Annotated in this window: 449 protein-coding genes, 3 tRNA genes and 1 riboswitch (2 of these 453 cut by a window edge); of the genes, 163 read left to right on the top strand and 289 right to left on the bottom strand. The window is 70.6% G+C overall.

Translation table 11 applies throughout. From position 1 onward, the window contains the following. The 6 genes from EDF27_RS06060 to EDF27_RS06035 form a co-directional block, all read right to left on the bottom strand. Positions 1-711, bottom strand: partial view of a carbohydrate ABC transporter permease gene (locus tag EDF27_RS06060; RefSeq protein WP_123656264.1) — the 5' portion only. The gene continues 198 nt to the left of window position 1, outside the view; the window shows 711 of its 909 coding nt (coding positions 1-711); its start codon is at positions 709-711; its stop codon lies off the left edge, out of view. Next, positions 704-1,678 carry a sugar ABC transporter permease gene (locus EDF27_RS06055; protein WP_207909563.1) on the bottom strand — a complete coding sequence of 325 codons (975 nt, stop codon included), beginning with the start codon at positions 1,676-1,678 and terminating at the stop codon, positions 704-706. The genes EDF27_RS06060 and EDF27_RS06055 overlap by 8 nt, the downstream gene beginning before the upstream one ends. 107 nt (positions 1,679-1,785) lie before the next feature. After that, positions 1,786-3,021, bottom strand: coding sequence for a sugar ABC transporter substrate-binding protein (locus EDF27_RS06050; RefSeq protein ID WP_243698213.1), 1,236 nt, complete (start codon positions 3,019-3,021; stop codon positions 1,786-1,788). 48 nt (positions 3,022-3,069) lie between these two features. Continuing rightward, complete coding sequence (locus tag EDF27_RS06045; protein WP_123700775.1) at positions 3,070-4,410, bottom strand: enolase C-terminal domain-like protein; 1,341 nt, start codon at positions 4,408-4,410, stop codon at positions 3,070-3,072. A 332-nt stretch (positions 4,411-4,742) separates the two neighbouring features. Further along, positions 4,743-5,339 carry a TetR/AcrR family transcriptional regulator gene (locus tag EDF27_RS06040; RefSeq protein WP_243698212.1) on the bottom strand — a complete coding sequence of 199 codons (597 nt, stop codon included), beginning with the start codon at positions 5,337-5,339 and terminating at the stop codon, positions 4,743-4,745. A 58-nt stretch (positions 5,340-5,397) separates the two neighbouring features. Further along, entirely contained in the window at positions 5,398-7,482 is a 2,085-nt protein-coding gene (locus EDF27_RS06035; protein ID WP_123701405.1) for an MDR family MFS transporter, read from the bottom strand. Between the two features lie 237 nt (positions 7,483-7,719). On the opposite strand from EDF27_RS06035, the gene EDF27_RS06030 reads away from it, so the two are divergent. Both EDF27_RS06030 and EDF27_RS06025 read left to right on the top strand, forming a co-directional pair. Continuing rightward, the gene (locus tag EDF27_RS06030) at positions 7,720-8,655 is read left to right on the top strand and encodes a phosphotransferase (protein ID WP_165931371.1); all 936 of its coding nucleotides are present in this window, start codon (positions 7,720-7,722) and stop codon (positions 8,653-8,655) included. Between the two features lie 73 nt (positions 8,656-8,728). Beyond that, the gene (locus tag EDF27_RS06025; protein ID WP_123656268.1) at positions 8,729-9,160 is read left to right on the top strand and encodes a hypothetical protein; all 432 of its coding nucleotides are present in this window, start codon (positions 8,729-8,731) and stop codon (positions 9,158-9,160) included. Between the two features lie 13 nt (positions 9,161-9,173). Here EDF27_RS06025 and EDF27_RS06020 read toward each other — a convergent pair whose 3' ends face one another. Then, a complete protein-coding gene (locus tag EDF27_RS06020; protein WP_123656269.1) occupies positions 9,174-10,583 on the bottom strand; it encodes a flotillin family protein in 1,410 nt (469 codons plus the stop codon). Between the two features lie 143 nt (positions 10,584-10,726). On the opposite strand from EDF27_RS06020, the gene EDF27_RS06015 reads away from it, so the two are divergent. Continuing rightward, positions 10,727-12,091, top strand: coding sequence for an NtaA/DmoA family FMN-dependent monooxygenase (locus tag EDF27_RS06015; RefSeq protein WP_123700777.1), 1,365 nt, complete (start codon positions 10,727-10,729; stop codon positions 12,089-12,091). A gap of 13 nt (positions 12,092-12,104) precedes the next feature. On the opposite strand, the gene EDF27_RS06010 is transcribed toward EDF27_RS06015, so the two are convergent. Then, positions 12,105-12,683 carry a TetR/AcrR family transcriptional regulator gene (locus EDF27_RS06010; protein ID WP_123700778.1) on the bottom strand — a complete coding sequence of 193 codons (579 nt, stop codon included), beginning with the start codon at positions 12,681-12,683 and terminating at the stop codon, positions 12,105-12,107. Between the two features lie 105 nt (positions 12,684-12,788). On the opposite strand from EDF27_RS06010, the gene EDF27_RS06005 reads away from it, so the two are divergent. After that, positions 12,789-13,487, top strand: a complete 699-nt coding sequence (locus EDF27_RS06005; protein WP_123656272.1) for an SDR family oxidoreductase — start codon at positions 12,789-12,791, stop codon at positions 13,485-13,487. Between the two features lie 88 nt (positions 13,488-13,575). Here EDF27_RS06005 and nadE read toward each other — a convergent pair whose 3' ends face one another. Next, positions 13,576-14,397 carry an ammonia-dependent NAD(+) synthetase gene (nadE, locus tag EDF27_RS06000; protein ID WP_123700779.1) on the bottom strand — a complete coding sequence of 274 codons (822 nt, stop codon included), beginning with the start codon at positions 14,395-14,397 and terminating at the stop codon, positions 13,576-13,578. 25 nt (positions 14,398-14,422) lie between these two features. Next, complete coding sequence (locus EDF27_RS05995) at positions 14,423-15,562, bottom strand: AI-2E family transporter (protein ID WP_123656274.1); 1,140 nt, start codon at positions 15,560-15,562, stop codon at positions 14,423-14,425. Positions 15,563-15,646: 84 nt separating this feature from the next. On the opposite strand from EDF27_RS05995, the gene EDF27_RS05990 reads away from it, so the two are divergent. Then, a complete protein-coding gene (locus EDF27_RS05990; RefSeq protein WP_243698211.1) occupies positions 15,647-17,071 on the top strand; it encodes a serine hydrolase in 1,425 nt (474 codons plus the stop codon). Positions 17,072-17,095: 24 nt separating this feature from the next. Here the strand turns inward: EDF27_RS05990 and EDF27_RS05985 are convergent, their stop codons facing one another. Then, positions 17,096-17,818 (bottom strand): SDR family oxidoreductase, encoded by a 723-nt coding sequence (locus tag EDF27_RS05985; protein WP_123700781.1) that lies wholly within the window; start codon positions 17,816-17,818, stop codon positions 17,096-17,098. A gap of 92 nt (positions 17,819-17,910) precedes the next feature. Between EDF27_RS05985 and EDF27_RS05980 the strand changes: the two genes are divergently transcribed. After that, a complete protein-coding gene (locus EDF27_RS05980) occupies positions 17,911-18,789 on the top strand; it encodes a LysR family transcriptional regulator (RefSeq protein ID WP_123700782.1) in 879 nt (292 codons plus the stop codon). A gap of 108 nt (positions 18,790-18,897) precedes the next feature. On the opposite strand, the gene EDF27_RS05975 is transcribed toward EDF27_RS05980, so the two are convergent. The 4 genes from EDF27_RS05975 to EDF27_RS05960 all read right to left on the bottom strand — a co-directional run bounded on the left by EDF27_RS05975 (position 18,898) and on the right by EDF27_RS05960 (position 23,186). Further along, positions 18,898-20,847, bottom strand: coding sequence for a potassium transporter Kup (locus tag EDF27_RS05975; RefSeq protein WP_123700783.1), 1,950 nt, complete (start codon positions 20,845-20,847; stop codon positions 18,898-18,900). A gap of 106 nt (positions 20,848-20,953) precedes the next feature. Beyond that, complete coding sequence (gene ppk2, locus EDF27_RS05970) at positions 20,954-21,862, bottom strand: polyphosphate kinase 2 (RefSeq protein ID WP_123656279.1); 909 nt, start codon at positions 21,860-21,862, stop codon at positions 20,954-20,956. Positions 21,863-21,951: 89 nt separating this feature from the next. Further along, positions 21,952-22,026 (bottom strand) — tRNA-Arg (locus EDF27_RS05965). Positions 22,027-22,085: 59 nt separating this feature from the next. Then, complete coding sequence (locus tag EDF27_RS05960) at positions 22,086-23,186, bottom strand: epoxide hydrolase family protein (RefSeq protein WP_132047717.1); 1,101 nt, start codon at positions 23,184-23,186, stop codon at positions 22,086-22,088. A 32-nt stretch (positions 23,187-23,218) separates the two neighbouring features. On the opposite strand from EDF27_RS05960, the gene EDF27_RS05955 reads away from it, so the two are divergent. Continuing rightward, positions 23,219-23,635, top strand: a complete 417-nt coding sequence (locus EDF27_RS05955) for a heat-shock protein HtpX (RefSeq protein ID WP_243698210.1) — start codon at positions 23,219-23,221, stop codon at positions 23,633-23,635. Here the strand turns inward: EDF27_RS05955 and EDF27_RS05950 are convergent. The 4 genes from EDF27_RS05950 to EDF27_RS05935 all read right to left on the bottom strand — a co-directional run bounded on the left by EDF27_RS05950 (position 23,625) and on the right by EDF27_RS05935 (position 27,180). Continuing rightward, positions 23,625-24,098: a DUF1648 domain-containing protein gene (locus EDF27_RS05950; protein WP_123700784.1), complete on the bottom strand. Its 474-nt coding sequence runs from the start codon at positions 24,096-24,098 to the stop codon at positions 23,625-23,627. The two genes, EDF27_RS05955 and EDF27_RS05950, sit on opposite strands and share 11 nt — an antisense overlap. A 195-nt stretch (positions 24,099-24,293) precedes the next feature. Beyond that, positions 24,294-24,788 carry an HNH endonuclease gene (locus tag EDF27_RS05945; protein WP_123656283.1) on the bottom strand — a complete coding sequence of 165 codons (495 nt, stop codon included), beginning with the start codon at positions 24,786-24,788 and terminating at the stop codon, positions 24,294-24,296. A 338-nt stretch (positions 24,789-25,126) separates the two neighbouring features. Further along, on the bottom strand, positions 25,127-26,230 hold the full coding sequence (locus EDF27_RS20225) for a C40 family peptidase (RefSeq protein WP_123700785.1): 1,104 nt from the start codon (positions 26,228-26,230) through the stop codon (positions 25,127-25,129). A gap of 254 nt (positions 26,231-26,484) precedes the next feature. Further along, positions 26,485-27,180, bottom strand: a complete 696-nt coding sequence (locus EDF27_RS05935; RefSeq protein WP_123656285.1) for a metal-dependent transcriptional regulator — start codon at positions 27,178-27,180, stop codon at positions 26,485-26,487. A 123-nt stretch (positions 27,181-27,303) separates the two neighbouring features. Between EDF27_RS05935 and serC the strand changes: the two genes are divergently transcribed. Then, entirely contained in the window at positions 27,304-28,422 is a 1,119-nt protein-coding gene (gene serC / locus EDF27_RS05930; RefSeq protein WP_123656286.1) for a phosphoserine transaminase, read from the top strand. 81 nt (positions 28,423-28,503) lie between these two features. Here serC and EDF27_RS05925 read toward each other — a convergent pair whose 3' ends face one another. Both EDF27_RS05925 and EDF27_RS05920 read right to left on the bottom strand, forming a co-directional pair. Next, a complete protein-coding gene (locus tag EDF27_RS05925) occupies positions 28,504-29,118 on the bottom strand; it encodes a DUF3027 domain-containing protein (protein WP_123700787.1) in 615 nt (204 codons plus the stop codon). Then, a complete protein-coding gene (locus EDF27_RS05920; protein WP_123656288.1) occupies positions 29,115-29,492 on the bottom strand; it encodes a cold shock domain-containing protein in 378 nt (125 codons plus the stop codon). Before EDF27_RS05920 ends, EDF27_RS05925 begins: the two co-directional genes overlap by 4 nt. A gap of 50 nt (positions 29,493-29,542) precedes the next feature. On the opposite strand from EDF27_RS05920, the gene EDF27_RS05915 reads away from it, so the two are divergent. From EDF27_RS05915 to EDF27_RS05890, 6 genes are all read left to right on the top strand, one after another. Beyond that, a complete protein-coding gene (locus EDF27_RS05915) occupies positions 29,543-29,845 on the top strand; it encodes a multidrug ABC transporter ATPase (RefSeq protein ID WP_123656289.1) in 303 nt (100 codons plus the stop codon). Between the two features lie 28 nt (positions 29,846-29,873). Then, positions 29,874-31,643, top strand: a complete 1,770-nt coding sequence (locus EDF27_RS05910; RefSeq protein ID WP_132047715.1) for a helicase-associated domain-containing protein — start codon at positions 29,874-29,876, stop codon at positions 31,641-31,643. A 30-nt stretch (positions 31,644-31,673) separates the two neighbouring features. Further along, positions 31,674-33,371: a DNA repair helicase XPB gene (locus EDF27_RS05905; protein ID WP_123700789.1), complete on the top strand. Its 1,698-nt coding sequence runs from the start codon at positions 31,674-31,676 to the stop codon at positions 33,369-33,371. Between the two features lie 62 nt (positions 33,372-33,433). Continuing rightward, entirely contained in the window at positions 33,434-34,129 is a 696-nt protein-coding gene (locus EDF27_RS05900) for a response regulator transcription factor (protein ID WP_123656292.1), read from the top strand. Positions 34,130-34,226: 97 nt separating this feature from the next. Further along, complete coding sequence (locus EDF27_RS05895) at positions 34,227-35,924, top strand: HAMP domain-containing sensor histidine kinase (RefSeq protein ID WP_123656293.1); 1,698 nt, start codon at positions 34,227-34,229, stop codon at positions 35,922-35,924. A gap of 237 nt (positions 35,925-36,161) precedes the next feature. Next, the gene (locus tag EDF27_RS05890) at positions 36,162-37,076 is read left to right on the top strand and encodes a hypothetical protein (protein WP_132047713.1); all 915 of its coding nucleotides are present in this window, start codon (positions 36,162-36,164) and stop codon (positions 37,074-37,076) included. 132 nt (positions 37,077-37,208) lie between these two features. Here EDF27_RS05890 and groL read toward each other — a convergent pair whose 3' ends face one another. The 6 genes from groL to EDF27_RS05860 form a co-directional block, all read right to left on the bottom strand. After that, a complete protein-coding gene (groL, locus tag EDF27_RS05885; protein ID WP_123656295.1) occupies positions 37,209-38,831 on the bottom strand; it encodes a chaperonin GroEL in 1,623 nt (540 codons plus the stop codon). 211 nt (positions 38,832-39,042) lie between these two features. Further along, positions 39,043-39,246, bottom strand: a complete 204-nt coding sequence (locus tag EDF27_RS05880; protein WP_056120541.1) for a cold-shock protein — start codon at positions 39,244-39,246, stop codon at positions 39,043-39,045. A gap of 285 nt (positions 39,247-39,531) precedes the next feature. Continuing rightward, complete coding sequence (locus EDF27_RS05875; protein WP_165931370.1) at positions 39,532-40,083, bottom strand: LytR C-terminal domain-containing protein; 552 nt, start codon at positions 40,081-40,083, stop codon at positions 39,532-39,534. Between the two features lie 29 nt (positions 40,084-40,112). Beyond that, positions 40,113-40,415, bottom strand: a complete 303-nt coding sequence (locus EDF27_RS05870) for a DUF3263 domain-containing protein (RefSeq protein WP_243698209.1) — start codon at positions 40,413-40,415, stop codon at positions 40,113-40,115. Positions 40,416-40,521: 106 nt separating this feature from the next. After that, complete coding sequence (locus EDF27_RS05865; RefSeq protein ID WP_132047711.1) at positions 40,522-41,511, bottom strand: DUF2332 family protein; 990 nt, start codon at positions 41,509-41,511, stop codon at positions 40,522-40,524. Next, complete coding sequence (locus EDF27_RS05860; RefSeq protein ID WP_132047709.1) at positions 41,508-41,978, bottom strand: GNAT family N-acetyltransferase; 471 nt, start codon at positions 41,976-41,978, stop codon at positions 41,508-41,510. The genes EDF27_RS05865 and EDF27_RS05860 overlap by 4 nt, the downstream gene beginning before the upstream one ends. Positions 41,979-42,033: 55 nt before the next feature. On the opposite strand from EDF27_RS05860, the gene msrB reads away from it, so the two are divergent. The 3 genes from msrB to EDF27_RS05845 all read left to right on the top strand — a co-directional run bounded on the left by msrB (position 42,034) and on the right by EDF27_RS05845 (position 44,119). Then, complete coding sequence (gene msrB, locus EDF27_RS05855; RefSeq protein ID WP_123656299.1) at positions 42,034-42,444, top strand: peptide-methionine (R)-S-oxide reductase MsrB; 411 nt, start codon at positions 42,034-42,036, stop codon at positions 42,442-42,444. 42 nt (positions 42,445-42,486) lie between these two features. Then, positions 42,487-42,562 (top strand) — tRNA-Thr (locus tag EDF27_RS05850). Between the two features lie 33 nt (positions 42,563-42,595). After that, positions 42,596-44,119, top strand: a complete 1,524-nt coding sequence (locus EDF27_RS05845; RefSeq protein WP_132047707.1) for a glycosyltransferase family 39 protein — start codon at positions 42,596-42,598, stop codon at positions 44,117-44,119. 237 nt (positions 44,120-44,356) lie between these two features. Here the strand turns inward: EDF27_RS05845 and EDF27_RS05840 are convergent, their stop codons facing one another. Beyond that, on the bottom strand, positions 44,357-45,388 hold the full coding sequence (locus EDF27_RS05840; protein WP_123656301.1) for an aldo/keto reductase: 1,032 nt from the start codon (positions 45,386-45,388) through the stop codon (positions 44,357-44,359). Between the two features lie 198 nt (positions 45,389-45,586). Then, positions 45,587-46,375 carry an alpha/beta hydrolase gene (locus EDF27_RS05835; protein ID WP_132047705.1) on the bottom strand — a complete coding sequence of 263 codons (789 nt, stop codon included), beginning with the start codon at positions 46,373-46,375 and terminating at the stop codon, positions 45,587-45,589. 34 nt (positions 46,376-46,409) lie between these two features. Between EDF27_RS05835 and EDF27_RS05830 the strand changes: the two genes are divergently transcribed. Continuing rightward, entirely contained in the window at positions 46,410-47,108 is a 699-nt protein-coding gene (locus EDF27_RS05830; RefSeq protein ID WP_243698208.1) for an NAD(P)H-hydrate epimerase, read from the top strand. Between the two features lie 31 nt (positions 47,109-47,139). On the opposite strand, the gene EDF27_RS05825 is transcribed toward EDF27_RS05830, so the two are convergent. After that, positions 47,140-48,081: a DUF2090 domain-containing protein gene (locus EDF27_RS05825; protein ID WP_132047703.1), complete on the bottom strand. Its 942-nt coding sequence runs from the start codon at positions 48,079-48,081 to the stop codon at positions 47,140-47,142. 24 nt (positions 48,082-48,105) lie between these two features. Then, positions 48,106-49,251, bottom strand: a complete 1,146-nt coding sequence (locus EDF27_RS05820) for a glycerol dehydrogenase (RefSeq protein ID WP_123656305.1) — start codon at positions 49,249-49,251, stop codon at positions 48,106-48,108. Between the two features lie 132 nt (positions 49,252-49,383). Here EDF27_RS05820 and EDF27_RS05815 point away from each other — a divergent pair, with 132 nt between their 5' ends. After that, positions 49,384-50,277, top strand: a complete 894-nt coding sequence (locus EDF27_RS05815) for a neutral zinc metallopeptidase (RefSeq protein ID WP_132047701.1) — start codon at positions 49,384-49,386, stop codon at positions 50,275-50,277. Positions 50,278-50,348: 71 nt separating this feature from the next. Here EDF27_RS05815 and EDF27_RS05810 read toward each other — a convergent pair whose 3' ends face one another. Further along, positions 50,349-51,317 (bottom strand): thioredoxin domain-containing protein, encoded by a 969-nt coding sequence (locus EDF27_RS05810; RefSeq protein ID WP_132047699.1) that lies wholly within the window; start codon positions 51,315-51,317, stop codon positions 50,349-50,351. 279 nt (positions 51,318-51,596) lie between these two features. Between EDF27_RS05810 and ugpC the strand changes: the two genes are divergently transcribed. Together ugpC and EDF27_RS05800 are read left to right on the top strand one after the other, a co-directional pair. Further along, a complete protein-coding gene (ugpC, locus tag EDF27_RS05805) occupies positions 51,597-52,697 on the top strand; it encodes a sn-glycerol-3-phosphate ABC transporter ATP-binding protein UgpC (protein ID WP_123656308.1) in 1,101 nt (366 codons plus the stop codon). A gap of 119 nt (positions 52,698-52,816) precedes the next feature. Further along, positions 52,817-54,127 (top strand): DUF4032 domain-containing protein, encoded by a 1,311-nt coding sequence (locus EDF27_RS05800; protein WP_123700799.1) that lies wholly within the window; start codon positions 52,817-52,819, stop codon positions 54,125-54,127. A gap of 98 nt (positions 54,128-54,225) precedes the next feature. On the opposite strand, the gene rlmB is transcribed toward EDF27_RS05800, so the two are convergent. The 4 genes from rlmB to EDF27_RS05780 are packed head-to-tail and all read right to left on the bottom strand — an operon-like array spanning position 54,226 to position 58,427. Continuing rightward, a complete protein-coding gene (gene rlmB, locus EDF27_RS05795) occupies positions 54,226-55,236 on the bottom strand; it encodes a 23S rRNA (guanosine(2251)-2'-O)-methyltransferase RlmB (protein WP_123656310.1) in 1,011 nt (336 codons plus the stop codon). A 22-nt stretch (positions 55,237-55,258) separates the two neighbouring features. Then, positions 55,259-56,668, bottom strand: coding sequence for a cysteine--tRNA ligase (gene cysS, locus EDF27_RS05790; protein WP_132047697.1), 1,410 nt, complete (start codon positions 56,666-56,668; stop codon positions 55,259-55,261). Between the two features lie 33 nt (positions 56,669-56,701). Continuing rightward, positions 56,702-57,922: a 2-C-methyl-D-erythritol 4-phosphate cytidylyltransferase gene (gene ispD / locus EDF27_RS05785; protein WP_132047695.1), complete on the bottom strand. Its 1,221-nt coding sequence runs from the start codon at positions 57,920-57,922 to the stop codon at positions 56,702-56,704. Positions 57,923-57,944: 22 nt separating this feature from the next. Further along, positions 57,945-58,427: a CarD family transcriptional regulator gene (locus EDF27_RS05780; RefSeq protein ID WP_017888066.1), complete on the bottom strand. Its 483-nt coding sequence runs from the start codon at positions 58,425-58,427 to the stop codon at positions 57,945-57,947. Between the two features lie 146 nt (positions 58,428-58,573). Between EDF27_RS05780 and EDF27_RS19605 the strand changes: the two genes are divergently transcribed. Beyond that, entirely contained in the window at positions 58,574-59,185 is a 612-nt protein-coding gene (locus EDF27_RS19605) for a hypothetical protein (RefSeq protein WP_165931369.1), read from the top strand. Between the two features lie 95 nt (positions 59,186-59,280). On the opposite strand, the gene EDF27_RS05775 is transcribed toward EDF27_RS19605, so the two are convergent. Together EDF27_RS05775 and EDF27_RS05770 are read right to left on the bottom strand one after the other, a co-directional pair. Continuing rightward, positions 59,281-59,961 (bottom strand): response regulator transcription factor, encoded by a 681-nt coding sequence (locus EDF27_RS05775; protein ID WP_123656313.1) that lies wholly within the window; start codon positions 59,959-59,961, stop codon positions 59,281-59,283. Then, positions 59,958-61,124: an ATP-binding protein gene (locus EDF27_RS05770; RefSeq protein WP_123656314.1), complete on the bottom strand. Its 1,167-nt coding sequence runs from the start codon at positions 61,122-61,124 to the stop codon at positions 59,958-59,960. Before EDF27_RS05770 ends, EDF27_RS05775 begins: the two co-directional genes overlap by 4 nt. Before the next feature lie 156 nt (positions 61,125-61,280). Between EDF27_RS05770 and phoU the strand changes: the two genes are divergently transcribed. Continuing rightward, positions 61,281-61,940 (top strand): phosphate signaling complex protein PhoU, encoded by a 660-nt coding sequence (gene phoU / locus EDF27_RS05765; RefSeq protein WP_123656315.1) that lies wholly within the window; start codon positions 61,281-61,283, stop codon positions 61,938-61,940. Positions 61,941-62,006: 66 nt separating this feature from the next. Then, complete coding sequence (locus EDF27_RS05760; protein ID WP_132047693.1) at positions 62,007-62,546, top strand: AAA family ATPase; 540 nt, start codon at positions 62,007-62,009, stop codon at positions 62,544-62,546. A gap of 64 nt (positions 62,547-62,610) precedes the next feature. Here the strand turns inward: EDF27_RS05760 and EDF27_RS05755 are convergent, their stop codons facing one another. Further along, positions 62,611-63,357, bottom strand: a complete 747-nt coding sequence (locus tag EDF27_RS05755; protein ID WP_123700804.1) for a phosphoglyceromutase — start codon at positions 63,355-63,357, stop codon at positions 62,611-62,613. A gap of 43 nt (positions 63,358-63,400) precedes the next feature. Between EDF27_RS05755 and EDF27_RS05750 the strand changes: the two genes are divergently transcribed. Then, on the top strand, positions 63,401-64,174 hold the full coding sequence (locus EDF27_RS05750) for a class I SAM-dependent methyltransferase (protein ID WP_132047691.1): 774 nt from the start codon (positions 63,401-63,403) through the stop codon (positions 64,172-64,174). A 17-nt stretch (positions 64,175-64,191) separates the two neighbouring features. Here EDF27_RS05750 and EDF27_RS05745 read toward each other — a convergent pair whose 3' ends face one another. The 3 genes from EDF27_RS05745 to EDF27_RS05735 all read right to left on the bottom strand — a co-directional run bounded on the left by EDF27_RS05745 (position 64,192) and on the right by EDF27_RS05735 (position 66,283). Beyond that, complete coding sequence (locus tag EDF27_RS05745) at positions 64,192-65,256, bottom strand: folate-binding protein YgfZ (RefSeq protein WP_132047689.1); 1,065 nt, start codon at positions 65,254-65,256, stop codon at positions 64,192-64,194. Continuing rightward, positions 65,256-65,864 (bottom strand): FABP family protein, encoded by a 609-nt coding sequence (locus EDF27_RS05740; protein WP_123656320.1) that lies wholly within the window; start codon positions 65,862-65,864, stop codon positions 65,256-65,258. The genes EDF27_RS05745 and EDF27_RS05740 overlap by 1 nt, the downstream gene beginning before the upstream one ends. Before the next feature lie 137 nt (positions 65,865-66,001). After that, on the bottom strand, positions 66,002-66,283 hold the full coding sequence (locus EDF27_RS05735; protein ID WP_123656321.1) for a hypothetical protein: 282 nt from the start codon (positions 66,281-66,283) through the stop codon (positions 66,002-66,004). An 82-nt stretch (positions 66,284-66,365) separates the two neighbouring features. Here EDF27_RS05735 and EDF27_RS05730 point away from each other — a divergent pair, with 82 nt between their 5' ends. The 8 genes from EDF27_RS05730 (at position 66,366) to pstB (ending at position 75,408) form a co-directional block, all read left to right on the top strand. Next, on the top strand, positions 66,366-67,049 hold the full coding sequence (locus tag EDF27_RS05730) for a response regulator transcription factor (protein WP_123656322.1): 684 nt from the start codon (positions 66,366-66,368) through the stop codon (positions 67,047-67,049). Further along, a complete protein-coding gene (gene mshD, locus EDF27_RS05725; protein ID WP_132047687.1) occupies positions 67,050-67,859 on the top strand; it encodes a mycothiol synthase in 810 nt (269 codons plus the stop codon). 68 nt (positions 67,860-67,927) lie between these two features. After that, the gene (locus tag EDF27_RS05720; protein ID WP_132047685.1) at positions 67,928-70,093 is read left to right on the top strand and encodes an RNA degradosome polyphosphate kinase; all 2,166 of its coding nucleotides are present in this window, start codon (positions 67,928-67,930) and stop codon (positions 70,091-70,093) included. Next, complete coding sequence (locus tag EDF27_RS05715; RefSeq protein WP_207909562.1) at positions 70,090-71,073, top strand: NUDIX domain-containing protein; 984 nt, start codon at positions 70,090-70,092, stop codon at positions 71,071-71,073. Before EDF27_RS05720 ends, EDF27_RS05715 begins: the two co-directional genes overlap by 4 nt. Positions 71,074-71,356: 283 nt before the next feature. After that, positions 71,357-72,466 carry a phosphate ABC transporter substrate-binding protein PstS gene (locus tag EDF27_RS05710; protein WP_132047681.1) on the top strand — a complete coding sequence of 370 codons (1,110 nt, stop codon included), beginning with the start codon at positions 71,357-71,359 and terminating at the stop codon, positions 72,464-72,466. Between the two features lie 86 nt (positions 72,467-72,552). Further along, positions 72,553-73,503 (top strand): phosphate ABC transporter permease subunit PstC, encoded by a 951-nt coding sequence (pstC, locus tag EDF27_RS05705; protein ID WP_123656327.1) that lies wholly within the window; start codon positions 72,553-72,555, stop codon positions 73,501-73,503. Between the two features lie 14 nt (positions 73,504-73,517). Further along, positions 73,518-74,597: a phosphate ABC transporter permease PstA gene (gene pstA, locus EDF27_RS05700; RefSeq protein WP_123656328.1), complete on the top strand. Its 1,080-nt coding sequence runs from the start codon at positions 73,518-73,520 to the stop codon at positions 74,595-74,597. 31 nt (positions 74,598-74,628) lie between these two features. Continuing rightward, on the top strand, positions 74,629-75,408 hold the full coding sequence (pstB, locus tag EDF27_RS05695; RefSeq protein ID WP_123700813.1) for a phosphate ABC transporter ATP-binding protein PstB: 780 nt from the start codon (positions 74,629-74,631) through the stop codon (positions 75,406-75,408). Between the two features lie 214 nt (positions 75,409-75,622). Here the strand turns inward: pstB and EDF27_RS05690 are convergent, their stop codons facing one another. The 3 genes from EDF27_RS05690 to EDF27_RS05675 all read right to left on the bottom strand — a co-directional run bounded on the left by EDF27_RS05690 (position 75,623) and on the right by EDF27_RS05675 (position 78,280). Then, positions 75,623-76,516 (bottom strand): anti-sigma factor, encoded by an 894-nt coding sequence (locus EDF27_RS05690; protein ID WP_132047679.1) that lies wholly within the window; start codon positions 76,514-76,516, stop codon positions 75,623-75,625. After that, complete coding sequence (locus tag EDF27_RS05685) at positions 76,513-77,112, bottom strand: sigma-70 family RNA polymerase sigma factor (RefSeq protein ID WP_123656331.1); 600 nt, start codon at positions 77,110-77,112, stop codon at positions 76,513-76,515. Before EDF27_RS05685 ends, EDF27_RS05690 begins: the two co-directional genes overlap by 4 nt. A 538-nt stretch (positions 77,113-77,650) precedes the next feature. Then, positions 77,651-78,280 carry a DNA-directed RNA polymerase subunit beta gene (locus EDF27_RS05675; protein ID WP_123656332.1) on the bottom strand — a complete coding sequence of 210 codons (630 nt, stop codon included), beginning with the start codon at positions 78,278-78,280 and terminating at the stop codon, positions 77,651-77,653. Positions 78,281-78,406: 126 nt separating this feature from the next. On the opposite strand from EDF27_RS05675, the gene EDF27_RS19600 reads away from it, so the two are divergent. The 3 genes from EDF27_RS19600 to EDF27_RS05665 all read left to right on the top strand — a co-directional run bounded on the left by EDF27_RS19600 (position 78,407) and on the right by EDF27_RS05665 (position 79,197). Then, positions 78,407-78,568, top strand: coding sequence for a hypothetical protein (locus EDF27_RS19600; RefSeq protein WP_165931368.1), 162 nt, complete (start codon positions 78,407-78,409; stop codon positions 78,566-78,568). Between the two features lie 54 nt (positions 78,569-78,622). Beyond that, positions 78,623-78,695: transfer RNA gene (locus EDF27_RS05670), tRNA-Lys, on the top strand. A gap of 181 nt (positions 78,696-78,876) precedes the next feature. Further along, complete coding sequence (locus EDF27_RS05665) at positions 78,877-79,197, top strand: hypothetical protein (protein WP_123656333.1); 321 nt, start codon at positions 78,877-78,879, stop codon at positions 79,195-79,197. A gap of 12 nt (positions 79,198-79,209) precedes the next feature. Here the strand turns inward: EDF27_RS05665 and EDF27_RS05660 are convergent, their stop codons facing one another. Together EDF27_RS05660 and EDF27_RS05655 are read right to left on the bottom strand one after the other, a co-directional pair. Next, positions 79,210-80,142: an aldose 1-epimerase family protein gene (locus EDF27_RS05660; protein ID WP_132047677.1), complete on the bottom strand. Its 933-nt coding sequence runs from the start codon at positions 80,140-80,142 to the stop codon at positions 79,210-79,212. After that, positions 80,139-80,978, bottom strand: a complete 840-nt coding sequence (locus EDF27_RS05655) for a DeoR/GlpR family DNA-binding transcription regulator (RefSeq protein ID WP_207909561.1) — start codon at positions 80,976-80,978, stop codon at positions 80,139-80,141. The genes EDF27_RS05660 and EDF27_RS05655 overlap by 4 nt, the downstream gene beginning before the upstream one ends. A gap of 64 nt (positions 80,979-81,042) precedes the next feature. Between EDF27_RS05655 and galT the strand changes: the two genes are divergently transcribed. Both galT and galK read left to right on the top strand, forming a co-directional pair. Beyond that, a complete protein-coding gene (galT, locus tag EDF27_RS05650) occupies positions 81,043-82,140 on the top strand; it encodes a galactose-1-phosphate uridylyltransferase (RefSeq protein WP_123656335.1) in 1,098 nt (365 codons plus the stop codon). Further along, the gene (galK, locus tag EDF27_RS05645) at positions 82,137-83,273 is read left to right on the top strand and encodes a galactokinase (RefSeq protein ID WP_132047675.1); all 1,137 of its coding nucleotides are present in this window, start codon (positions 82,137-82,139) and stop codon (positions 83,271-83,273) included. Before galT ends, galK begins: the two co-directional genes overlap by 4 nt. A gap of 602 nt (positions 83,274-83,875) precedes the next feature. On the opposite strand, the gene EDF27_RS05640 is transcribed toward galK, so the two are convergent. Together EDF27_RS05640 and glyA are read right to left on the bottom strand one after the other, a co-directional pair. Continuing rightward, positions 83,876-84,799 (bottom strand): tetrahydrofolate dehydrogenase/cyclohydrolase catalytic domain-containing protein, encoded by a 924-nt coding sequence (locus EDF27_RS05640; protein ID WP_123700818.1) that lies wholly within the window; start codon positions 84,797-84,799, stop codon positions 83,876-83,878. Next, positions 84,796-86,157 (bottom strand): serine hydroxymethyltransferase, encoded by a 1,362-nt coding sequence (glyA, locus tag EDF27_RS05635; RefSeq protein ID WP_260233321.1) that lies wholly within the window; start codon positions 86,155-86,157, stop codon positions 84,796-84,798. The genes EDF27_RS05640 and glyA overlap by 4 nt, the downstream gene beginning before the upstream one ends. A gap of 29 nt (positions 86,158-86,186) precedes the next feature. Further along, positions 86,187-86,270: riboswitch (ZMP/ZTP riboswitch) on the bottom strand. A gap of 39 nt (positions 86,271-86,309) precedes the next feature. On the opposite strand from glyA, the gene clpS reads away from it, so the two are divergent. The 10 genes from clpS (at position 86,310) to EDF27_RS05585 (ending at position 94,125) form a co-directional block, all read left to right on the top strand. Further along, positions 86,310-86,597 carry an ATP-dependent Clp protease adapter ClpS gene (gene clpS, locus EDF27_RS05630; RefSeq protein WP_123656338.1) on the top strand — a complete coding sequence of 96 codons (288 nt, stop codon included), beginning with the start codon at positions 86,310-86,312 and terminating at the stop codon, positions 86,595-86,597. After that, positions 86,594-87,070, top strand: a complete 477-nt coding sequence (locus tag EDF27_RS05625; RefSeq protein ID WP_123656339.1) for a DUF2017 family protein — start codon at positions 86,594-86,596, stop codon at positions 87,068-87,070. Before clpS ends, EDF27_RS05625 begins: the two co-directional genes overlap by 4 nt. Beyond that, a complete protein-coding gene (locus tag EDF27_RS05620; protein ID WP_132047673.1) occupies positions 87,067-88,005 on the top strand; it encodes a GNAT family N-acetyltransferase in 939 nt (312 codons plus the stop codon). Before EDF27_RS05625 ends, EDF27_RS05620 begins: the two co-directional genes overlap by 4 nt. A gap of 52 nt (positions 88,006-88,057) precedes the next feature. Then, positions 88,058-88,501: a MarR family transcriptional regulator gene (locus EDF27_RS05615; RefSeq protein WP_123656341.1), complete on the top strand. Its 444-nt coding sequence runs from the start codon at positions 88,058-88,060 to the stop codon at positions 88,499-88,501. Positions 88,502-88,615: 114 nt separating this feature from the next. Next, positions 88,616-89,950, top strand: coding sequence for an MFS transporter (locus EDF27_RS05610; RefSeq protein WP_347812796.1), 1,335 nt, complete (start codon positions 88,616-88,618; stop codon positions 89,948-89,950). Positions 89,951-90,233: 283 nt separating this feature from the next. Beyond that, positions 90,234-91,112 (top strand): formyltetrahydrofolate deformylase, encoded by an 879-nt coding sequence (gene purU / locus EDF27_RS05605; RefSeq protein ID WP_132047671.1) that lies wholly within the window; start codon positions 90,234-90,236, stop codon positions 91,110-91,112. Positions 91,113-91,120: 8 nt separating this feature from the next. Further along, the gene (locus EDF27_RS05600) at positions 91,121-91,528 is read left to right on the top strand and encodes a YrdB family protein (protein ID WP_123656344.1); all 408 of its coding nucleotides are present in this window, start codon (positions 91,121-91,123) and stop codon (positions 91,526-91,528) included. After that, complete coding sequence (gene nagA / locus EDF27_RS05595; RefSeq protein WP_132047669.1) at positions 91,525-92,691, top strand: N-acetylglucosamine-6-phosphate deacetylase; 1,167 nt, start codon at positions 91,525-91,527, stop codon at positions 92,689-92,691. Before EDF27_RS05600 ends, nagA begins: the two co-directional genes overlap by 4 nt. Positions 92,692-92,758: 67 nt before the next feature. Next, a complete protein-coding gene (locus EDF27_RS05590; protein ID WP_123700823.1) occupies positions 92,759-93,589 on the top strand; it encodes a class II glutamine amidotransferase in 831 nt (276 codons plus the stop codon). 26 nt (positions 93,590-93,615) lie between these two features. Then, a complete protein-coding gene (locus EDF27_RS05585) occupies positions 93,616-94,125 on the top strand; it encodes a GyrI-like domain-containing protein (protein WP_132047667.1) in 510 nt (169 codons plus the stop codon). A 69-nt stretch (positions 94,126-94,194) separates the two neighbouring features. On the opposite strand, the gene EDF27_RS05580 is transcribed toward EDF27_RS05585, so the two are convergent. Beyond that, entirely contained in the window at positions 94,195-95,214 is a 1,020-nt protein-coding gene (locus EDF27_RS05580) for a TerC family protein (RefSeq protein WP_132047665.1), read from the bottom strand. Positions 95,215-95,268: 54 nt separating this feature from the next. Then, positions 95,269-96,165: an SDR family NAD(P)-dependent oxidoreductase gene (locus EDF27_RS05575; RefSeq protein WP_165931367.1), complete on the bottom strand. Its 897-nt coding sequence runs from the start codon at positions 96,163-96,165 to the stop codon at positions 95,269-95,271. A gap of 64 nt (positions 96,166-96,229) precedes the next feature. Between EDF27_RS05575 and EDF27_RS05570 the strand changes: the two genes are divergently transcribed. Together EDF27_RS05570 and EDF27_RS05565 are read left to right on the top strand one after the other, a co-directional pair. Further along, positions 96,230-96,805, top strand: coding sequence for a TetR/AcrR family transcriptional regulator (locus EDF27_RS05570; protein WP_132047661.1), 576 nt, complete (start codon positions 96,230-96,232; stop codon positions 96,803-96,805). Positions 96,806-96,809: 4 nt separating this feature from the next. Continuing rightward, on the top strand, positions 96,810-97,991 hold the full coding sequence (locus tag EDF27_RS05565; RefSeq protein WP_123700827.1) for an aminotransferase class I/II-fold pyridoxal phosphate-dependent enzyme: 1,182 nt from the start codon (positions 96,810-96,812) through the stop codon (positions 97,989-97,991). Positions 97,992-98,000: 9 nt separating this feature from the next. Here EDF27_RS05565 and nagB read toward each other — a convergent pair whose 3' ends face one another. Beyond that, positions 98,001-98,786 carry a glucosamine-6-phosphate deaminase gene (gene nagB / locus EDF27_RS05560; RefSeq protein ID WP_123656352.1) on the bottom strand — a complete coding sequence of 262 codons (786 nt, stop codon included), beginning with the start codon at positions 98,784-98,786 and terminating at the stop codon, positions 98,001-98,003. Positions 98,787-98,796: 10 nt separating this feature from the next. Beyond that, a complete protein-coding gene (locus EDF27_RS05555) occupies positions 98,797-99,438 on the bottom strand; it encodes a hypothetical protein (RefSeq protein ID WP_123700828.1) in 642 nt (213 codons plus the stop codon). A gap of 36 nt (positions 99,439-99,474) precedes the next feature. Here EDF27_RS05555 and EDF27_RS05550 point away from each other — a divergent pair, with 36 nt between their 5' ends. Next, the gene (locus tag EDF27_RS05550) at positions 99,475-99,954 is read left to right on the top strand and encodes an NUDIX domain-containing protein (RefSeq protein WP_132047659.1); all 480 of its coding nucleotides are present in this window, start codon (positions 99,475-99,477) and stop codon (positions 99,952-99,954) included. 94 nt (positions 99,955-100,048) lie between these two features. Here the strand turns inward: EDF27_RS05550 and EDF27_RS05545 are convergent, their stop codons facing one another. From EDF27_RS05545 to EDF27_RS05530, 4 genes are read right to left on the bottom strand one after another with little or no spacing between them, the layout of a single operon-like run. Beyond that, complete coding sequence (locus tag EDF27_RS05545; RefSeq protein ID WP_123700829.1) at positions 100,049-101,074, bottom strand: ABC transporter ATP-binding protein; 1,026 nt, start codon at positions 101,072-101,074, stop codon at positions 100,049-100,051. Next, positions 101,071-101,940 (bottom strand): ABC transporter permease subunit, encoded by an 870-nt coding sequence (locus EDF27_RS05540; protein WP_132047657.1) that lies wholly within the window; start codon positions 101,938-101,940, stop codon positions 101,071-101,073. Before EDF27_RS05540 ends, EDF27_RS05545 begins: the two co-directional genes overlap by 4 nt. After that, positions 101,937-102,926: an ABC transporter permease subunit gene (locus EDF27_RS05535; protein ID WP_132047655.1), complete on the bottom strand. Its 990-nt coding sequence runs from the start codon at positions 102,924-102,926 to the stop codon at positions 101,937-101,939. The genes EDF27_RS05540 and EDF27_RS05535 overlap by 4 nt, the downstream gene beginning before the upstream one ends. A 5-nt stretch (positions 102,927-102,931) precedes the next feature. Beyond that, entirely contained in the window at positions 102,932-104,077 is a 1,146-nt protein-coding gene (locus EDF27_RS05530; protein ID WP_132047653.1) for an ABC transporter substrate-binding protein, read from the bottom strand. A 228-nt stretch (positions 104,078-104,305) separates the two neighbouring features. On the opposite strand from EDF27_RS05530, the gene EDF27_RS05525 reads away from it, so the two are divergent. Further along, on the top strand, positions 104,306-104,740 hold the full coding sequence (locus tag EDF27_RS05525) for a YdeI/OmpD-associated family protein (RefSeq protein ID WP_123656358.1): 435 nt from the start codon (positions 104,306-104,308) through the stop codon (positions 104,738-104,740). A 192-nt stretch (positions 104,741-104,932) separates the two neighbouring features. On the opposite strand, the gene EDF27_RS05520 is transcribed toward EDF27_RS05525, so the two are convergent. The 11 genes from EDF27_RS05520 to EDF27_RS05470 all read right to left on the bottom strand — a co-directional run bounded on the left by EDF27_RS05520 (position 104,933) and on the right by EDF27_RS05470 (position 120,096). Next, positions 104,933-105,799 (bottom strand): NAD(P)H-hydrate dehydratase, encoded by an 867-nt coding sequence (locus EDF27_RS05520; protein ID WP_243698207.1) that lies wholly within the window; start codon positions 105,797-105,799, stop codon positions 104,933-104,935. Beyond that, entirely contained in the window at positions 105,789-106,538 is a 750-nt protein-coding gene (locus EDF27_RS05515; protein ID WP_132047651.1) for a histidine phosphatase family protein, read from the bottom strand. The genes EDF27_RS05520 and EDF27_RS05515 overlap by 11 nt, the downstream gene beginning before the upstream one ends. A 45-nt stretch (positions 106,539-106,583) precedes the next feature. Beyond that, entirely contained in the window at positions 106,584-107,549 is a 966-nt protein-coding gene (locus tag EDF27_RS05510; protein ID WP_165931366.1) for a hypothetical protein, read from the bottom strand. A gap of 370 nt (positions 107,550-107,919) precedes the next feature. Then, entirely contained in the window at positions 107,920-111,057 is a 3,138-nt protein-coding gene (locus EDF27_RS05505) for a glycoside hydrolase family 38 C-terminal domain-containing protein (RefSeq protein WP_132047647.1), read from the bottom strand. A 30-nt stretch (positions 111,058-111,087) separates the two neighbouring features. After that, positions 111,088-111,918, bottom strand: a complete 831-nt coding sequence (locus tag EDF27_RS05500; RefSeq protein ID WP_243698230.1) for a carbohydrate ABC transporter permease — start codon at positions 111,916-111,918, stop codon at positions 111,088-111,090. A 68-nt stretch (positions 111,919-111,986) separates the two neighbouring features. After that, positions 111,987-112,937: a sugar ABC transporter permease gene (locus tag EDF27_RS05495; RefSeq protein ID WP_123656364.1), complete on the bottom strand. Its 951-nt coding sequence runs from the start codon at positions 112,935-112,937 to the stop codon at positions 111,987-111,989. A 106-nt stretch (positions 112,938-113,043) separates the two neighbouring features. Next, a complete protein-coding gene (locus EDF27_RS05490; RefSeq protein ID WP_132047645.1) occupies positions 113,044-114,402 on the bottom strand; it encodes an extracellular solute-binding protein in 1,359 nt (452 codons plus the stop codon). 135 nt (positions 114,403-114,537) lie between these two features. Next, positions 114,538-115,365 carry a PhzF family phenazine biosynthesis protein gene (locus EDF27_RS05485; RefSeq protein ID WP_123700836.1) on the bottom strand — a complete coding sequence of 276 codons (828 nt, stop codon included), beginning with the start codon at positions 115,363-115,365 and terminating at the stop codon, positions 114,538-114,540. 63 nt (positions 115,366-115,428) lie between these two features. Next, entirely contained in the window at positions 115,429-115,929 is a 501-nt protein-coding gene (locus tag EDF27_RS05480) for a DUF805 domain-containing protein (RefSeq protein ID WP_123700837.1), read from the bottom strand. A gap of 261 nt (positions 115,930-116,190) precedes the next feature. Then, positions 116,191-118,731 carry a lamin tail domain-containing protein gene (locus EDF27_RS05475; RefSeq protein WP_132047643.1) on the bottom strand — a complete coding sequence of 847 codons (2,541 nt, stop codon included), beginning with the start codon at positions 118,729-118,731 and terminating at the stop codon, positions 116,191-116,193. Positions 118,732-118,842: 111 nt separating this feature from the next. After that, on the bottom strand, positions 118,843-120,096 hold the full coding sequence (locus EDF27_RS05470) for an ROK family transcriptional regulator (RefSeq protein WP_123656368.1): 1,254 nt from the start codon (positions 120,094-120,096) through the stop codon (positions 118,843-118,845). A gap of 105 nt (positions 120,097-120,201) precedes the next feature. On the opposite strand from EDF27_RS05470, the gene EDF27_RS05465 reads away from it, so the two are divergent. The 3 genes from EDF27_RS05465 to EDF27_RS05455 all read left to right on the top strand — a co-directional run bounded on the left by EDF27_RS05465 (position 120,202) and on the right by EDF27_RS05455 (position 121,864). Beyond that, positions 120,202-120,654, top strand: coding sequence for a GNAT family N-acetyltransferase (locus tag EDF27_RS05465; protein WP_123656369.1), 453 nt, complete (start codon positions 120,202-120,204; stop codon positions 120,652-120,654). Beyond that, positions 120,654-121,019 carry an MGMT family protein gene (locus tag EDF27_RS05460; RefSeq protein WP_123700839.1) on the top strand — a complete coding sequence of 122 codons (366 nt, stop codon included), beginning with the start codon at positions 120,654-120,656 and terminating at the stop codon, positions 121,017-121,019. The genes EDF27_RS05465 and EDF27_RS05460 overlap by 1 nt, the downstream gene beginning before the upstream one ends. A 164-nt stretch (positions 121,020-121,183) precedes the next feature. Continuing rightward, the gene (locus tag EDF27_RS05455) at positions 121,184-121,864 is read left to right on the top strand and encodes a hypothetical protein (protein WP_132046855.1); all 681 of its coding nucleotides are present in this window, start codon (positions 121,184-121,186) and stop codon (positions 121,862-121,864) included. A 105-nt stretch (positions 121,865-121,969) separates the two neighbouring features. Here EDF27_RS05455 and EDF27_RS05450 read toward each other — a convergent pair whose 3' ends face one another. The 3 genes from EDF27_RS05450 to lanKC all read right to left on the bottom strand — a co-directional run bounded on the left by EDF27_RS05450 (position 121,970) and on the right by lanKC (position 125,144). Beyond that, complete coding sequence (locus tag EDF27_RS05450; RefSeq protein WP_123654752.1) at positions 121,970-122,395, bottom strand: DUF805 domain-containing protein; 426 nt, start codon at positions 122,393-122,395, stop codon at positions 121,970-121,972. Between the two features lie 90 nt (positions 122,396-122,485). Next, the gene (locus EDF27_RS20220; RefSeq protein ID WP_260233322.1) at positions 122,486-122,617 is read right to left on the bottom strand and encodes a hypothetical protein; all 132 of its coding nucleotides are present in this window, start codon (positions 122,615-122,617) and stop codon (positions 122,486-122,488) included. Between the two features lie 4 nt (positions 122,618-122,621). Further along, positions 122,622-125,144, bottom strand: coding sequence for a class III lanthionine synthetase LanKC (lanKC, locus tag EDF27_RS05445; RefSeq protein ID WP_123700842.1), 2,523 nt, complete (start codon positions 125,142-125,144; stop codon positions 122,622-122,624). 49 nt (positions 125,145-125,193) lie between these two features. Here lanKC and EDF27_RS05440 point away from each other — a divergent pair, with 49 nt between their 5' ends. Together EDF27_RS05440 and EDF27_RS05435 are read left to right on the top strand one after the other, a co-directional pair. Continuing rightward, positions 125,194-125,943 (top strand): ATP-binding cassette domain-containing protein, encoded by a 750-nt coding sequence (locus EDF27_RS05440; RefSeq protein WP_132047641.1) that lies wholly within the window; start codon positions 125,194-125,196, stop codon positions 125,941-125,943. After that, the gene (locus EDF27_RS05435; RefSeq protein WP_123700844.1) at positions 125,937-127,301 is read left to right on the top strand and encodes a hypothetical protein; all 1,365 of its coding nucleotides are present in this window, start codon (positions 125,937-125,939) and stop codon (positions 127,299-127,301) included. Before EDF27_RS05440 ends, EDF27_RS05435 begins: the two co-directional genes overlap by 7 nt. A gap of 90 nt (positions 127,302-127,391) precedes the next feature. On the opposite strand, the gene EDF27_RS05430 is transcribed toward EDF27_RS05435, so the two are convergent. The 7 genes from EDF27_RS05430 to sucC all read right to left on the bottom strand — a co-directional run bounded on the left by EDF27_RS05430 (position 127,392) and on the right by sucC (position 137,995). Continuing rightward, on the bottom strand, positions 127,392-129,296 hold the full coding sequence (locus tag EDF27_RS05430; RefSeq protein WP_243698205.1) for an ABC transporter ATP-binding protein: 1,905 nt from the start codon (positions 129,294-129,296) through the stop codon (positions 127,392-127,394). Further along, positions 129,293-131,101: an ABC transporter ATP-binding protein gene (locus EDF27_RS05425; RefSeq protein ID WP_123654753.1), complete on the bottom strand. Its 1,809-nt coding sequence runs from the start codon at positions 131,099-131,101 to the stop codon at positions 129,293-129,295. The genes EDF27_RS05430 and EDF27_RS05425 overlap by 4 nt, the downstream gene beginning before the upstream one ends. Positions 131,102-131,605: 504 nt before the next feature. Further along, positions 131,606-133,240: a bifunctional phosphoribosylaminoimidazolecarboxamide formyltransferase/IMP cyclohydrolase gene (purH, locus tag EDF27_RS05420; RefSeq protein ID WP_123700845.1), complete on the bottom strand. Its 1,635-nt coding sequence runs from the start codon at positions 133,238-133,240 to the stop codon at positions 131,606-131,608. Then, a complete protein-coding gene (gene purN, locus EDF27_RS05415) occupies positions 133,237-133,830 on the bottom strand; it encodes a phosphoribosylglycinamide formyltransferase (protein ID WP_123654755.1) in 594 nt (197 codons plus the stop codon). Before purN ends, purH begins: the two co-directional genes overlap by 4 nt. A 38-nt stretch (positions 133,831-133,868) precedes the next feature. Continuing rightward, a complete protein-coding gene (locus EDF27_RS05410) occupies positions 133,869-135,824 on the bottom strand; it encodes a DUF6350 family protein (RefSeq protein WP_132047639.1) in 1,956 nt (651 codons plus the stop codon). A gap of 98 nt (positions 135,825-135,922) precedes the next feature. Beyond that, positions 135,923-136,810, bottom strand: a complete 888-nt coding sequence (gene sucD, locus EDF27_RS05405) for a succinate--CoA ligase subunit alpha (RefSeq protein ID WP_123654757.1) — start codon at positions 136,808-136,810, stop codon at positions 135,923-135,925. Between the two features lie 15 nt (positions 136,811-136,825). Then, positions 136,826-137,995 carry an ADP-forming succinate--CoA ligase subunit beta gene (gene sucC / locus EDF27_RS05400; RefSeq protein ID WP_132047637.1) on the bottom strand — a complete coding sequence of 390 codons (1,170 nt, stop codon included), beginning with the start codon at positions 137,993-137,995 and terminating at the stop codon, positions 136,826-136,828. A 201-nt stretch (positions 137,996-138,196) separates the two neighbouring features. Here sucC and EDF27_RS05395 point away from each other — a divergent pair, with 201 nt between their 5' ends. From EDF27_RS05395 to EDF27_RS05375, 5 genes are all read left to right on the top strand, one after another. Then, positions 138,197-138,631: an ester cyclase gene (locus EDF27_RS05395; protein ID WP_123654759.1), complete on the top strand. Its 435-nt coding sequence runs from the start codon at positions 138,197-138,199 to the stop codon at positions 138,629-138,631. Between the two features lie 41 nt (positions 138,632-138,672). After that, entirely contained in the window at positions 138,673-138,966 is a 294-nt protein-coding gene (locus EDF27_RS19595; protein WP_165931364.1) for a hypothetical protein, read from the top strand. A 29-nt stretch (positions 138,967-138,995) separates the two neighbouring features. Beyond that, a complete protein-coding gene (locus EDF27_RS05385; protein WP_165931363.1) occupies positions 138,996-139,817 on the top strand; it encodes an oxygenase MpaB family protein in 822 nt (273 codons plus the stop codon). Between the two features lie 15 nt (positions 139,818-139,832). Further along, a complete protein-coding gene (locus EDF27_RS05380) occupies positions 139,833-140,456 on the top strand; it encodes a pyridoxal 5'-phosphate synthase (protein ID WP_132047631.1) in 624 nt (207 codons plus the stop codon). Positions 140,457-140,720: 264 nt separating this feature from the next. Further along, positions 140,721-141,215, top strand: coding sequence for a GNAT family N-acetyltransferase (locus EDF27_RS05375; protein WP_243698204.1), 495 nt, complete (start codon positions 140,721-140,723; stop codon positions 141,213-141,215). A gap of 6 nt (positions 141,216-141,221) precedes the next feature. Here EDF27_RS05375 and EDF27_RS05370 read toward each other — a convergent pair whose 3' ends face one another. The 4 genes from EDF27_RS05370 to EDF27_RS05355 all read right to left on the bottom strand — a co-directional run bounded on the left by EDF27_RS05370 (position 141,222) and on the right by EDF27_RS05355 (position 147,139). Next, positions 141,222-143,675 (bottom strand): UvrD-helicase domain-containing protein, encoded by a 2,454-nt coding sequence (locus EDF27_RS05370; protein ID WP_132047629.1) that lies wholly within the window; start codon positions 143,673-143,675, stop codon positions 141,222-141,224. A 12-nt stretch (positions 143,676-143,687) separates the two neighbouring features. Then, complete coding sequence (locus EDF27_RS05365; RefSeq protein WP_132047627.1) at positions 143,688-144,719, bottom strand: glycerophosphodiester phosphodiesterase family protein; 1,032 nt, start codon at positions 144,717-144,719, stop codon at positions 143,688-143,690. Positions 144,720-144,729: 10 nt separating this feature from the next. After that, complete coding sequence (locus EDF27_RS05360) at positions 144,730-145,791, bottom strand: LacI family DNA-binding transcriptional regulator (RefSeq protein ID WP_132047820.1); 1,062 nt, start codon at positions 145,789-145,791, stop codon at positions 144,730-144,732. Between the two features lie 103 nt (positions 145,792-145,894). Beyond that, entirely contained in the window at positions 145,895-147,139 is a 1,245-nt protein-coding gene (locus EDF27_RS05355; protein WP_123654764.1) for a Gfo/Idh/MocA family oxidoreductase, read from the bottom strand. Positions 147,140-147,299: 160 nt separating this feature from the next. Here EDF27_RS05355 and EDF27_RS05350 point away from each other — a divergent pair, with 160 nt between their 5' ends. Together EDF27_RS05350 and EDF27_RS05345 are read left to right on the top strand one after the other, a co-directional pair. Continuing rightward, the gene (locus tag EDF27_RS05350; RefSeq protein ID WP_132047625.1) at positions 147,300-148,295 is read left to right on the top strand and encodes a DUF817 domain-containing protein; all 996 of its coding nucleotides are present in this window, start codon (positions 147,300-147,302) and stop codon (positions 148,293-148,295) included. A 67-nt stretch (positions 148,296-148,362) separates the two neighbouring features. Then, entirely contained in the window at positions 148,363-149,223 is an 861-nt protein-coding gene (locus EDF27_RS05345; protein ID WP_123654766.1) for a Bax inhibitor-1/YccA family protein, read from the top strand. 149 nt (positions 149,224-149,372) lie between these two features. On the opposite strand, the gene guaA is transcribed toward EDF27_RS05345, so the two are convergent. The 7 genes from guaA to EDF27_RS05310 are packed head-to-tail and all read right to left on the bottom strand — an operon-like array spanning position 149,373 to position 155,984. Beyond that, complete coding sequence (gene guaA / locus EDF27_RS05340; protein ID WP_123654767.1) at positions 149,373-150,953, bottom strand: glutamine-hydrolyzing GMP synthase; 1,581 nt, start codon at positions 150,951-150,953, stop codon at positions 149,373-149,375. Further along, the gene (locus EDF27_RS05335) at positions 150,950-151,396 is read right to left on the bottom strand and encodes a DUF3817 domain-containing protein (protein ID WP_132047623.1); all 447 of its coding nucleotides are present in this window, start codon (positions 151,394-151,396) and stop codon (positions 150,950-150,952) included. The genes guaA and EDF27_RS05335 overlap by 4 nt, the downstream gene beginning before the upstream one ends. A 10-nt stretch (positions 151,397-151,406) precedes the next feature. Next, positions 151,407-152,162, bottom strand: coding sequence for an SURF1 family cytochrome oxidase biogenesis protein (locus tag EDF27_RS05330; RefSeq protein WP_132047621.1), 756 nt, complete (start codon positions 152,160-152,162; stop codon positions 151,407-151,409). Positions 152,163-152,167: 5 nt separating this feature from the next. Further along, on the bottom strand, positions 152,168-153,583 hold the full coding sequence (locus tag EDF27_RS05325; protein ID WP_123654770.1) for a cation:proton antiporter: 1,416 nt from the start codon (positions 153,581-153,583) through the stop codon (positions 152,168-152,170). 5 nt (positions 153,584-153,588) lie between these two features. Next, positions 153,589-154,149, bottom strand: a complete 561-nt coding sequence (locus EDF27_RS05320; protein ID WP_243698202.1) for a TrkA C-terminal domain-containing protein — start codon at positions 154,147-154,149, stop codon at positions 153,589-153,591. Between the two features lie 45 nt (positions 154,150-154,194). Next, positions 154,195-154,815 (bottom strand): response regulator transcription factor, encoded by a 621-nt coding sequence (locus tag EDF27_RS05315; protein ID WP_132047619.1) that lies wholly within the window; start codon positions 154,813-154,815, stop codon positions 154,195-154,197. After that, positions 154,812-155,984, bottom strand: a complete 1,173-nt coding sequence (locus EDF27_RS05310) for a sensor histidine kinase (protein ID WP_132047617.1) — start codon at positions 155,982-155,984, stop codon at positions 154,812-154,814. Before EDF27_RS05310 ends, EDF27_RS05315 begins: the two co-directional genes overlap by 4 nt. A gap of 149 nt (positions 155,985-156,133) precedes the next feature. Here EDF27_RS05310 and EDF27_RS05305 point away from each other — a divergent pair, with 149 nt between their 5' ends. Together EDF27_RS05305 and EDF27_RS05300 are read left to right on the top strand one after the other, a co-directional pair. Further along, a complete protein-coding gene (locus tag EDF27_RS05305; protein ID WP_123654773.1) occupies positions 156,134-157,231 on the top strand; it encodes an ABC transporter permease in 1,098 nt (365 codons plus the stop codon). Then, positions 157,228-157,929, top strand: a complete 702-nt coding sequence (locus EDF27_RS05300) for an ABC transporter ATP-binding protein (RefSeq protein ID WP_123654774.1) — start codon at positions 157,228-157,230, stop codon at positions 157,927-157,929. The genes EDF27_RS05305 and EDF27_RS05300 overlap by 4 nt, the downstream gene beginning before the upstream one ends. Before the next feature lie 39 nt (positions 157,930-157,968). On the opposite strand, the gene EDF27_RS05295 is transcribed toward EDF27_RS05300, so the two are convergent. The 7 genes from EDF27_RS05295 to EDF27_RS05270 form a co-directional block, all read right to left on the bottom strand. Continuing rightward, on the bottom strand, positions 157,969-159,843 hold the full coding sequence (locus EDF27_RS05295) for a glycerol-3-phosphate dehydrogenase/oxidase (protein ID WP_132047615.1): 1,875 nt from the start codon (positions 159,841-159,843) through the stop codon (positions 157,969-157,971). A gap of 82 nt (positions 159,844-159,925) precedes the next feature. Next, positions 159,926-161,047 (bottom strand): GuaB3 family IMP dehydrogenase-related protein, encoded by a 1,122-nt coding sequence (locus EDF27_RS05290; RefSeq protein WP_132047613.1) that lies wholly within the window; start codon positions 161,045-161,047, stop codon positions 159,926-159,928. Positions 161,048-161,222: 175 nt separating this feature from the next. Further along, complete coding sequence (locus EDF27_RS19590; protein WP_165931362.1) at positions 161,223-161,399, bottom strand: hypothetical protein; 177 nt, start codon at positions 161,397-161,399, stop codon at positions 161,223-161,225. Between the two features lie 261 nt (positions 161,400-161,660). Continuing rightward, a complete protein-coding gene (locus EDF27_RS05285; protein WP_243698229.1) occupies positions 161,661-162,386 on the bottom strand; it encodes an ABC transporter ATP-binding protein in 726 nt (241 codons plus the stop codon). Positions 162,387-162,496: 110 nt separating this feature from the next. After that, positions 162,497-163,450: an ABC transporter ATP-binding protein gene (locus EDF27_RS05280; protein ID WP_123654778.1), complete on the bottom strand. Its 954-nt coding sequence runs from the start codon at positions 163,448-163,450 to the stop codon at positions 162,497-162,499. Continuing rightward, positions 163,443-164,429: a branched-chain amino acid ABC transporter permease gene (locus EDF27_RS05275; protein ID WP_123654779.1), complete on the bottom strand. Its 987-nt coding sequence runs from the start codon at positions 164,427-164,429 to the stop codon at positions 163,443-163,445. Before EDF27_RS05275 ends, EDF27_RS05280 begins: the two co-directional genes overlap by 8 nt. A 9-nt stretch (positions 164,430-164,438) precedes the next feature. After that, on the bottom strand, positions 164,439-165,872 hold the full coding sequence (locus EDF27_RS05270; RefSeq protein ID WP_243698201.1) for a branched-chain amino acid ABC transporter permease: 1,434 nt from the start codon (positions 165,870-165,872) through the stop codon (positions 164,439-164,441). A gap of 275 nt (positions 165,873-166,147) precedes the next feature. On the opposite strand from EDF27_RS05270, the gene guaB reads away from it, so the two are divergent. Both guaB and EDF27_RS05260 read left to right on the top strand, forming a co-directional pair. Then, complete coding sequence (gene guaB, locus EDF27_RS05265; protein WP_132047611.1) at positions 166,148-167,650, top strand: IMP dehydrogenase; 1,503 nt, start codon at positions 166,148-166,150, stop codon at positions 167,648-167,650. Between the two features lie 309 nt (positions 167,651-167,959). Continuing rightward, the gene (locus EDF27_RS05260; protein WP_123654781.1) at positions 167,960-169,288 is read left to right on the top strand and encodes an ABC transporter substrate-binding protein; all 1,329 of its coding nucleotides are present in this window, start codon (positions 167,960-167,962) and stop codon (positions 169,286-169,288) included. Between the two features lie 125 nt (positions 169,289-169,413). On the opposite strand, the gene rarD is transcribed toward EDF27_RS05260, so the two are convergent. Then, positions 169,414-170,355, bottom strand: a complete 942-nt coding sequence (rarD, locus tag EDF27_RS05255; RefSeq protein ID WP_123654782.1) for an EamA family transporter RarD — start codon at positions 170,353-170,355, stop codon at positions 169,414-169,416. Positions 170,356-170,429: 74 nt separating this feature from the next. Continuing rightward, positions 170,430-170,726, bottom strand: a complete 297-nt coding sequence (groES, locus tag EDF27_RS05250; RefSeq protein WP_056121496.1) for a co-chaperone GroES — start codon at positions 170,724-170,726, stop codon at positions 170,430-170,432. A 147-nt stretch (positions 170,727-170,873) separates the two neighbouring features. On the opposite strand from groES, the gene EDF27_RS05245 reads away from it, so the two are divergent. Next, positions 170,874-172,067 carry a class I SAM-dependent methyltransferase gene (locus tag EDF27_RS05245; RefSeq protein WP_132047609.1) on the top strand — a complete coding sequence of 398 codons (1,194 nt, stop codon included), beginning with the start codon at positions 170,874-170,876 and terminating at the stop codon, positions 172,065-172,067. Here the strand turns inward: EDF27_RS05245 and EDF27_RS05240 are convergent. The 4 genes from EDF27_RS05240 to tsaB all read right to left on the bottom strand — a co-directional run bounded on the left by EDF27_RS05240 (position 172,060) and on the right by tsaB (position 174,949). Then, on the bottom strand, positions 172,060-172,695 hold the full coding sequence (locus EDF27_RS05240) for a DUF4190 domain-containing protein (protein WP_132047607.1): 636 nt from the start codon (positions 172,693-172,695) through the stop codon (positions 172,060-172,062). The genes EDF27_RS05245 and EDF27_RS05240 overlap by 8 nt on opposite strands. 67 nt (positions 172,696-172,762) lie before the next feature. Continuing rightward, positions 172,763-173,812 (bottom strand): tRNA (adenosine(37)-N6)-threonylcarbamoyltransferase complex transferase subunit TsaD, encoded by a 1,050-nt coding sequence (gene tsaD, locus EDF27_RS05235; RefSeq protein ID WP_132047605.1) that lies wholly within the window; start codon positions 173,810-173,812, stop codon positions 172,763-172,765. Further along, positions 173,805-174,332 (bottom strand): ribosomal protein S18-alanine N-acetyltransferase, encoded by a 528-nt coding sequence (gene rimI, locus EDF27_RS05230; protein WP_132047603.1) that lies wholly within the window; start codon positions 174,330-174,332, stop codon positions 173,805-173,807. Before rimI ends, tsaD begins: the two co-directional genes overlap by 8 nt. Beyond that, complete coding sequence (gene tsaB, locus EDF27_RS05225) at positions 174,329-174,949, bottom strand: tRNA (adenosine(37)-N6)-threonylcarbamoyltransferase complex dimerization subunit type 1 TsaB (protein ID WP_132047601.1); 621 nt, start codon at positions 174,947-174,949, stop codon at positions 174,329-174,331. Before tsaB ends, rimI begins: the two co-directional genes overlap by 4 nt. 133 nt (positions 174,950-175,082) lie before the next feature. Here tsaB and EDF27_RS05220 point away from each other — a divergent pair, with 133 nt between their 5' ends. The 3 genes from EDF27_RS05220 to arr all read left to right on the top strand — a co-directional run bounded on the left by EDF27_RS05220 (position 175,083) and on the right by arr (position 177,150). Then, on the top strand, positions 175,083-175,832 hold the full coding sequence (locus EDF27_RS05220; protein WP_132047599.1) for a glycoside hydrolase family 16 protein: 750 nt from the start codon (positions 175,083-175,085) through the stop codon (positions 175,830-175,832). Positions 175,833-175,979: 147 nt separating this feature from the next. Beyond that, complete coding sequence (locus tag EDF27_RS05215) at positions 175,980-176,729, top strand: glycoside hydrolase family 16 protein (RefSeq protein ID WP_243698200.1); 750 nt, start codon at positions 175,980-175,982, stop codon at positions 176,727-176,729. A 4-nt stretch (positions 176,730-176,733) separates the two neighbouring features. Then, entirely contained in the window at positions 176,734-177,150 is a 417-nt protein-coding gene (gene arr / locus EDF27_RS05210; protein WP_132047597.1) for an NAD(+)--rifampin ADP-ribosyltransferase, read from the top strand. 24 nt (positions 177,151-177,174) lie between these two features. Here arr and tsaE read toward each other — a convergent pair whose 3' ends face one another. From tsaE to glmS, 5 genes are read right to left on the bottom strand one after another with little or no spacing between them, the layout of a single operon-like run. Then, positions 177,175-177,636, bottom strand: coding sequence for a tRNA (adenosine(37)-N6)-threonylcarbamoyltransferase complex ATPase subunit type 1 TsaE (gene tsaE / locus EDF27_RS05205; RefSeq protein ID WP_132047816.1), 462 nt, complete (start codon positions 177,634-177,636; stop codon positions 177,175-177,177). A gap of 38 nt (positions 177,637-177,674) precedes the next feature. Further along, positions 177,675-178,838, bottom strand: a complete 1,164-nt coding sequence (alr, locus tag EDF27_RS05200; protein ID WP_207909559.1) for an alanine racemase — start codon at positions 178,836-178,838, stop codon at positions 177,675-177,677. Further along, a complete protein-coding gene (gene alr / locus EDF27_RS05195; RefSeq protein ID WP_123654791.1) occupies positions 178,835-179,938 on the bottom strand; it encodes an alanine racemase in 1,104 nt (367 codons plus the stop codon). The genes alr (EDF27_RS05200) and alr (EDF27_RS05195) overlap by 4 nt, the downstream gene beginning before the upstream one ends. After that, positions 179,935-180,315: a holo-ACP synthase gene (locus EDF27_RS05190; RefSeq protein WP_123700867.1), complete on the bottom strand. Its 381-nt coding sequence runs from the start codon at positions 180,313-180,315 to the stop codon at positions 179,935-179,937. Before EDF27_RS05190 ends, alr (EDF27_RS05195) begins: the two co-directional genes overlap by 4 nt. A 6-nt stretch (positions 180,316-180,321) precedes the next feature. Continuing rightward, entirely contained in the window at positions 180,322-182,169 is a 1,848-nt protein-coding gene (gene glmS, locus EDF27_RS05185; RefSeq protein ID WP_132047595.1) for a glutamine--fructose-6-phosphate transaminase (isomerizing), read from the bottom strand. 125 nt (positions 182,170-182,294) lie between these two features. On the opposite strand from glmS, the gene EDF27_RS05180 reads away from it, so the two are divergent. Genes EDF27_RS05180 through coaA form a run of 3 tightly spaced genes read left to right on the top strand, consistent with a single transcriptional unit; the run spans position 182,295 to position 184,976 of the window. Further along, positions 182,295-183,482, top strand: coding sequence for an ATP-binding protein (locus EDF27_RS05180; RefSeq protein ID WP_132047593.1), 1,188 nt, complete (start codon positions 182,295-182,297; stop codon positions 183,480-183,482). A 10-nt stretch (positions 183,483-183,492) separates the two neighbouring features. Beyond that, positions 183,493-183,981: a glutathione peroxidase gene (locus EDF27_RS05175; protein ID WP_123654795.1), complete on the top strand. Its 489-nt coding sequence runs from the start codon at positions 183,493-183,495 to the stop codon at positions 183,979-183,981. 50 nt (positions 183,982-184,031) lie between these two features. Beyond that, positions 184,032-184,976 carry a type I pantothenate kinase gene (coaA, locus tag EDF27_RS05170; RefSeq protein ID WP_123654796.1) on the top strand — a complete coding sequence of 315 codons (945 nt, stop codon included), beginning with the start codon at positions 184,032-184,034 and terminating at the stop codon, positions 184,974-184,976. A 241-nt stretch (positions 184,977-185,217) separates the two neighbouring features. Here coaA and glmM read toward each other — a convergent pair whose 3' ends face one another. The 10 genes from glmM to EDF27_RS05120 all read right to left on the bottom strand — a co-directional run bounded on the left by glmM (position 185,218) and on the right by EDF27_RS05120 (position 195,125). Next, on the bottom strand, positions 185,218-186,591 hold the full coding sequence (glmM, locus tag EDF27_RS05165) for a phosphoglucosamine mutase (RefSeq protein WP_123654797.1): 1,374 nt from the start codon (positions 186,589-186,591) through the stop codon (positions 185,218-185,220). 22 nt (positions 186,592-186,613) lie between these two features. Continuing rightward, complete coding sequence (gene rpsI / locus EDF27_RS05160; protein ID WP_123654798.1) at positions 186,614-187,099, bottom strand: 30S ribosomal protein S9; 486 nt, start codon at positions 187,097-187,099, stop codon at positions 186,614-186,616. A gap of 38 nt (positions 187,100-187,137) precedes the next feature. Beyond that, a complete protein-coding gene (gene rplM, locus EDF27_RS05155; protein ID WP_071292521.1) occupies positions 187,138-187,584 on the bottom strand; it encodes a 50S ribosomal protein L13 in 447 nt (148 codons plus the stop codon). A gap of 332 nt (positions 187,585-187,916) precedes the next feature. Further along, positions 187,917-190,934, bottom strand: a complete 3,018-nt coding sequence (locus tag EDF27_RS05150; RefSeq protein WP_132047591.1) for an ExeM/NucH family extracellular endonuclease — start codon at positions 190,932-190,934, stop codon at positions 187,917-187,919. Positions 190,935-191,029: 95 nt separating this feature from the next. After that, a complete protein-coding gene (locus EDF27_RS05145; RefSeq protein WP_123654800.1) occupies positions 191,030-191,224 on the bottom strand; it encodes a hypothetical protein in 195 nt (64 codons plus the stop codon). A 56-nt stretch (positions 191,225-191,280) separates the two neighbouring features. Then, on the bottom strand, positions 191,281-191,991 hold the full coding sequence (locus EDF27_RS05140; RefSeq protein WP_123700872.1) for a hypothetical protein: 711 nt from the start codon (positions 191,989-191,991) through the stop codon (positions 191,281-191,283). Beyond that, complete coding sequence (locus tag EDF27_RS05135; RefSeq protein WP_123654802.1) at positions 191,988-192,863, bottom strand: ABC transporter ATP-binding protein; 876 nt, start codon at positions 192,861-192,863, stop codon at positions 191,988-191,990. The genes EDF27_RS05140 and EDF27_RS05135 overlap by 4 nt, the downstream gene beginning before the upstream one ends. Positions 192,864-192,924: 61 nt before the next feature. Next, positions 192,925-193,353, bottom strand: coding sequence for a hypothetical protein (locus EDF27_RS05130; protein ID WP_132047589.1), 429 nt, complete (start codon positions 193,351-193,353; stop codon positions 192,925-192,927). Between the two features lie 126 nt (positions 193,354-193,479). Then, a complete protein-coding gene (locus tag EDF27_RS05125; protein WP_123700874.1) occupies positions 193,480-194,226 on the bottom strand; it encodes an MBL fold metallo-hydrolase in 747 nt (248 codons plus the stop codon). Next, positions 194,223-195,125 (bottom strand): tRNA pseudouridine synthase A, encoded by a 903-nt coding sequence (locus tag EDF27_RS05120; protein WP_123654805.1) that lies wholly within the window; start codon positions 195,123-195,125, stop codon positions 194,223-194,225. Before EDF27_RS05120 ends, EDF27_RS05125 begins: the two co-directional genes overlap by 4 nt. A gap of 90 nt (positions 195,126-195,215) precedes the next feature. Here EDF27_RS05120 and EDF27_RS05115 point away from each other — a divergent pair, with 90 nt between their 5' ends. Further along, a complete protein-coding gene (locus EDF27_RS05115) occupies positions 195,216-196,208 on the top strand; it encodes an ATP-binding cassette domain-containing protein (RefSeq protein WP_132047587.1) in 993 nt (330 codons plus the stop codon). Beyond that, positions 196,205-197,035 carry an ABC transporter permease gene (locus EDF27_RS05110; protein WP_123654807.1) on the top strand — a complete coding sequence of 277 codons (831 nt, stop codon included), beginning with the start codon at positions 196,205-196,207 and terminating at the stop codon, positions 197,033-197,035. Before EDF27_RS05115 ends, EDF27_RS05110 begins: the two co-directional genes overlap by 4 nt. A 6-nt stretch (positions 197,036-197,041) precedes the next feature. Here the strand turns inward: EDF27_RS05110 and EDF27_RS05105 are convergent, their stop codons facing one another. The 8 genes from EDF27_RS05105 to infA all read right to left on the bottom strand — a co-directional run bounded on the left by EDF27_RS05105 (position 197,042) and on the right by infA (position 204,742). Further along, on the bottom strand, positions 197,042-200,254 hold the full coding sequence (locus EDF27_RS05105) for a BTAD domain-containing putative transcriptional regulator (protein ID WP_132047585.1): 3,213 nt from the start codon (positions 200,252-200,254) through the stop codon (positions 197,042-197,044). A gap of 28 nt (positions 200,255-200,282) precedes the next feature. After that, positions 200,283-201,401 (bottom strand): hypothetical protein, encoded by a 1,119-nt coding sequence (locus EDF27_RS05100; RefSeq protein ID WP_123654809.1) that lies wholly within the window; start codon positions 201,399-201,401, stop codon positions 200,283-200,285. A 124-nt stretch (positions 201,402-201,525) separates the two neighbouring features. Continuing rightward, positions 201,526-202,092 (bottom strand): 50S ribosomal protein L17, encoded by a 567-nt coding sequence (gene rplQ / locus EDF27_RS05095; RefSeq protein WP_123654810.1) that lies wholly within the window; start codon positions 202,090-202,092, stop codon positions 201,526-201,528. A gap of 65 nt (positions 202,093-202,157) precedes the next feature. Further along, the gene (locus tag EDF27_RS05090; protein WP_056121453.1) at positions 202,158-203,153 is read right to left on the bottom strand and encodes a DNA-directed RNA polymerase subunit alpha; all 996 of its coding nucleotides are present in this window, start codon (positions 203,151-203,153) and stop codon (positions 202,158-202,160) included. Between the two features lie 228 nt (positions 203,154-203,381). Next, positions 203,382-203,780, bottom strand: coding sequence for a 30S ribosomal protein S11 (rpsK, locus tag EDF27_RS05085; protein ID WP_017885507.1), 399 nt, complete (start codon positions 203,778-203,780; stop codon positions 203,382-203,384). 9 nt (positions 203,781-203,789) lie between these two features. Next, on the bottom strand, positions 203,790-204,164 hold the full coding sequence (gene rpsM, locus EDF27_RS05080; RefSeq protein WP_071299484.1) for a 30S ribosomal protein S13: 375 nt from the start codon (positions 204,162-204,164) through the stop codon (positions 203,790-203,792). A gap of 169 nt (positions 204,165-204,333) precedes the next feature. After that, positions 204,334-204,450, bottom strand: a complete 117-nt coding sequence (rpmJ, locus tag EDF27_RS05075; RefSeq protein WP_071276701.1) for a 50S ribosomal protein L36 — start codon at positions 204,448-204,450, stop codon at positions 204,334-204,336. A 70-nt stretch (positions 204,451-204,520) separates the two neighbouring features. Continuing rightward, positions 204,521-204,742: a translation initiation factor IF-1 gene (gene infA, locus EDF27_RS05070; protein ID WP_017885509.1), complete on the bottom strand. Its 222-nt coding sequence runs from the start codon at positions 204,740-204,742 to the stop codon at positions 204,521-204,523. 263 nt (positions 204,743-205,005) lie between these two features. On the opposite strand from infA, the gene EDF27_RS05065 reads away from it, so the two are divergent. Beyond that, the gene (locus EDF27_RS05065) at positions 205,006-206,277 is read left to right on the top strand and encodes an LCP family protein (RefSeq protein ID WP_243698199.1); all 1,272 of its coding nucleotides are present in this window, start codon (positions 205,006-205,008) and stop codon (positions 206,275-206,277) included. Between the two features lie 117 nt (positions 206,278-206,394). Here the strand turns inward: EDF27_RS05065 and map are convergent, their stop codons facing one another. The 44 genes from map to EDF27_RS04845 form a co-directional block, all read right to left on the bottom strand. Continuing rightward, complete coding sequence (gene map, locus EDF27_RS05060; protein ID WP_123654812.1) at positions 206,395-207,228, bottom strand: type I methionyl aminopeptidase; 834 nt, start codon at positions 207,226-207,228, stop codon at positions 206,395-206,397. 5 nt (positions 207,229-207,233) lie between these two features. Continuing rightward, on the bottom strand, positions 207,234-207,824 hold the full coding sequence (locus tag EDF27_RS05055; RefSeq protein WP_132047581.1) for an adenylate kinase: 591 nt from the start codon (positions 207,822-207,824) through the stop codon (positions 207,234-207,236). Next, entirely contained in the window at positions 207,821-209,143 is a 1,323-nt protein-coding gene (secY, locus tag EDF27_RS05050; RefSeq protein ID WP_123654814.1) for a preprotein translocase subunit SecY, read from the bottom strand. The genes EDF27_RS05055 and secY overlap by 4 nt, the downstream gene beginning before the upstream one ends. 176 nt (positions 209,144-209,319) lie before the next feature. Beyond that, positions 209,320-209,784, bottom strand: a complete 465-nt coding sequence (gene rplO, locus EDF27_RS05045; RefSeq protein WP_071299488.1) for a 50S ribosomal protein L15 — start codon at positions 209,782-209,784, stop codon at positions 209,320-209,322. Then, positions 209,781-209,966, bottom strand: coding sequence for a 50S ribosomal protein L30 (gene rpmD, locus EDF27_RS05040; protein WP_082517835.1), 186 nt, complete (start codon positions 209,964-209,966; stop codon positions 209,781-209,783). Before rpmD ends, rplO begins: the two co-directional genes overlap by 4 nt. After that, complete coding sequence (gene rpsE, locus EDF27_RS05035; RefSeq protein WP_123654815.1) at positions 209,966-210,778, bottom strand: 30S ribosomal protein S5; 813 nt, start codon at positions 210,776-210,778, stop codon at positions 209,966-209,968. Before rpsE ends, rpmD begins: the two co-directional genes overlap by 1 nt. Continuing rightward, on the bottom strand, positions 210,775-211,146 hold the full coding sequence (gene rplR / locus EDF27_RS05030; RefSeq protein WP_123654816.1) for a 50S ribosomal protein L18: 372 nt from the start codon (positions 211,144-211,146) through the stop codon (positions 210,775-210,777). Before rplR ends, rpsE begins: the two co-directional genes overlap by 4 nt. Positions 211,147-211,148: 2 nt before the next feature. After that, positions 211,149-211,685 carry a 50S ribosomal protein L6 gene (gene rplF / locus EDF27_RS05025; protein WP_123654817.1) on the bottom strand — a complete coding sequence of 179 codons (537 nt, stop codon included), beginning with the start codon at positions 211,683-211,685 and terminating at the stop codon, positions 211,149-211,151. 6 nt (positions 211,686-211,691) lie between these two features. Further along, positions 211,692-212,090 carry a 30S ribosomal protein S8 gene (gene rpsH, locus EDF27_RS05020; protein WP_071276748.1) on the bottom strand — a complete coding sequence of 133 codons (399 nt, stop codon included), beginning with the start codon at positions 212,088-212,090 and terminating at the stop codon, positions 211,692-211,694. A gap of 153 nt (positions 212,091-212,243) precedes the next feature. Beyond that, the gene (gene rplE, locus EDF27_RS05015) at positions 212,244-212,834 is read right to left on the bottom strand and encodes a 50S ribosomal protein L5 (RefSeq protein ID WP_123654818.1); all 591 of its coding nucleotides are present in this window, start codon (positions 212,832-212,834) and stop codon (positions 212,244-212,246) included. After that, positions 212,834-213,193 carry a 50S ribosomal protein L24 gene (gene rplX, locus EDF27_RS05010; protein ID WP_123654819.1) on the bottom strand — a complete coding sequence of 120 codons (360 nt, stop codon included), beginning with the start codon at positions 213,191-213,193 and terminating at the stop codon, positions 212,834-212,836. Before rplX ends, rplE begins: the two co-directional genes overlap by 1 nt. Positions 213,194-213,196: 3 nt before the next feature. Beyond that, entirely contained in the window at positions 213,197-213,565 is a 369-nt protein-coding gene (gene rplN, locus EDF27_RS05005) for a 50S ribosomal protein L14 (RefSeq protein WP_017885523.1), read from the bottom strand. Positions 213,566-213,600: 35 nt separating this feature from the next. Next, positions 213,601-213,885 (bottom strand): 30S ribosomal protein S17, encoded by a 285-nt coding sequence (gene rpsQ, locus EDF27_RS05000; RefSeq protein ID WP_071276754.1) that lies wholly within the window; start codon positions 213,883-213,885, stop codon positions 213,601-213,603. Next, positions 213,885-214,205: a 50S ribosomal protein L29 gene (rpmC, locus tag EDF27_RS20215; protein WP_123654820.1), complete on the bottom strand. Its 321-nt coding sequence runs from the start codon at positions 214,203-214,205 to the stop codon at positions 213,885-213,887. The genes rpsQ and rpmC overlap by 1 nt, the downstream gene beginning before the upstream one ends. Then, positions 214,205-214,624 carry a 50S ribosomal protein L16 gene (gene rplP, locus EDF27_RS04990; RefSeq protein WP_123654821.1) on the bottom strand — a complete coding sequence of 140 codons (420 nt, stop codon included), beginning with the start codon at positions 214,622-214,624 and terminating at the stop codon, positions 214,205-214,207. The genes rpmC and rplP overlap by 1 nt, the downstream gene beginning before the upstream one ends. A gap of 2 nt (positions 214,625-214,626) precedes the next feature. After that, a complete protein-coding gene (rpsC, locus tag EDF27_RS04985) occupies positions 214,627-215,433 on the bottom strand; it encodes a 30S ribosomal protein S3 (protein ID WP_132047579.1) in 807 nt (268 codons plus the stop codon). Continuing rightward, positions 215,433-215,828, bottom strand: coding sequence for a 50S ribosomal protein L22 (rplV, locus tag EDF27_RS04980; protein WP_123654823.1), 396 nt, complete (start codon positions 215,826-215,828; stop codon positions 215,433-215,435). Before rplV ends, rpsC begins: the two co-directional genes overlap by 1 nt. 25 nt (positions 215,829-215,853) lie before the next feature. After that, complete coding sequence (rpsS, locus tag EDF27_RS04975) at positions 215,854-216,135, bottom strand: 30S ribosomal protein S19 (RefSeq protein ID WP_071276761.1); 282 nt, start codon at positions 216,133-216,135, stop codon at positions 215,854-215,856. A gap of 11 nt (positions 216,136-216,146) precedes the next feature. Next, positions 216,147-216,986: a 50S ribosomal protein L2 gene (gene rplB / locus EDF27_RS04970; RefSeq protein WP_123654824.1), complete on the bottom strand. Its 840-nt coding sequence runs from the start codon at positions 216,984-216,986 to the stop codon at positions 216,147-216,149. An 18-nt stretch (positions 216,987-217,004) separates the two neighbouring features. Continuing rightward, positions 217,005-217,304, bottom strand: a complete 300-nt coding sequence (gene rplW, locus EDF27_RS04965) for a 50S ribosomal protein L23 (protein ID WP_056121415.1) — start codon at positions 217,302-217,304, stop codon at positions 217,005-217,007. Next, positions 217,301-217,960 carry a 50S ribosomal protein L4 gene (gene rplD, locus EDF27_RS04960; RefSeq protein ID WP_123654825.1) on the bottom strand — a complete coding sequence of 220 codons (660 nt, stop codon included), beginning with the start codon at positions 217,958-217,960 and terminating at the stop codon, positions 217,301-217,303. The genes rplW and rplD overlap by 4 nt, the downstream gene beginning before the upstream one ends. Positions 217,961-217,962: 2 nt before the next feature. Continuing rightward, positions 217,963-218,619 (bottom strand): 50S ribosomal protein L3, encoded by a 657-nt coding sequence (gene rplC / locus EDF27_RS04955; RefSeq protein WP_123654826.1) that lies wholly within the window; start codon positions 218,617-218,619, stop codon positions 217,963-217,965. A gap of 12 nt (positions 218,620-218,631) precedes the next feature. Continuing rightward, positions 218,632-218,940 carry a 30S ribosomal protein S10 gene (gene rpsJ / locus EDF27_RS04950; protein ID WP_017885534.1) on the bottom strand — a complete coding sequence of 103 codons (309 nt, stop codon included), beginning with the start codon at positions 218,938-218,940 and terminating at the stop codon, positions 218,632-218,634. A 611-nt stretch (positions 218,941-219,551) separates the two neighbouring features. Next, positions 219,552-220,379, bottom strand: coding sequence for a DarT ssDNA thymidine ADP-ribosyltransferase family protein (locus tag EDF27_RS04945; protein WP_123654827.1), 828 nt, complete (start codon positions 220,377-220,379; stop codon positions 219,552-219,554). A 91-nt stretch (positions 220,380-220,470) separates the two neighbouring features. Beyond that, positions 220,471-221,448, bottom strand: coding sequence for a DNA topoisomerase IB (locus EDF27_RS04940; RefSeq protein ID WP_123654828.1), 978 nt, complete (start codon positions 221,446-221,448; stop codon positions 220,471-220,473). Between the two features lie 100 nt (positions 221,449-221,548). Further along, positions 221,549-230,137, bottom strand: a complete 8,589-nt coding sequence (locus EDF27_RS04935; RefSeq protein ID WP_132047577.1) for an isopeptide-forming domain-containing fimbrial protein — start codon at positions 230,135-230,137, stop codon at positions 221,549-221,551. Between the two features lie 285 nt (positions 230,138-230,422). After that, positions 230,423-231,610 carry an elongation factor Tu gene (tuf, locus tag EDF27_RS04930; protein ID WP_123700880.1) on the bottom strand — a complete coding sequence of 396 codons (1,188 nt, stop codon included), beginning with the start codon at positions 231,608-231,610 and terminating at the stop codon, positions 230,423-230,425. 156 nt (positions 231,611-231,766) lie between these two features. Next, positions 231,767-233,884 carry an elongation factor G gene (fusA, locus tag EDF27_RS04925; RefSeq protein WP_123654832.1) on the bottom strand — a complete coding sequence of 706 codons (2,118 nt, stop codon included), beginning with the start codon at positions 233,882-233,884 and terminating at the stop codon, positions 231,767-231,769. Positions 233,885-233,971: 87 nt separating this feature from the next. Beyond that, a complete protein-coding gene (gene rpsG, locus EDF27_RS04920; RefSeq protein ID WP_056121395.1) occupies positions 233,972-234,442 on the bottom strand; it encodes a 30S ribosomal protein S7 in 471 nt (156 codons plus the stop codon). 5 nt (positions 234,443-234,447) lie between these two features. Next, on the bottom strand, positions 234,448-234,816 hold the full coding sequence (rpsL, locus tag EDF27_RS04915) for a 30S ribosomal protein S12 (protein ID WP_058728453.1): 369 nt from the start codon (positions 234,814-234,816) through the stop codon (positions 234,448-234,450). Positions 234,817-235,109: 293 nt separating this feature from the next. Further along, entirely contained in the window at positions 235,110-236,291 is a 1,182-nt protein-coding gene (locus EDF27_RS04910; RefSeq protein WP_123700881.1) for a hypothetical protein, read from the bottom strand. 123 nt (positions 236,292-236,414) lie between these two features. Beyond that, positions 236,415-236,837: a DUF6121 family protein gene (locus tag EDF27_RS04905; RefSeq protein WP_123700883.1), complete on the bottom strand. Its 423-nt coding sequence runs from the start codon at positions 236,835-236,837 to the stop codon at positions 236,415-236,417. A gap of 71 nt (positions 236,838-236,908) precedes the next feature. Next, the gene (locus EDF27_RS04900) at positions 236,909-237,439 is read right to left on the bottom strand and encodes a hypothetical protein (protein WP_132047575.1); all 531 of its coding nucleotides are present in this window, start codon (positions 237,437-237,439) and stop codon (positions 236,909-236,911) included. 225 nt (positions 237,440-237,664) lie between these two features. After that, positions 237,665-238,399 carry a type 4a pilus biogenesis protein PilO gene (gene pilO, locus EDF27_RS04895; RefSeq protein ID WP_123700885.1) on the bottom strand — a complete coding sequence of 245 codons (735 nt, stop codon included), beginning with the start codon at positions 238,397-238,399 and terminating at the stop codon, positions 237,665-237,667. Between the two features lie 5 nt (positions 238,400-238,404). Then, positions 238,405-239,175, bottom strand: a complete 771-nt coding sequence (locus EDF27_RS04890; RefSeq protein ID WP_123700886.1) for a hypothetical protein — start codon at positions 239,173-239,175, stop codon at positions 238,405-238,407. Beyond that, complete coding sequence (pilM, locus tag EDF27_RS04885; RefSeq protein WP_123700887.1) at positions 239,172-240,224, bottom strand: type IV pilus assembly protein PilM; 1,053 nt, start codon at positions 240,222-240,224, stop codon at positions 239,172-239,174. The genes EDF27_RS04890 and pilM overlap by 4 nt, the downstream gene beginning before the upstream one ends. A gap of 22 nt (positions 240,225-240,246) precedes the next feature. Further along, the gene (locus EDF27_RS04880; protein WP_123700888.1) at positions 240,247-241,098 is read right to left on the bottom strand and encodes an A24 family peptidase; all 852 of its coding nucleotides are present in this window, start codon (positions 241,096-241,098) and stop codon (positions 240,247-240,249) included. After that, positions 241,095-242,933 (bottom strand): hypothetical protein, encoded by a 1,839-nt coding sequence (locus tag EDF27_RS04875; RefSeq protein ID WP_123700889.1) that lies wholly within the window; start codon positions 242,931-242,933, stop codon positions 241,095-241,097. The genes EDF27_RS04880 and EDF27_RS04875 overlap by 4 nt, the downstream gene beginning before the upstream one ends. Next, complete coding sequence (locus EDF27_RS04870; RefSeq protein ID WP_132047573.1) at positions 242,933-243,637, bottom strand: prepilin-type N-terminal cleavage/methylation domain-containing protein; 705 nt, start codon at positions 243,635-243,637, stop codon at positions 242,933-242,935. Before EDF27_RS04870 ends, EDF27_RS04875 begins: the two co-directional genes overlap by 1 nt. Further along, positions 243,637-245,016, bottom strand: coding sequence for a prepilin-type N-terminal cleavage/methylation domain-containing protein (locus tag EDF27_RS04865; protein ID WP_123700891.1), 1,380 nt, complete (start codon positions 245,014-245,016; stop codon positions 243,637-243,639). The genes EDF27_RS04870 and EDF27_RS04865 overlap by 1 nt, the downstream gene beginning before the upstream one ends. A gap of 98 nt (positions 245,017-245,114) precedes the next feature. Next, the gene (locus EDF27_RS20290) at positions 245,115-245,576 is read right to left on the bottom strand and encodes a prepilin-type N-terminal cleavage/methylation domain-containing protein (RefSeq protein ID WP_123700892.1); all 462 of its coding nucleotides are present in this window, start codon (positions 245,574-245,576) and stop codon (positions 245,115-245,117) included. Positions 245,577-245,767: 191 nt separating this feature from the next. Continuing rightward, positions 245,768-246,991, bottom strand: coding sequence for a type II secretion system F family protein (locus tag EDF27_RS04855; RefSeq protein WP_123700893.1), 1,224 nt, complete (start codon positions 246,989-246,991; stop codon positions 245,768-245,770). After that, the gene (locus EDF27_RS04850) at positions 246,991-248,613 is read right to left on the bottom strand and encodes a type IV pilus twitching motility protein PilT (protein WP_123700894.1); all 1,623 of its coding nucleotides are present in this window, start codon (positions 248,611-248,613) and stop codon (positions 246,991-246,993) included. The genes EDF27_RS04855 and EDF27_RS04850 overlap by 1 nt, the downstream gene beginning before the upstream one ends. A 17-nt stretch (positions 248,614-248,630) precedes the next feature. After that, positions 248,631-250,301: an ATPase, T2SS/T4P/T4SS family gene (locus EDF27_RS04845; protein WP_123700895.1), complete on the bottom strand. Its 1,671-nt coding sequence runs from the start codon at positions 250,299-250,301 to the stop codon at positions 248,631-248,633. A gap of 233 nt (positions 250,302-250,534) precedes the next feature. On the opposite strand from EDF27_RS04845, the gene EDF27_RS04840 reads away from it, so the two are divergent. Then, a complete protein-coding gene (locus tag EDF27_RS04840) occupies positions 250,535-250,933 on the top strand; it encodes a VOC family protein (protein WP_123654847.1) in 399 nt (132 codons plus the stop codon). Between the two features lie 134 nt (positions 250,934-251,067). Then, complete coding sequence (locus EDF27_RS04835; protein ID WP_132047571.1) at positions 251,068-252,219, top strand: hypothetical protein; 1,152 nt, start codon at positions 251,068-251,070, stop codon at positions 252,217-252,219. 72 nt (positions 252,220-252,291) lie between these two features. On the opposite strand, the gene EDF27_RS04830 is transcribed toward EDF27_RS04835, so the two are convergent. The 6 genes from EDF27_RS04830 to EDF27_RS04805 form a co-directional block, all read right to left on the bottom strand. Then, positions 252,292-256,173 (bottom strand): DNA-directed RNA polymerase subunit beta', encoded by a 3,882-nt coding sequence (locus EDF27_RS04830; RefSeq protein WP_123654849.1) that lies wholly within the window; start codon positions 256,171-256,173, stop codon positions 252,292-252,294. A 47-nt stretch (positions 256,174-256,220) separates the two neighbouring features. Then, the gene (gene rpoB, locus EDF27_RS04825) at positions 256,221-259,709 is read right to left on the bottom strand and encodes a DNA-directed RNA polymerase subunit beta (RefSeq protein WP_123700897.1); all 3,489 of its coding nucleotides are present in this window, start codon (positions 259,707-259,709) and stop codon (positions 256,221-256,223) included. 347 nt (positions 259,710-260,056) lie between these two features. Further along, positions 260,057-260,668, bottom strand: coding sequence for a hypothetical protein (locus tag EDF27_RS04820; RefSeq protein WP_123700898.1), 612 nt, complete (start codon positions 260,666-260,668; stop codon positions 260,057-260,059). Between the two features lie 346 nt (positions 260,669-261,014). Then, on the bottom strand, positions 261,015-261,650 hold the full coding sequence (locus EDF27_RS04815) for a response regulator transcription factor (protein ID WP_123700899.1): 636 nt from the start codon (positions 261,648-261,650) through the stop codon (positions 261,015-261,017). After that, the gene (locus EDF27_RS04810) at positions 261,647-262,918 is read right to left on the bottom strand and encodes a histidine kinase (RefSeq protein WP_123700900.1); all 1,272 of its coding nucleotides are present in this window, start codon (positions 262,916-262,918) and stop codon (positions 261,647-261,649) included. Before EDF27_RS04810 ends, EDF27_RS04815 begins: the two co-directional genes overlap by 4 nt. Further along, positions 262,915-263,415 carry a hypothetical protein gene (locus EDF27_RS04805; protein WP_123654854.1) on the bottom strand — a complete coding sequence of 167 codons (501 nt, stop codon included), beginning with the start codon at positions 263,413-263,415 and terminating at the stop codon, positions 262,915-262,917. Before EDF27_RS04805 ends, EDF27_RS04810 begins: the two co-directional genes overlap by 4 nt. Before the next feature lie 132 nt (positions 263,416-263,547). Between EDF27_RS04805 and EDF27_RS04800 the strand changes: the two genes are divergently transcribed. The 5 genes from EDF27_RS04800 to EDF27_RS04780 all read left to right on the top strand — a co-directional run bounded on the left by EDF27_RS04800 (position 263,548) and on the right by EDF27_RS04780 (position 267,591). Continuing rightward, positions 263,548-264,390 carry a fused MFS/spermidine synthase gene (locus EDF27_RS04800; RefSeq protein ID WP_123654855.1) on the top strand — a complete coding sequence of 281 codons (843 nt, stop codon included), beginning with the start codon at positions 263,548-263,550 and terminating at the stop codon, positions 264,388-264,390. 83 nt (positions 264,391-264,473) lie between these two features. Next, positions 264,474-265,196 (top strand): DUF4064 domain-containing protein, encoded by a 723-nt coding sequence (locus EDF27_RS04795; RefSeq protein WP_132047569.1) that lies wholly within the window; start codon positions 264,474-264,476, stop codon positions 265,194-265,196. Positions 265,197-265,292: 96 nt separating this feature from the next. Continuing rightward, entirely contained in the window at positions 265,293-266,162 is an 870-nt protein-coding gene (locus tag EDF27_RS04790) for a hypothetical protein (RefSeq protein ID WP_123654857.1), read from the top strand. Next, positions 266,159-266,650 carry a SprT-like domain-containing protein gene (locus EDF27_RS04785; RefSeq protein WP_132047567.1) on the top strand — a complete coding sequence of 164 codons (492 nt, stop codon included), beginning with the start codon at positions 266,159-266,161 and terminating at the stop codon, positions 266,648-266,650. The genes EDF27_RS04790 and EDF27_RS04785 overlap by 4 nt, the downstream gene beginning before the upstream one ends. 245 nt (positions 266,651-266,895) lie before the next feature. Next, a complete protein-coding gene (locus tag EDF27_RS04780) occupies positions 266,896-267,591 on the top strand; it encodes a CGNR zinc finger domain-containing protein (protein WP_123654859.1) in 696 nt (231 codons plus the stop codon). 87 nt (positions 267,592-267,678) lie between these two features. Here EDF27_RS04780 and EDF27_RS04775 read toward each other — a convergent pair whose 3' ends face one another. Then, positions 267,679-268,242 carry a hypothetical protein gene (locus tag EDF27_RS04775; RefSeq protein ID WP_123654860.1) on the bottom strand — a complete coding sequence of 188 codons (564 nt, stop codon included), beginning with the start codon at positions 268,240-268,242 and terminating at the stop codon, positions 267,679-267,681. A gap of 123 nt (positions 268,243-268,365) precedes the next feature. Between EDF27_RS04775 and EDF27_RS04770 the strand changes: the two genes are divergently transcribed. Beyond that, positions 268,366-269,622, top strand: coding sequence for an Nramp family divalent metal transporter (locus tag EDF27_RS04770; protein WP_123654861.1), 1,257 nt, complete (start codon positions 268,366-268,368; stop codon positions 269,620-269,622). 229 nt (positions 269,623-269,851) lie between these two features. Here the strand turns inward: EDF27_RS04770 and EDF27_RS04765 are convergent, their stop codons facing one another. After that, positions 269,852-270,154, bottom strand: coding sequence for a DUF427 domain-containing protein (locus EDF27_RS04765; protein ID WP_123654862.1), 303 nt, complete (start codon positions 270,152-270,154; stop codon positions 269,852-269,854). 46 nt (positions 270,155-270,200) lie between these two features. Further along, a complete protein-coding gene (locus EDF27_RS04760; RefSeq protein ID WP_165931361.1) occupies positions 270,201-270,809 on the bottom strand; it encodes a 2-phosphosulfolactate phosphatase in 609 nt (202 codons plus the stop codon). A gap of 95 nt (positions 270,810-270,904) precedes the next feature. Between EDF27_RS04760 and EDF27_RS04755 the strand changes: the two genes are divergently transcribed. After that, entirely contained in the window at positions 270,905-271,537 is a 633-nt protein-coding gene (locus tag EDF27_RS04755; protein ID WP_123654864.1) for a GNAT family protein, read from the top strand. 37 nt (positions 271,538-271,574) lie between these two features. Here EDF27_RS04755 and EDF27_RS04750 read toward each other — a convergent pair whose 3' ends face one another. Continuing rightward, entirely contained in the window at positions 271,575-272,354 is a 780-nt protein-coding gene (locus EDF27_RS04750) for a carbonic anhydrase family protein (RefSeq protein ID WP_165931360.1), read from the bottom strand. A 73-nt stretch (positions 272,355-272,427) separates the two neighbouring features. On the opposite strand from EDF27_RS04750, the gene EDF27_RS19585 reads away from it, so the two are divergent. From EDF27_RS19585 to EDF27_RS04735, 3 genes are all read left to right on the top strand, one after another. Next, the gene (locus tag EDF27_RS19585) at positions 272,428-272,904 is read left to right on the top strand and encodes a hypothetical protein (protein ID WP_165931359.1); all 477 of its coding nucleotides are present in this window, start codon (positions 272,428-272,430) and stop codon (positions 272,902-272,904) included. Between the two features lie 159 nt (positions 272,905-273,063). Next, positions 273,064-273,633, top strand: a complete 570-nt coding sequence (locus EDF27_RS04740; RefSeq protein ID WP_123655419.1) for a DUF1684 domain-containing protein — start codon at positions 273,064-273,066, stop codon at positions 273,631-273,633. A 10-nt stretch (positions 273,634-273,643) separates the two neighbouring features. Next, positions 273,644-274,030, top strand: a complete 387-nt coding sequence (locus tag EDF27_RS04735; protein WP_123654867.1) for a GntR family transcriptional regulator — start codon at positions 273,644-273,646, stop codon at positions 274,028-274,030. A gap of 43 nt (positions 274,031-274,073) precedes the next feature. On the opposite strand, the gene EDF27_RS04730 is transcribed toward EDF27_RS04735, so the two are convergent. Then, on the bottom strand, positions 274,074-274,940 hold the full coding sequence (locus EDF27_RS04730; protein WP_132047559.1) for an endo alpha-1,4 polygalactosaminidase: 867 nt from the start codon (positions 274,938-274,940) through the stop codon (positions 274,074-274,076). A 343-nt stretch (positions 274,941-275,283) separates the two neighbouring features. On the opposite strand from EDF27_RS04730, the gene EDF27_RS04725 reads away from it, so the two are divergent. Continuing rightward, positions 275,284-276,876: a DEAD/DEAH box helicase gene (locus EDF27_RS04725; RefSeq protein WP_132047557.1), complete on the top strand. Its 1,593-nt coding sequence runs from the start codon at positions 275,284-275,286 to the stop codon at positions 276,874-276,876. 124 nt (positions 276,877-277,000) lie between these two features. Further along, positions 277,001-277,201 carry a CsbD family protein gene (locus EDF27_RS04720; RefSeq protein WP_123654870.1) on the top strand — a complete coding sequence of 67 codons (201 nt, stop codon included), beginning with the start codon at positions 277,001-277,003 and terminating at the stop codon, positions 277,199-277,201. 243 nt (positions 277,202-277,444) lie between these two features. On the opposite strand, the gene EDF27_RS04715 is transcribed toward EDF27_RS04720, so the two are convergent. Then, positions 277,445-277,987, bottom strand: a complete 543-nt coding sequence (locus tag EDF27_RS04715; RefSeq protein ID WP_123700908.1) for an NUDIX hydrolase family protein — start codon at positions 277,985-277,987, stop codon at positions 277,445-277,447. A gap of 85 nt (positions 277,988-278,072) precedes the next feature. On the opposite strand from EDF27_RS04715, the gene EDF27_RS04710 reads away from it, so the two are divergent. Then, positions 278,073-278,690 (top strand): alpha/beta hydrolase-fold protein, encoded by a 618-nt coding sequence (locus EDF27_RS04710; RefSeq protein ID WP_132047555.1) that lies wholly within the window; start codon positions 278,073-278,075, stop codon positions 278,688-278,690. 80 nt (positions 278,691-278,770) lie between these two features. On the opposite strand, the gene EDF27_RS04705 is transcribed toward EDF27_RS04710, so the two are convergent. Further along, positions 278,771-279,454: a PadR family transcriptional regulator gene (locus EDF27_RS04705; RefSeq protein ID WP_123654873.1), complete on the bottom strand. Its 684-nt coding sequence runs from the start codon at positions 279,452-279,454 to the stop codon at positions 278,771-278,773. Between the two features lie 174 nt (positions 279,455-279,628). Between EDF27_RS04705 and EDF27_RS04700 the strand changes: the two genes are divergently transcribed. Both EDF27_RS04700 and EDF27_RS04695 read left to right on the top strand, forming a co-directional pair. Continuing rightward, a complete protein-coding gene (locus tag EDF27_RS04700; RefSeq protein ID WP_132047553.1) occupies positions 279,629-284,311 on the top strand; it encodes an ATP-dependent helicase in 4,683 nt (1,560 codons plus the stop codon). Further along, entirely contained in the window at positions 284,304-285,083 is a 780-nt protein-coding gene (locus EDF27_RS04695; protein WP_132047551.1) for a DNA-formamidopyrimidine glycosylase family protein, read from the top strand. Before EDF27_RS04700 ends, EDF27_RS04695 begins: the two co-directional genes overlap by 8 nt. Positions 285,084-285,140: 57 nt before the next feature. On the opposite strand, the gene EDF27_RS04690 is transcribed toward EDF27_RS04695, so the two are convergent. Then, positions 285,141-286,178, bottom strand: a complete 1,038-nt coding sequence (locus EDF27_RS04690) for an aldo/keto reductase (protein WP_132047549.1) — start codon at positions 286,176-286,178, stop codon at positions 285,141-285,143. Positions 286,179-286,298: 120 nt separating this feature from the next. Here EDF27_RS04690 and EDF27_RS04685 point away from each other — a divergent pair, with 120 nt between their 5' ends. Beyond that, the gene (locus EDF27_RS04685; RefSeq protein WP_123654877.1) at positions 286,299-286,844 is read left to right on the top strand and encodes a TetR/AcrR family transcriptional regulator; all 546 of its coding nucleotides are present in this window, start codon (positions 286,299-286,301) and stop codon (positions 286,842-286,844) included. Here the strand turns inward: EDF27_RS04685 and EDF27_RS04680 are convergent. Continuing rightward, a complete protein-coding gene (locus EDF27_RS04680; protein WP_132047547.1) occupies positions 286,826-287,770 on the bottom strand; it encodes a LysR family transcriptional regulator ArgP in 945 nt (314 codons plus the stop codon). The two genes, EDF27_RS04685 and EDF27_RS04680, sit on opposite strands and share 19 nt — an antisense overlap. Before the next feature lie 68 nt (positions 287,771-287,838). Here EDF27_RS04680 and EDF27_RS04675 point away from each other — a divergent pair, with 68 nt between their 5' ends. Continuing rightward, entirely contained in the window at positions 287,839-288,711 is an 873-nt protein-coding gene (locus EDF27_RS04675; protein WP_132047545.1) for a LysE family transporter, read from the top strand. 109 nt (positions 288,712-288,820) lie between these two features. On the opposite strand, the gene EDF27_RS04670 is transcribed toward EDF27_RS04675, so the two are convergent. From EDF27_RS04670 to EDF27_RS04650, 5 genes are all read right to left on the bottom strand, one after another. Further along, on the bottom strand, positions 288,821-290,296 hold the full coding sequence (locus EDF27_RS04670; protein WP_132047543.1) for an amino acid permease: 1,476 nt from the start codon (positions 290,294-290,296) through the stop codon (positions 288,821-288,823). Positions 290,297-290,426: 130 nt separating this feature from the next. Beyond that, positions 290,427-291,302: a hypothetical protein gene (locus tag EDF27_RS04665; protein ID WP_132047541.1), complete on the bottom strand. Its 876-nt coding sequence runs from the start codon at positions 291,300-291,302 to the stop codon at positions 290,427-290,429. Positions 291,303-291,314: 12 nt separating this feature from the next. Further along, complete coding sequence (locus tag EDF27_RS04660; RefSeq protein ID WP_165931358.1) at positions 291,315-292,124, bottom strand: alpha/beta hydrolase; 810 nt, start codon at positions 292,122-292,124, stop codon at positions 291,315-291,317. A 151-nt stretch (positions 292,125-292,275) separates the two neighbouring features. Continuing rightward, a complete protein-coding gene (locus EDF27_RS04655) occupies positions 292,276-292,788 on the bottom strand; it encodes a methylated-DNA--[protein]-cysteine S-methyltransferase (RefSeq protein WP_123654883.1) in 513 nt (170 codons plus the stop codon). After that, complete coding sequence (locus EDF27_RS04650) at positions 292,785-294,332, bottom strand: Ada metal-binding domain-containing protein (protein ID WP_132047539.1); 1,548 nt, start codon at positions 294,330-294,332, stop codon at positions 292,785-292,787. The genes EDF27_RS04655 and EDF27_RS04650 overlap by 4 nt, the downstream gene beginning before the upstream one ends. Positions 294,333-294,414: 82 nt before the next feature. On the opposite strand from EDF27_RS04650, the gene EDF27_RS04645 reads away from it, so the two are divergent. Beyond that, positions 294,415-294,978, top strand: a complete 564-nt coding sequence (locus EDF27_RS04645) for a molybdenum cofactor biosysynthesis protein (protein WP_123700918.1) — start codon at positions 294,415-294,417, stop codon at positions 294,976-294,978. A gap of 3 nt (positions 294,979-294,981) precedes the next feature. On the opposite strand, the gene EDF27_RS04640 is transcribed toward EDF27_RS04645, so the two are convergent. From EDF27_RS04640 to folE, 5 genes are all read right to left on the bottom strand, one after another. Beyond that, positions 294,982-295,524 carry a type 1 glutamine amidotransferase domain-containing protein gene (locus tag EDF27_RS04640; RefSeq protein WP_132047537.1) on the bottom strand — a complete coding sequence of 181 codons (543 nt, stop codon included), beginning with the start codon at positions 295,522-295,524 and terminating at the stop codon, positions 294,982-294,984. Between the two features lie 122 nt (positions 295,525-295,646). Beyond that, positions 295,647-296,300 (bottom strand): HAD-IA family hydrolase, encoded by a 654-nt coding sequence (locus EDF27_RS04635; protein WP_132047535.1) that lies wholly within the window; start codon positions 296,298-296,300, stop codon positions 295,647-295,649. A 143-nt stretch (positions 296,301-296,443) separates the two neighbouring features. Continuing rightward, the gene (locus EDF27_RS04630; protein ID WP_132047533.1) at positions 296,444-297,235 is read right to left on the bottom strand and encodes a pyrimidine reductase family protein; all 792 of its coding nucleotides are present in this window, start codon (positions 297,233-297,235) and stop codon (positions 296,444-296,446) included. Beyond that, a complete protein-coding gene (folP, locus tag EDF27_RS04625; RefSeq protein WP_132047531.1) occupies positions 297,232-298,143 on the bottom strand; it encodes a dihydropteroate synthase in 912 nt (303 codons plus the stop codon). The genes EDF27_RS04630 and folP overlap by 4 nt, the downstream gene beginning before the upstream one ends. After that, positions 298,140-298,721 carry a GTP cyclohydrolase I gene (gene folE, locus EDF27_RS04620; RefSeq protein WP_243698198.1) on the bottom strand — a complete coding sequence of 194 codons (582 nt, stop codon included), beginning with the start codon at positions 298,719-298,721 and terminating at the stop codon, positions 298,140-298,142. Before folE ends, folP begins: the two co-directional genes overlap by 4 nt. Before the next feature lie 55 nt (positions 298,722-298,776). Between folE and EDF27_RS04615 the strand changes: the two genes are divergently transcribed. Next, positions 298,777-300,249, top strand: coding sequence for an NCS2 family permease (locus EDF27_RS04615; RefSeq protein WP_123654891.1), 1,473 nt, complete (start codon positions 298,777-298,779; stop codon positions 300,247-300,249). A gap of 209 nt (positions 300,250-300,458) precedes the next feature. Here the strand turns inward: EDF27_RS04615 and EDF27_RS04610 are convergent, their stop codons facing one another. Next, complete coding sequence (locus EDF27_RS04610) at positions 300,459-300,911, bottom strand: hypothetical protein (RefSeq protein WP_132047527.1); 453 nt, start codon at positions 300,909-300,911, stop codon at positions 300,459-300,461. Positions 300,912-301,010: 99 nt separating this feature from the next. On the opposite strand from EDF27_RS04610, the gene EDF27_RS04605 reads away from it, so the two are divergent. After that, a complete protein-coding gene (locus tag EDF27_RS04605; protein WP_123654893.1) occupies positions 301,011-301,274 on the top strand; it encodes a hypothetical protein in 264 nt (87 codons plus the stop codon). 24 nt (positions 301,275-301,298) lie between these two features. Here the strand turns inward: EDF27_RS04605 and EDF27_RS04600 are convergent, their stop codons facing one another. Both EDF27_RS04600 and EDF27_RS04595 read right to left on the bottom strand, forming a co-directional pair. Further along, the gene (locus EDF27_RS04600) at positions 301,299-302,594 is read right to left on the bottom strand and encodes an MFS transporter (RefSeq protein ID WP_132047525.1); all 1,296 of its coding nucleotides are present in this window, start codon (positions 302,592-302,594) and stop codon (positions 301,299-301,301) included. After that, positions 302,579-303,154: a helix-turn-helix domain-containing protein gene (locus tag EDF27_RS04595; RefSeq protein WP_132047523.1), complete on the bottom strand. Its 576-nt coding sequence runs from the start codon at positions 303,152-303,154 to the stop codon at positions 302,579-302,581. The genes EDF27_RS04600 and EDF27_RS04595 overlap by 16 nt, the downstream gene beginning before the upstream one ends. Before the next feature lie 112 nt (positions 303,155-303,266). Here EDF27_RS04595 and EDF27_RS04590 point away from each other — a divergent pair, with 112 nt between their 5' ends. Then, entirely contained in the window at positions 303,267-303,782 is a 516-nt protein-coding gene (locus EDF27_RS04590) for a DUF1697 domain-containing protein (RefSeq protein WP_207909558.1), read from the top strand. A 210-nt stretch (positions 303,783-303,992) separates the two neighbouring features. Here the strand turns inward: EDF27_RS04590 and EDF27_RS04585 are convergent, their stop codons facing one another. Continuing rightward, positions 303,993-306,503 (bottom strand): glycosyl hydrolase family 65 protein, encoded by a 2,511-nt coding sequence (locus EDF27_RS04585; RefSeq protein ID WP_123700924.1) that lies wholly within the window; start codon positions 306,501-306,503, stop codon positions 303,993-303,995. Positions 306,504-306,579: 76 nt separating this feature from the next. After that, entirely contained in the window at positions 306,580-307,347 is a 768-nt protein-coding gene (locus tag EDF27_RS04580; RefSeq protein ID WP_132047521.1) for a beta-phosphoglucomutase family hydrolase, read from the bottom strand. A 173-nt stretch (positions 307,348-307,520) separates the two neighbouring features. Here EDF27_RS04580 and EDF27_RS04575 point away from each other — a divergent pair, with 173 nt between their 5' ends. Together EDF27_RS04575 and EDF27_RS04570 are read left to right on the top strand one after the other, a co-directional pair. Next, positions 307,521-308,891: an APC family permease gene (locus EDF27_RS04575; RefSeq protein ID WP_132047519.1), complete on the top strand. Its 1,371-nt coding sequence runs from the start codon at positions 307,521-307,523 to the stop codon at positions 308,889-308,891. 10 nt (positions 308,892-308,901) lie between these two features. Continuing rightward, positions 308,902-309,369: an NUDIX domain-containing protein gene (locus tag EDF27_RS04570; RefSeq protein WP_132047517.1), complete on the top strand. Its 468-nt coding sequence runs from the start codon at positions 308,902-308,904 to the stop codon at positions 309,367-309,369. Here EDF27_RS04570 and EDF27_RS04565 read toward each other — a convergent pair. The 4 genes from EDF27_RS04565 to hxlB form a co-directional block, all read right to left on the bottom strand. Further along, a complete protein-coding gene (locus EDF27_RS04565; protein ID WP_132047515.1) occupies positions 309,314-310,057 on the bottom strand; it encodes an alpha/beta hydrolase in 744 nt (247 codons plus the stop codon). The two genes, EDF27_RS04570 and EDF27_RS04565, sit on opposite strands and share 56 nt — an antisense overlap. Then, positions 310,054-311,130: a bifunctional GNAT family N-acetyltransferase/class I SAM-dependent methyltransferase gene (locus EDF27_RS19580; RefSeq protein WP_165931357.1), complete on the bottom strand. Its 1,077-nt coding sequence runs from the start codon at positions 311,128-311,130 to the stop codon at positions 310,054-310,056. The genes EDF27_RS04565 and EDF27_RS19580 overlap by 4 nt, the downstream gene beginning before the upstream one ends. 124 nt (positions 311,131-311,254) lie before the next feature. Beyond that, positions 311,255-311,893: a 3-hexulose-6-phosphate synthase gene (gene hxlA / locus EDF27_RS04555; protein ID WP_123700928.1), complete on the bottom strand. Its 639-nt coding sequence runs from the start codon at positions 311,891-311,893 to the stop codon at positions 311,255-311,257. 13 nt (positions 311,894-311,906) lie between these two features. Next, complete coding sequence (gene hxlB / locus EDF27_RS04550; protein ID WP_132047513.1) at positions 311,907-312,470, bottom strand: 6-phospho-3-hexuloisomerase; 564 nt, start codon at positions 312,468-312,470, stop codon at positions 311,907-311,909. Between the two features lie 111 nt (positions 312,471-312,581). On the opposite strand from hxlB, the gene EDF27_RS04545 reads away from it, so the two are divergent. Further along, positions 312,582-313,439 (top strand): LuxR C-terminal-related transcriptional regulator, encoded by an 858-nt coding sequence (locus EDF27_RS04545; RefSeq protein WP_132047511.1) that lies wholly within the window; start codon positions 312,582-312,584, stop codon positions 313,437-313,439. On the opposite strand, the gene EDF27_RS04540 is transcribed toward EDF27_RS04545, so the two are convergent. From EDF27_RS04540 to kdpF, 6 genes are all read right to left on the bottom strand, one after another. After that, entirely contained in the window at positions 313,429-314,115 is a 687-nt protein-coding gene (locus tag EDF27_RS04540) for a response regulator transcription factor (protein WP_123654905.1), read from the bottom strand. The genes EDF27_RS04545 and EDF27_RS04540 overlap by 11 nt on opposite strands. Before the next feature lie 13 nt (positions 314,116-314,128). Then, positions 314,129-316,621: an ATP-binding protein gene (locus EDF27_RS04535; protein WP_132047509.1), complete on the bottom strand. Its 2,493-nt coding sequence runs from the start codon at positions 316,619-316,621 to the stop codon at positions 314,129-314,131. 267 nt (positions 316,622-316,888) lie between these two features. Continuing rightward, positions 316,889-317,494 carry a potassium-transporting ATPase subunit KdpC gene (gene kdpC, locus EDF27_RS04530; protein WP_132047507.1) on the bottom strand — a complete coding sequence of 202 codons (606 nt, stop codon included), beginning with the start codon at positions 317,492-317,494 and terminating at the stop codon, positions 316,889-316,891. A 3-nt stretch (positions 317,495-317,497) separates the two neighbouring features. Further along, a complete protein-coding gene (gene kdpB / locus EDF27_RS04525; RefSeq protein ID WP_132047505.1) occupies positions 317,498-319,594 on the bottom strand; it encodes a potassium-transporting ATPase subunit KdpB in 2,097 nt (698 codons plus the stop codon). Continuing rightward, the gene (gene kdpA / locus EDF27_RS04520) at positions 319,591-321,273 is read right to left on the bottom strand and encodes a potassium-transporting ATPase subunit KdpA (RefSeq protein WP_132047503.1); all 1,683 of its coding nucleotides are present in this window, start codon (positions 321,271-321,273) and stop codon (positions 319,591-319,593) included. Before kdpA ends, kdpB begins: the two co-directional genes overlap by 4 nt. Next, positions 321,273-321,362, bottom strand: coding sequence for a K(+)-transporting ATPase subunit F (gene kdpF, locus EDF27_RS04515; protein WP_123654910.1), 90 nt, complete (start codon positions 321,360-321,362; stop codon positions 321,273-321,275). The genes kdpA and kdpF overlap by 1 nt, the downstream gene beginning before the upstream one ends. A gap of 322 nt (positions 321,363-321,684) precedes the next feature. Here kdpF and EDF27_RS04510 point away from each other — a divergent pair, with 322 nt between their 5' ends. Next, entirely contained in the window at positions 321,685-322,476 is a 792-nt protein-coding gene (locus tag EDF27_RS04510) for an Abi family protein (RefSeq protein WP_165931356.1), read from the top strand. A gap of 5 nt (positions 322,477-322,481) precedes the next feature. Here EDF27_RS04510 and EDF27_RS04505 read toward each other — a convergent pair whose 3' ends face one another. Further along, positions 322,482-323,447, bottom strand: coding sequence for a WYL domain-containing protein (locus EDF27_RS04505; protein ID WP_123700935.1), 966 nt, complete (start codon positions 323,445-323,447; stop codon positions 322,482-322,484). A gap of 62 nt (positions 323,448-323,509) precedes the next feature. Between EDF27_RS04505 and EDF27_RS04500 the strand changes: the two genes are divergently transcribed. After that, a complete protein-coding gene (locus EDF27_RS04500) occupies positions 323,510-323,935 on the top strand; it encodes a VOC family protein (protein ID WP_123654913.1) in 426 nt (141 codons plus the stop codon). 7 nt (positions 323,936-323,942) lie between these two features. Here EDF27_RS04500 and EDF27_RS04495 read toward each other — a convergent pair whose 3' ends face one another. After that, positions 323,943-324,779 carry a putative RNA methyltransferase gene (locus tag EDF27_RS04495; RefSeq protein WP_132047501.1) on the bottom strand — a complete coding sequence of 279 codons (837 nt, stop codon included), beginning with the start codon at positions 324,777-324,779 and terminating at the stop codon, positions 323,943-323,945. Positions 324,780-324,814: 35 nt separating this feature from the next. Here EDF27_RS04495 and EDF27_RS04490 point away from each other — a divergent pair, with 35 nt between their 5' ends. From EDF27_RS04490 to EDF27_RS04480, 3 genes are all read left to right on the top strand, one after another. Then, positions 324,815-325,570: an SDR family oxidoreductase gene (locus EDF27_RS04490; protein WP_132047499.1), complete on the top strand. Its 756-nt coding sequence runs from the start codon at positions 324,815-324,817 to the stop codon at positions 325,568-325,570. A 50-nt stretch (positions 325,571-325,620) separates the two neighbouring features. Continuing rightward, entirely contained in the window at positions 325,621-326,223 is a 603-nt protein-coding gene (locus tag EDF27_RS04485; RefSeq protein WP_132047497.1) for a hypothetical protein, read from the top strand. Positions 326,224-326,300: 77 nt separating this feature from the next. Further along, the gene (locus EDF27_RS04480; protein WP_123654917.1) at positions 326,301-327,227 is read left to right on the top strand and encodes an aldo/keto reductase; all 927 of its coding nucleotides are present in this window, start codon (positions 326,301-326,303) and stop codon (positions 327,225-327,227) included. Positions 327,228-327,270: 43 nt separating this feature from the next. Here EDF27_RS04480 and EDF27_RS19575 read toward each other — a convergent pair whose 3' ends face one another. The 5 genes from EDF27_RS19575 to EDF27_RS04460 form a co-directional block, all read right to left on the bottom strand. Then, positions 327,271-327,423, bottom strand: a complete 153-nt coding sequence (locus EDF27_RS19575) for a hypothetical protein (protein WP_165931281.1) — start codon at positions 327,421-327,423, stop codon at positions 327,271-327,273. Positions 327,424-327,545: 122 nt separating this feature from the next. After that, the gene (locus EDF27_RS04475) at positions 327,546-327,845 is read right to left on the bottom strand and encodes a hypothetical protein (RefSeq protein WP_132047495.1); all 300 of its coding nucleotides are present in this window, start codon (positions 327,843-327,845) and stop codon (positions 327,546-327,548) included. Positions 327,846-327,896: 51 nt separating this feature from the next. Next, entirely contained in the window at positions 327,897-328,751 is an 855-nt protein-coding gene (locus tag EDF27_RS04470; RefSeq protein WP_243698197.1) for a LamG domain-containing protein, read from the bottom strand. Then, positions 328,748-329,632, bottom strand: a complete 885-nt coding sequence (locus tag EDF27_RS04465) for a S26 family signal peptidase (protein ID WP_123654920.1) — start codon at positions 329,630-329,632, stop codon at positions 328,748-328,750. The genes EDF27_RS04470 and EDF27_RS04465 overlap by 4 nt, the downstream gene beginning before the upstream one ends. A 149-nt stretch (positions 329,633-329,781) precedes the next feature. Beyond that, positions 329,782-330,435 carry a hypothetical protein gene (locus EDF27_RS04460; RefSeq protein ID WP_123654921.1) on the bottom strand — a complete coding sequence of 218 codons (654 nt, stop codon included), beginning with the start codon at positions 330,433-330,435 and terminating at the stop codon, positions 329,782-329,784. 185 nt (positions 330,436-330,620) lie between these two features. Between EDF27_RS04460 and EDF27_RS20210 the strand changes: the two genes are divergently transcribed. Next, entirely contained in the window at positions 330,621-331,091 is a 471-nt protein-coding gene (locus EDF27_RS20210) for a MarR family transcriptional regulator (RefSeq protein WP_165931355.1), read from the top strand. Between the two features lie 3 nt (positions 331,092-331,094). Here EDF27_RS20210 and EDF27_RS04450 read toward each other — a convergent pair whose 3' ends face one another. The 12 genes from EDF27_RS04450 to EDF27_RS04395 form a co-directional block, all read right to left on the bottom strand. After that, positions 331,095-331,301, bottom strand: a complete 207-nt coding sequence (locus EDF27_RS04450) for a hypothetical protein (protein WP_123700940.1) — start codon at positions 331,299-331,301, stop codon at positions 331,095-331,097. A 33-nt stretch (positions 331,302-331,334) separates the two neighbouring features. After that, positions 331,335-334,457: a GH92 family glycosyl hydrolase gene (locus EDF27_RS04445; RefSeq protein WP_243698196.1), complete on the bottom strand. Its 3,123-nt coding sequence runs from the start codon at positions 334,455-334,457 to the stop codon at positions 331,335-331,337. Positions 334,458-334,634: 177 nt separating this feature from the next. Next, positions 334,635-336,206 carry a serine/threonine-protein kinase gene (locus tag EDF27_RS04440; RefSeq protein ID WP_132047491.1) on the bottom strand — a complete coding sequence of 524 codons (1,572 nt, stop codon included), beginning with the start codon at positions 336,204-336,206 and terminating at the stop codon, positions 334,635-334,637. A 443-nt stretch (positions 336,207-336,649) separates the two neighbouring features. Then, on the bottom strand, positions 336,650-337,456 hold the full coding sequence (locus tag EDF27_RS04435) for a phosphatase PAP2 family protein (RefSeq protein WP_132047489.1): 807 nt from the start codon (positions 337,454-337,456) through the stop codon (positions 336,650-336,652). A gap of 47 nt (positions 337,457-337,503) precedes the next feature. Then, positions 337,504-339,189, bottom strand: a complete 1,686-nt coding sequence (locus EDF27_RS04430; RefSeq protein ID WP_132047487.1) for a bifunctional 3'-5' exonuclease/DNA polymerase — start codon at positions 339,187-339,189, stop codon at positions 337,504-337,506. A 39-nt stretch (positions 339,190-339,228) separates the two neighbouring features. Beyond that, a complete protein-coding gene (locus EDF27_RS04425) occupies positions 339,229-339,471 on the bottom strand; it encodes a hypothetical protein (protein WP_123654927.1) in 243 nt (80 codons plus the stop codon). Positions 339,472-339,505: 34 nt separating this feature from the next. Further along, complete coding sequence (locus tag EDF27_RS04420; RefSeq protein ID WP_132047485.1) at positions 339,506-340,300, bottom strand: hypothetical protein; 795 nt, start codon at positions 340,298-340,300, stop codon at positions 339,506-339,508. Positions 340,301-340,310: 10 nt separating this feature from the next. Further along, positions 340,311-341,165 (bottom strand): carbohydrate ABC transporter permease, encoded by an 855-nt coding sequence (locus tag EDF27_RS04415; RefSeq protein WP_243698195.1) that lies wholly within the window; start codon positions 341,163-341,165, stop codon positions 340,311-340,313. After that, positions 341,162-342,148 (bottom strand): sugar ABC transporter permease, encoded by a 987-nt coding sequence (locus EDF27_RS04410; RefSeq protein ID WP_132047483.1) that lies wholly within the window; start codon positions 342,146-342,148, stop codon positions 341,162-341,164. Before EDF27_RS04410 ends, EDF27_RS04415 begins: the two co-directional genes overlap by 4 nt. A gap of 25 nt (positions 342,149-342,173) precedes the next feature. After that, positions 342,174-343,493 carry a sugar ABC transporter substrate-binding protein gene (locus tag EDF27_RS04405; RefSeq protein WP_132047481.1) on the bottom strand — a complete coding sequence of 440 codons (1,320 nt, stop codon included), beginning with the start codon at positions 343,491-343,493 and terminating at the stop codon, positions 342,174-342,176. 23 nt (positions 343,494-343,516) lie between these two features. After that, positions 343,517-344,722 (bottom strand): Gfo/Idh/MocA family oxidoreductase, encoded by a 1,206-nt coding sequence (locus tag EDF27_RS04400; protein WP_132047478.1) that lies wholly within the window; start codon positions 344,720-344,722, stop codon positions 343,517-343,519. A gap of 166 nt (positions 344,723-344,888) precedes the next feature. Next, positions 344,889-345,677 carry a DeoR/GlpR family DNA-binding transcription regulator gene (locus tag EDF27_RS04395; RefSeq protein WP_165931354.1) on the bottom strand — a complete coding sequence of 263 codons (789 nt, stop codon included), beginning with the start codon at positions 345,675-345,677 and terminating at the stop codon, positions 344,889-344,891. A 133-nt stretch (positions 345,678-345,810) separates the two neighbouring features. On the opposite strand from EDF27_RS04395, the gene EDF27_RS04390 reads away from it, so the two are divergent. The 5 genes from EDF27_RS04390 to EDF27_RS04370 are packed head-to-tail and all read left to right on the top strand — an operon-like array spanning position 345,811 to position 350,489. Next, the gene (locus EDF27_RS04390) at positions 345,811-346,689 is read left to right on the top strand and encodes an SIS domain-containing protein (RefSeq protein WP_132047476.1); all 879 of its coding nucleotides are present in this window, start codon (positions 345,811-345,813) and stop codon (positions 346,687-346,689) included. Next, entirely contained in the window at positions 346,689-347,624 is a 936-nt protein-coding gene (locus EDF27_RS04385; protein WP_132047474.1) for an ROK family protein, read from the top strand. The genes EDF27_RS04390 and EDF27_RS04385 overlap by 1 nt, the downstream gene beginning before the upstream one ends. After that, positions 347,621-348,733, top strand: coding sequence for an amidohydrolase family protein (locus EDF27_RS04380; protein WP_132047472.1), 1,113 nt, complete (start codon positions 347,621-347,623; stop codon positions 348,731-348,733). Before EDF27_RS04385 ends, EDF27_RS04380 begins: the two co-directional genes overlap by 4 nt. Next, entirely contained in the window at positions 348,730-349,656 is a 927-nt protein-coding gene (locus EDF27_RS04375; protein ID WP_132047470.1) for a hexose kinase, read from the top strand. Before EDF27_RS04380 ends, EDF27_RS04375 begins: the two co-directional genes overlap by 4 nt. Then, positions 349,653-350,489 (top strand): class II fructose-bisphosphate aldolase, encoded by an 837-nt coding sequence (locus tag EDF27_RS04370; RefSeq protein WP_207909557.1) that lies wholly within the window; start codon positions 349,653-349,655, stop codon positions 350,487-350,489. Before EDF27_RS04375 ends, EDF27_RS04370 begins: the two co-directional genes overlap by 4 nt. Positions 350,490-350,583: 94 nt before the next feature. On the opposite strand, the gene EDF27_RS04365 is transcribed toward EDF27_RS04370, so the two are convergent. From EDF27_RS04365 to EDF27_RS04350, 4 genes are all read right to left on the bottom strand, one after another. Further along, a complete protein-coding gene (locus tag EDF27_RS04365) occupies positions 350,584-352,881 on the bottom strand; it encodes a S8 family serine peptidase (protein ID WP_132047468.1) in 2,298 nt (765 codons plus the stop codon). A gap of 179 nt (positions 352,882-353,060) precedes the next feature. After that, positions 353,061-354,440 (bottom strand): L-serine ammonia-lyase, encoded by a 1,380-nt coding sequence (locus EDF27_RS04360; protein ID WP_132047466.1) that lies wholly within the window; start codon positions 354,438-354,440, stop codon positions 353,061-353,063. Positions 354,441-354,515: 75 nt separating this feature from the next. Continuing rightward, a complete protein-coding gene (locus tag EDF27_RS04355; protein WP_123701415.1) occupies positions 354,516-354,707 on the bottom strand; it encodes a PspC domain-containing protein in 192 nt (63 codons plus the stop codon). An 82-nt stretch (positions 354,708-354,789) separates the two neighbouring features. Further along, the gene (locus EDF27_RS04350) at positions 354,790-355,716 is read right to left on the bottom strand and encodes an NADP-dependent oxidoreductase (protein WP_243698194.1); all 927 of its coding nucleotides are present in this window, start codon (positions 355,714-355,716) and stop codon (positions 354,790-354,792) included. An 82-nt stretch (positions 355,717-355,798) separates the two neighbouring features. Here EDF27_RS04350 and EDF27_RS04345 point away from each other — a divergent pair, with 82 nt between their 5' ends. Further along, positions 355,799-356,617, top strand: coding sequence for a shikimate 5-dehydrogenase (locus EDF27_RS04345; RefSeq protein ID WP_132047464.1), 819 nt, complete (start codon positions 355,799-355,801; stop codon positions 356,615-356,617). 61 nt (positions 356,618-356,678) lie between these two features. Here the strand turns inward: EDF27_RS04345 and EDF27_RS04340 are convergent, their stop codons facing one another. Genes EDF27_RS04340 through EDF27_RS04330 form a run of 3 tightly spaced genes read right to left on the bottom strand, consistent with a single transcriptional unit; the run spans position 356,679 to position 359,303 of the window. Further along, positions 356,679-357,122, bottom strand: coding sequence for an SRPBCC family protein (locus EDF27_RS04340; RefSeq protein WP_123654940.1), 444 nt, complete (start codon positions 357,120-357,122; stop codon positions 356,679-356,681). Positions 357,123-357,127: 5 nt separating this feature from the next. Beyond that, the gene (locus tag EDF27_RS04335) at positions 357,128-358,573 is read right to left on the bottom strand and encodes an NAD(P)/FAD-dependent oxidoreductase (RefSeq protein WP_132047462.1); all 1,446 of its coding nucleotides are present in this window, start codon (positions 358,571-358,573) and stop codon (positions 357,128-357,130) included. A 52-nt stretch (positions 358,574-358,625) separates the two neighbouring features. Next, positions 358,626-359,303: a hypothetical protein gene (locus EDF27_RS04330; protein WP_123700954.1), complete on the bottom strand. Its 678-nt coding sequence runs from the start codon at positions 359,301-359,303 to the stop codon at positions 358,626-358,628. 103 nt (positions 359,304-359,406) lie between these two features. Here EDF27_RS04330 and EDF27_RS04325 point away from each other — a divergent pair, with 103 nt between their 5' ends. Then, positions 359,407-359,682: a hypothetical protein gene (locus EDF27_RS04325; protein ID WP_123654943.1), complete on the top strand. Its 276-nt coding sequence runs from the start codon at positions 359,407-359,409 to the stop codon at positions 359,680-359,682. Positions 359,683-359,703: 21 nt separating this feature from the next. Here the strand turns inward: EDF27_RS04325 and EDF27_RS19570 are convergent, their stop codons facing one another. From EDF27_RS19570 to EDF27_RS04310, 3 genes are read right to left on the bottom strand one after another with little or no spacing between them, the layout of a single operon-like run. Next, positions 359,704-360,231 (bottom strand): GNAT family N-acetyltransferase, encoded by a 528-nt coding sequence (locus tag EDF27_RS19570; protein WP_165931353.1) that lies wholly within the window; start codon positions 360,229-360,231, stop codon positions 359,704-359,706. Positions 360,232-360,257: 26 nt separating this feature from the next. Beyond that, positions 360,258-361,535, bottom strand: a complete 1,278-nt coding sequence (locus EDF27_RS04315; RefSeq protein ID WP_123654945.1) for an ABC transporter permease — start codon at positions 361,533-361,535, stop codon at positions 360,258-360,260. Beyond that, entirely contained in the window at positions 361,532-362,296 is a 765-nt protein-coding gene (locus EDF27_RS04310; protein WP_123654946.1) for an ABC transporter ATP-binding protein, read from the bottom strand. Before EDF27_RS04310 ends, EDF27_RS04315 begins: the two co-directional genes overlap by 4 nt. Before the next feature lie 80 nt (positions 362,297-362,376). On the opposite strand from EDF27_RS04310, the gene EDF27_RS04305 reads away from it, so the two are divergent. After that, on the top strand, positions 362,377-363,021 hold the full coding sequence (locus tag EDF27_RS04305) for a TetR/AcrR family transcriptional regulator (protein ID WP_123700958.1): 645 nt from the start codon (positions 362,377-362,379) through the stop codon (positions 363,019-363,021). Here EDF27_RS04305 and EDF27_RS04300 read toward each other — a convergent pair. From EDF27_RS04300 to EDF27_RS04265, 8 genes are all read right to left on the bottom strand, one after another. Continuing rightward, entirely contained in the window at positions 363,008-364,018 is a 1,011-nt protein-coding gene (locus EDF27_RS04300) for a glycine betaine ABC transporter substrate-binding protein (RefSeq protein WP_123700959.1), read from the bottom strand. The two genes, EDF27_RS04305 and EDF27_RS04300, sit on opposite strands and share 14 nt — an antisense overlap. After that, positions 364,015-364,782: an ABC transporter permease gene (locus EDF27_RS04295; protein ID WP_185017323.1), complete on the bottom strand. Its 768-nt coding sequence runs from the start codon at positions 364,780-364,782 to the stop codon at positions 364,015-364,017. The genes EDF27_RS04300 and EDF27_RS04295 overlap by 4 nt, the downstream gene beginning before the upstream one ends. Then, a complete protein-coding gene (locus EDF27_RS04290) occupies positions 364,775-366,091 on the bottom strand; it encodes an ABC transporter ATP-binding protein (protein WP_123700960.1) in 1,317 nt (438 codons plus the stop codon). The genes EDF27_RS04295 and EDF27_RS04290 overlap by 8 nt, the downstream gene beginning before the upstream one ends. Positions 366,092-366,098: 7 nt before the next feature. Next, positions 366,099-366,749: an ABC transporter permease gene (locus tag EDF27_RS04285; protein WP_123654950.1), complete on the bottom strand. Its 651-nt coding sequence runs from the start codon at positions 366,747-366,749 to the stop codon at positions 366,099-366,101. 208 nt (positions 366,750-366,957) lie between these two features. Beyond that, positions 366,958-367,668 carry a DinB family protein gene (locus EDF27_RS04280; protein ID WP_123700961.1) on the bottom strand — a complete coding sequence of 237 codons (711 nt, stop codon included), beginning with the start codon at positions 367,666-367,668 and terminating at the stop codon, positions 366,958-366,960. Then, on the bottom strand, positions 367,665-368,276 hold the full coding sequence (locus EDF27_RS04275; protein ID WP_123654952.1) for a hypothetical protein: 612 nt from the start codon (positions 368,274-368,276) through the stop codon (positions 367,665-367,667). Before EDF27_RS04275 ends, EDF27_RS04280 begins: the two co-directional genes overlap by 4 nt. Positions 368,277-368,335: 59 nt before the next feature. Then, positions 368,336-369,211, bottom strand: coding sequence for an aminoglycoside phosphotransferase family protein (locus EDF27_RS04270; protein ID WP_123700962.1), 876 nt, complete (start codon positions 369,209-369,211; stop codon positions 368,336-368,338). A gap of 136 nt (positions 369,212-369,347) precedes the next feature. Continuing rightward, positions 369,348-370,007, bottom strand: a complete 660-nt coding sequence (locus EDF27_RS04265) for a ScbR family autoregulator-binding transcription factor (protein ID WP_123654954.1) — start codon at positions 370,005-370,007, stop codon at positions 369,348-369,350. A 94-nt stretch (positions 370,008-370,101) separates the two neighbouring features. Here EDF27_RS04265 and EDF27_RS04260 point away from each other — a divergent pair, with 94 nt between their 5' ends. After that, the gene (locus EDF27_RS04260; RefSeq protein ID WP_123654955.1) at positions 370,102-370,563 is read left to right on the top strand and encodes a hypothetical protein; all 462 of its coding nucleotides are present in this window, start codon (positions 370,102-370,104) and stop codon (positions 370,561-370,563) included. Here EDF27_RS04260 and EDF27_RS04255 read toward each other — a convergent pair. Genes EDF27_RS04255 through EDF27_RS04245 form a run of 3 tightly spaced genes read right to left on the bottom strand, consistent with a single transcriptional unit; the run spans position 370,517 to position 373,568 of the window. Next, the gene (locus EDF27_RS04255) at positions 370,517-371,698 is read right to left on the bottom strand and encodes a GAF domain-containing protein (protein ID WP_123700964.1); all 1,182 of its coding nucleotides are present in this window, start codon (positions 371,696-371,698) and stop codon (positions 370,517-370,519) included. The genes EDF27_RS04260 and EDF27_RS04255 overlap by 47 nt on opposite strands. Then, a complete protein-coding gene (locus EDF27_RS04250; RefSeq protein WP_132047458.1) occupies positions 371,695-372,447 on the bottom strand; it encodes a ThuA domain-containing protein in 753 nt (250 codons plus the stop codon). Before EDF27_RS04250 ends, EDF27_RS04255 begins: the two co-directional genes overlap by 4 nt. Then, a complete protein-coding gene (locus tag EDF27_RS04245; RefSeq protein WP_123700965.1) occupies positions 372,444-373,568 on the bottom strand; it encodes a Gfo/Idh/MocA family oxidoreductase in 1,125 nt (374 codons plus the stop codon). The genes EDF27_RS04250 and EDF27_RS04245 overlap by 4 nt, the downstream gene beginning before the upstream one ends. Positions 373,569-373,832: 264 nt before the next feature. Here EDF27_RS04245 and EDF27_RS04240 point away from each other — a divergent pair, with 264 nt between their 5' ends. After that, positions 373,833-374,288 carry a DUF3817 domain-containing protein gene (locus tag EDF27_RS04240; protein ID WP_132047456.1) on the top strand — a complete coding sequence of 152 codons (456 nt, stop codon included), beginning with the start codon at positions 373,833-373,835 and terminating at the stop codon, positions 374,286-374,288. A gap of 208 nt (positions 374,289-374,496) precedes the next feature. Here the strand turns inward: EDF27_RS04240 and EDF27_RS04235 are convergent, their stop codons facing one another. Continuing rightward, positions 374,497-376,707 carry an NADP-dependent isocitrate dehydrogenase gene (locus EDF27_RS04235; RefSeq protein ID WP_132047454.1) on the bottom strand — a complete coding sequence of 737 codons (2,211 nt, stop codon included), beginning with the start codon at positions 376,705-376,707 and terminating at the stop codon, positions 374,497-374,499. A gap of 170 nt (positions 376,708-376,877) precedes the next feature. On the opposite strand from EDF27_RS04235, the gene EDF27_RS04230 reads away from it, so the two are divergent. Further along, complete coding sequence (locus EDF27_RS04230) at positions 376,878-377,243, top strand: hypothetical protein (protein WP_123654961.1); 366 nt, start codon at positions 376,878-376,880, stop codon at positions 377,241-377,243. Between the two features lie 28 nt (positions 377,244-377,271). Beyond that, positions 377,272-378,969 carry a cation:proton antiporter gene (locus tag EDF27_RS04225; RefSeq protein WP_132047452.1) on the top strand — a complete coding sequence of 566 codons (1,698 nt, stop codon included), beginning with the start codon at positions 377,272-377,274 and terminating at the stop codon, positions 378,967-378,969. 18 nt (positions 378,970-378,987) lie between these two features. Here the strand turns inward: EDF27_RS04225 and EDF27_RS04220 are convergent, their stop codons facing one another. After that, the gene (locus tag EDF27_RS04220) at positions 378,988-379,482 is read right to left on the bottom strand and encodes a hypothetical protein (protein WP_123700970.1); all 495 of its coding nucleotides are present in this window, start codon (positions 379,480-379,482) and stop codon (positions 378,988-378,990) included. Positions 379,483-379,562: 80 nt separating this feature from the next. On the opposite strand from EDF27_RS04220, the gene EDF27_RS04215 reads away from it, so the two are divergent. The 6 genes from EDF27_RS04215 (at position 379,563) to EDF27_RS04190 (ending at position 384,892) form a co-directional block, all read left to right on the top strand. Then, positions 379,563-380,177, top strand: coding sequence for a TMEM175 family protein (locus tag EDF27_RS04215; protein ID WP_123654964.1), 615 nt, complete (start codon positions 379,563-379,565; stop codon positions 380,175-380,177). 103 nt (positions 380,178-380,280) lie between these two features. Then, a complete protein-coding gene (locus tag EDF27_RS04210; protein ID WP_132047450.1) occupies positions 380,281-381,108 on the top strand; it encodes a M23 family metallopeptidase in 828 nt (275 codons plus the stop codon). Positions 381,109-381,165: 57 nt separating this feature from the next. Next, complete coding sequence (locus tag EDF27_RS04205) at positions 381,166-382,419, top strand: hemolysin family protein (protein WP_123700973.1); 1,254 nt, start codon at positions 381,166-381,168, stop codon at positions 382,417-382,419. A gap of 102 nt (positions 382,420-382,521) precedes the next feature. After that, positions 382,522-383,427, top strand: a complete 906-nt coding sequence (locus tag EDF27_RS04200; protein WP_185017325.1) for a helix-turn-helix transcriptional regulator — start codon at positions 382,522-382,524, stop codon at positions 383,425-383,427. Positions 383,428-383,447: 20 nt separating this feature from the next. Beyond that, positions 383,448-384,221 carry a class I SAM-dependent methyltransferase gene (locus EDF27_RS04195; protein WP_123700974.1) on the top strand — a complete coding sequence of 258 codons (774 nt, stop codon included), beginning with the start codon at positions 383,448-383,450 and terminating at the stop codon, positions 384,219-384,221. A gap of 188 nt (positions 384,222-384,409) precedes the next feature. Then, complete coding sequence (locus tag EDF27_RS04190) at positions 384,410-384,892, top strand: FBP domain-containing protein (protein WP_123700975.1); 483 nt, start codon at positions 384,410-384,412, stop codon at positions 384,890-384,892. A 4-nt stretch (positions 384,893-384,896) separates the two neighbouring features. Here the strand turns inward: EDF27_RS04190 and EDF27_RS04185 are convergent, their stop codons facing one another. Continuing rightward, positions 384,897-385,883 (bottom strand): aldo/keto reductase, encoded by a 987-nt coding sequence (locus EDF27_RS04185; protein ID WP_123700976.1) that lies wholly within the window; start codon positions 385,881-385,883, stop codon positions 384,897-384,899. A gap of 32 nt (positions 385,884-385,915) precedes the next feature. Here EDF27_RS04185 and EDF27_RS04180 point away from each other — a divergent pair, with 32 nt between their 5' ends. Both EDF27_RS04180 and EDF27_RS04175 read left to right on the top strand, forming a co-directional pair. Continuing rightward, positions 385,916-386,443, top strand: coding sequence for an acyl-CoA thioesterase (locus EDF27_RS04180; protein WP_123700977.1), 528 nt, complete (start codon positions 385,916-385,918; stop codon positions 386,441-386,443). A 9-nt stretch (positions 386,444-386,452) separates the two neighbouring features. Beyond that, positions 386,453-388,027, top strand: coding sequence for an FAD-binding protein (locus EDF27_RS04175; protein WP_132047448.1), 1,575 nt, complete (start codon positions 386,453-386,455; stop codon positions 388,025-388,027). A 146-nt stretch (positions 388,028-388,173) separates the two neighbouring features. Here the strand turns inward: EDF27_RS04175 and EDF27_RS04170 are convergent, their stop codons facing one another. Then, a complete protein-coding gene (locus EDF27_RS04170) occupies positions 388,174-388,557 on the bottom strand; it encodes a hypothetical protein (RefSeq protein ID WP_123654972.1) in 384 nt (127 codons plus the stop codon). Positions 388,558-388,632: 75 nt separating this feature from the next. Here EDF27_RS04170 and EDF27_RS04165 point away from each other — a divergent pair, with 75 nt between their 5' ends. Both EDF27_RS04165 and EDF27_RS04160 read left to right on the top strand, forming a co-directional pair. Beyond that, positions 388,633-389,217: a YdeI/OmpD-associated family protein gene (locus tag EDF27_RS04165; protein ID WP_132047446.1), complete on the top strand. Its 585-nt coding sequence runs from the start codon at positions 388,633-388,635 to the stop codon at positions 389,215-389,217. A gap of 34 nt (positions 389,218-389,251) precedes the next feature. Beyond that, on the top strand, positions 389,252-390,133 hold the full coding sequence (locus tag EDF27_RS04160; protein WP_123654974.1) for an aldo/keto reductase: 882 nt from the start codon (positions 389,252-389,254) through the stop codon (positions 390,131-390,133). Positions 390,134-390,168: 35 nt separating this feature from the next. Here the strand turns inward: EDF27_RS04160 and EDF27_RS04155 are convergent, their stop codons facing one another. Next, complete coding sequence (locus tag EDF27_RS04155) at positions 390,169-390,369, bottom strand: hypothetical protein (protein ID WP_132047445.1); 201 nt, start codon at positions 390,367-390,369, stop codon at positions 390,169-390,171. An 83-nt stretch (positions 390,370-390,452) separates the two neighbouring features. Between EDF27_RS04155 and EDF27_RS04150 the strand changes: the two genes are divergently transcribed. Beyond that, on the top strand, positions 390,453-390,998 hold the full coding sequence (locus tag EDF27_RS04150) for a TetR family transcriptional regulator (protein ID WP_132047443.1): 546 nt from the start codon (positions 390,453-390,455) through the stop codon (positions 390,996-390,998). Positions 390,999-391,014: 16 nt separating this feature from the next. On the opposite strand, the gene EDF27_RS04145 is transcribed toward EDF27_RS04150, so the two are convergent. Further along, positions 391,015-392,037, bottom strand: coding sequence for an SDR family NAD(P)-dependent oxidoreductase (locus tag EDF27_RS04145; protein WP_132047441.1), 1,023 nt, complete (start codon positions 392,035-392,037; stop codon positions 391,015-391,017). An 86-nt stretch (positions 392,038-392,123) separates the two neighbouring features. On the opposite strand from EDF27_RS04145, the gene EDF27_RS04140 reads away from it, so the two are divergent. Continuing rightward, entirely contained in the window at positions 392,124-393,110 is a 987-nt protein-coding gene (locus tag EDF27_RS04140) for an aldo/keto reductase (protein WP_132047439.1), read from the top strand. A 4-nt stretch (positions 393,111-393,114) separates the two neighbouring features. Here the strand turns inward: EDF27_RS04140 and EDF27_RS04135 are convergent, their stop codons facing one another. Then, positions 393,115-393,420 (bottom strand): EthD family reductase, encoded by a 306-nt coding sequence (locus tag EDF27_RS04135; RefSeq protein ID WP_132047437.1) that lies wholly within the window; start codon positions 393,418-393,420, stop codon positions 393,115-393,117. A 38-nt stretch (positions 393,421-393,458) separates the two neighbouring features. Further along, a complete protein-coding gene (locus EDF27_RS04130) occupies positions 393,459-393,944 on the bottom strand; it encodes a DUF4126 family protein (protein ID WP_123654980.1) in 486 nt (161 codons plus the stop codon). Positions 393,945-394,014: 70 nt separating this feature from the next. Here EDF27_RS04130 and EDF27_RS04125 point away from each other — a divergent pair, with 70 nt between their 5' ends. Continuing rightward, on the top strand, positions 394,015-394,545 hold the full coding sequence (locus EDF27_RS04125; RefSeq protein ID WP_132047435.1) for a hypothetical protein: 531 nt from the start codon (positions 394,015-394,017) through the stop codon (positions 394,543-394,545). A 174-nt stretch (positions 394,546-394,719) separates the two neighbouring features. After that, positions 394,720-395,460: an alpha/beta hydrolase gene (locus EDF27_RS04120; RefSeq protein ID WP_123654982.1), complete on the top strand. Its 741-nt coding sequence runs from the start codon at positions 394,720-394,722 to the stop codon at positions 395,458-395,460. A 79-nt stretch (positions 395,461-395,539) separates the two neighbouring features. Here EDF27_RS04120 and EDF27_RS04115 read toward each other — a convergent pair whose 3' ends face one another. After that, entirely contained in the window at positions 395,540-396,244 is a 705-nt protein-coding gene (locus EDF27_RS04115; protein ID WP_123700984.1) for an SDR family oxidoreductase, read from the bottom strand. A gap of 77 nt (positions 396,245-396,321) precedes the next feature. On the opposite strand from EDF27_RS04115, the gene EDF27_RS04110 reads away from it, so the two are divergent. Further along, positions 396,322-396,705: a MerR family transcriptional regulator gene (locus tag EDF27_RS04110; RefSeq protein WP_243698193.1), complete on the top strand. Its 384-nt coding sequence runs from the start codon at positions 396,322-396,324 to the stop codon at positions 396,703-396,705. Here the strand turns inward: EDF27_RS04110 and EDF27_RS04105 are convergent. The 5 genes from EDF27_RS04105 to EDF27_RS04085 form a co-directional block, all read right to left on the bottom strand. Then, positions 396,662-397,288 (bottom strand): hypothetical protein, encoded by a 627-nt coding sequence (locus EDF27_RS04105; RefSeq protein ID WP_132047432.1) that lies wholly within the window; start codon positions 397,286-397,288, stop codon positions 396,662-396,664. The two genes, EDF27_RS04110 and EDF27_RS04105, sit on opposite strands and share 44 nt — an antisense overlap. Beyond that, positions 397,285-398,073, bottom strand: coding sequence for an endonuclease/exonuclease/phosphatase family protein (locus EDF27_RS04100; protein WP_132047430.1), 789 nt, complete (start codon positions 398,071-398,073; stop codon positions 397,285-397,287). The genes EDF27_RS04105 and EDF27_RS04100 overlap by 4 nt, the downstream gene beginning before the upstream one ends. 50 nt (positions 398,074-398,123) lie before the next feature. Further along, positions 398,124-398,990 (bottom strand): glycosyltransferase, encoded by an 867-nt coding sequence (locus EDF27_RS04095; protein WP_132047428.1) that lies wholly within the window; start codon positions 398,988-398,990, stop codon positions 398,124-398,126. Positions 398,991-399,029: 39 nt separating this feature from the next. Continuing rightward, positions 399,030-399,350 (bottom strand): hypothetical protein, encoded by a 321-nt coding sequence (locus EDF27_RS04090; protein ID WP_132047426.1) that lies wholly within the window; start codon positions 399,348-399,350, stop codon positions 399,030-399,032. Positions 399,351-399,417: 67 nt separating this feature from the next. Further along, entirely contained in the window at positions 399,418-400,668 is a 1,251-nt protein-coding gene (locus EDF27_RS04085) for an FAD-dependent monooxygenase (protein ID WP_132047424.1), read from the bottom strand. A gap of 58 nt (positions 400,669-400,726) precedes the next feature. Here EDF27_RS04085 and EDF27_RS04080 point away from each other — a divergent pair, with 58 nt between their 5' ends. Together EDF27_RS04080 and EDF27_RS04075 are read left to right on the top strand one after the other, a co-directional pair. Further along, on the top strand, positions 400,727-401,227 hold the full coding sequence (locus tag EDF27_RS04080) for a MarR family transcriptional regulator (protein ID WP_243698192.1): 501 nt from the start codon (positions 400,727-400,729) through the stop codon (positions 401,225-401,227). Between the two features lie 52 nt (positions 401,228-401,279). Further along, positions 401,280-401,828 carry a hypothetical protein gene (locus EDF27_RS04075; protein WP_132047422.1) on the top strand — a complete coding sequence of 183 codons (549 nt, stop codon included), beginning with the start codon at positions 401,280-401,282 and terminating at the stop codon, positions 401,826-401,828. Positions 401,829-401,921: 93 nt separating this feature from the next. Here EDF27_RS04075 and EDF27_RS04070 read toward each other — a convergent pair whose 3' ends face one another. The 4 genes from EDF27_RS04070 to EDF27_RS04055 are packed head-to-tail and all read right to left on the bottom strand — an operon-like array spanning position 401,922 to position 405,990. Then, on the bottom strand, positions 401,922-402,692 hold the full coding sequence (locus tag EDF27_RS04070) for a GntR family transcriptional regulator (RefSeq protein ID WP_123654990.1): 771 nt from the start codon (positions 402,690-402,692) through the stop codon (positions 401,922-401,924). A 12-nt stretch (positions 402,693-402,704) separates the two neighbouring features. Further along, positions 402,705-403,601, bottom strand: a complete 897-nt coding sequence (locus EDF27_RS04065; RefSeq protein WP_243698191.1) for a PfkB family carbohydrate kinase — start codon at positions 403,599-403,601, stop codon at positions 402,705-402,707. Continuing rightward, entirely contained in the window at positions 403,598-404,560 is a 963-nt protein-coding gene (locus tag EDF27_RS04060) for a nucleoside hydrolase (protein ID WP_132047420.1), read from the bottom strand. Before EDF27_RS04060 ends, EDF27_RS04065 begins: the two co-directional genes overlap by 4 nt. Beyond that, positions 404,557-405,990, bottom strand: a complete 1,434-nt coding sequence (locus EDF27_RS04055) for an MFS transporter (RefSeq protein WP_123654992.1) — start codon at positions 405,988-405,990, stop codon at positions 404,557-404,559. The genes EDF27_RS04060 and EDF27_RS04055 overlap by 4 nt, the downstream gene beginning before the upstream one ends. A 215-nt stretch (positions 405,991-406,205) precedes the next feature. On the opposite strand from EDF27_RS04055, the gene EDF27_RS04050 reads away from it, so the two are divergent. Further along, positions 406,206-406,739: a putative immunity protein gene (locus tag EDF27_RS04050; RefSeq protein WP_132047418.1), complete on the top strand. Its 534-nt coding sequence runs from the start codon at positions 406,206-406,208 to the stop codon at positions 406,737-406,739. A 72-nt stretch (positions 406,740-406,811) separates the two neighbouring features. Here EDF27_RS04050 and EDF27_RS04045 read toward each other — a convergent pair whose 3' ends face one another. After that, positions 406,812-407,378, bottom strand: coding sequence for an isochorismatase family protein (locus EDF27_RS04045; protein WP_123700991.1), 567 nt, complete (start codon positions 407,376-407,378; stop codon positions 406,812-406,814). 75 nt (positions 407,379-407,453) lie between these two features. Here EDF27_RS04045 and EDF27_RS04040 point away from each other — a divergent pair, with 75 nt between their 5' ends. After that, a complete protein-coding gene (locus tag EDF27_RS04040) occupies positions 407,454-407,915 on the top strand; it encodes a MarR family transcriptional regulator (RefSeq protein ID WP_132047416.1) in 462 nt (153 codons plus the stop codon). A 458-nt stretch (positions 407,916-408,373) separates the two neighbouring features. Further along, the gene (locus EDF27_RS04035) at positions 408,374-409,090 is read left to right on the top strand and encodes an alpha/beta fold hydrolase (protein ID WP_165931352.1); all 717 of its coding nucleotides are present in this window, start codon (positions 408,374-408,376) and stop codon (positions 409,088-409,090) included. 67 nt (positions 409,091-409,157) lie between these two features. Here EDF27_RS04035 and EDF27_RS04030 read toward each other — a convergent pair whose 3' ends face one another. Beyond that, positions 409,158-409,391, bottom strand: a complete 234-nt coding sequence (locus EDF27_RS04030; protein ID WP_071303669.1) for a hypothetical protein — start codon at positions 409,389-409,391, stop codon at positions 409,158-409,160. A 97-nt stretch (positions 409,392-409,488) separates the two neighbouring features. On the opposite strand from EDF27_RS04030, the gene EDF27_RS20205 reads away from it, so the two are divergent. From EDF27_RS20205 to EDF27_RS04015, 4 genes are all read left to right on the top strand, one after another. After that, the gene (locus EDF27_RS20205) at positions 409,489-409,623 is read left to right on the top strand and encodes a hypothetical protein (protein WP_279433178.1); all 135 of its coding nucleotides are present in this window, start codon (positions 409,489-409,491) and stop codon (positions 409,621-409,623) included. 65 nt (positions 409,624-409,688) lie between these two features. Continuing rightward, positions 409,689-410,249: a DUF402 domain-containing protein gene (locus tag EDF27_RS04025; protein ID WP_165931351.1), complete on the top strand. Its 561-nt coding sequence runs from the start codon at positions 409,689-409,691 to the stop codon at positions 410,247-410,249. A gap of 268 nt (positions 410,250-410,517) precedes the next feature. Beyond that, positions 410,518-410,934: a DUF2087 domain-containing protein gene (locus tag EDF27_RS04020; RefSeq protein WP_132047410.1), complete on the top strand. Its 417-nt coding sequence runs from the start codon at positions 410,518-410,520 to the stop codon at positions 410,932-410,934. Positions 410,935-411,099: 165 nt separating this feature from the next. Then, positions 411,100-411,324 (top strand): hypothetical protein, encoded by a 225-nt coding sequence (locus tag EDF27_RS04015; protein WP_132047408.1) that lies wholly within the window; start codon positions 411,100-411,102, stop codon positions 411,322-411,324. A gap of 19 nt (positions 411,325-411,343) precedes the next feature. Here EDF27_RS04015 and EDF27_RS04010 read toward each other — a convergent pair whose 3' ends face one another. Beyond that, entirely contained in the window at positions 411,344-411,859 is a 516-nt protein-coding gene (locus EDF27_RS04010) for an RDD family protein (RefSeq protein ID WP_132047406.1), read from the bottom strand. Positions 411,860-411,930: 71 nt separating this feature from the next. Here EDF27_RS04010 and EDF27_RS04005 point away from each other — a divergent pair, with 71 nt between their 5' ends. Both EDF27_RS04005 and EDF27_RS04000 read left to right on the top strand, forming a co-directional pair. Next, positions 411,931-412,473 (top strand): histidine phosphatase family protein, encoded by a 543-nt coding sequence (locus tag EDF27_RS04005; protein ID WP_132047404.1) that lies wholly within the window; start codon positions 411,931-411,933, stop codon positions 412,471-412,473. 443 nt (positions 412,474-412,916) lie between these two features. Beyond that, complete coding sequence (locus EDF27_RS04000; RefSeq protein ID WP_132047402.1) at positions 412,917-413,156, top strand: hypothetical protein; 240 nt, start codon at positions 412,917-412,919, stop codon at positions 413,154-413,156. 506 nt (positions 413,157-413,662) lie between these two features. Here EDF27_RS04000 and EDF27_RS03995 read toward each other — a convergent pair. The 3 genes from EDF27_RS03995 to EDF27_RS03990 form a co-directional block, all read right to left on the bottom strand. Continuing rightward, the gene (locus tag EDF27_RS03995) at positions 413,663-414,472 is read right to left on the bottom strand and encodes a hypothetical protein (RefSeq protein ID WP_132047400.1); all 810 of its coding nucleotides are present in this window, start codon (positions 414,470-414,472) and stop codon (positions 413,663-413,665) included. A gap of 120 nt (positions 414,473-414,592) precedes the next feature. After that, positions 414,593-414,727, bottom strand: coding sequence for a hypothetical protein (locus EDF27_RS20200; protein ID WP_279433177.1), 135 nt, complete (start codon positions 414,725-414,727; stop codon positions 414,593-414,595). A 221-nt stretch (positions 414,728-414,948) separates the two neighbouring features. Next, the gene (locus EDF27_RS03990) at positions 414,949-415,608 is read right to left on the bottom strand and encodes an HAD-IA family hydrolase (RefSeq protein ID WP_132047399.1); all 660 of its coding nucleotides are present in this window, start codon (positions 415,606-415,608) and stop codon (positions 414,949-414,951) included. Positions 415,609-415,687: 79 nt separating this feature from the next. Between EDF27_RS03990 and EDF27_RS03985 the strand changes: the two genes are divergently transcribed. Together EDF27_RS03985 and EDF27_RS03980 are read left to right on the top strand one after the other, a co-directional pair. Then, positions 415,688-416,065, top strand: coding sequence for a hypothetical protein (locus tag EDF27_RS03985; protein WP_132047397.1), 378 nt, complete (start codon positions 415,688-415,690; stop codon positions 416,063-416,065). 58 nt (positions 416,066-416,123) lie between these two features. Then, positions 416,124-416,513, top strand: a complete 390-nt coding sequence (locus EDF27_RS03980) for a VOC family protein (RefSeq protein WP_132047395.1) — start codon at positions 416,124-416,126, stop codon at positions 416,511-416,513. 253 nt (positions 416,514-416,766) lie between these two features. On the opposite strand, the gene EDF27_RS03975 is transcribed toward EDF27_RS03980, so the two are convergent. From EDF27_RS03975 to EDF27_RS03945, 7 genes are all read right to left on the bottom strand, one after another. Further along, complete coding sequence (locus EDF27_RS03975) at positions 416,767-418,401, bottom strand: DUF1254 domain-containing protein (RefSeq protein ID WP_243698190.1); 1,635 nt, start codon at positions 418,399-418,401, stop codon at positions 416,767-416,769. A gap of 276 nt (positions 418,402-418,677) precedes the next feature. After that, entirely contained in the window at positions 418,678-420,045 is a 1,368-nt protein-coding gene (gene dnaB / locus EDF27_RS03970; RefSeq protein WP_123655006.1) for a replicative DNA helicase, read from the bottom strand. A 661-nt stretch (positions 420,046-420,706) separates the two neighbouring features. Next, a complete protein-coding gene (rplI, locus tag EDF27_RS03965; protein WP_123655007.1) occupies positions 420,707-421,159 on the bottom strand; it encodes a 50S ribosomal protein L9 in 453 nt (150 codons plus the stop codon). Between the two features lie 14 nt (positions 421,160-421,173). Next, entirely contained in the window at positions 421,174-421,431 is a 258-nt protein-coding gene (rpsR, locus tag EDF27_RS03960) for a 30S ribosomal protein S18 (RefSeq protein ID WP_071278496.1), read from the bottom strand. A 48-nt stretch (positions 421,432-421,479) separates the two neighbouring features. Beyond that, positions 421,480-422,049 (bottom strand): single-stranded DNA-binding protein, encoded by a 570-nt coding sequence (locus tag EDF27_RS03955; protein WP_123655008.1) that lies wholly within the window; start codon positions 422,047-422,049, stop codon positions 421,480-421,482. A gap of 3 nt (positions 422,050-422,052) precedes the next feature. Beyond that, positions 422,053-422,445, bottom strand: a complete 393-nt coding sequence (gene rpsF / locus EDF27_RS03950; RefSeq protein WP_123655009.1) for a 30S ribosomal protein S6 — start codon at positions 422,443-422,445, stop codon at positions 422,053-422,055. A 191-nt stretch (positions 422,446-422,636) separates the two neighbouring features. Next, on the bottom strand, positions 422,637-424,067 hold the full coding sequence (locus EDF27_RS03945) for a CCA tRNA nucleotidyltransferase (RefSeq protein ID WP_123701423.1): 1,431 nt from the start codon (positions 424,065-424,067) through the stop codon (positions 422,637-422,639). Positions 424,068-424,189: 122 nt separating this feature from the next. Between EDF27_RS03945 and EDF27_RS20010 the strand changes: the two genes are divergently transcribed. The 6 genes from EDF27_RS20010 to EDF27_RS03915 all read left to right on the top strand — a co-directional run bounded on the left by EDF27_RS20010 (position 424,190) and on the right by EDF27_RS03915 (position 432,755). Beyond that, entirely contained in the window at positions 424,190-428,188 is a 3,999-nt protein-coding gene (locus EDF27_RS20010) for a DUF6049 family protein (RefSeq protein ID WP_221181334.1), read from the top strand. Between the two features lie 93 nt (positions 428,189-428,281). Beyond that, positions 428,282-429,268 (top strand): thioredoxin-disulfide reductase, encoded by a 987-nt coding sequence (trxB, locus tag EDF27_RS03935; RefSeq protein WP_123700999.1) that lies wholly within the window; start codon positions 428,282-428,284, stop codon positions 429,266-429,268. Between the two features lie 59 nt (positions 429,269-429,327). Then, positions 429,328-429,654 carry a thioredoxin gene (gene trxA / locus EDF27_RS03930; RefSeq protein WP_017887828.1) on the top strand — a complete coding sequence of 109 codons (327 nt, stop codon included), beginning with the start codon at positions 429,328-429,330 and terminating at the stop codon, positions 429,652-429,654. A gap of 169 nt (positions 429,655-429,823) precedes the next feature. Continuing rightward, positions 429,824-431,128 carry a PLP-dependent aminotransferase family protein gene (locus EDF27_RS03925; protein WP_123655011.1) on the top strand — a complete coding sequence of 435 codons (1,305 nt, stop codon included), beginning with the start codon at positions 429,824-429,826 and terminating at the stop codon, positions 431,126-431,128. A 45-nt stretch (positions 431,129-431,173) separates the two neighbouring features. Beyond that, on the top strand, positions 431,174-432,136 hold the full coding sequence (locus EDF27_RS03920) for a D-alanine--D-alanine ligase (RefSeq protein ID WP_123701000.1): 963 nt from the start codon (positions 431,174-431,176) through the stop codon (positions 432,134-432,136). A gap of 64 nt (positions 432,137-432,200) precedes the next feature. Beyond that, entirely contained in the window at positions 432,201-432,755 is a 555-nt protein-coding gene (locus tag EDF27_RS03915) for a YdcF family protein (RefSeq protein WP_243698189.1), read from the top strand. 198 nt (positions 432,756-432,953) lie between these two features. Here EDF27_RS03915 and EDF27_RS03910 read toward each other — a convergent pair whose 3' ends face one another. From EDF27_RS03910 to rpmH, 9 genes are all read right to left on the bottom strand, one after another. After that, on the bottom strand, positions 432,954-433,535 hold the full coding sequence (locus tag EDF27_RS03910) for a dihydrofolate reductase family protein (RefSeq protein WP_132047391.1): 582 nt from the start codon (positions 433,533-433,535) through the stop codon (positions 432,954-432,956). Positions 433,536-433,577: 42 nt separating this feature from the next. After that, positions 433,578-434,558: a ParB/RepB/Spo0J family partition protein gene (locus EDF27_RS03905; protein WP_132047389.1), complete on the bottom strand. Its 981-nt coding sequence runs from the start codon at positions 434,556-434,558 to the stop codon at positions 433,578-433,580. After that, positions 434,558-435,451 carry a ParA family protein gene (locus tag EDF27_RS03900; RefSeq protein WP_279433176.1) on the bottom strand — a complete coding sequence of 298 codons (894 nt, stop codon included), beginning with the start codon at positions 435,449-435,451 and terminating at the stop codon, positions 434,558-434,560. Before EDF27_RS03900 ends, EDF27_RS03905 begins: the two co-directional genes overlap by 1 nt. Positions 435,452-435,536: 85 nt before the next feature. Next, the gene (gene rsmG, locus EDF27_RS03895; protein WP_132047387.1) at positions 435,537-436,214 is read right to left on the bottom strand and encodes a 16S rRNA (guanine(527)-N(7))-methyltransferase RsmG; all 678 of its coding nucleotides are present in this window, start codon (positions 436,212-436,214) and stop codon (positions 435,537-435,539) included. Continuing rightward, positions 436,211-436,711: a R3H domain-containing nucleic acid-binding protein gene (locus tag EDF27_RS03890; RefSeq protein ID WP_123655018.1), complete on the bottom strand. Its 501-nt coding sequence runs from the start codon at positions 436,709-436,711 to the stop codon at positions 436,211-436,213. Before EDF27_RS03890 ends, rsmG begins: the two co-directional genes overlap by 4 nt. Further along, positions 436,712-437,680 carry a membrane protein insertase YidC gene (yidC, locus tag EDF27_RS03885; RefSeq protein WP_123655019.1) on the bottom strand — a complete coding sequence of 323 codons (969 nt, stop codon included), beginning with the start codon at positions 437,678-437,680 and terminating at the stop codon, positions 436,712-436,714. Between the two features lie 8 nt (positions 437,681-437,688). Then, the gene (gene yidD / locus EDF27_RS03880) at positions 437,689-438,069 is read right to left on the bottom strand and encodes a membrane protein insertion efficiency factor YidD (protein ID WP_123655020.1); all 381 of its coding nucleotides are present in this window, start codon (positions 438,067-438,069) and stop codon (positions 437,689-437,691) included. Then, positions 438,066-438,407, bottom strand: coding sequence for a ribonuclease P protein component (gene rnpA, locus EDF27_RS03875; protein WP_123701006.1), 342 nt, complete (start codon positions 438,405-438,407; stop codon positions 438,066-438,068). The genes yidD and rnpA overlap by 4 nt, the downstream gene beginning before the upstream one ends. A gap of 145 nt (positions 438,408-438,552) precedes the next feature. After that, complete coding sequence (gene rpmH, locus EDF27_RS03870) at positions 438,553-438,690, bottom strand: 50S ribosomal protein L34 (protein WP_071299798.1); 138 nt, start codon at positions 438,688-438,690, stop codon at positions 438,553-438,555. Positions 438,691-439,132: 442 nt separating this feature from the next. Between rpmH and dnaA the strand changes: the two genes are divergently transcribed. The 7 genes from dnaA to gyrA all read left to right on the top strand — a co-directional run. Then, positions 439,133-440,581, top strand: a complete 1,449-nt coding sequence (dnaA, locus tag EDF27_RS03865) for a chromosomal replication initiator protein DnaA (RefSeq protein ID WP_243698224.1) — start codon at positions 439,133-439,135, stop codon at positions 440,579-440,581. A gap of 472 nt (positions 440,582-441,053) precedes the next feature. Next, positions 441,054-442,199, top strand: a complete 1,146-nt coding sequence (gene dnaN, locus EDF27_RS03860) for a DNA polymerase III subunit beta (protein WP_123655023.1) — start codon at positions 441,054-441,056, stop codon at positions 442,197-442,199. A 69-nt stretch (positions 442,200-442,268) separates the two neighbouring features. Then, a complete protein-coding gene (gene gnd / locus EDF27_RS03855; RefSeq protein ID WP_132047385.1) occupies positions 442,269-443,156 on the top strand; it encodes a phosphogluconate dehydrogenase (NAD(+)-dependent, decarboxylating) in 888 nt (295 codons plus the stop codon). A gap of 31 nt (positions 443,157-443,187) precedes the next feature. Further along, a complete protein-coding gene (gene recF / locus EDF27_RS03850) occupies positions 443,188-444,423 on the top strand; it encodes a DNA replication/repair protein RecF (protein ID WP_132047383.1) in 1,236 nt (411 codons plus the stop codon). After that, positions 444,423-444,923: a DciA family protein gene (locus EDF27_RS03845; RefSeq protein ID WP_123655026.1), complete on the top strand. Its 501-nt coding sequence runs from the start codon at positions 444,423-444,425 to the stop codon at positions 444,921-444,923. Before recF ends, EDF27_RS03845 begins: the two co-directional genes overlap by 1 nt. Before the next feature lie 133 nt (positions 444,924-445,056). Beyond that, entirely contained in the window at positions 445,057-447,057 is a 2,001-nt protein-coding gene (gyrB, locus tag EDF27_RS03840; protein ID WP_132047381.1) for a DNA topoisomerase (ATP-hydrolyzing) subunit B, read from the top strand. A gap of 131 nt (positions 447,058-447,188) precedes the next feature. After that, positions 447,189-448,696 carry the 5' portion of a DNA gyrase subunit A gene (gene gyrA / locus EDF27_RS03835; protein WP_243698188.1) on the top strand. It continues 1,147 nt past the right edge of the window, so the window shows 1,508 of its 2,655 coding nt (coding positions 1-1,508); it begins with the start codon at positions 447,189-447,191; its stop codon lies off the right edge, out of view.

Here is a 448,696-nt window from a genome sequence, read left to right as displayed (position 1 = left end):
CGGCCAGAGGAACGAGTTCCAGTAGGAGATGAACGAGAACACCGCGAGGACGGCCAGGGTCGGCCGGGCGAGCGGGAGCATCACCGAGAAGAAGGTCCGGACGGCGCCGGCCCCGTCGACCCGGGCGGCGTCGTCGAGTTCCTGCGGGACGGTGAGGAAGAACTGCCGGACCAGGAACGCGCCGAGTGCCGTGAACGCCCACGGGATGATGAGCGCCTGGAACGTGTCCACCCATCCGAAGCCCTGCATCATCACGTACATCGGGATGACGAGGACGTCCTGCGGGATCATCAGCGTCGCGAGGAACAGCACGAACACCGCGTTCCGGCCGCGCCACCGGAGCCGTGAGAACGCGTACCCGGAGAGCGCTGCGACGGCGACGTTGATGATCGTGCCGGCCGCGGCGACGAACACCCCGTTCAGGATGAACCGCGCGAACGGCAGGTACGTGAACGCCTGCACGTAGTTCGACCACTCGAAGGACGACCCCCAGAGCGTCGGCGGGGTCGTGAAGGTCTCCGACGCAGGCTTGAGGCTCGTCGCCACCATGTAGACCAGCGGCGCGATGAACAGCAACGCGACGAGGCAGAGCAGCACGTAACCGATGGCGTGCCGCACGCGGCCGACCTGCCGGGTCCGGCGGGGCAGTGACCGCGGGTTGACGGTCCGGTTCGCCGAGGTGGCGGGGCGGACCCTGGTCAGCTCACTCATAGTGCACCCACCGCTTCTGCCCGAGGAACTGGACGGCCGTGATCCCGAGGATGATGACGAAGAGCACCCAGGCGCCCGCCGAGGCCAGTCCGAGCTGCTGCGTCTGGAAGCCCGTGTTGTAGATGTGCTGCACGAGGGTCTCCGTCGCGGTGCCCGGTCCGCCCTTCGTCAACACGAACGGCTGCACGAACACCTGGAACGACGTGATCAGGGTCATCATCGTGGCGAAGAAGATCGACGGCGAGATGAGCGGGAACTTGATCCGCCAGAACATCTGCCACGCGTTCGCCCCGTCGAGTTCCGCCGCTTCGAGCTGGTTCTCCGGCACCGAGTCGAGGGCCGCCGAGAAGATCAGCATGTTGTAGCCGAAACCCTGCCAGACGCTCATCGCGACGACCGCGAGCATCGCCCACTTGTCGTCGGCGAGGAAGTTCGGGGCGTGGACGCCGATGGTCGACTGCAGCGTCGCGTCGATGGCGCCGCCGGGCTGGTAGAGCATCCGCCAGACGACGACGTTCGCGACGATCGGGGTCACGGTCGGGATGAAGAAGAGCACCCGGAAGACGTGCCGGTGCTTGATCTTCGGCGTCAGCCAGGCGGCGAGCCCGAGCGACACGACGAGGTTGAGGGGCACGTAGAGCACCACGAACACGACCGTGTTGAGCGTCACCGTGCGGAAGATCGGGTCGGTGAAGAGCTTCTCGTAGTTCGAGAAGCCGGCGAACGTGCGCTCGCCGAGCATCGGCCAGTTCATGAAGCTGACGACGAGCGACGCCAGGATCGGGAACGCCGTGAACACGACGAGTCCGATCGAGTGCGGTCCGGCGAAGGCCGCGCCCCACCACGATCGGCGTCCGACCTCGCTCGCCTGGTCACCACCGCCTCGACGGCGGGGTGCGCCGGCGGCGACCGCGGTCGCGACGGCGGGCACCGCCGTCTCGGTCGCGGGGTCCTGGATGGTGGTCATGCGACGACCTCCTCGTCGTTCGCGCGGTCCTGGGCTGGGGGAGAACCGGACGGGAGGCTCGGGGCGGGGTCGACCCGAGCCTCCAGTCCGTCAGGTGGTGACGCCGGTCACTGCGAGCCGAGCTGACTCGAGATCGAGGACATCGTGTCCTTGCCGCTCGTCTGCCCGTTGACCGCCTGCAGGGCGTACTGCGTGAAGAGCTGGTTCAGCTGGTCGCTCTGCTTGTTGCCCGGCAGCGGGGTGGCCTTGTCGAGCGCTGCCTTCAGCGTGTCCTCGGCACCGTCGATGCCGGCGTTGTCGTACCAGGCCTGCTGCGCTGCGGTGCGTGCCGGGAAGGCGCGACCCTGCTTCGCGAGCGAGGTGAGCACGGGTTCGCTCGTCATCGTCTCGATGGCCTTGAACGCCTGGTCCGGGTACTTGCACTGCTTCGAGACGCCGAAGCCCGACCCGGCCGCGTACGACGACGCTCCGGAGGTCCCGGACGGCACCGTGGTGACGCCGAGGTCGAACTTCACCTTGGCCTTCTGGCTGATCAGCGACCACGGGCCGTCGCTGTACATCGCGACGTCACCGCTGACGAAGGCGTTGCCGTCGGCCGACGAGTCGGACGAGGCCTGCGTGGCGTAGCCCTTCTTCACCAGGCCGGCGAGCCAGTCGAGGCCGTCCGCGAACTTCGGGTCGGTGGCGTCGAGCTTGCCGCTCTCGGTGATCACCCGGCCGCCGTTGTAGCCGAGGATCTGCGACTCGAGCGGGATGTCCGCGATGCTCGTGCCGTACGCGGTCGTGCCGGCGGCCTTGAGCTTGGCCGCTGCGGCCTCGAACTCGTCCGTCGTCCAGCCCGGCTTCGGGTCGTCCACGCCCGCCTTCTTCAGCAGGTCCTTGTTGTAGAAGACGAGCATGGGGCCGGTGTCGTAGGGCAGGCCGTAGAGCTTCCCGTCCACCTTCATGCCGGTCAGCGCCGTCTGGTCGTACTCGCTGAGGTCGAGGTCGGCCTTCTTCGCGAGGTCGTCGAGCGGGACGAGGACGTCCGTGTAGTTCGCGGCCCGGAGCGACTGGATGCTCACGATGCAGGGCGCGGTGCCGGTCGAGAGCTGCGTGCGGAGCTTCGTCCAGTAGTCGTTGAACGGTGAGCCCTGGATGGTGACCTTGACGCTGTCCTTCGTGTCGACGGTGTCGGCGACCTTCTGCCACGCGGCCTTGTCCTCCTTCCCGCCGATCCACATCGCCCAGGTGAGGGCGTCCTTGGACTGGCCGTCACTGGCGCTGCTCCCTGCGGAACAGCCCGTGAGCACGAGGGCCGCGGCAGCTGCTGCCGCGATCCCCGCGATGAAACGTCGTTGCATGGGTGTCTCCACTTCGTCGTGGGTGTGTCTGTTCGGGTGTGGTTCGCGTCAGGCGACGCGGACGGCGTCGCGCATCGGGTCGACGGCGGTGTCGGTCGCCCAGACCGGGCCGTCGGGGTAGGAGAACGTGTCGAGGGAACCGGCGAGCATCTCGGTGCCGGCTCCCGGCGCGGTCGGCGGCCAGTAGCGGCCGTCGTGGACGTCGACCGGGGTCACGAAGTGCTCGTGCAGGTGGTCGACGTACTCGATGCACCGGTCGTCGAGCGCCCCGGAGAGCGCGACGGCGTCGAACATCGAGAGGTGCTGGACCGCCTCGCAGAGGCCGACACCGCCGGCGTGCGGGCAGACCCGGACGCCGTGCTTGGCGGCGAGCAGCAGGATCGCGAGGTTCTCGTTGACCCCGGCGACGCGGGTCGCGTCGATCTGCAGCACCGACATCGCCTCGGCCTGGATGAGCTGCTTCGCGATGACGCGGTTCGCCATGTGCTCCCCCGTCGCCACCGGGATCGGCGCGATCCGACGGGCGATCTCGGCGTGGGCGAGGACGTCGTCCGGGCTCGTCGGCTCCTCGACCCAGGCGACGTCGAACGGGCGCAGTCGGTCGATCCAGGCCACCGCCTCGTCGACGTCCCAGCGCTGGTTCGCGTCGATGGCGATCCGGATGTCAGGGCCGACGACGTCGCGGGCGATGCCCATCCGGCGGATGTCCTCGTCGACGTCGCCGCCGACCTTGAGCTTGATCTGGGTGAAGCCCTCGTCGACGGCCTCACGGCAGAGGCGCGCGAGCTTCTCGTCGTCGTACCCGAGCCAGCCCGGCGTGGTCGTGTAGGCCGGGTAGCCGATCTGCTCCAGCGTGCGGCGTCGCTCGGCCCGGAGTGGGACCGCCTGCTCCAGGAGCGCGAGCGCATCGGCCGGGGTGATCGCGTCGGTGAGGTACCGGAAGTCCACCAGGTCGACGAGTTCCCGCGGGCTCATGTCCGCCAGCAGTGCCCACAGCGGCTGCCCGGCGCGCTTCGCCCGGAGGTCCCAGAGGGCGTTCACCACGGCGCCGATCGCCATGTGCATGACGCCCTTCTCCGGGCCGAGCCACCGCAGCTGCGAGTCGTGCACCAGGGCCCGCCACATGCCGCCCATGTCCGCGAGGACCGCTTCCGCGTCCCGCCCGACGACGTGCCCGTGGAGTGCGGCGATCGCTGCCTCCTGCACCTCGTTGCCGCGGCCGATCGTGAAGACGAACGCGGAGCCGGTGAGGCCGTCGGCGGCGTCCGTCGTGATCTCGACGTAGGCGGCGGAGTAGTCGGGAGCCGGGTTCATCGCGTCGGACCCGTCGTGTTCCCGCGAGGTGGGGAACCGGATGTCGCGCACGCGCAGACCGGTGATGCGACTCATCGTTGCTCCTGCCCGTCCGGTCGCCGTCGACCGAACGGACTCATCAAAACATCCGATGTCTGCCGCGTCAAGCACTTCTTTGGTCGCGTTTCGGCGCCCCGCGGGCGGCAGCCGTCCGATGACTGGGCCCGAATGCGGACGGGAGGCTCGTGGCGGGCCCGTGCCCAGCCTCCCGTCCGGCCCGTGGCGCGTCCGTGGCCGCGCACGCCTCCGTGTGCCCGGCCGCGTCGACAGGTGCGCGAAAGCGACAGTGGTCGCGCGGAACCCGCGCGACCACTGTCGCTTTCGCCGACCACTCCGCGGCGGCCGCCGCGGCTGCGCGCCGCCGCCGCTCAGGACGCGGCCAGACGTCCCATCTCTGCGACGACGCCGCGAACGCGCTCGGCGAGCTCGTCGTGCGAGCCGACAGTGACCCGGTGCGCGGTCTCGATCACGGCCGCCATCACGAGCGTCACCGCGGTCCGTGCGGTGTCGGCGTCGGTGCGCTCGCACGCGACCTCGTACACCGCGAGCCGCGCCTCGGCCATCCACTGCAGCATCGTCGGGACCATCTCGGGCCGCGCCTGCACGAGCGCCTTCATCCGGGACCGGTCCGCCGGCAGGTCGACGGTGTGCGCGACGAGCCGGCAGAGGTCAGCGACGAGGGGGCCGTCGGACGCGAGGAAGACCGCGGCGGCCTCGGCCGGGATCGCCGTCGCGGGCAGCCCGAGCGCGGCGTGGCCCTTCGACGGGAAGTAGTTGAAGAACGTCCGCGGGGAGACGCCGGCGTCGGCGCAGATCTCCTCGACGGTGACGCCGGCGAGCCCGCGCTCCGTGACGAGTGCGAGTGCCGACTCGTGGAGGGACTGCCGGGTGCGCTGCTTCTTGCGCTCCCGCAGGCCGCACGACTCCGGGTCGACGGCCGTGTCCAGCGCTTCGGTGGTGCTCACGTGGTGCTCCTGATGCGGGTCGGGGCCTCCCGCAGTGGTGCGGGAGGCCCCGAGTGGGCTACGCGTCCGACCGGGGACGCTGGACGGGGATCGAACCGGTGGACGGCGCCGTCGGCGAGCCCATCGTGTTCGCGGCGGCGACTGCCTGGACCTCGAGGTCGTCAGCGGTCCCGTCGGCGTCGGCCTGCTCCTGCAGGGCCGAGCTCTTGCGGAGCGGCGGCGCCTTGAAGAAGAAGCTGAGCACGAACGCGAGGAGGATCACCGCGAAGCCGACCCAGTACACGGTCACGGCCGAGGCGTTGAACCCGGTCATGAACGGCCGCGTCAGCGCCGGGTTCGCACCGTTGAGGTACGACGTGTCGCTGGTCTCGGCGCTGGAGCTGCTCGAGGAGCCGGTGCCCTTGTCGATCTGCTTGACGAGCGTCGGGACGACCTGGTCGACGTAGTACGTCCGGTCGGCCTTGTTCGACCAGTCGACCACGAGGGCCCCGTCGGACACCGTGGCGTGCGCCTTGTCGGCGGCCTGCTCGAGTGCGCTGGCCTCGGCGGCAGGGGTGGCCGCTGCGACCTGCTGGTCGATGACGGTCTGCGCTGCCGCAGCCGGGACGGTGCCCGCCGCGACCTGCGCCTGCACCGCTGCGGTGACCTGCTGCGTGACGGCCTGGTCGGCCGCCTGCTTCGCAGCCGTCGTGCCCTCGGCCAGGCCGGACGCGACCTGCTGCTTGATCGGGGAGACGATCGGGTTCCAGATCTGGTCCATCACGCCCTGGTTCGCCTTCGCCGTGGCGACGGTCGGGTTGAGCGCCGCGTCGAGCGCGGTGGTCAGGTTCCCCTTGTCCGCCGTGGCGTGCACGATGTTCGCGGGCATGATCGAGAACAGCACGGAGAGCAGCACCGCGGTGCCGAGCGTTCCACCGATCTGACGGAAGAACGTCGCCGACGACGTGGCCACGCCCATGTCGCGCGGCTGGACCGAGTTCTGCGACGCGAGCGTGATGCTCTGCATGAGCTGCCCGAGGCCGAGGCCGATCAGGAACATGCCGATCATCAGGAACCAGAGCGGCTTGTCGATCGTCATGAACGTCAGGACGACGTACCCGAGCGACACGAGCGCCGTGCCGATGATCGGGAACTGGCGGTACTTGCCGGTGCGGGCGACGATCTGACCCGAGGCGATCGACGCGATCATCAGGCCACCGATCATCGGCAGCGTGGCGAAGCCCGACTCGGTCGGGGTCAGCCCGGTGACGATCTGCAGGTACAGCGGGATGGTCAGCATGGCGCCGAACATCGCGAAGCCGACGAGGAAGCCGAGGATCGTCGCCATCGAGAACACGCTGGAGCGGAAGAGCTTCAGCGGGATGATCGCGTCGTCCTTCATGAGCGTCTCGATGACCAGGAAGGCGACGAGGCCGACGGCACCGATGACGTAGCAGGCGATCGCGCCGGCCGAGCCCCAGCCCCAGGTGCGGCCCTGTTCGGCCACGAGGAGCAGCGGGACGAGGGTCGCGATGACCGAGGTGGCACCCCACCAGTCGATGCGCGGCTTCGCCTTGGCGTCGCCGAACTTCGGCAGGTGCAGGAACGCGATGACCATGAGGAGCGCGCCGACACCGATCGGGACGTTGATCAGGAAGACCCAGCGCCATCCGGTGACGCCCAGGATGGTCGACGCACCGGCGAAGAGACCACCGATGAGCGGGCCGATGACGGAGGAGATGCCGAAGACCGCGAGGAAGTAGCCCTGGTACTTGGCACGCTCACGCGGGGCGAGGATGTCACCCATGATCGCGAGCGGCAGCGACATCAGCGCACCGGCACCGATGCCCTGGAAGGCGCGGAACGCGGCGAGCATGATCATCGACGTCGACATGGTCGAGAGCAGCGAGCCGAGGATGAAGACCGCGATGCCGAAGATGTAGAGCGGGCGACGGCCGAAGACGTCGGAGAGCTTGCCGTAGATCGGCGTGGTGATCGTCGACGCGATGAGGTACGCGGTCGTGACCCAGGCCTGCTGGTCGAGGCCGTGGAGGTCGTCACCGATGGTGCGGATCGCCGTGCCGACGATCGTCTGGTCGAGGGACGACAGGAACATGCCGGCCATCAGGCCGTAGATGACGAGGAGGATCTGGCGGTGCGACATGATCGGCTTGCCGGGCGTGCCGGCCGGTGCTGATGATCGTCCGCCCGACACCGTGACGGGTGCTGTGGCAGTTGACATGGGGAGTCCTTCAGGGCGGTTCGTGGTTCGTGATCGGTCCGCTTCCTTGCAGACCGTGCAAGTTTACATCGCAGGAAGACTTGCCGCCACCGCAAAGTTGCCGATTGTGCACGTTGTTGAATGCACCTTCAGGAACCGGGCCCGCTACTGTCGAGCCGCATGGGGAGAACCACCTGGACCGACGTCCCGCTCGTCCTGCGCACACGCGTGGAAGGGGTGCTCGGCGGTCCGGTGGTCGACGCCGCCTCACAGGCGGGCGGGTACTCCCCCGGCGGTGCCGACCGCGTCACGACGGCGGACGGCACCCGCGCGTTCGTCAAGACGCTCTCCCGGTCACGGAACGCAGACGGGTACGGCTTCCACGAACGGGAGGCCCGGGTCGTCGCCGCGCTGCCGTCCGGGGTGCAGGCACCCCGGCTCAGGGCTTCGCTCACCACCGTCGTCGACGGTGACGAGTGGATCGCGCTGGTCCTCGACGACGTCGACGGACACCACCCCGGCGCCGCACTCGACGGCTCCGACGTCACAGCCGTGCTCGACGCGCTCGACACGCTGCCGGTGGCCACCGGCACGCTCGCCGACCTGCCCCGGGCGGCGCCCGACCTGGCGACCGAGTTCGCGGCATGGGACCGGATGCTCGCGACCGGGCTGCCGGACGTGGTCCCGGCCGACGTCGCCGCCGTCGCCCCGCGCTTCGCGGCAGCGGCGCAGACGGGCGCCGCCGCGGTCGACGGCGAGCACCTCGTGCACCTCGACTGCCGCGCGGACAACCTGCTCGTCGACGCCGACGGGCTCGTCTGGGTCGTCGACTGGCCCTGGGCGGGCATCGGCGCACACTGGCTCGACCCGCTGACGTACCTGCTCGACGCACTCGTCCGCGGCGAGCACGTCGACGTGGAGCAGCACCTCGCGACGCACCCGGTGTTCGCCGGGGTCCCGCCGGAGTTCGTCGACGCGGTGCTCGCCGGACTCGCCGGCATGTTCCTCGAGAAGGCCGCACAGCCCGCGCCGCCGAACATGCCGACGCTGCGCGCCTTCCAGCGCACCGAGGGCATGACCGCGGCGCGGTGGCTCCTCCGCCGTTGGGGCGTGTGACACCGACCCGTTCGAGGCCGTGGTCCCCCGATTGTCCAGGAACCGCGGTGGGGCCGCGCGTACGGTCCATCGCATGAACGACGAGCGAGAAGGCCACCGTCCGGAAGCGGACGCTGCGCGGCTCGGACTCGTCGTCGTCGGAGAGGCGGCTGCGCTGCACTCCGGCGACGAGGCGGCTCTGAACGCGAGCGAAGAGAACATCCGCGAGACCATCGACGAACTGATCGACGAACCCCTGACGCCTCGGCAGGAAGAGGTCGTGCAACGCCTGGCCTCAGCGGGCGGCACCATCACCGCGGGACTGAGCGGCGCACTCGCCGCCCAGACCGGACGAACCGTGGAGGACGTCCTCGGCGGTGCCGCGTCCGCGATCGTCTGGCAGGAGCGCCTGGCGTCCGGCAACGAGAGCGCTGCCGGCGACAACAGTGGGAACGGTCGGGTCGACGCCGACGGAGGCGACTCCGACGACGGCGGCCCCGACCACTCGGGCGCCGACGAGCGCTGACGAGCGCTGACCGCTACTCGGCGGCCGAGACCTCCGGCGACTCCGGCACGGTCTCGCGCGAGATCGCTCGTGCGGCAGCGTGCCCGGTCGTCGTGCTCCGGACGATGTCGCTCAGCGTGAAGCCGGCGGTCGCCCCGAGCAACGCATCGACCTCGCTGAACTGACTGACGACGCTCTTCGAGAGCGACCCGGCGCCGTCCGAGGACACCACCGTCAGCGAGTCGATGTTCCCCATCGGCGCCGCGAGTTCCCGCGCGATGCTCGGCAGGGTCTCGAGGGCCTTGACGCGGAGGACCGCCTCGGAGTGCTGCGCGAGGGCGTCTGCCTGCGCCTTGGTGGCTTCCGCTTCGGCGGCGCCCTTCGCGCGGATGGCGTCGGCAGTGGCTTCACCCTCGGCGCGGGACGCCTCGGCCGCGAGCTTGCGCGCCTCGGTCTGGGCGCGGGCGGTCTCGACCTGTGCGGCCGCAGCGGCCTCTGCCTCCACCCGGGTCTTGCGCGCGTTCGCCTCGGCGACGGCACTGACCTCGGATTCGAGCTCGGCGCGACGGAGTTCGGCACGCTTCTGCGCGGTGATCTGCTCCTGCTCGACGACGCCCTGCGATGCGCGGGCCTGGGCGAGGGGGCCCGCGGCGGCGGCTTCGGCGGCAGCGCGGTCGGCGTCGAGCTGGAGTGCGGCGCGGCGGATCGCCAGGGTGTTCTCCGCTTCCGCGATCGCCTGGTCGGCGCGGGCCCGGGCTTCACGGGCTTCGCGGTCGGCCTGCGCCTCGGCGTTCTCGGCTTCGAGCCGGACCCGGGCACGCTCGGCACGACCGAGGTCGCTGATGTACTCGTTGCGGTCCGAGATGCCCTTGATCTCGAAGGAGTCGACGTCGAGGCCCTGGCTGTGCAGGGCGTCCTTCGCGACGTCGAGCACGGCGACGGTGAGCTGGTCGCGGTTGCGGATGATGGTGGAGACGTCCGTCGCACCGATCGAGGCGCGGAGGGACCCGGAGAGGACTTCACGTGCGAAGTCGTCGATCTTCTTCTCCTGCCCGAGGAACCGCTGCGCAGCGGCCCGGATGGAGGCGTCGGTCTCCCCGACCTTGACGAGCGCCACCGCTTCGACGTCGATCGTGACCCCGCGGGAGTCCTGCGCGTTCACGTTGATGTCGATCGCCCGGGAGCTCAGCGAGAGCTTCGCGACCTTCTCGAAGAACGGGCGCACGAGCACGCCGGCGCCGAGCACGACCTTGATGCCGGACTCCACCGTCTCGGTGCCGTCGTCGTTCTTGACCTTGCGCGAGCGCTTGCCCGTGATGATCAGCGCTTCGTCGGCACCGGCGTTCCGGTACACGACCTTGGCGTAGACGAGCGCGATGACCGCGACCACGATCACCGCGCCGACGACCAGCGGGATCGCCCCGAGTGCGAGCAGTGCCGACATTGTTCCCCCTTTGCCCAGGCATGCGACCTGGATGCTGTATCTGACGTTCTGGTTCTGATCCTAGGGGAACCGACCGACTCCCGGGGTGAAACACGAGGTCACGAACCGGCATCGGGACCCGCGGGTTCCGTAGCCTCTCGACCATGCCGAAGCGCCTCCTCCTCAACGTCTTCGAGATGAACTGTGTCGGGCACATCACGCACGGTCTCTGGCGGATCCCGGGCAACAACCGGCACCGCTACACCGACATCCGGTACTGGACCGAGCTCGCCCGCACGGCCGAGGCCGGCCAGTTCGACGCGGTGTTCATCGCCGACGTCCTCGGCGCGTACGACGTGTACGGCGGCTCGGCGGCGCCCGCCCTCCGCGAGGGACTCCAGATCCCGAACAACGACCCGATGCTCGTCGTCCCGGCGATGGCCGCGGTCACGGACCACATCGGCTTCGGCATCACGTTCTCCACGAGCTACGAGCCGCCCTTCGCCTTCGCCCGCCGGATGTCGACGCTCGACCACCTGACGAACGGCCGCGTCGGCTGGAACGTCGTCACGAGCTACCTGCCGAACGCCGCGCGGAACTTCGGGCTCGCGACGGAGATCCCGCACGACACCCGGTACGAGATCGCGGACGAGTACCTCGACGTCCTCTACCAGCTGTGGGAGGGCTCGTGGGAGGACGACGCCGTGCTCCGGGACGCCGAGCGCGGGGTCTACACCGACCCGGACAAGGTGCACCCGATCGACCACGTCGGCGAGCACTTCAGCGTCGCCGGCCCACACCTGTCCGAACCGTCGCTGCAGCGCACACCGACGCTGTTCCTGGCGACCGGCTCCCCCGCCGGCATCGCCCGCGCCGGGCAGCACGCCGAGGTGGTCTTCACCGGCGGCCACGGTGTCGAGCGCACCGCGAACGCCGTCCGCGACGCCGCCCAGGCCGCCGGGCGTGACCGCGGCGACGTCAGGTTCGTCACGCAGGCCGCGGTGATCACGGCCCCGACGCAGCGCGAGGTCGAGGACAAGGTCGCGCAGTACAAGGCCTTCGCGAGCGAGGAGGGTCCGCTCGTGCACGGCAGCGTCCCCTTCGACGCACTGTCGCACCCGCGGAGCCGCACTGTGCGGGACGCGCTCGAGGCCGAGGGTGTCGAGGGCGGCGAACGCCTGGTCGGCCGCGTCGCACTCGACGCCACCGTCGGCGAGCTGCTCGACCGCGTGAACGAGGCGTGGCACGGCGCGTTCTGGGCGGCTGGCGTCCCCGAGGCCGTGACGGAGCAGATCGAGGGCTGGCTCGACGACGACGGCATCGACGGGATCAACCTGCGGCAGTACCACTCGTTCGACACCGTTCGGGACTTCGGCACGTACGTCACCCCGCTCCTCCGGGAGCGCGGCCGCCTGCCCGAGCGCTACACCGACGGCGAGACCCTGCGCGAGCGCGTGACGGGAGGCCCGGCTCGGCTCCCCGCATCGCACCCGGCCGCGTCGCACCGCCACACGAGCGTCCCCGCCTGACGCGCGGCGCCGGTCAGAGCCCGAGCAGCCGCCGGACCCCGTCCGTCACGACCCGCCGCGTGAGTTCGCCGTCCCGTCGCGCCTTCGCCCGCAGCGCCGCCCCTTCCCAGAGGTCCACGAGCTGCGCCCCGACGAGCGACGCATCGAGCGCGTCCGACACGTCCCCCTGCTCCTGCGCGGCCCGCACCGCCGCTGCCAACCGCGCGACCCACTCGTCGAAGACGCCGTCGACGTGGCTGGCGACGGCGGGCTCGTCGGTCGCGGTGTCGATCGCCAGGTTCCCGAGCAGGCACCCGTACCGGAACTCGATCCCCGCCAGCTGGTCGAGCATCGCGTCGAAGTACCCGGTGATGCGGTCGACGGCCCGCGGCACGGACTCGTCGTCGAGCAGCGCGGTCGGCGAAGCGGCGGCGAAGCGGTCGGCGACCTCGATCGCCAGGTCGGCCTTGGACCGGAAGTGGTTGTAGAACGAGCCCTTCGGCGCCCCGGCTGCCCCGGTGATGGCGGCGACGCCGGTGCCGGCGTACCCGTGCTGGTGGAACTCGACGAGGGCGGCGTCGACGATCGCGTCGCGGAGACTGGCTCGGGGCATGGAACGATCTTCGCACCCGGAGTTCGGAACAGCGGAATAAGACGACCGGTCATATTGCTGCCTCCTCCAGCGGCACCGATCGGCGCCCCGACGGAAGGAACCCCCATGACGGAACTCAGCGGACAGATCGTCCTCGTCACCGGCGCAAACGGCGGACTCGGCACCGAGTTCGTCCGCCAGGCCATCGAGCGCGGCGCGACGAAGGTGTACGCCGCCGCACGACGCCCCCGTGACTGGGACGACGCACGCATCGTCCCCCTCGTGCTCGACGTCAGCGACGAGGCCTCGGTGTCCGCTGCGGCAGCCACCGCGTCCGACGTCACCGTGGTCGTCAACAACGCCGGTCTGCTCCGCCCGGGCGGCCTGGTCGACGGCCCCCTGGCGGACATCCGCACCCAGATCGAGACGAACCTCATCGGCCCGCTCCTGGTCACCCGCGCCTTCGCCCCGGCACTCCGCGCGACACGCGGAACCGTCGTGAACGTCGCGTCGGTCCTCAGCTGGCTCGGCGGCAGCGGCGCGTACGGCGTCTCGAAGGCCGGACTCTGGTCGGCGACCGACTCGACCCGCCTGGAGCTCGCCGGCGACGGCGTCCAGGTGGTCGGCGCCTACCTCGGCTACACGGACACCCCGATGACCGACGGCGTCGACGCCCCGAAGAACACCACAGAAGAGGTCGTCACGGCCGTCTTCGACGGTGTCGAGCAGGGCGAGCACGAGGTGCTCGCGGACGAGCTGACGCGCAGCGTCCGCGCGTCCCTCGGCGCCCCGATCAGCGAGCGCTACGCCGCGCTGGCCGGCTGACGCACGGAACGGACCCCGAGACGGACGGGAGGCCCGGTGCGTTTCCGGCACCGGGCCTCCCGTCCGTCACATCGGGACGATCATGGCCTCAGGAACGCCACCAGGCGTCGAACGGCGTCGCCGGCACCTGCCGCTTGTGCTCCGTCGCGCGGTACCGGGTCTCGATCGCCTCGGCGACCTCGATCGGGACGTCGTGGCCCTGCAGGTACGCGTCGATCTCCGCGTAGCTGAGCCCGAGGTTCGCCTCGTCCGTCTGACCGGGGGTCTCGTCGAGGAGGTCGGCGGTCGGCGCCTTCTCGTACAGGCGGGCCGGTGCGCCGAGGTGCTCGAGCAGCTGGCGACCCTGGCTCTTGGTGAGCCCCGTCAGCGGCGTGATGTCCACGCCGCCGTCGCCGTACTTCGTGAAGAAGCCGGTCACCGCCTCTGCCGCATGGTCCGTGCCGACGACCAGGAGCCCCTGCTGCCCGGCGACCGCGTACTGGGCGACCATGCGCATCCGCGCCTTGACGTTGCCCTTCACGAAGTCGCTCAGCGGCACCCCCGCACTCGTGGTGTCCTGCACCACGCCGTCCACCCCGTGCTCGATGTTGACGGTCAGCCCGGGCTCCGCGGCGATGAACTGCAGCGCGAGCTGGGCGTCGTCCTCGTCGGCCTGGACCCGGTACGGCATCCGGACGGTCGTGAACGTGACGTCGTGCCCCTCCGCGCGGAGCGACTCGACCGCCAGCTGCGACAGGCGCCCGGCGAGCGTCGAGTCCTGGCCGCCGCTGATCGCGAGGAGCAGGCCCTTCGCGCCGGTGGTCAGCAGGTAGTCCCGGAGGAACCCCACGCGACGGTCCACCTCGGTGGCCGGGTCGATGACGGGCTGGACGTTGAGGTCCGCGGCGATGGCGGCTTGGAGTTCACGCACCGGTCCAGTATTCACCGTGGACCCGTCAGCGTGCCTCGACCGATTCGGAGCGCTTCTGCCGCCACATCTTCGCGGGCTGGTCCGGGCCGTCCCAGACCTGCACGGCACCCCACGCGGCGGCGAGGAGCGGCACCGAGATGACGGCGCCGAAGATCCCGGCGAGGACGGTGCCGGCGGTCAGGCCGATCAGGATGACCAGGCCGTGCAGGCGCAGCGTCCGGCCCATCAGCACCGGCTGGAGGAAGTTGCCCTCGAGCTGGTTCACCAGGACCACGATGCCGATCACGACGAGCGCCTGCACCGGGCCGAGCGCGACCAGTGCGACGAGCGCGGCGAGGATGCCGGCGGCGGTCGCACCGACGATCGGGATGAACGCGGTGATGAACACGACGACCGCCAGGGGCAGCGCGAGCGGCACCCCGACGATCGCGATGCCGACGCCGATGCCGATCGCGTCGACCGCCGCCACCGTCGCCGTGCCACGGACGTAGCCGCCGAGGGTGGACACGATGCGGTCGCCGACGCGGCGGGCGCGGGCGTAGCGCTGGCCGGTGAACGGGCGGAGCAGGAACTCCCAGATCTTCGGGCCGTCCTTGAGGAAGAAGAACAGCACGACGACCATCAGCACGAGCCCGGTGAGGAAGTTCGCCGTCGCGGACGCCCCGGCGAGCGCGCCGGAACCGAACTGGGCGCTCGTGATGAAGTCCGTGACGGTCTTCGTCGCGTCGTCGATCTGCGACTCCGAGATCGAGAACGGCAGCGAGGTCGCCCACTGCTGCAGCTGCTGGAACCCGTCGACGGCGGAGTCCTGCAGGTCGGACCACTGGCTCTCCACGGCGACGACGATCAGCCACGCGACGAGTCCGAGCACCACGAGCACGCCGAGGAGCACCGCGAGCGTCGCCAGGACCGAGGGGACGTGGTGCCGTCGGAGCCAGGACACGACCGGGTGCATCGCGGAGGCGATGATGAGCGCGAGGAGCACCGGGATCGTGACGACGCTCAGCGTGGACGCGGCGTAGACGATGCCGATCACGATGACCAGCACGATGATGACCTGCAGGCACCGGGTGGCCAGGCCGCCGAACGAGTCGGACCAGGCCCGCCGTGCGCCGGTCGGCGGGAGGTCCTTCGGCGCGGACGTGGACGGGGAGAAGAACGGCATGCGGATCCTGTCGTGACGGTGGTGCGATCTGCTGTCGAGCGCTCCCCCGATGATGTCAGGCCGCCCGTGACTACGCTCAGGCTCGTGACGACGACGTTCCCGCGCAGTACCCCGTCCGCTCTCGACATCGACGCATCGGGGGTCGAAGCGCTCGTCCGGGCCCTCGGGTCCACGCCCGACGTGGAACCGCACAGCCTGCTGCTCCTCCGGCACGGTCAGGTCGCCGCCGAGGGCTGGTGGGCGCCGTACTCCGCGGACCGACCGCACCTGCTCTACTCGCTGAGCAAGAGCTTCACCGCCGCGGCCGTCGGCATCGCCGCGCGCGAGGGACTGATCGACCTGGACGGCACCGTCCTCAGCCACTTCCCCGAACTCGACGCCGAGGTCACCGACGCACGGAGCCGCCGGATGACCCTGCGGAACGTCCTGGCGATGGCGAGCGGCCACCGGGAGGAGACCCTCGATCGGGCGCGGGAGACCGACCCGACGAACATCGTGCGCGGCTTCCTGCTGCTCCCGCCGGACGAGGACCCGGGCACCGTCTTCGCCTACAACCAGCCGTGCACGTACACGCTCGCCGAGATCGTGCGCCGGGCGAGCGGCACGACGCTGCTCGAGTACCTGCGCCCGCGCCTCTTCGACCCGCTCGGCATCGGCCAGGTCGCCTGGAAGCGGGACGCCACCGGTGAGCTCGGCTTCAGCGGGTTCTACGCCACCACCGAGGCGATCGCGAAGCTCGGGCAGCTGTACCTGCAGCGCGGGGTGTGGGAGGGCGCACGGATCCTCGACGAGGACTGGGTCCACGAGGCGACCCGGCTCCAGGTCCCGAACGAGGACCCGGAGCACCCGGACTGGGCAGCCGGCTACGGCTACCAGTTCTGGATGGCACGGCACGGGTTCCGCGGCGACGGCGCCTACGGGCAGTTCTGCATCGTGCTGCCGGAGCACGACGTCGTGCTCGCGATGACCGGCCAGAGCATCGAGATGCAGGCGGTCCTCGACGCGGTGTGGGAGCACCTGCTGCCGGCGATCGACCGGCCGGGTCCGGCGGGTCCGGTGGACCTGTCCGGGCTGGCCTTGCCGCCGGTCTCCGGCTCGCAACTCGGTTCCGTCGGATCTGTCGGATCTGTCGGATCCGTCGGATCTGTCGGATCCGTCGGCCTGGAGGCCAGGGTCGCCTTCACCCGTGGCTCCGGCCCCGGGGTACTCCTGCTCACCGCGGTGGAGCTCGAGCACGCCGGCGACGACGGCTGGGTGGTCACCGTGGCCCAGGACGGCTCCGCCGTGCGCGCACCGCTCGGCGAGGGCGCCTGGGCGGTGTCCGGCTCCACCGCGGCGAGCGCAGCCGTGGACGGGGACGGCCAGGTCGTCGTGGCGCTCCGCTTCGTCGACACGCCGCACCTGCTCCGGCTGCGGCTCGACCCGGTCACCCGGACCTTCGCGGCGTCCTGGATGACCGAGCCGCTGCACGACCGGATCGGCACGTTGCACCGCCCGGCCTCCGGCTGAGCGCGCGGCGCGGCCGCGCCCGGTTCACCAGGGGACGACACCCGCATCGTCGAAGAACCCGCCGCGCGGACCGTCGTCCGGCAGCGTCGCCAGGCGCACCGCCGTGGCCGCACCCTGCTCGGGAGTCCGATCCCCGGCGAACCCGTTGAAGTCCGTCGCGACGAGCCCTGGGCAGGCCGCGTTCACGATCACCGGGGTGTCCGCGAACGCGCGGGCGTACTGCACGGTGAGACCGTTGAGGAAGGTCTTCGACGACGAGTAGTCGGCCATGACCGGGCCCGGCTGCCGTGCGAGCGACCCCATGCTGCTCGACGCGTTCACGATCCGCGGGTGCTCCGACCGCCGGAGCAACGGCAGCATCGCGTTCGTCACCCGGACCACGCCGTACACGTTCGTGTCCACGACACTGCGCAGCACGTCGAGGTCGATGGCGGTGGGGTCCTGCTCCCAGGTCTCCGGGTCGAAGGGTCCGGAGATGCCCGCGTTGTTCACGAGGACGTCGAGCGTGCCGAACCGCTCGTCGAGTTCGCGTGCCGCTGCCGCGACGCCCTCGTCGCTCGTCACATCGATCCGGACACTCGTCGCGTCGATGCCCTCGGCGACCAACCGGGCCGCGGCGTCCGAGCCGGCCGTCTCGTCACGCGCGCCGACGACGACACGCATGCCGAGCCTCCCGAGCGATGCTGCGATCGCGAAACCGATGCCCTTGTTCGCCCCGGTGACCAGGGCGGTCGTTGCTGTTGTCATGTCCCGATCCTCGGTCCGGGCCGACACCCGTGTCCAAGACCCGTTCGGTGTCCGTCGATACCCGGTGGGTATCGACGACGTAGGCTCCGCGTGTGGACGATCTCGAGACGCGCGAACTCCGGTACTTCGTGACCGTGGCCGAGGAGTTGCACTTCGGCCGTGCGGCCGTGCGCCTCGGCATGTCGCAGCCGCCGCTGTCCCGCGCGATCCGACAGCTCGAGCAGCGCATCGGCACGGCACTGTTCGTGCGGGAGCCGCGCGGGGTCACCCTGACCGCGGCCGGGACGGTCTTGCTCGGCGATGCCCGCCCGGCGCTCGCTGCCGTGGCCGCGGCCGGCCGACGAGCGCAGCGCGCCGGACGGCCGACGCGTCAGCTCGTCCTCGCCGTGAAAGCCGGTGCCGAACACGAGATCCTGCAGGCGTTCCTCGACGTGCAGGACGCGGACCCGGACGCGCTGCCGGTCGAGGTGGTGTTCGGCGAGGTCCACGAGCAGGCGGCGTTCCTGCGCGACGGGACCGCGGACGTCGCGCTCATGCACCGGACGTACGACGACCTCACCGGCTTCGACGCCGAGGACCTGCGCACCGAGCAGCAGGTCGCGATCCTTCCGCGGTCGCACCCGCTGGCGTCCCGGCCGGCGCTCGCCGCCGCCGACCTGCGCGACCTGCCCGACCTGCCGGCGGCCCGGTGGCCGCGGGCCGACGGCACCTACCCCGACGGACCAGGGCCCGAGGTCCGTTCCCAGTCGCAGCTCGCGCAGCTGGTCGCGCTCGGGCGCACCGTCATCGTCATCCCGCGGTCGAGCCGCACCCTGCAGTGGCCGGAGCACGTCGCCGTCCCCGTGCTCGACGCCCCGCTCGCCACGACGGTGATCGCGTGGCCGGCCGCGTCGACCTCGCCGGACGTCGCACGCGCGGTGCGGAACGCGATCAGGGCGGCGGACGCGTTCGCGGCGTCCCGCTCGGCCTGAGCGGACTCTCCGGGGGCGGCGCCGTGGGCGGCGCCGTGCTTCCGGGGTCGAGTGCGCAACAGTGGGGCTCTGCGCTCGGCAGGAGCGCATCGTCCGCGCACTCGATCCTCAGATCTCGACGTCGCTGCCCATCGTGACCGTGCGCTGCGGCGGCAGGCCGAAGCGTGCTGCCGGGTCGGCGGCGTTGTGGGCCAGCGCCACGAACAGCTTCTTCCGCCACGCCACCATGCCGTGGCTCCCCCGCATCGGCCGGAGTGCGCCACGGGAGATGAAGTACGACGCGTTCGCCATCTCCTCCGGGTCGAGGTCCAGCACCTCCGACAGGCATGCCGCGTGCAGCGCGTGCGGCAGGTCCTGGTCGTCGGAGAACCCGAACTTCACCGTGACGTGGTCGATGCCGTCGTCCGCGTAGCCGAGGTCGTCGCGCATGAACGCCTTCGCATGTGGCACGTGCGGGACGTTCGCCGTGATGACCGACACGATGATCACCCGGCGGTGCACCACGTGGTTGTGTTCGGTGTTCGCCCGGAGCGCCAGCGGCGTCGTCTCCTTGTTCGGGTGCGGGAACACCGCGACGCCCTCGACCCGGGGGATGTGCGCCGTGTTGACCCGCTCGATGAAGTCGTCGAGGGAACCCTCGCGCTCCTTCCGTTCCTCCTGCACGAGCTGGCGACCGCGGCGCCACGTCGTCATGACCGTGATCACCGCGAGCGCGATGAGGAGCGGCACCCACCCGCCGTGGAGCACCTTCGACAGGTTGCCGGCGAGGAACGTCAGCTCGAGGCCGCCGAACACGACCGCCGCGACGACGAGCTTCCACGTCGCCCAGTGCCAGAGCGGCTTCACGACGAGGAGCAGCAGGATCGTGTCCGTCACGAGCGCGCCCGTGACCGACACCCCGTACGCGGTCGCCAGGCTCGCCGACGACCGGAACGCCAGCATGATCGCCATCACGCCGATGAACAGCAGCAGGTTCACGGCCGGCAGGTAGATCTGGCCGCCCTCCTCCTTCGAGGTCTGGCGGATCGTCAGCGGCGGCAGGAGCCCGAGCTGCACGGCCTGCCGGGTCAGCGAGAAGGCGCCGGAGATCACGGCCTGGCTCGCGATCACCGTCGCGGCCGTCGCGAGCACCACGACGGGCAACTGCGCCCAGTTCGGGAACAGCAGGAAGAACGGGTCCTTCGTCGCCTCGGGGTGCTCGAGGACGAGCGCCGCCTGACCGAGGTAGTTGAGGACGAGCGCCGGGAACACCACGAAGAACCACGCACGGCGGATCGGCACGCGGCCGAAGTGCCCCATGTCGGCGTAGAGCGCCTCGGCACCGGTGATGACGAGCACCACGGCACCCATCGCCACGAAGGAGATGTACGGGTGGGCGAAGACGAACACGATCGCCCACGTCGGGGAGAGGCCCTGCAGGACGTCGGGGTGCGTGACGATGAACGGGACGCCGGCCACCGCGATCACCACGAACCAGAGCAGCATCACGGGGCCGAAGAGCGTGCCGACCTTGCCGGTGCCGAACCGCTGCACGAAGAACAGGATCACCAGGATCACGGCGGCGATCGGGACGATCAGGTGCCCCACCGCCGGAGCCGCGGTGCCGAGGCCCTCCACCGCGGAGAGCACGGACACCGCCGGTGTGATCACCGAGTCGCCGTAGAACAGGGAGACGCCGACGATCCCGACGATGAGGAAGATCGTCGCGCCCCCGCGGCGCTTCGCGTACAGCCGACGGGCCAGCGCGGCGAGCGCCATCACGCCGCCCTCGCCGTTGTTGTCGGCGCGCATCAGCACGAGCACGTACTTGATCGAGACGATGACCGTGATGCTCCAGAACATCAGCGAGATGACGCCGTAGACGTCCTCCGGGATCGGCTTCACGATGCCGTTGTCGATCGTGAACACGGTCCGCAGGGAGTACAGCGGGCTCGTGCCGATGTCGCCGAAGACGACGCCGAGTGCAGCGAGTGCGAGCGCGGTGGTGCCCTTCGGCCCGTCGTGCTCGGGGGTCGCGGTGTCCTCGCTGACGGGTGCCGCGGCGGAGGTTTCGGTCACGCTCGATCACTCCAGATCTGACCGCCAGGGAAGCGGCCCGCGCTCATCCTGCCACCGTCTGCCCGTGCGCCTCGCAGCACGCGGTCACTCTCGGAGCCCGGCCCGGTCACTCTTCGAGCTGGAGCGACTTCCCGCGCATCACGAGGAGCGGGTCCGGCGGCAGCGCGACCTCCGGGTCCTTGCCCTCGTAGTCGAACTGCGCGAGGAAGTAGCGCATCGCGTTGACGCGCGCACGCTTCTTGTCGTTCGACCGGACGATGGTCCACGGCGCGTACCGCTTGTCGGTCCGGCGGAACATCTCCTCCTTCGCCGCGGTGTAGTCGTCCCACACCCGCAGGGACGCCACGTCCATCGGCGAGAGCTTCCACCGGCGGACCGGGTCGAGCTGCCGGATCGCGAACCGGGTCCGCTGTTCCTTCCGGGTCACCGAGAACCAGAACTTCGTCACGTGGATGCCGGCGTCTACGAGCATCCGCTCGAACGACGGCGCCTGGGTCATGAACGTCTCGTACTGCTCGTCCGAGCAGAAGCCCATCACCCGCTCGACGCCGGCCCGGTTGTACCAGGAGCGGTCGAACATCACGATCTCACCGGCACTCGGCAGGTGCTCGACGTAGCGCTGGAAGTACCACTGCCCCTGCTCGCGCTCGCTCGGCTTCGACAGGGCGACCACCCGGGACGTCCGCGGGTTGAGGTGCTCGGTGAACCGCTTGATCGTGCCGCCCTTGCCCGCGGCGTCGCGGCCCTCGAACAGGATGATCGCCTTGCGGCCCTCGTCCTCGAGCCAGTACTGGAACTTCAACAGCTCGACCTGCAGGCGGTACTTCTCGAACTCGTACTCGTCGCGGTCCATCCGCTCGTCGTACGGGTAGTCCTCGCGCCACGTGTGGATCGGGTTGCCCTGGGGGTCGATCAGCTCCGGGTCGGGCGTGTGCGCGTCGCTGACCGTGAACCCGCGCTGGCGGAGGTCCTCGATGTACTCGCGGAGGTCCGCGGTCGGGGTGGCGTCCAGCATCGTCGTGCTCCCTGTCCGGCCGCTGTCGTCCGTGCGGCGCTGCCCCGTGTCTACCGGGTCGTGGTGAACGGGAGCGGAACGCGACCGGCTGGTGCCCCTGGAGGGACTCGAACCCCCAACCCTTTCCTTAGGACGGAACTGCTCTTCCATTGAGCTACAGAGGCCGGCCCGACCACTCTAGCGGGAGCCGGCCGAGGGCCCGCCCGCCGCCGGCTCCGGCCCGTCAGGCCCGGTACGGCTCGAGGAACCGGACGAGCTCCGCCGCGTACGACCCCGGCTGCTCGAACGGCGCGAAGTGCCCGCCCCGCGGCAGTTCCGCGACGTACACCAGGTTGGTCGTCCGCTCCAGCCACTCCCGCGGCGCCGTGACGAGGTCCCCCGGGTAGAGCGAGAACCCCGACGGTGTCTCCACCCGTCGTGCGGACTGCTCCGGCGAGATCGCCGCGTTCGCGTGGTACATCCGCATCGCGGAGCCGATCGTGCCCGTGGCCCAGTACTCGGTGACGAGCGCCAGGACCTCGTCCCGCGTGTACACGGACCAGAGGTCCCCGTCGCAGTCGCTCCACGAGCGGAGCTTCTCGACGATCCACGCTGCGAGTCCCGAGGGCGAGTCGTTCAGCCCGACCGCGGCGGTCTGCGGCTTCGTCCGGTGCATCATCGCGTAGGCACCCTCTGCGTTCCGCCACGCGGTCGTCGCGGCCACGAACGCCTGCTCCGGGGCCGAGAGCGTGTCCACGTCGATCCCCGGCCACGGCAGTCCGCCGTCGATCCGGTGCACGGCGACGACCCGGTCGGGGTGGTCGAGCGCGAGGAACCGGGCGACGTGCGTGCCGATGTCACCGCCGGCGACGGCGAACCGCTCGTACCCGAGCTCGGTCATGAGCGGCGCCCAGAGCCCGGCGACCTGACGGGCGTCCAGGGGCGAGGGCGGGGCTTCGGAGAAGCCGTACCCGGGCATGTCCGGCACGACGACGTCGAACCCGGCGGCGGTCAGGAGCGGCAGCACCTTCCGGTAGCGCCAGTTGGAGTCCGGCCAGCCGTGCGCGAGCAGCAACGGGGATCCGTGTCCGCCGTCAGCCGGCGCGACGAGGACGTTGATCCCGAGACCGTCGACCTGGACGGTGCGGCTCGGCAGCGCGGCCAACGCGTTCCGGTGGGCGTCGAAGTCGAACCCGTCCGCCCAGTACGCGACGAGGTCGCGGAGCTCGTCCACGTCGACGCCGAGCGACCACCCGGTGCCGGCGGGCGCGTCCGGCCAGCGGGTGGCGCGGAGCCGCGCACGGAGGTCTTCGATGGTGTCGTCGTCGATCCACATCCCGGTCATGCCCCGACGCTACGCACCGCCACCGACACGCGATGATGGACACCGTGACCTCCTCGAAGCCCGCCGTCCTGTTCGTCTGCGTCCACAACGCCGGCCGCTCGCAGATGGCCGCAGGCTACCTACGGCACCTCGCGGGTGACCGCATCGACGTGTTCTCCGCCGGCTCCGAGCCCGCGGACCGGGTCAACGCCGTCGCGGTCGCAGCGATGGCCGAGGAGGGCATCGACCTCCTCGGTGCGCAGCCGGCGATCCTCACCACCGACGCCGTCCGGCGGGCCGACGTGGTGGTCACGATGGGGTGCGGCGACGCGTGCCCGGTCTTCCCGGGCAAGCGCTACGAGGACTGGGAGCTCACCGACCCCGCGGGACTGCCCCTGGAGGCGGTGCGCCCGATCCGCGACGACATCCGCCGCCGCGTCGAGGACCTCGTCGCCGAGCTCACGGCGTAGCGGACTGCGGGGCGAGCGACGCTGGTTCGCGGCGGAGCAGGCACACCGCCGCCACGAGCCCGCCCCACACGAGGGCACCGAACACCGGCAGCAGGGCTCCGGCGACCCCCTCCGCGCTCAGGACCATCGTGAACCACACCGTGGCGATCGCACCGGTCACCGCGGAGACGACGCCGATCGCGAGCGCTGCCCTGCCCCGTGTGGTGTCGGTCGCGAGCGTCACCGCCAGCACCGCACAGATCAGCGCCCCCACGACACCGGGCACGAGCAACGCCCAGAACACGGCGCCCGACGAGCCCCAGCCGTCCGCGACGCCGGCGCCACCCCAGTGCGTCGGCACCCGCGCCGGCACGTCGGTCCACCGGAGCCGGGCCACCACGAGGACGACGGGCGGCACCCACGACATCACCGCTCCGGCGACGAGCGCCGGGCTCAGGGCCCGCCGACCGACGATCACGTCCATGCTCGGACCCTACCCCCGACCGACACGCGTACTGGTCGCTACGAGACGCGCGTGTGCGCAGCGCCCTGGTCGCTACCGGACGCGGACGGGAGGCACGGATCGGCCCGGCACCGCGCCTCCCGTCCGGAACGGCGAACGGACACCGCACCACGCGACTCCGCGGTGCCGTGTCCGTTCCCCGGTGTGGTGACGCCGCTACGCGGCGACCAGGAACTCGTCCCAGTCCGGCTCCGTCCGCTCCATCCCGCGCACCACCCAGCTCGAGCCGTGCGGGGCCTTCGGACGGAACCGCAGGTTCCAGCCCATCTCCCGCGGGGTGCGGTCCCCCTTGGTGTTGTTGCAGGCGAGGCAGCACGCGACGAGGTTCTCCCACGAGTCCTCACCCCCGCGCGACTTCGGCTGGACGTGGTCGATCGTGGTCGCATGCCGATCGCAGTACGCGCACCGGTTGGCGTCCCGGCGGAGGACCCCGCGTCGGGACACCGGCACGAGCCTGGAGTGCGGGATGCGCACGTACCTGGTGAGGATGATGACGGACGGACGGTCGAAGCTCGACGTCGACCCGGTGACCGGGTGTTCGATGTCGGCGGCGACGATGGCGGCCTTCTGGTTCATGACCAGCACGAGGGCCCGACGGAACGAGATGACCGCGAGGGGCTCGTAACCGGCGTTGAGGACGAGAGTGCGCATGGGTTCCCTTCCGACGAGCCTGGACGGCTTCCAGGCGGTGCGGGGCACCGGACCGGACGACGACGAACGAGTGACCGCGAACCGGTCCCGGAACGAAGAAGAGCACCACCCCTGGGGGCAGTGCTCTCCGTCACGCTGGGGCGTGCAGGTGCACGCAGGTCGTGGTCGACCATATGTCGAAGTGCGCGCGCCGACCCATGGTGCGGGTCGTGCGTGACGATGACATGGGGTCTCCTGTTCGGGCCGTGTCGGGCCGATGCGCTCAGGCTAAACCAGAAACCGGCCCAGCACGAGGTGTGCTGGGCCGGTTCTCGGACTGTTCAGATGCCGGTCGGGCGTCAGCCCATCCGGACGATGTGGTAGTCGCTCGTCCAGATCGGGCGGATCGACACGGAGCCGCCGGGCTTCGGCGCGTCCATGATCATGCCGTTGCCCATGTAGAAGCCGTCGTGCGCTTCGTTGTTGAAGATGACGACGTCGCCGGGCTGGGCCTGGGACTCCGGGATCGTGGTGCCGGCCTGGTCCTGCAGCGGCACCGAGTGCGCGAGGTTGATGCCGTACTGCGCGTAGACGAACATCACGTAGCCCGAGCAGTCGAAGCCCGCGGGGGTGGCGCCGCCGAAGACGTACGGGGTGCCGATGTACTGCTTCGCGGTGGCGACCACGGCGGGCAGCGAGAACGGCGTCCCGGGGGCGACGGTGGTGGCCGTGCTGGCGGCGGTCGACGTCGTCGAGGAGGACGCGAGGTAGTCGGTGGCCGTCGGGCCGGAGTACGACGCGTACTGCTTGGCGGTCGCGGCGCGGGCCGCCTGGACCTCGGCGGCGTGCTTCTCGGACGCGAGCGTCGCGGTCGACGTCGCGGAGTAGCCGTCGCGGCTGGTGTCGGCGAGGGCGGCCGCGTCGGAGACGGACAGCTGCTGGCTCTGGGTGGTGCGGATCGCCTGCTGGGCGGTCGCGGTGTCGGAGGCACCGGTCGCCTGCGTGCTGGCGAAGGCTGCGGGGACGGCCATCGTGCCGAACATGCCGGCGGCGACCGTCAGGACGATCGGGGCCATGAACTTGCGCTTGCGCGAGCTCGACGTGGGCTTGTCCGACGCGGTGCGGGCGGTGGCGGCAGCGGGGCGCGCGGCGTGGGTGCCGGTGGCACGCATCGCACCGGCGACGTTCGCACCGCGGGGCGACTCCGCGCGGGCAGCGGTCGTGCTGCGGCGGGCCGGCGTCGTCGCGCTGCGGCGGCTCGACTTGGCTTCAGCGTCGCGGGCAGCCCGCCGGGTGAGCGGGGCGTCGGTGTGGCCGGTGTTCGGAAGGCCTGAGTTCGTCGGGTTCGCGGGCGTCGTGTCCGCGGCGGAACCGGTCTGCGTCAAGGGTGGGGTCTCCGGCGTCTCGTCATCACCCGCCCGGCAGATCGTCATGTGCTGATCGCCGTGCGTGCGCAACCCCATCCGTTCGTCATCGTTTCCGATCGAGGCAGGAGACGGGTTCGAGACGTCCTGCCACGGGTTCCCGGGTCGTTGTCAGCCCAGGGACTCGTCGAGTGTACGGGCGCGTCGTTACCTTGTCGAGACGAAAACGCCGCTTTGTAACAGAACGGTAAAGAAGCCCTGGTCAGAGCCGGAGTTTGATTTTGCGACAGGCGCCACGTCAAGCGGTCGACATCGTCCCCCGGAGCTGTACCCCGACGGGGTCGGTGACGCTGTTACGCGGCGTCGATGTAGACGTGCTGGGCGACCTCGGTCGGGAGCTCGATGCCGGCGTCTTCGCCGTCGACACGCACCGCCACGTAGGCACCGGCGCGCTGGACGCTCGCGAGCCGGCCGGGCATCACGCCCGCCGATCGCAGCTGGTGCAGGAGCTCCGGCTCGAACTGGACGGGCTCACCCAGGCGGCGGATGACACCGGTCGCGACGGCGTCGGTTCCCTCGGTCGCGGACACGATGTTGCGGACGCCGTCGAGGAAGCCGCCGGCGTCGGGCCCACCGATCTCGGCGAGGCCGGGGATCGGGTTGCCGTACGGGGACTCCGTCGGGTTGCCGAGCATCTCGAGCAGGCGCACTTCCACCTGCTCGCTCATCACGTGCTCCCAGCGGCACGCTTCGTCGTGGACGAACGCCCAGTCGAGGCCGATGACGTCGGAGAGCAGTCGTTCGGCGAGGCGGTGCTTGCGCATCACGTGGGTCGCGCGGGAGCGGCCTTCGCCGGTGAGTTCGAGGTGGCGGTCCCCGGAGACGACGACGAGTCCGTCGCGTTCCATCCGGGCGATCGTCTGCGAGACGGTCGGACCCGAGTGCCCGAGGCGCTCGGAGATGCGCGCGCGCAGCGGGACGATCCCCTCTTCCTCGAGGTCGAGGATCGTCCGCAGGTACATCTCCGTGGTGTCGACGAGATCGGTCACGGTCCGCCTCTCCTGTCTGGGCCCAGCGCGACCCACCCTACTTGTTCGGGCCGACACGGAACGACCAACTCTTGCACGGCGCAAGGAATCGAGTGGGATACCAGCGATCGGTAGGATCGATCCATGGCAGACATCGTCATCCCGGCCGAATTCCTCCCCACCGACGGACGCTTCGGCTGCGGTCCGTCCAAGATCCGTGGCGCCCAGCTCGAGTCCCTGGTCACCCGCGGGGCGACGATCCTCGGGACCTCCCACCGGCAGAAGCCCGTGAAGGACCTCGTCGGCTCCGTGCGCTCCGGCCTCGCCGACCTCTTCCAGGTGCCGGACGGCTACGAGGTCGTCCTCGGCAACGGCGGCTCGACCGCGTTCTGGGACGCCGCAGCGTTCGGGCTCATCGAGCAGCGCGCCGAGAACCTCTCCTTCGGTGAGTTCGGGTCGAAGTTCGCGAAGGCCGCCGCCGCGCCGTGGCTCCAGGCCCCGCACGTGGTCGAGGCACCGGGCGGCTCGCGCTCCGAGCTCGAGATCGTCGACGGTGTCGACGTCTACGCCTACCCGCACAACGAGACCTCGACCGGCGTCATGGCGCCGGTCGTCCGCGCCGAGGGCGACCCCGGTGCGCTGACCGTCGTCGACGCCACGAGCGCTGCCGGCGGCGCCCTGTTCGACGTCAGCGCGACGGACGTCTACTACTTCGCACCGCAGAAGAACTTCGCCTCGGACGGCGGGCTGTGGCTCGCGCTGTTCTCCCCCGCCGCGATCGAGCGCGTGGAGCGCATCGCCGCGTCCGGCCGGTACATCCCGGAGTTCCTGTCGCTGAAGAACGCGGTGGACAACTCGCGCCTGAACCAGACGCTGAACACCCCGGCGATCTCGACGCTGCTGCTCCTCGACGACCAGATCTCGTGGATCAACAACTCGGGCGGCCTGGCGTGGGCGGACACCCGCACGAAGACCTCGTCCTCGACGCTGTACGACTGGGCGGAGTCGGTCGACTGGGCCACGCCGTTCGTCACGGACCCGGAGCACCGCTCGCAGGTCGTCGCGACGATCGACCTCGACGACTCCATCGACGCGAAGGCGGTCGCCGCGACCCTCCGCGAGAACGGCATCGTCGACACCGAGCCGTACCGGAAGCTCGGCCGCAACCAGCTGCGCGTCGCGACGTTCACCGCGATCGACCCCGACGACGTGCAGAAGCTCGTCGGCGCGATCACCTACGTCGTGGGCGCGCTCAAGGGCTGAGACGCCGCACACAACGCGAAACGCCGCCGGATCCGGCGGCGTTTCGTCGTTCGTGCGGCGTCTCGGCAGGACGGCGGTGTGTCAGCGCTGGTCGTCGAGCTCGTCGACGTCGACGCCGTCGATCTCGTCGTCGTCCGACTCGGGGAGGTCGTCCTCGTCGTCGTCGAAGTCGTCGTCGTCCGACTCGTCGTCGTCGTCGTCCTCGTCGTCGTCCGCGTCGTCGTCGTCATCCGCGTCGTCGTCGTCATCCGACTCGTCGTCGTCATCCGACTCGTCGTCGTCGTCCTCGTCGTCGGACTCGTAGTCCTCGTCGTCCTCATCGGACTCGTCAGCGTCGTCGTCCGCGTCAGCGTCGTCGTCGGAGTCGCCGTCGCCGTGTTCCTCGCCCTCCTGCGCGGCGCGGTAGTCGGCCAGCCGCTCCGACCACGGCACCCAGTCCGGCGCGAGCAGCGACCCGTCACCGGGCATCAGCTCGACCTCGAGCACGGTCGGCTCCTCGCCCTCGACCTGGGCGATGCTGACGGTCCAGCGCCACCCCGGGTACCCGGGCATCCGGTTCGCGAACAGGACCGAGACGACCCCGTCGCCCTCGTCCGTGGTGCCGACGGAGGACCCGACGGTCGACTCCTCGGTGACCTCGAGCAGCGCCCTGCGGGCGAGTGCGGTCAGGTCGGTGTTGTCGGTCGTCATGGTCATGCGTCCAATTGGTCTGCGACGTGCCGCAGGATCGCGGCGATGCGTGTGCCGTTCTTCGGGTAGCGACCGTGGCGGAGGTCTCCGCTGATCCGGTCCAGTTCCTTCACGAGGTCCTCGACGATGACGGCCATGTCGTCCGCCGAGCGGCGGGACATCTTCGACAGCGACGGCTTCGGGTCGAGCAGGCGGACGGACAGCGCCTGCGATCCCTTGTTGCCCTGGACCACGCCGTACTCCAGGCGCGCACCGGCCTTCACGGTGGTCACGCCGTCGGGCAGCGAGGAGGCGTGCAGGAAGACCTGGTCGCCGTCGTCTCCGGTGATGAACCCGAAACCCTTCTGGTCGTCGTAGAACTTGACCTTGCCGGTGGGCATGCGTGGACTCCTCGATAGGTGTGCGGCCGTGGTGCGGATATCCTGGGGCGATGGCCAAGCCGACCCGATCCACCGAGGACACGCGGAACTCCGCGGAATCCCCGGCGACGTTCAATCGTACCGAACGCACCCTCGCGTTCATGATCGGCGGCATCGTGTTCTTCACGGTCCTCTGCTTCGCGGCGATGATCATCGGCTGGCTGACCCTCGGGACGATCCCGGGCACCGGCATCTGGCCCGTGGTCCTCGGCATCCTGTACTTCGGACCGCCCATCGCGCTGGTCCTGATCTTCGTGCTGCTGGCCGTCACCTGGACCCGCAAGGCACGCGCACACCGGAACGAGGCCCGCTGACGTCCGCTCCGGACGCATGCGGAGGACGATGACGACCACCGCCGACCTCGCCGCCCGACTGCGGGCGATGCCGGACGACGACCTCGAACGGCTCATCATCGCGCGCGGGCTCCCCGCGGCGGTGCTCGGTGAGACGGGCCCCCAGAGCATCACCGACTTCTTCGACCTGGCCGAGGCGTTCCGCGCCGACGCCGCGGTCGACGCCGCCGTCGAACGGCTCCCGCGCCGGGCGCTGGTCGCGCTCCGCGACGGCGAAGCCGGTGACGCACTCGCCCCGGCGGTCGCGCTCGGCCTGGCCGAAGCGGACGGCCGGGTCGACGACGCGGTCGCGCTGCGTGTGGCGGCGCACCCGGACCTCACTGCGCTGACGGGAGGCCCGGCACCGGTCCGCCAGGCCGCCCCCGACGCGGGGACGGGGACGTCCGGTGCCGCACGTGCGACGGGCGCGGAACACGCGTTCGCGACGATGACGGTGCTGGCCGAGCTCCTCCGTTCCGTGGACGACGGCGGCGTGCGCGAACTCGTCAAGGGCGGCATCGGCTCACCGCTCGCCCGTGCCCTCGCGGAACGCTCCGGCGCCGACCCCGAGGTGGTGCCCGGCCGCCTGGAGCTGCTCGAGCGGATCCGCTTCACCGGCACGGACGACGGCACGTGGTCCCTGACCGACGCCGGGCGCGCCTGGCTGACGACCGCGTGGCCGGACCGGTGGGCGGACCTCGTCGAGCGCTGGCACGACGAACTCGACGACGCCGTCCGTGAAGTCCTCGACGTGGCCGGCGACGACTGGCGCGACCTGCCGAGCCTCGGCCGTTGGGCGTACCCCGCCGGCGCGCGATGGCTCGACGCGACCCTGCTCGACGTCGCCGGCACGGCGAACGCGCTCGGCCTCACCGTCGACGGCATCGTCACCGAGACCGGTCGCACGCTCCTCGGCGCGGACCGCGACGCTGCGGAGCGCGCGGCGACCGCCGACCTCCCGCACACGGTCGAGGGCGTCTACCTCCAGCACGACCTCACCGTCATCGCACCGGGGCCCCTCGCGCCGGACGCCGACGCCGAACTCCGGAGCGTCGCCGACCTCGAGTCGCCGGGGCTCGCCGCCCGGTACCGCGTGTCCGAGGACTCGCTCCGCCGTGCCCTCCGCGCCGGGAGCACCCGCGACCAGGTCGTCGCACTGTTCGAGCGGATCGGGCTCGCCGGCGTCCCGCAGCCCCTCGCCTACCTGGTCGACCAGGTCGCCGCGCGGGACGGCAGCATCGTGGTCGACCGCGCCGAGGACGGCCTCGGATCGGTCGTGCGGGGCACCGCCGACCAGCTCGATCTCATCGGGGTCGACGCCGAACTCCGCCAGCTGGCGTGGGAGCGCCCCGACCTGACGACCCTGGTGACCCGCTACCCACCGCACGTGGTCCACGCGGCGCTGGAGGACCAGCGCTACCCGGCCGTCCTGCAACCCGGCGCCCGCCCCGAGACGCACCACGGGCCTCCAGGCCGTCGCCGTCTGCCGCAGCGCACCCCGGAAGCCGCAGCGCGCGCCGTCGTGGGTCGGCTCCGACTGACGACGGAACGCGGTGCTGCCGAACCGGAACAGGAGTGGCTCGGTCGACAGATCGACCTCGCCGTGCGCGGTCGCACGCCGATCCGGGTGACGGTCCGGATGCCGGACGGCTCGGAGCGGCCGTTCTCGATCGTGCCGACCTCGGTCGCCGCCGGACGCATCCGGGGGAAGGACACCGCCGCCGACGTGGAGCGCACACTGCCCCTGTCGTTGGTCGTGTCCGTCGACAGCGAAGCCTGACCCAGGCGGCGACGGCTAGGCTGGAAGGCCATGAACGGACCGCTGATCGTCCAGAGCGACCGCACCGTGCTGCTCGAGGTGGCGCATCCCGACGCCGAGGACGCACGCCACGAGCTCGCCGTGTTCGCCGAACTCGAACGCGCCCCGGAACACGTGCACACCTACCGGGTGACCCGCCTCGGCCTGTGGAACGCGCGCGCCGCGGGCCACGACGCCGAGAGCATGATCGACACCCTCGAGCGCTTCGCGAAGTTCCCGGTCCCGCAGAGCGTCACCGTCGACATCCGCGACACCGTCGCCCGGTACGGCCGGCTCGTGATCCGTCGTGAGGACCCGGCCGACGCGCCGGTCATCGCGAACTCCCCCACCGAGGAACTCGAGCGCCAGCCGACGCTGCTGCTCACCGCGACGGACCCGACGGTCCTCGCCGAGGTCGTCCGCTCCAAGCGCATCAAGCCGCTCCTCGGGAACAAGCGCTCCGACACCGCGATCGAGCTGCAGCAGTGGGCGCGCGGACAGATCAAGCAGGAGCTCGTGAAGATCGGCTGGCCGGCCGAGGACCTCGCCGGGTACACGCCGGGGCAGCCGCACGCGATCGACCTCGACAACAGCGAGTGGGACCTGCGGCCGTACCAGCAGGACGCCGTGCAGAGCTTCTTCGCACAGGGATCCGGCGTCGTCGTGCTGCCCTGTGGCGCCGGCAAGACGCTCGTCGGCGCCGGGGCGATGGCCACCGTGAAGGCGACCACGCTCATCCTCGTGACGAACACCGTGTCCGCGCGGCAGTGGCGGTCCGAGCTGCTCCGCCGGACCTCCCTGACCGAGGACGAGATCGGCGAGTACTCCGGCAGCGTCAAGGAGATCCGGCCGGTCACGATCGCCACCTACCAGATCCTCACCGCACGACGGAAGGGCGAGTACACGCACCTGTCGCTCCTCGATGCACTCGACTGGGGACTCGTGGTCTACGACGAGGTGCACCTGCTCCCCGCCCCGGTCTTCAAGCTGACCGCCGACCTGCAGGCCCGTCGACGCCTCGGCCTGACCGCGACCCTCGTGCGCGAGGACGGGCGCGAAGGCGACGTGTTCTCCCTCATCGGGCCGAAGCGGTACGACGCCCCGTGGAAGGAGATCGAGGCGCAGGGGTACATCTCCCCCGCGTCCTGCTTCGAGGTCCGCATCGACCTGCCCCACGAGGACCGTCTGGAGTACGCGGCGTCGAGCGACGACGAGCGCTACCGGCTCGCGGCGACGACCCCGGCCAAGACCCCGGTCGTCCGGGAACTCATCGAGAAGCACCGGGGCGAGCAGATCCTCGTGATCGGGCAGTACATCGACCAGCTCGACGACCTGGCCGACTCCCTGGGCGCGTCGAAGATCACCGGAGCGACGCCGATCGACGAACGGGAACGGCTGTACCAGGCGTTCCGCGACGGCGCGATCGACGTGCTCGTCGTGTCCAAGGTCGCGAACTTCTCGGTGGACCTGCCCGACGCCACCGTGGCGATCCAGGTCTCCGGGTCCTTCGGCTCCCGGCAGGAAGAGGCGCAGCGCCTCGGCCGGCTGCTCCGCCCGAACAAGGACGGCCTGCCCGCGTCGTTCTACACGCTCGTCACGCGGGACACCGTCGACCAGGACTTCGCACAGAACCGGCAGCGGTTCCTCGCCGAGCAGGGGTACTCGTACACGATCCTCGACGCCGATCAGGTCCAGGCCGCGGTGGGCTGACGCCCGTCCTGCTCTCGCGTCGCTCCCAGGTAACACTTAGGGAACGGCCAGAAGATAGGACCATGACCGATGGCCCCAAGATCCTGATCGTCGACGACGAGCCGAACATCCGCGATCTCCTCACGACCTCGCTCCGCTTCGCCGGGTTCGCCGTGCGCGCGGTCGGCAACGGGGCGCAGGCGATCTCGGCCGTGCTCGAGGAAGAGCCGGACCTCATCATCCTCGACGTGATGCTGCCCGACATGAACGGCTTCGGCGTGACCAAGCGCCTCCGATCCTCCGGCTACACCTCCCCGATCCTGTTCCTCACCGCGAAGGACGACACCGAGGACAAGATCACCGGCCTCACGGTCGGCGGCGACGACTACGTCACGAAGCCGTTCTCGCTCGACGAGATCGTCGCGCGCATCAAGGCGATCCTCCGCCGCACGATGAACGACGAAGAAGACGCGATCATCCGCGCCGGCGAGCTGACGATGGACCAGGACACGCACGAGGTCACCATCGGCGACGCGCAGATCGAGCTCTCCCCGACCGAGTTCAAGCTGCTCCGCTACCTCATGCTCAACCCGAACCGTGTGCTGTCGAAGGCGCAGATCCTCGACCACGTGTGGGAGTACGACTTCAACGGCGACGCCGGCATCGTGGAGTCCTACATCTCGTACCTGCGTCGGAAGCTCGACCAGTACTCGGCCGAGCCGATCATCCAGACCAAGCGCGGGTTCGGCTACATGCTGAAGGCGTCGAAGGCCTCCTAGGCTCCGTCGGGCCGGCCCTCGTGGTCGTTCGTCTGGCCCGTCTTTCTCGGCGGTCGTCCGGTTTCACCGGGCGGCCGCCGTCTACCGTTGAGGCAGCATGCACTCCAGAATGAACCGCTGGTGGGACGGCATCTCCCTGCGCACCAAGATCACCGGCATCACGGTGCTCCTGGTGGCGCTCGGCCTGCTCGTCGCGGGGCTCGGCACCATGACGGTGCTCTCCACCTACCTGGTGTCCCGCCTGGACAACCAGGTCACCACGACGACGTCGCAGCTCGAGGGGCAGAACGTCTCCGACGGTGAGCAGTACTGCAAGCTCTCCGTGGTGCTCGAGAAGAGTTCCTACGTCGCGGCGTACGACAGCGACGGCAAGCAGATCTGCGACACCCAGTCCACATCGCAGCCTGACATCTCGTCGGTCGACTTCGCCGCGGCCACGAAGACCAGCAACCCGTTCAGCCTCTACGACAAGCAGCACAACCACGAGTGGCGTGCCCAGGTCATCCCGGCGAACCTCCAGAACATCTCCACCGGCGCCACCGAGACCGGTTACGTGCTCGTCGCGGTGTCGAGTGCGGACACCGACCAGACCATCGCCCGGTTCACGGTGATCTTCCTCGGGTTCGGCATCTCCGTCATCCTGCTCGGCGCGATGCTCACCCGGTTGCTCGTCACCGCGACCTTCGACCCGCTCCGCGACGTCGAGGACACCGCCGCCCGGTTCGCCGCGGGTGACTTCAACCAGCGACTCGAGGACGACACCCCGAACACCGAGGTCGGGCGCCTGAACCGCTCCCTCAACGCCATGCTCGAGCGGATCGACAGCGCGTTCGAGGACCGGCAGCGCACCATCGACCAGATGCGCCGGTTCGTCGGCGACGCCTCACACGAACTCCGCACCCCGCTGGTCTCGCTCCGCGGGTACGCCGAGCTGTACCGGATGGGTGCTCTCCGCAAGGAAGAGGACGTCGCGCAGGCGATGGAGCGCATCGAGAAGGAAGCGCAGCGGATGGGGCTCCTCGTGCAGGACCTCCTCCAGCTCGCCCGCATCGACGAGTCGAAGCCGCTCGAGCTCGGCCCGGTCGACCTCGTCGCGATCGCCCGCGACTCCGCGCTCGACACGATGGCGTCGAACCCCGACCGCGAGATCCAGGTCCTCGTCGAGGACGTGCCGCAGGCCGTGCGTGCACCGTCGTCGTTCGGCCCCGCGGTCACCCCGTCGTCGTCGGAGAACCCGCCCGTGTCCCCGTCGGCGAACACCACCGGGCCGATCGCGTTCTCCCGGCAGACCCTGGCGCGGCTGCGCGCCCGGCGGAGCCGCGCCATGAACGTCGACGCGCCGGTCTCCGACGAGACGACGCCGCTGCCCACCGTCGTGATGCCGAAGCGTCCCCCGATCGTCCTCGCCGAGGAGAACAAGATCCGGCAGGTCGTGACGAACCTGATGGGCAACGCGATGCGGTTCACGCCGCACGACGACCCCATCGAGATCGGCATCGGCGTGGACGACGACCGAGGTATGGCGCACATCGACGTCATCGACCACGGCGAGGGCATCCCGCCGCAGCTCCGCGAGAAGATCTTCCAGCGCTTCTGGCGTGCCGACACCTCGCGCGCACGGGACACCGGCGGCTCGGGCCTCGGGCTCGCGATCGTGTCGGGCATCGTCGCGGCGCACCAGGGCTCCGTCGAGGTCATCGACACCGAGGGCGGCGGTGCCACCTTCCGCATCTGGCTCCCGCTCCTCCCCCGCGACTACACCCCGCAGCCCCCCGCGGGCTCCGCCGCCGCCTGACGCGGGCGCGCGCCCCCGGCCGCGCGCCCGCGCGCCCGCGCACCCGCGCACCCGCGCGCCCGCGCGGCACCCCCGCCCCCACCCCCGGTGAGATCGCACTACGTGTCGCCTCCCCTCTGAGCCTTCCGACACGAAGCGCGATCTCGCGGCTCCTGCACAGCCGGTTCCGGGAGGGTCCTCCTCCACAGGAACGCGGGCGCGGCCCCCTGGCTGTCAGTGGCTCGGCACGCTGGCGTCATGCCAACGGACCCTCAGCCACTCCCGTCCAGGTTCCTGCGGACGCCGTTCCTCGTCGCCGACGCACTCGAACAGGGCGTCGGACGGGAACGCCTTCGGAGGAAGGACCTGGCCGCTCCGGCCCGCGGAGTTCGAGTCCCTGCCGACCGGCTCGCCTTCATCGACACGGCACTCGCCCACGGCCTCTTGCTCCGCCCCGATCAGCACTTCAGCCACACGACGGCCGCCAGGCTCTGGAGTGCCCCGCTCCCCCGTTTGTTCGCTGCTCCGAACAGCGAGCTCCACGTGTCGACCACCGGGTCGGGACCCGTGGAACGCCGGCAGGGCGTGATCGGGCATCGCGTCCGGCCCTCACGCGCCGATGTCACCACGGTGTTCGGCGTGCGGGTCAGCACACCGGCCGCGTTCTGGTACGAATGTCGGATCCTGCTCAGTCTCCGCGCACTGGTGATCCTCGGCGATCACCTCGTCGGCGTCGGGCGGCTGGCATCTCCAGCGCAGCTCGCCGCGACCATCCACCCTGGGGATCGCGCTGTCGTGCTCGTCCGCGCCGCTCTCGATCTCGTCCGAGTCGGAGCTGAATCGCCGATGGAGACGATCGTGCGACTGATCGTCGTGGAGGCCGGATTCCCGGAGCCCGACCTGAACGCGGACGTCTTCGACGCATCGGGGCGCTTCATCGGGCGCGTCGACATGGCCTGGGTCGAACTCCGCATCGCCCTCGAGTACGACGGCGACCACCACCGGACGGACCGCGACACCTTCAGCCACGACCGCACGCGTGGCAACGCCTTCACTGTCGCGAGCTGGCTGACCATCCACGTCACCGCGAAGGATGCGCACCACCCATCCGACTTCCTGGAGCGTCTCCGCGAGGCGTTCGCATTGCGTCAGCGCAGCGGGGTACCGCGGTGAGATCGCGCTTCGTGTCGGTTGAGCGAAGATCAGCCGACACGAAGTGCGATCTCACCGGCGGAGGCACGCGCGCGGCGCACGCGGAAGGGCCCCCGCACGCGCAGCGTGCGAGGGCCCTTCCGGAACGACGGACTAGAAGTCCATGCCACCCGTCGGGTCGCCGGCCGGAGCGGCCGCGGCGCGCTCGGGCTTGTCGGCGACGACGACCTCGGTCGTGAGGAACAGACCGGCGATCGACGCAGCGTTCTGCAGCGCCGAGCGCGTGACCTTGGCGGGGTCGATGATGCCGGCAGCGATCAGGTCGACGTACTCACCGGTCGCGGCGTTGAGGCCCCAGCCCGCTTCGAGCTCGCGGACCTTGGCGGCCACGACACCCGGCTCGAGACCGGCGTTGAGCGCGATCTGCTTGAGCGGTGCGTCGATGGCGACGCGGACGATGTTCGCGCCGGTCGCCTCATCGCCCTCGAGCGTGAGGGAGTCGAGCGCGACCTTGCCGGCCTGGATCAGGGCGACGCCACCGCCGGCGACGATGCCCTCTTCCACAGCGGCCTTGGCGTTGCGGACGGCGTCCTCGATGCGGTGCTTGCGCTCCTTGAGCTCGACCTCAGTTGCAGCGCCCGCCTTGATGACGGCGACGCCACCGGCGAGCTTCGCGAGGCGCTCCTGGAGCTTCTCGCGGTCGTAGTCGGAGTCGGTCGCTTCGATCTCGGAGCGGATCTGACGGACGCGGCCCGCGATCTGCTCGGTGTCGCCGGCACCTTCGACGATGGTGGTCTCGTCCTTGGTGATGACGACCTTGCGTGCCTTGCCGAGCAGGTCGAGCGTGGCGTTCTCGAGCTTGAGGCCGACCTCTTCCGAGATGACCTGGCCGCCGGTGAGGATCGCGATGTCCTGCAGCATGGCCTTGCGACGGTCGCCGAAGCCCGGGGCCTTGACGGCGACGGACTTGAAGATGCCGCGGATCTTGTTCACGACGAGCGTGGCCAGGGCCTCACCGTCGACGTCCTCGGCGATGATCAGGAGCTGCTTGCCAGCCTGGATCACCTTGTCGACCACCGGCAGGAGGTCCTTGATGTTCGAGATCTTCGAGTTGACGATCAGGATGTAGGCGTCTTCGAAGACGGCTTCCTGGCGCTCGGGGTCGGTCACGAAGTACTGCGACAGGTAGCCCTTGTCGAAGCGCATGCCCTCGGTGAGCTCGAGCTCGGTGCCGAAGGTGTTCGACTCCTCGACGGTGACGACGCCTTCCTTGCCGACCTTGTCGATGGCCTCGGCGATGAGCGCGCCGATGGTCGGGTCCGCGGCCGAGATCGACGCGGTGGCGGCGATCTGGTCCTTGGTCTCGATCTCCTTGGCGTTCGCGAGCAGCTGGTCGGAGACGGCCGCGACGGCCTTCTCGATGCCGCGCTTCAGCGAGACGGGGTCGGCGCCGGCGGCCACGTTGCGGAGGCCTTCGCGGACGAGGGCCTGGGCGAGCACGGTCGCGGTGGTCGTACCGTCACCGGCGACGTCGTCGGTCTTCTTGGCGACCTCCTTGACGAGCTCGGCACCGATCTTCTCGTACGGGTCGTCGAGCTCGATCTCCTTGGCGATGGAGACACCGTCGTTCGTGATCGTGGGGGCGCCCCACTTCTTCTCGAGGACGACGTTGCGGCCGCGCGGGCCGAGCGTCACCTTCACGGCGTCGGCCAGCTGGTTCAGGCCGCGCTCGAGGCCACGGCGGGCCTCCTCGTCGAAAGCAATGATCTTAGCCATGTGAGTTTCTCGTCCCTCCCGGACGTCGTGGGGGTCTTCTGGCACTCAGCGTCAGCGAGTGCCAAGCCCGATTCTGGCACTCGACCCCTGAGAGTGCAACACACACCGGCACACCCACCAGCACACCCGCCAGCACACCCACCAGCACACCGCCCGGACACGACGAACGCGCCGCCCCCGAGGGGACGGCGCGTCCGGAGTGGTTCGGCGACTAGGCCGGACGCACCGACTCGGCCTGCGGGCCCTTGGACCCCGTGCCGACGTCGAACGTCACTGCTTGGCCCTCTTCGAGGACCTTGTAGCCGTTCATGTCGATGGCCGAGTAGTGGACGAACACGTCCTGGCCCCCTCCATCGACGGTGATGAAGCCGAAGCCCTTTTCAGCGTTGAACCACTTGACGGTTCCGTTGGCCATGATCTGTTGCTCCCTGCGGTACTGCTGTTGCGAACGACGGGGCCGTCGGGTGACGCCGTCGGGTCCGAGCCCGGGTGTTCCGCATCGTGCGTACCGAGGTCCGACGACATTCCGATCACTCCGGTGACCACTTGTGACTCTAATCAGGAAGTGCGTTTCGGCAAGGGGTGTGACGGACATTTCACGCTGATTCCGCCGGAACTCAACGTGCCGGAAACACAGCCGTTACAAAGCGCTGCGCAGAACGACCCGGAAACGCACCCGGACGAGTCCGGGAAGCGTCGATCAGCCCGTGTAGTCGGACCCGAGCACGACGCTCACGTCGGCGTTCGGGAACGCTGCCGACTGCTGCACGGCGGTCACACCGAGGGCAGCGGCGACACCGCGTGCGATGGCCGCCTGGGAGTCCTGCTGGTAGTACACGATCGTCGACGTGGTCCCGGTGGTGCCCGCGTTGCCGCTCGACGTCACCGTCCACCCGGCGGTGGTCAGTGCCGAGGTGCCCTTCGCCGCGAGTCCGGCCGTGGTGGTCCCGTTGAGCACGACGACCGTGGTGTCGCCCTGCTCGGAGGGCTTCGCCGCGGTGGGCGCGGACGACGACGACGCCGACGGTGAGGACGACGACGAGGAGGACGCGGACGACGACGCGGACGCCGACGGCGACGACGTGGCGTCGTCGTCCCCGGAGAACGAGTAGCTGCCGTTGAGGAGCGCCAGGACGAGCACCCCGATCCCGACGAGCACGCCGGTGGCGAGCGCGGCCCACGCGAACGCGATCCAGCCGCGGCCACGACGGTGCATGCCGCGGTGCGCTCCGACGCGCGGACCGTCGGTCACGTCGTCGAAACGGTCATGGGGGAATCTCGTCATCGTTCCTCTTCGGTTCCGGTGGCGGAGGCGGCGGCGGGAGCGACGAAGCTCCGCGCCGCTCGTGCGCTCGTGCGCGCGTGCCGCAGGCGCTGCAGGCGACCGACCAGCTGCGGGTCGTACGCGAGTGCCGCGGGTGAGTCGATGACCCGGTTCAGCACCTGGTAGTACCGCGCCGGCGACATGTCGAACTCGACCCGGATCTCCGCCTCTTTCGTGCGGTCGTGCCGTGCCCGCTCGTGCTCGAAGGCGAGCACGTGCTTGGCGAGCTCGCTGAGCTCGTCCGCGGGGATGGTGGTCACGACGGTTCCGATCACATTCGGGTAACGGGTCTCGCACATCGTAGGGGTGCGGTCGATGTCGACCCTGGCATGGCGCTGGACTGTCGCGGATTCCACCCGGGAAGCGTCACAGCTCGCGGAACCACCGGATCGCGGTCCCGAAGGCGTCGCACACGGCCACGGCGACCCCGTCGACGGAGACGGTCGCGAAGGACGCCGGGTCGGCTGCGTCGACGTCCGCCGGCAGCGTCGCGGCCACCCCGGTCAGGATCCCGGTGCGCTCGAGGGCGATCCAGTGCAGCCCGCGTTCGGCGATCCGGTCGACGAACCGCTGCCGCTCGGCCCCCGGCACGTAGATCAGGGTGCCGGCGGTCAGCACGACGGGTTCGAGACGGTCCGGCAGGGTGTCGACCGCGCGGTCCAGGTCGTCCGGCACACGGCCGGCGATCCGGACGGGAGGCACGGTGAGCGTCGCGCGCGCGGCCGCCCGCATCAGAGCGGTCCGCTCCAGGGCCTCCGGCGGGACCGCCTCGACCAACCGGTCGAACGCACGGGGCGCTGCGAGGTCGATGGGGTTCGGGTCGAGGGCGACGCGCGCCCCGATCCGGATCGGCGCCGTGGCCGGCGCCGGCACCGTACCCGAGGCGTCGGCGACCAACCGGATCGAGGGGTCTTCCTGCGCGGTGTGCATCCGCACGGTGCCGTCCGACGTGCGGTAGTCGAGCGTGACGCGGTCCGGGATCGAGCACAGCCCCGCGGCGGCACCCACGTCGACGAGCCCGAGCGGCCGCGACGCCGACGCGGCGAGCGCCGCGAACAGGGGGACGAGCGGACCGAGCCGCCGCGGGTCGTTGGCCTGCACCGTGGCGGTGGCGAGGGCCGTGACCAGGGTGGGCCCGGCCTCCCGTCCGAGTGCGCGGAGCGCGGCTGGGTCCGACGGGTCCGCACCCAACCGGCGCGCGACCGCGAAGAGCAGCTCCGGCTGCCGCTTCGACTCCGGGACCTCGTCGAGCAGGGCGACCAGGTCGTCGTCGAGCGACCGGGCCCATGCGGCGTACGACGGCGAGACCGGAGCGATCCGGTCCGCGTAGGCGCGGTAGCGGGCCCGGGTGTTCACGCCCGGTGCATCCCGACGTGGGTGATGCCGGCCTCCACGTAGGGGGCTCCGAACCGCACGAAGCCGTGGCGTTCGTAGAGTGCTGCGACGTACTCCTGTGCGTGCAGGACGATCGGTTCGTGCCCGTGGGCCGCGAGGACCGCGGCGACGAGACGGCTCGCGATCCCCTGCCCGCGGTGGTCCGGGTGGGTGGCGACCCGGCCGATCACCCAGGCCGGCGGGGCGGAGCCGTCCGGGTGCACCTCCGCGGCCGCCGGGCGGATCAGGCGGAGGTACCCGAGCGCTGCCGACCCGTCCGTTCCGAACCACCAGTGCTCGGTGTCGGGCTCACGGTCGCGGCCGTCGAAGTCCTCGTCCGAGACGTGTTGTTCGAGGGCGAAGACCCGGTTCCGCAGACGGACGATGCCGTACAGTTCGTCCGTCGTCAGGCGGGCCCATCGAGTGCGGTGCACGGAATGCTCGGACATCCCGACGAGTTTACTGAAGTGGTCGACGAACCCCGACCGGAAGCAGGAGGAACCCATGGCATACAACGTCGAGAAGAGCGACGCCGAGTGGCGCGAGGAACTCTCCCCGGAGCAGTACGCCGTCCTCCGGCAGGCGGGGACGGAGCGCCCGTGGACCGGTGAGCTCCTGGACGAGGAGCGCGCCGGCATCTACACGTGTGCGGCGTGCGGCGCTGAGCTGTTCAAGAGCGGCACGAAGTTCGACTCCGGCTGCGGCTGGCCGTCGTTCTACGAGTCGGTGAACCCGGACGCGGTGAAGCTGATCGAGGACAACTCGCTCGGCATGGCCCGCACCGAGGTCCGCTGCGCGAACTGCGGCTCGCACCTCGGGCACGTGTTCCCGGACGGCTTCGGCACCCCCACCGGAGACCGCTACTGCATGAACTCGCTGTCGCTGAACTTCGCCGAGAAGACCACGGCCGAGTAGCATGCGAGTCCCGGCCCGCTCGTCGGTAAGATGGGCGGGTCAGCCAGCATGGCGCAATTGGTAGCGCACCGTACTTGTAATACGGGGGTTGCGGGTTCAAGTCCCGCTGCTGGCCCCAGATCTTCCCCGGACCCGCAATAAACTGGCCCGGATGTCCACGCAGACCGCACCGGCGGCGCCAGCACACGCTCGTGCGCGTGGCCGCCGCCGCGAACCGTCCACCGGACGCTGGCTCCCGCTCGCGACCGCACCGTGGACGCGCTGGACGGCGTTCACCGTCGTCGCGCTGTGGGCCGTCTACCAGCAGTTCTGGCGGCTGGGCTCGGGCAACGTCGTCACCGACGAACCCGCGTACCAGCAGCCCGGCTACGACTACCTGCATGGTGACTTCAGCGACAACCGGCAGCACCCGCCGACCGCGAAGTACCTGATGGGCCTCGCCCAGCTGGTGTTCGGCGAGGGCGTCCCCTCCGCACGGATCGCCGTCGCGGTGCTCGGGCTGGTCACCGGCCTCGTGCTGTTCGTCTGGCTGCGCCGCGACGTCGGGTGGTGGACCGGGCTCCTGGCCGCCGGGCTGTGGTGGCTCCCACCGCACGGGATCCTCGACGACCCGAGCCGGATCGACCGCCTGGCGCTGCTCGACGGCCCGATGGTGGCGTTCGGCGTCATCGCGATGTGGTGCGGCTGGCGGTGGGTCCGCGGCGGGGCGTGGCCGTGGATCCTGGCGGCCGGGCTCGCCGCGGGGCTGTCGGTGACCTCGAAGGAGATCGGTGTCCTGCTGATCCCGGTGTTCCTCGTCCTCCCACTGCTGTACCGACGCTGGTGGGGGCTACTCTGGGGCGGGCTCGTGTTCGCGGCCGGGTTCGCGGTCACCGTCGTCGTGCCGTACCTGCCGTTCGGCGTCGTGTCGACGATCAGCGAGATGATCGCGTTCCAGCGGCAGCACGCCGCAGACGGCCACCTGGTCGAGGTCGCCGGAATCATCACGCGGCACTCCCCCTGGTGGGCGAACCTCTGGTACCAGTGGCAGGGCACCGGCACGCTCGAGTGCGCGGTGCTGGCCGTCGGGGTGCTCGCGGCGTTCCTCATCCGACCGTCCCGCCTGGTGCTCTGGCTCGCCCTCGCCGCGGTGCCGTACTTCGTCTTCTTCCTCGGGGTCAGCGACGTCGCGCTCGGCGAGTACTACCTCGCCTGGATGCCGATGCTCGTCGCCCTGGCCGCGATCGGCATCGGCCGGATCGCGACCCTGCGTGGCCCGGGCTGGTTCCGCGCCGCGGCCTTCGCGGCGGCGCTCGCGATCGTCGCCGTCGCCGCGACCACCAGCGTGCGGCTGTCCGTCGCGACCGCCACGATGCACCCGACGGGGATCGGCCGGCTGCCGGAGGTGCTGGCCGAGACCCACCGCGAGGACGGCTTCGTCCTGGCGCAGCGGCAGTCCCCGTCCTCGGTCGCCGCGTTCGTCTTCAAGCGGCAGACGCGGGACCCGAACGCGGGGCCGTTCGACCTCGTCGTGATCGGGCAGGACGCCCGGTACACGCTGGACCCGTCGATCCCGGCGTACGTCGCGGCGCACCCGGACGAGTTCCGGGTGTTCCACCTCGACGACGTCGAGGTCCTGGTGCCGGACGGCCGGCTCGTGAAGACCGCGGCCGGCTGGGACGTCGTCCCGCGCTGAACCACACCGCGCGACGCGCGCCGCGCCCGCGCGCCCGCACGCGCTGCGACGCCCTCCGGACGAGCGAGAGCCCCGGGCGACGTGGTCGCTCGGGGCTCTCGGCGCAGGTGGAACACGGATCAGGGGGCGTTCCTGGCGCTCGGCGCGGTAACCAGCCGGCCGTACCGGGATGATGACACCTCATCGACCCGGTCGTCCAGGGGGCTGCGCCGACATCGCGGTATCCCGCAAGGAACCTCAGCGACCGCCGCGGATCTTGCGTTCCCGCTGTGCGACACCGGCGGTGCCGTACGGGTAGTCGTCGATGCGCGGTGCGCTGGCGTCCGTCAGCGCCTGCAGTTCGGCGTCGTCGAGCACGAGGTCGGCCGCGCCGAGGTTGTCCGACAGCTGTTCGACGGTGCGTGCGCCGAGGATGACGCTGGTCACGGCGGGCCGGGCGAGCAGCCACGCCAGGGCGACCTGGGACCGCGACGCGTCGTGCGCCTCGGCGACCCCGGACAGCACGTCGAGCACCTCCCACGTGCGCTCGTCGCCGTTCCGGGCCTCCCACGCCTCCATGCCGCGTTGCGGGTTCTCGCCGAGCCGCGTCGAGCCGGTCGGGGCCTCGTCGCGCTGGTACTTGCCGGACAGCCAGCCACCGGCGAGCGGCGACCACGGCAGCAGTCCGATGCCGGCGTCGAGGCAGGCGGGGACGATCTCGTGCTCGATGTCACGGACGAGCAGGTTGTACTGCGGCTGCAGGGTCACGGGCGGCGCGAAGTGGTGCGCCTTCGCTTCGTACACGGCCTTGGTGATCTGGTGGCCGAGGTAGTTCGAGAACCCGTAGGAGCCGATCTTCCCGGCGGAGACGGCGTCGTCGAGGAAGCGCAGGGTCTCCTCGATCGGGGTCAGGGCGTCCCACGCGTGCATCTGGTAGAGGTCGATGTGGTCGACGCCGAGCCGGTCGAGCGACGCGTCGAGCGCCACACGAAGGTGCCGGCGGGAGAGCCCGAGGTCGTTCGGGCCGTCGCCCTGCGGGAAGCGGCCCTTCGTCGCGAGGACGACCTGCTGGGCCTCGGTCGGGTGCGCTGCGAGCCACCGCCCGATGATGCGCTCGGACTCGTTGCCGGAGTACACGTCGGCCGTGTCGATGAGGGTGCCGCCGGCCTCGACGAACGTGTCGATGATGGTGTGCGAGGTGGGTTCGTCGGCTTCGCTGCCGAACGTCATGGTGCCGAGGGTGAGGGAGGACACCGCTGTCCCGCTGTTCCCGAGGAGTCTGTATTCCATGCCGCGGACGCTACGCCGGAGGCCCGGGGACCGAGAGGCCCCCGCAGTACCCGTCAGCGCGTCTCGGACAGGAACGCGATCGCCGCTTCCCGGAACGCCCGGCCCGTCGGTGCGCCGAACGGTGTCACTGCGTGGTTCCGCCCAGGAACGCGATCGCCGCTTCCCGGAACGCCCGGCTCGTCGGTGCGCCGAACGGTGTCACCGCGTCATTCCGCCCAGGAACGCGATCGCCGCTTCCCGGAACGCCCGGCTCGTCGGTGCGTTGAAGTGGTTCCGGCCGGGGATCTCGAAGAACGAGGCATCGGGCGCCGCAGCGGCCAACCGCACCGCGCTGTCCCGGATGCCGTCCTCACTGCCCGCAGCCATCAGGATCGGCTGCGACGGCGCGTTCTCGGGCGTCGGCTCGATGCTGTTCCGCATGCCCTCGACCATCGCCACGAGCGCCGCCAGGTCGTTCCCCTCGACGTTCCCCGCCATCGTCAGGTAGCCGTTCGTCACGCGGTCCTCGATCGGCGTGCCGTCCGCGATGTACGCACGCGCCTGGTCGACGCGCACCCGGCGCATCGGGTCGGCGTCCGGGATCCCGCCGAAGACCGCGCGGGTGATCCGGTCCGGGATCCGCTCCGCCGTGTGCCACCCGACGCGGGCGCCGAGCGAGTACCCGAGGAACGCGACGTCGTCCAGCAGGTACGTGTCGATGACGGCGGTGACGTCGGCCACGAGCAGGTCCATCGAGTAGGCGCCCGGCTCGTGCGGCTTCGACGACGCCCCGTGCCCGCGCTGGTCGAGCGCGACGACACGGTACCCGGCACGGACGAGGTCGCGGGTCCAGCCCGACGCGTGCCAGTTCAGCACCGCTGCGGAGGCGAAACCGTGCACGGCCACCACCACGGGGGCGTCCGGGTCGCCGAAGTCGTACGTGGCGATGCGCTGCCCGTCGGGCGACATCACGGCGCGGGGCTGGGGTGCTGCGGGGACGAGTGACATGGCGTCCCCAGGGTATCGGGGCACTGTGGCCCGCATGGACGGCTACGGCGGCGATCAGATCCGGGCGGCGGAACGGCCGCACCTCGACGCGGGCGAGCCGCTGATGCAGCGTGCCGCTGCGGGGCTGGCGGAGATCGTCGGGCGACTGCTCGACGACCCGGCGGAGCGACCGGGTGACGGCCCGGGATCGGTCCTGCTGCTGGTCGGCAGCGGCGACAACGGCGGTGACGCCCTGTTCGCCGGTGCGCACCTCGCCTCGGCCGGGAGGCACGTGGAGATCCTCCGTGTCGGCTCACGTGTCCACGAGGCGGGCCTCAGGGCCGCCCTGGATGCCGGCGCGAGCCTCCTGTCCGACCCGGCTGAACCGGCGGTGATCGCGACCGCTGCCGCGCTCCGCGCGGACCTGGTGCTCGACGCGATCCTCGGCATCGGGGTCTCCGGAGCATCAGCGCTCCGTTCCCCGGCGCGCGAGGTCGTGGGTGCGATCCGCGAGCTCGCCCGCGATCAGCGTGCGCCGTACGTCGTCGCGGTGGACGTGCCGAGCGGGATCGACGTGGACACCGGGGCCGTCGCGGACGACCACGTGCTGCAGGCCGACGTCACCGTCACCTTCGGCGGGGTGAAGGCGGGACTCCTGCGGGGCCCGGCCGCCACGCTCGCCGGACGGATCGAGCTCGTCGACGTCGGGATCGCCGGCGACCTCGCCGCGGTGGAGCCGCTGTTCCGGACCTGACCGCCACGGTTCGGCCCGACCGCCGCCGAGGTCAGATCGCGCCGGCGTCCACGCCGTGCTCGACGTCGCCCCTGGCCTCCAGCCACGTGTCGACGAAGTGCCGGTAGTTCGCGGCGATGAGCCCCTCGGCTGCCTCGGTGTCGAGGTGCTCACGGACGACGTCCTCGAGCGGTTCCTCCCAGTTGCTCCGGCCGATCGCGAACCCGACGAACCCGTCCACCGGTGCCGCCGTGCGGAGCCAGTGGTCGAGCTGCTCCTCGGGGGCGTCCCGACCGAGGACGATGCACTGCACCGCGTCCCGGCCGTCCCGCCGAGCCGTGGCGACGACCCGTTCGGCGTCGCTCCGGGCGTCGAGCCCCTCGAGCTTCCACACGTCCGCCTCGACCCCGTGGTCCTGCAGGTACTCGAGCACCTGCACGACGAGGTCGGGGCGGAGGTCACGGTCGTAGTCCTCGACGGACGCCTGCTGCTCGTCGGTCCCCGGCACCAGCAGCTCCACCAGGAACGGCCGTCCCGCGTCGTGCAGTGCCGACGCGACGGCGGCCAGATCGGACGCCTGCTGCGCGCGCCGATCGGCGTCGAACGACGGGTTGTCGCGGACGAGCACCTTCACCCAGTCCGGGTCGAACGCGTCGACGTGGGCCATCCAGTCGTCGCCGTACTCGAGCTCGAACCACTCGCGGCCGGACCGCTCGATCGGCATCGCGAGCTGCAGGCCGGCGTCCTTGGCGAGTCGTGCGACGTCCGCGCCGTACCGCTCGTCGACCAGGACGCCGGTGTGCTCCCGCGCGGCACCGGCGGCGAGCGCGGTCAGGACGCCGCGGTAGACGAGCTGCTTGCCGGCGCGGACGCGTTCGGCCTCGGCTTCGTCGATCGGTTCGCCGCCGGACTCGTCGTACGTGTGCTCGAGGAGCGACGAACGCTGGTCCATCGCGAACAGGAACAGGGGGTGGGCTGCATCGAGTACGGGCATGCTCCGTTGCTACTCCCTCAGTCCTCAGTGCTTCGCAACGTACCGGACGGGCTCCGGCAGGCCGTGCGCGGCGCGGATCGACCGGGACAGCCCCTCGATCGCGACGAGTGCGTCGACGACGAGCTCGGGCGTGACCGGGAACGGCATGTTGTGGATGGTCTCGGTCTCGACCGTGGCGGCTTCGGCGACCGCGCGGAGTTCCGTCGTGTCGTCGACGGAGAGCCCGATCTCGGTGAGGGTGTTCGGCAACCCGACCTTCGTGGTGAAGACGACGAAGTCCTCGATCTCCTCGGCCGGGGCACCCTCCATCACGAGCTGCGCGATGGTGCCGACGTTGACCTTCTGCCCGTGGGCCAGGCCGTGTGCCTGCGGGGCGGCGGTCAGCCCGTTGTGGATCGCGTGCGCGGCGGCGAGGCCGCCGGACTCGAAGCCGAGGCCGGAGAGCAGCGTGTTCGCCTCGACGACCTTCTCGAGCGCGGGGGTGACGACCTTCGCCTTGACCGCCTCGATTGCCTGCAGGGCGTTCTCGTGCAGCAGCGTCCACGACAGCTCGGCGAGTGCGACGCCGGTCTCGGTCTGCAGCCCACCGGCCATGGTGTCCGCGTGCGCGCGCTTGGCGGCTCGGGCCTCGACCCAGGTGGCCAGGGCATCGCCGATGCCCGCGATCAGGAACTGGACGGGCGCGTTCGCGACGAGCTGGGTGTCGATGAGCACCAGGTCGGGGTTGTGCGGGAAGAGGCGGTACTCGATGAACTCGCCCTCCTCGGAGTAGATCACCGCGAGCGCCGAGGTCGGGGCGTCCGTCGAGGCCGCCGTCGGGACGCTGACCCAGCGGATGCCGGCGAGGTGGCCCGATGCCTTCGCCGCGTCGATGGCCGAACCGCCGCCGAGCCCGACGACGACGTCGGAGCCGGTCTCCTGGATCTTCGCGACGAGCTCGTCCACCGCCGCCGGGGTGGCGAACCGGCCGAACCCGACACGCTCGACGGGCAGATCGGCCGCCGTGAAGCTCTCGGTGAGCTTCGCCTCGACGATCCCCCACACGACGTCGTCGGCGACGATGAGCGGCTTGGTGCCGATCGGGGCGATGAACTCGCCGACCCGGGTGATCGCATCACGACCCTGCACGTAGCGGGCGGGGCTCATCACGGTGTTGATGGGGGTGGGCATGGCTGCTTCCTTCCGTGTTGCGCGACAGGTGTCGGTTCGTGCCGTCCTCCGCGACGCTACGCGCCGCACCACAACGCGCCATCCGTCCGAGGCGCCGCACCGCGACGTGCCATCCGTCCGTAGGTTCGGTGCATGACGTTCAACGACGACTCCCAGCTGCGGGGCGGCAAGGTCAAGCGGCGCGGGCGCACCACGGCGATCGCCGGCGGTGGTGTCGGCGTCGCGGCCGTCGTCGTGTTCCTGATCGCCCAGTTCACCGGCGTCGACCTCAGCGGACTCGTCGGTGACGGTGGCGGCGTGACCCAGATCCAGGACGCCGGCTCCGAGGCGTCACCGGTCGCCGAGTGCCGCACCGGGCGGGACGCGAACGCCAGCATCGACTGCCGGATGGAGGGCGCGGCGGAGTCGCTGGACACGTACTGGACGGCCGAGAGCCGCCAGCTCGGGATCGGGTACACCTCCCCGGACTTCTTCCTGTTCGACGGGTCCACGGACACCGCATGCGGGACGGCATCCGCCGCGACCGGCCCGTTCTACTGCCCGCCCGACAAGGCGATCTACCTCGACACCGCGTTCTACGACGACCTGCAGTCGCAGTACGGGTCCTCCGGCGGTCCCCTCGCGCAGATGTACGTCGTCGCGCACGAGTGGGGGCACCACGTGCAGCAGCTCCAGGGCACGTTCGCCGACACCGACCGGAGCGGGACCGGGGCGTCCTCCGGCAGCGTCCGCGTCGAGCTGCAGGCGGACTGCTACGCCGGCGCCTGGGTCGGTGACGCGGCCACGACGAAGTCCGCGAACGGCACGACCTTCTTCGAGCCGATCACCCGCGCGCAGATCGCCGATGCACTGTCCGCCGCGAGCGCGGTCGGCGACGACAGCATCCAGCAGCGCTCGAGCGGGCGCGTCGACCCGGACTCGTTCACGCACGGGTCGAGCGCGCAGCGGCAGCGGTGGTTCGAACGCGGGTACGAGCAGGGCGCGACGTCCTGCGACACGCTCAGCGTCCCCGGCTCGTCCCTCTAGCCGCGCCGACGCCGGGCCGGGCCGGGCCTGGCCGGGCCGGGCCTGGCCGGGCCGGGCCGGGCCGGGCCGGATCAGCTGGCAGAAGCGGAAGCGGACGGTGTCGGCGTCGGCGTCGACGTCGGCGTCGGCGTCGGCGTCGCCGAGCCCGACGGGGTCGGCGTCGGCGTCGGGGTCTCCTCACCGGAGCCGGCGGCCGTGATCACGAAGGTGCGGAACTCGTCGTTGGTGAACGGCTGCGAGTACTCGTACCGCTGCCCGTTCACGAGCACGAGCGGCGTGCCCGGGAACTCCGTCAGCGTCGAGCCGGGGATGTCGCCCCCGGTCACCGCACTGGTGCGTTCGTCGACCCACTTGCCGTAGTGCTGCTCGTCGATGCACTTCGCGATGGTCGACTTCGACCGGATGCCCGACACCCCGGTGACGAGCTTCGTCAGCTGCGCGTCGGTGAGCCCGGCCGTGCCCTCCTCCGGCTGCTTCGCGAAGAGCGCCTGGTTCACGGCCCAGAACTGGTCCGGCGACGACTCGGCCACGCACGCCGCGGCGTTGGCGGCACGCAGGGAGTACTTCGTGCCCTGCGAGCGGTTCGACAGGATCGCGATCGGGTGGATGTCCACCGTCGCGGCGCCCGAGTCGAGGAGCCCCTCGATGTAGTCGCTGTTCGTGTGCTCGAAGTCGCCGCAGATCGGGCAGAGGTAGTCGATGTACATCGTGATGCGCACCGGGTCGGCGCCGGCGGTGGCCGACGGCGTCGGCGTCGAGGACGAGGCCCCGGACACGGCCTTGAGGTCCTGGCCGATGGTGATGCCGCCCTGCGACATCGACGACGGGCCCGGACCGGCGGGCTTCGTCGAGTCGACGAGCACGAGCGTCACGACGGTCGCGGCGGCGAGGAGCACGACGCCGAGTCCGATCTGCAGTCCGAGGCGGAGACCACGCTGCCGGCGCTTGTGCTGGAGTCGGGCGCGCTGGGCGCGCTCGCGTGCTGCTGCTCGGCGCTGGTTCCGCTCGGCGCGGGCTTCACCCTCGGGGCGGTTCGTCATGGGATTCCGGGTCCTCCTGATCGGGGTCCGCACGCGCTCACCCCCGCACGGCGGACGGACCCGAATGATCGTAGTGGGGGGCTCTGGGAACCACCCAATCAGCGCTGGGAGTCCGCCGACCGCTTCCGTCCGTGGGGAAAGTGGCACTGGCGCACCCAGGAGAACTCGTGTTGTATGAACCTCGATGGTCGACGGCGACCATCCGGGGCCCCAACGGGCACACCGCTTCACTCGGATCGTCCGGCACGTACCTGCCGGTGGAGAAAGGACCGAACGCTCATGGCGTCCGTCACCTATGACAAGGCAACCCGTCTCTACCCCGGAGGCAACCGCCCCGCGGTGGACTCCCTCGACCTGGACGTCGCCGACGGCGAGTTCCTCGTCCTCGTCGGCCCGTCGGGCTGTGGCAAGTCGACCTCGCTGCGCATGCTCGCGGGTCTGGAAGAGGTCAACTCCGGCGCGATCCGCATCGGTGACCGCGACGTCACCGACGTCCCGCCGAAGGACCGCGACATCGCGATGGTCTTCCAGAACTACGCGCTGTACCCGCACATGACCGTCGCCGAGAACATGGGCTTCGCGCTCAAGATCGCCGGCATCGGCAAGGAAGAGCGCGCCACCCGCGTGCAGGAAGCCGCCAAGCTCCTCGACCTCGAGCAGTACCTCGGCCGCAAGCCGAAGGCGCTCTCCGGTGGTCAGCGTCAGCGCGTCGCGATGGGCCGCGCGATCGTCCGTCAGCCGCAGGTGTTCCTCATGGACGAGCCGCTGTCGAACCTCGACGCCAAGCTCCGCGTGCAGACCCGTACGCAGATCGCCTCGCTGCAGCGTCGTCTCGGCGTCACCACGGTCTACGTCACGCACGACCAGACCGAGGCGCTGACCATGGGTGACCGCATCGCGGTCCTCAAGGACGGCATCCTCCAGCAGGTCGGCACCCCGCGCGACCTCTACGAGAAGCCGAACAACGTGTTCGTCGCCGGCTTCATCGGTTCGCCGGCGATGAACCTGCTCCCGGCCTCCGTGGTCGAGGGCGGCATCACCTTCGGCTCGCTCAACCACCCGGTCGACCGCGACACGCTCGGCAACGCGCGTTCCGGTTCGGTCACGGTCGGCGTCCGCCCCGAGGACATCATCGTCTCGAACTCGGGCGAAGGCCTCCCCGTCACCGTCGACGTCGTCGAAGAGCTCGGCGCCGACGGCTACCTGTACGGCCACGCCGATGTGAACGGTACGCGTACCGACATCGTCACCCGCGTCGACGGCCGCAACCACCCCTCGATCGGCGACACCATCGTCGTGAGCCCGAAGCAGGGCCACGTCCACGTGTTCGACTCCGAGTCCGGTGAGCGTCTCGACGACAAGGCCGTCGTCAGCGCCTAGGAAGCGCACCACCCGGGAGCCCGCGCCCGCCTCACAAGGGCGGGTGGCGGGCTCTCGTCGTTCCGCACCGGCGGCCTGGGCCCACGCCGCCGGTACCCGCACCGCCAGAAGGACCCACCGTGCCCGAATCGCTCTCCATCACCGCAGCCACCGTGGATCCCGGTCTGCTCGACCTGCCGTGGGACCTGCCCCTCGACGCGTGGCCCGAGGAGACGATCGTCGCGCTGCCGAAGGGCATCTCCCGGCACCTGGTCCGGTTCGTGCACCTCGGCGGGTACGTCGTCGCCGTGAAGGAGACCGGCGAGGAGATCGCCCGTTCCGAGTACGAGATGCTCCGCACCCTGCAGCGGATGGACGTGCCGTGCGTGGACCCGGTCGCCGTCATCACGAACCGGTTCAGCGCGGACGGTGAACCGCTGCACCCCGTGCTCGTCACCCGGCACCTGCGCTTCTCGCTCCCCTACCGCGCGCTGTACTCGCAGACGCTGCGCCCGGACACCGCCACCCGGCTCGTCGACGCGCTCGCCCTGCTCCTCGTGCGCCTGCACATCCTCGGCTTCTACTGGGGCGACGTCTCGCTGTCGAACACGCTGTTCCGCCGCGACGCCGGGTCCTTCGCCGCGTACCTGGTGGACGCCGAGACCGGCAAGCTCTACCCGGGCGGGCTGTCGAACGGGCAGCGCGAGAACGACCTCGAGGTGGCGCGGGTCAACATCGCGGGTGAGCTCCTCGACCTCGAAGCCGGTGGGCGCCTCGACGAGAACGCCGACGCGGTGGACGTCTCGAACCGCATCGTCGCGCAGTACCGCACGCTGTGGAAGGAACTGACCGGCACCGAGCAGTTCGACGCCAAGGAGCGCTGGCGCATCAACGACCGCGTGGAGCGTCTCAACGCCCTCGGGTTCGACATCGAGGAGCTGTCGATCAACGCGGCCCCCGGTGGTGGCGAGGTCCGGATCCAGCCGAAGGTCGTCGACGCCGGACACCACCAGCGTCGGCTGCTCCGGCTCACCGGACTCGACGCGGGTGAGAACCAGGCACGTCGCCTGCTCAACGACCTCGATGCCTACCGCGCCCGGAACGGCCGCGACGAGCTCGACGAGGAGATGGTCGCGCACGAGTGGGTCTCGAAGGTCTTCGAGCCCGTCGTCCGGGCGATCCCGCGGGATCTGCGCGGGCGGCTCGAGCCCGCCGAGGTCTTCCACGAGCTCCTCGAGCACCGCTGGTTCATGTCCCAGCAGGAGGAACGTGCGGTCTCACTCCCCGAGGCGACCACGGCCTACATCAACGACGTGCTCCGGCACCGTCGGGACGAGCGCCTGCTCATCAACCCGCCGACCTCGTCGATCACGATGCCGATCCCGATCGTGGACGCCGACGGGGACGTCGACGAGTCCGACGAGGCCGAGGACTGGCGCGCGAACGTCTGACCGCTCGTCGCCCCACGCCCGACCCCCCAACGTGAGATCGCACTCCGTGTCGCCTTCCCGAACGGGCTGACGACACGAAGTGCGATCTCGGCGGAGGGCTACTCGGCGCGACGGCGCCGAGCGACCTCCCACAGGGTGACGCTCGCGGCGATGCCCGCGTTCAGTGACTCCGTCGCCGAGGAGATCGGGATCGACACGATCGCGTCGCAGGTCTCGGTGACCAGGCGGGACAGGCCCTTGCCCTCCGAGCCGACGACGATCACGATCGGACGGTCGGCGAGCTCGAGCGCGTCGAGCTGCACGTCCCCGTCGCCGTCGAGGCCGAGCACGAAGAGGCCCATCGACTTCAGCGACTTCAGGGTCTGCGTCAGGTTCGGCGCCATCGCGACCGGGGTTCGGGCGGCCGCACCGGCGGAGGTCTTCCACGCCGACGCGGTCACACCGACCGAACGACGCTGCGGCACGATGACGCCGTGGCCGCCGAACGCCGCCGTGGACCGGATGATCGCACCGAGGTTGCGCGGGTCGGTGATGCCGTCGAGGGCGACGATGAGCGGCACCTGGTCGCGGGAGAACGCGCGCTCGACGAGGTCTTCGGCGACGGCGTACTCGTACGCGGGGACCTTGAGCGCGACGCCCTGGTGCACGCTGTCGTGCCCGGTGATGCGGTCGAGCTCCGGGCGCATGATCTCCATGATCGGCACGCCGCGGTGGTTGGCGAGCGTCAGGATCTCCTTGACGCGGTCGTCGACCTCGATCCGGGCGGCGACGTAGAGCGTCGTCGACGGGGTCTTCGTGCGCAGCGCTTCGAGCACCGAGTTGCGACCGGTGACCAGCTCGGAGTCGTCGGTCTTGCGCTGCGGCGGGCGGCCCGTGCGGTTCTGCGGGCTGCTCGACGCGCCGTGGCGGCTGCGGGCGGCGTCGAAGCGCTCCTTCGCGGCCTTGCGCTTGCCGGCGGGGTGGTACGGGCGGTCCTCGGCCTTCGGCGTGGGCTTGCGCCCCTCGAGTGCCTGCGCACCCTGCCCGCCGGAGCCGACCTGCTTGTTGCCCTTGCGTCCGGAACGGACAGCGCCGGGACGGCCCTTCCGGTTCCCCGAGACGTTCTTCATGATGTACTCCTTCAGCGCCGCGCTACGCGATGCTCCAACGTGTTCCGGACGAGGTGTCCTCGATCGTGATGCCCGCTGCGGCGAGGTCGTCGCGCACGCGGTCGGCCGTGGTGAAGTCGCGCGAAGCCCTGGCGTCCGAACGCTCCTGCACGAGGCGTTCGACGAGGGCGGCGAGCGGTGCGGCAGAGGCGTCCTGACCGGCACCTGACCAGTGAGACGCTCGCGGGTCGATGCCGAGCACCTCCACCATCGCGGCCACCTGATGGTACGCGGTCCCGAGCGCTTCCGCATCGTCCGCGTCCAGGGCGGCGTTCCCGGCGCGCACGGTCTCGTGCAGCACCGCGAGCGCCTGGGGCACCGAGAGGTCGTCGTCCATCGCCGCGGCGAACGCGTCGGGGACGCCGGGAGCGTCCGCGAGGGACACCCCTTCGAGCCGCGAGACCGCCCGCCCCAGGAAGCCGGCGATCCGGTCGAGCGCCGCCTCGGCCTCGCCGAGCGAGCCCTCGTGGTGGTCGATCGTCGAGCGGTAGTGCGCGGCGCCGAGGAAGTAGCGGACGACGACCGGGGACGCCGATCCGAGGAAGTCCGCCGCGAAGATCGAGTTGCCGAGCGACTTCGACATCTTCTGCCCGCCGACGGTCACGAGTCCGTTGTGCAGCCAGTACGTCGCGAAGGGGTCGCCGGCGGCGGTGGACTGGGCGAGCTCGTTCTCGTGGTGCGGGAACCGGAGGTCGAGGCCGCCGCCGTGGATGTCGAACGCCGGCCCGAGGTACCGCCGGGACATCGCGGAGCACTCGATGTGCCACCCCGGACGCCCGGCTCCCCAGGGGGAGTCCCACGACGCGGTCGACGGTTCGCCGGCCTTGGCGCCCTTCCACAGCGCGAAGTCGCGGGCGTCGCGCTTGCCGCGGGGGTCGGCGTCGGCGGCCTCGACCATGTCCTCACGACGCTGCCGGGTCAGGTCGCCGTAGGACGCCCAGCTGCCGGTGTCGAAGTAGACGTCCCCGGAGTCGTCGGCGGCCGGGTAGGCGTGGCCGCGCTCGATGAGCCGGGCGATGATGTCCTGCATCTGCGGGATGCTCGCGGTGGCGCGGGGTTCGTACGTCGGCGGCAGGATGCCGAGCGCGGCGTACCCGGCACTGAACTCCAGCTCGACGCGGTACGCCCGGGCCCACCAGGGTTCGTCGGTGCCCGCGGCGAGGTCGAGCACCTTGTCATCGATGTCCGTCACGTTCCGGACGAGCGTGACGTGGTACCCACGGTAGGTCAGCCAGCGGCGCCAGATGTCGTACACCAGGGCGGAACGGAGGTGCCCGATGTGCGGCGAGGACTGCACCGTGGGACCGCACACGTACATGCTCACGTGTCGGTCGACCAGGGGGACGAGGTCGACGACGTCTGCGGCACGGGAGTCGTAGAGGCGAACGGTCACGCGCCCAAGCCTAGACGGGGACGTGCACGCGTTTCAGGAGGTGTGGACGAGTGCCGTCGCGATCGCCGCGAGCCCCTCGCCACGGCCGGTGAAGCCGAGCCCGTCGGTCGTCGTGCCGGACACCGCGACCGGGGCCCCGACGACGGCGGACAGCGCGTCCTGCATCTCGAGGCGACGGGCACCGATGCGCGGACGGTTCCCGATCACCTGGACGGTGACGGACGACGGTGTCAGTCCCGCGTCGGCGAGGGCTCGGACGGCGCCGCGGATGAAGACGTCCCCGGTCGCCCCGGCGTACGTCGGGTCGGCGGTGCCGAAGCGCCCGCCGATGTCGCCGAGCCCGCCGGCGGAGAGCAGGGCGTCGCAGACCGCGTGCGCGACCGCGTCACCGTCGCTGTGTCCGGCGAGACCGGGTTCCCCCGGGAAGTCGAGCAGCCCGACGCGGCACGGCGATGCGGCATCGAACGCGTGGACGTCGAGGCCCAGCCCGACCCGCACCGCGGCACCAGCACCGGCACCGGCACCGGCACCGGCACCGGTCCGTGACGCGACGATGGACGACGCCCGCTGCAGGTCCCACGCCGTCGTGATCTTGAAGGCGTCGGCGTCCCCCGGGACGACCTGGACGGAGCCACCGGCCGCCTGGAACACCCCGGCGTCGTCGGTCTCGGACTGCGTCGACACCGCGTACGCGTCCCGGAGCGCGGCGAGCGGGAAGCCCTGCGGCGTCTGCACCCCGACGAGCGCAGTCCGGTCGACGGTGCCGACGACCGCGTCGCCGGACACCTGCTTCACCGTGTCGGTGACCGGGAGCGCCGGGACGACACCGACGCCTGCGGACTCCACGGCGTCGAACACCGCGGCGAACTGCGACGCGGGCGTCAGGCACCGGGCGGCATCGTGGACGAGCACCGTCTCGACGGAGTCGGGCAGCGCCGCGAGACCGGCCTGCACCGAGGCGTGACGGTCGTCCCCGCCGGCGACGACCGCCGTGTACCCGACCGCGACCCCGGCGACGGCGCCGACGAGTTCTCGGCACGACGCGAGCAGCGCAGCCGGCGCCACCACGACGACGTACGTCGGCGACGCGAGCGTGAACAGCGGCGCCAGCGCGCGCGCGAGCATCACCTGCCCGGCGACGGGGACGAACGCCTTCGCCGTGCCCATCCCGAGCCGGGTGCCCGACCCCGCTGCAACGACGACGACCCCACGGACCGCTGGGGTCTGTGGGGTCGTCGTGTGGCTGGTGCTCACGCCCGGATCTGGCTGGGCACGATCAGGATGCGAGGACTTCGTCGAGGACGGTGGATGCCTTGTCCTCGTCGGTCTTCTCCGCGAGCGCCAGCTCGGAGATCAGGATCTGGCGGGCCTTCGCGAGCATCCGCTTCTCACCCGCCGAGAGACCGCGGTCCTGGTCGCGGCGCCACAGGTCGCGAACGACCTCCGACACCTTGATGACGTCTCCCGAAGCGAGCTTCTCGAGGTTCGCCTTGTAACGGCGAGACCAGTTCGTGGGCTCTTCGGTGAACGGTGCACGCAGCACTTCGAAGACCTTGTCGAGGCCTTCCTTGCCGATCACATCGCGGACGCCGACCAGGTCGACGTTGTCCGCCGGTACCTCGATCGTCAGGTCACCCTGCGTGACACGCAGCTTCAGGTAGACCTTTTCCTCGCCCTTGATGACTCGCGTCTTGACTTCAGAGATGGTTGCCGCCCCGTGATGGGGGTAGACGACGGTCTCGCCGACCTCGAATTGCATGTATCAAGCTCCGTTCCGCAACACTCAGTTTACCACAAGCGGAATTCGGGTAAGGGGACCCTGACCACGAGCCCTCCCAGGTGATCGCTAAGATGGGGGCGTGCTGGACCAGACGGCCGGCGCATCGTGATCTTCGGAGGATTCTCTTGCGAGCTCGGGTACTCGTGTCCGTCGCCGTTGCGGCAACCATCGCGCTCGGTGCAACCGGCTGCGAGTTCATCTCGCCGGCGCAGACCAAGGAGATCAAGCAGATCACCGACGGTGTGAACGTCACGACGGGCAAGATCGACGTCCGCAACGCGCTGATCATCTCGGACGGCAAGGACGACGACGCACGCTTCGTCGGCACGCTGATCAACAACAGCGGCACCGGCCGGACCGTCACGATCGAGGTCGGCGACGCCTCCGACACCGTGCGCGTCCCCGCGAACACCCACGTGGACCTCGGTGCGAACTCGCCGAGCGACTCGAGCAGCGCGGAGTCGAGCGTCCAGAGCGGCGCCGAGACCCAGGGCACCAGCGCCGGCACCTCCGACGAGGTCGTGTTCGCCGGGGCGGACATCGCGCCGGGCTCGCTCGTCAAGGTCTACTTCTCCTACCCGGGCGCCGAGGGCGTCTCCGCGAGCGTGCCGGTCCTCACCAGCGCGCAGGAGGAGTACCAGACCCTCGCGCCGACCCCCACCCCGACGGTGACGCTCCCCGTCGAGACCCCGTCGGCCACGCCGACGGACAGCGCGACCGCCACCCCCGCCGGCTAGGCACGGCAGGCGCACCAGACGCAACCGACCGGAGGCCCGGTGCGAGTCCCAGGGACTCGCACCGGGCCTCCGGTCGGTTCAGCCGTGGACGCGGCTCATGCCTCGATCCGGTACCCGAGACCGCGCACCGTGACCAGGACCTCCGGTGCCGACGGCACCCGCTCGATCTTCGAACGGATCCGCTTGATGTGCACGTCGAGCGTCTTGGTGTCGCCGAAGTAGTCCGACCCCCACACCCGGTCGATGAGCTGCCCGCGGGTGAGCACACGACCGGCATTCCGGAGCAGCAGCTCGAGGAGCTCGAACTCCTTGAGCGGCATCGGCGTCTCGGACCCGTCGACGGACACCGTGTGGCGCTCGACGTCCATCTTGATCCCGCCGACCTGCAGCACGCCGCTGTCCGCCGGGTCGTCCTCGGTGCGACGACGCAGCACCGCGCGCATCCGGGCGAGGAGCTCCCGGGTCGAGTACGGCTTCGTCACGTAGTCGTCCGCGCCGAGCTCGAGCCCGACCACGATGTCCACCTCGGAGTCCTTCGCCGTCAGCATGATGATCGGCGCGTTCGACCGCGTGCGGATCTGCCGACAGACCTCGGTGCCGGAGAGCCCCGGCAGCATCAGGTCGAGGAGGACGAGGTCGGGGTTCTCGGCGTCGAACTTCGACAGCGCCGTGACGCCGTCGGCAGCGACGGCGGTCTCGTAGCCCTCCCGCTGCAGGAGGAACTCCAGGGGCTCACTCAGGGCCGGCTCGTCGTCGACGATGAGGATCTTGGTCACGTTGGCTGCTCTTCCCGTTGCTCTTCGAGTGCTGTGGTCAGTTCGGTGTCCGCCTCGGGCAGGCGGATCGTGAAGGTCGAGCCCTTGCCGGGCTGCGACCAGACGCGCACGTCACCGCCGTGGTTCCCGACGACGTGCTTCACGATCGCGAGCCCGAGGCCGGTGCCGCCGGTGGCTCGCGACCGTGCGGGGTCGACGCGGTAGAACCGTTCGAACACCCGGTCGAGGTCCGCCTCCGGGATCCCGACGCCCTGGTCGGTCACCGCGATCTCGACGAACCCCTTGGCGCTCCGGACGCCGACACCGACACGGGTGTGGTCCGGGGAGTACTTGACGGCGTTCGCGATGAGGTTCGACACCGCGACCTGCAGGAGCCCGGGGTCGCCCATCACCCGGAGCTTCGACTTCTTCGCGCGGACGAGCTCGATGTCCCGGGCGCGTGCGACGACCTCGTTCGCGTCGGCGGCGGCCTGCACCACCTTGTCGATCGAGATCTCCTCGCTGGAGTCGAGCGTGTCCACGGACTGCAGCCGGGAGAGCTCGATGATGTCCTTCGTCAGGGCGCCGAGCCGCTCGGACTCGGTGATGAGCTGCCCGGCGAACTTCCGCACGTGGTCGGGGTCGTCCGCCGCGGCGACGAGGGTCTCCGACAGCAGGCCGATGGCGCCGATCGGGGTCTTCAGCTCGTGCGAGATGTTGGCGACGAAGTCACGGCGGACCTCGTCGATGCGCCGGGACTCGGTGAGGTCGTCGGCGGTCAGGAGCACGTACCGGTTCCCGAGCTGGGCGGCCCGGAAGCTGAGGTACCCGACGAGCTCCCCGCGTCGTCCGCGCGGCAGCTCGAGGTCCTCCGCGCCCATCTCTCCGCTGGCACGCACCCGGTCGACCAGGTCGAGGAGCTCCTGGTGCACGAGCCGGCGGCGGATGACCAGCCCGACCGTGAGCGCCTGCGGTGACGCGGCGACGACGGTGTTCGAGGGGTCGACGACCACGGCGGGGTTGTGCATCGTGGCGATGACCGCCGCGACGCCGTCCGGCAGGGTGCGCTCGGCGACGTCAGCTGCCCGTGCCGTGCGCTCGGCCGTGATGATGAGCCCGACGACACCCGCGCCGAAGACCCCGCCGAGGAGCATCGACAGTGGCACGAGCCACGCGTTGTCCATGCCGTCAGTGTAGGAGTGGACACGCGGGGTTCCGGCACCGTTCACCCCGGTTCCCGAGCACTGCCGCAGACCATCGCGAAGCGTTCAGTCCCAGGTCACCGTTCGTTCACCTGGGGTGACGACACTCTCCCGGTACGCAGAGAGAGGCCATCCCCCATGCGCGAAGTGTTCCAGCAGGAACTCCAGGACGTCCAGGAGCGTCTGACCGAGATCGCCGGGCTCGTCGAGTCCGCGATCACCCGGGCGACCGAGGCGTTCACCGAGTCGGACGTCGCCCTCGCCGACGAGGTGATCGCCGACGACGCGAAGATCGACGAGGCCGCACAGAGCCTGGACGAGATCGCGATCGACATCCTCGCGCGGCAGGCACCGGTCGCTCGCGACCTCCGTGTCGTCGTGACCGCGCTCCGCGTGAGCTCGTCGCTCGAGCGGATGGGCGACATGGCCGAGCACATCGCGCAGCTCGCCCGCCAGCGGTTCCCGGAGAAGGTCGTCCCGAAGGGCCTCCGCGGCACCTTCAAGAAGATGGGTGAGCACGACGTCGCGATGGCGCAGAAGCTCACGCGCCTGCTCGCGACGGAGGACATCCAGCTCGCCGAGGAGATCCGGGACGAGGACGACGCCGTGGACGAGCTGCACGCCAGCGTCTTCGACTTCGTGCTCGGTGAGACCTGGAAGGGTGCCCCGGTCGACACCGTGGACGCCACGCTCGCGTCCCGGTACCACGAGCGGTTCGCGGACCACGCGGTGTCGATCGCGAAGAAGGTGCAGTACCTGGCGACGGGTGACTGGGCCGGCGCGAACGCCAGCGTCTGACACGTCCCGACAGCGGCCGGCCCCTCGGGGTCCGGCCGCTGTCGTCGTTTCTGCGAGGATCGGTGCATGGCCCAGGTCGCGATCATCGTCAACGGCATGCCCGGTTCCGGCAAGAGCACGGTCGGTGCCGCCCTCGCCGAGGTGCTCGGCTGCCCGTTCCTCTCGAAGGACCGCATCAAGGAACCGCTGGCGGACATCGCCGGCCCGATGATCGCCTCGCGTCCGCTCGGCGCCATCGCGATGACCACGATGTGGGCGATGGCCGGAGCGGTGGAGCACGGGGTCGTCCTCGACGCCGTCTGGCTGCCGTCCCGTGACCGCGCCTTCCTGGAGGCCGGGCTCGCCTCCGCCGGGTCGCCGCGCGCCGTCGAGGTGTGGTGCGACGTCGACCACGCCACCGCCGTGGAGCGGCTGACGGACCGGTACGACCCGGGTTCGCCCGTGCGCCACGAGGTGCACGGCGACCTGACGGACATCCTGGCGTTCTGGGACGAGCACGGCCCCACCGCGGGGCCGATCGGCCTGGGGCCCGTCGTCCGGGTGGACACGACGCGGTCCTACGACGTCGGCCAGCTCGTGCAGGAGATCGCGTCCCACTTCGTCTGAGCACCGCTGCGACACAGAACGCCCCGCCCGGTGACCCGGGCGGGGCGTTCGGACGTTCCAGCTGCTACTTCTTGGCGCCCTGCGCGGCGACGGCGGCGGCACCGGCAGCGGCGGCCTCGGGGTCGAGGTAGCGCGACGGGCCGGTCGGACGGAAGTCGTCGTCGAGCTCGTACACGAGCGGGATGCCCGTGGGGATGTTGAGCCCGGCGATGTCGTCGTCGGAGATCCCGTCGAGGTGCTTCACGAGCGCACGGAGCGAGTTGCCGTGTGCCGTGACGAGGACGGTCTTGCCCGCGGCGAGGTCCTTCGTGATGTCGGACTCCCAGTAGGGCAGCAGGCGCTCGATCACGAGCTTGAGCGACTCGGTGCGGGGCAGCGCGTCGCCGAGGTCGGCGTAGCGGCGGTCACCGTGCTGCGACCACTCGGCGTCGTCCGCGATGGGGGGCGGCGGGACGTCGAACGAGCGACGCCACTCCATGAACTGCTCTTCGCCGTACTGCTCGAGCGTCTGGGCCTTGTCCTTGCCCTGCAGGTCGCCGTAGTGACGCTCGTTGAGGCGCCAGTCGCGCTTCACCGGCAGCCATGCGAGGTCGGCCTCGAGCAGGGCGATGTCGGCGGTCTGGATCGCACGGGTCAGGAGCGAGGTGTACAGGACGTCGGGGACGATGCCGGACTCGGCGATGAGCTCGCCGGCGCGCTTCGCCTCCTTCTCGCCCAGCTCGGAGAGCCGGACGTCGACCCAACCGGTGAACAGGTTCTTCTGGTTCCAGTCACTGTTGCCGTGACGGAGCAGGACGAGCGTGGAGGTCATGGCCGAAGTCTACCGAGCGTCGTGCGCCCTTTACCCTTGGGGGATGCCCATCGGGAACGTCACGCGCGGCACGACCGGGTACAACCGGCTCCGTCGTGTGGACCGGTGGATCGCCTCGCTCCCGGCACTCCGCCGGACCGACGACCCGCTCGTCGCGGACGTCGGCTACGGCGCCAGCCCGACGACGACGCTCGAGCTCCGGGACCGGCTCGCCCGCGTCCGACCCGACGTCGAGGTCACCGGCATCGAGATCGAGCCCTCGCGCGTGGCCCTGGCGAACGCCGGCACCCGGGACGGCGTCACGTTCCGGCTCGGCGGCTTCGAGACCCCGACGCCCGGTGGTCGTCGTCCCGCGGTGATCCGGGCGTTCAACGTGCTGCGCCAGTACGACGAGTCCCAGGTGGTCGGGTCGTGGCGGATCATGCAGGACCGTCTGCAGCCCGGCGGTGCGCTCGTCGAGGGCACGTGCAACGAGGTCGGACGTGTCGCCTCGTGGGTCACGCTCGACGACCGGGAGCCCCACACGTTCACGGTGTCGCTGCGGCTCGCCGGCCTCGACGTGCCGAGCATCGTGGCGGAGCGGCTGCCGAAGGCGCTCATCCACCGGAACGTCCCCGGTGAGCGCGTGCACGACTTCCTGCGCGACCTCGACCTGGCGTGGGCGGTCGCGGCACCGCTCGGCACGTACGGGCCCCGGCAACGGTGGCTCGCGGCGGTCGCGGGCATGCGGGAGCGGGGCTGGCCGGTGCTGCACGGCACGACGCGGTGGCGCCTCGGCGAGCTCAGCGTCCCCTGGTCCGCTGTCGCCCCGGGCTGACGCCGCCGTGCGACCGCTCAGGAGCGCTTGACGGCTCCGAGGCGCGGGAGTCGGGGGACGTTGGCGGTCGCGCCGGCCTCCGGCGGGACGATGGTCTCCTGCGCCGCCGTCACGACGACGTCGTCCACCGCGAGGGTCAGCACGGCGGCGGGGTCGAGGGAGCGCTTCACGACCGCGAGCCCGATCGGGCCGAGCTCGTGGTGGATGGCCGACGCGGCGAGCCGCCCGACGTCCTTGCCGTCGAGCGTCACGGCGGTTCCGGGAGCCGGGAGCACCGCGTCGGACCCGTCGAGGTGCAGCATCACGACGCGGCGGGGCGGGTGCCCGAGGTTGTGGACCTTGGCGACGGTCTCCTGCCCGCGGTAGCACCCCTTGCTCAGGTGCACGGCGGAGCGGAGCCAGTCGAGCTCGTGCGGGATCGTCCGCTCGTCGATGTCGGTGAGGACCGGACGCCACGCGGCGATCCGCAGGGCGTCGAACGCGAGGAGCCCCGCTGCGGGCCGGTCGGACCCGGCCAGGGTGACCGCGGCAGTGGACTCGAGCACCGCGATCCGCAGGGTCCAGTCGGAGCCGGGATGTGCCTCCAGGCTGGCGTAGCCCCACCCACCGGGCGTGACGGACGACCACGGGTCGACCCACTCGACGACGGCGTCGTCGACACGAGCGTCCCCGAACGAGCCGATGGTCGCGAACGCGGACGAACGGTCGTCGATCTCGACGCGGAGCATGAAGCGCATCGAGGAGAGCCAGGCAGCGAGCGGGGCGGCGTCGGCCGGTTCCGTGAGCAGCCAGGTGGTTGTGCCGTCGTCGACGACCCGTGCGGCGTGCTCGACGCGGCCGGACTGGTCGAGGACGAGCGTCTCGGTGCTGACACCAGGCGCCAGTCCGAGGAGCAGCTGCGACGTGATCGAGTTGAGCCAGGACAGCCGGTCCGGACCGGTGACGGTCACGACGCCGAGGCCGAGCTCCACGACGGCACGGCCGTCCGCGAGTGCGCGCTGCTCACCGAGCGGGTTGCCGAAGTGCGCCGCCGGACCGAGGTCCGACGCCACGAACCCGTCGCGCGCCGAGAACGCCGACATCAGTCGACCTTCGCGAGCTGCCCCGAGGCGTGGGAGGTGAGTTCCCGGCCCAGCGCGGCGATGTCCCACGCCCAGAAGAGCTTGCCCTCGACGAGGCCGTACAGCCGGGTCGCCGCGGAGTAGTCCTTCGCGTTGACGGAGCGCATCACGGCGTCGGTGGCGAGGTCGATGCGGCCCTTCCGGACCTGCCCGACGTAGAGCTCGTTGACGCCGGTCGGGTGGATGATCGCGGCTTCGACGTCGAAGCCGTCGTTCGTGTTGCGCAGCGCCTCGACGCTCTGGGTGGTGGTGAACGGCACGGTGCCCTCGCCGAGGAGCATCGCCGGCCCGCGGTCACCGGGCTCGGACGGCCGGTCCAGACGCCAGTAGCCCATCTCCGCGGCCAGCGGGGTGTGCGCTTCGTCGAGGAGCCACGTCGTCGAGGAGTAGTTGAGGTACGGCAGGCCGTCGTGGCTGAAGCTCACGCGCTGGCCGAACTCGTAGTTCCGGACGTCGGGCTCGTCACCTTCGCCGACGGGGTACTCGACGACGCCGGTGCCTTCCCAGACGCCGACGAGCCAGGACAGGGGGACGAGTTCGGGGGCGAGGCCCTCCGGCAGTTCGATCAACGCTGACCCTTGAACAGCTTCACGACGACCGTCACCGAGACGAACGCGATCGCGAGCGAGGCCAGGCCGAGGAGACCGACGTAGAACAGCTCGAGCGCTAGCAGCGAATCCATGCCGCCGAGTCTACGCGGAGCGGCTCAACGCGCCAGGAGCACCACGGCGGTGACGAGCACGACGACGAAGGACCCGGACGAGGCGATGCTGATCCGTTCGACCAGGCCGTCCTTCGTCGCGGTGATGAGCTGCAGCACGAAGCTGACGAGCACGGACGCCACGAACACCAGGAGCAGCCACGCGAAGGAGTCCTTCTCGGTGAGCGTCAGGACGAGCACGGCGCCGAGGATCGAGAGCAGCCAGACGGGCAGCACCGACGTCAGCTTCAGGCGGCGCTGGTCTGCGGGCGGGACGGGCTCGGTCACCACCCCATCATTGCAGGCGCGTCGGGGACACTTGTCGGGCATCACTAGGATGTCTCCACGACGTCTTCCCACTGGAGGTCCTGTGGCACAGCTCCTGGTACTCACTTCGGCTGCGCCCGGCGACGTCCTGCCGAGCCTGGGCCTCCTGAGCCACCGGATCCGCCACGTGCCGGCCGAAGCCGCACAACTGGTGAACGCACCGCAGAGCGACCTGATGTTCGTGGACGCCCGCACCGACCTGGTCAGTGCGAAGGCCCTGTGCAAGATCCTCGCCACGTCCGGTTCGACGACACCCATCGTCCTCGTGGTCACCGAGGGCGGCCTGACCGCCGTCAACAGCGAGTGGAACATCGACGACGTGGTGCTCGAGAGCGCCGGCCCGGCCGAGGTCGACGCCCGCATCCGCCTCAGCGCAGGGCGCGCGGCCAAGAACCAGACCGGGTCGAAGATCCAGGCGTCCGGCGTCGTCATCGACGAGGCCAGCTACTCGGCGAAGGTCCGCGGCAAGCCGCTCGACCTCACCTTCAAGGAGTTCGAACTCCTCCGCTTCTTCGCCACGCACCCGTCGCGGGTGTTCACGCGCGAGCAGCTGCTGTCCGAGGTCTGGGGCTACGACTACTTCGGTGGCACCCGCACCGTGGACGTGCACGTCCGACGGCTCCGCGCCAAGCTCGGCGACCTCGAGTCGCTCATCGGCACGGTCCGGAACGTCGGCTACCGCTTCAACGTCTACGACGACGAGGCCGAACGACTCATGGGGCAGTAGGTGCCCGACCTCAGCCGCTTCGTCGTCCCGGGAGAGGCTCCGCCCTTCTCCGACCAGACCCTGGTCGACGTGCGCGCGGGGCGCGCCCTCGTACTGGAGGAACCGGACGGGGTCGCGGTGGTCCGGGAGGGCGAGCTGGAGCTCGTGGTCCGCCGGGAGGCCCGTGGTCAGGGCGTCGGGACCCGGCTCGTCGACCTCGCTCTCGCGCTGGACGGCGGGGCCGCGCCGCGGCTGGCCTGGGCGCACGGCGACAGCCCGGCGGCGCGCGCGATCGCGACGCGGTACGGGTGGGCCGCCACGAGGACGCTGCTGCAGCTGCGCGCTCCGGTGCCGACGTCGGAGCCCCACCCGAGCCTCCCGTCGGGGTTCACGATCGCCGCGTTCACGGGCGGAACCGGTCCGGCCACCGCGCCCGAGGCCGACTGGCTCGCGCTCAACGCCGCGGCGTTCGCGTCGCACCCGGAGCAGGGGTCGATGACGCTCGACGACCTGCGCGCCAGGGAGACGGAGTCGTGGTTCGACGCCGACGACCTGCTGCTGCTCCGCGACGCCTCCGGCGCACTCGCCGGGTCGTGCTGGCTCAAGGTCGAGGACGAGATCGGCGAGTTCTACGCCGTCGCCGTGCGCCCGGACCTGCAGGGCCGTGGCATCGGTGGCGTCCTGATGCGCGCCGGGTTCGCGCGCCTGCAGGAGCGGGACGTCACGACCGCTGCGCTCTACGTCGAAGGCGACAACGAACCCGCGCTGGCGCTCTACCGCCGGTCCGGGTTCACCCAGCACGCGATCGACGTGCAGTACGCCGCCCCCTGACCTTCGACCGCTGTCCACCGTTGTCCACAGCCCCCGCGGCAGCAGCACCCGGGTGGCAGGATGAGCACATGGACACCGAACCGCAGCTCGACGGCGAATCCGTCTCGCACGACCTCGACGACTTCGACGAGGTCGTGGAGGTCGAGCACGAGTCGCTGCCGACGGACCGGTACTTCGACCGTGAGATCAGCTGGCTGCGGTTCAACCAGCGCGTGCTCGAGCTGGGCGAGGACCGGAGCGTCCCCCTGCTCGAACGCGCCAACTTCCTGGCGATCTTCGCGTCCAACCTCGACGAGTTCTTCATGGTCCGGGTCGCCGGGCTGAAGCGCCGCATCGACACCGGGATCGCGGTCCCCACGAACGTCGGTCGTGCGCCGAGCGACGTGCTCCGGGACATCGCGAAGAAGGCCCACGAGCTGCAGGACCGGCACGCGCAGGCGTTCATCGGGTCGCTCAAGCCCGACATGGACGCCGCTGGCATCCACATCGAGCACTGGTCCGACCTGGCCGAGGCCGACCGGCTCCGGATGCGTGAGTACTTCGCCGAGCAGATCTTCCCGGTGCTGATGCCCCTCGCGGTGGATCCGGCGCACCCGTTCCCGTACATCTCCGGGCTGTCGCTCAACCTCGCGGTGCGCGTGCGCAACCCGAAGTCGCAGCGGCAGGAGTTCGCGCGCCTCAAGGTGCCGCAGAACTTCTCCCGGCTGATCAAGCTGCCCGACGACAACTCCGGGCGGATGCGCTTCATCCCGCTCGAAGACCTCATCGCGAACCACCTCGACGACCTCTTCCCGGGGATGGAAGTGCTGGAGCACCACGTGTTCCGGGTCACCCGCAACGAAGACGTCGAGATCGAGGAAGACGAGGCCGAGAACCTCATCCAGGCCCTCGAGCGTGAGCTCCTGCGCCGTCGCTTCGGTCCGCCGATCCGGCTCGAGATCACCGAGGACATGGACCCGGTGACGCTCGACCTGCTCGTCCGCGAACTCGACATCACCGAGCAGGAGGTCTACCGGCTGCCGTCGCCGCTCGACCTCGGCTGCCTGTTCGAGATCTCCAAGATCAGCCGGCCGGACCTGCACTACCCCAAGCACGTGCCGACCACCCCGGTGCAGTTCCAGCCGGGCGAGCCGAACACCAAGCCCGACCTCTTCCGCGCGATCGCCGCGAAGGACGTCCTCGTGCACCACCCGTACGAGTCCTTCGCCACCAGCGTGCAGGCCTTCCTCGAGCAGGCCGCCGCCGACCCGCACGTGCTCGCGATCAAGCAGACGCTGTACCGCACCTCCGGCGACTCCCCCATCGTCGAAGCCCTGATCGACGCGGCCGCCGCGGGCAAGCAGGTCCTCGCGCTGGTCGAGATCAAGGCGCGCTTCGACGAGCAGAACAACATCACCTGGGCCCGCAAGCTCGAGAAGGCCGGCGTGCACGTGGTCTACGGCCTCGTCGGGCTGAAGACGCACTCCAAGCTCGTGCTCGTCATCCGGCAGGAAGGCGGCACGCTCAAGCACTACAGCCACATCGGCACGGGCAACTACAACCCGAAGACCTCGCGCATCTACGAGGACATGGGGCTGTTCACCGCGGACGACGTCGTCGGCAAGGACCTCACGCGCCTGTTCAACGAGCTCTCCGGGTACGCGATCGAGAAGAAGTTCAAGCGCCTGCTCGTCGCCCCGCTGCACCTGCGGAAGGGGCTGCTCAAGCGGATCCAGGTCGAGGCGGACAACGCCCGCGCCGGCAAGCCCTCCGGCATCCAGATCAAGGTGAACTCGATGGTCGACGAACAGATCATCGACGCGCTCTACCTCGCCAGCCAGGCCGGGGTGCCGATCGACATCTGGGTGCGTGGCATCTGCTCGCTGAAGCCGGGCATCGAAGGCGTCAGCGAGACGATCCGGGTGCGCAGCGTCGTCGGGCGCTACCTCGAGCACTCGCGGGCGTTCGCGTTCCACAACGACGGCGACCCGTTCATCTTCATCGGCAGCGCCGACATGATGCACCGCAACCTCGACCGTCGCGTCGAGGCCCTGGTCCGCCTGTCCGAACCGGCCCACATGAACGAGGTCACCGAGATGTTCGACCTCGCGATGGCCGAGTCGACCAGCTCGTGGCATCTCGAGTCCGACGGCGAATGGACGCGTCATTCGACCGACGACGACGGCCGACCCCTCGACGACGTGCAGAATGTCCTCATGCGGAACATCTCGTCCCGGAAGCGCTCCACTCGGTGAGCGGGGGACCAACGGGTCCCGTCCTCGCGGCGGGAGCGGTGGTCTGGCGTGAGCAGGACGGTGTCCCGCTCGTGCTCCTGATCCACCGCGAGCACCACAAGGACGTCTCCTTCCCGAAGGGCAAGGTCGACCCGGGCGAAGCCGTGCCGACCGCCGCGGTCCGGGAGATCGACGAGGAGACGGGCTACCGCGTCCACCTCGGCGCACCGCTCGGCACCGCGGAGTACGTGCTGCCGAACGGCCGCGACAAGGTCGTGCACTACTGGGCCGCACGGGTCAGCGCGAAGGAACACCAGCGCGCCGGGAAGTTCAAGCCCAACGCCGAGGTCGCCGCGATCGAGTGGGTCACCATCGACGACGCCCGCGCCCGACTGACCTACCTCCGGGACGTCGAGATCCTGGACCGCTTCGCCGACCGCGCCGCCCGGGGCGCACACGACACGTTCGCGCTCATCGCCCTGCGGCACGCCAAGACCACGCCCGGCTCGGACTGGCACGGCCCGGACGCCACCCGCCCGCTGCTGCCCGTCGGCCGGACCCAGGCGAAGGCCGTCGCGTCCCCGGTCGCCGCGTTCGGCCCGCGCAAGATCGTCAGCAGCACGGCGGCGCGGTGCCTGGCGACTGTCGAGCCGCTCTCCGACAAGACCAAGATCGGCGTTGCGAGCACACCGGACATCAGCCAGGACGCCCATGACCAGGGCTCGGCCGACGTCAAGGGCGTCGTGCGGAAGCGCCTCGCGAAGGGCAAGACCGCCGTGCTGTGCTCGCACGGCCCGGTGCTGCCGGAGATCATCGCCCGCATCGCCACCGAGACCGCCGGCGACACGGACCCCGACACGAACGGCGCCGCGGACACCGACGCCGCGCGCTTCGACCTCCGTCGTGCCGCGATGCTCTCGGTCGGGGACTTCGCCGTGCTGCACATCGCCGACGGCAAGCTCGTCGCGGTGGAGACGCACCGCAACCCGGTCTCCGCGTAGCGCGCAGCGCAACCCGGTCTCCGCGTAGCGCGCACCGCAACCCGGTCTCCGCGGAGCGCGCACGGCCCCGGACCCCGCCACCTGGCGGGGTCCTTCGGCGTTCGCGCGGCGAGCCGAGCCTCCCGGCCGCCCCTGCCGCTGCCGGGACAATCCCTCGTTCACCTGCCGTTCACCGGGGCGCGTGATCCCGGTCACTTCGCGTCCCTACAGTCGCTCGCGGGTCGGCACCGGCCCGCGGGACCACCAAGGGTCCCACCTGCACTCCACCCCCGAAGGGACCCCTGTGAACATCAAGCGAATCGGCACGGTCGCGGCAATCGCGATCGCCGGCGCGGTCGTGCTCTCCTCGTGCGCGGCGAACGAAGGCGGCGCGGGCAGCACCACGTCGGCCTCGGCCTCGGGTGTCGACTACTCGAAGCTCTCCGGCACGCTCACCGGTTCGGGCTCCTCCGCCCAGCAGACCGCCGAGGCCACGTGGGCCGCCGGCTTCCAGGACCAGGCCTCGAACGTCACGGTGAACTACTCGCCGGACGGCTCCGGCGCCGGCCGCAAGAACTTCATCTCGGGGGCCGCGGACTTCGCCGGCTCCGACGCCGCGCTGTCCGACGACGAGCTCTCCGGCTCCTTCGGCCTCTGCGCCGCGGACTCCAAGGCCATCGACATCCCGGTCTACATCTCCCCGATCGCGATCGCCTACAAGGTCGACGGCGTCAAGGACCTGACGCTCGACGCGAAGACCATCGCGGGCATCTTCTCCGGCAAGATCACCAAGTGGAACGACTCGCAGATCGCGGACCTCAACAAGGACGCCGACCTGCCGGACGCGAACATCACCGTCGTGCACCGCTCCGACGACTCGGGCACCACCCAGAACTTCTCCGAGTACGTCTCGGCGAACGCCGGCGACGTGTGGACCGAAGCGCCGAGCCAGACCTACCCGTACCAGGTCGGCGACAGCGCGAAGGGCACCTCGGGTGTGGCCTCGGCCATGCAGGGCGCCTCGAACGCCATCACCTACATCGACGACTCCGGCGCCGGTGACCTCGACAAGGCCAAGCTCATGGTCGGCGACACCGCCACCAAGATCTCCGCCGACGGTGCCGCGCAGGTCGTCGCCGACTCCGACGTCGCCGCCGGCCGCGAGGACAACGACCTCGCGATCGACATCGACCGCAAGGACACCGCCAAGGGCGCATGGCCCCTGGTCCTCGTCTCCTACGCCATCGCGTGCCAGGAGTACAAGGACTCGGACAAGGCCGACCTCGTCAAGTCGTACCTGACCTACGTGGTCTCGGACGACGCGCAGAAGGCCGCCGCGACGGAGGCCAAGTCGGCCGCCCTCTCGAGCGACCTCGCGAAGAAGGCCGCCACCGCGGTCGCGTCCATCAAGTAACACCTCCTGAGAGCCCGGATGCCGGTCAGTCACCCACGACCGGCATCCGGGCACTTCCCCGTCTCCCGACAGGAGTCCCACCTCCCATGACGACCGCACCCCTCCAGCAAGGGTCATCGCTCACCCCGTCGAAGCCGAAGGCCGTCGTGCGCGTCGGCGACCGGGTCTTCTCCGCCGCCTCGGTCCTCTCCGGCGGCCTCATCCTGGTGGTGCTCGCCCTCGTCGCGGCGTTCCTCGTCTGGCAGAGCATCCCCGCCTTCACCGCGAAGGCCGGCGAGCTCCCGAACCAGGCCGCCAACTTCTGGGACTACGTCGGGCCGCTCGTCTTCGGCACCGTCTGGTCCGCGTTCCTCGCGCTGGTCTTCGCCGTCCCGCTGTCCCTCGGGATCGCGCTGTTCATCTCGCACTTCGCACCGCGCCGCATCGCGCCGGTGCTCGGCTACGTGATCGACCTGCTCGCTGCGGTCCCCTCCGTCGTCTACGGGCTCTGGGGCATCGTCGTCCTGGCCCGCTTCGTGCAGCCGTTCTACGCGTTCCTCAACGAGTACCTCGGGTGGATCCCGTTGTTCTCCGGACAGATCTCCGGCACCGGCCGCACGATCCTCACCGCGGCGATCGTGCTCGCGGTCATGGCGATCCCGATCATGACCGCCGTGATGCGCGAGATCTTCCTGCAGGCACCGACCCTCAACGAAGAGGCCGCGCTCGCCCTCGGTGCCACGCGCTGGGAGATGATCCGGCTGTCGGTCCTGCCGTTCGCGAAGTCCGGCATCGTGTCCGCGATCATGCTCGGCCTCGGTCGTGCGCTCGGCGAGACGATGGCGATCGCCCTGGTCCTGTCGGTGTCCACGAAGGTCACCTTCAACCTGATCGGCTCGCTCAACCCCTCGACGATCGCCGCGAACATCGCGCTGCAGTTCGCCGAGGCGTCCGGGACGGCCCTGAACGCGCTCATCGCCTCGGGTCTGATCCTCTTCGTCATCACCCTGGTCATCAACATGCTCGCGCGGTACATCGTCCGCCGGCGCGTCAGCTGAGAGGTCGCACCCCGATGTCCCTCGCACTCCGGTCCTCCGGCGGCAACGTCTTCGCCAACGGCAAGCTGCACAAGTCCGTGCCGTGGCTGCTCCTCGTCGGCAGCTGGGTCGCCCTGGCCCTGGTCTTCGCCCTGCTCAACGCCGGCGGCTCGGTCAAGGACTTCAACGTCGTCGCCGCACTGTTCCTCGGCACGGTCCTCTTCGACGTCCTCATCGTGGTCGTCTCCCGGATCGTCGAGGGCGGACGCAAGGCCGTCGACCGCCTGGTCACCTCGCTCGTCGTCACCGCCTTCGTCATCGCGGTGCTGCCGCTGGTGTCGCTGCTCTACACGGTGCTCGCGGACGGGCTCGCCCGGTTCGACGCCGCGTTCTTCACGTACTCGATGCGCGGGGTCATCTCGGTCGGCGGCGGTGCGCTCCACGCCCTCATCGGCACACTCGAGATCACGCTCTTCGCGGCGCTGATCAGCGTCCCGATCGGCCTGCTCACCTCGATCTACCTCGTCGAGTACGGCCGCGGGGTCCTGGCACGCGGGATCACCTTCTTCGTCGACGTGATGACGGGCATCCCCTCGATCGTCGCCGGGCTCTTCGCGTACTCGCTCTTCGCGCTGTTCCTCGGCCCGGGTGCCCGCTTCGGGCTGGTCGGCTCGGTCGCCCTCGCGGTGCTGATGATCCCGATCGTCGTGCGCTCCACGGAAGAGGTGCTGAAGATCGTCCCGATGGAGCTCCGTGAAGCGTCGTACGCCCTCGGGGTGCCGAAGTGGCTCACCATCATCAAGGTCGTCCTCCCCACGTCCCTGGCCGGCATCACGACGGGCGTCATGCTCGCCATCGCCCGCGTCATCGGCGAGACCGCTCCCCTGCTGGTCACCGCCGGGTTCACCACGAGCATGAACTACGACCTGTTCGGCAACCCGATGATGACCCTGCCCGTGTTCGCGTACACCCAGTACTCGCAGCAGGGCGCCAACCCGGTACCGTTCGTCGACCGGGCCTGGACCGCCGCACTCGTGCTCATCCTCATCGTGATGGTCCTGAACCTGCTCGCGCGGTTCATCACCCGTCTCTTCGCCCCCAAGCTGTCGCGCTAGCGCGCGTTCGTCCCCCAGGAAAAGGAACACCGTGTCCAAGCGCATCGAGGTCGACGGCCTCAACGTCTACTACTCGAAGTTCAAGGCGGTCGAGGGCGTCGACATGACGATCGAGCCCCGCACCGTGACCGCGTTCATCGGCCCGTCCGGCTGCGGCAAGTCGACCTTCCTCCGCACGCTGAACCGCATGCACGAGGTCATCCCCGGCGCCTACGTCGAGGGGTCGGTCAAGGTCGACGGCGACGACCTGTACGCGCCGGGCGTCGACCCGGTCATCGTCCGCCGCCAGGTCGGCATGGTGTTCCAGCGGCCGAACCCGTTCCCGACGATGTCCATCAAGGACAACGTGCTCGCGGGCGTGAAGCTCAACAACAAGCGCATCTCCCGCTCCGAGGCCGACGACATCGTCGAGCGTTCCCTGCAGGGTGCGAACCTCTGGAACGAGGTCAAGGACCGCCTCGACAAGCCGGGCATGGGGCTCTCCGGCGGGCAGCAGCAGCGACTGTGCATCGCGCGCGCGATCGCCGTGCAGCCCGACGTGCTCCTGATGGACGAACCCTGCTCGGCGCTCGACCCGATCTCGACCCTGGCGATCGAGGACCTCATCGAGGAGCTCAAGAAGGACTTCACGATCGTGATCGTGACGCACAACATGCAGCAGGCGTCCCGCGTCAGCGACAAGACCGCGTTCTTCAACATCGCCGGTACGGGGGCGCCCGGGAAGCTCATCGAGTTCGACGACACCGCGACGATGTTCTCGAACCCGTCCGTGCAGGCCACCGAGGACTACGTTTCGGGCCGCTTCGGCTGATCCCGCGGGCGGGTGGCGGGTGCCCGCTGACCCGGAACGACAACGCCGATGTCGGACGACATCGGCGTTGTCGTCGTCTGCGGCCGCGCGTGGCCCGCGGACGCAAGGAACGACGAAGTCGCTGTCGTACGACAGCGACTTCGTCGTTCAGAGTCGAGCGACGGCATCGAGCGACGGCGTCGAGCGCGCTGCGGGCAGCCCCGCCGGCGCCGCGCTACGCGGAAGTGGGGACCGCGACGATGGGGGTCGTCGTCGGCTGCTTCGAGCCGCCGGCGGGCTCGACCGTGATGCCGATCGTCGCACCGCTCGACTTCGCACCGCTCAGCACCGCCGAGCGCACACCGCCGTCCACGTCGTTCATGAGACCCGCGGACTCGATGGTGCCGCCGGACTCCTCGGAGCCGATGTACCAGAGCTCGTACGTCTTGTCCTTCGGCGCGGCCTTGACCCCGTCGAGGATGACCGCGGACTTGCCGAGCTGGTCCGACCACACCACGGTGGCCGTTCCGCCACCGGTGACCGGCGACGTGGACCGCTTGAAGTCGGCGGACGCGTAGATCTGGTCGAGGCCGGACGCTGCCTGCGAGGTGCTGGGACCCGGGCCGGCGTCACCGCTGCCGATGACACCGCCGACGCCGAGACCGACGCCGAGGAACACCACACCGACCGCGGCTGCTGCGCTGAGCATCGCCGCCGGACGCTGGAACCAGCGACGGCGAGCAGCGGCACTGGCCGCACCGCCACCGGAGGTGACCGACGTGACGGAGGCGCTGGGGGCCTCCGGTCCGGAGTCGGAGCCGGCTGCGTGCCGGGCCGCAGCAGGTGCGGACGACGAAGCCGGTGCTGCGACCGGTGCCGGGTCCGCGGCGACCTGCGGGGTCGTCTGGATGGCGGCCATCAGGGCCGCCTTCATCGACGCGGGGGGCTCGATCGGTTCGACCGCGTAGGCGAGTGCCCGTGCGGTCTCGGCGAGCGAGTCGGCCTCGGCGAGGAGTTCCGGGGAAGCAGCGAGTGCCGCTTCGACCTCGCGACGCTCGGCGTCGCTGAGGGCATCGAGTGCGTGGGACCCGGTCATGAGTGCAGGGTCGTCGTGCCGGTCGGTGGTCATGACGTCACCCCCATCTCGTCGCGGAGTCGGATCATCCCGTCACGGAGACGGGTCTTCACGGTGCCGATCGGCACCCCGAGCTGTTCGGCCATCTCGCTGTGCGAGTAACCGCCGTAGTAGGCCAGCTGCACTGCCTGGCGCTGGAACTCCGTCAGCCGCCCGAGGGCCCGGCTGACGCGTTCGTGTTCGATCCGGATCTCCACGGACTCGGAGACCTGGTCGAAGCCGGACTCGAAGTCGCGGATGCCGATCTTCGTGTCCCGGTCGCGGGAGGACTGCGCGGCACGGACCCGGTCGACCGCACGGCGGTGGGCCATCGTCAGCACCCAGCTGGCGGCGCTGCCGCGAGCGGTGTCGAACTTGGCGGCCTGCTGCCAGACCTCGAGGAAGACCTCTTGCGCCACCTCTTCGGACTGGGCGCGGTCCTTCAGGAGCCGCGTGATGAGTCCGAGGACACGACCGGAGAGTTCGTCGTAGAGCTCCGAGAAGGCCTGCTGGTCGCCCTGGGCGACGCGGAGGAGGAGGGAATCCGGCGATGCGGGTGCTGGCTCAGCAGAGCTCCAGCCGTCCGTGTCGCGTTCCACAAGTGCAAGCATTGCAGACTTTCCTCCTTCCGGTTCTCGGGGGTCCGACATACGCGTCAGGCGCTGCCGGGAACTGGGACGGGGTCTCCCGCGCGACTCGCAGGGAATTACTCCGGCCGGGTGAGCCGGGTCGAGTCGCACGGGAGGACCTTCGCCGTGTGACGACCCATGGGATCTTCGTCACACGCTGATGATTCGGCACCCTCGCCCGGTCGGATTGCCCGGGCTCCCGGATTTCTCGTCGCGGGTCCTACAGCGCCGTCTCGCCGCCGCGCCCGGCGGTCCGGTGTCCACCGAGAGTGAACAGGGGCGCGCGCACGGCTCGCGTCTCGTAGAATCGATCTCGCCGGGCCGCAGCAAGCCCCGGGCTCCAAAATTCGCCGCTTCGAGCGGCCTCGCGCCGAGAGGCGCTTCTGCGGCCCGGTTTTTCTCTGCCCCGTTCCGGCGTTCCGGCGTTCCGGCGTTCCGGCGTTCCGGCGTTCCGGCGTTCCGGCGTTCCGGCCGGGAGGCTCGGTTCGGCTCCGACGCGCCACCCGCGTCCGGCTCGGGATCAGTCCAGGGCGTCGCGTCGCCAGAGCGCAGCAGCTGCGGACAGGTCCTCGGCGAGCTCGGCCAGGCGGAACGCCCGGACCGTCAGCACGCTGGCCCGTTCCTCGGCGGTGAGGTCGGAGTCGTCCGCGACGCTCGTCGCCCCCGCCGCCGCGAGCCGGCAGAACGCCGCACCGCGGTCGAGCGCCACGGCGAAGTCACCCGTGTAGAGGCCGTGCAGGATGCTGTCCGCGAGCGTCAGGATCTCCGCAGGGCCGGTCGGCTGCTCGGCGCCGGCGACGGCCTGGTCGATCGTGCCGATGCGCTCCGTGCCGCGGGTGAAGAGGTACGCGATCTCGTCCGGGTTCTGCCGGATCACCGTGCGCATCAGGTAGATCCGCCACAGCGCACCCGGGAGCGTGTGCGCCCCGACGCGTGCCCACAGCTCGGCGACCGCCTCGATGCCGTGCACGTCCGTGTAGGTGACCAGACGCTCGACGACCGCCGGGTCCGGGTCCTGCCGCACGCGGTGGAGCAGCGCGTTCGCGGTCTCGTGCGCGACACGGTTCACGAGCGCGGGGTCCTCGCCGCCCTTGATGGCGGCGAACTCGGCGTCGGTGAAGTGGACTGGACGGTGGTGATCGCGAGGCACCGCAGCAGTGTAGGCGTCGCCGGTGACACGCCCGCCGTTCCTGTGCCCCGAACACGGGCCGCCCCCGTCGGGTACCGTTCTCCGGCGAGGGAGGCACTCCTCCCGGACGTGAAAGAGAGGACCCTCATGAACGCCCTGCTCATCATCCTGGCCGTGATCGCCGTCATCCTGCTGTTCGTCGGCGGGTTCGCAGCGAGCCTGAAGTTCCTGCTCTGGGTCGGTGTCGTGCTGCTCGTCATCGCGATCATCGCCTGGCTGCTGCGGACACTGACCGGTCGCCGGAGCTGACGCACCGCACCTCGGTCTGACCTGGAGGCCCTCGCCCGCTAACCTTGCGGGTGAGGGCCTCTAGCTCAGTTGGTAGAGCACCGGACTTTTAATCCGAGGGTCGTGGGTTCGAGCCCCACGGGGCCCACCTTCGTCGCCGTCGTCGCCACCTCGGGGTACAAGTGCTCCTCAGGCTGCTCATGGCAAGCGCACTGCACAGTTCAGGTCCCGTTCAGCGGACTGTTGGGGTGCCGCCGATAGTGTCGTTCCCGGATCCACTCCTCGTGGGTCACGAGCACCACCTGGAACGACAACGAACGGGGTACACCGTGATCGAGCACATCGACGCCACGCAGACCAGCACCACCGGTGACGCGCGCCGCATCGTGGAGCTCGCCGCAGCGACCGGCACCACCATGAGCGACCAGCTGCTGCTGGACACGCTCCGCCGGAACGCGCAGGTCACGACCCGTCACATCCGCAAGGACTTCGCCGAGGTCGCCACCGGCTCGAGCGTGCTCGGCTACGTGTGCCGACAGCGCAAGCAGTTCATCGCCCTCCGCGGGGACGACCCGGCGTGGGCCCAGGAGATCGGTCGCTACGACTCCGAGTCGCTCGCGGTCGAAGCCCTGCGCATGCGCCGCGGCTGACGACCGGCCGGCTCAGGACCAGACGCGGCGGATCCCCCACGAGCCCGTCCAGGTCTCGTCGGGCTCCAGCCAGCGGAGACCCTCGCCCGAGTTGAGAGCGTCGGCCGGCGCGGTCATCGGTTCGACCGCGACCGCCAGCCCCTTGCCGTCGCCACGGGGGAACTCCCGTGACGTGAACACCTGGACGTAGGGGAACGAGGCGTCCTGCCAGAGCTGGACACCATCGCCCTCCGGTCCGTGCATCGTCGTCCGGCGGATGCCCTCGGCGTCAGGCGTCACATCCGTGTAGGCCGTGTCGAGGTCCGAGTCGCCCGCCCGTCGCCCGGCCCGCAGGTCGAGGTCCGTGCCGTCGACGCGCTCGGTGCCGTTCGGGATCTTCGTGTCGTCGACGGTGAACGCCGTGGCGGCGTCGAGTGTCACGACGAGGTCCTCAGCGGGGGTGTCGCCGGCGCGGAGGTAGGGATGGGCTCCGACCGCGAACGGGGCGCTGACGGCCGAACGGTTCGTGATCTCGTGGGTGATGCGGATCCCGTCGTCCACCAGCTCGTGGTGCACCCGGGTCTCGAGGGTGAACGGCCAGCCGTGCTGCGGGTGGATCGTGGCTTCCTGCAGCACGCTCGTCTCCGTCTGGGACACGACGCGGTACGGCGAGAACCGGAGCAACCCGTGCGAGGCGTTGCCGTACTTCGGCTCCGAGATGTCGAGCTGCTGCCGCTTGCCCTCGTGCTCCCAGGCTCCCCCGGCGACGCGGTTCGGCCACGGGACGAGCACGATGCCGTTCGCGCCCGCAGGGGCCTCCGACGCCGGGAAGGGCTCGGTCAGGTCGAAGCCGGCGACGCGGAGTTCGCGGATGCCCGCGGCGACCTCGGTGACGATCGCCTCGACGACCCCGTCCGGGCCGGCGTGACGGAGGTGGTACTGGCCCCCGGTGGGTGCTGCGGTCATGCGCTGTGGTTCCTTCCCGATGTGGTGCCGTCGGCCACGACGACCTCGACCCCGGCGGCGCGCACCAGCTCGACGAGCTCGGGTGGCGCTTCCGCGGTCACGATGACGTCGATGTCCTCGAGGCCGGTGACGACCCCGATGTGGGCGCGCCCGAACTTCGAGCCGTCCGCCACCACGACGGTACGCCCGGCAGCGGCCCGGAGCATCCGCTTCGCCTCGGTCTCGGGCAGGTTGACGTTCGTCAGGCCGTGCTCGACGTCGACGCCCGTGCCGCCGAGGAACACCACGTCGGCGGCGATCATGGGCAGGACGGCACCGTTGAACGGCGCGACGAGGGAGTGCTGCAGCGGCCGGAGCGTACCGCCGGTGACGATCACGGTGAAGCGGGGCACGGCCCGTTCGAGTGCGAGGGCCGTGGTGAGCGAGTTCGTGACGACGGTGACGCCGACCAGGTCGTCCCGGGCGACGAGGGCCTCGGCGACCGCGGCGGGTGTCGTGCCCACGTCGAGGACCACGCACTGGCCGGAGCGGACGAGCGCGGCCGCGGCGCGGCCGATGGCGGCCTTCGCCACCTGCTGCTCGACGGCGGTCTCCTCGAAGGGCCGCTCGGGTGAACCCACACCGAGCCGGACGGCACCGCCGTGCACCCGCCTGAGCCGTGCCTCCCGGTCGAGGACCGCGAGGTCTTGTCGGACCGTCACCTCGCTCGTGCCGAGTGCGGCTGCCAACGCGGCGGTGCGGACCATGCCGGGGGCGCCGTCGACGATCGTGACGATGCGGTCCTGCCGCAGCGGCGCCGGCATCGTGCCGGCGAGGAAGAGGTCGTCATCGCTCACCCGAGTAGTTTCGTCTGCTTCCGATCACTTTCGCAATGCTTCGTTCGCCCGCTACGATGGATCGGTGATCACCAAGCGCGCGACGAAGCTCGCGGACGGCCGCGACCTCATCTACTTCGACGATGCGGACACGCAGCTGCCCGCCGAGCGTCGCATCGACGAGCGCATGCTCGACCCCCGGCCCGAGACGGCCCGGATGCGACAGGACGTCCTCACGGGCGAGTGGGTGTCGATCGCGAGCAGCCGCCAGAACCGTGTCTTCCTGCCCCCGGCCGACCAGGACCCGCTCGCGCCGCAGTCCGACGCGAACCCGTCGGAGATCCCGAGCCGGTACGACGTCGCCGTGTTCGAGAACCGGTCGCCGTCCTTCGGCCCCGCCCTGCAGGCGGACGACGCTCCGGGTTCGCTCGGCGACCTGACGGACGTCGGGCTCAACCGGACGTTCCGCTCGGTCGGCCGGTGCGAAGTCGTGTGCTTCTCACCGGAGACCTCCGGCTCGTTCGCGTCGATCTCCGAGTCGCGGGCGCGCACCGTCGTCGAAGCCTGGGCGGACCGCACCGCGGCGCTCTCCGCGATGCCCGGCATCCAGCAGGTGTTCCCGTTCGAGAACCGCGGCGAAGCGATCGGCGTGACGCTGCACCACCCGCACGGGCAGATCTACGCCTACCCCTACGTCACGCCCCGCACGCAGCGGCTGCTCGACTCGATCGAGCGCTTCGGGCCCGACCTGTTCGAGCAGCACCTGGCGAACGAGCGTGCATCGGAGCGGGTGGTCCTCGCCGGCGAGCACTTCACCGCGTTCGTGCCGTTCGCCGCGCGCTGGCCGATCGAGATCCACATGCTGCCGCATCGTCACGTGCCGGACTTCGCCGGGCTGACCGACGCCGAGAAGGACGAGCTCGCGCACATGCACCTCCGCCTCACCCGCGGCATGGACCAGCTCTACGGGGACCCGACGCCCTACATCGCCGCGTGGCACCAGGCGCCCGTGCACACCGCACGCGACACCGTGCGGCTGATGCTGCAGATCACCTCGCCGCGTCGGGCGGCGGACAAGTTGAAGTTCCTGGCCGGCAGTGAAGCCGCCATGGGCGCCTGGATCGGGGACCTCGTGCCCGAGAAGGCGGCCGAGTTCATCCGAGGAGGGATCGAGCGCGCATGACGTTCCAGCAGGTGTTCGGGTACGAGCCGACGGTGCGGTACTCCGCGCCCGGCCGCGTGAACCTGATCGGTGAGCACACCGACTACAACGAGGGCTACGTCCTGCCGTTCGCGATCGACCGACGCACCACCGCGTCGATCGCACCGCGGGACGACCGGGTGCTGCGCGTCGCGTCGGCGTTCGACCCGGATTCCGTCGTCTCCCTGTCCCTGGACGACCTCGACCCCGCCGCGATGGACGGCTGGTCCGCGTACGTGTTCGGGATCGCGTGGGCGCTCCGCGAGCAGGGCGCCGACCTGACCGGCAAGACCGGCTTCGACCTCTTCATCGAGTCGGACGTCCCGGTCGGTGCCGGGCTGTCGTCGAGTGCCGCGATCGAGTGCGGTATGGCGCTGGCCTTCAACGACCTGTGGGAGCTCGGGCTCGACCGCAAGCAGCTCGCCCGGGTCGGGCAGTACTCCGAGAACCACGCGGTCGGTGCTCCGACCGGGATCATGGACCAGTCGGCGTCGCTCCTCGGGGAACGGGACGCCGTGGTGTTCCTCGACTGCCGCACGCTCGACACCGCCGTGGTGGACATGGCACTCGAAGCGAACGGGCTCGAAGTCCTGGTGATGGACACCCGCGTCGAGCACGCCCACGCCACGGGCGGGTACAAGGCGCGGCGCGACTCCTGCGAGCGCGGGGCACAGGTGCTCGGCGTCGAGGCGCTGCGCGACGTGACCGTGGACGACCTCCCCCGTGCTGCGGAGCTGCTGGACGACGAGACCTTCCGCCGCGTGCGCCACATCGTGACCGAGGACCAGCGTGTCCTCGACACCGTGCGGACGCTCCGCGAGCAGGGACCGCGGGCGATCGGTGACCTGCTCGTCGCCTCGCACGAGTCGATGCGCGATGACTTCGAGATCTCCGTGCCGGAGCTCGACCTCGCGGTGGCCACGGCCATGGCGAACGGTGCCGTCGGGGCACGCATGACCGGTGGCGGGTTCGGCGGCGCGGCGATCGCGCTGGTCGACGCCTCCCAGCGGGAGGCGATCGGCGCTGCCGTCACGGCCGCGTTCGCTGACGCCGGGTACCGGGAGCCCGCCGTGTTCACCGTGCACGCTGCGCAGGGCGCACGGCGCGACGCCTGACGCGGCGCGGCGCGGCGGCGCGGCGGCGCAGCACGGCGGCGCGGCGGCGCAGCACGGCCACTCGGCCGCTGAACTGGTTCGCCAAAGCGACAGTGGTCGGCGGGGCACCCGCCGACCACTGTCGCTTTCGCGTACCGGTTCCGATCCGGCAGCGCGGTTCGGCCTGGCGGACCGCAGCCGGCGTCCGCGACACGCGTGGTGCCCGCGACGCCGGCGCCCGCGGGGCGGGAGCTGGCGTGGCGGAGGTGGGGCGAGCCTCCAGGCCGGGCGGGTGACGGGCACGCGACGGAAGCGACACGACGCGGCCGTTTGCGCGACGCTTTCGGCGGCGCATTGTCGCTCGATGCGCATGCATCCTCGGGCACGCGACGAAAGCGACAGCACCACGGCAGATGCGCCGCGCAGACCTGTACGTGCTGTCGCTTCCGTCGCGCCACCGCCACCGCCGCACCCGTCCGCCGCCGCCGCCGCTGACCGCCGCCGCCACCGCTACCGCCGTCGCTGACCGCCGCCGACCGCCGCTACCGCCGCCGCTGACCGCCGCCGGCGACCGCCGCCGACCGCCGCCGCCCGCCCGCCCGGACCGCGCCCCGCAAGCGCCGCTACTTCAGGTGGCGCTCCGCTGCCTCCACCACGTTCTTCATGAGCATCGCGCGCGTCATCGGCCCGACGCCACCGGGCACCGGCGACATGAAGCCCGCGACGGACGCGACCTCCGGATCGACGTCGCCGCGGAGCCGCGCCTTCCCCGTCTCCGGGTCCACCACGCGGGTGATGCCCACGTCGATCACGGCAGCACCGGGCGCGACCCAGTCCGGCTTGACGAGCCCGGCAACGCCGGCCGCCGCGACGATGATGTCCGCGCGACGGCACTCCGCCGCGACGTCCGCCGTCAGCGAGTGCGTCAGGGTGGCGGTGGCCTCGAGGCGGGTGAGCAGCAGGCCGAGCGGACGCCCGACCGTCAGGCCCTGGCCGATGATCGTGACGTGCCGACCGCGGATCGGGATGTCGTACGCCTCGAGCATCGCGACGATGCCGCGCGGGGTGCACGGCAGCGGCGCGTCGATCGTGCCGGCGCCACCCGGGACGGCGAGCACGAGCTCACCGAGGTTGATCGGGTGCAGGCCGTCGGCGTCCTTCGACGGGTCCATCAGCTCGAGCATGGGGGTCGGGTCGATGCCGTCCGGCAGCGGGAGCTGCACGATGAACGCGGTGACCCGGGGGTCGTCGTTCATCTGCAGGATCGCTGCTCGGATGTCGGCGGCCGAAGCGGTCGCCGGCAGGTCGATGCGGTGCGAGTCGAGCCCGATCGACGCCGAGTCGCGGTGCTTGCCCGCGACGTACGACAGCGACCCGGGGTTCTCCCCGACGAGGATCGTGCCGAGCCCGGGACGGATCCCGTGCTCGTGCAGGCGGTCGATGCGGACGCGGAGCTCGTCGAGCGTGCGGGCGGCGAGGGCGGTGCCGTCGATGCGGACGGCAGAGCCCTCACCGGCCCAGAGAGCACGCGGAAGGACGTCGCTCACGCGTACAGCGGGAACGCGTCGGTCAGGGCCGTGACCCGGGCCGAGAGCGCGTCGATGTCCGGGTTCGGCATGAGGGTCAGCGCGATGATGTCCGCGACCTCGGTGAACTCGGCGTCGCCGAAGCCACGCGTCGCGAGCGCCGACGTGCCGATGCGGACACCGGAGGTGACCATCGGCGGACGCGGGTCGAACGGCACGGAGTTGCGGTTCACGGTGATGCCGACCTGGTGGAGGAGGTCCTCTGCCTGCTTGCCGTCCACTTCTGACGTGCGGAGGTCGACGAGCACCAGGTGCACGTCGGTGCCACCGGTCAGGACGTCGACGCCGGCACCGCGCGCATCCGGCTGTGTCAGGCGCGCGGCGAGCAGCTGCGCGCCACGGATCGTGCGCTCCTGGCGGTCCTTGAACTCCGGGGTGCCGGCGAGCAGGAACGCGGTGGCCTTCGCCGCGATCACGTGCATGAGCGGGCCGCCCTGCTGCCCCGGGAAGACCGCGGAGTTGAGCTTCTTGAACAGGGTCTCGTCGTTGGAGAGGATCAGACCCGAGCGAGGACCGGCGAGGGTCTTGTGCACCGTCGAGGAGACGACGTGCGCGTGCGGGACGGGCGACGGGTGCAGCCCGGCGGCGACGAGGCCGGCGAAGTGCGCCATGTCGACCCAGAGCTTCGCGCCGACCTCGTCCGCGATCTCGCGGAACTTCGCGAAGTCGAGCTGACGGGGGTAGGCGGACCAGCCGGCGATGATCACCTTGGGCTGGTGCTCGACGGCCTTCGCGCGGATGTCGTCGTAGTCGACCTCGAACGTGGTGGGGTCGACGCCGTACGACACGGCGTTGTAGATCCGGCCGGAGAAGTTGAGCTTCATGCCGTGGGTCAGGTGACCGCCGTGGGCGAGCTCGAGGCCGAGGATGGTGTCGCCCGCGGACGCGATGGCGTGCAGGACGGCGGCGTTGGCGGTGGCGCCCGAGTGCGGCTGGACGTTGGCGTACGAGGCGCCGAAGAGCTTCTTGGCGCGCTCGATGGCCAGCGACTCGGCGATGTCGACGTACTCGCAGCCGCCGTAGTAGCGCTTGCCCGGGTAACCCTCGGCGTACTTGTTCGTCAGGACGGAGCCCTGCGACTCGAGGACTGCGCGGGGCACGAAGTTCTCGGAGGCGATCATCTCGAGGAAGTCGCGCTGGCGGCCGAGCTCCTGCTGGAGGACGGCGGCGATCTCGGGGTCGACCTCGCTGAGGGGGGCGTTGAACGCGGCGCGGGCAGCGGCACGGTCAGCGGCCTGGGTGGCGGCCTGGTCGGTCGCAGCGGGCGCGGGATCGGCCGGCTCGGACGCGACGAATGGGGGCAGATCGGTGATGGACACGGGACTCCTACGGTGCTCGGACGGTCGGTCGGCGCAGCCCAGGCGTACGGCCGCGCACCGTGTCAGGTGTCGCTCCCCGATGGTGACCCATCCAACGCCAGTCGCGACCTGATGATGGTACCGAGCCGCCGTCGCTGTGTCACCCTGGATGCATGACGATGCTGCACCCCGAACTCGACGAGCGCACCGACGTGCGCGCGGACGTTCCGTGGGTCACCGTCGTGTGGGACGACCCGGTGAACCTGATGTCCTACGTGACCTACGTGTTCCAGAGCTACTTCGGGTTCCCGCGGGACAAGGCGGAACGGCTGATGCACCAGGTGGACTCCGAGGGGCGCGCGATCGTCGCGACCGGGTACCGCGAGGAGATGGAGCGGCACGTCGAGGCGATGCACGGTTACGGGCTGCAGGCCACCGTCGACCGGGCCACCGAAGCGTGATCCCCTTCGTCCGTCGCGCCGACGGCATCCACCTCGGGCTGGCCTCCGGCGAGCGCTCGATGCTCACGAACCTCACCGACCAGCTCCGCCAGATCCTCGACGGGGACCTGGACTCCGACCCCGTGACGCTCCGGATGTTCCCGGACGCCTACCCCGGCGACCGCCAGGCCAGCTCCGAGTTCCGCCGCTACACGCGCGACGACCTCCGCACGGCGAAGTCGACGAACGCGGACACCGTGCACGCCTGGCTGACGGGCGAACGCGACGGCGCGTTCACCGCCGCCGACGAACAGTCGTGGCTCCGGTGCCTCACCGACCTGCGGCTGACGATCGCGGACCGGCTGGGCATCGTGGACGCGGAGACCGAGGAGGCGACCCGGCTCGCCGCCGACGGCGTCGGCCTCCGGGACGTCTACGACTGGCTCGGGTACCTGCAGGAACACCTGGTCACGACGATGACCGGCCCGGCGTGACGGTCACCTTCTCGGCGTGCTCGGCTCCTGGCGACGGACTGGAGGCCGTGCTCGCCTTCACCACGGACGAACCCGTCGCGTGGATCGGTGCGGACCGGTACCGGCAGGAGTCGGCGGCGCACAACTACCGTCCGGAGTGGTCGTGGTTCGCGGTGCGCGACGGGCAGCCCGTGGGGCGGGCGCTCTGGTGGGGCGGCGCCGACGCTTCGATCCCGTCGACCCTGGACGACGTGGTGGTCGCGGTGTCGGACCCCGATGAGCGCGTGGCGATCGCCTCCGGCCTGATCACTGCCGGCGCCGAGTCGTTCGGCACGCTCCCCGAGTGGATCGTCGACGTCGCCGTGGACTGGGAGTCGGATCCGCGGGCGGTCGCGGCCGTGGGCTGGCGCGCGGACGCCGCCCGCGCGGCCGGGCTCACCCGGATGACCGAGCGGGTGAGTGTCGTGTGGACCCCGGCGTCCGACGTGCCGTCGCCCGCCGCGTCCTCGGGGCTGACCTTCCGCGGCGGTGCGGACGACGAGTTCCTGGACCTGTTCCGCCGGGTCACGGTCGGCAGCCTCGACGCACACACGCAGGCGACCGTCGCGCAGCTCGGCCCCAGCGGGACGGCGGCGGACGACCTCGCGTTCTACCGGTCGCTCCCCGGTTCCTGTGACGACTGGCGGATCGCGGCCGACCCGGACGGGCTGACCGTCGGCTTCGTGCTCGCGACCCGGACCGCCTACGACGCGGCGATCAGTTACATCGGCGTGCTGCCCCAGCACCGGGGCCGCGGGGTGGTCGACGCGCTGCTCGCCGAGGGACTCCGGGTGCACGACGCCGCCGGGGAGCCGCGGGTCGTCGCGACGACGGACGCCGCGAACACCCCGATGCGGCGGGCCTTCGAGCGCGCGGGCTTCACCGTGACGAAGCGGCGGATCGTCTTCAACAGCTGAACTTGCAAGGCAGCCTTGCAAGGTGCCCTTCCGAAGTCGTAGCATCGAGGGCATGAGCGCGAGCACCGACACCACGGACGTCACCGCGGCCGAGCTCGCCGGCGAAGTCCTGGCGATGCACGGCCGGATGCGGCGAGCGCTGCTGGCCGGCAAGACCGACGACGTCACCGCGTCCCAGTCCGCTGCCCTCGGGCGGCTGCTCCGCGACGGCGAGACCACGATCGCCGACCTCGCACGTGCCGAGGGGGTGCGTCCGCAGTCGATGGGCGCGACCGTACAGGCACTCGTCGACCTCGAACTCGTGGAACGCCGCCCGGACCCCGCGGACGGCCGACGGGCACTCGTCCGCGCGACCCCCGCCGGTGCCGCGGCGCGTGAGGACTCCTGGGTCGCACGGACCCGCGTGCTCGCGGAACGACTCCAGGCCCTCCCGGAAGACGACCGCGTGACGGTCGCCCGGGCCATCGGCATCCTCGGCCCGCTCATCGAGCGCTGACCCACCACCAGGAAGAAGCACCCCGCCACGTCCACGTCCACCGCATCCGTCCCCGTCCAGTCCGGCGGCAGCACTCCCGGCAGCACCGGCAGCGGGTTCGGCCCGAAGCTCCTCATCCCGGTCCTCGTCGGGCCGCTGCTCAACCCGATCAACACGACGATGGTGTCGGTCGCGCTCGCGCCGATCTCCCGTGACCTCGGCATCGGCGCGTCCCAGGCGATCTGGCTCGTCGCCGCGCTCTACCTCGCGAGTGCGATCGCGCAGCCGACGATGGGCAAGCTCGCCGACCGGTTCGGCCCGAAGAAGGTCTTCATGGCCGGGCTGGTCATCGTCGGTGTCGCCGGCGTGGTGCCCGAGTTCCTCACCGGCTTCGGCGGCGCGGTGTTCGCCCGGGTGCTGATCGGCATCGGCACGTCGTCGGCCTACCCCGCCGCGCTGACCACCCTGCGGCAGCACTCGGCGCGCATCGGGAAGCCGACGCCGCCCCTCGTCCTCGGCGCCCTGTCGATCACGTCGCTGGTGTCCGCCGCTGCCGGGCCGCCCCTCGGTGGTGCGCTCATCGCCGGGTTCGGGTGGCACGCGATCTTCCTCGTGAACGTCCCGCTCGCCGCGTTCGGCCTCGTCGTCGCCGGGCTGTGGCTGCCGTCCGACCGGCTCCGCCCGCGCTACGACGCCGACGTGCCGGTGCTCACCGCGCTCGACCCGTTCGGCATGGTCCTGATGACCGGGACCGTCTCGGCGCTCCTGGTGTTCCTGCTCGACATCTCGGCGGGCCTCTGGTGGCTGCTCGGCGTCGCGATCGTGCTGCTCGTCGCCCTCGTGCTGTGGGAGCTCCGCGCCACGAAGCCGTTCATCGACGTCCGGATGCTCGCCCGCAACGGTGCGCTCACTCGCACCTACGCCCGCCTGTTCCTCGTCTACATGCTCGCGTACACGATGACGTACGGGTTCTCGCAGTGGGTGCAGGACGTCGCGGGGTACTCCAGCGACCAGGCCGGGTACATCCAGCTCCCCGCCGCGATCATCGCGGGCGTGGTGTCGTTCTTCATCGCCCGGAAGACCACCGTCCGCGGCCCGCTCATCGTCGCCGCGACCGTGCCGATCGTCGGCGGGCTGCTGCTCCTCGGGCTGCACACGGGGTCGCCGCTCGTGCTCCTCGCCCTCGCGCCCGCGCTGTTCGGCATCCCCCAGGCGCTGGCGTCCGTGTCGAACCAGGCGGCGCTGTACCGGATCGTGCCGCCGGAGTCGATCGGCACCGCAGCGGGGCTCTCGCGGACGAGCGTGTACATCGGGGCGATCGCCGCGTCGTCGCTCATCGGCGGGGTGTTCGGCCAGGCGCCCACCACGGCGGACCTGCACGTCCTCGGCTGGGTGATCGTCGGCATCGCGGTGCTGCTCAGTGCCCTGACGATCTCCGACCGAGCGCTGCGGGCCACCCCGGCGCGCTGACGCGGCGCGCGCTCCGCGGCGGCGCGCGGCGCCGCGCGGCGCGCGCTCCGCGGCGGCGCGCGCTCTGCGGCGGCGCACCGCACAACCAAAAGCGGTCCGAACCACGCGAGCGCGCGGTGCCGATTGCTTTCGGTTGTGCGAACCCACCCCGCACCGCGGGGTTCGCAGGCACACGCCCGAGCACACGCCCGCGGACGCACGCACCCCCGCGGCCCGCGACCACCCCGCGACCGCAGCCGCGTGACGGGGCCGAACCGGGCCTCCCGGCCGGTAGCCTGAAGCCGTGACCGACCCGACCGACGCGACTGCGACGCCGCCCACGCACTGGACCCTGACCCTGGTCTGCGACGACCAGCCCGGGATCGTGCACGCCGTCTCCGGAGCCGTCGTCCAGGCCCAGGGCAACATCACCGAGTCGCAACAGTTCTCGAGCCACGACACGGACACGTTCTTCATGCGCCTGCAGGTCATGGCGCCGGTGGACCGCGCGACGTTCGAAGCGGCCCTCGCACCCGTGGTCGAGCGCTACGGCATGCGCGTCCAGCTCGACGTCGTCGGTCGGCCGCTCCGCACGCTGGTGCTCGTGTCGAAGGCGGGACACTGCCTCAACGACCTGCTGTACCGGCAGCGCAGCGGGCAGCTCCCGATCGACGTGCCACTGGTGCTCTCGAACCACACCGAGCTGTCCGAGCTGGCGTCGTTCTACTCCGTCCCGTTCGAGCACCGTCCCGTGACGGACGCCGACAGCAAGGCGGCGATGGAGCGGCGCATCCTCGACGCGGTGGAGGAGCACGACATCGAGCTCGTCGTCCTCGCCCGCTACATGCAGATCCTCTCCCCCGAGCTCTGCGCCGCGCTGCAGGGCCGGGCGGTCAACATCCACCACTCGTTCCTGCCGGGCTTCAAGGGCGCGAACCCCTACCGTCAGGCGCACGCCCGCGGCGTGAAGCTCATCGGTGCGACGGCGCACTTCGTCACGAGCGACCTCGACGAGGGCCCGATCATCGAGCAGAACGTCGTCCGCGTCGACCACACCAAGGACCCGTCCGAGCTGGTCTCCATCGGGCAGGACGAGGAGTCCCGCACCCTCACCCAGGCGGTGCGCTGGATCGCGGAGGACCGGGTCCTCCTCGACGGCGCACGCACGATCATCTTCAAGTAGGCAGCACCATGAGCAACGCCCCGCGATCCCCGATGGACTGGGGAGACACCCCCGACCCGAGTGCGATCGGCAAGCCGCGGCGAGAGTTCGACGGCTGGAAGGTCCTCCGGGTCGTCGTCGCGGTGTTCGGTCTGCTGTCCCTGGCGTTCTGGGGCTACCTCGCGTGGCCGTTCCCGATGCCGGGCATCCTGTTCATGGTCGGCGCCCCGGCGTTCGCCGCGCTCGTCTGGTACCTCTTCCGGTCCGGCAAGTCACCGATCGAGACCGACGTCGTCGGCAAGACCATCGTCGAGGTCGCCCTGATCGTCGCTGCCGGTGGCGCGTGGATCTCGATCGGGCACCCCGTGGTCGGCCTGGTCTTCATCCTGGTCGCGGCGCTCTCCGGCGTGGTCGCGTTCCGACGCGAGTCCCGATGAGCGCACGGCTCGGTGACACCGGACGGGAGGTCCGGCGCACGCTGGTCCGCGCCGCCCACCTCGTCGACGCGGCCGGTTCCACCGCCGACGGCTGGGTCCTGCTCGCCGGCGACACGATCGCCGCGGTCGGCTCCGGTCCCGACGTCCCGACGGCGGACGAGGTGCTCGACCTCGGCGACGCGACGCTGACCCCCGGGTTCGTGGACCTGCACGGGCACGGCGGCGCGACCGAGTCCCACGAGGACGACTCCTTCGCCGGGTCCCTCGCGATGCACCGGGCGCACGGCACGACCCGCTCGGTCCTGTCGCTCGTCGCGAACCCCGTGCCCACGCTGGCCGCGTCCCTCGAGCGGATCCGCGGCGTGATGGCCACCGACCCGCTCGTGCTCGGCGTGCACCTCGAGGGGCCGTTCCTGTCCCCGGACAACAAGGGTGCCCACAACGAGCACTACCTCGTCGCACCCACTCCCGCGTCGGTCGATGCCCTGCTCGAAGCCGGCGACGGCGTTCTCCGCCAGGTCACCATCGCGCCCGAGCTGCCCGGCGCACTCGACGCGGTCCGCCGGTTCGTGGACGCCGGGGTCCGGGTCGCCGTCGGCCACACCGTCGGCACGTTCGACCAGGCACGCGCGGCCTTCGACGCCGGCGCCACGATCCTCACCCACGCGTTCAACGCGATGCCCGGCCTCCACCACCGCGCACCCGGGCCGATCGGTGCGGCCGTGGCCGACGACCGCGTGACGCTCGAACTCATCCTCGACGGCGTCCACGTGCACCCCGTCGTCGCGGACACGCTGTTCCGCGCAGCCCCTGGCCGGGTCGCGCTGATCACCGACGCGATGGGGGCGGCCGGTGCTGCCGACGGCTCGTACCGGCTGGGGTCGCTCGACGTGACCGTGACCGACGGGGTCGCGCACGTCGCCGGGACGGACACGATCGCGGGGTCGACACTCACGCAGGACGTCGCACTGCGGAACGCGGTCGAGCGAGCCGGGCGGACGCTCCCGGAGGCCGTGGCGGCGCTGACGAGCGTTCCCGCCGCCGCGCTGGGGCTCGGGGACCGGCTCGGGCGTCTCGCCCCGGGGTTCGCGGCCGACCTCGTCGCGCTGTCGCCGTCGCTCCGGGTGCAGCGGGTCTGGGCCGGCGGTCACGCGGTTTCCTGAGGTCGACACACGGCATCGACGATGGTGCTTGACTGGCGCCACGGGCGATGGTGCCGAGGAGGCCCTCATGTGTCGGTGGCTGGGGTACGTCGGAGATCCGATCGAGCCGCGTGAGCTGCTCTACGACACGGAACGGTCGCTCATCGAGCAGAGCCGCTTCCACTCGCCCGAGACACCCGCGCCGAACGGCGACGGGACCGGCCTCGGCTGGTACGGACGCCGGGAGCAGCCGACCCTGTTCCGGAGCGCGGCGCCGGCCTGGGGTGACGAGAACCTCCGGGAACTCGCGTCCGAGGTCGCCAGCGGGCTGTTCCTCGCACACGTCCGGGCCGCGACGGGGACACCGGTGCAGGAGACGAACAGCCACCCCTTCCGGTACGGCCGCTGGTTGTTCGTCCACAACGGGTTCATCAAGGAATTCGCCGTGCTCCGACGGGAGCTGCTCATGGCCGTCAGGGCGGACCTGTTCCCGTGCATCCTCGGTTCCACGGACTCCGAGCTGATGTTCTTCCTCGCGCTGACGTTCGGGCTCGAGGAGGACCCGATCGGCGGGCTCGAGCGGATGGCCGGGTTCGTCGAGTCGGTCGCCGCCGACGCCGGGATCGACGGTGCGCTCCAGATGACGATCGGACTCACCGACGGCCGGACCCTGACGGCCGTCCGGTACGCGAGTGCCGGGCCGGCGAACACGCTGTTCGTCAGTTCCGACGTGGGATCGGTCCGGCAGCTGTACCCGGAGGTCGAACGACTGTCCCATCTCCCGGAGAACGCGCGCGTCGTGGTCTCGGAGCCGCTGGTCGCCCTCCCCGGGCTCTGGCGAGAAGTCCCCGCCGGCTCCGCGGTCACGATCGGCGAGCACACCGACGAGCGCCCGTTCGTTCCGACCCCACCGCGATGACCAGGCCACCGGACGAGGAGCCCATCATGTCGACCACGCCGACGTTCGAGCAGCGCGCCGCGACCAGCTGCGCGGCGATCAGTGCCGAGGTGACGATGGCGTCGATCGCCGACGAGCTCCCACCGCTCATCGGGCGTGTGGCGGGCTTCCTGGCGGAGCACGGACGAGCACCCTCGGGCCCGCCGTTCTGGCGGTACCGCGTCATCGACATGTCCGGAGTCCTCACCGTCGAGGTCGGGTTCCCCGTGGCGGAGACGCTCGACGTACCGACGGGGACGCCGGGCGACGTGGTGCCCGGTGTCCTCCCGGCGGGGACCTACGCGACCACGGTCCACGTCGGACACCCCGACGGGTTGCTCGACGCGACGAGCGCCCTGCTGGCGTGGGCGGACGGTGCCGGCGTGGTGTGGGACCGGACCCTCGGCTCCGACGGTGAGCACTGGGCGTGCCGCCTCGAGGAGTACCTCTCGGACCCCGTCGAGGAGCCGGACCTCACGAAGTGGCGCACTCGCCTGGCGTTCAAGACCGCCGACTGACCGCCGTGGCCGTTCCGCCATCCGTCCTGCGGGACAGCCGAGCGAGGATCGCGCCGTGCGGCGGGTGTCTCAGTCAGCGCTGCGGGCGGGCTGCTCGGCGGCCGTGTCGCCGTGCGCCGCCGCGTCGTCACGGCGCAGGCGCACGACGCTCGCGAGCGTCGACACCGCCATCGCCACGACGATCACCACGAGGGAGACCCAGGTCGGGATCTCCGGCGCCCAGGCGATGTGGTCCCCGCCGTTGAGGAACGGCAGCTCGTTGCCGTGGAGTGCGTGCAGCACGAGCTTCACGCCGATGAAGGCGAGGATGAACGCGATCCCGTACTTGAGGTAGACGAGCCGCTCAAGGAGTCCGCCGAGCAGGAAGTAGAGCTGCCGCAGGCCCATCAGGGCGAACACGTTCGCGGTGAACACGATGAACGCACTCTCCGTGATGCCGAAGATCGCGGGGATGGAGTCGAGCGCGAAGAGCAGGTCCGTCGTGCCGATCGCGATCAGGACGATGAGCAGCGGCGTGAAGTGCTTCACGCCGTCGTGCGTGGTGCGCAGCTTCATGCCGTCGAACGTGTCGGTGAGACGCACCCTTCGGCGCAGCACCCGCACGATGAGGCTGTCCTTCTGGTCGTCGTCGTGGTCGTTGCGGAGCTGCTGGATCGCGGTCCAGACGAGCCAAGCGCCGAAGATGTAGAAGATCCAGGAGAAGTCCTCGATGAGCTGGGCGCCGACGAGGATGAAGACGCCGCGGAGCACGAGGGCGATGATGATGCCCAGCATCAGCACTTCTTGCTGGATCTTCTTCGGGACGGCGAACCGCGCCATGATGATCACGAACACGAAGAGGTTGTCGATGCTGAGGCTGTACTCCGTCAGCCACCCGGCGAGGAACTGACCGGCCGGCTCACCGCCGGCGAACGCCAGCATCGCGAGCGCGAAGACGAGCGCGAGGCCGACGTAGACGCCGACCCAGATCGCGGATTCGCGGAGCGTCGGCACGTGCGGACGACGCGCGACGATGATGAGGTCGGCCAGCAGGATCGCGACGAGGGCGATGATCGAGCCGACTTCGAACACGACGGGGAGCTCGGGCATGCCTCCAGTCTGAGGCACCGCTCAGGCCCTGGCGACCACCGGACCGCTTGCCGGTTAGACCCCGGGGTGCACCCGGATCTCGGAGACGAAGGCACGGACCCGGGCGCGGAACGCCGGGTCCGCCGCCGCGCCGGCGACCGGGACGGGGTGCAGGCGACGGTCGCCGCGCCGGAGCGCCGGACCGACGAACACGCCCTCCGGCACGTCGTCGACTGTCGCGGCCCAGAGGGTCGACCGGGCGCCGTCCTCGGCGGTCCGGGCAGCGAGCCGCGCGATCCGACCGGCGACCCGCGCCAGGGCCGTCTCGGCCTGCCCGTTCATCCCCGTCGCGGCGATCCCCGGGTGCGCGATGACCGAGCGGATCGGCGACCCGGATGCACGCAGTCGGACCCCGAGGTCCACCGCGAGGGCGGCCGCCGCGGTCTTCGAGTCGGTGTACGTGGCGAACTGCCGGTAGCCCGCCGCACGGTTGACGGCGTCGAGGTCGGGCACGCGCGACGTCCGCTGCGACAGGTTCGACCCGACGAGGACCACACGGGGTGCTGGCCCGCCGAGCACCGGCAGCATCGCGTCGGCGAGCACGGCGGGGCCGACCACGTTCGTCGCCCACGTGCGCTCGACGCCGTCGACGCCGAGCGCGAAGCGGGCGGCGGAGACGCCGGCGTTGTTCACGAGCGCGTCGACGACGACGCCGTCGTCAGCGAGGCCCTGGGCGAAGGCCGTGACGGAGGCGACGGACGCGGTGTCGACGAGCCGGGCCTCCAGGCCGTCGCCCACGGGGAGGACGCGAGCCGCCTTGTCGAGGTCACGGACCCCGGCGACGACGCGGGCGCCGGCTGCGGCGAGCCGTGTCGCGACGACGAGTCCCAGACCGCCGGTCGCGCCGGTGACCACGACGGTCTTGCCGTGCTGGTCGGGCATCTGGTCGAGTTCCCACGGGAAGGGTTGCATGACGACTCCAGGCTCAAACGGATGATTCATCCGGAACGCTAGCACAACCGGATAGACTCTCCGCATGACCGACCTCGCCCGACCGGACTCGCTGCGCTCGGACGCGCTCCGGAACCGTTCCGCGCTGCTCGGCGTCGCGCGCGAGCACCTCGACCGGGGCGAGCCCGCCCAGCTCAACACGGTCGCGCGCGAGGCCGGCGTCGGGGTCGGCACCGCCTACCGGCACTTCCCGACCCAGCAGCACCTGCTCGAAGCGCTCGCGATCGACGCGTTCGAGGCGATGCTCGACCGTGTCCGGGTCGCCGTCGCCCTCCCCGATCCCGACGCGGCGTTCCGCGGTGTCGTGACGGAGGCGTTCCGTGGCCTCGTGGACGACCGGGCGCTCGGCGACCTCCTCACCGGCGGCGGGTTCTCCTGCTCGGACACGATGGAGCTCGCCGGGGACCTCGTGGACACCGTCGGTGCCCTGCTCGATCGTGCCGCGGACGCCGGGGTGGTACGAGCGGACGTCACGCCGGACGACCTCCGACGGCTGGTCTGCGGGATGCGCTCCGCCGCGACGGCCGGTGGTGTCCCCGTGACCGATCCTGAGCGGTACGTCGAGATCTTGCTCGGAGGGCTCCGACCACTGCGAGGATGAGGCCATGAGCGTCATGGTCTCCCTCTTCGATGCACACCGCAGCCGCACCAGCGAGAAGTACACGGCGTACCCGCCGGAGGTGCTGCCGATGTTCGTCGCGGAGATGGACAGCATGCTCGCCGAACCGGTGCGCGACGCCCTCGTCACCGCCGTCACCGCGGGCGACACCGGGTACGTCGGGCACGGTCGAGCGCTGCCGGAGGCCTTCGCGGACTTCGCCCTCGACCGATGGGGCTGGCAGGTGGACCCCGACCTCGTCCGCACCACCACGGACGTGTCGGTCGCGGCGGTCGAGACGCTCCGCCGGGTGATCGAACCCGGCGACCAGGTCGTCATCATGCCCCCCGTCTACCCACCGTTCTGGGAGTACGTGACCGAGGCCGGCGGCTCCGTGACCGAGGTGCCGCTCATCGCCCCGTCCGGCGAAGCAGACCCGTTCGACACGACGGCCGGGTGGCGGATGGACCTCGAGGGCATCGCCCGGGCCTTCGCCGACGGGGCACGGACCGTCCTGCTCTGCAACCCGCACAACCCACTCGGACTCGTGCACGACCGCGCGGCGCTCTCCGCGCTCGCCCGCCTCGCCGCGGAGTGGGACGCCGTGGTGATCGCGGACGAGATCCACGCACCGCTCGTGCACTCCGACGCGGCCTTCACGCCCTTCCTCGACTCCTGCGCCGAGGCCGCAGCGGTCGGGGTCGCCCTGACGAGCGCGAGCAAGGCGTGGAACCTCGCCGGCACCAAGTGCGCGCTGATGATCGGCGCGTCCGACCGCGCTCGCGGATGGTTCGACGGGATGCCCCGCGAGGTCGTCGAGCGCACCGGGATCCTCGGGTACACCGCGAGCGTGGCAGCGTTCAGCGAGGGCGGCCCCTGGCTGGCGACACTGCTCGCCGAGCTCGCGGCGAACCGGCGGATCCTCGCGGAGGAGCTCGGCGACGCCCTGCCCGGCGCGGTGTTCCGGCAGCCGCAGGCCTCGTACCTGGCGTGGGTGGACCTGCGCGCGCTGCCGTGGGGCGACGACCCCGCGGCGATGCTCGTCGACGAGGCGCTGGTCGCACTGGGCAGCGGGCCGGACTTCGGCCGTCAGGGGCGTGGCTTCGCGCGACTCAACTTCGGGTGCTCGGCGGAGACGCTCCGTGAGGGGCTGTCCCGGTTGCACGGTGCGTACACCGCGCGCGCCTGAGGTGCGGGGCTACTCGAAGCGCTGCCAGGACGGCTTGTTGGCGTAGGTGTACCGGTAGTAGTCGGCGAGCTCGAGCCCAGCCGCCGCTTCCTCGTCCACGACGACGGTCGCGTGCTGGTGCAGCTGCAACGCGCTCCCGGGGACGAAGGAGGACAACGGTCCCTCGACCGCAGCCGCCACCGCATCCGCCTTCGCCGAGCCCTGCGCCACGAGGACGAGCTGCTCGGCTTCGAGGATGGTGCCGAGCCCCTGCGTCATGCAGTGCGTCGGGACCTGCTCCGGGGTGTCGAAGAAGCGGGCGTTCGCCTCACGCGTCGACGGCGCGAGGGTCTTGATCCGTGTCCGGGACGCGAACGAGGACGTCGGCTCGTTGAACCCGATGTGCCCGTTCGCCCCGATCCCCAGGATCTGCACGTCGATGCCACCGGCGGCACGGATCGCCGCGTCGTACTCCTTCGCCGCGAACTCGATGTCCTGCGCGCGGCCGTCGGGGACCCGGACCCGCGACGCGTCGAACCCGAGCGGCCCGATGACGTCACGTGCGATGACGGATGCGTAGGACTCGGGGTGCTCCAGCGGGATGCCGACGTACTCGTCGAGGGCGAACCCGCGCGCCTGGGCGAAGGAGATCTCCCCCGCCTCGACACGACGCCGCAGATCCGCGTAGATGCCCTGCGGACTCGACCCCGTCGCGAGGCCGATCACCGCGGACGGCTTCACGGCGACCACGGACGCGATCTTCGCAGCGGCGACCCGACCGACCTCGGCGGGCGTGGGCAGGATGATGATCTCCACGGATCACAGCCTACTGGTCATGACCAGTCTCCGACAGGGCGACGAGCTCCGGCGTCGACCCGAGCGCCCGGAGCGCGCCGCGGAGCGACCACGCGGACACCGCGACGATGAGCACGGCGAGCACCACGACGACGATGCCGGCCGAGCCGGCGAACGCCTCGAGCGCCCCGAGCAGCACCCCCACGCTGACGCCGAGGACGTGCACGAGGACCGTGGCCGGCAGCGCCTTCTGCTGCACGCGGGCGAACCGCACGAGCGCACGACGGTCGGTCGGGTCCACGCTCGACGAGTGCCCGGCGGCGATCGCCTGCTGCACGCGCCCGAGTCGCTCCGGATCGACGTCGGAGGCCGCGATGCGACGTCGGTCCGCCATCGTCCAGAGCACGAGTTCGACCGCGACGACGAGGTACGCCAGGAGCGCGGCGGTCCCGACGAGCACCACGACCGAGAGCACCGGCGTGGTGCCGCCGCGCACCAGTCCGACGACGACGGCGACGACGAGCCCGAGCGCGACGACCCCGAGCGACACGAAGAGGACCCGACGCCGCACGGGCGTCACGGCGCGCACCACCCCGGCGAGCGCGAGTCGCCACCCTGCGGCCCAGACACCGTGGTCCGCCCGCACCTCCAGCGCCCTGTCGCCGCGTGCCATGCCCCGAGCGTACCGACCCGTCGGTAGCGTGGCCGCATGCCCACTCCCGACTTCGTCCTGGCCCTCCGCGAGCGGATCGGGACGGCGCCGCTCTGGCTGACCGGTGTCACCGCCGTCGTCACCCGCGGTGAGGGCGATGCGCGGGAGCTGCTCGTCGTCCGGCGTGCGGACAACGGTGCGCTGACGCCGGTGACCGGGATCGTGGACCCCGGTGAGGAACCAGCGGTCGCCGCAGAGCGCGAGGTGCTCGAGGAAGCCGGCGTGGTCGCCGTCGCGGAGCGCCTGGTCTGGGTGCAGACCCTGCCCGAGACGACGTACGCGAACGGCGACCGGGCTCAGTACCTCGACCTGGTCTTCGCGTGCCGGTGGGAGTCCGGCGATCCCCACCCCGCCGACGGCGAGAACACCGAGGCGTTCTGGGCGCCGCTCACGGCACTGCCGCCGATGTCGGAGAACATGCGGGAGCGCGTTCGGGTCGCGCTCGCAGGCGCACCGGAGGCGCGGTTCCAGCGCTGAGGGTCCCGTGGACGGTACCGACCACCGGTCTGGAGGCTCGGTGCGGGTCCGCCACCGGCCTCCCGCCCGGCGCACGGTCCGGACCAGGGCCCCGCTAGAGCTCCGCGACCGCGACCGGGGCGCCGAGCAGGCGGACGGCGACGGCGTCGCCGGTGACGCGGCGGTCACCGACGTCGTGCTGCACCGTGACGATCGTGTCGTCGTCGAGGCGGACCGTGGTCCGCCGGATCGATCCGAGGAAGCTCGACGAGACGACGGTGCCGGTGACCCCGTCGTCGGCGAAGGCGACGTCCTCGGGTCGGACGTAGGCGAGCACCGGACCGTCCGACGCCGCACGGTCGAGCGCGGGGACGCGGAACCCGTACACGAACACGTCCCCGCCACGCAGGTCCCCGCGGAGCCGGTTCGACTGCCCGACGAAGTCCGCCGTGAACGCGGAGGACGGCGATCGGTAGAGCTCCTCGGGCGTCCCGATCTGCTCGACGTTCCCCGCGTTCATCACGGCGATCCGGTCGGAGACGGCGAGCGCTTCCTCCTGGTCGTGGGTGACGAACACCGTGGTGATGCCGAGGTCCGACTGGATGCGGCGGATCTCCTCGCGGAGGGACACCCGCACCTTCGCGTCGAGCGCGGAGAGCGGCTCGTCGAGCAGCAGGACGCGCGGGCGGGTCACGAGCGCCCGGGCGAGGGCGACGCGCTGCTGCTGGCCACCGGAGAGCTGGTGTGGGAACCGGTCGGCGAAGTCGGCGAGGTGCACCAGGTCGAGCGCGTCGACGACACGGGTCTTCCGTTCGGCTGCCGGCACGCGGCGCATCTCGAGGCCGAACGCGACGTTCTGCCGCACCGTCATGTGCGGGAAGAGCGAGTACTGCTGGAACACCATCCCCATGTCCCGCTTGTTCGCGGGGACGCTCGCGACGTCGACCCCGTCGATGCGGATGGCGCCGGTGTCGACGGCCTCGAGCCCGGCGAGCGCCCGGAGCGCGGTCGTCTTGCCGCAGCCGGACGGGCCGAGGAGCGAGAGGAACTCGCCGGGTTCGATGCGGAGCGAGAGGCCGGTCAGGGCGCGGTGGGTTCCGTAGCGCTTCTCGACGGCCTCGAGTTCGACGGTGGTGGTCATGCGGACTCCTTGGGGTGCCGGCGGGTACCGATCCGGCCGATGGCGACGAGCAGCAGGAAGCCGAACGCCAGTGCGCCGAGCGAGAAGACCGCCGCGACGTAGGGGTCGGTCTGCTGCACGAGCACGAGTGCCGTCTGGAACGTCGTGCGGGAGAGGAACGAGGCGAGGGTGTACTCGCCGAGGACGACCGTGATGGTGAGGAAGCAGGCGGCGGTGATCCCACGGCGGAGGTTCGGGAGCAGCACCCGCCAGGTGAGCGTCCACCACGACGCTCCGAGCGACCGCGCGGCCTCGGAGAGCGTGGTCATGTCGGTCGCGGTGATGGCCGCGGCGATCGGCCGGAAGGCGAAGGGGAGCGCCACGATCCCGACGGCGAACGCGAGGGTCCAGGCACCGGAGCCGAGGAGCCGCGACACCACCTGGTAGACGGGGACGAAGCCGACGACGAGCACCACGGCGGGGACGGTGATCGGCACGATGCAGACGAACTCCAGGAGTCGTCGGAGCCTCGGGTACCGCAGCGCCGTGATGACCTGCGCGGGGAGCAGCACCAGCAGGACGATCCCCACGGTGATCAGGGCGATCACGAGCGAGGCGCCGAGACCGTCGAAGACCGGCTGGTACGTCGCCCGGTTGACGGGATCGGCGATCGCCGCGTAGTGCGCCGTGGTGAGCGTCCCCGACGTCCCCTGGCGGAACGTGAACTGCAGGAGCGCGGCGATCGGGACCGCGAACACCACGCCGACCACGACGAGGACGACGGCGGCCGTGCCCCGGGACGGGGCGGCGCCGAAGCGTGCTGCGGTGGGCCGGGCCGGACGTGGGCCGACCTGCGGGTGGCGGGTCAAGCCTCCCGTCCCGCTCATCGCTGCCACCTGGCGGCGCGACGCTGCAGCAGTGAGTACGCACCCATCACGACCGCCATCACGACGACCATGCCGAGGGCGAGCACCCCGGCGACGTTCTGCAGTCCGATGATCGTCTCGCTGGTCAGCTGCGCGCGGATCGTCAGCGGGACGATGCCGCCCTGCGAGATGAGGGCGGCGGCGGTCGCGAAGGACGAGAACCCGTTCGCGAACAACAGGAGCAGCGAGCCCCAGAACGCCGGCGCGAGCACGGGGAGCGCGACCCGGCGCCAGTACGTCGCACGACTCGCGCCGAGGGTCGCGGCGGCCTCACCCCACTGGGTCTTCACGCCCTCGAACGCGGGCATGAACGTCAGCACCATGAGGGGCACCTGGAAGTAGACGTACGGGATCACGAGGCCGGGGACCGTGTAGAGGAACGCCCCTCCGGCGTTGATGTCCCAGTGGAAGGTCGCGGCGAGCCAGGCGGTGACGAGCCCCTGCGCGCCGATCGTGGCGATGAAGGCGAAGGCGAGCATCACGCCGCCGAACTGCGCGAGGACGCTGGCGGCGGAGTCGATCATCGAGCGGACGAACCCATCGGGTCGCAGCGCGGAGAGCGCCCAGCACACGAGCGCTCCGACGACCGCGCCGATCACTGCCGACCCGGCGGAGAGCCCGAACGACGCTCCGAACGCGCGGAGGACGCTCGGGTCCGCGAAGGCCGCGAGGTTCGCGAGCGTCGGGTGTCCGGCCGCGTCGAAGAAGCCACTCCCGACCGCGATCGCGGCGGGGACCGCGAGGAACAGGAGCACGTACGCGGCGAACGGGGTGAGCCCGAGCCACGCGACGCCGCCGCGGCGCCGGACACGGGGTCCGGCTCCGCGGCGGGTGGTGGCATCGGTCTGCCCGGCCACGCGCTCCGCGGACTGCTCGCTGGTGACGAGCGTCGCGCCGGGGAGCGTCGCGCCGGCGGTGGGAGCGCCGGGAGCCGATGCGGTGGTCATGCCGGTCAGGAACCCATCGTGGCGGACCACTTGGCGGCGAGCACCTTCGCGGCGGCCGTCACCTGGTCGTCCGAGAGCTCGACGTAGTCCTTCGGTGCACCGCCGGCGGCGTCGAGCGCGTCCTGGTCGACCTTGCCGGACTTCTCCAGCGCAGCCAGCGTCGAGGGGAAGGCGCCGGCCTGCAGGTACAGGTTCTGCGCGTCGGCGCCGGCGATGTACTCCTGCCACAGGCGAGCCGCGGCGGGGTGCGGTGCGTCGGCGTTGACGGCCTGCGAGTAGTACGAGCCGAGGGCCTGCCCCTCGGGGACGACCGTCTTCCAGTTCGCGTTCCCGCTGGCGCCGGCCGCCGGGCCCCAAGCGAGGTTGTTGTACGACCACTGGATGACCACCGGGGTCTCACCCGAGGCCACCGTGGCCTGCGTGGGCAGGACGTTCTGGAAGTTGCCGGCCTGCTTGAGCTTGCCGAAGTAGTCGACGCCCTTGGTGATGTCGTCCGCCGAGCCGCCGTTCTCGAGCGCCGCGAGGTACACCGCGGACGCGGCCTGGTTCGCCTGCGTCGGGTCGCCCGCGATCGAGACCTTGCCCTTGTACTCCGAGCCGAGGAGGTCGTTCAGGTCCTTCGGCGCCTTCGTGATCTTCGACGAGTCGTACCCGATCGACATCAGGCCGGTGTAGTCACGCGTCCACGCGCCGTCCGCGTCCTTGAGGTTCGTCGCGATGTCTGCCCAGTTCGCCACCTTGTAGTCCGTCAGCAGGTCGAGGTTCTGCTGCAGCACCGCGTTGCCGAGGTCGAGCACGTCGGGGGCGGTCGACTGGCCCTTCTGCGACTTCACGGCCGCGACCTCGTCCGCGCTCGACCCGTTCGGGTTCGCGGAGTTGACCTTGATGCCGTACTCCTTGGTGAAGCCGTCGATGATCTTGCCGTAGTTGGCCCACGACGGCGGCAGCGCGATGACGTTGAGCTGTCCCTCGGCCTTCGCGGCCTTCACGAGGGCGTCCATGCCGCCGGCGCTCTCGGCGCTCGTCGCGGTCTTCCAGTCGGTGTCGCTGCCGGAGCCGGCGGACGCGGAGCTGGCCGTGGAGCATCCGGCGAGGGTGACGACGGCTGCGGCGGCAAGGGCGAGGCCGGCCAGGGTGCGCTTGTACTGCACGGGGAGGTGCCTTTCGGGTGGCGTTCGGTGTGTGCGGTTCGTGGTGGTGTGCGGTTCGCGGTGGTGTGCGGTTCGCGGTGGTGTGCGGTTCGCGGTGGTGTGCGGTTCGTGGTGCGGTTCCCGTTCTCGGCGACCGGGCACGGGACGATCGTGGCGGCGGGCGGTATCCGGCTCGTGCTGCGCCGGTGAACGCTGGCGGAACGTCGGGTGCGGTTGTACGTTCGGCTCGTGGAGTTCACGACGACGGTGCTGCAGGCGCGCAAGACCGCGACGGGTCTGCCCGTCCCCGCCGAGGTCATCGACGCGCTCGGCTCCGGCAAGCGCCCGCCCGTCGTGGTGACGCTGAACGGCGGGCACACCTACCGGTCGACGGTCGGGGTCATGAACGAGCAGTTCCTCATCCCGCTGTCCGCCGAGCAGCGCGCCGCGTCCGGGATCGGTGCCGGGGACATCGTCGAGGTCAGGCTCGAGCTCGACACGATGCCGCGGACCGTGGACCTGCCGGAGGACCTGGCGGCAGCGCTGACCGAGGCGGGCGTCCGTGCGGCGTTCGACACGCTCTCGAACTCCCGGCAGCGGGCGCTGGTCGACCCGGTGCTGCAGGCGAAGGCCCCGGAGACCCGGCTCCGTCGCGTCGAGAAGGCCGTGGCGTCCCTGCGCTGAGTGCGCGTGGTGGGTCCTGTGCCGCGTGGTGGGTCCGGTGCCGCGTGGTGGGTCGTGTGGTGCCGCGCGCCGCGTGGTGGGTCGTTTCGCGCGTGGGAAGTGGAATCGCGCGTAGGCAGTCGAGAGTTCCGACCCCCTACGCGCGAAAGCACTTCCCATCGCGCGCGTGATGGGAAGGAAGGCGCTGGCGGGTCAGGCGCCGAACTCGACCAGGACCCTCGGGATCTCCGCGAGGAGCTCGCTCGCCAGGTACCCCATCGGCCCGACCTGCACCGCGAGCCGGTCCCCCGCGGCGGCGTGCACCTGGGTTGCCCAGACCGCTGCCTGTGCGACGTCGGCCCCGCGCGCGAGCAGCCCGGTGATCGCACCCGAGAGCACGTCGCCGCTCCCGCTGGTCCCGAGGCCGCCTGCTCCGGTGCCCTTCGCCCACGCCCGCCCGTCCGGCGCGGCGACGACCCCGCCGAGCGACACGACGGCACCGTAGCGCTCGGCGATCTCCGCGGCGTCGGTCAGATCGTCCGAGCACTCGTGCCCGAGGAGCCGTTCGGCCTCCCCGGAGTTCGGCGTCATCACGAGCCGACCGCGGAGGGGCGCGAGTTCATCGCCCAGGTCGGCAGCGACCCCGAGCGCGAACGCGTCGAGGACCACCAGCGTCTCGTCGCCCACCGCGTCCGCGAGTCCGGCGACGAGGTCCCGGCTGCCCTCCGGCTCGTCGAGCCCGGGCCCGACGAGCACGGCGTCCGCGCTGCCGAGGTCGTCGATCACGGACCGGATCGCGCCGACCGCGACGTGTCCGTCGGCGTCGTCGTCGAGCGGCTGGACGCCGGACTCCGGCAGCGCGACCGCAACGTGCAGGGCGACGCTCCGTGCGACCGCGAGCGTCAACCGTCCCCCGCCGACACGGAGCGCCGCGGTCGCGGAGAGCATCGCCGCTCCAGGGGTCTTGGCCGCGCCGCCGACGACGAGCACCTGGCCGCGGCCGTACTTGCTGCCGCCGACCTCGGGGAGCGCCCACTCGCGCAGCAGGTTCGGCGTGATCATGGTGGGCTCAGCCGGCACGGACGTCGTCCTTCCGTCCGGAGTGCTCGGTGACCGCGGCCTCGGCGTCGTCCTCGAGGTGCTCGACAGCGGAGAACTCGTCGAGCGTCCACGGAGCGCCGACGGCGTCGCGACTGAGTCGCGTGAGCGAGGCGTTGGCGACGGTGTGCTTGCCCGCGAAGTCCATCAGCGCCGGCTCGTCGAGGTCGAGGCACACCGCGACCGCCAGCATCACGACGGCGTCGTGCGCCGCGATCACCAACCGCTGGGGGCCGTCGAGCCGGTCGACGTCAGCGAGCAGCGACCGCAGGCGGAACATCACGTCGACCCAGGACTCACCGCCCGCCGGCCGGTGGTAGTACTTGCCGAGCCACTGCCGCCGGCGTTCCTCGTCCGGGTGGCGGTTCTTGACGCCGCTGAGGGTCAGCAGGTCGAGCACGCCGAGCTCTCGGTCGCGCAGCCTTTCGTCGACACGCTTCGGTGGTTCCGCGAACCCGCCGGCCTCGAGCGCGATGCTGATCGTCTGCTGCGCCCGGAGGTAGGGGGACACCCACAGGGCGACGGGCACGTCGTCGACCCCGCGGTCCGCGAGCTCCTGCCCGAGCGCGCGTGACTGCGCTTCCCCGAGCGGGCTCAACGGGACGTCGGCATCGCGGTGATCGACCTCGATCACGTCGGCACCGGCTTCGTGGGCCCGGGCGGCGGCGACGTTCGCGGTGGACTCCCCGTGGCGGACGAGCCAGATCTCGGTGACTGCCATGCCGCCACGCTATGCCGCGGCCGCTGTGCCCGTTCGTCGGCTCCGTCACGCGACGGCGAGCCGGGCGCTCGGACCCGGGCGGACCGCGCACGGGAGGCCCGCAGCGCGAAGTCGGTGTGCGAGTGGGGCGGGAGCCAGCAGATCGCGCCACTCCACCCGGACCACCCTTCGGACGCTCGGCACGGTGAGCAGGGCTTCCTGTCGGCGCTTCTCGTCGACGAACGCGTCCGTGGGAGACCGGCCGCCGAGGTAGCGCGGCTGCGAGTACTTCGCGCGACCGTCCATCTCGACGACCACCCCCTGCTCCGGGAACCAGAAGTCCACGAAGAGCCGCCGGCCGTCGACGACGAACTCCTGCTGCAGAACGGCTTCCGGCAGGCCGAGTTCCCGGAACACGACGCGTGCGAACGACTCGGCAGCGGACCCCGACCGGGCATCAGCCAACTCGAGGACGAGTTCAGCGACCCGCCGCCCTCGAGTTCCCGGCGATGACCGGAGCCCTGCTTCGAGTGCCGCGATCGGCGTCCCGAGCCGGAGGGCCGAATCAGCCAGCACCACTCCGGCCCGGACGTTCCCGGTGAGCGCGACGTCGATCACCGTTCGCGGGATGCTCGTCGCAGCGAGTGAGCCGTCCCGGGCGACGTCTTCGGCGCTCAATGGTCTGGTGTGCAGGACCAGGCCGTTGCTCGAGCTGCGGTACCGCGACTTCGGCACGGTCACGTGGACCTGCACCGGCCACCCGTACAGCGACGACAGCCCGTGCAGCGCCGCCGCGGACGCATGGGACGCGACCGCCGGTTCGCCCAGGCGCGCGAGTCTCGCCCACACGCGGGTGACGTACCGCGTGCGTGGTCCGGCCGCATCCCAGTCGACAGCGCGGACGAAGGCGTTCGGTCCGACCCGGACGAGTCGGTCGGGACCGGGGTGTGTGGTCCGGCGACGCATGGCGGAGCCGGTGCGACCGGCTTCTCGAGCGGGCGTCGCTCTGTGGATCGGGAGTGGCGTTTCCATGTCTCCGAGCGTGCCGACCCGACCACGCGGACGGCGACCGAACAGCATGTCTGGGGACGAGCCTCCAGCCCGGCGCCCTGTGGAGGACTACCCGTTCGTTTCCAGCCCGCCTGTGTTGGAAAGACGAATCGCGCGTAGGCGGTCAGAACTTCCGACCACCTACGCGCGATTCGACCCCCTACGCGCGAAACGACCCACCGAGCCCAGGCCAGCCACCCTGCCTGCCCAGCCCTGCCCAGCCCAGCCCACCTCGCGCGATCGCTGCGGCGCCGCACCCACTGCAGGCGACACCGCACCGCGGCACGCGGAGCTGCCACCCCGCGCAACACGACGCCGGACGAGCGCACCCGTGCCCGCCCGGCGTCGCGGTCTATGCCCGCCGCACCCGCAGCGTGACGATCTCGAACGGCCGGAGCGTCAGGACGACGGGTTCCCCCGCGTCCCACGACGCGCCGAGCGGCCGCTCGAGCAGGTCCACCTGCGCGACCGACGCCACGTCGAACCCGAAGTCGACGCCGACGTCGCTCGCGCGACCGCCGAGTCCCTCGTAGAGGCGCACGACGACGTCACCCGAGCGGTCCTCGGCGAGCTTCACGGCCTCGACGAACACCTGCGGCGACGAGACGATCACCAGCGGCGCGACCTCGGTCGACCCGGCCACCGTGCGCACCGGCAGGTTCAGCCGGTACCCGGAGTCGGCCGCGTCGAGCACGGACGCACCGACGCGCAGCACCGTCCGGAACACGTGGTGCCCCTGGTCGGCGTGCGGGTCCGGGAACGTCGGCCCGCGGAGCAGCGACTCGCGGACGAGCGTCGTCGTCCCGCCGTCGGCGCGTGTCGACCGGGTGATGTCGTGGCCGTACGTGGAGTCGTTCGCGACGGCGACACCGAACCCGGGTTCGGCGACGTGCACCCAGCGGTGCGCCGAGGTCTCGAAGCGGGCGAAGTCCCACGAGGTGTTCTGGTGGGTGGGCCGGTCGATGTGGCCGAACTGGATCTCGCTCGAGGCCTGGTCGGCCTTGAGGTCGAGCGGGAACGCCAGCTTGAGCAGCTTCTGCTGTTCGTGCCAGTCCACCTCGGTCTCGACGACGAGTTCCGGCTCCCCCTCGACGGCGGAGTAGCGCGTCGTGACGGTCGAGGATCCGACCGGACGGACGACGACGAGCGCGGAACCCTCGATCGTCACCGAGGTCGCCGACAGCGGGTTCCCGTTCCGCTGGTAGGCGCGGTCGATGTCCCACGCCTCCCACTGGTTCGGGGTGTCCCGGAAGACGGTGTACTCGGCGGCAGCGGCGCCGGGCGCGATCGCGTCGCGGCCGGAGGCCTGCTCCACGAACGACACGACGTGGCCGGCTGCGTCGATGGTCGCGACCACGCTGCCGGTGTCGAACACGAAGTCGTCACCGTGACGGACGGGAGGCACGGGTTGCGCGGACGGACCGAGCGAACCACCCATGGGGGTTGCGCCGCTCGCCGTGACCGGCGAGGCGTTGAAGCGCACGACGGTCCCGACCGAGGCGCTCCCGCCGACGGCATCGGACGACGGCGCGTCGAGCACGGACGAGCCAGAGCCCGACCCCGAGCCCGACCCGGAGCCGGACCCCGAGGCGACCGACGACGACGAGACGCCGGCGAGCGCCGCAGCGCCACCGTTGGCGAGCGCGGTCGTCGCGTTGCCGATGAGCCCTTCGAGGGTGTCCGCGACGAGCCGGTAGTTCTCCTCGGCGTTCTCGTAGACCCAGGCGATCGAGGACCCGGGCAGGATGTCGTGGAACTGCTGCAGGAGGACGGTGTGCCAGGTCGCCTCGAGCTCCTCGTACGGGTAGTCGAGTCCGAGCCGCACCGCAGCGGTCGCCGCCCAGAGCTCGGCCTCGCGGAGCAGGTGCTCGGAGCGACGGTTGCCCTGCTTCGTGCGGATCTGGGACGTGTAGGTCCCGCGGTGGAACTCGAGGTACATCTCCCCGGACCAGACGCCGGGGACGGGGAGCTCCTGCTCGAGCTGTTCGAAGACCTGCGCCGGCGCCCCGAGGTCGACACGCGGGGAGCCGTCGAGGTCGTGCTGCCGGTGCGCCGCGGCGACCATCTCGCGCGTGGGCCCGCCACCGCCGTCGCCGAAGCCGTAGAGCAGCATCGAGGTGTTGGCGGTGCCACGCTCCTTGTTCTGCCGTTCCCCGCGGTGCAGGTCGGCGGGCGAGACGTCGGAGTTGTACGTGTCCGCCGGCGGCAGGTGCGTCAGGATGCGCGAGCCGTCGATGCCCTCCCAGTTGAAGGAGGTGTGCGGGATGACGTTCGTCTCGTTCCACGAAGGCTTCTGCGTGACGAACCACTTCGAGCCGGCGGCCCGGATGATCTGCGGCAGCGCCCCGGTGTAGCCGAACGAGTCGGGGAGCCATGCCTCGGGGGTGTCGATGCCGAACTCCTCGAGGAAGAACCGCTTGCCGGCGACGAACTGCCGCGCCAGGGCCTCGCCTCCGGGCAGGTTCGTGTCGGACTCCACCCACATGCCACCGACGGGGATCCAGCGTCCCTCGGCGACGCGCTCCTTGATCCGGGCGAAGATCGAGGGGTACTCGTCCCGGATCCACGCGTACTGCTGCGCGGAGGAGCACGCGAAGGTGAAGTCCGGGTCGCGGTCCATCAGGTCGAGGACGTTGGAGAACGTCCGCGCGCACTTCCGCTTCGTCTCACGCACCGGCCAGAGCCACGCGGAGTCGATGTGCGCGTGCCCGACCGCGATCGCCCGGTGCGCTGCGCCCGACGCGGGCACGGCGAGCACGGGTTCCAGCACGGAGCGGGCGGACGCGGCCGTGCCGGCGACGTCGTCCGGGTCGAGAGCGTCCGCGGCGCGCTCGAGCGCCCGCAGGATGTCCGCGCCGCGGGTACCGTCGGTCGGCAGCTCCGCCATCAGGCCGCGGAGCACCCAGACGTCCTGCTGGAGCTCCCACACGGTGTCGTCGCGCTCGACGACCTCGAGTGCCGCGAGCTTGTAGATCGGTTCGTCCCCGGCCGTCGAGCGCGACCCGAGCGGCGTCGCGCCCTGGAAGGTGTCCCCGCCGATGTCCGGGTTCGCCCCGGCCTCGACGTAGAGCTCGAACGACTCCCCGGGCCCGACGGCGAGCGGCACGCTGTTGTTCCGCGGCTCGATCGCCTTGATCGTGGTGCCGTCCGGCCGGTACGCCAGCCCCTCGGCCTGGAACCCCGGGTGCCGCTTCGTGAACCCGAGGTCGACGAGCAGCTCCGCGGTCGTGCCGTCGGCCGTGCCGAAGTCCTCCGGCACGGTCCCGGTGACCTTGAACCAGGTCGTGCCCCACGGCCGTCCACCCCAGGCGGACCCGACCGTGAAGGGCGTGAACGTCTGGGTGACGGCGACGTCGAACGGCACCGGTTCGTCCGGGACCTCCCACGCGGACACGGTGACCGGTGCGGAGCGACGGTGCACTGCCGGGTCGATTCGGTCGCGGACGAGGCGGGCGATGCGGGCCTCGACGAGCGGTTCGTCCTGGTGCATGGATTTCCTTTCGAGCGGGGTGGAGCTCGGTCAGCCCTTGATGCCACCGGCGAGGGCACTGCCCCCGCCGAGGCCACGGGACACGACCACGTAGAGCGCGATGACGGGCACGGAGTAGAGGATCGAGAAGGCGGCGAGCTGCCCGTAGGCGACGGCGCCGTACTGCCCGAAGAAGTTGAAGATGCTCACCGCGGCGGGCACCTTGTCGGGCGAGAGCAGCAGCACGAAGGGGACGAAGAAGTTCCCCCACGCCTGGATGAACACGAAGATGAACACGACGGCGATGCCCGGACGCATCAGCGGCACGACGATGCGTGTCAGCGTGGTCATCATCGAGGCACCGTCGGTCCACGCCGCTTCCTCGAGGGAGATCGGCACGGAGTCCATGAAGTTCTTCGCCATCCAGATCGCCATCGGCAGCGACGTCGCGGCGAGGAAGAAGATGCAGCCCCACACGTTGTCGATGAGGTTGAGCGACACGAACAGGCTGTAGACCGGCACCATCATCGCGGTGATCGGCAGGCAGGTCCCGAACAGGATCCCGTACAGGAACGGCTTGTTGACGCGCATCTTGTAGCGGGACAGCGGGTACGCGGCGAGCAGGGCGACGACCACGGTGATGAGCGCGCAGCCGCCGGACAGCAGCAGGCTGTTCGCGAGCGGGATGAACGCCAGCTCCGGGGTGAGCACCTTCGTGAAGTTGTCGAGCGTGAAGTGCGTCGGCACCTTCACCGACAGCGAGGCGTTCGAGTCGACCGAGGCGAGCACGAGCCACAGCAGCGGCACGGCGAAGCAGATCGCCACGATGAGCAGCACGATGTTCGACACCCAGCGCATGGTCCGCCCGCGGGGGGAGGTCATGTGCAGCGAGCCGGGCGCGGTCACGGAGCGGGTGGTCGTCGTGTCGGGTCGAGCAGCGGTGATCGCCATCAGTCCACCTCCGGCTTGAGCGCCCGGATGTAGACGATCGAGAAGAGCGCCCCCACCACGAGCAGGATGGTCGCGATCGCCGTCCCGAAGCCGAGCTGCGAGAACTTGAACGCCTCCTGGTACGCCAGGATCGGCAGGGTCGACGAGTCCGTTCCCGGACCGCCGGCCGTCATCACGTAGATGAGCGTGAACACCGACAGCGTCTGCAGCGTCGTCAGCATCAGGTTGGTGGAGATGGAGCGGCGGATCACCGGCAGCGTGATGTACACGAGTCGCTGCCATCCGGTGGCGCCGTCGACCTCCGCCGATTCGGTGATCTCCTCCGGGACCTCTTGTACGGCGGCGGAGTACACGAGCATCGAGAACGCGGTACCGCGCCAGATGTTCGCCATGATGATGCTCAGCATCGGGAGCGCGTAGAGCCAGTTCGGCCCGCTGATCCCGATGAGTCCGAGGAACGAGTTCAGCGTCCCCTTGTCGTTGAAGAAGGCGTACGCGGCGAACGCGGCGACGATCTCCGGCAGGACCCAGGCGGCGACGACGAAGGTGCCGACGAGCCCGCGGATGACCCGGTTCGCGTTCCGCATGAGGAGCGCGAGCCCGAGGCCGACGACGTTCTGTCCGACGACGGCCGAGGCGATGAGGAAGACGAGCGTCAGGACGACGGACTTCGGGAAGTCCTTGTCCTGGAACAGGTCGACGTAGTTCTTGAAGCCGATGAACTCCTGGTTCGCGGCTCCGGCTCCGGTCAGCGCCGAGTTCGTGAACGACCCGTAGAAGGACGAGATCACGGGGCCGAGCAGGAAGATGACGAGGAGGACCACCGCGGGGAGGAGCGGGACCGCTCGTCCCATGTTCCGCAGCGGACGCCGCTTGCGCGGCACGGGTGGGTCGGTGCGCTTGGGCGCACCGGGCGCCGACAGCGTCGGCGCGATCGGGGTGCTGGTCATGCGGGTGCCGCCTTCATGGGGTGCTGACGGATCTGAACAGGGGAAGGGCGGACGGGAGGCTCGGCGCAGGACGTGTGTCGAGCCTCCCGTCCGTCATGTGGTCACGTCAGCGGACGTTGACCGTCTTGTCCTTGCCGACCACCCCGATGAGGGATTGGTCGTACGTCGCAGCCGCCTGTTTCGGCGTCTGCTGTCCGGTCATCACCGATTCCATGGCGACCTGGATGGCGTTCGAGATCTGCGAGTAGTCACTCGTCGCCGGGCGGAAGTTCGTGTGTTCCACGAGCCCGGAGAAGAACTTGAACGTCGGGTTGGAGGCGTCGTACTTCGGGTCCTCGGAGACGTCCTTGCGGACCGCGATCTGCGAGTTCTCGATGTCGTACTTCATCGAGCCGTCCTTGTTCAGGAACGTCGAGATGAAGTCGAACGCGGCCTGCGGGTTCTTCGAGTTCTTGCCCACCGCGAGCGTCCAGCCACCGGACATGCTGTTGTAGCCGGGAGCCTGGCCGTTCTGCGTCGGCATCGGTGCCTGGCCCATCACCTTGGACCAGTCGGCCCACGGCGCGGTGCCGGACTTCAGCCACGTCCCGGACTGCCACGATCCGTCGAGGTCGATCGCGAGCTGCCCCTTCGGGAGCCAGGTCTGCGCGATCGTCGTGCCGACGTTGGTGTCCAGCGCCTGCTGCGGTGTCGGGCCGAGACCGCCCTGGTACACGTCCTTGACGAACTGCAGCGAGTCCTGGAACTGCTTCGAACCGGTGACCCACTTGCCGTTCTTGTAGAGCGTGTTGCCCTTGCCGTCCGCCCCGTAGAGGAGCATCTCGAAGCCCTGCATCGTCGAGGCTTCACCCTGCGGCTTGCCCGAGTAGACGTTGAACGGGATCACGTCGGGCTTCTTCGCCTTGATGGTCTTCGCCGCGGCGAGGACGTCGTCCCAGGTCTTCGGCTGCCACGGGACGGGCAGGCCGACCTCCTTGAAGATGTCCTTGTTGTACCAGAGGGCACGGGTGTCGGTGCCCATCGGGACGCCGTAGAGCTTGCCGTCGTCGCCCTGACCCGCCTGCTTGGCGTTGTCGTAGAACTGGTTCCACTCCTTCCACTTCGCCGTGTACTTGTCGAGCGGCAGGAGGTAGCCGGCCTCGGCATCCGCCTTCACCAGGAAGGTGTCTTCGTACATGACGTCGGGAGCGGTCGCGGGCGCCTTGTTCATCAGCGCGAGCTTCGTGTAGTAGTCGTTCTCCTGCGCCTGGATCGGCACGAGGGTGACCTTGACGCCCGGGTGTTCCTTCTCGTAGGTCTTCTTGACGACCTTCATCTGGGCGTCGAGCTGCTGGAAGGATCCGAACTTCTGGTACGCGATCTTGATCGTGTCACTCGAGGCGGACCCCGAGCTCGAGCAGCCTGCCAGACCGAGTGCAGCCACTGCGACGGCTGCGAGTCCGGCGATGATTCGGGTGCGTTTCATCGGTGCTCCTTTGCACGGGTGATGTCGCGGGCTTCATCGCTCGCGGCGCGCAGTTAGTCCACCGTATTGACTTAATTCTTGTCAAGAGGATCTCCTGGATTGACCACGAGTTCGTGATGCGAGATCCGGGAGACGCTAGATGCGGGTCGCGCCGCCCCGCACGGTGATGCCGCCGGAGGCCGGGACGTCGACGAGCAGGATGCTCGGACGGCCGACGTGGCGACCCTGCCGGATCACGATGCGGTCCCCGTCGTGGGCGCGCCCGATCGCACGGAGGTAGGCGCCCGTCGACGCCGCTGCCGACCCGGTCGCGGGGTCCTCGGTGATGCGGCCGGCCGGGAAGAGGTTGCGCGCCTCGTACTCCCCCGGCGCCGTCGGGTGCAGGACGGTGACGGTCCCGGCCCAGCCCCGCTCACGCTTGAGTTCGGCGAGCGCCGACGGGTCGAACCGGAACTGGTGGAAGAGGTCCTCGTCCGCCAGCACCAGCACCGGGTGCCAGTTGCCCGCGAACGACTCCAGCACCGGGTACCCCTCGGCGATGTCGTCGGTGGTCAGTCCGAGGAGCGCGAACAGCCGGGTCGCGTCGAACTCCCGCGAGTCCGGTTCGACGCTCGTCATCGCCACCTGCACGGCTCCGTCCGCGCCGACGGTCGCGTCGAGGGCGATGTCCCCGGCGGCCGTCGCGAAGGTGCGCGCGCCCGGGCCGTCACGCTCGGCGAGCACCACCGCGAGGGCGATCGTCGCGTGCCCGCAGAACGGGACTTCGGCGGCCGGGGAGAAGTACCGCACGCTGGTCGTCCGGTCGGTCGTGCCGGTGACGAAGGCGGTCTCGGGGTAGCCGACCTCCCGTGCGATGCGGAGCATCTCCGCGTCGCTCAGCGTCGACGCGTCGAGCACGATCCCGGCGGGGTTGCCGCCACCCGGCTCGGCAGCGAACGCGGTGTACCGGAGGACCTCGACCATGCTCCCGACGCTACCGGAGTGCGCGTCGCCGCTTCGCGGGCCAGTCCGCTGCAGGTGGCTCGCCTACGGGTCGTACCGCGCCCCGCGCTCGTCCGAGGGCAGCACGACGAACACCAGCAGGACGAAGTTCCCGAAGGGGACGAGGTACAGCAGGACCCACCATCCGGACCGGTTCGTGTCGTGGAGCCGCCTGGCAGCGATCGCGATCCAGGGCAGCAGCGCCGCGAGGCCGATCACCGCGAACACCCCGAGGGCGATCTGCGCGATCGGCGGCAGTGACGTGAACAACCACACCCACACCGGGAAGGGGTCGAAGTGCTCCAGGGCGTGTTCGACCGAGGGCGGCGGCAGCGGCGGCGTGGACAGGACCATCGAGAAGAGCCCGATGGCGTAGACCACGTTCACCGCACCGGCGATGACCACCCACCAGAGCGCCCACCACCAGAACTCGGCGCGGGCCGCCCGTCCGCGGAAGGTGGTGTACCCGCGCCAGAAGCGCGGGAACGAGGCGGGGAAGGTGGCCTGGTGCCAGGGTGTCCCGACCGGTGGTTCCGTCGTGCTCATGCTCCCCTGCTACCGGTCGCACCTGAGCGATCGTCGGGCTGGCGGGCTTGAGGACCCGGCCCGGAGGGCGGGGTCGGGGCAGGGGCCGAGCCGCGGTCGAGTGCGCAGACGTTGCGCGCGAAGGGCCGTCAGAGGACGTCTACTGCGCACTCGTCGCGGCCGTGGGCCGGCGGACGGCGGACGGGCGGACCGGCGGACCGGCGGACCGGCGGACGGGAGGCTCGGTGCCAGCCGGCACCGCGCCTCCCGTCCGCCGACTGCCTACGCGGCGCTGACGCGGCGGCGGCGTGCGACGAGGACGCCGGCGCCGGATGCGAGCAGCAGCAGCGCGGCGGCGATGCCGCCGGACAGGTCGGCGCCCGTGAAGGCGAGCTCGTCCGTCGCCGGGTCGATCGTGATCGTCGTCCAGCCGATGACGCTGCCGTCCGCCGCCGTGACCACGAGTCGGTGCGAGCCGGCCGGAGCCTCCGCGGGGATCGTCGCGCGGACCGTGCCGTCGGCGGCGACCGTCACCGTGCCGAGCAGCGTCGGGGTGGAGAACAGCCACACGTGCACCCGGTCGCCGGCGTGCTGCGTGCCGACGCCGATCGTGATCGTCGCACCCGCTCGGGCGCTCGACGGGGCCGTGAGCGAGCCGCGGTTCGCGTCGGTCAGGGACGACTCCGTCGGCGCGATCGGTGCGCTGTCACCGACCGGAGCCGGGGCCGGTGTCGGCGTCGTTGACGGCGTCGGCGTCGTTCCGGTTCCCGGCGTCGTGCCCGGGTCCGTCGGCGTGGTGCTGCCGTCGCCCGGGGTCGTCCCGGGATCCGTCGGGTCGGTGCCCGGGTCGGTCGGGTCCGTCGGGTCCGTGCCGGGATCGGTGGGGTCCGTGGGGTCGGTGGGGCCCGTGCCGGGGTCGGTCGGGTCGGTGCCGCCGTCGTCCGTGCCCGGGTACGTGCCCGTCCGCAGGGAGAAGCCGTCGGTGTCGTTGTCGTCCGCGTAGAACGTCGCACGGGCGCCGTCGACGCTGGCGTCCGCGATCGCGAAGCCCTCGTTGGCGAGGGCTCGGTCGGCGTTCGCCGGAGCCTCGTACACGGTGTCGAGCGTGAACACGCCGTCCGTGATCGTGTACAGCGCGGTGCGGCCGGCGCAGGCGTCGTCGCAGACGACCCAGAGCGCGTCGAGGGTCGGGTCGAACTGCAGGTCCGCGACCACCGCGAACGGCGAGGCGATCGTCGCGACGCGCTGGAACGAGCCGTCGTCCATGAGGGCGTACGCGTACGTGCTCGCGGTGCCCTCGACCCCGACGAAGAACAGTCCGGCGCCGTGTCCGGCGTAGCGCGACGGTGTGTACGCAGCGCCGGTGTGCTGGTCCGTGAAGCCGTGGGCGGTGAGCCACGCATCCGGGATCCAGGTGACGCCCTCGAGCCCGGAGTTCGCGCCGAGGCCGGGGAAGTCCGCCGCGAGGTTCCACTCGTCCGTGGCGTTCAGCGTCCGCTCCGAGCCGACGGTCGTCGCGAAGCGCAGGACCGATGGGCGGCTCGTCGACGAGACGTCGTTGTTCCGCTCCGTGGAGACGTAGACCGCGCCGGGGTCGTCGGAGGTCACGGTGACACCCTCGGCGTCGGGCGTGCCCGCCCCGTCCGCGTAGTGCAGCGTCGTCCCGGCGGTGTTGGAGGGCGCCCACCCGCCCGTGCCGTCGGACACCATGCGGTACAGCAGACCGTCACCGTTCTGGACGCCCCAGAGCACGCCGCCGCCGACCGCGGTGGTGGAGGACTGCCAGTCCAGGCCACTGAGGTCCCCGGAGAAGGTGTCCTCGTCGTCGAGCACGGTCTCGTCGGGGCTGCCCGGCCACGCCTCGGCCGTGACGACGCCGGCGAAGGTGTTCGCCGCACCCTTCGTGGGCGCCGAGGTCTCGGCGAAGGCACCGGTGCCGTCGGGGTTCCGCCCGTACGTGGTCGCCGCGTGCGCGATCCACGAGTACGCGTCGACCGCGGTGCCGTTCGGGTCGTACAGGCGCACGGAGTCCGCCTTGCCGAGCCCGAAGCCGAGCGCGGCCTCCTCGATGACGGAGAACCCGCCCGCGCCGACCGTCGTCCCGGCCGGGATGGCGTACGCGTGGTCGTCCTCGCTGTCCTTCACGACGTAGCCGCCGAGGTCCACCGCGGCGCTGCCCGTGTTCACGAGCTCCACCCAGTCGCCGGGGACACCGTCCTGCGACTCGACCTCGTTGATGCGGATCGGTGAGGAGCAGTCGTTCGCGGCGCCCTTGGTCGAGGCCGTGGTGTCGACCAGCGAGCCGGTGCCGTCCGGGCAGCGCCCCCAGGTGACGTCGGCCTTCGTGGTCCAGTCGTACTGCAGGACGAGCGCGCCCGAGGCGTCGTACACGCGCGCGGAGTCGGCGTCACCGAGACCGAAGTCGAAGCCGGGCTTGCCGTCCTCGGGCTGGTCGATGACGAAGTACCCGCCGGCAGCGATGGTCGAACCGGCCGGCAGGACGTACTGCGCGTGGGTGTCGTCGCTGTCCAGGAACCGGTAACCGCTCAGGTCGATCGCCGTGGCGGACGTGTTCTCGAGCTCGACCCAGTCGGTGTCGTCGCCGTTCGTCTCGACCTCGTTGACGACGAGGCCGTCCGGGGCGGCAGCCGTGACGGCAGCGGTGGTCGCGGCGGCAGCGGTGGTCGCGGCGGCAGCGGTGGTCGCGGCGGCAGCGGTGCTGCCGGTCGTCGCGGCGACCGCGGGGGTGCTGGCGAGCACGCCGGCGGCGAGCACGGCACACGTCGCGGCGACGGCGCCGAGGCGCAGGGCTGGGGAGGGCATGCAGGTTCCTTCGAGCAGGACGGCGGGGACCTGCACGACTGTTCAGCACCCGGGCGTCCGGCTGGTGACCCCTCGGTGAACGACCGGTGTCGTCAGCGCTGCAGCAGCTGGTCAGCGCCGGATCAGCAGCGCGCTCGCCCGCGGGGACAGTGCCGCGTCGAGCACGAGGCACGCCGCCCCGACCGCCGCCACGTCGGCCCCACGGTCGCTCTCGACCACGGTCACCGGGTGCTTCGGCACGAGGATCGGCGACCCGGTGATCGCCGTGCGCGCCGCAGGGAGCGCGGCCGCCGCGATCCGCGACCAGAACGGACCGCCGAACACCACGCGGTCGATGTCGAGCAGGTTCACGATGACGACGGCCGCGCGGCCCATCACGGTCCCGGCGTCCGCCGCGAGCTCGTGAGCGGTGGCGTCCCCCGCGTCGATCGCCGCGCCGAGGGCGTCCCAGGCGCGGTCGACGTCGGCCGCGTCGCCCTGGCCCCCGTCGGCACCGCCGAGGTCGAGCCCCCGCGAGACGGCGAGCCGGACGATGCGCTCCGGCGCCACGGCCGCACCGACCTCGCCCCGGTCGGAGACCCCGTCGGGTGTGCCGGCGAGTGCCCCCTGTTCGACCATGATGTGGCCTGCGTCCCCGGCGTTCCCGCCCGTCCCGCGCACGGGTTCGTGGTCGACGACGAGGCCGACACCGAACCCGGTGCCGAAGTACACGAACGCGAAGTTCCGCGCCGAGGACTCCCCCGCCAGGAACATCTCGCCGACGGCGGCCGCGGTGACGTCCTTCTCGAGGAGCACCGGGTGCCCGGTCGCCTCGGCGATGGCGTCCCGGAGCGGCACGTCCCGCCACCGCGGCAGGAACGGCGGGTCGACGACGATGCCGGCGTCGACGTCGATCGGCCCCGGGCTCGCGATCCCGACACCGAGCACGGCGTCGGAGTCCACCTCGGCGGTCGCGACGAGGTCGTGGATCGCGGACGCCATCGTCCGGATCACCTGGTCGGGGTCGTCCGCGGTCGGGGTCGACGTGGTGGTGGACGCGACGACGGTGCCGGCGAGGTCGAGCAGCACGTACGTGACGACCGCCGGGTCGACGTGCACCCCGACGGCGAAGCGGCTGCCCGGTTCGAGCCGCAGGATGGTGCGCGGCTTGCCACGGCCGGAGACGATCGTGCCGGACTCGACGATCATACCCGCCTCGATGAGGAAGCGGGTGACGTTCGACACCGTCTGGGCGCTCAGACCGGTGCGACCGGCGAGCTCGACACGGCTCAGACCGTCGGGCGACCGGCGCACGGCGTCGAGCACGACCGTGCGGTTGAAGCCGCCGATCGACGGCAGGTTCGCGCCGCGCCGGTGTTCCGCCATGCCTGGACCATATCGCGACCGTGCGGCTCACCCGCGAGGATGACTTCTCCACCGACAGTCGCCGACGGCTGGCCCCCACAGGGGTAGCACCGTTACCCTGACCGCATGACGGACCTCCGCCTCGAAGAACTCTCCGCTGCGACCGCCGCCGCGGCCAACTCGCTGACGCTCAAGCCCGGGCAGGAGCAGTTCGTCCAACCGACGACCTACGGGGTGGCCGAGTCCGACGTCAAGCCGAGCGCGTCGTGGCCCCGCGTGGTCCTCGACGGCGACGAGGTGGTGGGACTCATCATCGGCAGCTTCGACGCCGAGAACCCGCAGGAAGAACTGCAGGCCTGCATCTGGCGCGTCAACGTCTCCGGCACCGCACAGGGCCGCGGTGTCGGGCGCTTCGCCGTGCACGGGCTCGCCGACGAAGCCCGCAAGCGCGGGTTCGAGCGCCTGACCGTCGTGTACGAACCGGGTGAGGGCTCCCCCGAGGACTTCTTCAAGGCGGTCGGCTTCGACGTCGTCCGCGAGACCCAGTACGGCGACCACTTCGCGGTGCTGTCCCTGTAGTGCCTCCCGGAGCGCCCGACCCGCACCCGGGAGCACCTGACCCCGACGACTTCGGGGCTGCGGTCGCCGCTGTCGTCCGGTCGATCCCGCCCGGACGCGCGATGACCTACGGTGACGTCGCGGCAGCACTCGGGTCCCGCGCGTCGCGCGCCGTCGGGAAGGTGATGGCGCACGAGGGCTCCGACCTGCCGTGGTGGCGCGTGGTCCGGTCCGGCGGGCTGCCTCCGGTCCACCACGAGGCACGTGCGCTGGAGCACTACCGGGTCGAGGGCACGCCGCTCACGTGGGGCCGGACGACCTGGAGGCTCGACATGCGTCGCGCGCGCTGGTCGCCCGAGCCGGACGGCGAAGCAGACCCCTTTTGATCACGAACCGGTAACGGGCGAGAACTGACCCAAACCACTCCGGCGGGGGTGCCGAATCACTGTCACAAGCCGGGAAACACCCGGAGCGCTCACCAGCCGCAGGTAGCTGGTTCTCCACCCTCAAGCGGGGTGTGTTCGGCGTGCACACAGCAAAGGACTCACTCATGCGCAAGTTCACCAAGACCACGGTCTCCCTCGCCGCTGCCGGCGCGATCATCCTCGGCGGCGCCGGGTTCGGCGTCTCGGCCGCGCAGGCCTCGACCCCGACCATCCACACGGTCGCGTCGTCGTCCTCGAAGATCCCGGCCCCGGTCGCATCGGTGCCCGAGGTCCTCGGCGGCAACACCTCCGTCGCCCTCGACTCCGGCTTCACCGACGCCCTCACCGCGCTGAAGCTCACCCCCGGCGTGTCCGGCTCCGCCAAGCTCGCCGACGGCGCCGTGTCCTTCCCGATCACCTCCGGCTCGGTCACGTACTGGAACCCGAAGGGTGACTACCGTCCCTACGTGCAGGGCCTGCTGGACCACAACGGTTCGGGTCTGACCCTCAAGGCCGGCGACACCACCGTCACGCTGGAGAACTTCGTCGTCAACCCGGGCTCCTCCAAGCTCTCCGGCGACGTCCTGGTCAACGGCAAGATCGCCGCGCAGGACGCCTACCTGTTCTCCCTCCACGGCGGCACCCTGAAGCCCCTCCAGCTCGAGGGCGACAACGCGATCCTGACCGGCACCACCGTGCACGTCTCCGCCGACGCCGCGAAGCTGCTCAACAGCACCTTCAAGACCGACGCCGTCAAGGCCGGCCTCCTCGTCGGAACCGCCACGATCACCGCCCAGATCAAGTAACACCCAGCACCACCACCACACACGAGAACGCCGCCCCCACCAGGGGACGGCGTTCTCGTCGTTGCGGTACCGGTCAGGCGTCCTGCCGGTCAGGCGTCGTGCCGGTCAGGCGTCGAAGCGCGTGCCCTTCGGGTTCGGCGGCAGCAGGAACATCACGAAGAGCACGAGCGACCCGATGCCGACGAGCACGTGCAGGAACTGCCAGAAGCCGGACAGGTTCGCGTCGTGCAGACGACGGGCCCCGAGGGCGAGCGAGCCGATCAGGGTCACGAGCGCCCAGAGCACGAACAGGTACGAGCCGACCGGGTTCTCGAGCATCGGGGTGTCCGGCGTGAAGATCTGCGGGACGAGCTGCAGCACCAGGCCGATGGCGAGCGACGTGATCCACCACCACCAGAACTCGGCACGCGAGGCCCGGCCGGTGAACACCGTGTACTTCCGCCAGAACCGCCGGACGGCCTCGGTGAACGGGGCGCCGTAGAAGGGGTCCCGGAGGGCCACACCGCCGGGCTGGGGGCTGTCGTCGCTCATGCCCCAAGCCAACCACGTGCAGGGGCGGGTACGGGTACAGCAGAGCCGCGAACGAGTGGGGCACGCCGTACAGGCGCGCCCCACCCCATGTCACGCGCAGGCCCAGAAGCTCGCGGAGCTCTCCTTGTGCCCGTTCGCACAGCCGAAGAGGCTGATGGTGCTGGCGAGCGGAGTGACGTCAGCGCGCGCTGCGCGGCCCTGCATCTCGATGATCGATCCCATTGGTTCACCTCCTCTCACCGCTGGTTCCGACCGGCGCAGTCCGCGCCGGAATCCATGCCAGAGGATCAGCGACCGACGGCAGGCTGAGGAGCACCCCAGCGCTGCCGGTCCCGAGGTCGCTCGACAAGCGGATACAGCCGTCTCCCGCCATCTGGGTCGTGCCTCGCCACTGGAACGACCGGCGGCTCAGCCGGTGTACGAGTTCGTCGATCTGCCCGGCGACGTCCGGGCAGTAGTGCGCCGCGCTGCGCAACGCGACCAGCAGCCCGGCCGCACCGTGGAAGAGCCCGTCGAACACGTGCGCACCACCCGAGCAGGACCCGACGAGATCGCTGAAGTGTTGATCCCACAGCGGGTCGTCACTCGTGATGAGTCCTTCCCTGCGCATCGTCGTCATGGCGACGAGCAGCCCGGCCGTGCCGTTCGCCAGGTAGGGGAACACCCTGGTGCCGCCGGGCTCTTCCAAGCCGAGCGTCCCGGCGGAAGACCGGCTGATCGACCGGCAGTCTCGTTCGAGCGCTGCGCGTGCAACGTCGCGCAGCTCGTCGGAACGGGCATGACGCGACACCAGCGCGAGTGCGAGTGCGATGCCAGACCACCCGTTGAGCAGCCCTGGGTGCGCATCGAGCCGTCTCGCGCTGGCCCCGTTCGGGTTCCGCACGCGGCGTGCAAGGGTCTTCGAGAGCTCGACGGCGGCGGCGCTGTCGAACCCGACGGCAGACACCGCAACACCCGCGATCCCCGTCGCGAGGGAACAGTCGTCAGTGCTCGAGCTCAAGGACCGGGCCTGCTGGAAGGCCGCCTGTGCGGCTGTTGATCGCCCCCCTCGTTCCAGGACGTCAGCGAGACCCGCCATCCCGTCGAACAGACCCATGCGGTCACCGAACGGGATCGCCCCACCGACGTGGTCCAGATCGGCTCCCTCGGGGTCCTCTCCGACACTGAGCTGCGCGTGCAGGACGCCGCCCAGCCCGTAGCCGCACGCGACCGTTGCGAACCCCGTCGTCCCGCGGGGGTCTCCTGGGAAGCGTCGCGGTTCTCCTGGGCGGCGGGCGGCCCGGAGCCCGATGCGGAGCTCGGCTGCCAGATCCACGGGGTGATGTACCGACGTCACGCCCGATGCTGCGAAGGCTCGTCGGCGCCCCAGGGTCCCAGCGCGCTTGGCGGCTTCGTCCATCAGCTCGGACGTGCTCGCGGTCGCAGCTCGATCGATGTGCTCACGGGTCCGATCCCAGTGGTCCGGGGCCAGCAGGTCGCGCGCGAAACTCGGATCGAACATCGAAGCGACGCAGCGGGAGAACGCGAACCAGTCGGCCTGGCCCGCATCGAGGCCCTCGTGTGCTCGGTAGCCCAGCGCGTTGAACGGGGCTGTCCCCGCGTCCGATGGCAGCCGACCGTCCTCCAGGTCGATGAGCGTGACGCGCAGGTCAGGTCCGACCATGACGTTGCCAGGGTGGAGGTCTCCGATCACGACCCCGTGCTGATGCGCGACCGTGATGGCTTCGAAGAGCGACCGCGCCACCGCTTCGCTCTCTTCGCCGTACCGGGTACTGACCTCCGCCGACACCTGCCCCCGGAGCGCCGGGAGCTCAGTGACAGTCCGGTCGGCGAGCGTCTGCCCGTCGATCGACTCCATCTCGAGGAAGGTGTGCTCGAGGACGTCGAACAGTCGCAACGCTTCCGGTGCGACCCCGGTGCCGCTCAGTCGTGTGAGGTTCCGGTGTTCAGTCTGCAGCCGGTGAGCGGCATGCCGACCGTTCGCATCGATGCCAGCGCCGCGTCGAGCTTCCTTGACCACGGTCACCGAACCGCCGCGGTCGGCTGCTCGGTACACACCGCCGGCATTGGAGAACTGGATCGGTTCGAGTGATCGGTACCCGGCGAGCGGGTTCTCCGGAGGTAGCGTGCGGTACTCGTGGATGGCTCCAGCGACCACCCCTGGCACGACCGCACCCACGGGCTCGACGAAGTAGGGCACTCGTCGATCCTCGACCAGCGTCCCGTCAGCGGAGGGTCGTGCAGCGAGACGGCGGCCGTCATGCTCGAGGAAGAGCGGTTCGAAGCCTCCGTACCGGAAGTGGACGGGCCCTCCTCGGAATCGCACGTCGCTGAGGATGTAGGGGCCAGCGTCTGCGTCGAGTGCCTCGTCGAGTCCGATGGCGAGAGCCTCCAGTTGATCGTCCGAGTCGGGGTAGACGGTCACTGCCTTGCCGGATGCAGCGCGGTCGGCGTTCTTGGCGTTCCGGCCGGTCAACGCGTGCGTGCTGGGAACGTACTTGAAGGCGACGGCGTGGTCGACGCAGATCTGCGCCGCCCGCCGCAACGACCGGTGGTAGGTCGCTTCCCGCAGCGAGAGATGGATCTTCCAGCCGTGCGTCCTGCGTCGGACGTCGACAGGCCACGCTCCGACCCACGCATCCGAACCAGCAGTCAGCCAGTCATCCGGCAGGACCAGTCGCAGTGCCGGCGGGTTCGGCTGAGGCTCGTAGAACGGGCTGCTGCCGAGTGAGAACGCGCTGAAGTCCACAGAGATCCTCCTGTCACGGTCGCCGATAAACTGATGGGTAACATACTGCATGGAGGACTTCATGAGCGAACCAGCAGCAGTCCAGGCGGGGGTCCACGTCGAAGCCGTCAGCCTCGGCGTCCGACGGTCACGTCAGACGAAGTACCTCGTGCGGAACGCGACCTTCACCGCCGCACCTGCCTCGACGACGGCGATCATCGGTCGGTCCGGTGCCGGCAAATCCACTCTGCTGGCATGTCTGGCAGGAGACGTCCCACCGGTCAGCGGACGAGTGCGGCTCGCAGGGGTCGACGTGTGGCCGAGACCACTCCGCCGTCGAATGCTGAGGAACCCCGCCAGAGTCGGGCTCATGTTCCAGTCCGGGAACCTGGTCACGTCGCTCTCTGTGCTGCAGAACGTGGCGTTGCCCGATCGTCTGCGCCGGGAGCGGGACTGGGTGTCGAGGGCGCACCATGCCCTCGACCTGGTGGGACTCGCCGACACCGGGTCGCGACGCCCCGCGTCGCTCTCGGGCGGCGAGCAGCAGCGCGTGGCGATCGCTCGGCTCATCGCCACGCGTCCGGAGGTCGCCCTGGTCGACGAACCGACGTCGTCCCTCGACGAGGTGGCCGCCGAGACCGTCTCCGACGCGCTCGTCCAGCTCGCGGCGACCGGGACCTCGGTCATCGTCGTGACACACGACCTCCGCCTCGCAGCTCGGGCAGGCCAGACGCTGTCCATCACGAACGCCGTCGTCCATCAGCACAGCGGTGCAGACGTCGCCATGCTCCGGCAGGTGCTGGAGCACGAACGATGCTGATCCGTCTGCGGTTCGTCCTCGCAGAGGCGTTCGGCAGTCCGACATCGCTCCGAATCTGGGGCGCACATGCCGCCCAGGTGGTCGTGACCGGCGCGGTGATCGCCGTGATGTGCAGCCTGGTCGAGACGGCGAGTCGTCTGGGTGGCCAGACCGGCGGCGCGCTCCGCTCCTTCACGACCCCGGGTACCGTGGCCGCCGCCATCTGCGCGATGATCGTCACGGGGAGCGCGTCGAGAGCCACGCACGACGCGCTCCGCTCCCTCCGCACTCCGTGGGCGGCCTCCGGGGTCGCCCCCTCCCTCGCGACGGGAGCGATCGCGGCCCAGGTCGCGGTCGTCAACGCGGTGTCGATGCTCGCTGGCCTGCTCATCGCACGCGCGGCCGTCGCCACCGCCTCGAACACACCGATCCCGGACGCGGAGGTCCCACTCCGGTTCGGCAGCGCCACCGTCGTCGGCGCCCTCGTCATCGTGGGGGCAGCGCTCGCGCCCAGCACCGTGAACGCGGTCCGCACGCCCTACCGCGCCCGCACGCCGGAACGGGGGACGACGTCAGCGGTGCTCCTCGCGATCGGAGGAGCACTGTGGACCGGCTTGGCGACCTGGGTGGCGATCCTCCCGGTGATGACCACGGCGGACGTCGAACGGGGTGCGGGCCTCTCTCTGCTCACGCTGGTCGGTGCGATCGTCCTCGCTTCTGCGACGCTGACCCGCACACGCCGCTCCGTCGCCACCGCCGTCGTCCGCTTCGTTCCTGACCGGGCACCGACGTGGTTGCTGCTCGGCACACGGTCGGCGGCGGACACGCTGCGGCGATCGACGGCACCGGTCGCTCCTGTCCTGGTCTCCGTGTCACTCGCCGGCGGCACGGTGGCCGTGTTCGCCGTTGGCGACGCCGCGTCCGACCACGTCACCGGAGCCGCCCTCGGCTCGACGGTGAACATCGCCGCGATCATGCTGACCCTCGCCCCGGTCCTGGTGATCAGCACCGCGGCCAGCGTCATCGCCTTCGTCAGCACGCGTCCGTCGAGGGCGTCCGACGGCCGTCTCCTGCGTGCGGTGGGAACCCCCCTCGCCACGATCATCGGCGCCGCGGTCGCAGAGGCGACGATCACGGTGGTCGTCGCCGCTTCGACGAGCGCCGTGGTCGTGTCGGCTGCGTGCATCCCGTTGACGATGGCAGCGGACGTCTCCGCCGGAGAGCTCCTCGACGCGGTGGCCAACCCCGTCCAGGTACTGGTGCTGGGCGGCGTCGCCGCACTCCTGGTCACGTCCTCGGTCGTGACGGGACTCCTGAACAGTCGTCGCCGACGGACGTCTCGCGCGATCGTCGAGACCACGGCGCCCCCACGGAGTTGACCATCGCACCCCCGGACGCACATCGCGCTCCGTCAGGACGGGGCGCGATGTGCGATCCGGGGCGCGATCCACGAGGGACCGCCGTGGGCCCTACACGAGCGAGTCGCGCCAGGCCGCGTGCAGCTGGGCGAAGCGCCCGGTACCCGCGATCAGGTCGTCGGGGGTGCCGTCCTCGACGATCTTGCCGTACTCCATCACGAGCACCCGGTGGGCGATCGCGACGGTGGACAGACGGTGCGCGATGATCACGGCCGTGCGGTCGGCGAGGAGGGTCTCCAGGCCTTCCTGCACGAGCCGCTCGGACGGGATGTCGAGCGATGCCGTCGCCTCGTCGAGGATGAGCACCTTCGGGTCCGCGATGAACGCCCGGGCGAACGAAAGCAGCTGTCGCTGCCCCGCCGAGACACGACCACCGCGCTTGTTCACGTCGGTGTCGTACCCGTCGGGCAGCGCCATGATGAACTCGTGCGCGCCGACCGCCTTCGCCGACGCCTCGATCTCGGCGCGGGAGGCCCCGGGCTTCCCGAGGGCGATGTTGTCCGCGACGGTCCCGGAGAACAGGTAGGCCTCTTGCGTGACCATGACGATCGCGCGGCGCATGTCCTTCGTGTCGAGGTCCCGCAGGTCCACGCCGTCGAGCTTCACGGAGCCCTCGGTCGGGTCGTAGAAGCGCGCCATCAGCTTGGCGAGCGTCGACTTCCCCGCACCGGTCGACCCCACCAGGGCGATGGTCTGCCCCGCCGGGATGTGCAGGTCGAACGCCGGCAGCACGACCTTGCCCGCGTTGTAGGCGAACACGACGTCGTCGAAGTCCATCTTGCCGTGGGCGTCGGCGAGCTTCGTCGGCTTCACGGGGTCCGGCACGCTCGGCCGTTCCTCGAGGACGCCGGAGATCTTCTCCATCGCCGCCGAGGCCGACTGGTACCCGTTGTAGAACATCGCGAGTTCCTGCGCCGGGTCGAAGAAGCGCTTGGCGTACAGCGCGACCGCGAGCAGCGCGCCGACCTCCATCGAGCCGCCGATCACCCGGTAGCCGCCGACGATGACGACCGCCGCGAGCGTGGCGTTGCCGATGAGCACGAGCACCGGGTCGAAGGTCCCGAACAGGTTGAACACCTTCGTGTTCGCCAGCCGGTAGTCCTCGACGAAGCCGCCGTACTCGTCCTTGTTGCGGGACTCCTTGCGGAAGGCCTGCACCGCGCGGATGCCCGTCATGGTCTCCACGAAGTGCACGATCACGCGGGCCGAGGTGACACGCGTCGCGCGGAACAACGTCTGCGAGTTCGTCTGGAACCAGCGGATCAGGAACCACAGCGGCACGAGCGACACCGCGAGCACGAGCCCGGACGTCGGGTCGAGCGACACGAGCGCCACCGCGGTGAACACCATGTAGAGCACGCCCTGGATGAGCTGGTTCAGCCCCGAGTCGAGGAGCTCGCGGATGGAGTCGAGGTCACTCGTCTGGCGGGAGATGATCCGGCCGGACGTGTAGGTCTCGTGGAACTCGAGCGACAGCCGCTGCGTGTGCAGGAACACCCGCTTGCGGAGGTCGAACAGGATGGCCTGGCTGATCCGCGCGGCGAGCACGGTGTACCAGGCGGTGAGGACCGCGCCGAGGACGGCGACGACGATGTACGTCGCGACGACGCCGAACGCCGGCACCCAGTCGTTCCGGTCGAGCACGTCGGGCAGGGCGTTGTCGATGCCCCAAGCGATGAGCGCCGGGCCGGCGACGGTTCCCGCCGTGGAGACGACCACGACGATCCCGAGCAGCACGAGGCGCAGCTTCAGCGGCGCCGCGAGCGAGCCGAGCAGGGCGAGGGAGCGGCGCCGCAGGCGCTTGCTCTCCGCCTTGGTGAAGTCCTCGCGCTCCTCGCCACGGACTCCGAGGGTGGTGATCGAGGCAGTGATCGGCGCGGCAGTCTGCTTGTCCGCAGCGTCGTCGCTGACCGGTGCCGTGCCTCCCGGCAGGTTCTGGTCGGTCTGCTGGCTCATGCCATCGCCTCCTCTCGTGCGGTCGCGTCGTCGTCGTCCAGGGACGAGATGACGTAGCGGTAGTGGTCGTTCGTGGCCATCAGCTCCGAGTGGGTGCCGACGGCGGTGACGACGCCGTTCTCCATGAGTGCGACGCGGTCCGCGAGCGTCACCGTCGAGGGACGGTGCGCCACGATGAGCGACGTGGTCTCGGCGAGCACGCGCCGGAGCCCGGCCTCGACCCGCGCCTCGGTGTCGACGTCGAGCGCCGACAGCGGGTCGTCGAGCACCAGCACGGACGGACGGGCCGCGATCGCACGGGCGAGCGCGAGGCGCTGCCGCTGGCCGCCGGAGAGGGACAGGCCCTCTTCCCCGACCCGGGTGTCGACGCCGTCCGGCAGGTCGTCCACGAAGGACGCCTGCGCGATGTCGAGCGCCTCGCGCATCAGGGCCTCCGCCTCGTCACCCGTGACGTCCGGGCGACCGAGCAGCACGTTCTGCCGCACGGTCGTCGAGAACAGGGTGGCGTCCTCGAACGCGACGCCGACGTGGCGACGCAGCTCTTCGCGGGTGAGGTCCCGGATGTCGACCCCGTCGATCGTCACCGAACCGCCGGTGACGTCGTAGAGCCGCGGGACCAGGGACAGCAGCGTGGTCTTGCCGCACCCGGTGAGCCCGACGAGCGCCATGGTCTCGCCCGGCTCGAGCCGCAGCTCGACCCCGTTGATGAGGTCCGGGAACTGCGGGGGCGAGTCCTGGTACCGGAAGTGGACCCCGTTGAAGGACAACGCACCGTGCGGCTCCGCGATCGTCTTCGGGTGTTCCGGGTCCGTGATCGTGTTCTCGGAGTCCATCACCTCGAAGAAGCGGTCGACCGCGGTGCGCGTGTCGAACGTCATCGAGAGCAGGAAGCCGATCGACTCGATCGGGAACCGGAGCACCGTCGCCGTCGCGAAGAACGCGAACAGCTGCCCGACGGTGAGCTGGTCCTGGCTGGCCAGGTAGATCCCGGCGAGCAGGCACAGCGCGAAGGCGACATCCGGCACGAGCAGCAGCCACAGCCAGATGCTCGCGATGGCCTTCGCCTTCTTGATCTCGGTGCCGCGGAGCGCCTCGGCCTGCTCGCTGAACTCCTCGAGCTTGTAGCCGCCGCGTCCGAACGCCTTGAGCACGCGGATGCCGTGCACCGACTGCTCGACACTCGTCGCGAGGTCACCGACCTGGTCCTGGCTGCGGCGCGCGACGACGGAGTACCGGCGCTCGAACAGCAGCCCGTTGATCCACAGCGGGATCGACGCGATCAGGAAGATCAGCCCGAGCAGCCACCCGAAGGTGAACAGCACGACGAATCCGACCACGATCGTGACGATGTTGACGACGAGCAGCACGACGCCGAACGCCAGCCAACGGCGGATCAGGGACAGGTCGGAGACCGAACGGGACAGCAGCTGCCCCGACTCCCACCGGTCGTGGAACGCGACGGGCAGGTCCTGCAGCTTCGCGTAGAGCGAGTTCCGCATGCTCGCCTCGATGCGGGTCGACGGGCGCATCACCATCCGGCGGCGCGAGGCGATGAAGAACGCCTCGAGCACACCGAGGGCGAGCACGCCGAGACCGGCGGGCCAGATCTGTGCGGAGTCCTTCGACGACAGCGGGCCGTCGACCAGCCACTGCAGGACGTAGGGGATTGCGAGCGCCACCAGGGAGGCACCCATCGCCGCGGCCATGCCGGCGATGAGGCGGCCCTGGAAGGGCTTCACGTAGGGGTAGATCCGCGCGATCGCGCGGAAGGTGGACGGGCGCGCCGTGGTGGGCGACTTGGACATGCGTTGCGTCCTCATGCGTCTGCCGTGTCCCCGGGTCGCGTCACGCGGCGTGCGTCGCGCGTCGACGGCCTGGAGGCTCGGTGTTGCGTTGCGTGGTCATCATCAGCCGGGCGCGTGGTCGCGCGCCACCGCCGTCACTTCCGTGACGTCGGTCGGGCCGGTAGGCACCGGGAGACACTCGTCCCCCGGGTTCAGGCGGGTGGTTCGCGGTCGCCGTGGTGGTGCGACGCCGCGAGGCCGTGGGAGACGGCCTGGCTAGGCGGCGGCCGCGGCCCGGCGGGGTCGCGGAGCGGGAGCGGTCCCCACGACGGACACGAGACCTGCGCGGGCGGCCGTCGCCACGGTTCCGGTCATGTTGTCCATCGTCACTCCAGTCGTCGTCTTCGTCACCGTTGTGTCCGCGGTGCCGCCGACCCCGGAGAGTCGTCGGCTGCCTGTCGCGGAGCCTTACAGACTATTCACAGCACGTCACAGGGCGCAACAGGTTTCCGGCAATTGCTCGAATCAGTGGAAGAAGTGACGCTCGCCCGTGAAGTACATCGTGACGCCGGCGGCCTTCGCCGCGGCGATCACCTCGTCGTCACGGACGCTGCCGCCGGGCTGCGCCACCGCGCGGACACCGGCGTCGAGCAGCACCTGCAGGCCGTCGGCGAACGGGAAGAACGCGTCCGACGCGGCGACCGAACCGGCCGCACGCTCGCCGGCCCGGTTCACCGCGAGGTGGCACGAGTCGACGCGGTTGACCTGGCCCATGCCGACACCGACGCTCGCGCCGCCGTTCGCCAGCAGGATGGCGTTCGACTTCACGGCACGGGACGCCTTCCACGCGAATGCGAGGTCGGCGAGGGTGGCGTCGTCCGCGGGCTCGCCCGAGACGAGGCTCCACGTGGACTGGTCGAAGCCGGTGAAACGGTCGGCGTCCTGCACGAGGAAGCCGCCGGAGATCTGCTTGACCTCGCGCGGGGCGAGCGCGAAGTCCGCCGGGAGCGTGAGCAGGCGGATGTTCTTCTTGCGGGAGAGGATCTCCAGCGCCTCGGGGTCGAAGCCCGGTGCGACGACGACCTCGGTGAAGATGTCCTTCACGGTCTCGGCCATCGCCACCGTCACGGGACGGTTCGCGGCGATGACCCCACCGAACGCGGACAGCGGGTCGCAGGCGTGCGCGGCGGCGTGCGCGGAGGCGATCGGGTCGGCGGCGTCCGCTGCACCGACCGCGATGCCGCAGGGGTTGGCGTGCTTGATGATCGCGACGGCCGGCTCGGCGAAGTCGAACGCGGCGCGGACCGCTGCGTCGGCATCGACGTAGTTGTTGTACGACATCTCCTTGCCGTGCAGCTGCGTCGCCTGGGCGATGCCGGTGCCCTCGGCGGACGTGTACAGCGCCGCGGCCTGGTGCGCGTTCTCGCCGTAGCGGAGGGTCGCGGCCAGGTCGGCGCCGAACGACAGGTGCTCGTCGAAGGTGCCGGGGGTCGCGATGTCGCCCGCCGCGCTCGGGGCTGCCGCGGCCGCGGCCACGTCGCTCGCGAAGTACGACGCCACCGCGGTGTCGTACGCGGCGGTGTGCGCGAAGGCCTGTGCGGCGAGGCGCTTCCGGAGCTCGAGCGTGGTGCCACCGGCACGGACCGCCTCGACGACCTCGGCGTAGGAGCCCGGGGACACGACGATCGCCACGTTCGGGTGGTTCTTCGCGGAGGCACGGACCATCGCCGGGCCGCCGATGTCGACGTTCTCGACGACGGTCGCGGTGTCGGCGCCCGAGGCCACGGTCTCGACGAACGGGTAGAGGTTCACGACGACGAGCTCGAACGGCTCGATGCCGAGGCCCGCGAGCTGCTGCTCGTGCGACTCGAGGCGGAGGTCGGCGAGGAGCCCCGCGTGCACGGACGGGTGCAGCGTCTTCACGCGGCCGTCGAGCGACTCCGGGAAGCCCGTGACGCTCGACACGTCGGTCACCGCGTACCCGGCGTCGCGGATGGTCTGGGCCGTGGAGCCGGTCGACACGACCTCGACACCGGCGTCGGCGAGGGCACCGGCGAGCTCGAGCAGGCCGGACTTGTCGCTCACCGAGATGAGGGCGCGGCGCACGGGCACGACGTCCCGGTCGCGGTAGAGGCTGGGGTCGGCGGCGTGGACGCTCATGCGCTCGTGGTGCCCTTCAGGTCGGTGTGTCCGTTGGCGATGTCGAGGATGGTCTGGATGAGCAGGCGCCGCTCGACGGGCTTGATGCGGTCGTGCAGCGTCGACTCGGAGTCGCCGGGCAGGACGGGGACCCGCTCCTGCGCCAGGATCGGGCCGCTGTCGACGCCGTCGTCGACCTTGATGACGCTCGCGCCGGTCTGCTCGACCCCGGCGGCGAGGGCGTCGCGGACACCGTGCGCGCCCGGAAACTCGGGCAGGTACGCGGGGTGGGTGTTGATGATCGCGGGACCGAACTCGGAGACGACGGCCGGGGGCAGCAGGCGCATCAGGCCGGACAACACCAGCAGGTCGGGCGACCAGGGCCGGATCTGCTCGGCGAGCGCCTGACCCCACTCGGCGCGGGAGTCGAAGCGGGAGAACGGGACCGTGAAGGTCGGGATCGAGTACTCCTCGCCGAGACCGAGGCCCTCGGCGTCACGGTCGGCACCGATGGCGACGACACGGGCGGGGTACTCGGCGTCACGGGTCGCTTCGAGCAGGGCTCGGAGGTTCGAGCCGGTACCGGAGATCAGGACGACCAGTTCGAGCACGGGTCAAGCCTAGCGGCGGTCGAGCGGTGCGACGCCCGTCACCGGTCGCCCTTGGGACGGCGCCACCAGGGCAGCTCCTCCTCGGGGATCTGGTCGGTGGCGTCCCAGCGCTTCCCGGCGGGTGCGGCGGGCGGGGTGACGACGGGTTCGTCGTCGACGTCGTCGCGGCCGGCCACGAACTCCTCCGTGCTCCAGGGGAAGGCGGGCTGTTCGTCGATCCGGGCACCCGCGACGTCGGGGCGCTCCGGGCGGTGCCGGTCCGGGCGGTCGTCGGGCGCGGCGTCCGGGCGCTCGGCGTCGGAACCCGTGACCCGCTCGCGGAGGCTCTCCGCGCGGTTCTTCAGGCCGTCGGCCCGGCTCTTGAGGCCGTCGGCGCGGTCTCGGACGCCGTCGCGCACGCCGTCCGCCGCCCCACGGAGTCGTTCGCGGATGCTCCCGACCCGGCCGGCGGTCTCCGGGGTGCGGGAGGCGTCCGCGTTCGCCGGCACCGCGGGAGCGCCGGTCCGCGCCCAGTCCGGCAGCCGTACGTCGTGATCGGTGTCGACCGCGTCCGGTGCGTGGTCGGTGTCGTCCGCGTCCGGTGTGTGGTCGTCGGCGCGGGTGACGGGGTGGTGCGCCTCGTCGACGACGAAGCGGTGCACGTCGGTGGTGCGCCCGGCGCCGGCGCGGTCGAGCGCGTCGAGGAGGGACCCCTCGGCCTCGACGGACGCCGCGGCCGCTGCGGTCTCGGTGTCCTCGGTCTCGTGCCAGCGTTCACGCGTCCAGGACCGCTCGGGCATCCGCACGAGGTCCTGCCCGATCGCGAGCGCCACGATCGCGGGCACACCGACCTCGAGCGCGGCGAGTGACCCGACGACCAGGGCATGCGGCCCGACGTCGGCGAGACGCCCCGGCCCGAAGGACCCCGACGACAGCCACGCGACACCGCCGGTGAGCACGCCGGCGACGATGCCGGTCGCGATTCCGGCGGACGCACGGAGGAGCGCGCTGTCAGCAGCGCCGAGCACCCGCACGAGCCGCGGTCGCAGCAGTCCGCCGGCCGCGAACCCGGCGAGCACCGGGACGAGGATCCACAGCAGGCCGAAGGTGTGACCGGAGGACGGCAGCGCGCCGAACACCGGGATGCCGGGGATCGGGCCGAGCGTCGTGCCGATCGGCGAGACGCTCGATCCCGTCCCGATCGCGAACCCGGGGCCGACGAGCCACGCGGTGGCCCAACCGACGAAGTCCGGCAGGAACGCCAGCTGCCCGATCGTCAGCGAGATCCCGCCGACTACCCCGGCGTGCGAGCGCTCGTACAGGGTGATCACCTCGGCGAAGGACCCGAGCAGCAGGAACCCGACGACGATCCCCGCGACGGCGACGACCATCGCGGTGGCGGCGGTCCCGGCGCGGAGCCCGAAGCCGATGACGGCACGCCAGACCTCGGGGATGCGGTGCACCTGGTCGAGCACGCGACCGGTCACCGCGTCCGCGGGCATCGAGCGTCGACGGCGGCAGACCTCGGCGGCGACGAGTGCGGGGACGCCGAACCAGAGCGCTGGGAACACGATCGCCTGCCAGAGCGTGGGGTGCGACGCGGAGGACGTGGCGGACAGGCCGAGGCCGAGGCCGAGGAGCGCGACGGCGGCGGTGCCGACGAGGATCCCGGTGACGCGGTGCTCCGTCTCGGCGAAGCGACGCCCGGCTCGTGCGCCGAGCCAGGCCGTGACGACGGCGAACCCGAGCGCTGCGAGCGTGATCGAGATCGGGGCGGCAGCCCCGCTGACCCCGGACGCCTTCGCGGCGGCGGCGCTCAGCACGAACGTGACGTCGACCCCGTGGCCGACGAGCCAGATGTTGCCGGCGGCCTTCCAGAAGACGTCCCAGTCGACCTGCAGCCCGTACTCGAAGCCCCAGAGGAGCGTCAGCGGGACCAGCACGAGGCCGACACCGACGCCGACCGTCACGACCGCCTCGATCGCGGCGAGCAGAGCGGTTCCCAGGCGGTTCATCGCAGCGAGGATACGTGCCCCGCACCGCGAACGACGGGAGGCTCGGCGCGGAACCCGCACCGAGCCTCCCGGCTGGCTCCTGTGGAGCCGTGATCCGCTCAGCGAGCGGCGACCACCTCGCGCAGCAGCGCCGCCGTCTCGGACGGCGTCTTGCCGACCTTGACGCCGGCCGCCTCGAGCGCCTGCTTCTTCGCCTCGGCGGTGCCGGCCGAGCCGGACACGATCGCGCCCGCGTGGCCCATCGTCTTGCCCTCGGGGGCGGTGAAGCCCGCGACGTACCCGACGACCGGCTTCGTGACGTGCGCCTTGATGTAGTCGGCGGCACGCTCCTCGGCGTCGCCACCGATCTCACCGATCATCACGATGGCCTCGGTCTCGGGGTCGGCCTCGAACGCGGCGAGCGCGTCGATGTGCGTGGTGCCGATCACCGGGTCGCCGCCGATGCCGATGGCGGTGGAGAAGCCCAGGTCACGGAGCTCGTACATCATCTGGTAGGTCAGGGTGCCCGACTTGGAGACGAGGCCGATCGGGCCCTTGCCGGTGATCGTCGCCGGGGTGATGCCGACGAGCGACTCCCCCGGGGTGATGATGCCGGGGCAGTTCGGCCCGATGATGCGGGTCTTCTCGCCGAGCGCCTTCGCGTGCGCCCAGAACTCCGCGGAGTCCTGCACCGGGATGCCCTCGGTGATGACGACGACGAGGGGGATCTCGGCGTCGATGGCCTCCATCACGGCGTCCTTCGCGAACGCCGGCGGGACGAAGACGATCGAGACGTCGGCACCGGTGGTGTCGATGGCCTCGCGCACGGAGCCGAACACCGGCAGCGTGACGTCACCGTGGGTGACGGTGGTGCCGGCCTTGCGGGCGTTCACGCCGCCCACGACCTGCGTCCCGGCCTTGAGCATGAGCGCGGTGTGCTTGGTGCCCTCGCCGCCGGTGATGCCCTGGACGATGACCTTGGAGTCCTTGTTGAGGAAGATCGACATTGTTCTGAGCGCTCCTTACGCCGCGGCCGCGGCGAGCTCGGCGGCCTTCTCGGCCGCATCGTCCATGGTCGCGGCGATCGTCACGAGCGGGTGTGCCGCGTCGCGCAGGATCCGGCGACCCTCTTCCACGTTGTTGCCGTCCAGGCGGACGACGAGCGGCTTGGTGGCAGCGTCGCCGAGGATGCCGAGGGCGGCGACGATGCCGTTCGCGACGGCGTCGCAGGCGGTGATGCCGCCGAAGACGTTGACGAACACGCTCTTGACCTGCGGGTCGCCGAGGATGACGTCGAGGCCGTTGGCCATCACCTCTGCCGAGGCGCCGCCGCCGATGTCGAGGAAGTTGGCGGGCTTCACGCCGCCGTGGCGCTCACCGGCGTAGGCGACGACGTCGAGCGTCGACATCACCAGGCCCGCGCCGTTGCCGATCACGCCGACCTCGCCGTCGAGCTTGACGTAGTTGAGGCCGTGGGCCTTCGCCTTGGCTTCGAGCGGGTCCTCGCTCGCGGTGTCCTCGAGCTGCTTGTGCTCCGGGTGGCGGAAGTCGGCGTTCTCGTCGAGGGAGACCTTGCCGTCGAGGGCGAGGACCTGCCCGTCGCCGGTGCGGACGAGGGGGTTCACCTCGACGAGGGTCGCGTCCTCGCCAGCGAAGACGTCGTAGAGCTTCGCGAACACGCCGGCGACCTGGCTGACGAGCTCGTCCGGGAACCCGGCCTGGCGCGCGATGGCCTCGCCGGCCTCCTGGTTGATCCCGGTCAGCGGGTTGACCTCGACGCGGGCGAGCGCCTCGGGCTTCTCCACCGCGAGCTGCTCGATCTCCATGCCGCCCTCGACGCTGACGAGCGAGAGGTACGAGCGGTTGGCGCGGTCGAGCAGCACGGAGAAGTAGAACTCCTCGGCGATGTCGGCACCCTGGGCGATCATCACGCGCTGGACGGTGTGGCCCTTGATGTCGAGGCCGAGGATCGCCTTCGCGTGCTCGAACGCCTCGTCGGGGGTCTTCGCGACCTTCACGCCGCCGGCCTTGCCGCGGCCACCGACCTTCACCTGCGCCTTGACGACGACCACCCCACCGATCTTCTCGGCGGCGGCCTTCGCCTCCTCGGGGGTGTCGGCGATGATCCCCTGGAGGACGGGGACGCCGTAGGACTCGAAGAGGTCCCTGGCCTGATACTCGAAAAGATCCACGCTGTTCTTCTTCCCGCACGGTGTCGTGCGTCGGCATCGGTTTCGCAGGTCGCAGCGCTCGACGTCGAGGGTCGCTCGATGTCGAGACAACGGCCGCCGACCAGCCTAGCGCCGACACATGGACGTCGAGACAAGACGGACGGCTGAGGAGCCACCGACCGCTGCGGCGTACACAGGAACCACCCCACGGAAGGAGCGCACATGACGGCGTCAGAGAACCAGCAGGCACAGGAACGACTCGGCGAACTCCTCGAGCAGCGAGCGTTCGACCGCTTCGGCGAGGTCTGGGCCGAGGACGTGGTGGACCACGACCCGGCACCGGACCAGGCTCCCGGACTCGCCGGCATCGTCGACTTCTGGACGCAGTTCACGACCGCGTTCCCGGACCTCACGCTCGAGCCGGACCCGCTCGTCGTGACCGACGACTTCATCACCGCGGTCTTCACGATCCGCGGTACGCACACCGGCCCGTTCCAGGGCCACCAGCCGACCGGGCGCACGTTCACCGTCCGCGGCATCCAGGTCTCGAAGTTCCGCGACGGCAAGATCGCCGAGCGCTGGGGCGCCACCGACGAGAAGGGCCTGGCCGAGCAACTCCAGCTCGACCGGTCCGACGTGCACTTCGTCAGCGCCTGACCACCCGTACCCCCGACACCACGACCACCAGGAGGAACACCATGTCCGATCCCGGCATCAGCCCCGTCGACGACTTCGACTCCCAGGAGCGCCGCGACGACGACATCGACCGCGAACACGTCGGTCCCTACGAGGTCGACGAGGCCGAGGAGTCGCTCGAGACCGTCACCAACGACGCGGTCGCCGGCGAGACCGTCGAGCCGCAGGTCGGTGACGGCACCGACGACGGCCCCACCGGTGGCGCCCCGCGCGAGGGCAGCGCCGACCTCTGGGAACACGACGACGACACTGAACGCCCCGACCTCGGCGGCGACCTCGGGACCAAGCCGCTCTGAGCGGCGGTCCGGTCCGGCACACTGGTGCCGTGACCAACGGACGGACTGGAGGCTCGGCGCCGGACGTGCGCCGAGCCTCCAGTCCGTCGTCGGGTCGGGAAACCGACCTCGCGCACTTCCTCGCGGACAGCACGCCCGTCATCTCCGGTGGGCGCGCCATCCTGCTGCAGATCGCGGACCCGGTGGTCGCCGCCGGCGTGCGACGGCACTCCGACTTCGCCCGGCGGCCACAGCAGCGGCTCGCCCACACGCTCATGTACGTGTACGCCGTCGTGGTCGGGACGCCGTCGGACGCGGCGATCGCGACGTCCTTCGTGAACCGCGCGCACACGGCCGTCGCCGGCGCGGACGACGTCGACCGCCAGCTCTGGGTCGCGGCGACCCTCTACGACTCCGCGCTCCGGGCGCACGAGGAGTTCGGCGTCCCCGTCCCGCCCGGACTGGCGCAGCGGGTGCTCGACGCCTACGCGCCACTCGGCGTCGCGCTGCGTGTCCCGGCCTCCCGGTGGCCCTCGACCGTCGCGGCGTTCGACGCGTACTGGACCGCGACGCTCGGGACGCTCCGGGTCACCGACGACGCGCGCGGAGTCGTCCGCGACCTCCTGCACCCCCGGTTCGCTCCCCTGTGGGTGCGGGCGGCGATGCCGCTCGTGCGGATCGTCACGGTCGGGATGCTGCCGGACGTCGTACGCGCGCAGTACGGGTTCGCGTGGGGCCCGCGCGAGCAGGCGCGGTACGCCCGCACCGTCCGGTTCGTGCGTCAGATCCGGGCCGTCGTGCCGGGCGCGTTGCTCCGGCTCCCCGGTCCGCTGCTGCTCCGCGCGATGCGTCGGTACGCCACCAGGCGCTAGGGGTTGGCTGGGGACATGGCTTCCGCTCCGCTCTCCGGCGACTCCTCGTTCGCGTTCCCCGAGCTCGACGACCCGCCCGCCTCGCCGCTCGACGTCGCGCGCACCTGGGTCGCGAACGCTCGGGACGTGTCCGAGCCGATGTCGATGACCCTGGCCACCGCGGCCGACGGAGCCGTGAGTGCCCGCACCGTCGACGTGAAGTCGATCGACGACCGCGGACTGGTGTTCGGGTCGTCGAGCCAGAGCCCGAAGGGGCAGCAACTCACCGCGAGCCCGGCCGCAGCACTCCAGGTCTACTGGCGGGAGACCATGCAGCAGCTGCGGTTCGAGGGCGTCGTCGTACAGCTCTCCGACCAGGAGTCCGACGAGCTGTTCAGCGCCCGGTCGCCCAAGTCGCGCGCGGCCACCGCGGTCGCCGCCCAGTCGGCGCCGCTCGAGGGCTCGTTCCAGGACCTCATCGACGATGCGAACGCACTGCTCGAGGAGTCGGAGGACGTGCCGCGTCCGGCGTCGTGGAGGGCGTGGCGGCTCGAGCCGACGTCCGTGGAGTTCTGGCACGGCAGCCGCGACCGCATGCACCGACGCCTGCAGTACCGCCGGACCGCCGACGGCTGGACGTCCGCGGTGCTGCAGCCGTAGCGGGCGCGTCCCGGCGCGGGGCGAGCTCCGCGCGATCGGCCAGCTCGACCATCGGCGGCGGTGCGGCGGCGGCGGTGCGGCACCGGCGTCGGTGCGGCGCCGGCGTCGGTGCGGCGCCGGCGGTGCGGCGCCGGCGGTGCGCTTCGGCGTCGCACTACCGATACCCGCTCGAACCACGGACGACCGTGGTTCGAGCGGGAATCGGTAGTGCGCCGCCGGTCAGAACCGCGGCGTCGCATCACCGAAACGCGAGAGGATGAGCGGGTGAAGCGAGGGAACGGACCCGCAGTGCGTCGGGCGACCAGTGCCGACGCCGCGGCGATCGCCCACGTGCACGTCACCGCGTGGCGGGAGGCGTACGCGCACCTGCTGCCCCCGTCGTTCCTGGCAGCCCTGGACGTCGACGCCCGGGCCGAACGATGGCGGGGCATCATCGCGGACCCGCAGACCGACGTGCTCGTCGCCACGATCGGCGATGCCGTCATCGGGTGGGCATCCGCCGGCAGCGGGCGCGACACGACTGCACCCCGCGACCGCGAGCTCGAGGGCATCTACGTCCTGGCAGCGGCGTACGGCTCGGGTGCCGGCCAAGCACTGCTCGACGGAGCAGTCGGCGACGCTCCCGCGTACCTCTGGATGGCGGACGACAACCCCCGCGCCGAGGCGTTCTACCGGCGCAACGGGTTCCTTCGCGACGGCGCGGCCAAGCGTGAGCACCTCGGGCCGCACCCGATGGAGGCCGTGCGACTGGTCCGGTGAGGTCGGCTAGAGCTTCTCGATCGGAGCGATCTTGATGAGGAGCTTCTTGCGGCCCGCCGAGTCGAACGCGATCTCCGCGATGCGCTTGGCACCCTGACCGGTCACCGCCGAGACGGTGCCCTCGCCGAAGTCGACGTGCTTGATGCGGTCGCCGGGTGCGAGCTCCATGTCGCCGTTGTCGCGGACCTGCCCGGACACCCGGTTCGCCCACTCGGTCTTCGGACGGGTCTTCGCCGCAGCGGCCGCGCGGTCGTACGAGCCGCCGCCCCAGCCGCCGCCACCACCGCGGTAGCCACCGCCGCCACCACCGTACCCACCACCGGCGCCGTCGCGCTTGGCGTTGAGCGCCCGGGGCTGCGTGCCGCCGCGGCTGTTCGCCATGCCCGGGGACTGCTTCCACTCGATGAGCCCCTCGGGGATCTCCTGCAGGAAGCGGGACGGCATCGCCACGTTGACGTCGCCGAACTGGGCGCGGGTCATCGCCAGCGACAGGAAGAGCGACTTCTTCGCTCGGGTGATGCCGACGTAGAAGAGCCGGCGTTCCTCGGCGGGGCCGCCCGGCTCGTTCGCCGACATGCGGTGTGGCAGGAGGTCTTCTTCGACGCCGGTGAGGAACACCGCGTCGTACTCCAGGCCCTTCGCGGTGTGCAGCGTCATGAGCGACACCGTGCCGGACGAGTCGTCGAGCTCGTCCGCCGCAGCGACCAGCGAGACCTCGGTCAGGAAGTCGCTGAGGGTGCCGTCGGGGTTGTTCTTCTGGAACTCGCGCGTCACCGCGACGAGTTCGTCGATGTTGTCCGCGCGGGCGGCGTCCTGCGCGTCGGGCGACTTCCGGAGCTGCTCGAGGAGCCCGGAGCCGTCGAGCAGCTGCGTCAGGGTGTCCACGACCGGCTGGTCGGCGGCCTTCGCCGAGACCTCGTCGAGGAGCGCCGCGAACGAGGTGATCGCGTTCCGCACCTTCGGCCCGAAACCGAGCTCGTCGGCGTGCCGCAGGGACTCGCGCATCGTGACGTCGTGGTCGTCGGCGTAGCGCTGCAGCGTGGTCTCGGTGACGGCACCGATCCCGCGCTTCGGCACGTTCAGCACGCGGCGGAGCGCCATCGGGTCCGCGGGGTTCGCGACGGTGATCAGGTACGCCATCGCGTCCTTGATCTCCGCACGCTCGTAGAACTTCGTGCCGCCGAGCACCCGGTACGGGATCGCCGCGCGGATGAAGATCTCCTCCAGCGCACGGGTCTGCGAGTTGGTCCGGTAGAACACCGCCATGTCGCGGTAGTCCATGCCGTCCTCGTGCAGGCGCTGGATCTCGTCCGCGACGAACTGGGCTTCGTCGTGGCCGGTGTAGCCCGTGAACCCGACGATCTTGTCGCCCGCGCCGACCTCGGTGAAGAGGTTCTTCACCTGCCGGTCGAAGTTGTTCGCGATGACGGCGTTCGCCGCGTCGAGGATGTTCTGCGTCGAGCGGTAGTTCTGCTCGAGGAGGACCACCTTCGAGTTCGGGAAGTCCCGCTCGAACTCGACGATGTTCCGGATGTCCGCGCCACGGAAGGCGTAGATCGACTGGTCCGAGTCACCGACGACCGTCAGCGAGGCACCCGCGATCGATCCGTCGGCTTCGCGCATGCGGGCGACGTGCTGCCCTTCGTCCTCGAGCCGGTCCACCTGCTCAACCGGCACCGGACGAGTGAGCTCGCGGATCAGGGAGTACTGCGCGTGGTTGGTGTCCTGGTACTCGTCGACCAGGATGAAGCGGAATCGCCGCTGGTAGAGCGCTGCGACTTCCGGGAACGCCCGGAACAGGAACACCGTCTGACCGATGAGGTCGTCGAAGTCGAACGCGTTGGCCCGGCGGAGCTCGTTCGTGTAGCGCCGGAAGACCTCGGTGAACATGACTTCCTGCGGATCGTTCGCGTTGATGTTCCGCGCGTACGAGTCGATGTCCTGCAGCTCGTTCTTGAGCTTCGAGATCTTGGACGCCGCAGCGCCGACGGTCAACCCGAGGGTGTCCGCTTCGAGGTCCTTGATGATCCGCTTCAGGAGCGCACGCGAGTCCGCGGAGTCGTAGATGGTGAACGACTGCGGGAACCCGAACCGCTCGGCTTCGCGTCGGAGGATCCGCACGCACGCCGAGTGGAACGTGGAGATCCACATGCCTTCCGACGCCTGCCCGACGAGGGCACGGACGCGCTCGCGCATCTCGGCGGCGGCCTTGTTCGTGAACGTGATCGCGAGGATCTGCGACGGCCAGGCTTCACGGTTCGCCAGGAGCAGCGCGATGCGGCGCGTGAGCACGCTCGTCTTGCCGGAACCGGCGCCGGCGACGATCAGCAGGGATTCGCCGCGGTACTCGACCGCTTCCTTCTGCTGGGGGTTCAGACCGGCGGTGAACGGGTCTTCGTAGGGGCGGTTCCCGGCACCCGGCTCGGGCGTCGAGTCGAATGGGTCGAGCACGATCGTCATGTCCGGGACAGTCTAGGCCGGGCCCCCGACACCGGCGGTCCCGTCCTCGACGAGCGAACGTGCGCGGACCGCGAGGTCGGCGTGGTCGGCGAACACCCCGTCCACACCGGTCCGGATGATCGAGGTGAACCACCGCTCCCAGTCCCCGTGTCCCGCGACCTCGCCGCCACGACGGAGCGGCGCCGGCAGGAACCGGTTCTCCGGACGGAGCGTCCAAGTGAACACCGCGAGCCCGGCGGCGTGCGCACGATCGACGACGTCCGACCGGACCGGCCGCGGATCGTCAACGCGGACCGGATCGGTTCCCGCCATCACCGTGCCGACGGGGAGGCTGATCCCGTCGAACTCCGCGGCGAGCGTCGCCAGCGCCGGGTCGGTGCGTTCGGCGGCGTAGCTCGGAGCTGCGGACCCGTGGGCGGCGACCTCGTCCGCGGCGCTGCCACGGGCCTCCTGGAGGTAGACGAGCCGGCCACCCGCACCACGCGCGCGGAGGTCGCGGAGCACCCCCTTCTCGAAGCACTCGAACGTCAGTCGGTCGTCGTCGCGCCAACCCGCGTCCCCGACGGCGGCGTCGACGAGCGCTCCCATCGGGTACCCGATCCCGTCGAAGTACGTCGCGTGCTTCACCTCGGCCACGAGGCCGACCGGGCGCGGAGCGGCGTCGAGGATCGCGAGCAGGTCCTCCAGCCGCAGGATCGGGTCCTCGCCGTCGTGCGAAGCGGACCGCGGGCGCAGCTCCGGCAGTCGCTCACGGGTCCGGAGCGTGCTGAGCTCGTCCCACGTGAAGTCCTCGGTGAACCAGCCGGTCAGCTGGGCGCCGTCGATCCGCTTGGTCGTGCGGCGATCGCGGAACTCGGGGTGGTCGGCGACGTTGGTCGTGCCCGAGATCTCGTTCTCGTGCCGGAGCACCAGGACGCCGTCCTTCGTGGGGACGAGGTCCGGTTCGATCGCATCGGCGCCCAGGTCGATCGCGAGTTCGTACGCACTGCGCGAGTGCTCGGGCCGGTACCCGGAGGCACCTCGGTGGGCGATCACCAGGGTCATGCGGCCGACCCTACTGGGGTGGGGTGTCGTGCCGGCCGCACGAGGCTCGGACGACGAGTTCCGGCGGGAACTCCTCGTGGTCCGGTGCGGTGCCGTCGAGCACACGTCGGACCGCGGCTTCCGCCATGGACTCGATGGGCTGCCGGACGGTCGTGAGGGGCGGCCACGTGTACTCGGCTTCCCACGAGCCGTCGAACGCGACCACGGCGACGTCCTCGGGGACGCGGACGCCGCGTTCGTGGAACGCGCGGAGCAGGCCGACCGCGGTGCGGTCGGAGGCCGCGAAGACCGCGTCCGGCCGACCCGCCTCGCCGGCGCCGGCGCCGCTGGCCGTGCCGTCGCCCTCGTCGGCGATCTGCAGGCCCGCCACGTAGCCGCCTTCCCGGGTGTAGCCGCCGTCGAACACCCGGCCTGGAGGCACGCCCTGCCCCGCACACGCATCTCGCCATCCACGGTGGCGGGCTTCTCCCGCGTCGGGCTGGCCGACGAACGCGATCCGGTTCCGTCCGTGGGCCAGCAGGTGCCGCGTTGCCAGCTCCGCCCCGGAGCGGAGGTCGGTGCCGACGCTCGCGACACCCGCACGTGCCGCGGAGACGTTGAGGTCGACCCACGGGAGCCCCACCGGGTCGATCGCGGACCGGTCGACCGCGCCGCTCGAGAGCACGAGCACGCCGTCGACCATCCGGGCGGCGAACTCCTCGAACCGGGCGCGGATGCCGTCCGGCTCGAAGCTCGTCGCCGTCGAGTACAGGGCGTAGCCACGCTCGCGCGCTGCAGACTCGATCGCCGCCGCGTACTCGGCGAAGAACGGGTTGGCGAACACCGGGTCTTCTCGGTCGGGGACGGCGAGCACGAGTGTGCGCGCCGATCCCGACCGGAGTGCCCGTGCGGCCTGGTTGGGGCGGTACCCGAGTTCGGCCACCGCGGCGAGGACGCGCCGCCTGGTCTCCGGGGCGACCGGCGCGCCGCCGTTCAGGGCGTAGCTGACGACCGCGTCGGACACCCCGGCGAGCCGAGCGACGTCCCGCCGGGTGGGTTTACGCGCTCGTTCACCCGTCGGTGTCTCGTTCAGTCGCCCGCTCGGCTCCTCGTTCGGTCGCCCACTCGGCTCCTGGTTCGGTCGCCCGCTCGGCTCCTCGTTCGGTCGCCCGCTCGCTCGATCGGTCACCGGTCGATCATGACACCCGGTCGGCGACGGGCAGGCGCTCCCCGACGGCCACGGGCGCATCGCCCTGGTCCGGGATCGGCAGGCGCTCGCCGTCCCGACGAGCGGACTCGAACGCGATCAGGCCGGGCAGCGTGTACCGCGCGGCCTGCCAGGCGTTGACCGGGGGCAGGACGCCGTCGTTCACCGCGGTGACGAAGTCGTCCACCAGGAGCTGGTGCGAGCCTTCGTGCCCGTTGGGCGCGAAGTCGAACTCCGCGGGCAGGCGACCCGTCAGGGAGTCGTGGACGGGGGCGTGCCCGGAGACGAAGGAGCTGCGGAGCGCGGGCGAGACGTCGGCGAGGCGCGGGTCGTCTTCGTCCATGGTCGGACGAGTGGCGATCTCCTCGGAGACGTCCGTGACGCCGTCGCGGTCCTGCCAGACGGAGTTCGTGACGAGCTGCTCGAAGCTGCCGTCGGTGCCGAACCAGCGGAACCGGCTCTCACGGATGTACGACGGGAACCCGACACGGCGGAACTCGTTGATGCGCATCGAGCCGCCGCCGTCGAGCTCGAACAGCGCGGTCATGTTCGAGTAGTCGTTGTCGAACATGCTGACGTCGGTGTCGAACACCCCGTCGCCGCGGTCGTCGTGCACGCCGATGCAGCTGACGCTCGTCGCGTGCCGCGGGACGGCTCCGAGGACGCCGCCGATGGCATGCGTCGGGTACCACATGGGCGGGTAGCTCGCGGTGGCCTTCCAGTCGTCGCCGCCGCTGTACTTGTAGGCGTCGTAGAACCCGAGGTCCATGTCGTGGACGTAGTCGCCCTCGGCGTAGAACACCCGGCCGAAGGCGCCCTGCTCGGCCTTCTGCCGCGCGAAGACCGTCGCGGGGTTGTACTGGCTGGTCTCCCCCATCATGTAGGTGAGGCCGGTCTCCTGCACCGCCGCGATGATCGCTTCGATCTCGGTGACGGCCACGGCCATCGGGACCGCGGAGTACACGTGCTTGCCCGCGCGGAGCGCCTGCAGCACGAGCGGCCCGTGGGTCCAGCGCTGGGTGAAGATCGCGACCGCGTCGACGTCGGGGCTCGCGAGCATCGCGTCGAGGCTCGGGAAGGTCCCCGCGAGGGCGAGTTCGTCGACGAGCTGGTCGGCGCGCTCCGGGATGACGTCCGTGGCGTACACCGCCGAGATGCCGGGGTGCTTGTCGAACAGGGTCGCGAAGTGGCTGGCGAACTGGCCTGCTCCGACCATGCCGAGGGTGAACGTCATGCTGGCTCCTTCTGCCGGGGTGCGTCGTTGCTGTTCCATTGTGCTGACGCGGGTTTACTCGTGTCAACCCTCGGTTCCGGGTGTGGAGGGGCGTGTGTCCGAGGGCACATGTGGAGGACTGAGCGACTCCGGTCCCAGGTCCCGGCGCGAGCATCCCGTCATGGCCGACCGATCCCTCTCCACCGCCGTCGAGTACCGCATCGAGCGCGCGGCTCGCCGGGTCCTCGACGCCGGCCGGCAGCCGCGCAGCCCGGCCCGGGTGTTCGTGACGGAGTTCCTCGTGTTCGGGGCGAAGCAGGCGTGGGCGTGCACGTTCGGCGCCGCACTGCTCCTCGTCATCGCGACCGCACGGCTCGCGTGGCCGGAGGATGCACCGCTCGCCCGGAACGACGCCCTGACGATCGCCGCGGTCCTGATCCAGGTCGGGATGCTGGCGTTCGGGCTGGAGACGTTCCGCGAGCTCCGCGTCGTCCTGCTCTTCCACGTGGTCGGCACCGTGATGGAGGTCTTCAAGACCGACGTCGGCTCCTGGTCCTACGACGGCGGCGGTGTGCTCCACATCGCCGGGGTACCGCTGTTCTCCGGGTTCATGTACGGCGCGGTGGGGTCGTACATGGTCCGCGTGTACCGCCTGTTCGACCTGCGCTTCGAGCGGTACCCGCGGCAGTGGTGGACCGCGCTCGTGGCCGGCGGGGTCTACGGGAACTTCTTCGCGCACCACTTCGTGTGGGACGCCCGGTACCTGCTGCTCGGCGCGGTCGTGCTCCTCTTCGCCCGGACCACCCTGCACGCCCGGGTGCACCGCGCCACGCTCCGGATGCCACTGCTCGTCGCGATGGCCTTCGTCGCGGTGTTCATCTGGATCGCGGAGAACGTCGCGACCTGGGCCGGCGCGTGGACCTACCCGGCCCAGCAAGCCGCGTGGCACCCCGTCGCCCCGACGAAGATCGTCGCATGGCTGCTCCTCATGACGATCTCGGTCGCGCTCGTCACCTGGCTCTACCGCCCGAAGCCGCCCGACGTGCCCTCGGCGAACTCCCGACGCCCGCCGATCCGCCGCGCAGCGCGTGCCCGTAGAGTGCAGGCACCGGTGGCAGCACCGGCGTCCGCTCGCCGCGAATCCTCAGCCTTCCGGCGCGATGCCCACCTAGGCTGAGAGGACGCGAAGGAACGGTCCACGTTCCCGCTCGACGACCCGAATCCAGAGGAATCACGAGGACACCATGGCTTTCAAGCCCGGTTTCGATCAGTCCCCCGCCTTCAACGACGCGGGCCGGAACGCTTGGGGCGCCGGCGCCAATTCGCAGCAGCGGACCGGATGGGGCCAGACCCCCCAGCAGTCGGCGGGCATGACACCCGAGCAGCTGCAGCACATGTACGACCGTCCGTCGGCGAACACCGTCGACACGGACCGCATGTCGTACGAAGACACCATCATCAAGACGCTCGTGGCGTTCGGCGTGCTGGTCGTCGGTGCGGTGGCCGGCTGGAACCTCCCTCCGGTCGTGTGGATCGCCGGCGCGCTCATCGGTTTCGTGCTGGCGCTCGTGAACACCTTCAAGAAGAAGCCGTCCGCGGGCCTCGTGCTGGCGTACGCGTTCTTCGAAGGACTCTTCGTCGGCGGCATCTCCGGCTACTACAACAGCGCGTTCGAAGGCATCGTCACGCAGGCGGTCTTCGGCACCCTCGGCGTGTTCTTCGTGACGCTCCTGCTGTTCACGTCGGGCAAGGTCCGCGCGACCCCGAAGGCGACCAAGTTCTTCCTCGTCGCGATCGTCGGGTACATGGCGTTCTCGCTCGTGAACCTCGTCCTCATGTGGACGGGCGTCACCAGCACCGCGTTCGGACTCCTCGGCACGACGATCTTCGGCATCCCGCTCGGCGTCGTCATCGGCATCTTCGTGGTCATCATGGCCGCGTACTCGCTCATCCTCGACTTCGACCAGATCAAGACCGGCGTCCAGCGCGGCGCACCGCGCATCTACGGGTGGACGGCAGCGTTCGGCCTCATCGTGACGCTCGTCTGGCTCTACCTCGAGATCCTGCGCATCCTCGCCATCATCGCGAGCAGCCAGCGCAGCTAGGGCGCGCAGCGCCCGCACGAACGCGAAGGGCCCCGGCGAGTACGCCGGGGCCCTTCGTCATGCCCGCGCTGCCCCACCCGGACGCGCACGGCCGGACGCACGAAGGCCCGCCGAGCGCAGCTCGACGGGCCTCCGGGAGCGTCAGGCGCTCACTCCCACTCGATCGTCCCCGGCGGCTTCGACGTGACGTCGAGCACGACGCGGTTGACGTCCTTGACCTCGTTCGTGATGCGGTTCGAGATCTTCGCGAGCACGTCGTACGGCAGGCGCGTCCAGTCCGCGGTCATGGCGTCCTCGGACGAGACCGGACGGAGCACGATGGGGTGCCCGTACGTCCGGCCGTCACCCTGGACCCCCACGGAGCGGACGTCGGCGAGCAGGACGACCGGGCACTGCCAGATCTCCTGGTCGAGGCCGGCGGCGGTGAGCTCGGCGCGCACGATGGCGTCGGCCTCACGCAGCAGCGACAGCCGCTCGGCGGTGACCTCTCCCACGATGCGGATCCCGAGTCCGGGGCCGGGGAACGGCTGGCGCCCGACGATGACCTCGGGCAGGCCGAGCTCGCGGCCGACGGCGCGGACCTCGTCCTTGAACAGGGTGCGGAGCGGCTCCACGAGTTCGAACGTCATGTCCTCCGGGAGGCCACCGACGTTGTGGTGCGACTTGATGTTCGCGGTACCGGCACCACCGCCGGACTCGACGACGTCCGGGTAGAGGGTGCCCTGCACGAGGAACTTGACCTCGCCCTCGTCGCCGTCCGCGCGGGCCTCGAGGACGAGTGCCTCGGCCGCCGCTTCGAACGTGCGGATGAACTCGCGCCCGATGATCTTGCGCTTCTGTTCCGGGTCGCTCACGCCGGCGAGGGCGTCGAGGAACTGCTGCTCGGCGTCGACCGTGACGAGGCGGACACCGGTCGAGGCGACGTAGTCCTCTTCGACCTGCTTGCGCTCGTCGGCGCGGAGGAGCCCGTGGTCGACGAAGACGCAGGTGAGCTGGTCGCCGACGGCCTTGTGCACGATCGCGGCGGCGACGGCGGAGTCGACGCCACCGGAGAGCCCGGCGATCACGCGTGAGGAGCCGACCTGCGCCTGGATCCGGGCGACCTGCTCCTCGATCACGTTCGCCGAGTTCCAGTCGCCGGGGAGCCCGGCAGCACGGTGCAGGAAGTTCTCGAGCACGGCCTGGCCGAACGCGGAGTGCTTGACCTCGGGGTGCCACTGCACGCCGTAGAGCTTGCGCTCGTCGGAGGCGAAGGCAGCGACGGGGGTCGACGAGCTGGACGCCAGGACCTCGAAGCCCGCCGGGGCCTCGGACACGGAATCGCCGTGCGACATCCACGTGGTCTGGGACGCCGGCTGTCCACCGAGCAGGACGCTGTCGGTCCCCGTCACGGAGACGTCGGTCGCGCCGTACTCCCGGAGCCCGGTGTTCGCGACGGTGCCGCCCAGTGCGGTGGCCATGGCCTGGAAGCCGTAGCAGATGCCGAGGACGGGGACGCCGAGCTCGAGGATCTCGCCGTCGAGGGCCGGTGCCCCCTGCTCGTAGACGGACGACGGGCCACCGGACAGCACGATGGCTGCGGGGTCCTTCGCGCGGATCTCCTCCGCGGAGATCGAGTGCGGGACGATCTCGCTGTAGACGTTCGCTTCACGGACGCGGCGAGCGATGAGCTGCGCGTACTGTGCTCCGAAGTCGACGACCAGGACGGGGCGCTGTTCGGTCTCGCTCACCGAGCGGCCTCCTTCTCACGCGCCTGTTGCGCGGTCAGCTCGCGGTAGGTGTCCATGGCGATCTTCTGCATGCGGTGCTCGACCACGAACGACATGAACGGGATGATGCCCCCGAGGGCGATGAGCAGGAAGCGGATCGGCTTCCAGCGCATGATGCTCCACAGACGGAAGTCGGTGAACAGGTACAGCACGTACAGCCAGCCGTGGGCGATGAGGATGCCGATCGACAGGTTGAACGTGCCCGGGTCCTTGCCCGCCGTGCCTTCCGGCACGAAGAACGCGCCCCCGCCGAGCTGCATCTCGAGGTGCAGCGGCGTGTACTTGATGACCATCTCGATCACCAGGGCGAGCAGGAGCACACCGGTGATGTACGCCGAGACGCGGTACCACTTCACCGCGCCCGGGATCTTCGGGATGTCGCGGGTTCGGACGGTCAGAGCCATATCGGCCATCCTACCGTCGCGTGAGGAGGACCTCTTCGTCCTCGTTCTCGCGCTCCCAGGCGTCCTTCACGAAGCGCCACCAGAGGAACACGGCGAACCCGGCGAAGACGACCCACTCGACCGCGTAGAAGAGGTTGAGCCAGTCGAACTGGACGTCCCGGGTGGGGGCACGGTCGGCCACGGTGCCGAGGTCGGCTGCCGACGCAGTGGTGCCGTCGGCGACGACGTACCCGCCGTACATCCGGTCGTCGAAGGCCTTCCAGGTGTTCACGAAGCGTGCGGGTGCGACGGCCGAGTACTGGTCCTGTGTGAAGGAGTCCTGGTCCGGCGACTCCGACGGGTAGTAGCGGCCCTCCACCGTGACGGTCGCGCCGTCGGCCAGGCGGTCACCACCGGCGACGGCGGCCGAGCGCTGGTCGGACCATCCGAGGACGACCGGGAGGCTCGCTCCGGTGACCGTGTCGACCATGTGTCCCACGGTCTGGTAGCGCCCACCGCCGCTGCGCCCGGTCAGCACGGTCGTGTCACCCGCGACGAACCGGCCGGTGACGGTCACCTTCTGACCGGCGAGGCTGTCACCGACCCCGCGCTCGGGCTTCGAGACGTCCGAGAGCACGTGGCGCGTCTCGGTGGTGGCCGGCAGTGGCTTGCCGTTCTCGATGCTCCGTTCGAGCTGCCACTTGCCGAGGAAAGCGAACACCGCAGCGAGGACCAGCGCCAGCAACAGCAGGGCGATCCACCTCGGTCGTCGGGCAACGGCCCACATGCGTTTCAGTACTCCGGATCGCGTTGGCGTGCCGGGCGTTCGGGGCGCTCGGCGGGGATCTCGACCGACGACGTCCCGCTGCTCACCGTCTCCGGTTCGGGCGTGGGCGTCGTCTCCGGTTCCACATTCTCCCGCTCGTCCCTGCCAGCAGCCTCCACGAGGGCGATCTCCTCGGCGAACCGGGCGTCCCGCTCGGCCTTCCGCGCTGCCGCCGCCTCGGCGGCGGCGCGCTCGCGCCCACGCAGCTTGCGCACCCGGGCGGGACGCAGCACGAGGCGGCCGATCCGGTCCGAGTTCGACGCGAGCACGGGGCCCAGAACAGCCATGATGAGGACGTAGAGGCCCGCGAACGCGGTGATCCGAGCCTCCAGACCGGCGGCGGCCGAGAGCGTCGCGAGGATCAGCGCGAACTCACCACGGTTCACCAGGATGACGGCGGTGTTGATGCCCTGCTGGGCGTTGAAGCCGTTCATCCGGGCGACCAGCTGACCTGCGACGGCGTTCAGCACCACGGTCATGCCGATGGCCGCGAGGACCGGCCAGACGACCTCACCGAAGGTGGAGATGTCGAGGCCGAGGCCGAAGTTGACGAAGAAGAACGCGGCGAAGACGTCGCGCATCGGCAGAGCGAGCTGCTCGATCCGGTCGCGGTACCGGGTGGCGCCGCAGAGCAGCCCGATGACGAAGGCGCCGATCGCGTCGGTCACGCCGAGCAGGTCGCCGATGCCACCGAACATCACCGCGAGGCCGAAGAACAGGATCGTGAACAGCTCGTCGTCACGGGTCGCGAAGATCCGCGAGACCTGCTTCCCGCCCCACCGCGCCAGGCTGAACATCACGATGAGGAAGCCGAACGCCAACGCGAGCTTGCCGATCACGCCCCAGATGTTCGTGTCGCCGGAGAGCACGACGGAAACGATCGCGAGGTAGATCGCGATGAAGACGTCCTCGATCACCGTGACACCGAGGATCATCGGGGTCTCGTCGTTCGCGAGTCGTCGGAGCTCGATGAGGAGCTTCGTGACGATGGCGCTCGACGAGGTCGCCGTCATGCCCGCGATGACGAGCGCTTCTCGCGTGCCCCAGCCGAGGGAGAACCCGAACGCGAACCCAGCGGCCATGTTGATCGCGACGTACGTGCCGCCGGAGATCAGGAGCTTGCCGGCGTTGCCGTAGAACTCCTCCTGGTCGAACTCCAGCCCGAGGTTGAACAGGAGCAGGATCAGCCCGAAGGTGGCGATCAGCTCGATGGTGTGGGACTCGACGCTCAGCCCGATCCACGGCGTGTGCGGACTCGCGATGAGCCCCACGATCATGTAGATCGGGATGGCGGGCAGGCCGATGAGCTTGCCGAGTCGTCCGAGGACGTAGGCGATGAGGAACAGGCCGCCGATGGTCAGCAGCTCACCACCGAGGTCCATCCGCGTTACCTTCCGGGCGGGGCCTCGGCAGCAGCTGCCGCCGCGAGCTCACCGCTGCGGTAGAACGAGAAGGCCTTCGCGACCTTCTCGGGGGAGCCGGCCACGACGATGGTGTCGCCGGGGAAGACCACGAAGTCGGGCGAGGGCGCCGGGTTGGCGCTGTCACCGCGGACCACGGCGACGACGGTCAGGCCGATGAAGCCGGAGTCGTGGAGGTCGCCGAGGGGCTTGCCCGCGATCGCGTCGTCGTAGTCGACGGAGAACCAGTCGATGGAGAGGCCGGGGATCTCGTCGAGCTTGTCGAGGCCCTCGGTGATCCGGGTACCGCCGAGGAGCTCGGCGAGCGTGTGCGCTTCGTCCTCGCTGAGACGGAGCGAGACCTTCTCGGACTTGTCCGCGCCGTCCGAGACGTCGGCGAACGAGATGAGGTCGGAGTGCCCCGACCGGTGCGTGATGACACCACACTTGCCACCGTCGTCGGTGTAGAAGCTGTGCAGCACGCCGACTCCGGGGAGTTTGACGCGATGAACGTCGACCATGATGGCTCCCTTTTCGAGTACGCCCATGCTAACCACCGTGGGGTCCGGCGCATTCCATCTGTGGAAACTCGGTCAGCGCAGGATCCCGAGGCTCCGGGCTGTGGAGACGGCCGCCGTTCGCGACGTCACCCCGAGCTTCGAGAACACGTGCACCAGGTGCGACTTCACGGTCGCGTCACGGATGTGGAGCGCCGCGGCGACGTCACCGTTCGAGGCACCGTCGGCGACGAGTCGGAGGACCTCGAGCTCTCGGCCGGAGAGGCTCACCTGCGGCGACCGCATCCGCTCCATCAGCCGTCCGGCGATCGCCGGGGCGAGTGCGCTCTCGCCCGCCGCGGCGGCGCGGACCGCAGCCACGAGCTCCGCCGGCGGCGCGTCCTTGAGGAGGTACCCGCTCGCGCCCGCTTCGACCGCGCTCAGGATGTCGCCGTCGGTGTCGTAGTTCGTCAGCACGAGGACGTACGGCGGGGCATCGAGGGCGCGGATGCGTCGCGTGGCATCGGCACCGGTGAGCGACTGCCCGAACTGCAGGTCCATGAGCACGAGCTCGGGGCTGAACGCATCGGCGTACTCGACCGCTTCGTCGGGATCACCGGCTTCGCCGACCACCTGGATGCCCTCGGCCGCGTCGAGCAGGGCACGGAGCCCGGCCCGCACGACCGGGTGGTCGTCCGCGATGACGATCCGGATCACGTCCCCACCTCCAGCACCGCCACCAGCGTCGTCCCCCGGCCGAGAGCGGTGTCGACGTCGAGTGTGCCGCCGAACTGGGCGACGCGCTCTCGCATCGCCCGCAGACCGAACGAGTCCGTCCGCCCGGCGCCGGACTGCACGGTGACCGGATCGAACCCGGACCCGTCGTCCGCGACGGTGAGACGGGCTTCGTGCTCATCGGTGGTGAGCACGATGCGGACGATCGTCGCCCCGGCGTGCTGGACGACGTTGGCCACGGCACCCTGGGCGATGCGCAGGAGTGCGCTCTGCGCCGTCATCGGCAGGTCGATGGCATCCGGGACGCTGACCCGTACGGCGAGGCCGTCACGCGTCGAGGACTCGGCGAGACGGCGGAGCGCGGCGGCCAGACCCTGGTCGAGCGACGGCGGGGAGAGCTCGCGGATGAACCGTCTGGTGTCGGCGAGGCCCTCGGCCGCGGTCGCACGGGCGAGTCGGATGTGCTCGATCCCCGGGCGCTCCCCGTCGGCCAGTTCGGCGGCGTGCAGGAGCATCTGGATGCTCGAGAGGCCCTGCGCGACGGTGTCGTGGATCTCGCGTGCGAGCCGCGACCGCTCGGCGAGGACGCCCTGTTCGTGCTGGGTCGCCGCGAGCTCGCCCTGGGTGGCGATGAGTCGCGCGACGATCTCTTCGCGTTCGACGGCTTCACGGGCGAGCGCACGGTACCCGAGCCCGATCAGCAGCGCCACGCCGGCACCGACGAGCGGCCCGACGACACCGCCCACGGTGAACCCGCCGTGGACCCCGAGCGCCACGATCGCGACCCCGGTTGCCACGACCACCGCCGCGGGGCCGACGACGCCCGGGAGTACGTGGAGGTAGAGGAAGAAGAGCGGGAACACCAGGTAGGCGGCCTCGGGCACGAGGACGAGGAGCGCGATCCAGACCACCGTGAGTGCACCGATCCAGCTCGCGCTCGCAACGGTGCGCCAGCGTGGTCCCGCACGCGCCACGCGGCCACCGGCGACGTAGGCCGCGGCGAAGACCACGGTGAGCGTGAGGGCGATCCACATCGACGGGCCACGATCGACGAGGACCCGCACCACGACCAGGACGGTGAGCACGGAGAAGAGCACGTGCAGCCCCGTCCGGAGCCCCACGAAGACCGGGGTGAGCGTGCTGTGTGCCATGGCACCACCAGCGTACGGAGCAGGCATCCGGAGGAGATCAACCGAAAGTTCGATCCCAGGACCAACCCGGACGACGATGCTCCGCGACCCCCCTCCGGCGAGGCTGATGGAGACGTCGCAGAGGGTCTGCGACGCAGAAGGGAGACACCGTGTTCGTCGCCTGGCGCGACCTGCGACATGCCCGCGGACGCTTCGTCCTCATCGCCGCGGTGGTCGCGTTGATCACGTTGCTCGTCGGCTTCCTCGCGGGGCTCACCGGGGGCCTCGCCGCCCAGAACGTCTCGGCGGTGCTCGGCCTCCCCGGCAGCCGGCTCGTCCTCCAGCAACCGTCGAGCGGCCAGCCCTCGTTCTCCGAGTCCACGGTCAATGCGGACACCGTCGCCGCCTGGCGTGCCACGGGCGGCGTCGACGGGGTGGTCCCGATCGGGATCGTCCAGGGCCGCGCGCAGGGGGTCGAGACCAGCAGCGCGGCCACGGGCACCCCCGTCGGCGTCGCGCTGTTCGGGCTCCCGCACGACGCGCCCCGTTCGGCGGTCTCGGACCTGGCACCGGCCCGCGACGACCAGGTGGGGCTCTCCGCCGGCGCGGCCGAAGACCTGGGCGTCTCGGCCGGTGGCCACGTCACGATCACGGGCAGCACCTACCGCGTCGCCAGCGTGGGCGTCGACGCCTGGTACAGCCACACGCCCGTCGTCGCGATGACCCCGAACGCCTGGGCAGCGGCCGACCAGCGACTCGGCGGCGACGGTGAGGCCACCGTGCTGGCCGTGCGCGGGGACCCCGACTGGGACGCCGCCGCCGATCGCACCCACACCGCCGCCGATGCACCACTGCTGAGCCTCGGCGCCCTCGAGACCTTCAAGTCCGAGGTCGGGTCCCTCGCGCTGATGATCGCGATGCTGTTCGGCGTCTCGGCACTCGTCGTCGGGGCGTTCTTCACCGTGTGGACGATGCAACGCGCGGGAGACGTCGCCGTGCTCAAGGCACTCGGGGCGAGCACGGGCTCGCTCGTCCGCGACGCACTCGGTCAGGCTCTGGTCGTACTCGTAACGGGGATCGGCGTCGGCATGCTCGCGGTCGTCGGCCTGGGCGCACTCGCCGGTGGCGCGTTGCCCTTCCTCCTCAGCCCGCTGACCACCCTCGTCCCGGCCCTCGCGATGGCCGTGCTCGGTCTCGCCGGGGCAGCGGTCGCCCTCCGGACCGTCACCGCGACCGACCCCCTCACCGCCCTCGGGAGCAACCGATGATCACCCTCGACGACGTCACCCTCACCTTCCCGGACGGCGCATCCCGCGTCACCGCTGTCGACCACGTGACACTCCGAGCCGACGCGGGCGTGGTCACGGGCATCACCGGTCCGTCCGGCTCCGGCAAGTCCTCGCTGCTCGCGGTCGCGGCGACGCTCATCCGGCCAGACGCCGGCCGCGTGCTCATCGGCGACGTCGACGCGGCGGAACTCACCCGTGACGAGGCCACGACGATGCGGCGGGAACGGATCGGCATCGTCTTCCAGCAGTCCAACCTGCTGCCATCGCTCACCGCCCGGGAACAACTGCTCGTGATGGCCGAACTCGGCGGGACACCTCGAGCGCAACGCCACCGGATCGCTGAACGCGCCGACGAACTCCTCGACGCCGTCGGCCTGTCCGGTCAGGCGGGCAAACGCCCGGCGCAGCTCTCCGGCGGGCAACGGCAGCGGGTCGCCATCGCCCGGGCGCTCGTCCACGAACCGGACGTGCTGCTCGTGGACGAACCCACGAGCGCGCTCGATCAGGAACGCGGGTGGGCGATCATGGACCTCGTCGCACGCCTCACGCACGAACGTCGGACGGCCACCCTGCTCGTCACCCACGATCTCGTCCACCGGGACGCGCTCGACGACCTCGTCACCATCGTGGACGGTGCGATCGCAACCAGTGCGCTCTCGATGGCCCGCGGGGGCTGAACGATGCGGACGAGCACAAGCCGCCGGTCTCCCGATCTCCTACTCGGGTTCGGTCGTCTTCTCGCCGACCACCTGCTCGTCGGACGCCTTCGCCCCGTCGGTCGTCCCCGAGCCGGCGGCGCCGGGCACCTTGACGTCGTCCTCCTCGAAGCCGAACGCGATGTCCGGCGCCTCGAGACGCACGCGGTCCGCCGACTCGTCGTCGGGCTGCAGCTGCGACTCGCGTTCGGCCGCGACGCGCTTGAGGTAGTTCGCGACCTCTGCCTCGGTCTGCTCCTGGTCCCAGCCGAGGACACCGGCCATGAGCCTGGCCGCGACCGGGGCCGCCGACTCGCCACGGTCCCACGCCTCGATCGAGATGCGGGTGCGGCGGGCGAGGACGTCCTCCAGGTGCAGGGCACCCTCGTGCGAGGCCGCGTACACGACCTCCGCGCCGATGTAGTCGTCCGCGCCGGGCAGGGCCTCGGCGAGCGCCGGGTCCTCCTTCACCAGCTGGAGCACCTCGGTCGTCAGCGTGCCGTAGCGGTTCAGGAGGTGCTCGATCCGCACCTTGTGCACCCCGAACGACTTCGCGGTGCGGCCGCGCTTGTTCCACGCGGCCGGGTAGCCCTCGGCGCCGAGCAGCGGGATGTCCTCCGTCGTCGAGGCGGGGATCTTGCCGTCCATCGCCGCGACGGCCTCGTCGATGGCGTCCTTGCCCATCACGCGGTACGTCGTCCACTTGCCGCCCGCCACGACGACCAGGCCGGGGGCAGTGTGCGCGACCACGTGCTCGCGGCTGAGCTTCGACGTCTGGTCGGACTCGCCTGCAAGGAGCGGACGGAGTCCGGCGTAGACGCCCTCCACGTCCTCGCGGGTGAGCGGGACACGGAGCACCTTGTTGACGTGCTCGAGGATGTAGTCGATGTCCGCCGCGGTCGCCGCCGGGTGCGCCTTGTCGAGGTACCAGTCGGTGTCGGTCGTGCCGACCAGCCAGTGCCGCCCCCACGGGATGACGAACAGCACGCTCTTCTCGGTGCGGAGGATCATGCCCATGTTCGACTGGAAGCGGTCACGCGGGATGACCAGGTGCACGCCCTTGGACGCCCGGACCTTGAACTGGCCGCGGGTCCCCACCATCGCCTGGGTGTCGTCGGTCCAGACGCCGGTCGCGTTGACGACCTGCTTGGCCCGGATGTCGAACTTCTCGCCCGTCTGGATGTCGTGCGCGTGCGCACCGACGACCCGCTCCCCCACCTTGATGAAGCCCTCGATCCGGACCCGAGCGGCAGCGTGCGCACCGTACGACGCCGCGGTGCGGACCAGGGAGGAGACGTAGCGCGCGTCGTCGACCTGCGCGTCGTAGTAGGTCATGCCGCCGACGAAGGCGTCCTTCTTCAGGGACGGCATCGAGCGCAGCACCTGCGTGCGGCTGAGGTGCCGGTGGTGCGGGACGCCGGGCGGACGACCGCCGGACCAGCTGAAGGCGTCGTACATCGCCATGCCGATCCCGATGTAGAAGCGCTCCCACACGCGGTGGTTGAGCGGGAAGAGGAAGCGGACCGGCTTCACCAGGTGCGGAGCGATGCGCTGCAGGAGCAGGCCGCGCTCGATGAGGGCTTCACGGACGAGCGCGAAGTTGAGCTGCTCGAGGTACCGGATGCCACCGTGCACGAGCTTCGAGGATCGGCTCGAGGTCCCCGAGCCCCAGTCCCGCGCCTCGACGATGCCGACGCTCAGGCCGCGGGTCACGGCGTCGAGCGCACTGCCGCCGCCCACGATGCCGCCGCCGACGACCAGGACGTCGAGCTCCTTGGTCTTCAGCGCCTCGATCGCTGCGGCCCGTTCGTCCGGGCCGAGCTTCGCCCCGGGGTCGAACCCCGCCGTGCCGAACGCTCCGGTGGGTGCTTTCTTGCCCGAGACCGTCGCTGCCATGGTCGCCTCCGCGCTGCCGAGCACGTCGTGCGTGCTTCTCGTCGAGCGCCGTGGCGTCACCCGCGCTGTACGGGTGCCACCGTCACTGCTGGTGGTACGGCGCCACGACCACTTCTACTCGCTGGAACTCCTTGGCGTCGGAGTATCCGGTCGTGGCCATCGAGCGACGCAGCGCGCCGACGATGTTCGCGCGGCCGTCCCACGTCGGGGTCGGGCCGTTCAGGACGTTCTCGAGCGGGGCGATCGTGCCGACCTCCACCCGGCGGCCACGGGGCAGCTCCGGGTGGTGTGCCTCGGCACCCCAGTGGAAACCGCCACCCGGCGCTTCGGTCGCGCGGGCCAGCGCGGTGCCGAGCATGACCGCGTCGGCGCCCATCGCGATTGCCTTGACGACGTCTCCCGCGGTGTCGAGGCCGCCGTCGGCGATGACGTGCACGTACCGGCCACCGGACTCGTCCATGTAGTCACGGCGGGCACCGGCGATGTCGGCCACCGCGGTCGCCATCGGGGCGTGGATGCCGAGCGCCGCGCGCGTGGTCGACGCGGCACCGCCACCGAACCCGACGAGGACACCGGCCGCACCGGTGCGCATCAGGTGCAGCGCCGCCGTGTAGGTGGAGGCGCCGCCGACGATCACCGGGACGTCGAGCTCGTAGATGAACTTCTTGAGGTTGAGGGGCTCGGTGCTCTGCGAGACGTGCTCGGCGGAGACCGTGGTGCCGCGGATGACGAAGAGGTCGACACCGGCGTCGACGACCGTCTGGGAGAACTCCTGCGTGCGCTGCGGGCTCAGGGAACCGGCGACCGTGACCCCGGCGGCGCGGATCTCGGCGAGACGCGCGGTGATCAGCTCGGCCTTGACGGGCTCGGCGTAGATCTCCTGCATGCGCTTCGTGACGTTGCCGTCGGTGAGCGCGCGGATCTCGGCGTAGTAGGGCTCCGGGTCTTCGTACCGGGTCCAGAGGCCTTCGAGGTCGAGCACACCGAGGATCCCGAGCCGGCCCATCTGGATGACCGTGGCGGGCGAGGACACCGAGTCCATCGGCGCCGCGAGGATCGGCGCTTCGAACGTGAAGGCGTCGATCGACCACTGGACGTTCACGTCGCGCGGGTCACGGGTGCGCCGCGAGGGAACCACCGCGATGTCGTCGAACGCGTACGCCCGTCGTCCGCGCTTGCCTGCACCGATCTCGACTTCACTCACCCGGCAAGCCTACCGGGCGGGGTTCTCACGCCGCACGGTCCAGGTGGACGGGTCGGGTCGCGCGCGCGGCGGGACGGGCGTCGGCGGGCGCGGCGGGACGGGCGTCGGCGGGCGCGGCGGGACGGGCGTCGGCGGGGCGGGGCGTTTGGCGGGCGCGGCGTCGGCGGGCGCCGCGTCAGCGCGTGCGGCGTCGACGCAGCACGCGGAGCGTCAGGCCGAGGCCGAGCGCCAGGACGATCAGCACGACGAGCAGTGCGGCCGCGACCTTGACCAGGAGCGCGGCACCGACGAAGAGCACGGCGAACACGATCCAGACCAGGACGTCCATCGCGACGCTCGACACTCGGTGCACGCCGAGAACCTACCCCGTCGGGCGTCTGGCCGCGTCCGCTCCGGGGAAAGCGACACGGTGCGGCGTTGTGCGCGGCGCATTGCCCTGCGCGCTGTCGCTTCCGTCGCATCGACCCCGAGCGCACCGCATCGACGCGGCCGAGTGACCCCGGGCGTGGGAGAGGGGCCGTGCGGCGCTGACGCGACTTCGCACGACCCCTCTCGGTGCCGGTACCGCCCCCACAGCGGCACCGGCGGGTCGACCCCGCTCAGCGATTGCTCGCTACCGAGCGGCGTCGACGTCCTTGGCGAGCGTCCCGAGGTAGAGCTCGATGACCTTGGGGTCGTCGGCGAGCTCACGTCCGGTGCCCGAGTAGGCGTTCCTCCCCTGGTCCAGCACGTACCCACGATCGCAGATCTGCAGACAGCGTCGCGCGTTCTGCTCGACCATGATGATCGACACTCCGGCCTTGTTGATCCGGCGGGTGCGGATGAAGGTCTCGTCCTGGCGCACCGGGGACAGGCCGGCGCTCGGCTCGTCGAGCAGCAGCACCTTCGGGTCCATCATCAGCGCACGGGCCATCGCGACCGACTGCCGCTCACCGCCGGAGAGCGATCCGGCCCGCTGCCCCTTGCGCTGACCGAGCACCGGGAACAGGTCGTAGATGACCTCGAGGCGCTCGGCGAACTTCCGCGGCCGCAGGTACAACCCCATCTGCAGGTTCTCCTCGATGGAGAGCGAGGGAAACACGTTGTTCGTCTGCGGCACGAAGCCGACACCCGCCTGCACGAGCTTGTTCGCCTTCATGTTGGTGATGTCCTCGCCCTGCAGGGTCACCGTCCCCTCACGCACGGAGACCAAGCCGAACAGTGCCTTGAGGAGCGTCGACTTGCCGGCGCCGTTCGGGCCGATGATGCCGATGAGCTCGCCGGGGTAGCAGTCCAGGTCGCAGCCGTTGAGGATGTTCACGCCCGGCAGGTAGCCGGCGACGAGGCCACTGGCCCGCATCACCGGTTCGAGCGTCGCCGTGGCGGTGCCGCCACCGGTCACGTCGGGCGCGCCGGTCGGGTCGGCCGGACCGGAGGCCCTGTTCGGGTCCACGGGGTTCGTCGCGTCGGTCATCGGGTCGCCTTCCCGTCGTCGGCGGCGGTCTCCGCCGTGCCGTCTTCTGCCTGGTCTTCCTCAGCGACCTCTTCCGCGAGTTCCTCGTAGGTCTCCTCGGTGAGGAGCGAGTCGTCACCGAGGTCGGTGTCGTGGTGCGCGCCGAGGTACGCGTCGATGACGGCCTGGTCGTCCATCACGGTGCCCGCCGGCCCCTCGGCGACGACCTTGCCCTCCGCCATCACGACGACCCAGTCCGAGATGTGCCGGACCATGTGCATGTCGTGCTCGACGAACAGCACCGTCATGCCGTCGTCGCGCAGGGACTGGATGTGCCCGAGGAGCGACTGGGTCAGCGCCGGGTTCACGCCGGCCATCGGCTCGTCGAGCATGATCATCGTCGGGTCGGACATCAGCGCCCGCGCCATCTCGAGGAGCTTCCGCTGGCCGCCCGAGAGCGAGCCGGCGTAGTCGTCCTTCTTCTCGAGGAGCTTGAAGCGCTCGAGGAGGTCCTCGGCCTTCGCGGTGATCTCACGCTCACGCTTCGACCACACCGGCTTGATCAGCGCGGCGAAGAAGTTCTCGCCGGGCTGGTCCTTCGCACCGAGCAGCATGTTCTGCATCACGGTGAGCCGGGACAGCGCCTTGGTGAGCTGGAAGGTGCGGACCATGCCGGCGCGCGCCACCTTCGCGGCGCCGGTGTTCCCGAGGGTCTTCCCGTTGAAGACCCAGCGGGCGTCCTTGCCGCTCGAGGGCTTGTCGAAGCCCGTGAGCAGGTTGAAGAACGTGGTCTTGCCGGCGCCGTTCGGGCCGATGAGCGCGGTGATCGAGCCGCGCTGGACCTCGAGGTGGTCCACGTCCACCGCCGTCATGCCGCCGAAGTGACGGGTGATGGCGTCGACCGTGAGGATCGGGTCCGGCTTCGCGGAGCCCGGGGTGTGCGCGACCGTGGTCGTCGATGGTTCAGACACTGAACGTCAGCTCCTTCTTGTTCCCGAGGAGTCCCTGTGGGCGGAAGACGATGAGCAGCATGAGCGCGACGCCGACGAGCACGTAGGAGAACTGCTCCGCCTGCTGCGCGTTCATGATCGAGTTGGGGATGAAGTCGCCCGCGAGCGTGCGGATCGCGAGCCGGAGGACGAAGAACAGCACCGAGCCGAGCACCGGGCCGAACACCGTCGCAGCACCGCCGAGGATGAGCGCCGTCCAGATGAAGAAGGTCATCGAGCGGCCCATCGCGTCCGGTTGCACCGAACTCGGCAGGACGTAGATGATGCCGGCCAGAGCACCGAGAGCACCGCCGAACACGAGCGCCTGCATCTTGTAGGAGTACACGCTCTTGCCGAGGGAACGGACCGCGTCCTCGTCTTCGCGGATGGCCTTCACGACGCGGCCCCACGGGCTCCGCATCAGGAGGAACAGCACGAAGGTGAACAGGGCGACGAGGCCCCAGCCCACGATGCGGATCCACCAGCCGTTGACCCCGTTGTTCGAGTACGTGAACCACAGGATGGTGGTGGTGCCGTCCGGCAGGAAGCTCAGCGCGTTGAACGCGTCGCGGTAGCTCGACCCGGTGATGCCGTTCGATCCACCGGTCGTGGTGGTCAGCAGACTCGACCTGCCGACCATGCGGATGATCTCCGCGCCGGAGATCGTCACGATCGCCAGGTAGTCGCCACGGAGCCGCAGTGTCGGGATGCCGAGGATGATCGCGAACACGATCGCGACGAGCAGGGCGATCAGGACGGCCATCCCGAACGGCAGCCCGTTCGTGATCGAGATCGCGAAGCCGTAGGCGCCGAGCAGCAGGAACGCCGCTTGGCCCATGTTCACCAGACCGGTGAGCCCGAAGTGCACGTTCAGCCCGATCGCGGCGAGCGCGAACGCCGCCGTGGTCGGCGCGAGGGCCTCCTGCGTCAGCGCGCTGAGGAGGTTGACGATGTAGTCCATGGCTGCCCCTTAGCCGATCCGCTCGGCACGGCCGAAGATGCCCTGCGGCCGGAACAGCAGGATGAGGATGAGGATGACGAGTGCGGTGGCGTACTTGAAGTCGCCCGGCAGCACCAGGTTCGTGAGCTCGACGACGACGCCGATGATCATCGAACCGACGAGTGCGCCGTACGCGGTACCGAGACCACCGAGGGTCACGGACGCGAACATGAGCAGGAGCAGCTGCAGACCGGTCTGCCAGTTCACGCCGTTGAGCACGAGGCCGAGCATCACGCCGGAGAGGCCGGCGAGACCCGCGGCGAGCGTCCACACGAACCGGATCACCCGGTCGACGTCGATGCCGGACGCCGACGCGAGCGCCGGGTTGTCCGAGACCGCACGCGTCGCACGGCCGAAACGGGTCTTCGCGAGGAAGAGCCCGGTCGCGATCAACACGACGAGCGCGATGCCCATCGCCACGTAGGACTGCACGGTCAGGGTGACCCCGGCGAACGTGACCGTCGACGGGTTGCTCTGCTGGATGCGGACGGTCGAGGCGCCGAAGAAGTACTGGAACGCGTACTGCGCCGCGATCGACAGCCCGATCGTCACGATCATGAGCTGCGTCAGGCTGATCCGTCGGCGGCGCAGCGGTTTCCAGATGATCATGTCCTGGAAGTAGCCGCTCGCCGCGCAGAGGACGACGACGATCACCCCGGAGAGCCAGATGTTCCAGCCGAGCTGGTTCGCGAACACGTAGGCCAGCAGACCGCCGAGCGTCACCTGCTCACCGTGGGAGAAGCTCGACAGCCCGGTCGTGCCGTAGATCAGCGACAGGCCGATCGAGGCGAGGGCGATGAGCAGTCCGAGCCGGATGCCGGACACGAACTGCTGCCAGGCCCGTGCGGCGGTGACGCTCGTCGTGGCGTCGCTCGTCGTCGCGCCCTGCTGGTCGGACAGCTGGAAGATCTGTCCCGCGTTGGCGTTGAGGTTCGCCTGCACCGTGCGCTTCGCGTCGGCGGCGTTCGTCAGGTACTGCCCCTTCGGGAGGGTGTCCTGGTCCACGGTCACGGTGTACTGACCGGAGGCCGGGACGCTCACCGACCAGCGGCCGGCGTCCGTCGTGGTCGACGTCGCCGTGAAGCCCGACGGGCCCGCGACGTCGACGTCCACACCGGACGCGGGCTTCCGCGCAGAGTCGAGGATCGTGCCCTGGATGCACCCGTTCGTCGGGCTGACGGTGCAGGGCTGGGTGCTGGACGGTGCGGTGCTCGCGCTCGCGCTGGCACTCGCCGTCGCGGTGGTGGTCGCGCCCTGGGCGGGGAGCGTCACCGCCCAGTCGATGAGGAAGGTCGCCAGGAACGCCGCGACGAGCACGACGACGAGCACCAGTCGGCGACGGCCTGGCGCACCGGGGCGGAATCGGCGCAGCAGCGCCGATCCCGCAGGAGTGATGGATCCCACGGAAGAGCCTCTCGTTCGGATGACGAGGAACCTATGGTGATTTTGTGTCACCCGTGTTTCCAAAAGATTCCCTGTGGAATTCGTGGCGCAACTGTGACGATGTGGAGGAACCGTCCGTTGCGGAGCCGACCCCAGCCTCCAGGCCGGTTCCGGAGCCGCTCCCCACCGGGCACCCGCCGGAATGCGCGACCCGCCGCGCGCGTTAGCATGGTCTATCCGGAACCCGACGCTGCGTCCGGTGTCTCACCACTTCACCTCGCCCACGAAGGGGACCCATGGACCAGCCGGATCCGTTCGGATTCATCGGACTCACGTACGACGACGTCATGCTCCTGCCGGGGTACACCGACGTCATCCCGAGCGAGGCGTCGACGACGTCCCGGCTCACCAAGCGGATCTCCGTCAACGTCCCGCTGCTCTCCGCGGCGATGGACACCGTCACCGAAGCCCGCATGGCCATCGCCATGGCGCGCCAGGGCGGCATCGGGATCCTGCACCGCAACATGTCGATCGCCGACCAGGCCGCAGCTGTGGACAAGGTCAAGCGCTCCGAGTCGGGCATGATCACCAACCCGGTGACCACGACCCCGGACGCGACCGTCGCCGAGGTGGACGCGCTCTGCGGACAGTTCCGCGTCTCCGGGCTGCCGGTCGTCGAGGGCGACGGCACGCTCGTCGGCATCATCACCAACCGCGACATGCGGTTCGTGGCGCCGTTCGAGCAGCAGACCACGCTCGTCCGCGACGTCATGACGAAGGCGCCGCTCATCACGGCACCGGTCGGCATCGACCCGGACGACGCCGTCGCGATCTTCGCCGAGCACAAGATCGAGAAGCTGCCGCTCATCGACGAGGCCGGCAAGCTCCGCGGCCTCATCACCGTCAAGGACTTCGACAAGAGCGAGAAGTACCCCGACGCCACCAAGGACGACGCCGGCCGACTCCGTGTCGGTGCCGCGATCGGGTTCTTCGGCGACGCGTGGCAGCGCGCGACCGCCCTGCTCGAAGCCGGTGTGGACGTCCTCGTCGTGGACACCGCCAACGGCCACAGCGCCGGCGTGCTCGACATGGTCCGTCGCCTGAAGGCCGACCCGGCCTTCGCCGGCGTGGACGTCATCGGCGGCCAGGCGGCCACCCGCGAAGGCGCACAGGCGCTCATCGACGCGGGCGTGGACGCGGTCAAGGTCGGCGTCGGCCCCGGGTCGATCTGCACCACCCGCGTCGTCGCCGGCGTCGGTGTGCCGCAGGTCACGGCCGTGTACGAAGCCTCGCTCGCCGCGCGTGAAACCGGCGTGCCGGTCATCGCCGACGGTGGTCTGCAGTACTCGGGCGACATCGCGAAGGCCCTCGTCGCCGGCGCGGACACCGTGATGCTCGGATCGCTCCTCGCGGGCACCGACGAGTCCCCCGGGGACCTGGTCTTCGTCAACGGCAAGCAGTTCAAGGCGTACCGCGGGATGGGCTCCCTCGGTGCACTGCAGACCCGTGGCAAGAAGACCTCGTACTCGAAGGACCGCTACTTCCAGGCGGACGTCCCCTCGGACGACAAGCTCGTCCCCGAGGGCATCGAGGGCCAGGTGCCGTACCGCGGCTCCGTGGCGAACGTCGTGTACCAGCTCGTCGGTGGGCTGCGGCAGTCGATGTTCTACGTCGGCGGCCGGACCATCCCGGAGCTCAAGGCCCGCGGCAAGTTCGTCCGGATCACCCCGGCGGGGCTGAAGGAGTCGCACCCGCACGACGTGCAGATGGTCGTCGAGGCGCCGAACTACAGCCGGTAGCCAGAACTCCTGCTCGAAAGCGACAGTCCCCGGTGGGTAGCCCACCGGGGACTGTCGCTTTGCGGCACCACAACGCCCGCAGCGCAGCCCGCGCGGTGCCCGGGCGCGCGCGGCGCCCGTCCCCGCGGGCCACCCGCGAACCGGAGTACCCGCACAGGTTTCGTCACGGCTCGGTAACGAAACACTTTCCGTACCGCCCCGTCACACGGGCGAAACACCCGGACCCTACTTTTGCTCGCATCCCCACACGGAGGCGTCGCACTCGACCCGATGCGACAACAGCCCCCGTGCCGAGAAAGGGTTCCACGGATGATCAGAACCACCCGCGCCACCACGGCGCTGGCACTGGCGGGAGTCGCGGCGGTGCTGCTCGCGGCGTGCTCGACCTCCGGCAGCGCCGACCCGTCGTCGTCCGCCTCCGCGTCCAAGAAGGACCCGGCGGCCAGCTGCCAGGCCCCGTCGTCGCCCGGCACCGACGCGCTGAAGATCGGCACGATCCTGCCCCTCACGGGCTCGCTCGCCTACCTGAACCCGCCGGCCGAGGCCGGTGTGGGCCTCGCGGTCGACGACATCAACGCGGCCGGCGGTGTGCTCGACAAGGACGTCTCCATCGACCCGCAGACGGACTCCGGCGACAGCACGGACATGACGGTCTCGAGCTCGGCGGCGTCCAAGCTCGTGAACGCGAAGGTCCCGGTCGCGATCGGCGCGGAGTCCTCGTCCGTGACGCTCAACGTCATCGACCAGCTCACCAGCAACTGCATCGTGGAGATCTCCCCCGCGAACACCGCGTCCGACCTCTCGGGCTACTCGTCGTACTACTACCGGACCGCTCCGCCGGACTCGGTGCAGGGTTCGGCGCTCGGCCAGCTCGTCACGGGTGACGGCAACGCCAAGGTCGCGTTCCTCGTCTTCAACGACACGTACGGCACGGGTCTCCGCAACTCCGTCCAGGAGGCCGTCGAGTCCTCCGGTGGCCAGGTCGTCTACGGCGGCAAGGGCAAGGGCCAGGAGTTCCCGCCCGGACAGACCACGTTCTCGTCCGAGGTCACGGCGGCCCTCGCCGCCAAGCCCGACGCGATCGTCGTGCTGGCGTTCGACGAGACGAAGTCGATCATCCCCGAGCTCGTCTCGCAGGGCTGGGACATGTCGAAGGTCTACATGTCGGACGGCAACACCGCCGACTACTCGAAGGACTTCGACAAGGGCACCCTGAACGGTGCGCAGGGCACGATCCCCGGCGCCTCGCCGAAGGACGACCTGAAGCAGCGTCTCGCCGCCTACTACAAGAAGTCGTCGGGCAAGGACCTCGCCGACTACTCGTACGCGGCTGAGTCCTACGACGCCACCACCCTCGCCGCACTCGCTGCGGTGAAGGGCAAGGGCACCGACTCCGGCACGATCCAGGCCAACATGGACAAGGTGTCCGGGGCCGACGGTGGCACCGAGTGCTCGACGTTCAAGGACTGCAAGGCCCTGCTGGACGACGGCAAGGACATCCACTACACGGGCCCGTCGGGCATCGGTCCGTTCGACTCGAACAACGACCCGTCGAGCGCCTACATCGGCATCTACAAGTTCGACGGCGACAACAAGCCGGTGTACCAGAGCGCCATCCAGGGCTCGGTCAAGAAGTAGCACCGCAACGAAAGCGACAGTCCCCGGGAGGGTTCCTCCCGGGGACTGTCGCTTTCCGCGATCGGTCGCGTCCGGCCCGGCAGCTGGTCGCCACCACGGCGGACGGGAGGCTCGGTTCGGCCCCGTCAGGCCGCCACGGCTGGCACCGCGGTGCGGCGGGCGCGGCGCGCAGCCACGAACGAGTCCGTGGACAGGATCAGCAGCGCGATCCACACGATGCCGAACCCGATCCACCGCGAGGTCGACATCGCCTCGTGCTGGATCGTCACCCCCACGATCAGCTGCATCACCGGCGTCAGGTACTGGGTCAGCCCGAGCGTGGACAGCGAGAGGCGCCGCGCCGACGACGCGAAGAGGAGCAGCGGCACCGCCGTCGCCGGGCCCGCGCCGATCATGATGAGCGCGTGCACCCAGCCCTGGTTGCCGAAGGTGATGCCGCCGCCGATGCCGGTCACGCCGAGCACCACGAGCGTGACGACGGCGACGGGGGTCAGCCACATCGTCTCGATCGTCAGCCCGGACAGCGCGTCGACGGTCCCGCCGACGCGCTTCTTCACGAGCCCGTACAGCCCGAACGAGAACGCCAGCGCGAGGGAGATCCACGGCATCTGCCCGTAGCCGACCGCGATGACGACGACCGCGACGATGCTGATGCCGACGGCGGTCCACTGCGCCGGGCGCAGCCGTTCCCGGAGGAGCACGACGCCGAGCGCGATCGTGACGAGCGGGTTGATGAAGTACCCGAGCGCTGCCTCGACGGTGTGGCCCGTCGTCGTCGCGATGACGTACACGGTCCAGTTCACGACGATGAGCACCGCGGCGATCGCCATCACGCCCATCACCCGGCGCTGGGCGATGAGGGAGCGCGTGCGCAGCCACGACCGCGTGACCAGGATGGCGACCAGGCAGAACCCCAGCCCGAAGACGATCCGCCACGCGACGATCTCGAACGCTCCCGCCGGCGCCATCGCGACGAACAGCAGCGGCATCAGCCCCCAGAGCCCGTACGCGACGATCGCCTGCACGACGCCGACCGATGCCTCGCTCCGAACCGCCCGCTCTGTCACGGACCAATGCTACGGAAACGGCGAACGCCCCGGCAGCACGAGGCTGCCGAGGCGTTCGACGGGTGGAGCAGGTGTCAGTGCTCGATGACCGCGAGGACGTCGCGAGCGGAGAGGACCAGCAGGTCCTCGCCCGAGTACTTGACCTCGGTGCCGCCGTACTTCGAGTAGATGACCTTGTCGCCGACGGCGACGTCGAGCGGGACGCGGTTGCCGTTGTCGTCGATGCGACCCGGGCCCACGGCCACGACCTCGCCCTCCTGCGGCTTCTCCTTCGCGGTGTCCGGGATGACGAGACCGGAAGCAGTGGTCTGCTCCGCCTCGACCTGACGGATGACGATGCGATCTTCGAGCGGCTTGATGGTGACGGCCACGGTGACCTCTTCTTTCTCGGTACTGACTCGGTACAGATGAAAACCGGTTGGCACTACGCACACGAGAGTGCCAGGTCCAACTGTAGGGGGCCTCTGGCACTCGGTCAATCCGAGTGCCAGTCCTCCTGGTGATGACAGGATCGTCTCATGGACGCCACCGAACTCGCTCAGCTCCTGACCCCGGACGGGATGGCGCTCCTCGACCGGACGCCGGCGGTCTCCGACGACGGCGAGATCGTCCGCGTCGTCTCCCGCCTCCGGGCCGAGGGACACGATCCCCGACTCGTCGCCGCGGTGCTCACGCAGGCGAAGCTCCGACAGAAGGCCCGCGGCAAGTTCGGCGACTTCGCGAGCCGGATGCTGTTCACCGAGGCGGGGCTCGAGCAGGCGACGCGGCTCTCCGTCGCCGCCCAGCACGCCGGGCGGTTCGCCGCGGCCGGGCTGCACCGGGTGGCCGACCTCGGCTGCGGGATCGGCGGTGACGCACTCGCGATGGCTGCGCTCGACCTCGACGTCACCGCGGTCGACCAGGACGAGGTGACGGCGGCGGTGGCGACGCACAACCTCGCACCGTGGCCGGACGCCCATGTCCTGCTCGGTGACGCGGCGACGTTCGACGTGTCGAGCGTCGACGGGGTCTGGATGGACCCGGCACGACGGACCGCCGGGCACACCAACACCCGTCGGCTCGCCGACCCGGACGACTGGTCGCCCTCGCTCGACACCGTCTTCGCCGCCGCCACCACGACCCCGACCGGCGTGAAGCTCGGACCGGGCATCGACCGCGACCTCATCCCGGACACCGCCGAGGCGCAGTGGACCTCCGTCGACCGGGAGGTCGTGGAGCTCGCACTCTGGTTCGGCCCGCTCGCCCGACCCGGCATCCGGCGCGCCGCGACCGTCATCGGCGCACACGGCATCGCCGAGCTGACCGGGGCGGAGGACGCCGAGGACGTCGAGGTCGGCCCGGTCGGCGAGTACCTCCACGAACCCGACGGCGCGGTCATCCGCGCGCGGCTCATCGGCGACCTGGCCCGGTCGATGGACGGCCGGATGCTCTCCGAGGGGATCGCCTACGTGACGTCGGACAGCCCGGTGACGAACCCGTTCGCGCAGACCTTCCGGGTGCTCGACACGATGCCGCTCGACGTCAAGCAGCTCGCCGCACGACTGGCCGCGGACGGGGTCGGCACCGTCGAGATCAAGAAGCGCGGCGTCGACGTCGACCCGGCGCAGTTCCGGAAGCGTCTGCGACTGCGCGGCGGTTCACGCCGGATGACGCTCGTCCTCACCCGCGTGGCGGGACGGCACACCGCGCTGCTGTGCGAGCGCCTCAGCTGACGAAGGCGCCGGAGTCCGAGCCGTAGTCGGTGCCGTAGTCCGAGTAGCCACCGGAGTGGCCGATCGCGAAGACCACCAGGGCGATCCAGAGGATCCAGATGCCGGTCATCACCCAGCCGGCGATGATGCCGGTCAGCGCGAGTCCGCGGCCCTGCTCGCCGCTCTGCCGGATCTTGCCGAGCGCCACGTGCCCGAGGATCGCGCCGGCGGGGCCGAGCAGGATCGCGATGAAGAAGAACGGGACCGCGCCGAGGCCGAAGACGATCGACAGGATCGCGAGGATGTTCGTCTTCGGGCGCTGCGCGTACGGCTGGTACCCGGTGTTGGCGTAGGCGCTGCCGGGGGCGGCGTACGGGTTCTGCTGCGCGTACGGGTTCTGCTGGGCGTACGGGTTCTGCGGCTGCTGCGCGTACGGGTTCTGCTGCTGGCCGGGCTGCGCATACGGGTTCTGCGGCTGCTGGCCGGGCTGCGCGTACGGGTTCTGCGGCTGCTGACCGTACGGGTCCTGCTGCTGACCGGGCTGCGCGTACGGGTTCTGAGGAGCGCCGTACTGCGGCGGCTGCGGTGCGCTGTACGGGTTCTGCGGCTGCTGCTCGTCCGGCTTCGGCCGCTCGTTCTGATCGGACACGGTGCACCCCTCCCGACGGCCCGTGCGGCCGTCCGTTCGATCCTCCCACACCGGCGGGGACCGGACCTCAGACCTGGACGGTGGTGACGGGGAGCGTCGAGTCCGCGGCGATCCCGAGGTCGCTCGGCGCGTGCCCCTCGGCGACGAGCCGGGCACCGACCGCCGCGATCATCGCGCCGTTGTCGGTGCAGAGGTCGAGCGGGGGGATCCGCAGCGCGACCCCCGCCTCCGCGCAGCGCGCCTCGGCGACCGCACGGAGCCGGGCGTTCGCGACGACGCCGCCGCCGAGCAGCAGCCGGGGCACCCCGGTGTCCCGGCAGGCGTTCAGCGCCTTGGTCACGAGGACGTCGACCACGGCTTCCCGGAACGACGCTGCGACGTCCGCCACGGGGACCTCACGCCCCTCGTCGCGGCAGCGCTCGACCCACCGGGCAACGGCGGTCTTCAGCCCGGAGAACGAGAAGTCGTAGCGGTGCGCGGCCATGTCCTTCGGCAGGGTGAGCCCGCGCGGGAACCGGATCGCCTTCGGGTCCCCGTCGGCCGCGGCGCGGTCGATCTGCGGCCCGCCCGGGTACGGCAGCCCGAGGAGCCGTGCGACCTTGTCGAACGCTTCGCCCGCGGCGTCGTCGATGGTCTCGCCGAGGAGTTCCACGTCGTCGACGAGGTCCCGCACGAGGAGCAGCGACGTGTGCCCGCCGGACACCAGGAGCGCCACGGTCGGCAGCTCGAGCGCGCTGCCGTCGGCGCGGAGGACGTCCGCCCCGACGTGTCCGACGAGGTGGTTCACCCCGTACAGCGGCTTGCCGGTGGCCACGGCGAGCGCCTTCGCCGCCCCGACACCGACCATCAGGGCACCGGCGAGCCCGGGGCCGGCGGTGACGGCGACCGCGTCGAGCTCGTCGAGGGTCACGCCGGCGCGCTGCAGCGCCTCGGACAGGGTCGGGGTCATCGCCTCCAGGTGCGCGCGTGCGGCGACCTCGGGCACGACGCCGCCGTAGCGCGCGTGCTCTTCCATGCTCGACGCGATGACGTTCGCCAGGAGGGTGCTCCCCCGGACGATGCCGACGCCGGTCTCGTCGCACGAGGTCTCGATGCCGAGCACCAGTGGTTCACGCATCGAGTGCCTCCTGTCCGACGGGGCCGGGCGCCGGCGTCTGCGCGGGTGCGAGCGCGGCCCGCATCACCCACGCGTCGACGCCGTCCGGCTGGTAGTAGCGCGGCCGGGTGGCGATGTGCTCGAACCCGAACGCGGTGTACATCACCTGGGCGACCGGGTTGTCGGCGCGGACCTCGAGGAAGACCTCTTCCACGCCACGGCGACGGGCTTCGTCGAGGAGCTCGGTGAACAGCACCCGGCCGATGCCCTCCCCGCGGTGCTCCGCCGACACCGCGATCGTCTGGACGTCGGCGACCGGGTTGCCCGCGAGCGAGGACAAGCCCGCGTACCCGACGATCGTCGGCGCACCGTCGTCGGTGGTCTCGACGACGACGTAGTACCCGTGGGGCGAGTACAGCTCGCCGGACATCTGCGATGCCGACCAGGCGTCGGTGGGGAACGAGGCGTGCTCCAGCCACATCACGTCGTCGAGGTCCTGCGGATGGGCGCGCCGCAGGCGCAGCCCGGCGGGCAGGGTCACCGGCCCACCCGCTTGGGTGCGCCGGGCATCGTGACGTCGGGATCGCGGAGGTAGAGGGGGGCGTCCTCGGCGAAGGAACCGCCGGACGCGAGCCGGTCCGCGGCGAGCACCCCGAGCCTCCCGGCGGGGATGGTGGTCGCGGTGACCCGCGGGAGCTGCCTGGAGGCTCCCAGCACGTCGTCGAGGTCCGCCGGCCTGGCCAGGCCAGGGCCAGCAGTGCGCGTGCCGGTCTGGTCGTGGACGCTCCAGTAGACCTCGCGCCGTCGGGCGTCCGTCAGGACGACGACGGGGCCGTCGGCTTCCGACGTCGCCTCGGCTGCGACCGCGTCGTGGCTGACCAGCGGCAGGAACGGGACGTCGCGTGCCACGGCGAAGGTGCGTGCGGCCGCGATGCCGACGCGGAGGCCGGTGAACGGGCCGGGGCCCATGCCCGCGACGACGCCGGTGACGTCCGCGGCGGTGATGCCGGCGTCGTCGAGCACACCCTGCAGGAACGGACCGATCACCTCGGCATGGCGGCGGGAGTCCTCGGTGGACCGTTCCGCGAGGACCGTCCGGGTCTCGGGGTCGACGACGGCGACGGAGGTCCCGGCGGAGGTGTCGATCGCGAGCAGCACCCGTCCATCGTAGGCGGACAGAACCGGTGGTTCGCCCTCCCTCTGGGGGCAGGACGGCGCTGTCGGGCCGGTCGCCGCGACCGACAGTTCCGGGTACGAGCCCGCCGGGAGGGCTCGATCCCAGGGAGAGCTCATGCACAAGCGCTTCACCACGGCCGCCGTCGCCGCCGTGATCCTCACCGCCGCACTGGTCGCTGCACCGCTCGGAGGCGGAGGCACCGCCGAGGCTGCCGTGCCGGTGGGCAACATCGGGAAGTTCAAGCAGACCTTCCGCGAGGACTTCAAGACCGCTGCTCCCGCGAAGGGCAAGTTCGCGAAGACCTACGCGAAGTCGTGGCAGCCGTACCCGGACGGGATGTCCGGCATGTACTACTCGGGTTCACAGATCAGCGCGCACGACGGCTCGATGGACGTCGTCCTGGACGGCAAGCACGGCGCTGCCGGGACCTTCGGGACGCCGACCGGCGCCTGGGGGCACGTCGGCGGGAAGTTCTCCATCCGCGCTCGGGCGCTCGGCGGCAAGGCCAACGGTGCGGCGTTCATGCTCTGGCCGACGTCGAACGTGTGGTCCGACGGGGAGATCGACTTCCCGGAGAGCAACTTCGAGGCGACGCCGATGGTCCACCACCACTCGATGGTGAAGGGCAAGGAGGTCAACGCGATCAGCACCTCGACGGGCGTCAAGTGGAAGGACTGGCACGTCTACTCGGTCGAGTGGATCCCCGGGAAGTCCGTCACCTACTTCGTCGACAACCGGGTGATCAGCAAGGTCACGAAGGACGTCCCGAAGTCCGCGCACCGGTACATGTTCCAGGTCGGGAACTGGGGCGCTGCCGGACACCTGTACATCGACTGGGTCACGACCTACGACTACAAGCCCTGACCGGGTGTCCCCTACTCGGGGGACTTTTCGGCTGTCCAATCCTTGTGATACGTCATCGAATCTGCTTAGAGTGCTCGCCGTGCCGAGATCCGGCTGTGCGGCACTCGTGGGGACGGGCGCTGCGCTCACGTCAGGGAAATGACATCCATGCAGACACGTACCAAGCGAGCGGCACTCACTGCGGCACTGCTCGGCGCCACACTCGTCGCCGTCCCGTTCGGAGGGGCATCGGCCGCATCCGCAGCGACGACCTCCGTCACCGGAGCCCAGTTCGAACAGACCTACGGCGAGGACTTCGCCACCGATGCGGCGGCCGGCGGACAGTTCGCGCGGCAGTACGCGAACTCCTGGCAGCCGTACCCGGACGGGACCGGCGGGATGTGGTACTCCGGCTCGCAGATCAGCGCGCACGACGGGTACATGGACGTCGCGCTCGACGGGCGGCACGGCGCAGCCGGGACCTTCGGCACCCCGTCCGGTGCCTGGAGCCACCAGGGCGGCAAGTTCACCGTCCGGGCGATGGCGACCGGCGGTGACCGGAACGGCGCGGCGTTCATCCTCTACCCGACGTCGAACCGCTGGGCCGACGGGGAGATCGACTTCCCGGAGAGCAACTTCGAAGCGACGCCGATGGCGTACCAGCACCTGATGACCCCTGGGCTCGAGGGCCTCTCGCACAGCGCCAGCACCGGCGTCTCGTGGCGGGACTGGCACACCTACTCGGTCGAGTGGATCCCGGGGCAGTCCGTGACGTACCTCGTCGACGACCGGGTGGTCCAGCGGATCACCTCGGACGTCCCGACCACGCCGCACCGCTACATGTTCCAGGTCGGCAACTGGGGCGCCTCCGGGCACCTCTACATCAACTGGGTCAGCATGGCCGAGTACGTGGGCTGACCCGATGGCCGAGGGGCAGACGCTGGACGACGGGCCGTTCTTCCACGGGACGAAGGCCGACCTCCGGGTGGGTGACCTGCTCACCGCGGGGTTCCGGTCGAACTACCGTCCGGAGATCGTGATGAACCACGTCTACTTCACGGCCGTCGGTGCCGGTGCCGGGCTCGCAGCGGAACTCGCTGCGGGTCCCGGCGAGCCGCGCGTGTACATCGTCGAGCCGACGGGTGCGTTCGAGGACGACCCGAACGTGACCGACCGGAAGTTCCCGGGCAACCCGACGCGGTCCTACCGCAGCACGTCGCCCATCCGGGTGGTCGGCGAGGTGACGGACTGGACCCGGCTCACGCCCGAGGCGCTGCAGACCTGGCGGGACCGGCTCGCGGTACTCCGGACCGAGGAACGCGGCGCCATCATCAACTGACGCCGCACCACCTGACGGTCGGCGTCAGAGCGTGACGCCGGCCCAGCGCGGACCGGTCGCGGTGACGACCACGCGGCGGGGTTCGTCGGGGACGTCGTCCGGGTCGAGGTCGTCCGGCGCGGCATCGGTCGCGTCGGCTCCGGTCGCACGGACGATCTCGACGTCGAGCACGGTGTCGGTGATGCCCTCGACGAAGCCCCGCCCCCACTCGACGACGACGATCGAGGCGTCCCAGTCGAGGTCGAGGTCGTCGAGCTCCACCGGGTCGGACAGCCGGTACGCGTCCACGTGCACGAGGTCCGGGCCGGACGTCGTGGGGTGGGTCCGCGCGAGCACGAACGTCGGGCTCGAGACCTGACCGCGGGCGCCGAGCGCCGCCCCGAGACCCCGTGTCAGCGTGGTCTTGCCGGCACCGAGCGGCCCGGTCAGGACGACCAGGTCGCCGGCGCGGAGGACCGCGGCGAGCCGGGCACCGAGCGCACCCATCTCCTCGGTGCTCGCGACCGTGGTGTCCAGGAGGACGGTCACGGGTTCTCGCCCCGGAGGTACTCGCCCACCCGGCCCTCGACGGAGTGCCCCGCGTAGACGCGCGGCACGCGGGAACCGATCCGGCAGACGATCTCCTCGCCGATGGTGCCGAGCGCCTCGCCCCACTCCAGGACGGTCATCTCGTCGCGCTCCCCCGTGCCGAACAGCACCACGGTGTCACCGACCTGGACGTCGTCGTCGCCGACGTCCACCAGGAACTGGTCCATCGCGACCCGTCCGGCGATCGGGTACCGCTTGCCGCCGATCGTCACCTCGAGCCGGCCCTGCGCGGACCGCGGGACCCCGTCCGCGTAGCCGAGCGGGACGAGCGCCAGCGTGGTCTCGCGGTCGGTGCGGTACGTGTAGTCGTACGACACCCCGGTGTCGACGGGGACCCGCTTGGTCTTCGCGACCGACGCCGTCAGGGTCATCACGGGCTCGAGGCCGAGGTCCGCCGCGGAGACGCCGTCCGCGCCGGGGATGCCGAACAGGTTCGCCCCCATCCGGACCATGTCCTTCCGGAACTCCTTGCGCTCGAGGCCGGCGAGCGACGCGGCGACGTGCTCGAACGGCAGGTCGAGGCCGAGGTCCTCCGCCCGCTCGATCGCGTCCTCGAACAGCGACACGGCGGCGCGGTCGTCGTCGTCCGAGGACTCCGCCAGGTGCGTGTACGCGGCGACGACCTCGATGCGTCCGGCACGCTCGGCGTCCCGGGCCGTCTCGACCAGGGCGGGCCAGTCGTCGACGGCGGAACCGTCGCGGTGGAGGCCGGTGTCGACGCCGAGGTGCACCCGCGCCGGGCGCTGGTCCACCGCGTCGACCACGCGCTGCAGCTCGGCGACGTTCGAGACGCCGAGGTCCACCGCGGAGTCGATCGCGTCACGGAAGTCGAGGGCCGGGTCGTGCTGCCACGTGAAGAGGTGGACGTCCTCGCCGACGCCGATCGACCGCAGCCGGAGCGCGGCCGGGACGGTGAGGACGCCGATCCATCGGATGCCGGCATCGACGGCCGCGAGGGCGATGGGCTCGAGACCGTGCCCGTACGCGTCGGCCTTCATGATGGCCATCACCTCGACCGGGTCCATCCACCCGCGGACCCGCTCGAGGTTCGCGCGGTACGCGTCGAGGTCGATCTCGGCCTGGCGCAGGGGCGCGCTCACGTCGTCCTCCGTTCGATGCTCCGGCCGAGCCGGGCCACCACCTCGTAGTTGATCGTGTCGACGGCGGCCGCCCAGTCCTCGACGGCGGGGTCGCCGTTCGCCGGGTCGCCCCAGAGGACGACCTCGTCGCCGGCGGCCACCTCGGCGTCACCGATGTCGATGTGCATGGCGTTCATCGCCACCCGGCCGACGACCGGGAAGCGTCGGTCGCCGATGCGGACCGAGACGTGGTTGCCGAACGCACGGTCGAAGCCGTCCGCGTACCCGAGTCCGATCACCGCGAGCCGGGTGTCCGACTCCGCGCGCCACGTGTAGCCGTAGCTGACGCCGTCCCCAGCGGGCACGACGACCGTGCGGAGGACCGCCGCCGTCACGCGCATAGCCGGGCGGAGCCCCAGCTCGGCGGACGTCCGGTCCGCGAACGGGCTCAGCCCGTACAGCGCGATCCCGATGCGGGCCAGGTCACGGCGGGTCTCCGGGACCGCGATGCTCGCGGCGCTGGCGGCCAGGTGCACCACGTCCGGCACGATCCCCCGCGACGACAGGCCGTCGAGCGCCCGCTGCAGTGCGGCGTCCTGGTCGAGGTCGTCGGTGCGTGAGGCGTTCGACAGGTGCGACATCAGTCCCTCGACGCGGGTCCGGGCACCGCCGCGGGCGAGCGACGCCGCACGGTCGAAGAGCTCCGACCACTCGGACTCCACCGCGCCGTTCCGGCTGAGGCCCGTGTCCACGCAGATGTGCACGGCGCGGACCTCGGCGTCGGCGGCGCTGGAGAGCTGCTCGACGCTGGAGACGGCCGGGGTGATCCCGAACTGGGCGGCGCGACGGAAGTCCTCGTCCGGGGCGTGCAGCCACGCGAGGATGCGGACCCCCTCGTCGATGCCGGCCTGCCGGAGCGCGATGCCCTCGTCGATGTCCGCGACGCCGAGCCACTCCGCACCGGCGTCCACGAACGCCTGCGCGGCCGCAGCCGCGCCGTGGCCGTACGCGTTCGCCTTGACGACGGCGATGACGCCGGACGGGGCCACCTGTTCGGCGACCGTCGCGTAGTTGGCGATCAGGGCCTCCCGGTCGACCGTGATCCCGGTGAACGCACTCAAGCCGTGTCCTCTGTCCCCTCGATGACCACGAAGGCCGTGGCGATCCCCCCATCATGGGAGAGCGACAGGTGCACCGCCGTGACGCCACGCGCGTCGGCCACCCGCCGGGCACCCTCGTGGAGCGTCAGCGACGGGTTCCGCTGGTCGTCCGAGACCACCTCGAGCTCCTGCCAACTGAGCCCAGCACTCGACCCGAACGCCTTGATCAGCGCTTCCTTCGCGGCGAACCGCGCCGCGAGGGACGCGATCGGCCGGGGCTCGCCGTCACGGACGAGCTCCGACGTCGTGAACAGGCGCGTCCGCATCGCGGGCGTCCGTGTCAGGACCCGCTCGAACCGCTCCAGGTCGACCACGTCGACCCCGATGCCGATGATCACGCGCGACTACTCGACGGTGACCGACTTCGCGAGGTTGCGCGGCTGGTCGACGTCGAGGCCCTTCGCGGCCGCGAGCTCCATGCCGAACATGTGCAGCGGGGCCACGGCGAGCAGCGGCTCGAAGAGCGGCGTCGCGAGCGGGATCCGGAGGACCTCGTCGGCGAAGGGCAGCACCGCGGCGTCGCCCTCTTCGGCGATGGCGATCACCCGGGCGCCGCGAGCGCGGATCTCCTGGATGTTCGACACCACCTTCGGGTGCAGCGAACGGGCGTCACGCGGCGACGGCACGATGACGAAGACGATCTGCCCCGGCTCGATGAGCGCGATCGGACCGTGCTTCAGCTCACCGGCGGCGAAGCCCTCGGCGTGGATGTACGCGAGCTCCTTGAGCTTCAGCGCGCCCTCGAGTGCGATCGGGTACCCGACGTGGCGGCCGAGGAACAGCACGCTGCGGGTGTCCGCCATCCACTTCGCGAGCTCGGCGACACCGGAGGCGTCCTCGATGGTCTGCTGCAGCTTCGCCGGCAGCGCTTCGAGCTCGGCGACCTGCACGGCGATCTGCTCCGCCGTCAGGGTGCCGCGGATCGTGGCGAGGTGCAGCCCGAGCAGGTACAGCGCGACACCCTGCGCGAGGAACGCCTTCGTCGACGCGACGGCGACCTCCGGCCCGGCGTGCGTGTAGATCACGGCGTCGGACTCGCGCGGGATCGTGGCGCCCTGGGTGTTGCAGATCGAGAGGACCTGCGCGCCCTGCTCCCGCGCGTACTTCACGGCCATCAGCGTGTCCATGGTCTCGCCGGACTGGCTGATCGACACGACGAGGGTGTTCTCGTCGAGCACCGGGTCGCGGTAGCGGAACTCGTGGGCCAGCTCCACCTCCACCGGGACGCGTGCCCACTGCTCGATGGCGTACTTGCCGAGGATGCCGGCGTACGCCGCGGTGCCACAGGCGATGACGATGACGCGGTCGACCTGCTGCAGGCGCTCCGCGATCGGGTCGAGGTCGTGCAGGGTGACCGCGCCGTCGTGCACGCGGCCGAGGATCGTCTTCGCGACGGCCTCGGGCTCCTCGCTGATCTCCTTCGCCATGAAGGAGGACCAGCCGCCCTTGTCCGCGGCGGACGCGTCCCAGTTCACCTCGAACTCGTTCGCCTCGGCGGGGGTCCCGTCGAAGTGGATGACGTCGACGCCGTCCGGGCGGATCGTGACGATCTCGTCCTGACCGATCGACAGGGCACGCTGCGTGTACGCGACGAACGCGGCGACGTCCGAGCCCATGAAGTTCTCGCCGTCGCCGAGCCCCACCACGAGGGGCGAGTTGCGACGGGCGCCGACGACGACACCCGGCTGGTCGGCGTGCACGACGAGGAGCGTGAAGGCGCCCTCGAGCCGCTGCACGGTCTGCTGCATGGCGCTCGTCAGGTCGCCGGTGGCACGGAAGGCGCGGGCGACGAGGTGCGCCGCGACCTCGGAGTCGGTCTCGCTGAGGAACTCGACGCCCTCGGCGACGAGTTCGGCACGCAGCTCGGAGAAGTTCTCGATGATGCCGTTGTGGATGAGCGCCAGCTTGCCGCCGTCGGCGAGGTGCGGGTGCGCGTTCTCGTCCGTCGGGCCGCCGTGGGTCGCCCAGCGGGTGTGCCCGATGCCGGTCCCACCGTCGGCGATGGGGTGCGATTCGAGCTCGTCCACGAGGGCCTGGAGCTTGCCGGCCTTCTTGGCCGAGGTCAGGTCACCGGACGGGTCGATGACCGCGATGCCGGCCGAGTCGTACCCGCGGTACTCGAGCCGACGGAGACCACCGAGGAGCACGTCCGTGCTGCTGTTGCTGCCGACGTAGCCGACGATTCCACACATGGTCCCGATCCTACGATGCGGCAGGGACTGCTCCCTGCGAGGAGACCTGATCGATACTGATCTGGCGGTCTGCCGCTTTCTGGCAGAGTCTCATCGAAACGACAGACAGCACTAGAATCTGTCAGATGCACGCCGAACTGAACCCCTATGCGCCTGGCGCCGGTCTGCGCCCACCGGAGCTCGTCGGGCGTCAGGCCGAAGTGGACGCGTTCGACCTCCTCGTGGCCAGGTCTCGACGGGGGCAGACCTCCCGGAGCCTCGTGCTGCACGGACTGCGCGGCGTTGGGAAGACGGTGCTGCTGAACCAGTTCCGAGCACAAGCCGACAGCGCTGGATGGCTCGTCGTCGACGTCGAGGGGCAGACCTCGGACTCCGGGCAGCAGAACACACGCCGACGTCTCGCGCGGGAGATCGCGCTCGCCGCCCGCCGCCTCCACCGCGGGCGGACTGTCACCTCCGCAGTGCGGAATGCGCTCGCGACCGTGAAGGCGTTCAGCGTCCAGTTCGGTGGACTCGGGTTCTCGATCGACATCGATGCTTCTGTCGGACGGGCCGACACCGGAGTGATCGAGATCGACCTCGAGGAACTCGTCGAGGACCTCGCCCCGGCGCTCCGCGAGCAGCAACGTGTCCTGGCCCTGTTCATCGACGAGCTGCAGGACCTGGAACCTGCACTCCTTGCAGCACTGATCTCCGTGCAGCATCGCGCCGGACAGCGAGACTGGCCCTTCGTCGTCGTCGGCGCAGGGCTGCCGAGCGTGCCGGGGACCCTGACGGCCGCCAAGTCGTACGCGGAGCGGCTCTTCGACTACCGAGAGATCAGATCGCTGCCGTCCGGCGCCGCGGCCGATGCTCTCGTCCTGCCAGCGCGACGCTCCGGTGTGTCCTTCGATGCGCCCGCCCTCGACATCCTCGTGGACGCAGCCGGCGGCTATCCGTACTTCCTGCAGACGTACGGGTCCGCCGCCTGGGACCTGGCCGCCGACAAGCGGATCACCGAAGCTGACGCGATCGGGGCAATCGACCGGGGCAATGCCGAGCTCGACAGCGGATTCTTCCCCGGCAGATGGGCCAGCGCCACTCCCTCAGAGCGGCAGTACCTCGTCGCCATGGCCGAGGACGCCACTGGGGAATCGTCGACCGGTGAAGTCGCATCTCGGCTCGGCGTGCCCGCCAAGGCAACGAGCCAAGCGCGTCACGCACTCATCGGGAAGGGCATCGTGTTCTCACCGCAGCGCGGCCGCATCGCCTTCACAGTGCCGAACATGTGCGAGTTCGTCCGCCGTCAGGCCGATCTCGACCTCGACGACTAGCGTCCGGGCCATGGGACGTTTCGACGAGATCGACATCACGACGCTGCACGGTGAGCACACCACGTTCGGCGCGTACGCGGACAAGGCGGTGCTCGTGGTGAACGTGGCATCGCGCTGCGGGCTCGCACCGCAGTACGAGCAGCTCGAGGAGCTGCAGAAGACCTACGGACCGCGCGGCTTCACGGTCCTCGGGTTCCCGAGCAACCAGTTCCTGCAGGAGCTCGGTTCGTCGGAGGCCATCGACGAGTACTGCTCCACCACGTGGGGTGTGACGTTCCCGATGTCCGAGAAGGTGAAGGTGAACGGCGGTGGTGCGCACCCGCTCTACAAGGAGCTGAAGCAGACCCCGGACGCGACCGGCAAGGCCGGCCGGGTGATCTGGAACTTCGAGAAGTTCCTCGTCGCACCGGACGGCACCGTGTCCCGCTTCCGTCCGACGACGAAACCCGACGCACCCGAGGTGATCGCGGCCATCGAGGCGGCCCTGCCGACGACGTGACCGGCGCGCGCGACGCACCACGGGCCTCCCGTCTGGTTACGCTCGATCCCATGCCGATCCCGGAGACCGCCGTCGCGCACCCCACCCCCTTCGTGGAGATCCCGCGCGCGGAGTGGTCGCAGCTCGCCCCCAAGGAGCACCTCTCCCTGACCGAGACGGAGATCGTCCAGCTCCGCGGGCTCGGCGACCGCCTCGACATGCAGGAGGTGCAGGAGGTCTACCTCCCGCTCTCGCGACTCCTGACGCTGTACGCGGCGGGGGCGAAGCACCTGCACGCGGAGACGAGCCGGTTCCTCGGCGACCGAGCCGGACGCACCCCGTTCGTCATCGGCGTCGCGGGCTCCGTCGCCGTCGGCAAGTCCACCGTCGCCCGCCTGCTCCGCGAACTCACGAAGCGCTGGCCGGACACCCCGCGTGTGGAACTCGTCACCACCGACGGCTTCCTGTACCCGAACGCCGAGCTCGAGCGCCGCGGGATCATGGACCGCAAGGGCTTCCCCGAGTCGTACGACCGCCGGTCCCTGCTGCGCTTCGTCAGCCAGGTGAAGAGCGGCGCGACCGAGGTGCGTGCGCCGTTCTACTCGCACCTGGTCTACGACATCGTGCCGGACGCCGAGATCGTCGTGCGCCAGCCCGACATCCTCATCGTCGAGGGCCTCAACGTGCTCGCGCCGCCGATGCACGGACGCCTGGCACTGTCCGACCTGTTCGACTTCACGATCTACGTCGACGCGAAGACCCGGGACATCGAGTCCTGGTACGTCGACCGCTTCCTGGCCCTGCAGGAAGAGGCGTTCTCCAGCCCCGACTCGTTCTTCCACCGGTTCGCGTCGCTCTCGCGTGAGGACGCCGTGGCGACCGCGACGCAGGTCTGGCGCGCGATCAACGAGCCGAACCTCGTCGAGAACGTGCTGCCGACCCGTTCCCGGGCGACCCTCGTGCTGAAGAAGGCCGCCGACCACAAGGTGTCGTCGGTCCTGCTCCGCAAGATCTAGCGCGCGCGGCGGACGCGCGGCGCTGCGCCCGCCGTCGCCCGTGGCCGCTGACCGGCGCCCGTGGCCGCGGTGCGGACCGGCGGCGCACAACGAAAACCCGCTCGAACCACGGACGGCCGTGGTGCGAACGGGTTTCGGTTGCTCAAGGACAGACGGCACTGCACGCGGCACGGCAGCGGCACCGAACGCGGCGGCGGCGCGCCGCGGCCGCGGCGGCACGCCGCGGCACCGCGCCGCCGCGCTACGCCGCGTCGAGCGCCAAGCGCTCCTCGACGACCGCCGCGAGCTCCTCGGCGACCCGCTGCGCGGTCTCCTGCGACGCGGCCTCGACCATCACGCGCACGACGGGCTCGGTGCCCGACGGACGCAGCAGCACGCGGCCGGTGTCGCCGAGCGACTCGGACGCCGCGGCGACGGCGTCCTGCACGCCCTGGTCAGCGAGTCCGTGCCGGTCGACACCGCGGACGTTCAGCAGCACCTGCGGGAACACCGTCATGCACGATGCGAGCTCCTCGAGGGACTTGCCCGTCCGCGCCATCTCGGCGACGAGGTGCAGGCCGGTGAGGATGCCGTCGCCCGTGGTGGCGTACTCCTGGAAGATGATGTGGCCGGACTGCTCGCCGCCGAGCGAGTACCCGCCCTCGTTCATCTTCTCCAGGACGTAGCGGTCGCCCACCCCGGCCTCGATCACGGTGATGCCCGCGTCGGACATCGCACGCTTGAGCCCGAGGTTCGACATCACCGTCGCGACGAGGGTGTCGGACACCAGGTGCCCGCGCTCCTTGAGCGACAGCGCGAGGATCGCCATGATCTGGTCGCCGTCGATCGCGTTGCCCGCGGCGTCGACCGCCAGGCAGCGGTCCGCGTCGCCGTCGTGCGCGATGCCGACATCGGCGCCGGCTTCGAGCACCGCACGGGCGAGGTTGTCGATGTGCGTGGACCCGACACCGTCGTTGATGTTCCAGCCGTCCGGCTCGGCACCGATCAGGGTGACCTTCGCGCCGGCGTTGACGAACACCTCGGGCGAGACACCGGCGGCGGCACCGTTCGCGCAGTCGAGCACGACGTGGATGCCGTCGAGCCGGTGCGGCAGCGTGCCGAGCAGGTGCACGACGTAGCGGTCCTCCGCGTCGGCGAACCGGGTGATCCGGCCGACGCCGATGCCGGTGGGCGTGGGCGCAGACTGGTCGTGCATCGCGGCTTCGATGCGGTCCTCGACCTCGTCGGGCAGCTTCTTGCCGCCCGTCGCGAAGAACTTGATCCCGTTGTCCGGGGCCGGGTTGTGCGATGCGGAGATCATCACGCCGAAGTCGGCGTCGATGTCCGCGACCAGGAACGCGGCAGCGGGAGTGGGGATGACCCCGGCGTCGAGGACGTCGACGCCGGCGGAGGCGAGCCCGGCCGCGACCGCGGCACCCAGGAACTCACCGGAGACGCGCGGGTCGCGCGCCAGGACCGCGCGGGGGCGCGGTCGGCCGGACGCCCGACGGGCGTCCGCATGGTGTCCGTGCGTGAGCACGGCCGCGCTCGCCTGGGCAAGACCCAGTGCGAGCGCGGCCGTCAACTCGCCGTTGGCGAGGCCACGAACGCCGTCGGTACCGAACAGACGCGGCATTGCATCCTCCGCCGTCAGGCGATCAGCGCTTCGAGAACTGCGACGCCTTGCGGGCCTTCTTGAGACCGGCCTTCTTGCGCTCGATGACGCGAGCGTCACGGGTGAGGAAGCCAGCCTTCTTGAGGATCGCGCGGTTGTTCTCGCGGTCGATCTCGTTCAGCGTGCGCGCGATGGCGAGGCGGAGTGCGCCGGCCTGGCCGGAGGGGCCACCACCCGTGATGCGGGCGGTCACGTCGTAGGAGCCGAGGAGCTCGAGCACCTTGAACGGGTCGTTGATGAGCTGCTGGTGCAGCTTGTTCGGGAAGTAGTCCTCGAGCGAACGGCCGTTCACCACGAAGGTGCCGGAGCCCGGGACGAGGCGCACGCGGGCGATGGCCTCCTTGCGGCGCCCGACGGCACCGCCGGAGACGTTGAGGATCTGACGGGGAGCTGCCTCGGTAGCGGCGGGTGCGCTCTCCGTGGTGAAGCTCTCCGGGGTCTGGTCGAGGGAGTCAGCGATCTGAGCCATGAGTTTTCTCTAGTCCTTGGAAGTCGTCGTGGCCGCTGTTACTGCGAGACCTGGTCGAAGGTGTACGTCTTGGGCTGCTGCGCGGCGTGGGGGTGCTCGGCACCCGCGTACACCTTGAGCTTCTTGAGCTGCTCGCGGCCCAGCGTGTTCTTCGGGAGCATGCCGCGGATCGCCTTCTCGACGGCGCGGGTGGGGTGCTTCTCGAGCATCTCCGGGTAGGAGGTCGCCGTGAGGCCGCCCGGGTAACCCGAGTGGCGGTAGTAGACCTTCTTCGCGAGCTTGGAGCCGGTGAGGGCGACCTTGTCCGCGTTCACGATGATGACGTAGTCACCCATGTCCATGTGCTGGGCGAAGGTGGCCTTGTGCTTACCGCGGAGGAGCGCGGCGACGTGCGAGGCGAGACGGCCGAGGACGACGTCGGTCGCGTCGATGACGATCCAGTCGTGCTGGACGTCTGCCGGCTTCGGTGAGAACGTGCGAGTCACAGGAGTGCTGCTTTCGTGTCGAGGTGAGGAGTCCGTGAATCCCGCTCCGGTGGGGGTTCTGCGAGGCGGATGCCCGGCGAACGTCCCGGTGGAGGGCTCATCTGACTGTCTGGCGCACGTGGCGCGCAGACCAAGGTGAGAGCCTACCGGACGCGACTCACGTCGGTCAAACGCGGGCGCGTGGGCGTGCGCTGGGGTCGACTGCGCAGACGTTGCGATGCACAGCCCGCCACGGGCCCTGTTCTGCGCACTCGTCGCGGTCGTGGACGCGACCAGCAGACGGACGGGAGGCCCGGTGCCAGCCGGCACCGAGCCTCCCGTCCGTCATCTGCCTACGCGGCGCGACGACGGCGCACGACGAGCACACCGGCTCCGGCTGCGAGCAGCAGCAGCGCGGCGGCGATGCCGCCACCGAGCTCCGCACCCGTGAAGGCGAGCGCGCCGACCGAGGCAGCACCCGTCGCCGGGTCGATCGTGACCCGCAGGGTCACCGTGCCCGTGGTCGGGCCGGTCACGACGATCGTGTGCGTCCCGGCCGAGACCGACGCGGGGATGGTCAGCCGGCCGGACAGGTCGCCGTCGGCGTCCGCGACCACCGTTCCGAGGAGGACCGGGTCCGAGTGCAGTTCGACACGGGTCCGCTCGTCGGCCGCGAAGCCCGAACCGGTCAGCGTGAAGGTGCCGCCGACGCGCAGGTCGCCCGAGACCGAGAGGCTCGCCGGCGACGTGCCGGGCTCCGACGGATCGGCGCCCGGGTCGGTCGGGTCGGTCCCCGGGTCGGTTCCCGGGTCGGTCGGGTCGGTCGGGTCGGTCGAGCCGTCGGCCAGGTCGAAGCCGACCAGGATCGGGTCGTGGTCGCTCGCCCGGTACACGTCGTCCGTGTACAGGTTCGACGCGTTGTAGTTGAAGCGGCTGTACTCCAGGGCCACCGACTCGGTCGAGTTGATGTTCCAGATGTCCACGCCCGTCACGCTCGCCAGTGCGGCCGGGGATGCGAGCACGTGGTCGAGCGAACCGCTCAGCCCGCTGAAGACGTACGACCACTCCGAGGAGTCCAGCGCCGGACCGAGGTCCGTGTAGCCGGCGTCACCGAGGACGACCATCGGGTCCTCCTGGCTGTACGCGTTGAAGTCGCCGAGCATGAACACCTTGTCGGTGCCGTACTGCTGCTGCATCGTCGTCGAGAAGGCGGCGAGCGCCGTGGCCTGCCGCACGCGGTCCGCGTTCGAGGCGCCCTGACCGTCGCCCTGGTCGGCGTTCTCGCCGGTGCCGGAGCCCTTCGACTTGAAGTGGTTCGCGATCACCAGGAACTCGTCGTCCGCGCTGCCGCCGACCGGACGGAAGGCGTCGGCGACGGGCTGCCGTGCGTTCGTGAACGCGTCGTCGAGCAGGATCGTCGACGCGCCCGTCGGCGCGACGCGGGCCTGCTTGTAGATGAGCGCGAGGCGGATGACGTCCTCACTGGCGGGGACGACCGCGGGGGACTTCACGTACGCCCAGGTGTCCGTGCCGGTCGCTGCGTTCAGGGAACCGACGAGGGTGGCGACCGCGGCGTCCCGGTCCTCGCCGAAGCGGGCCGAGTTCTCGATCTCCTCGAGGGAGACGACGTCGGCGCCGAGGCCGTTGATCGCCGTGACGATCTTCGCCTGCTGGCGCTGGAAGTCCTCTTCCTCCGCGGCACCGCGGGCGTCACAGCCGGAGTTCACGGTGACGGGGTCGCCCGCGCGGTCGGTGTAGTACGTGCAGCCGGTGAGCTGGTCGCCGGTGGTCGGGAAGTAGTTCAGCACGTTGAACCCGGCGAGCTTGAGGTCACCGCCGACGTCAGCGGGCTCCGCGGTGCGCACGTTCGAGAACGTGGCGGGCAGGTCGGTCGTCGCGGTGGCGCCGGTGATCGGTGCCGTGGGCTGGAAGGCCCAGCCGCCGTTGCGGTAGTCCAGGACCACGGGCTTCGTGAAGGTCGTGGCGGCGCCCACCGTGACCGGGGCGTCGTTCGTCAGCCACGGCACCGGGATGCTCCGCGCCGACTGGTCCGAGCCGTCGTACGGCAGGAAGTTCGTGCTCGCGCCGTCGTCGAGCGTGACCTTGCGGGCGGCGTTGTCCGCTTCGACGGCCTTCGCCGCGGCGCTCCCGGGGCGGGCGACCTCGGTCGGCTGGAGGAGCCGCTTCGTGCCGCTCGCCAGGACGACCTCGCCGTACTGGTTCGTCGTGTAGTTGTCGGCGACCGTGTAGTCGCCCTGCGGTGCGACGAGCATGCTCTCGAGGGACTCGCGCTGCACATCGGTCGACGGGAACGCGACGGCGGCTGGCTGCGGCGCCGGCACGGCCCCCGCGAGCGTCGTCACGTCGGCGGCGCTCGTGACCGTGAGCTCGGTGAGGCCCTTGTACTCCGAGACCGCGCCGGTCAGCTCGAGGTGGTCACCCTCGTGCACCGAGGCGACGGTGGCGGGCGAGTACACGAAGACCGCGTCCGACGCCGTGTGCGCGGCGAGGTCGAGCGCGCCGCCGGTGCCCGGAGTCTGCACGGTGTAGCCGTTGAACCCACCGGTCGCGTACACCGCGGTGACGACGCCCGTCGTGACGACGTTCTTCCCCGCGTACGGCGAGGTGTCCGTCGTGCCCTGCAGCTGCCCGATGGTGACGGGCTCGGCGGGGCCGGCGGGCTCGGTCGGCTCCGTCGGGGTGGTCTCGATCGGCGTCGCGGTCTCGCCCGCGGCGTTCGTCGGCGTCAGCTCCTGCGTCTTCGTGAAGTCCGCCGCGTTGTCGTCGGTGTCGGTCGAGCCCGCGCGGACGAAGGCGTCCGGCACCGAGTTCGCGGTCCCGGCGACGGCGACGTCCGACTCGAACGTGGTCGCGGTGCCCCAGCCGAGCAGGTCGACGACACCCTCGGTGGTGTCCGTGACCGACCCTGCCGGGAGCGCCACCGCCGCGGTCTGGTCCGCGAGCACCAGCACCCCGCCGCCACCACCGGGGTTGAGGCCGAGCGTCGCGTCGGGCGTCGGCAGGTCGTAGCGGGCGTTCGCGCCGTTGCTGCCAAGCTGCACCAGGTACGTGCCGTGCGCCGGGACCGTGCCGCTCAGCGGCGCTGCCGAGACGTTCGAGCCGGTGGCCGGCGGACGGTACTGCAGGGACCACGTGCCGAGGTCGACCGGGGCGTCGGTCGGGTTGCCGATCTCGACGAACTTCTGCGCGGAGAAGGCGCCGGCGCTGCCGCCCTTGACGTAGGCCTCCTGGATGACGAGGCCCGTGCCGGTGGTGTTCGCGCTGGCGGCGGTGACGGTGACGAGTGGTGCTGCGAGGAACGTCGCGGCGACCGTGGCGCACAGCAGAGTGCGTCCGACGTGCTGTTGCATGCTGACCTTCGGTTCGAGAGCGGGAAACCCTCAGACCGTACAGACCTGCAGAGTCGCTCAGGTTGCGGTCAGGTAAACCATTGCACTCGGCAACATCAGTCCTCCGACAGCAACCGCAGTGCCAGCACGCCGACCGTGATGACGTACCAGCCCACGAGGTTGCTCTTCTTCTTCGCGAGGACCAACGACAGCGCGGCCGCGCTCGCTGCGATCGCGAGCGCCACCCACCGCACAGAGGGTGCCTGGCCACTCACACCGATCGCGAACATCGCCACGGTGGCAATGGCCACGAGCGCAGCCTGCAGCGTACGACGAAGCGGCCCCCTCGTCTGGGCTCGATTTTCGCTCACGTCGATACCGCTCTCGTTCGAAACCAACCGACGACCACGGGGATGAGGACCCAGATGAGGCCCGAAGTGGCCGTCGGCACCGCTGGCGCCATCCCGGTCAGTCCGCTCTGCAGCGTGCTGAAGCGGACGTACTCGCTCCAAGGGCCGAGAAGAGTCAGGACGACGTCGAGCACGAGCACGAGCAGCACCACGCTCACGAGACCGAGAGCGAGAGACCGCACCGTTGCACCGATACCAAAGCCGAATGTCGCTGAGGAGAATGCCAGCGCGGCGACCTGGCCGATCGCACCCACGAGCGCGAAGGTCGAGATGCGACCGCCGATGAGGACAGCGGTGACCGTACAGGAGGCCGCAACCACGATCGTGAAGAGCACGAGCGCACCGGTGACGATTCCGCAAGCGGCACCGCGGGCCACATAGAGCCGGCCCCGGGTGTTCCCGCTGAGCACGCCGTCACGCTCTCCGCCCCGTGCCGCATCACCAACACCGATCACGACCCCGACGATCGACGATGTCAGAGCGGCTGGAAGCCCCGCCATCACGATGAGTTCCCCCACCTCGAACGACGGGACCCGCGTCACCGCGGAGACACCGAAAGCCCCGCAAGCGACGACGGTCGCGACGAGAACGCCGTAACCGACCCACGCGCCGACCGTGTCGATCTGCTTGCGCAGCTCAATTTGTACAGCTCGCGAAAAGGGCGTCATCGCCGCACCTCGGATTCGAATTCTGCGGAAGACACAGTGACGTAGAGGTCCTCGAGAGTCCTGGCCGCGGGAGCCGCCCGGAATACTTCAAGGCCGATCGACACGGCTAGCCGGATCACCTCGGGAGGCGGGGCATCCACATTGAGCGTCCGCGCTGTGGTCGTGACGCTGATGCAGCGCTCGGCGAGTGCTCTCGAGAGCACGCCCGGATCGTTCACCTCGATCCTGCAGGCCGTCTTGCCGACTCCATTGACCGGCTCGATCCATGCGATCACCCCCTGACTGACCACGATCGCGGTGTCGATCAGCGCCTCGAGCTCTCCGAGCAGATGACTCGAGACGATCACAGTGGCACCGTCACGCTTCAATGCAGCGATCACACCCCGCATCCACGCGATGCCGTTCGGGTCCAAGCCGTTCATCGGCTCGTCGAGGAGCACCAGGGACGGACTTCCGAGAAGCGCGACCCCGATCGACAACCGCATCTTCATCCCGAGAGACAGTGAACCGACCCGACGGCCGAGGGCAGAATGGAGTCCGACTCGCCGCGCAGCCTCGGGAACGACCGCTTTGTCGACGCCGACGTAGAGACTTCGCAGGGTCAACGTCTCTCTCACAGTGCGCCCCGAGTGCATGGGCACGTCGCTGAAAACCGCCCCAACGGGCTCCCCACGTTGCCATGGCGTCCCGCGCAGCGCGCCGGAGGTCACTGGCGTGAATCCGGCGATGACAGACAACAACGATGACTTGCCAGCGCCGTTCGGGCCGATCAGGCCGTACACGTGGCCAGGCAGCAGTTGCATCGACACCGCCCGCAGTCGCGGTCGTCCTCGTCCCCGCCCTCGAAGCCCGACGTTTGCGAGTTCGATCATCGATCGGCTCCCTTCCCAGGAGTCGGAGCGAGCCGGTCGCAGCCCGCTCCGACCCGTCCGATCAACCGAAGAAGTAGTTCCAGAGCTGGCTGAACAGCTCTTGCACGCTCATCTGACCGAGCGCGGTGATGCCGGCCCGGATCCAGCTGGCAAGCCCGTTCCACCACTTCTTGAACGCGTTCAGGCCGCTCTTCAGCCCACTCTTCATCGCTGGGATGATCGACGAGGCGTTGTTCTTGACCCAGTCGATGATCGGCTTGATCGGGATGCCGTCGGTCGATGCCCCGCCTTGTGCTGGAGCAACCACCCCTCCCGATGGGGAAAGCCGGCCCTTTACCGCCCCCACGTTCACGGACGCTCCCACCACGGTCGCGGTCGAGGTCGTGGTCATGGCAATCGGCTGCGCCGAAGCCGCAGATGCTCCCACCGAGCTGAGCATCGCACCAGTGACGATCGCCCCGATGATCCCTACAGATCTGATCTTGTTCATGCTGTCCCCTATCTCGTGTCGGCACCTTTGCCGCGAGAACAGACTGGTAGAACTGACGTTCAGTATTTCACCGTATGCACAACAGTTTACAGGATGGAAACATAGGGGGATGCTGTTCGGTCCGCATCAGGAACCCACCGGCAGCCACTCCCGCCCGACCCGGTGCACCGCGGGCCCGTGCCCCGGCAGGACGATCTCCGGGATCGGCAGCGCCCGCGCGGACTCGACCGCCACCGCTTGGTCCGCCGTGAAGAACGGCGTGATCATCCGTGGACGCGGCGTCCACGACCCCGGCTGCGTGTCGTGGTGGGACACGACGGCGTCCCCGGTGACGATCGCGTCGGCCGCCGGCAGCAGGTACGCGGTGGACCCGGCGGTGTGCCCGACGGCCGGGAACGGGGTGATCGCCCGCCCCTCGAAGTCCCGCGCGGTGAAGGCCCGCGCGGCCGGCACGGTGGTCGGCCGGAGCGCGTCGGAGCGGATTGCCCGGCCGAGCCAACGGAGCACCCGCGGCGACGCCAGGCGCCCACCGATCTCGGCCGGTGTGACCTGCTCGCGGTCCGGTCCACGGACGTTCCCCAGCTCGTCGGCGTGTGCCAGCACCTCGACGTGCGGGTACTGCGCCAGGATCCCGGGGATGCCGCCGACGTGGTCGACGTGCCCGTGCGTGACGTACACACGCCGCAGGTCGTCGAGGTCGTGCCCGGCGTAGCGGACGGTGTCGAGCACCAGGTCGCTGTCGGCCGGGTAGCCGGCGTCGATGAGGGCGACGCCGTCCTCTTCCGCGAGGACGACCCAGTTCGAGACGGGGCCCTCGACGAAGACCACCCCGGGAGCGACGGAGACGACGGACCGGGGTTCGCGGGAAGTCATCCCCCGACGGTATCGGAGCCGCCGTTCGAGGAGCGCCGGGCACGCGTCTGCACGGCCCGCGCGGCGAGCTCCTCGTCCGCCGGGTAGCCGACCTCGGTCAGGGTCAACCCCTTGGCCGGTGCGACCTTGAACGCGCTGGTCCGCTCCCCCGCCACGCGCAACGCTTCGAGACGGTCGGCCCCGAAGCGTCCCTCGCCGACGGCGATGGTCGCCCCCACCATCGCGCGCACCATGGAGTGACAGAAGGCATCGGCCTGGAGGCTCGCCACCAGCACGCCGTCCGGCTCGCGGTCCCAGCGGAACTCCTGGAGCGTCCGGATGGTCGTCGCCCCCTCGCGCGGCTTGCAGAACGCCGCGAAGTCGTGCAGCCCGAGCAGCGTCAGCGCACCGCGCTCCATCGCCGCCGGGTCGAGACGCCCCGGGTACCAGAGCGTGTGCCCCCGACGACGTGGATCGCGGGGGGCGTCGAGGTCCGCGACCCGGTACTGGTACCGCCGCCAGAGCGGGGAGAACCGGGCGTCGAACCCGTCGGGCGCCACTGATGCCCGGGTGACGACGACGTCCCCCTCGGGCCCGGCGAGCCCGTTCAGCCGCTTCACGAGCCCGTCGAGCGGGTCCCGCTGCGCCCCGTCCGCCGGCGTCCGGCGGGGACGGGACAGGGTCGCCCACTGCGCGGCGTCGAGGTCGAGGTGCGCCACCTGCCCGGTCGCGTGCACGCCCGCGTCGGTCCGCCCGGCCACGGTGAGCAGCGGCGGTGCACCCCACCGGGTGAAGACGGTGGCGAGCGCGGTCTCGAGCGCGCCCTGGACGGTCCGCAGCCCGGGCTGCCTGGCCCACCCGGAGAACGCGGCCCCGTCGTACGCGACGTCCAGCCGGAGCCGCACGGTTCCTTCACTCACGCCCCAACGGTACCGATGTCAGCGCCGCGTCAGTGCCGCGTGAGCGCCCCGCGGCACGATCGTCCTCGACATCGACGAAAGGACACGACGATGACCACGACACCACTCGCGGTGGACGCCACCGGCCTCGTGAAGACCTTCGGGCAGAACCGCGCTGTGGACGGTGTCGACCTCCGTGTCGAGGCCGGCACCGTGTACGGCGTGCTCGGCCCGAACGGCGCCGGCAAGACGACCACGATCAGCATGCTCGCCACCCTCATGAAGCCCGACGCCGGCGAGGCCCGCATCTTCGGCCACGACGTCCGCCGCGAAGCGCAGGAGGTCCGCCGGCTCATCGGCGTCACCGGCCAGTACGCCAGCGTCGACGAGACACTCAGCGCAACGGAGAACCTGGTGATCTTCTCCCGGCTCCTCGGGCTCTCCCGGGCGGAGTCGAAGCGGAAGTCCGCCGAGCTCCTGGAGCGCTTCGGCCTGACCGAGGCGGCGACCCGCCCCTTGAAGAACTTCTCCGGCGGGATGCGCCGACGCCTCGACCTCGCGGCGAGCCTCATCGCGCAGCCGCCGCTGATCTTCCTCGACGAGCCGACCACGGGCCTCGACCCGCGGACCCGTGCGCAGATGTGGGACACGATCCGGGAGCTCGTCGCGACCGGCTCGACCGTGCTGCTCACGACGCAGTACCTCGACGAGGCCGACCAGCTGGCCGACCGGATCGCCGTCATCGACCACGGCCGGGTGGTCGCGGAGGGCACCGGCGACGAGCTCAAGGCGTCGATCGGCACCGCCTCCCTGCAGCTCCGGCTGCAGGACGCGCTCCGCCTCGACGCGGCGCGCACGCTCGTCCGCCAGACGCTCGGCGTCGACGCGGTCGCGAGCCCGGAGGGCACCCGCCTGACGGCCCCGATGGCGGACCCGGACCGCGTCACCGACCTCCTCGTGTCGTTCCGCGACGCGGGCATCTCCCTCGCCGAGATGAGCGTGCAGAAGCCGACGCTCGACGAGGTCTTCCTCACCATCACGGGCGCCCCGGCCACGACCGACGACGCCGACACCACGCGCGAGCTCGAAGGGAGCAACGCATGACCACCATCGCCCCCACCCCGACCGCTGCGCCCCGCATCACCCCGCGCCCCGGCGTCGGTGGCACCGGACTCGGTGCCACGATCCGGCAGTCCTTCACGATGGCGTACCGCGGCCTGATCAAGGTCCGTCGCACGCCGGAGCAGCTGTTCGACGTCACCCTGATGCCGATCATCTTCACCGTGATGTTCACGTACATCTTCGGTGGCGCGATCTCCGGGAACGTGGCGGCCTACCTGCCGATCATCATCCCGGGCATCCTCGTCCAGACGAACATCACGTCGTCGATCGTCACCGGCGTCCAGCTCCGCGAGGACATGGACAAGGGCGTGTTCGACCGCTTCAAGTCGCTCCCGATCGCCCGGATCGCCCCGCTCGCCGGTGCGCTCCTCGCGGACACCGTCCGGTACGCCATCGCGACGACGATCACGTTCGTGGTCGGCATCATCATGGGGCTCCGCCCGGCCGGTGGCGTCGGTTCGGTGGTCCTCGCCGGGCTCCTGGTGATCGTGGTCGCATGGGCGATCAGCTGGATCTTCGCCTACTTCGGCGTGATCGCCCGGACCGCGTCGAGCGTCTCCGGCATCTCGAACATGGTGCTCTTCCCGCTGACGTTCCTGTCGAACGCCTTCGTCCCCGCTGACACCCTGCCCGACTGGCTGCGCTGGTTCTCCGAGGTCAACCCGATCTCGCACCTGATCACCGCGGTCCGCGAGCTCGTGAACCACGGCCAGGTGGGCGGCGACCTGTGGATCTCGCTCGTCGGTGCCGCCGTCGTGGTCGCGGTGTTCGCACCGCTCACGGTCCGCGCGTACATGCGGAAGGCGTGACCCTGCTCAGCTGAAGCGCAGTTCCTCGAGCAGCAGGCGTGCCTGCGCGACGGCCTCGGCCCGGTCCCATCCGGCCGAGGCCGTCTCGGCGTCGAGGACCGTCCGGTCGCCGAGCACCTCGACCAGGAGCGGACGGATCCGGGCGTGCGCGAGCACCGCGAAGTCCTGCCGTGACCCGAAGCGGCTCGCCAGCCCCCAGCACCGCGCGGCCCGGTCGTGGTCGCCGAGCCGGGCGGCGGCGAGCGCCAGGCCCAGCAGGGCCGTCCCGATGACGGGCAGGTCCAGCCACCAGGGGTGCAGGCGCAGCATCACGAGTGCACCGACGCGCATGCGGCGCGCGATGGGGGACGTGGTGGCCACGGCCGGGAGGCCCGGCTCGGTTCCGTCGGATCGGCCCACCGTCGACTCGTCCAGCGCCGCGAGCCGCGCGGCGCCCGCCATCAGCGTCCAGTGCGGCGTCTGCTTCCGGCGCGGCAGCACGAAGTCCCAGGCGTCCCCGTAGCGGGCGGCAGCAGCGCCGAGGTCGCCTAGGCTCCGGCTGCACTCGGCGTCGATCGCGATCGCGAGGACGCCGATCTGCGCGGCGTCGCCGTCGAACCCGCCGCGGTTCGCGACGGGCTGGTTCCCGAGCTCGGCGGCGATGGAGCGGGCGAGCGTCACGTCCCCGGTCGCTGCGGCGCAGAGCCCGACGGTCCAGCCGATCTCGTACAGGTCGTCCTCGGCGCCGAAGACCTCGAGCCGCTCCCGTGCCAGGGCGGCTGCGGCGAGCGCATCGGTGTACCGGCCGGTCTGCGCGAGGAGCTGCGTCATCGTGACGGCGCCGGACCCCATCGCCCAGGCGTCGTCGACGGTGACCGCGAGGGTCTCGCCGCGCTGGGCGTACCGGAGCGCCAGGGCGAACTCGCCGTCGTTCTCGGCGAGCGGCGCGCTGAGCATGTGTGCGAGGCACGCGACACCGTCGTCCGGGTCCTCGCGGTACCGGGCGAGGAGCGCCATCCCCTCCGCCGGCCGTCCGATGGTGAGGAGCAGCGCGGCCTGGGCGTCGAGCACCGGGAACCCGCTCCAGCCCGCACGCGTCACGTGCCGCAGCGTCGAGATGGCACGGACGGCGGTGCGTCGGTCGGAGAACGCCGACGACCCGCCGGTGAGCACGAGCCCGAGGATGGTGGCGGCACGGTCCTCCGCTGCTGGCGGCGCCTGCCGGAGCACGGTGACGACGTCCGTGGCGATCGCGACCACCTCGCCGTGCGCACCGCGGAGCGTCCAGTAGCCGCCGAGGGCCGAGAACACCTGCGCGACGGCGGGACGGTCCTCGGCCTGCAGACCCCAGCGGAGCAGGGTGACGAGGTTGTCGGCTTCGCGACCGACCTCTCTGAAGTACCGTCGCTGCGGCTCCCCGGTCGCGGCGAACATGTTCCGGGCGGCGGAGAAGTCGCGCCCCCACCGGATCATCGCGGCGCGGACCTCGTCCGTCCGGCCGCGTTCGTCGAGCCGGGCCGCGCCGAACTCCCGCACGGTCTCGAGCACGCGGTAGCGCACGGGGTCGCCCTCCCGCTCGACGAGCTGCACCAGGGACTGCTCGACCAGTTCGGCGAGGTCGTCGAGCGCGTCGTCCCGGCGCTCGTCCGCCGCGACGGCCTCCACCGCGTCGACGGCCAGTCCGTCCGGGAAGAGCGCCAGCCGGGTCAGCAGGTCCTGCGCGCCGTCGTCGAGGAGCCGCCAGCTCCACTCGATGACGGCCAGCAGCGTGCGGTGCCGCTCGGGGGCGGTGCGGTCGCCGCCGCGGAGCAGGGCGAACCGGTCGTCGAGCCGGCGTTCGATCTCCTCGGCGCTCATGCCGCGGATCCGGGCGGCGGCGAGCTCGATCGCGAGCGGGGTGCCGTCGAGCCGGGTGCAGATGCGCCGGACGGTGTCCACGGGGAGCACCGCGCCCGGTCGCGCCGCGCGGGCCCGCTCGGTGAACAGGCGCACCGCTGCGCCCTCGGCCTCGACCGGCAGCGGCGCGAGGGGCGCGACGACCTCGCCCGCGATGGCGAGCGGCGCACGCGAGGTCGTCAGGACCCGGAGCGCCGGCAGCACCGCGAGCAGGTCGGCGGTGAACGCGGCGACGTCCGCGACGAGGTGCTCGCAGTTGTCCAGCACCAGGACGGTCGGTTCGTCCCCGAGCGCCCGGACCACGCGGCCACGGAGGTCGGCGACGACCGCGTCCCGGAGCGCCCGGGCGGAGCGGACCTCGGCGATCCCGAGCAGGGCACCGAGTGCGGGGACGATGTCATCCCCGGCGGCGAGTGGTGCGAGCTCGAGCACCACGACCCCGCGGTCCGCCGGCACCGACGCGGCGACCGCCTGCGCGAGGCGGGTCTTGCCGAGCCCACCCGCACCGAGGATCGTGACCAGCCGTTCCCGCGACAGGAGGTCCGCGACCGTGGTGAGGTCGGCCTCCCGTCCGATCAACGCGTTCGGCGATGCCCGGAGGCCGATCCGGCGGACGGCCCCCGAGGCGGACGCGGATCGTCGGAGGAGCTCCGCGTTGAGGCGGACGAGGTCGGCGGAGGGGTCGGCGCCCAGCCCGTCGGCCAGGCGTTCCCGGTGCGCTGCGAACGCGGCGAGCGCTTCCGTGGTCCGGCCGGCCGCAGCGAGTGCGCGCATCGAGCCGGCGACGGCCACCTCGTCGAAGGGGTCCGCGTCCGCCTGCTCGCGCCACAGGTCGACGGCGGCGTCCGCGTCGCCCGAGGCGAGGAGCGCCGAGCCGAGCGCACGTCGGAGTCCGCGTCGTGCCGTCGCTGCCCGTTCGCCGAGCGCGGCACCGAGGTCACCCTCGACGTCGGCACCCGGGTCGCCGCGCCAGAGCTCGAGCGCGGCGCGGACGTCGTCGTCCGCCGCACCCGCCGTCCCGGCGACGCGTTCGGCCGCGGCGAGGTCGACGTCGTCCGGGCCGACGCCGAGCGCGTACCCGGTGCTCGTCGACACGACGAGGCCGTCCGCGGTGCTCCGTCGCAGCCGCGACACGAGGGTCTGCAGTGCGGCCCGTGAGCCCTTCGACTGCGCCTCGCCCCACAGCTCGTCGATGATCGCGTCGGTGGACATGGCGTGCCCGCGGGCCAGGACGAGGGCGGTGACGAACGCCCGTGCCAACGCTCCCGGGACGGGCGTCGGCGTGCCGGTCGGATCCATGACCAGCACGGGCCCGAGGACGGCGATGCGGGGGTGTCCTGGCACGGGCCGAGTCTACGGGCGGAGGCCTCGTTCAGCGCCGCTGCCGACTGAACGCGGACGGACCGGTCGAGGTGTCCAGGTTCTCGGTCGCCCGGCGCTCCGACTCCACGATCCCGCGGAGCGACACCAGGGCAGCCGCGGTGACGGCGACGTGCGACGGGTTCTCCCGGCTCGCATCGAGTGCCCGTTCGACCTCCTCGATCGCCTCTTCGCCCGCGGTCTCCGGGCACTCGCCGCGGATCATGCAGGCGAGCTGCGTCATCGCCTTCGCCAGGGGCTCGGCGAAGGCCGGATCAGGGCGACCGACGCCCTCGGAGACCGGACCCGAGCGTGCGACGAGCTCGGTGAGGTCGGTCGTGTACCAGGCGACCCGTTCCAGGGCGCGGAAGCGGGCACCGTCCTGCTGGAGCCGCGCCCGTGAGCCCCGGAGTGCCCCGCGCGGGTTGATCTTGCGGCTCTCGTGCGCGATCGAGACCCGTGACCGGACGTCCGCGATCGCCCGGTCGAGACGGTCCTGCTGGCGGTCCCACGCCGGCTCGTCGCGCTTGCCCTCCCGCATGACCGCGGCGAGGCCGTCGAGGTGGTCGGCGAGGACGTCGTTCACCGCGTCGATCCGGTGTTCGGCGTCCCAGAAGTGCAGCGGCGGGAACACCAGGAAGTTCACGAGCAGCCCGACCACAACGCCGACGGCCATCTGCACGAGGTACCCGAGCGAGTAGCCCTCGGCGTGCGCACCGCCCACCAGCAGCACGAACAGCGCCGCCGTGGACACCCACGAACTGCCCTCCCCGAGGATCCGGAACCCGCCGACGAGCACACCGACGCCGACCGCGAGGGCCACGGCGAGGATGCCCGGGTCCCCGACCCACATCGTGAACGCGGCGACGCCGATGCCGAGCGCGATGCCGACGAGCGTCTGGATCCCGCTCCGGAGCCCGGCGAACACCGTCGTCTGCATCGCGATGACGGCGCCGAGCGGGGCGTAGTAGGGGTAGTCGGACGCGACCCCGGGGACGTGCCGTGCGACGAACCACGCGAGCGCGGCGGCTCCGGCGGCCTTCGCGGCGTGGAGCAGGCGCGGCTGGGTGCCGGACGTCCGGCTCCATCGCCAGATCCTGGTCCCCACCCCCGCGACGTGTTCGAATCCCATGTGTCCTCCTGGTGTCGGCCCTCACCCGATGGGCCGACGCGTCACCCTACGGTGCGCCCGCTGACCGGACGCCAAACGGCCCCCGCAGCAGAGCTGCGAGGGCCGTTCGTGGTGGTGCGTGTGACTACTTGTCGTCCGACTTCTCGGCGGCGTCTTCCTCGACCTCGGCGGCAGCCTCGGTCTCGGTCTCCGACTCGACGGGAGCCGACTCCTCGGTGGTCTCGGTCTCCTCGACCGGGGCCTCCTCGGTGGTCTCCTCCGCGGCGGGCTCGGCGGCCGGCGCAGCAGCGGCCGGAGCCGAGTTGCGCGTGACGGGGGCCGGGGTGCCGGAAACGGGCTCGAGGACGAGCTCGATCGAGGCGAGCGGCGCGTTGTCACCCTTGCGGAAGCCGAGCTTCGTGATGCGGGTGTAGCCGCCCTGGCGGTCGGCCACCTGCGGCGCGATCTCCGTGAACAGCGTGTGCACGACGGTCTTGTCGCGGAGGGCCGCGATGACCCGACGACGAGCGTGCAGGTCGCCGCGCTTCGCGAACGTGATGAGACGCTCGGCGACCGGGCGGAGGCGCTTGGCCTTCGTCTCGGTGGTCGTGATGCGACCGTGCGTGAAGAGGGCGTTGGCGAGGTTGCTCAGGAGCAGGCGCTCGTGGGCGGGGCCGCCACCGAGGCGGGGGCCCTTGGTGGGCTTCGGCATGTCAGTTCTCCAGTGGTGAAAGAGTGGTGCGCGCCGTGACGACGCGCGTGCGCATCAGCGCGAGGTCAGTTGCTGGACTCGTCCTCGTCGTACCCGCTGTAGAAGTGGGCGCCGTCGAATCCGGGGACGGTGTCCTTGAGGGACAGGCCGAGCTCGGTGAGCTTGTCCTTGACCTCGTCCACCGACTTCTGACCGAAGTTGCGGATGTTCATGAGCTGCGTCTCCGAGAGGGCGACGAGCTCGGACACCGTGTTGATGCCCTCCCGCTTCAGGCAGTTGTAGCTGCGGACCGAGAGATCGAGGTCCTCGATCGGGGTCTGCAGCTCGTTCGAGAGCACTGCGTCGACCGGCGCGGGGCCGATCTCGATGCCCTCGGCCGCCGTGTTGAGCTCACGGGCGAGACCGAACAGCTCGACGAGCGTCCGACCGGCCGACGCGATGGCGTCGCGCGGCGTGATGGCCGGCTTCGACTCGACGTCGACGACCAGACGGTCGAAGTCCGTGCGCTCACCGGCACGCGTCGCCTCGACGCGGTAGGTGACCTTGAGGACCGGCGAGTAGATCGAGTCGATCGGGATCTGACCGGCCTCGCTGAACTCCGAGCGGTTCTGCGTCGCCGAGACGTAGCCGCGGCCACGCTCGATGGTGAGCTCGAGCTCGAAGCGCGCGGTGTCGTTCAGGGTCGCGATGACGAGGTCCGGGTTGTGGATCTCGACGCCGGCCGGCGCGGAGATGTCCGCGGCGGTGACCTGACCGGCACCCTGCTTGCGCAGGTACGCCGTGATGGGCTCGTCGTGCTCGCTGGAGACGACCAGGCTCTTGATGTTGAGGATGATCTCCGTGACGTCTTCCTTGACACCGGGAACGGTGCTGAATTCGTGGAGGACACCGTCGATGCGGATGCTGGTGACAGCCGCGCCGGGGATCGAGGAGAGGAGCGTGCGGCGCAGCGAGTTGCCGAGGGTGTAGCCGAAGCCAGGCTCGAGCGGCTCGATGACGAAGCGCGAGCGGTGCTCGGAGATCGACTCCTCGGTCAGGGTGGGGCGCTGTGCAATGAGCACTGTGGGATTCCTTTCGGCGAAGTGTCCGCTATATGACACTTGGCGGTACGACGGGGCCGACCGGGCCCCGACGGGTCTGTTGAGTTGTGATCACGCGCACCGAGGTGCGCGATCGAACGACCAGGAATGGCCGCCCCCGCTCGCTCCGGTCAGGGAACGCACTGTCCCGTGAGGGAAACGCACTGTTCCGTCAGGGAACGAGCGGGGAACGGCCGGTTGCTCCTCGCGTCAGACGCGACGGCGCTTGGGCGGGCGGCACCCGTTGTGCGCCTGCGGCGTGACGTCGTTGATCGAACCGACCTCGAGGCCAGCGGCCTGGAGGGAGCGGATCGCGGTCTCACGACCCGAACCCGGGCCCTTCACGAACACGTCGACCTTCTTGACGCCGTGCTCCTGCGCCTGACGCGCAGCGGACTCGGCGGCGAGCTGCGCCGCGAACGGCGTCGACTTGCGCGAGCCCTTGAAGCCGACGGCCCCGGAGGACGCCCAGCTGAGGACGGCACCCGACGGGTCGGTGATGCTGACGATCGTGTTGTTGAACGTGCTCTTGATGTGGGCCTGGCCCACGGCGACGTTCTTCTTCTCCTTGCGGCGCGGCTTGCGCGCGGCAGTCTTGGGGGTAGCCATGATGATCTCCTATCGGGCCTTCTTCTTGCCTGCCACGGTGCGCTTCGGGCCCTTGCGGGTACGCGCGTTGGTCTTGGTGCGCTGACCGCGCACCGGGAGACCACGACGGTGACGAAGACCCTCGTAGCTGCCGATCTCGACCTTGCGGCGGATGTCGGCTGCGACCTCGCGGCGGAGATCACCCTCGACCTTGTAGTTGCCCTCGATGTAGTCGCGGAGGGCGACGAGCTGGTCGTCGGTGAGGTCCTTGACGCGGATGTCACCGGAGATACCGGTGTCCGCGAGCGTCTTGACCGCGCGAGTGCGGCCGACGCCGTAGATGTACGTGAGTGCGATCTCCACGCGCTTCTCGCGCGGGATGTCGACGCCTGCTAGACGTGCCATGTGCTGGCTGCTCCTGTTGTCGATGGAGGTGTGGCGCAGTACCGGTGCTCGGGCCTCCGACCCGGGGTGTCCCCCGCTCGCGGACGAGCGGGATCTGGTACTGCGTTGTCGATGTTGAGTTGTGGTTCGTGCTCGAGCCGCCTGCGACGGCCCCGGTCACGCGCTGGGACTAGCCCTGGCGCTGCTTGTGACGCGGGTTGCTCTTGCAGATCACCATGACGCGGCCCTTGCGGCGGATGACACGGCAGTGCTCGCACATGGGCTTGACGCTGGGGTTGACCTTCATTGCTGATTCCTCGTGCTCGCTGGCTTCGTGCTCGGCGGGTTCGCCGAGTCGTTCCTTTCCAGCTCGCGGATCACTTGTAGCGGTAGACGATCCGGCCGCGGGTCAGGTCGTACGGGCTCAGCTCCACGATCACGCGGTCCTCTGGGAGGATGCGGATGTAGTGCTGGCGCATCTTCCCGGAGATGTGCGCGAGGACCTTGTGCCCATTGGTCAACTCAACGCGGAACATCGCGTTGGGCAGAGCTTCGAGCACCGAGCCTTCGATCTCGATGACGCCGTCTTTCTTGGCCATAGCCTCACTGTCGCTTGGTTGGATTACCGGTGTGATCCCCGAGCCGGTCTGCGGGTCGGGCGCCACGCCCAGAAGGCATGGCACACCAAAGATCGATCTTATGGGATCTGCGCCCGATTGCCAAGTGCGCGCGCCGTGCCCCCTCCTCTGGGGTGTTCCTGAGGGGAGGGCCAGCGTTCCACAGTGGTTCCACGGCGCGCTCCTGGGGCCGCGCAGGACTCCGGCCCTACGGTGACAGTGCAGCCCCTCGAACGGAGACACCTGTGCCCGCCACCCGCAACCAGCGGACGATCGCCCGACACGGCCGCCTCGCGCGCCGTCGGGGCTGGACAACACTCGTGTCCGTCGTCGCCTCCGCCCTCGCCGTCGTCCTCGTCAGCGGCACCAGCGTCGCCGCCATCGCCGGCGCCCAGCTCGCGACCGCACCGACCAGCGTTCAGCTCAGCACCGACGACCAGAGCACCGCGAAGACCGCCGACATCACCGCGATCAAGGGCGGTGCGAACATCCTGCTCATCGGCAGCGACACCCGTGTCGGCCAGTTCGACTCCGCGGACGACGTCGACGGCGCCCGCAACGACGTGACGATGCTCATCCACATCTCCGCGGACCACCAGCAGCTGACCGCGGTGAGCTTCCCCCGCGACCTGATGGTGCCGATCCCCGCGTGCACGAACCCGGAGACGGGGACCACCTACCCCGCGGCGTCCTCCGCGATGTTCAACACCGCGCTCGGCAACGGCGGCGTCTCGTGTGTCGTCGACACGGTCGAGAACCTCACCGGCCTGAGCATCCCGTACGCCAGCCTCATCACGTTCGACGGGGTCATCGAGATGTCGAACGCCCTCGGTGGTGTCGACGTCTGCGTGGCGAAGGCGATCGACGACACCTACACCGGCCTGCACCTCACCGCGGGCGAGCACACGCTCGAGGGCTCCGACGCCCTCGCGTTCCTCCGCACCCGGCACGGCGTCGGCGACGGCAGCGACCTCGCCCGGATCAGCTCCCAGCAGGTGTTCCTGTCGGCGCTGCTCCGCAAGGTCACCTCCGACGGCACGCTCTCGAACCCCATCACGCTCTACAAGCTCGCCGGAGCGGCCCTCAGCAACATGGTGCTCTCCGACGGGCTCGGCCAGGCGAAGACCCTCGTCGGCCTCGCCGGCATGCTCCGCGGCATGAGCACGTCGAGCATGCTCTTCGTGCAGTACCCGGTCGCGGACGACCCGGCGGACAGCGCCAGGGTGATCGTCGACCAGGACACCGCGCACGCGCTCAACGTCGCGCTCCAGACGGACGAGAAGACCACCCTGAGCGACTCGACCACCGGACGCGCGTCCGAGGAGAGCTCCAGCGGGACGTCGACGAGCGCCTCGCCGTCGGCCACGCCGTCGAGCGCAGCGTCCTCGTCCTCGTCCTCGTCGTCGTCGTCGTCGTCGTCGAGCAGCACGAGCACGCCGAGTGCCTCCGCGACGCCGCTGCCGTCGTCGATCACCGGACAGAGCGCCGCAGAGGAGACCTGCTCCGTCGGCAACTGAGCCGACGGGGCGGGCCCGCCCCGCGCCTCCCGTCCGATCGGGACGCGACCACCTGCGGACGCGACGGATCGGCTCGCGTCCGCAGTGCGGGACGACGGGCCGGCCGGGAGGCTCGTCCTACGGGATCGGGACGGGCGTCACACCCAGCGGGGTCAGGTGCGCGGCGCCGCCGTCGGCGGCCGTCAGGACCCAGATCCCGTCCGCGTGCACCGCGACGCTGTGCTCCCAGTGCGCAGCATCCGAACCGTCGAGGGTGCGGACGGTCCAGTCGTCGTCGTCGGTCGAGCTGTCGATCGTGCCGGCGGTGACCATCGGCTCGATCGCGACCACGAGGCCCGGACGCACCGCCGGACCCGCGCCACGGATGCGGTAGTTGAAGACCGGGGGCTCCTCGTGCATGGACCGACCGATGCCGTGGCCGGTGAAGTCCTCGACGATGCCCCACTTGCCGGTCTCGTCGATGGCGTCCTCGACCGCGTCGCCGACCTCGTTGAGGTTCTTCGCCTTCGCGAGCGCCACGATGCCGTGCCAGAGTGACCGCTCGGTGGTGTCGCTGAGCCGCTGTCGGGCGGCCGACAGGGAGGCGTCGCCACCCGGGACCACCGTCGTGAACGCGCTGTCGCCGTTCCAGCCGTCGACCTCCGCACCGGCGTCCACCGACACGATGTCACCCGGCTGGAGCACCCGGTCCCCCGGGATGCCGTGCACGATCTCGTCGTTCACCGACACGCAGAGCGTGTGCCGGTACCCGGGGACCAGCTGGAAGTTCGGGATCCCGCCGCCGTCACGGATCGTCCGCTCGGCGATCGCGTCGAGCTCCCCCGTGGTGATGCCGGGCCGGATCGCCGCACGGACGGCGTCGAGCGCTGCCGCGGTCAGGAGCCCCGGGCGCACCATGGCGCGGAGCTCGTCCGGGGTCTTGTAGATCGAGGGCTTGCGGAACCGTGCCACGCGGGTCAGACGCCGGCGGTCAGCCCGCGCGACGCGAGCGCTGCCTGGATGCGGTCGCCGACCTCGTCGATGGCGCCGAGGCCGTCGACCTCGACCACGAGCCCACGCTGCTGGTAGGCGTCGACGATCGGGGCGGTCTGCTCGGCGTAGACCTGCTGGCGACGACGGATCGTCTCCTCGTTGTCGTCGCTGCGGCCCTGCTGCTCAGCGCGCTTCAGGAGCCGCTCGACGAGCGCGTCCTGGTCGGCCACGAGCCGGATGACCGCATCGATCCCGGCGCCCTGCTCGGTCAGCAGCGCGTCGAGGTACTCGACCTGGCCGACCGTGCGGGGGTAGCCGTCGAGCAGGAAGCCGCTCCCGGCGTCCGGCTCTTCGAGGCGGGACTTCACGAGCTCGTTCGTCAGCGAGTCCGGGACGTAGTCGCCCGCGTCCATGATCGCCTTCGCCTGGACCCCGAGCGGCGTGCCTTCCGACACGTTCTTCCGGAAGATGTCCCCGGTGGAGACGGCCGGGATGCCGAAGGACTCGGCGATGCGGCCGGCCTGGGTGCCCTTCCCGGCTCCGGGAGGTCCGACGATGATGAGACGTGCGCTCAACGGAGAAGCCCTTCGTAGTGACGTTGCTGCAGCTGCGAGTCGATCTGCTTCACGGTCTCGAGACCGACACCCACGATGATGAGGATGCTCGCGCCACCGAACGGGAAATTCTGGTTCGCGCCGAACAGCGCCAGTGCTGCCAGCGGGATGAGCGCGATGAGACCGAGGTAGAGCGAGCCGGGCAACGTCACCCGGGTCAGGACGTAGTCGAGGTACTCGGCGGTGGGACGACCGGCACGGATGCCGGGGATGAACCCGCCGTACTTCTTCATGTTGTCGGCGACCTCTTCGGGGTTGAAGGTGATCGCGACGTAGAAGTAGGTGAACCCGACGATGAGCAGGAAGTACAGGACCATGTAGAACCAGTTGTCACCCGAGGTCAGGTTGTTCTGGATCCAGGTCACCCACGCGGCCGGCTCGGAGCCGTCGGAGGGCTGGTTGAACTGCGCGACCAGGGCCGGCAGGTACAGCAGCGACGAGGCGAAGATGACGGGCACGACGCCGGCCATGTTCACCTTGATCGGGATGTACGTGTTGTTGCCGCCGTAGGTCCGACGGCCGACCATGCGCTTGGCGTACTGCACGGGGATCCGCCGCTGCGACTGCTCGACGAAGACGACGGCCATCATGATGACCAGGCCGACCAGGATGACGAACAGGAAGAGCTCGAAGGACTGCGACTGCTCGATCGCCCAGAGCGCGGACGGGAACTGCGCTGCGATGGACGTGAAGATGAGGAGCGACATGCCGTTGCCGATGCCGCGCTCGGTGACGAGCTCGCCCATCCACATGATGAGGCCGGTGCCGGCGGTCAGGGTGACGACCATGAGCATGATCGCGTACCAGCTGTCGTTCGAGATGATCGACGAGCAGGAGGAGCTGGCGTTCGTGCCGAAGAGCTGGCCGGAGCGGGCGACCGTGATCAGCGTCGTGGACTGCAGCACACCGAGCGCGATGGTGAGGTAGCGGGTGTACTGGGTCAGCTTGGCCTGACCGGTCTGACCCTCCTTGTAGAGGGCGTCGAAGTGCGGGATCACGACGCGCAGGAGCTGCACGATGATCGACGACGTGATGTACGGCATGATGCCGAGCGCGAAGACCGAGAGCTTCAGCAGCGCGCCGCCGGAGAACAGGTTGATCAGGTCGTAGAGACCGCCGGAGGACGAAGCGCTCGCGAGGCAGGTCTGCACCGCGGCGTAGTCGACGTACGGTGCCGGGATGTACGACCCGAGGCGGAACAGCGCGATGATCGCGAGGGTGAAGCCGATCTTCTTCCGAAGATCGGGGGTGCGCATGATGCGCGCGACCGCTCTGAACACGAGAACTCCGAACTTCTGGGGACCGGTCTTGCCGATCGTGCCGGGCGGATCCGCCCGTGGCCGGAAGCGCCGACCGCGTGGCCCGGCGTCCGTCGTCGAACCGACGGGGGGATCCGGGCCTCCATCAAGGAAACCGTAACGGCGGCCCGTGCGCAATGCACGGGCCGCCGACGGGACTACTCGGTGACGGTGCCGCCCGCAGCCACGATCTTGTCCTGGGCGGAGCCCGAGACCTTGTCGACCGTGACGGTGAGCTTCACGCTGATGTCACCCTGACCGAGAACCTTGACCTTCTCGTTCTTGCGGACGGCGCCCTTGGCGACCAGGTCCGCAACGGTGACGTCGCCACCGTTCGGGTACAGCTCCGCGAGCTTGTCCAGGTTCACGACCTGGTACTCGACGCGGAACGGGTTCTTGAACCCGCGGAGCTTCGGGGTGCGCATGTGCAGCGGCATCTGCCCACCCTCGAAGCCGACGCGGACCTGGTAACGGGCCTTCGTGCCCTTGGTACCGCGGCCCGCGGTCTTGCCCTTCGAGCCCTCACCGCGACCCACACGGGTGCGGTCCTTCTTCGAGCCAGCGGCCGGACGAAGGTGGTGCACCTTCAGGATCTGGACGCGCTCGTTCTTCTCGTCGCTCATGCGTCGACCTCCTCGACCTTCACGAGGTGCGCCACCGTCGCGATGTAGCCGCGGTTCTGGGAGTTGTCCTCACGCAGGACCGTACGGCCGATGCGCTTGAGACCCAGGCTGCGGAGCGTGTCGCGCTGGTACTGCTTCTCGCTGATGACTGACTTCGTCTGCGTGATCTTCAGCATGGCCATCAGGCACCTGCCTTCTCGCTCGCGGCGGCACGTGCGGCCGCCTCGGCACGGAGCAGGCGGGCCGGCACGACGTGGTCGATGTCGAGGCCACGACGTGCTGCGACGGCGCGGGGCTCCTCGAGCTGCTTGAGGGCCTCGACCGTGGCGTGCACGATGTTGATGGTGTTCGACGACCCGAGCGACTTGCTCAGGACGTCGTGGATACCGGCGCACTCGAGCACGGCGCGGACGGGACCACCGGCGATGACACCGGTACCCGGGCCGGCCGGACGCAGGAGGACGACACCGGCTGCGGCCTCACCCTGCACGGGGTGCGGGATGGTGTTGCCGACGCGGGGGACGCGGAAGAAGTTCTTCTTCGCCTCTTCGACACCCTTGGAGATCGCCGTGGGGACCTCCTTGGCCTTGCCGTAGCCGACACCGACCAGGCCGTTGCCGTCACCGACGACGACGAGCGCGGTGAAGCTGAAGCGACGACCACCCTTGACGACCTTCGAGACGCGGTTGATGGTCACCACGCGCTCGAGGAACTGGCTGTCGCCACCGCGGTTGTTGCGGTCACGGCCCTGCTGACGGTCACGACCGCCACCACGACGGCCACGGTTGTCGGCCGAGTCGCGGTTGTTGGACGCGGAGCCTGCAGCGGTCTCGACCGGACGCTCGGCGACGGGGGCAGCTGCCTCCGCCTCCTTGCCCTTCGGGGTCTCCTCGGCGCTGGTGGCCTCGGTGGTCTCGCTGGTCTCTTCGACGCTGGTCGTCTCCTCGACGGCCGGGGTCTCTTCGGCGTTGCTGTTGTTCGCGATGTCGCTCACAGGTTCAGCCCTCCTTCACGGGCACCATCGGCGATCGCGGCGACGCGACCGGCGTACTTGCTACCACCGCGGTCGAACACGACGGCTTCGACACCGGCGGTCTTCGCACGCTCGGCGAGGAGCTCGCCGACGCGACGCGCCTTGGCGGTCTTGTCGCCGTCGAACGAGCGGAGGTCTGCCTCCATCGTCGATGCGCTGGCGAGGGTGTGACCCTTCGAGTCGTCGATGACCTGCACGAACACGTGACGTGACGAGCGGGTGACGGCGAGACGGGGACGTGCCTCGGTGCCGGTGATCTTCTTGCGGAGACGGTTGTGGCGGCGGGCCTTGGCGGCCGCCTTGCTCTTGCCTCGAGTTCCGATAGCCATGATCACTTACCTGACTTTCCGGCCTTGCGGCGCACGTTCTCGCCGGCGTAGCGGACACCCTTGCCCTTGTAGGGCTCCGGCTTCCGCAGCTTCCGGATGTTGGCCGCGACCTCGCCGACGGCCTGCTTGTCGATGCCGTTGACGGTGACCTTGTTGTTGCCCTCGACGGCGAAGCTGATGCCCGCCGGCGGCTCGATCGTGATCGAGTGGGAGTAGCCGAGCGCGAACTCGAGGTTCGAGCCCTTCGCCTGGACGCGGTAACCGGTACCGACGACCTCGAGGCCCTTGGAGTAGCCCTGGGTGACGCCGATGATCTGGTTCGCGATGAGGGTCCGGGTCAGCCCGTGGAGCGAACGCGAGGTGCGCTCGTCGTCCGGACGGGTGACGAGGACCTGGTTCTCCTCGACGTTGGCCTGGATGGGCTCCGCGACGACGAGCGAGAGCTCGCCCTTCGGGCCCTTGACCGCGACGTTCTGACCGTCGATGGAGACGGTCACGCCCGCGGGGATGTCAATGGGAAGACGTCCGATTCGAGACATGTTCGATCACCAAACGTAGGCGAGGACTTCCCCACCCACGCCCTTCTGCTCGGCTTCGCGGTCGGTCAGGAGACCCGAGGAGGTCGACAGGATCGCCACACCGAGGCCACCGAGGACCTGGGGGATCTCCGTCGACTTCGCGTAGACCCGGAGACCGGGCTTCGACACGCGCTTGATGCCGGCGATCGAGCGCTCACGCTCGGGGCCGTACTTGAGCTCGATGGTGAGGGTCTTGCCCACGCGGGCGTCCTCCACCTTCCACTCGCTGATGTAGCCCTCGCGCTTGAGGATGTCAGCGATGGTGGTCTTGAGCTTCGAGCTCGGAAGCGAGACGGCGTCGTGGTGCGCCGAGTTCGCGTTCCGCAATCTGGTCAGCATGTCTGCGACCGGATCGGTCATCGTCATGATGTGATTCCGTTTCTCACCTGGTTTCGACACCCGTTCCACGAATGCCGACCTGAGCGATCGAGTGACTCCAGGGCGATTCCCCGGAGTCCGTGTGTTCGTGCGGGCGGGCCGGAGGACTTGCATCCTCCGGCCCGCGTCGCTCGAAGTAGTTTAGACCGTCTGCTCGGCAGAGCGGAACGGGAAGCCCAGCTGCTTGAGCAGGGCACGTCCCTCGTCGTCCGTCTTCGCGGTGGTCACGACGGTGATGTCGAAGCCGCGGACACGGTCGATGCGGTCCTGGTCGATCTCGTGGAACATGCTCTGCTCCGTGAGACCGAACGTGTAGTTGCCGTTGCCGTCGAACTGGCGGTCGGAGAGACCACGGAAGTCGCGGATACGGGGGAGGGCGAGCGAGAGCAGGCGGTCCAGGAACTCCCACGCACGGTCACCGCGGAGGGTGACGTGTGCGCCGATGGCCTGGCCCTCACGCAGCTTGAACTGCGCGATGGACTTGCGGGCCATCGTGACCTGCGGCTTCTGACCCGTGATCGCGGTGAGGTCCTTGATGGCCCCGTCCATGATCTTCGAGTCGCGAGCTGCCTCGCCGACACCGGTGTTCACGACGACCTTCACCAGGCCGGGGACCTGGTTCACGTTGCCGTAGCCGAACTGCTCGGTCAGCGCTGCCTTGATCTCGTTCTTGTACTTCTGCTTGAGGCGCGGCTGAACTTTCTCAGCTGTCGCGGCAGTCGTGTCAGTCATCAGAGCTTCTCACCAGACTTCTTGGCGTAGCGGACGCGGACGGTCTTCTTGACGCCGTCCTTCTCCACCTCTTCGGTGCGGAAGCCGACGCGGGTCGGCTTCTTCGTCTTGGGGTCGACGAGCGCGACGTTCGACACGTGGATCGAAGCCTCGTGCTGCTCGATGCCGCCGGTCTTGGAACCACGCTGCGTCTGGCCGACGCGGACGTGCTTCGTGACGAAGTTCACGCCCTCGACGACGACACGGTTCTTGCCCGTGATGACCTCGATGACCTTGCCCTGCTTGCCACGGTCGCCGCCACGCTCCTGCGTCGCGCCCGTGATGACCTGGACCAGGTCACCCTTCTTGATGTTCGCCATGGCTTACAGCACCTCCGGCGCGAGCGAGATGATCTTCATGAACTTCTTGTCACGAAGCTCGCGACCGACCGGACCGAAGATGCGCGTGCCGCGCGGGTCGCCGTCAGCCTTGAGGATCACTGCCGCGTTCTCGTCGAACTTGATGTAGGAGCCGTCCTGACGACGGGTCTCCTTCTTGGTGCGAACGATGACCGCCTTGACGACGTCACCCTTCTTCACGTTGCCGCCGGGGATGGCGTCCTTCACCGTGGCGACGATGACGTCACCGAGTCCGGCGTAGCGACGACCCGAGCCACCGAGAACGCGGATGGTCAAGATCTCCTTGGCACCCGTGTTGTCGGCGACCTTCAGGCGGGATTCCTGCTGAATCACTGCTGTCTCCTATTTCCGCAAGCGGGCCGCGAGGCCTACTTGGCCTTCTCGAGGATCTCGACCAGGCGCCAGCGCTTGGAGGCACTGAGGGGACGGGTCTCGCTGATCACGACGAGGTCGCCGACACCGGCCGAACCGGCCTCGTCGTGCGCCTTCACCTTGGAGGTGCGGCGGATGACCTTGCCGTAGAGGGCGTGCTTCACGCGGTCCTCGACCTCGACGACGATGGTCTTGTCCATCTTGTCGCTGGTCACGTAACCGCGGCGCGTCTTGCGGTAGCCGCGGGTGAGGGCGGCGGAGTCCTTCTCTTCGTTCGCCATCAGTTCTCCTCGGCGGTCTCGGCCTCGGTCGACTCAGCCGGCTTCTCGGCCTTCTTCGTCGACTTCTTGGCCTTGGTTGCGGTCTCGACGGGAGCGGGAGTGGCACGGATGCCGAGCTCGCGCTCGCGGAGGACGGTGTAGATCCGGGCGATGTCGCGCTTGACGGCACGGAGACGACCGTGGCTCTCCAGCTGGCCGGTGGCCGACTGGAAGCGGAGGTTGAAGAGCTCCTCCTTGGCCTTCTTCAGCTCGTCAGCGAGACGCTCGTTCTCGAACGTGTCGAGCTCCGTCGGACGGAGCTCCTTGGAACCGATCGCCATTATGCGTCGCCCTCCTCGCGCTTGATGATGCGTGCCTTGAGGGGCAGCTTGTGAATTGCACGGGTCAACGCCTCACGGGCGATGTCCTCGCTGACGCCGGAGAGCTCGAAGAGCACACGGCCGGGCTTGACGTTCGCGATCCACCACTCGGGCGAACCCTTACCGGAACCCATGCGGGTCTCAGCAGGCTTCTTGGTGAGCGGACGGTCCGGGTAGATGTTGATCCACACCTTGCCGCCACGCTTGATGTGACGCGTCATGGCGATACGAGCGGACTCGATCTGACGGTTGGTCACGTAAGCGGGCGTGAGGGCCTGGATGCCGTAGTCACCGAAGGAGACCTTGGTGCCACCGGTGGCCTGACCCGAACGCTTCGGGTGGTGCTGCTTGCGGTGCTTGACTCGACGGGGGATAAGCATGGTTACGCCTCAACTCCTGCGCCGGCCGGCGCTTCCTGCGGGGCCTGCTGCTCACGGCCGCCGCGGTCGCCGCCACGACGGTCACCGCGGTCATTGCGGTCGCCACGCGGGCCGCCACGACGCTCCGGGCGCGACGAACGCTGGTTCGCCTGCTCGCGAGCGAGCTCCTTGTTCGTGATGTCGCCCTTGTAGATCCAGACCTTCACACCGATGCGACCGAACGTCGTCCGGGCCTCGTAGAAGCCGTAGTCGATGTTGGCGCGGAGCGTGTGCAGGGGCACGCGGCCCTCGCGGTAGAACTCCGAGCGCGACATCTCGGCGCCGCCGAGACGGCCGGCGACCTGGATGCGGACACCCTTGGCACCGGCGCGCTGTGCACCCTGGAGGCCCTTGCGCATGGCGCGACGGAACGCGACACGAGCGGAGAGCTGCTCCGCGATGCCCTGCGCGACGAGCTGGGCTTCGGTCTCGGGGTTCTTCACCTCGAGGATGTTGAGCTGGATCTGCTTCTTGGTGAGCTTCTCGAGCTCACCGCGGATGCGCTCCGCCTCGGCGCCGCGGCGGCCGATGACGATGCCCGGACGCGCCGTGTGGATGTCCACGCGGACACGGTCACGGGTGCGCTCGAGCTCGATGCGGGCGACGCCGGCACGGTCGAGGGTCTTCTTCAGGTACTGACGCACCTTGATGTCCTCGGCCACGTAGTCGGCGTAACGCTGACCCGGCTTCGTGCTGTCGGTGAACCAGTGCGAGACGTGGTCCGTCGTGATCCCGAGACGGAAGCCGTACGGGTTGACCTTCTGGCCCATTACTTGCTCGCCTTCTTGCTCGTCGCGGCAGCAGCCTCGGCCTCGTCAGGGGTCGCGAGGACCACCGTGATGTGGCTGGTGCGCTTGTTGATCCGGAAGGCGCGGCCCTGGGCACGCGGCTGGAACCGCTTGAGGGTCGTGCCTTCGTCGACGAAGACGCGGCTCACGTAGAGGTCGCGCTCGTCCAGGAAGCTGTTCGTCGAGTCCGCCTTGACGCGTGCGTTGGCGATCGCTGAGGCGACCAGCTTGTACACGGGCTCCGAAGCGCCCTGGGGGGCGAACTTCAGGATGGCGAGCGCCTCGTGGGCCTGCTTGCCGCGGATCAGCTCGATGACGCGACGGGCCTTCTGAGGCGTGACGCGGATGTGTCGCACGCGTGCGATCGACTCCACCATTTCGTTCCTCCTCTGCGTCGCCGCCTTAGCGGCGACGGCCCTTCTTGTCGTCCTTCACGTGACCGCGGAAGGTACGGGTCGGCGCGAACTCGCCGAGCTTGTGACCGACCATCGATTCGGTGACGAACACCGGGATGTGCTTGCGTCCGTCGTGCACCGCGATGGTGTGCCCGAGCATGTTCGGGACGATCATCGAGCGGCGCGACCACGTACGGATCACGTTCTTCGTGCTGGCCTCGTTCTGCGTGACGACCTTGCGGAGCAGGTGCTCGTCGACGAAGGGGCCCTTCTTCAGACTGCGTGGCATCTTCTGAACTCCTACTTGCGCTTCTTGCCGGCGTTACGGCGACGGACGATGAGCTTGTCGCTCGGCTTGTTCGGCTTGCGCGTGCGGCCCTCGGACTGGCCCCAGGGGCTGACCGGGTGACGTCCACCGGAGGTCTTGCCCTCACCACCACCGTGCGGGTGGTCGATCGGGTTCATCGCGACACCACGGACGGTCGGGCGGACGCCCTTCCAGCGCATGCGGCCGGCCTTGCCCCAGTTGATGTTCGACTGCTCGGCGTTGCCGACCTCGCCGATCGTGGCGCGGCAGCGGGCGTCGACGTTGCGGACTTCACCCGACGGCAGACGGAGCTGCGCGTAGGGGCCGTCCTTCGCGACGAGACGCACCGAGGAGCCGGCCGAACGCGCGAGCTTGGCGCCGCCACCGGGGCGGAGCTCGATCGCGTGGATGACCGTACCCACGGGGATGTTGCGGAGCGGCAGGTTGTTGCCGGGCTTGATGTCAGCACCGGGGCCCTGCTCGACGACGTCGCCCTGCTTGAGCTTGTTCGGGGCGATGATGTAGCGCTTGGTGCCGTCCACGAAGTGCAGGAGCGCGATGCGCGCCGTGCGGTTCGGGTCGTACTCGATGTGCGCGACCTTGGCGTCCACGCCGTCCTTGTCGTGACGACGGAAGTCGATCACGCGGTACTGGCGCTTGTGGCCACCACCGATGTGGCGGGTGGTGATGCGGCCCGAGCTGTTGCGGCCACCGGTCTTCGGCAGCGGACGAAGCAGGGACTTCTCCGGGGTCGAGCGGGTGATCTCGGCGAAGTCGGCGACCGAGGAGCCACGACGACCCGGGGTCGTCGGCTTGTAGTTACGAATAGCCATGATTTATCCCTCTGGTCCTCAGCCGACAGCCGTGAAGATGTCGATCGAACCGGACTTGAGCGTCACGATGGCACGCTTGGTGTCCTTGCGCTTGCCCAGACCGAACTTGGTGCGGCGGGTCTTGCCCGGACGGTTCAGCGTGTTGATGCCGGCGACCTTGACGTTGAAGATCTTCTCGATCGCGAGCTTGATCTCGGTCTTGTTCGCACGGGGGTCCACGATGAACGTGTACTTGCCCTGGTCGATGAGGCCGTAGCTCTTCTCCGACACGACCGGCGAGATGATGATGTCGCGCGGGTCCTTGTTGAAGCCGCTCATGCGGTGATCTCCTTCGCGGTCTTCGACGCGATGAAGGCGTCGAGGGCGCTCTTGCTGAAGACGATGGCGTCCGACACGAGGACGTCGTAGGCGTTCAGCTGGCCGTACGAGAGCGCGTGGACGTTCGGCAGGTTGCGGATCGACTTGAGCGTGAGCTCGTCGTCCGACTCGAGCACGACGAGCACGTTCTTGACGGGCGCGACCTTCTCGAGGAGCGTGCGGGCGGTCTTGGTCGACGGCACCTCGGCCGCGACGAAGCCCTCCACAGCGGAGATGCGGCCACCGCGGGCGCGGTCCGAGAGCGAGCCGAGCAGAGCCGCGGCGATCATCTTCTTCGGGGTGCGCTGCGAGTAGTCGCGCGGGGTCGGTCCGTGGACGACGCCACCGCCGGTGTGCTCCGGAGCGCGGACGGAACCCTGACGGGCGCGGCCGGTGCCCTTCTGCTTGAACGGCTTGCGACCGGCACCGCGGACTTCGCCGCGGTTCTTGGTCTTGTGGGTGCCCTGACGCGAAGCGGCGCGCTGCGCGGTGACGACCTGGTGGATCAGCGGGACGTTGGTCTCGACGTCGAAGAGCTCGGCGGGGAGCTCGACGGTGCCGGACTTGACACCCGATGCGTCGAGGACGTCGATCGTGGTTGCGGTCGTGGTGGCCATGATCACTTACCCTTCACGGCGGTGCGGACGAAGACGGAGCGACCGCGAGCACCGGGGACGGCGCCCTTGACGAGCAGCAGACCCTTCTCGGCGTCGACGGCGTGCACCGTGAGGTTGAGGACGGTGACGCGCTCGCCACCCATGCGACCGGCCATGCGCATGCCCTTGAAGACACGCGACGGGGTCGAGGAAGCACCGATCGAGCCGGGCTTGCGGTGGTTGCGGTGCGAACCGTGCGAGGCGGAGACGCCGGCGAAGCCGTGGCGCTTCATGACACCCGCGAAGCCCTTGCCCTTGCTCGTGCCGACGACGTCGACCTTCGCGCCGGCTTCGAACGTGGCGTCCACGGTGAGCTCCTGGCCCAGCGTGTACTCGCCGGCGTCCGACGTGCGGATCTCGGTGAGGGTGCGGCGCGGGGTGACCCCGGCGGCCTCGAAGTGGCCAGCGGCCGGCTTGTTCACCTTGCGCGGGTCGATCTGGCCGGCGGCGATCTGGATCGCCTCGTAGCCGTCACGCTCGACGTTGCGGATCTGGGTGACCACGTTCGGGCCGACCTCGATCACGGTGACGGGGATGAACTTGTTGTTCTCGTCCCACACCTGGGTCATCCCGAGCTTCTTGCCGAGGAGGCCCTTGACGGACTTGGTTGAATTCGCCATCAGTCAGCCCCCTTACAGCTTGATCTCGATGTTGACGTCGGCCGGGAGGTCGAGACGCATGAGCGAGTCGACGGCCTTCGGCGTCGGGTCGACGATGTCGATGACCCGCTTGTGCGTGCGCTTCTCGAAGTGCTCGCGCGAGTCCTTGTACTTGTGAGGGGAACGGATCACTGCGATCACGTTCTTCTCGGTGGGGAGCGGCACCGGGCCGACCACGGTCGCACCGGCACGGGTCACCGTGTCGACGATCTTCCGGGCCGACGTGTCGATGACCTCGTGGTCGTACGACTTGAGCCGGATGCGGATCTTCTGTCCCGCCATGTGTTCTCTGTCCTCTCTGCGCCGCGCACCCTCGGGCCGCCTGACGCCGCCGGGTTCCGCCCTGTGCGGACCTGGCTGTTTGCGTGAATCACCGGACGCATCCGCTGGGGATGACCGCTGTTCTCCTGTCAACCGCGTGGGCGGGCATGCTGCTGGTGCTCACACCGGCCCACGTGGACGTGTCGCTTCCCACACACTCCGGCGGACCGGCGTGCTCCCTGGGATTCGAGCTGTTCTGCTGCCTGCGGCCCAACCCAGCCCTGCTGAACAAGGGGGTTGTGCACTGCCAGAGCAGTGATCCTTGCGGGCGCGGACGCCCGTGGAATTTCGGAACCGGACAAGTCTCCCATAGGCACAGCATCCGTGCAACCCGGGCGTGTCGCGCTTCACCGGGCGTGTCGGAACGGTGCCACTCCCCCGGTCTGCCGCGGATCCAGCGGCCTGGAGGCCCGGGTCGCGCCCGCCCCGGAACACGCCTCCGGAAGCTGTCCGGGACCACCGCCGGAAGCCGTCCGGAAGCCCGCCGCGGACCGGCCGGACCGCGAAACGGACACAGCACCACGCGATCGCGCGGTGCTGTGTCCGGAAGGTGGTGCGGTGACGACTGCGGGCTAGTCCTCGTCGTCGATCACCGGGGGCACGAACCACGGCGGGAAGACGGCGACGCGGGGAGCGTGACCGCCGTGCTCGGCGAGGATGTCCTTCACCGCGTGCCGGGCGCGGTCGTTCGGCACGCCGATGACCGCGACCGAGGTGAACGGGACGCTCGGGCCGGCGAGCACCTCCAGGCCGTGCATCTCCGGGTCGGTCAGGTCGGTGCGGCGCAGCATGTTCGCGGACGCTTCGGGGCCGACGGCGAACCGGACGTCCTCGGCGTCGGCGTCGGTGTCCGACAGGATCACGGAGGCGCCGAACGCCGCCGTGGGGACGACGAGCACGACGTAGTCGGTGCCGCGGGTGTGCCGGGCGGCGTCCGACCAGCGCGTCTCGTCGAGCGCACCGCGGCGGACCTCGTCCCAGCGGGCCCCGTCGGGCGAGAGCGAGAACGGCACGTGCGCGGCGACGCTCGAACCGTCGGGAGCGGTCGCGGCTGCGCGGGACTCGCGGAGGGCCGGCGCGCTGATGTCGTACGACGGTGTGACCCGGTCGGACGCCAGGATCGCCTGGTCCGCGACGATGCCGTCGAAGTTGTCGATGTGGGTGACGTGGTGCGCCCGCAGCGTGCCGAACACCCGCGCGGCGGGCATCTCCGGCTCAGCGGTGCGCAGCGCGGTGGCCCGGGCACGTGCCGGGGAGCCGCCGGGGGTCGACCGGAGGGACGTGCTCACGCGGGTCCGCCGCGGTGCCGGGGTCTTGGGGACGTCCGGCAGCTCGCGCTGGCGCGGCGCGCAGATGTCGCAGAGTTCGGTGGGGAATCCGTGGATGCACTCGTCGGTCACGACTGGTGTGGGTCCTTCCGTGCCGCGTGGGGGTGGAACGGCACAAGGGTCAACGCTACGTCATCACGGCCGTTCTGCGGCACCGTCCAGCTCATTGGCGGTAGAGGAGCGCCCGGACCTCGGCCTCCGCGGCGTGCAGACGGGCCGGGTCGATGGTCTCACCGTGCTCGTACGCGTCGAGCAGGCGTGGGTCGATGTAGCTCTGCCGGGCGACGGTGGGGGTGTTCCCGAGGACCTCGCTCGCGGCCTTCACCGCGTGCGAGACGGCCTGCTTGCGACGGCTCGCGGCGGACTGCGGGCCGGTCTCGGCGAGGTCGACCGCGGCGGCCACCGTGCCGTGCAGGGTCCGGAAGTCCTTCGCGGTGAACTCCTCCCCCGCGCGCTCCTTCACGTAGGCGTTGATGTCCTCGGCGGAGAGCGGCTCCCACTCAGCGCCGCGGGACTCCCGGTACGACAGCAGCCGGGCGTTCGGGCCGCGCCGCTTCATGCCGACGACCACCCGGGCCAGGTCTGCGTCGTGGATCGACGACGACCACTCCTGCCCGCTCTTGCCGGGGAAGTCGAGCTCGATGTCGTCACCGGACACGTGGGCGTGCGCGCAGAGCAGCGTGGACAGCCCGCGGCTGCCGTGCTCGGACGCGTACCGCTCGGACCCGACGCGCAGCGAGCCCTGGTCGAGCATCCGGAACGCGGCCGCGAGCGACCGGCGCTGGTCCGGCTCCGGTCGACGGAGGTCCTGCGTGACCATCCGACGCGCACCGGGGAGGGACTCGGCGAGGGCGAGCGCCCGGTCGTACTTGATCTTGTCCATCCGGTCACGCCAGGACGGGTGGTACATGTACTGCCGTCGCCCGGCCCCGTCGATCCCGGTCGCCAGGATGTGGCCGTTCTCGTACGGCGAGATCCAGACGTCGTCCCACGCGGGCGGGATGACGAAGTCCTCGAGGCGCTGCCGGACCTCGGGGTCGGTGACGGTGTTGCCGCCGGGGTCGCGGTACGTGAACCCGCGTCCGCTGCGGACCCGGTGGTAGCCACGACCGTTGGTCTTGGATCTGCGGAGACGTGTCACCTCTCCGAGGATGCACGCCCGGCCCTGGGCGCACGCACGTGACGGACGGGAGGCCCGGTACCAGCCGGCACCGGGCCTCCCGTCCGTCAGGTGGTCACCGTCACACGCGTCGGCGACGCAGCAGGAGCAGCACCAGTCCGGCCATCACCGCTGCCAGGGCGAGCAGGCCGCCCAGGCCGAGGCCGACGGCACCGGTGAACGCGAGCTCGCTCGCCGGCTTCGGCGCCGCGTGCACCGGGGCCGGGTCGCTCGCGCGGAGCGGGTCGCCCGCCGTCACCGTGCTGGGGTCGCTCGGGACGACCTGCGCCGTCGAGGACTGCACGGCCGCGACGTTGGTGATCCGGTCCGGCGCGTCCGCGGCGACGCGGACCGTCAGCTGGAACGCGACCTGGCTGCCGCTCGCGAGCGGCTCCGACAGCGTGCAGGCCACGGTCGACCCGGTGGTGCAGGTCGCGCCCCGGTCGTCGACGCTCACGAACGACAGGCCGGTCGGCAGCTCGTCCGTGACGACGACGGGACCCGGGTCCTCGGTCGGGCCGTCGTTGCGCACCGTGATCGTGTAGCCCACGGTCTCGCCGCGGACCACCGCACCGGTGTGCGTCTTCGTGACGGACAGGCTGGACGCCGGTGCCACCGCGAGCTCGTCGTCGGCGTCGTTGTCCGCCAGCGTCGTCTCGGTCGTGGACGTCGCGACGGTCGCGGTCGGGGTCACACCCGGGTAGGCCGCTGCGGTCGGCGTCTGGTGCACCGTGATCGCCGGGGCGAGCGCACCCGCCGGCAGCGTGCCGGTGAGCGCGAACGACACCGTGGTGCTGCCGTCGGCGTTCGTGACGACGCCCGTCACCGTCCAGGCCGCGTCCGCCTCGGTGGACACGTATGTCAGGCCCTTCGGCAGCGTGTACGTGGCGGTGACCGTGTCGGCGTCGGAGACACCGGCGTTCCGGACCTGGACCGTTTCCGGCAGGTCCTTCCCGATGACGGCGGTGCCGCTGTGCCCGATGGTGATCTGGACGTTCGCGACCGCGTCGACCGGCAGGTCCGCCGTCGCCGTGTCCGCGTCCGTGCCGTTCGGCGCGGGCGTGCCCTGGGACGTGATCGACGCGCGGTTCTCGATCGAGCCGGCGGTGAAGCCGGACGCGACCGCCGTGGTGATCCAGAGACCGGGGGCGTCGTCGCCGACGACGATCGTCGTCGGCAGCGTGCAGGTCACGACCGTGGTGTCCGTGACGCCGTCGCAGGTCCACACCGCACCGTCGGACGAGGCGCTGACGAACGTCATGCCCTCCGGCAGCTGGTCGGTGACGACCGTGTCGGGTCGCTCGTCCGACGGGCCGGTGTTGGCGACGTGCAGGTACCAGACCTGCTCGGCGCCGGCGGTGACCTTCGCGGACTTCCCCGTCGCCCCGGCCTTCGCCACCGGCGTCTTGGACAGCGTGAGCGACGCGTGGGTGGTCACGTCGACGTCGTCACCGGAGGTGTCGTCCGCGGTGTCCGGGTCGTCGGTCGCCGAGGAGACCGTCGCCGTGTTCCGGAGCGTGCCGGCCGGCGTGCCGGACGCGATCGTCGCGGTGACGTGGAACGTCGTCGTGGCGCCGTTCGCGAACGTGTCCGTCGACCAGGTGGTGACGTCGTCGCCCTGCTGCCACGCGTCGTCGTCCGTGGTGACCGCCGTGACGGTCATCCCGGCCGGGGCGGTGTCGGCCCAGGTCACGCGCTGCGCGTCCGAGGGGCCGTCGTTCGTCACCGTCACGTCGTACGTCACGTCCGTGCCCGCGTCGGCCGAGGCCGCGCTGGTCCGGGTCTTCGTGATCGAGAGGTCGGCCTCGGTGGTGACGTCCACCGTCGCGCTGTCGTGCGCCGTGGCACCCTGCGCCGTCACCGGTGCGGCGGTCGCGGTGTTCACGATGGACGATCCCGTGAACGAGGCCGGCACGTGCACGACGATGCCGATCGTGTTCGGGTCCTCGGCGCCGACCGCGATGCCTTCGGTGCTGACCAGCGTGAGGACGCCGTCCTCGTTCGACTGGAGCGCCCAGTGCGCGGTGGTGCCGTCGGTCAGGCCGACGTACTCCACACCCGCGGGCAGGGTGTCCTGCACCCGGACGCTCGGGGTCGTGCTGGCACCAGCCGGCAGGTCGGAGGGGCCGTCCGGGTTCGCGACCCGGATCGTGTACGTGACGTCCTGCCCGGCGTCGATGCGCTCCACATCGGCGGTCTTCGTGACGCTCAGCCCGGCGGTCTGCGTCGCGTCGCTCGAGGTGCCGGCCTCCTGCGTCGCGGCGTTGTCCGCCGAGACCTCGGCCGTGTTGGCCAGCGTCCCGGTCAGGTCGGCCGGCGTCGTCACCGTGATGGTGAAGGACGTCGTCGCACCGGCCTGCAGCGTGCCGTCCAGGGCACAGGACGCGGTGTCCCCCGACTCCGCCGTGCAGGTCCAGTCACCGTCGGTCTGGGATCCGCCCCGGAGGCTCGTCCCCGACTCGAGCGCGTCCGTCACCACAACGTTCCGCGCGTCGGCCGTCCCGGTGTTCTCGACCGTGATGGTCCAGTCCGCCGTCTTCCCGGCGACGAGGGCGTCGCTGGTGAACGCCTTGGCGATGGTCAGCGACGTGGTGTCGTCGACGGTCGTCGTGGTCGTGCTGGTGTCGTTCGAGGATTTCGGGTCCGTGGTGGTGCCACCGACCGCGACCGTCGCGGTGTTCTTGACCGTCTGGTCCGCCGTGACGGCGGACTTCACGAGCGCGGTGACCGTGATCGGCGCCGCGGTGGTGCCGTTGGCCAGGCCGTCCCTGGTGCACGTGACGGTGTTGCCGTCCGTGTCACAGGTCCAGCCGCTGCCGACCGCCGCGGTGGCGCTCTGCAGCGTCACCGTGTCGGGCAGCGTGTCCGTCACGGTGACGGTGCCACGGGCGTCGGAGACGCTCTGCAGCGTCACCGTGTCGGGCAGCGTGTCCGTCACGGTGACGGTGCCACGGGCGTCGGAGACGCTCTGCTCGCCGGCGTCGCGGACGTTCTGGACGGACAGCGTCCACGACGTCGTGCCACCGGCAGCGGCCTGCTCGTCGAGCGCCGTCTTCGTGATCGCCAGGTCGGCGATCGCGACCGGCGTGACGCTCGCGCTGTCGGCGTCGTTCGCCGCGTTCGGGTCGAACGTCTGCCCGGTGCCCTGCGCGATGGTCGCGGTGTTGCGGATCGCGGTGAGCGGTGCGTTCGCGGGCAGGGTCAGGGTGACGTCGAGCTCGGGGAACGTGTCGCCCTTCGCCACGACGGCGCCGTTGACGCAGGTCCACGTGCCGTCCGTCGGGGTGCAGGTCCAGCCCGTGCCCGTCGGGGTGAGGGTCGCACCGGACGGCAGCCCGGCGGTCGAGTCGACGACGGTGGTGCCGTGCGCGGCATCACCGCCGTTGTTCGTCACCACGATGGTCCAGGCCTTCGTCGTCGTCGCACCGGCCACGACCTGTGCCGTCGTGGCGGTCTTCACGACGGACAGGTCCGCCGCGGCGATCGAGGCGTCGGCCGTCGCGTCGGTGCCGCCCTTCGGGTAGGTCGTGAACGAGCCGTCGCCACCGTCGTAGCCGGTGCCACCGGAGGCGTCGGTGACGGTCGCCGTGACGTGGTTCGTGTGCTGCACGGTGGTCCCGGCAGCGCTGGCCGCCTTCGCCGTCGGCGCAGCGCGGTAGTGCAGCGTCAGCGTCTGGTTCGCGCCGAGCGGGCCCAGGTTGCTCCACGTGAGGGTGGTGCCGTCGACCGTCGGGTCCGGGGCCGTCGTGCTGGCTCCCCCGGCGAGGACGGTCGTCGCGCTGCCGGCCGTGTAGACCCAGCCAGCCGGCAGGACGTCCTTCGCGGAGACCGACTTCGCGGCGCTGCCGGTGTTCGTGAAGGTCACGGTGAAGTCGGACGGGACGCCGACGTAGGACAGCCCACCGGCGGTGTCGTTCGACTTCGCGACGGCGACGTTCGGGAACGACGGCGTGACGGTGGCCTTCGCGGTCGCGGGGCCGTAGGAGCCGCCGTCGCCGTTCGGGAGCGACGAGTAGGTGCCCGTCGTCGCGGTGTTCGTCAGGACGCCACCGGTCAGGGAGGTGTCCTCCGCGAGGACCGCCCGGTAGGTGTGCTGCACCGAGGTCGTGGTGCCGAACGTGGCGACCGGCCAGGTGATGACACCGCCGGCGCAGTCCGCGCTCGTGCGGATGGTGCCGCCGTCGGAGATCGTGGTGCCGTCCACGACGATGCCGTCCGGGACGCAGTCCGACACGGTCGTGCCGTAGGCGGGCGAGCCGGAGCTCGTGACCGTCACCGTGTAGGTGATCTGCTCGCCCGGCTCGGCCTTCGCCGTCGTCGTGGTCTGACCGCCGACCGTCGCGGTCTTCGCGATCGCGAGCGACGGGGTGACGACCGAGGCGTTCGCCACGTTCGAGGTGACGGTCGCGTCCGTCGGCTCGGCCTTCTTCGCAGTGCGGTCGTAGGCGAACGCCGCCGTGTTCGACAGTGCCGTGCCGGCCGCCTGGTCGGTGCCGACGCGGACCGGGATCGAGACCGTGATGGTCAGCGCGCTGCCGAGGCCGGTCGGGATGTCGTCGATCTTCGCCGTGACGACGCCCGAGGAGACGCTCGGGGTCACCGCGACCGACGGGTTGCTCGCGGTCGCCGTGGGCGTGCCCACCGCGGTCAGGCCCTTCGGGAGCGTGTCCGTGACGCGGCCGTCGTAGATCGCGACGTTCGCGGGGACGGTCGTCGTGATCGTGTACGTGGCGGTATCGCCGGCACGCACGGACAGTGCGGTCGTGTTCGCCGGGTTCGTCGTCGCGTCCGCGGTGGGCGCACCCGTGGTCGCGTTCCACGTCGGCGCGGTGAGCGTCTTCACGATCGACGGGCCGGTGACCTTCACGTCGTCCGATGCCGTGACCACCTGCACGTAGGAGGTGTTCGCGGTCGCGTAGTCCGTGTCGAGGCTCGAGGTCAGGGCGCGCGCGGTGTTCGTGTACGTCTGGCCGGCGGGGGCGTCCTGCTTCACCGTCGCGGTGACGGTGATCGTCGCGCTCGCGCCGGCAGCGATCGTGCCGACGTTCCAGGTGTGCAGCGTCGTGCCGGTCGGGCACGTGCCGAGCGCGGTCTTCTGCGCGTCGGTCGGCGTGCTCTCCGTGGCGGAGCTGCTCGTCAGCGTGAGGGTGTTCGGGAAGCAGTCCGCGATCACCGTCGAGCGGGCGTCGGCCGTCGCCGCGGAGTTCTTCGCCGTGAGGGTCCACGTGACGGTGTCGCCGCCGGCGATGGTCTTGCCGGCGAGGTTGTCGGTCTTCGTGACGGCGACCTTCGGCGCCTGGACGGCGATGGACTTCGACGCGGTCCACGACGACGCGGTGCCCCCGGTCGGGGTCGACGTGAACGTCGCCGTGTTCTGCACCGTGCTCGCCGTGTACCCGGCGGCCGTGTAGTTGCCGACGCCCTTGGTGACGCGCAGGTCGGTGACCGTGACGGAGAACTTCGCGGTGGATGCGCCCGCGTTGTCGAACGTGGCCGGGAAGAGCACCGCGCCCGCACCACGGCTGTTGCCCGTGCCGGTGAGGGTGAACGTCTGGCCGCCGTAGGTGCCCGTGACGTCCGTCGCCTGTGCCGTCGCCGGCACCGTGATCGTCGTGGCGTCCGGGAACGTGAGCGTCCAGGCGGAGGCCGCGGTCGTCACCACGCCGGTCGGCAGCGGGTCGACCAGTGTGCCGTTGCCGACACTCGTCGCCGCGGGGACGGTTGCCGAGTACGTGTAGGCGAGCGCCTGCCCGGGGGCTGCGGTGTCACCGGAGAGGTTCGTCGTCGCGGCGGCGACCGCGCTGCCGCTCTTCGCGACGGCCACGGCCGGGATCGTGACGAGCCGGGTGGCGTCGGCGTTCGGCGCGGTGCCCTGGCCGGTGGTCGGGGTCGCGGCGAACGTGCTGTTCGTGCCGGTCGTGGGGATCCAGGTGGTCGTCGTCCCCGAGTCCGTCGCCGTCGTGAAGCGCGTGACGGAGGCCGAGTTCTGGTAGGCCGTGCCGACGTAGCCGGGGGTCGGGACCGCGAAGTCGTACGTCAGCTGCTTGGTCGCAGCAGCGGCGATCGAGGAGACGGTCCACGTGATGTACGAGTTCTTCACGAACTTCGTCGCGGCACCGGTCGGCGCAGTGGCGCACACCCCGCCGTCGGAGATGTTCGTGACGACGGCGCAGGTGACGTTCGCGGGCAGGGCGTCCCACACGGTGACGTTGCCGATGGCCGCGGTCGTGCCGGTGGCGGCCTTGTTGCCGACGGTCAGGCGGTAGTGGAGGGTCTGCCCCTCCGTCGTGGCGGCCGGGTTCGTCACGGTGCCCGAGTCGCTGACGATGTCCTTCGCGAGGGTCGCCGTGGGGGCCCCCGCGACGTTGTAGCCGACGTCCGTGCGGAGGCTGGTGACCGACCCGGCGGTGTTCTGCTGCGAGAACTTCATCAGGTTGTCGGCCAGGTCGACGGTGGTCGAGGACGTGGTCTGCGTCGCGATGCGGGCGGCGACGTACAGGACGACGCTCGCACCAGCGGTGTCACCGTCGACGTAGGTGCCGGTCGCGCCGGAGACCGTGTGCCCGACGGAGAACGCGCCCATGGTGGACGACGAGGACTTCAGCGCGACGTCGCTCTTCGGGACGCTGCTCTCGGTGCCGTAGGTCCAGTCGGTGCCCTCGACCCAGCTGCTCCCCGCCGCGGTGGTGTGGACCGGGAGCATGTCGGTGATCGTCGCGTTGCGGCTCTGCACGCCCGCCGGGAAGTCCACCTCGAGCTTGAAGCAGACCACGTCGCCGAGCTGGAACGCGTCGGCCGGGGTGCTCGTCACGTACGAGCTGGTCCGCGCGCTCGCGGTGCAGTCGGCAGAACCGGTCACACCGTCGCTCGCGCTGCGCGGCAGGACGGACTTCGTGATCTTCGGCGAGTTCGAGACGATCGACGCCGTCGAGTCGTCGACGACCTTCGTGTCGCCGGTGTCGCCGTGGACGCCGGTCGAGGTGCCGGCGATCGCCACGGTGTTGTCGAACGAGTCACCAGCGGCGGTCGGGCCACCCGAACCGGTGACCGAGTACGCGTTCCGCATGAGCGCCTTGTACGTCACCGTCGTGGAACCGTCGACCGGCTGGTCGGCGAGCGTGAAGTGCACGACGAACTTGCCGCTGGCGGCGAGGTAGTCGACCGAGGTGATCGTCGCACCGGAGGGCGATCCGGCGACCGTGGCGCTCTTGGCCGGGTCGCAGTCCGCGGGGAAGGTCCCCGTGGTCGGGGTGCCGGCCGGGAAGACCGGGCAGAGGCCGTCGCCGAGCGTGTCGGTGAGGGTGATCGCCTTCGACGACTCGTACTCGCTCGTGCGGACGAGCAGCGAGTAGGTCGCGAGCTTGCCCGCGGCGAACATGTTCCCCGCCACGGGGGTCGACACCGACTTCGCGACGGCGAGGTCCATCGCCTCCACCGTCAGCGAGGTGGACGCGGTCTGCGTGGACGTCGCGGTCCCACCGACCTTGCCGGTGTATGTGCCCGTCGCGTCGACGAGGTTCGTCTGGCCGCGGCCGTTCGACGTCGCGTCCGCGGTGTTCTGCCGGGTCGAGGCGCCGTTGTTGTTGTCGAGGTTCGCCTCGCTCGTGAACGAGGTGGCGGCCGGCGCGGTGACGGCGCCCGCGGGCTTGCCGGTGCCCTGACCGCTGAAGGTCATGGTGTTCGCGAGCAGCGGGACCGCTGCGAGGTACTTGATCGTGACCGGGGTGTTCGTCAGCGTCGGGATCGTCCAGACGACCTTCGTGAAGACGGCCGAGCCCTGGCCGGCGACGGTGTTCACGGTGGTGACGCTCTGCGGCGTGAGGCAGGCGGTCTGGTCCCAGGTGCCGGTGGCGTTCGCCGACGTCGCGGTCTGCAGCGACGCGGCGCCGGTGTACTCCGGGCCCGAGGTGGTGTTGTCGATCGCGCCGCACTGCAGGAACTCGAGCCCCGCCGGCAGGTAGTCGGTGACGGTGACGTTCGTGCTCGGCGCCGTCGAGGTGTTCTGGACCGTCAGCGTGTAGACGGTCGGGTGGTTGTGGACGCCACGGACGAGCTCGTTCTCGGAGCTCGCCTCGGCCTTGGTCACCTTGATGGCCGAGATCGCGGTCGTGTTCGACGTCGCGGTCGCGGAGTTGGTGAAGTTCGTCGCCGGTGTGCCCGTGGCGTCGAACGTGGGGATGTTCCGCGCGTCGCTGTTCGCCGCGATCTGCGCCGATCCGGAGAACGTGGTGCCGACGGGGTAGGCGGCGTCCGTGGCGGTCACCTGGAACGTGATCGACTTCTGGTCGCCCGAGACCAAGTCGGACACGTTCGAGAACACCAGCAGTGTGCCGCCGCCCGCCAGCGTCGTGATCACGGGTGCGGGCAGTGCGGTCCCGTCCGCCTTCGCCGAGCCCGCGGCGAAGCTCACTCCCACCGGCAGCGTGTACGAGTACCCGAGGTTGTAGAGGTCCGTCCCGCCGGAGGAGTCCGCCGTGTTCTTCGCCGTCAGCGTCACCGTCGCCGGAGCGCCGCTCAGGACCGTGGCGTCGGCCTTCGCCGTGACGCCGATGCTGGAGGCGGCGGCTGCGGGCTGCGCCAGCGCGAACACCGCGAGGAGGCCGGTGACGAGTGCCACCACCACGATCATCGCCAGGGCGCGCGGACGGGCAGGGAGGAAGGACAGTCGCATCGGGTGCTCTCGGGTCGGGCGACGGGCGACTCCGGGCACGCGGGATCGCGCCGTCGACCGGGCATGGTCGAACGACGCGAGAAAGGGTGTCGGGTTCACCGAGGGGCCGGGCAGCCCCGCGACTCAAGAGTATCGACTGAACAACAGGTGTCGATGCACCCAGAGTGGGGTACATCGCGTGTCCACCATGGCACCGACGGCACCGGTGACGGCCCCGATGACGACACCAACACGAAAGCGGGGCCGGGCCCGAAGGCCCGACCCCGCTCGCGCAGGTAACGGAAGTTACTTGATGATCGACTCGACGGTGCCGGCGCCGACCGTGCGGCCACCCTCACGGATGGCGAAACGCAGGCCCTCTTCCATGGCGATCGGCTGGATCAGCTCGACCGTCATCGAAACGGTGTCGCCGGGCATGACCATCTCGGTGCCCTCGGGCAGCGTGATGACGCCGGTGACGTCCGTGGTGCGGAAGTAGAACTGCGGGCGGTAGTTCGCGTAGAACGGGTTGTGACGGCCGCCCTCTTCCTTGTTCAGGATGTACGCGTTCGCCTTGAACTCGGTGTGCGGCGTGACCGAACCCGGCTTCACGACGACCTGACCGCGCTCCACGTCCTCACGCTTGAGGCCACGGATGAGCAGACCGGTGTTGTCACCCGCGACTGCCTTGTCGAGCAGCTTGCGGAACATCTCGATGCCCGTGACCGTGGTCTTCTGGGTCGGCTTGATGCCGACGATCTCGACCTCGGAGTTGAGGTCCAGCTCGCCGCGCTCGACGCGACCGGTGACGACGGTGCCACGACCGGTGATCGTGAAGACGTCCTCGATCGGCATGAGGAAGGGCTGGTCCGTGGCACGCACGGGGTCCGGCACGAACTCGTCGACCTGGGCCATGAGGTCCTGGACGGACTTGACCCACTTCTCGTCGCCCTCGAGCGCCTTGAGCGCCGAGACCTGCACGACGGGGGCGTCCTCGTCGAACTCCTGCGAGCCGAGGAGCTCACGGACCTCGAGCTCGACGAGCTCCAGGATCTCCTCGTCGTCCACCATGTCGGACTTGTTCAGTGCGACGACGATGTACGGCACGCCGACCTGGCGGGCGAGCAGCACGTGCTCACGCGTCTGGGGCATGGGACCGTCGGTGGCGGCGACCACGAGGATCGCGCCGTCCATCTGGGCCGCACCGGTGATCATGTTCTTCACGTAGTCGGCGTGACCAGGAGCGTCGACGTGCGCGTAGTGGCGCTTCTCCGTCTGGTACTCGACGTGCGAGATGTTGATCGTGATGCCGCGCTGGCGCTCTTCGGGGGCGTTGTCGATCTGAGCGAAGTCACGGGCCTCGTTGAGGTCCGGGTACTGGTCGTGCAGAACCTTGGTGATCGCCGCCGTGAGCGTGGTCTTGCCGTGGTCGACGTGACCGATGGTTCCGATGTTGACGTGCGGCTTGGTGCGCTCGAACTTGGCCTTGGCCACTGTGGGTCCTCCTCAGGACTCGGATGCGACACCACCGGGAGCATCCCGATCCGGGGTGCTGCACCGTTGGTCCGCGGTGTGTGTGTCTTTACTTTACTTGGTGGCGAGGGGCCCGTCGCCGGGCTCCCCCGCCTGTGGAGAACACGCTCGGAAGCGTTATTCGCCCTTGGCCTTCGCGACGATCTCCTCGGCGACGTTCGACGGGACCTGGTTGTAGGTCTCGAAGGTCATCGAGTAGACGGCACGACCGGAGGTCTTCGAACGAAGGTCCCCGACGTAGCCGAACATCTCGGACAGCGGCACGCTCGCGCGGACCACCTTGACGCCCGAGGCGTCCTCCATCGCAGCGATGTTGCCACGACGGGAGCTGAGGTCACCGATCACGTCGCCCATGTACTCCTCGGGCGTGCGGACCTCGACGGCCATGATCGGCTCGAGGATGACCGGACCGGCCTTGCGGGCCGCTTCCTTGTACGCGATCGAGCCGGCGATCTTGAACGCCATCTCGGACGAGTCGACGTCGTGCGCCGCGCCGTCCTTGAGGGTCGCCTTCACGCCCACCGTCGGGTACCCGGCCAGGATGCCGACCTGCATGGCGTCCTGGATACCGGCGTCCACCGACGGGATGTACTCACGGGGCACGCGACCACCGGTGACGGCGTTCACGAACTCGTAGACCTTCTCGGAGGTGACCTCCATCGGCTCGAGCGCGATCTGCACCTTCGCGAACTGACCGGAACCACCGGTCTGCTTCTTGTGGGTGTAGTCGTAGCGCTCGACGACCTTGGTCAGGGTCTCGCGGTAGGCCACCTGCGGCTTGCCGACGTTGGCCTCGACCTTGAACTCACGCTTCATGCGGTCGACCAGGATGTCGAGGTGGAGCTCGCCCATGCCCTTGATCGTGGTCTGACCGGTCTCGGCGTTGAGCTCGACGCGGAACGTCGGGTCCTCTTCGGCGAGCTTCTGGATGGCCGTGGAGAGCTTCTCCTGGTCAGCCTTCGTCTTCGGCTCGATCGCGACCTCGATGACGGGCTCCGGGAAGGTCATCGACTCGAGGACGACCTGGTCCTGCGGGTCGCAGAGCGTGTCGCCGGTGGTCGTGTCCTTGAGGCCGATGACCGCGTAGATGTGACCAGCGGTGACGGCGTCGACCGGGTTCTCCTTGTTGGAGTGCATCTGGAAGATCTTGCCGATGCGCTCCTTCTTGCCCTTGGTCGAGTTGATGACCTGTGCACCGGACTCGATGTGACCGGAGTACACGCGGACGTAGGTGAGGCGACCGAAGAACGGGTGCACCGCGACCTTGAACGCGAGCGCCGAGAAGGGCTCGGAGGCATCCGGCTTGCGGATGATCTCCTTCTCCTCGTCCTTGACGTCGTGGCCGATCATCGGCGGGACGTCGAGCGGCGACGGCAGGTAGTCGATGACCGCGTCGAGCATCGGCTGGACACCACGGTTCTTGAACGCAGAACCGCAGAGGACCGGGTAGAGCTCGGAGTTGACGGTGAGCGAACGGATCGCGGCCTTGATCTCGGCGACCGAGAAGTCGGTGTCGCCCTCGAGGTAGCGCTCCATGAGCTCGTCGTTCGCCTCGGCCACGCGCTCGATGAGCTTCTCGCGGTACTCGGCGGCACGGTCGACGAGATCCGCGGGGATCTCCTCGATCTCGTACTTCGCGCCCATCTGGACGTCACCCTTCGCGTCGCCGCGCCAGGTGAGTGCACGCATCTCGACCAGGTCGACGACGCCCTCGAAGGAGGACTCCGCACCGATCGGGAGCTGCAGCACGAGGGGCTCGGCGCCGAGGCGCTTCACGATCGTGTCGACGGTGAAGTAGAAGTCCGCGCCGAGCTTGTCCATCTTGTTGACGAAGCAGATGCGCGGGACGTTGTACTTGTCCGCCTGACGCCACACGGTCTCCGACTGGGGCTCGACGCCCTCTTTCCCGTCGAACACGGCGACCGCACCGTCGAGGACGCGGAGCGAACGCTCCACCTCGACCGTGAAGTCCACGTGACCCGGGGTGTCGATGATGTTGATCTGGTTGTTGTCCCAGAAGCAGGTCGTCGCGGCCGACGTGATCGTGATGCCGCGTTCCTGCTCCTGCGCCATCCAGTCCATCGTGGCTGCGCCGTCGTGGACCTCACCGATCTTGTGCGTGATGCCCGTGTAGAACAGGATGCGCTCGGTCGTCGTGGTCTTGCCAGCATCGATGTGCGCCATGATGCCGATGTTGCGGACCTTGTTCAGGTCGGTGAGCACGTCCTGTGCCACAGGGTTCCTCCGGAAGAGTTGTAGGAGAGATGGCGTCCGTCAGGGCGCCGGGGTTCTTGACCGCCGGCGCCCGGACGATGCCGGTGACTACCAGCGGTAGTGCGCGAAGGCCTTGTTCGACTCGGCCATCTTGTGGGTGTCTTCACGACGCTTGACAGCGGCGCCGAGACCGTTGGACGCGTCCAGGATCTCGTTCATGAGGCGCTCGGTCATCGTCTTCTCGCGACGAGCCTTGGCGTACGAGGTCAGCCAGCGCAGGGCCAGCGTGTTCGCACGGTGCGGCTTGACCTCGACCGGGACCTGGTAGGTCGAGCCACCGACGCGGCGGCTGCGGACCTCGAGGGTCGGTCGGACGTTGTCGAGCGCCTTCTTGAGCGTGACGACGGCATCCTGCTGGTTCTTGGCGGTCACGCCTTCGAGTGCGTCGTAGACGATGCGCTCGGCGAGACCCTTCTTGCCGTCCAGGAGGATCTTGTTGACGAGCTGGCTGACGATCGGGGCGCCGTAGACGGGGTCTGCGACGACCGGGCGCTTGGGGGCCGGTCCCTTACGAGGCATCTAACTCAACCCTTCTTCGCGCCGTAGCGGCTACGCGCCTGCTTACGGTTCTTGACGGCCTGCGTGTCGAGGGCGCCACGGATGATCTTGTACCGCACACCGGGGAGGTCCTTCACACGACCGCCGCGCACGAGCACCATCGAGTGCTCCTGGAGGTTGTGACCCTCACCGGGGATGTAGGCCGTGACCTCGGTGCCGTTCGAGAGCTTGACACGAGCGACCTTGCGCAGTGCCGAGTTCGGCTTCTTCGGGGTGGTGGTGTAGACGCGGGTGCACACACCACGCTGCTGGGGGTTCGCCTTGAGTGCCGGCGCCTTGGTCTTGACGACCTTGGGCGTACGACCCTTGCGAACCAGCTGCTGAATAGTAGGCAACTGTTCTCCTGGTTCTTCGCTCGTGTTCTCTGTCCGACGCGGTCCGTCGGCATCCTCGCCCACGCAGACGGCCGCCGATGAGGGCGGGCCGTGGATTGGGGGCGGACAGTCCGGGCGTGGTCTCAGACCCGCCGGACTTTCAGGCGCGCCCGAGGGCGCACACCCAAGAGAGACTACCCGCGTCACCGTGCGAAATCAATCCCGGCCACCCCGCCGGGCGGGCGGTCGTGCGGGAGGGGTGTCGAGCCTCCAGGCCGGGGTCCGAGACGACCCCCGCCGGGCGTGCCCCGGTGTCAGGAACCGGACTCCGTCGAGCCGTTGCCGATCGCCGAGACGAACGTCGCGCCGCTGTCCGAGAAGCCGGTGATGTAGCCGCTCGCGTTGACGTTGATCGGGCCGGCCTTCGCCGTCCCGGTGCCGGACGGGCCGGTGAAGTCCGCCGTGAACGTGGCCGAACCGTACGACGACGTCGAGACCATCCACCCCTTCGACAGCCATCCCGACACCTTCACCGTCGGGCGGGAGTCGAGCGTCCACTTCTGGTTCGTGTAGGTGTTCGCCGGGTTCTCGCCGTAGGCGTAGAAGCTGCAGCCGTCCGGCGTGGTCGAGGTGGACGCGATGCAGGCGTCGACCCAGGCGTCCACCGCCTTCGTCGCGGCACTTGTTCCGTCGTCCGTCAGGGTCGTCGTCAGGGTGACCGGCTGTGCGGCCGCACTGCCGAAGCCCGTGACCTCGGCCGTCGTGGCGTCCGCGGAGAACCACTTGCCGCCGTCCACCGCCACGTCGTACGTGCCGGGCAGTGCCCGCAGCGAGACCGCACCCGACGAGTTCGTGGTCGCCGATGCGCCGGCGACGTCGACCGCGGTCTTCGCCGGCCCCTGCACGGTGACGTCGACGGTCGCGAGGTCCGGTGCCTGCAGCTCCCACTTCGGGAACACGCCCCAGTCCGTTCCGGTCTTGTCGAGCGTGAACGTCGTCGCGACCTGCTTGCCACCCTGCGTCAGGTACGCACCGACCTTCGCGGTGTCGCCGTCCGTCTGCGTCGCGGTGATCCGGTACGACGTGACCCGACCCGTCGCCTTGGCGTAGGCGGCGTCCGTCAGCAGCACGTCCGACTTGCCGTGTTCCACCCCGGCGTCCTGCAGCGCGGCGTCCACCTTGCCGGCCGTCAGGTCGTCGAGGAAGGCCTGGACGGGGCGGTCGGGCGAGTGCGTGCTCGAGCCCACCGAGTAGCCGACGATGCCGGCGACGGCCAGGAGCACCACGGCGGTCCCACCGGCGACCAGGCCGATGAACTGGCCGCGGCGGAGCCGGCGACGGGGGCGCGGCGGGACAGCCGGCTGGGCGGTGCGGCCGGGCTGGGGCGCTTCGGCCGTGCCGGTGATGTCGGCGACGAGCGGGACGGCACCCCAGCCGTCCGGCTGCTGGTCCGGCTGGTGCTGCGGCGCTCCCGGCGTCGTCGGCTGGTCGGTCATGGTCCCCCCGTTGCATCGCTGCCGGGTCGGTCATCCGGCAGCATCGAGCCTACCGGCGTGGCCCGCCGGTCTCCGGGTCTGCTTCGGCTGGTGCCGTCACTGCGGCTGCTCCGGCTGGTGCCGTCACTGCGGCTGCTCCGGCTGGTGCCGTGCCAGGGCGATCCCGCCGACCACGGACACGAGCGCCACCACCACCGAGCCGACGACGAACGGGCCGAGCGCGTAGCCGGCGGGGAAGACCAGGAGCTCCGTGACGTCCTGGCGGATCAGCGTGTAGCCGACCGCGCCGACGCCGAGCATCACCAGGTAGGAGGTCGCGGCCGCCACCAGTCCGGTCACACCGGGGTTGCCCTCCGGGATCCCGAGGGCGGTCGCGACGAAGACGACGACCGCTCCCCCGAGGACCATGGCCGGGCCGAGGTAGGGGGTCGCATCGGTCTGGGAGATCACCTCGACGTTGGCGAGGAGCGCTTCGAACCCCGTCACGGCGATCACGAGGGCGATGAAGAGGACTGACGTCATCGTCGCCACGAGCCATCGGGACATGGAGCGATCGTATCGCCGGTGGCGGGTGCGGCGTGGCTCGTGCGGCGGTGGTTCCGCGCTGGGGCCGCGGGTCAGGTGACGGGCTGCTGGTCGCGATCGAGTTGCTCGTCGCGATCGAGCTGCTCGTCGCGATCGAGCTGCTCGTCGCGACGGGCGCGCTGCTCGCGCTGCTGCTCCTGCGCCGCGCTCACGAGCGCGAGGGCGATCGCGGCCGTGATGACGGGGACGCTCTCGGTCATCGGGGCGGCTGGTTCCGGCTCGGTCTGGAGGCTCGGGGTGGCGTCCGCGGCGTCGGTCGCGCCCGGCTCGTGCTGGCGGACGGCGGGACCGATCACGGGCAGCACCGCGGTCGTGGCCGGCGGCTCCGTGCTGAGCTCCTGGTGCGTCACGACGCCGTCACGCTTCGAGGTCGCGCGCGCCCGCGCCATGCGGACCAGCACGACCACTGCGACGATCGCCCAGATGCCGTTCACGATGGTCGAGGGGATCGCGTGGTGCGCGGCGACGTTCACCGCGACGGCGACTCCTCCGACGAGGTTGAAGAGTTGGTAGACGGGGCCGTTCGGCAGCTTGCCCGTCGAGAAGAGTATGTAACCAGCCAAGACGGTTACGGCTCCGAACCAGCCGAGGAATTCCACGATTCCAGACAACACGCGCGACTCCGGCACGACGAGGAACGGCCGATTCGAGCCGGCCGTTCGAGAGGGTGTGACGAGCCGCAGAACGCGGCATCGGGAGCATCGTAGGCACACCGACAGGCGTTGCGGAAGAGGGCTCGGCGTGGCGCCGGTTCCCCCAGTTGGCGGGGGTTTCCTGGAGGGGTCCGGTCAGCCGTTCGTGGGGGTGGCGGCGGGGGTCGACGCGGCGGTTCCGGCGCTCCGGTCCAGCACGTAGATCGAGCCGCCGAAGGTCCAGGTGGACTGCGCGGAGGTCGAGCCGTCGTCGCCGCTCTTCTCGGCCGAGGAGATGGTGGTGATGAGGAAGAGACGGCTCCCCGTCTGCATGCCCTTGACGAAGGACAGCGCCTGGTCGAAGGTCCCGTCCACGGCCACGGTCACCGGCACCACGGAGAAGTCCGTTCCCGTGATCGCGGCGTTCGTGGTGACCGTCGGCGAGGTGGGGGCCGCCGGCGCCGTCGGGGTCGCGGTGGCCGTCGCCGAGCTCGTCGCGGTGTCGCCCGCGGACGTGCCGCTCGTCTCTGCCGCCGAGGCGGCGGGCGCGTAGGCCGTGGCGTCGCTCGTCGTGTAGGACGACACCTGCATGCCGGAGGCCGTCGCGACGGCGTCGATCTGGTCGATGAACGCCGAGATCCCGGCGGAGTCCGGGACGGACGCCGACAGCTGGGCGAGGCGCTTCTGCATGGCAGGGAGCTGCTCGGCCTGCTTCCGCAGACGGTCGAGTTCGTGCTGGCTCGATGCGTTGCTCTGCTCGACGGTGGCGCGCTGGTCGTGCGCGGTCGACGCCTGTGCGAGCTGCGGCTGGACGGCGAGGAAGAAGCCGCCGACGGCGACGACGGCCATGGCCACGAAGGCGAGCAGGAGGCTCAGTCGGTTCCGGGACATCGCGCTCAGCCCTTCTTCGCGGCGTAACGGTCGTCGTACGCCTTCTCATCGAGGTGGATGGTCATGTTCACCGTGTAGCCGCTGGACGTGTCGTCGCGGGTCACGGAGTTGGCAGATGCATCGACGAACCCCGTCACGCCGCGGAGTGCCGTCAGCCAGTCGGGCACCGACGGGAGCGTCGTGCTCGTCGCGTCGATCGTGAGCGTGGCGATGCGCTGCCCCTGCAGCGGGTCGTCGGACTGCGCGTACGCCTCGGTCGCCGACGCGGAGTCGATCGCGACCCCGACGATCTGCACACCGGCCGGGAGCTTGCCCTGCACGGACTGCAGCGTCGCGGACCAGTCGATCTCGGTCGCACCGCCGACCTGTTGCGAGGCTTCGAGGAGCGTCGAGTCGCGCTCCGTGGTGCGGACGTCCTTGTACTGCAGCTGCTGCTGGAGGAGCGTGGAGGTCTCCGCCTGGGCGGCAGTCAGGTCGTCCTCCGCGGACATCCGCGTCAGCGCTGCCGATCCCGCGCCGATCCCGACCGCCAGGGCGACGACGACGACGCCGGCCCAGGCACGCCGGACCGACGCTCGCTGACGCCGGTGCACGTGCACCTCACTCGGGAGGAGGTCGACCCGGGGAGTGCCTCCGACGACGAAGGGAACGGTGCCCCGCCGCGGACGCTTCGTGGTCTCCCGCGTTGCCTTCTCGGTCGGCGTGCTCTTCCGGCCGAGCCGCTTGCGCGGGGCGGTTGCTCCGTCGACCGACGGTGCGTCGATGATCTCGGTCATGCTGCTCGGCTCCCGACCGCGAGGCTCCAGGCGACGGAGATCGCCGGGCCTCGCTCACGAAGGACTTCTGGCGAGATGCCTCGCCCGGCTCGTGCGGACACGAAGGGGTTGCCGATCGCCACGGGGAGTCCGGAGAAGTCCCCGAGCCCCTCCCGGAGGCCGGGGAGCACGGAACCCCCACCGACGAGGACGATGCTCTGGACCGGCTCGTCTGCGCGGGTGTTCGCGAAGTAGTTCACGGTGTTGCGGATGCTCTGGAGGAGCTCGCCGACGGACTCGCGCGTCGCCGCCACCGCACGGAGGTCGTCCGGCGTGCGCGGCTGCCCGGACAGGCCGAAGTGCCGCTTGACCGCCTCGGCCTCGGGGAGGCCGATCTCGAGACGGGCGGCGATCGTCTTCGTGACGTCGTCACCGCCGGTGGGGATGATGCGGACGAACTTCGGGACCCCGTCGGTCGCGATGACGACGGAGGTCGTGTTCCCCCCGCAGTCGACGATGGCGACCGTGCCGGAACCGGCGACCCGCGGAGCGAGCATCCGCGTCAGGGCGAACGGGATCAGGTCCACACCGACCGGGTTGAGCCCGGCGAGCTGCGCGGCGCGGACGTTGGCGAGCACCGCGTCCTTGACGGCGGCGACGAGGAGACCGTGCACGACGGGACCGTTCTCGCCGATGCCCTCGGACGTCGGGTAGAAGTCGAGGATCGCGTCGCCCACGGGCACCGGGAGCATGTCCTGCACGAGGAAGGGCAGCGACTCGCGGATCTGGGCCAGCGGACCGCGGGGGACGGTGAGGTCACGGGAGAGCACACGCTGGTTGCCCATGCCCAGGACGACGTCCCTGCTCCGGAACCTGCCGACGGACCAGAGCGACCGGATCGCGCCCGCGACGGTGTTCGCCTCGAGCACCTCGCCGTGCTTCGTCGCGTCGATCGGGATCGGGACCTCGGCGAACCGCAGGATCGTCGGGACCGCCTTGTCGACGTCCGCGACCTCGACAGCGCGGATCGCTTCCGAGCCGATGTCGATGCCGACCACGTTCTTCGCCATGTCGTGTTCCTTCCGAGGCCCGTCAGGCCAAGCCGATGAGACGGAGGTAGGCGTCCCAGATCGCGGTGCCGCAGAACGCACCGATCCACGCGCCGAGCAGCATCCACGGTCCGAACGGGATCCCGGTCGAGCGGCCCGTGCGGCGCACGAGCACCAGGCCGATGCCGAAGGTACCGCCGAGCAGGAACGCCGCGAAAGCACCCACTGCGAGGGGGCCCCATCCGAGGTACGCGAGCACCAGCCCGAGCGCCCCGGCGAGCTTCACGTCACCGAGACCCATCCCGCGGGGCACGGCGATCGCGAGCAGGAGGTAGACGCCGCCGAGCACCGCCATGCCGCCGAGCCCGCGCACGAACGCTGCCCAGTCTCCGGTGAGGACACTGCTGCCTGCCAGCAGGACCGCGAGGACCGGGTACATCGGCAGCACGATCCGGTTCGGCAGTGTGTGGGTGTCGAGGTCGATCATGGCGAGCGCGACACTCACCGCCATCACGTAGAGCAGCGCCACGAGGAGGACGGCGTGCCCGGCGAAGGCCCGCGCGTCGAACGCTGCGGTCGCCTCGGTCGGGAGGAACCGGACCGCCACCACCAAGAACAGGACCGCGGTCGCCATCTCCACCAGCGGGTACCGGACGGAGATCGGCTCGGAGCAGTCCCGGCACCGCCCGCGGAGCAGCAGCCACGACAGGACCGGCACGTTGTCGAACCCGCGGATGGCGTTCCCGCACCGCGGGCACGACGAGGCCGGCGCGACGACCGACATCCCGGCCGGCACGCGGTACACGACGACGTTGAGGAAGGAACCGATCGCCAGCCCGAGGACGGCGCCCAGCCCGACGATCATCACGATCAGGGGCAGCAGTGCAGCGGTCATGCGATCGGCGCCCCGTTCGCGTCGTACGCCGTCTTCGATTCGACCTGGTTCGCGACCCGGTAGGTCGTGACGGTCGGCTGCGGGAACTTCGGTGGGGTGTAGGTCGCGAGGCTCGGGTCGAACTTGTAGGCCTTGTCGTAGCCCTGACCGCTCGCGAGCCCGACGGCTCCGCGGAAGTTCTGCGCGATCGAGCCGCTGACGGTCAAGGTGCCACGACCGCTCGTCGAGCCCCTCGCCCAGTTCTGCACGGCGAAGGTTCCCTGGTTCGAGAGGATCGCGGCGTCGATCTCGCGGTTCGCGGCGAGGATCGTGCTGCCGTCGGCGTTGATCGGGTTCCACACCCAGACGGCGCGCTGTCCGATGAGCCCGAGGACCGTCGACGCGGAGCGGGTCGTCGGGTACTTGATGTCGCCGGTGACGTAGGCGTAGTTCTCCGCGGCGATCGTCACCGCCTTGTCGACGGTGCCCTGCACGAAGGCGTCGCCGCGGTCGCAGCCGTACGGCGTCGACAGGTTCACGATGTTCGTGCCGCTCCCCGCGGTCGGTTCGACCTCCGAGGTCGACCGCGACCCGGTGGACCGCGGGAACCCGACGCCGTTCGACGTCAGGTTCGTCCAGCTGTTGGCTCGGGTCGTCGAGTCGCATGCCGTGGCCTGCGTCTTGTAGGTGGACGCGTCCCAGCGGTTCGGGTCCGCCGTGGTGCCGGCAGCGCGGGCCGCCGGCTCGTTCTGCACGTAGATCATGTTGTTCTTCGGGATCGCCACGGTCGCCCCGGCCGTGCTGTGGAGCGCGTCGATCCCGCCGCACTTGGCGGACGCCTGCCCGGCCGTGATCGTGGCCCCGGAGACCGCACTCGCGCCCTTGATCGTCGTCATCACCGTGAGCGGTGAGACCACCGTCATCGTGCCGTCACCGTTGAACGTGATCTTCGTCGGCCCGGTGTACAGGCAGCCGGTTCCTTCGACGGTGCTCGTCGTGGCCGTCAGGTCGTAGCGCATGTAGTCGCGGAGGTCACCGATCGTCGACGGCGGCGTCAGCGTCGAGACGGTCGTCGGGTTGGACGCGAACTGCGCCGCGGCCGTCCCGCACCCGGAGCTCGTCCAGCTGTAGACGCTCTGCACCGTGCTCTTGAACTGCGAACCGCAGATCTTCAGCTGGTCGTTCGAGCGGACCGGCCCCTCGAGCACGTCGTTCGGGCCGAACTGGATCTGGTCACACGTGGACGACGTCGCGGCAGGCCGGTACGCGGTCGTGCACGCGCTGCTGCCGGTCCCCTTCTCGTTGGTGACGGTCGGGTCGCCGGCTTCGTAGTTCGTGAAGTACAGGTAGTTGGAGAACCCGTCCGGTCGCACGTTCGCCACCACCGTGCGCGTGGTCGATCCCGAGCGCCCGGTGGCCTGCAGACGGATGACGCCCTGCGCGGAGAGCTTGCTGTTGTCGACCGCGTACCGGTAGGACTCGTCGCTCGCCGAGCCGTCCGCACCCGGGACCGACACCCAGGCCGCACCGGACTGGTAGTTGAAGGCCGTGTTGCTCCCGGTGCCCTTCGAGAACACGCTGCCGGAGGCCCGGCTGAACGGCGCGTTCGCCTGACCGTAGAGCCCGTAGGTGTTGTCGGCGTTCAACCGCGACTGGTAGTCCGCGACCCCCGCGTACGCCGCGGCGATCGCGCGGTTCCACGCCGTGTCGGTCGTCGTGACCCGCGCGCCGCTCGTGGCGACGGAGACCATCGTCGCCACCAGGAGCATCACGACGGCGCCGATCCCCACGACGGCGACCAGGGCGATCCCGCGCTCGTCGTCGCGGGCGCGGAGGCGTCGGAGGAGACGGATCATCACGGGGCTCCCATCACGATGTTCGGCATGCTCGTCGTGTTCGACAGGGTGACTGCGCTGGCGTCCGAGGTGCTCTTCCCGACCGTGACCGCCACGTCGACCGACCGGATGTTCGGGAGATCCGCAGCCGCGACCGGTGTCGTCGGGGATCCGAGCACGCCGTTCGACCCGTCCCGGAAGACGAACATCGCGCTGTTGACCGCCGGGGACGCGAGGGTCCTCGTCGAGGTCGGCGTGGTGGAGAGCGTCGCACCGCTGTTGAGCGGGAAGGAGTAGTACGAGCTGTTGCCGGACACGGCGGTACCGACCCACTTCTTCTCGGTGATCGTCTTCGCGACGGGGTCGAGCGTCAGCTGGACCTCGACCGCCTGGGACAGCGTCGAGTCGAGGTTGACGTACGCGAAGAACCGCACCGAGTTCGTGCTCGCGTACTGGAACGCGTACTGCGAGTCGTCGCCCGTCGGCACCGGGTTGTCGGTCGCCGCACGGAGCATGCGGCCGATCTCGTTCATCGCGTTCGACGCGACACGGGTGTTGGTGCTGACAGAACTGGCCGTGTTCGATGCCTTCTGCGACGAGATGAGGAACGACCCGGCGACCGTCAGCACGATGAGCGAGAGCGTCATCGCGACGAGGAGCTCGACGAGCGTCAACCCACGCTCGTCCCGCCGCGCGACGTCGAGCCGCCGCCGGAGCGCGCGCATCACGAGCCGCTCACGATCCGGGGGTCCAGCGTGACGACGTTGCCGCTCACCGAGACGTTCACGTTCGTCACGTTCGGGTTCGCCGCGACCACGGGGTTGTTGGAGCTGAGGAGTCCGGCGAGGGCCGTCGTGCCGCGGAGCGTCCACGTGCCGTACGGCAGCGCCACCGTCGTCGCCGCAGTGGACTTGAGGCCGGTGAAGTAGTACGTGGTCGACGGCGAGCAGCCGGGGTCCCCGCCGCTGACCGCGGTGGTGTTCTTCACCGTCGCCACGAGCACGGTGTCGATCCCGCTCATCTTCACGTCGATGATCCCCATCGGGGCGCGAGCCGTCGCCGTCGTCGCGCTGGTCGGGAGGACCCCGGGCTGACCGTTCACGTCCGTGAAGATGTTCGGGGACACCACGAGGTTGTTCACCGGGGTCGTCCACTCGGTCGGGTCGACGTCCTTGCACGTGCTGGTGTAGCTGCCCGCGACGGCCGTCCAGCCGTCCGTGTACGGGAAGAGCGTCGTCGACGTCGTCGAGATCGTGCTGACGCGGTCCGCGTGGCGGAAGCTCGTCGTCATCGACGTCGGGAGCTTCGCGGTGCCCTGCGTGAGGTTGAGCGGTGCACCGACGCTGACGCTCAGCGCCTGGTCGTAGAGGAAGGACTTGTTGCCGATGCCGCCCGCGGTGGTCGTGATGTTGTACGTCGGCGCCGTGGCGCCGGACTCGTCGACGTTGCCGCTCTTGCTGATGGCGATCTTGTACGTGCCCGGCGTCACGCCGAGGGCGTAGCTGCAGCCGTTGCCGTCCGTGGCGGCAGGCTGCGCTGCCAGGCTGGTGGCGCCGCCGGACACCGGCGTGATGTTCACGGCGACGTTCTCGTTCGGGCCGCCGCTCGCCGTCCGGACTCCGACCACGATCGTGGAGCCGCTCGCACTCGAGACGGCTGCCGGCGGGGAGATGAGGGTGTCGAGGACGACGTTCTTCTGGCGGGGCGAGGTGCCGCTCGTCCAGGAGACCGTGATCGCGACGCGTTTGTAGGAGAGGACCCCGGAGCCGGCGCCGCACGAGTTGTCCGTGCCGTCGGAGTTGATCCAGTTCGTGGTCCGCTTGACCGTGTACCCCTGGGTCCCGACGGTCTGCGTCCGCGTGTCGTCGTCGAGGGTGAAGACGTCCTTGGTGCTGCGTGCCGCGTCGAGCGCTTGGTTCGCGAGGTTGAGTGCCGCTTCGCGGGAGCGGTTGTCCTGCGTCAGGTACATCGTGGAGACGATCCCGGCAGCGACGCCGGCAGCGATGATCGCGAACACGGTCATCGCGACCATGACCTCGATGATCGTGAACCCGTCCTCGTTCTCACGCGCCGCGCGGAGGCGGTCGACGATGCGCAGCAACATGCTCTCTGCCTCTCTGCCTCTCTGACGCGGGGGTGTCCGGGTGGTGGTGCGACAACGGGCCGTGACGGTCGTCACGGCCCGTTGTCAGGGGGTCAGGGTCAGCAAGAGCCGTCCGTGACTCCCTCGTTGTCGGTGATGTGGAACACCTTGGTCGTCTTGCTGTTCGCCTGGACGCAGAACGAGGTAGCGGAGACGTACTTGTACTGCAGGTTGATCGTGTTGTCGCTGAGCGATGCGCCGTTCGACTTCAGATCAGCGGGGATCGTGCCGGTCACGGCATTGGTCGTGCCGTCGCGAGTCAGCGTGACGTTCGTCGCGTAGAGCGACCCGTTGTTGGTCTGGTACGCGACCAGCGCGGTCTTCCAGTTCGTGATGTCCGACTTGGCCGAGCTGTCCTTCGCGTTGTTCGTGATGCCCAGGTACACCGGGATCGCGATGGCGGCGAGGATGCCGATGATGATGACGACGACGAGGAGTTCGATGAGCGTGAAGCCCTTCTCCTTGTCCTCGAGGAGACCCTTGCGGCGAGCGTTCAGCTTGCCCATGAGAGCGAAGTACATGGCTGGTCCATTCATTGGGAATGTGATCGGTGATGATTGATGGGGCTGTGCTCTGCCGCCGGTACGAGCGTATTCACCGACGATTCAGTGCATAATCCCGAGAACGGGGGGTCACCGGGCAGCGAAATACCCCCACTACCGGGGGTGGCTTCTCGATGAACCACCCCCGATGGAGGGGGCTTCGCGCATTACTACTTGACGAGCGAGGAGATCTGGAAGATCGGCAGGTAGAGCGCCACGATCATCCCGCCGACGACCACGCCGAGGAACGCGATGAGCAGCGGCTCGATCAGCGAGGTCAGCGCCTCGGTGGTGGCCTCCACCTCGTTGTCGTAGAAGATCGCGATCTTCTCGAGCATGATCTCCATCGAACCGGCATCCTCACCGACGGCGATCATCTGCGAGACCATCGACGGGAAAACGGGTTCGCGCTCCAGCGGAGCCGCAATTGATTCGCCTTTCCGAACCGATTCGGAAACCCGCCCCAACGCCTTTTCCACAACGAAGTTCCCGGAGACCTGACCGGCGATCTGCAATGCCTGCAGAATGGGCACACCGGCGCCGATCATGTTCGAGAGGTTGCGCGAGAACCGCGCCATCACGATCTTCTTGTTGAGGTCACCGAACACCGGCAGACGCATCTTCAGCGGGTCGAGGAAGCCGCGGACCCGATCGGTGTTCTTGTTCGCACGCCACCAGATCCAGCCGACGACGACCGCGACCGCGAGGACCGGTCCGACGTAGACCATCGCGTGCGACATGTAGACGAGCATCATCGTCGGGAGCGGGAGCTTGCCGCCGAGCGACTCGAACATGCCCTGGAAGATCGGGACGATGAAGATCAGCATCACGACGACGGCGAGCAGCGACATGATCAGCACGACGACCGGGTAGGTCATCGCGGACTTGATCGTCGAGCGGAGCTTGTGCTCCTTCTCGAAGTTGGTGGCGATGGAGTCCATCGCCTGGTCGAGGAACCCGCCGGTCTCGCCGGCACGGATCATGTTGATCATGATCGGCGGGAACTCGACCGGGTACTTCGCGACGGCGTCCGAGAACGAGACGCCGCGCTCGACGTCGTCCCGTACCTTGCCGAGGATGTCCTTGAGCTTCTTCGACTCGGTCTGATCGGCCAGGATCGACAGGGCACGGAGCAGCGAGAGCCCCGACGACAGCATCGTCGCGGCCTGCCTGGCCATGATCGAGAGGTCCTTGAGCCCGACGCCCTTCTCGAACCCCGGGATCTTGATCTCGGTCTGCAGCCCGCTGCCGACCTTCGCCTCGGTGATCGCGATCGGCGAGACGCCCATCGTCCGGAGCCGCTGGACGACGGCCCCTTCCGAGGCAGCGTCGAGCCGCCCCTTGACGAGCTTGCCGCCGCCGTCCCGCCCGCGGTAGTCGAACGCGAGTGACATCAGTGCCCTCCGGAGAACTTGTCGCCGAAGTCGATCTCGCTCGCGGCGATGGCCGCGGCGGACGAGTCGGACGGGGACTCGACGCGCTGCACGAGCCGGTCGAACCCTTCGAGGTCGTGCACCTTCTCCAGCGCCGCGGCCCGGGTGACGGTGCCGACGTTGACGAGCTCCGCGAGGTCCTGATCCATGGTGTGCATGCCCATGTCCCGCCCGGCCTGCATGGCCGAGGTGATCTGGTACGTCTTGCCTTCGCGGATGAGGTTGCCGATCGCCGGCGTGGTCTTCATGATCTCGGTCGAGACGACGCGCCCCGCCCCGTTCGCCTTCGGGACGAGCGTCTGGCAGACGACTCCTTCGAGCGTGGCGGCGAGCTGCGTCCGGATCTGCCCCTGCTGGTGCGGCGGGAAGACGTCGATGACACGGTCGATCGTGCCCGGTGCGCTCTGCGTGTGCAGGGTCGCGAAGACCAGGTGGCCGGTCTCGGCGGCGGTCAGTGCGACGGAGATCGTCTCGAGGTCGCGGAGCTCACCGATGAGGATGACGTCGGGGTCCTGGCGCAGCACGTGCTTCAGGGCCTTCGCGAACGACTGCGTGTCCGCTCCGACCTCGCGCTGGTTGATGATCGCCTTCTTGTGGTCGTGCATGAACTCGATCGGGTCCTCGACCGTGACGATGTGGTCGGCACGGGTTTCGTTCACCAGGTCGATGAGCGCGGCGAGCGTGGTCGACTTGCCGGACCCGGTCGGCCCGGTGACGAGGACGAGTCCGCGTGGCAGCTTCGCGAACTCCCCCACGTGGGCGGGGATGCCGAGCTGCTTGAGCGTCTTGATCTTGGTGGGGATGATGCGGAAGGCCGCACCCCAGTTGCCGCGCTGCTGGTAGTAGTTCACGCGGAAGCGGTACTCCGGCGAGAGCGAGTACGCGAAGTCGAGTTCCTGCTCGTGGTCGAACTGGCCGGCCTGCTCGACGGTCATGAGCGTCTTCAGCGCGGCGATGACCTTGTTCCGCGCCCAGGGTCCGCCGGGGACGGCGGGCCGGAGGGAGCCGTCGACGCGGACCGTCGGGGCGGCGTCGGCGGTCAGGTGCAGGTCGGAGCCGCCCTGGTAGACGACCTGGGCGAGCGCCGTCACGAGGTCGGGGTCGGCCACTTCACGCGCGTGCCGCGTGAACCCGATCTCTGGGACACCGGCGCCACCGGCGGCGGGAGCAGGAGCGGCGTACGTCGGCACCGTCTGGAGGCTCGTGGTCGGCACCGCGGGCGCGACCGGCAGGTGCTCGGTCACCGCGTCGGGGTAGCCGTAGCTCGCAGTGGACGGCGGGACCGCGGCGGGCGGGGTCGCCGGCGCCGCCAGCGGCTGCGCCACCGGCACGGCGACGGGCGCACCGGAGGGTGCCGGCCAGCCGGCGGTGTCGTCGCCGAGGTCGTACACGGGGACGGCGGGAGCGGCCGCGGGCGCTGCGGCGAACGGCGCCGCCCCAGCCGCTGGCACGGTCGGCTGCGCGCCGGTCTCGGCGAGCCGCGCGGCGCGGCGCGACCCGATCTCGTGGCCGGGACGGCCCGGGTGCCAGCCGGCCACGGGCTCGTCGCCCGCAGCGGTGATGTCGTACACGGAGTCGGTCATCTCGTGCTCTCCTCGGCCTACGCCACCACGCGCAGGATCTCGTCGACGCTCGTCATGCCGAGCTTCACCTTCTCCCACCCGTCCTGACGGAGGGTGAGCATGCCCTGGTCCTGCGCGACGCGGCTGATCTCGGCGCTCGAGGCGCGGGCGACGGCGAGCCGCTCGATCTCCTCGGACACGGTCATCACCTCGTGCAGGGCGATGCGGCCGCGGTAGCCGGTGTTCGAGCACACGGCGCAGCCGATCGGGGCGAAGAACTCGGGGATCTCGGCATCGGCGCCGTCGACGAACCCGAGCGCCCGCAGCTGGGACGGCTCGTAGACGGCGGGCGCCTTGCAGCGGTCGCAGAGCTTCCGCGCGAGGCGCTGTGCGACGACGCAGTCCAGTGCGGACCCGACCAGGAACGGCTCGATGTCCATCTCCGTCAGGCGGGTGACCGCGGACGGGGCGTCGTTGGTGTGGAGGGTCGAGAGGACGAGGTGGCCGGTGAGCGACGCTTCGATCGCGATCTGCGCGGTCTCGTGGTCGCGGATCTCGCCGAGGAGCACGACGTCGGGGTCGGAGCGGAGGATGCTGCGGAGCGCCGAGGCGAAGGTCAGTCCGGCCTTCGGGTTCACCTGCACCTGGTTGATGCCGGCCATCCGGTACTCGACCGGGTCCTCGACGGTGATGACGTTGATCTCGGGACGGGCGACGGCGTTCAGGGTCGTGTAGAGCGTGGTCGACTTGCCCGAACCGGTCGGTCCGGTGACGAGGATCATGCCGTACGGCTTCGAGTAGGACCGCTGGTACGCGGCGGCGTTCCGCTCCAGCAGGTTGAGGTCCCTGAGGGTCATCGACGTGTTCGTGTTGTCGAGGATCCGCATGACGACCTTCTCGCCCCAGACGGTCGGCAGGGTCGCGACGCGGAGGTCGATCTGGCGGCCGCCGTGGCGGACCGACATGCGGCCGTCCTGCGGCTTCCGTCGCTCGGCGATGTCGATGTCGCTCATGATCTTCAAGCGGCTGATCACGCCGTTCTGGATGTTCTTCGGCGCCGGCGCCATCTCGTGCAGCACGCCGTCGATGCGGTACCGCACCCGGACCTCGTGCTCGCCGGGCTCGATGTGGATGTCGGACGCGTGGTCCTGGATGGCCTGCGAGACGAGCAGGTTCACGAAGCGGACGATCGGGACGTCGTCGAGCGACCCTTCCGAGATGTCCGCCTGCTGCTGCGCCGTCGCCGACGCTTCTTCTTCGAGCGAGGAGGTCAGGTCGTTCAGCTCGTCGTCGGCGCGGAGGTAGCGGTCGAGGGCGCTGGCGAGGTCCCGTTCCTCGACCTGGAGGGGCTTGATCGCCCGGCCGGAGGCGGCGCGGGCGTCGTCGATCGCCAGGACGTTCGTCGGGTTCACCATGGCGAGGACGAGGACGTCGCCTTCGAACCCGACGCCGAGCACCCCGTGGCGGCGGCAGAGCGCTGCGGGCAGGATCGACACCGCGGTGCCGTCGACCGGGTAGTCGGTGAGCGGCACGGTCTTGGAGTTGTTCGAGGCCGCGCGGGCGGTGATGAACTGCGCCTCGCTGACCACGCCCTGGCTCACCAGGGAGCGGATCGACCGCTCGTCGATCTCCTCGTCGCCGGTGAGCGAGTCGAGGTGCTCGATCGGGAGTGCTCCGTTGAGGATCAGGATCTCGGAGAGCGTCGCCATGGGCTCGGAGCCTCCTGGGTTGAGTGAACGCTGGCGTGGGGTACGGGCGCTGCGCCGCTCGGGTTCGACGCCTGTCCACGCTATGTCCGGGACCGGCTGGCCCCGCAGTCCCAGAATGAGGGGGCGGAGGCCTCCTGGCGCACCCAGAACGGGGGCTGTGGACAACGGCTTCGGGATGCCTCCTGTGGAGAAAAAGTCTCGACGCGCGGCACGCCGCCGGGACATGATGAGTCATGGAGATCACGAGCGTGACCGTCGGGCTGCCCGTCACCGACCTCGAGGCGTCCTGCCTCTGGTACGGCGCGGTGTTCGAGCGCGTGGACCCCGACCTCGAACCGGCCGAGGGCGTCGCCGAGTACGAGATCGGCGGGATCTGGATCCAGCTCGTCGAGGACCCGGACGCCGAGGAGAACTCCGCCGTCGTCCGCTTCGGCGTCGACGACGTCGCCGCGCAGCACACCCGGATCGCCGCGCTCGGCATCGACGTCGGCCCGGTGGAGCGCGTCGAGGGTGCGATCGACTGGTTCGACGTCCACGACCCCGACGGCAACGTGCTGAGCCTCTACTCCCTGGCGGACGAGACGGGTCACGGTTCCGACGGCCGGGACAGCGGGGCCGGTCGCGCGCTCTAAACGCGACCAGGCGACCGCCGGGAGGCACGGTGCCGGTCCGCACCGTGCCTCCCGTCGGTTCTGCGGTGCAGCAACTTCGTGAACGTCACGTTTCGGGCCTGGACGCGGCAGCCGCGCAGTGCCACGCTGTCGGCATGCAGAAGACACGTATTTCAGATGTGGTACAACGGCGGATCACCGGCGGGCTCGTCGTGCTCGCGCTCTCGCTCGGTTCCGTGGCCCTCGCCGCGCCGGCGCAGGCCGCGGAGTTCTCCGCACGGATCGGATCCGTCGCGCACAACGCCGGCGACGTCGCGGTCACCGGGAACGGCGACCCGGGCGACCTCGTCGAGGTGACGCCGTCCGACGGCGCCCCGGTGCAGACCCGGGTGAAGCCGAACGGCACCTGGCGGACCGTCGCGCACGTGGACGGTCCCGGCGACCACACGTTCCGCGTCACCGATTCGATCGGCTCACCGGCCCGGACCCTCGCCGCCACGACGCGCGACGTCAGCTACACGGGTCTCGTCGTGGTCCGCGAGAACTGGGAACGGTCCCTCCTGGTGCGCGGATCGGGCTTCGAGCCTCGCGCACACGTCGACCTCACCGTCGACGGTGTCCCACGAGGCACCACGACGGTCGATCGCGACGGCGCCTTCGCCCACCGGATCTCCGGCATGGCGTTCGGCCAGCACACGGTCACCACCAGCGAGCGCTTCGACGGCGCCGAGCAGCTCCGCATCAACTCCTCCGCACTCCTCGAGCCCTTCCCGGTCGTCGACGACGTCCGCGTCGACCCGGCCGGTCACCTCGTGCACCTGGCCGGTCGCGGGCCCGCCGGCACCGACATGCGCTTCGTCGACGAGTCCGGCGCCCCGTGGCCGTTGACGGACGGCACCGACTGGATCACGAACGCCGACGGGACCTGGACGGCTGATGTCGCATACCCGGGCGTCGGCACCCGCTTCATGGGCATCGTCGCCGAGGTGTACGACGACGGCAAGCTGGTCGGTTCCACGACCACCAGTGCGACGATCCCGTTCCCGGTGACGGCCGTGGTCACGAAGTACACCGCCAAGAAGCTGGTGCTCTCCGGCACCGCCGAACCCGGCGCCCGTCTGTCGTTCGTCGACGCCGACGGCACCCCGGTGACCGACGCCGACGGCAACCGCGTCGAACCGCCGGTCCCCGGGACCTCGAAGTGGACCGTCACGCTCGACCCGCGCCGGATGGCCGGCGGCACCGTGACCGCCACCGTCACCGGCGACGAGGGCGTGCACGGCAACGTCACCCTGACCTACCGCTGACGACCACACCCCAGAAACGGGGAAGGGCCCCGCATCCAATGGATGCGGGGCCCTTCCTTCGGATCACTCGGTTCAGTTGTACGTACCCGGCGTGAAGTCGTCCGACGAGAAGCTGTCGAAGTCGACGAAGCTCAGGTCGGCGTCCGAGAACGACGAGTCGTCCGCGAAGATGCGGTTGGGGTACCGCTCTGCCTTCGCTTCTTCCGTCGCGTTCACGTCCACGTCGCGGTACCGGCTGAGGCCCGTCCCGGCGGGGATGAGCTTCCCGATGATGACGTTCTCCTTGAGGCCGACGAGGTGGTCCTGCTTGCCCTCCATGGCCGCCTGCGTGAGCACGCGGGTGGTCTCCTGGAAGGACGCGGCGGACAGCCACGACTCGGTCGCGAGGGACGCCTTGGTGATGCCCATGACCTCCTGGCGAGCGGAAGCGGTCTTGCGACCCTCCTGCAGCGCCGCACGGTTGATCGCGTTGTAGCGCGACCGGTCGACGAGCTCACCGGGCAGCAGGTCCGTGTCGGCGTGGTCGACGACCGTCACCTTGCGGAGCATCTGACGGACGATGACCTCGATGTGCTTGTCGTGGATCGGCACGCCCTGCGAGCCGTACACGTCCTGCACACCGTTGACCAGGTGCTTCTGGACCTCACGGACACCCTTGACGCGAAGGACTTCCTTCGGGTCGACGGTGCCGGCGATGAACTGCTCGCCGAGCTCGACGTGCTGGTTGTCCTCGATGAGGAGGGTCGCACGCTTGAGCACCGGGTAGATGAACGGCTCGTCGCCGTTGTCCGGCGTGAGGATGATGCGACGGCCCTTGTCCGTGTCCTCGATGACGACGCGGCCGGGGGCCTCGGCGATCGGGGACGCGCCCTTGGGGGTACGAGCCTCGAAGAGCTCGGTGACACGGGGCAGACCCTGGGTGATGTCGTCGGCCGAGGCCGAACCACCCGTGTGGAAGGTACGCATCGTCAGCTGGGTACCGGGCTCACCGATGGACTGGGCGGCGATGATGCCGACCGCCTCGCCGATGTCGACGAGGTTGCCCGTGGCGAGCGAACGGCCGTAGCACTTCGCGCAGACACCGACGGCCGACTCGCAGGTCAGGACCGAGCGCACCTTGATGCTCTCGACACCGGCCGCGACCAGCTTGTCGATGAGGACGTCACCGACGTCCTCGCCTGCCTCGGCGACCACCGTGCCCTTCGCGTCCGTCGCCGCGGTGGCGAGGGTGCGCGAGTACACGGTGTTCTCGACGCGGGCGTCGCGGACGAGCTTGCCGTCGGCGTCGACCGTGGCGATCGGCAGTTCGAGACCACGCGTGGTGCCGCAGTCGTCCTCGCGGATGATGACGTCCTGCGACACGTCCACGAGACGACGGGTGAGGTACCCGGAGTCCGCGGTACGGAGCGCGGTGTCGGCAAGACCCTTACGAGCACCGTGGGTGGCGATGAAGTACTCCGCCACGGTCAGGCCCTCGCGGTACGAGTTGATGATCGGGCGGGCGATGATCTCGCCCTTCGGGTTGTTCACCAGACCACGCATACCGGCGATGTTGCGGACCTGCAGCCAGTTACCACGAGCACCCGAGGACACCATGCGGTTGATGGTGTTGTCGATCGGGAAGTTGTCGCGCATCTCCTGCGCGATCTCGTTGGTGGCCTCGGTCCAGATCTTGATCAGGTCGGCGCGACGTTCCGCGTCGGTGATCAGACCCTTGTCGAACTCACCCTGGACCTTGGCGGCCTGGATCTCGTAACCCGCGATGATCTCCTTCTTGCGAGGAGGCGTCACGACGTCGGAGAGCGCCACGGTCACACCGGAGCGCGTGCCCCAGTAGAAGCCCGCGTCCTTGATCCGGTCGAGCGCAGCGGCCGTCTCGGTCTTGGAGTAGCGCTCGGCGAGGTCGTTGACGATCGCGGAGAGGGTGCCCTTGTCGGTGACCCGCTGGACGAACGGGTAGTCCGCCGGCAGGGTCTCGTTGAAGAGCGCGCGACCGAGGGTGGTCTCGAGGAGGATCGACTGACCCACCTCGTAGCCCTCGGGGGCTTCACCCTCGGCGAAGTGGACACCCGACATGCGGATCTTCACCTGCGCGTTGAGGTGCAGCGTGTTCTGGTCCTTCGCCATGATCGCCTCGGCGACCGAGGAGAACGAACGGCCCTCACCGACGGCGCCCTCGCGGACGGTCGTCAGGTGGTGCAGACCGATGATCATGTCCTGTGCGGGCAGGGTCACCGGGCGGCCGTCGGACGGCTTCAGGATGTTGTTCGAGGCGAGCATCAGGATGCGGGCCTCGGCCTGGGCCTCGACCGACAGCGGCAGGTGCACGGCCATCTGGTCACCGTCGAAGTCCGCGTTGAACGCAGCACACACGAGCGGGTGGAGCTGGATGGCCTTGCCCTCGACGAGCTGCGGCTCGAACGCCTGGATGCCCAGACGGTGCAGCGTCGGCGCACGGTTCAGCAGGACGGGGCGCTCGCGGATGATCTCCTCGAGCACGTCCCACACCTGCGGACGCGAACGCTCGACCATGCGCTTGGCCGACTTGATGTTCTGCGCGTGCGACAGGTCGATGAGGCGCTTGATGACGAACGGCTTGAACAGCTCGAGGGCCATCTGCTTGGGCAGACCGCACTGGTGGAGCTTGAGCTGCGGGCCGACGATGATGACCGAACGACCCGAGTAGTCGACGCGCTTGCCGAGCAGGTTCTGGCGGAAACGACCCTGCTTGCCCTTGAGCATGTCGCTCAGGGACTTCAGGGCGCGGTTGCCGGTACCCGTGACGGGGCGACCACGACGACCGTTGTCGAACAGCGCGTCGACCGCTTCCTGCAGCATGCGCTTCTCGTTGTTCACGATGATCTCGGGGGCACCGAGGTCGAGCAGGCGGCGGAGGCGGTTGTTGCGGTTGATCACACGACGGTAGAGGTCGTTGAGGTCCGACGTGGCGAAACGGCCACCGTCGAGCTGCACCATCGGGCGGAGCTCCGGCGGGATGACCGGCACGACGTCGAGCACCATCGCTGCCGGCGAGTTGCCGGTGGCGAGGAAGGAGCTGACGACGCGCAGACGCTTGATCGCACGGATCTTCTTCTGGCCCTTGCCCTCGGCGATCTGCAGACGCAGTGCCTCGGCCTCGGCGGCCAGGTCGAAGGCCTCGAGCCGCAGCTTGATCGCCTCGGCGCCCATGTAGGCGTCGAAGTAGATCCCGAAGCGGTCCTGGAGCTCGTGGAAGACCGCGTCCTCGGGCTTGAGGTCGCCCACCTTGAGGTTGCGGAAGTCCTCCCACACACGCTCGAGACGGGTGATGTCCTCGTCGAAGGACTTGCGGACCTGGGACATCTCCTTCTCGGCGGTGTCCTTGGTGCGGCGCTTGATGTCGGCCTTGGCGCCCTCTTCCTCGAGCGCTGCGAGGTCGTCCTCGAGCTTCTTGAGGCGGTCGGCGATGATCGAGTCGCGCTGGTTCTCGAGGTTCTTGATCTCGAGGCGCATCTCGTTCTCGAGACCCGGCATGTCAGCGTGCCGGCCCTCTTCGTCGATGCTGATGATCATGTACGCGGCGAAGTAGATGACCTTCTCGAGGTCCTTCGGCGCCATGTCCAGCAGGTAGCCCAGGCGCGACGGGACGCCCTTGAAGTACCAGATGTGCGTGACGGGTGCGGCGAGCTCGATGTGGCCCATGCGCTCACGACGGACCGAGGACTTGGTGACCTCGACGCCGCAACGCTCGCAGACGATGCCCTTGAAGCGGACACGCTTGTACTTGCCGCAGGCGCACTCCCAGTCGCGGGAAGGACCGAAGATCTGTTCGCCGAACAGACCGTCCTTCTCGGGCTTCAGGGTGCGGTAGTTGATGGTCTCCGGCTTCTTGACCTCGCCGTACGACCACTGGCGGATGTCTTCGGCCGTGGCGAGGCCGATCCGCAGTGCGTCAAAGGAAGTTGCTTCGAGCAATGTTCTTCTCTCTTGCTGAATTCGAAACGTTGTCGGGCGGGGCGGGATCAGATGTCGTCGACGGAGGACGACTCGAACCGCGAGGAGATGTTGATGCCGAGCTCTTCAGCGGCACGGAAGACCTCGTCGTCCGTGTCGCGGAGGCTGACCGCCTGGCCGTCGGCCGAGAGGACCTCGACGTTCAGGCAGAGCGACTGCATCTCCTTCATGAGGACCTTGAAGCTCTCCGGGATGCCGGGCTCCTGGATGTTCTCGCCCTTGACGATCGCCTCGTAGACCTTCACGCGGCCGAGGATGTCGTCGGACTTGATCGTCAGGAGCTCCTGGAGGGCGTACGCGGCGCCGTATGCCTCGAGCGCCCACACCTCCATCTCGCCGAAACGCTGTCCACCGAACTGCGCCTTACCACCCAGCGGCTGCTGCGTGATCATCGAGTACGGACCGGTCGAACGGGCGTGGATCTTGTCGTCGACCAGGTGGTGGAGCTTCAGGATGTACATGTAGCCGACCGACACGGGCTCCGGGAACGGCTCGCCGGAGCGGCCGTCGAAGAGCTGGGCCTTGCCGGAGGAACCGATCAGGCGCTCGCCGTCACGGTTCGGGAGCGTCGAGTCGAGGAGGCCCTCGATCTCACGCTCGTAGGCGCCGTCGAACACCGGGGTCGCGACCTTGGTGCCGGGCTCCGCGCTGCGGGCGGCCTCGGGGAGAGCCGAAGCCCACTCCTGGATGCCCTCGACGTTCCAGCCCTGCTTCGCGAGCCACCCGAGGTGGATCTCGAGGACCTGGCCGAAGTTCATGCGGCCGGGGACGCCGAGCGGGTTCAGCACGATGTCGACCGGGGTGCCGTCCGCCAGGAACGGCATGTCCTCGACCGGCAGGATCGTCGAGATGACGCCCTTGTTGCCGTGACGACCGGCGAGCTTGTCGCCAGCGGTGATCTTGCGCTTCTGGGCGATGTAGACGACCACGCGCTGGTTGACGCCCGAGCCGAGCTCGTCGTCGCCGTCCTGCGCGTCGAACACCTTGACGCCGATGATCGTGCCCTCTTCACCGTGGGGCACCTTCAGCGAGGTGTCGCGGACTTCGCGCGACTTCTCGTTGAAGATGGCGCGGAGGAGGCGCTCTTCGGCGCTCAGCTCGGTCTCGCCCTTCGGCGTGACCTTGCCGACGAGGATGTCGCCGGGGCGGACCTCGGCGCCGATGCGGATGATGCCGCGCTCGTCGAGGTCGGCCAGGAGGTCCGGGCTGACGTTCGGGAGGTCGCGGGTGATCTCTTCCTTGCCGAGCTTGGTGTCGCGGGCGTCGACCTCGTACTCCTCGATGTGGATCGAGGAGAGCGTGTCGTCCTTCACGAGGTTCTGCGACAGGATCATCGCGTCCTCGTAGTTGTAGCCCTCCCACGGCATGAACGCGACGAGGAGGTTCTTGCCGAGCGCGAGCTCGCCGTTCTCCGTCGCGGGGCCGTCGGCGATGACCTCGCCCTGCTCCACACGCTCACCGGCGCTGACGATCACGCGGTGGTTGTAGCTCGTGCCCTGGTTCGAGCGGTCGAACTTGCGGAGGTAGTAGGACTGCGTCCCGCCCTCGTCGAGCTGCAGGGTCACGGCGTCGGCCGAGACCTCGGAGACGACACCGGCCTTCTCGGCGATGACGACGTCGCCGGCGTCGATGGCGGTGTAGCCCTCCATGCCGGTGCCGACGAGCGGCGACTCGGAGCGGAGGAGCGGCACGGCCTGGCGCTGCATGTTCGCACCCATGAGGGCGCGGTTCGCGTCGTCGTGCTCGAGGAACGGGATGAGCGACGTCGCGACCGACACCATCTGGCGCGGGGAGACGTCCATGTAGTCGACCTCGCCGCGGGCGACGAGTTCGACCTCTCCGCCCTTCTTGCGGACGAGCACCTTGTCGTCGGCGAAGTGGAAGTCGGCCGTCAGCGGGGCGTTGGCCTGCGCGACGACGAACTCGTCTTCTTCCGAAGCGGTCAGGTAGTCGATGGTCTTCGTGACCTCGCCGTTGACGACGCGACGGTACGGGGTCTCGATGAAGCCGAACGAGTTGATCCGACCGAAGGACGCGAGCGAACCGATCAGGCCGATGTTCGGGCCTTCCGGGGTCTCGATCGGGCACATGCGGCCGTAGTGCGACGGGTGGACGTCGCGGACCTCGACGCCGGCACGCTCACGGGACAGACCACCCGGGCCGAGGGCCGAGAGACGACGCTTGTGCGTCAGGCCCGCGAGCGGGTTGTTCTGGTCCATGAACTGCGACAGCTGGGACGTCCCGAAGAACTCCTTGATCGCGGCGACGACGGGGCGCACGTTGATCAGGGTCTGCGGCGTGATCGCCTCGATGTCCTGCGTGGTCATGCGCTCGCGGACGACACGCTCCATGCGGGACAGACCGGTGCGGACCTGGTTCTGGATGAGCTCACCGACGGCACGGATGCGGCGGTTGCCGAAGTGGTCGATGTCGTCCACGTCGAGGCGGAGCTGCACGGGCTCGCCGTCGCGGACGCCGTCGATCGTGGTGCGCTCGGCGTGCAGCGAGACCAGGTACTTGATCGTCGCGACGATGTCCTGCACCGAGAGCACGGAGTCGGACAGCGGCGCGTCGATGCCGAGCTTGCGGTCCAGCTTGTAACGACCCACCTTGGCGAGGTCGTAGCGCTTCGGGTTGAAGTAGAAGTTGTCGAGGAGCGCACGCGCGGCCTCGGCGGCGACCTGCTCGCCCGGACGCAGCTTGCGGTAGATGTCCTTGAGCGCCTCTTCCTTGGTGAGGATGGCGTCCTTCTCGAGGGTCGACTCGATGGAGGCGAAGCCCTGGAACTCGTCGAGGATCTCTTCGCTCGTCAGGCCGAGGGCCTTGAGGAAGACCGTGACCGACTGCTTGCGCTTGCGGTCGATGCGCACGCCCACCTGGTCGCGCTTGTCGATCTCGAACTCGAGCCATGCACCACGCGACGGGATCACGCGAGCCGAGTAGATGTCCTTGTCGGACGTCTTCTCCTGCTGGCGCTCGAAGTACACGCCCGGCGAGCGGACGAGCTGCGAGACGACGACACGCTCGGTGCCGTTGATGATGAACGTGCCGCGCTCGGTCATGAGCGGGAAGTCGCCCATGAAGACCGTCTGCGTCTTGATCTCACCGGTCATGTGGTTCATGAACTCGGCGTTGACGTACAGCGGAGCGGCGTAGGTCTTGCCGCGTTCCTTGCAGTCGTCGATGGAGTACTTCGGGTCCTCGAGCTCCGGGGACGTGAACGAGAGCTGCATCGTCTCGCCGAGGTCCTCGATCGGGGAGATCTCCTCGAAGATCTCCTCGAGGCCGGAGTGCAGCGCGAGGTCGGTACGACCCTGCTCCTGCCCCTCGGCCAGTCGGGCCTTCCAGACGTCGTTGCCGACGAGCCAGTCGAAGCTCTCCGTCTGGAGAGCGAGCAGATCAGGAACCGTGAGGGTGTCCGTGATCTTGGCGAACGAGAGTCGCGAGTGGTTGCGACCGTTCTTGGGGTTGGTGGATGCGTTGGGCGCAGCAGCCAAGGGTGTGACCTCCGTAGGCCCCGTCGGGCCGGTACTGACGAGCAGCATGTAGGTGAGTGGATTGACGCTCGGCGCAACCCCGAGACACGCACGCACGCCTGTGTCACGAGGACGAAGGGCATGTGCGATGATCTGAGTGAGCGGCACCCGCCGACATATACGGGTCCGGCTTCACAAGGGCGTCGGAGTCGACCGCAATATGACGACACGCAGCCAGGGAGCGCGAACTGCCATCATAGGCAGCGGCCGCGCATGATGTCCAGTCCTGGCTTGACCAAATTCGTGGACGACGTGTATAAGCACCGTCCGGCCGCCGGTATTCCGCCGTGCGGACCCCGGCCACCCGCCTAACCGAGGCGTTCGCGGTCGACCCGAGCCGAGCCTCCGGTCCGGTTCTCGAACCCCGCCAGCGCACGGAACGCGTCCTCCGGACGACGGGTGCGCACGAAGGTGACCCGGCCACGGTCGTCGGTGAGCTCGATCCCGAGCCCCGGGGTCAGCATCAGGGCGCGGACCCCGCGACCGAGCCGCAGGCCGATGCCGCCGTAGGTGCGCGCGTCGGCCTCGACGAGCCGGACGTCCGTGATCCGGTGACGCGGGATCCGGCGCGGCGGGAGCGGACGGAAGTGCAGGGTGACGTGCGTCGCGGTGACGGTGAAGCCGGACCGGGCGAGCAACAGGAGCAGTCCGACGACCATGCCGAGGACGCCCGGGACGATGAGGGCGACCTCCGGCGCTTCGCCCGGCCAGCCGAGGACCGCGCCGGTGAGGCCGCCGCCCGCAGCGAGGAGCACGCTCCCGACCACGCGCATCCAGGCGGGTGCGTGCTCGCGGTCCGCGTGGAACGGACGGGAGGGACGGGTTGCCACACGGGGTCGGCTCGCGTTCGTGCGCGTGCTGGCGCTGGCGCTGGCGCTGGTGAAACGGTGCGTCGGGATGCTCAGGGTGTCGGCGGACAAGGGTGACTCCTGCGGTTCGGGGCCGTTCGGATTCTGCACTCCGTATTTTACATAACGAACGACATGTGTTCAACGGTCGTTCGCGGTGGGGGCGCGACGACGGCGCGGGCGCGACGGCACGCGGGTGACGGCGGTGGGGGCACTCGTCACGGTCGGCCGGTGTGCGGACCCGCAGCGGGGTGGGGTCCCGGCGAGTCGACGCAACCGGCGCGACGACGGGAACCGACGCTACGTGACGTCCCTTGGCATCGACTGGCAGTCCATGTGTACGCATTCATCCGCATCGCGTGCGGTGGGCGTCGGCACCGCTGGGCGCCGCAGTGCCGACGGGCCCCGCGGTCGGGCGTCAGCGCAGGACGAGCGCGACGGCCTCCGCGCGGGTGCGGACCCCGAGCTTCTGGAACAGCTGGTTCACGTACGACTTCACGGTCGGCACCGTCAGGAACAGCTCGGCGGCGATCTCCGGGTTCGTCCGGCCGTCCGCGATCCGCTCGAGCACGTCCGCCTCACGCGGGGTGAGCTCGGGGAAGCGGTCGCGCAGGCCCGTCGGTGCAGCGGGCGCCGGTGCCGCGAGCTGCGCGACGAGCCGGGCCCCGATCGCCGCGTCGAACGTCGACTGCCCGGAGGCCACCGCCCGGATCGCGGTCGCGATCTCCACCCGGCCGGCGTCCTTCGTCAGGTAGCCGCGTGCCCCGGCCCGCAGCGCGGTCGTGATCGACTCGTCGTCGGCGAAGGTCGTCAGCACCAGCACCGCGACCCCCGGGTGCTGCTCGGTGATCCGGGCCGTCGCGGTCGGGCCGTCCACGACGGGCATCCTGAGGTCCATCAGCACCACGTCCGGCGCGTGCTCCGCCACGGCGGCGAGCGCCTCCGCTCCGTCGGCCGCCTCACCGACGACCTCCAGGTCGGGCACCAGCGACAGCACGGTCACCAGGCCGTCCCGGACGATCGCCTGGTCGTCGACGACCAGCACGCGGATCACCGGTCACCGTCCACGCGGCGTGCGAGCTGCTCGCCGGCGACGGGCAGGTGCATCGCCACGACGAACTCGTCGTCGGATCGGTCGGCGTCGATCGTCGCGCCGTCGGAGAGTTCCGCGAACCGCTCCCGCATGCCGATGAGGCCGTGCCCGCCGCTGGACAGCGGGTTCGCGAGGACGACGTCCACGGCGTCGCCGTCCCGGATGACCGAGAGGGAGACGGGGCAGCCGGGGGCGTGCCTGCGGGCGTTGCTGAGGGCCTCCCGGCTGGCGGCGACGACAGCGGTCCGGTGGGCGTCGTCGAGGTCGGCGAGGGTCAGGTCGCCCTGCGTGAGGACCTGACCGCCGAAGGAGCGGTGCGCGGCGACGAGGGCGGGCAGGCCGGGTGCGCCTGGTGCGTCGTTCGTCTCGGGTGCGCCGTTCGCGTCGGGTGCTTCGTTCGTGTCGGGCGCATCCGGCCTGGAGGCTCGGGTCGGCTCCGGTGCGTCGGTCCCACCGGCACGGTGGTCGCGGGTGTCGTCGTCGTCGCGCAGGGCGTGCACCGCGCGTCGGGCCTCGGCCAGGCCGTCCGCCGCGAGGGTCCGGGCATCGGCTGCCCGGCGGGTGGCCTCGTCGACACGACCGGCTTCGAGGAGCGCCTCGACCGCGTCGAGCTGCAGCACGAGGCCGCCGAGCGAGTGCGCGAGGACGTCGTGGATGTCCCGGGCAGCGCGGGAGCGGTCGGCGAGGAGCTCCGCGCGTGCCTGGTCCCGTTCCGCCTGCCGCGCCTGCGCCTCGGCGAACCGGAACTGCCGGCGGCTGAACCCGACCAGGACACCGAGCACCAGGCCACCGCACGACGCCAGGACGAACAGGACGGCGGTGCCGGCCGCGGCGGCGGACACCGCGATCTCGACCAGGGCGACCAGCACGGCGACGATGCCGCTCCACACGGGCAGCCGCGGGCTGGCCTGGAGCACCACGACGCCGACGATCACCGGCGCGAGCATGAGCGCATCGGTCGACACCACCACGGCAGCGCCGGCGACGACCATCACTGCGGCCGCGACGACGGTCGTCCACGGCGTCCGGAGGAACTCCCGGACCGCCCACGCGGCGAGCGCCACCGTCCCGACGACCCAGACCCACGCGGGCAGGTCCATCGCGACGCCGTTCTTCACGAACCAGAACCCGACGGCGATGATGCCGACCGCGCTGAGGCTCCACCCGAGACGCGACCGCGACCGGCCTCCGGAGAGGTCGGTCGGGTCGTCGCCGGACAGCAGGGTCACCGGACCATCATGCCGCTGGCGCGGTTCGGGATGCGCTGGTCGAGGACCAGGGCGCGGGCGGCCCGGTTGATCGCGAGCATCAGCAGCACCGCGCCCGTCGAGGTGAGGAGGTGCGCTCCCATGTGACCGCCGAGCACGTCGAGGCCGACGCGCACGGCGATGAGGACGAACCACAGTCCGGCGCCGAACCACCCCGTGCGGGACTGCAGCGTGCGGCCCTTCTGGTCGGGCGTCGACACGGTGCGGAACGTCGTGATGGATCCCATCGAGAGGCCCACGGCGACCGAGATGAGCGCCTCGATGCCGAGGAAGACGATGTCCGTGGTGGTGATCGTCGCCTTGGTCTGGGCCATCACGACCACGCCGATGATCGCCATGATGAGCGGCGTCCGCCAGATGCGGGCGGGGTCGAGGTACTGCCAGGTCGCCTGGCGGAACGCGAGGAACCCGACGAGGGCGAGCCCGATGACGATGTTCGCGAGGAGCTGGACCGACATGGTGGTGGACCTTCCGTGGTGTCCGGCGGGGCGGTTCCCGGCCGGTGATCCCATCGTGGTTCGGCGGCCTGCGCGGCCCCACCACCCACGGGTGGGGACGTGGGTGGTGATGCGGTGGTGTTCGATGGGGGCATGGCTGACGCGTTCGACGGATTCAAGCTCGGTGCGGGGTTCTCGGTCATCGAGCCGGACCGGCACCGCCCCGGGTCCTTCACGCTCGTCGTCGACGGGACGCCGCAGTCGCACGTCGACCTCGAGGACCCGACGCACCTGGCGTTCGAGTACATCCGGCGGATCGGGCACGCCATCGACCTGCTGCCGCCCGGACCCATCACCGCGGTGCACCTCGGCGCCGGCGCCCTGACGCTCCCCCGCTACGTGGCCGTCACCCGCCCGGGTTCCCGGCAGCAGGTGATCGAGCTCGAGCGGGACCTCGTCGACCAGGTGCGCGATGTCCTCCCCTTCCCCCGCGGGGCGTCCATCCGGGTGCGGTACGGCGACGCGCGAGAAGTCCTGTCGAAGCTCCCGCACGGGCTCCGGGGCACCGTGGACCTGGCGGTCGTCGACGTGTTCGGCGGCTCGCGGATCCCGGCCCACGTCACGAGCGTCGAGTTCTACCGTGAGGTCGCGGCCTTCCTGTCCCCGACCGGCATCGTCGCCGTGAACGTCGCCGACGGCGCCGGGCTCGCCTTCGCGCGCGGACAGGCGTCGACGCTGCAGTCGGTGCTGCCCTCGGTCGCCGCCGTCGCGGACACCGGGATGCTGAAGGGCCGGCGATTCGGGAACATCGTGCTGCTCGGCTCCCCCACGGACCTGCCCGTGGCGGAGATGCCGCGCCGGTACTCCTCGGACCCGATGCCGGCGAAGGTCGTGCACGGCGCCGAGCTGCGGGCCTTCATCGCGGGGGCGCCGATCGTCACCGACGCCACGGCCGTCGCGTCGCCGGAGCCGAACCGCTCCGTCTTCGGCGCGTAGCCCGGGCACCATCCGGGTGGCGCTGCCAGGATGGGTGCTGCACGACCGCGCAGGCGCGCGACCGACGAGACGGGGATGCCCTCATGACGAACGACGACCGGAGCAACGACGACCGGACGGCCGACGGCCAGGCACCGAGCTGGGGCGAACCGCAGCATCCGGCGAACCAGGACGCGCCCCGCTACGGCGAGCGCATCACCCCCGCGTCGGCGCCGCAGTACGGCGAACAGGCACCGCAGTACGGGCAGCAGTCGCCCGATCACGGACAGCAGCAGGCGCCGCAGTTCGGGCAGCAGGCACCGCAGTACGGGCAGCAGCCCCAGCAGTACGGGCAGCCCCAGCAGTCCTCCGCCGCCGCACCGGCGTCCTCCGCCAGCCCCGCGTGGCAGAGCTACGACGAGCCGAAGGCGAAGAAGAAGACCGTCGGCGTCATCGCGTTCTTCGCCTCCGTCGTCGCACTCATCGTCGGCATCGTCGGCGGCTACCTGCTGGGCACCGCGCTCGGCGCCAGCGGTGCACTGCGCGACGTCATCGACAGCGGCGGCACCTCGAGCGCCGACCAGCAGCAGCTCCAGGACTCGCTGATGAACGGCTCGAACGCCGGCCAGCTCGCAGCGGGCTCGGTGTTCATGTGGATCGGCACGCTCTTCGGACTGTGGGGCATCGTGCAGGGCATCGTCGCGATCGCCACGAAGCGCGGCCGCGGTTGGGGCGTCTTCGCGCTGATCCTCGGCGTCGTCGCCGCACTCGTCGCGTTCTCCGTCTACATCGGCATCGCGGTCTCCTCCTCCGGTGCGGCGTCCTGACGCAGGCACTCGGAGGCAGTCGGTCCGAGGACGACGTCACGTGATCGGCGTGTGGCACCAGCCGCTCCCGGGTGACCGCGGATACCCTCGACCCTGATGTCCCTCCCGCCCGACGACCGCCAGCACAACGACCGGGACGACCGCGCCCGGGAACCGCGTCACGCGGCTCCCGTCACCGCGGGCGTCAGCCCCGGCAGCACCTTCGCGCCGATCAGCCTGCGTCCCGCCGTCGACGTGCAGGTGATCCAGGACCGCCTCCGCGACCTCGGCCAGAGTCGCAGCACGGACGCGCTCGCCGAGCGGGCCGAGCTCCTGCGCCTGCTCGGACGGCTCGACGAGGCACTGGTCCTGGCGGAAGAGGTCTTCCGCCTGACGATGTTCACGGGTGAACGGGCCGACAAGGTCGCTGCCCGGGTCCGCCGAGCCCACGTCCTGCACGACCTCGGCCGCTACGAACGCGCCGCGACCGAAGCCGCACTGGCGCGGGACACGGCGACCACCGAGGAGTGGCCGGAGCTCGAGGGCGCCGCCGCCGAGATCGAGGGCTGGTCCCTGTTCGAACTCTCCCGGTTCGACGAGGCGCGTGAGGTCCTCGGCCGTTCCTACGAGGCGTTCCGCGCGGCCGGCGCACCGGCCGAACGCACCGACGCACTCCGCACCGCGGTCGAGGCCGCCATGCGCGCCTCGATCGCCCGGCCGGCCGCCGCTCCCGAGCGTGACCGTGCCGACGGCGCACGGCGTGACGAGGCCCCAGCAGCCGAGGACCGTCCCCGCACCGCCCGTGAAGCTGCGATGCGTCGGGAGACCGACCCGGCCACCCGCGTCGCGGAGCCGGTCAAGGAGATCCCGCCCGTGCGCCGCCGGGTGCTCGGCGCCCCCGATGCGGCCCGCACCGAAGCGGACACCCTGTGGGGCAAGCTGACCGACCGAGCCGACCGGACCCGTCCCACCGACCGCGACCGGTGACCTCGCTCGACCTGGTCCGGTCACGGGCCGACGAACTCATGCGCACGCACCTCGGCGCGGGCACGTGGGCGTTCGCCTTCGACCACGCCAAGACGCGCGCCGGGCAGTGCGACTTCGCGAAGCGGCGGATCACGGTGAGCCGGCACCTCGCGGCACGGTTCTCCGACGACGACGTCGACCAGGTGCTCCTGCACGAGATCGCCCACGCGATGAGCGGTGCACGGGCCGGGCACGGGCCGAAGTGGCGGCGGACCGCGGCGTCGATCGGGTACACCGGCTCGCGGCTGCACGACGGGCCGATCGCCAGCGAGCTCGCACCGTGGGTCGGTGCGTGCCCGGCCGGACACGAGCACTACCGCTACCGCACGCCCACCAGGCCCCTGGCCTGCGCGAAGTGCTCCCGGCGCTTCGACGAGCGGAACCTCATCGCGTGGAGCCGCCGGACCGACTCCGCGCGCGCGGAACCGGGCAGCGCCGTTCGCGTGTGACCCGTCAGCCCGGCCCGATGCACCCCGTCGGATCCCGGCAGCACGACCCGCGTGTGACCCGTCAGCCCGGCCCGATGCACCCCGTCGGATCCCGGCAGCACGACTCGCGTGTGACCCGTCAGCCCGGCCCGATGCACCCCGTCGGATCCCGGCAGCACGACCCGCGTGTGACCCGTCAGCCCGGCCCGATGCACCCCGTCGGATCCCGGCAGCACGACTCGCGTGTGACCCGTTAGCCTGGCCGGATGCACACGGGGCAGCACATCCGCACGGACTCGGGGTCGTCGTGGTTCTTCGACGCCGGTCGGATCGCCCTCGACTTCGCGCACACCGGCGGCTTCGCCGACGATCCTCACGGCGGGCGTCCTCGCGCGCAGCTCGGTGAGCTCCTGATGACCCCGGCCGACCTCGACGAGTGGCTCAGTGACCACACCGAACCGATCGACCTCGGTGCGACCGCCCGCGAACTGCAGGACGCCCGGGAGCTCCGCGCCGCGATCGGCCGGCTCGCCGTGGCCGCGGCACCGGCGCCCGCGTCGACGGCCGCGGAGCGCACCGCGGTGGCGGCGGGCCTGCGCGCCGGGACCGGCCGCACGCGCCCCGCGCCCGACGACATCGACACCGTCAACCTGTTCGCCGCCCTGCCGGACGTGCCCCCGAGCCTCCCGGGTGGCCGTCGTCGGGCCGGAGCGAACCGTGTGCGGCTCGCACAGGCGCTCTCGAGCGTCGCGCGCGACGCGGTCGCCCTCTTCACCGAGGTCGGGTTCGACGACGTCGAGGCCGACGGCCGCCCGACCCGGCTCAGCCGGTGCTCCGCGCCGGACTGCGGGCTGGTGTTCTACGACTCGTCCCGCGGTGGCACGCGCCGGTGGTGCGCGATGCAGCGGTGCGGGAACCGGGCGAAGGTCCGGGCGCACCGCGCCCGCCGCGCGGCCGCCTGAGCGAAGCGCTACCGCCTCACCGGCGCGCTGCCGGCACGGGCAGGGCCCGCACCCGAGTCCACCGGAGCCGCACCCGCCCGCCAGCGCCTAGGACGAACGCCAGGTGATCGTCGAGTCGCCCTCGGGCGCCTCGTCGACCGGCGCCGCACGCATGTAGCTGACGGCGTCGACGGTGCTGCCGGACGGTGCGAGCAGCACCGCGCAGACGTCCGCGGTCCCGTTCCCGGTGAGCGCCTCGGCGATGGCCTTCCGCTCGAACGGGCACGCATCCTGCAGGACGTCGTTCCGGTCGCTCGCGTCGAGGGACGGCCCCGCCTGCAGCCGGTCGTCCGCCCGGAGCCCCCAGGCGTCGTTCGTCAGGTCGCCGACGGCGTCGGTGTCGAACGTGCCGCTGACCCGCTGCACGGTGAAGTGCGCCAGGTACGCGTCGTCGCCCTTCGAGCTCAGCCCGAACTGGTCCATCGCGTCCGAGGTCACCCGTTCGACCTTCGTCGCCTGGATCGCCAGCTGGCCGTGGAACGCGGAGCCGTTGAGCTTCGTCGTCACCCGGTCGCCCATGTCGTGGCCACCCTGCGCGCACCCGGTGAGCGTCGCGGCGGCGGCGATGGCGAGCACGCCAGCGCCGATCTGTCGTCGTCTCGTCCCCTGCATGGTCGCCACGGTACGGACCCGGGCGCTTCCGAGCACATCGTCGACACAACCTCGCGTCAGCCGGGGACAGATCGCACCGAATTCCTGAATTCGGGACGCCGAATCCTCTGGCATGCTGGTGCCATGACCGACACCGCCACCCCGCGCCTCGCCCCCACCGGCGATGCTCCGCGGAAGCGCGCGGCGAGCCTGACGCTCCTCGGCCCCGCGTTCGTCGCCGCCATCGCGTACGTCGACCCCGGCAACGTGGCCGCGAACCTCACGGCCGGGGCGAAGTACGGCTACCTGCTGCTGTGGGTCCTGGTCGCCGCGAACGCCAGCGCCGTGGTGGTCCAGTACCTCTCCGCCAAGCTCGGGATCGTCACCGGGAAGTCCCTGCCGGAACTGCTCGGCATGCGGATGCGGCGCACACCCCGGCTGCTGTTCTGGGCGCAGGCGGAGGTCGTGGCCGCAGCGACCGACATCGCCGAGGTGATCGGCGGCGCGCTCGCCCTGCACCTGCTGTTCGGGCTGCCCCTCGTCGCGGGCGGGCTCATCACGGGCGTGGTGTCGATGGCGATCCTCGTGCTGCAGAACCGGCGGGGTGCTCGCACGTTCGAGGTCGTCGTCACCGCGATGCTCGCGATCCTGACGATCGGCTTCTGCGCGGGGCTGCTCTTCGCGCAGGTCTCCCCCGGCGAGCTCGTGTCGGGCCTGGTGCCGCGCTTCGAGGGCTCCGAGTCGGTGATGCTCGCGGCGTCGATGCTCGGCGCCACGGTGATGCCGCACGCGGTCTACCTGCACTCGGCGCTCGCACGGGACCGGCACGGAGACACCCCGGCCGGTCCGGATCGGCGCCGGGTGCTCGTGATGACGCGGTGGGACGTCGCGCTCGCGCTCATCGTGGCCGGCGGGGTGAACGTCTGCATGCTCGTGCTCGCCGCGGCGACCCTGCCCGGTGTGCCGGGGACGGACTCGATCCCGGGAGCGCAGGCGGCGATCGCGACGCACGTCGGGCCGGTGGTGGGCGTGCTGTTCGCCGTCGGGCTGCTGGCGTCCGGGCTGGCCTCGACGTCGGTGGGCTGCATGGCCGGCGCCGAGATCATGCACGGCCTGCTGCACGTGCGGGTGCCGCTGCTCGTGCGGCGCATCGTGACGCTCGTCCCGGCGATCGTGCTGCTCGCGCTGGACGCGGACGCCACGATGCTGCTCGTCGTGAGCCAAGTGGTGCTGAGCTTCGGGATCGCCTTCGCGATCATCCCGCTCGTGACCTACACGTCGCGGCGGAGCGTGATGGGCGCGGACGTCAACGCACTCGGGACCCGGGTGGTGGCGTGGGTGATCGCGACGGTCATCGTCGCGCTGAACGTCGCGCTGGTCGTGCTGACGCTCACGACCTGAGCGTCAGCACGCACCGCGGCGCAACCCGCACCGCGGTTCCCGTCGGCGCGTCCGATGCGATTTGGCGTCGCACAACCGAATCCGGCTCGCACCACGGGGATCCGCGGTTCGAGCCGGTCATGGTTGTGCGACGCCGGCAGGAACCGCACGACACCACGAACGCCACGAACGCCACGAACGCCACGACGCCACGAACGCACGACGTCACGTGTGGGCGCGAGCGCACCGGCTACTCGACGACGCGGACGCCCTTCCAGAACGCGACGTACCCGCTGTAGTCCTTGCCGACACGGTCGAACGACGACGGGATCGGCGTGGGGTACGACCACGCGGCATCGGTGAGCGTCTGCCCGTCCGCGGTCACCGTGAAGTACTGGGTGTCGCCCTTCCACGGGCAGTGGTACTGCGTGTCGGTCTCGGTGAAGTACTCGGTGTTCACGCTCGACGGCGGGAAGTACCAGTTGCCCTCGATCTTGATGAGGTCGTCCTCGGATGCCTCTGCGATGACGGTGTCGCCAGCGACTGCCTTCATGGTGCGCTCCTTCGTTGGTGGGCGGTCTGCCCTGCCGGTCGGAACGCTACGCGCGGGCGCTGTGTTCCCCGGGCCGGATCGTGACGAGCTCCGGCCCCACGGCGAGCGCCGCGTTGGCGCGCTCCGGGCCGAGCTCCCGTGCTGCCTCGGACGCGGTGACGAGGTGCTTCACGGCACGCCGGAGCCCGGTGTAGGCGGCGCAGGCGGCAGCGGCCTCGGGCGAGGAGTGGTCGATCCCGACGGCGGACAGCGCGTCGATGACGGCGCCGGCACCGAGCAGGTCCTCGACCGCGAAGTCGGGTGCGTCCGGCACGTCGGCGGACTCGCCTGCGGCTTCGGCCACGTCGATGCCGGAGGGCGCGTGGTGCGTCCCGGCAGCGATGACCGCGACGACGCACCGGTCGCCACGATCGGTCTGGAGGCTCGTCACCCGTTCCGCGACCGCCGCCGCGTTGGCGAGGTGGCCCGCCACCACCTCCGCGCCCGCGGGGAGCTGCCGGGCGACGGCCCGGTGGCCGGCGGCGTGGTCGCCTCCGGCACCCGCGGGCAGCACGTCGACCCAGACGACGAGGTGCGCTCCGATCGCGACGCGGTGGGCACCCGCGACGCCCCATCCGAAGCGGACCTGGTACTGCTGCTGGCCTCGTTCACGCACTCCGTCACGATAACCGCTGTGGAGGACCTGTCCCTTTCCACAGGGGGCCCGCTGACCGCCGATCGGCACTCGGACCGCCAGTACGATCGACTCCCATGGAGATCGCCCCCGCACCGACCCTGACCGGTGACCGCGTCACGCTCGAGCCCCTCGGCCACGAGCACGCGGACGACCTCCGGGTGGCGGTCGCGGACGGCGATCTGTGGCGCACCTGGTACTCCTCGATCCCGGCACCGGCGCAGGTCGACGCCGAGATCGACCGCCGTCTCGCGGAACAGGAAGCGGGCCGGATGGTGCCCTTCGCGGTGCGTGACCGGCCGACCGGGCGCGTGGTCGGCTCGACGACGTTCATGGCCATCGACACCGGGAACCGCCGGGTCGAGATCGGATCGACCTTCCTCGCGAAGTCGGCGCAGCGCTCCGGCATCAACACCGAGTCGAAGCTGCTGATGCTCTCGCAGGCGTTCGACGTCTGGCAGTGCATCGCGGTGGAGTTCCGGACCCACTGGCACAACCAGCAGTCGCGCGCGGCGATCGCCGGCCTCGGGGCGAAGCAGGACGGTGTCCTGCGGAGCCACCAGATCGGCCGGGACGGCACCCTCCGCGACACCGTGGTCTTCTCGATCACGGCGGCGGAGTGGCCGACGGTCCGGCTGTCACTGGCCGAACGGCTCCGACGTCACGACCGCGCCGAGGGCTCCCGCCGCCGTTCCGCCCGGCACGCCTGACACCGACACGCCTGACCCCGACACGCCTGATCCCTCGTCAGCGCAGTTCGTGTTCGACCGTCCGGTCGCCGAGCGGCTGCACGGGGCGGGCGTTCTCGACGTGCGCGGCCTCGAGGTCAGCGAGCTGGTCGGCACCGAGCTCGACCGTGTCCTCGAGCACGATCCACTGCACGCCCTCGGTGCAGGGCGGCGTCGTGAGGGACCCGGGGTAGGCGTGGTGGGAGCGCCCCTCGGGCAGCATCGCCCCGATGTCGACGGTGCTCGCGCGGCCGGCGCCGGCGGTCGCTCCGGCGACGTAGCTGTCGTACGCCGCGTTGTGCGCACCCTGCTCGGCGAGGACACCCACCACCGTCAGGGCACCCTTCCCGTCGGCGTGCACGAAGTGGAACTCGGCGTCAGCGGCCTTCCCCCGGACGGTGTGCTCGGACCCGGCGTGGAAGTGCATCTGCACGAGGTGCAGGTCCTCGCCGCCGATCCGCGTCGTCGCGCCGTCGTCCGCCGTGAACTGCACGGTGTGGCCGTTGTCCGCGGTGAGGCCCTTCGCGGGCGCGCCGGCGACGAGGTCGAGCGGGGCACCCTTCGTCGGCGCCGGCAGGTCCACGGGCGACTGCTCGGTGCCGGTGGAGCACACGTCGTACTCGTCGGACAGGTCGCCCCAGTGTCCGGGTGACCCGGCACCGTCGTAGGACCATGCGGTCCCGGCGTCACCATCGTGCGCATCCACAGTGGGCGTGCCGGCGCACCCGGCGAGGACGAGCAGCACGGCGGGTGCTGCGAGGAGGGGGAATCGGCGGACGCTCAGGCTCGAAGGGGTCATGCGGTGCAGCGTCGCAGGCTTGATATGTGAAATACCTGCGGTCGAACCGCAGGCGAGGGGTAGCGTCCGCCGCATGCACGTCGGTCTCCGTCTCGTCCTCGATGCCCCGGTGGACGCCGTCCGCGACGCCCTGATGGCCCCGGCGGTGATGGTCGGGGTGACGAAGCCGTTCCTGGTGTACCGGTCGCTCGACCCGTCGGGCTTCCCCGACCGCTGGACGCCGGGCGAGCCGCACCCCATCGCGGCGAGCGCCTTCGGCGTGGTCCCGAGCGGGGCCAGTCACGTGGACATCGACCGCTACGAGGTGGACGGCGTCCCCGTGCAGCGCGACAACGGCGGCGGCACGAGCGGCCTCTTCGCCCGGATGGCGATGCGGCACCGGATGGCGGCGACGGAGCTCCCGGACGGCACGACGCTGCTCGTCGACCGGCTCGACTACCGGATGACACCCGCGGTCCTCGGCGTCGCGCTCTGGCCGGGCATGTGGGTGATCTGGCAGTGGCGGGCGCTCCGGATGCGGCAGCAGTCGCCCACCTGGCCCCCCGCCTGACGGGGTGCGCCGGGCGGGACACGCACGATCGCGGCGAGATGAGCCTCCCGTCCGCCGCGCAGCGGGCGTAGCCTCGACCACGTGAGCCAGACGCGCCCCGAGGAGCCGACGACCGACGACCGTGTGCACCGCACGCTGGCGACCGTGGACTGGCGTCGGATGACGTTCGACCTCTACCGCCGCGTCCGGGCCACCCCCGACCCGGAGACCGCGCACGCGATGTGGCGCGAGACCCGCGACGCGATGTTCGCCGAGCACCCGGCCAGCCCCCTCCTCGACGAGGACGCCGTGGACTTCGAGGAGCTCCCGGTGCCCGCGTACGACCCGGACTGGCGCTTCCGTGCCCGCATCGAACCCGCCGAGGAACAGGTGCTCGACGTCGAGACCGGCACCGACGGCATCGTGCACTTCGACCGGCTCGGGGTCGTCAGCCTGCCGGGCATCGGCACCCTCGACGTGTGGTCGCACGGCGGCTACGCGGGCGGCGTGTTCGTCCCGGTGAAGGACGCCAGCGCCGGGAAGGCCCGCGGGACCTACGGCGGCGGTCGCTACCTGCTCGACACGATCAAGGGCGCGGACCTCGGCGGTGACGACGGGGAGATCGTGCTCGACTTCAACTTCGCGTACAACCCCTCGTGCGCGTACGACCCGGCGTGGGCGTGCCCGCTCGCGCCTCCGGGCAACACCGTGCCGGTGGCGATCCCCGTCGGCGAGCAGTACGACTTCTAGGGCGGACACGATGTCTTCCAAGACCGGCACCGGGACGACGACCGGACTCGTGGCGATCGACGCCGGTGGACGGATCCCGCCCTTCGAACAGGTGCGCTCGCAGATCGCGGCGCAGATCACGGCGGGCTACCTGGTCGACGGGCAGCGGCTACCGAGCGTGCGCTCGCTCGCCGAGGAACTGGGACTCGCTGCCGGGACGGTCGCGAAGGCGTACACGGTGCTCGAGGAGACCGGGCTGGTGCACACCGCTCGTGGTGCCGGCACCCGTGTCGTGCGCCCCGCGGCGGTGCCGGACGCCGTGGCCGACGCGGTCCGCTCCCTCATCGCCGAGGCGAAGGCGGCCGGGCTGTCCCCGGACCAGACCGCGACGGCCCTGCGGGACGCCTGGCCCGCGTAGCGGACCGGGCCGTCGCCGCGTCGCGGAGCGGTCCGGCGCCGTCTCAGCAGTGCTCGAAGACGTACGCCTCGCTCCCGCGGGCAACCAGGTCGCGGTCGCGCAGGATCGTCATCGCCGGTCGGCTGTCCGAGGCGCAGACATCGGACCACGGACCGTCGGAGTCGTCGGAGTACTCGACGTCGATCACCCGCTGCCCGTAGGCCTTCGTGTACGCACCGCACTCGTCGTACGTCATGCACTCCTCGGCCACGACGAAGTCGAAGCCGGTGTCGCGCTTGCCCGCCGATCCGAGCTGTGGGGTGTTCTTCTGCCCGGCCGCGAGCCCGTGCTCGTGCGCGACGTCCACCAACGACTTCGCCAGCGCCAGGTTGCCCGCTCGCGTCAGCGCCCCGTGCGAGCGCGTCCACGAGTCCAGGTTGTCGAACTCGACCGCGTCGAACCCGCGGTCGCCGCACCGGGTGATCGACCTCGTCAGGACGTGGACGATCGAGGCCCGTGCGCTCGCGCTCGACGTGTCGAGGAGCATCTCGTCCGGCCAGCCCGGATCGGACACGGGCTTCCCGTCGTCGTTCCGGAGGATCGCGTCCGGGTACCGCTCCTTCCACATGGCCGCGTCCTCGGGCTGTGTCTGGAACCCGTTGACGTAGCAGATCGAGTACCTGCCCGAGGCCGGGTGGGCGGTGCTGTCGCGCTCGACGATCGTCACGTCGTCCGCGGGTCGGTACGCGCCGCCGAGCTGGTAGTCGGGGATGCCCGAGGTCGGCAGGTTCGTGTAGCCGTGGCCGACGTCGCCGTCGGCGTCGCTCCCGGCATCGCTGCCCACGCCGCTGCCGGCGCCCGCTGCGCACCCGGACAGCAGCAGGGCACCCACGACGAGCACGGAACCGAGGACGAGGGACCGAGCACGCATGCCCGTGATCCTCGCACGGAGTCGGCGCCCTTCCCCGTGGAGGGGTCCAACCGCTATGCTGGACGTACTCGAGGCGCCGATCGCCTCGTGCGTCGTACGGACGCCCCCGAAACCTCCCGGTCGATTTCGACCGATGCGTATCGCGCACCACCCTCCCCCCGGAACCCGTCCGGGTCGGGAAACCGGTGCCAGGCTCTCTGCTGCGGCGACAGTGCCCGCACCGCCGTGCCTGCTCCCGAGCAGGCTCGCCCGCTCCCAGGAGCGGACACCGGCCGCGGACATGCTCCCGCCCGCGCGCTGATCCGAGCGCGCACCACGGCCGGCAACGGCCCGAAAGGTCATGATGACCAACCTCACCGAAGACATCCGCTTCGCAGATCTCGGCGTTCCCGCCCCGATGGTCGACGTCCTCGTCGGCCAGGGCAAGGAGAACGCCTTCCCGATCCAGGCGGACACCCTCCCCGACTCCCTCAAGGGCAAGGACGTGCTCGGCCGCGGCCGCACCGGTTCCGGCAAGACCATCGCGTTCGCGATCCCCCTTGCCGCCCGCCTCGCCGCGAACCCGCGGAAGCGCCGCCCCGGTCGCCCCCGCGCCCTGGTCCTCGCACCGACCCGTGAGCTCGCGACCCAGATCGACGCGACGCTCGCCCCCCTCGCCAAGGCGATGGGCCTCACCACCACGACGATCTTCGGCGGCGTCTCGCAGGGCCGCCAGGTCGACGCGCTCCGCGGTGGCGTCGACGTCGTCGTCGCCTGCCCCGGTCGCCTCGCCGACCTCATGCAGCAGGGCCACGTGCAGCTCGACGCGATCGAGGTCACCGTCCTCGACGAGGCCGACCACATGGCCGACATGGGCTTCCTGCCCGGTGTCACGAAGATCATGCAGGCGACGCCGGAGCAGGGGCAGCGCCTCCTGTTCTCCGCCACGCTCGACAACGGCGTGGACAAGCTCGTCAAGAAGTTCCTGCACAACCCGGTCATGCACTCCGTCGACGACGAGTCCAGCCCCGTCGAGGCGATGACCCACCACGTGTTCGAGGTCGCCGACGCCGACGCGAAGAAGGACCTCGTCCGCACGCTCGCCTCGGGCACCGGTCGCCGCATCCTCTTCATGCGCACGAAGCACCACGCCAAGCGCCTCGCGAAGCAGCTCTCCTCGCAGGGCATCCCCGCGGTCGACCTGCAGGGCAACCTGTCGCAGGGCGCCCGTGAGCGCAACCTCGCGAAGTTCTCCGCCGGTGAGGCCCTGGTCCTCGTCGCGACCGACGTCGCCGCCCGTGGCGTGCACGTCGACAACGTCGAGCTCGTCGTGCACGTCGACCCGCCGACCGAGCACAAGGCGTACCTGCACCGTTCGGGCCGTACCGCCCGTGCCGGTTCGTCGGGTGACGTCGTCACGGTCGTCATGCCGGCCGAGCGTCGCGACGTCGCGCAGATGATGCGCAAGGCCGCGATCAAGGTCACGCCGCAGCAGGTCACGCCGAACTCGGCGCCGGTCGCGCAGCTCGTCGGCGAGATCGCGCCGATCCGCCACGTGGCCGAGGCCCCGGTCCAGCAGCAGCAGCCGCGTCGCCAGCAGTCCGCGTCGTCGTCCTCGTCCGACTCCACGGGCGGCCGCGGCCGTGCGCGTGGTCGCGGCGGCCGATCGGGAGGCTCGGCTCCGGCCGCGCAGTCCGGCTCGGCTCCGAGCGGCTCGGGTGCAGGGCGTCGCGGCGGTCGTACCGCCGAGGCCGGCGCCGCCTCGACCGGTGGGCAGCGCCGTTCCGGCGGCAGCCGTCGCGCTTCGAGCGACGGCGTCCGTGGCGGCTCGGCTCCGGTCTGGTCGTCCGACGGTGGCTACGCCGCCGGCCGCAGCTCCGGTTCGGAGTCCGGTGGCAACCGTCGCGGCGGTGGCGGCTCGCGTCGCGCCTCGCGTCCGGCCGGCTCCGCGCGCTGACCTGCCGCCCGGGCCAACCTTGACGCGCGCTGCGAGCGTGCGAACGTCGGCGGGTACCTTCTGGTGCACCGGAGGACGCGAGAGCGATCACCGGAGACCTGTCCGCAGACGGAAGGAATTGCCTATGGCTGGCATCGATGACATCAAGAACGCTGCCGAGAAGGCAGCCGGCAAGGCCAAGGAAGCTGCCGGGAACGTGACGAACAACGACCGTCTGAAGGCCGAAGGTCAGACCGACCAGGCCAAGGCCTCGGCCAAGCAGGGCGCGACTGACGTCAAGGACGCCGCTCACGGCGTCGCCGACAGCTTCAAGGACAACAAGTAAGACCCAAGTCGGCCGTCCAGGCCGCACTGCGAAGCCCCCGGGTCCCAGAGGGAACCGGGGGCTTCGTCGCGTTCAGGGGCGCCGGGGCCGCTGGCGCGCCGTGGTGCCGGCCGGCGCGGCACAACGCAAACCGGCTCGCACCACGGACGTTCGTGGTGCGAGCCGGTTTGCGTTGTGCGGGTCCGATTCGCGCCGGGCGGGCGCGGCGGGCGGGGCGCGGCGGGCCGGGCGCGGCGGGCGGCGCTAGAGCAGGGCGCCGACGGAGGCGAGGCCGGCGCGCATGAGCGCTCCGCGGCCGCCCTCCATCTCCTCGGACACGGCGACCGAGGCGGCTTCCATCGGGCTCATCCACGTGAGTTCGAGGGCGTCCTGGCGCGGCTCGCACGTCCCCGTGACCGGGACGACGTACGCCAGGGAGATCGCGTGCTGCCGCTCGTCGGTGTACACGGAGGCGCCGGGCAACGGGAAGTACTCGGCCACCGTGAACGGCGCCGGGTTCGAGGGCAGCTGCGGGAACGCCATCGGTCCGAGGTCCTTCTCGAGGTGCCGGAACAGCGCGGTGCGGATCGACTCGCCGAACATCACCCGGCCGGAGACGAGCGTTCGGGCGATCGAGCCGCTCGGCGCGACGCGGAGCAGGACACCGACCTCCGTCACGACGCCGAGGCCGTCCGTGCGGACCGGGATCGCCTCGACGTAGCAGATCGGCAGGCGACGGCGGACCATCGCGAGCTCCTCGTCGGACAGCCAGCCGGAGTCGGGGTCAGGGGTGCGCAACGAGGCCATGCACCGTGTCTACCAGCCGCACGGGCGAACGTGGTGGAAGGGCGCGGGGTTGGGGATGGTTGATGCGTCAACTACTGTCGGCTGCATGATCGATGCCGACGTCGTCCGCTGGACCCGCCCCGAGGCCGACCGTGCCGGCACGCCGCTGCTCGTCGCGCTGCACGGGGTGGGGTCGAACGAGCAGGACCTCCTCGGGCACGCGCCCGCGCTGCCGCCCGCGTGGACCGTCGCATCGCTCCGGGCACCGATGCCGTGGGGCGGTGGGTTCAGCTGGTACCCGCTCGGGACGCCGGGGTCCCCCGCGCTCGAGCCGGTCGACACCAGTGTCGCCGGTGTCCTCGACTGGATCGACTCCGTCGGCGCCGATCACCCGCGCATCGGGCTCCTCGGGTTCTCCCAGGGCGGGTCGATGGCGTTGCAGCTGCTGCGGGCACGGCCGTCGGGCTTCGCGTTCGCGGTGTCACTGTCCGGGTTCGTGGTGCCCGGCGTGACCGACTCGCGTGACGAGGCCGTCGCAGCCGTGCGGCCCCGCGTGTTCCTCGGCCACGGGGACCTCGACCCGGTCATCCCCGGCGAGGCGACCGCGAGGACGGACGCGTGGGCAGCGGCGAACACCGACGTGACCGACCGCACCTACGAGGGGCTGCCGCACGCGGTGTCGGCGGCCGAGCTGGCGGACGTGGCCGCCTTCATCGGCGACTGACGCCCTGGGCGCGACCGGACGACGGACGGGAGGCACGGTGCCAGCTGGCACCGTGCCTCCCGTCCGTGTGGTGTTGCGCGCTAGTCGGCGAGGATCTGCAGCAGGTCCTTGCGGAGCTGGTCGACCTTGGCGGCTGCCGCCTTGGTCTGCTCCTCCGTCGCACTGGTCCGGTACATGTGCAGGACGCCCATGGTCTTCCGGAGCGACTCGATGAACTCGCGCTGTGCGTCCGGGACGCCCGGCGTGGACTCCCACGCCGCGGCGATCTCGTCCGCCTTGGACTCCGCCTCGGCCTTGCCGGCGTCGGTGAGCTCGAAGAGCGTCTTGCGGCCGTCACCGGTCGAGACGACGAGGTCTTCGTCGACGAGCTGCTGGAGCGTCGGGTAGACCGAGCCGGGGCTCGGCTTCCAGGCACCGCCGGTGCGCTCGGCGATCGTCTTGATGATCGCGTAGCCGTTCTGCGGTCCTTCGGCCAGGAGACCGAGGATCGCGAGGCGGACGTCACCGCGACGGCGACGCTCACGGCCGAAGCCGGGGCCGCCGAAGCCGGGTCCGAATCCCATGCCGGGGCCGAAGCCCCCGCGTCCGCCGAACCCGGGGCCGAAGCCGCCGCGTCCGCCGTGGTCACCGCGGTCGCGGCCGGGGAAGCCGCCGTGGTGCTGCCGCGCGCCGCCGAAGCGGGGACCGCGCGGTCCGAAGCCGCGCTGGTCGCGTCGGCCGTGGTCGTCGTTGCTGGTGTTGTCGTAGTCATCGATGGGGCGCATGATGACTCCTTCCTGAGATGGTGTTCGAAGTTGGCTCGCGATGTCCCGGAGGACTCGAACGAACTGTTCCGTTCGTATCGCGATGGGTTAACGATAGATCGGTAACTATCGGTTTGTCAACCATGTCCTCCGTTGGGCTCGTTGTCGGGGGTCGCGGGCAGGATGGGACGGACCATGACGGACGTCCTCGAGCGCTTCTCCCCGGCCACCGCCGAGTGGTTCCGCGGCGCCTTCTCCGCTCCCACTGCGGCGCAGTCCGGCGCCTGGGACGCCATCTCGACCGGACGGCACGCGCTCGTGGTCGCACCGACCGGTTCCGGCAAGACGCTGGCCTCGTTCCTCTGGTCCATCGACCGGCTCATCAGCTCGACCGACCACCCACCCGCGAAGCAGCGGACGCGGGTGCTCTACGTCTCGCCGCTGAAGGCGCTCGGCGTCGACGTGGAACGCAACCTCCGGAGTCCGCTCGTCGGCATCACGCAGACCGCGCGCCGCCTGGGCCTCGAACCGCCGGACGTCACGGTCGGCGTCCGGAGTGGTGACACCCCGTCGTCCGACCGGCAGAAGCTGCTGCGGCTGCCGCCGGACATCCTCATCACGACGCCGGAGTCGCTCTACCTGATGCTCACGTCGCGGGCGCGGGAGACCCTCGTGAACGTCGACACCGTCATCATCGACGAGGTCCACGCGGTCGCGTCGACGAAGCGCGGGGCGCACCTCGCCGTGTCGCTCGAACGCCTCGACGACCTGCTCGAGAAGCCCGTGCAGCGCATCGGGCTGTCCGCGACCGTCCGCCCGGCGGAAGAAGTGGCGCGGTTCCTCGGTGGGCGTGCGCCGGTGGAGATCATCGCCCCGCCCGCACAGAAGACGTTCGACCTCCGCGTGGTCGTGCCCGTCGACGACATGTCCGAACTCGGCGCACCCCCGGTCGGGGCCGACGCGTCCGATGCGCCGTCGAACGGGTCGATCTGGCCGCACGTCGAAGAACGCGTGGTCGACCTCATCGAAGAACACCGGTCGACGATCGTGTTCGCGAACTCCCGGCGGTTGGCAGAACGGCTGACCGCCCGGCTCAACGAGATCCACGAGGAACGGGTGACGGCAGCCGCCGACTCGCTCGTCCCCGCCGGGGTGGTGCCGGCCGACGTCGGGCTGCCTTCGGCGCGGCCGCAGTCGCCCGCGCGGGCCTCGGCGCACGCCCCCGCGCCGTCTCGACCCCCCGCGGAGATGATCGGAGCATCGGGACAGACCGCCGGCTCCCTGCCCGTCCTGGCGCGGGCGCACCACGGGTCCGTCTCGAAGGACCAGCGCGCCATCATCGAGGACGACCTGAAGTCCGGACGCCTGCGGTGCGTCGTCGCGACGAGTTCGCTCGAGCTCGGCATCGACATGGGCGAGGTCGACCTCGTCGTCCAGGTCGAGGCACCGCCGTCCGTCGCCAGCGGGTTGCAGCGGGTCGGTCGCGCCGGGCACCAGGTCGGCGAGATCTCCCGCGGGGTGCTCTTCCCGAAGCACCGGGCCGACCTCGTGCACAGCGCCGTCACCGTCGAGCGCATGGTGTCCGGGCAGATCGAGTCGATCTCGGTCCCCGCGAACCCGCTCGACGTCCTCGCCCAGCACACCGTCGCTGCCGGCGCGGTCGACACCCTCGACGTCGAGCACTGGTTCGAGCTCGTCCGGCGGAGCGCGCCGTTCAGCGGGCTGCCCCGCTCGGCGTTCGAGGCAACGCTCGACCTCATCACCGGGCGCTACCCGAGCGACGAGTTCGCCGAGCTCCGCCCGCGTCTGGTGTGGGACCGGGTGCACGGCACCCTGACCGGTCGCCCGGGTGCGCAGCGGCTCGCGGTGACCAGCGGCGGGACCATCCCGGACCGCGGCATGTTCGGCGTGTTCATGGTCGGCGAGCGGGCGTCCCGCGTCGGTGAGCTCGACGAGGAGATGGTCTACGAGTCCCGCGTCGGGGACGTCTTCGCGCTCGGGGCCACCAGTTGGCGCATCGAGGAGATCACCCACGACCGGGTCATCGTCAGCCCGGCGTTCGGGCAGCCGGGCCGGGTGCCGTTCTGGAAGGGCGACGGCATCGGTCGGCCCGCCGAACTCGGCCGCGCCACGGGTGCCTTCATCAGGGAGGTCGAGGGCGCCTCCGACGCCGACGCCCGCGCACGTGTCGCCGCCGGTGGCCTGGACGAACGAGCGGTCACGAACCTGCTGACGTTCCTGCGCGAGCAGCGCGAGACCACCGGACACGTGCCGAACGACACCACGCTCGTCGTCGAGCGGTTCCGCGACGAGCTCGGCGACTGGCGGCTGATCCTGCACTCCCCGTACGGCATGCAGGTGCACGCGCCGTGGGCCCTCGCGGTCGCGGCACGACTGCGGGAACGGCACGGGATCGACGGGGACGCCATGGCCGCGGACGACGGCATCGTGGTGCGGATCCCCGAGACCGACGCCGAGCCACCCGGTGCGGACCTGTTCGTGTTCGAGCGGGACGACCTCGAAGCGCTCGTCACCGACGAGGTCGGGGGCTCCGCGCTGTTCGCCGCGCGCTTCCGCGAGTGCGCGGCCCGCGCGCTCCTGCTCCCCCGGCGCGACCCGGGCCGGCGCTCCCCGCTCTGGCAACAACGGCAGCGTGCCTCGCAGCTGCTCGAGGTCGCGCAGAAGTACCCGAGCTTCCCGATCGTGCTCGAGACGGTGCGCGAAGTGCTGCAGGACGTCTACGACGTGCCGTCCCTGCTCGGCATCGCGGACGAGATCGCCCGACGGAAGATCCGGCTCGTCGAGACCGAGACCGAGCAGCCGTCCCCCTTCGCCCGGTCGCTGCTCTTCGGGTACGTCGCCGCCTTCATGTACGAGGGCGACTCCCCGCTCGCCGAGCGCCGTGCGGCCGCGCTCTCGCTCGACTCGACGCTCCTCGGGGAGCTGCTCGGCCGGGCCGAACTCCGGGAACTCCTCGACCCCGCCGTCATCGCCTCGACCGAACAGGACCTGCAGCGGCTCTCCCCCGACCGTCGTGCCCGGGACACCGAGGGACTGGTCGACGTGTTCCGGCTGGTCGGTGCGCTCGACCTCGACGAAGCCGTCGACCGCAGCTGGCTGGCTGACGCCACGGATCGCGATGCCGCACGCGACACGGTTCGGACGACGCTCGAGTCATTCGAACGCGACCGCCGGGTGCTGTCCTTCTCGCACGCCGGAGCGACCCGGTGGGCCGTGATCGAGGACGCCGCCCGACTTCGTGACGCCCTCGGGGTGCCGCTGCCGATCGGCGTGCCCACCGCGTTCATCGAGCCCGTCGCCGATCCCCTCGGCGACCTGGTCGGCCGGTACGCCCGGTCACACGGACCCTTCGCCGCGCAGGACGCCGCATCCCGGCTGGGCCTCGGCATCGCCGTCGTGCAGGACACCCTGCGCCGACTCGTCGCCGACCGTCGCCTGGTCGAGGGCGAGTTCCGCCCGGACCGCCAGGGCGCCGAGTGGTGCGACGCCGAGGTGCTCCGGCGCATCCGCACCCGGTCGCTCGCGGCGCTCCGCCACGAGGTCGAACCGGTCTCGCCGGACACCCTCGCCCGCTTCCTGCCCGCGTGGCAGCACGTCACCGTGCCCGGCACCCGCGGCGGACTGCGCGGCATCGACGGCGTGCTGCAGGTCATCGACCAGCTCGCCGGTGTCGCACTGCCCGCCAGTGCCTGGGAGACGCTCGTGCTGCCCGCCCGGGTCTCCGACTACGCACCGAACATGCTCGACGAGCTCACCGCCACCGGGGAAGTCCTGTGGTCCGGCGGCGGCACCCTGCCCGGCAACGACGGCTGGGTCCGGCTGCACCTGGCCGACACCGCGCCGACCACCCTCGCGGAACCGGCGGGCGACGAGACCACCGAGCTCCAGCGGGACGTGCTCGGCGCCCTGGCCGGCGGCGGAGCGTACTTCTTCCGGCAGCTCGGCCAAGCCGTGGGCAGCACCGACGACCAGGCACTGACGACCGCGCTGTGGGACCTCGTGTGGGCCGGGCAGATCACCAACGACACCTTCGCACCGCTCCGGTCGATGCTCGGCGGCAAGGCCCGCTCGAGTGCGGCGCCCCGAACCCGCGCGTACCGCGGGCGTCGCCGTCCGACCCTCCCGACGCAGTCCGGGCCACCGAGCGTCGGCGGGAGGTGGTCGCTCCTGCCGCTGGCCGAGGCCGACGCCACGGTGCGGGCCGCGGCGACCGCGGAGCAGCTGCTCGAGCGGTACGGCATCGTCACCCGCGGCGCCGTGCAGGTCGAGGGCGTCCGGGGCGGCTTCGCCGGTGTGTACCGGGTGCTCGCCCGGTTCGAGGAATCCGGTCGTGCGCGCCGCGGGTACTTCATCGAAGGACTCGGCGCGGCGCAGTTCGCGACCTCGCCGACGATCGACCGGCTCCGGACCTACGCGCGGGACCTCGACGACGACGAGCGGGCGAACCCGGACCGCGCGCGCGAGGTCCTGACCCTCGCGGCGACGGACCCGGCGAACCCGTACGGGGCGGCGCTGCCGTGGCCGACGGACGCCGTCGATCCCGACGCACCTCCGGTCGAAGGGGCGAAGTCGCGGGGACACCGGCCCGGTCGCAAGGCGGGTGCACTCGTCGTGCTCATCGACGGGGAGCTCGGGGTCTACGTCGAACGCGGCGGCAAGTCCGTGCTGACGTTCACCGAGGACCCCGCCGACCTCGCCGCCGCCGCGACCTCGATTGCCGCCACGGTCCGGAGCGGCCTCGGGAAGCTCTCCGTCGAACGGGTGAACGGCGTCTTCGTGCTCGAGTCCCCACTCGGTGCAGCGCTGCGCGCCGCCGGGTTCACCGCGACGCCACAGGGGGTGCGGCTGCGTGCCTGAGGGCGACACCGTCTACCGAGCCGCGCACCGGCTGCACACCGCACTTGCCGGCAAGGTCCTCACCCGGAGCGACTTCCGGGTGCCCGCCTTCGCGACGCTCGACCTCGTCGGACGCACCGTCGACGAGGTCGTCCCGCGCGGCAAGCACATCCTGCACCGCATCGGTGACCTCACCGTGCACTCCCACCTCAAGATGGAGGGGCGGTGGGACGTCTACGCCCCGGGCGACCGGTGGCGACGCCCCGCCCACCAGGCCCGCGCGGTCCTCGACGCGTCGGACGTGTCGACGGTCGGTTTCGCCCTCGGGGTCCTCGAGGTCGTCCCGCGCGACGAGGAGTCGGAGATCGTCGGGTACCTCGGTCCGGACCTGCTCGGGCCCGACTGGGATGCTTCCGTGGCCGAGTCGAACCTGACGGCGGACCCCGCGCGGCCGGTCGGGCTCGCGCTGCTCGACCAGCGCGTGCTCGCGGGGCTCGGGAACGTGTACCGGAACGAGGTCTGCTTCCTCCGCGGGGTGCTGCCGACGCGGCCCGTCGGCGAGGTCCAGGACGTCCCGCGGATGATCGCCCTCGCCCACCGGCTGATCCTGGCGAACCGGGACCGCAGCGCCCGGGTGACCACGGGAGTCGACCGTCCGGGGTCCCGCTTCTGGGTCTACAACCGGCGGGGCAAGCCCTGCCTGCGGTGCCGGACGCCGATCCGGGCGGGCGAGCTCGGCGACTCCGAGCTCACCCTCCGCGACACGTACTGGTGCCCGCGCTGCCAGTCCTGACCGCCGCGCGCGGGCCCGGCGCGTACGTCAGGCGGGGGCAGGCGGAACGGCGTGCGGTCAGGCGGTGGCGGGGCGCTCGGCAACCGGACGCCGGCGGAGCTCGGGGCGCAGGACCGCCGGCGGGTTGTACTGCTGGTCGAGGCGGCCGACGTCGGTGCCGGGCGGGACGATCGCGTCGATGCGGTCGAGCACCTCGTCGGAGAGCGCGACCTCGGAGCCGGCAAGCAGGTCGTCGAGCTGCTCCATCGACCGGGGGCCGATCAGCGCACTCGTGACGCCCGGGTGTGCGATCGCGAACGCCATCGCGAGGTGCGTCATCGGGATGCCCGTGTCCTCGGACAGTGCCACGACCTGCTCCACGGCGTCGATGCGGCGCTCGTCGGAGTTGTGCTGGAACATCCGGACGCGAGCGAGGTCGCTGTCCTGCCCCTTCCGGAACCGCCCCGTGAGCATGCCGCCGGCGAGCGGGCTCCACACGAGCGTGCCCATGCCGTAGCGCTCGGCGGTCGGCAGGACCTCGCGCTCGATGCCGCGGTTCAGGATCGAGTAGGTCGGCTGCTCCGTGCGGAAGCGCTCGAGCCCTCGGCGCTCCGACGTCCACTGCGCCTCGACCTGCATCGACGCCGGGAAGTCCGAACTGCCGATCGCGCGGACCTTGCCGCTCCGGACCAGGTCGGTCAGCGCGGAGAGCGTCTCCTCGACGTCGACCGTGTCGTCGGGGCGGTGCGCCTGGTAGAGGTCGATGTGGTCGGTCTGCAGTCGACGGAGGGAGCCTTCGACCGCCTGCATGATCCACCGGCGGGAGTTGCCCTGCTGGTTCGGGTCGTCGCCCATCGGGCCGTGGAACTTGGTGGCGAGGACGACCTGGTCACGGCGGCCCTTGAGCGCCTTCCCCACGAGTTCCTCCGACCCGCCCTGCGAGTAGCGGTCCGCGGTGTCGATGAGGTTGATGCCCGCGTCGAGCGCACGGTGCACGATGCGGATGGAGTCCTGCTCGTCGCCGTTGCCGATGCGGCCGTCCGTGCCGAGCATCATGGCGCCGAGTGCGAAGGGGCTGACCTGGATCCCGGTGCGGCCGAGGGTGCGGTACTGCATGGTGGTGCCTCCTGTCGATGGCGTCCTGACCGTCGGTGCCGTATCGTGGACCGAACCGGAACGCCCTTCCGGAACTATACGGAAAGCCATTCCGTTTACGCAAGGAGCAAGGGAGAACCCGTGCGCGCCGACGCCCGACGCAACCTCGACGCGCTGACCGACGCCGCCAAGGCCGTGTTCGCGACCGACGGGGTCGACGCCCCCGCGAAGGTCATCGCCGACCGGGCCGGAGTCGGCGTGGGCACGCTCTACCGGCACTTCCCCCAGCGGTCCGACCTGGTCGTCGCGGTGTTCCAGCGCGCGGTCGACGCCTGCGCCGACGCCGCCCCCGAGCTGGCCGCGACCCACGCTCCGGACGAGGCGCTCGCGCTCTGGGTGCAGCGGTTCACAGAGTTCGTCGCGACGAAGCGGGGCCTCGCGTCGGCGCTGCACTCCGGGGACCCGGCCTTCCAGGCGCTGCCGGAGTACTTCCTCGGCAGGCTCGGCGACGCGCTCACCGGGCTCCTCGACACCGCCGCCGCGGCGGGCACCATCCGCCCGGACGTGGACGCCCGTCAGCTGCTGCACGCCGTCGCGGACCTCTGCCACGGCGCACCGACTCCCGAGCAGAGCCAGCTCATGGTCGGGCTCCTGGTCGACGGACTCCGCTACCGCGCGACGGTCTGACCCGCGCGCTGACCGATCGGGTGCAGCCGCTCGTCGGCCGTGGCGCGCACCGCGTCCGTCACCCGTTCCAAGAGCGGCGACGCCAGGTTCCAGCGCTGCCACCACAGCGCCACGTCGGCGCGACGCCCGGGGGTCAGCTCGACGAGCGAACCCTGCTCGAGGGCTCCGAGACACTGCGCCTCCGGCAGCAGCCCCCACCCGAAGCCGAGCGACACCGCCCTCGCGAAGTCCGCCGAAGTCGGGACGAAGTGCCGCGGACCCCGGGGAGCGTGCCCCACGACCCGTCGCAGGAACCCCTGCTGCAGGTCGTCGTCGTGGTCGTAGTCCACGAGCGGCACCCGGTCGAGCCGCTGCAGCATCCGGCGCTCCGTGTCCGCGCCGTCCAGGTACCGCGTGACGAAGGCCGGCGACGCCACCGCGCGGTACCGGTCGATGCCGAGCGGCACCGACGAACAGCCCTGTACCGGCTCCGACTCCGCCGTGACCGCGGCCATCACCGTGCCGGAGCGGAGGAGCTCGGCGGTGCGGTCCTGGTCTTCGCGGTGCAGGTCGAAGACCACCTCAGTGTCCGCGCGCACCAGCGCCAACGCATCGAGGAACCACGTGCCGAGCGAGTCCGCGTTCACCGCGAGCGGGATCGACGGGATGGACGACCGCGCGTCCCCGCCCTCGCCGAGTGCCCTCGCTGTCTCGTCGTCGAGCAGCCGGACCTGCCGCGCGTGCCGGAGCACCACCGCTCCGGCGGCCGTCGGCTCGATCGGGACGGTCCGCTGCAGCAGGACCCGTCCGACGAGCTGCTCCATCGCCTTGATCCGCTGCGAGACGGCCGACGGGGTGATCGACAGCGCGCGGGCAGCGGCCTCGAACGTGCCGAGGTCGACCGCCGCGAGGATCGTCTCGAGGTGTTCGCGCTGCAGTCGGAGCATGAGCTGAGCTTACGGCGCATCAGGAACGTGAGCTGTACTGCATCCGCGCCGACGCCTACCGTCGTCTCGTGACCGTCATCCTCCCCGTGCTCGCCGGCCTCGGCACCGGACTCGCCCTCATCGTGGCGATCGGTGTGCAGAACACGTACCTGCTCCGGCTCGCGGTGAGCGCACGACTCCGGGTCGTGGCAGCCGCGGTGGTGGTGTGCGCGGTGTCCGACGCCGTGCTCATCATCGCCGGGGTGCTCGGCGTCGGGGCCGTCGTCGAGCGGTTCCCCGTCGCGCTCGTCGTGGTCCGGCTCGTGGGCGCTGCCTTCCTGCTGACCTACGGGGTGCTCGCGGCGCGGCGGGCATTGCGCCCGTCGGGCGATGCGATCCGGGTGGCAGCCGAGGACGACGGGGTCGCCGTGGGCACGTCGACGGGCGGCGGGAACGCGGACGACGACGGGGTCGCGCCCCCGGGCGAACACCGCGCCCCGGTGCACGGGGGCGCGACGTCCGTGGCGGGGCGCGACGCGGCAGTGGACCCGGCCACGGTGGGAGCCGGGCCGGCGCGGCGCGACGCGGCAGTGGACCCGGCCACGGTGGGAGCCGGGCCGGCGCGGACGACGCTCGCCCAGCCTCCAGGCCGGAGCGGCGGCGGCGCCCCCGCGATGCGCACGGCGGTCCTGACCATGCTCGTCTTCACGTGGGCGAACCCGCACGTGTACCTGGACACGCTCGTGTTCCTCGGGTCCGTCGCCAATCAGCAGGGCGCCGACGACCGATGGTGGTGGACGCTCGGTGCCGTCGCGGCGAGCTGCCTGTGGTTCGGCGCGCTCGGGTTCGGCGGGCGGCTGCTCCGGCCGCTGTTCGCGAAGCCGGTCACCTGGCGCGTCTTCGACGGCTGCGTCGCCGTGGTGATGCTCGCGTTCGGCGTCGCCCTGCTCGTCGGCGCCTGACTCCGGCGGCGCTTCTTCGACAACCAAGAGCAGTTCGCACCACGGGATCACGTGGTGCGAACTGCTTTCAATTGTGCGAGGCCAAGACGCACCACGCGGCGGCGGACGCCTACTGCAGCCCGCGCCCCACCCGGCTGTTCCGGCGGCTGTACCCGAAGTAGATCGCGAAGCCGATGACCAGCCAGACGACGAAGCGCAACCACGTCTCGACCTCGAGGTTCAGCATCAGCCAGAAGCACAGCACGGCGGACAGGATCGGGATCACCGGCGACCACGGCACCCGGAACGACCGCGGCGCGTCCGGCCGGGTGCGACGGAGGACGATGATCCCGATCGACACGAGCACGAACGCGGAGAGCGTCCCGATGTTGATCATGCCCTCGAGCTTGTCCACCGCGGTGAACCCGGCGAGCAGCGCCACGACGATGCCCGCGACGACCTGCACCCGGACGGGCGTCTGCGTCTTCGGGTTCGTCACCGAGAACCAGCGGGGCAGCAGGCCGTCGCGGCTCATCGAGAACACGATGCGGGACAGGCCGAGCAGCAGCACCATCACGACGGTGGTGAGGCCGATGAGCGACCCGATCGCGATGATCCCGGCGGCCCACGGCAGACCGACGAGGTCGAAGGCCGAGGCGAGGGAGGGTGCGTCCTCCTGCGCGAGCTGCTTGTAGGAGACCATGCCGGTGATCACGATGCTGACGCCGACGTAGAGCAGGGTCACGATGCCGAGCCCGATGAAGATGCCGCGCGGCAGCGTCTTCTGCGGGTTCTCGGTCTCCTCCGCGCTGGTCGCGACGACGTCGAAGCCGATGAACGCGAAGAAGACCAGCGATGCGGCGGCGAGCAGACCGAAGACGCCGTACTGCGCGGGCTCGGAGCCGGTGAACCAGGACACGAGGGACTGCGTCCAGACACTGCCCTCTGACCCCTTCGACGGCTGCGCGGCGGGGATGAACGGGGTGAAGTTCGCGGCCTTGACGAAGAAGGCGCCGACCACGATGACGAACACGACGATCGCGACCTTGATGATCGTGATGATCGCGGAGACGCGGGAGGACAGACGGGTCCCGAATGCGAGCAGCACGGTGAAGATGCCGACGATGAGGACGGGTCCCCACGTGAAGCCGATCGGGCCGAGGGCGATCGTGCTGGGGAGCTTGACGCCGAAGACCTCGAACGCGGTGCTGAGGTAGATGCCCCAGTACTTCGCGATCACGGCACTGGCGGTGAGGGTCTCGAGGATGAGGTCCCAGCCGACGATCCACGCCAGCAGCTCGCCCATCGTGGCGTAGGTGAACGTGTACGCGGAGCCGGCGACCGGGATGGTGGAGGCGAACTCGGCGTAGCACATGATCGCCAGGCCGCACGTGACGGCGGCGAGCAGGAAGGAGATGATCACGCCGGGGCCGGCGAAGTTCGCCGCGGCGTTCGCCCCCACCGAGAAGATGCCGGCGCCGACCGCGACCGCGATGCCCATCGCGGCGATGTCGAACGTCTTCAGGGAGCGCTTCAGCGAGCGTCCCTGTTCTTCGGAGTCGGCGAGGGAGGCCTCGATCGACTTCGTGCGGAGCTTCGTTGCCATGGGGTGGTTCCCGTCATCGGCTGGCGTGGGACCCCGGAAGGGTACTGGCGTACCACCCCGGTACGCAAAGCGTCCGCATGGACGGTCCGGTCTGCAGACGGCGGTGCAGAACCGGACGGGAGGCCCGGTGTCAGTCCGCCGCGCGCCGCCAGTCCGCCAGGTAGCGGGCTCCCGCTTCGTCGTGGATGACACCGTCGGGTGCGGTGAGCACCGGGTACGGCGTCGCCGGGACACCGTCCGACGGACGGACGTCCACGTGCGCCACGTCGTGCCCGTTCGCGTGCAGCCAGTCGGCCATCGCGTAGTCGCTCCGGGAGTCGCCCACCGTGCGCCAGGTCAGCGGCAGCTCGCCGTCCTCGGCGAGGAGCTCGAGGGAGCGCTCGGCACCCATGTCCTTGCCGCTGCGGTCGGACTCGACGTCGGTGGAGATGATCGTCGGGTCGATGCGCCACGCGACGGAACCGTCGGCAGCGGGCCGGACGTCGTCGAGCCGGCGGACGCCGAGCCCGCGGCGCTGGAGTGCGGCCATCGCCCGCTCGTCGAACTCCGGCTGGCGGGCGAGGTAGGTGGCGTTCGGCACCTCGACGCGCTGCTCGACGGACACCATCGCGCGCTTGGTCTCGTCGAAGAACACCAGGTCGGCGTACTCGGCGCGCACGAGCTCGCGCATCTCGTCGGCGTAGTCGGTGGGGAGCGCGAGGTCCTCGGCGATCGCGATGTCGCTCATGCCGTCCTCGTACTGCGGGCCGATCGAGCACCAGACGGCGCCCTTCTCGCACACGGCGTGCACCCGGCCGCCGGGAGCCAGCCCGCCGGCGAGCAGCGGACGGACGACCTGTTCACGGATGAAGGCGTCGCTCCGGCCCGTGTTGAACACCACGGGGATGCCCTCTGCCGCGAGCGCGACGAGGTCCTCCACGATGCTCTGGATCGCGATGGTGCGGGAGACGGGACTGGCGATCGGGCCGTCGACGTCCAGCAGGAGTCCGAGTCGGGGTGCGCTCACCCGACCATCCTCTCAGTGCCGCGGGGTCCGGAGCGCGCCGAGCAGCCGTGCGAGGGTCGCAGCGTCGGGGATGTGCCCCTGGCCGTCGATCATCACGAGCTCGGAGCCGGGGATCGCCTCGGCGGTGGCCCGCGCGGCGAGCCGGAGCCACCGCGGGCTGGCGGTGCCGGAACCCACGACGACCGGCACCCCGACCGCGGCGAGCACCCGCTCCGGGATCGCGAGCCCGTTGAGCATCCGGACGTCGCGAGCGAGCACGTGCGCGTCGGCGAGCAGGGTGCGCCACAGGCGGGGACGGAGGCGGAACGCGCTCACCTGGCTCATCGGCAGCCCGAGCACCTGGGCCAGGAACGCCCGGACCGCTGCGGCGCGACGGCCGGCGGCGACCTGCTCGTCGAGGGTGTCCGCGAAGACGACGTCGTCGGCGTGCGGGTCGACGCTCGCGCGGTACGGCGGTTCCCACAGCACGGCCGCCTCGGCCGGGAGACCGGCGGCGAGCGCGTGCAGGACCACACCGGCACCGACGCAGACGGCCAGGACGGTGACCGGGCCGTCGACCTGGGCGACGACGGCGTCGAGGTCCTCGACCTCCCGCTCGATCGCCCACGGACCGGTGTCCCCGCTGTCCCCACGGCCGCGACGGTCGTAGGTGACCACACGGTGGTGATCGGCGAGGCCCTGGACCACGGCTTCCACGAACGGCGTGCCACGGTGGCCGAACGCACCACCGACCACGACGACCGCGGGGCCGTTGCCCGCGTCGGACACCGCGATGCGGGTGCCGTCGGCGGAGACGACCGTTCGGTCGGTGGAAGGGTGCATGTGATCCTCAGCGGTGGTTCGACGGCACTGCGTCGGGTCCTCGGGGAGGGGCCGTGCGGGTCGTCCTCCGAGTGTCGCAGCCCGGCGCGCTGCCGTCATCCCCCGCAACCAGGGGCAGACGACCCTGATCGGGGCAGGCGGACGGTGCCGATCAGACCAGCGCGGTCGTCCCCACCGACTCCCGCTCGAGCAGGGAGCGCTTCACGTCGAGCCCCCACGCGAAGCCGCCGAGCGACCCGTCGGAACGGAGCACGCGGTGGCAGGGCACGAACAGCGCCGGGGCGTTCCGGGCACACACGCTCGCCGCTGCCCGCACGGCGTCCGGCCGGCCCATCGCCGCCGCGAGCTCGGTGTAGGTCAGGGTGGACCCAGCGGGGATCTCCCGCAGCTGCAGCCACCCCGCTTCGAAGAGCTCGGTGCCGACCTGCCGCACGGGGACCTGCATCGCGTGCTCGATCTCCCCCGCGTAGAAGGCGTCGACGGCGTCCGCGGAGGACACGGGCCCCTCCATCACGGTGGACGGTCGGTGGCGCGCCGGTACCCGCGCCAGGATCCGGTCGAACGAGTCCGTCCAGCCGGACGCGAGCACCCGGCCCTGGTCGTCTTCGAGCACGGTGAACGCGCCGTCGGGGGTCTGGAGGGTGGAGATCACTGCATCGGTCATGGGGTGTCCTTCCGGGACGTCGTGGAAGCAGCACGCGCGGCTGCGGTCGCGCGGTCGACGATCGGCCGCCAGCAGTGCATCGTGAGGTAGCTCCGCCAGGGGGCCACCTGCTCCGACCATAGGGAGAGCTCGCGCGCCGAACCGGGCAGTCCGAGTTCCTGTGCACCGTTCCGCACGGCGAGGTCGCTGTGGAGGAACAAGTCCGGATGGTGCCGGACCCGCAGTGCCACGTAGTCCGCGGTCCACGGTCCGATCCCCCGCACGGCGAGGAGTCCGTTCCGGAGCTCGTCGAGGGACTGCCCGCCGTCGACGACGAGCGACCCGTCCGCCAGCGCGGACGCGACGCGGAGGATCGTCTGGATCCGGGCGGACGGCAACCGGAGAACCGAACCGCCGCGCTCCGCGATGACGGCGGCGGACGGGAACAGGACACCGTCCGGGGCGATCGCCGTCGGCACGGGTGCACCGAGCGCTGCCACCAGCCGGGTCTGCGCGGTCCGGGCCGCGGCCACCGAGACCTGCTGCCCGATGAGCGTGCGGAACACCACCTCGTGCGCGTCCACCGCCCCCGGCAGCCGGATCCCGGGCACCCGCGTGACGGCGGCCACCAGGGCCGGGACCGATCCGAGCACCGTGTCCACCGCGACCGGATCGGCATCGAGGTCGAACAGCGCCCGCACTCGCGCCACGAGCGTCGGCAGGTCGCTGAGGTCGGTCACCCGCACGACCAGGTCGATGCCGGTGCCCCGCCCGGCCCCGTCCGGGACCGCGGCCGATGCACTGAACCAACCGGGGCCTCCCGGCAGGTCGAGGAGCCGGCCGTAGGACCGGACCGTGCCGTCGTCGCCCCGCACCACCTGCTCCAGCCCGGCGAGCGCGTGCAGCGCGTGCCAGTCGAGGAGGCCCTGCGCGTCGAACGGCGCGCGGCCCGGCAGGTGCACGTGCAGGCCGCCGTCGGGGGCCGGCTGGATCCGCCGGCGGGCACGGAGCTCCGACGGGGTGACGGCGAAGACCTCGCGCACGGTGTCGTTGAACTGCCGGACGCTCGCGAACCCCGCGGCGAACGCGACGTCCGCGATCGGCAGGTCGGACGACGTCAGCAGCGTCCGTGCGGTCTGCGCCCGGTGCGCACGGCTCAGCGCCTTCGGTCCGGCCCCGAGCTCCTCCGTCATGATCCGACCGAGGTGCCGTTCGGAGTAGCCGACGCGTGCCGCGAGCCCGGGGACGCCTTCCCGCTCGACGACGCCGTCGAGGACGAGGCGCATCGCGCGGCCGGCGACGTCTTCGCGGAGGTCCCACTCCGGACTGCCGGGGGTGGCCTCCGGCAGGCAGCGCTTGCACGCGCGGTACCCGGCGAGGTGTGCGGCGGCGCTCGTCCGGTAGAAGGTCACACCCGTCGACCGGGGTGTGCGCGCCGGGCAGCTCGGGCGGCAGTAGATGCCCGTCGAGTGCACGGCGGTGACGAACTGGCCGTCGAACCGCGCGTCGCGCGACGCCGCGATGCGGTACCGCTCGTCGTGCAGTGCGTCGGTTCCCGTGGTCATGCGGCAAGCCTGACACGCGCCACCGTCATCGACTGGCGGAAATCGGACGGCGCAGCCGGGAGGCTCCGGTACCGTCGGGCACATGGGTTCCGGTGCCGAGACGGTCGCGTCCAGTGCCCTCGACCACGTCACCCAGGTCGAGGTCGCGATGCTCCTCGTCTCCCGGCGACACCGCTACGAGGGACGGCCCGCCGACGGCGCACTCCCCGCGGACGAGGAGGAACTGCGCGACCGGGTCAGCCTGCGCGCCGGCCTCGGGATCGTCGGCGACCGCTACTTCGCGTCGCGGGCACACGTGCACGCGTCCGTCACCGTGATCGGGCTCGAGGCGCTCGAGGACGTCGGACGGTCGCTCGGCGTCGCGCTGGACCCGGTCGCGACCCGTCGGAACGTGTTCCTGCGGGGCGTCGACGTCGAGGCGCTCCGGGGCGAGCCGTTCTCGCTCGACACCGGCGACGGCCCCGTGCTGTTCCGCGGCTACCGACCGGCGAACCCCTGCGCCTGGATGGACCACGAGATCGCTCCCGGCGCGTTCCGGGCGATGCGCGGACGGGGCGGGGTGCGGTGCGACCCGGAGTCCGACGGCGTGCTCACCCTCGGCCCCGCGGTGCTCCGCACGGCCCGCCCCGTGCCCGTCGGTGTCTAGCGGCTAGACGCTCACCGGTGCGAGCGCAGCCTGGATCGCGTCGACGAACGCCGGCAGGTCACCCGGGTTCCGCGACGTGATGATCGTGCTGCCGGTCTCGTCGACCTGGACCTCCTGGTCGACCCACTCGGCGCCCGCGTTCCGGATGTCGGTCTGCAGCGACGGGTAGGACGTGATCGTCCGACCGGTCAGCACGCCGGCCTCCACGAGGGTCCACGGGCCGTGACAGATCGCGGCGACGAAGGCCTGCACGAGGTCGACCGCTGCGGTCTCCTGACGGATCGTGTCGGCGTTGATGGTGCCGCCGGGGACGACGAGTGCGTCGAAGTCGCCCGCCTGGACGTTCGCGAGCGTGGTGTCGGGATCGAGGGACTTGCCCGGGTCCTTGTCGCCGACGAGGGTCTGGACCGTGTCGGTCTCCTTCGCCGCGATCGTCACCGAGGCACCGCGCTTCCGCAGTTCTTCCGTCGGGACGATGATCTCGTCCTGCTCGACGCCGTAGTTGGTCGTGATGACGAGGACGTTCTTCCCGTCGAGGGCTGCCATGATCACTCCTTCCACGTGCCGGGGTCTCCGGCCGCACCGACCAGGGTGCTCGGTGGCGCTGGGCGTCGACTCAGCCGCTCGCTGGCGCACCGGGCGTCAGCCGCACAGCGGCGCTCCGGGCGTCAGCCGCGCAGCCGGAACGCCGCTCCCTCGGCCGTCACCTCGATGCCGTCGAAGCCGTGCACCCGCGCGAGCCCGACCGTCACGTCCGCGTCGAGCTCCCCCACGACGACGGTCGTCGCACCGGAGGCGATCGCGGACTGCAGGCCGGCGGGGGCGTCCTCGAACGCGACGCAGTCCTCGGCCCGGAGCCCGAGGAGCGCCGCGCCCCGGACGTACCCGTCGGGGTGCGGCTTGCCCTGCTCGACGTCCTCGGACGTGACGACGGACTCCGGCACGGTCACCCCGGCGGCGCGCATCCGGTTCAGGGCGAGGTCCCGCGGTGCGCTCGTGACGAGCGCGACAGGGACGCCGGCGTCGACCAGCCGGCCGAGGAACGCGGCGGCGCCGGGGATCTCGATGATGCCGTGGGTGTTCTCGACCTCGTCCGCGACGAGCTCGTCGGCCAGACGACGCTGTTCGGCGTACGGCAGGTCGGGCAGGAAGTGCTGCACGGTGTCGATCGTCTGGCGGCCGTGCGAGAACGCCAGGATCGTCGACGGGGCGATGTCGTGCTGCGCACCGAAGCGGCTCCACGCTCCCTCGACGACCGACGTCGAGTCGACGAGCGTCCCGTCCATGTCGAAGAGGACCCCGGACGCCACGATGTCGATCACGCGCCCGACCCTACCTGTCGGTGGATCCACGCCCGTGTGATCGCGCCCCGCCGCGAACACTGCGCCCGCGCATGTCGGGGCGCGATGTGCGTACGCGGGCGCAAAGCACCCAGAGCGACCGCGACCGCGGCAGATCAGCTGGATCAGGGGCGCCGGAGGTACCGCGTGAGCAGGACGTCGCCCTCGCCGCGGAGCACGTGCGCCAAGCGCATCCGGCGCAGCTCGGGCGAGGCGCCCCGGGCGATGCGCGGCCCCGCGCCGCCTTCGAGCGACGGGTCGACCGTCAGGCACAGCTCGTCGACGAGGTCCGCCGCGATCAGCGAGCCGAGGAACGAGGGACCGCCCTCGCAGTGGATCCGCGCGAGCCCCCGGTCCACCAGCGCCGCCCGCACGAGCGCCACGTCCACACGGTCGTCCCCGCACGCGACCACGTCGGCGACCTCGGACAGGGCAGCGCGCCGGTCGGCAGGGGCTACGGACGAGGTCAGCACGAGCGGCCGCACCGGCGCCTCGGTGAAGACGTTCGACGTGGGGTCGAGCGACAGCGACCCGGACACGATGGCGAACACCGGGTGGTCGGGCATCCCGTGCGCCCGGCGCCACGCGACGTCGGACTCCCGCACCCGCATCGGCCCGTACCCCTCCTCGCGCACGGTTCCCGCGGCGACGAGCACCACGTCCGCGACCCGGCGCAGCAGGTCGAACACCCGCAGGTCGTCGGGGCCACCGATGCCGGCCGTGACACCGCCGGCCGATGCGGAACCGTCGAGGGTGCTCACGAAGTTGACCCGCAACCAGCCGCCGGCCGACGCGGCGGAGTCGACCCGGGCCTCCAGGCCGACGCCGACCTGCGCCGCACCGGACGGGACCGCACCGTAGAGCCCGATGAGGTCGTCGTCCGTCAGGTCCGCGATCGACGGCGGCAGCACGTTCACGTGTTGTGCCGCGCTTCCACCGGCGCACGCCAGCCGAGCGTCGCCTCGACCATGCGCATGGCGTCCACGGACTCCGCGACGTCGTGCATCCGGACGATCCGCGCACCCAGCATCGCGCTCACCGTGGCGACCGCGAGCGAGCCCGCGAGACGAGCACCGCGGGGCCGGCCGAGCGACTCCCCCACGAAGTCCTTGTTCGACACCGCCGCGAGCACGGGGTACCCGAGCGCGACGACCTCGGGCAGTCGGCGGGTGAGCTCGAGCGTGTGCACGGTGTTCTTGTTGAGGTCGTGGCCGGGGTCGACGATGATCCGCCAGTCCGGGATGCCCGCGGCGAGCGCCCGGTCCACGCGCTCACGCAGGAACCCGACCACGGACGAGGTGACGTCGTCGTAGGACGGCGGGACGGGCAGCTGCCGGCGCGGCGGCGCCGTCGAGTGCGTGATGACGATCGTCGCGTCGGAGTCGGCGACGACCGATGCCATCCGCGGGTCGGAGAGCCCCGTCGTGTCGTTGATGACGCTGGCACCGGCGGCGATCGCTGCCGACGCGACCTCCGGGCGGAAGGTGTCGACGCTGATCGTGACGTCGGACTGTCCGGCGAGCTGGGCGACGACGGGGACGACTCGCTCGATCTCCTCGGACGAGGGGAGTTCGGGGCCCGGCGCGAACTTCACGCCGCCGATGTCGACCCAGTCGGCACCGAGTTCGGCGGCACGGACCGCTGCTGCGACGGCGCGGTCGAGCTCGAAGGTCGCGCCGCGGTCGTGGAAGGAGTCCGGGGTGCGGTTGACGATCGCCATCACGGCGATGCGGTGGTCGAAGTCGATCGTGCGGCTGCCGATGGTGCGGACCGGGCTCCGGAGGACGGGGACGACCCATCCGGGCGCGGCCGGCACCGCCGTCATGCGCCGGCGCCGATCAGGGCGATCGCCTCGGCACGCCCAGCCGTGTCGGCGAGCGTGCCGGTGGCGGCGACCGTGACGGTCGACGACGCGGTCTGGCGCTCACCGCGGGTGGTGACGCACTGATGACGGGCGTCGAGCACGGCGAGGACGCCCCGTGCCGCCAGGCCCTCCTGCACCGCGGCGACGATCTGCTCGCCGAGCCGTTCCTGCAGCTGCGGGCGGGATGCGAGCGCATCCACCACCCGCGACAGCGTGCCGAGCCCGATGAGCCGCTCGCCCGGTGCGTAGGCCAGGTGGGCGACGCCGGTGAAGGGCAGCAGGTGGTGTTCGCACACCGACCGGAAGCGGATGTCGCGCACGATCACCAGCTCGCCGCGCTCGTCGTCGTCGGTGGGCACGGTGCCGTCCCGGGCGATCGCGACGGCGTCGAGGTCGGTGCCGGAGAAGAACTCCGTGAACGCGTCGACGACCCGCTGCGGGGTGCGGTCGAGCTCCGGGCGGTCAGGGTCCTGCCCGAGTGCTGCGAGGAGCTCCCGCACGGCGGCCTCGGCGCGGGCACGGTCCAGGCGCGGGTTCACGTCCTCCATCCAACACCAGGCCACCGACGTTGCCAGGTTCCTTTAAACTTGGGCGGTGAGCGCCCCGCAGACAACCGAAACGACGCCCCGGAACCGAGTCGCCTCCGGCCTCGACCGCTTCTTCTCGATCACCCAGCGTGGTTCGAGCATCCCCCGCGAAGTCCGTGGTGGTCTCGTCTCCTTCGTGACCATGGCGTACATCGTCATCCTCAACCCGCTCATCCTCGGTGGCTTCAGCGCCGACCAGGCCGCGAAGGACGTCACCGGCGGCTGGCTCGAGAACGCCCAGGTCGCCGCGGCGACGGGACTCGTCGCCGGCCTCATGACGATCGCGATGGGGGTGATCGCGAACCTGCCGTTCGGCATCGCGGCCGGCCTCGGGATCAACTCGTTCCTCGCGGTCAGCGTCGTGCACCAGGTGACCTGGGCGGAGGCGATGGGCCTCGTCGTGATCAACGGTGTGATCATCGTGATCCTCGCGTTGACGGGGATCCGGACGATGATCTTCACCGCGGTGCCAGCGCAGCTGAAGGCCGCGATCACGGTCGGCATCGGCCTGTTCATCGCGTTCATCGGTCTGGTGGACTCCGGGTTCGTGCGCTCCTCGGGTCTCGCGTCGCCGCCGCTGCAGCTCGGCGAGGACGGCTCCGTCGGGGCGCTCCCCACGATCGTGTTCCTCATCGGCCTGGTGATCATCGGCACGCTCATGGCCCGCAAGGTCAAGGGTGCGCTGCTCATCGGCATCATCGCGACGACGGTCATCGCGATCATCCTGCAGGCGATCTTCCACGTGCCGACCTCGGTCGACTCCAAGACCGGCTGGAACCTCAACGCCCCCGGCCTGCCGAGCGCGCTGTTCGCCCTGCCGGACCTGTCGCTCGTCGGCCACTTCGACTTCGGTGCGTTCAGCCGCATCGGCCCGCTCGCCGCGTCGATGCTCGTCTTCACCCTCGTGTTCACGAACTTCTTCGACGCGATGGGCACGATGACCGGTCTGGCGAAGGCCGCCGGGGTCGCGAAGCCCGACGGCACCTTCCCCCGCCTCCGCTCGGCGCTCGTCGTCGAGGGTGCCGGCGCGATCGCCGGTGGTGGCGCATCGGTGTCGTCGAACACCGTCTTCATCGACTCGGCGGCGGGCATCGGCGAGGGCGCCCGGACCGGCATGGCGTCCGTCATCACGGGGCTGCTGTTCCTGGCGTCGATGTTCCTGACGCCGCTGACGCAGGTCGTCCCGCTCGAGGTCGCCGCCGCCGGGCTCGTCGTCGTCGGTGCGCTCATGGTGGCGCAGGTGAAGGACATCGAGTGGAGCGACTTCGGTTCGGCGCTCCCCGCGTTCCTGACGATCGTCGTGATGCCGCTGACGTACTCGATCGCGAACGGCATCGGCGCGGGCTTCATCAGCTGGGTGCTGATCAAGGCGCTGTCGGGCAAGGGTCGCGAGGTCTCGTGGCTGCTCTACGTGGTCGCCGCCGGCTTCCTGCTGTACTTCGCGCGTGGCCCGCTGGAGAGCGTGCTCGGCGTCGGCTGACGCGCGCTGGCGCGGCGCGCTGGCGCCGCTGCGCGCTGGCGCCCTGCGCGCTGCTGCGGCGGCGGCGGTTCACTTCGGCAGCGCACAACAGCAACCGGCTCGCACCACGGACGTCCGTGGTGCGAGCCGGTTCCCGTTGTGCGGGTCCGGTCCGCGCCACGGTGCGGTCGGCAGCCGCGGACGCGGCAGGGCGGACGGGAGGCGCAGGGTCAGTCCGGCAGGTCGGCCGGGGTCGCCTCGTGGTGGCGTCGGCCCCCGGTGCGCCGGTCCTCCTTCATGCCCGCCTCGAGCAGGTGGCGGCGGCCCGCGGCGAGGTCGTCCCGCGCGGTCCGTTCGAGCTCCTTGGCGAGGGCGTAGTAACCGTCGTCGTAGTCCTCGACGATCTGGAACGTCCACCGCCCCTCGATGACGTTCCGTCCGATCAGCTCGGTGTCGATGCGGTCCGCGAGCTCGATGTGCCCGGCACCCCGGAGCTGCTCGACCGCGTCGCCGAGGTTCAGGTCGGCCATCCCGGTGAGTCGGTGGAAGCCGTAGAGCAGGCCACGCGCGTGCTCGATCACCTCGACTGCGGCGGACAGGGTCCCGAGTGCCTCGACCGTTGCGTCGGACACGCCTTCGGGTACCTGGTGCTGCTCGTCGGGGCCCTGTGCGTCGTTCGTCATGCCCCTCGTCTACACGACTGATCCGGGAACCGCTCCCCGGTTGCGACCCCCTCGACGTCCGCCTACCATTCGAACACACGTTCGAACGAGGAGGACCCGATGATCGTCGTCGATGCAGCCGTCACGGTCTGGTGGCACCAGGGATCGCCGTCACGCATCGTGTGGCAGGGCCGTCGCTGGTGGGTGTCCGACGTACCCACCCGGCTCACCGTCACCCCCGCCGACCTGCCCACCGCCATCACCCACGCGCCCGAACGGACCGCCGGGTGGCGGTTCCAGGTCACGGCAGAAGACCGCGAGACCCTGGTCGTCGACATCGTCCCGGACGGCGACGGGTGGCGGGTCGCCCGCACCTGGTCGTGAACCCACCGCTCGGGCCGTGCACGTTCAGGCGGACGCGCGGGCTGGATCGGCCGGCGTCGGCGTGGGCGTCGGCGTCGGCGTCGGGCGCTCCATGAGCCGCCACGAACCGCCGAGCAACGGGGCGAGCGTGACCACGGTGTAGACCGCGGCGACGATGCCGAACGTCGCCGACACCCCGAGTCCGTCCGCGGCGACCCCGGCGAGCAGCCCGCCGAGCGGGATCCCCGCCCACGACCCCGCGCCGAGCAGGCCGAACACCCGCGCCCGCATGTGCTCCGGGATCCGCTCGAGCTCGACCGCGCCGAGGATGGGGTTCAGCGCTCCGGCGGCGAGCCCGGACACCGCCGCCGCACCGAGCACCCACGGCAGGGCGAGCCCGAGCGCCGGTGCCACGAGCGACGGCCCGCCGGCGAGCACGAAGCACACGACGAACGTGATCCGCCGCGGGACCCGGTGCGCCACGTACCCGAACACCAGCGACCCGAGGAACGCCGCCCCACCGAAGGTCCCGGTCACGAAGCCGAGCGACTGCGCACCGCCGAGCCGTTCGTCCGCGTACAGGGGCAGCAGCGTCGTCGACCGTGCGGCGTCGAGCAGGTTCGTGACGAGCACCAACGCGATGATCAGCCGGAAGAAGGGATCCCGCACGCAGAACCGGAAGCCCTCGGCGATGTCCCGCCAGTACCCGGCTTCCGACACCACGATCGGCTCCGTGTCGCTCGTGTGGGCGCTCGGCACGGCCGGACGCACGAAGAGCGCCGTCAGCAGCGCCGCCCCGCCGAACGCCAGCGCCGTGCATGCGAGCGCCGGCATCGGACCGAGGACCGCGACGAGCACCCCGCCGACCGGTGCCCCGACGAGCACGGACAGCCGGGCCGACGCCTCGAAGTGCCCGACCGCCCGCTCGAGCGAGACACCGGCATCGGTCGCGAGTCCCGGCAGCAGCACCCGCCGTGCGGACTCCCCCGGCATGTCGAACAGCCCGCTGACGAAGACGAGCGCGAGCAGCGCCCAGAACGGCAGCCCGACGGTCCAGGCCAGCACCGGCATCGCGAGCAGCGTCACGCCGCTGATGAGGTCCGAACCGATGCTCGACCGGACGAAGCCGATCCGCTCGACCAGGGCGCCGCCGAACGGGCCGCCGAGGACGATCGGCACCGTCGCCATGAACGCCGTGATCCCGACGTCGGTCGCGGAACCACCGCGGGCGAGCACCACGAAGGGGACGCTGACCGTCGTGACGACGTTCCCGATCCGCGAGGCGACCTGCACCGCGAGCAGCGCACGGAGCCGCCCGCGGGGGCTCAGACGCGCGGCCATCGGTACGCCTGCTGGAGCACGACGACCTGCTCTGAGCCGTCCCCCTCGACGTGCTCGGCGCCCACGGCCCGCCACTTCTCGGCGAGCTGCCACATCTCGTCGCCGAGCTGCGCGAGCTCGGACACGGTCAGGCGCATCACCCGGTCGGAGCTGCTGCCGGCCGCCACCCATTCGCGCCCGTAGGTCGCCGCCCGGTCGATGTAGGCCTCGAAGTTGGCGGCGTACGTCCGGGCGACGGCACGGTCGAGCGCGCTCACCGCCAGTGCCCGCTCGGGGTCGTCGAGCGCGTCCTCGAGCGACCAGGACGACGACGAGTGCACCGCCCGCCACCAGCGTTCGCGGCGGTCCGTCCCCTGACCGGTGGCGGGCTCGATCAGCCCAGCGCCGGCGAGCCGACCGCAGTGGTAGCTGATGGTCCCCGGTGCCTCGTCGATGAGCTCGCCGAGCATCGCGGCCGTCTGCGGACCGTTGGCACGCAGCAACCCGAGGATGCGCAGCCGGGTGGGGTGCGCGAGGGCCCGCATGTGCGCCGGGTCATCGATGCGTCCTGCTTCGTCCATGCGCCCACGCTAGAAGCACAAGACCCATTGCGCAAGTGTTCTTGCGTACATTGCGGATGCAGTCCGCCCGGGAGGACCGGCGCACGTCGCGCGGTCGCGGTACGGTCACGACATGGCCAGGTGGATCGCGCTGCTGCGGGGCGTCAACGTCAACGGGATCACGATCCGGTCCGCTGAGCTGCGCGCGCTCTTCGAGCAGCGCGGGTACTCGGACGTCCGCACGGTCCTCGCCTCCGGGAACGTCGTCTTCGACAGCGACGCCACGAGCGCGACGCTCAAGGCCGACGTCGAGCAGGCACTCCGGGACCGCTTCGGGTACGACGCCTGGATCGTGCTGGTCCCGCACGACCGGCTCGCGGCGATCGTCGACGGGTTCCCGTTCGACTCCGCCCCGGACCGGCACGACTACGTCCTGTTCGGCTCCGACGAGGCAGCACTCGACGACCTGCTCGCGGACCTCGAGCTCGACCCGGCGGTCGAGCAGGTCGCCCGTGGCGACGGCGTCGTGTCCTGGTCCTGCCCGAAGGGATCCAGCACCGACACCGTGTTCGCCAAGCGTGCCGGAGCGGCCCGGTTCAAGCGCACGACGACCACCCGCAACGTGAACACGCTCCGGAAGCTGCTGTAGGACCGACGCTGCCGGAGCGCCCGCGCGCCCCGCGCGCTGTGCGGTCGCCTCGTCCCCGGGACCGACCCGATGCGCGGCCCCACAACCGAAACCGGCCCGAACCACCGACGTCCGTGGCGCGAGCCGGTTTCCGTTGTGCGGCGCCGATCCGAGCTGCACTCGCGCAGCCGCGCAGCCGCGCAGCCGCGCGCGCCGCGCAAGCGCCCGGCGCTACGCGGTCGTCTCGTCCACCTCGAGTTCGCGCTCGAGCGAGATCGTCGGGATCGACGCCGTGATGACGGAACCGTCCGCCCGCAGCGTGCCCTGGATGTCGCTCGTCGTCGGCGCGTGCCCGGACATGCGCGGTCCGTGGTGCGGGATCGGCACGACCGTCGGCTCCCCGGATTCGATGTCGTAGGGCTGGTTGTGCACCCAGGCCGTGAACCCGGAGCCGGTCTCGACGGTGAACGTCATCTGCTCCTGCTCGAGGTCGACACGCACCCGCGAACCGCGCACGGTCAGCCGGTACGACAGCCGTTCCCACTCCTTCGGCAGACGCGGGTTGAACGACATCTTGCCGCCGTGGTCGCGCATGCCGCCGAACCCGTTGACGAGCGCACCCCAGATCCCACCGGTCGAGGCGATGTGCACACCGTCGGTGGTGTTGCCGTGCAGGTCGGCCAGGTCGACGTAGAGCGCCGTGTTGAAGTACTGCTCGGCGAGCTCGTGGTACCCGACCTCGGCCGCCATGATCGACTGCACGACCGCGGACAGCGTGGAGTCGCCGGTGGTGAGCGCGTCGTAGTAGTCGAAGTCGCGGCGCTTCTCGGCCGGGGTGAACTCGTGCCCCTGCAGGAACAGCGCGAGCACGACGTCCGCCTGCTTGAGCACCTGGAAGCGGTAGATCACCAGCGGGTGGTAGTGGAGCAGCAGCGGACGCTTGGACTCCGGCGTGTTCTCGAGGTCCCAGAGCTCCTTGTCCAGGAACTGGGCGTCCTGCGGGTGGATCCCACGGTGCGGGTCGAAGGGGATCTCCATCGACTCCGCCGCACGCTCCCAGTCCACGACCTCGGTCTCGCTGAGACCGGTCCGGCGGACCATCCGGGCGTACTCCTCGGGGTCGTCGACCGCGAGCTCACGCGTGGCGTTGACCGCGAACCACAGGTTCGCGCGCGCCATCACGTTCGTGTACATGTTGTCGTCGACGACCGTCGTGTACTCGTCCGGGCCGGTGACGCCGTCGATGTGGAACTTCTGGTCGCCGTTGGACCGCCAGAAGCCGAGGTCTTCCCACAGGCGGGCGGTCTCGACGAGGATGTCGATCGCCCCGCGCTTCAGGAACTCGGTGTCGCCGGACGCCCGCACGTACTGCATCAGGGCATGCGCGATGTCCGCATCGATGTGGTACTGCGCGGTTCCGGCGGCGTAGTAGGCGCTCGACTCCTCGCCGTTGATGGTCCGCCAGGGGAACAGCGCGCCGTGCTGGTTCAGCTCACGGGCACGCGCACGTGCCGCGTCGAGCATGTTGTAGCGGAAGCGGAGCGCGTTCCGGGCGACGATCGGCGCCGTGTAGCTCAGGAACGGCAGGACGTAGATCTCCATGTCCCAGAAGTAGTGGCCGCCGTAGCCGGAACCGGTGACGCCCTTCGCCGCGATGCCGTGGCCGTCGGTGCGAGCCGTCGCCTGCGCGAGCATGAACAGGTTCCAGCGCACCGCCTGCTGGATCTCCGGCTGCCCGGCGACCTCGACGTCGCTGCGCGACCAGTAGTCGTCCATCCACGTGCGCTGCTTGGCGAAGGTCTCCTCGACCGTCTCGGCACGCGCACGGTCCAGCGTGCGGTCGCAGCGGTCCGCGAGCTCTCGCGCCGGCACCCCGCGGGAGGTGTGGTAGACCACGTTCTTGGTCAGCCGGATCGGTCGGCCGGCCTTCGCCTGCACCCGGTAGACGTGCTTGGCGAGGTCGTCCTCGATGGAGGAGGACTCGTCCCACGTGTTGTCGGTCTCGATGCGGTGCTCGACGCCGACGCAGATCGTCATGCCCGAGGTCGCCGCCTGGTACCCGAGGAGGGACCGGCTGCCGGAGTTCCGCTTCAGGCGGGGCTCGAGCACACGGTCGGTGAACGTCTCGGCCTTGCGAGGGTCGAACGCGTTCGCCGCCGCGCGCATGCCGGCGTGGTACTCGTCGACGACGTCCTGGCGGTTGAGGATCTGGCTCGACAGCAGGATCGACGCGTCGTGGTCGAGCATCGTCACCTCGTAGTCGATGACGGCGAGGTGCCGGTCGGTGAACGAGACGAGGCGGCGGGAGCGGATGAGCACCCGCTTGCCGGACGGCGTCGACCACTCGGTCTCCCGCAGCAGGTACCCGCCACGGAAGTCGAGTCGCCGGGTGTGCCGCAGGATGTCCGCTTCGGCGAGGACCAGCGGCTCGTCGTCGACGTACAGCCGGATGACCTTGGCGTCGGGCGCGTTGATGATCGTCTGCCCGGTCTTGGCGAACCCGAACGCGTCTTCGGCGTGCCGGATGGGCCAGGTCTCGTGGAAGCCGTTGATGTACGTGCCGTACTGCACGCCGCCGCGACCTTCGTCGAGGTTGCCGCGCAGGCCGAGGTAGCCGTTGCCGACCGCGAAGTTCGTCTCCGCGACGCCCTGCTGGTCGGGCGCGTACTCGGTCTCGACGAGTGCCCACTCGTCGACCGGGTACCGGACGCGGTCGAGGGGGTCCGAGGTGATGGGGTTCATGGGGCTCCGTGGGAAGGGAGAGCGGTCAGGAACGGCCTGGAGGCACGGATCGTGCCCGGCGGGTCGTCTACGTCGTCTACGTCGTCAGCGTGGCGGGCTGGGGGAGGTCGGGGACGAGGTCGGCGAGGTCCGTCACGACGACGTCCGCCCCGTTCGCGAGGAGGTCGTCGGCACCGGCGCCGCGGTCGACGCCGATCACGAGCCCGAAGGCGCCGTTCCGGCCGGCGGCCACGCCACTCGTCGCGTCCTCGACGACGACGCACTCGGCGGCGGTCAGGCCGAAGCGGCTCGCCGCGTCGAGGTAGGTGTCCGGTGCGGGCTTGCCCGCGAGCCCGTCTTCCCGCGCGACGAGGCCGTCGACGATGACCGGGAAGCGTTCCAGGATCCCCGCGGTGCGGAGGACCTGCTTGGCGTTCGCAGAACTCGAGACGACCGCGACCGACAGGCCGGCGTCGGTGGCCGCCGTGAGGAAGCGCAACGAGCCCGGGTAGGCCTCGACGCCGTGCTCGGACAGCTCGGCGGTGAACTCGGCGTTCTTCCGGTTGCCGAGCCCGCACACCGTGTCGTCGTCGGGGCCGTCGTCCGGCGTGCCCTCCGGCAGGTCGATGCCGCGCGAGTCGAGCAGCGAGCGGACGCCGTCGTAGCGGGGCTTGCCGTCGATGTACGCGAAGTAGTCCTGCTCCGTGTAGGGAGCGACACCGTGCGCAGCGAGGTACGGCGTGAACAGCCGGCTCCACGCGCGCATGTGGACGTCGGCGGTCGGCGTCAGGACCCCGTCGAGGTCGAAGAGCAGGGCACGGGCATCCGCGAGGCGCGCAGGAGCCCGACGGTCAGACGACGTCATGGACACACCTTCCAGGGAGTGGTGTCGTACGAGTGCTGCGCCCGAGTCTAGGACCGCTCCAGGCAGCGCGTCGCACCCCGACCCACCCCTGTGGAGAGTTCACCGGGAGGTCGGCCCGGCTGTGAGGACGCGCAGTCCACGACCGGTTCGCTCGTCGTGACGAAGGGGACACGATGGCCACCGACACCACGGACCGGGCCGCTGACGCGCAGGGGTCCAAGCTCCGGCAGGCGATCACCGGGCCACTGCTCTACCTGTTCATCCTCGGGGACGTGCTGGGCGCGGGGATCTACGCCCTGATGGGCACGCTCTCCGGCGACGTCGGTGGGGCGCTCTGGGCACCGCTCGTGCTCGCGCTGCTGCTCGCGCTGCTGACCGCGGGCTCCTACGCCGAACTCGTCACGAAGTACCCGAAGGCCGGCGGTGCCGCGGTGTTCGCGGAACGGGCCTACAAGGTGCCGATGGTGTCGTTCCTCGTCGGGTTCTGCATGCTCGCAGCGGGCGTCACGAGTGCGGCCGGCCTGTCGCTCGCGTTCGCCGGCGACTACCTCGGCACCTTCGTCGACCTGCCGCCGGTACCCACCGCGATCGTCTTCCTCGCGCTCATCGCGTGCCTGAACGCGCGCGGGATCTCGGACTCCCTGAAGAGCAACGTGGTGATGACGATCATCGAGGTGTCCGGCCTGGTGATCGTGATCGTGGCGGTCGCCGTGATGATGGGCGGCGGGGGCGGCGACGTCGCGCGGATCGGCGAGTTCCCGTCCGGGGCGAACCCCGCGCTGGCCACGCTCAGCGCCGCGATCGTGGCGTACTACTCCTTCGTCGGCTTCGAGACCTCGGCGAACGTGGCCGAGGAGGTCCGCGAGCCGCGGAAGGTGTACCCGAGGGCACTCTTCGGCGCGCTCGCCACGGCCGGGGTCGTCTACGTCCTGGTCGGGTTGGCGAGCGCCATCGCCCTGCCCGCGTCGGAGCTCGGCGAGTCGTCCGGGCCGCTGCTCCAGGTGGTGGCGGCGACCGGTGTGCCGATCCCGGACTGGGTGTTCAGCCTGATCGCCCTGGTCGCCGTCGCGAACGGAGCGCTCCTGACGATGATCATGGCGAGCCGCGTGACCTACGGGATGGCCGAGCAGCGTCTGCTCCCGGCGGTGCTCGGCAAGGTGCTGCCGAACCGGAAGACCCCCTGGACCGCGATCGTCGCGACGACCGTCGTCGCGATGCTGCTCACGCTCGTCGGCGACGTCGGCACGCTCGCCGAGACCGTCGTGCTCCTGCTGCTGTTCGTGTTCATCAGCACGAACGTCGCGGTGCTCGTGCTCCGGCGCGGCCACGTCGAGCACGACCACTTCCGGGTCTGGACGTTCGTGCCCGTGCTCGGCGTCGCGTCGTGCGTCCTGCTGCTCACCCAGCAGAGCGGTCAGGTCTGGCTCTACGCCGCGATGCTGCTCGCGGTCGGCGTGGTGCTGTACCTGGTCGCCCGGCTCACCGGGGGCCGGCGGAGCGGCGGCAGGCGGACCGACGACCGCCCGGGATCCCCCACGGCGTAGCGTCGTCCTCGTGCCAGAGACGATCCGGATCCGCGCCGTCGCGGTCGCCCTGCGCGGAGCCGACGTGCTGGTCGTCCGCCGTCACCGTGACGACCGTTCGTACGCCGTCCTGCCGGGCGGCGGGGTGGAGGCGGGCGAGACACCGCAGCAGGCGTGCGTCCGGGAACTCCACGAGGAGACCGGCCTGACGGGCGTGCCCGAGCAGCTCCTGCCGGTCGGGGTCGACCGCGACGCTCCGGCCGTGTACTTCCGTGTCCGGGTCGACGACGGCACCCCGGCCATGCCCGCAGACTCCCCGGAGGCGCAGCGGGCGACCGATGGGAACCGCTACGAACCGGCGTGGGTACCGGTCGCCGACCTCGACCGCATCGGGCTCGTGCCCGACCGCGCCCGGAAGGCCGTCGCGCTCGCGGTCGAGGGGCTCAGCGGAGGCCGGCCGCCCGGATCCCCTCGACCCACCGCTCGACCGCAGCGCTGATCTGCGCGCGGGCGTCCGCCCGGGAGATCGTCGCGGTGCCGTCACCCGGTTGCGCACCGTAGGCACCGAAGTCGGCGTGGTTCGAGCCCTGGATCTCGGTCATCGTCGCGTCCGCCGGCAGCTCGTGCCGCGCCGCGGCGACCTTCTCCGGCGTGGAGAGCCCGTCGCGCGACCCGGAGACGCTCAGCACGTCCAGGTCCGTCCCGGACAGGTCGTTCGCGCAGTAGCTCCCGAGGAGCAGCAGTCCGGCCACGCCCGGGTCGTCGGCCAGCTGGCACGCGCGGACCCCGCCGAGCGAGTGCCCGCCGACGGCCCAGGTCTGCACGGACGGGGCGTGCGCCTCGAACGTGGACAGGGGGCGGAGGTCGAAGAACGCGAGGTGCAGCGTCGGCTTCGTGATGACGACGGTCGTGCCGCTCGCGACCACCTGCCGGAACGTGGCCATGTAGGCGTACGGGTCGACCTTCGCGCCGGGGACGAACACGACCCCGACACCGTTCGCCGTGCCGGTCGGGGTCATCACGACCGAGTCGCCGGCGTCCCGCACGGCCACCCGGTCGTCCCGCCACACCTGCAGCGCTGCGGACCGGGTGCCCTGCATCACGATGTTCGCCCACACCAGGAACACGATCACGACGACGAGCAGCACCGCCACGATCCAGGCGGTCCAACGCAGTGCTCGGTTCATCGGGTCTCCTCCGGTCGTCGTGCGGTGACGGTCAGCCACCGTTCCTCGGCTCCTGGTGCGGTCGTCTCGCGGACGTCGACGTCGGTCCAGCCGGTCTCGGAGACCACCGACGCGAGCGCGTCGCCGGTCCAGTAGGTGAAGTGCCGGGGCCGGTCGAGCTTCCTGGTGCTCCAGTCCTCGCCGTCGCCGCGCTTCACGGTCGCGGCGAGCACGCCCCCGGGGACGACGGCCACGAACGCACGGCGGAGCACCCCGGGGAGTTCTTCGCGCCGGACGTGCAGCAGCACCGCGTTCGCGAAGACGGCGTCGTAGCCGCTGCCGAACACCCCGGTGCGGACGTCCAGCACCCGGGCGACGTGTCCGTCCTCGCGGAGCCGGTCCACGAAGGACCGGGCTCCGTCGGTCCGGTCCACGCGGAGCCCGGCGGCCTCCAGGGCGAGTGCGTCGCGTCCGGGGCCGGACCCGAGCTCGAGGACGCGTGCCCCCGGCGCGACGAGGCCGAGGAGGTCGTCGACGAGCCCGGCTCGGTGCCCGTCGGTCCGGTCCGCGTAGCGATCGGCAGCGCGCTCGTAGGTGTCGAGGGTGCGGTCGGTGGCGAGGTCCCGGCACATGACGACCTCGTGGCGGCCGTCCGGGAGCAGGTCGCCGGGTTCGTCCGCGATCGTGAAGCCGTGGCGTTCGTACGTTCGACGGGCGACGGTGTTGTCGGGCATCACCGAGAGTTCGAGCTCGGCGGCCCCGACGCGTGCGGCCCAGCGGACGATCGCGTCGATGAGCAGTCCGGCGACGCCGCGTCCGCGGACAGCCGGGTCGACCCACATCGAGATGAGTTCGGCGCGGTCGCCGTCCCCCGGTGTCCCGCTCGCCATCCCCACCGCGCGGTCGCCGTCGAAGGCGACCAGGTCGAGCGCTCCCGGGATCGAGAGTCGTGTCCGCCAACGTTCCTCGGGCGCGTCGACCCAGTCGTGCAGCCGGGATCCGAACGCGTCGGGTGCGTCGGCGAGTGCCGCCAGTCGTACCGGCCGCCACTCCCGCCAGTCGTCGGCGGTCAGGGCACGGAGCTCGATCGTCACGCCCCGACGCTATCCCGTCCGTGCCGGAGATGCGGTCGCGCGCGGTTGCGCCCCGGGACGACCACCGCGCCCCGCTGTGACGGGGCGCGGTGTTCGGAACGGGGCGCGAACCGACCGCCAGCGCTCAGGACGCGACGGTCTCCTGGATCGCCGCGCGGATCTCCGCAGCGGCCGCGCCGACGTCCGACGCGCTGTAGATCGCGCTGCCGGCGACGGCGATCGTCGCCCCGGCCGCCTGGACGTCGGCGACCGTGGCCGCCGAGACGCCACCGGCGACGGAGAACGGCACACCGGAGGCCTTGCCCGCATCGAGGAGGGTGGAGAACGTGAAGCCGTCCTCGGCCTGCTCGTCCAGCCCGGCGTGCATCTCGACGAACTCGGCGCCGAGTGCGATGACCTCACGGGCACGGCCGGCCTTGTCGGCGACCCCGATGAGGTCGACGACGACGCCCTTGCCGTGCTTCTGGGCGGCCTTCACCGCGCCGGCGATCGTGCTGTCCCCGGCGACACCGAGCACGGTGACGAGGTCGGCACCGGCGGCGAACGCGATGTCCGCCTCGAGCTCGCCGGCGTCCATCGTCTTGAGGTCGGCGAAGACCGTCTTGTCCGGGTGGGCTTCCTTGATCGCGGTGATCGCGGAGAGGCCGGCGCTCTTGATGAGCGGCGTGCCGAGCTCCAGGACGTCGACGTGCGGGGCGGCCGCGGCGGCGAGTTCGAGGGCGGCTTCGGTGGTCAGGGTGTCCATGGCGAACTGGAGCTGCATGGGGTGTGCCTTTCTATTCGAGGTTGGCGTGCCGGGGCCAGAGGTCGTCGGCGGACTGCCCGCCGCGGGCCCACAGGGTGTGGAAGAGTGCGTCGCCGAGCAGCGCGACGGCCTGCTCGAACAGGCTGCCGGCGTACTGCGCGGAGGCGGTGCCGGAGCGGTCGGTCTTCGTGGCCGCGGGGAGCACGATGGTGACCGCCGCGACCGCGGACAGCGGGGAGTCGGACGTGGTGGAGATCGCGACGACGGATGCGCCGACGTCCGTGGCGGTGCGTGCTGCCGCGACGATGCCGGACGTCGTCCCCGAGCCGCTGGCGACGATCAGGACGTCGCCGGCGCGGATGGCCGGAGTCGTCACCTCGCCGACCACGTGCACGTCGAGCCCGAGGTGCATCAGGCGCATCGCGGTCATCCGGAGCGCGAGTCCGGAACGGCCGGCGCCGTGGACGAAGACGCGGTCGGCACCCTCGACCAGGTCGACCGCGCGGCCCGCATCGTCGTCGTCCACGCTCGCCGCGAGCGACCGGATCTCGTCGACGATCAGGCCGAACGACCGGGAGACCGAGAGTTCCTGCATGACGACGAGCCTGACGGGGACCGCGCCGGCCCGCCGCTACCCGCGACGGCGGGCGCCCCACCCGATCGGGTGGCCCCATCCACTCGGGTGGGGCAGGTAGGTTCGGCTGTCATGGACGGTGCAGCGGAAGACGGTCTGGAGGCCCGGCTCGGCCCCGCCAGTCGGCTCGCGGCCACGGAGCACGCCAGGACCGTGGCGGAGCAGGCCGACCGGCACGCGCTCACGCTCGAGTCCGTGCTCGCGGTGCTCCGCTCCCCGCGCGTCGGCGACGCCGCGGCCCGCGCCGAGGCGGTGGAGATCGCGTCGGCGGCGCTCGTCGAGCTCCGCACCGTGACGGACCGGCAGCGGAGCACCCTCCTCGAACCGGTCACGGGGGCGTTCTCGCGGCTCCGGGCCGACCTGCGCCCACTCGTCCGGTTCGGCGACCTGGACGTGCAGTTCGTCGAGCCCCCGGCGACCGGGCGGGCACTTCCCGGTGACGTCGCGCACGCCGCCCGCGCGATCGTCCGGACCGCCGTGCTGGCGCTCGTCGACGCCGGCGACGCCCACCGCGTGCGGATCCAGTGGGACTGCGACGGCCGGAACCTCCTCATGCAGCTCCGCGACGACGGCGCCGGGACGCTCGATGCGCACGACGATGCCGTGCGGCCGATCGCCGAGCGGGTGGTCGCACTCGACGGACACCTCGCGGTCGAGTCGACGCCCGCGTGGGGGTCCGTCCTCGACATCTCACTGCCCCTGGACCCGGCACCGGGTGCGGTCGACCTGCCCGACGACGCCGACCTGACGCCGCGCGAGCAGGACGTGCTGCGGCTCCTCGCGACCGGTGTCGGCAACCGGGAGATCGCCGACGGGCTCGGCATCACCGTGAACACCGTGAAGTACCACGTGGCGAACCTGCTCCGGAAGCGCGGTGCCCGCACCCGTGCGGAGCTCGCCGCGCTCGGGGCGCGGCCGGTCACGGGCTGAAGCGGTACCCCATCCCGGACTCGGTGACGATGTACCGCGGGGTCGACGGATCCGGTTCGAGCTTCCGCCGCAGCTGCGCGACGTAGAGCCGGAGGTACCCGGAGTCGTTGCCGTGCGACGGTCCCCACACCTCGGTGAGCAGCATCTCCCGCGTCATCAGCCGGTCCGGGTTGGCGACGAGGACCTCGAGCAGCCGCCACTCGGTCGGGGTCAGCCGGATCGCGGGACCCTCGGCCGGCAGGACCTGCTTGGCGACGAGGTCCACGACGAGGTCCCCGAACCGGACGGTCGGCGCGGTGTCCGCTGCTGCGGTGGCAGCGGCCTGTCGCCGCCCGAGCGCCCGGAGCCGCGCGAGCAGCTCGTCCATCTGGAACGGCTTCGTCACGTAGTCGTCCGCGCCGGCGTCCAGCGCGTCGACCTTGTCGGACGAGTCCGTCCGTCCGGAGAGCACCAGCACCGGGACCTGGGACCACGCGCGGATGCCCTCGAGCACACCGATGCCGTCGAGCCGCGGCATCCCGAGGTCGAGCAGCACGATGTCGGGGCGTTCGGTGATGACGGCGTCGATCGCGGCGCGGCCGTCCCGCGCGGTGACGACGTCGTACCCGCGCGCGGAGAGCGTCACCCCGAGGGCGCGGACGAGCTGGGGGTCGTCGTCGGCGATCAGGATCCTCATCGGTCCCGGGTCCTCATCGTGTCTGCACCCCGATGTGTCCTGCGATCGGCAACCGCACCACCATGGTGAGTCCGCCGCCGGGGGTGTCGTCGGCCTCGATGCTGCCACCCATCCCCTCGGTGAAGCCCCGAGCCAGCGCCAGCCCGAGACCCAGTCCGGTGTCGTTGTCGGTGTCGCCGAGCCGCTGGAACGGCTGGAACACGTCGTTCCGCTGCGCCTCCGGGATCCCGGGCCCGTGGTCGACCACGCGGAGCTCGACCGCCCCGTCGAACGCGCTCGCCGCGACCCGCACACTCGTCCCCGACGGGGTGAACCGCACCGCGTTCGCGAGCAGGTTCACGAGGACGCGCTGGAGCAGCACCGGGTCGGCCAGCACCTGCGGCAGTTCGGCGGGCAGGTCGAGGTCGACGTCGTCCGGCCCGAGCTCCAGCTCGTCGAGCGCCGGCGCGACCACGGTCTCCAGCGGGAGGGCGACGGGGGTCGACGCGACCACCCCCGCCTGCACACGACTGACGTCCAGCAGGTCGCCGAGCAGCACCGCGAGACGGCCGAGGCTCTCGTCGGCGGTCGCGAGCAGGGCCTCCCGGTCGGTGTCGGACAGGGCGATGTCGCTGGCACGGAGGGTCTGCACGGCCGCCGATGCGGCCGCGATCGGCCGTCGGACGTCGTGGCCGACGGCTGCGAGGATCGCGCTCCGCACGCGGTCCGCCGCGGCGATCCGTTCCGCGTCGACCGCGGCGCGGGTCAGGTCGCGGTGCTCGACGGCCGCGTCGATCTGCTGTTCCACGACCCGCAGCAACCGGCGCTGGGTCGGGTCGTCCGCCGCACCGGCGAACTCCAGGACCGCTCCGGACGGGAGGCTCGTGGTGGCGTCCGGCGCCGCACCGAACGCTCCGGACGTGGCCGGCACCAGGTCCCCCTGCCGGACCCGCAGACCGGTGAAGCCGAACGCCTCACGCGTCCGGTCGACCAGCGCCTGCAGGGCGTCGTCGCCCCGGAGGACGCTGCCGGCGATCCCGATGAGCAGCCCGGACTCGGCGGCCGCGCGCCGGGCGGCACGCGACCGACGGGCCGAGCGGTCCACGACGAAGCTCACGAGCACCGCACTGATGACGTACATCACGAGGGCGACCAGGTGCCAGGGCTGCTGGACGGTGACGCGGTGCAGCGGCTGCACGAAGAAGAAGTCGAGGCTCAGCCCGGACAGCACCGCGGCGAAGACCGCCGGCCACATCCCGCCGACGAGCGCGACGACGAGGACGAGGAGCTGGTAGGCGAGGACGTCCACCGTGATGGCGTCCGGGGTGTCCCCGATCGAGAGCAGCAGCGTCAGCAGGGGCCCGGCGACGAGCGCGAGGACAAACGCGGCGGTGATCCGGCCACGCGACAGGCTCCCGCCGAGCCGGGGCAGGGCGAACCCGCCGCCTGCTCGCTCGTGGGTGACCACGTGCACGTCGATGTCGCCGGACTCACGGACGACGGTGTTGCCGATGCCCGGGCCGGTCAGGGCCGCGGCCGCACGGCTCCGACGACTCACGCCGACGACGATCTGCGTCGCGTCGATCGACCGCGCGAACCGCACCAGGGTGCTCGGGACGTCGTCGCCGACCACCTGGTGGTAGGTCCCACCGAGCTGCTCGAGGAGCGCCCGCTGCACGCCGAGCGCACCCGGGTGCCGCTCGCGGAGGCCGTCGTTCGTCGTGACGTGCACCGCAGCGAGCTCGCCGCCGGACGACCGTGCCGCGATCCGGGCACCGCGGCGGAGGAGCGTCTCCCCCTCCGGCCCACCGGTGAGTGCGACGAGGACACGCTCACGCGCCTCCCACCGGTGCTCGATGCCGTGCTCGGCGCGGTAGCGCTTCAGGGCGTCGTCGACCTCGTCGGCGAGCCAGAGCAGGGCGATCTCGCGGAGCGCGGTGAGGTTGCCGAGGCGGAAGTAGTTCGACAGTGCCGCGTCGATCCGGGCCGCCGGGTACACGAGCCCGTCGGAGAGCCGCTCGCGAAGGGCCTGCGGCGACAGGTCGACCACCTCGATCTGGTCGGCGCCACGGACCACGGCGTCGGGCACGGTCTCGCGCTGGACGGTGCCGGTGATCTCGCGGACGACGTCGCCGAGGGACTGCATGTGCTGGATGTTCACCGTCGAGATCACGTCGATCCCCGCGGCGAGCAGCGCCTCCACGTCCTGCCAGCGCTTCTCGTGCGGGCCGCCGGGGGCGTTCGTGTGGGCGAGCTCGTCGACCAGGGCGACCTCGGGGTGCCGCGCGAGGACGGCGTCGAGGTCCAGGTCGTCGAGCTCGACCCCGCGGTGCGTCTCGGTGCGGCGGGGCACGGTCTCGAGGCCGTCCACGAGTGCGGCGGTGGCCGCTCTGCCGTGGGTCTCGACGACGGCGACGACCACGTCGCGGCCCTCGTCGCGGAGTCGGCGCCCCTCTTCGAGCATGGTGAAGGTCTTCCCGACGCCGGGTGCGGCACCGAGCAGCACCCGCAGCTTCCCTCGCTTCACGCGCTCATCCTCTCGCTTCTCCGGTGGTCGTGCGGCGCTCGGGTCGCGCGGCGCCGCTCCGCTCGCGTGGGACGGCGCCGCCCCCTGCGCTGCCCGCGCCGCCGTGCCCGGTTCCGATCGGCGGCGCACAACCGATTCCCGCTCGAACCACGGTCGTCCGTGGTTCGAGCGGGTTTCGGTTGTGCCGCGCCCAACCGCACCGCGGCCAACCGCACCGCGCCCACCCGCACTGCGGCCAACCGCACCGCGGCAGGTTGCTCGGCTCCGTCACGCCGACAACGCCGCGACGGCCAGGTTCAGCGACAGGACGTTCACCGTGGGAGCCCCGAGGACGCCGAGCTGGCGACCCTCGGTGTGCGACTCGACGAGCGCGCGCACGACGGACGACGACAGCCCGCGCGCCGATGCCACGCGGGACACCTGCTCGAGCGCGTACTCCGGGCTGATGTCGGGGTCGAGACCGGAGCCCGAAGCCGTCACCGCATCCGCGGGCACGTCGGCAGCCGGGACCCCGTCGGCCGCGGCGATCGCGGCCTTCCGGGCCTCGATCGCCTTCGTCAGGTCGGGGTTCGACGGGCCGAGGTTCGACCCCGACGAGGCGTTCGCGTCGTAGCCGTCCTCGCCCGCGGCGGACGGCCGGGACTGGAACCACCGGTCCGCCTGCTCGCCGGCGAAGGACTGCCCGATGAGCGAGGACCCGACGGGCTTGCCGTCCCGGAACACGATCGAGCCGTTCGCCTGGTCGTGGAACGCCGCCTGGCCGACGCCCCAGACGGCGACCGGGTACGCGATGCCGAGCACCACCGTCGCCAGGAGCATGAGCCGGATCGCGACGCCGGTGGAGCGGATGAAGGAACGAGAGCTGGTTGCCATGAGTCAGAACCCCGGGATGAGACCGACCACGAGGTCGATCAGTTTGATGCCGATGAAGGGGACGATCACGCCGCCGAGCCCGTAGACGAGCAGGTTGCGGCCGAGGATCGACGACGCCGACGCTGCGCGGTACCTGACGCCGCGCAGCGAGAGCGGGATGAGCGCCACGATGACGAGCGCGTTGAACACGACGGCCGACAGGATCGCGGACGACGGGCTGTGCAGGCCCATGACGTTGAGCGCGGCGAGGCCGGGGAACGCCAGCTGGAACATCGCCGGGATGATCGCGAAGTACTTCGCGACGTCGTTCGCGATCGAGAACGTGGTGAGTGCCCCGCGGGTGATGAGCAGCTGCTTCCCGATCCGGACGATGTCGATGAGCTTGGTCGGGTCGGAGTCGAGGTCGACCATGTTCCCGGCCTCCTTCGCCGCGGTCGTCCCGGTGTTCATCGCGACGCCGACGTCCGCCTGCGCCAGGGCGGGGGCGTCGTTCGTGCCGTCGCCGGTCATCGCGACGAGGTTCCCGCCCTCCTGTTCCCGGCGGATGAGCGCGAGCTTGTCCTCCGGGGTGGCCTCGGCGAGGAAGTCGTCGACGCCGGCCTCCGCGGCGATCGCCTTCGCGGTGCGCGGGTTGTCACCGGTGATCATCACGGTCCGGATGCCCATGCTGCGGAGCTCCTCGAACCGCTCGGACAGGCCGTCCTTGACGACGTCCTTGAGGTGGACGACCCCGAGCAGCGCGACCTGGCCCGACGGGGCACGACGGGCGACGACGAGCGGCGTCCCGCCCTGGTCGGAGATCTCGGCGACCGTGGCGTCGATCGCCGCGATCACACCGGCATCGGGGGTTCCAGCCCAGCTGAGCACTGCCGCTGCGGCGCCCTTCCGGACCTGCGAACCGTCGGCCAGGTCGACGCCGGACATCCGGGTGTTCGCGGTGAACGGCACCTCGACGGCACCGGCCGGCAGGCCCGTGGTCACCCCGTCGGCGACCGCCAGGTCGACGATGGAGCGCCCCTCGGGGGTCCCGTCGGCTGCGCTCGACAGCGCCGCGGCCGCCATCAGCTCCGGTTCGGAGACCCCGGGCACGGGCACCACACGGGATGCCCGTCGGTTGCCGTACGTGATGGTCCCGGTCTTGTCGAGGAGCAGCGTGGTGATGTCCCCGGCGGCCTCGACCGCACGACCGGACATCGCGAGGACGTTCCGCTGCACGAGCCGGTCCATCCCGGCGATGCCGATGGCCGACAGCAGGGCGCCGATGGTCGTCGGGATGAGGCAGACGAGCAGGGCGATGAGGACGGTGATGCTGACCGTCGCGCCGACCATCCCGGCGATCGGCTGCATCGTGAGGCAGACGATCACGAAGACGATCGAGAGCGACGCGAGCAGGATGTTCAGCGCGATCTCGTTCGGCGTCTTCTGCCGTGCGGCGCCCTCGACGAGGCGGATCATCCGGTCGATGAAGGTCTCGCCGGGTGTCGAGGTGATGCGCACGATGATCCGGTCGGACAGCACGCGGGTGCCACCGGTGACCGCACTCCGGTCACCGCCCGACTCGCGGATCACCGGCGCGGACTCACCCGTCACGGCGGACTCGTCGACCGAGGCGATCCCGTCGATCACGTCACCGTCGCCCGGGATCACCTCACCGGCGACCACGACCACCACGTCGCCCTTTGCGAGGTCGACGGACGCGATGTCCTCGGTCGCGTTCGCCGTGGCGGCCGGGTCGGCTGCGTCGTACCCGAGCACCCGTCGGGCGCTGGTCGTCGACCGGGTCTTCCGGAGCGTGTCCGCCTGGGCCTTGCCGCGGCCCTCGGCGACGGACTCCGCCAGGTTGGCGAAGACGACGGTCAGCCAGAGCCAGACCGCGATCGCGATGGTGAACGCCGAGGCGTTGACGAACGCGGCGGCCGTGGTCAGGGCTGCGCCCACCTCGACCAGGAACATGACCGGGTTCCGCCACATCAGTCGCGGATCGAGTTTCCGCAGTGCGCCCGGGAGGCCCGCCACCAGTTGACGGGGCCCGAAGGCGGACGAGCGGGTGGTCGGCTCCACCGCGGTGCGCGGTTCCGACTCGGAGGTCACGGTGGTCATGACAGTCCTTCTGCGAGGGGACCCAGTGCGAGCACCGGGAAGTAGGTGAGTGCGGTGACGATGACGGCGACGCCGGCGAGGAGTCCGACGAAGAGCGGCCGGTGCGTGGGCAGCGTGCCGACGGTCGCGGGGACCCGGTCCTGCGCCGCGAGCGACCCGGCGAGCGCCAGGACGAACGCGATCGGCACGAAGCGGCCGAGCAGCATCGCGATGCCGAGCGCCGTGTTCATCCAGGTCGTGTTCGCGGTGAGGCCGCCGAACGCCGACCCGTTGTTGTTGCCGGCGCTGGTGAACGCGTAGAGCAGTTCGGAGAGGCCGTGGTTGCCGGGGTTGAACACCGAGGTGCCGAGGACCTGCTCCCGGACGCCCGGGATCGCCAGGGACAACGCGGTCCCGAGCAGCACGACGGTGGGCGTCACGAGGATGTACAGCGCCGCGAAGGTCATCTCCCGCGCCCGGATCTTCTTGCCGAGGTACTCCGGCGTCCGGCCGACCAGCAGCCCGCCGATGAACACCGTGATCACGGCGAGGACGAGCATGCCGTAGAGACCGGACCCGACGCCGCCGGGGGTGACCTCGCCGAGCATCATGTTCAGGAGCGCCATCATCCCGCCGATCGGCGTGAAGCTGTCGAACATCCCGTTCACCGCACCCGTGGAGGTGGCGGTCGACGTGGTGCCGAACAGGGTGGTGCCGAGGATGCCGAAGCGGACCTCCTTGCCCTCCATCGCGGCACCAGCGGCGTGCGTGGCCGCGCCGCCCCCGGCGAGTTCGGCGATCGACATCGCGGCGAGGGACACGAGGAAGATCGCGCCCATCACGGCGAGGATCGCGTACCCCTGACGACGGTCGCCCACCATCCGGCCGAACGTGCGCGGCAGTGAGAACGGGATCGCGAGCATGAGGAAGACCTCGACGATGTTGGTCCACGCCGACGGGTTCTCGAACGGGTGCGCCGAGTTCGCGTTGAAGTAGCCACCGCCGTTCGTGCCGAGGAGCTTGATCGCCTCCTGCGACGCCACGAACCCGTCCGGGATGTGCTGTGTCCCGCCGGCCAGCGTCGCGACGTCGGTGCCGCTCCCCCACGACTGGACGACGCCGCCCGCGACGAGCACGATGGCGAAGACGAAGGACAGCGGCAGGAGCAACCGGCCCGTGCCCCGGACGACGTCGACCCAGACGTTGCCGATCGTCGACGAGCGGCGCCGGGCGAACCCGCGGACCAGGGCGACGGCGACGGCGAGCCCGACGGCGGCGGAGAGGAAGTTCTGCACCGCGAGGCCGGCGAGCTGTACCGAGTACCCGACCGTGGCCTCGGGCGAGTACGACTGCCAGTTGGTGTTCGCCACGAAGGACGCCGCCGTGTTGAACGCGAGCGACCATCCGACGTCCGGCAGCCCGAGGTCCCCCGGCAGCACCGTCTGGATGCGCTGCAACAGGAACACCACGACGAGCCCGGCCGCGCTGAACAGCAGCACCCCGCGGAGGTACGCGCCGGACGACTGCTCCGCGTCGGGGTCGACCCCGATCAGCCGGTAGACGATCCGCTCGGCGCGGCCGTGGTGCGACGAGGTGAACACCCGTGCCATCCAGTCACCGAGCGGGCGGTGCACGACGACGAGCAGCAGGACGAGGACCGCGACCTGGGCGATGCCGGCCCAGGTCGCCGCGGCCCCCATCAGAACCGCTCCGGGCGCACGAGCGCCCAGACGAGGTAGACGACCGCGGCGACGCCGAGGACGGCGGCTGCGATGGTGATGCCGAGCACGTGGACTCCTGGAGGTTCTTCGGGTCCGCGGCAGGTGCCGTGGACGGCACCGTTCCTGGTGCCGATCCGATGGTGGATCCGGCACCGGGCCTCCAGGCCGCTCCTAACGCCCTCCTAACGTCGCCTCCCACGACGCATGCGCTCCCCTAACACTTGCCCCCGTCCCGACCCGCTGATATGTTGGCTACAACGGTTCCCGCCAAGGCTCGACGCTCGCGTCTCCTCAAACGGGCGGGACTGCTCCGTCCTGTGCTGCTTCGGCAGCACAGGACGGATTCCTCCAACCGCTCATGTTGTTTCCTGCGCTGTAGTTGCTGCCGGCTTGCCCGAGATCGAACGAATCGACGATCTCGAAGGCGCCATCATCACGTTCACCAGCTCTCACCTCTCGCCCTGGCGCGTGACCCAGTTCCGCCGGGCGCTGCGGACAGTCGGACTCCCGCACTCCGATGGGGATGTCCACCGTGTCCATGAGTTCGACAGTGCGATCCGGTTTGCCCTGCTCATACGGATCGAGCGGATCGAACTCGCGCTCCGGGGCCAGATGGCATCGACATGTGCAACGAGGTTCGGACCGAGCTGGCACATCGACCCGCGCGCATTCCGACCGGGCGTCGACATCGAGGCGCTTCGTGCGCAGTTCACCGGCGCGCTCGACAGGAGCACAGACCCAGCCGCTCGACAGATCTGGTCGAGACGCGACCTCGATCAGATCTCGTTCGGCATGGTCTCCGAGCACCTGAGCCTCGGCGCGATCTCTCGCATCGCCGGGCTCCTCGATCCGCAGGTCTCCCGTGTTCTGGCGCAGACGTTCCAGCTCCCGGCACCGACGCTCCGCGCCACGCTGCAGCACGTCACGCACGTTCGGAACTGCTGTGCGCACCACACTCGGATCTGGGGCACGCGATTCGGCGTGCCGACGCCGAAGTACCGATCGCCAGCAACGCTGGTCGCACGCCTCGAAGGGGGGCAGCCGAGGTCCCCGTCCCGCTCGCTCGCGCTCATCAGCCACATGGCCGACAGCGTCTGCACCGACCCGGCACGCACGACGGCGCTCGAGCTCCTCCTCGCTGATCACCGGGATCTCCTCGTCGGCCTGGGAACGACTCGGTGAGACCGTCACACGACGGCGGCCCGCAAGCGGTCCGCAACCACGGCGCAGGCATCGCGGAGCGCCGCCGGCCCGACGACCTCGAACGACGCGTCGAAGCCGGCGATCCGCGCGGCGAGCGCCGTCCACGACCAGGACCCGATCGTGAGCCGGCAGCGGTCGGCGCCGAGCTCCTCGAGCTCGGTGCCACCGTCGAGGTACGGCGCGATGGTCCGCGCGGCGACCTGCAGCTCGACGGTCCCGGTGCACGGCCACGCGTCCCGGACGTCCGAGCCCTTGAAGCGCGCGGCGACGAACGTGGCGGGGTCACCGCCGGGCACGTCACGCGGCGTGAAGCGGAGACCCGTCGGCGTCCGCGGGTGCATCCGGTCGATGCGGTAGGTCCGCCAGTCCTGCCGTTCGTCCACCCATGCGAGCAGGTACCACCGGCCGTTCCGGGCGACCACCGCGTGCGGCTCGACACGACGCGGCGGCCGGTCGCCCGGATCGTCGCCGGCCCAGGCGGTGTCGAGGTCGAAGCGGAGCACCTGCCGGGTCCGCACGGCATCACTGACGGCGACGAGCACCTCCGGATCGACGGTCGTCGTCCCGGGCGTCGCGATGACGTCCACCGCGTCGATGCGGTGCCGGAGCCGTGCGGGCATCACCTGCCGGACCGCGGCGAGCGCCCGCGCCGCTGGTTCGGCGATGTCCGCACCCGATGCCGGGGCGACCGCCAACGCGAGGGCGATCGCGACCGCCTGCTCGTCGTCGAAGAGCAGCGGCGGGAGTTCCGCGCCGGCGGAGAGCCGGTAGCCGCCGGCCGGGCCCTTGAGCGCCTCGACCCGGTACCCCAGCTCACGGAGCCGGTCGACGTCGCGGCGGACGGTGCGGGGACTGACATCGAGGCGCTCGGCGAGGACGTCGCCCGGCCAGTCGCGACGGACCTGCAGCAGGGAGAGGAGCGCGAGCATGCGCGAGGACGGTCCGGACACGGATCCAGTATCCGTCGAGAAGCGGACATGATCTGACCGCTACCGTCGCCAGACTCGTTCCCATGACGATCACCACGACTCCCCACCTCAACTTCGACGGCAACGCCCGCGAGGCCCTCGACTTCTACGCGAAGGCCCTCGGCACCGAGCCAGCCACCATGACCTACGGCGCGATGGGCGCCACCGACGACCCCGCGTGGGCGGACCGCATCGTCTGGGGCCAGGTCCAGACGGCGAGCGGCATCCGCGTGATGGCGTTCGACGTGTGGCCCGGACAGCCCTACGACCAGGGCACGAACGCGTCCTACGTCTACCTCAGCGGCACCGACGCCGACGAGATCACGGCCGCGTGGGACGGACTCTCCGACGGGGCAGAGATCCGTCAGCCGTTCGGGCCGGCCGCGTGGTCACCGCTCGCCGGGCAGCTCCGCGACAAGTTCGGCGTGATCTGGGCACTCGACGTCGCCCCGGAGTCCACCGACCACTGACACGGGGTCACCGTGTCGGCACCCACGTCGACACGGTGACGGCGGCGGTCACCGTGGCCGGCGCGAACACCGCGTCGGGAGCGACGTGGTGGTGACTCGGCCCCATGTGCACGACGTCGTGGACGTCCTCGGCGGACAGGTCCATCGTCCACGTCAGGTCCTCCGACGACGACTGCACGAACGACGGCGTCAGGGAGTCGTGGAGCCGCCGCTCCTTCTCCGGGTCGACGCTGATCGTCGCCTCGGCGAGCTCCGCCAGGTGCCCCGCCCGCGGTGTCACGACCGCGAGCACCCCGTCCTCGTGCAGCACCCGCGCGTACTCCCGCTGGTTCCGCGGGGCGAAGACGTCGAGGACGACGGCGGCAGCGCCGTCGACGATCGGCAACCGCTCCGTGACGTCACCGACCACGGCCCCGGCCCGGACGTGCACCCGAGCAGCCCGCCGGATGGCGACGGCCGACAGGTCCAACGCGACCCCGAGCCTCCCGGCCGGATCGGACGGGTCGGACGGGTCGGACGCATCGAGCGCGTGTGCGAGGTAGGTCCCAGGACCGGACCCGACGTCCAGCACGACCCCCGGTGCGTCGGCGGACGAGACGACGGCGGCGAGCGCCCGCTCGACCGGCGCGTAGTGCCCACGACCCAGGAACCGGATCCGCGCGTCGACCATCTCCGGGGTGTCCGCGGTCAGCGCGCGCCGCTTCGCCGGGAGGAGCGTCAGGTGCCCCTGCTTGGCCTCGTCGAACCGGTGCCCGTTCGCGCACCCGGCCTGCCCGACGCCGGTGCGACCGAGCGGCTCGCGGCACACGGGGCAGGCGAGCACGGGCAGCAGGTCGTCACGCACGCCGTCCAGCGTACGGGCGTCGGTAGCCTGGCCCGATGTCGCTCCAGCAGCTCTTCGGTCTCGACGGACGCACCGCACTCGTCACCGGCGGCAGTTCCGGCATCGGCCGTGCCATCGCGGGTGCGCTGGCGGACGCGGGAGCACGCGTCGTCATCGCTGCGCGGACCGGCGACACGATCACCGCAGCCGTCGACGAGATCCGCGCCGACGGCGGGTCGGCCGAGGGCGTCGTCGCGGATCTCTCCACCCGCGCCGGAGCCCATGCGCTCGCCGATGCCGTGGGCGACGTCGACGTCCTCGTGAACTCCGCGGGGATCAACCTCCGGCCGCCGATGCCGGACCTCGACGAGGCGACGTGGGACGCGACGATGGCGGTGAACCTCGACGCGCCGTTCGTCCTGGGGCAGCGTCTCGCCCCCGGGATGGCTCGTCGCGGGTACGGCCGTCTCATCGCGATCAGCTCCCAGCAGGCCCACCGTCCGTTCGCGGCCAGCGGCGCGTACGGGGTCTCCAAGGCCGGCCTGGAGGCCCTGGTCCGGTCCCAGGCGGAGGCCTGGTCCGCGCAGGGGGTCACCGCCAACGCCCTGGTCCCGGGGTTCGTGCAGACGCCGTTGAACCGACGGCTCAGCTCCGACCCCGCGACCGTGGAGCGGCTGGCGGCGCGGACCCTGGTCGGGCGGAACGGGCGGACGTCGGACTTCGCTGCTGCGGCGGTGTTCCTCGCCGGTCCGGGCTCGGCCTACGTCACCGGGCAGTCGATCGCGGTCGACGGCGGATTCTCCGTGCACTGACCCCGTGCTCCGCCCCCGCCGGGTCCTCGCCGTGGCGCTAGGTTCGCTGCATGGCACTCATCCACCGCGCCGAACTCCGTCCGTCCAAGGCCGAAGCGCTCGCCGCGTGGTTGCCGTCGCAGCCCTGGAGCGGCGTCGCACCCGGCGCGACCGTGGACGTCGTCGGGCGGTTCCGTTTCGACGACCCCGCGGGCGAGGTCGGTGTCGAGACGATGCTCGTCCGGGTGGGCGACGGCGCGGTGCTGCACGCGCCGCTGACCTACCGCGACGCGCCCCTCGCCGGTGCCACGGCGTTCCTGGTGACCGAGATGGACCACTCCGTCCTCGGCCGGCGCTGGGTCTACGACGCCGCCGGGGACCCGGTGTACGCCGACGTCCTGCGGCGCACGATCGCGACCGGTGGCCACGAGGCCGAGCTCGTCGGGGCGCCGGGCCTCGACACACCGCCGTCGCACGGCTCGGCGCGGGGCAGTGGTTCCGCCGCGTCCTCCCCCGCCGTCACGACCGTCGCCCCGACGACCGAGGGCGCGCTCACGACCATCGGCGACCTCACGATCCTGCGCGTCGTCGGGACGCCGCTGCCCGCTGGCGAGACCCTGACCGCGACGTGGGCCGACGCCGGTCCGACCGTGCTGGCCGTCTTCCGCGCCTGAGCGCCCTCCGCGCCGACCACCCGACGGGTACCGACAGGGCCTCGTTCGACCGCGTCCTGCCTGGCAGGATCGGGGACGTGAAGACACTGGAGTTGCCACAGACGGACCTCACCGCATCCGACGTCATCGTCGGGCTGATGCGGATCAACGACATGAGCGACGAGGACATCCGTTCGCTCTACACGGCCTCGCGCGACGCGGGCGTGACCATGTTCGACCACGCCGCGATCTACGGCGGCTGGCACGGCTGCGAGGAGCGCTTCGGCGCCGCGGTCACGCTGTCCGCGTCGGAGCGCGCCGACATCCAGCTGCAGACGAAGGTCGGCATCCGCCAGGGGTACTTCGACTTCTCGTACGACCACATCATGTCCTCGGTCGAGGAGTCGCTGACGGCCCTCCGCACGGACTACATCGACGTCCTGCTGCTGCACCGCCCCGACGCACTCGTCGAGCCCGAGGAAGTGGCGAAGGCGTTCGACGAACTGCACGCCGCCGGCAAGGTGCACCACTTCGGCGTCTCGAACCACACCCCCGGGCAGGTCGAGCTGCTGAAGAAGTCGGTCACGCGTCCGCTCGCGTTCAACCAGGTGCAGCTGAGCATCACGCACGCGAACGTCATCACGCAGGGCCTCGCCGCGAACATGGGCGGCCTCGACCAGTCGATCGACCGCGACAACGACATCCTCAACTACTCGCGCCTGCACGACATCACGCCGCAGGCCTGGTCGCCGTTCCAGAAGGGCTTCTTCGACGGCGTCTTCCTCGGCGACCGCGAGCACTACGCCGAACTGAACGACGTGCTCGAGGAGCTGGCGTCGGCGCACGGGGTCACCCCGACGGGCATCGCCGTGGCGTGGATCACCCGGCACCCCGCGCACTTCCAGGTCGTCCTCGGCACGACGAACCCGCAGCGTGTGCGGGACTCGGCCGCCGGCTCGGACGTCGTGCTCACGCGCGAGGAGTGGTACCGCGTCCTGACGGCCGCGGGACACACCGTCCCCTGACCCGCTGCTGGCCGGGCAGGGTCGCTCCGGCGGCCCTGCCCGGTCAGTTCTCGGAGTCCAGCTCGCTGCGGGAGCAGCCGAACGCCTCGATCACCTCGTCCAGTTCGGTTCGTCTGCCATCGTCGGCCGCGAAGCGCAGGGCGACGAGAGCAACGTCGAGTGCGACCATGAGGTCGTTGCCCGTGTCCGTCACCATGCGAGACTCGTTGCCTTTCGGGCCGTGAAATGTCACACTGTCTGGAGTCGCCCCATCGCGGTGGGAGCGGAAGTGGTCCCTGGGAGATCCTGCGGTATAGCGGGGCCCGGGGATTCGCGCTTTCACCGGCGTTCCACGTGCGTGACGAGCTTCGTGCCCACGACGGCCCGGTACCGTTCCACGCATCGTCGGTCGGCGGCGATGATGCCGCACATCGCGTCGGCAGCCCAGAGCAGCGGCTCGGCCGCCCCGGGAATGTGCTCCACGCGGATGCCCGTGAGCAATCGACGCGCGCGAAGCGCGTCCAGGTGCTGACGGTCGAGCCGATCGGCGGGCCCGCGCGATTCCAGGACGACCCGGTCGACACCGACCGTCGTCAGTTCGAGGAGCAGGCGCTCGAACGCGATGCGGCTCGGTGTCATTCTGGAACACTACCGGTCACTGATCCTCCCCTGCCGTTGTTGCCCGGCGGGTCAGCGGCTCGAGACGTAGTGGTTCGTGACCTGGGTCTGCGACAGCACCGTGCTGTACACCGCGGCGTAGCGCATCGAGCCGGTGAAGGAGTAGTTGTTCGCCGTGCCCGGCCACCCGGTCGTGGTGTCGTACCCGACCCGCCAGTACCCGGTGGCGTTCTCCGGCAGCGTGTACGCGGTGTTCGACGCGACCAGGACACCGTCGGCGTAGAGCCGCATCCCGGTGGCCGCGGACATCGTCGACACGACGTGGTGCCAGGCGCCGTCGTTGTACGACGCCGGTGAGGTCACGACCTGCACGGCGTTGTTGTACGCGCCGAACACGAGCTGGCCGCTGGTGTTCAGGTAGATCTGCCGGTCGTGCTGGCCGGACACCGCGACCTGGTTGCTGCCGAAGCCGATCAGGAGCCCGCCGGCGACGGTCGTCTTGAACCAGACCTCCTCGCTGAAGGTCGTCGGGTTCTTGACCGCGGTGGGCGTGGAGACGAACGACGTGCCGCCGTTGAGGACGTAGGAGCTCCCCGGGTCGCGCGGACACGCGTTCGGGCTCGGCGTCGCGGCGGTCATCGTGCCCTGGTAGGTGCCGTTCGCACCCTTGCCCGACCAGTCGACGGCGGTCTTCGCGCCCGTCGCCTCGCCGAGCTTGTAGGCGAACACGGCGCCCGTCAGGTCGTCGTCGATCGCACCCGAGCAGGTGAAGTCCTTCGCGGTGCCAGCGGTGTTGCTGCTGTCGGTGACCTTCGCGCTGAAGGCCGAGCGGGTCGGCGCGAACTGGGCGAGCAGCACCACGGCGACGAGGGCCAGCACGAGGACCAGCGCGACGACCTTGCCGTCGCGGAGCCGGACGCCCCTCACGAGGGCCGCACCGTGTGAACGCGGCCGACCGCGAGGCACAGCACGAGGGGGATCAGGCATGCGGCGATGAGCAGCGCCCACCCGAGCGGGTCGAGGTCGATGTTCGACGTGAGCTGGTACTGGCCGTTCCGGGTGAGCTCGTGGACCACCACGCGGCCGACCTCACCGTCGACCAGGTGGACGCTGTTCCCACCGTGCGCGTCGACCCGCACCGGGAACATGCCGGAGGAGATGATCGTCGCCTCCACGGAGTGCGGGTGCGCGGTGTTCGTGATGGTCGTCACGTTCACGAACGGCTTGAGCACGAACGCCGCGTACGAGACCGTGAGCGCCGATCCGGCGATGCGGAGCGAGCTCCGGGTGACCCGGTCGCTGAAGGGACTCGTCAGCACCCAGATCAGGAGGGTGCCGATGAGCAGCAACGGGGCCGCCCGGAAGAGCCAGCCGAGGTGCGGGACGAGCAGGGCCGGTGCCCCGACGAGGTTCTCCTGCGTCAGCGTCCACGGGTCGGTCGCGCCGTTCACGTCGCCGCGGGTGTGGATCCCACCGTCGGCGTCGATGCTGATGACCCGGTGCGTGTACGTGGTGTCAGGGGCCTCGCTGACCCGGAACGAGACGATGTCGCCCACCTGGAGCGACGACGCCTGGACGGGGAGGTCGAGGACGAGCGTGCCGACCGGAGCCGCCTCGCCCATGGACGGCGTCTCGACGACGAACATCCGGCCACCGCTCGTGAGGAACAGTGCGGCGGCAGCGAGGAGCACCGCTGCGACGACGGCGACCGACCAGGCGAGGGTGACCTCGAACCGGCTGGCGGTCGGGGCGCCGAGGAGCGGGCGGGAGAGGGTGCCGGTCAGCGGGACGGCCGAGGTCTGGCTCATGGTCGTCCCTCCGGTTCGGATCGAGGTCGTGCGGGTGGGGTGGTGCTGGTGCTGGTGCTGGTGCTGGTGCTGGTGCTGGTGTCCCAGCGAGGAGGTGACACCTCGGCCGGCTCGGGCTCGGTCGAGGTGTCACCCGGGGGTGGAGCAGATCAGGCCGTGAAGGTCCAGGTCATCGGGACCGAGGCGGCGAGGCCCTGGTAGGTGTTGCCGGCCGAGGAGTCCAGCGTGACCGCGAAGTTGAACGGGACGCTCACACCGGCAGCCGGAGCGGCGGGCATCGTGAAGGCCGATGCCGCGGCGCCCTTGAAGCTGGCGAGCGTGCCGGAGAACACGGTGGTCGACCCGGAGGTGATGACCAGGTTCATCTTCGCGCAGAGGTCGGTCGCGGTGCCGTTCGCCGAGCCGTTGTTCGACTGGGTGCAGGTCGCACCCGGGGTGAGCGTGAAGGTGCTCGCAGCGGCGGTGCCGGTGTTCTTGATGCTGATCGCCGTGTTGACCGTGTTGCCCGGCGTCATCGTCGTGCTGCCACCGAACTTGTTGATCGTGGCGCAGGTCGCGGAGTTCGTCGAGACGGAGCCGCCGTCGGTGCTGAGGCAGGTCACCGATGCGTTGGCGTTCTGCTCCTGCATGACGAGCGTGCCGCTGGCGGCGGTGTTGCTGCTGTTGGTGATGCTCGCCGCGAACCCGGAGAGGGTGCCGGTGAGGGAGAGGGAGAGCAGGACGGCGGCGAAGATGCCCGCGATGAGCGCAACAGGCGCAAAGCGGAGGCGCTTCACCGGGGAGATGCGGTGCGGGTTCGACACGGGGTACCTCGATGATCAGGAGTGGATGGGGCGCCACCGGGATGGCGTTTCTTGCTTGATCATCAAGATAGCCAGTCATTCACATAACTGGAAGCGCAGCCATTGCCCCAGAGCGGGGGGCAGCCAGCGACCACGCCGGGAGTCCGTGCCATCCTTGCGACGGAACACGACAGGGAGAGGACCCGGTGGCAGGGACAGCAGAGGGTGACGCGGCGGAGCTGCTCGGGGCGCTCGACGCCGTCATCCGCGCGGAGCGGGGCCTCGCCGGGCAGCTCAGTGACCGCGCGGGGATCCACGAGACCGGCCTCCGAGCGCTCGCACAGATCAGCGACACCGGGTACGCGACGGCGACGGAGCTCTCCGGCTACCTCAGCCTGACGTCGGGCGCGGTGACGAACCTGGTCGACCGGCTCGCCGCCGCCGGCCTGGTCGAGCGTCGCCCGAACCCGTCGGACCGCCGGGGGTCCCTGATCCTGCTCAGCCCGGCGGGTGAAGCCGTGATCGCCGACGCGCGGGAGCGGTACGCCACGGTCCTGCGGGCCGTCCACGCCGCCACCGGGGTCGACCTGACCAGCGTGCTGAACGACGTCGCGACCGGGCTCCTCCAGCAGGGTGCTGCGATGGAGTCCGAAGAGGACGCCGCGGGGAACGCCTGAGCGCTACTCCGGGTTGCTCGGCGACGGGCTCGAGATCGGCGCGAGGAACAGCGACGGTGCCGCCGGGTCGGCAGCAGCGCCGCTGACCACCTCGACCGCGATGTCCAGGCCGCGTGCCGGGTCCTGATCGAGTTCGAGGCCGTTCTCGGCCACCTGGTCCTCGGGGATCGCGCGGCCCTGGGAGGGATCGAACGCGCTGCTCATCGACATGGGACGAGCATGCCCGCCGTCGATGAGCAGCGCCTATGAATCACCCCTGTCGGACGCGATGAGTTCGAGCTGCGTGAGCGTCACGGCGGACGTCGGGGTGAAGTCGAACGTGTCACCGCCCCCGGAGATCCGGAACACCCGTGTCTGCCCGGCCCACTCGAACACCGCGTCGGCGACCGTGACCACCGTCGATCCGAGCGCGACCTGCCACGAGTACGCCCCGGGCGCGGCGGCCGTCACCGTGTACAGCGAGGCCGACGCGATCGCGACCGGGAACGAGACCGTCGAGCCTGCGGCGAGCGCCGTCACGGTCCGGCCGGTGTCGTCCGTCAGTGGCGACGCCGCCACGGGGAGCACGTCGGTCGGGGTGTCCCGGTACCCGTGCACGTCCGAGGCCGAGACCGGCCGCGTGTCCGCTGCCCAGCCGGTGGGGGTCTCGGAGAGCTCGATGACGATCGTCGCCGCGCCGGCGACGACCGCGTGCGGGATGCTGATGGAGTTCCAGGGCGACCCGTCGACGGTGACGGAGGCGACGAACCGACCAGCGCCGGCGGTCTCGATGACCGTCACCGATCCTCCCGTCTGACGCAGCACCGCGCGACGGACCGACGGCGGCACGATCACGTAGGAACCACTGGCCGGTGCCAGCGGGTACAGGCCGATCGTCGCGAAGACGTACCAGGCGCTCATCTCGCCGTTGTCCTCGTCACCGGGGTAGCCCTGGCCGAGGTCCGACCCGACGAACAGGCGGTCGACGGATTCGCGGACGATCCGGTGTGCGTCGTCGTGGCGTCCGGTGAACATCGGGAAGAACGGGATGTGGTGCGCGGGCTGGTTCGAGAGCCCGAGCATGCCCATCCGCACGTCGCGGGCCTCGGTCATCTCGTGGATCGGGAGGCCGTAGTGTCCGGCACGGTCCGTCGCGCCGGTCTCCCGGGCTGCGAAGAACCGGTCGATCGCGGCGTCGAACCCGGTCGGCCCGCCGTGCAGGTCGACGATGCCGACGCCGTCGTGCGGCGCGGTGAACATCGTCCCCCAGGCGTTCGTCTCGGTGTAGTCACCGCCCCACTGGTCGGGGTCGTAGCCCTCGCCCTCGCGCCACCGCCCGTCAGGGGTCCGCCCGATGAAGAACCCGCGGCGCCGGTCGAACACGTTCCGGTACTGCAGGGACCGGCGGGCGAACCACTCGGCCTCGGCCGCGTACCGCTCGCGTTCCGTCGCGTCGGTGGTGCGGTCTGCCAGGGCGGTGGCCATCACCGAGACGCTCCAGTCGTTGATCGCGGCGTCCAGGGTCCATGACATCCCCTCGGCGGTGTCGGTGTCGACGTGGCCGCGGAAGGCGCCCGGGAGGCTCCCCTTGCGCCCGACACGCTCGTCCCGCGGCGGGACGGTCGCGTTCTTCACCGCGCTCCGGTACGCCTGCTCCAGGTCGAACCCGTCCACGCCCTTCGACACGAGGTCGCCGAACACGGTGTCGCTCGTGGTGCCCGTCATGCAGTCCTCGGCGCCGGGGGCGCTCCAGCGGGGGGTCCACCCGCCGTCGGAGAAGTGCTGCACGAAGCCCTGCGCGAGCTCGGCAGCGGTGTCCGGGGTGAGCAGTCCGAGGAGCGGCCACGCGGTGCGGTACGTGTCCCAGAACCCGTTCGTGGTCGTCATCGCCCCGTCGACCACCTCGGGACCGGGCTCGTCGCGGATCGGCTCCGCGAGGACGTCGCCGTACGGGGAGCGGTAGTGCGGCGTGCCGGTGAGCGCGGCCTCGCCGGCACGGTTCGGGTAGAGGAACAGGCGGTACAGGTCCGAGTAGATCGAGGTCAGCTGGTCCTCGGTCGCACCCTCGACCTCGAGCGTCGCGAGCTCGGCGGTCCAGAGCTCCTCGGCGCGGGCGCGCATGGCGTCGAAGGAGCCGGCGGCGTCGAGGTTCGCCCGGGCGTCCGCGAAGGAGACCGTCGAGATCCCGAGGAGCACGTCCGTGTCCCCCGCGACCGCGAACCACCCGCGGAGTTCCCCGTCCGCGGACGTCGTGTGGTCCTCGGTCACCCCAGGGACCCGCAGGTGCACGAAGTGCGGCGGCGTGCCGGGGCGGTCGTCGAGGTGCGCCTCCACCACCGCGGTGCCGTCCTCGATGCGCACGGTCGCGTCGAGGACTCGGCCGTGGTGGTCGAGGACGACGCTGCGGATGCCGGTGAACCGGAAGCCGAGGGCGAACTCCCCCGCGGTCATCTCCGCCGTGACGCCGTGCTCGAGCGCCACCCGGTAGCGGTGCGGGCCGTCGAGTTCCTCGTCGTGGTCGAACGCCAGCGCCCGGGCCACCGGGTCCGGGTCCGGCGACGCGAGCGGGGACGGCATCACCTGGAACACCCCGCGGTCCCCCATCCACGGCGACGGGATGTGGCTGGTCGCGAAGGCCTGGAGCGCGGGCCGGTTGTCACGCGGACGGTTGTGCTCCTGGTACGCGTACGGCCACCGGTTGCTCGCGGCGTCGGTCATCGGCAGGCCGAACACGCCGCCGTGCGGGAGCCCGACGAGGGGCGCGTTGTTGCCGCGGGAGAACCGGGAGGACGCCTGGGTGCCACGGGTGGTCCGCACGTGGTCGAGCGGGCGGGTCGCTGCGGGCCGCCGGGACGGTGCGATCCGGACGTCGTCGAGCCAGCCGCGGAGGGCCGTCAGGGTGCCCATGTCGTCGGCGGCGGCCGGCGTGGCGGAGCCGAGCCGGGCCTCCAGGCGGTCGACGACCCGACCCGCGAACGGCGCGAGGTCGACCTCACGCCGGTTCCACTGGTCCACCCACTGCTTGCGCGCGGCGTCCTGGGCGGCGGGGGTCAGCGCGTCGCCGTACTGGTCGGTGGCGGAGTCGCTCAGCCGGGAGCCGTCGGTGAACAGCACGTCGAGGGTGAAGGCCGTGGCGTCCCAGAAGTGGTCGAGGTCCGCGACGTCCGGCTCGGTCCGGCCCGCCGGCAGGGTGCGCTCCGGGAACCAGACCCAGGACAGCCGGTCCCCCGACTCGATCGTCCGTCCCGAGAAGCCGGGAACGCTCGCGTCGACGGTGCCGGTGCCCTCCGGTCGTTCGACGAGGTACCCCTCGAGGGACGTGAAGCCGACATGGTTCCTGGCGGCGACGGCCGTCGTCGGGCCACCGCTCCGTTGCAGTTCTCGCACGCCCCCACCCTATTTGCTCCAACGGATGGACGAAACCCCGTGCTCGTCGGGACGTCGCCGACCGGGCGCTCGATCGAGTGCGCAGCAATGGGCCCCCAATGCTGCACCAGCCGCCGTTCGTGCGCAGTCGATCACCGTCGACGACGACCCGTTCCTCGTCCCGTCCGCCGGGTCGGGTCAGCCCTGGTTGTGACCCGGCGCGTTCTCCGAGTTGCCGGGGCCGGTGTCCGCGGATGTCGTGTCGGCGGAGGTCGAGTCGGCAGCGCCCGTGCCGGACGACGAGGTGTCCGCCGCACCGCTGTCGAGCGGTGTCTGGACCGGCAGCGTCGGCTCGACCGAGGGTTCCGGACCGTTCGACGGCTCCGCGGGCTGGGACGGCGCGGGCTCGACGGTCTGCGAGGGCTGCGGCGCGGTCGTCTGCGACGGCTGGGTTGGCTCGGACGGCTCGTCCTGGGGCTGTGAGGGCTCGTCGCTCGGCTGCTCGTCGACCGGCGCGGACGGCGAGGTCGAGCTCGACTCGGTCGGAGCCGGGGTCCCGCCGCCGTTGCCGAGCGCGAGCACCGCGACGACGATCCCGGCGAGCACGAGCACACCGACGATCACGAGCGTGATCACCAGGCCGCGCCGACGCTTCTTCGCAGGTGGCGCGTCCGACACCGGCGACGCGGCGACCGGGCCACCTCCGCCGCCGGTCGGCTCGCCGGTTCCGCGTTGGGTCCCCAGGACCGTGGTCGCCTGGTCGTCCGATCCGGAGGCCTGACTCGCCGGCATCACGCGGGTCGCGTCGTCATCGGGTCCGCGCACGGGCATCGCGCGCGTCGCCTCGTCGGCCTGCGCCGATCCCGGGGCGCCGAGGACGGCGGTGGCACCGGCCGCCCCGGCGGCCGCAGCCGCCGCGGTGAGCGTGCCGGGGCCTCCTGGCAGGAGCTGCGTCGCGGGCGCACCGTCGTCGTACGCCAGCGCGCGGAGTCGTTCGGCAGCTTCCGTGGCCGACGGCCGCTCGGCGGCGTCGGTCGCCGTCATCACGTGCAGGAGGACCCGCCAGGCCGTCGGCAGTGCCGGATCGATCTCCGGCGAGCGGGTGAGCCGTGCGGTCGCGGACTCGACCGCGCTGCCGGGGAACGGCATCCGGCCCGTGAGGCACTCGAGGAGCACGAGACCGAGCGAGTACACGTCGGACTTCCCGCTGATGCCCTGCGCGGTGACCTGCTCCGGGGCGAGGTACGCGGCGGTCCCCATCACGGTGCCGGTCCCCGTGACCCGGGCGGCGTCGCGGAGGAGCGCGATCCCGAAGTCCGCGAGCTTCACGTGCGAGCCGTCCGCCTCGAGCAGGACGTTCGCCGGCTTCACGTCGCGGTGCACGATGCCCTGCGCGTGCACGGCGGCAAGGCCGTCCGCGACCTGCGCACCGACCCGAGCCGTGGTCGAGCGGTCGAGCGGTCCTTCACGGAGGCGGGTCGCGAGGTCACTGCCCGGGACGAGTTCCATCACGAGGTACGAGTCACCGTCGGCGTCGTCGAGCGCGGCGTCGTAGAGCGTCACGAGCGCCGGGCTGCGGAGGCCGGCGAGGACCTGGATCTCCGCCTCGGCGCGGGCGCGTTCCCCGTGGTCCACCGCACCCATGCGGAACACCTTGACCGCGACCTCCCGCCCGAGTTGCTCGTCGACCGCGCGGTACACGGACGCCATGCCCCCGTGTCCGAGCGTTCCCGTGACGCGGTACCTGCCGCCGAAGACCCGTTCTTCCATGCCCGGCAACCTACCGGCACGACCTGACGGCCCCCGCGTGGACGGGGCGGCTCCGGTGTCCCCGGAGCCGCCCCGCGGACCTACAGCAGCTGCAGGACCGCGCCCGCGAGGGTCACGATCGCCGTCACGAGCCCGAGGACCTCGAGCACGAGGACGGACGTCCTGCGGTTGCCGCACCGATGCCGGTGTTTCGCCATCGTCGGCCTCCCTTCCCAGGGCAGGAGACCGTGGTCCGAGCTCCCCTTCCGATGGTCCGGAGGGTCGCGTAGACTCGATCACCGTAGGCGGTTCGAGTTACTACGCAACTCAGACCACTGACCTCTTCACGAGGTGAGATCAGCCCCTGGTTGCCACCGGGGGCTTTTCTCGTGCTTCTTCGAGTCCGGCCGGGCTTCGCCTGGAGTCCCGGCCGACGTATCGATCCTTGCCTGGTCCGACCGTCGTCACGAAGGCCTGTGGATATCGCTCGCCCCGTCGCGGCGGAGGGCCGTGAGGTAGAGCCGGTGCGCCGTGATGACGAGGGCCAGCCAGGCGAGGCCGAGCGCCCACGCCGCCAGGACGTCGGTGAGCCAGTGGTGCCCGAGGAACACGCGGGAGAGCCCGACAGAGACGACGAACACGCTTCCGAGCACCACCGTCCACACCCGCGACACCCGCCGCGACTGCCGGAGGAGCAGCAGGTACACGATCGTGCCGACGATCACCGTCGCGTTCAGCGTGTGTCCCGACGGGAACGAGGGCGAGTGCTCGTACGGCGGCACCGCGTCTGCGAGCGGCGGTCGAGCGCGCCCGATGAGGTCCTTGCCCGCGACGGTCATCAGGAGCGAACCGGCACTCGCCGCGACGAGCAGCACGAGGGGTGTCCAAGCGCGGCGCTGGATCGTGAACCCGACGAGGAACCCGACGGCGACGATCGGCATCCCGACGGTGCCGGCGACGTTCGTCCACCACGTGACGACCGTGTCGAGTCCTGGCGTCCGCAACGACATGGCGAAGTCGAGGACCGGTCGGTCGAGGACCGCGACGTCGTCGGCCTCGCGCACCGCGTCGTAGACCTCGGAGGCGACCCACGTGCAGACGGCGGCGATCGCGATGCCGATCAGCAGTGTGACGAGGAGCAGCGGCAGCGCGCCGAACCGGTCACCGAGCCGCACCCACGCGGACGCCGACGCCCGGCCGGCGGGGGTCCGCCAGGTGGTCAGGTCGACGTCACCGACGGTGCGGTGGTCGCGGCGCGCTTCGTCGTCCATCCACCCAGCCTGCCCGGCGGCACCCGAACGCGAGCGCGGAGCGGGTCTCAGTCCTTCGCGCTGCCGTAGTCGTCGACGACGCCGACCGACAGTGGGAACGTGACGGGGAAGTCCCCGAAGAGGATGCGGCCGGCATCGGCAGCGGCGGCCTCGACCTGCTCGGCGACCCAGGCGGCGTCGGCCTCCGGGGTGTGCAGGACGATCTCGTCGTGCACGAAGAACACCAGGTGCGCGCCGTCCCGCACGGGGCCCCGGTACCGTGCGGCGAGTCGGGTCCGGAGCGACGCCATCCACGACAGCGCCCACTCAGCCGCGGTGCCCTGCACCACGAAGTTCCGCGTGAACCGCCCCCAGCTCCGGGCACGCGACTCGACGGAGCGCTGCATGGCCGGGGTGCCCTCGACGGACCAGGCGAGGTTCTTCGCCTCGAACCAGGCCTGCTCGGGGACCGGCGAGGTCCGCCCGAGTCGTGTGGTCACCGGTTCGCCGCGCTCCCCCGCGCGCGCCGCGCGCTCGACGAGGTCCAGCGCCCGCGGGAAGGCCCGGGCCAGCCGCGGGACGAGCCGGCCGCCCTCACCCTGGGTCGCGCCGTACATCGCACCGAGCATCGCGCCCTTCGCCTGCTGCCGGGTCTCGACGGCACCGGAGGCGACGACGCCGTCGTACAGGTCGCGTCCGTTGCCGGCGGCGGCCATCGCGAGGTCGCCCGCCATCGCGGCGAGCACCCGCGGTTCGAGCTGTGCGGCATCGGCGACGACGAGCTTCCACCCGTCGTCGGCCACCACGGCGCTCCGGACGGCCTTCGGCAGCTGCATCGCGCCGCCGCCGTTCGCCGCCCACCGTCCGGTGACGACACCGCCGACGGCGTACTCCGGGTGGAACCGCCCGTCCTGCACCCACTCGTCGAGCCACGACCACCCGTTCGCGGTGAGCAGCCGGTAGAGCCGCTTGTACTCGAGCAGCGGTTCGATCGCTGGGTGCTCGAGTCGCTGCAGCTCCCACTTCCGGGTGCTGTCCACCACGAGTCCGGCGCGGCGCAGGGACCGCAGCACGTCGGCGGGCGAGTCCGGGTTCAGGGACGGGTCGTCGAGCCGGTCGCGGAGGACATCGGCGATCTCCTCGAGTCGTCGCGGGCGTACGCCGTGGGGCACCCGTGGTCCGAGCGTGTCCGCGAGCAGGCGCTCGTGCACGTCGACGCGCCACGGGAGTCCGGCGAAGCGCATCTCGGCGGCGACGAGGGCTCCGGCGGACTCGGCGGCGAGCAGCAGCCGGAGCGCCCCGGGGTCGGTCGACCCGGCCACGGCAGCGAGTTGCGCACGGAGCTCGGCGACCGGTTCGGCGTCGTCGGCCGCCGGTGCCACGTCGAACAGTGCGTCGTCGAAGAGCTGCGCCTGGGTCGCACGCTGGAGGCGCTCCTGCGGTGCCGCGGCGTCCCACGACCCGGGCGGCGACGCCTGCAGGTCGGACCCACGCGCAGCGAGCGCGGAGCGGAGGATCCGGTGGCAGAGGCGCAGGTCGACGCACCGGGAGACTCGGCCGCCGGCGGCGAGCAGCGCCGGGTACCAGCGCGCGGTGTCGTCCCAAACCCAGCGCACGCCCGCGGACTCGCGTTCCGCGACGAAGGCCGGGAGGCTCGACTCGCGGAGGTGGACCGGCTCGCCGTCCGCGGTCCCCGCGTCGGTCAGCGGGGTCGCGAGGACGCCGCCGTCGACGCGGCTGAGGACGAGGTGCACGGAACGATCATGCCGTGCACCACCGTCCTCGCCGGACGTTCAGCGGTCGCGGCGGCTCGGGTCGGTCCCACCGGGTCGCACGGCAGCGGTGTCGGCGACGTCGATGCGGACGGTGCCGTCGGACTCCTCGTGCACCTCGACGCGGGGGTCCTCGTCGTGGGCGTCCGATCCCGACATCCGTCGGAGCGTGTCGTGCCGGCGCTCGTCGAACGTCATGTCGACCCCGTCGTCGAGGTGGTCGCGGTCCGGACCGTGCGGGTGCTTCGGTGTTGCTTCGCTCATGCCCGCGACGGTACGCGTCGGCGGGTGCACGGGCTCACCCGACCGGTGCCGTCCCGGTGCGCTCGGTCCAGTGCGCTCCGGCGTCCCACCGCGCGCGGACGGCGGCCTGGACGCGACCGCGCGGCGCGGTCGCGCGTGCGGTCGCCAGGTCGGTCCCGAAGACGAACTTCGCGGCGCTGTCGTCGCCCTCCGCCGCGTCGTGGGAGCCGGGCGGGAGCAGCGTGAACCGCCGGGCGAAGCGCACGAGGTTCGCGTCGGGGCCGAGGACATCGGCCAGTCCGGGGTCGAGCGTCCACGACCGGCAGTTCCACACCGTCGCGGCGACCTGCGGTGCGAGGCGGCGGAGGACGTCCGGGGCGGCGGCGAACGCCCGGTCGCAGGCGACCGGGTCGAGCGGCCCGGTCTCCGGGACGTGCACGCCCCAGGCCGGCGTGCCGTCCGCCAGGTGCGCGCCGAGTTCGAACTGGAGGCGCCCGACGGCCACCACGCGTCCGGTCGCCACCGCGCAGAACCAGTCCAGGCCCGTGCCCCGGACCCCGTACCGGTCGCGTTTGCGCGCCACGTCCGCGATGCTCGCGTCCGCCTGCTCGGCGGTCAGCCCTCGGCTCCGGAGCCATCGGTGGGTGACGGGCAGGACGGCGGAGACCGCGGCGAACACCAGGTCGTCCCGCTCGCCCGGCGGTGCGTCGGCGACGGTCGCGGCGAGCGCCGCCGCGAGGTCCGTGACGGGCGCGGCGGGGTCCTGGAAGCGACCGATGGCGGCGGTGAGCAGCGCGACGGAGGAGGGTCGGGCCTCCAGGCCGGTCGTGTCCGCCACCGGTCCGCTCACGGTGCGTCCCTCACTTCAGCCCGGACGACGCGAGCCCGTCGATGACCCGGCGCTGCAGGACGATGAACATGATCAGCACCGGGGCCATCGCCATCAGGCTGGCGGCCATCAGCACCGGGTAGTCGATCGTCCGGTCACTCGACAGGGTCGCGAGCCCGGCGGCGAGGGGCATGTCCTCGGCACGGGTGGACACGACGAGCGGCCAGAGCAGCTCGTTCCAGGACCACAGCACGGTCGTGATCGCGAGGACGCTGATCGACGGACGGGCGAGCGGCAGCATGATCCGCCAGAACACCTGGAACGGGTTCGCACCGTCCATGCGCGCCGCCTCTTCGAGCTCCGGCGGCAGGTTGAGGAACGCGGTCCGCATCAGGAACGTGCCGAACGCGCTGAACAGCCCCGGAGCGACGATCCCGGCGAGGGTGTCGAGCCACCCGAGTCCCTGCACGATCTGGTACTGCGAGATCAGGTAGACCTGCGACGGGACCAGCAGGATCGACAGCACGATCGCGAGCAGGACCGTCCGGCCACGGAATCGCATCCGGGCGAACGCGTACCCGGCGAGCGTGCAGAGGATGATCTGCGCGATCGTCCGGATGATCGTGACGTACACGGACGTGCCGAGCTGGCTGAGGAACGGCAGGCGCTCGAACACCTCGGTGAAGTTGTGCCACTGCAGCTGCCCCGGCCAGAACACCGGGGTGACGGACTGCACCTGCGCGTTCGTGGACAGCGACATGATGATCTGCCAGAGGAACGGGAACGCCATCGCGAACCCGCCGACGCCGAGGACGACGTGGATCCACCAGTGGCTGCCGCCGCGGCGACCTGGGCGCTTCCCGCTCCGGATGGTGGTGGTGGTCATGACTGCACCCACTTCTTCTGGACCCGGAACTGCACGAGCGTGACGATGCCGATGAGCACGAAGATCACCATGGCGATCGCCGCCGCGAAGCCCTTGTCGTTGTCGATGAACCCGGCGCTGTAGAAGTAGAAGACGAGGGACATCGTCTTCGGGATCACCGGGTTGGTGCTGCCGAGGATCGCGTAGAGCAGGTCGAACAGCTGGAAGCTCGAGATCGTCGTGACGATGACCACGAAGAAGATGCTCGGGGTCAGGAGCGGCACCGTGACGGAGCGGAACTGCCGCCACCGGCTCGCGCCGTCGAGCTCCGCTGCCTCGTAGAGCTCCGGCGGGATGTCCTTGAGCCCGGCGCCGAGGATGATCATCGAGAAGCCGAGGGACGACCACAGGCCGACGAGACTGACGGCGACCAGCGCGAAGCCGGGGGTCGAGATCCAGTACGGGCCGTCGATGCCGAACCACCCGAGGAACCAGTTCACGATGCCGTAGTCGCCGTTGAACATGATCCGCCAGACGAGGGCGATCGCGGCCGGCATCGCGACGTACGGCAGGAAGAACAGCACACGGTAGAACTGCGCGAACCGCAGACCGGGGGTGTTCAGCAGACTGGCGAGCCAGACCGCGATCGGGATCCCCACGAGGACGATCGCCGTGTAGATGACGGTGTTGAGCAGCGACTGGTAGAGCTGCGGGTCCGACAGCAGCCGGCCGTAGTTCGCCAGGCCGGAGAACGTCGCACCGCCGAAGACGCCCCACGTGGTGAACGAGTACCAGAAGGTCTGGATGATCGGCCAGATGTAGAACGTGCCGACGCCGATCAGGAGGGGCAGCACGAAGAGCCAGGGCCAGGCGCCGTCGGTGCGGGTCCGGCGGGGGTTCCGGTCGCCCCGCGGGGCGCCCCGCCCGGACGCGCGCTGCGTCCGGGCGGGGGCGGCGGCGACCGGGGTCGCCGCCGTGTCGGGATGCTCGGTGTTGATCGTCATCGGGTCTCTCCGCGACGCCGGGGCGTCACTGCTCCTTGCCGAGGGCGGTGTCCATCTTCTGGGCGAGCTCGGTCGCCACCTGGTCGACGGGGGTGGAGCCGTCGAACGCGCTCGGGAGCAGGTTCGTCTCGAGGGTGTTCCACGCGGCGGTGTTCTTCGACACGGGGAGCGGCTGGGCGTAGTCGACCGCGTCGAGGAAGACCTGCAGGTCCGCGTCGGGCATCGTCTTCGTGAAGGCGTCCTGCGTGCCGGTGTACGCCGGGATCACGGCGCCCATGTCGCCCTGCTGCTGCTGCGCGGTCTTGCCGGCGAGGTACACCTGGAGCGCCTGCGCGGCGGCCTTGTGCTTCGAGTTGGCGGAGACGACGTTCGAGACGCCGTGGATGACCGTGGCCTGCTGCTTGCCCTTGGGCAGCGGGTAGACGACGACGTCCTTCTCCATGGCGGTGTCCGTCAGCGCGGAGCGGAACCAGCTGCCGCCCTGGTACATCGCGAGCTTGCCCGAGGTGAACCACTGGTCGGCGGTCGTGTCGGTGAGCTGCTTGATCGACGGCGATGCACCCGACTTGATGAGGTCGGTCCAGAACTGCAGGCCCGCTTCGGACGCCTTCGACGCGTACCCGGACTTCGTGCCCGCGGCGTTCACGACCGAGCCACCCGCCTGGAAGATCGTGTCGTAGTACGTGGTCTGGCCGTCCATGCCACCGGCGGCGCCGTACGCACCGTCGGCCTTGAGCTTCTCGGAGAGCTCGGCGCCGGTCTTCTGGAAGTCGGCCCAGGTCCAGTCCTTCGACGGCAGGGCGACCCCGGCCTTCTCGAACAGCGCCTTGTTCACCCAGACGCCGATCGTGTCGAAGTCCTTCGGGACGCCGTACTGGGTGCCGTCGTACGTGTAGAGCTTGTTCAGCGCGGACGAGTAGTTCGCCGGGTCGATGGCGCCCGCCTTGACCTCGCCGGTGATCGGCGCGATCTTGCCGTTGGCCGCGTAGAGCTGGAAGTTCGGGCCGTTCATCCAGAACAGGTCGGGGAGCGTGTCGCTCGAGCCCTGGGTCTGCAGCTTCGTCCAGTAGTTGGCGAACGGCGTCACGTCGACGTTGACCTTGATGTCCGGGTACTCCTCGTTGAAGCCCTTGATGTTCGCCTTGATCGCGGCGACCTGGTTCTCGTCCCAGACGGCGTAGTTCAGCGTCGCCTTGGTGTCCTTCGCGGCCTTGTCGTACGCGCTGCCGGAGCTCGTGGCGCCCGAGGACGTCGAGCAGCCGGCCAGCAGGACGGCCGCGCCGAGGGCGGCGACGGCACCGAGGAGGACGCGACGTGCTCCTCGGGCTGTGGTGTGTGCGGGCATCGGGGGGTCCTTTCGCACGGCCGTCAGCGGCTGACGGTCTGGGTGGGGTGGGTGAAGTGGGTGAGCGTCTCGTCCGGCAGCGCCGGGACGTCGATGGGGACGGAACCGTTCCGCAGCGAGCGGGTGGCCAGGGCGCCGGCGGCGACCGCGGCACGGGCCGCGATCGGCGACAGGGAGGTCGGTTCCCCGAGGGCGACGAGGCGCAGGAACTCGGTCATGGTGAGGAGGTCGGCGTCCGCGTGCCCGGACTCGACGCCGTCGATCGGGTACTCCCGGTCGCCCTGCACGTCCCAGCCCCGCCGGTGGTTCCAGACCTTGACCACGCCGCCGCCGGTGTCGCCGATGTTCTCCAGGCGCCCTTCGGTCCCGATGACGGTGTAGTTCCGCCAGTAGTCCGGCGTGAAGTGGCACTGCTCGTAGCTGGCCTGCACGCCGTTGTCGAGCGTCATCATCACCATCGAGACGTCCTCGACGTCGACGACGGGGTTGAGGCCGGTCTGCTCGCGCGGCGGCCAGTTGTCCAGCGAGAACCAGTCGCCCATCAGCTCGCCGGCGCGGTCACGGCGGTCGGTGACGTCGCCGTAGACCGACAGCGAGCCCATGCCGACGACGCGGCTGGTGTACCCGCCGGCCAGGGCGTGGATGACGTCGAGGTCGTGGCTGGCCTTCTGCAGGAGGAGCGAGTTCACCTTCGTGCGGTCGGCGTGCCAGTCCTTGAAGTAGTAGTCGCCGCCGTTGCCGACGAAGTGCCGGCACCAGACGGCCTTGACCTCGCCGATCTCCCCGCGCTCCACGATCTCCCGCATCAGCCGGACGACTGCCGCGTGCCGGAAGTTGTGCCCGACGTACAGCGGGGTGCCGGTCTCGGCCGCGGTGTTCAGCACGGCGTCGGCGTCCTCGACGGTGATCGCGAGGGGCTTCTCGAGGTAGACGGCGATGCCCGCGCGGAGGAGGTCGATCGCGATCTCGGCGTGGGTCCAGTCGGGCGTCGTCACGATCGCGGCGTCCACCGCACCGACGAGGTCACGGTGGTGCTCCACGACGAGCGCGTCGGGATACTCGGCGTGCCCACGTTCCCGCCCGTCGGCGGTGACGTCCGCGACGGCGGTGACCGACGCCCGCAGGTCGGGGTGTGAGGCGACCGCCTCGGCGACGTGCCGGGCGATGGCGGACCGTTGGCCCATCCCGATCACCGCGACGCGGAGGGGTTCGTTCGTGTCGACGCTCATCTCGCTCCCTTGCGTGATTGTGACGCCCATGATGCCGAATCGATCATGAATGCACAATAGGCGCTCACGGATCGCTCACGGAAGCGAGATGCAAGGGTTTTACACGCCGGTAACGTCCGCGGCGCGCAGACGAGCACCCGGCCGACCGGCGGGAGCCCGGTCCGGCTCAGTCGGCGACGACGAGCTCCACGCCGGCCGAGGCGAGGTCCGCGGCGAAGGCCGGCGGGACGGGCTGGTCCGTGACCAGCACGTCGATGCGGTCCAGCGGGCAGATGCGCGCGAACGTCGAGCGCTCGATCTTCGTCGAGTCCGCGACGACGATGACCCGACGGCCGACGGACGCGAAGTGGCGACTCACCTCGGCCTCTCCCTCGTGCATCGTGGTGGCGCCGTACTGGCCGGTGAGACCGTCGACACCGAGGACGACGACGTCCAGCGCGAACTCGTCGAGCGTGTCACGGACCAGCGGCCCCACGAGCTCGTACGACTGGCGGCGTGCGACGCCACCGGTCACCACGATCTTGACGTTCGCCCGCACGGACAGCTCGTACCCGATGTTCAGCGCGTTCGTCACGATGGTGACGCCGTACTCGCCGTCGGCACGGATGAAGCGCTCGCTCTTGCCGAGCTCGCGCGCCACCTCGGTCGTGGTGGTGCCCCCGTTCAGGCCGACGGTCTCCCCCGGTCCGACGAGCGCGACCGCGGCACGGGCGATGGCGGTCTTCGCCTCGGCCTGCCGGGCGATCTTGTACTGCAGCGGCAGCTCGTAGCCGGCCCCGAGCGCGGCGGCCCCGCCGTGGGTGCGCGTGACGAGCCGCTGGTCGGCGAGGGTCGCGAGGTCACGGCGAGCGGTCGCTGGGGAGATCCCGAGCATCTCGCCGATCTCGGAGATCGACACGTTGCCCCGTTCGCTCACGAGTTCGAGCAGGGCGTTGAGCCGCTGTTGCGGAGTCATGGAGGCCATCCTACGGGCGAGCTGTGCGCGGTCGTTGATCGGAAATGACGTTTTGCTCTCGCTTCGCGCACGATCGCTCGCTATGCTTCCGACCACATCGATCATCGGGATCGATCCGGACCGGAAGGCACCCATGACCGACACCTTCGTGAGCGAGGAGCTCGCGTCGCAGCCGGAGACCTGGCGCGCCGCCGCGGCGCTCCTCCCCTCCTTCGTCGACTCCCTCCCCCAGCCCGGCGAACGTGTCGCCGTCGTCGGCTGCGGGACCAGCTGGTTCATCGCGATGAGCTACGCCGTCGCCCGTGAGCAGGCCGGCCTCGGGGTCACGGACGCCTTCGCCGGGTCCGAGTACCCGACCGGGCGCGAGTACGACCGCGTCGTCACGATCAGCCGTTCCGGCACGACGACCGAGATCATCTCGCTCCTGTCCGAACTGCCGACGCAGCGCACCGTCCTGATCACCGCCGTGGCGGACAGCCCCGCGGCAGCCGTCGCCGACGCCGTCGTCGCGCTCCCCTTCGCCGACGAGCGCTCGGTCGTGCAGACCCGATTCGCCACCACCGCGCTCGCGCTCCTCCGCGCGTCCATCGGTGACGACGTCGACGCGCTGGCCGTCCAGGCCGAGACCGCCCTCGCGCTCCCCATCGACGACCTGCTCGGCGCCGAGCAGGTGTCCTTCGTCGGGCGTGGTGCCGCGGTCGGTCTCACCTACGAAGCCGCGCTGAAGACCCGCGAAGCCGCGCAGTTCTGGGCGGAGTCGTACCCGGCGATGGACTACCGGCACGGACCGATCGCGATCGCACAGCCCGGGCGCCTGGTGTGGTCGCTCGGCGCGGCCCCCGAGGGCCTCGCGGACGAGGTCGCGGCCACCGGTGCCCGGTTCGTCCACCACGACCTCGACCCGATCGCCGGGCTCGTCGTGGTGCACCGGTTCGCGGTCGCCCTGGCCGAAGCCCGCGGGCTCGACCCGGACCACCCGCGCTCGCTGACCCGGTCGGTCATCCTCACCTGATGCCCGACAGCGGGGTCGTGCTCGGGGTCGACGTCGGCGGCACGGGCATCAAGGCCCGACTGACCGACGCCGTCGGCACCGTGCTCGCCGAGCAGCGGGTCCCCACCCCGCGGGACGATCCGGACGCCGAGCGGCTCGCGGCCACCGTTGCACGACTCGTGGTGGCCGCGCTCCGGACGACGGGTGGTGCCGGCCCCGCCGACCAGTCACTCGATGCCGTCGGGGTGGTCGTGCCCGGCGTCGTCGACGAGTCCACCGGCCGATCCGTCCTCTCGGTGAACCTCGGCTGGCAGGACGTCCCCGTCCGCGACCGCCTGCGGGACGCCCTCGCAGCACAGGGCATCGACGTCCCCGTGGCGTTCGGCCACGACGTCCGCGCCGGTGCCCTCGCCGAGACCCGGTCCCCCGCACTCGCCGTCGGGTCCGTCGCCTTCGTGCCCGTCGGCACCGGGCTCGCGAGCGCGCTCGTCGTCGACGGCGCCCTGGTGTCCGGTGGCGGCTGGGCGGGAGAGGTCGGGCAGGTCCGCATCGCACACGGCCCGCACGCCGGACTCCGGGTCGAGGAGATCGCCTCGGCGAGCGCCGTCGCCCGTCGCTCCGGAACGGACTCCGCGCACGCCGCGATGCTGCGGGTCCGCGACGGCGATCCCACTGCCGGAGCCGTCTGGGCGGAGTGCGTCGACGTCCTCGCCGACACCCTCGCCTGGATCACGGCCGTCGCCGGCTGCCACACGGTCGTCGTCGGCGGTGGGCTCGCCGAGTCGGGCGCGCTGCTGTTCGACCCGCTCCGTGTCGCCGTCGCCGAACGGCTCGTCGGACTGCGGGTGCCCGCCGTCGTGCCGGCCCGCCACGGTGACGCGGCCGGGGCCATCGGCGCCGGCCTCCTCGCACAGGACCTCCTCGCCACGTTCGCGACCGTCGGGGAGCACGCATGACCACGCTCGTCCGTGCTCCGCGCATCGTCACCCCGGACGCCGTGCTCGACGACGGGTGGCTGCTCGTCGGCGACGGGGTCGTCGTGGCACGTGGATCGGGCCGAGCGCCCGAGCACGCGGACGGGCCCTTCCGCGTGCACGAGGTCGCGGGCACCGTCGTCCCCGGCTTCGTCGACCTCCACGCGCACGGCGCACTCGGGCACGACTTCGCGACCTGTTCCGCCGAGGACGCCCGCGCGGTCGCCGCGCACCACGCCGCCCGCGGCACCACGTCGCTCGTCGCCTCGATCGCGACCGGTACCCCCGAGGACACGGTGGCCGCGCTCCGTCGGCTCCGCCCCCTCGTGGCCGACGGCGTCCTCGCCGGCCTCCACCTCGAGGGGCCGTGGCTCTCGCCCGCTCGCCGCGGAGCACACGCGCCGACACTCCTGCACGCTCCCGGACCGGCCGAAGTCGGCGCGTACCTCGACGCCGCCCAGGGGGCGCTCCGGATCGTGACGCTCGCTCCCGAGCTCCCCGGCGCACCGGACGCGGTCGAGCGGCTGTCCGACGCGGGCGTCATCGTGGCGATCGGCCACACCGACGCCGACGCCGCGACGGTCGAGCGAGCGGTCGACGCCGGCGCCCGGCTCGTCACCCACGTCTTCAACGGCATGCCGCCGCTGCACCACCGGTCGCCCGGCCCGGTCGGCGTCGCGCTGACCGATCCCCGTCTGAGCGTCGAGGCCATCGTCGACGGCCATCACCTCGACCCCGTGACGGTCGACCTCGTGCGGCGGAGCGCGGCGGGCCGGATGGTCCTCGTGTCCGACGCGATGGCGGCCACCGGGTGTCCCGACGGCGCCTACCGGATCGCCGGGTCCGACGTCGTCGTCGCGGACGGCGTCGCGATGCTCGCGGACGGGTCGTCGCTCGCCGGCAGCACAGGGGTCGTCGCGGACGGCTTCGCCCGCTTGCTCGACGCCGGTGCTCCGCTCACCGAGGCGGTCGATGCGTCCTCCGCCCACGCCGCCGCCCTGCTCGGCCTCCCGGTCCCCCTGGCGGTCGGCTCACGCGCCGACCTGTTCGTCGTCGGGGTCGGTCCGCTCTTCCCGGAGGTCCTCGCATGATCGTCGTCGTCACCCCGAACCCGGCCGTGGACGTCACCTACCGCGTCGACGAGCAGCGCATCGGCACGACCCAGCGCGTCCGCAGCGTCGAACGGCGCCCGGGCGGCAAGGGGCTCAACGTGGCCCGGGTTCTCGCTGCCGAGGACGTGGTGACCCACTCGGTCCTCCCCCTCGGCGGAGCCTCGGGCACCTGGATGGTCGATGCCGTCGCGGCCCTCGGGCAGCCGGTGACCGTGGTGTCGGTCCCCGGTGAGACCCGGAGCACGATCACCGTCGTGGACGACCTCGCCCACCCGACGATGTTCGGCGAACCCGGGCCGGACGTGCCCGCCAGGACCTGGCTGCGTGTCGACGAAGCGGTGCGCGCCGCGGTGCACGCCGCGCCGGACGCCGATGCACTGGTGATCGCGGGGTCGCTCCCCGTCGGCAGCCCACCCGACGTGGTCGTCCCGTGGATCACCGACGCCCTCGCGGCCGGGGCACTGGTCGTCGCCGACCTCGCGGGACCCGCGCTGCTGGCAGCCGCCGACGCCGGCGCGACCATCTGCAAACCCAACCGCGACGAACTGGCGGAAGCGACCGGCCGCACGGACGAACGTGCCGGCGCGCTCGACCTCCTCCGCCGCGGGGCGGGCACCGTCGTGGTCTCCCGCGGTTCGGCGGGCATCGCCGCACACACCGTCGACGCCGTCGTCGAGGTCCCCGCCGTCCCCGGTGTCACCGGGAACCCCACCGGCGCCGGTGACGCCGCCACCGCCGGCCTCGTCCTCGCCCTGACCCGTGGCACGGACATCGCCACAGCACTCCGTACCGCTGCCGCGTTCGGCGCCGCCGCGGTCCTGCGCCCGGTGGCCGGCGAGATCGACCACGACGCCGCCCACCGCTTCACCACCGACCTCGAGACGACCCGGAGCCACGCATGATCACCGACCTCGCCCTGACCGGACTGCTCGACTCGGCGCGCACGACCCGGAGCGGGGTCGGCGCGTTCAACGTCGTCCTCCTCGAGCACGCCGAGGCGATCGTGGACGGGGCCGTGCGCGCCGGCCTGCCCGTGATCCTGCAGATCAGCGAGAACTGCGTGCGGTACCACGGCGGCCTCGCACCGATCACGGCGGCCACGCAGGCGATCGCCCGCGCCGCCGACGTCGAGGTCCTGGTGCACCTGGACCACATCGAGGACGTCGACCTCGTCGCCGAGGGCATCGCGCTCGGCGTCGACTCGATCATGTACGACGGGTCGCACCTCGACTACGACGCCAACGTCGCTGCGACGCGGACCCTCGCCGAGCGCTGCCACCGGGCCGGGATCGCGATCGAGGCCGAGCTCGGTGAGGTCGGCGGCAAGGACGGCGTCCACGCCCCCGGTGTCCGGACCGACCCGGCCGACGCGGCGGCGTTCGTCGCGGCGACCGGCGTCGATGCGCTGGCGGTCGCGGTCGGGACCTCGCACGCGATGCAGACCCGTGAAGCCGCGGTGGACCGTGACCTCATCGGACGGCTGCACGCCGCGGTCCCCGTGCCGCTCGTCCTGCACGGGTCCTCCGGGTTGTCCGACGACGAACTGCGGGCCGCGGTGGCCGCCGGGATGACGAAGGTCAACATCTCGACGCACCTGAACGGCCTGTTCACGCGGGCGCTCCGGGACGTCCTCGACGAGCGCCCCGACGTCGTGGACCCGCGGAAGTACGTGGCCGCGGGGCGGGACGCGATCGCCGCGGAGACGGCGCGGCTGCTCACACTGCTGGCAGCCTGACGGCGACGCGGTCCCGGCCGCGGCGTCCCGGCTGCGACGTCCCGGCCGCGGCGTCCCGGCTGCGACGTCCGGCCCGCGGCAGCGTGCGGGGGCGTCACCCCTTCGTCTTGGAGTGCCACCGCAGCGTCGTCCCCTGGTACAGCGTGACGTCGCCGTTCGTCTGCATCCGGAGCACCATGCCCTTGCCCCCGTACCGGGACGTCCCCGTCGACCACTTCGCCCGCCCGAACGCGTCGTAGAGCACCACGTTGCCGTCGGACTGGACGCGGAGCGAGCTGCCCCGACCGCCGGCGACGGTGAACACCGTCTTCGTCCCGATGACGATCCGGAGCGACCCGTCGTCGAGCACGACGAACCGCCGGTGCGCCGCGGTGTCCCGGATCTCCTGCCCGGGGACCAGGCTCGCTCCGGGGAGGAGCCGGTCGCGGGTCGCGGGCGCCTGCTGCCAGAGGACGGTGGAGCCCCGGACGAGCTGCACCACCCCGAGGTCCGTCACCTGCAGCCGCGGCGCACTGCCGGTCGAGGCCTTCCCGGCACGCCAGACGGTCGCACCCGTGGTGCTGCGGACGGCCAGCGTGCCGTTCGTCCCGACCACGAGCGACGCGCCCTTCGACGCCACGTTCGACGACCACACGGCACGTCCGCCGCCCCACTCGACGAGCTTCCCGTCGGCCTGCAGGTCGAGCCACCACAGCCCGTGCGGTGACCGGATGGACGTGCCGGACGGCACCGCGACCGCGGACCCGGTGATCCCGGTCGCGGTGGCCCCGGCAGCGGCGGCGGACCCGACGACCCGCCCACGGGTGCACCCGGCGGTCGGCAGGAGCGCGCCGAGCACGGACCACCTGGGCGTCCCCAGGCCGGTCGCCCGGTCGTGCCCCTTCGTCGCCGGGTACGTGCCGTTCGTCCCCCCGGTCACGTCGCGGAAGGCCGTGGGGTGTGCGTAGAGGGTCTGGTGGAGGTCTCCGACCCCGGAAGCGCAGCCGCGGGCGCTGAGCGCCGCCGCGAGCTGCCCGGCGACGACGGGTGACGCGAGACTCGTCCCACCGCCGAGCGCGAACCCGCGCGCGGCGCCGAGGTAGATCCCGGGACCGGTCGCGGGATCGGCCACGGACGCGATGTCGGGGACCAGGCGCTTCGTCCCGGAGACGCCGACACCGCTCTGCCATGCCGGGCGTGCGTACGCGGCCGACGTGCCGCCGCCGCTCGCGCCGTACGAGTTGCCCCAGGCCGTCTCGCTCGTCGCCGAGGACGTGGTCCGGAGCGAGGTGCCCCCGACCGCGACGACGGCGGGCGACGACGCCGGGTACGTGACCGACGTCACGACGGTCTTCGGTCCGGTCGGGCACTTCGCTCCGTCGTCACCGGATGCGGCGAAGACGGTCGCCCCGGCGGCGACGATGCGCGCGATCGCGTTGTCGAACGCGGCTCGGACACCGGGCGATGTCAGCGACTCGCACGACCCCCACGAGACGCTGACGGCCACGATCCCGGCTCGACGGACGTCGTCGGCGATGCGGCTGTAGCTGTCGTAGAGCCCCTGGAACGAGTTCGGCGCGACGTACACGCGCTGGCGGGCGCCCGGTGCGGTCGCCAGCAGTGCCTCCTGGTCGAGTGCGACCTCGGACTCGCCGCCGGAACCGTCTGGTGCGTGCACGTCGGCCCCGTCGACGGAGACCTGGTCGAGCGCGGGGACCTCGCGCCCGACCGCCTTCGCGTAGGCGACGAGGTCGTTCCGGTCCCACCCGGAGAGCTGGACCGTCGCGACCGTCGTCCCCGCGCCGGCGTTCGCAGCGCTCGACGAGGCGTACGCACGGGCCAGGTCTGCTGGGGCGTACCCGCCTGGCAGCGCGGCGTGTGCGGCGGCCGGGCGCGCGTCGAGCCCGAGCACGGCGGTGACCGCGCCGCCGAACGACGACGGCAGGACGGGTTCGGCGGACGGGTGCATGCCGTCGCCGCTCCCGAGCAGCCGGATCCCGAACAGCGCCTCGGCACGGGCGGCGGTGCCGGTCGCCTCGAGCTCCCAGGTGTCACGGTCGGTGACGGTGAACCCCGCAGCCGTCAACGCTGCTCGGACCGTCGCGCCGTGCGGTGCCTCGGGGGCGACCGCGGCGACGGCGTCGGCCCGGTCTGCGGCGGTGTCGCCGGTGGTCGTGGTGGGCAGCGCTCGGAGCGCGGTCTGGTCCGTGGGCCGGAGCACGATGGTCAGGTCCACGGTCGCGTCGCCGGGCGTCCGTCCGGTGGACGGGTCGGTCGGCGTCGGAACGGAAGCGGGAGCCGCAGCGGTCGGGGACGGCACGGCAGGAGCGGCGGACGCCGGGGCGGCGAGACCGGCGGCGAGGGTCACGGCGAGCGCGGTCGCCGTCACGAGGGCGAGGGGTCGGTGCAGCATCGGCGTCACTCCATGACTGGTGCGGCACCCGATCCGTGGGCGCCGGTCCACCCGCGTCGGAGTGGACGCGAGCACGGTAACCCGTCAGGGCACCGCGGCGCTCCCCCAGTTGTGAGGCGATGTACCCCGCCGGGTCCCCCTCGCGCGCGGGCAGGCGGACCGCTGGCCGTGGACCCCGGTCAGCAGAGGGGGACGTTCACCGCGAGACCGCCCATCGCGGTCTCCTTGTACTTGGTGGACATGTCGGCACCCGTCTGCCGCATCGTCTCGACGACCTGGTCGAGCGACACGTGGTGCACCCCGTCTCCACGGAGGGCCATCCGTGCGGCGTTCACGGCCTTGTTCGCCGCGATCGCGTTCCGCTCGATGCACGGGATCTGCACGAGGCCGCCGATCGGGTCGCACGTCAGCCCGAGGTTGTGCTCCATCGCGATCTCGGCCGCGTTCTCGACCTGCTCGGGCGTCCCGCCGAGCAGTTCGGCGAGTCCGGCGGCGGCCATCGACGCCGCGGACCCCACTTCGCCCTGGCAGCCGACCTCGGCGCCGGAGATCGAGGCGCGCTCCTTGTAGATCGAGCCGATCGCGCCGGCGGTGAGCAGGAACCGCACGATCGCGTCGTCGCGGAGCTCCGAGGTGATCGCGGGGACGTAGGTCAGCGCGTAGTACAGGACTGCGGGGATGATCCCGGCGGCACCGTTGGTCGGGGCGGTGACGACCCGGCCGCCGGAGGCGTTCTCCTCGTTGACCGCCATCGCGGTGAGGTTCACCCACTCCATCGCGAAGAGGGGGTCGTGCCCGGGGTCGTCGCGCGTGAGCTGCTCGTACCAGTTCGCGGCACGGCGGCGGACGTCGAGGCCGCCCGGCAGCGTCCCGCCCCGTCGGATGCTCCGGTCGACCGAGGACTCCATCACGGCGTGGATGCCGAGGAGCCCGGAGCGGACCTCGTCGTCGGTGCGGGTCGCGGTCTCGTTCGCCAGGGCGATGCCGCTCACCGGCAGCCCGGACCGCGCGCAGGCGGCGAGGAGCTCGGCGCCGCTCGAGAACGGGTACGGCACGGCGTCGCCGACCGGGATGGCGGCGCTGGCCACGGCGGAGGTGTCCTCGCCGTCGCGGGCGATGAAGCCGCCGCCGACCGAGTAGTAGGTCTCGACTGCGAGCTCGGAGCCGCCGGCGTCGAAGGCGCGCAGCCGCATCGCGTTCGGGTGGCGCGGCAGCATCGTCAGGGGGTGCTGGACGATGTCCCGGAGGCGGAACGGGACGGTCTGCCCACCGGAGAGCCGGAGCGACCCCGTCGCTTCGAGGCCGTCGAGCGATGCGGTCATGGCGTCGGGGTCGACGCGCTCGGGCTGCTCCCCCGTCAGGCCGATCGCGACGGCGCCGAGCGTGCCGTGCCCCTGCCCGGTCGAGGCCAGCGAGCCGTACAGGTCGACGCGGATCGTGGTCAGGGGCAGCCCGGCGACACGGGATGCGAAGTCCGCGGCGGCGCGCATCGGTCCGACGGTGTGGGAACTCGACGGACCCACGCCGATGCTGAAGAGATCGAAGACGGAGACCGGCACGCCGCCACCCTAACCCGTCCGGACGGACGGACGGACGGAGGAGACGGACCAACCGACGGACGGACGAACCGGACCTCAGCGGCGGTTGCCCTCCGAGGGCATCAGGAACCACAGGACGACGTAGGCGATCCAGAGCGGCCCGGGGAAGAAGCTCAGGACGACCCAGGCGACACGGACGAACATGCGGGACCAGCCGAAGCGGTCGGCGATGCCGGCACAGACGCCGGCGAGGACGCGCCCGTTGCGGGGGCGGATGAGTGAGTTCATGTGCATCACGCTACGCACGCCGGGCGGCAGGCAGAAGGTGGTCAGCCTCCCGATCGAGGGTGGGGAGAACCCCACCGGGCGCTCAGGGGACGAGCACGATCTTCCCGCGGGTGTGCCCCTGCTCCAGTTCCTCGTACGCGTCCTGCACGCGCTCGAGCGGGTACGTGCTCGCGACGGGGACCTCGATGGCCCCTTCGGCGACCATCGCGGCGAGCGCCCCGAGGATCTCCGGGTCGGCGGTGTCCGTGCTGCCGGAGGCCTTCGCCCCGACCTCGGCCGCTGCTTCGAACGCGATGATCGTCTCGATGCGGTCCGCCGGGATCCCGAGGGCGATCCCGAGGTGCACGTACTCGGGGCCGTGCGTGTCGATGAGCGCGTCGATGCCGTTCGTCGCGAGCTCCTCGATGCGCTGCTGGAGCCCGTCGCCGTAGGCAACGGGGCGTGCCCGCTTCGACGCGAGCCACTCGTGGTTCGCCTCGGACGCGACGGCGATCACGTCGACCCCCTCGTTCGTGAGGAGCTGTGTGACGAAGCCGCCGACACCCCCGGCGGCACCGGAGACCACGACGGTCTCCCCCGGCCTCGGGTCGACGGCGCGCACCGCCGCTGCCGCCGTGGTCGCGACGATGTCGAGGCCGCCGGCGACGGTCCAGTCCAGCAGGCGCGGCTTCTGGACGACCTGCTCGGCGGGGACGGAGACGTACTCCGCCTGGCTCGAGCGCTCCCACGACCAGCCGATGACCTCTTCGCGCTCGTCGACTCCGTCGACGCCCTCGCCGACGGCCACGACGATCCCGGCGAAGTCGGTGCCCTGCCCGGACGGCAGGTCACCGCCGAAGGTCCCCTGGCGGATCGCGGACTCCCCCGGGTTGATCCCGGCGGCACGGACGCGGACGAGCACCCGGCCCGGCTCGACCGTGGGGACGGGGACCTCGGCGACATGGAGGACGCCGCGGTCACCCCACTCGTCGAAGCGGACGGCACGCATGGTCTCAGGAAGGTCAGTCATCACCCCAGACGGTACCCCTGCCGGGACGACGACCGAGGGTGGACCGCTCCAATCCGTCGGGATCCCGTGCGAGACTGACCGGATGCCCATCCTCAACAAGGACATGCAGGTGTGCATGTCGCTCGCGGCCCGGCCGAGCAACATCGGCACCCGGTTCCACAACTTCCTCTACGACGAGCTCGGGCTGAACTTCCTCTACAAGGCGTTCACGACGACCGACCTCCCCGGCGCCGTCACCGGGATCCGAGCGCTCGGCATCCGCGGATGCTCGGTGTCGATGCCGTTCAAGGAGGCGATCATCCCGCTCGTCGACACCATCGAGGAGTCGGCCGCCGCGATCCAGTCCGTGAACACCGTCGTGAACGACGACGGTGTGCTCACCGCGTCGAACACCGACTACGAGGCCGTCGCCGCCCTCCTCGCCTCCCACGACGTGGATCCGGCCTCCCGCGTGCTGCTCCGCGGCTCCGGCGGCATGGCGAAGGCGGTCACGGCGGCGTTCCGCGGCGCGGGCTTCGACCACCTCACGGTGCTCGCCCGCAACGAGGACACCGGTCCGGCCCTCGCCGACCAGTACGGCTACGCGTGGGCGCGGTCGGAGCAGGACGCCGGCGACGTCGACCTGCTCGTCAACGTCACGCCGCTCGGCATGGACGGCGACCAGGCGGAGACCCTCGCCTTCGAGCAGGACCGTGTCGACGCGGCCCACACCGTCTTCGACGTCGTCGCGATCCCCTCGGAGACCCCGCTGGTCCGCGCGGGTCGCGCCGCGGACAAGCACGTCATCACGGGTGCCGAGGTGATCGCGCTGCAGGCAGCGCGGCAGTTCGAGCGGTACACGGGCGTCGCCCTCACCGAGGACCAGGTGACGCGCGCGAGCGAGTTCAGCCGCGCTGTGTAGGTGGCAGACAGGCGGACGGGAGGCCCGTGGCGGCGCCGCCACGGGCCTCCCGTCCGGCTCGTCAGGAGTTGCGGGCGCGACCCGTCGCGACCCAGCCGAGCCGGCGCAGCGTCTCGCGGTTCCGGATCCAGATGAGCGGCTGGATGACGAAGCCGGGCACCCAGGACCCCGGTCCGGCGACGGCGTTCTCGACGATCGTGACCTTGCACCCCTTGGCGTGCGGTTCGACGCTCAGCTCGACCCGGGCCTCCCCGATCGGCCACCCCTTCGGCTGGATCACCATGTGGCGCGGCGGGTCCCACTCGAGCGACGTCGTCTCGTCGTTGATGACCAGCGGCCAGACCCCGAACGAGTGGTGCAGGCGTGTGCCGACCTCGGGCCACCCGCGCTCCTCGTTCCGGAGCCGGGACGCACCGACCACCCACGTCGTGTAGAGCCAGCCGTCCCCGAACACGTCGAAGACGTCCTCGGGCGTGCAGTGCAGGATCCGGACGTTCTTGGCCATGGTGTTCAGTCCTCCGGTGTGAGATCGACGTCTTCGGGGAGCCCGAAGGTGTGACGCAGGGAGCTCCGTGCGGCGTGCCACCCGGCCATGCCGTGCACGCCCGGGCCGGGTGCGGACGCCTCCGAGCAGAGGTACATCCCACCGCCCATCCGCCACGGGTCGCCGGAGAGCAGCGGGCGCTTCACGAGCTGCCAGAAGCTCGCGGCGCCGGCGGCGATGTCCCCGCCGACGTAGTTCGGGTTGTACTCGCCCATCTGGACCGCGGTGCGCGAGCTCGTCGCGAGGACCGTGTCGCGGAACCCCGGGGCGAACCGCTCGATCTGCCGCGTGACGATCTCGGTGTGGTCGACGTCGGATCCCGCGGGGACGTGCGCGTACGCCCAGAAGACGTGCTTGCCCTCCGGGGCGCGACTCGGGTCGACCACGGTCGGTTCGGCGCCGAGGACGTACGGCCGCTCGGCGTGACGTCCGCGTGCGACATCGCCCTCGGCCGCGGCGATCTCCGCACGCGTCCCGCCGATGTGCACGGTGCCGGCCTTCCGGAGCTCGGCGTTCGTCCACGGCACCGGGTCGGACAGCGCGAAGTCGACCTTCGCCGCGGCGTTGCCGAACCGGAACCGCCGCAGCGCACCGCGCTTCGGCGACGGGATCTGCTTCCCGGCGATCCGCAGCATCCCGGGGACGCTCGTGTCGAAGAGCACCGCCTTGGCGGTTGTCAGGTCTGCGAGGGACCGGACTTCGCGCCTGGTCTCGATGGTGCCACCGTGCGCGACGAGGTCTGCGGCGAGCGCGTCGACGATCGCCTGGCTGCCGCCGATCGGCACCGGCCAGCCCCTGGCGTGGGCGTAGACACCGAGCGAGAGGGCTGCTGCGGCCGTCGCGAGTGAGGGCATGTGCTGGATGGAGTGCGCCGCGACCCCGGTGATCATCGCCGGTGCGACGTCCTGCCGGAAGCGGGCGTTCCAGGCACTGCTGCCCTGCTCCAGCGCACGCAGACCGAACTGCAGGACGGTGAGCGGGTGCCGTGGGACGTGGAGCAGCGCGTCCGTCGCGAAGTCCGCCACCTGGTCGGCGTGCCGCGCGAGCGGGCCCATCAGGTTCCGGAACGCCGGCCCGTCCACGCCCAGCTCGGCGGCCGTGCGCTCGAGGTCCCGGTACGCGATGCCGGCGCGCCCACCGTCGAGCGGGTGGCCGTACTGCACCTCGGGGAGCCGCAGTTCGATGCGGTCCTCGAGCCGGAAACGCCGGAAGAACTCGGACTGCAGCGCCATCGGGTGCACGGCGGAGCAGACGTCGTGCAGGAACCCGGGCAGCGTGAGCTCGGCGGTACGGGCCCCGCCGCCGATGGTGTCGTTGCGCTCGACCACCTCCACGGAGAGCCCGGCGCGCGCCAACGTCACCGCGGCGGCGAGCCCGTTCGGTCCCGCCCCGACCACCACCGCATCGACCATGCACCGAGCCTACGAGGCGCGCGTGTGCGGACCCCCAGCCGCGGTGCCGGGGTCAGCTGCGGGTGGTGTCGGCGTCGGCGGCGTCCGTGCCGTCGTCGTCGGAGGCGCCGTCCGAGGCATCGTCGGTGTCCTCGACCGCGCTCGGGCCGGAGCCGACGGGGTGCTCCGCGAGCAGGGCCGCGAAGTCCTCGTCGAGCATCTGCTGCACGCGGTCGTCCCGGCCGATCTCGTAGCCCTCGGTCGGGCGCTGCGCCCACCCCAGGCGGCCGACGACGGTCGTGCCGATGTCGTCCCACGCGCGGGCCCGCGCGGCGAGGACGATGCCGTCGACGAAGCCCTGGTCGTCACGGCGTCGGTCGAGCATCGTCGCGAGCTGCTCGTACTGGGCTTCGCGCGTGCGGAGCTTGACGTCGTCGCCGCGCCGGTAGTCGTGCTGGTGCTTCGAGCGGCCCTTCTGCTTGATCGCCTTCGACCGGATCTCCCGCATCCGCTGGGCGTCGCCGCGCTGCTCCTCGGCCATCCGGTGCAGTTCTTCGCGCGTCGCCTCGGCTGCGACCGCGTGGTCGAAGAACCCCTGGTCCCGCAGGGAGTTCGTGATGATCCGGTTCGCGACGGCGATCACGACGGCCGCCTTCGAGATGAGGAAGCCCTCGTCCACCGCACGCTTGAGCTCGACCTGGCTGATGGGTCGCTCGGTGGAGTCCTTGCCACGCCGTCCGAACAGAGCCATGACGACGACGATACCGGCGGCGGGTGACCATCAGTCCGCAGGGGGACCCGGATCCCCACCGGGAGGGACGACTCGCCCCGAGCGGGTCCGTAGCGTCGCAGGCATGGTCACGTACTCCGAATCCCCCAGGACCGGCCTCGGCACCGCGAGTCTCGTGCTCGGCATCTGCTCGCTGCTCGCGGGGTGGACGTTCTTCGCCCCGATCGTCGGGCTCTGCCTCGGGATCGCGTCCCGCGGCCGCGAACCGCTCGCGCGCGGCCGCGCCGGGTGGGGCATCCTGCTCAACGTCATCGCCCTCGCCGTCTGGATCGTGCTCGTCGCGCTGTTCGTCGGGTTCGGCACGTTCGCGGCGTGGCAGCACGCCACCCAGGGGTCCTGACGGCCGACCGGAGCGGTCGGGTCAGAGGACCCGGCCGTAGAGGGCGACGTCGACCCGCGCGGGCCCGAGCGGCAGTGCGCCCCGCAGGGTCCCCTCGTGCGTGAAGCCGAGCCGCTCGGCGAGCCCGCGGCTCCGCTCGTTGCCGACGGCCGTGCGGATCTCGACCCGTCTCGCGCCCCGCGCCCCGGCGACCGAGACGAGGACGGAGGCCGCCCGCCGGACGATGCCCCGTCCCTCCTGGCCGGCATCGATCCAGTAGCCGAGCGACGCCTGCCCGAGGTACGTGTCGAAGGCCAGTGACGCGGCACCGACGACGCGGTCGTCCACGCGGATGACGCACGGCAACGACCGGTCCATCGCGTACTGGGCGAGCATCCGTTCGGTGTGCAGGGACGTGTCCTCGAGCGTCTGCGACCCCCACGCCCACGGTTCGGCGGCACGGAGGCGGTCGAGGTTCGCGAGCACGAGGTCGTGCACCGCCTCGACGGTCGAGAGGTCCCGCAGCGTCAGCGTGCAGCCGTCGCCGAGGTCCCGCCCGAATGCCGTCACCGGTCCGACACTATGCACCTGCGGCGCTACTCGTACCGGAGTGCCTCGATCGGGTTCTGACGTGCTGCCCGTCGGGCGGGCAGCGTGCCCGCGAGGAAGGCGATCACCATCACCACGACGATGATCGTGATCACCGAGGACGGCGCGAACTGCAGGATGTGCAGCCCTGGCAGGTCCTTGAGCACGGTCCCGGCGAGGACGTTGGAGATCCCCGTCCCGAGCGCGATCGCCACACCGGCGCCGATCGCACTGCCGAGGAAGCCGATGAACACGGCCTCGAGCGAGAACAGTGTGTAGACCTTGCCGCCACCCATGCCCATCGCCTTCATCAGGCCGATCTCGCGGGTGCGCTCCTGCACGCTCATCAGGAGCGTGTTGATGATGCCGAACCCGGCCGCGATGAGCGCGATGACGGCGAAGGCGTTGAGCACGCCGACGATGCCGTTGATGACGGTCTGGAACTGCCCGAGCTGGTCCTGGATGGTCTGCCCGGTGTAGCCGTCCTTCGACAGGGCGCTCTTCACCGTGGACGCGGTCGCACCGTCGCTCAGGGTGGCCGAGGCGCTGGCGTACGAGGTGGCGATCGATGCCGGCTTGCCGGTCTCCTGCGCCTGCTGCATCGCGTCCGTCAGCGCGGAGTTCGCACCGGCGCTCCCGCCGAACAGCGACTCGTTCTGCACGCCCACCACGGTCGCGGTGAGGGTGTGCTCGGCGCCCTGGTAGTCGTCCACCGCGAAGGTGAGCTCCTTGCCGACGGCCGCCTTCGCGCTGCCGAGCCCGAGGTTCTTCAGGTAGTTCGTCGGCAGGATCACCTGGTTCGCGTCGGTGCTGTCGTCGAGCTGCTTGCCCGAGGCCAGGTCCGCCTTGAGTTCACCGGCATTGGCGGACAACGCGACGACGTACTTGCCCTCGCTGCCGTACTCGGCGTACTTCGGGCTGAGCGCGACCGCCGGCCGCACCGTGTCGATGCCCGTGACGTCCTTGATCTTGTCGACGTCGGACTGCGAGAGGTACCCGAAGGAGGCCGGCCCGCGGTCGACGCTCTGGGTGGACGCATCCGGGTCGTACTTCGCGGGGCCGCTGTCCGTCGAGGAACTGTCGACCGTCTTCGTGATCGTCAGCGCACCGGTGTCGCCGATCGACGCGACCTGGGTGTCGATGTAGTTGCCGACGCCGGTGCCGATGGCGGAGGTGAGGGTGATCGTGAAGGCACCGATGAAGATCGCGATGACCGTCAGCGTGGTGCGGAGCTTGGAGCGGAAGGTGTTGCCGACCGCGGTCTTCAGGAGGTCGAGGAAGTTCATGCGGAGTGCCTTCCGTGCTCGTGGGCACCCGGGGCGGGCGCATCGGCACCGCCGGACCCGCCGGACCCGCCGGACCCGCCGGACCCGCCGACGATGAGACCGTCGCGGACGTTGACGCTGCGGTCGCACCGTGCGGCCAGTTCCTCGTCGTGGGTGACGACGACGAGCGTGATCCCGCGCTCGCGCTGCAGCCCGAAGAGCATGTCCTCGACGACTTCACCGGTGTTCGTGTCGAGGTTGCCGGTGGGCTCGTCGGCGAAGATCACGCTCGGCTCCCCCACGAGCGCTCGCGCGATGACCACGCGCTGCTTCTGCCCGCCGGAGAGGTCGTTCGCGTCGTTCTTGGCCTTGTCCGCCAGCCCCAGGGCGTCGAGCGCGGCCATCCCCCGGCGCTTCCGCTCCGCACCCGAGATGCCCGCGATCTTCAGCGGCAGCACGACGTTGTCGAGCACGGAGGTCTTCGGCGTCAGGAAGAACTGCTGGAACACGAACCCGAAGGTGCTGTTCCTGGTGCGGTTCACCTGCCGGGCGCTGAGCGTCGCCGCGTCGGTGCCGTCCAGCAGGATCTCGCCCGAGGACGGCTTGTCGAGCAGCGCCAGCAGGTGCATGAGCGTCGACTTGCCGGATCCGGACTTGCCGACGATCGCCAGGCTCTCGCCCTGGTGCACCGCGAGCGACACTCCCTTCAGCGCATCGAACCGCGTGGAACCGCGGCCGTAGGTCCTCGTGAGGTCTCTGGCCTCGAGCACGGGAGTGGTCATGCGCCAACCGTACTGTCCGTTGCACGACTGAAAGTTTGCGTTTGCTGCAAACCAGATGACGTCCCGGTTACAGTCGTGCCATGCCCGACAGTGTCACCCCCGGCGAGATGGGTCTCCGCGACCGCAAGCGCATCGAGACCCGCACCCGCATCGCAGCGGCCGCGCGGGCCCTGGTGCTCGAACAGGACATCGACCGCACCACGATCGAGCAGATCGCCGCCCGCGCGGACATCTCGCCCCGGACGTTCTTCAACTACTTCGAGAGCAAGGAGGACGCGGTCCTCGGGCACACCGAGCTCGACCTGTCCCCGGAGACCCTCGGAGCCCACGTGCTCGCCGTCGCCGGGCGACCCGCGGCGCAGGCGGTCGTGGACCTGGCGTTCCTGGTGTTCGGCGACACGTTCGGCGACGAACGACACCGGCACGAGCGCAAGGAGCTCATCGTCCGGTTCCCCCAGCTCATGCGCCGCCAGGTGACCAGGATGACGACCGTCGCGGAGGCGATGACCGGCGCGGTGCGGACCGTCCTCGAGCGCGATCCCGCCTGGGGGCCGGAGGCAGCCACTCCGCAGGCCGCGGAGATGCTCCTCGGCATGGTGATGACCGCACTCCGGAGCGCCGCACGGCACGAAGGCACCGACCCCGAGGAGGTGCGCGTCCAGGTCGTCGCCCTGATGCGCGACACCGCAGCCCGGATCGCCGGAGTCGCCGTCATCCCCGCGTGACGAACCCTTCCTTGACCATCCAGTCGAACGCGACGTCGGCCGGCTCGCGCCCCTCGACGTCCACCTGCCGGTTCAGCTCCTGCAGCACCGCGTCGGTGAGCTTCGGCGAGATCTGGTCGTAGACGTCCTCGAGCTCCGGGTACTCGCGCAGCACGGAGCTGGAGAGCACCGGGGCGACGTTGTAGGCCGGGAAGAACCCCTCGTCGTCCTCGAGCACCTGCAGGCCGAGCGACTTGATGCGACCGTCGGTGGTGAAGACCTCACCGAAGTTGCACGTCCCGCGGTCGGTCGCCGTGTACACCGTGCCGGTGTCCAGGATGTCGACGTTCCCCTTCGGGATCGCGTTCGCACCGGACCCGCCGAGCTGGAGCCCGTACTTCGCGAGCATCGGCTTGAAGCCGTCGGCGCGGGAGTTGAACTCGGACTCGACGCAGAAGGTGCGCTGGTCGGCCGGCAGGTCCGCGATCTGGGACAGCTTCGTGATGCCGCCGAGCCCCTTGACCGCTTCCTTCCGCACGGCGAACGCGTACGTGTTGTTCATCGGCGCCGGGTCGAGCCACGTGAGCCCGTTGTCGGCGTCCTCGTCCTTGACCGCCTGCCACTGCTCGGTCTTGTCCGGGATGCCCTCCTTGTGGCCCATGTAGGTCAGCCATGCAGTGCCGGTGTACTCGTACGTCATGTCGGCGTCGTGGCTCGTCATGAGCTGGCGGACGGCGACGCTGCCGGGGACGTTGGTCTCGTCGGTGACCTCGAACCCGGCGGCCTTCGCGGCGAGCACGGCGATCTTCCCGAGCACGAGCTGCTCGGTGAAGTTCTTCGAGGTGACGGTGATGTGCGCGCCGTCGGGCAGGTCGTCGATGCGCTTGATGGTGCCCGGTTCGGCCGCGGGGACGAACGAGGTCGCCGGTTGCAGGCCGCAGCCGGTGAGTGCGAGGGCCGCGGCGCCGGCGACGAGACCGGCGACGATGCGTCGGCGGGTTCGGGTTCGGGTCGTCATCGGAGTCCCTTCGGTCGTGCGACGGTCTCGACGATGCGGCCGATCCAGTCGATGGACAGCGCGAGGAGCGCGATGAGCAGGGCGCCGGAGACCAGCACCTTCGGCAGGAACAGGTTCACGCCCGTGGTGATCAGGAGGCCGAGACCGCCGGCGCCGATGAACGTCGCGAGGGCCGCCGAGCCGACCAGGAGCACCAGCGCGGTGCGGATGCCGGAGAGCATCACCGGGACGGCGAGGGGCAGTTCGACCCTGAGCAGGACCGCGAACGCGCTCATGCCCATGCCACGGCCGGCCTCGACGAGCCGGGAGTCCACGCTCTCGATGCCGATGATCGTGTTCCGCAGCACCGGCAGGATCGCGTAGAGGACCAGCGCGATGACGGCGGCCCAGAACGAGAAGCCCAGCCAGAACGCCAGGAGCACGACGAGGCCCACCGCGGGAGCGGCCTGGCCGAAGTTCGCGACCGCGAGGATGACCCCGCTGGCCCGGCGCAACGGCCCACGGGTCAGGACGATGCCGAGCGGGATGCCGATCACGAGCACGATGAGCGTCGACACGATGGTGAGCAGCACGTGCTGCCAGGTGAGCGCGAGCAGGTCCGCGGGGTTCAGCGTCGAACGCTCGGTCGCGGTGAGGTCGGCGGTGGCCAGCCAGATCGCGAAGGCGCCGAGCACGACCAGGATCGCGACGGGCTGGATGACCAGGGGTTTCCAGGACGCACTACGCGCCGGGCGCACGCGCGGTTCGGTCACGACGTCAGTCATCGACGACCTCCGAACCACCGGCGGACGAACTACCGGCGGACGAACCACCGGCGGACGAACCACCGGCGCTCGACCCGGCAGACGCTGCCGGACGGGTCGACGGCATGGTCTCGATCGGGTTCGTGTTCGTCCCGACCGGCGTGTACGCCTGCTCCTCGGCCGCGGCGGCGCGGGACCGGGTGATCGCGTCCATCACGGTCTCGACGGTGATGACCCCGCGGAACGCGTCGCGACGCCCGGTGACCAGTGCGGCTCCGGCGCTCGAGACGAGCATGGTGTCGAGCGCGTCGTTCAGGGTCGCACCCTCACCGACGACGGGCAGGTTCGGCTCGATGCCCTCCGGGATCCGGTCGAGGCGTTCGAGCTGCCGGCGCGACGGCCAGCCGATCGGACGCTGCCGGCGGTCGACGACGACGGCGTGCCCGTGGCCACCGGCCTCGCGCATCCGCTGGAGCACGGCCGCGGCCTGTTCCCCCGGCGAGCAGGTCACCGCGTCGACGACCTCGACGTCGCGGACCCGGTTCAGCGTCAGCTGCTTGAGGCCGGCGCCGGACCCGATGAAGTTCTCGACGAACTCGTTCGCGGGCTCGGCGAGGATCCGCTCCGGGGTGTCGTACTGCACGATGTGCGCACCCTCGGAGAAGATCACGATCCAGTCGCCGAGCTTCACGGCCTCGTCGAAGTCGTGCGTGACGATGACGATCGTCTTGTGCAGCTCCTCCTGGATGCGGAGGAGCTCGTCCTGCAGGCGCTGGCGGGTGATCGGGTCCACGGCGCCGAACGGCTCGTCCATGAGCAGGACGGGCGGGTCCGCGGCGAGCGCGCGGGCGACACCGACACGCTGCTGCTGCCCGCCGGAGAGCTCACGGGGGAAGCGGTCGCGGTAGGTGTCCGGGTCGAGGGAGACCAGGTCGAGGAGCTCGTCGACGCGGGCGGCGATCTTGTCCTTGGACCAGCCGAGCATCTTCGGCACGATCGCGATGTTCGCGGCGACGGTCATGTGCGGGAAGAGCCCGCCGGCCTGGATGACGTAGCCCATCCGGCGGCGCAGCTCGTCGCCGTCGATCGCGGTGACGTCGTCGTCGCCGACCACGATGCGGCCCTCGGTGGGCTCGATCAGGCGGTTGATCATCTTCAGCGTCGTGGTCTTGCCGCAGCCGGACGGGCCGACGAGCATGACGATCTTGCCGGCCGGGATCTCGAGCGTGATGCCGTCCACGGCTGGCTTCGACGTTCCGGCGTACCGCTTCGTCACGGTGTCGAGCAGGATGCTGCGGCCGGTGACGTCGGCCGAGACGTCGTGGGACATGGGTGCGTCAGTGCTGGACACGGATACCTCGCGAGATGGTCAGACGGCCGAGGCCGAGGAGGAGCAGGTCGAGGACGAGGGCGAGCAGGACGACGCCCACGACCCCCACCACGACGGAGTTGAGCGAGTTGGCGCCGCCGAGTCGCGACAGGCCGGAGAAGATGAAGCCGCCGAGCCCCGGGCCGAGCGCGTACGCGGCGACCGCGGCGACGCCCATCACCATCTGGGCGGACACCCGCACCCCGGTGAGGATGATCGGCCACGCCATCGGCAGTTCGACCTGCCAGAGGGTGCGGAAGCGGCTCATCCCGATGCCCCTGGCCGACTCGACGACGGCGGGGGAGATCTCGGAGAGCCCGACGACCGCGTTCCGGAGGATCGGCAGGGCGGCGAAGAAGGTGACGGTCACGACGGACGGCACGACGCCGAACCCGAGCGGGACGAGCAGCAACCCGATCACGGCGAACGAGGGCAGCGTCAGACCGATGGTCGACACCTCGTTCGCGAGCGACCGGAGCCGCGGGCTGCGGTAGACGAGTGCTGCGAGCACCACCGCGATGACGGTGGCGAGCACGGTGCACTGGACGACCAGTGAGAAGTGCTGCCACGACGCGAACCAGATCTGGCTCCATCGCTCCGTGACGTAGTTGAAGAACACCGGTCGCTGGTTCCCCTCTGGTCGGCATTTCTGCCCACGGTTCGGGGCACGATCGCCGCCAAAGGTACGCAGCGCGTGCGCGATCCGTACAACCGAGATCCGCTCGGGGGCCGCTCACCTGCGCGGACGATCAGACGAAAAAGCCTGATCAGACGCCCACTACGGCTGCGTACCTGGGAGAACGGTAACGATGCTGCGCGCGGACGCGCTACAGGCCGGCGCTCCGGAGGCCGGCCTGCTCGGCGATCGACATCAGGTGCTCACGCCACTCGACCCACTCGGCCGGGGTCTTCTCGGCGAGGTTGCCGTCGCCGTCGCCAGCCAGGCCGTCGAGCATCTCGCGGGCGATGTCGGCGTGCCCCGCGTGCCGGGCGGTCTCGTACGCCATGTGCACCAGGATGCGGTGCAGCGTGACGTCGCGGTGCCCCTCCGGCCACCACGGCACGACCCCGCGCGCGTCGAGCGGCAGCGCTGCGATCGTCGCGTCGGCGTGGGCGGCGCTCGCGTGGTGGAACGCGACGATGTCCGCCATCGTCTCGTCGAGGGTCGCGTACATGTCGCGGTCGTCGTCGGAGTCGTGCCAGGCCGGTGGATCGGGGAGCGGCCGGTCGAACACCTGGCCGAAGTACTCCGACTGCACGGCGGCCACGTGCTTCACCAGCCCCAGGACGTTCGTCCCCGTCGGCGTCACCGGCCACCGCGCCTGCCGCTCGGCGAGCCCGTCGAGCTTCCCGAGCAGCGCGGCACGGTGCTTCTGCAGGTACCGCTGCAGCGTCGCCTTCACGTCGTCCTCGTCGGTGACCGCCGACCCGCCCTCGTCGCTGAGGCGTGCGTTCCCGACCGCCGCGAGCGTCCCGCCGGGCGGGGCTGCCCGCACGATCGGGACGTCGTCGACAGCGGGTCCCGGCACGTCGTTCATGCGTTCGATCGTGCCACCACTCGCGCCCGGATGCGCTCCGACTCGGACACCGCGACCCGTTCGGCCGTGAGCAGCAGGGACGCGACGTCGGTCGACGTCCGCGACGGGGCGTCGTTCCAGCTCGTCAGGTCGCGCACGCGCCCCATCCGGACGTCGGGTGCCGGGCACCAGAGCACGGGTGCGCCCTCTTCCACGGCGAGCGCGTGCCAGACGACGTCGAGTGCGCGCTGCACCGGCTGCGAGTGGACCGCGTGCGGTCCGCCGGCCGCGTAGACCACGGCCCCGACGAGGCACGCGCCGACGAGCGGCCGGCCGGCGACGTCCATCGCCGCCGCGCTGGACGCCTTGCGCATCCGGCCCTTGTCGTCGACGTAGGCGAACCAGGCGTGCTGGATCCAGCCCTGCTCGATGACGCCGCGGGCTCCGGAGAGCAGCCGTTCGAGGTCGGCCAGCTCGTGCAGCTGCGCATCGGCCCGGCGGACCCTGGCGGCGGCCCGGCGCTCGGCGAGGCGGTCGAGGAGCCCTCGGAGACCGGATCGGGTGGACGGGGAGGAAGAGGGTGCGGCGTCGGTGTCGACGTCGTGCTGGACGCGGAACTCGAGGGTCATCAGGCCCCTCCGATCTTCACGTGCACGGATGGTGTGGAGAGACGATAACCCCGTTCCGCTCAGCCGTCGAGGGTGGCGTCGATCCCGCGTCGTGCGACCGTCCGGAACACGCTGTCCTCACTCGTCGCGAGGGCGGAAGCGATGGACACGGCCCAGCCACGTGCCCTGGTCCAGGTGTCCTCGTCGACCGCGACGAGCGCGCGGAAGGTGCGCCGGGCCTCCCGGTCGAGCGTCAGCCAGGCGGTCGCGAGGTCGACGGCCGGGTCCCCTGCGGTGACGTCGCCGAAGTCGACGACCGCCGACAGGCGGTCTCCGCGCGGCCCGGGCTCGACGAGGACGTTGAACGGGTGCAGGTCGCCGTGCACCCAGACGGGAGGCCCGGCGTGGGCGGGAAGGTCGGCCGCGGTCCGCCAGAGCGCGGCCAGCTCGCCGGCACGGGGCACGTCCGCGGTCCGCAGGCGTTCCAGGACGGCGGCAGACCGGTCCCGCAGCGGGACGGCGCGGAACGGGTTCACCGGTGCGTCCGCCGGGGCGGGCACGTGCAGCAGCCCGAGGAACGCGGCGAGCCCCTCGGCGACCGCGACCCCGGCGGGTCGTCCCCCAGCCGGGACACCGGGCAGCCACCGGACGACGCTCCAGGACCACGGGTACCCGAGCGCGGGACGGCCGATCCGGACCGGGTCGGGGACCGGGACGATCGGGGCGACCCGCCGGGCGATCTCGGGGAGCCACCGCTGCTCGTGTTCGACGAGGCGCGCTGCGGCCTCGCGGCGGGGGAGCCGGACGGCCAGCAGGTCCCCGAGCCGGAGGATCACGTTGTCCCACCCGTTCGCCACCACCTCGAGCGGGAGCGCTGCCAGGTCCGGGTGCTGGTCGGTGAGGAGGGCCCGGACGAGCGGCACGTCGACGGCGAACTCGGCAGCGGGGGTGGGCACCGGGACAGGCTAGTCCGACCGTGTGGTCCCGTGAACGGGGGTGGGCGGACGGAACCTACCGCTTGGTATCTTCATAGCGTCGGATGCACGGGTGCCATCGTGGGGGGACCCGTGACCCGCACCGCCGGTCGGAGCCTCAGGGAGCCCCGGCCGGTGCGATGATCCCGACGAGACGCGGGATCTCCGGCCGCACGGCATCGGTGACGATCGCCGCGAGGAGCACCGTCCAGAGGTCCCGCAGCCGTTCGAACAGGTCCGATCGGTCGGCGAGGACGTCCGACACCGTCTGCACCCCCGTGTACGCGGGGATGATCACACGCCCGAGCAGCTCCGGGTCCCAGCGCTCGTCCACCTGGCCCGCGGCGATGCCCTGCCGCATCAGGTCCGCGGTGACCGCCATCCAGTCCGTGTAGGGGTCCGACCGGGCGACCTCGCTCGTGGCCGCTTCGGTGGAGAGCCGGATGCCGGCGCTGACCGCGACCTCGGACACCATCTGCGTCGCGAGGCCCTGGGACATCCACATCATCGCCTCGAGCGGCGAGCTCGCCTTCGCCAGCGCTTCCGCCCCGTACCGCCGGGAGATCGCGTGCTGCTCGGCGATCACGGCGGCGGCGAGGTCGGCCTTCGAGGCGAAGTGGAAGTACAGCGCGCCCTTCGTGACGCCGGCGCGGTCCGCGACGCCGTCCATCGACGCACCGACGTACCCGCGCTCGTCGAACTCCCGTGCAGCGCCCTCGAGGACCGCGGTCCGGGTGAGGACCGCCCGCTGCTGTCGCGCGCGTCCGTCCTGGGCCATCCCGTGATCGTAGCGGCCGCGCCGATGCGGGACGCCCGCGTCCACCGGCCGCGTTCACCGGCGCCCGTCAGGCACCGTGCCCTACCGTTCCGGCATGGACGGATGGCGGAACCCGGGGCGCTGGGCGCGGACAGGACGGTGGCTCCTGCTGCCGATCATCGTGCTCGACTGGTTCACCCTCGTGCCGCAGGGCGCCTTCGTCGCGGCCTTCCTCGTCGCGGTCCTCGGACTCGTCGGCATCGCGGCGGCCCTGGTCGTGCGGATGCTCCGGGCGAGCCGCGGCGCGATGGCGGCACTCGGTGTCGTGATGCTGCTCGGCGGCCTCGCGGTCTTCGCGCTCGACCCGTTCCCCGGCTCCTTCCCGCTGATCGAGGCCTGGTGGCCGGACGCCGTCACGCAGCCGCAGCACGTCGGCAGCGCCTACTGGCAGCTCGCGGGCCTCGGCATCGAGCTCTGCGGGTTCGGGCTGCTCGCGACGCTCCTCGTGGTCGCGCTGACCCGGCCGACGCTCAGCGGTGGGTCGACTCCGGGTGGCGGCGCAGCACCACGACGGTGACGTCCGCGTCCGGGGCCGTCGGCAGCAGTGCACGGACCCGGTCGGCGAACGATCCGGCTCCGGCGGCACCGTCGTCGGCGGCCATCGTCGCGACGGCGTCGACGTCGGGGAGTCCCTCGAGCGCCAGGGTGCCCGCGGTGAACAGCACGAGCCGGTCACCCGGCGCGAGCGTCAGGGTGCCGTGCGTCCTGGACGTGCCGGTCGGCTGCAGCCCGATCGGCAGGTCGTGGGAGCGGAGCACCGCCGCGGTGCCGTCGGCGCGCACGTGGAGCGCCATGCCGTGACCGGCGTCCACCCACGTCACGATCCCCGTCGCCGGGTCGACGCGGGCGTGGAAGAGCGACCCGACGGCGTCCGCAGCGGTCAGGTCGGCGGCGATCTGGGCCTCCAGGGAGGGGCCGTCGGACCCCAGCGGGACGTCCGTGCGGGCGACGACGGCTGCCCGCATCGTGGACGCGAGGAGCGCCGCGGCCCGGCCGGCGGCCGAGATCGTGCCGATCGTCAGCCGGAGCGTGCCGTCCGCGGCGACCCGCCAGTCGAGGACGTCGCCGGAGTCCTGCCGAGCCGAGGAGACGACGTCGAGGTCGTGTCCCTCGACGTCCACGGGCTCCGGGGTGAGCCCGTCGAGGACCTTCCGCACCCGGTCACGGTCCATCGCGTGGCCGAGCTCGCGCTCCGCCCAGCGGGCCAGGTCACGGAGCAGCTCGACGTCCTCCGCGGTGAGCTCGCGCGGCCGTGCGTCCATGATGCAGAGCGTGCCGACGGCCGTGCCGTCCGCCATCGTCAGGGGAGCGCCCGCGTAGAAGCGGATGCCCGGTTCACCGGTGACCGCGGCCAGCGAACTGAAGCGCGGGTCGAGCGTGGCGTCCGGGACGACCAGCGGCTCGTCCTGCAGGACCGTGGTCGAGCAGAACACCTGGCTCGCCGGGGCGCTGCCGCCCTGCTGCCAGCCCTGCGCGGACTGCGCGGTCGCCACGTCGTCGTGCACGAGGTTCAGGAAGCTGATCGGCACCCCGAACGCCTGCTGGGTCATCCGGGTGATGCGGTCGAACCGCTCTTCCGGACCGCTGCCGAGGATGCCGAGGGCCTCGACGACGGCGGTCCGGCGAGCGGACGTCTCTGCTGTGGAGCTCACGCGTCCTGTCTACCCCGAGCGGGTTCCAGGAACCAGTCCCGCGGGTGCTGGTCCGCCGTCAGCGCACGACGCGCCGACGTCGGGGCCGCCCACTCGGCGGCGTTCGCGAGGACCCGGCGGATGTCCGGGTGGTGGTACACCGGGTACTCCTGGTCGCCGGGGGAGAAGTAGAACACCTTCCCGAGGCCCCGGTGGTAGCCGACGCCGGAGCGGAACACCTCGCCCCCCTCGAACGTCGAGAGGAAGACCTCTTCGTCGGGCCGCGGGATGTCGAAGTGCTCGCCGTACATCTCCTGGCGGTCGATGACGATCGGATGCGGGACGCCCTTCGCGATCGGGTGCTCCGGGGCGATCGTCCAGACCAGCTCGCGCTCCCCGTCGTTCCGCCACTTCAGCGAGCACGTCGTGCCCATCAGCCGGGTGAACGGCTTCGAGTAGTGCCCGGAGTGCAGGACCACGAGGCCCATGCCGGACTGCACGGCGGTGACCACGCGGTCGACGACCTCGTCCGCGACCTCGCCGTGGGCGACGTGACCCCACCAGAACAGCACGTCCGTGGCGTCGAGGCGCTCCTGGGTCAGCCCGTGCTCCGGTTCCTGCAGGGTCGCCGTGCTGACGTCGGCGTCCGGGTGGTGCTCCCGCAGCGCGTCGGCGACGACGGTGTGGATGCCGTTCGGGTAGTGCCCCAGCACGGTCTCGTCCCCGCGGGACTCGTGCACGTTCTCGTTCCAGACGACGATGTTGGTCACGCCTGCACCTCCATTTCGTGCCCGGCAGCCGCTGACGCGTAGATCGCGTCGACGACACGGCTCCGGTGCAGCGCGAACTCCCCGTGGTGGCCGTCGTGCAGGCCGCTCCGGATGGTCGCGATGAACTCCTCGATGACCCGCTGGTGGTGCCCGGCCGGCACCTGCACCCCGGGTCGCGTGACGGTCGGGACGCCCTGCTCGTCGGAGTACAGCGTCACCGTGCCCTCGGTCGCGTAGTCGCGGACGAACAGCCGTGCGCCGCCGGTCGAGCCGAGGAGCTCGACCTCGATGTCCTCCACGTCCTTCGAGTAGGACGCCCAGCTCGCCTGGAGCTGCAGGCTCGACCCGTCCTCGAACCGGAGGAGCGCGCTCGCGAAGTCCTCGACGTCGAAGGGCCGGCCGGTCGCGGCGGACACCGGCGTGCGGACGCTGCCGCCACGGCCGGCACTGCCGAGCTCGTTGTACGCGACCGCGCTCGCCGTGACGACCTTCGGCTCGCCCATCAGGTGCAGCGCGATGTCGAGGACGTGGGACCCGAGGTCGATGAGCGGGCCCCCGCCCGCGGTCTCCTTGTTCGCGAACCAGCTCTGGATGCCGGGGATCCCGGCGCGACGGAGCCAGCTCGCGCGGGCGTGGTAGACGTGGCCGAGCGGGTTCGGGCCGCCGTCGGCGTGCAGGTGGTTCGCGAGGAACTCGACGTCCGCGCGGCGCCGGTGGTTGTAGGCGACCTCGAGGACGCGGTCGTTCCGCACGGCGGCGTCGACCATCTCCTGGGCCTGGTCCCCGGTCGTGGCGAGGGGCTTCTCGCAGAAGACGTGCTTGCCGGACTCGAGCGCGGCCACCGCGATCGGGTGGTGCAGCGCGTTCGGGACGCCGATCGACACGATGTCGAGGTCGTCCCGCGCCACCAGGTCCTGCCAGTCCGCGTACGTGTTCGGCACGTGCCGGGTCTCGGCGAGTTCGGCGAGCCGCGCGGTCTCCTGTCCTGCGAGCGCCACCACCTCGACCCCCGGCAGTGCCGTGTAGGCATCGAGGTGCGTGGTCCCGGCGAACCCGAGACCCACCACCCCGACGCGGAGCGTACGTGTTGCATCCGTCGTCGTGTTCGTCGTCGTCGACATGACATCGACGCTACCGGAGGCTCGGGTCGAATCGATACGACCGTCGGCGTGTCACGGGTTCTCCGCCAGTCCGGCGGGGCCAGCGGAATCGCGCGTCGGTGGTCGAGTCGCGCGTAGGTGGTCGAAACGCGCGTCGGCAGCGGAATCGAGCGTAGGCAGCCCGAAGTTCCGACCTCCCACGCGCGATTCGCCTTCCCATTGCGCGCGATGTGGGAAGGAACGCGCGCGGGGGTCTCCCATCCCGGGTCCGGGACCATGGAGCGCATGACGCCTCGATCCCTGTTCCGCGCCCTGGCGGTCGCCGAACTCGTGACCTGGACGATGCTCCTCGTGGGCATGCTGCTGGAGTACGGCGCCGGCCTGGGGGACCTGCCGGTGCGCATCGGCGGCAGCGTGCACGGCTTCGTGTTCCTGGCGTACCTCGTCGTGACGACGGTCGTCGCGGTGAACCAGCGGTGGTCGTTCCGGACGACGCTCCTCGGCTGGGCGAGTGCGATCGTGCCGTACACGACGCTGCCGTTCGAGATCGGCGTCGCCCGCCGCGGCATGCTCGACGGGCCCTGGCGCCGATCGTCCACGTCCGCACATCCGGGGCCGCTCGACCGCCTGCTCTTCGTCGTGGTCGCGCACCCGTTGGCCGCTGCCCTGGTCGGTGTGGTGCTGGTCGTGCTGGTGTTCGTGGTGCTGCTGAGCGTCGGCCCGCCGGTCCCCTCCCGCTGACCGGTGCGACACCCCACTCAGGCCCGCCGGGTGGTCGGGATCCGTCGCCGTTCACCCCGGGGAGCGACAGGAAGTGACCGGTCGACGGACGTGAGCGGTGATTCGTGACCGGTGACGAGCGTCACGTGGCGGGGGCGGGCGCGACCACGGACGGACGGGAGGCCCGGTGCCAGCCGGCACCGGGCCTCCCGTCCGTGGGGTGGTGCGCCTACAGCGCGGCCAGCACCGCGTTCAGCGTCGCGGACGGGCGCATGACCGCGCTCGTCTTGGCGTCGTCGGGGCGGTAGTAGCCACCGATGTCGGCCGGGGAGCCCTGGACCGCGACGAGTTCGTCGACGATCGTGGCTTCCTGGGCGCCGAGCTGCCCGGCGATCTCCGCGAACGCCGCTGCGAGCTCGGTGTCCTCGGTCTGCGCCGCGAGTTCCTCGGCCCAGTACTTCGCCAGGAAGAAGTGGCTGCCGCGGTTGTCGATCGTGCCGAGCTTGCGACCGGGGGACTTGTCCTCCTCGAGGAAGGTCCCGGTGGCGCGGTCGAGCGTCTCGCCGAGGATCTTCGCGCGCTGGTTGCCCGTCACGCCTGCGAGGTGCTCGAGGGAGACCGCCAGTGCCAGGAACTCGCCGAGGCTGTCCCAGCGCAGGTAGTTCTGCTGCACGAGCTGCTGCACGTGCTTCGGCGCGGAACCACCGGCACCGGTCTCGAACAGGCCACCGCCACCCAGGAGCGGGACGACCGAGAGCATCTTGGCGGACGTGCCGAGCTCCATGATCGGGAACAGGTCGGTGAGGTAGTCGCGGAGCACGTTGCCCGTGACGGAGATGGTGTCCTCGCCGCGGCGGATGCGCTCGAGCGAGAAGGCCATCGCGTCGACCGGGGACAGCACCTCGATCTGCAGGCCGTCGGTGTCGTGCTCGCCGAGGTAGCGGTGGACGAGCTCGATGAGCGCAGCGTCGTGCGAGCGGCTCTCGTCGAGCCAGAAGACCGCGGGCGTCTCGGAGGCGCGGGCACGGGTGACGGCGAGCTTCACCCAGTCGCGGATGGCGACGTCCTTGGTCTGGCAGGCACGCCAGATGTCGCCCTGGGCGACCTGGTGCTCGATGACGACGTCGCCGGCGGCGTTCGTCACACGGACCGTGCCGTCACCGGGGACCTCGAAGGTCTTGTCGTGGGAGCCGTACTCCTCGGCCTTCTGCGCCATGAGGCCGACGTTCGGCACCGAGCCCATGGTGGACGGGTCGAACGCACCGTTGGCGCGGCAGTCCTCGATGACGGCCTGGTAGATGCCGGCGTAGCTCGAGTCGGGGATCACGGCGATGGTGTCGTGCTCGTCGCCGTCCGGCCCCCACATGTGCCCGGAGGTGCGGATCATCGCCGGCATGGACGCGTCGACGATGACGTCGCTCGGCACGTGCAGGTTCGTGATGCCCTTGTCGGAGTCGACCATCGCGAGCTCGGGACCCGCGGCGATGCCGTCCGTGAAGGCCTGCTTGATCTCCGCGCCGTTCGGCAGCGCGTCGAGCCCGGTGAGGATCGAGTTGAGGCCGTCGTTCGGGGTCAGCCCGGCAGCGGCGAGGTCGGCGCCGTAGCGGTCGAACACGTCGGGGAAGAAGGCTCGGATGACGTGGCCGAAGATGATCGGGTCGGAGACCTTCATCATCGTGGCCTTGAGGTGGACCGAGAACAGGATCCCCTCGTCCTGGGCGCGCTTGATCTGCGCGCGGAGGAACTGCTCGAGCGGCCCCACGTGCAGGACGGTGCCGTCGATGACCTCTCCCGCGAGGACCGGGATCGACTGCTTGAGCACCTGCTCGCTGCCGTCCGCACCGACGAACGTGATCGTCAGGGTGTCGTCGGCCGGTGCGACCCAGGTCTTCTCGTTGGAACGGAAGTCGTCGACGCCCATCGTGACGACGTTCGTCTTCGACTCCGGGCTCCACGCGCCCATGCGGTGCGGGTGCTTGCGGGCGTAGTTCTTCACCGAGAGCGGGGCACGGCGGTCGGAGTTGCCCTCGCGCAGGACCGGGTTCACGGCGCTGCCCTTGACCTTGTCGTAGCGGGCGCGGACGTCGCGCTCGGCGTCGGTGGTCGGCTCGTCCGGGTACTCCGGCAGGTCGTAGCCCTGCGACTGGAGCTCCTTGATGGCGGTCTTGAGCTGCGGGATCGATGCCGAGATGTTCGGCAGCTTGATGATGTTCGCCTCGGGCGTCTTCGCGAGGTCGCCCAGCTCGGCCAGTGCGTCGTCGAGTCGCTGCTCGTCGCTGAGCCGCTCGGGGAAGAGCGCGATGATCCGGCCGGAGAGGGAGATGTCCCGTGTCTCGACGTCGACACCGGCGGTGCCGGCGAACGCCTGGATGACGGGGAGGAAGGAGTGGGTGGCGAGGAACGGCGCCTCGTCCGTGAGCGTGTAGATGATCTTGGCCATGCTGGCGGGTACTCCCTTGTTCGCGCGTCGGTGCTTCCACGCTACTCGTGGTGAGTGATGTCTCGACATCAAGATACATTGCCGAGACGTCTCCCAGCCACCGTCCAGACGCCGCAATGGAGTGTCATAGCGAAGCGTCGTGCAATGGAGGTGTTCGAGAGGAGCACACCATGGCCACCGCACGACAACGCCCCGAGGACCACGGGTGGACCGCCGAGGACCTCCGCTCCGCGTACGCCTCCGACGGCTCCGGCCCGTACCGGTACGCCCCCGACGGCTCCGGCCCGTTCTCGTACGACCCGGACGGCAGCGGCCCGTGGCTGGTCGGGCCCGATCCGGTGCGCGGCATCGCCCGCTTCGCCCCGCGCAACCGCCGCTCCGCGACGCGCCTGCGGCGGATCGGTACCGCGATCGCCGCGGGCGCCCTCGCACTCACGCTGGTCGCCGGCAGTCTGGCGTTCGTGGCCGCCGAGGTCGCACCGCACCACGCGGTGAACGCCGCCGCACTCCACAGCCAGGGGCCCGAAGCGGACTAGATCCGCCGATCGGTGTCACGCTGGGGCGGTGACAGAACTCCTCGTCGTCGGCCTCGTCGCCATCCTGGTCATCGCGGGCGCCGCGGTGATCGGACCCCGGATCGGCATCGCCGCGCCCCTGGTGCTCGTCGCGGTCGGCATCGTCGCGAGCCTGGTCCCGTGGATCCCGAACGCCGAGATCGACCCCGAGTGGATCCTCGCCGGGGTCCTCCCACCGCTGCTGTACTCGTCGGCCGTGTCGATGCCGACGATGAACTTCCGACGGGAGTTCGGCGCGATCAGCGGCCTGTCGGTGGTGCTCGTCGTCGCGAGTTCCGTCGTGCTCGGCCTGTTCTTCGCCTGGGCGATCCCGGGCCTCGGGCTCGCGTGGGGGATCGCCCTCGGGGCCATCGTCAGCCCGACCGACGCCGTCGCGACCTCGATCGTGAAGCAGACCTCGGTGTCCCGGCGGGTCATCGCGATCCTCGACGGGGAGTCGCTGCTCAACGACGCCACCGCCCTCGTGCTCCTGCGCACCGCCATCGTCGCCGCCGCGGCGTCGTTCTCGTTCTGGGGTGCGGTGGGCGACTTCGCGTTCGCGGTCGCCGTCGCGGTCGCCATCGGACTCGTCATCGGGTGGCTGAACCTCCGCGTCCGCGCCCGCGTCCCGAACGCGACCGTCAACACGGCGCTGTCGTTCGCGGTGCCGTTCGCCGCGTCGATCCCGGCCGAGGCCCTGCACGCGTCCGGCCTCGTCGCCGCGGTCGTCGCCGGGCTCGTCACCGGGATCCGCGCCCCCAGGGTCCTGCCGCCGGGCCACCGCCTCTCCGACGCGCAGAACTGGGGCACCGTCGAGTTCGTGCTCGAGGGCGCGGTGTTCCTCGTGATGGGGCTCGAGCTCGCGTCGATCGTCACCGACGTGCAGCAGGACCACGCCGGCATCGGCCCCGCGCTCCTCATCGCGGTCGGCGCGCTCGTGCTGACGGTGCTCGTCCGGACTGCCTACGTGGTGCCGCTCCTCTTCGGCCTGTCGAAGAGTGCGAAGCGCGGTGCACGGATGCAGGAGCGACTGCAGGGGTTCCAGAACGCCGACACCCAGTCCACGAGTCAGGCGCTGCAGGACCACCGGTTCGGGAACCGCCCGCCGTCCGAGCGGGACCTCGAGCGCTTCGGCACCCGGGTGCGGCAGACGCTCGCGGACATCCAGTACTTCAGGAACGCGCCGCTCGGGTGGCGCGAGGGCACCGCCGTGGTCTGGGCGGGCATGCGCGGTGCGGTCACGGTCGCCGCCGCGCAGACGCTCCCCGACACCGCCCCGCAGAAGTCGCTGCTCGTCTTCATCGCGTTCGCGGTCGCCGGGCTCTCCCTGCTCGTCCAGGGCGGGACGATCGGCCCGCTGCTCCGCCGGATCAGTCCGCCGACGACCGACAGCACGGCGAAGGACACCGAGGAGCGCCAACGCCTGATGACCGTCATGCGGGACGCTGCGGAATCCGTCAACGCCACCGCCCCGGACGGGTTCACGCCGCGCACGCGCGAAGAACTCGAGGCGACGGACCCGGCGGAAATCCGTGCCTGGTTCGGGCGGGAGAAGGTGCGGCGGCTCCAGGTGCTCGACGCGCAGCGGTCGGCGCTCCTCGACGCCCGCGACGACGGCACGTTCGACGCCGAGGTGCTCGAGTCGGTCCTGCAGAACCTCGACGCCGAGCAGATCGCGCTCGAACTGCGCGGGGGTCCGACCGGCTGACGCGCGCGCCTGCGGTGCTCAGTGGCCGATCGTGACGCGGAACACCCGCACGCCGGCGGTCTGCAGCGCCGCGAGCCCGAGCCGCATCCGCAGGTTCCGGAACGGCCGCTTCAAGCCGGTCGGCGCCGCGGCGGCACCCATCTGGTGCAACACCTCGGTCGTCAGCGTGCGCTCCAGCTTCGGCGCGAGCCGGGTGGCACCGGACACGGTCACGACGATGCGGACCGCGTGCGGCGCGAGGAGCGGGCTGATCGTCTCCGCCGCCTCGTGCGCGCGGTGGAAGGCGGGGTCGTCGCCCGGGCGCCGGATCGCGATGACCGCGAGTTCGGCGTTGCCGGTCTCCGCGGGATCCGGCAGGTCGTCGACGCCGACCACCCGCAGCCGTGCGGCATCGACGCCGGCGCGCACCGCTGCGACGCGGAGCACCGGCAGGAGGTCCTGCGTGCCGGCCAGGACGACCTCGGCGTGCTGGAGGTCGATCGGTTCGTGGCGTTCCCGGGGCGTTCGGGCCATGAGGGGTCCTTCCGCTCGCTGCTCCTCGGACACTACTGATCTGCGGGCCGACACGCCCGCCCGCGCCCTAGGCTGGCGGCATGGCACGGATGCTGCGCACCGACCGGGGTCTCGACCGGCTGGTCAACTTCTCCGACGCGACCGTCGCGATCGCGATCACGCTGCTGCTCCTGCCGCTCGTCGACGTCGCCGACGACATCGAGCACGAGTCGCTCGGCAAGCTCCTGGGGGAGAACGTCGGGACGATCATCGCGTTCTTCGTCAGCTTCGTCGTGATCTCGCGCCTGTGGCTCTCCCACCACCGACTGTTCGAGGCGACGCAGTCCTACTCGAACATCGTCCTGCGCGTGAACTTCGTCTGGCTGGCGAGCATCGCGTTCCTGCCGTTCTCGTCGAACCTCATCGCCCAGACGACCCACGACCGCGGTGTGAACGCGCTCTACATCGGGACGATCGCGATGGCGAGCCTGAGCATGACCGTGATGCAGTGGACGGTCTGGCGCGACCCGGCGCTCATCCGCGAGGACGGCCGCGCGATGCTCCACCCGGTGGACGGCACCGTGACGTTCATCGCGCTCGTGGTGGCACTCGTCGGCGCGGTGCTCGTGCCGGGTGGCGGAGCGTACTGGCTGCTGCTGCTCGTCCCGGCCGGTTGGTTGTCGAACTGGCTGGAGCGTCGTCTCCACGACCGGTGACCCCGACCGGTGACGCGACCGGTGACCCCGACCGGTGACGCGACAGGTGACGCCGACTGGGGGCTGTACAACCGGACAGGTTCGTGCAGAATGGTCTGCGGCCATGACGACACCACTCGACGCAGACCAGCAGCCCGACTCCCCGGTCGTGCACCACTCGCGTCGTGCTGCCCTCGCGGCAGAGCGGGCGGCGGCAGCAGCAGCAGCAGCAGCGAAGCGTCGGCGGCCCGTGCCGAAGCAGCCCGCGCCGACCACCACGAAGCAGCGCACCAGCCGCATCACGCTCACCAGCGCGATCGCCGCGGTCGCGATGTTCGCCGCATCCGCGATGCCGGCCCACGCGAGCGCCGGCACCTCGAGCGCCACCTCGACCCTCGCCCCGATCGTCCGCACGCAGGACTTCGCCGTGACCCAGGCGGTCGCCACGGCCACCACGACGCGCGACGGCTTCACGGTCGGCGGCAGCGGCGGCAGTACCCCCGGCGCCGAGGTCACCCTCGGCGGGGAGGTCCGCTCGCCGTTCCCGACCCAGGTCCGGATGAGCTCCAGCTTCGGCTACCGCCCGGCCCCCTGCGCCGCGTGCTCGTCGCTGCACCAGGGCCTCGACTTCAACCCGGGCATGGGCGCCCCGATCGGTGCCGTCGCCGCGGGGACCGTGCGGGTCTCGGGGACGTACTTCTCCTACGGCAACGCCGTCGTCATCGACCACGTGGTCGACGGGCGCGAGGTCTCCACGCTGTACGGCCACATGATCCCCGGTTCGTCGCCGCTCAAGGTCGGCGACCGCGTCGAGGCCGGCGAGTTCGTCGGCAACGTCGGTTCCTCGGGTGTGTCCACGGGCGCGCACCTGCACCTCGAGGTGCTGATGGACGGCACGCTGCCGGTCGACCCCCGCGCGTGGATCGAGTCGCACACGGGCCGGTCGCTCTAGACGCTTCCTCAGGGGTTCCGGGCCGGTCACCCAGCGAACCTGTGCAGGATCACAGGTGTGGACACCTGGATCGCCTTCGGACTCGTCGTCGTCTTCGTGCTGGTCGGCGGGGTGTTCGCCGCCGCCGAGATCGCGCTCGTGTCCCTCCGCGAATCCCAGCTCCAGCAGCTCGAGCACCGGGGGAGCCGCGGTGCCCGGGTCGCCGCACTCGGCCGTGACCCGAACCGCTTCCTCTCCGCCGTGCAGATCGGCGTGACCGTCGCCGGCTTCTTCTCCGCCGCGTACGGTGCGTCCTCGATCGCACCGGACGTCGCACCGCTCTTCGTCGGGCTCGGTCTGGCGACCGGCACGGCGGAGACCGTCGCCCTGATCGCGATGACCCTGGTCATCGCCTACCTGTCGCTCGTGTTCGGCGAGCTGGTCCCCAAGCGCCTGGCACTGCAGCGCGCCGAGGGCTTCTCGATGCTCGTCGCGCCGACGCTCGACCGCTTCGCGACCCTGATGCGCCCGGCGATCTGGGTGCTGTCGCGGAGCACGGACGCGGTCGTCCGGCTGCTCGGCGGGGACCCGGACGCCCGGAGCGAGTCGATGAGCACCGAGGAGCTCCGCGGGCTGGTGTCGGAGCACGACGCGATCGACGAGCAGGGGCGCCGCATCGCCCGCAGCGCGCTCGACGCCCAGGGCCGGATCCTCCGCGAGTCGATGCGCCCCTGGTACGACGTCGCGACCCTGCACGGCCGGCAGAGCATCGCCGAGGCCACCGACGCCGCACTCGACCTCGGCCACACGCGGTACGTCGTGACGGACGGCTCCCGCGACGAGGTCACCGGATTCGTGCACCTCCGCGACCTGCTCCGGCCCGTCGATCCGGGCGCCGACGTCCGCACCATCAGCCGGCCGATCGTCGCGTTCCCGGAGACGAAGTCCCTGTCGAGCACGATCGCCGAGATGCGGACCGCGGGCACGCAGATCGCGCTGGTCGTCGACGAGTACGGCGGGAGCGCCGGCATGGTCACGCTGGAGGCCCTGCTCGAGGACCTCGTCGGTCCGATCCGCGACGAGTACGACGCCCCGGTCCGCGCGACCGGTGACGTGGACGGCGCCACGGTGCTCGAGGACCTCGTCGCGGACGGCGGGCCGGCACTGCCGGACGGGGACTACGAGACGGTCGGCGGCCTGGTGCAGGTGCACCTGGACCGCGTCCCCGAGGTCGGTGACGTCGTCGAGGTGGGGGACCACCGTCTCGAGGTGACCCGCATGGACGGTCACCGCGTCGCACGCGTCGCCATCAGGGAGACCGCGACCCGATGACGGACGGGAGGCCCGTGGCGACGCCGCCACGAGCCTCCCGTCAGGTGACGGGTTGCGGTGGTACCTGCCTCGCGCCAGGCGCCACGACGTAGCCTGTGGACCATGGGTATCGACGTGCGCAACGAGATCCGCGACTTCCTGTCCTCGCGGCGGGCGCGGATCACCCCCGAGCAGGCCGGCATGCCGTCCTTCGGCGGGGGAGTACGGCGGGTACCCGGACTCCGTCGGCACGAGGTCGCGATGCTCGCTGGCGTCAGCGTCGACTACTACACGCGGCTCGAGCGCGGCACGCTGAAGGGCGTCTCGGACAGCGTGCTCGAGGGCCTCGCCGGAGCACTGCAGCTCGACACGGACGAGCGCACGCACCTCTGGGACCTCGCCCGCCTGGCGAACTCCGGCGTGAAGATGATGCACAAGACCATGCCGACCCGGATCCGTCCCGGCGTGCAGCGGCTGCTCGACGCGATCACCGGTGCGCCGGCGTGGGTACGGAACGAGCGCGGCGACGTCCTCGCCGCGAACGAGCTCGGCCGGGCCCTGTACGCACCGATGTTCGCCGGCCCCGGTCGCCCCGTGAACTCCGCACGCTTCACGTTCCTCGACCCCGCTGCGCGCTCGTTCTTCATCGACTGGCCGCAGACCGCCCGGGACTCCGTGGCGATCCTCCGCGCCGCCGCCGTCGCGAACCCCTGCGAGCCCGGCCTCGTGACGCTCGTCGGGGAGCTCTCCACCCGCAGCGAGGAGTTCCGCACGTGGTGGGCCGAGCACGACGTCCGGCTGCACCGCACCGGCAAGAAGCGGATCGCCCACCCCGTCGTCGGCGACCTCGAGCTCGACTACGAGGCACTCGACCTCGTCGCCGACCCCGGGCTGACGATGTTCACGTACAGCGCCGAGCCCGGGTCGTCCTCCGAGCGTTCGCTCGCGCTCCTCGGGACGTGGGCCGCGACCGAGCGTGCGGAGCGTGTCGCCGCCCTGCGCGAAGCGGAGTCCGAGTCGGTCGACTGACCCGGCCGTAGGCTGACGGCGTGACGAGGACTGCGGACGGCTCAGCGGGGGACGCGGACTACGGCGCGATCGGCGCCGGGTACGGCCGCTACCGCCGCCCCGAGCCGTCCTTCGGCCGGGCGATCGCGAAGGAACTCGGCGACGCCCGCACGGTGCTCAACGTCGGCGCCGGTGCCGGTTCGTACGAACCCCGTGACCGGGACGTGACCGCCGTCGAACCCTCGGAGTCGATGCGCGCCCAGCGTCCGCCGGAGCTCGCCCGGGCGATCGACGCCACCGCGGAGGACCTGCCCTTCGAGGACGACACGTTCGACGCCGCGATGACGACGTTCTCCGTGCACCAGTGGCAGGACGTCGAGCGCGGTCTCGCCGAGATGCGTCGGGTCACACGGGGCCCGGTCGTCGTGATGACCTGCGACCCCGAGCGCGTCCAGGACTACTGGCTCGCCGAGTACGCCCCCGACGTGATGGCCACCGAGGCCCGCCGCTACCCCGCGCTCGACCGGATCGCCGCGGCACTGGGCGGCGAGGTCACGACGACCCGGCTGCCCATCCCGTTCACGTGCGTCGACGGATTCTCCGAGGCGTACTACGGCCGGCCCGAGCGGCTGCTCGATCCCGGAGCGCGCCGGGCGAACTCGGCGTGGGCCTTCGTCGACGAGATGAGTGCCGCCCGCTCGGTCGCCGCACTCCGCACGGCGCTGGAGTCCGGTGCGTGGGACGACCGCCACGGTCCCCTCCGGGTGCAGCCCTCCTACGACGGGTCGCTCGTGCTCGTCACGGGTCGCCCTTGACAGGCCCTCGTAGGCTGGTGTCGTGAGCAACCATCCCGAGGAGGTCGTCGGCGCCCCAGCCGGCATCAGGGCCTGACGCCCCCGGCTGTGTCGTCCGACACGGCCGCACTCGTCGACCCATCCTCGGAAGAACCGCCCGGTGCGGCGCCGACCAGCGCCCCGGACGACATCACAGAACGGCTCACCCCATGCTGCCCATCAGCGAGACCACCATCCGCGCGTCCTTCGTCAACGCCTCCCGCAAGGAGACCAGCGACATCACGCTGCCCGCCGACTTCGACACCCTGTCGTTCGAGGACCTGGACTACCTCGGCTGGCGCGACCCGAAGATCGGCCGTCGCGCGTACGTCGTCGTGCCGACGCTCGACGGAGAACTCGTCGGGATCCTCTTCCGGCAGGCCGAGGCATCGCCGCGCTCCCGCGCACAGTGCACCTGGTGCCAGGACGTGAAGCTCCCGAACGACGTCGTGTTCTACAGCGCGAAGCGGTCCGGCAAGGCGGGACGGAACGGCAACACGGTCGGGACGCTCGTCTGCCAGGACTTCCAGTGCTCACGGAACGTCCGGCAGACCCCGCCGCTCGCCTACGAGGGCTTCGACGTGGAGGCGGCCCGCCTCCGGCGCATCGAGGACCTGCAGCTGCGAGCGGCGGGGTTCGCCGCCGACGTCTGAGCCGCTACCGCCCGATCGTCGACATGTCGGGGTAGCGGTCGCCGGTCGGGGCCGGCAGCGCCGACAGCCGCTCCACCTGCTCGGCGGAGAGGGTGAGGTCGGCCGCGCCGACGTTCTCCTCGAGGCGGCTGACGCGCTTCGTCCCGGGGATCGGGACGATGTCGTCGCCCTGGGCGAGGAGCCAGGCGAGCGCGACCTGCGCCGGCGTCCCACCGACCTCGTCCGCGACGTGCTTGACCTCGTCGACGATGCGCATGTTCGTGGCGAAGGCCTCTTCCTGGAACCGGGGGTTCGCCAGGCGGAAGTCGTCGGCGTCGAGGTCGGAGGGCTTCGTGATCGCACCGGTGAGGAACCCGCGGCCGAGCGGCGAGTACGGCACCAGCCCGATGCCGAGCTCGCGGAGGGTGTCGAGCACCTCGCCCTCGGGGTCGCGCGTCCAGAGCGAGTACTCGCTCTGGAGCGCCGTGATCGGGTGGACGGCGTGCGCCTTCCGGATCGTCGCGGCACTCGCCTCGGAGAGCCCGATGTGGCGGATCTTGCCCTCCTGGACGAACTGAGCGAGCTGGCCGATGACGTCCTCGATGGGGACGTCCGGGTCGACGCGGTGCTGGTACCAGAGATCGACGTGATCGGTCCCGAGGCGCTGGAGCGACCCTTCGAGCGCGATCCGCACGGACTCCGGTGACGAACTGATGCCGCGCTGGCTGCTCGGCGTGATCTCGTCGGCGGTGTGGGTGATCAGCCCGAACTTCGTGGCGATCACGACGTCGTCGCGGCGGTCGGCGAGGGCCCGGCGGAGGAGCTCCTCGTTCGTGTACGGCCCGTAGGCCTCTGCGGTGTCGAAGAGGGTGACGCCGAGGTCGATCGCACGGTGGATGGTGCGCACCGACTCGTCGTCGTCGGTGCCGGCGCCCGTGTAGAAGGCGCTCATCCCCATCGTGCCGAGGCCGATCGCTCCCACGTCGAGGTCGTTGAGCTTGCGTGTCTGCATGCTCCCCGGTCTACTCGTGCTGTGATCAGAGCGTGAACCTGTACTTCCGTCTGCTGCTCCTGCGCCTCCGCACGCGCCGCGCCTCGCGCCTGTCGCTCTGGGACGAGGCGCGGACGCCGTTCCGGGTGGTCCCGACGGACCTCGACCCGTTGCGGCACGTGAACAACGGGAAGTACCTCTCGATGCTCGACCTCGGGCGGATGGACCTGATGATCCGCTCCGGTTTCTGGCAGGAGCTGTCGGACCGCGGCTGGTACCCGGTGGTCGCCGCGCAGACGATCACGTACAAGCGGTCGCTGACGCTCGGGCAGCGGTTCGAACTCGTGACGCGGGTGCTCGGCGTGGACGAGCGATCGGCGTACATGGAGCAGACGTTCCTGCGGCGCGGCACCGTCGTGGCGCGGGCGGTCGTCCAGGCGCGCTTCCTCCGGGTCACCGGCGGCACGGTGTCGACCGAGGAGCTCCTCGACGTCTTCGGCGGTGCACCGTCGGACCTCGTACTGCCGGCGTGGGTGCACGACTGGGCCGCAGCCGTCCGGATCAGCTCCGCGACGGGGTAGACAGGTGCGGTGACGGAACCGCGCGAAGGCAGCACGAGCACCCCCAGCACGACCACCACCACGCGACGGGCGCTCATCGCCGGCGGCGTCGGACTCGGCATCGCCGGTGTGCTCGCCGCCTGCTCCGGGCCGTCCCCGACACCGACGGGGTCACCGTCCTCGACGCCCACCCCGTCCCGGACGCCGGGTCCGACGCCGTCCACGACGACCGGGCCGACGACCTGGTCCGCCCTCGCCGCCGCGACGACGGGCACGCTCCTCCGCTCCGGCTCGCAGGGATGGGACGGTGCACGCGTCCTCCGGAACCCTCGCTACGACGACGCCGATCCGCAGGGGATCCTCCGCGTCGCGAACGCGGACGACGTCACGGCAGGTCTGGCCTTCGCGCGGAACACGAACACCCCGGTGGCGCTCCGCTCCGGCGGTCACTCGTACACGGGCTGGTCGGCGGGCGGGGCCTCGGGCACGGACGTCCCGCGCTCGCTCGTGATCAGCACGGCGGCGCTCGACGGCATCGAGGTGTCCGGCGACTCGGTCACGATCGGCCCGGGCGCCGAGCTCGGTGACGTCTACGCGGCGCTCGCGAAGGCCGGCCGGGCGATCGGGGCCGGCTCCTGCCCGACCGTCGGCATCGGCGGACTCACGCTCGGCGGCGGTGTCGGCGTGCTCGTCCGCTCGTTCGGTCTGACGTGCGACCAACTCACGGGCGTCACGCTCGTGACGGCGGACGGCGCCGTGCACCGGGTCTCGTCCACGAGCGAACCGGACCTGTTCTGGGCCTGCCGCGGCGGGGGCGGCGGAACCGTGGGCGTCGTGACGTCGATGACGTTCCGGACCCAGCCCGCGCCTCCCGTCCTGCTCGTCACCATCGTCTTCCCCTGGTCGGCCGCCGCGCGGGTGGTACGCGCTTGGCAGGCGTGGGCGCCGAAGGCGGACCCGAAGCTCTGGTCGACCCTGAAGCTGCTCGGCGGTTCCCGGCACAGCACGCCGACCGTGACCATCACCGGGGTCTGGACCGGCGAGAAATCGGGGGCGGACACCTCCGTCGACGGTTTCATCCAGTCGGTCGGAGTGACGCCGACGACACATACCGCGACCGACATGAGTTACGGGACGGCGATGGCGAAGCTCGGCGGGGGAGCGCAGCGCGTGTCCCAGTCGGCCACGTCCTCGATCGGATCGGCGGCACTGACCGATTCCCAGATCGACCTGCTCGTGCAGCACGCTGCGGCCGCGTCGCACGTCTCGGGACTGACCGAGGGCGGGGTCGCGCTCGATGCCCTCGGCGGCGTCGTGTCGGACGTGGGGCGGACGGACAGTGCCTTCCCGTGGCGGTCAGCGCTCTGCACGGTGCAGTACACCGCGGCGTTCCGGGACGGAGCCGACCCGGCGCCGTTCGATGCCTACGTCCGGGGCTTCCGCAAGGCGATGACGCCCGCGTGGGGCTCCGGCGCCTACGCGAACTACTGCGACGCGGCGATCACGGACCCGTCCGCGTACTTCGACGTGAACACCTCGCGGCTGCACCGCATCGCGGAGCAGGTCGACCCCGGCGGGGTGTTCGCGCAGCCGGACTGGGTGTGAGCCGCGCCCCGTCCGCGGTGCCGATCGGCTCCGCACAACCGAAACCGGCTCGCACCACGAGTTCCCGTGGTGCGAGCCGGTCTTGGTTGTGCCGCGGTGCGGGCGCACGAGGGTGCGGGGGCCGCGAGCGCCGCGAGCGCGACGCGTCAGCGGCGGAAGTACGCGTTCGACGCGGGGAGGAACATCAGGATCGTGGCGATGATCACGGCGATGAGGCCGATCGTGCCGACGATGCTGAACGCGCTCACGACGCCGAGGACCTGCAGGATCGCCAGGACCAGCAGCACGATGCGCGCCCAGTTCCGGCCGTCGCGCATCCGGAACACGATGAACAGCTGGACCAGTGCGATCACGATGCCGATGACGCCGCCGATCACGACGGCGGTCGTGCCCATCGAGTCCGTTGCCTGCGAGCCCGACGAGAACAGGCTCACGATGCCGCCGATGATGCCGATGAGGACCGTGATGAGCCAGAGGACGAACGAGATGGTGACCGACGTCGGACGGCCAGAAGCAGAAGTGCTGCTCATGATGAGTGTTCCCTTCGTGGCCCCTGTGGGCCGGTTGTGGGAGACGGTAGTCGCGCGAGTCCTACGATGTGCGCCATGGACATCGATCCCTTCGTCGTCGCCGACGCCACCGCCTGGCGGGACTGGCTCGTCGCGCACGACGACGAGTCCGACGGGGTGTGGCTCGTCCTGGCGAAGAAGGGGACGACGGAACCGACCTCGGTGACCTACGCCGAAGCGCTCGACGAGGCGCTCTGCTCCGGGTGGATCGACGGGCAGAAGCGCTCCCTGGACGCCGCCACCTTCCTGCAGCGGTTCACCCCGCGGCGGAAGGCGTCCCTGTGGTCGGAGCGGAACATCGGCCTCGTCGCGACGCTCGTCGCGGACGGGCGGATGCGCGCCCGCGGCCAGGCAGAGGTGGACCGGGCGAAGGCCGACGGGCGCTGGGACCGGGCGTACGCGGGTGCCGCCGGGGCGACCGTGCCGGAGGACCTCCGGGCGGCGCTCGACGCGTCCCCCGCAGCCGCTGCCCTGTTCGACGAGCTCGACCGCACGAACCGGTACGCCGTGCTGTTCCGGATCACCTCCGCGCCGAGTGCGACCGCGCGGACGAACCGGCTCACCAAGCTCGTCGGGATGCTGGAGCGGGGCGAGACCCCGTACCCGCGACCTGCGCGCTGAGCGGGCTCGTCACCGCACGGCGTACACCGGACTGATGACGACTGGCACTGACACCACCACCCGTCCCGCTGACGCCTCCGGCACCTTCCGCATCGGCGGCGACCTCGAGGTCAATCGACTCGGCTACGGCACGATGCAGCTCACCGGACCCGGCGTGTGGGGGCCGCCGAAGGACCACGACGAGGCCATCCGTGTCCTCAAGCGTGCCGTCGAGCTCGGCGTCGACTTCTTCGACACGGCCGACAGCTACGGCCCGTACGTCGCCGAGGACCTGCTCCACGAGGCGCTGCACCCCTACGGCGACGACATCGTGATCGCGACGAAGGCCGGCCTGACCCGCACCGGTCCGAACGAGTGGCCGCCGGTGGGTCGCCCGGAGTACCTCCGCCAGGAGGCCGAGATGAGCCTCCGCCGCCTCGGGCTCGAGCGCATCGACCTGTTCCAGCTGCACCGCATCGACCCGAAGGTCCCGCTCGAGGACCAGGTCGGGGAGCTGGCGAAGCTCCAGGACGAGGGCAAGATCCGGCACATCGGACTCTCCGAGGTGTCCGTCGACGAGGTGCAGGCCGCGCAGGAGATCGCCACGATCGTCTCCGTGCAGAACCTCTACAACCTGCAGAAGCGCGACGCCGAGGAGCTCCTCGACTGGTCCACCGACCAGGGCATCGCGTTCATCCCGTGGTTCCCGCTCGCCACCGGTGGGCTGACCGGGGAGGACTCGCCCCTGACCGACCTGGCGAAGCAGCACGACGCGACGCCCGCGCAGCTCGCCCTCGCGTGGTTGCTCAAGCGGTCGCCGGTCGTGCTGCCGATCCCCGGGACGTCGAGCGTCGCGCACCTGGAGGACAACCTCGCGGGTGCGAACGTCACGCTCTCCGACGAGGAGTTCGAGGAGCTGTCCCGGCTCGGGAACTGAGCGGCGACGCCGCGGCGCCGGCGTCAGCGGCGGCGTCAGCGGCGGCGGCGGAACAGGTCGGCGATCGCCCACGGGCCGGGCGCCAACCGCACCGCTGCCTCCGCGCGCACGCGCTCCTCCCGCTCGCGGTCCCGCGTGAGCTCGTGGATCTCGGTGCTCACCGTCCACCACGTCGCGATGCGCTGCCCGAACGAGAGGCGAGTGCGCACGAGGTGCGCGCTCCTGTCTTCGTCCATCCCGCCACCGTAGGAGCGCACGGCGCCGGGAGGGAGACACCGTCGGTACACCGACCAGCAGGACCCCCGACTACGATTCGAGCGTGACGGACGAGCCTCGGACCAAGCGTGCGGCGATCCTCGCGTCCGCCGGCCGGCTGTTCGTGGCCAACGGGTACGGCGGCACCTCGCTCCGTGACATCGGCCGCGACGCCGGGGCCGACGCCGCACTCGTCATCCACCACTTCGGCTCGAAGGACGGCCTGTTCGTCGCCGCGATGGCCGGTCGGCTGCCGCACTTCCCGCTCACCGAGGGCACGGTCGAGACGATCGGCGAGCGGTTCATCGGGTACCTGCTCGGCACCGAGCCGGAGGTCCGCTCGACCTTCCTGGCGCTCATCCACGCCAGCGACTCGGACGAGGTCGGCTCGGAGCTCCGGCGCCAGCACCTCCGGTCGGTCGTCGACCCGCTCCGCGAACGCATGAGCGGGCCGGACGCGGAGCTCCGCGCATCGCTCGCGGCCGCCACGGTCGGCGGGCTGCTCTACGCCCTGTGGGTGGTCGGCGACGAGACGCTGCTCGCCGCCGACCGGTCGGACCTGGCGCAACGCTACGGCCGCGTGGTGCAGGACCTCGTCACGCCCCGGTAGTCGACGCGCACCGACCTCACTGGACGGACCAGCCACCGTCCGACGCGAGCACCGCACCGTTGATGTTGACCCCGTCGTCGCTCAGCAGGAAGGTGATCGACGCCGCGAGCTGCTCGGCGGTCGCCAGCGACGGGATCGCCGCCTGGAACGGCCCGAGCCGCGCTGCCCCGACCTCCGACACGTGCGGCGGCATCGGGATCCCGGTCGCGACGCCGCCCGGGGCGACGGCGTTCACGCGGATGCCCTGCTGCGCGTACATGAAGGCGGCGCTCTTCGTCAGCCCGACCACACCGTGCTTGGACACCGTGTAGGCGTTCCCGGAGGCGTTGCCGCGGAGCCCGGCCTCGGACGCGACGTTCACGATCGAGCCGGAGCCGGCCGCCAGCATCACGGGCAGCACCGCGCGGGAGAGCTTGAACGCCCCGGTGAGGTTCACCCCGATGACCCGGTCCCACATCGCGTCGCTGGTCTCGTGCAGCGGGGAGAAGTCGTCGTTGATCCCGGCGATGTTGGCGAGCGCGTCGATCCGTCCGCCCGCAGCGGCCACGATCACGTCGACGTCGTCCTGCTGGGTGATGTCACCGGTCACCGTGACGACCTCACCGTCGAACGAGGTGGCGGACGCAGCCAGCGACGCCAGCCGCTCGGCGGACACGTCCACGGCGACGACGCGGCCCCCTTCCCGGAGGATGCGGGACGCCGTCGCACGCCCGATCCCGGAGGCGGCGCCGGTCACGACCACCGTCTTGCCGCCGAACCGGCCCGCGGTGACCTGTTCCTTCCACGCGCCGTCGTCGGACGGCTCCGGGATCTCGCCGCCGTTCGCGGCACGGACCAGGTCGTCGACCGCGGACTGCGGCATCTGCCCGTTCGACATCGCGACCATCTGCTGCAGGGGGAGCGTCCGCACCGGCGCGAGCATCTCCTCCCCGACGCCGGCCTGCGCGAGCAGTCCGCGGATGAGGTCACCGCCGACGGGATGGGCGAGCCACGTCCCGATGGTGGATCCGGCGGTGAGGGTGATGTCGTCGTTGCTCATGCCGGTCATTCAACACCGTTGAACGCTCCGGCTCAACAGTGTTGAACCAAGAATCGGCACAGCGAACGCCGACTACCGTCATCGGCATGCAGCGTCGCACCCTCGGCCGTACCGGCCGTCAGTCCTCCGTCATCGGTCTCGGCACCTGGCAGTTCGGCGGTGACTGGGGTCCCGTCGCAGACGAGGACGCCTTCGCCGTGATGGACGCCTCAGCGGAGTCGGGCGTCACCCTCTTCGACACCGCCGACGTCTACGGCGACGGCCGCAGCGAGACCCTGATCGGCCGGTGGCTCCGCGCGAACCCGGACGCCGACGTCACGGTCCCGACCAAGATGGGCCGCCGGGTCGACCAGGTCCCCGCCAACTACGTCGCGGCGAACTTCCGCGAGTGGGTCGACCGGTCGCGGGCGAACCTGCAGCAGGACACGCTCGACCTCGTCCAGCTGCACTGCCCGCCGACGGCGGTCATCGAGGACGACGCCGTCTACGACGCACTCGACGCACTCGTCGACGACGGATCGGTCGCCGCCTACGGCGTCAGCGTCGAGACCGCGGACCAGGCGCTCTCCGCCATCGCCCGGCCCGGTGTGGCGAGCGTCCAGATCATCCTGAACGCGTTCCGGTTGAAGCCGCTGGACGCGGTCCTCCCCGCCGCTCGGGAGGCAGGGGTCGCCATCCTCGCGCGCGTCCCGTTGGCATCGGGGTTGCTCTCCGGCAAGTACACGACCGACACCGAGTTCGCCCCGCAGGACCACCGTTCCTACAACCGGCACGGCGAGGCGTTCGACCAGGGCGAGACCTTCAGCGGTGTGCCCTTCGAGGACGGCGTCCGCGCCGCCCAGGAGTTCGCGGCGTCGCTGCCCGAGGGCGTCTCGGTCCCGCAGGCGGCGCTGGCGTGGGTCGTCGCCCAGGACGGTGTGACCGCGGCGATCCCCGGTGCCCGGAACGCCGAGCAGGCACGCTCGAACGCCGCGGCGGGTTCCCTCGGACTCGATACCCTGCCGGGGCTCGACGCCACCGTGCAGGACCTCTACGACCGCTGGTTCCGCGCCACCGTCCAGCCCCGGTGGTGACGGGTCACTCCTCGACGTCGGTGAAGAGCCCGGTCACCTTCCCGCCGGCGGCGCCGATGAACGCGGGGAAGAACGCGGCGCCCTCGGGGGAGGACGTCGCCGCCGAGGCCTCGTCGTAGCCGACGAAGTACAGGTCGAGGGAGCGGTGCGCCGGGCGCGCGGTGCCGTCCTCCTTCGGCCAGACCTTGCCGGACTCCAGACGCTGGAGTGCCGGCAGTGCCCGGGCGAGGTCGAGCAGCCCGGGGAGCTGGGCGTCGAACGCCTCGGTGTCGTCGAGGTCGTCCACGATGAGTTCGATCTTGGTCGTCATGCCCTCATCACACACCCGTTCGCCGGAACCCGCACGGCTCAGCGCGTGGTGAGCACCTTCGTCGTGCCCGCGATCACCGCGGCGTCCTCGGCGAGCGCCACGAGCGGGTCGCGCAGGCCCGTGGTCTTGCCGACGGCCTTCCGCGCGAGGTACCCGGCGTAGCTGCCGACGATCGCCCCGACGGCGCCGAGCACGGCACCCTCGACACGGCGGTCGCGCTTGCCGGTCGTCCCGATCGCCAGTCCGACGAACGCACCGGACGCGGCACGTCCGATCAGGCCCGCGGCGGCGATCCGGCTCGGCGTCACGGGGAGCTTGTCCCCGATGAGCTCGCCGATCGCTCCCGCCACCAGCAGGCCGCGGCCGAGCGGCGTGCGGAACGCCGGCCAGTCCTGCCACGCGCCGGAGAGCTCCTTGCGGTCGCGGTTCAGCGCCAGCAGTGCGAGCGGGGTCGCGCTGCGGCCGCCGGACAGGATCCCGAGCAGCAGTGCCTTGGTCCCGGTGTGCTTCGTGTTCTTCGCCATGGGCCCGACGCTACCCACGCCAGCCTGGGACGGGCGGGGGCTCCGAGCGGACTGGTGTAGTCATGGTCCCGTGGGAGTGATCGACGAGGCAGGGCGGCTGCGGCTGCTCGGGAACGCGGTGGCCGGCGCGGCCTTCGCCGTGGTGCTCACCATGCTCGTCCTGTCCTCCTGGACCGCTGCGACCACGAACGTGCTGGTGTCGGTCGGTGTCCCCGCCGCGGTGCTCGGCGCCGGGATCGGTGTCTTCCTGCTGCTGCGCTCCTGGCGCATCGACGGCGGGTACGAGCGGGCCAGCGCCGTCCAGCGGTGGATCTCCGACGGCCGGGTGCCCTCGGACGTCCCCGTGCAGGTGTGGGTGCCGCTGCTCGTCGCCCAGGCCGAACGGCAGCGCGCCGGCTGGGGGAAGATCGTGCTCGCCGTGTTCTGGACCGCGATGACCTGGTCGATGCGTGACGTGCACGGCACCCTCATCACCGTGCTGCTGTCCGGTCTCTGGGTCGGCCTCGCGCTCTGGGCTGCCGTCGTCGTGATCCCCCGGGCGCGCGTCGCCGCCGCGATCCTCCGCCGCGAAGCCGCGATCCCGGAGCCGACGACCGACTGAGCCGGGTCTGTTGCGCGCGCGGCTGCCGGAGTAGCCTCCGAACGTTCGATGAACCCTCATGACCGCGCGGTCGCCACGTGACGCCCGGCCTCTCCCGTGTCCCGTCGCCCGAGGGGATACGTCCTGCCGCCCAGCGGCGGCGCGCCCTCCGGGGCGGAACGTGAGGAAACACGCATGCCGAAACCGACCATCGTCCTCGTCCACGGCGCCTGGGCCGACGGGTCCAGCTGGGACCTCGTCACGGCTCCGCTGCAGGAACAGGGCTACACCGTCCTCGTCCCGCCCAACCTGCTGCACGGCGTCGCGAGTGACGCCGAGTACATCTCGTCCTTCGTCGCGCAGCGCACGAGCGGACCGGTCGTCGTCGTGGGGCACTCCTACGGCGGCTTCGTGATCACGAACGCGACCTTCAGCGAGGACGTGAAGGCGCTCGTCTACGTCGACGCCTTCATCCCGGACGAAGGCGAGTTCGTCTTCCAGCTCCTCGGCGGTTCCGGGTCGGCGCTCGACGTGCCGGACCCGACGACCGTGCTCGACCTGATCGGGTACCCGACCGCTCCGGAGGGGGACCTCGAGGCCTTCCTCAAGCCGGAGACCGTGCACACGGCCTTCGCGCAGGACCTCCCCGAACAGGACCGGCTCCTGATCGCGGCCCGGCAGCGTCCGATCACGCTGAGCGCCAACACCGCGCCGTCCGGGCCGCCCTCGTGGCGGGACCGTCCGAGCTGGGCGGTCGTCGGGACCGAGGACCTGGTGATCCCCCCGGCGGTCCTCCGCTCGATGGCGGAACGCGCGGGGTCGACGATCACCGAGGTCGCCGCCTCGCACGTCTCGATGGTCTCCCACCCGGAGGTCGCGCTGGCGGCGATCCTCGCCGCGGCTGCGGCGTCGGAACCGGCGGGCGAGATGGCCTGACCGGCTCGGCTCGTCCCGGGGTGACCAGCGCCGGGCGGGAGGCACGGTGCGGGCTGGCACCGTGCCTCCCGTCCGCTGCTCAGCCGGGCAACTGCGCGTAGAGGGCCGCGGGATCGGCCGCCAGTGACGCCTTCACCATGGCGCTCCAGTCGTCGACGACGACCTCGATCGCGTCGCGCTCGACGCCGTCGAGTGCCGCGCGGGCGGCCTCCGCAGGGTCGATCATCGGCCCCTCGTAGCCGGCCATGATGTCGGTGTCCGCCGCCCCGAGGTGCACGCCCTGGACGAGCACCCCCTTCGGCGCGAGTTCGAGCCGAACGGCGTTGGTCATGTTCCACTCCGCCGCCTTCGCCGCGGCGTAACCACCTGAGCCCGGGTAGGCGAACCACGAGAGCGCGGACAGGACGTTGACGATCGCGCCGCCGCCGTTGCGCTCGAGCACCGGGGCGAACGCCCGGACCATGTCGAGGTTCCCCCAGAAGTGCGTGTCCATCTCACGGCGCACGTTCTCCAGGTCGTCCGTCAGCAGCGAGGACTGCGTCGCGATCCCGGCGTTGTTCACGAGCAGGGTCACGTCACTCGCGTGCTCCGCAGCTGCCAGGACCGAGGCGTGGTCGGTGATGTCGAGGGGCAGCACCTCGACCCCGGCGATGTCGACGAGCTCGGGACGGCGAGCCGTGGCGTAGACCTTGGCCGCTCCGCGCTCGAGCAGCTGGGTGACGAAGCGGCGTCCGATGCCGCGGTTCGATCCGGTGACGAGTGCGACCGATCCGGCGATGTCCATGGGTTCCTCCCGTCGTCCGGGCGTCTCCCGGAGCGACGGAGTACGCTAAGACCTCACATGGACGTCAGGGGCAAGTCGTGATCGACGAACGGATGCGCATCGGGGACCTCGCCGCCCGGGCGGGCGTGAGCGTGCGGTCGCTCCGGTACTACGAAGAACAGGGCCTGCTCGCCGCGGACCGCACCGCGTCGGGGCAGCGGACGTACGACGAGGCCGCGGTCGACCGGGTGCGACTCGTGCAGCAGCTCTACGCCGCCGGACTCCCGAGCCGGACGATCGCGCTGCTCATGCCATGCGTGGACGCCGGGGTCGCGACGGCGGAGAGCGCGGCGCTCCTCACCCGCGAACGCGACCGGATCTCGGCCCAGCTCCTCGAGCTCGAAGCCGCTCGGGACCGGCTCGACGAGGTCATCGCGATCAGCGAGCACCCGACCCCGGAGCACTGCCCCGCACTGCGGTGACCCGGCGGTCCGCCGCGCTCCACCGCACCAGGAAGCCGGAGGCGACCGCGCCGGCGGTGTCCGCCGCGAGGTCCCCGATCGTGTCGTCGTACCCGACGTAGATCGACGAGTCGAGGTGGGTGTGCCCGACCCACTCGCACATCTCCCACACGCCCCCGATCGCCAGCCCGGCGGTCCCGGCGAGGACCACCAGCGCGACGAGGGGCAACCGGCGGAGGTCCGGCAGGACACCGACGTCGGCGCCGATCACGACGACGAGGATGCTCAGGGCGCCGATGAGCAGGAAGTGGATGAGCTTGTCCCAGCCGAACACCGTCGTGTACCACTCGAGGACGCTGCTCCAGCCGGCGACGAGCGCGAGCAGGCACAGCACGATGTCGAACCCGGGCCGCAGGCCGAGGACCCGGGGGACCACCACCCCGAGCAGCGAGAGCGCCATCACGGCGAACGCCACGGCGCCCCAGCCGATCGCGGCGACCGGGATGCTGATCAGCGTGAGGACACGGAGCGTGTCCGCGACGTACTCGGCGCCACGCGGGCGGCGGAGGAAGGTCGGGCCGGCGGTGGTGACGATGCTCGTCACGGGGCCTCCCATCGGATGACGGCGTGCACGGGCAGGTGGTCGGAGGGCCAGACGTCCGCCGGGCGTCGGGCCGAGATCGCGACGCGGTCGACCGCGGCGCGCGCATCACGCCCCTCCCGGACCAGGATCCGGTCGAGACGCGCGCCCTGCGGCTTCGGGTTCCGGTAGTTCGCGTACGTCCCGGCGCTCGACGGGCGGTCCTCGTCCGGCACGAGGTCCCAGGTGTCCCGGAGTCCGGCAGCCGTCAGGATCCGCGCCGACGCCGAGCCCGCTCCGGCGTTCCAGTCGGCCATCGCCACCGTCGGCAGCCCCGCGCCGTGCACGACCTCCCCGAGGAGCCGCGCCGAACGGACCTGCGCGAGCGGCGAGAACGGGTCGACGTGGGTGGCGACGGCGAGGAACCGGACACCGGTCACGCGGTCCTCGAGCTCGGTGAGCACCGCGATGCGCGGGAACGGCGCACCCCAGTCGCGGCTGCCGACGCGCTCCGGGTGCCGGGCGAGCGCGATCGTCCTCGTGTCCCCGACGCGGAGCCGGTCCTGGTCGACGAAGAACCCCACGCCCTCGCCGCCGCCCGACGGTCCGCGGCCGGTGACGGCGGCGTGCCAGCGCGACCCGAGGGCGGTCCGGAGGTGCTGCACCTGCTCGGGCACGGCCTCCTGGACGGCCAGCAGGTGGGGCGCTTCGGACCGGACCAGCGTGGCGATCGCGGGTGCCCGCCGGGGCCAGGCGTCCGGGTGGGCGCGCCGCAGGTGCGGGACCGGGCGTCGGACGTTGAGGGTCATGCAGTGGAGTGCGGGGGGCCCGACGGGGCCGACCACGGGGTCGTCCGACGTCACTGCGACACCGGGGCCGGGGCCGGCCGATCGGTCGGGTCTGCGCGGTCGGTCCGGTCTGCGCGGTCGGTCCGGTCTGCGCGGTCGGTCCGGTCTGCGTGCTCCACGCGCCGCACCACCGGCACCGGACGGGTCCCGATCAGGACCCGGCGCATGATCCGGGCGGGGGAGAACGCCCGCATCCCGGACCGCCACATCGTCCGCAGCGCCTTCTCCGTGCGCACCACCAGCCCGGACGCGTCCCGCACCGGCGCACCCGAGACCGACGCGACCAGACCCGTGTCGAGCACCGTCCGCCACGTCGGGTCGAACTGGATCGACAGGTCGACGTCGTCGTGCACCATCGCGTCGTCGCGGTGCACACGGTGCCGGACCGCGAGCCAGGCGCTCCGGCGCATGAGCATGTTCGAGCCGAAGAGCGGCGGCCGCGCCAGCGCCCCCGTCATCAGGAAGAAGTAGGCACGCATGTACGCGACGTCCCAGAACAGGCCGGCGATCGGACCGAGCCCACGGAACCTGCCCGGGCCGGTCACCGCCGTGACGAGTGGGTCGTCGAACCAGCGGGTCGCCCTCGCCAGCCAGTCCGGGGGCAACTCCGAGTCGGAGTCGACGCGGGCGATCACCGCACCCCGCGCCGCGTCGTAGCCGTGACCGGCCGCGGCGCCGATGCCACGACGCGGCTCGTGGAGCACCGTCGCGCCCGCCGCCAGGGCGACCTCGGCGCTGCCGTCCGTGCTGCCGTTGTCCACCACGACGACCTCGTCCGGCTGCCGTGTCTGCGCCGCCAGGGAGGCCAGGCACGCCGCGAGCTGCTCGGCGTCGTCGAGCACCGGGATGACGACGGACACGGTCGGCGGGGACTGCATGACTCCACCCAACCAAGGTGGTGCTGAGGGCCGGACCGCCTACGCGTCCGTCAGGTCGTCACGGGTGTTCGCGTGGATGGGCTCGCTGTGCCCGAACGTGCGCGCGGCGGCGCGGAGACGTTCGACGAACTTGCCGTTCTCGACCTCGAGCTCGTCTTCTTCGGCGTCCTCGATGACGACCTCGCTCGCAGGGCCGATGAGGATCTTCGTCGTGGTCATGGTGCCGTCGTGTGCCACCGCCGGGACCGCGACGGTGTCCGCGCGGTCGCCGCCCGCCAGGGCTGCCGCGTACTCGATGACGGCGTCGGCGACGTCGTCACTGGTGAGGATGATCGAACCGTCGTACTTGATGTGCTTCATCGGAGCTCCTTCCGCCGCGCTTGCGCTGCTTGCCACTCCAGTGAAACGGAAGCGCGTGGAGGCACTTTCAGGTGCGGTCCTGCGACTCGAGGTGCGCGTAGTCGGGCAGGTCGATCGCGTCTGCGGGTGGTGTGGAGAACCGCTCTCCGAGGCGACCGACCAGCGGGGTGGCTCCGATCCGCACCGCCGCGCCGAACACGGCGATCCCGAGCCGCGACTTCGGGTTCGCGATGCGCGGCGTCCCGGGCGGCAGCTGCTGGGCCTGGGCGACGTACGGACGCATGATCCGCTCGTAGCCTCGGAACGCATCGCGGTGGTCGACGTGCGCGGCGAGTTCCCCGGCGAGCACGTACGCGCCGGTGAGCGAGAGGCTCGTGCCCATCCCGCTGACCGGCGACGCGCAGTACGCGGCGTCGCCCACCAGCGCCACGCGGCCGTCCCACCAGCGCGGGGCACGCACCTGGCCGATCGACTCGGCGTAGAGGTCGTCGGCGGCGTCGAACCCCGCGAGCACGCGGCGCGCTTCCCACCCGGCGTCCGCGAACGCCTCGTGCAGGTGTCGGCGCTGCGCGTCGAGGTCCCGCCGCTCGGAGCCGGCGCGCTCCCGCTTCCGGTCCGTCACGATCGACATCGTCGCGCGGATCGTGCCGTGGGCGTCCGGCCGCAGGGTGATCGAGCGTCCACCGGGGGCGTTGTACCAGCGCCACCAGTCGTCGTCGGCGTCCGTCCGGGGGATCGTGCCGAAGGTCGTCTCGAGGCCGAGCGAGCGGATCTCCGGCTCGTCGCCGAAGACCAGGCGCCGGGTGCTCGAACCGATGCCGTCCGCGGCGATCACCAGGTCGAAGCGTTCGTCGGGGGCGTGCTCGAAGTGGACGGTCACGCCCGCTGGGTCGCCGTTCCCGGCGTCGTGCTGCACGATCCCGGTGATCCGGTCCCCGTAGCGGTACTCGGTGTCCTTCTCCGTGCGGTCCACGAGCAGCCGTGCGAGGTCGCCGCGGAGGATCTCGAGCTCGGCCGTCGCGCCACCGGAGTCGGTCGTGCCGGCGGGGAACTCCGCGATCGTGGCACCACGGGGTCCGATGAAGCGCGTGCCGACCTCGCCGGTCGTCGCCGCCCGGATGTCGTCCTCGATGCCCATCCGGCGCGACACCTCGCGCCCGGCTCCGCGGACGTCGATGTTCTGCCCGCCGGTCCGGAGCGCCGGAGCGCGCTCGACGATCACCGTCGCGAAGCCGTAGCGGTGCAGCCAGTACGCCAGTGCGGGTCCGGCGATGCTCGCTCCGGAGATGAGGACGCGGCCGCGGTTCGTGCTGTGCATGTTGCCCCGGTTCTTGATTATCAACGAGATTGGCAATGTACACGATTAGGATGGGCGGGTGTCGACGCTTCCCCCCGCTGATCGCTCCGATCGCCGTGACCGGGAGTCTGCTCGTCGCGACGGCCGCGAGATGCCCGAGGACGACATCCGCGCCCGGGTCCAACAGGTCGCCGTTCGGCAGCAGCGGTTCGAGCGGCACCTCGCCCGAGCCCTCGACGTGGATGCGATGGGCCTCGAGGCCATGGACTACCTCATCACGAGCGGCCCCGCGACGCCGACCGAGCTCGCCCGACGCCTGGAGATCTCCACCGCGGCGATGACCCTCGTGCTCAACCGGCTCGAGGGCGCCGGGCACGTGCGGCGCGACCGGCACCCGAGCGACGGGCGGAAGCTCGTCGTCACCGCGGCGTCGAGCTCCTCGGACCGCGCGTACGCGCTCGTGCTGCCGATGATCGACGGGATCGAGGAGCTCGTCGCGGGGATGGACGCGGCGGAGCGGGCGACGGTGCAGACGTTCCTGGACCGGCTGATCCGGATCTACGACGACGCGACGGACTGACCGCCGTTCTGGGGTGTCGTGCCGTGCTCGTGCCGTCCCCTAGGGTCGTGCTGTGCACGGGGGTCGGATCGTCATCATCGGGGCGTCAGCGCTCGCGGTCATGGCAGCCGCAGGTGCTGGAGTCGTCGCATGGCCGTCGGAGCCGCTGCGCCTCGATGACATCAGCGGTGGCGCCTGTGCCGGCTTCGAGGCCCCCGACCTCACGAGGACGATGACCGTGACCGTGCCGTTGCGGAACACCTCCGGTCACGACCGCACCGTCCTCGGAGCACGCGCCACCGGGGAGCTGCGGACCTCGCGGGTCCGACTCCGGGTCGTCACGGGGACCGATCTCGGGCCGAACGGCTTCGGCACCTACGCGGCGATGGTGCACGGACGACGGGCCACCGCGCTCCCCGGGTCGGTCCTGCCCGCGCACTCGACGTCGACCGTGCTCGTGACGATCACCCGGGAACGCGGTGCTGACTTCGCGTCGATCGAGGGACTCTCATTGTCGTACGCGGGGCCGCTCGGCACGGTCCGCGACGCGACGTTCGATGCATGGCTCGGTGTCACGGCGCCCGGGTCGATCATGCGGTGTCACCCCACAGGGAGCCAGTAGGCCGCACGCTGGTCAGTGCGCCGTGCGCTGGTGGTGGCCTCCTCGTCGAGCGCGTCCACGTCGCCTCGTCGAGCGCGTCCAGGTCGTCGCGACTCAGGGTGCGCCGTGCGTCACGGTGATCCGGGCCTCGCGCGGGTTCACCAGGGTCTTCGAGACGTAGAGCGGCCGACCCGCGAAGCGCAGGCTCCGCGTCAGGACGAGCACGGGCTCCTCGGCAGGGACACCGAGCCGGTGCCCGCGGGTCTCGCCCGGTGTGCCGATCGAGACCTCGGTGGTGCCGGGCCCCGGCACGATGCCGGCGTCGAACATCGCCGCGAGCATCGTCTGGTCGGGACGGCTCATCCGGATCAGCTCGCGGACCGGGGCGAACTCCCCGACCAGGGCATCATCGGGCGGCAGGTGCTCCTGCACGAGTCCGACGACCGTGTCGCCACGACGGACGACGCTCTCGACGAACCAGGAGGGCGACGACTCCGCGATGCCGAGCGACTCCGCGGCGAACAGCCCCGTGCGGTCCTGCACGACCATCTCGGTCCGCTCGACGTCGCCGCCCTCGGGCACGAGCAGGCGCTCCGGGGCCTCGATCCGCTCGAGTCCGGCGACCGGCAGGCGCTCCGCGACGAAGCGTCCGATGCCCCGGCGGGAGCGGATGAAGCCGTCCTCCTCGAGGAAGATCAGTGCCTCGCGCACGACCGTCCTGGACACCCCGAGCAGCTCGACCAGCTCCGCCTCGGACGGCAGGAGGATGCCGGGCTGGATGGCGCCGCTGCGGATCGCGTCGCTGATGCGCATGTACGCGGCGACACGGAGCGGGACTCCTGCGTGCGCGGGGAGCGGGCCCCGGAGGACGTCGGCGGTCGTCATGTGCTCAGCCTGTCAGACCGTGGTCGGTGCGACGGTCGCGGCCCGCGCCGTGTACGACGCGAAGGGTTCCAGGGCGGGCTGGGACGCCTCGTCCGCCACGGCCGCAGCGCCGACGTGCGCGGCGACGGCGAGCGCGTCCTCCGCGGAGAGTCCGGCGGCGAACGCGATCGTGGCCGCCGCGGTGAAGGCGTCCCCGGCGCCCACCGTGTTCCGGACCTCCGCGCGGACCGACGGCACACGGACCATGCGTCGCCCGTGCTCGAACACCGACGCCCCCGACGACCCCGCCGTGACCACCACGCGGCGGCACCGTGCCAGCTCGGGGAGTGCGGCCCACTCGAGCTCGTTGACGACGAGCAGGTCGGCCCGCTCCAGGGTGGCCGACGCGAGGTGACGGGCGGGCGCCGCGTTGATCGCGACGAAGGCGTCCGAGCGGGCGACGGCGTCCTCCACCACGGCAGGATCGACCTCGAGCTGGCAGAGGAGCACGTCGGTGTCGGGCATCGAGACGGGCACCGCGACCAGGTCGTTCGCGCCCGGGAACACCGCGATCGCGTTCTCGCCGGCACCGTCGACCGTGATCGCCGCGGTGCCCGTCGGTGCGGCCGGGGTCTGCGGGACGAGCTCCGTCCGGACACCGGCCAACCGGAGCTGCTCGACCGAGAACGCACCGTCCGGATCCGCTCCGACGGCGCCGATCATCGTGACCGCAGCGCCGAGCCGTGCCGCCGCGACGGCCTGGTTCGCGCCCTTGCCGCCGAGGAACGTCCGCCGCCCGGTGGCCAGGACCGTCTCGCCCGGCGCGGGGAGCTCCGGCACGTGCAGCACCGAGTCCACGTTGATGCTGCCGAGGACGGTCAGCGACGGCAGCGCGGTCACGGTCAGTGCGGTCGCGGGACGCGCCGTCACGCCGGCACCGCGGCGAGCGCGAGGATCCGGTTCCGGATGACGTCGGCGGCAGCCGCGTCCGCCGCCACCACGACCCGCACCGCCGGGCCCTGCTCGACGGGCACGGTCCGGCCGTGCTCGGCACCGTCCGTCACGACGTCGAGCGGGGTCTCGCGGACGGTCGGTGCCACCTCACCCGCGGTGATCGCGGCCGCGAGGGGGTCGTGCAGCGGCGCGCGGCGAACGTGGTCGACCGTCTCGTAGAAGTCGATGTAGCGGTGCAGCATCGTCCCGAGCGCGACGCGCAGCGGATCGCCCGCCGCGATGAAGCGGTCACCGTCGGCGTCGTCGAACCGGTGCTGCCGGGTGACGTCGAGCGGCACCAGGACCAGGTCGAACCCGGCGGTCAGGACCCGGCGTGCGGCCTCGGCGTCGTTGTGGATGTTCGCCTCGGCAGTGGCTGACACGTTTCCGGGCTCCCAGACGGCTCCGCCCATGATCGTGAGCGTGCCGATCAGCTCCGGCAGCCGGGGCTCGAGCTCGAGCGCCACCGCGAGGTTCGTCAGCGGTCCGATCGCGAGCACGTCGAGCTTCCGGGTACCAGCGGCACCAGCACCAGCACCAGCAGCGTGCGAGCGCGCCAGCCGCACCAGCAGCTCGGCGGCCGGGTCGTCAGCGGCTGCCACACCGGCGGGCAGGTCCACCCCACCGACGCCGTTCACGCCGTGCACGTGCGGAGCACCCCCGCCGTACGCGCCGCCGAGCGGGTCGTGCGCTCCGACCGCCACCGGCACCGAGCGGCCGACCATGCCGAGCAGCGCCGAGGTGTTCACCGCAGCGGTCGTGGAGTCGATGTTCCCGGAGACCGTGCCGATGCCGACCAGGTCCACGTGCGGGACGTCGAGCAGGTAGGCGAGTGCGAGGGCGTCGTCGACACCGGTGTCGCAGTCGAGGAAGAGCGGGATCGTCGGGGTGGTCATGCGGTTGCAGCTCCTTCAGGGCGGGCTCCGGCTGGCAGAGCGTTCGGGGTGGGACGGAGGACGAGCGCCGCGGCGAACGCGGCGGCGGTGAGGGCGACGGAGATCCAGAGCGCCAGGTGGTACCCCTCGGGCGTGCCGGCGCTGACCGCCGGCCCGACCAGGGCCACACCGGTGCCGGCACCCAGTCCGAAACATGCACCGTGGATCCCGGGCAGGGAACCCGGGGCGTCGGCGGGGGCGTTCAGTACCGAGAGGCCGTTCGCGGTCGCCTGGTACAGCCCGAGGTAGAAGACGCCCATCACGATGAGCAGCCCGAAGGCCACCCACTTGTCGAGGGCGAAGAACGCGAGCGCGACGGAGATCAGCAGGATCGCCCCGGTGGCCATGCGCAGCGACAGGACCCAGCCGATGCGCTGCGCGATCCACCCGGCGGCCGGCGCGGTGAGGAGCCCGGCGACTGCCGTCGGGGTGAGGAACAGCAGCCCTGACATCGCCGCGTTCAGGCCGAACCCGGAGCTTCCGTCCTGGCTGAGCACCACGATGGTGAAGTTCGTCGACGCGAACACCCCGGACAGCGTCAGGAACGTGCACATCAGCACGGGCCAGGCCGTCCGCGCCCGGAGCGCCGGCACTGCGATCAGCGGCTGGGCGACGCGTCGCTCGACGAGGACGAACGCGACGGCTGCCAGGACCGCCACCGTGAGCCACACCAGCGTGCGCGCGTCACCGATGCCGCGCGACGGCACCTCGCTGACGAACTGGGAGAAGCCCACCAGGAACGCGCCGAGGATCGTCGCGCCGAGCCAGTCCATCCGTCGCGCCGCGCTCCGGCGGACCCGCGGCACGAACGCCAGCACCGACAGCGTCCCGAGCACCGCGACGACGAGGATCACGACGAACACCGCGCGCCACCCGAACGTGTCCGTGATCGCTCCGCCGATGTACCCGTCGAGGCCGCCGAGTCCGCCGTTCACCGCGGTGACGACCCCGACCGAGATGCCGAACTGCTTGGCCGTGAGCTCCTCGGACAGCACCAGGAACGCGATCGTCAGTGCTGCCGACGACGTCCCCTGCAGCACCCGCCCGGTGAGCAGGAGGGGGAGCGACGGTGCCGTGACCGTCAGCAGCGTCCCCACGAGCAGTGCGGCCATCGTCACCAGGAGCGCCCGGCGCCGACCGATCGTGTCCGACCAGCGCGACACCACCATGCCGAGCACCGAACCGGACAGGAAGAAGAGCGACTGCACCTGGGACACGACGCCGGCCGAGGCGTGCAGGTCGATGGCCATCGACGGGATGGCGGGGGTGAGCAGGCTCGCGTTCAGCTGGAACGCGAGCACGGCGACGATGAGGGATCCGACCAGCAGGGGGATGCGAGCGCCGGACAGGCGCTCGCGTTCCGCTTCGGGGCGGGTGGGGGCGACAGTCATGCGAACTCCTTCGTCCGGTTGTCGTACGTACCTGTAATACAGGTCCGTACTCTATGGTCCGGACACCCCGCTGGCAAGTGGGCCGACCCGATGGCCGGTTCCGGCCACGGAGCCGCCACGACCGGACGGGAGGCACGGGTCGAGCCCGCACCGAGCCTCCCGTCCGGTGGGTGGCAGCCCGCGCGCGGTCACGCTGGAAGTGGGAAGGTGCAGGCATGCCATCCGCGCAGACCCTCACCGACGACGACCGCAGGGTCGTCGCCGGGTGGGCCGCAGACTGCGCGGAGCGCGTCCTGCCCCTGTTCGAAGCGGAGGCGCCGGACGACGACCGCGCACGGGACGGAATCCGACGCGCACGGTCGTTCGCGAGCGGAGCGCTCGGTGCGGCGGGCGAGATCCGTCGTCGCTTCACTGCGGGGCGTGCATCCGCAGCAGCGACCTCGCCGGCAGGGAAGGCGGCGGCGTGGGCGGCCGGTCAGGCCTCGGCAGTCGCGCACATGGGAGCGCACGCCCTCGGCGCTGCCACCTACGCGGCGAAGGCCGCGGAACTCGCGGACCCCGGTCGTGGCGGCGCTGCTGAGCTCGCCTGGCAGATGGCGCACATGAGCGAGCCGGTGCGGGTGGCGCTCCGGCGGCTGCCCCCGCTCGGGGAGGACCCGTCCGGTCCGCTCGGTGCCGGACTCCTGGCGTCGGGGGTGCTCGGGGAGCACATCAGGGCGATCCAGGCGGCGCTCGACGGCGGCGGTTGACGCGCTTCTCGGCCCGTCGTGCTCGGCTCGCCCCGGCCCGCCGCGCCTCGGGTCGCCGCGCCGGGAGGAGTCTCAGCGCGCGTCGAGCAGGGCGAGCACGTCGTCGGTCGTGCCGAGTTCCCCGATCTTCGGGAGCTGCAGCGAAACGGACGCTTCGTGTGCCTCGGCGGCATCGGTCATGGCGTCGGTGACGAACGCGACGTCGTACCCGAGCTCATGGGCGGACCGTCCTGTGGACTCGACGCCGGAGGAGGTGGCGACCCCGACCAGGACGATCTGCGTGACGCCGAGGCTGCGGAGTCGGGCGTCGAGATCGGTCGAGCCGAACGCTCCGAGGGTGCGCTTCGTCACGGTGATGTCCGTGGGCTGCTGGTCGAGCTCGTCCAGCAGGCGGGTACCCGCTTCGGGGATCGTCTGCGATCCCGACAGGTTCATCGCCCTGGTGCGTTCCGTGCGGCCCGGCGCGGTCGCTGCGACGTTGACCAGCACGACGGGGAGCCGGCGCGCGCGGAAGGCTCGTGCGAGAGCTGCAGCGCGGGAGACGACCCCGTCGATCGGGTGCGCCGTCGGTTGGCCGAGGATCCCGGTCTGCAGGTCGATGACCACCAGGGCCGGCGTCGGGTCGAGTTCGATGCTCACGGGCTTCCTCCGAACAACTGTTGACTGAATCAACCATTTGTACCACGAATGATTTGCGGACGATAGGATCGGCGCATGTCACGTGGCAACGGGAACCGCGCAGAGCCTCCACTTCCCCTTGCGTACCTGCTGAAGCAGGCGCACCTGCGTCTCGCTTCCCTCGCGGATGATGCACTCGCCGCGTCGGGCGTCGACCGGCGCGACTTCGGCGTCCTGCGGGCCCTCGCCGCGACCGGCCCGCTGACCCAGCAGCAACTCGGGAAAGAGGCGGGCGTCGATCCCGCGACCCTGGTGCGGATCATCGACGGGCTCGAGAGCAGAGGTCTCCTGACCCGGCGACCCGACGCCGCTGATCGCCGGCGGAACCTGGTCGCGCTGACCGACGCGGGAGGGGAGTCCTGGGACAGTGCTCATGCCGCGTACTCCGAGGCTGAGCAGCGCTTCACTGCGTCCATGTCGAGCGGAGGCGCAGAGCGGTTGCGCCGGGAGCTCACTGTCTTGCTCGGGGTGGGTGTGGACGAAGTCCACTTGTCCTGACGTGAACAGCGTCGTTAGCCGATCGCTCATCGAGACGCGGAGCGATGTGTGCCCCCGTTCGAGGCAGGCGGCTCTCTAGGGGACGTGCTGCGGAACTGGATGACGAGCCGTCTACGCCACCTGCGGTCGGCAACTCGCAGGATAAGGTGGAGTTATGTGGGCTGGTAACGGAGCAACGCCGGCAGGGACAATCATATTCGCGATTGTTGCGGTAGCGATTCTCGTAGGGCTCTTCATCAGAAGTCGGCGGAACAAGTAGAAAGCCCGATAGTCCGCACCTCCCCACTGTGAGTCTTGGTCGTCGTCGGTGCCGAGTCGCACCCCGATGGCAAGCCCGAGCACCCGAGCGGCAGGGATGACGGCACGCTAGGAGGCAGTTGGCCAGCTGACTGCCGTCCGGTAGCCGATCGGCTAACGAGACAGCCGGCCCGTGGAGCAGGATGTGTTTCGATACCCCGATGAAGCTCCACGTTGAGGTGCATGGCCAGGGGGACCGCACGGCGGTGCTGCTGCACGGGATGATGGGTTCTCGCGAGAGCTGGTGGCGAGTAGTGCCGCTGCTGGTCGCGAGCGGCTATCGCGTCTCAGTGGTCGATCTTCCGGGCCACGGACTGTCACCGCGCGACGACACCTTGACGGTAGATCGGGCCGCCCGATCGATCGCGGAGTCCGTTGCCGACGAATGCGGACCGACGCCTGACCTCGTGATGGGCCATTCGTACGGTGCGATGCTCCTCGCCGCGGCTGTGGACGCCGGGCTGCTGGCCCCGGCGCTCTCGGTCTACATTGATGCTCCCTTCACGTCGCGCGGCGGCTGGGACCGCACCGAACTCACCGCCGAGTACGAGCAGGACAAACGAGCGCGCACGTACGACGGGCTTCGAGCATCGCGGCCGTTCTACAGCGACCAGGACTGCGTTGTCGAGGCTCGTGCAGCGGACCACTTCGATCCGGCCACGGCGGCGTCGCCGGCAACGGGGCCTGGGGTGTCCTTCGAGCCGGAGCCCGGATCGATCATCGTGCGAGCGAAGCCGAGCCTGTACGTCGATGACGTGACAGCGGCGCACCACGAGAGCCGGGGCGTGATCGTCCGGGACGTCCCCGGAGCAGCCCACTCTGTCTGGTACAGCCACTTTGACAAGTTCGTTGGCGCGCTGCCCGAGGTGTTCCGGTAAGCCATCGGCCACCGAGACGCCGCTGATTCCGGCAGACCCGGGACAACGACAGCGAGCTGATCGGCGCCTATCTCCACTGCACTCCGAAGAGACCCGTTACGAGCATGATGAGCCCGACGAGGGCGAGTACGCTCCCGAGCATTCGGGCCCACGCGGTTCCCCATCTGGCTTGTGGATTCCAGGCGACGCCGGCTTTCTCGGCTGCCAACAACCACTTGATGACGATCTTGGGGAACAAGACCACGAAGAGACCCCAGCCCGCGAGCACACCCCCGACGATGAACTGTTCAACGAGACCCATGATCGCAGGGTACCTACTCCCGGCCCCGCTCTGATTGACGACCGCCCGGTAGCGGATCGTCAACCGGGCGCCTGCTCAAATCCACTACCTTGAGCGCATGAGCGAACAGCAAGAGCGACGCAACCCGTGGTGGGCCGTCGCCCTCGTGTTCGCCTTCGGCGGTGTCCTATCGCTCGTCGCCGGCCGGATGCTTCCCTGGCAGGACCAGGACCGCCAGGTCCCCGACTACTGAGCAGGGTGACTCGCTGAAGGATCGGCTACCGGCCAAGAATGCTCCTGCGCCTCTATCGTGGCCCGATGGCTGCCCCCGCTGAGGTTCTCAACGTCGTGACGATCGTAAAGCGGAAGCGTCCGGCGGGTGTGCGGTCATGGCGTGGTTACGTGGTCGCTGAGGACGAGCGCGGAACGTGGGTCTTCACTCCCGCAGGAAGTACCCACACTGGGGTTGATCGCGACGGCCTGACTTCGACTTTAGAGGTCGCCCAGGATGTTCAGGGGCGAGGACGGCATTCGATCGTCCTGCTTCCTCACGCGGCGTGGTTCGTCGCGCACTGGGTGCTTGGCTCCGAGTACGTCGTGCACGTCGACATCGCTACGCCGCCGAGGAAGTCCCGCGCCGAGTGGGTGTTCGATGATCTCGAGCTTGATCCACTGCTCCAACGCGACGGGTCCTATGTTGTCGATGACGAAGACGAGTTCGCCGTGGCATGTGCGGCGGGCCTGATCTCCGACACCGAACGCGAAGCAGCGTTGCTCGCTGTCGAATCGCTGCGCATCGAGTTCCACACCGGAGTCTTGGTGGCGGAAGGTCTCGAGTACCTCGACGCGAGTGCGGGACGCACGCTCGCGAAGCTGTGACTGTTTGTCCGGGCCGGCTGTCAGTAGCAAACTGCGCCCGGTAGCCGATCGGCTGGCGGATAAGCGGACACATCTGGCTGCGAACCGCAGTACCCAAGGCCGTGGTTGGTGGGGTCTCAGACGTTCCCGCGGACATGACCAGATTGAAGAGCGCTGTACACGAGACCCTTCGCCGATTGCCGTGTAACCGGCGGCGCGGATGGCGGAGAGTCGACGTTCGGGCCGCCGTCGCTATCGTCGATGACGCTCAGGCAACGAAGGAGGACCCGTGGGGAGCACGCACTCCGCGCTGCGGCGCGCACGACAGATGGTCGCGGCCACGATGAACCCGGAGATCCCGGCGGACCGGTTTGACTGGGTCGGTCCCGACGGAGCCGTCGACCGCGAGATGCTGTCGGAGACCAGGGAGGCGATCGAGCTGCTCCTTACCGACCGGGCTGTCCTGCACGTCGGACGGATCAGTAATCTGCAGATCGAAGCGAACAAGCGCCAAGAACTCTCGAACGCGATCGTGCGCACTGCGTTCGAGCGGTTGTCGGCCCGGCGCAGCATCAGCGAGGAGACGTTGAACGCTGCGCTCGCGAGGTTCATCGAGGACGTCGCGCTTGTCCGCCGCGACGCGGTCGACGCCGGCGTGCTCGTCCGCTCGCCGGACGGTGCCGTCTACGCCCTCGCGGCGATGTGAGACAAAGCTAGTTCGGGCCCGGCGACGTACGACACGGGGCGACACGAAACGAACCGACACATGAGGTGGTGCTGCGTATCGACGTGTTCAATCCGCCTCGGTAGCCGATCCGCCATCGAGACGTGTGGTGCTCAGGCGACCGCAGACGTGACCTAGCCTGATCGCATGGACAACCAGCGGCCCCGCGACATGGCCGAATTGTTCACGGCTGGAGAGGAGACAGTTCCCGCGCCTCGCGATGCGGCCCGCGCGGTGGGCTTGGTCGGCATGCTGACGTTGTTAACGATCGTGATTGCTTTCGTTGCCGCCGTCGTCCTCACGGTGACGTTCTTCGTCGCGACGCTCGGCGGAATCTCTCTGATCTTCGGGTCGGCTCCTCCGCCTCACTGAGGGAGATCCTCATGGGGGATCAGCCTGCTGAACGTCTCGTGACCTCTGTTCCACAGGCCCAGTCGTACGGCGTCCGCCCGCGACCGACGAAAAGAGAGAAGATCCAGGCTAGCGGAAGCACGTAAGCACAAACGGTCAGCGCCCAAACGCCGACAGGGACGCCATCGTCACCGCTTGCCCTCACAATGGTGAACACGGCAGCGTGACCAATCAGCCACGGAACACCGATCTTGAGGGTGTTCCGCGCTATCGCGACGGTCAGACGCGGTGAACGCGCATTTGCGCGGACGACCAGCTTCATCACTCGCTTACCAACCGTCGCCGCTTCGCGGCGTGACTCGCACCACGCCAGAGCGAGAACGACCGGCATCACGATCACCAAGGCGCCGACGACGTTCAACACGACAACATTCGTCGGCCGGATGACGTGCGCGAGGTAGAGCGGCACTCCCACCGCGGCAGTCAGGGCAACCCATCCGAGGACACAGGCCCAGTCGACCAGCCAGGCCAACAGTCGACTTCCCCCGAGTCTCATGCCGCCACGATAGTGACCACCTCGACGTCCGGTAGCGGACGTTGGAGGTCTGCCTGACATAGCATGCGGGGATGCTTGCACCGGGGCTGCTTCGGCATGCGGAACCCGACTACGACTCAGGCGAATCACGTGGACTCGACTTCCGGTCTCGGGATACGGCGCCGTTGTCGCGGCTTGGAGAGCAGCAGGCCCACCAAGCGGCGGCGCGATTTGCTCAGCTCGAGGTGGCTCGCGTCGTCTGCTCACCGATGACACGCACGCTGCAGACCGCAGCGATCATCGCCGCCGCGTGCGGAGTGCCCTTGGCGGTCGACATCGACTTCAGGGAGTGGGACTCCGGCCTTCCAGCCAGCGGAACCTACGCGAAGTGGCAGGAGGCGACAGACGAGTTTCGCCGCCATGTGGGAAACGCGCCGGACAGAGCGACGTGGGAAAGCATCAGGCACATGCGGGATCGTGCCAACATGGCGCTCTCACGCCTTCCGGACGACGGTTATGGGGCGCTCGTGGTAACGCACGCGTTCGTCATTGAGGCCGTGACCGGGGTCGACGGGCGCACGTTGCAGTACTGTGAGCTTGTTCCGACACCGCCACCGGGTTGGCGCGTCCGGTAGCCGATCGCCCATCGGACGGCAGCAGCCGGCTAACTGCCTCCTGGCGCGCCGTCATGCCTCCCACCTCGGGTGCTTGGGTTTACTACCGGGCTTCGACTCGGCACCTACGACAACCAAGGCTCAGAACGGGGAGGTGAGCACTATCGGGCTATCTACTTGTTCCGCCGACTTCTGATGAAGAGCCCGACGAAAATCGCTACCGCAACAATCGCGAATATGATTGCCCCTACCAGCGTTGCTCCGTTACCAGCCCACATATCTCCACCTTATCCTGCGACTTGCCGACTGCCGGTCGCGTTGACCAGTCGTCGTCTAGTCCACTAGCACGCTCCCTAGAGAGCCGCCGGCCTCGAACGGGGGTGCATATCGTTCCGCGTCTCCATGAGCGATCGGCTACCGGGCACCATTGTTATCGTTCAAGTCGAGGCAGGAGGAACCGCATCTTGAGCGAAAACTGGGCCCCCCTCATCACCGGACTCATAGGAGCCGGGTGCCTGGCAATCGGCATGCTCACCAGGAAGATCATCGCGTCCGTCCGTGGACGGAATCGCCGCGAGATCAATCGTCGCGAGCGCCCTAAGGAAGCCGAAGCGCGGGAAGCCAGCCATGCGGTCGAGCCCGGCGGGTCAACACCTGGTGTCATCGACAGGGCAGACGAGTCGACCGAAAACGATGCCGGGTAGGCCATCACCTCCACGGTTGCTCCTCCCGACGGGTGGAGGTGATCAGGTTCCTGCCCTCGCCGCTGTCCGGCAACCCAAGATCGGCTATCCAGACGGCTTAACCGGCTCGGGCGGCAGCCAACCGCTACCAAACCCGTCTCGTCCGGCATGCTCTTGCGATGGACTTTTCGTGGTGGACTTGGTGGGGGCTCGTGGTCGTCATGCTGGTCGGGCTTGGGCTGATCGGGCGCGCTGCTGTCATCGCCGTCCGCAGGGAGGGGATCGGCCGAGCCAGAGTAGAGCGCGGGACCAGTGCTCGATGGTTTTGGTCTGGGATCGGAGTGCTCGTCGTCGCGGGTGCGCTATTGGCTGTGTGGGTCATCGAGCTCGACCGCTGACCATGGCCGGTCGACTCTGCCTCGGTGAAGGATCGTCGATCCGAAAGGACCCGCAAAGTCTGATCTGTCGGCTTGCTGACCTTCATATGGCGGGGAGAACAGGCGGGAGGAGCCTGTGCTCTCGATGCTTCAGTCGAAGTCGACAATCGCTGCGAGGTGGGCGGTCGCGGTGACCATGCGAGCTCGCCATTCCCGAGGATCCTCGTCGCGACGGTCGATGGCGCCGAAGTCATCTCGAGCCAGGAACCGGATTCCGTCGCCTTCGAGGTAGCCGACGCTTGCCCCGCGTGTACGCACCAGCATCGGCCAGGTCACATCGTTCGTGATCGAGGTGTCGTGACTCTGGTCGACGATCAGCTGTGCGGTGTCACGGGTCATCAAGCGCATGGCGATCATCAAGTCCCACCGATTTGCGAGGCCGTTTGCAAGCCCGTACACGTGGTTCACGATCTCCTCAGTTCGGCGAAGACGATCCGGGGCGGCCTCCATCGCCGCAGCGGAGCGTCCAACGACGAGGAAGTCGACGTCGCGTCGCGCGAGCGTGCGCTCCACTTCCCCTCGAGCACCGCTCAACCATCGCAGCACGTGGTCCAGGTCCGAGTGGAACAGCCATCCGCAAGCGCTTCGCAACCCGAGGTCCAGCGCGTGCTTCCTCGCCGTTCCGATCCCGATCGTGCCGGCAGCGTGTTCGTCGAGGAGTAACGGCACAGCCAGCGCACGCAGTGCCGCGATCGTGGCCGGGTGAGTTTCAGCGGTGGTGTTCACTGCCAGAGCACCGAACACCTCCGCGAGGGCGGGTCCGGCGGCCTCGATACCTGAGGCGAATCCTCCGAGCGGGTCGTGACAGGTCGCGACGAGGCATACCGACTCCGGAGCCGCGTGATCACCGAACGTCCCCACGGCCCGAGTTGCAACCACGTCGTCTTCGAAGCCAGGCATCACCCGACCATACGACGTTACTCCATGGCACCCGACGAAGCGTGTGCTCGAAGGCTTCCCAGTCTGCGCCATCCGTACGATTGCGGATCGGCTACCGAACGCAAGCAAGGCACATCAGCGTCAGCGAGGTCGCTTCGTCCTGGCGAGGGCGACCGCGGCGAAGATCGCGCCAATCAGTGCGAGGACGGCGCTGAAGACGACCCACGGGCTGAAGAAGTTCTCGCCGTCGAGAACCCGAGACGTGATCGTGAGCACTTGCGACACAACGAGTAAGGACCCGATAAGGATCGTGGTACCCCGCGACCACGTTCGCTTCTTATTGGGTTCTTCGCTCACAGGTCCATCATGCTCTGCGCCGGGAGCAGTGGGGAGGGCCAGCAGCGGATCGACGGCCGGTGGCACTCGTCTTCCGTTCGGTAGCGGATCGATCCGCGGACGTCGACCAACCCCCTGAGCGTTCGATCTCGTCTACTTACCTAGCCGAGGGAGGTGGCGTCGGCATCCGCCGAGGTTGCGGTCGGTGCCGCTCCGACGTGACTCACGAGGGCGTCGAGGTCGTCTCCGCGCTCCCACCGGTGAGCGTTGATTCCCAGGCGCTGGGCAGACGCGACGTTCGCGCTGCTGTCGTCGATGAAGACCGCTTCGCTTGGCTCGATCTGGAGGTCGCTCAAGACGCGCTCGAAGTACGACGCGGACGGTTTCCCCACCGCAAGATCACATGAGTAGAAGCTGCGGTCGAAGCGCTCGTCGAAACCGAGCCTCGTCTTCATGAAGCGGGCGCGGCCGGCGTCCTGGTTAGTCGTGAGCGCAACCAGATGTCCGGTACCTCGCCATTTGTCGACCAACTCGAGGACGTCCTCGTGCACCTGGATGCCTTCCCACAGGCGGCTGTAGACATCTTGCGGGTCAGCGTCGACGCCGGCACTGTCTAGAAACTCGCGCAGGAGGGGCAGCACTTCTAGTTGCCCGGTGATGACGGGCCCATTGCCGCGGAACGTTCGAGCAAGCCATGCCTCCGCGGTAGGGCCGGCGATGCCGACGAGCGCGTCGCCGAAAGACTGATTCGGGGACTGCACGACGCCATCCGCGTCCAGCAAGACCCACTTGTGTGCGATGCCCGGGACGTTCGGATTCATGTGCCGAGGCTATCGACGGTCGCAGGTGTCCCGTTAGCCGGTCGGCTAACGGACGCGGTCAGTCGTACTCTCCGATGGAGTGTCGGAGGCGATCAATCTGCGCCTCGAGGGCTTCGTAGCACTCCTGGTCGGTTGGGGCGTGTCTCAGATCGCGAGCGAGGTCGCTGCGGAACCTGTCGGTCATGTGCCGCACGAGTGGGCTAGCGGCGCGGGGATGATCGACCTCGCCGAGGAAGGCAGCTGCGAGGTTCGCGAGGACGCCGATCATGATGCGACGGTCAGCGAAGGTGACAAGCTCGGGATGATCCATGACGGCCTGCCTACCCTGATCCGGCAGTGTGGGTTGAACCCGATTTCGCCCGCAAGCCGATCGGCTGCCGAGACGGCCGGGTGTGGAGTTGTTCACCTGATGGTGGCGTTCTTTGATCGCTCGGTGGCGCCGGTCATCTCGCGATGACGAGGACGGTGGCGGCAGCGACGTCCAGCGCGGGCACCCTCAACGTACGATTCGCTCCATGAACGAGTCAGTCCGCAACGTGCGCGTTGCCGGGGTGTCGATGGATTGCGAAGACCATCGCGCGCTGTCGGCTTTCTACGCGCGGCTGCTCGGAGGTCGTGTCGCCTGGGTCACTGATGATGCGGCGGGGGTGTCTGCGGCGGGACACCACCTCGTCGCTCAGAGGGTGTCGCCCTACCGGCGACCGCAGTGGCCGGGGACATCGATCGTCCATCTCGATCTGACGTGCGAGCCGGAAGACCTGGCGGCCTTTCGCGCCCACGCCGAGGATTGCGGTGCCGTGCTGGCTCAGGAGCAGCCGGATGCCCGCTGGGTCGTCATGCTCGATCCCGCAGGACATCCCTTCTGTCTGACTCCGCTCGTCGCCAACATCGACGATGCCCGATGACCGATGGGTCACCGGGCACCCTTGAGCACGCGCAAGGGCCTAAGTGCTCCGCCATCAAGGTTCCCGGCGGTCAGGTGCCCGTTGACGGGGATCTTGATGCTGAGCGCCGTGATAGCCACGCACACGATGCGTGATCATGCGGCGGCGTCCCGTCGGCGCCGCTAACTGTGGTGTCCAGCGGGGATTGGAGATGTGGATGCGCTGGCAACTGCAATCTGGTGCGATTTACGCAAGACGGGGACGCGGACGGGACTTACCGTTCGGTGCGCACGATCGCGGGCGGGGTCCAGCGCCCGTCGAGGACCTCGTCGCCTGGCTCGTACATGCGCAGGACCGGACGGAATCGTCCCGCGGGGCTCGGCAACCAGTTCGCATCGGGCGAATCGGGCGGCTGGTGCGCGATGGTGATCGTGAGTGCACCGTCGTCGTCTTGGGCGACGTCCGGCGTGCGGTCGCCGATCGAGTAGCGGTTGATGGGGTTTGCGACGAGGAAGAAGTCTGGCACTCCGTACATCGTGAGTGACCAGAACGCGCCCACCGGTGGTGGTGGTGCGAGGCGGAAGGTGTACTCGTGCGTGCCGTCGAGCTGGTCGCCGTGATCGTCGACGAACGTCATCACGTAGGCCGCTTCGTAGGCGTGGTTACCCCACAACCCGCCGAGCGCAGCGCCGGCACGCTCGGCGTAGCGAAGGGTCGGATCCTCGATGCGGAACCGCTCGTCGTCGAGTGCGCCGACCTCGAAGAAGTCGAGGTTGTAGTCGAACACGTGCAGCGTCATCTTCCAGCCGTTCACCTGCGGGCTGGAGCCGGACTCGAGGATCTGCCGCAGTCGGGCCGAGGCCCCCTCGAGTGCGGACGTCAGGGCCGCCACGGCGTCGTCGGGCAAACCAACGTACGGCGACGCCGGCGAATTCACGCCGAGCCCCGCGAAGGACCGTTGCACTGCGGCGTCACGCGGCGCCGGCGGGAACTGCTGCGACCAGACGCGGAAGCGCTCGAGGAACGCCAGCGCGTCCGACACCTCCGGGTCGGGAACGGCCAGCCCGTGCGGTGCAGCATCAGGCGTGCGGGGAGTCAACGTCGTCGCGTCTTGGAGCGCGTGCACCGTCGGGAGGTCGGTGTCGCCGTCGACTGCCCACCGTCCGACGATGGAGGCAACCGCGGTCGGGAACCTGATGACCGTGTCGTCATCGTCAGGTTCGCCGTCCCAGTCCGGTGGCACGAGCAGGTAGTCGCCTGCGGCGGTGCCGGTGGCGCGGTGTCCGACGTAGGCGAAATTGTTCGTCCAGGCATCGACGAACTGCAGCACGTAGTACCGCCCCGCCGTGTCGGGCACGTGCAACGCCACCGGCCCGCTGCTGAGGTCGACTTGAGCCATCGAGTAGAGCGTGTCGTTGTTGATCGTCACGAAGGTGTCATCGGGGCCGGCAAGGGTCCGTCCGTGACTGAAGGTGTTGAACGCAGCGGCCGGTACCGCGCCGATGCCGTCCGTCGTGAACCGCAGCACCTGGAGCAGGTTGAACACCAATGGGAACCCGTAGATGTACGCGTTCGTGACGAGCTGCACATCGATCTCGCCTGTCAGGGGATCATTCGATTCGGCCATGCAGCTGAGTCCATCCGCCCAGCCCGCCGAGGTCGCCACCCAAAACAGGTGGTCTTCCGTGCGGCGGCCGCGCCGCTGGTCACAGGGAGCGCGGTGCAGATCACCACTCTCCTTGGGTCGCCGGCCAACGCAGAAGGCGGGGGCGAAGCTCGCCTTTAGAAGCCCCACCCCCTCGGCACGGCACCTGACCACCACCGTGACAGCGCAAGCGACAGTAGGCGGGCAGCGTGTCAAGCGCGGCGACTGTCCGTCGTCCCTCTCGTGAGAATCGAGCCAGCGCAAACCGTCCCGGTAGCCGGTCGTCCAGTGGACGACCGGGCGCCTACGGGCGGCCCCGACTCCTACAGCCCTGGTCCGGGGCCGACCCTGTCCCATATAGGTGGTCCGCGAACTTTCGCAGTTCACGTAGGCCATACGGACGCCTCGCGACGATCGAAGGCCTAGCCGACCCGACGACGTCGCCCGCCTGCGCTGCCAAATAACCTGTCCAGACCCGTATTTCAGACACGTTGAGTGGCAGTTGGACAAGTTGCTTGGCGGCCGACAACAAGTTCGCCCCTACTGCGGCATGTCGACGAACCGCGAGAACATCCCGTGGAACGCGACAGTGATGGTGTCCGTCGGCCCGTTGCGGTGCTTCGCCACGATGAGGTCCGCCTCACCCTGACGCGGGTTGTCCTTCTCGTACGCCGACTCGCGGTGCAGCAGGATCACCATGTCGGCGTCCTGCTCGATGGACCCCGACTCACGGAGGTCGGAGATCATCGGCTTCTTGTCCGCACGCTGCTCGGGACCACGGTTCAGCTGCGACAGGGCGATGACGGGGACCTGGAGCTCCTTCGCCATGAGCTTCAGCGCACGGGAGAACTCCGAGACCTCTTGCTGGCGGCTCTCGACCTTCTTGCCGGAGGTCATCAGCTGCAGGTAGTCGATGACCACGAGCTTGAGGTTGTGCTGCTGCTTGAGTCGACGGCACTTCGCGCGGATCTCGACGAGCGTCATGTTGGGGGAGTCGTCGATGAAGAACGGGGCGTCGTTGATCCGCCCGCGGGTCTGCGCGATGGTCGTCCAGTCGCGGGAGTCCACGGTGCCCTTGCGCATGTTCTGCAGCGGGACGCTGGTCTCGGCGGAGAGCAGACGCATCGCGATCTCGGCGCGCCCCATCTCGAGCGAGAAGAAGGCGGCGGTTTGGTTGTGCTTGACGGCTGCGGCGCGGCAGAGGTCGAGCGCCAGCGTGGACTTGCCGAGTGCGGGGCGGGCGGCGACGATGATGAGCTGCCCGGGGTGGAAGCCGTTGGTCAGGCCGTCGAGCTGTGCGAACCCGGTCGGCACGCCGGTCATCTGCCCGTCGCGGCCCTTCGCGGCTTCGATCTCGTCGATCGCGGCGGAGATGGCTTCGGTCAGGGGGACGTAGTCCTCGGTCTGGACACCGCCGGCGACGTTGTAGACCTCGGCCTGGGCGCTGTTGACGAGGTCTGTGACCTCACCCTCTGACGCGTAGCCCATCTGCACGATGCGGGTCCCGGCGTCCACGAGACGCCGGAGCACGGCCTTCTCGGCGACGATCGCGGCGTAGTACCCGGCGTTCGCGGCCGTGGGGACCATGCTCGTGACGCTGTGCAGGTACTCGGCGCCACCGGCACGGGACAGCAGGCCGGTCTTCGTCAGCTCGTCGGTGACGGCGATGACGTCGGTCGGCTCGCCGTGGGAGTACAGCGAGAGGATCGCGTCGAAGATGACCTCGTGCTTGGGGATGTAGAAGTCCACGCCGCGAGCGGTCTCGATGACGTCGGCGACGGCGTCCTTCGAGAGGAGCATCCCGCCGATCGTCGACTGCTCTGCCAAGAGGTCGTGCGGCGGGGTGCGCTCCATGCCACCGCGCTCCGCGTAGTCCTGCGGCGCCGGGTCCAGATGCGCGATCGACACACTTGCTCCTCTTGTTGGTCGTGCGGACACGAGCTCTCGCCCACACGGCTGTTCTACCCCGAGCGACCGACATCCCCGAGTCGCTGGGCCAAGCTACGGGGGGCAAGTTATCCCCAGCAAACGGGCCTGTGGATAACTCTGTGGACGAATCGCGGAACACGCCGGAAGTTCGTGTGGACAACTGTGGACAGGCATGTGGAGAACCGTGCCACCGAACACACTTTCGACCACTTGATCGGGGCTTTTCGTTTCCACACTGTGTGTGGACAACTGGGCTTCAAGGTGCAGTTGAAGGTTCCCGATTTGACGTTTCCACTGTGTAAAACGACTTGACAAACGCACCCTTCGGGGACAGCGTTCCCGGCTGGCTCCCAGCCACTCCCGACCACGTGCAGGACGTAACCGGTCAGCCCGGCGCACCCCGAGCCTCCCGGCAGAAAACGGGGGAGAAGTAACCACCTAGCGCACGCGCGCAACCACGCTCCGGAACCCACGCGGGCGCAGTGTGGGAGCTTCCGGACAGTGTGCCGCCCGGTGTCCGTCGCACGGTCTACGGAAGCTCGCATCGTGCCAGAAGCCCCTGGGTACAGCGAAAGGCGGGCCACCCCCTGAGGGGAGACCCGCCTTCCGACGGAACCGACGCTGTCGGACCGACGCAGCCTTACTTGGCGGCGACGACCTTGAGCGAGATCACTGCGGTGATGTCCTCGCGCAGACGCACGGTGGCCTCGTGGTCACCGACGGTCTTGATGGTCGCGGGGACCTCGACCTTGCGCTTGTCGAGCGAGCCGACGCCCTGGGCCTCGACGGCCGAGGCGACGTCCGCCGGACGGACGGAGCCGAACAGGCGACCGTCCTTGCCGGCCTTGACGGACAGCTGGATGGTGGCGTTCTCGAGCTTCATCTTGAGGTCCTGTGCCTCTTCGATGGTGGCGAGCTCGCGAGCGGCACGGCCGGCGCGGATCGACTCGACCTGCTTCTCGCCGCCCTTGGACCACGCGACAGCGAAGCCCTGGGGGACGAGGTAGTTGCGGGCGTAGCCGTTCTTGACGTCGACGACGTCACCGGCGGAACCGAGGCCGGAGACCTCGTGGGTGAGGATGAGCTTCGACATGGTGATCCTCCTGATCAGCGGCCGGAGCCGGCGTAGGGGAGGAGCGCCATTTCACGGGCGTTCTTCACGGCACGGGCGATGAGGCGCTGCTCCTGGACGGAGACGCCGGTGATGCGACGGGCGCGGATCTTTCCACGCTCCGAGATGAACTTGCGAAGGGTCGCAACGTCCTTGTAGTCGATGACACCGACCTTGATGGACTTCGCGGGAGCGGCGTTCTTGCCGCCCTTGCCGCGAGGCTTGCGGCGGTCGCCGCTGCTCTTTCCAGCCATTGTGTTTTTTCCTTAGAGAAGAAGAAGTTGTGTTCTACCGCGAACGGATCAGAACGGGGTCTCGTCGTCGTAGGTGCCACCGGGGGTCGACCACACGTCGTTCGACTGTGCTCCACCACCCTGCTGCTGGCCACCCTGCGGGGACCACGGCTCGTCGGAACGGCCACCACCAGCAGCGTTGCCGCCGCCGTTGTTGCCACCGAAGTTGCCGCCGCCCGAACCGCCGCCGACCTGTCCACGACCGCCGCCGCCACCCGCTGCCCGGGTGACCTGCGCGGTCGCGTACCGGAGCGACGGGCCGATCTCGTCGACCTCGAGCTCGATGCTCGTACGCTGCTGGCCCTCACGGTCCTGGTACGAGCGCTGACGGAGACGACCCTGCGCGATGACGCGCGAGCCCTTCGTCAGCGACCCCGCGACGTGCTCGGCGAACTCGCGCCACACGCTCGCACGGAGGAACAGCGCGTCGCCGTCCTTCCACTCGTTCGCCTGACGGTCGAACGTGCGAGGGGTGGATGCGATGGTGAAGTTCGCCACAGCGAGCCCGTTCTGCGTGTAACGCAGCTCCGGGTCAGCAGTGAGGTTCCCCACCACCGTGATGACGGTTTCGCCGGCCATCGGTTACTCGGCGCTCGCGGTCGCGGCGGCCGGGGCAGCAGCAGCGTTGGCTGCCTTGCGCGCGGCACGGGCCTCGTCGCGCTGCTTCTGGGCGGCGACCTGCGCGATGCCCTCTTCGGCGCGGAGGACCTTGGTGCGGAGCACGGCCTCGGAGAGACCGAGCTGGCGGTCCAGCTCCTTGGCGGCGTCGGACGACGACGTGAAGTTCACGACGGCGTAGAGGCCTTCGTTCTTCTTGGCGATCTCGTAAGCGAGACGACGACGACCCCAGACATCCACGTTGTCGACGGTGCCACCGTCGTTGCGGATCACTGCGAGGAACTTGTCCAGGCTGGGAGCGACGGTGCGCTCGTCGAGCTCGGGGTCGAGGATCGCCATCAGTTCGTACTGGTGCATGCGGAACCCACCTCCTTTGGTCTTGGCGGCTCCGGGCGGTTCCCGGAACAGGAGGGTTGATGCATGTGTGCCGGCACGCAGGTGCGTTCGGCACAACCCCGCAAGCTTAGCCCACGACCGGGAGGCACGCCACCGGCCTGTGGAGAACCAGCGTCCGCAGGGAGGCCGGGTCCAGTGCCCCGGTCAGGGCGTCACGCGTCGCGCGCGGCCCACCACGCCCGCAGGCGCTCCTCGGCGAGGTCCGCCCCGAGCGGCCCCTCGTCCATCCGCGCCTCGAGCAGGAAGCGGTACGCCTCACCGACCGCACGCCCCGGCGGGATGTCGAGGATCCGCATGATGTCGTCACCCGTCAGGTCCGGGCGGATCGAGTCCAGTTCCTCCTGCTTGGAGAGGACGTCGATCCGGTCCTCCAGGTCGTCGTACGCGAACGCGAGCCGGTCGGCCTTCCGCCGGTTCCGCGTCGTGACGTCGGAGCGGGTCAGCTCGTGCAGGCGCTCGAGCTGGGGACCGGCATCCCGGACGTAGCGGCGGACGGCCGAGTCGGTCCAGGCGCCGTCGGTGTACCCGAAGAAGCGGAGGTGCAGCTCGATCAGGCGGGCGACCGCGGCGATGGTGTCGTTGTCGAAGCGCAGCGCACGAAGCCGCTTCTTCGCGAGCTTGGACCCGACCAGGTCGTGGTGGTGGAAGCTCACCGCACCGCCGGGCTCGAGCTTCCGCGTCGCCGGCTTCCCGATGTCGTGCAGGAGCGCCGCGAGCCGCAGCACCGTGTCCGGGGCCTCGCCGGCGTGCCGCTCGTGCTCGTACCCGATCGCCTGGGTCAGCACGGTGAGCGAGTGCTCGTAGACGTCCTTGTGGTGGTGGTGCTCGTCGATCTCGAGGCACATCGCGGGGAGCTCGGGCAGGAACCGCTCGGCGAGCCCGGTGTCGACGAGGAGACGGAGCCCGGGCACGGGGTCGTCCGTGTTGAGGAGCTTGACGAGCTCGTCACGGACGCGTTCGGCGGAGACGATCTCGATCGAGTCGGCGAGCTCCGTCATCGCGGCCCGGACGTCGTCGGCGACCGTAAACCCGAGCTGCGCCGTGAACCGCGCGGCCCGCATCATGCGCAGGGGGTCGTCGCGGAAGGAGACGGTCGCGGTCTGCGGCGTGCGGAGCCGTCCGGCCAGCAGGTCCTCGACGCCCCCGTGCACGTCGACGAGTTCCCGCGCGGGCAGCCGCAGTGCCATCGCGTTGACCGTGAAGTCGCGCCGGAGCAGGTCGTCCTCGATGGTGTCGCCGAACGCCACCTCGGGCTTCCGGGTCTCGCCGTCGTAGACGTCACTGCGGTACGTGGTGATCTCGACCTGCTCGCCCTCGATCCGGGCGGCGATCGTGCCGAACTGGCGCCCGATGTCCCACGTGGCACTCGCGATCGGCTCGACGATGCCGAGGACCACGTCCGGACGCGCGTCGGTGGTGAAGTCGAGGTCGGTCACCGGGCGACCGAGGAAGGCGTCGCGCACCGGACCGCCGACGAGCGCGAGTTCGTGCCCGGCATCCGCGAAGGCGCGGGCGAGGACGGCGACGGGCGCGGTGGCGGCGAGTGTGTCGAGACGTTCGACGGCCTGGGCAACGGACTGCATGACGGTCTCGATCATCCCAGATCGACGCCGTCGGTTCTCCACGACACCGTGGTCACGCCGGTCTCTCATGGTCCGGCCTCATACACTCGTCCGAGGTCTGCTCCGATCACGGACCCTCCAGCATGCACATTCTCCGCACCTCGCTCGCCGCCGCCGCGTCCGCCCTGGTCGCCCTCGGTCTCGTCGTCACGCCCGCGTCGGTCACCGCCGCGCAGGCCACGACCACCTCCTCCGCGACCACCCGTCTCGCGCACCCCGCCGCGTCCCAGGAAGGCAAGGCGTCGATCGAGATCGTGCCGTCCGGCCGCGGGATCCTGCAGCCGGACCAGGACCTCTCCCTCACGCTGACAGTCACGAACGACACCGACGCGGACCTGCCGGCCGGCAGCGCCGAGCTCGACATCTTCCGGCAGTACGCGGGCACCCGCGACGTCCTCAGCGACTGGCTCGCCGACACCAGCACGACCGGTTACCTCGGTGCCCCGATGGACACTGTGGACGTCCCGGCCGTCCCGGCGCACCGATCGGTCACGCTCGACGACGTCACCATCGTCTCGGGCAACGTGGCACTCGGCGGGTACACCTCCTTCGGTGCCCGACGCATCGCGGCGGACTACACGGCCGGCTCCACCTCCGCCGTGGACCGCTCGGCGATCACCTGGTACCCGGACTACGAGCAGACCCCGGTCGGCGTCTCCGTCGCGATGCCGATCACGATGCCCGCGAACGCCGACGGGGTGATCGGCGCGAAGGACCTCGCCGCCGCCACCTCCGTCGACGGCACCCTGACGCAGCAGCTCGACGCCGCCCAGGACCACAACGTGGCGCTCGGCATCGACCCGCGCATCATCGCCTCCATCCGGATCCTCGGCGAAAACGCGCCGTCCTCGGCGACCGCCTGGCTCGACCGACTGCAGCGGATGCGCAACGAGACCTTCGCGCTCTCCTACGCCGACGCCGACGTCACCGGTCTCCGCCAGGCGGGCGCTTCGGGCATCCTGTCGCCGATCTCCCTCGACCAGTACGTCAAGACGGAGAACTTCCCGGGCGCGACGACGCCGTCGCCCACCGCGACGAACACGCCGAGCGCGACGACCCCGGCAGCGACGGCGACGCCGGACTCGAACCCGACGACGGACGCCCAGGACGAGCCGGACGACACCGTCCAGACGCTCCCCACCACGGCCTCGCTGCTCGACTTCCCGTACTCGATGTCGTCCATCGCGTGGCCTTCGGACGGCACCGTCGCGACCGACGACCTCGGCGCCCTGGCCACTGCCGGCACGAAGTCCACGATCGTCTCCAGCGGCAACACCTCCGCCGGTGCCGCCACGACGGTCACCGCGTCGGAGAAGATCGACGACCACCAGGTCCTCGTCTCCGACCAGGGCATGTCGACCCTGCTCCGCGACGCGGCGGCGGCGTCCACGCAGCGTGCCTGGTCCGGCGCGATGAGCGAGCTCACCGCGACCCTCGCCACGGCGTCCCGGCAGGGCGGGACGACCGGTCCGGTCCTCCTCACCCTCGGCCGTGACTGGCCGACGGACTCGGCGCGGCTCAGCCAGGCGCTCGACGCGCTGGAGAGCACCGCGTGGGTCTCCCCGTCCGACCTCTCCACCGCGGCCGCGGTCACCCCGGGGTCCCTCACGCTGAGCAGCTCCTCGGACAGCAAGGCGCGGCTCGACCAGCTCCGTCGCCTCGTGCAGTCCGAGCGCAACCTCACCGACTTCGCCTCCGCGATCGAGAACCCCGCCGACCTCACCGCACCGGCCCGCCTGACGACCCTCGCCGCGTCCTCGAACGCGTGGCGTGACGACGACGACGGCTTCGTCCATGCGGTCGACGCCCTGGTGGCCAAGTCCGCGAAGACCGTCTCGAGCGTCGGCATCCTCGACGGCAGCAGCATCACCCTGCTCGGCGACCGGTCGTCCCTGCCGATCTCGATCCGGAACCGCTCGGAATACCCGGTCACGGTGTTCCTGACCGTGCAGCCGTCGAACTCGTTCCTCCGCATCGAGAAGAACGCCGTGAAGGTGACGGTCCAGGCCGACTCCTCCAGCCGCGTGACCTTCCCCGTGCAGTCCGTCGCGAACGGCAAGGTCGAGCTGACGATGTCGCTCACCAGCGCGACGGGTGTCCGGATCGCGGACCCCGCCACCGTCGAGATCAACGTGCAGGCGCAGTGGGAGACCTTCATCACCGCCGCTGCAGCGATCGCCGTCATCGCGATCTTCGGTCTCGGCATCTTCCGCAACGTCCGCCGCCGCATCCGGCGCCGCCGGAACGGCGAGCCGGAGGAAGAGGACGAGGACCCGAACCGCCTCTACGTGGAGACGCCTGCTGCGGAGGAGACCCCGCCGGGAGGCCCGGATCACCTCCCCGGGTCCGCCACCGCTCTCGCCGTGGCCGGGTCCGGTACCTCGCTCGCCGCCGCCCAGGAGCCCACCATCAGCACCACACAGCCCGAACCCGACGTCGACGCCGAGCCGGTCGTCGAACGGAGCCTCGGGCGAGCGAGCGCGATGCTCGCCGCCGGGACCATGCTCTCCCGCGTGCTCGGGTTCGCGAAGACCTTCGTCCTGGCGTTCGCGATCGGCCAGTACCAGAGCCCGTCCGCCGACGCCTTCGCCATCTCGAACCAGCTCCCGAACAACATCTACGCGCTCATCGCCGGCGGGCTCCTGTCGGCCGTGCTCATCCCGCAGATCGTCCGGTCGATGAAGCAGCACACCGACGGCGGGACGGCGTACGTCAACAAGATCGTGACGCTCGGCGGCTCGCTCTTCGTCGTCATCACGATCATCGCGACGTGCTTCGCGCCGTTGCTCGTGCGCATCTACAGCTCACAGTCGACGACGGGCAAGGGGCTCTCGCCGGAGGCCTTCGACCTCGCGGTGCTCTTCGCGTTCTGGTGCCTCCCGCAGATCCTCTTCTACGCGATGTACTCGCTGCTCGGCGAGGTCCTCAACGCACGGCAGGTGTTCGGTCCCTTCACCTGGGCGCCGCTCATCAACAACGTGATCAGCATCGCCGGACTCGTGGTCTTCATCGCCCTGTTCGGCGACCGCACCGTGAACTCGGCCGCAGACGACTGGACCCCGGTGAAGATCGCGGTCCTCGCCGGCAGCGCGTCGGTGGGCGTGCTCGCCCAGGCCGCCTTCCTGCCGTTCTTCTGGCGCCGCGCAGGGCTGACGTTCCGTCCCGACTTCCGGTGGCGCGGCGTCGGCCTGAAGTCGACCGGGACGGCCGCGGGGTGGCTCTTCGCGATGATCCTCGTCACCCAGCTGGCGGGCATCGTGCAGTCGCGTGTCGCGTCCCTCGGCAGTGGCAACGCCGGCAACGCGGTGCTGCAGAACGCCTGGCTCCTCTTCATGCTGCCGCACTCGATCATCACGGTGTCGATCGCGACGGCGTACTTCACCCGCATGAGCCACGACGCCGAACGCGGCGACCTGGACGCTGTCCGACGGAACCTCTCACTGTCCCTGCGCATCGTCGGCCTGTTCACGGTCTTCGCCTCGATCGCACTGATGGTCGTGTCCGTGCCCTTCGGCCGCATGTTCGCCAACACGTTCGACGGCGCGCTCTCGATCGGGGCCGTGCTGCTCGCCTACATGCCCGGCCTGGTGCTGTTCAGCATGCTCTTCATCATCCAGCGCGTCTTCTGGGCGATGCACGACCACCGCACGCCGTTCCTGATGCAGCTCGTGCAGTCGGGCCTGTTCATCATCGGTGCCCTGGCCGTGACGACGCTCCCGAGCCACTCGATCGGCGTCGCGGTCGCCGCGTGCACCACCCTGGCCGGCTCGGCGCAGACGATCGTCGCGCTCGTGATCGTCAAGCGCCGGCTGCACGGCATCGACGGCCCGAACGTGACCCGGTCGCACGTGCAGTTCATCATCGCGGCACTCATCGCCGGGGTCGTCGGGCTCCTCGTGGCGAACTTCTTCGGCGCCTTCTCGGCGGACGGCTTCGCGATGTCCGACTTCACCGGTGCCCTCATCACGGTCGTGCTGTCCGGCGTGGCGATGGTGCTCGTCTACTTCGGGGCCCTCGTCGTCGCGAAGAACGGCGAGATCCGCGGCGCCGTCGACATGCTCAAGGCGCGCCTCGGCCGCTGACTCGCACGTCACCGCACGTTCCCGGGTGCTGCGGAATGGCACGCCGGTAGCATGTGTTGACCCGGTCAGAAGCAACGGAAGGGCACTGAAGGCATGCGCCAGCTCATCATCATCGGTTCCGGCCCGGCCGGGTTCACCGCCGGCATCTACGCCGCGCGGGCCCAGCTCAAGCCGCTCATCGTCGCGTCCAGCGTCGAGACGGGCGGCGAACTCACGAAGACGACCGAGGTCGAGAACTTCCCGGGCTTCCCGGAGGGCATCCAGGGCCCCGACCTCATGATCAAGATGCAGGAGCAGGCCGAGAAGTTCGGTGCTGAAGTCCTGTACGACGACGCGGTCTCCGTGGAGCTCACCGGCGACGTCAAGAAGGTCACGGTCGGCTCCGGCGAGACGTACGAGGCCCTCGCGGTCATCTACGCCACCGGCTCGGCCTACCGCCAGCTCGGCCTCGCCGACGAAGAGCGCCTGTCCGGCCACGGTGTGTCCTGGTGCGCGACCTGCGACGGCTTCTTCTTCCGCCAGAAGAACATCGCCGTCGTCGGCGGTGGCGACTCCGCGATGGAAGAAGCCACGTTCCTCACCCGCTTCGCGGACAAGGTCACGGTCATCCACCGCAAGGACACCCTCCGTGCGTCGAAGATCATGCAGGACCGCGCGATCAACGACCCGAAGATCGAGTTCGCCTGGAACAAGGAAGTGGTCGGGATCACCGGCGCCTCCGCGGTCGAGGGCGTCACGCTCAAGGACACCGTCACCGGCGAGACCTCGGAGCTCGCGCTCGACGGCCTGTTCATCGCGATCGGCAACGACCCGCGCGTGCACCTGGTCCACAAGCAGCTCCAGCTCGCTCCGGAAGGCACCATCGCCGTCGAGGGCCGTACCTCGAAGGCCGTCGGCGTCCCCGGTGTGTTCGTCGCCGGTGACGTGCTCGACCACACCTACCGTCAGGCGATCACCGCTGCCGGCTCGGGAGCGGTCGCCGCACTCGACGCCGAGAAGTTCCTCGCCGACCTCGACGACACCCTGACCAGCGCTGCCGAGGGCGAGACCCCGGCCGAGCCCGTCACCATCTCCGCGTAGGGAATGGTCCGGCGCCCGTCGCCGTTCCACCCACCGAACGACTTCTCGAAGGAGTACACATGTCCAACGCCAAGGCAGTCACCGACGCCACCTTCTCGGACGAGGTCCTGAAGTCCGACAAGACGATCCTCGTCGACTTCTGGGCAGAGTGGTGCGGCCCGTGTCGCGCCGTCTCGCCGATCCTCGACCAGATCGCCGAAGAGCACGCCGGCAAGATCGAGATCGTGAAGCTCAACGTCGACGACAACCCGCAGTCGGCCATGAACTACCAGATCACGTCGATCCCGGCGATGAAGGTCTTCAAGGGCGGCGAGGTCGTCAAGACCGTCATCGGCGCCAAGCCGAAGCCGGCCCTCGAAGCCGACCTCGCGGAGTTCCTCGCGTAGGCACCCGCTGCACCGACTCGAACGCCCCGTCCTCCATTCCATCGGAGGGCGGGGCGTTCGTCCGTCCGGGGACGGGGCCACCGGTTCCGGATCGGCCCTCGTCACCGTGCCCGGGTTTCCGGGACGGATGTCGTACTGTGGCTGGAATGCCGAGTGAACGGAGCCCTCGATGACCAACGGCAACAGTCTCGACCCCTGGTACGACTCCTACGCCCAGCGCACCGCCGGGCTGAGCGCCTCCGAGGTACGAGCGCTGTTCGCCGTCGCGTCGCGGCCCGAGGTGGTCTCGCTCGCCGGCGGCATGCCGTTCGTCTCTGCGCTCCCGCGTGAGCTCGTCACGGGCTCCCTGGACCGTGTGATGGCGGAGGACGCCGCGATGGCCCTGCAGTACGGCGGGGGACAGGGTCTGCGGGCCCTGCGCGAGCACATCGTCGACGTGATGTCCCTCGAGGGCATCCGTGCCAGCGCCGAGGACGTCGTGGTGACCACGGGCTCGCAGCACGCGCTCGACCTCGTCACGCGGCTGTTCATCGACCCGGGCGACGTCGTCCTGGCCGAGTCCCCGTCCTACGTCGGCGCCATCGGCGTGTTCCGGTCGTACCAGGCCGAGACCGTCCACGTGACGACCGACGAGCACGGTCTGGTGCCCGAGGCGCTGCGCGAGACGATCGCGAACCTACGCGCTGCTGGCAAGCGGATGAAGTTCCTCTACACGATCCCGAACTTCCACAACCCCGCGGGCGTCACGATGAGCCGCGAGCGCCGCATCGAGGTGCTCGACATCTGCCGCTCGAACAACATCCTGGTGCTCGAGGACAACCCGTACGGGCTGCTCTGGTTCGACGAGCCGGCCCCCCAGGCCATCCGGTCCATCGACGACGAGGGTGTCGTGTACCTCGGCTCCTTCTCGAAGACCCTGGCGCCGGGCTTCCGGGTCGGCTGGGCGCTCGCGCCGCACGCCATCCGCGAGAAGCTCGTGCTCGCGAACGAGTCGGCCGTCCTCGCGCCGAACTCGTTCGGTCAGTACGTCGTCAACGCCTACCTCGACGCGGCGGACTGGCGTGGGCAGATCGACACGTTCCGCGGCATCTACGCCGAGCGCCGTGACGCGATGTTCCAGGCGCTGGGGGAGTTCCTGCCCGACCTGACCTGGACGCGGCCGAACGGCGGCTTCTTCGTCTGGCTGACCCTGCCGGAGTCCCTCGACTCGAAGGGCATGCTCCCGCGCGCCGTGAAGGAACTCGTCGCGTACACCCCGGGGACCGCCTTCTACGCGGACGGTCGGGGCGCCCAGCACATCCGCCTCTCGTTCTGTTACCCGACACCCGAGCAGATCCGTGTCGGCGTCAAGCGCCTCGCGAACGTCGTCAACGACGAACTCGAGCTCATCGAGACGTTCGGCCCGAGCACCCGGCCGAACTCGGTGGTCCGCCAGACCTCCTCGGTCAGCGGACCGCCGCCGAACATCTCCTGATCAGCACTTTTCCTCGTTCCACCGCAGTACCGGAGGTCCCCACGCATGGCCGAGCTCACCCGTCGTCACGTGGTCGTCGTCGCGGGCGGCATCTCGCACGAGCGCGATGTCTCCCTGCGATCAGGGCGTCGGGTCGCCGACTCGCTGACCGGCTACGGCTGGCAGGTCGACCTCCGGGACGCCGACGCGACCCTGCTGCCGGCGCTGCGTGAATCCCGTCCGGACGTCGTGTGGCCCGCCCTGCACGGCGCCTCCGGTGAGGACGGTGCGCTCCGCGGCATCCTGGAGGCCGTCGACATCCCGTTCGTCGGCTCGCGTTCCACGTCGGCCCGGCTGGCATGGGACAAGCCGACGGCATCCGCATTGGTCGCCAGGACCGGGGTGCACACCCCTCGCTCGGTGACCCTCTCGCACGACGTCTTCCGCGAGCTCGGGGCCGTCGGTGTCCTCGACAGCATCGCCGCCGAACACCCGGTCCCACTCGCCGTGAAGCCGGCGCGGGGCGGCAGCGCGCAGGGCGTGACCCTCGTCGAGGACACGAACGACCTGCCCCGGGCGATGGTCACCGCGTACACGTACTGCGACGACGTCGTGGTGGAGCAGCTCATCCGCGGGACGGAGGTCGCGGTCGGGATCATCGACACCGGCGACGGCCCGGTCGCGCTCGCTCCGGTCGAGATCGTGCCGCGGAACGGGTTCTACGGCTTCGAAGCGCGCTACAACGCGGGGGAGACGACCTTCTACACACCCGCCCGTCTGTCGGAGGAGCACGCGGCCGCGGCTGCTGCGGCGGCCGTGGCAGCGCACGAGGCGCTCGGACTCCGCCACATCTCCCGCGTGGACCTCATCATCGACGGGGCCGGGACTCCGTGGTTCCTCGAGGCGAACGTCCTTCCGGGCCTCACCGAGACCTCCCTCGTCCCGCAGGCGCTGTCGGCATCCGGATTCGACCTCGGATGGACCTACGCCGAGCTCGCCGAGCAGGCCATCCGCGACGACCACGCCTGATCTCCGCATGACCCGCCGCCGCCGTGTTCCACGTGGAACACGGCGCGCAATCGCCGCGGTCGTTGTGGGAACCGGCTCCGTCCTGCTCTGGGCGGAGCACGTGCACGCGCGAGCTCGTACCCGGCGGCTCGGCCCGACGCCGCGCGTCCGCTCAGGCCCCGGTGCGGTCGTGGTCCTCGGCTTCGCGAACCGCGGCATGCGGGCGAACGTCGTCAACCGATGGCGCGCGCGGATGGCCGTCCGGAGCGCGGGGACCAGTGACGCCGTGACGATCATCACCAGCGGAGGCCCCGTGCGGGGCGAGGCACCCGAAGCCTCGGTACTCGCGCAGTACCTCCGCGACGAGCTCGGCTGGACGGGGTCCTTGCTCCAGGAGACGGAGAGTCGTTCCACGTGGGACAACGTCCGGAACATCATCCCGATGATCGAGTCTGCGGAGTGGATCGTGTTCGCGTCGAACAGCCTCCACGCGGAGAAGGCCCGCGAGTACCTGCGCCGCCAGCGTCCTGATCTCGCGGACCGACTGGTGATCGGCGACGAGTACCGCTTCGGCGAGATGATCCTCTTGAAGCCGTTGTTCGCCGTGGTCGGTCTTCGAAAGCTCCGGCACCTGCGCTGATCGTGCCAACGTCAACCGAGACGATGTTCCACGTGGAACCAGCACTGCACGAGTCCGTCAGAGCCTCCCTACGGGGCGTAGAGACCGCTCCCCTCACGCGAACCCGAGGACGGCACGTTCACGCCGTCAGTCGCCGCACAAGGCCCCTGCGCAACGGCTGAGGGCGATTCATCGCCACGGGCCGGGCAAAGACGAACATCAGCATCGGTCGTAGGTCGAAACGACGAGCCCAGCCGACGTCCGGACGACGTCACGAAGGTCGAACGCGGTCTGCTGACCCGGCCCGAACAGCTGCCGACCGGATCCCAGGATCACCGGGTGCTGGATGAGGACGATCGTGTCGATGAGTCCCAGCGGCAGGAGTGACCGAACCAACACTCCGCTGCCCATGACGACGAGGTTCCCCGGCTCGACGTCCTTGAGCCGACGGAGTTGCGCGGGGACGTCGCCGGAGACCAGCCGCGACTTCGGCCAGGGGAGCTGGGCGGTCGGGTCCCGCGAGACGACGAGTTTCTCGACGGTGTTGAACCCGTCCTTGAACGGCCCACCGACGGCGTTCCAGTGCCCCACCACGTCCTCGTAGGTCCGGCGGCCGAACAGCCACGAGAACGACGGCCCCATGGCCTGCCCCATGGCTGCGCCCAGAGCCCCGTCCGGCCCGGTATCGCCCAGGTCAGCCCAACCGCCGAGTGCGAAGCCGTCTCGGGTGTCCTCGTCGGCCCTTCCCGGCGACTGCATGACCCCGTCGAGACTGACGTGGTTGATGACGACGATGCCCATGGCGCGCTCCTCGTGGATGTTCCACGTGGAACGTACGCCGGTTCAGCCGTTCACGTCCTCCGCGCCCAGCTCACCGAGGATGCGGTTGAGATCGGCCGCATTGGCGAAGTCGATCGTCACACGGCCCTTCCGCGCGCCCACAGCGATCCGTACTCGAGTGTTCAACCGATCGCCGAGCCGCTCGGCGACGTCGGCGAAGTGCGCGTCGCGCTTCGTCGGCTGCGCCGGCGCCTTCTTCGGTGATCCCTGCGCGAGCTGCTGTGCGGCGGCTTCTGCCTGGCGGACGGAGAGGTCCTCGTTGACGATCTTCTCTGCGAGGTACTCCATCGCCTCAGCGTCGGGTGCGGCGAGGATCGCGCGAGCGTGCCCGGCGGACAGCACGCCAGCTGCGACTCGGCGCTGCACGGGGGAGGGCAGCCGCAGCAGTCGGATCGTGTTCGTGATCTGAGGACGCGACCGGCCGATGCGCTGACCGAGCTGCTCCTGGGTGATGCCGAAGTCGGCGAGCAACTGCTGGTACGCCGACGCTTCCTCGAGCGGGTTGAGCTGCGCGCGATGCAGGTTCTCCAGGAGCGCGTCCCGGAGCATGGCGTCATCGGGGGTTTCCTTGACGATCGCCGGGATCGTCGCCAGCCCCAGTTCCTTCGTCGCCCGGAGACGGCGCTCGCCCATGATGAGCTCATACTGCGGCTCAGCACCGGAGGCTCCTTCGATGGGACGAACCACGATGGGCTGCAGGAGACCGATCTCGCGGATCGAGTGCACCAGCTCCTGCAACTCTTCTTCGCGGAATTCCTTGCGGGGCTGCTGCGCGTTCGGGACGATGTCGAGCGGGTTCAGGTTCGCGAGACGAGCTCCGGGAACAGCGACGAGCTCCTCAACGGTGGCACCATCTGCCATCGGTGCCGACGCCGGGGTCCCTCCGGTGGGGAAGAACACGTCGACGGGACGGTCCTGCTGGTCGGATGCCGTGGGGATGAGGGCGCCGATGCCCCGGCCGAGTCCGGTCCGCTTGGGTGCCATCAGTGCTGTGCTCCTCGTGCTGCGATCTCGGCGGCCGCTTCCAGGTAGGAAAGCGATCCGGTGGAGTTGACGTCGTACGCCACGACGCTCTGCCCGTAGCTCGGCGCCTCACTCACCCGTACCGAGCGGGGGATCATGGCCTTCAGGACCTGGTCACCGAAGTGCTCTCGGACATCCGCTGCCACCTGGTTCGCCAGGTTGGTCCGTCCGTCGTACATGGTCAGGAGGATCGTCGAGACCCGCAGGTTCGGGTTCAGGTGCCGCTCGATGAGTTCGATGTTGCGCAGGAGCTGGCTGAGGCCCTCGAGCGCGTAGTACTCACACTGGATCGGGATCAGGACTTCCTGTGCAGCGACGAACGCGTTGATCGTCAGCAGACCCAGGGACGGCGGGCAGTCGATGAAGACGTAGTGGTACGGCTCGTCGAGCGAGGAGAGGTACTGATCGAGCGCGGTACGGAGGCGCTGCTCACGAGCGACGAGCGAGACCAGCTCGATCTCCGCGCCGGCGAGGTGGATCGTTGCCGGGACGCACCAGAGCGTCTCGGACTCGGGGGACTGCTGCACCGCATCGGCGATCGGAGCTTCATCGACGATCACGTCGTAGATGCTGGCGACCTCTGCCTGGTGATTGACGCCGAGCGCCGTTGAGGCATTGCCCTGCGGGTCGAGGTCGATGACCAGGACGCGGGCACCACCGCGTGCGAGTGCCGCAGCGAGGTTCACGGTCGTCGTGGTCTTGCCGACGCCGCCCTTCTGGTTCGACACCGTCATGATCCGGGTCTTCTCCGGCAGCGGGAACTGCTCCGAAGCGATCGCGCGTCGTCGCCGATTGAGGTCAGCGATCTCGCGGGCGAGCGGTGTCGACGCGTCGTAGTCGGTCGATGAACTCAACGAGTGCCTCTTCCCCGGTTCGATGTTTCACGTGGAACGCGGGGCGCTGCACACGATCCACGAGTGGTCTCAGCGCCGCGCGGCGTCAGTCAACTGTAGCCCGGAAGACGCGCGTGGTCTCCTCGACCACACCGACGCCGAGCTCGACGACTTCAACGTCGGACAGGCGCTTGCGGAGGATGACCTTGCGCGCTGCGGCCATCTCGTCGTCGACGCGCGCACCCTTCATCAGGATGAGCTGACCACCCGACCGCACGAGCGGCACGGTGATCGGGATCAGCTTCGAGAGGGCACTCACCGCGCGAGCCGTGACCTGGTCGAGCACCAGCGAGTCGGCGACGTCCTCGGCGCGCCCACGGAGCACCGTGACGTTCGTCAGACCGAGTCGATCGGCTTCCGACGTGAGCCACTCGACCCGTCGCTCCATCGGTTCGATAAGCGTGAACGTGACGTCCGGACGGGCGATCGCCAGAACGAGACCAGGCAGCCCCGCTCCGGAACCGACGTCACCAACGTGACCATCGGCCTCCAGGAGGGGAGCCAGCAGGGCAGAATTGAGGATATGTCGCGTCCACAGGCGGGGCAGTTCGAGCGGGCCGATCAGGCCCAGCTCCTCACCGCGGCGCGCGAGCTCGTTCGTGAACGACCGCGCGACCTCGAGCCGGTCGCCGAAGAGCGTCGCAGCGGCAGCCGGCTCCGCTTCGAGCACCGGCGCCTCGGACGGCTCTGACGCGGCACCCGCGTCGAGAGGAGCGTCCGTCATCGGGTGATGACCGTGTGACGGTCGCGACCCTCGCCCTCGGACTCCGAACGGAAGCCCTTCTCGGCGACCAGGTCGTGCACCAGCTTGCGCTCGTAGGACGACATCGGAGGCAGGGACGCCGTGGGGGAGCCGGCCTCGATCCGCTCGACGGCGGTGTCCACGAGCCGCTGCAGCTCGGACGCCCGGGCGTCCCGCGAACCGCCGACGTCCAGGATGAGCCGGCTGAACTCGCCGGTCTCGGCCTGGACGGCGATACGCGTCAGTTCCTGGAGCGCCGAGACCGTGTCCGGCTTCGCGAGCACCCGCAGTGCGTTGCCCTCGTCGGTCACCGAGAGGTACACGCGGCCCGCGCGCTCCTCGATCTCGATGTCGCCGTCGAGGTCGCAGATGTCGAGGAGTTCCTCGATGTAGTCCGCGGCGATGTCAGCCTCGTCGCGGGCGTCCTCGACCTCGGTGTCGGTGGTCTCCACGGCTGCGGCGGTGTCCTGCTCGGTCACTTACTTCTTCCCGTTCTTCTTCGAGCGCTGCTTGCCGACCGGCTGCGAACGCTGGGTCGTGACACGCACGGCTTCGATCTCCGCCGCACCGGCGCCGGCGCCGGCCTCGGCCAGGACCCCCGCGGGGACGCCGCGACGCTGGGCCTTCTTCGCCAGACGGGCTTCGCGGGCGAGTGCCGCCTCGGAGCCGGGCGTCGGCATGCTGCGGATGACGAAGTACTGCTGCGCCATCGTCCAGAGGTTCGACGCGAGCCAGTAGAACATGACGCCGAGGGGGAACGAGAGACCCGAGATCACGAAGATCAAAGGGAGCACGTACAGCATCATCTTCTGCTGGCGGTACATCGGGGAGGCCTTGGTCTCCGGCGACATGTTCTTCGCGACGAGCTGCAGCTGCGTGATGAACTGCGACGCCGTCATCACGACGATCATGAAGCCGGCGATCGCGCGGACTTCCCAGCCGGAGGCGTTCGTGAAGGTCTCGTGCAGCGGGGCACCGAACAGGGCCGCATCGCCGAAGGACTTCGCGAGGTCGTTGGTCAGCAGGCCGATGCCCACCTTGTTGATCTGCGCTTCGTGCAGCACCGAGTACAGCGAGAAGAAGATCGGCATCTGCAGCAGCAGCGGCAGGCAGGAGCTCAGCGGGTTGGTGCCGGTCTCCTTGTAGAGCGCCATGGTCTCGCGGGACATCGCCTCTCGCGAGAACTGGTCCTTCTTGCCCTTGTACTTGTCCTGGATCTTCTTCAGCTGCGGCGCCACCTCGAGCATGCGTCGCTGCGACTTGATCTGCCGCACGAAGATCGGGATGAGCGCCGCGCGGACGACGAACGTCAGGAAGATGATCGACAGCACCCAGGTGATGCCCGCGGAGGGGTCCATCCCGATGCTCTCGAAGATCCAGTGGAAGCCGACGAGGATGGCCGAGACCACCCACTTGAGGGGCCAGAGGATCGTTCCGATGAGGTCCATGAGGACGGTCACGCCTTTCGAGTGCGCTGGGGGAGCAGGACCGGTCGGACGATGCCGGCCGGGGACTGCGACTGCTGCCGTGCCGGGGCGAGCACGAAGCCGAACCGGTTGACGTTGTAGGGGCGACGACGGTCAGGGACGTCGTCGATGCCGCCGGCCGCCCAGGGGTTGCAGCGGCCGATGCGCCAGGCGCCCATCGCGGTCCCGCGCACGACGCCGTACTGCTGGATCGCTTCGAGCGCGTAGCGCGAGCACGAGGGGTGGTACCGGCAGACGTTGCCGTAGAGCGGCGAGATCACGGCGCGGTAGGCCCGGAGCACGACGACGCAGGCGTTGCGCGGGAGCAACGCCACGGTCCACAGGACCTGCACCAGGAGCGTCCGGTTCATGCTGCCTTCTCCACACCGCGCGCGAACGATCGCGAGACGTCTTCGAGCAGGGTAGGCCATGTGGCCTGCGCAGCGGCTGGCAGTGCGCGCACCACCACGTCGTACCCGGTGGGGTCCGTCGTCAGCAGCTCGTGGGCGATGCCCTTGAGCCGTCGTCGAACGAGGTTGCGGGTGACCGCGTTGCCGACCGTCTTCGCCACGATGAAGCCGAACCGTGTCGGCTCCGCGGGCCGGGAGACCACCGAGACGACGACGTTCGCCGTGGCGCTCCTGCGGCCACGACGGACGGTCATGCGGTAGTCGTTCCCGAGGACGATCCGGTTCACGCGCGCGAGCACGACGTCACCATGCTGCTTGCAGGCACACCGAAGCGCCGCGCGGCAGGACGGGTCCCGCCGGCACGGCGCCGGATGCAGCTCGGATCGACCAAGCCCGGATCGAGCAAGCTCGGATCGAGCAGGTCCGAATCAAGCAGCTCTTGAATCAAGCAGAGAGCTCGGTGCGGCCCTTGGCGCGACGGGCGGCCAGGATCGCACGACCCGCACGCGTCCGCATGCGGAGACGGAAGCCGTGCTTCTTGGCGCGGCGACGGTTGTTCGGCTGGAAGGTGCGCTTGCTCATGATCTTCTCCACACGGCTGCTCGACGCGAGCCGTCACGAATACGTTTGGTTGACGCAGGTGGGCGCGACCAAGGGGCCGCAGTCAACTTCTCAACGGTACGTGACGGAGCCGGAGAGGTCAAACCCCGGGCGGGACCGGGGGTTCTCCACATTGGGGACAACTTCCGTTCGGTGGGACCGGCCTCGGTCCTTTACAGTTGGTGGATCGAACCGCCCTCCGGCCCGGTACGACGGGGGAGTACCCCGTTCCAGCGGACCAGGGCGGTCGTGGACAAGACTGTGGACAACCCTGTGGGAAGCCCGCGGCACAACGGCGTCGACGAAGCCACCCGAGCCACGGACGACTCGCCGGGAACGGTGTCGCTGCGCCCGCCCGAGCGCCCGGAACGCCCCTGCCCACACACGGACGACACGAGACCCTGGAGACGAGCGCGACATGACGATGCCGGCCGACCCCGTCGAGGACCTCTGGTCTTCCGTCCTCGGACTCCTCGCGGACGACGACCGCATCACGCCGCAGCTGCACGGCTTCCTGAACCTCGTCGAGCCGAAGGGCGTCCTCGCCGGCACCCTCTACCTCGAGGTGCCGAACGACCTCACCCGCGGGATGCTCGAGCAGCGGATCCGTGTGCCCATCACCGAGGCCGTCTCGCGCATCGGCGACGACTCGGTGGCGAACTTCGCGATCACCGTGAACCCGGACATGGCATCGGAGCCCCGCGTCGAGCCGACGGTCCCCTCCTACGCGGAGCCGGTGCAGCAGGCGGTCGAGCAGAGTGCGGCGCCCCGTCAGTACATCGAGGCACCGTTCGTCCCGAGCCAGATCGACGCCCCGGGCACCAGCGGTCGCCCGGAGTCCCGGCTGAACCCGAAGTACAACTTCGACAACTTCGTCATCGGCGCCTCGAACCGGTTCGCCCACGCAGCGGCGGTCGCCGTGGCGGAGGCGCCGGCGAAGGCGTACAACCCGCTCTTCATCTACGGCGACTCCGGGCTCGGCAAGACCCACCTCCTGCATGCGATCGGCCACTACGCCGAGAGCCTCTACCCGGGGATCCGGGTGCGGTACGTGTCGAGCGAGGAGTTCACGAACGACTTCATCAACTCGATCGCGAACAACCGGTCGAACCAGTTCCAGCAGCGGTACCGCGACATCGACATCCTGCTGATCGACGACATCCAGTTCCTCCAGGGCAAGGACTCGACGCAGGAAGCCTTCTTCCACACGTTCAACACGTTGCACGACCACAACAAGCAGGTCGTCATCACCTCCGACGTCGCGCCGAAGCACCTCACCGGGTTCGAGGACCGGATGCGCAGCCGCTTCGAGTGGGGCCTGATCACCGACGTCCAGGCGCCCGACCTCGAGACGCGCATCGCGATCCTCCGCAAGAAGGCGCAGTCCGACCACCTGCAGGTGCCGGACGACATCCTCGAGTTCATGGCGTCGAAGGTGTCGAGCAACATCCGGGAGCTCGAGGGGACGCTCATCCGCGTCACCGCGTTCGCGAGCCTGAACCGGACGGCCGTGGACATGGCCCTCGTGCAGACGGTCCTCAAGGACCTGATCACGCTCGACGAGGACAACGTCATCGCGCCGACGGACATCATCAACCACACCGCGGAGTACTTCAAGCTCTCCGTCGACGACCTCTACGGCTCGTCCCGGTCGCAGGCGATCGCGACGGCCAGGCAGATCGCGATGTACCTCTGCCGTGAGCTGACGAGCCTCTCCCTGCCGAAGATCGGACAGCTGTTCGGCAACCGCGACCACACCACGGTGATGTACGCGAACAAGAAGATCGCGGAGCTCATGAAGGAGCGACGGTCCATCTACAACCAGGTGACCGAGCTGACGAGCCGCATCAAGCAGGACCGCCGGTACCGCTGAGCGCGTTGCGCTCGCGTCCGCCAGAACAAACGTTCTGACCGCCGGGAGGCTCGACTCACCCCCGTGAGATCGGCCCACTTCGGCGCGCGTCCACCATCTGAGACGGTTCCATGCGGCGGAGTTCTCACAGTGTGGAAAGCCTGTGGATAACTGTGGAGGACACGCCGGACGGTTGTACACAGACGGGAGGGCCTCTGTGGAGACTGGGGATGGAAGTGGATAGATGAGTTTCATTCATCCCGAGAGCGCCAACAGGCCGCTCACAAGTCACACGGTTGTAGTTCCCTGTCGCTGAGCGGCATCCCCAGGGTTATCCACAGTGTGCACAGGCGTTAATACTCTTGTTCCTGTTTTTCTCTCTGGATCACTGGGCCAACCTTGTGGACGGCCGAATCACACGAAATCCGGGCTCGGCTCCGCTGTGCCACAATGGGGCGGCCGGACAGTCCAACGATCGACAGGGGTCCCAGCTGTGAAGTTCGAGGTCAACCGGGACGTCTTCTCCGAAGCCGTCTCCTTCGCGGTGAAGCTCCTCCCACAGCGAACGACCCTCCCGATCCTGTCGGGTGTCCTGATCCACGCAGAGGGCGACCGGCTCACCCTCTCCTCGTTCGACTACGAGGTGTCGGCGCAGACGTCGATCTCGGCGCAGATCGACGACGCGGGCACGGTCCTCGTCTCCGGTCGACTGCTGAACGACATCGCGAGCCGTCTGCCGAACGCCCCCGTGACGTTCTCCACGGAAGAGTCACGGATCACCGTCACCTGCGGCTCAGCGCACTTCACGCTGCTGAGCATGCCGGTCGAGGAGTACCCGACCCTCCCGGAGATCGGCGCACAGACCGGTGTCATCCCCGGTGACGCGTTCTCCGAAGCCGTGTCGCAGGTCGCGGTCGCCGCCAGTCGTGACGACGTCACCCCGGTGATCACCGGCGTCCAGCTCGAAGTCGGCGACAACGACCTCTCCCTGATCGCCACGGACCGCTACCGCGTCGCCGTCCGCACCATCGCCTGGGACTCCGGCCGCGTCGGTTCCGACCCGATGCACGCGCTCGTCCCGGCCCGCACCCTGCAGGAAGTGGGCCGCACGTTCGGCTCCGCCTCGACGGTGTCGGTGTCGATCAGCGGCACATCGGACCGCGAGCTCATCGCGTTCCAGGCCGACGACAAGACCGTGACGTCGCTGCTCATCAAGGGCAACTACCCGCCGGTCCGTCGGCTCTTCCCCGAGACCGTCCAAGACCACGCCGTGATCAACACGGCCGAGCTGGTCGAAGCGGTCCGACGGGTCTCCCTCGTCCTGGAGCGCGAAGCGGCGCTCCGGTTCTCCTTCACGGTCGACGGGCTCACGCTCGAAGCGATCGGTTCCGAACAAGCGCAGGCGTCAGAGTCGATCGATGCGTTGCTGACCGGTGAGGAAACGGTGGTCTCGCTGAAGCCCGCCTTCCTCCTGGACGGGTTGAACGCGGTGCACTCCGAGTTCGTCCGGATCTCCTTCACCAAGACGGAGAACCCCAACAAGCCGGGTCCGGTGCTCATCACCGGCCAGTCCTCGCGTGAGGAACCGGCGACGGACGGATACCGGTACCTGCTGCAGCCCAATCTCCTGCTGCGATAGCGCAACAGCCGAACACTGCGCTGACGCGCCACCCCTGCATCAGCGCGACGACGAACAGAAGAGGAAATCATGCACATCGGTCTTGTCGGCCTCGGTCGCATGGGCAACAACATGCGTGCCCGTCTCCGCAACGCAGGCATCGAGGTCACCGGGTACGACGCCAACCCCGCCGTCTCCGATGTCGCCAGCCTCGCCGACCTCGCGGCCGCGCTGCCCGAGGGCCAGAAGCTCGTGTGGGTCATGGTCCCGCACGGCAAGATCACCGACGACGTGATCACGGAGCTCGCCGGCGTCCTCGCCGAGGGTGACCTGGTCATCGACGGCGGCAACTCGAAGTGGCTCGACGACACCACGCACGCCGAGCAGCTCGGTGCGCGCGGCATCCGCTACATGGACGCCGGCGTCTCCGGTGGCGTCTGGGGCAAGGACAACGGCTACGGCCTCATGGTCGGCGGTGACGCCGAGGACGTCGAGTTCGCGATGCCGGTCTTCGACGCGCTCCGCCCCGAGGGCCCGCGCGAAGAGGGCTTCTCGCACGCCGGCCCGATCGGCGCCGGCCACTACGCGAAGATGGTCCACAACGGGATCGAGTACGCGATCATGCAGGCCTACGGTGAGGGCTACGAGCTCCTCGAGGCCAAGGACCTGATCACCGACGTCCCCGCCGTGTTCGCCGGATGGCAGCGCGGCACGGTCGTCCGCTCCTGGCTGCTCGACCTCATGGTGCTGGCCCTCAACGAAGACCCGAAGCTCGACGAGCTCGAGGGCTACGTCGAGGACTCGGGCGAAGGTCGCTGGACCCTCGAAGAGGGCATCGAGCTCGCCGTGCCGATGCCGGCGCTCTCCGCGTCGATCTTCGCGCGCTTCGTCTCGCGTCAGGGCAGCGCGTCCCCGACGATGAAGGCCGTCGCGGCGCTCCGCAACCAGTTCGGCGGCCACGCCGTCAAGAAGTCCTAGGACTTCCCGGGGAAACCCGGCCTCGGCCCGCGTGCACGTCGACCATCTCCAACTGACCGACTTCCGGAACTACCGGGAGGCGGACGTCGACCTCGTACGCGGGCCGAACCTCTTCGTCGGGCGGAACGGCCAGGGCAAGACGAACCTCGTCGAGTCCATCGCCTACCTGTCCACCCTCGGCTCGCACCGCGTCCCCACCGACGCGGCACTCGTGCGACAGGGCTGCGACGCCGCGATCGTGCGGGCCCGGCTCGCCCACGACGACCGGAGCATCCTCGCCGAGGTGCAGATCAACCGGTCGGGGTCGAACCGGGCGCAGATCAACCGCGCCGCGATCAAGCCGCGCGAGCTCCCGCGGTGCTGCACGAGCGTGCTCTTCGCGCCGGAGGACCTGGCGCTGGTCCGCGGCGAACCGGCCGGCCGCCGGCGGATGCTCGACGAGCTCCTCGTCCAGATCGCGCCGCGGATGCAGGGCGTCATCGCGGACTACGACCGCACGCTCCGGCAGCGGAACACCCTGCTGAAGTCCGCGCGGGCAACCGGCGCGAAGTCCGGATCGCTCGCGACGCTCGACGTGTGGGACGAACGGCTCGTTGCGTTCGGCTCCGAGATCATCGCCGCGCGCGACCACCTCACCCGCCGACTCGCACCCTTCGTCGCCGAGGCGTACGCGACCGTCGCCGGTGAGCGGCACGAGGCCTCGATCACCGGTGTGCTGAGCGTCCGTGGCGGCGATCCCGAGGACGCCTCGGCGACGGACCCCGTGCTCGGGACACCAGATGAACCGGTTACCGTTCCCGCCGCGGCGGAGGCGTTCCGCGGGGCGCTCGAGCGACGTCGACGCGACGAACTCGATCGCGGGCTGACGCTCGCCGGGCCACACCGGGACGACGTCCTCTTCACCCTGAACGGGTTACCGGCCCGTGGATACGCCAGTCACGGCGAATCCTGGTCCTTCGCCCTGGCGATCCAGCTCGCGTCGGCGTCGATCCTCCGCGCCGAGTCGACCCTCGGCGACCCGATCATCATCCTCGACGACGTGTTCGCCGAACTCGACGAGTCCCGGCGTGAGCGTCTCGGGAACGCGGTGGCGGACTACGAGCAGGTCCTCATCACGGCGGCGGTGTTCGGCGACGTGCCCCCACAGCTGGCGGCCCACACCGTCCGGATCGAGTCGGGGACCATCGTGACGGACGAGGCGGAGCCGACCACGGCCTCCCGTCCGGACGACACCACGGCAGCGGACACGACGGAAGCCGGCGTCTGATGCCCCGCCCGTGGAAGCCCACCGAACCGAGCCGGGTCTACCAGCACCTCAAGGCGGTGTTCGGCGACCCGACGAAGCGCGGCGTCGACGCGCGCCGCCGCCGTGCCAAGGAGATCGACGCGGACACCGTGCCGTACGGGCGCGGCCGGGAACCGAAGGGCCTCGGCGACATCGTCGGTTCCCTCGCCGCCGAACTCGGCTGGACCGAGCCGCTCGCCCGCTCCGAGCTCTTCGTGGACTGGCCGAGCGTGGTCGGTGACGAGCTCGCCAAGCACTCCCAGCCGGTCACCATCGAGGACGGCGCACTGGTCATCCGGTGCGACTCGACGGCGTGGGCGACCCAGCTCCGGCTGATGCGCGCGAGCGTCACGACGACCATCGCGGAACGGCACCCGGAGGCGGGGGTCGAGTCGATCCGGGTTTCCGGCCCGGACGCCCCCACGTGGAAACGCGGTCTCAGGACGGTCCAGGGGCGCGGTCCTCGCGACACTTACGGTTGAGCCGACAAAACCATCCCCTCGTGGCGAAATCGGCCGTCCAGGGGCTGTTTTCGCCCTCGGAAGAGGGCCTCCTGCGATAGACTGGGCGGTGCAGTGCGCGGGTGTTCCGCGCGCAGGCAGGAGCACTCTCGACATGGCATCAGGATCTGAACAGGACCGACAGGACCCCCGCGGCAACCCCGCCGCAGAAGAACCGTCGTACGGCGCAGACCAGATCCAGGTGCTCGAAGGGCTCGAGGCAGTCCGCAAGCGCCCGGGCATGTACATCGGGTCCACCGGCCCCCGCGGTCTCCACCACCTCGTGCAGGAGATCGTCGACAACTCCGTGGACGAAGCCCTCGCCGGCTACTGCGACACCATCGACGTCACCATCCGCGAAGACGGCGGCGTCCGCGTGGTCGACAACGGCCGTGGCATCCCGGTCGGCATCCACGCTGCCGAAGGCGTCTCGACCGTCCAGGTCGTCCTGACCGTCCTGCACGCCGGCGGCAAGTTCGGCGGCGGTGCGTACGCGGTCTCCGGCGGTCTGCACGGCGTGGGTTCCTCCGTCGTGAACGCGCTGAGCTCGGAACTCGACGTCGAGGTCCGCCAGCAGGGCCACGTCTGGCGCCAGAGCTACACCGACGGTGTCCCCGTCGCGCCGCTCTCCCAGAACGAAGCGTCCGACGACCACGGCACCACGATCACCTTCTGGCCGAACGCCGAGATCTTCGAGACCGTCGTCTTCGACTACGAGACCCTCCGCGCCCGCTTCCAGCAGATGGCGTTCCTCAACAAGGGCCTCCGGATCAACCTCCGTGACGAGCGCACCCCCGACGAAGGCGAAGAGTCGCGCCACGACTCCTTCCGCTACGAGCGCGGGCTCGCCGACTACGTCGAGTACATCAACGCGCAGAAGAAGGCCGACCTGGTCCACCCGGACGTCATCGGCTTCGAGGCAGAGGACACCGAGCGCAAGATCGCGCTCGAGGTCGCGATGCAGTGGAACACCTCCTACCAGGAGAGCGTCCACACCTTCGCGAACACGATCAACACGCACGAGGGCGGCACCCACGAAGAAGGGTTCCGCGCCGCGCTCACCACGCTCGTGAACCGCTACGCGCGCGAAGCCAAGATCATCAAGGAGAAGGACGACAACCTCACGGGTGACGACATCCGTGAAGGGCTGACCGCCGTCATCTCCGTCAAGCTCGGCGAACCGCAGTTCGAAGGCCAGACGAAGACCAAGCTCGGCAACACCGAGGCGAAGTCGTTCGTCCAGCGCGTCGTCGGCACCGAGCTCACGCACTGGTTCGAGAGCAACCCGACGCAGGCCCGCGACGTCGTCCGCAAGGCGATCCAGGCATCGCAGGCCCGTCTCGCCGCCCGAAAGGCCCGCGAGACCACCCGGCGCAAGGGGCTGCTCGAGTCGGGCGGCATGCCCGGCAAGCTGAAGGACTGCCAGTCGAAGGACCCGACACTGTCGGAGATCTTCATGGTGGAGGGCGACTCGGCCGGCGGTTCCGCCGTGCAGGGCCGCAACCCGATGACCCAGGCCATCCTGCCCCTCCGCGGCAAGATCCTGAACGTCGAGAAGGCGCGCCTCGACCGTGCCCTCGCCAACCAGGAGATCCAGTCGATGATCACGGCGTTCGGCGCCGGCATCGGTGAGGACTTCGACCCGGACAAGGCCCGGTACCACAAGATCGTGCTGATGGCCGATGCCGACGTCGACGGTCAGCACATCACCACGCTGCTGCTCACGCTGCTCTTCCGCTACATGCGTCCGCTCATCGAGCGCGGGTACGTGTACCTCGCGCAGCCGCCGCTGTACCGCCTGAAGTGGTCCAACTCCGCGCACGAGTACGTCTTCAGCGACCGTGAGCGCGACGCCCTGCTGCAGGCGGGCATCGCCGCCGGCAAGCGCATCCCGAAGGACAACGGGATCCAGCGCTACAAGGGCCTCGGCGAGATGGACTACAAGGAGCTCTGGGACACCACGATGAACCCGGACACCCGCACCCTGCTCCAGGTCACGCTGGAAGACGCGGCGGCCGTCGACAGCGTCTTCGCCACCCTGATGGGTGAAGACGTCGACGCACGTCGCCAGTTCATCCAGCAGAACGCCAAGGACGTCCGGTTCCTGGACATCTGAGGTCCGACATCTGATCACCGGACAGGAGGCGCGGTGCCAGCCGCGTGCCCTCGTCCCGACCACCTGTGGTCGCGCCCACCGCGACGAACGTCACCACGGCCTCCAGGCCGTCAGAAAGGTACTGAAGCCACATGGCTGACGACAACGAGACGAACGACGACCAGCCCGAGATCGTGCACGGCGACAGCGGGGACATCGTCGTCTCCGGTGACCGCATCTCGCAGGTCGACCTGCAGCTCGAGATGCAGCGCTCCTACCTCGACTACGCGATGTCCGTCATCGTCGGTCGCGCGCTGCCCGAGGTCCGCGACGGCCTGAAGCCGGTCCACCGCCGCGTGCTCTACGCGATGTACGACGGCGGCTACCGCCCCGACCGCGCGTTCTCCAAGTGCTCGCGCGTCGTCGGCGACGTCATGGGGCAGTTCCACCCGCACGGTGACAGCGCGATCTACGACGCGCTCGTCCGCCTCGTGCAGCCGTGGTCGCTCCGCTACCCGCTCGCGCTCGGCCAGGGCAACTTCGGTTCCCCCGGCAACGACGGCGCCGCCGCCCCGCGGTACACCGAGACCAAGATGGCGCCGCTCGCCATGGAGATGGTCCGGGACATCGACGAGGAGACCGTCGACTTCCAGGACAACTACGACGGCCGCACGCAGGAACCCGCGATCCTGCCCGCCCGCTTCCCGAACCTGCTGGTCAACGGCTCGGTCGGCATCGCGGTCGGCATGGCGACGAACATCCCGCCGCACAACCTGCGGGAAGTGGCCGCCGGCGCGAAGTGGGCGCTCGAGCACCCGGACGCCACCCGCGAAGAACTCCTCGCCGCGCTCATGCAGCGCATCAAGGGACCGGACTTCCCGACCGGCGCGCAGATCCTCGGCGTCAAGGGCATCCAGGACGCCTACCGCACCGGTCGTGGCTCGATCACGATGCGTGCCGTCGTCAGCGTCGAGGAGATCCAGGGGCGCACCTGCCTCGTCGTCACCGAGCTGCCGTACCAGGTCAACCCGGACAACCTGGCGATCAAGATCGCCGAGCTCGTCAAGGACGGCCGTCTCGCCGGCGTCGCGGACATCCGCGACGAGACCTCCGGTCGTACCGGTCAGCGCCTCGTGATCGTGCTGAAGCGCGACGCGGTCGCCAAGGTCGTGCTGAACAACCTGTACAAGCACACGCAGCTGCAGGAGAACTTCGGCGCGAACATGCTCGCGATCGTCGACGGTGTCCCGCGCACCCTGGCGCTCGACGGCTTCATCTCCGCGTGGGTCGACCACCAGATCGACGTCATCGTCCGACGCACCCAGTACCGGCTGCGCGAGGCCGAGAAGCGCGCCCACATCCTCCGCGGCTACCTGGCGGCGCTCGACGCCCTCGACGAGGTCATCGCGCTCATCCGCCGCTCGCCCGACGTCGAAGAAGCCCGCACCGGTCTGATGGACCTGCTGGCCGTCGACGAGATCCAGGCGCGCGCGATCCTCGAGCTCCAGCTCCGTCGTCTGGCCGCCCTCGAGCGCCAGAAGATCCACGAGGAAGCGGAAGCCCTCGAGCTCAAGATCGCGGACTTCAACGACATCCTCGCGCGCCCGGAGCGCCAGCGCTCGATCATCGGCGAGGAGCTCGACGAGATCGTCGAGCGCTT

This window comes from Curtobacterium sp. PhB136 (assembly GCF_004346855.1).
Classification (GTDB): domain Bacteria; phylum Actinomycetota; class Actinomycetes; order Actinomycetales; family Microbacteriaceae; genus Curtobacterium.
This window is presented reverse-complemented; position numbering and strand designations above follow the sequence as displayed.

Coding starts and splice junctions, on each gene's coding strand:
- EDF27_RS03845 (WP_123655026.1), top strand. CDS start 444,423: ATGCCCCGCCCGTGGAAGCCCACCGAACCGAGCCGGGTCTACCAGCAC.
- EDF27_RS04910 (WP_123700881.1), bottom strand. CDS start 236,291: ATGACCGACCAGCCGACGACGCCGGGAGCGCCGCAGCACCAGCCGGAC.
- tsaD (WP_132047605.1), bottom strand. CDS start 173,812: ATGCGTGAACCACTGGTGCTCGGCATCGAGACCTCGTGCGACGAGACC.
- EDF27_RS04310 (WP_123654946.1), bottom strand. CDS start 362,296: ATGACCACTCCCGTGCTCGAGGCCAGAGACCTCACGAGGACCTACGGC.
- EDF27_RS05685 (WP_123656331.1), bottom strand. CDS start 77,112: ATGCTTGCACTTGTGGAACGCGACACGGACGGCTGGAGCTCTGCTGAG.
- EDF27_RS05365 (WP_132047627.1), bottom strand. CDS start 144,719: ATGACCCTGGTGATCGCCCACCGAGGTGCCTCCGGGTACCGGCCCGAG.
- EDF27_RS05325 (WP_123654770.1), bottom strand. CDS start 153,583: ATGGACCTCGGTGGTGAGCTGCTGACCATCGGCGGCCTGTTCCTCATC.
- EDF27_RS04265 (WP_123654954.1), bottom strand. CDS start 370,007: ATGGCCCAGGACGGACGCGCGCGACAGCAGCGGGCGGTCCTCACCCGG.
- EDF27_RS04085 (WP_132047424.1), bottom strand. CDS start 400,668: ATGCACAGCACGAACCGCGGCCGCGTCCTCATCTCCGGAGCGAGCATC.
- ugpC (WP_123656308.1), top strand. CDS start 51,597: ATGGCGTCCGTCACCTATGACAAGGCAACCCGTCTCTACCCCGGAGGC.
- EDF27_RS04580 (WP_132047521.1), bottom strand. CDS start 307,347: ATGACGTCGTCTGACCGTCGGGCTCCTGCGCGCCTCGCGGATGCCCGT.
- EDF27_RS05825 (WP_132047703.1), bottom strand. CDS start 48,081: ATGCCCGTACTCGATGCAGCCCACCCCCTGTTCCTGTTCGCGATGGAC.
- tsaE (WP_132047816.1), bottom strand. CDS start 177,636: ATGGGTGCGCTCGGTGCCCGGCTCGCCGCGGTCCTCCGCGCCGGCGAC.
- EDF27_RS05140 (WP_123700872.1), bottom strand. CDS start 191,991: ATGACGCCCTTTTCGCGAGCTGTACAAATTGAGCTGCGCAAGCAGATC.
- rpsM (WP_071299484.1), bottom strand. CDS start 204,164: ATGGCACGTCTAGCAGGCGTCGACATCCCGCGCGAGAAGCGCGTGGAG.
- EDF27_RS05920 (WP_123656288.1), bottom strand. CDS start 29,492: ATGCCCACCGGCAAGGTCAAGTTCTACGACGACCAGAAGGGTTTCGGG.
- EDF27_RS05880 (WP_056120541.1), bottom strand. CDS start 39,246: ATGGCCAACGGAACCGTCAAGTGGTTCAACGCTGAAAAGGGCTTCGGC.
- EDF27_RS04425 (WP_123654927.1), bottom strand. CDS start 339,471: ATGAGCGAAGCAACACCGAAGCACCCGCACGGTCCGGACCGCGACCAC.
- rplD (WP_123654825.1), bottom strand. CDS start 217,960: ATGGCCACCACGACCGCAACCACGATCGACGTCCTCGACGCATCGGGT.
- rplB (WP_123654824.1), bottom strand. CDS start 216,986: ATGGCTATTCGTAACTACAAGCCGACGACCCCGGGTCGTCGTGGCTCC.
- EDF27_RS05345 (WP_123654766.1), top strand. CDS start 148,363: ATGGCTTTCAAGCCCGGTTTCGATCAGTCCCCCGCCTTCAACGACGCG.
- pilO (WP_123700885.1), bottom strand. CDS start 238,399: ATGTCCCGGAACCGACTGAGCCTCCTGCTCGCCTTCGTGGCCATGGCC.
- EDF27_RS04400 (WP_132047478.1), bottom strand. CDS start 344,722: ATGAGCGTCGACACGAACGAACCCCTCCGCGTCGCGGTGATCGGGATG.
- EDF27_RS05585 (WP_132047667.1), top strand. CDS start 93,616: ATGTCGACCACGCCGACGTTCGAGCAGCGCGCCGCGACCAGCTGCGCG.
- EDF27_RS04305 (WP_123700958.1), top strand. CDS start 362,377: ATGCCCGACAGTGTCACCCCCGGCGAGATGGGTCTCCGCGACCGCAAG.
- EDF27_RS04025 (WP_165931351.1), top strand. CDS start 409,689: ATGGCTGCCCCCGCTGAGGTTCTCAACGTCGTGACGATCGTAAAGCGG.
- rplQ (WP_123654810.1), bottom strand. CDS start 202,092: ATGCCGAAGCCCACCAAGGGCCCCCGCCTCGGTGGCGGCCCCGCCCAC.
- EDF27_RS03910 (WP_132047391.1), bottom strand. CDS start 433,535: ATGGGCATCGTCGTCATCAACCACGTCAGTCTCGACGGGGTCATGCAG.
- EDF27_RS04845 (WP_123700895.1), bottom strand. CDS start 250,301: ATGGCGACGCTCTCCGAGATCCTGATCCTCAACGGAGCACTCCCGATC.
- EDF27_RS04380 (WP_132047472.1), top strand. CDS start 347,621: ATGACCACGCTCGTCCGTGCTCCGCGCATCGTCACCCCGGACGCCGTG.
- EDF27_RS04220 (WP_123700970.1), bottom strand. CDS start 379,482: ATGGCCCGAACGCCCCGGGAACGCCACGAACCGATCGACCTCCAGCAC.
- EDF27_RS04340 (WP_123654940.1), bottom strand. CDS start 357,122: ATGGCCAAGAACGTCCGGATCCTGCACTGCACGCCCGAGGACGTCTTC.
- EDF27_RS05490 (WP_132047645.1), bottom strand. CDS start 114,402: ATGAAACGCACCCGAATCATCGCCGGACTCGCAGCCGTCGCAGTGGCT.
- EDF27_RS04655 (WP_123654883.1), bottom strand. CDS start 292,788: ATGACCGATGCAGTGATCTCCACCCTCCAGACCCCCGACGGCGCGTTC.
- EDF27_RS04215 (WP_123654964.1), top strand. CDS start 379,563: ATGGCACGGATGCTGCGCACCGACCGGGGTCTCGACCGGCTGGTCAAC.
- rplW (WP_056121415.1), bottom strand. CDS start 217,304: ATGAGCGGCTTCAACAAGGACCCGCGCGACATCATCATCTCGCCGGTC.
- EDF27_RS04740 (WP_123655419.1), top strand. CDS start 273,064: ATGACGTTCGACCTCTACCGCCGCGTCCGGGCCACCCCCGACCCGGAG.
- clpS (WP_123656338.1), top strand. CDS start 86,310: ATGACGATGCTGCACCCCGAACTCGACGAGCGCACCGACGTGCGCGCG.
- rpmD (WP_082517835.1), bottom strand. CDS start 209,966: ATGGCCATGCTGAAGATCACGCAGACGAAGTCAGTCATCAGCGAGAAG.
- EDF27_RS04405 (WP_132047481.1), bottom strand. CDS start 343,493: ATGCCCGCACACACCACAGCCCGAGGAGCACGTCGCGTCCTCCTCGGT.
- EDF27_RS04035 (WP_165931352.1), top strand. CDS start 408,374: ATGAAGCTCCACGTTGAGGTGCATGGCCAGGGGGACCGCACGGCGGTG.
- EDF27_RS05125 (WP_123700874.1), bottom strand. CDS start 194,226: ATGACTTCCCGCGAACCCCGGTCCGTCGTCTCCGTCGCTCCCGGGGTG.
- kdpC (WP_132047507.1), bottom strand. CDS start 317,494: ATGGCAACCAGCTCTCGTTCCTTCATCCGCTCCACCGGCGTCGCGATC.
- EDF27_RS05150 (WP_132047591.1), bottom strand. CDS start 190,934: ATGCAACAGCACGTCGGACGCACTCTGCTGTGCGCCACGGTCGCCGCG.
- EDF27_RS05925 (WP_123700787.1), bottom strand. CDS start 29,118: ATGACCATGACGACCGACAACACCGACCTGACCGCACTCGCCCGCAGG.
- EDF27_RS04050 (WP_132047418.1), top strand. CDS start 406,206: ATGCCATCCGCGCAGACCCTCACCGACGACGACCGCAGGGTCGTCGCC.
- EDF27_RS19585 (WP_165931359.1), top strand. CDS start 272,428: ATGCACGTCGGTCTCCGTCTCGTCCTCGATGCCCCGGTGGACGCCGTC.
- rplO (WP_071299488.1), bottom strand. CDS start 209,784: ATGAGCGACGAGAAGAACGAGCGCGTCCAGATCCTGAAGGTGCACCAC.
- EDF27_RS05690 (WP_132047679.1), bottom strand. CDS start 76,516: ATGACCACCGACCGGCACGACGACCCTGCACTCATGACCGGGTCCCAC.
- folP (WP_132047531.1), bottom strand. CDS start 298,143: ATGACGGCGGTGCCGGCCGCGCCCGGATGGGTCGTCCCCGTCCTCCGG.
- EDF27_RS06020 (WP_123656269.1), bottom strand. CDS start 10,583: ATGTCGGCACTGCTCGCACTCGGGGCGATCCCGCTGGTCGTCGGCGCG.
- EDF27_RS04590 (WP_207909558.1), top strand. CDS start 303,267: ATGGCCAGGTGGATCGCGCTGCTGCGGGGCGTCAACGTCAACGGGATC.
- EDF27_RS05215 (WP_243698200.1), top strand. CDS start 175,980: ATGCAGACACGTACCAAGCGAGCGGCACTCACTGCGGCACTGCTCGGC.
- EDF27_RS05505 (WP_132047647.1), bottom strand. CDS start 111,057: ATGCACCAGGACGAACCGCTCGTCGAGGCCCGCATCGCCCGCCTCGTC.
- EDF27_RS04780 (WP_123654859.1), top strand. CDS start 266,896: ATGCACACGGGGCAGCACATCCGCACGGACTCGGGGTCGTCGTGGTTC.
- rpsC (WP_132047579.1), bottom strand. CDS start 215,433: ATGGGCCAGAAGGTCAACCCGTACGGCTTCCGTCTCGGGATCACGACG.
- EDF27_RS06005 (WP_123656272.1), top strand. CDS start 12,789: ATGACGGAACTCAGCGGACAGATCGTCCTCGTCACCGGCGCAAACGGC.
- EDF27_RS05350 (WP_132047625.1), top strand. CDS start 147,300: ATGGCCGACCGATCCCTCTCCACCGCCGTCGAGTACCGCATCGAGCGC.
- rpmH (WP_071299798.1), bottom strand. CDS start 438,690: ATGAGCAAGCGCACCTTCCAGCCGAACAACCGTCGCCGCGCCAAGAAG.
- EDF27_RS03905 (WP_132047389.1), bottom strand. CDS start 434,558: ATGGCACCCAAGCGGACCGGACTCGGCCGGGGCATCGGCGCCCTCATC.
- EDF27_RS04355 (WP_123701415.1), bottom strand. CDS start 354,707: ATGAACTCACTCATCCGCCCCCGCAACGGGCGCGTCCTCGCCGGCGTC.
- EDF27_RS05835 (WP_132047705.1), bottom strand. CDS start 46,375: ATGTCACTCGTCCCCGCAGCACCCCAGCCCCGCGCCGTGATGTCGCCC.
- EDF27_RS04790 (WP_123654857.1), top strand. CDS start 265,293: ATGTCCCTCCCGCCCGACGACCGCCAGCACAACGACCGGGACGACCGC.
- EDF27_RS05320 (WP_243698202.1), bottom strand. CDS start 154,149: ATGGGCGTACTCGAAAAGGGAGCCATCATGGTCGACGTTCATCGCGTC.
- EDF27_RS05845 (WP_132047707.1), top strand. CDS start 42,596: ATGTCCACGCAGACCGCACCGGCGGCGCCAGCACACGCTCGTGCGCGT.
- EDF27_RS04645 (WP_123700918.1), top strand. CDS start 294,415: ATGGGTTCCGGTGCCGAGACGGTCGCGTCCAGTGCCCTCGACCACGTC.
- EDF27_RS04880 (WP_123700888.1), bottom strand. CDS start 241,098: ATGACCGCTGCACTGCTGCCCCTGATCGTGATGATCGTCGGGCTGGGC.
- EDF27_RS04200 (WP_185017325.1), top strand. CDS start 382,522: ATGGGTATCGACGTGCGCAACGAGATCCGCGACTTCCTGTCCTCGCGG.
- EDF27_RS05430 (WP_243698205.1), bottom strand. CDS start 129,296: ATGAGCCAGCAGACCGACCAGAACCTGCCGGGAGGCACGGCACCGGTC.
- EDF27_RS06030 (WP_165931371.1), top strand. CDS start 7,720: ATGGGGAGAACCACCTGGACCGACGTCCCGCTCGTCCTGCGCACACGC.
- EDF27_RS05285 (WP_243698229.1), bottom strand. CDS start 162,386: ATGCGGGCCAGTGGCCTCGTCGCCGGCTACCTGCCGGGCGTGAACATC.
- EDF27_RS05575 (WP_165931367.1), bottom strand. CDS start 96,165: ATGCAACCCTTCCCGTGGGAACTCGACCAGATGCCCGACCAGCACGGC.
- EDF27_RS04840 (WP_123654847.1), top strand. CDS start 250,535: ATGGAGATCACGAGCGTGACCGTCGGGCTGCCCGTCACCGACCTCGAG.
- EDF27_RS04540 (WP_123654905.1), bottom strand. CDS start 314,115: ATGAGGATCCTGATCGCCGACGACGACCCCCAGCTCGTCCGCGCCCTC.
- glmS (WP_132047595.1), bottom strand. CDS start 182,169: ATGTGTGGAATCGTCGGCTACGTCGGCAGCAACAGCAGCACGGACGTG.
- EDF27_RS05100 (WP_123654809.1), bottom strand. CDS start 201,401: ATGGGATTCGAACACGTCGCGGGGGTGGGGACCAGGATCTGGCGATGG.
- EDF27_RS04230 (WP_123654961.1), top strand. CDS start 376,878: ATGGCCACCGCACGACAACGCCCCGAGGACCACGGGTGGACCGCCGAG.
- EDF27_RS04010 (WP_132047406.1), bottom strand. CDS start 411,859: ATGAGACTCGGGGGAAGTCGACTGTTGGCCTGGCTGGTCGACTGGGCC.
- EDF27_RS04725 (WP_132047557.1), top strand. CDS start 275,284: ATGACCAACCTCACCGAAGACATCCGCTTCGCAGATCTCGGCGTTCCC.
- EDF27_RS04160 (WP_123654974.1), top strand. CDS start 389,252: ATGACGACTGGCACTGACACCACCACCCGTCCCGCTGACGCCTCCGGC.
- EDF27_RS05955 (WP_243698210.1), top strand. CDS start 23,219: ATGATGGACACCGTGACCTCCTCGAAGCCCGCCGTCCTGTTCGTCTGC.
- EDF27_RS04605 (WP_123654893.1), top strand. CDS start 301,011: ATGATCGTCGTCGATGCAGCCGTCACGGTCTGGTGGCACCAGGGATCG.
- EDF27_RS04350 (WP_243698194.1), bottom strand. CDS start 355,716: ATGACTGACCTTCCTGAGACCATGCGTGCCGTCCGCTTCGACGAGTGG.
- EDF27_RS04185 (WP_123700976.1), bottom strand. CDS start 385,883: ATGCAGACACGCAAGCTCAACGACCTCGACGTGGGAGCGATCGGCCTC.
- EDF27_RS04850 (WP_123700894.1), bottom strand. CDS start 248,613: ATGACCGACTCCGTGTACGACATCACCGCTGCGGGCGACGAGCCCGTG.
- EDF27_RS06025 (WP_123656268.1), top strand. CDS start 8,729: ATGAACGACGAGCGAGAAGGCCACCGTCCGGAAGCGGACGCTGCGCGG.
- groL (WP_123656295.1), bottom strand. CDS start 38,831: ATGGCTAAGATCATTGCTTTCGACGAGGAGGCCCGCCGTGGCCTCGAG.
- EDF27_RS04905 (WP_123700883.1), bottom strand. CDS start 236,837: ATGTCCCGATGGCTCGTGGCGACGATGACGTCAGTCCTCTTCATCGCC.
- EDF27_RS03990 (WP_132047399.1), bottom strand. CDS start 415,608: ATGAATCCGAACGTCCCGGGCATCGCACACAAGTGGGTCTTGCTGGAC.
- EDF27_RS03925 (WP_123655011.1), top strand. CDS start 429,824: ATGACCAACGGCAACAGTCTCGACCCCTGGTACGACTCCTACGCCCAG.
- rpsS (WP_071276761.1), bottom strand. CDS start 216,135: ATGCCACGCAGTCTGAAGAAGGGCCCCTTCGTCGACGAGCACCTGCTC.
- EDF27_RS04300 (WP_123700959.1), bottom strand. CDS start 364,018: ATGACGACCCGAACCCGAACCCGCCGACGCATCGTCGCCGGTCTCGTC.
- EDF27_RS04135 (WP_132047437.1), bottom strand. CDS start 393,420: ATGACGACCAAGATCGAACTCATCGTGGACGACCTCGACGACACCGAG.
- rpmC (WP_123654820.1), bottom strand. CDS start 214,205: ATGGCGATCGGTTCCAAGGAGCTCCGTCCGACGGAGCTCGACACGTTC.
- EDF27_RS04280 (WP_123700961.1), bottom strand. CDS start 367,668: ATGAACGACGTGCCGGGACCCGCTGTCGACGACGTCCCGATCGTGCGG.
- EDF27_RS04335 (WP_132047462.1), bottom strand. CDS start 358,573: ATGGTCGATGCGGTGGTGGTCGGGGCGGGACCGAACGGGCTCGCCGCC.
- rpsQ (WP_071276754.1), bottom strand. CDS start 213,885: ATGGCGAACGAAGAGAAGGACTCCGCCGCCCTCACCCGCGGCTACCGC.
- rplF (WP_123654817.1), bottom strand. CDS start 211,685: ATGTCTCGAATCGGACGTCTTCCCATTGACATCCCCGCGGGCGTGACC.
- dnaA (WP_243698224.1), top strand. CDS start 439,133: ATGCCGGCCGACCCCGTCGAGGACCTCTGGTCTTCCGTCCTCGGACTC.
- EDF27_RS05485 (WP_123700836.1), bottom strand. CDS start 115,365: ATGGTCGAGGTCCTCCGGTACACCGCGTTCGCTGCCGAGCCGGGTGGC.
- EDF27_RS04670 (WP_132047543.1), bottom strand. CDS start 290,296: ATGGCAACGAAGCTCCGCACGAAGTCGATCGAGGCCTCCCTCGCCGAC.
- EDF27_RS05540 (WP_132047657.1), bottom strand. CDS start 101,940: ATGAGCGGGACGGGAGGCTTGACCCGCCACCCGCAGGTCGGCCCACGT.
- EDF27_RS05455 (WP_132046855.1), top strand. CDS start 121,184: ATGCGCAAGTTCACCAAGACCACGGTCTCCCTCGCCGCTGCCGGCGCG.
- EDF27_RS06045 (WP_123700775.1), bottom strand. CDS start 4,410: ATGAGTCGCATCACCGGTCTGCGCGTGCGCGACATCCGGTTCCCCACC.
- EDF27_RS05515 (WP_132047651.1), bottom strand. CDS start 106,538: ATGGCAGTCACCGAGATCTGGCTCGTCCGCCACGGGGAGTCCACCGCG.
- EDF27_RS04755 (WP_123654864.1), top strand. CDS start 270,905: ATGGAGATCGCCCCCGCACCGACCCTGACCGGTGACCGCGTCACGCTC.
- EDF27_RS05380 (WP_132047631.1), top strand. CDS start 139,833: ATGGCTTCCGCTCCGCTCTCCGGCGACTCCTCGTTCGCGTTCCCCGAG.
- rplX (WP_123654819.1), bottom strand. CDS start 213,193: ATGGCGAACATCAAGAAGGGTGACCTGGTCCAGGTCATCACGGGCGCG.
- sucD (WP_123654757.1), bottom strand. CDS start 136,810: ATGTCGATCTTCCTCAACAAGGACTCCAAGGTCATCGTCCAGGGCATC.
- EDF27_RS04795 (WP_132047569.1), top strand. CDS start 264,474: ATGACGAACGACGACCGGAGCAACGACGACCGGACGGCCGACGGCCAG.
- EDF27_RS06015 (WP_123700777.1), top strand. CDS start 10,727: ATGCCGAAGCGCCTCCTCCTCAACGTCTTCGAGATGAACTGTGTCGGG.
- EDF27_RS05410 (WP_132047639.1), bottom strand. CDS start 135,824: ATGAACCGCCTGGGAACCGCTCTGCTCGCCGCGATCGAGGCGGTCGTG.
- EDF27_RS05425 (WP_123654753.1), bottom strand. CDS start 131,101: ATGTCCAAGTCGCCCACCACGGCGCGCCCGTCCACCTTCCGCGCGATC.
- hxlB (WP_132047513.1), bottom strand. CDS start 312,470: ATGCAGGAACTCTCGGTCTCCCGGTCGTTCGGCCTGATCGTCGACGAG.
- EDF27_RS05335 (WP_132047623.1), bottom strand. CDS start 151,396: ATGGCTCTGACCGTCCGAACCCGCGACATCCCGAAGATCCCGGGCGCG.
- EDF27_RS03995 (WP_132047400.1), bottom strand. CDS start 414,472: ATGCCTGGCTTCGAAGACGACGTGGTTGCAACTCGGGCCGTGGGGACG.
- EDF27_RS04375 (WP_132047470.1), top strand. CDS start 348,730: ATGATCGTCGTCGTCACCCCGAACCCGGCCGTGGACGTCACCTACCGC.
- EDF27_RS04385 (WP_132047474.1), top strand. CDS start 346,689: ATGCCCGACAGCGGGGTCGTGCTCGGGGTCGACGTCGGCGGCACGGGC.
- EDF27_RS05720 (WP_132047685.1), top strand. CDS start 67,928: ATGGACACCGAACCGCAGCTCGACGGCGAATCCGTCTCGCACGACCTC.
- EDF27_RS20225 (WP_123700785.1), bottom strand. CDS start 26,230: ATGGGGTTGCGCACGCACGGCGATCAGCACATGACGATCTGCCGGGCG.
- rpsI (WP_123654798.1), bottom strand. CDS start 187,099: ATGGCTCAGATCGCTGACTCCCTCGACCAGACCCCGGAGAGCTTCACC.
- EDF27_RS05435 (WP_123700844.1), top strand. CDS start 125,937: ATGCTGATCCGTCTGCGGTTCGTCCTCGCAGAGGCGTTCGGCAGTCCG.
- EDF27_RS20205 (WP_279433178.1), top strand. CDS start 409,489: ATGAGCGAACAGCAAGAGCGACGCAACCCGTGGTGGGCCGTCGCCCTC.
- EDF27_RS04875 (WP_123700889.1), bottom strand. CDS start 242,933: ATGATCCGTCTCCTCCGACGCCTCCGCGCCCGCGACGACGAGCGCGGG.
- EDF27_RS05895 (WP_123656293.1), top strand. CDS start 34,227: ATGCACTCCAGAATGAACCGCTGGTGGGACGGCATCTCCCTGCGCACC.
- EDF27_RS05760 (WP_132047693.1), top strand. CDS start 62,007: ATGGCCCAGGTCGCGATCATCGTCAACGGCATGCCCGGTTCCGGCAAG.
- EDF27_RS04415 (WP_243698195.1), bottom strand. CDS start 341,165: ATGACCACCACCACCATCCGGAGCGGGAAGCGCCCAGGTCGCCGCGGC.
- EDF27_RS04805 (WP_123654854.1), bottom strand. CDS start 263,415: ATGTCGGTCCAGCTCCTCGCGAACATCGTCATCGGGCTCGCCCTCGTC.
- EDF27_RS04800 (WP_123654855.1), top strand. CDS start 263,548: ATGGCTGACGCGTTCGACGGATTCAAGCTCGGTGCGGGGTTCTCGGTC.
- EDF27_RS05570 (WP_132047661.1), top strand. CDS start 96,230: ATGACCGACCTCGCCCGACCGGACTCGCTGCGCTCGGACGCGCTCCGG.
- arr (WP_132047597.1), top strand. CDS start 176,734: ATGGCCGAGGGGCAGACGCTGGACGACGGGCCGTTCTTCCACGGGACG.
- nagA (WP_132047669.1), top strand. CDS start 91,525: ATGAGCGCACGGCTCGGTGACACCGGACGGGAGGTCCGGCGCACGCTG.
- EDF27_RS04395 (WP_165931354.1), bottom strand. CDS start 345,677: ATGACTCCGCAACAGCGGCTCAACGCCCTGCTCGAACTCGTGAGCGAA.
- EDF27_RS04190 (WP_123700975.1), top strand. CDS start 384,410: ATGCTGCCCATCAGCGAGACCACCATCCGCGCGTCCTTCGTCAACGCC.
- rpsG (WP_056121395.1), bottom strand. CDS start 234,442: ATGCCTCGTAAGGGACCGGCCCCCAAGCGCCCGGTCGTCGCAGACCCC.
- EDF27_RS20220 (WP_260233322.1), bottom strand. CDS start 122,617: ATGGGATCGATCATCGAGATGCAGGGCCGCGCAGCGCGCGCTGACGTC.
- EDF27_RS04715 (WP_123700908.1), bottom strand. CDS start 277,987: ATGGCCTCGTTGCGCACCCCTGACCCCGACTCCGGCTGGCTGTCCGAC.
- phoU (WP_123656315.1), top strand. CDS start 61,281: ATGCGCGAAGTGTTCCAGCAGGAACTCCAGGACGTCCAGGAGCGTCTG.
- EDF27_RS05330 (WP_132047621.1), bottom strand. CDS start 152,162: ATGTGGGCCGTTGCCCGACGACCGAGGTGGATCGCCCTGCTGTTGCTG.
- EDF27_RS04485 (WP_132047497.1), top strand. CDS start 325,621: ATGGCACTCATCCACCGCGCCGAACTCCGTCCGTCCAAGGCCGAAGCG.
- EDF27_RS04235 (WP_132047454.1), bottom strand. CDS start 376,707: ATGGCCAAGATCATCTACACGCTCACGGACGAGGCGCCGTTCCTCGCC.
- EDF27_RS04410 (WP_132047483.1), bottom strand. CDS start 342,148: ATGACGATCAACACCGAGCATCCCGACACGGCGGCGACCCCGGTCGCC.
- EDF27_RS05500 (WP_243698230.1), bottom strand. CDS start 111,918: ATGACCTCCCCCCGCGGGCGGACCATGCGCTGGGTGTCGAACATCGTG.
- EDF27_RS04855 (WP_123700893.1), bottom strand. CDS start 246,991: ATGTCACTCGCGTTCGACTACCGCGGGCGGGACGGCGGCGGCAAGCTC.
- EDF27_RS05295 (WP_132047615.1), bottom strand. CDS start 159,843: ATGGCAGCGACGGTCTCGGGCAAGAAAGCACCCACCGGAGCGTTCGGC.
- rlmB (WP_123656310.1), bottom strand. CDS start 55,236: ATGAAGAACGTCTCGGGGAACCGGAAGGGCCGTCCCGGCGCTGTCCGT.
- EDF27_RS04775 (WP_123654860.1), bottom strand. CDS start 268,242: ATGCAGGGGACGAGACGACGACAGATCGGCGCTGGCGTGCTCGCCATC.
- EDF27_RS04475 (WP_132047495.1), bottom strand. CDS start 327,845: ATGACACCGAGCCGCATCGCGTTCGAGCGCCTGCTCCTCGAACTGACG.
- EDF27_RS04240 (WP_132047456.1), top strand. CDS start 373,833: ATGACGCCTCGATCCCTGTTCCGCGCCCTGGCGGTCGCCGAACTCGTG.
- EDF27_RS05840 (WP_123656301.1), bottom strand. CDS start 45,388: ATGGAATACAGACTCCTCGGGAACAGCGGGACAGCGGTGTCCTCCCTC.
- EDF27_RS04770 (WP_123654861.1), top strand. CDS start 268,366: ATGACCGACACCGCCACCCCGCGCCTCGCCCCCACCGGCGATGCTCCG.
- EDF27_RS05615 (WP_123656341.1), top strand. CDS start 88,058: ATGAGCGCGAGCACCGACACCACGGACGTCACCGCGGCCGAGCTCGCC.
- EDF27_RS19575 (WP_165931281.1), bottom strand. CDS start 327,423: ATGGTGACGGACACGGGCAACGACCTCATGGTCGCACTCGACGTTGCT.
- EDF27_RS06050 (WP_243698213.1), bottom strand. CDS start 3,021: ATGCAACGACGTTTCATCGCGGGGATCGCGGCAGCAGCTGCCGCGGCC.
- coaA (WP_123654796.1), top strand. CDS start 184,032: ATGCCGATCCCGGAGACCGCCGTCGCGCACCCCACCCCCTTCGTGGAG.
- EDF27_RS04735 (WP_123654867.1), top strand. CDS start 273,644: ATGTCTTCCAAGACCGGCACCGGGACGACGACCGGACTCGTGGCGATC.
- EDF27_RS04055 (WP_123654992.1), bottom strand. CDS start 405,990: ATGACTGTCGCCCCCACCCGCCCCGAAGCGGAACGCGAGCGCCTGTCC.
- EDF27_RS04660 (WP_165931358.1), bottom strand. CDS start 292,124: ATGCACCCTTCCACCGACCGAACGGTCGTCTCCGCCGACGGCACCCGC.
- rplR (WP_123654816.1), bottom strand. CDS start 211,146: ATGGCTATCGGAACTCGAGGCAAGAGCAAGGCGGCCGCCAAGGCCCGC.
- rpsK (WP_017885507.1), bottom strand. CDS start 203,780: ATGGCTACCCCCAAGACTGCCGCGCGCAAGCCGCGCCGCAAGGAGAAG.
- serC (WP_123656286.1), top strand. CDS start 27,304: ATGGCAGACATCGTCATCCCGGCCGAATTCCTCCCCACCGACGGACGC.
- EDF27_RS04700 (WP_132047553.1), top strand. CDS start 279,629: ATGACGGACGTCCTCGAGCGCTTCTCCCCGGCCACCGCCGAGTGGTTC.
- EDF27_RS04870 (WP_132047573.1), bottom strand. CDS start 243,637: ATGCGCGCGCTCCGGCGGCGGCTCGACGTCGCGCGGCGGGACGAGCGT.
- glmM (WP_123654797.1), bottom strand. CDS start 186,591: ATGCCGCGTCTGTTCGGTACCGACGGCGTTCGTGGCCTCGCCAACGGC.
- EDF27_RS04090 (WP_132047426.1), bottom strand. CDS start 399,350: ATGAAGCACATCAAGTACGACGGTTCGATCATCCTCACCAGTGACGAC.
- EDF27_RS05175 (WP_123654795.1), top strand. CDS start 183,493: ATGGGACGTTTCGACGAGATCGACATCACGACGCTGCACGGTGAGCAC.
- EDF27_RS04765 (WP_123654862.1), bottom strand. CDS start 270,154: ATGAAGGCAGTCGCTGGCGACACCGTCATCGCAGAGGCATCCGAGGAC.
- EDF27_RS05475 (WP_132047643.1), bottom strand. CDS start 118,731: ATGCCCTCCCCAGCCCTGCGCCTCGGCGCCGTCGCCGCGACGTGTGCC.
- EDF27_RS05370 (WP_132047629.1), bottom strand. CDS start 143,675: ATGACGATCGTGCTCGACCCATTCGACTCGACGCCCGAGCCGGGTGCC.
- EDF27_RS04750 (WP_165931360.1), bottom strand. CDS start 272,354: ATGACCCCTTCGAGCCTGAGCGTCCGCCGATTCCCCCTCCTCGCAGCA.
- EDF27_RS05960 (WP_132047717.1), bottom strand. CDS start 23,186: ATGACCGGGATGTGGATCGACGACGACACCATCGAAGACCTCCGTGCG.
- EDF27_RS05750 (WP_132047691.1), top strand. CDS start 63,401: ATGCCCATCGGGAACGTCACGCGCGGCACGACCGGGTACAACCGGCTC.
- EDF27_RS05130 (WP_132047589.1), bottom strand. CDS start 193,353: ATGAACAAGATCAGATCTGTAGGGATCATCGGGGCGATCGTCACTGGT.
- EDF27_RS04100 (WP_132047430.1), bottom strand. CDS start 398,073: ATGACCCTCAACGTCCGACGCCCGGTCCCGCACCTGCGGCGCGCCCAC.
- pstA (WP_123656328.1), top strand. CDS start 73,518: ATGTCCCTCGCACTCCGGTCCTCCGGCGGCAACGTCTTCGCCAACGGC.
- rplV (WP_123654823.1), bottom strand. CDS start 215,828: ATGGTGGAGTCGATCGCACGCGTGCGACACATCCGCGTCACGCCTCAG.
- EDF27_RS05440 (WP_132047641.1), top strand. CDS start 125,194: ATGGAGGACTTCATGAGCGAACCAGCAGCAGTCCAGGCGGGGGTCCAC.
- EDF27_RS04120 (WP_123654982.1), top strand. CDS start 394,720: ATGCCGAAACCGACCATCGTCCTCGTCCACGGCGCCTGGGCCGACGGG.
- EDF27_RS05550 (WP_132047659.1), top strand. CDS start 99,475: ATGCCCACTCCCGACTTCGTCCTGGCCCTCCGCGAGCGGATCGGGACG.
- EDF27_RS04030 (WP_071303669.1), bottom strand. CDS start 409,391: ATGGGTCTCGTTGAACAGTTCATCGTCGGGGGTGTGCTCGCGGGCTGG.
- EDF27_RS05815 (WP_132047701.1), top strand. CDS start 49,384: ATGACGTTCAACGACGACTCCCAGCTGCGGGGCGGCAAGGTCAAGCGG.
- rpsF (WP_123655009.1), bottom strand. CDS start 422,445: ATGCACCAGTACGAACTGATGGCGATCCTCGACCCCGAGCTCGACGAG.
- EDF27_RS04060 (WP_132047420.1), bottom strand. CDS start 404,560: ATGACCACCCCGACGATCCCGCTCTTCCTCGACTGCGACACCGGTGTC.
- EDF27_RS05565 (WP_123700827.1), top strand. CDS start 96,810: ATGAGCGTCATGGTCTCCCTCTTCGATGCACACCGCAGCCGCACCAGC.
- EDF27_RS05245 (WP_132047609.1), top strand. CDS start 170,874: ATGGACGCCACCGAACTCGCTCAGCTCCTGACCCCGGACGGGATGGCG.
- EDF27_RS05355 (WP_123654764.1), bottom strand. CDS start 147,139: ATGACGTTCACCCTCGGCATGGTCGGAGCAGGCCAGTTCGCCAGCCAC.
- EDF27_RS05275 (WP_123654779.1), bottom strand. CDS start 164,429: ATGGACTACATCGTCAACCTCCTCAGCGCGCTGACGCAGGAGGCCCTC.
- gyrB (WP_132047381.1), top strand. CDS start 445,057: ATGGCATCAGGATCTGAACAGGACCGACAGGACCCCCGCGGCAACCCC.
- EDF27_RS05860 (WP_132047709.1), bottom strand. CDS start 41,978: ATGTCCGAGCATTCCGTGCACCGCACTCGATGGGCCCGCCTGACGACG.
- rsmG (WP_132047387.1), bottom strand. CDS start 436,214: ATGACGGACGCTCCTCTCGACGCGGGTGCCGCGTCAGAGCCGTCCGAG.
- EDF27_RS04890 (WP_123700886.1), bottom strand. CDS start 239,175: ATGACCGAGATCATCGACGCACCGTCGGTCGACGGAGCAACCGCCCCG.
- pstC (WP_123656327.1), top strand. CDS start 72,553: ATGACGACCGCACCCCTCCAGCAAGGGTCATCGCTCACCCCGTCGAAG.
- yidC (WP_123655019.1), bottom strand. CDS start 437,680: ATGGACCTCATCGGAACGATCCTCTGGCCCCTCAAGTGGGTGGTCTCG.
- EDF27_RS05590 (WP_123700823.1), top strand. CDS start 92,759: ATGTGTCGGTGGCTGGGGTACGTCGGAGATCCGATCGAGCCGCGTGAG.
- EDF27_RS04145 (WP_132047441.1), bottom strand. CDS start 392,037: ATGAGCAACGACGACATCACCCTCACCGCCGGATCCACCATCGGGACG.
- EDF27_RS04390 (WP_132047476.1), top strand. CDS start 345,811: ATGACCGACACCTTCGTGAGCGAGGAGCTCGCGTCGCAGCCGGAGACC.
- EDF27_RS04565 (WP_132047515.1), bottom strand. CDS start 310,057: ATGAACCGAGCACTGCGTTGGACCGCCTGGATCGTGGCGGTGCTGCTC.
- trxB (WP_123700999.1), top strand. CDS start 428,282: ATGCGCCAGCTCATCATCATCGGTTCCGGCCCGGCCGGGTTCACCGCC.
- EDF27_RS19595 (WP_165931364.1), top strand. CDS start 138,673: ATGTCCGATCCCGGCATCAGCCCCGTCGACGACTTCGACTCCCAGGAG.
- EDF27_RS05555 (WP_123700828.1), bottom strand. CDS start 99,438: ATGGCACGCGGCGACAGGGCGCTGGAGGTGCGGGCGGACCACGGTGTC.
- EDF27_RS05810 (WP_132047699.1), bottom strand. CDS start 51,317: ATGACGAACCGCCCCGAGGGTGAAGCCCGCGCCGAGCGGAACCAGCGC.
- EDF27_RS04170 (WP_123654972.1), bottom strand. CDS start 388,557: ATGAGCAGCACTTCTGCTTCTGGCCGTCCGACGTCGGTCACCATCTCG.
- EDF27_RS05480 (WP_123700837.1), bottom strand. CDS start 115,929: ATGAGCACGACGGAACCACCGGTCGGGACACCCTGGCACCAGGCCACC.
- EDF27_RS05950 (WP_123700784.1), bottom strand. CDS start 24,098: ATGGACGTGATCGTCGGTCGGCGGGCCCTGAGCCCGGCGCTCGTCGCC.
- EDF27_RS04275 (WP_123654952.1), bottom strand. CDS start 368,276: ATGACCCTCGAGTTCCGCGTCCAGCACGACGTCGACACCGACGCCGCA.
- EDF27_RS05495 (WP_123656364.1), bottom strand. CDS start 112,937: ATGACCAGCACCCCGATCGCGCCGACGCTGTCGGCGCCCGGTGCGCCC.
- rplI (WP_123655007.1), bottom strand. CDS start 421,159: ATGTCGAAGCTCATCCTCACCCACGAGGTCTCCGGCCTCGGTTCCGCC.
- kdpB (WP_132047505.1), bottom strand. CDS start 319,594: ATGACCACCGTGACCTCCGAGTCGGAACCGCGCACCGCGGTGGAGCCG.
- EDF27_RS05115 (WP_132047587.1), top strand. CDS start 195,216: ATGACCACGACACCACTCGCGGTGGACGCCACCGGCCTCGTGAAGACC.
- EDF27_RS04650 (WP_132047539.1), bottom strand. CDS start 294,332: ATGACCACGGGAACCGACGCACTGCACGACGAGCGGTACCGCATCGCG.
- hxlA (WP_123700928.1), bottom strand. CDS start 311,893: ATGCAGCTCCAGTTCGCCATGGACACCCTGACCACCGAAGCCGCCCTC.
- EDF27_RS05900 (WP_123656292.1), top strand. CDS start 33,434: ATGACCGATGGCCCCAAGATCCTGATCGTCGACGACGAGCCGAACATC.
- EDF27_RS04290 (WP_123700960.1), bottom strand. CDS start 366,091: ATGTCCCACGACGTCTCGGCCGACGTCACCGGCCGCAGCATCCTGCTC.
- galK (WP_132047675.1), top strand. CDS start 82,137: ATGACGTTCCAGCAGGTGTTCGGGTACGAGCCGACGGTGCGGTACTCC.
- EDF27_RS04500 (WP_123654913.1), top strand. CDS start 323,510: ATGACGATCACCACGACTCCCCACCTCAACTTCGACGGCAACGCCCGC.
- infA (WP_017885509.1), bottom strand. CDS start 204,742: ATGGCCAAGAAAGACGGCGTCATCGAGATCGAAGGCTCGGTGCTCGAA.
- EDF27_RS05600 (WP_123656344.1), top strand. CDS start 91,121: ATGAGCAACGCCCCGCGATCCCCGATGGACTGGGGAGACACCCCCGAC.
- EDF27_RS05450 (WP_123654752.1), bottom strand. CDS start 122,395: ATGAGCGACGACAGCCCCCAGCCCGGCGGTGTGGCCCTCCGGGACCCC.
- EDF27_RS06035 (WP_123701405.1), bottom strand. CDS start 7,482: ATGTCGCACCGCCAGATCCTCCTCGTCATCTACGGCCTGATGGCCGGC.
- EDF27_RS05745 (WP_132047689.1), bottom strand. CDS start 65,256: ATGTCGGCGTTCTCGGCGCGCGACGGGTTCGTGGCGTCGGACCTCGGT.
- EDF27_RS05110 (WP_123654807.1), top strand. CDS start 196,205: ATGACCACCATCGCCCCCACCCCGACCGCTGCGCCCCGCATCACCCCG.
- guaB (WP_132047611.1), top strand. CDS start 166,148: ATGGACCAGCCGGATCCGTTCGGATTCATCGGACTCACGTACGACGAC.
- EDF27_RS04935 (WP_132047577.1), bottom strand. CDS start 230,137: ATGCGACTGTCCTTCCTCCCTGCCCGTCCGCGCGCCCTGGCGATGATC.
- EDF27_RS05890 (WP_132047713.1), top strand. CDS start 36,162: ATGCCAACGGACCCTCAGCCACTCCCGTCCAGGTTCCTGCGGACGCCG.
- EDF27_RS04130 (WP_123654980.1), bottom strand. CDS start 393,944: ATGGCGAAGAACACGAAGCACACCGGGACCAAGGCACTGCTGCTCGGG.
- EDF27_RS04245 (WP_123700965.1), bottom strand. CDS start 373,568: ATGTCGACGACGACGAACACGACGACGGATGCAACACGTACGCTCCGC.
- EDF27_RS05820 (WP_123656305.1), bottom strand. CDS start 49,251: ATGCCCACCCCCATCAACACCGTGATGAGCCCCGCCCGCTACGTGCAG.
- EDF27_RS04690 (WP_132047549.1), bottom strand. CDS start 286,178: ATGCAGTACCGCACCCTCGGCCGCACCGGGATCCAGGTCAGCCCCTTC.
- EDF27_RS04640 (WP_132047537.1), bottom strand. CDS start 295,524: ATGGCAGCCCTCGACGGGAAGAACGTCCTCGTCATCACGACCAACTAC.
- EDF27_RS05915 (WP_123656289.1), top strand. CDS start 29,543: ATGGCCAAGCCGACCCGATCCACCGAGGACACGCGGAACTCCGCGGAA.
- EDF27_RS04865 (WP_123700891.1), bottom strand. CDS start 245,016: ATGTTGCTGCGCATCGTCGACCGCCTCCGCGCGGCGCGTGAGAACGAG.
- EDF27_RS04435 (WP_132047489.1), bottom strand. CDS start 337,456: ATGGACGACGAAGCGCGCCGCGACCACCGCACCGTCGGTGACGTCGAC.
- EDF27_RS04710 (WP_132047555.1), top strand. CDS start 278,073: ATGATCGATGCCGACGTCGTCCGCTGGACCCGCCCCGAGGCCGACCGT.
- gnd (WP_132047385.1), top strand. CDS start 442,269: ATGCACATCGGTCTTGTCGGCCTCGGTCGCATGGGCAACAACATGCGT.
- EDF27_RS06010 (WP_123700778.1), bottom strand. CDS start 12,683: ATGCCCCGAGCCAGTCTCCGCGACGCGATCGTCGACGCCGCCCTCGTC.
- rpsH (WP_071276748.1), bottom strand. CDS start 212,090: ATGACGATGACCGATCCGGTCGCAGACATGCTGACCAGATTGCGGAAC.
- rpsJ (WP_017885534.1), bottom strand. CDS start 218,940: ATGGCGGGACAGAAGATCCGCATCCGGCTCAAGTCGTACGACCACGAG.
- EDF27_RS04015 (WP_132047408.1), top strand. CDS start 411,100: ATGGACAACCAGCGGCCCCGCGACATGGCCGAATTGTTCACGGCTGGA.
- EDF27_RS04600 (WP_132047525.1), bottom strand. CDS start 302,594: ATGGCCGCGCGTCTGAGCCCCCGCGGGCGGCTCCGTGCGCTGCTCGCG.
- EDF27_RS04155 (WP_132047445.1), bottom strand. CDS start 390,369: ATGGACGAAGACAGGAGCGCGCACCTCGTGCGCACTCGCCTCTCGTTC.
- EDF27_RS03955 (WP_123655008.1), bottom strand. CDS start 422,049: ATGGCCGGCGAAACCGTCATCACGGTGGTGGGGAACCTCACTGCTGAC.
- rplC (WP_123654826.1), bottom strand. CDS start 218,619: ATGGCGAATTCAACCAAGTCCGTCAAGGGCCTCCTCGGCAAGAAGCTC.
- msrB (WP_123656299.1), top strand. CDS start 42,034: ATGGCATACAACGTCGAGAAGAGCGACGCCGAGTGGCGCGAGGAACTC.
- purH (WP_123700845.1), bottom strand. CDS start 133,240: ATGAGCGTCCACGCCGCCGACCCCAGCCTCTACCGCGACCGGGACGTC.
- EDF27_RS04835 (WP_132047571.1), top strand. CDS start 251,068: ATGCAGAAGACACGTATTTCAGATGTGGTACAACGGCGGATCACCGGC.
- EDF27_RS05470 (WP_123656368.1), bottom strand. CDS start 120,096: ATGGCGGAACACCGGCGCGGCGCGAACCTGCCGTCGATCGGCGGCTTC.
- EDF27_RS04260 (WP_123654955.1), top strand. CDS start 370,102: ATGGACGGATGGCGGAACCCGGGGCGCTGGGCGCGGACAGGACGGTGG.
- rpmJ (WP_071276701.1), bottom strand. CDS start 204,450: ATGAAGGTCAACCCCAGCGTCAAGCCCATGTGCGAGCACTGCCGTGTC.
- EDF27_RS05135 (WP_123654802.1), bottom strand. CDS start 192,863: ATGATCGAACTCGCAAACGTCGGGCTTCGAGGGCGGGGACGAGGACGA.
- EDF27_RS05535 (WP_132047655.1), bottom strand. CDS start 102,926: ATGACCACCGCATCGGCTCCCGGCGCTCCCACCGCCGGCGCGACGCTC.
- trxA (WP_017887828.1), top strand. CDS start 429,328: ATGTCCAACGCCAAGGCAGTCACCGACGCCACCTTCTCGGACGAGGTC.
- EDF27_RS05580 (WP_132047665.1), bottom strand. CDS start 95,214: ATGCCCGAGCTCCCCGTCGTGTTCGAAGTCGGCTCGATCATCGCCCTC.
- kdpA (WP_132047503.1), bottom strand. CDS start 321,273: ATGGGGGCCGCGGCGACCTGGGCCGGCATCGCCCAGGTCGCGGTCCTC.
- EDF27_RS04440 (WP_132047491.1), bottom strand. CDS start 336,206: ATGGAAGAACGGGTCTTCGGCGGCAGGTACCGCGTCACGGGAACGCTC.
- EDF27_RS05510 (WP_165931366.1), bottom strand. CDS start 107,549: ATGGAAACGCCACTCCCGATCCACAGAGCGACGCCCGCTCGAGAAGCC.
- EDF27_RS04040 (WP_132047416.1), top strand. CDS start 407,454: ATGTCACGTGGCAACGGGAACCGCGCAGAGCCTCCACTTCCCCTTGCG.
- rplP (WP_123654821.1), bottom strand. CDS start 214,624: ATGCTTATCCCCCGTCGAGTCAAGCACCGCAAGCAGCACCACCCGAAG.
- EDF27_RS03945 (WP_123701423.1), bottom strand. CDS start 424,067: ATGCAGTCCGTTGCCCAGGCCGTCGAACGTCTCGACACACTCGCCGCC.
- rpsR (WP_071278496.1), bottom strand. CDS start 421,431: ATGGCTGGAAAGAGCAGCGGCGACCGCCGCAAGCCTCGCGGCAAGGGC.
- EDF27_RS04005 (WP_132047404.1), top strand. CDS start 411,931: ATGCTTGCACCGGGGCTGCTTCGGCATGCGGAACCCGACTACGACTCA.
- EDF27_RS04095 (WP_132047428.1), bottom strand. CDS start 398,990: ATGCAGTCCCCGCCGACCGTGTCCGTCGTCATCCCGGTGCTCGACGAC.
- EDF27_RS04140 (WP_132047439.1), top strand. CDS start 392,124: ATGCAGCGTCGCACCCTCGGCCGTACCGGCCGTCAGTCCTCCGTCATC.
- EDF27_RS04490 (WP_132047499.1), top strand. CDS start 324,815: ATGTCGCTCCAGCAGCTCTTCGGTCTCGACGGACGCACCGCACTCGTC.
- EDF27_RS04370 (WP_207909557.1), top strand. CDS start 349,653: ATGATCACCGACCTCGCCCTGACCGGACTGCTCGACTCGGCGCGCACG.
- EDF27_RS04610 (WP_132047527.1), bottom strand. CDS start 300,911: ATGACGAACGACGCACAGGGCCCCGACGAGCAGCACCAGGTACCCGAA.
- EDF27_RS04345 (WP_132047464.1), top strand. CDS start 355,799: ATGCCCATCCTCAACAAGGACATGCAGGTGTGCATGTCGCTCGCGGCC.
- EDF27_RS04115 (WP_123700984.1), bottom strand. CDS start 396,244: ATGGACATCGCCGGATCGGTCGCACTCGTCACCGGATCGAACCGCGGC.
- EDF27_RS05755 (WP_123700804.1), bottom strand. CDS start 63,357: ATGACCTCCACGCTCGTCCTGCTCCGTCACGGCAACAGTGACTGGAAC.
- EDF27_RS05995 (WP_123656274.1), bottom strand. CDS start 15,562: ATGCCGTTCTTCTCCCCGTCCACGTCCGCGCCGAAGGACCTCCCGCCG.
- rplE (WP_123654818.1), bottom strand. CDS start 212,834: ATGACTGACACGACTGCCGCGACAGCTGAGAAAGTTCAGCCGCGCCTC.
- EDF27_RS05985 (WP_123700781.1), bottom strand. CDS start 17,818: ATGACAACAGCAACGACCGCCCTGGTCACCGGGGCGAACAAGGGCATC.
- EDF27_RS05910 (WP_132047715.1), top strand. CDS start 29,874: ATGACGACCACCGCCGACCTCGCCGCCCGACTGCGGGCGATGCCGGAC.
- EDF27_RS04585 (WP_123700924.1), bottom strand. CDS start 306,503: ATGAACCCCATCACCTCGGACCCCCTCGACCGCGTCCGGTACCCGGTC.
- EDF27_RS03980 (WP_132047395.1), top strand. CDS start 416,124: ATGAACGAGTCAGTCCGCAACGTGCGCGTTGCCGGGGTGTCGATGGAT.
- EDF27_RS04295 (WP_185017323.1), bottom strand. CDS start 364,782: ATGACTGACGTCGTGACCGAACCGCGCGTGCGCCCGGCGCGTAGTGCG.
- EDF27_RS05905 (WP_123700789.1), top strand. CDS start 31,674: ATGAACGGACCGCTGATCGTCCAGAGCGACCGCACCGTGCTGCTCGAG.
- pilM (WP_123700887.1), bottom strand. CDS start 240,224: ATGGCGAAGAACGTGGTCGGCATCGACATCGGCTCGGAAGCGATCCGC.
- EDF27_RS05465 (WP_123656369.1), top strand. CDS start 120,202: ATGACGGACCTCCGCCTCGAAGAACTCTCCGCTGCGACCGCCGCCGCG.
- EDF27_RS04705 (WP_123654873.1), bottom strand. CDS start 279,454: ATGCGCCCCATCGATGACTACGACAACACCAGCAACGACGACCACGGC.
- EDF27_RS04575 (WP_132047519.1), top strand. CDS start 307,521: ATGGCCACCGACACCACGGACCGGGCCGCTGACGCGCAGGGGTCCAAG.
- EDF27_RS04680 (WP_132047547.1), bottom strand. CDS start 287,770: ATGCTCCGACTGCAGCGCGAACACCTCGAGACGATCCTCGCGGCGGTC.
- EDF27_RS05545 (WP_123700829.1), bottom strand. CDS start 101,074: ATGACCACCACCGTCGAACTCGAGGCCGTCGAGAAGCGCTACGGAACC.
- EDF27_RS05180 (WP_132047593.1), top strand. CDS start 182,295: ATGCACGCCGAACTGAACCCCTATGCGCCTGGCGCCGGTCTGCGCCCA.
- EDF27_RS05310 (WP_132047617.1), bottom strand. CDS start 155,984: ATGGCACACAGCACGCTCACCCCGGTCTTCGTGGGGCTCCGGACGGGG.
- EDF27_RS04325 (WP_123654943.1), top strand. CDS start 359,407: ATGGTCACGTACTCCGAATCCCCCAGGACCGGCCTCGGCACCGCGAGT.
- EDF27_RS05220 (WP_132047599.1), top strand. CDS start 175,083: ATGCACAAGCGCTTCACCACGGCCGCCGTCGCCGCCGTGATCCTCACC.
- EDF27_RS04595 (WP_132047523.1), bottom strand. CDS start 303,154: ATGGACGAAGCAGGACGCATCGATGACCCGGCGCACATGCGGGCCCTC.
- EDF27_RS04730 (WP_132047559.1), bottom strand. CDS start 274,940: ATGCGTGCTCGGTCCCTCGTCCTCGGTTCCGTGCTCGTCGTGGGTGCC.
- EDF27_RS06055 (WP_207909563.1), bottom strand. CDS start 1,678: ATGACCACCATCCAGGACCCCGCGACCGAGACGGCGGTGCCCGCCGTC.
- EDF27_RS04165 (WP_132047446.1), top strand. CDS start 388,633: ATGGACATCGATCCCTTCGTCGTCGCCGACGCCACCGCCTGGCGGGAC.
- EDF27_RS20290 (WP_123700892.1), bottom strand. CDS start 245,576: ATGTACTTCGCTCTCATGGGCAAGCTGAACGCTCGCCGCAAGGGTCTC.
- EDF27_RS05780 (WP_017888066.1), bottom strand. CDS start 58,427: ATGCAATTCGAGGTCGGCGAGACCGTCGTCTACCCCCATCACGGGGCG.
- EDF27_RS05945 (WP_123656283.1), bottom strand. CDS start 24,788: ATGCGCACTCTCGTCCTCAACGCCGGTTACGAGCCCCTCGCGGTCATC.
- yidD (WP_123655020.1), bottom strand. CDS start 438,069: ATGAACCGGACGCTCCTGGTGCAGGTCCTGTGGACCGTGGCGTTGCTC.
- EDF27_RS04330 (WP_123700954.1), bottom strand. CDS start 359,303: ATGGCTCTGTTCGGACGGCGTGGCAAGGACTCCACCGAGCGACCCATC.
- EDF27_RS04450 (WP_123700940.1), bottom strand. CDS start 331,301: ATGTCGATGAGCAGCGCGTTCGATCCCTCCCAGGGCCGCGCGATCCCC.
- EDF27_RS04365 (WP_132047468.1), bottom strand. CDS start 352,881: ATGCTGCACCGACCCCTCGCCCTCGTGACGGCGACCGCGCTCGCCGTG.
- EDF27_RS04315 (WP_123654945.1), bottom strand. CDS start 361,535: ATGAACTTCCTCGACCTCCTGAAGACCGCGGTCGGCAACACCTTCCGC.
- EDF27_RS05395 (WP_123654759.1), top strand. CDS start 138,197: ATGACGGCGTCAGAGAACCAGCAGGCACAGGAACGACTCGGCGAACTC.
- EDF27_RS03920 (WP_123701000.1), top strand. CDS start 431,174: ATGGCCGAGCTCACCCGTCGTCACGTGGTCGTCGTCGCGGGCGGCATC.
- EDF27_RS05660 (WP_132047677.1), bottom strand. CDS start 80,142: ATGACCGCAGCACCCACCGGGGGCCAGTACCACCTCCGTCACGCCGGC.
- EDF27_RS04070 (WP_123654990.1), bottom strand. CDS start 402,692: ATGACGACCGCCGACGTCCTCCGGGGCCCGCTCCCCGCGCACGCAGGA.
- EDF27_RS05770 (WP_123656314.1), bottom strand. CDS start 61,124: ATGGACAACGCGTGGCTCGTGCCACTGTCGATGCTCCTCGGCGGGGTC.
- EDF27_RS05260 (WP_123654781.1), top strand. CDS start 167,960: ATGATCAGAACCACCCGCGCCACCACGGCGCTGGCACTGGCGGGAGTC.
- EDF27_RS05830 (WP_243698208.1), top strand. CDS start 46,410: ATGGACGGCTACGGCGGCGATCAGATCCGGGCGGCGGAACGGCCGCAC.
- EDF27_RS04720 (WP_123654870.1), top strand. CDS start 277,001: ATGGCTGGCATCGATGACATCAAGAACGCTGCCGAGAAGGCAGCCGGC.
- EDF27_RS04210 (WP_132047450.1), top strand. CDS start 380,281: ATGACGACACCACTCGACGCAGACCAGCAGCCCGACTCCCCGGTCGTG.
- EDF27_RS20010 (WP_221181334.1), top strand. CDS start 424,190: ATGCACATTCTCCGCACCTCGCTCGCCGCCGCCGCGTCCGCCCTGGTC.
- EDF27_RS19600 (WP_165931368.1), top strand. CDS start 78,407: ATGAACGCCCTGCTCATCATCCTGGCCGTGATCGCCGTCATCCTGCTG.
- EDF27_RS05300 (WP_123654774.1), top strand. CDS start 157,228: ATGATCACCCTCGACGACGTCACCCTCACCTTCCCGGACGGCGCATCC.
- ppk2 (WP_123656279.1), bottom strand. CDS start 21,862: ATGCTGGACGCCACCCCGACCGCGGACCTCCGCGAGTACATCGAGGAC.
- EDF27_RS04465 (WP_123654920.1), bottom strand. CDS start 329,632: ATGAGCCAGACCTCGGCCGTCCCGCTGACCGGCACCCTCTCCCGCCCG.
- EDF27_RS04545 (WP_132047511.1), top strand. CDS start 312,582: ATGGACGGTGCAGCGGAAGACGGTCTGGAGGCCCGGCTCGGCCCCGCC.